Origin of the sequence: Vreelandella sp. F11 (assembly GCF_042466685.1) — a bacterium.
Classification (GTDB): Bacteria; Pseudomonadota; Gammaproteobacteria; order Pseudomonadales; family Halomonadaceae; genus Vreelandella.
Genome location: NZ_CP170448.1, coordinates 1,937,535 through 2,390,664 on the forward strand (window position 1 = coordinate 1,937,535; position 453,130 = coordinate 2,390,664).

Sequence of the window (453,130 nt, forward strand, 5' to 3'; positions counted from 1 at the left end):
CACTCCTACCGAGCGAATACTCCACAGCTCATAGCATATAACTAATCAAATAGGGAACGGGCATGGTAAGGCAAGCCACCTGGCTCTGCGCCATTTTGATCGTCACCCAAAGCGGCGCCTTGCTTGCCGACAGCGGTCTGCCTAATCTGGAATTTAATGGTTTCGGCACGCTGGGCGTTGTTCATTCCGATGAGCGAAACGCTGACTTCGTTGCTGACCCCTTTGCTTCAGAAGGTGCAGGGTATAGTGATGACTGGAGCGCTGAAGTTGATAGCCGCCTAGGGCTCCAAGCTACGCTGCGTGTGACGCCACAACTTTCCTCGGTTGTTCAGGTGGTCAGCGAGAAGCGATACGATGGTTCATTCGCACCTGAGATTGAGTGGGCGAATGTTCAATATGACCTTACCCCTGATCTTAGCTTGCGCGTAGGGCGAATGGTGCAAAGCTCTTTTATGGCCTCTGAGCACCGTAAAGTTAATTACGCCACCCCATGGATTAGGCCCCCACAAGAAGTTTACCGTTTAATGCCCGTGGCCAATTTCGATGGTGTTGATATGCGCTATCGATACCCATTAGGGGAGACTACCAATGAATTGCAGATGAATTTTGGTGGGGGCAGCGTTGATTACTCAACGGGCAGTATCGACGCCAGCGATTCATGGGGCGTTTCTCACCGTACTCATTGGGGGGATGTCACCCTGTTTGCCAGCTATGGCGAACTTAAAGTAAGCGCAGATGAACTCTCACAATTCTTCGACGTTTATCGCCTCTTTGGTCTACCCGGTGAAGAGCTTGCTAGCCGCTATGAAGTGGATGGTAAGCGTACGAGCCTACTGAGCTTAGGGTTGGGTTATGACCCCGGCTCATGGTTTGTGATGGGCGAATGGGCACGCTCTTCGTCGCCATCTCTGTTAGGGGAGAGTGAAGGCGCTTACATAACGCTCGGTTATCGGATCGCCGAGTGGACACCGTATGTGGGGGTTGCGCGAGCAAAAGTCACCAGTAATACCTCAGAGCCGGGATTGAATGCTGCCCTTTATCCAGCGCCCTTTGCAGAAGGCGCGCAATTACTTAATGGTATGTTGAATGAGCTAATATCCAGCGGGATGCAGCAGGAGAGCATAACGGTGGGAACTCGCTGGGATTTCAGGCCGGGTATGGCCCTAACGGCCCAGTATGATCACATCGATATGCGTTCAGGGTCATCCGGGGGGCTGATTAATCAACAGCCCGAGTTTACCCCAGGTGAACGTATTAACTTGTTCAGCCTTGCGCTCGACTTTGTGTTTTAAGGAGAGTGGCAATGTTTAAACGCCTCATTTCGTCTGCGACCAGCCTGTTATTGGCATCCGGGCTGAGCCTGTTTTACCACCCAGCTTCAGCTGAGGTATTGGTGGTTGTATCAGTTGAAGCACCTGTTACTCGTCTTACCTTTAGCGATTTAAGAGAGGTTTACTTAGGGCGCCGCACGCTAATAGTCAATGGAGTTGAAGTCGTGCCCTTGGATCTTACTGAAGGTACGGCAGCGAGAAGTGAGTTTTACACTCTCTACACAGGGCAAACCCCCGCGCAGATCAAGGCGCACTGGGCGAGGCAGATATTCACCGGACGAGGGCAGCCGCCCCAAGCGCTTACGAACAGTCGTGCAGTGGTAGAGCGGCTAGTCAGCGATGCAAAATCCCTAGGCTATATAGACTCTTCTTTTCTTGATGAGCGTTTGCGAGTGGTGACAATTGAGTAGCCTCAATGATCAAACAGACCCAGAGCAGGGCAGTCCATCCCGAATCTTGATTAATCGATGGTCACATCATCTTGTCGAGCCATTTGTACTATTCGGTATAGTGGCCTTTATGATGCTGCTGGTTATATGGGGCAGTACTTATTTTTTAGTCAATAAAGAGAGTATGGTCATTGAGCGCCAGGCTGAGCTGTCTGTGAGTGAAATAACCGACACTTATGAAGCGCGTGTTGTCAGAGCCTTGCGGGAAATCGATACGGCACTGAAATTAGTTCGTTTTACCGCCAATAGTAGTGATTACGCTAACGTGCTTGGTGTTTTGAATGAGCAGCGGTTACTGCCGCCTGCTCTGCTATTTACCATCAGTATTGTTGATGCACAGGGCAGGATTGTTGAAACGACTGATTCAGGACGGCTTGGGCAGCGCCTAACGCCTCCTTCGCAAGCAGTGCTGGGCGATGACTACTTGGCCGTTTGGGAGACGGATGCTTATCAAGCAAAACAGCTGACTTTTGCTCGGCCGTTAATGTCCCAGACAACATCTGAGGAAGAGGCAGGCACGGGGTGGGTGGTTATCGCTATTGATGCGAATTACTTTGTGAGCAGTTATGAAGTGGGTTCGTTGGGCCAGCAGGGGATGCTGGCACTTGTTGGTACGGGTGGCGAGGTACTTGTCAGGCGCAGTGGAGAGGCTACCTACTCCGGTGAGCTGATGGATATAGCGGCTTGGAAAAGTAGCACGCTGGATGCTGTAAGTGCCCCCTTTCTGACCCATTGGCAAGGTGTCGAGCGCTACACGCTGGTTCGCCAGCTGTATGATTTCCCATTATCTATCGTCGTCGGATTGTCTGCGCAGGAGCAGTTGGCCTCGGCTCAACAGCTGGCGCGAAAATACTGGCAGCGGGCTGCTTGGACAAGCGGCTTGCTGCTGATCATTCTGGCTATGCTCGCCCGTCTAAGCTGGCAGCTTCAGCGGGCGCAGCAGCGGGTAATGGAAGAGCGTGTATTGCACGCCCAGCAGGTTGAGCACTTGGCTTTCCATGACACGCTAACCGATTTGCCTAATCGAGCTTTTTTGAGCCACTGGCTTACCCAGTCTGTGAAGCTTGGCACCCGCCATGATGAATCCTTTGCGCTCCTTTTCCTGGATCTTGACCGCTTTAAGTTAATTAATGACACCTTAGGGCATGATGCCGGAGACCACCTGCTGCAAGAGGCGGCAAGACGGCTGACCGCCTCGGTGCGAGAAAGCGATTTTGTCGCTCGGTTAGGGGGGGACGAATTTGTCATTATTTTGAGCAGGGCCAGCCGCCGAGATCAGATTGAGCCAATAGCCCAAAAAATTCTATCCGCTGTTAGAGACCCTTTTATGCTCGCGGGCCAGGAGTGTCATGTCTCGGTCAGTATTGGTGTTTCGCTGTATCCGTTTGACGGGCTTGATGAGCAAACATTAATGAAAAGTGCTGATATGGCCATGTATCAGGCGAAGCAACTGGGCAAAAACAATGTTCAGTACTATACCGACGAATTAAGTGCGGAGATGGATGTGCGCTTAACGCTGGAGTCTGGCTTGCACCGGGCGCTTGAAGGTCAGGAGTTCAGGCTGCTCTTTCGGTCAAAGTATGACATCGAAGGTGGCAATACGCTTGGTATGGAGGCGCTGCTGCGTTGGCAGCATCCAACACTGGGCCTGCTTGAGCCCGCGCAATTTATGCCCCTCGCTGAAGAGAGTGGTTTGGTTATGCCTATCGGTCAATGGGTGCTCGAAAATGCCTGTAGACAAAACATGCTTTGGCAGCATGAAGGTTTTCCTGCTTTAACCATGGCCGTCAATATCTCCGCACGCCAATTTTATGACAATGGCTTTGTTGAGAGTGTCAGCGACGCGCTAGCGACAACCGGTATGAACCCGAGGCTGCTTGAGGTGGAGATTACCGAGAGCATGCTGCTGCAGGATGTTAACCGTACGGCGAGTATTTTTGCAGAGATCAAAAAACTGGGTGTCAGGATTGTGGTTGACGATTTTGGCACCGGGTATTCATCTTTATCCGATTTAAACGTGTTACCAGTAGACGCTTTAAAAGTCAGCTCTTGCCTAGTTAAGCGTTTATCAGGGACACGTCATGACCAGCAGTTATCTTCATCAGTCATTGAGCTGGGTCAGCATCTCAGTCTCCAGGTGTTTGCGAAGGGGGTCGCCTCCCATGAGCAGGAACGCTTCATTCTCAGTCCCTACAGCCACCATTTCCACGGTTTTTATAGCTACAGACCGTTATCAGCAGAGGAAAGCTGTCTGGAAAAGAAGTAAGGGATAATGAAGCACTGCTTACCCTTTTGCAGCCAATACAGGGCAAGCAGTGAGCCAGCTACTTACATATTCGGGTAGTTTGGGCCACCACCGCCCTCTGGGGCCACCCAGGTAATGTTTTGCGCTGGGTCTTTGATATCACAAGTTTTGCAGTGCACGCAGTTTTGGAAGTTGATCTGAAAGCGTGGCTGACCTGCGCTATCTTCCACCACTTCATAAACCCCAGCCGGGCAGTAGCGCTGCGCCGGCTCTGCGTATTTGGGCAGGTTTTCGCGGATCGGCAACTCAGGATCGTCCAGGCGCAAATGACACGGCTGATCCTCTTCATGGTTGGTATTCGACAGAAACACCGAGGTTGGCTTGTCGAAAGAGAGTTTGCCGTCCGGTTTGGGGTAGTTAATCTTTTCAAACTCGGCTGCAGGCTTGAGAGCTCCATGGTCGGTGGCTGTGTCATGGACATTTGGCAACTTGTTGCCCAGCAACTGATGAGCAAAGTTATACGCTCCGCCGCCGACGGTGCCATATTTATGGATCGCAGGCCCGAAACTGGCGCTCTCTTTAAGTTCTTGATAGGCCCAACTGGCTTCCCATTTCTGGGTGAAGCTCGTTAGCTCCTGTGCGCCCTCATCGCCCCCTTTGATTGCCTCAAATACGCTCTCCGCGGCAACCAAGCCAGACTTCATGGCAGTATGCAGCCCTTTGATCTTGGAGAAATTGAGGGTGCCTGCATCACAACCAATCAATAGTCCACCTGGGAAGGTCATTTTAGGTAGGCTATTAAAGCCACCTTTGGTAATTGCCCGTGCGCCGTAAGCTACACGCTTACCATCTTCGAGGTACTGGCTAATGACCGGGTGATGCTTCATGCGCTGAAACTCGTCGAAGGGCGAAAGCCATGGATTCTGGTAGCCAAGATCCATAATCAACCCCACAACGACCTGCTGGTTTTCCGCATGGTAGAGGAACCAGCCGCCGTGGGCGTTTTTATCTAATGGCCAGCCAGAACCATGCAACACGAGCCCAGGTTCATGTTTGTCGGCAGGCACATCCCACAGCTCTTTAAGGCCGATACCGTAGTGTTGCGGGTCGCGACCTGCATCCAATGAGAAGTCTTTGATCAACCGCTTGCCCAAATGCCCCCGCGCGCCTTCGGCAAACAGCGTGTACTTGGCGCGCAGCTCCATGCCCGGCATATGGCTATCCTTGGGGGTGCCATCGGCGGCGACGCCCATATCGCCAATCAGAATGCCGCGCACGGCACCATCTTCAATAATGACCTCTTGGGCAGCAAAACCCGGGAAGATTTCTACCCCGAGGCTCTCTGCCTGTTCGGCCAGCCAGCGGCACAGGTTGCCAGCACTGATCACATAGCGGGTAAGGTCGCCCCCGGTGTTGTGCATGCTTTTAGGTACCAAGGCGTTAGGCACTTTCTGCGCTTTTTCGGCATCTTTGAGCAAGAAGACGTCGTCGCGAATCGCCGGCGTATTGAGCGGTGCGCCGCGCTCCTTCCAGTCAGGAAATAGCTCCGCTAGTGCACGGGGTTCAAACACCGCGCCGGATAAAATGTGCGCGCCAACCTCTGAACCTTTCTCAACGACACACACCGTGAGTTCTTGCTCATCCTCATTGGCTTGCTGCATCAGTCGGCATGCTGCGGAAAGCCCGGATGGGCCCGCACCGACAATGACGACATCAAAGTCCATTACATCGCGTTCAACAGTTTCCACCCGGTTTCTCCTTACTCTTTTTAAGTGTCAACTTTTACAAAGCTAACTCAAAGCTAACCCAAAGTTCGGGCTAGGAAACTAGCTTATAAAAAGTGATCTTAATTTAAAACGGTCGTTTGCTTCTGGTTATGCCCCATGATAGGCATAATACCTGTGTCAGGTCACGCCTACGATGGTGAAAGGGGTATTTATTGGCTGTATGCTTTGCTTACCAGCGTTCAGTGCTACGACTAAGGCCGTAGTGGACGATTAAGCATTAGCTATTGTCGCTTTATGGCAGGCTATGGCAAATTGATAAGGTTTTTCAATTGCGCACCTATCAAACGCTCGATTGAATTTGTATATTGAATTTAAAAGCGCCGCCGTTATCGTTGGCAGCGCCTGTATTGGGGCAGGCGATCGCTTTTGAGCGATTGCCGGTAAGTTTTCAATGCATCACACGTCTTAAAAAGGGGTATCCGCTGGGCGGGTGCCGTCTCAGGGTAACGGCTTTACACAAGCCAAGCGAGGAACCTATGAAAGTACTCGTCGCGGTGAAACGCGTCATCGACTACAACGTCAAAATCCGCGTTAAGGCGGATCATTCGGACGTCGATCTCACCAACGTCAAAATGGCCATGAACCCCTTCTGCGAAATTGCCGTGGAAGAGGCGGTGCGCCTGAAAGAGAAGGGCGTGGCGACGGAAGTGGTCGCCGTCACGGTAGGCCCCAAGGCCGCCCAAGAGCAGCTGCGTACCGCGCTGGCCCTGGGGGCAGACCGTGCCATCCATATCGAAACCGACGAGCGCGCCGAATCCCTGGCGGTGGCCAAGCTGTTGGCCAAAGTGGTCGAAGAGGAGCAGCCGGGATTAGTGGTGCTGGGCAAGCAGGCCATTGACACCGACAACAACCAGACCGGCCAAATGCTCGCCGCACTGACGGGGCTTCCGCAAGGTACCTTCGCCTCGGAAGTGGCGGTCGACGGCGACAAGGTTCATGTCACCCGTGAAATCGACGGCGGCCTGCAAACCATTGCCCTCACGCTGCCGGCGATTGTCACCACCGACCTGCGTTTGAATGAGCCGCGCTACGCCAAGCTCCCCGACATCATGAAGGCCAAGAAAAAGCCGCTGGATGTGAAAACCCCCGCCGACTACGGCGTCGAGGTTGCCTCCAAGGTCAGTCTGCTCAAAGTAGAGCCGCCCGCCGAGCGCAAGGGGGGCGTTAAAGTCGCCTCGGTAGACGAGCTGATCGACAAACTCAAAAACGAAGCCAAAGTTCTTTAAGGTCGGTTAATTACCCCCCGTACTTTACGCATGCGCTTTGAAAGGAGCTGATTTTATGAGCATTTTGGTACTTGCCGACCTGCACGAAGGCCAACTGGCCGGCGCCACCGCCCACGTGGTGGCGGCCGCCCAAGCCATCGGTGGCGATATCGATATCCTGGTGGCCGGGGAAGGCGTTCAAGCCGCTGCCGAGGCCGCCGCCAAACTCGACGGCGTGAGCAAAGTCCGCGTCGCCGATAACGCCGTTTACGCCCACCAGCTGGCCGAGCCCATGGGCGCGCTGCTGGTCGAACTGGCGGGTGATTACACCCACGTGCTGGCCAGCGCCTCCACCACCGGCAAAAACGTACTGCCGCGTTTAGCGGCGCTAAAAGACGTCAGCCAGCTGTCGGACGTTATCGCCGTGGACAGCGCCGATACCTTTAAGCGCCCGATCTACGCCGGTAATGCCATTGCCACCGTTAAAAGCGACGACGCGCTGAAAGTGATCACCGTGCGCTCCACCGGTTTTGATGCGGTCGGCACCAGCGGCAGCGCGACGATTGAAGCGGTCGATACCGTGGTAGAAAACAGTCAGTCCAGCTTTGTGAAAGAAGAACTGGCACAGTCGGATCGTCCCGAGTTGGGCGGTGCCAAGGTGGTGATCTCCGGCGGCCGCGGTATGGGCAACGGCGAAAACTTCAAGCTGCTCGACGGCATTGCCGACAAGCTCGGTGCCGCCATCGGTGCTTCCCGTGCCGCGGTCGACGCAGGCTTTGTACCTAACGATATGCAGGTCGGTCAGACTGGCAAGATCGTCGCCCCGGATCTGTATATCGCCGTGGGCATTTCCGGTGCCATCCAGCACCTGGCGGGGATGAAGGACTCCAAGGTGATCGTCGCGATCAACAAAGACGACGAAGCACCGATTTTCCAGGTGGCAGATTACGGCCTGGTGGGGGATCTGTTCGAGATCCTGCCGGAGCTTGAGAGCAAGCTGTAAGCAATACGTGAGTAAATAGCGGTGGGCCGACTTCGCCAGAAGTCGGCTTTTTTTTTGGCCGGTGTATTAGGTAAACTGGCAATAGTTGACTAAAGTACTGGGGCAAAAGGTAAGAAATACCACCCCGGTGGTTGAAAAAGCTGCGGGCTGACCGCACATAGGTAATTGAAAGCAACGAAAGCCACTCAAGGAGATGATGATATGGCACATACACTACCCGAATTGCCGTACGCATATGACGCTCTCGAACCAAACATTGATGCGATGACGATGGAAATTCACCACTCTCGTCACCATCAGACCTACATCAACAACCTGAACGCCGCGCTGGAAGGCACAGGTCTTGAAGATGTACCTGTCGAAGAGCTGGTCGCTAATCTGGATCGCGTTCCGGAAGCCAAGCGTCAAGCCGTTATCAACAACGGTGGCGGTCATGCCAATCACTCCATGTTTTGGCAGATGATGTCGCCTAACGGCGGTGGCAACCCCCAGGGCGATGTTGCCAAAGCGATTGATGCTGAGCTGGGCGGTCTGGAAGCCTTTAAAGAAGAGTTCAAAAAAGCGGCCGTTGGTCGTTTCGGTAGTGGTTGGGCCTGGCTCTCCATTACCCCTGAAAAGAAACTAGTGGTAGAGAATACCCTGAACCAAGACAGCCCGTTGATGCACGGCAATACGCCGCTGTTAGGTCTGGATGTTTGGGAACATGCCTACTACCTGAAGTATCAAAATAAGCGTCCGGACTACATTGCTGCGTTCTTTAACGTGGTGAACTGGGAAGACGTTGAACGTCGTTACCAAGCTGCGATTAGCTAATATTGCTATGATCCGCTAGCCGCGCCGCTTTGCGGCGCTGTGAAAAAACCGCCCACTTTTTAGTGGGCGGTTTTTTTTTGTCTGGGACAGTATTGGGCATTAGCTGTCAATATCCTGTGGATGAAAAATACCACATATGCTTGAATTGATTTTCCATTGGTCTATATATAGTATGCGTTGTATCTTCTAGAGGGGGCGGGCACTAGATGTGCTCTACCCGAAAAATGCCGCTATGAAAAGGGGATCATCCATGGAAATTCAAATTTATAGCAAGCCGGCTTGTGTTCAGTGCACCGCAACTTACCGCGCGCTCGACAAGCAGGGGCTTGATTACACCGTTATCGATATTACTGCCGAATCCGGTGCCCAAGAAGAAGTCGAAGCTCTCGGCTATCGCCAGCTTCCTGTCGTCGTCGTCGGTGAGGATCACTGGTCGGGTTTCCGTCCGGATCGCATTCAAGCGCTGGCTTAAGTTACCTGACATGCTGGCAAGTTGTTCATCCTCACCTATCGCCGGCAGTTTGGTGTACTTCTCTACAAAATCAGGCAATACCCATCGATTTGTAGAAAAACTTGGTTTTGCCGCAAAGCGACTGCCGTTGAATCGAGATGAGCCTGTTCCACGCGTTACCCAGCCGTATATTTTAATTACCCCCACTTATGGTGGGGGAAGTGAGCAGGGGGCGGTGCCCAAGCAGGTGATCCATTTTCTTAACGACACACATAATCGAAGCCTCCTGCGGGGGGTGATTGCAGCAGGAAATACAAATTTTGGCGAAGCATATGGCCTTGCTGGCCGTATTATTGCGAAAAAATGCCATGTGCCGCTGCTGTATCGATTCGAATTATTTGGCACCGACGATGACGTGGCCAATGTCCGTCAAGGAGTAGAAGAGTTTTGGAAACGACAAACCTAGCCCTGAAAGACTCAGCGCCGAAAGACTCAGTCTCGAACGACGTGTCCACTAGCAGCGGTGAGGCCAAGCGGCCAGCAGCTAAGACCGAAGCGCGCACGCTGGACTATCACGCTCTTAACGCCATGCTCAACCTGTACGGTGCCAATGGCGAGCTACAGTTGGATAAGGATCGCGAAGCGGCACGCCAGTACTTCTTGCAGCACGTTAACCAGAACACGGTGTTCTTCCACTCGTTGGAAGAAAAGCTCGATTACCTGGTCGAAGAGCAGTACTACGAAGCCGAGATGCTGGCCCAGTACAGCTTCGCCTTTATCAAGGCGCTGTTCGAGCAGGCTTACGCCTATAAGTTTCGCTTCCCAAGCTTTTTGGGCGCCTTTAAGTACTACACCAGCTACACGCTAAAAACGTTTGATGGCAAGCGCTATCTAGAGCGTTACGAAGACCGTGTCTGCATGGTCGCGCTGACCCTGGCGCGGGGCGACGAAACGCTGGCGAAGTCGCTGGTGGATGAAATCATTAGCGGCCGCTTTCAGCCCGCGACGCCCACCTTTTTGAACTGCGGCAAGCAGCAGCGCGGTGAGCTGGTGTCGTGCTTTTTGCTGCGTATCGAAGACAATATGGAGTCGATTGGCCGCTCCATTAACTCGGCCCTGCAGCTCTCCAAACGAGGCGGCGGCGTGGCGTTTCTGCTCAGCAATATTCGTGAGTCCGGCGCGCCCATTAAGCGTATCGAAAATCAGTCGTCGGGCATTATCCCGATTATGAAACTGCTGGAAGATGCCTTCTCCTATGCTAACCAGCTGGGGGCCCGCCAGGGGGCAGGGGCGGTGTATCTCAACGCTCACCACCCGGATATCCTGCGCTTTTTGGATACCAAGCGGGAAAATGCCGACGAGAAAATTCGTATCAAAACGCTCTCGTTGGGCGTGACGATTCCGGATATTACCTTCGAGCTTGCCAAGCGCAACGACGACATGTACCTGTTCTCGCCCTACGATGTAGAGCGTGTTTACGGCGTGCCCTTTGGCGACATCAGCGTTACCGAGAAGTACCAGGAGATGGTTGCGGATGCGCGCATTCGCAAGCATAAGATCAATGCACGGGCCTTCTTCCAAACCCTCGCCGAGCTGCAGTTTGAGTCAGGCTACCCATACATCATGTTCGAAGACACGGTTAATCGCGCCAACCCGATTGCTGGCCGCATTAACATGAGTAACCTTTGCTCTGAAATTCTTCAGGTCAATACGCCGACGGAGTATGACGACGATCTGGGTTATCGCCAAATCGGCCAGGACATCTCCTGTAACCTGGGCTCCATGAATATTGCCAAGGTGATGGATTCAGGCGATATCGGCACCAGCGTGGAAATCGCTATTCGCGGCCTTACCGCCGTTTCGGAAATGAGCAACCTGCGCAGCGTTCCCTCTATTGCTGAAGGCAATGCGAAGTCGCGGGCGATTGGTTTGGGGCAGATGAACCTGCACGGCTACCTGGCCCGGGAGCATATCTACTACGGTTCTGACGAGGGCTTGGATTTTACCAATCTCTACTTTTACTGCGTGGCCTTTCATGCGATCCGTGCGTCGAACCGTTTGGCGATTGAGCATAAAGAGTCGTTTGCCGGTTTTGAGGATTCCACCTACGCATCGGGTAGCTTCTTTGATAAGTACACCGATCAGGCATGGTTGCCGCGTACCGACAAAGTGCGTGAGCTGTTCGAGCGCAGCGGTATTGCGCTGCCGACTCAAGACGATTGGCAGGAGCTCAAAGCCTCGGTCATGGCCCACGGTTTGTATAACCGTAACCTGCAGGCGGTACCGCCGACGGGGTCGATCTCCTACATCAATAACTCCACCTCCAGTATTCACCCGGTGGCGGCGAGAATAGAGATTCGTAAAGAGGGCAAGTTGGGGCGTGTTTATTACCCGGCGCCTTTCCTGGATGAAGCGAATTTTGACTACTTCCAGGACGCCTATGAAATCGGCCCGGAAAAGATCATCGACACCTATGCGGAAGCCTCGCAGCACGTCGACCAGGGCTTATCGCTAACGCTGTTTTTCCCGGACACCGCAAGCACGCGCGATATCAATAAAGCGCAGATTTACGCCTGGCGCAAAGGCATCAAAACGCTCTACTACATTCGCCTGCGCCAGAGTGCGTTAGAAGGTACTGAGGTAGAAGGCTGCGTTTCCTGCACGCTGTAATGGCACTGATGTCTGTTGATACGCCTTGTATGTATTGAGCGTTCGTTTTTAAAACCAGCTTTTTATAGCCAGTTTTTATAAATAAGTTTCGCTAGCCCGGCTCTCATAGCCGGGCTTTGAGAGAGTGATATGAATACCATGCAACGTTTATCGCGGGTTGACGCGATTAACTGGAACCGCCTTCAGGATGATAAAGACCTGGAAGTATGGAACCGCTTGACCAGTAATTTCTGGCTGCCGGAGAAAGTCCCGCTGTCGAACGATATTCAGTCCTGGAATACCCTGACTGATAAAGAAAAACAGCTGACGATCCGCGTGTTTACCGGCCTTACGCTGCTGGATACCATTCAGAGCAGTGTCGGTGCGCCAGTATTAATGGAAGATGCCCGCACGCCCCATGAAGAGGCGGTTTATACCAACATCGCCTTTATGGAATCAGTGCATGCGCGCTCCTACAGCTCGATTTTTTCGACGCTCTGCACCACTCGCGATGTGGATGACGCCTTCCGCTGGAGCGAAGAGAATCCCACGCTACAGGCAAAATCCCAGCTCATTTTAGAGCGCTACCGCTCGGATGATCCGCTAATGCGCAAAGTCGCCAGCGTGTTCCTTGAGTCGTTTCTGTTCTATTCTGGCTTCTACCTGCCAATGTACTGGTCAAGCCATGCCAAGTTGACCAACACCGCTGACTTGATTCGTCTGATCATTCGCGATGAAGCGGTACACGGCTACTACATTGGCTACAAATTCCAGCAGGCAATGGCGGAAGCGACACCCGCGCGTCAGCAGGAAGTCAAAGATTACGCCTACGAACTGCTGTTGGAGCTCTACGACAACGAAGTGCGCTACACCGAGTCGCTGTATGACGAGGTCGGCCTCAGTGAAGACGTGAAAAAATTCCTTCACTACAACGCCAATAAAGCGCTGATGAACCTTGGCTTTGAGCCGCTGTTCCCCAGTAGTGTTACCGATGTGGATCCGACCATCATGGCCGCACTTTCACCCAACGCCGACGAGAACCACGATTTCTTCTCCGGCTCTGGCTCCTCTTACGTGATCGGCAAAGCCGTCGCTACAGAAGACGACGACTGGGCGTTTTAATCTCACACCGGAAGTTATGAGCATAGAGGAGGGTGTATGTCAGCCAGCGAAGCTAACGTATTAGAGATCGCCGCTGCCGTCGTAAGCGACCCTGATGGGCGCCTGCTATTGGTGCGTAAGCACAATACATCTTTCTTTATGCAGCCCGGTGGCAAGATCGATACAGGGGAAACTGCCCTAAGGGCGCTGTGCCGTGAGCTGAAGGAGGAGTTGGGCTTGCAGGTTAATGAAGATCAACTGATTCCGCTAGGCGTATACAGCGCTCCCGCCGCCAATGAGCCGGACATGGTGCTCAAAGCGCATCTATTTAGCCTTGTTATCGATGAGCCTGTCGAGGCGGCGGCTGAAATTGCCGAAGCAAGATGGGTAACCCGTGAAGAGGCTTGGCTGCTTCCGCTGGCACCGCTGACGAAAGAGTACGTAGTGGTTAACTATTAAGCTTGAATATTGTAATAACGGGCGCCGAAGGGCGCTTTTTTTATGCGCGCTAGGTAAGCAAAAATCGATTGATTGCTAATGATAAATATTGTCATTTATTCTATTAGTGGTAGGCTAGTCAGCGTGAAAGATAAACGCAAATCGTTCTGATACCCAATTAGTTTCTAGTGGGGCGGCGTCCGCCGCCCGCTACTCAGTGACGGAGAGTCGACGTGCTGAACAGGCCTTTCTTTGCCTTGCGTGGATGGTGGCTAGCGGGAGTGCTGGTCAGTGGCACGCTGTTGGCAAGTGAACAAGCAGTGGCTCAAGCGGCCGAGAGTGTAGAAGCCCAGCAGGCTCAGGCAGCGCTCCAGGAGCAGATTGATGCTGCTGATGAGCAAACCCGCGAGCAGTTGGAAGAGCTGCGCCGTTTGGAGCGCGAAACCCGCCAGTTGGAGGCTGAGAATGCCTCACTGAGTGGACGCTTGGCGGAAGAGGCTGCGCGCCAGCAGCGGTTGGCGACGGCGCTGGATACGCTGGAAGAGACCCGTGCAGCGCTGCCCGTGATTGAGCAAAACATGTCAGCGCAGTTGAGCCAATGGATTGAGCGTGACTTGCCGTTCTTGCGTGATGAACGGTTGGCACGGGTTGAGCGACAGCCCGATGAGCAGGGGCAAAACACCATTGAACGTATTAATGGACTGCTCGAAGCGTGGCGCGTTGAACTCGATTATGGTCAGGAGATGGACAGCTGGCGGGGTCGTTTAAGCCAGGATGGTCGCGAACGTGAAGTGGACTTCTTGCGCATCGGACGTATCGGCTTTTACTACCTAACCCCCGATGGCCGCGAGGGTGGCGTGTGGAGCGCCCAAAGTGGCGAATGGCAGTCGCTGGATGACGAGTACCTGCGCGAAGTGCGCAGTGGTCTGCGCATGGCGGAAGATCAGCGCGCACCGGATCTATTAACCTTGCCGCTCTCGATTACTGTCAATGATCAGCAGGGAGAGCAGCCATGAGTCGTTTTAGCCTAACGTTTAATCGCCAGCATGCTGGTCGTTTGTCCATAGGGCAGTTTGGCGCTATCTGCACACTAATAGTGCTGGCGGCATTCAGTGGTGCAGCCACAGCACAAACCGAAAACGCTACTTCGTTGCGTGAAGCCCGTGAGGCGGCGCAAGCGCGTGACCAACAGCGGTTAATGGACTTCCTGGATGATCAGCAGGCGCTAGAGGCCGCACTGGAGCAGGCGCGCGCCGAGAACGAAGAGGCCCAGCAGCAGCATGAAACGTTAGAGGCCCAGCAGGCAGAGCAAACAGAGCAAGCCAGTGAACTGAGCGAACGTCAGGCAGAGCAGGGCGAAGCGCTTTCCGGATTGTTGGACAATCTGGCCCGGCATAGCTCCGAGATTCGCAATGCGCTGGGGGAGGAGAGCTTGCTCACCCTCGAAGAGGGTTCGTTGCCGCCGCGTTTGGATGAAGTCGAAGTACTTGAGCGCCATCAGTTGGAAAGCTTGGTAGATGGCTTGGCGACGCTAACGGCGCGCACCGGTCGTGCCGAGCGGCTTTCAATGCCGGTCGCCGATGCTAATGGCGAGGTGGCCACCCGCGAGCTGGTACGATTGGGCGATTTTGCAGCCTTTACCGAGAGCGAGCTTGTAGAGCGTGGTCAAAATGACGGCAACCTGGTGGTTTTGCCGCGTACCCCCAGTGCCATTGGCGGGCTGCTGGCGGATTACTACCAGGGCGAAAGTAATGTGTTTGCGGTGGATCCTACTCAGGGCAGTGTGCTGGAAGCCCTGGCCCAGCAGCCCAGTCTATGGGAGCGTTTCCAGCAGGGTGGCTATGTAGGCTACGTGGTTGTAGCGCTGGGGGTTCTGGGCATGATTGTCGGCCTTGGCCAGTACCTCTATCTAGTGTTGGTCAGTCTGCGTGTTAAACGCCAGCGCCAATCCCTTGATCAACTGCGGGCCAATAACCCGCTAGGGCGTGTGCTGTTACGCTTCGAGGGTATGGATAAGCATCAAACCCCTGAAGCACTGGAAGCGCGGCTGGATGAGGCTGTGCTGGCCGAACTGCCTCGGCTGGAGCGCAGCCAACCGATGGTCAAACTACTGGCTGCCATTGCGCCATTGCTCGGCCTGCTGGGCACGGTAACCGGCATGATCGTGACTTTCCAAGCGATTACCGTATTCGGTACCGGTGATCCGCAGCTAATGGCGGGTGGTATTAGCCAGGCGCTGGTGACTACTGTGCTGGGCCTGATTACCGCCGTGCCGCTGCTGTTTGTGCAAACAGCGTTGGCAGGTCGCAGTCGCTATCTGACCCATGTGATTGAAGGGCAGGCGAGTGCGACATTGGCAGATCATCTGGAATCTCAAACGCCCGTGGTGAATTAACATGTCCACTCTTCCTCTCTGGCTCGAACCCGTTGAGCGCTTAGTGGAGGCGGGTGGTGCGGTGCTGGTCGTTCTGGCAGTGGTGGCCGTGTTGGTGTTCGCCATGGCCATGGAGCGCTGGTGGTACTACCGAATCACCTGGCGTATAGCAAGGCGTCAACTGCTGCGCCGCTGGGCGGCGCGCAATGACCACACCAGCTGGAGTGCACGCACGCTGCGCCATGTGTGGGCAGAGGCGCTCGTCGCCAGGCTGCGCAAGCCCTTGCCATGGTTAAAGCTGTTGGTCGCGCTGTGCCCGTTACTGGGATTATTAGGCACGGTAACGGGGATGATCAGTGTATTCGACAGTCTTTCGCTGAGTGAGACTCATCAGGCGCGTGCCATGGCCGACGGTGTTGCCCGTGCAACGCTGCCTACCTTGACCGGTATGGCCGTCGCTGTGGTAGGGCTGTTATTTATTAGTCGTTTAGAGCACGTCATTCGTCGTGAAGACCAGCGGCTGCATGACCGCTTGGCTCGGGCACTGGAGGAGAGTGATGCGTAGACGTCGTTCCATAGATGCAACTGCTGAAAGCAATGAGGTGAACCTTACCCCCATGCTCGACGTGGTCTTTATCATGCTGATTTTCTTTATCGTCACCACCAGCTTTGTCAAAGAGAGTGGTGTCGAGATTGAGCGCCCGGAATCCAGTGCCGCCACGCCGCGTCCAGATGCCCAGGTGCTTGTGGCGATTTCTCCAGAGGGCGCAGTGTGGGTAGATGGTAGTCCTGTGGATGCCCACCGGGTTGGGCAGCAGGTGGCCGATATGCTGAGCGACGATGGCTCGGTGGTTATCCAGGCGGATCGCGAATCCACGACTGGGTTGCTGATCGAGGTGATGGATCGCCTGCGCGAAGCGGGGGTTGACCAAGTGGCGGTGGCAGCGAGTCGGAGTGGGTCATGATGCGCCACATGCTGTCGTTAATGGGAGGCGTCGTGCTGGCAGTGGGCTTGTTCTGGCTGCTTGCCCAGCTTGTCGCTCCCCCCGAGCGGGAGCCCGAAAAGCTGACCATGAGTATGGCGATGACGATGGTTGAGGCACCGGAAGTGGCCCCCGAACAAGAGGCACCCGCACCGCAGCCCGTTGAAGCGGTGCCGCAACAAACGCCGCCGCCCATGCCAGCTCCCGAGCCACCGCCCGTAGCTGAGAGCACTATCAGCATGCCGGAAGTAGAACTGCCGGATGAACCCGTTGAGCCGGTAGAAATGGACAGCGAACTCCCGGAGCTAACGGAAGTTGAACCAGAGCCCCGGCCTGAGCCCACGCCAGAACCTGCGCCTGAGCCGCCGCCACAGGAAGCGCCCGCTGAGCCAGCGCCTGCTGCTGAGACGAGTGAGCCCGCTGAGCGCGAGGCTGCTCCAGCGGCTGAGCCAGCGCCTTCGAATGAGCCAGTTAATGTTGGACGGGCCACTCCAACTAGCCAGACTGAACCCATTTATCCGCCTCGTGCTCAGCGGCGTGGCATGGAAGGTTTTGTGGAAGTGACGTTTACAATTCGCCGCGATGGAAGCGTCGACAGCTCTTCTATACGTATTACCAATGCGCAGCCGCGCCGCGTATTTGACGATGCCGCGCGAGACGCGATTGCTAAGTGGCAATTTGAACCCGATGATCGATTACGCAATGCCACCCAGCGGGTCGAGTTTCAGTTGAGGTAGCTATGAAGCGCCCTTTATCGATTTTATCGCTCAGCGTTTGTTTAATGCTTAGCGCATGGTCATTCTCAGCACTGGCGAGTCCAGCGTTGCAGGGTGATGTGATTGCTGACCTCAATGCGCTGCAGGCTCAATTACAAGATAGTCAACTGCAAGAAGGCGCGTTAGCTCAGATTGTTGAGCGTGCGACTGCTCAGGCCGAGCGCCTGGCGCCAGGCAATCAATCGGATCAGTGGGCTAGCGCCCTCTACCAGCAATTGGCGGCAGGCGCCTTGGCGCGCCAGGATCAACACGCTGAGGCAGCGGATCGGCTGGCGATAGCACGTGGCTTAAATGGGGTTGATAACGCCCAGGCGGCTCGCTGGCTACGTGAGGAAGCCTCACTGCGTCGTGCTGCCGGTCAGCGTGATCAGGCCATTGAGCTGCTCAGTGAGTGGTTAGCCAGTCAGCAGGATATTGATACTACATGGCAGTTAGTCCGCTTGCTGGCGCAACAGGAGCGGTGGGAAGAAGCTGCCGACTGGCTAGAGCAGGCGGTTAATGAGACGCCAGAATTAAACGAAGTTCAGCAGACGCTAGCGCTTGCTGTGTATCGCAATGCAGGGCAAGGCGATCAGGCCTTGGGCTGGCTGCTGGATGGCTTGAATGCGCAAAGCGACGCTGCTGACTGGCGCCAAGCCGCTGGCCTTGCTCAGCAGGCTGGCCAGTCAGGGGTTGCCGCTGGCCTGTGGGAGACGGCGTGGCAATTAGGCAAATTAACCGAGCAGGAAGATTTCTGGCTGTTGGTTCAACTCCATCTCGCCGGCGGCACCCCCGCAAGGGCGGCAGAACACCTAGAGCGGGCGATGAGTGAGGGCGATATTGTCCGCGACGAGTCGAATCTGCGTCTACTGGCCAGCGCCTGGCGGCAGGCCAAAGACGTTGAGAAGGCCCTAAATGCCTGGCACGCCTTGGCGCTGCATACGCAAACTGCCGCCGACTGGCGAGCCTATGGCCAGCTCGCTTACGCCTGGGGTGAGGATGGGCAAGCGAAACAAGCCTTTGCCCGCGCCTCGTCATTAGGTGACGATGAAGCGGAGCAGTGGCTGGCCAGTTTCAACTAGTTAATCTCACGCAGAAAAGATGTTTGTCCAGTTCAGTAGGTCGGCGATAGGGTAAAGCGAGGGTCTTTTTCCAGGGATGGCAAAAGTAGCGCCCATGGATGGGTTCACAGCGCCCTCGCGGCGCCCTAGCGCCGTATGCAGAGAGGTCTAGATTTTAAGCGCAATATCAAAATCGCTCCAGGTAGGCGCGTGATCTGAAGGTCGCTCCATGGCGCGCAGGTCGTAGTCGATACCCGCACCGGTAACCTTTTCTGCAAGCGCCTGGGTGACGAGAATATAGTCGATACGCAGGCCGCGCTTGGGCTCCTGATTAAACCCTTTTGAGCGGTAGTCGAACCAACTAAAGCGGTCAGCGCTGTTTGGGTAGCAGAGTCGGTAGCTATCGCTAAGCCCCCAGGCTTTAATGCCTTCGAGCCACTCGCGCTCAATGGGCTGAAAGCTGGCTTTGCCTTCACGCAGCCAGCGCTTACGGTTAGCTTCACCAATGCCGATGTCCTGATCTTCCGGCGAGATATTAAAGTCGCCCATGATCGCCAGCCGCTCGTCGGGGCGGTGCTGCTCGTTGAGCAGTCGCGCTAACTGGCCATAAAAGCGCTCTTTATGGGGAAATTTGGTCGGGTGAGTAACGTTTTCGCCCTGAGGGAAGTAGCCGTTCCATACCGTCACGGTTTCTCCATCCTCTGCGATTAGACGAACGCCGATCATGCGGCGCTGAGCGTCTTCCCCGTCATTGGGGAAACCGTAAAAAATCTCTTCGGGTGCTTGGCGGCACAGTAAGGCAACACCGTAATGGCCTTTTTGGCCATGATAAAAAACGTGGTAGCCCATGGCCTCTACGTCGGCAAGCGGGAACTCGCTGTCCTGCACCTTGGTTTCCTGCAGTCCAATCACGTCCGGCTGCTGAGTGTCGATCAACGCCTGTAGCTGGTGAAGCCGTGCGCGGATGCCATTAATGTTGAACGAAACCAAGCGCATTATGAGTCGTCCCCGTGCGGTTTGTTGACGCCGCTGCCAGTTTTGTCAGGGTGAATGGCAATATCCTGCCCACTCTGTTGGCGGGCCAGTTTTCTCACCGCCTGAAGTTTGCGCTGCTGCTGTTTTTTCGCTACAAAACGGCGCGAAGGGGCGACTTGATCAGGATTGTCGTGGCGCCATTTTTTATAATCCTTACGCCGACCGGTACGAATGGTTACCTTGTCGGCCAGTGAACGAGTTTTTTTCTTACGCGTCATGTCGCGCTCCTTACGTCGATTTAACGGCTATTCTAACAGGCCTTGGGACTCCTTCGACAGCAGGACGCGCTCTTATCGCCAAGCCCTGGTACAATGCGCGCTTCATGATGCCAACTTCCACAGCAATGGACAGATAGACAGCCTATGAGCGAGTCGGAACAGACCACAGCACCGGCCCAGAACCGCAAGCCAAAACGTCGCCGTCGTAAACCGCGTCGTCGCCAGTCGAGCTGGGATCTTCGTCAGTTTCAGGTGCCCGCCGTGGCAGGCAAGTGGCGCTTTCATGACTTTGATTTGCCGCTGCCCTTAATGCGCGCTATTCATGCCCAGGGGTTTGAGTACTGCACGCCTATTCAAGCCGAAGCCCTGCGCCAAACGCTATTAGGTGGCGACATTGTCGGCAAAGCGCAAACGGGAACCGGTAAAACCGCCGCCTTTTTGATCTCGGTGATGGCCTACTTTCTGGAAGAGCCAACACCCAATGGACAAAAGCCTGGCGCGCCGCGTGCCTTGATTATTGCTCCTACCCGCGAGCTTGCGCTGCAGATCGAAAAAGATGCCAAAGCGTTAGCGCGCTTCACGCAGCTCAATGTGGCGAGCGTGGTCGGCGGTATGGACTACCAGAAGCAGCGTGAAAGCCTGGGCAGCAAGATCGATATTCTGGTGGCAACGCCAGGGCGGCTGTTGGATTTCCACCAGAAGCGCGATATCGACCTCAATGAAGTCGAAGTATTGGTGCTGGATGAAGCCGACCGTATGTTGTCGATGGGCTTTATTCCCGATGTTAAGCGGATTATTCGCTACACGCCGAAAAAAGAGGAGCGTCAGACCTTCCTCTTCTCGGCCACCTTTACCGACGACATCCTGAACCTTGCCAGCCAGTGGACATTAAATCCTGCCCACGTTGAGATCGAAGTGACCGTTGAGAATCAGGCGGATATCGATCAGCGTGTGTACCTGGTGTCCGATGACGACAAGCAGCGCTTGTTGGTTAACCTGCTCCAACAGGAGAGCTTCGAACGCGTGATGGTGTTCGGTAACCGTCGTGACTTGGTACGCAAGCTTGACGACCTGCTGAAAAAGGCCGGTGTCAGTGCGGCGATGCTGTCGGGGGATGTGCCACAGAATCAGCGTATCAAAACCCTGGAAAGCTTCCGCGAAGGTGAGATTCAGGTATTGGTCGCCACTGACGTTGCTGGCCGTGGGATCCACATTGAAGACGTTAGCCACGTCATCAATTACACCCTGCCCGAAGACCCGGAAGATTATGTACACCGTATTGGTCGTACCGGACGCGCCGGTGCTAAGGGCGTGTCGATTAGCTTCGTTGGCGAAGAGGATGCTTTCTCATTGCCGGAAATCGAACGCTACATCAATGACAAACTGCCCTGCGTACATCCGCCGGAAGGTATGCTCTAAACCGCATGCTGGATAATGCCCTTAAAAGCGAGATTCAGGACGCTTATCGTCGCGTGGTGGAGAATCTTGAGCTAACGCCACGCTATGGTCAGCGCATGATGATCGCCGAAATCGCCCGCACGCTGGGAAATATCGAGAGCGACGGCGAGGGCAAGCGAACCAGCGATACCCATGTCTGTGTGCTCGAAGCGGGCACCGGCACGGGTAAAACCCTGGCCTATCTGATTGCTGCCTTGCCGATCGCTAAAGCGCGGGGCAAGCGGCTAATCATCTCAACGGCCACGGTCGCTCTCCAGGAGCAGGTGCTCAACCAGGATTTACCCTCGCTCGCTAGCCACAGCGGTATCGCTTTTCGCTACGCATTAGCCAAAGGGCGTGGCCGCTATGTCTGCGTGGCGCGCTTGGATCAGGCGCTCGAAGGTACCGAGCCCAACCCAACGCTGTCGCTGTTTGAACAGTCACTGCAAACCCAAAGTAGTGACTTCGCGGTCATTGCCAGCGATATGGCTCAAGCCTATGGCCAGGGTGAGTGGGAGGGGGATCGCGACAACTGGCCCGAGGCGATTGAGGATGCCCACTGGCGCCGTCTTACGGTGGATCATCGCCAGTGCACCGGAAGGCGCTGCGGTCACTTTGGTGCCTGCGCGTTCTTTCGCTCCCGCCGCGAGCTTGAAAATGCGGATGTCATTGTCGCCAATCACGATCTTGTGCTGGCTGATTTGGCCTTGGGTGGCGGCGCAATTCTGCCTGATCCCGCGGACTGCATCTTTGTCTTCGACGAAGGCCACCACCTGCCCGAAAAGGCGCTTTCTCACTTTGCCCACCGTTTTGCGGTGCACGGTTGTCTGCGCTGGTTAAAAACGCTGAGAAGCAGCCTGACCGACCTTCACCAGGCGTTAGCCATTCAGCCCACGGTGTCTCGCTTATTGGTGAGCTTGCCAGAGCTGATTCATAACCTGGAGCCTGCGCTAGGTGACGTATTTAGCATGGGGCACCAGTTGGCGGAGCGACCTAATGGTTTAGCAGACGAAGAGGCCACCCATCAATCGCGTTTTGAAAAGGGCCAAGTTCCCGATGCGCTGCGGGAGCAGGCGCAGCAGCTATTGGTGATGTTTGCGTCACTGTCGCGTTGTCTCGAGAGTATCAGCGATATACTGCGCGAGAGTCTTGATCCTGATAAGCAGACCGGCCTTGATCGTGAGCAGGCAGAAACCTGGCTGCCCTTGGTGGCGCTGCTGCATGGGCGAGCCTTAGAAGCCCATGCACTTTGGCAGGCGTTTAGCGAGCAGGATGTGGCCAATGAGGCGCCCAGCGCCCGCTGGATCACCCTTAGCCGTGTTGCAGGCGAACCGGAAGTGGAGTTCTCAGCTAGCCCCGTGTCAGCGGCGCATACCCTGGCCAAGCATTTATGGGGACGCTGCCACGGTGCGGTGGTCACCTCAGCGACCTTGACCGCTTTGGGGCGCTTTGAGCGCCTGCAGGAGCGGGCTGGATTGGCCAATCGCTATCGCTATCAGGCACTGCCAAGCCCCTTTGATTACGCCAATGCGGTGTTGCGAGTCCCCCAAGAGGCCACCGACCCTGGCGACAGGGAGGCCCATGAGCGGGCGATTGTCACGTTTGTGTCGCAGTTGGCCGAAAAAGAAGCGGCGCTGGTGCTGTTCTCTTCCCGTGCTCAGCTGCGGGCGGTGGATAAAGCCCTGCCTGCGATGGTAAAAGAGCGCGTGCTTGCTCAGGATGCGCTACCCAAGCGTGAGCTTATTGAACGCCATCGAGCGGCCGTTGATAAAGGTAAGGGGAGTATCATCTTTGGCTTGGCGAGCTTTGCGGAAGGGATTGATCTCCCTGGCGACTATTTGACGCACGTGGTGATTACTCGGCTGCCCTTTGCGGTGCCCGACGATCCGGTAGGTGCAACATTGGCGGAGTGGATTGAGAGTCAGGGCGGCAATGCGTTTATGCGCATTAGCGTGCCTGATGCGTCTATTAAACTGGTTCAGGCGTGCGGGCGTTTGATTCGCAAAGAGAGCGACCGAGGCACAATCACCTTACTGGATAAACGGGTGATTACCCGCCGCTATGGGCAGGCCCTGTTAGATGCGCTACCGCCATTTCGGCGTGAAATCAGTCGCTAACCGGGCGTAAAAAACCCCGCCGAAGCGGGGTTTTGCCGTCGCTGTTATCGCGGTGATACCGTTATTTGGCGATGCGCTTGGCCAGGGTGGTGGCTAGCTTATCGTTCATGCGGTTGAAGGTTTCTACCGTCGTGTCCCAGTCGATGCAGGCATCGGTAATGGAGACACCATACTGTAGCTGGCTGAGGTCTGCGGTTAGTTTCTGGTTGCCCCAACCAATGTTGGACTCAACCATCAGGCCGATAATGGAGGTATTGCCTTCCAGGATCTGGTTGGTAACGTTCTCCAGTACCAGCGGCTGTAACGCGGCGTCTTTGTTGGAGTTGGCGTGGGAGCAGTCGATCATGATGTTGGGTGAGAGCTTGGCTTTCTCAAGCTCTTTCTCCGCCAGGGCGACGCTCACGCTGTCGTAGTTAGGCTTGCCGTTGCCGCCACGAAGAACGACGTGGCCGTAAGCATTGCCGCGGGTGCGAATAATGGCTACCTGACCGGCTTGGTTAATGCCCAGGAAATTGTGCGGGCTGGCCACGGACTGAAGCGCGTTTATCGCCACGTCCAGACTGCCGTCGGTGCCGTTTTTGAAGCCGACCGGGCAGGAGAGGCCAGACGCCATTTCCCGGTGGGTCTGTGACTCGGTGGTGCGGGCGCCAATCGCAGACCAGCTAATGCAGTCCTGCAGGTACTGAGGTGAGATGGGGTCGAGTGCTTCGGTCGCCAGTGGTAAGCCCATTTCTGCCAGATCGACCAGCAGCTTGCGGGCGATATGCAGGCCTTCATCAATCTCAAAGGAGTCATTAAGGTGCGGGTCGTTAATCAGACCTTTCCAGCCAACCGTTGTGCGTGGTTTTTCAAAATAGACGCGCATCACAATATACAGGCTGTCGCTGACCTGGTCGGCCAGTGTGCGAAGACGGCGGGCGTAGTCGAGTGCGGCTTCCACATCGTGAATTGAACACGGCCCCACGACGACTAGCAGCCGCGGGTCGTTGCCATCCAGGATATTTTGAATGGTTTTACGGCCTTCAATTACGGTACGCTCTGCCGCCTCGGTTAACGGTACGGCATTCTTGAGCGCTTCTGGCGTGGTGAGAACGTCTTGAGCGAGGACGTTAAGGTTATTAACCTGCTGTTCTGACATCTTGCTACCTGTGATTACGTAATGACTGAAAAAGTGAGGCGCCGGTAAAAGTGGTATCTACTATCGCTCGCCGGGCAGGTAAAAATCAATTGCTGTGGAACTATAGCGGCATTAAAAGTGTCAGCCGCAGGGTTTTGCGAAAGGGGGTAAGCGCTTGATGCGCTGCACGGAACGCGTAACACTGGGCGCTCTGTTGTTAAAATTTAGGTCGTTAAAATTTAGTACCGTTATAAAATGCAGCAACATACTCGGGCGACGTACTCGCCCTGTTATTCACTCTATTATTAATCAATGCCCAAGGGACGCTATGCTGCTTGCTGTGAACGCCCACGTGTTAGGGCTAATAGGAATGGGGCTCGGCGCAAGTCGTACGAGCTGGAGGAGCGTGTGAATGGGCACTCGGGAAACAGACCAACAGCTTGTTGAACGTGCCCAGAAAGGTGATACGCGCGCTTTCGATCTGCTGGTAAAAAAGTACCAGCACAAAATTATCGGCCTGATTGGTCGTTACGTTCATGATCACTCTGAAGTTCAGGATGTGGCCCAGGAGGCATTTATTAAGGCGTACCGCGCCTTGGGTAAGTTTCGCTCAGAAAGTGCGTTCTATACCTGGATGTACCGCATCGCGATTAATACAGCGAAAAACTATCTAGTTTCGCGGGGAAGGCGTCCGCCGGGCAGTGATTTGGATATTGTCGATGCTGAAATTATCGACCAGAGCGGACGGTTGGCAGATTCAGAGTCGCCTGAAGCGGCAATCGCCAGAGACCAGCTTGAGGCCGCGGTTTATCAGGCGATCGAAAATCTTCCTGATGATCTGCGCACGGCGATTACCCTGCGCGAGCTGGATGGTCTTGCCTACGAAGATATTGCCCAGGTCATGCAGTGCCCCGTGGGTACCGTGCGTTCGCGAATTTTCCGTGCTCGCGAGGCGGTTGATGAACATATTCGCCCATTAGTATCGACGGCGCGGAACAGTCGCGACGAGGAGTGGTCGTAGGAAGGCGGCAATATGATCGCTGTAACAATGTCGGTATAAAAAATAAAGGTTTTATTTTTTGTGAACTGTCTGGCATGTAAGGCGTCATAAAGCCTGACTATCTTGATGAGCACGCTTGATGTGTCAATCGTTGATATATCGGTGTGCAAAGCGTCATGAGCTTAGCGTCGCAGGTTAGTAAATTTTGATAATTTCCTTAGCCTGTAACGGAGTCTTGGCCTTGGAAGTCGTCGGAGTGGTGGTGTAGGTAACGAAGGCCATCACCCCAGTACTTCTTTTAAACAGTGTGAGGGTGTGAAGTATGAGTCAAAACACACGGGAATCACTTTCGGTGTTAATGGATGGCGAAAGTGATGAGCTTGAGCTTCGCCGAGTGTTGAAGGCACTGCCAAATGATGACGATGCCGCAGAAACATGGCGCCGCTATCACCTTGCCCGCAGCATGATGCAGCGCGAGCAGGGCGTTGATGTAAGCGTTGATCTTTCTGCGGGCATTATGGCTCGTTTGCGCGAAGAGCCTGCTCCAATGATGCAAGACTCTGAGCCTGCGGCTCACCGTACGGGCGGCATCTCGTTTGCTCGCGGCGCCGGCGTTGCCGCTGCTGTGTCACTGATGGTGATTACTGGCGTTCAGTTCTTTGGCAATGACTCATCCGTTCGCCAGGGCAGCAGTGACGTAGCCACGACGACACCTGGGGCTAATGGATCCACCCAAGTGCAGCCCGTTAGCCTGGCTTCTCAGTCGGCAGTGGCTACGCGCGCTGATATGCCCATGTTTGAGCCTACTCCGTTTCGGCTCAGCGGCCAGTCGGGGCAAGGTGGTTTAATGAACATTAGCGAAGCTGGCTACTCGGTTCAGACACCCCAGGGAGTCTCCGCGTCCCAGGGGACTAACATTGATGTTGATCAGATTGGCTTATTGCAGTCTTATTTAGAGCAGCATACCCAGAGTGCCGCTTACGGTAGTGGCGACAGTTGGATGCCATTAATGCGCTCATCGGCAGTCACTGAGCCATTGGGTCAGCGCTAAGCCGAATGCATGCTTTTTGATTATTGATGCACAATGGGTAAGTAAGGAGTGCGCGGGATGGGGGTGCGCAACATAAGAGTGCCCAGGCGCTTAAAAGGTACTTGGGCGCTGGCGTTTTTGGTGGGCACGCTCTCGCTTCAGGCGCATGCAGAAAATGCCGACAGCCCTACGGAAACCAGTGCTTCGGAAGCCAGTGCTCGCTCTAGCGATAGTGATGGCTATGAGTGTGCGATGGAGGAGGTTGAGGCGCAACCCCGCAACGCAACCGAGTGGCTTGAGCGCGGCCTGTGGGCCAGTCACTGTTATGCTTTTCAAGCGAGAGCAGTGGCTATCGACTCTGTCGATGTTCGCACGCTAGCACTGTCGCACCGCATTAAAGACGGCGTTCGTCAGCAGGTGGTGCAGTACCTTGACGGCCCTTCCGTAAGCATTGAGCGTCGCTCGCCGGTGGGTAGATTGGCCTGGACTGAAGGGCATGGCAACGGTGAGCTACCTTCTCCAGCAAGATGGGCAGCTCATCTTGAGAAATATTATGCTATCGAGCTTGAGGACAACACCCGGGTAGCAGATCGTGATGCTATCAAGCTGGTTTTTGAACCCCGCGACCAGTGGCGCTTTTCACATGAGTGGTGGCTGGATGGGGATACCGGATTGCTGCTTAAACATGTGCTCAGTGATCATCAAGGCAGGATCATTGAAACCTTTCAAATTACCCAGCTTCAGTCCCCCGAAAAATATACTGGCAGCGTCAGGGCGGCTACCCCTATCGTTATCGGCAGTACACCTTGGCGCGCCACTTGGTTGCCCGATGGCTTCGTTGCACAACCCGTCACTTTCGCCGGCGATGATATTCACCAGCGCGTCTACAGTGATGGTTTGGCTACCGTAAGTATCTTTGTCGAGCCCCTTGCGCAGGATGCAACCACTACCTTGCAAGAAGGCGTGCAACAGCTAGGGGTTTCGGCCGTGGCCATTGAGCATGCCATCACTGCTGAGGGGCGCTGGCAGTTGGTGGTGATTGGTGAGCTGCCGGTAGCAACGCTGCAGCGCATAGTTCGCTCAATCACTTTCGATCTCCTGGAAGACCCATCTCCGCAAAGCAACGATCAGGCTGGGGAGATTGAATGATGACCTCGTCTTGCTGTGACGCTTTGTCTGATACTTCTCTACACCGTGCTGGCACGGTCGTCGATCATGTTGCGCAAAGTGTCATCGTAGAAATTTCCGCCCAACAGAACTGCGAGCAGTGCGCTCAGGGGAGAGGTTGTGGCGGACGTTTGTTGGCGCGCCAGCGCAGTCAGCGCATTGCTGTTGCACTCCCCACGAGAACCAGTAACGCTGAGCGAAACTATCCGCTAGGCCGTCAAGTCACTATTAGCTTACCGCGCACCTCTGTCACACTGCTGGCTTTTTGTGTTTATGGATTGCCACTTATGTTGGCGCTGTTGCTATCCGGCACGGTGTCGTTTGTAAGTGACATGGTTTGGCTGGCACCGCTGAGTTTTTTTATTGCCTTGGTCGGCGGTGCGCTAGGTATTAAATACCTAATGCGTGGGCGTGGGGAACGCTTTCGCCCACGCTTGGTCAATTAGTTCGTCAATTTGGTTCTCCGGCATCTCGCTTTGAGTTGTTGATCTGTCATTGATTGCTATTACATAAAGTAGGAGCTCTTGCATGAAGCGCTTGATTCTCCCTTCCACGCTTTGGGTCTGTGTGGTGGCACTGCTAACGTTTGGCCAAGTCGCCAACGCTCAGAATTTGCCTGATTTCACTGCCTTAGTTGAAGACGCTGCGCCAGGGGTAGTGAATATCTCGACCAGTCGAACGGTACAGCGCAGTAGCGCGCCGGGTTTGGGTGGGTTCGGTGGTCAGGAGATCCCGGAAATTTTCCGTCACTTTTTTGGAGAGGAGTTCGGTGATCGCTTTCCAGCACCGCCTGGTGGCGGGCAGGGGCGTACAGAAGAGCGGCAGTCTTTAGGCTCAGGGTTCGTTATCAGTGAAGATGGTTATGTAATGACCAATGCACACGTTGTGCAGGATGCTGATGAGATCCTCGTGCGGCTCAATGACCGGCGTGAATTGAGTGCGGAAGTGATAGGTAGCGATCCACAGACTGATGTGGCGCTACTTAAAATTGATGCCAGTGACTTGCCTACACTTACGCTAGGGGATTCTGATGAGCTCAAAGTAGGTGAGTGGGTGGCTGCTATTGGCTCGCCTTTTGGTTTTGATCATTCGGTCACCGCGGGTATTGTCAGTGCCATTAACCGTACCTTGCCGCGAGATGCGTATGTGCCGTTTATTCAAACCGATGTAGCGATCAACCCCGGTAACTCCGGTGGCCCGCTGTTCAATCTAGATGGCGAAGTGGTGGGTATTAACTCACAAATCTTTACCCGCAGCGGTGGCTTTATGGGCGTCTCGTTTGCCATTCCCATTAACGTTGCCATGGATGTGGCCGACCAGCTGCGTGAAGGTGGTCGCGTGAACCGTGGTTGGTTAGGTGTGATGATCCAGCCCGTGTCTGACGACCTGGCCGAATCGTTCGGCATGGAGAGTGCGATTGGCGCGCTGATTGCTGACCTTGATCCCGAAGGCCCCGCGGCACAGGGTGGGCTTCAGGCTGGCGATGTCATCCTGGAGGTCAATGGTGAAGAGGTCGAACGCTCGAGTTCACTGCCACGGCTGATTGGTAAAGGTGCGCCCGGCACCGAGGTGGAGCTCACCTTGATGCGTGACGGTGAAGAGCTGACCGAGTCAGTCGAATTAGGTAGCTGGCCAGATGCCGAGCAGCAGACGGCGCAGGGCAGCAGCAATAATCAAGCGCGTCTTGGTGTCATGGTCGCAGAAATTGATGACACCATGCGTGAGCAGTTGAATATTCCCGGCGGTGTGATCGTGCGCCAGGTTGAGTCTGGCAGCGTGGCTGCTGAGGCCGGCATTCGCCCAGGTGATGTATTAGTGAGCATTGATCACCGCAGCGTTTCCTCTTCCAATGAGCTGGTAGAGATTGTCGAGGCGTTGCCCACTGACCGTGCTATTCCAGTACGTCTGTTCCGCGATGGGCGCTCACTCTTTGTAGCGCTTCGTCTGGAATAGCCCGCCTATTTTCACTCCTGGTCCGGCGGTTCTCGCCGGACCGCTGTTCCTAGCCTGCGCATATCGCTACAATAGCGAATATCTTTTTGTCGGAAATGGCCCTTATTTTCAAACGGCAGCTGTTTTCGAGCTTTGAACTCTCGAAGCGGCCTGCTAGTGGGGCCGCTTGCGTACCACTAAGGCAGAACAGACTCGATGTCCCAAGACGTTCCCAACGGAAAGCTTAAGCACATACGCAATTTCTCTATTATCGCTCACATCGACCATGGTAAATCGACGCTCTCTGATCGCCTGATCCAGACCTGCGAGGGGCTGACCGAGCGTGAGCTTAAAGAGCAAGTGCTCGATTCAATGGACATTGAGCGTGAGCGTGGTATTACCATCAAAGCGCAGTCGGTCACGCTGGATTACACCGCCGCCGATGGTCAGGTTTACCAACTGAATTTTATCGATACCCCTGGGCACGTCGACTTCTCTTATGAAGTGTCGCGTTCGCTCTACGCCTGTGAAGGGGCGTTGCTGGTGGTCGATGCTGCACAAGGGGTGGAGGCTCAGTCGGTCGCTAACTGCTATACCGCTATCGAACAAGGCCTGGAAGTACTGCCGGTACTTAACAAAATCGATTTGCCCCAAGCGGACTGCGACAAGGTCGCTCAGGAGATCGAAGAGATTATTGGCCTCGATGCCACTGATGCCTGCCAGGTTTCGGCTAAAAGCGGCATTGGCATCGATGCACTGCTTGAGCGTTTGGTGCGTGATATACCGCCGCCCAAAGGTGACCCGGAGGCGCCGCTGCAAGCGCTGATTATCGACTCCTGGTTTGATAACTACCTTGGCGTTGTCTCGTTAGTACGTCTTTTCGACGGCACGCTGCGTAAGGGCGACAAGATTCGCATTAAATCAACGGGACGTGATTGGGGCGCCACGGAGGTGGGTATTTTTACCCCCCAGCGCAAACAGACCGATATTCTGCGCGCCGGTGAAGTGGGCTTTATTGTCGCAGGCATTAAAGAGATTCACGGGGCACCAGTGGGCGATACGATTACCCACACCAAAACACCTGATGTAGCGCGTCTGCCTGGTTTCCAAAAGGTAAAACCGCAGGTGTATGCGGGTATGTTTCCGGTCAGTGCGGATGATTACGAAGATTTCCGCGATGCGCTTGAAAAACTGGCGCTTAACGATGCCTCGCTTGAGTATGTGCCAGAGAACTCCGACGCACTTGGTTTTGGTTTCCGGGTAGGCTTTCTTGGCACCCTGCACATGGAGATCATTCAAGAGCGCCTGGAGCGAGAGTATGGCATCGACCTGCTCACTACCGCCCCCACGGTTGTCTACGAACTGGCGATGAAGAGTGGTGATGTTAACTACGTGTCCAACCCTTCCAAGCTGCCCGATATGGCCGACGTAGATGAAATGCGTGAGCCGATCGTCCGCGCCAGTATATTGGTTCCCCAGGAGTACGTGGGTAACGTCATTGCCGAGTGTGAGCAGCGTCGTGGTGTGCAGCGTGATATGCAGTTTTTGGGCAACCAGATCCAGTTAGCCTACGAGCTGCCCATGTCAGAAGTGGTCATGGATTTCTTTGATCGCCTGAAGTCTATCTCCAAGGGGTACGCCTCACTTGAGTACAACTTCGAGCGTTTTGAAATGGCCAAGTTGGTGCGTCTTGACGTACTGATTAATGGCGACAAGGTAGACGCGCTAGCGGTGATTATCCACCGTGATCACGCCCACCAGCGTGGCCGTCTGCTGGTGGAAAAGATGAAAGAGCTGATCCCACGGCAGATGTTTGATGTGGCGATTCAGGCAGCGATTGGTGGGCAAGTGGTGGCTCGCTCCACCGTGAAGGCGCTACGCAAGAATGTGACGGCTAAGTGTTACGGCGGCGATGTCAGCCGTAAGAAAAAACTGCTCGAGAAACAGAAAGCAGGTAAGAAACGCATGAAACAAGTGGGGCGCGTGGAAATCCCCCAGGATGCCTTCCTTGCTGTGCTCAAGGTTAACGACTAGGAAAGAACGCCACTCATGGATTTTTCATTACTGCTGGTACTTGCCGTTGCGCTTTCGGGCGTTATTTACCTGTTGGACGTGTGGCTATTAAAGCCCAAGCGCCGCCAACGCTTCGCCGCAGCGGAGGCCAAGACCCAGGACGGGCTTGATCCAGCTACCAGCGAGAAGCTGCTTAAAGAGCCTTGGCCGGTTGACTACGCGCGCTCGTTTTTTCCAGTGCTGCTGGTGGTGCTGGTGGTGCGTAGTTTTATCATCGAACCGTTTCAGATTCCCTCTGGTTCAATGCGTCCTACGCTGGAAGTCGGTGACTTTATTCTGGTTAACAAGTTTGCCTACGGCCTACGTTTGCCGGTGGTGAACACCCGCTTTATCGAAGTCGGCGACCCTGAGCGTGGCGATGTCATGGTGTTTCGTTTCCCCGATGAGCCTTCGGTGAACTTCATCAAGCGTGTCGTCGGCATGCCCGGGGATCGCATTCGTTATGAAGGTAAGCAGCTCTACGTTAACGGTGAGCCGGTGACGAAAGAGCTGATCGAAGAGGGGCCCGAAGGGTCGCCTCAACAGCTACTGTTAGAAGAGCGCCTTGGTGATGCCGAGCACTTTATATACAACAACCCGCGCGACCCTGGCCCGCAAATGCGTGAAGTGGAAGTCCCTGAAGGGCACTACTTCATGATGGGTGATAATCGCGACCACTCCAACGACAGCCGTTACTGGGGATTCGTGCCGGAAGAGAATATTGTCGGGCGCGCGTTTGCAGTATGGATGCATTGGGATGGCGGGTTGCCAAGCTTTACCAGCGTGCGGCACATTGAATGAAGACGCTGCCAGTACTGGATTTAGTTAGTTATGTCACTTTAGTTAACGTCAATGACGTAGGAGAGCTGTGAGTAATTCCTTGAACGCTTTTTGCCGACGAATCGGCCATACCTTTGGCGACGATACGCTATTGGAATTGGCCTTGACCCACCGTAGCTTCGGTGGTCGTAACAATGAGCGCCTGGAGTTTCTGGGTGACTCCATCGTTAACTTTGTTATCGCCGAGGCACTGTTTCAGCGCTTTCCCCAAGCCCGGGAAGGGCAGCTTTCACGTCTGCGCGCACGCTTGGTAAAGGGACAGACTCTGGCGGAGTTGGCCCGTGAAATGGAGTTTGGTGAGTGTTTGCGACTGGGCTCCGGCGAGATGAAAAGCGGTGGACACCGTCGTGAATCTATTCTAGCGGATGCGGTAGAAGCCATTATTGGCGCTATTTATCTCGACGCTGGCATGGATGTGGTGCGTGACCGTGTGTTGAATTGGTACGCCGCTAGGCTGGAAAATATTTCGTTACAAGACACCCAGAAAGATCCTAAAACGCGACTGCAGGAGTTTCTGCAATCGCGTCAAGCCGCGCTACCGCGGTATGAAGTTGTCTGCGTAAAGGGTGAGGCGCATGCCCAGACCTTTACCGTGGAGTGCTACATTGACCTGCTGGCTGAGCATACCACTGGTAAAGGCCCTAGCCGCCGCCATGCTGAACAGCAGGCGGCAGAAGAAGCGCTGTCGTACCTCGAAAAAAGCCCTGGAGATAAATCATGAGCCAAACCTGCGGATTCGTTGCCATTGTTGGCCGACCCAACGTGGGCAAATCAACCCTCATGAACCGTATTCTGGGGCAGAAAATATCGATCACCTCGCGGCGCCCGCAAACCACGCGCCATCAGGTGATGGGTATTAAAACAGTCGATGAGACGCAGTTTATCTACGTGGATACGCCGGGCATGCACATCATGTCCAAGGATCGTAATAAAGCCATCAACCGCTTTATGAACCAGGCGGCCACCCAGGCGCTGCGCGATGTGGACTGTGTGGTGTTTATTATCGACCGTACCCGCTGGACGGAAGAGGATCAGGCGGTATTAAAGCGCCTGGAGCACGTAAAAGCACCGGTGATTCTGGCGGTGAATAAAGTCGATCGCCTGGGCGAAAAAGGTGATTTGCTGCCATGGCTGGCAGAGGTGGGCGCGCGCCGCGATTTTGCCGCTATCGTGCCGATTTCAGCCAAGCACGGCACTCAGGTGGATACCCTGGAAGAGGAGGTGGCCAAACACCTGCCTGAGAGTGTGCACTTCTTCCCTGAAGACCAGATTACCGACAAAAGCCTGCGCTTTATGGCCGCCGAGCTGGTGCGTGAAAAAGTGATGCGCCAATTGGGCGACGAGCTGCCCTACCAGATGACCGTTGAAATTGAAGAGTTTCGCGAGACAGAGCGGGTGACTCATATCAGCGCTTTGATTTTGGTGGAGCGTCAGGGGCAAAAAGTCATCTTGATTGGTGAAAACGGCGACCGCCTCAAGAGCATTGGTCGCGAGGCGCGCCTGGATATGGAGCGCGCCCTGGGCACCAAAGTGATGCTCAATTTATGGGTGAAAGTAAAACGCGGCTGGTCGGATGACGAACGCGCCTTGAAAAGCTTGGGTTACGATCTCGATTGAAAGTAGCGATGTCACCAGAGCCGGCTTTTCTGCTCCACCGTCGGCCTTATCGTGAAACCAGTGCACTGGTGGATCTATTAACGCTTGATTACGGCAGAGTGCGTGCTGTCGCCCATGGTGGACAAAGGCCCGGCTCAAAATCCCGTCAGCGGCTACAGCCGTTTACACCGCTGTTTGTGACCTGGCAGGGCAGCCGTGAGCTAAAGCGGCTTACCCTGATGGAATCCCGCGGCCAGACGGCGCTGCTGGCCGGTGAAGGATTGCTATGCGGCCTTTACGCCAATGAGATTGCAACCCGGCTGCTGCCGCTGGAACTGCCAGCCCCTGAGGTTTTTGCGTTTTACACCGCCCTGCTTGAAGCGCTACCAGCGCCAGCGGAGCGAGCGCTGGCGTTACGCCGCTACGAGTGGGCGTTGTTAGAGACGCTGGAGGCCACGCCACAGTTTATGACACCAGAAGGCGGCGTCTTGGATCCCCAGCTCCGCTACCGCTTTGACACCGCTAGCCGGGCATTTATGCCTACAGAGCGTGGGCTTGATGGCAGAACGCTGCGTTATATTGAGCAGGGGGATTGGCAGCATGAAGGCCTTGCCAATGCATTGAAGGCGGTGATGCGAGCGGCCTTGGCACCCCATCTGGGCACCACCGTGTTACGTTCGCGGGAGCTGATGCTTGATTTAGCGCGGCGCCGTCAGCGTCCCTAATTACAGTTCTCAAACTCTTATCTTATCGTTGCGCTGGAGGCTTTATGCACCCCCCTCGGATACTGTTAGGCGTCAATATCGATCACATTGCGACACTTCGCCAAGCCCGTGGTACTCGCTACCCTGACCCCGTGCAGGCGGCATTAGTCGTTGAAGAGGCGGGCGCCGATGGCATTACGGTGCATTTGCGTGAAGACAGGCGGCATATTCAGCCCCGGGATGTGCGTATTCTGGCCGAAGTGCTTAATACGCGCATGAATCTGGAGATGGCCGTAACCGAAGAGATGCTTGCGCTGGCTGAAGAAATTCGTCCTGCCCATGTCTGTTTAGTGCCGGAAAAACGCGAAGAGTTGACCACCGAAGGCGGCCTGGACGTGATTGGCAGTTTTGACGCCATTGCCAGTGCTTGTCAGCGGCTAAGTGCGGCGGGGTGTGATGTGTCCCTGTTTATCGACCCTGACGTGGAGCAGATTGATGCAGCTCTACGCGCCGGAGCGCCGACGATTGAGCTGCACACAGGTGCTTATGCAGAAGCGCGTCCTGGTAGTGAGGCCGCCAATGCGGAGTATCAGCGCTTAACGACCGCCGCAACTCACGCGATCTCATTAGGCTTGGTGGTGAATGCTGGTCACGGCTTGCACTACCATAACGTTGAGGCAATTGCGGCGCTACCGGGCGTCAACGAGCTCAATATTGGTCATGCCATTATTGCCCGGGCGCTGTTTGTGGGCCTTAAAGAGGCCGTGCAGGAGATGAAGCGCTTAATCATTGCTGGCCAGGAAGCAGGTTTGATGGCGGCCCTCGATGCCCATGATCATGAGCACGACCATGACCATGAAAGTGGTTCAGGGCACGTTCACAATGGTTGCTGCGGACATTAAACTGCGATTTCTATTGAGAGGTTTCTTTAGGCGATGATTGTGGGAATTGGCTCGGATATTGCCCGAGTTGAGCGTTTTTCGCGGGCTATGCAGCGGCACGGCCCGCGCTTTGCTCAGCGCATTTTAGGTCCCGAAGAGCATGCGCTGTGGCAGCAGAAATCTGAGCCCGCCGCGTTCCTGGCCAAACGCTTCGCTGCCAAAGAGGCCTTTGTTAAAGCGTTGGGGTTAGGCCTACGCCAGGGTTTGCAGTGGTGTGATATTCAGGTGCTGAACGATGCCTTGGGTAAGCCCTATTTCTTGCTCAACGGCGAAGCTGGAAGGCTTTTACAAGCTGCAGGTGTCACCACCAGTCACGTAACGTTGAGTGATGAAGCCGAGTATGCGGTGGCGTTTGTTGTACTAGAGCGTGAACTATAGCGTGAAAACCAAGGCTAACGTTGAGTTTTGCTTAGTGCCTTAGCAGTAGCGGGCGCTGTGCACGTAGCCGTCCCATTGCCCGGTAAAGCTCTTCCAATAGCCCTTCAACATGGTCTAAGCCGCTGGTGCGCAGTCGGGTTTCCAGGGTTTCTACCAGTAAAGCCAGCTCAGGCGCGCCGCAGTAGCGGCTGGCGCCATTAAGTCCATGTACCCAGTCGAGCAGAGTGGGAAGATTGTGCTGGGTAAACGCCGCGCGCATATGCTGTTCACTCTCATCCAGACTGTCGATCAAACGTTTTAGCTGCTCCCGTGCCAAGTACTCTTTACCCCCCGCTAGGCGTGCACCAATCTCAAGATCAATAACGGGCAGGGTGGCGGGGGGCGTGCTAAAGCGCTGCGTATTGGCGGCGTTGCTGTCGCGCTGTGAAGAGGACGCCGCTGTGCTGCCGGCCGTCAGCCGGCGGGTAACCCCCAAAAAGCGATTGAGTAACTGATCCAACTGGGCCTCATCAATCGGTTTTATTAGCACGTCATCAAGGCCTTCCGCTAGCCACTGCTGGCGTTCACTACTGAGCACGTGGGCGGTAACGGCAATAATAGGGCAGCGGGCCCAGGTGCTGCTAAGCCGACGCAGCGCCTGGGTAGTCTGCACGCCATCCATTCCCGGCATACGAATATCCATTAACACCATATCAACGTTACTGGTGCGTGCGAACTCTAGCGCCTGGTGACCGCTTTCTACCGTAATGACATCCAGGGTCGGATCTTCAAGCATGCTTTTGAGCAACTCTCGGTTCGGCGCATTATCATCGACAATCAGTAATTTGAGTGGCTGGGGGGCTGCTGGTAGCGCGAGTAGCTCCTGGCCATCTTTATGCGCCGTCAGTGCAGGTAATAACAATTGCTTTAGTGACGCCACCAACTGAGCGCGGGAAAAGGGTTTGTAGAGAACCTCTCCACCATGGGTTAAGTGGAGTGGTGGTAGGTCAAAACTGTTGCCATTGGCTAAAATCAGTGTGGGGTAGGGCGTTTGGTCGATCACAGTTTGCCAGTGGGAGTGCCATTCAGAGCTAAAGTCGCTATGTTCCAACCCCAAGATCATCAATTTCGCTGGCTCAGAGGCATCAAAGGCGACGGGGTGTGCCTCCCAGCGCTGCAGTAGATGTTCGAGCACATGACGGGTGGGCGCATGCGTTTCATATAAACGAATGGTCGGGTTGTCCAAGTGAACTTCTGGTGGCCGCTCGATAGCCTGATGCGCAAGCATGGGGAGCGTAAAAGAGAAAGTCGTGCCTTTACCCAGCTCACTTTCCACCTCAATCTCGCCGCCCATGCGCTCAATTAATTGTCGGCAGATAGTAAGGCCCAGGCCACTGCCGCCAAATTGCCTTGAGTGGCTGGGTTCTGCTTGGGAAAAAGCGCTAAACAGCGCTTCCTTGTGGGCCTCGCTTAGGCCAATTCCTGTGTCACTGACGCTGAGATTGAGTACCACATGCTGGCCTTCAAGGTTATCCAGCATGACGCGCACGATCACTTCGCCTTCATGGGTGAATTTGAGTGCATTGCCAATTAAGTTATTCAGTACCTGGTGTATACGTAGCGGGTCACCGGAGAGCGGTGTAGGTACGTCGTCATATACCATGGCCACCAGGTGTAGCTGCTTGCGTTGGGCTTCAGGAGCATGCAGCCCCACCACTTCGTCAACCAGTGCAACAATATCGATATCCGTCTCTTCCAGAGTGAGGCGGTTCGCTTCAAGCTTGGAAAAGTCGAGTACGTCGTTAACCAGCATTAGCAGATTGTCGCAAGCGCGGTGTACGTGCTGCAGCCACTCCTGCTGACGTGTATCCAGCGATGAGCGCCCCAGTAACCGACAGAAGCCGATAATACCGTTCAGCGGTGTACGGATCTCATGGCTCATATTGGCTAAAAATTCAGACTTCACGGCGTTAGCACGTAGTGCGCTGCGGTGAGCCAAATCGAGCTTGATATTCTGCTCTTCAATGGTTTCCATCGACTCTTGCAGCTCGCTGGTGGCCTGCTCGATTTGCGTTTGCATATTTCGCTGGGCCTGCTGAAAGTGCTCTGCCAGGGCGTTAATATGACCGCTCAGTTGGTGAAGCTCTGTCGCATTAGAGGGGGCCAAGCCCAGTCGGTAGTCACCGCGGGATAGTCGATAAAGCGCCCGGTTGGCTTCTTCGATAGGGCGAGTGGCATAGCGACTGATGGCAAAAGCGACTAAAAACAGCAGTAGGCCTAGCAACATGCCACCTAGACTGAGGCTGGCGATCAACTTATAGCGCACTAGCGTGAGCGCTCGCGTGTCCATTTCGATATCTAGCCAGCCAACGCTACTGTCGCTTGCTGGGTTGGCTTGTCGGGTGCTGGTCTGGCTTGTACTAAGCTGAGGAGCCTCTAGCGGCAAACGCAGCCGCCAAACGTCCTCTTCCATGATCAGTTGGTGATCAGCGGGGGCGTTGAGTAGCGAAGGGGTGGCTTGACCCAACTGTAAAATAAGGCTGCCTTGTTGATTTAATAACGCAACCGTGCGAAGTCCCTGCATATTGTGGAGCTGGCGCGCAAGCGTCTCCAGGCGTTGGGTATCACCCTTTACGACCGCATCAGCAAGACTTGGAGCTAACAACTCGGCGGCATTTTCCAAGTGCGTTTGCTGTGCTGTACGCGCTTGCGTCTCACTCTGTATGACCAGTAGTACGGCCATCATGGCGTATACCAGTAAAGGAAAACCGAGTAAGGCGAATAGAAGACGGGTGTTCAAAGACATGAAAAGAACTCGTTGATTCAATGAGGTTGCCTGTCCAGCCCAAGGCAGCACCGATATAATGCAGCATAACGGTGACGATAAGGAATATTCATGAACGATCTCAAGGGCTATCCCACGCTAGAAGATGTGGTTGGCAACACGCCTCTAGTGCGCCTGAAGCGCATTAGCGCTGGGCGTAACAATACCTTGTTGGCCAAGCTCGAAGGCAATAACCCTGCCGGCTCGGTCAAAGACCGCCCTGCGCTTTCCATGATTCATGAAGCAGAAGCCCGGGGGGATATTACTCCCGGCGATACGCTAATTGAGGCAACGTCAGGCAATACCGGTATCGCGCTCGCCATGGCGGCGGCGATCAAGGGGTATCAGATGGTGCTGGTGATGCCGGAAAACGCCTCGGAGGAGCGAAAGCAGGCGATGGCCGCTTTTGGGGCTAAATTAATCTCTGCCAGCAAAGCTGGGGGCATGGAAGAGGCGAGGGACATTGCTGATGGCATGATCGCTAGAGGCGAAGGCAAACCGCTTAACCAGTTCGCTAACCCGGATAATCCCCTGGCCCACTACCGTACCACTGGGCCTGAAGTGTGGCAGCAAACCGGGGGCGAGGTGACCCACTTCGTTAGCTCCATGGGGACGACGGGCACCATTATGGGGGTGTCGCGCTATTTGAAAGAGCAAAATCCGGCTATTCAGATTGTTGGCTTACAGCCCGCCGATGGCGCCAGTATTCCCGGTATTCGTCGCTGGCCAGAAGCGTACCTGCCCGCTATTTTTGAGGCGCCGCGGGTGGATGTCACCCTGGATATTGGTCAGCAAGAGGCCGAGGAGCATATGCGGCGTCTCGCCCGTGAAGAGGGCATTCTGGCTGGGGTTTCATCAGGCGGAAGCCTGGCAGGGGCACTACGTATCGCTGAGCAAACCGAAAATGCGGTGATTGTGTTTATCGTCTGCGACCGTGGTGATCGCTATCTCTCTACTGGCCTATTTGCCCCAGGAGTATAACCATGGCCATGCTGGGAAAACGGCGGCCGCCCAGGCCCGCATCAGGGCACTCTGGGCTGGCGCGTTCGCCGGGCGGTAAGGCTCCGCATACTGCTATAGAGGATGCGTCGCCGCTGGTCATTGAGCGTTTGGCCCATGATGGGCGCGGGGTTGCCCACGCTGCCAACGGGAAAACCGTATTTGTCGATCAGGCACTGCCCGGTGAGCAGGTCGAAGTGGCGATTCATCTGACCCGCAAACGTTTTGACGAAGCGCATATCAAATCGCTGCTGAGCACTTCCGAGCGACGCGTTGCACCTCCTTGCCCACATTTCGGTCACTGCGGTGGCTGTGATCTACAGCACCTGGGGATTGATGACCAGCGCGACCATAAGCGCGAAGTAGTGCGCGATCTATTTTCGCGCCAAGGAATCACGCTAACAGATATTGGCTTGTTGCAAGGCAGCGACCAAGGCTATCGACGCCGTGCGCGGCTGGGCGTCAAAGTGGATGGTCAGGGTGATACGCGGCTCGGCTTTCGGGCGGCTCACAGCCACCGGTTAGTCGATATTGAACGCTGCCCGGTGCTTGTGGATCCCTTACAACAGCTGCTACTACCCCTGCGTGAACTGTTGGGCACGCTAGAGGCGCCGCGGCAGGTAGGCCACATTGAATTAATGGCCACGGCGACGGAACAGGTCGTATTAGTGCGTCAGTTAAAAGAGCACGCCGGGGACGCTAAACGCTGGCAAGCCTTTGCGCAGCAGCAAGGAGTGGCGCTGGGCACCTGGTTGGGGCGTGAAACGCCTGCACTGCACTGGCATGGTGCAGCGCCGACGCTTGAAGAGTTGCTAACCGTAGAAGGTCAAGCGCCGCTTAGCTTAAGTTTTGCACCAGGGGATTTTTTACAGGTCAACGCTCAGGTGAACCAACAAATGGTCGCCCAGGTCATTCAGTGGCTTGCGCCCAAGTCAGGGCAAAAACTACTCGACCTTTTTGCCGGTATCGGGAATTTTAGCCTGCCCATAGCGGCAGCGGGCGCTGAGGTGCATGCGGTAGAGGGTAACCCTGCCATGGTGGCGCGCATAGCCATTAATGCCAAGCGTAACCAACTGATGGTTAGCGGACAGCAGGCTGATTTGAACAGCGCTTCCAGCGTAAATGCGCTATTAACTGAGCATGGCGGTAGCGATGCATTGGTACTCGACCCGCCGCGTAGCGGCGCTGAAGTCATTTGCAAGGCGCTGGCGCGCCACCCGGTGCCCAGGGTGGTCTATATTTCTTGTGATCCGGCGACGCTTGCCCGGGATGCGGCACATCTTGTGCATGCGGGTTACCGAGTCAAGCAAGTAGCAGTGGCGGATATGTTCCTTCACACTGCGCATATGGAAACGCTGATGCTGTTCGAGTACGGGGAGTAGACGTTTCCCCATCGCATCAAGCCACGGTGGCGGTCACGTAGAGATCGTCGCCCTGAAAGGAATGAGTGATTGTCATGGTGAAAGTGCGTGAAGACCAGCCGCTAACCGCAAGCGGAAAGGTGGACATACAACAATGGTTAACGCGCCTTCAAGAGGATGTGCGCCTACGTGAGCCTGAGCGTTTAGTCGAGGCCTGTGAACTCGCTGAGCAGTTAGAGCTTGAGGCGCCGCGTACCCATCGTGTATGGCTGTCGCCAGGCTCTAGCTTTCGCATGGGTCTGGAAATGGCCGATATTCTTGGCGAATTAAAGCTGGATCAAGCGACACTTGAGGCCGCCGTTCTCTATCGCTCAGTGCGTGAAGGGCTGCTGAGTCTTGAAGCGGTGTCAAAGCGTTTTGGCGAAGAAGTGGCCAGCCTGATTGATGGTGTCTTGCAGATGGCCGCGATCAGCTACCCGCTGGCGCCTGACCATGGCATGGGCCAACACAATCAGCAGGAAAACCTGCGCAAGATGCTGGTCAATATGGTCAGTGATGTACGCGTAGCGCTCATCAAAATTGCCGAACGTACCTGTGCGCTGCGCCAAGTAAAAGATGCGCCACTGGAGAAATGCTTACAGGTTGCCCGGGAAGTTGCCGATATTTACGCGCCGTTAGCTCATCGGCTGGGTGTTGGGCAACTTAAATGGGAGCTGGAAGACCTCTCGTTTCGTTACTTGCATGAAGATGACTACAAGGCGATTGCCAAACTGCTGGCGGAGAAGCGCCTCGACCGCGACCGCTATATTCACGATGTGGTCGAAACCATCAAGAGCTTGATGGAAGCGCAGCACATCCACCGCTACGATGTGGATGGGCGTGCCAAGCATATCTACTCGATCTGGCGCAAAATGAAGCGTAAGCGGATAGATTTTTCGCAAGTTCATGACGTGCGCGCAGTGCGTATTCTGGTGCCAGAAGTCGCTGACTGCTACACCGTGCTGGGGATTATTCACTCGCGCTGGCACCATGTGCCCAACGAGTTTGACGACTACATCGCCAACCCCAAAAAGAACGGTTATCAGTCGCTGCACACCGCCGTGATGGGGCCAGAGAACAAGGTGCTCGAAATCCAGATTCGTACCTTCGCCATGCACGACGAGGCGGAGCTGGGTGTTTGCGCCCACTGGCGCTACAAAGGGCACGATACCAACGCCAAAAGCCGGAGTTACGAAGAGAAAATCGCTTGGCTGCGCCAGGTATTGGAGTGGCAGGACGAAGTGGGCGGCTTTGGCGATCTCCGCGAAGGGCTCTCCAGCGATGTGGCGCCTGACCGTATCTATGTCTTTACCCCTGACGGCCACGTCATTGATTTGCCACGGATTGCTACACCGATCGATTTCGCCTACCGGGTGCATACCGAAATTGGCCATCGCTGCCGGGGCGCCAAAATAAATGGGCGCATTGTGCCGCTCACCTATAAGTTGAAAACCGGCCAGCAGATAGAAATTCTTACCGCCACCAAAGGTGGACCAAGCCGCGACTGGTTAAACCCCACCCTGGGCTATGTGCGTACTTCCCGGGCACGGGCCAAAATTCAGGCGTGGTTTAAACATCAGGCGCGGGATCAAAACCTGGATGAGGGGCGCGTGCTGTTTGACCGAGAAATGCGCCGCCTGGACGTCGAGGGGCTTGATCTTCCCAAACTGGCCAAAGCCGTCAACTACCAGAATGCCGACGATATGTACGCCGCGCTCGGCGCCGGTGATCTGCGTATTGGCCAAGTGCTGCACCAGGCCCAACAGCTGTTTGGTGAAACCGACGACCAGGAGCAGCTCGACCGCCTGCTTGCCAAGCCTAAGCGCCAATCCAGCAAAGCGACCACAAGTGATATCACGGTGCTGGGCGTTGGTAACCTTAAAACCAGTATGGCCAACTGCTGCCGTCCGGTGCCCGGCGAGCCGATTATCGGTTTTATTACCCAGGGGCGTGGGGTGACTATTCATCGTCAGGACTGCAGTAATATCCTGCAATTGCGCCTGGACGAACCCCAGCGCATTATTGAAGTAGAGTGGGGCGAACGCGCCCAGACCCGCTACCCGGTGACCATCGAGATTCAGGCCTGGGATCGCTCCGGGCTGCTGCGCGATGTCACGGGCCTGCTGGGCAATGAAAAAGTCAACGTACTTGCCGTGAACACGCTCACCGATACCGATGAAGGCATTGCTCGCCTGCGCATTACTCTGGAGGTCGATGGTCTTGAGTCCCTGGGTCGCTTGTTCTCGCGTATTCAGCAGTTGCCTAACGTTACCGAAGTGCGTCGTTTGCGCAATGCCGACCCAGAGCAACAAGTGCGTAAGGGAGGAGCATAATGCGCCATGGTATGGATGACCTGCTGACCTTGATGCAGGTACTGCGTGACCATGAACAGGGCTGCCCCTGGGATCTCCAGCAGGATTGGGACAGCATTGTGCCCCACACTCTGGAAGAAGCCTATGAAGTGGCCGATGCCATTGAGCGGCGCGCTTTTGATGAGCTACCGGGCGAACTGGGCGATCTGCTCTTTCAAGTGGTTTATTACGCTCAGTTCGGTGCGGAAGAGCAGCGCTTCGACTTTGCCGATATCGTCGATACGCTAACTGCCAAGATGCTGCGCCGCCATCCTCACGTATTTCCGCAGGGCACGCTGGCCTCGCGACGCCCACCGGGTGTGAGTGCCGAGGAGGTGCAAACCCAGCAGGTCAACAGCCGCTGGGAGGCGCTTAAAGCCGAGGAGCGTGCGGAAAGGGCCGTTGAGGCGCCCTCTGTGCTTGACGATGTACCGCGCACGCTGCCTGCGCTTAGCCGTGCAGCCAAGCTCTCTAAACGCGCCGCACGGGTGGGCTTTGATTGGCCCGATGCGCGCGGCGTGATTGACAAAATTCGTGAAGAGTTGGCCGAGGTCGAAGAGGCGCTTGCTGCCGGAGACCAGCAGCACGCTCAGGAAGAAGTCGGTGATCTGCTATTTGCCGTCACCAATCTTGCCCGCACGCTTAATGCCGACCCGGAGCAGTGCCTGCGCGCGACCAATGCCAAGTTTGAACGCCGTTTTCGTTATGTAGAGCGCGAGCTTAACGCTGCCCAGCGGCCATTACTAGAGGCTTCCCTAGACGAGATGGAAGCCCACTGGCAGGCAGCCAAAGCACAAGAACTTCAGTCAGAAGAAAAACAATCTACCCATTCCTGATTTAATAATTACGCGACCCCTGCAAGGAGGCCATGCCAATGAGTCACGACCTACACGAATCCCTGCGTGATAACGTGCGTATTCTGGGCGATAGCCTGGGGCGCACCATTGCCGACGATTTGGGCCAGGCATTTGTCGATAAAATTGAAACCATTCGCGCCCACGCCAAGCGCGGGCGCCAGGGCGACTCGCTGCAGCAGCGCGAATTAATTGAGTACCTGCGTGAGCTGCCCGAGCGGGATCTGCTGCCGGTCACCCGGGCGTTCAACCAGTTTTTAAACCTCGCCAACATTGCCGAGCAGCACTACCGGGCGCGCTTTCGTCGGGTTGAGGACTATAAGCCCGGCTCCCAGCCGGTGTTGGGTGAACTGCTTGAGCGTGCTCAGCAGGCGGGCAGCTCTCCGCGTCAATTGGTCGAGGCCCTCGCCAATATGCGCGTAGAGTTGGTGCTCACCGCTCACCCCACGGAAGTTATCCGCCGTACCTTGATCCAAAAATATGACGCCATTGATGAGTGCCTAACCGCTATTGAGAGCTCCGATGACTACCCTGAGCGAGGCACCCGCGCCCAGGGCCGCCTGGAAGAACTGATTAGCCAGGCGTGGCACACCGATGAGATTCGCCACGAGCGGCCCACCCCGGTGGACGAGGCAAAGTGGGGCTTTGCGGTGATTGAAAACTCGCTGTGGCAGGCCGTGCCTGACTTCCACCGGGATTTGGATAACCTGCTGCTGGAAACCGCCGGTGAGCGCCTGCCGCTGGATGCCGCACCCATTCGCTACGCCTCCTGGATGGGCGGCGACCGCGATGGCAATCCCAACGTAACGGCTAAAGTGACTCGCGAGGTGCTTCTGTTAGGTCGCTGGATGGCCGCCGATCTTTATTTACGCGATCTCGAACAGCTTAAAACCGAGCTCTCCATGTGGAAGGCGAATAGTGCGCTCAAAGCCGAGGCGGGGGATGTAGCCGAGCCCTACCGTGAAGTGCTCAAACGCCTGCTAACACGCATGGAGTCCACCCGGGATTGGGCTAAGGCAGAGTTGGAGGGGCGTAACTACGACGGCGGGCCGATTATCGAAACCCGCGACCAGCTCTACTCACCGCTGCTCGCCTGCTACCGTTCGCTATGCGATGTGGGGCTGGACACCATCGCTAACGGCGCGCTGCTGGATACCCTGCGTCGGGTAGCCGTTTTTGGCGTCACACTAACCAAGCTTGACCTGCGCCAAGAAGCCAGTCGCCATGCCCAGGTCATTGAGGAACTGACTAGCGCCCTTGGCCTGGGTCATTACCAGGAGTGGGACGAAGCCAAACGTCAGGAGTTTCTGCTTGAGGAACTAACTTCACGACGTCCGCTGATTCCGCGCCGCTGGGAGTGCTCCGCCGAGTCCCGAGAAGTGCTGGATACCTTCAAAGTCATCGCCCAGGAGCATTCAGAGGCGTTGGGGACTTACATTATCTCCATGGCCGCTGAGCCTTCAGATGTGCTCACCGTGGCGCTGCTAATGAAAGAGGTCGGGGGGCAGGTAACGCTGCCTATCGCACCGCTATTTGAAACCCTCAACGACCTGGATCACGCCGGCGATGTGGTGGATCAACTGCTGGCGATACCGGGCTATCGTTCGCTGATTGATGACCGTCAGGAGGTCATGATTGGCTACTCGGACTCAGCAAAAGATGCCGGTCAGCTGGCTGCTGCCTGGGCGCAGTATCGTGCTCAGGAGTCCCTCGTCAATGTGTGTGAACGTCATGGTGTCGACTTGACCCTATTCCACGGCCGAGGTGGCACCGTTGGCCGTGGCGGCGGCCCGGCTCATGCGGCGATTCTCTCTCAGCCTCCAGGCTCGGTAAATGGCAGCCTGCGGGTAACCGAACAGGGCGAGATGATTCGCTTTAAGTTTGGCCAGCCGGATATTGCCCTACGCTCCATGGAGATCTACGCCTGTGCGGTGCTGGAAGCCACGCTACTGCCACCGCGTGCCCCGGAACCCCACTGGCGCGAGGAGATGGATCAGCTCGCCAAAGTAGCGCATACCGCCTACGTAGGCGTGGTGCGCGAAGACCCCGATTTTGTCCCCTATTTCCGGGCGGTCACGCCTGAGGGGGCCTTGGGCAGGCTGCCACTGGGTTCGCGGCCCACCAAGCGGCGCCAGGATGGCGGTGTCGAGACGCTACGCGCGATTCCATGGATATTCGCCTGGACGCAGATTCGCTTAATGCTACCGGCGTGGCTGGGCAGCGGCGAAGCCTTCTCGCGGCGCTTGGAGCAGCCCGGTGGGCGCGATGTATTGCAGGAGATGCGCAACGAGTGGCCGTTCTTCGGCACCTATCTGGACATGCTTGAGATGCTGCTGGCCAAAGCTGATGTGGCAATTGCGGCGTACTACGAACACCGCTTGGTCGACGAACCCTCGCTGAAGGCATTGGGTAAACAGCTACGTGAACGCTTTGGGTGTTTGGAAGAGGCCGTGCTGGATATCTTGCAGCAGGAGAAACTGCTGGAGAATACACCGCTGATTCGCCAGGCAATCGATGTACGTAATCCCTATATCGATCCGCTCCACGGCCTGCAGGCGGAGCTGTTGCAGCGGAACCGCGATGCCGATGGGGCGATTAGCGCCGATCTTTCCCGTGCCCTGATGGTGACGATGGCGGGGATTGCGGCGGGTCTGCGTAACACGGGCTAAGCAATCCGGATTAGGCAACGTCGATATTTTTTACATTTTTTAAAGTAGGAGGCGTCAATGTCCATAGAGGCTCAAGCGGTACTCGATTTCTGGTTTGAGGAGTTGACGCCTGCTCAGTGGTTTAAAAAAGACCTTGAGATAGATCGGATGATCGCGGAGCGGTTTGGCGCCATGCATGCCCAAGCCGCGCAGTGTGAGTGTTACCCATGGCGGCAAACAGCCGAAGGGCGGCTCGCTGAGATCATTGTGCTGGATCAGTTCTCGCGCAATATCTACCGCGATGACGCACGCGCTTTTGCCACCGATGCCTTAGCACTGGCGCTCGCTCAAGAGGCAGTCGCCGCTGGATTAGACCTAGAGCTAACCAGCGAGCAGCGTGCTTTTCTGTATATGCCCTATATGCATAGCGAATCCGTGGCCATTCATGAGCTGGCAATGCAGCTGTTTGACCAGCCGGGGTTAGAGAATAACTACGACTTTGAAGTGCGCCACAAAGCGATTATTGATCGCTTTGGGCGTTACCCGCACCGCAACGCACTGTTGGGGCGGGCCTCTACCGACGAGGAGCTGGCTTTCTTAAAGGAGCCCGGCTCCTCTTTTTAACTGTTTGCTTATTACCCATTAGCCACGTGGCGGTTTATGTCGTTTCGAAAATCTACCCGGATCAATAAGTACATTAGCGAGAGCGGTATGTGCTCCCGCCGTGAAGCCGACCGCTTTGTGGAGCAGGGCAACGTGTGGATTAACGGTCGCCGTGCGACCACTGGCGATCAGGTGGTGGCGGGAGACTTGGTGAAGGTCAATGGTCAGGAGATCGAGCCTCAGGAGGAGGAGGATCTCGTTCTTATCGCGCTGAACAAACCGGTGGGCATTGTCAGTACCACCGAGTCCAGCGAGAAGGATAATATCGTTGAGTTTGTTAAACACGGCACGCGTATTTTCCCCATTGGGCGGCTCGACAAAGACTCCCAGGGGCTGATTTTTTTGACCAATAACGGTGACTTGGTTAATAAGATTCTGCGCGCCAATAACAACCACGAAAAAGAGTATCAGGTGACGGTGAACAAGCCGATTACCGACGACTTTATCGACGGCATGCAGCGTGGCGTGCCGATTCTGGGCAAGGTGACCAAGCGCTGCAAGGTACAAAAAGAGTCTACCTTTGTATTCACGATTACCTTGGTGCAGGGGCTCAATCGCCAAATACGTCGTATGTGCGAATACTTCGGCTATGAGGTTACCCAACTGATTCGCACGCGGATTATGAATGTGCCTCTTAAAGGCTTGGCACTGGGTGATTGGCGCGACCTTACGCCGAAAGAGATCGAGACTATTATCGCCCTGACTGAAAGCTCAGAGGCAGCTCCAGAGAAGAGAAGCAAAGCGAAACCTGAAAGACCCAACTACAGCGCTGGCAGAGTAAAGCAGCCAGCTGCCAAAGGACGTCAGAAATCGGCCAAAGCAGACGCCAAGGCTGCTGGCACAAAAGCCGCCGGGGCTAAACCTCTTCCCAAGGGTAAAAAAGCCGCCAGCGGAAAAGTCAGTACCGGCCCGAAAGGCAGTACCGGTAAAATGCCCCCCAAGGGCAAAGCGCCTGGCAAGCCCAGTGTTAAAAGCAAGCCCGGTGTGAAAGGCAAGCCCAATGCTAAAGGTAAGCCAGTGGGTAAAGGCCGCGGTAAGCCAGCGGCGGGCGGTAAACCTTCCCAGCGGCGTAAGTAGTCTGCAGCACCTTCTCCTGCAAGAGTCTTCACTGTGATTCCAATCGTCGTTTATTACGTTGTGGTCAGCATGCTCGCTTACATTACCTACGCCATCGATAAAAAAGCGGCGATTAAACACCGCCGTCGGGTGAGTGAGAAGTCATTACATCTGCTCGGAGTGTTGGGTGGCTGGCCGGGCGCGCTAATGGCCCAGCAGCGGCTGCGGCATAAAAACCGCAAAACCGCTTTTCAGGTTACTTTCTGGCTGACGGTTGGGCTGAATTTGGCCTGTGCTGGGTGGCTAATGGTTTCATTGAATCTCATTTAACCACCCGTTTAGCCCCCCTACGCTTCCTCTTTACGCCCGAGCTTGAGCGTTGGGCGCGAAAAGAAAGTTAGCAATCAGCTCTTTGCCGCCTTCGGTGGCGAAAGACTCTGGATGAAACTGGATGCCATGTATCGGGTACTCCCGATGCTTCACGCCCATTAATTCAAATTCGCCCACTGCCTGCCAGCGGCTGCGCTGCTCAAAGTTATCGGCTTCCAGAGCACCCACGGTGGCCGTCACTTCCAGGCAGTCGGGTAGGGTAGGCGCGTCGGCAATCAGCGAGTGGTAGCGCATCACTTCAAGCTGATTGGGTACGCCATTAAATACCGAGGCATTATTGTGGTTGATGGGGCTGATCTTGCCATGCATCGGCAGCGGCGCCTTCACTACCTTGCCGCCAAACACGTGCACAATACCCTGCATGCCCAGGCAAACCCCCAGCAGCGGCGTGGTTTTGCCCAGTTTCTCTATTACTTCTGCGCACACGCCAAAGTAGCGCGGGTCATCCGGCGAGCCGGGGCCGGGGGAGATGATAATACGATCCGGGGCCATGGCTTCGATGGCGTTAAAATCGATCTGATTATTACGCTTAACGAGTATTTCAAAGCTGGCTAGCCCGCCGCGATTCTTCTCCGTGGTCAGAATCTCGCCTATGAACTGGTAGAGGTTATAGGTGAAGGAGTCGTAGTTGTCGATGATCAGCACCTTCATGCGGGGCTCTCCGTTTCCGTGCTCATAAAGGGGGTCAAGGCCTTGCGGGTGCCGGCAAACTTGCGGCGGATCTCTTCGTACTCATCTTCGGCGTTGCTGTCATACACGTTGCCGCCGCAGGTTTGCACGTAAGCGCGCTCGCCGTTGACGAATACCGTACGAATGGGAATGGCAAAGGTACAGTCGCCGTTAAACGAGAACTGGCCCACCGCGCCGCCGTAAGGGCCGCGCCCGTCGGTTTCCAGGTCGTCGATAATCTTCATCGCTTCGATCTTGGGCGCGCCGGTGAGAGTGCCTGCCGGGAAGTTGCTGGCCAGTGCGGTAAACATATCTTCGCCTTCGGCGATAATGCCGACGATCTCGCTGGAGATATGCTGCACGTGACTAAAACGTTTGATATCCATCAAGCTGCGCACTTTCACCGTGCCAAATTGTGCCACCCGGCCAATATCGTTGCGGTGCAGGTCGACGATCATGTTGTGTTCGGCGATCTCTTTCGGATCGTTGAGCAGCGCACGGGCCAACTGGGTATCCTCATGGGGCGTTTTGCCGCGTAGGGTAGTGCCTGCCAGCGGAAACGTCTCCATCTCGCCTTGGCGTAGCCGGAATAGCAGCTCGGGGCTCGCGCCAATCAGCTTCTGTTCACCAAATTTGACGTAGTACATCTGCGGTGAGGGGTTAATGGTGCGTAGCTGGTCGTAGAGCGCCAAGGTATCGCCTTTAATGCTAAAGCGCTTTTTAAAGCCGACTTCACACTGGAACACCTTACCGTCAATAATATCCTGCTTCACCTTGGCCACCGCCTCGGCGTGCTCTGCCTGGCTCATGGTGTCGCCCAGCGCGGTGATTTGCAGCGGGCCTGCTGGCTCGTCGTCTGCATTGATCAGCGTCTGCAAAAAGTCGTAGCGGCTGTTGTCGTAGTAGAAGTAGGTGACTTCCCCGGTCATCTTGTCGAGGATCAGGCCATCTTTGTAGAGCCCAAAGCGGAAGGTGTTGAAATCATCGCTGGCTTTTAACGCAAGCGATGGCTCGAAGTACTGCATGGCGTCATAGCCAAGATAGCCGCTTAGCCCGCCAGCGTACTTGCGGGAAATAATATCCTGCGGAATCAGGCTGCGCAGTAGCTCGTAAGGGTTGTCGCTTGGGTAGTGGTTGGCTTTGCCGTCACGCTCTTGGATGGTCAGCGTGTTGCCGTTGGCGTAAAGCGTATACTCAGGGTCGAAGCCGATGATCGAGTGGCGTGCCATGTGGCTATCTTCACCCAGCGACTCCAGCATGTAGCAGGTATCGAAGCGCCGCTCGATTTTCTGGAACAGGGCAAAGAAGTCGCAGTCTGCCGCCAGCGTCACGTAGTGCGGTTTACGGGGCAGGGTGAAAGGCTGTGGGCCTGCCGTAGCGGGCGTATCGGTGGTGCTCATAAGTGATCATTCCGTGAAGAGGCTAACATCGTCAGCGCGCGTGATCCGCGTGACACGGTCGCAATACCCACGCCCAGGGCTTCGGCAATTTTGCGGTGGGGCACGCCTTCGCGCAGCAGTTTAAAAATCTGTAGGCGTTTACTGATTTCTTGGTACTCTGCAGGCGTTAGCAGGCTCGCCAGCGCTGCGTCCATTGCTTCAGGTGAGTCAATAGCGAGCAAATGGCGGATTAGCTCAGCCTGGTAGTGTTCGTCTGTTGTCATGTGTGCCACCAGGTAATCTGTAATGTACTAGTGTACTAGTACGCTACCTGATTGCTCAGGGAAGTCAAGCAGAGCGTTAAATTTTGAGGAGTCACGATGACCGGCTATTTTATTCAAGCCTTTATTTACCTTGTCGCCGCGGTGATCGCGGTACCGCTAGCCAAGCGTTTTGGTCTGGGGTCTGTGCTGGGGTATCTGGTTGCTGGGGTCGTGATTGGCCCGATTCTGGGGCTGGTGGGGCAGGAGACCACCACCATTCAGCACTTTGCCGAGTTTGGCGTGGTGATGATGCTATTTTTGGTGGGGATGGAGTTAGATCCCAAGGGGCTATGGGCCATGCGGGTTCGGCTGATTGGCCTGGGCGGGCTTCAGGTCGTGCTAACCGCAGCGGCAGGTAGCACTATTGGTTGGTGGCTGGGGCTCGTTTGGCAAACGGCGCTGGCAGTGGGGCTGATTTTTGCGCTCTCTTCTACGGCGATTGTGCTGCAAACACTCAATGAGAAGGGGCTGGCCAAAACCGAGGGTGGGCGAAGCGCTTTTTCGGTGCTGCTGTTTCAGGATATTGCAGTAATCCCCATGTTGGCGCTGATCCCGCTGCTGGCGCTACCTGAATTGATGGGGGCGGGCGGTGATGATGGCCACGCCAGCTTAAGCCTGGTCGCCCACTTGCCCGGCTGGGCGCACGCCCTTGTGGTGGTGGCTGCTATCGCCAGTGTGATTGCCGGGGGCTACTACTTAATGCCGCTGCTGTTTCGCTATGTGATTGGCTCTGGCCTGCGTGAAGTATTTACCGCTACGGCGTTGATGTTGGTGATTGGCATCGCCGCCCTGATGAGTGTGGTCAATTTATCCCCCGCCCTGGGCGCTTTCCTGGCGGGGGTGGTGCTCGCCAACAGTGAATTTAAGCACGAGCTGGAAGCCAATATTGAGCCCTTCAAGGGGCTGCTGCTGGGGCTGTTCTTTATTACCGTAGGGGCGGGGATCAATTTCTCGGTGTTAGCAGCGGAGTGGGGCACGGTGCTATTGCTAGGCGTGACGGTTATCGTTGTTAAAGGTGTGATTCTGCTGGGCTTGGCGCTGCTATTCCGCGTGCATGGCAGCAACGGCTGGCTATTCACTTTAAGCCTTGCCCAAGCCGGTGAGTTTGGCTTTGTGCTGCTGACCTACAGCGTACAAAACAGCGTGATTCCTACCGATATCTCCCAGGTGCTTTCGTTAGTAGTGGCGCTATCGATGTTCTTAACCCCGCTGCTGTTTATTGCCTACGACCGCTTAGTACTTCCACGATACCAAACAGCCAAAAATGACGACCGGGAGGCGGATGCAATCGAAGAACAGGCACCGGTGATCGTGGCGGGCGTAGGGCGATTTGGACAAATCATCTGCCGCTTGTTGCGTGCCAACAATATTCCCATTGTGGCTTTGGATCATGAGATAGAGCAGATCGAGAACCTGCGCAGAATTAACATCAAAAGCTACTTTGGTGACGCCAGCCGCTCCGGTTTGCTTGAGACCGCAGGGATTGAGCATGCCCGATTGTTGGTTATTGCCTTAGATGACCGTGAGCGTGCCGTGCAGATGGTTAAGCACGTTAAGCATGCTTACCCCCAAGTGTGGGTGCTGGCCCGTGCCTTCGACCGTGGTCATGGCTATCAGCTACGTGACGCAGGTGCCGACGATGTTATCAGTGAAACCTACCACTCAGCGCTGGAGCTGGGTGGTCACGCGCTGACGGCCATGGGCGTGCACCCCATGCGTGCCAAGCAGATGACCTGGGCTTTTGTGCAGAACGAAGATGCCCACGAGAATGAGCTGTTTGACGCCTGGAAAGAGATCGAAGAGGGCATCAGCTTCAGCCCCCGCTACGGTGAACTATTTATGAAGCTGGAAGAGTCGTTGAATAGTGCCATGCAGCAGGATTGGCCAGAGCCGCAGCGGGAAGATGTGCCGATCTGGACACCGCCAAACCAAAACCGCGAGTGAGATTAAAACGGCAGATGTAAGGAGGCGCTTAGCATATTGAGGTGGTTTAGGGTGGGTGCGTCAATGCGCTCATACTCCAGGCGACTGACGAGTCGGTTAATCGTCATCGTGGCGCCGAAGCCTTGCAGCAATGCTGTACCGCTTTCATCGGCGCCTTCCAGGTCACTTTCGCCACGCCATTCTGTGATGCCGGACTTCGCATAGATGCTGAAAGCACCCATGCGAACTCCGGCAACAATGGCGCCTCCCAAACTGAGTGTATCCATAATAAGGGGGTTAACACCGGAGGAAGTGGAGATCTCTTCGCTTTCCCGGTAGGCAATTTCAGCGCCGATATCGAGTTGCGGGAGCCGCCAGGGGCTGAAGCCTGCGGTGACCCGAAAACCGCTGGTATAATTATCAAGGCTTTGAAGGTCGCTACCTTCTAAGATGACGCCGTTATCCAGCTGCATAAGTTCGCTATTAGGAGCGGTATACGCCATGACCGGCGGGGCGTCGTCGGCGTAGCTGCTAAACCAGGGAACAGAGCAGCAGAGCAGGGTGCTTGCCAAGCGTTTAATTGGCATTTCTCGTACACCTATCGTTACATACCCAAATATTGCCGAATACCGACGGGTAGGGAGGAAAAAGCTATTGCTCTTCAGGTTAGCAACTGGCTTGGATTTCCACCACTTTAATTGCGCCTTGAGCCAGATTATCGACTAAATTTTTACCCATTGTCAGAAAGCGTTCGCCAAATACCCACTGGGGTGACAGCACGGCTTGTCTTGGCGTCTGCTCTTTTTGCCGTTGGCGCTGGCGCCACGCCAAGGCCATTTCACTCCAATCGTCCACGTGTTCTAGTTGAAAGCCGCCGTTTTCCAACAGTTGAGTTAGCTCAGCCAGGGTAAGTAAATGGGAGTGCTCGGAAGCACCTGCCCACGGCACCGGGTAGCGAAGGTGTGCCACGTTGGGGCCGCTGACCACTTCATGCATAACTAACTGCCCACCAGGGCGCAGAACTCGGCGGCTCTGTGCGATTACCCTGGTAGCGTCGGGCATGTTTAACAGACTATGTTGAAACAGCACGGCATCAAAGCTGTTATCGGCAAACGGCAGGGCGCCCGCGTCACCGGTTACCCAGGCAAGTGGTGGTGCGTCAGGTTGGTTAACTCGCGAGCACAGCGCTCTGTTTAGCACGCTGAAGCCATGGGTAATATCCAGCCCGGTCATTTGAAAGCCCAACGCCGCGCCCTGGCGCATCAAGCCGCCCAGCCCAGCGCCGACATCCAATACGTTCACATGCGTTGTAGGGTCTAGTCGTTCAAGTAAACGGGCCGATGCCGCCACGCCGCCTATATGCAACTGATCCAAGGGGGCCAGTTGATGTAGCGTGGGGCCATCGGGGTAGTGAGCATCTATTTGTGCCAGCACCTCATCAGCGCGCAGGGCGCGCTGATAGTGATCCGCTAACGGATTGGAAGACGTCATCGCTTACGACTCTTGATCCAAGCCCAGCTCTTGGATGGAAATTTCGCGCATCTTGAATTTCTGGATTTTGCCGGTGACGGTCATTGGGAACTCGTCCACGAACTTGAAGTAGCGCGGGATTTTGAAGTGGGTGATTTTGCCCTTGCAGTACTCGCGCAGCTCTTCGCCGGTTACTTCGCCCGCGGTGCTGTTGAGTTTCACCCAGGCAATCAGCTCTTCACCATACTTCTTATCTGGCACACCGGTGACCTGCACCTCAGAAATCGCCGGGTGGGCGTATAAAAACTCTTCGATCTCTTTGGGATAGACGTTCTCACCGCCGCGAATCACCATATCTTTAATACGGCCCACGATCTGGATGTAGCCCTCCTCATCCATGGTGGCGAGGTCACCGGTGTGCATCCAACCCGCTTCATCGATGGCTTCGGCGGTGGCTTTATCGTTGTTCCAGTACTTGAGCATCACGCTATAACCGCGGGTACACAGCTCGCCGATTTCACCTCGGGGCAGAATGCCGCCGTTGCCGGGGTCGACAATTTTGTTCTCTAAGTGAGGCTGGGTGCGGCCCACGGTGGATACGCGTTTTTCAATGCTGTCGTTGGCGCCAGTTTGAGTGGAGACTGGGCTGGTTTCCGTCATGCCGTAGGCGATCTGCACGCCCTTCATGTTCATTTTGTTGATGACCTGCTTCATGATCTCAGCCGGGCAGATCGAGCCCGCCATAATGCCGGTGCGTAGCGATGAAAGGTCGGTGCCAGGGAAATCAGGGTGATCCAGTTCGGCAATAAACATGGTCGGCACGCCATACAGCGCGGTGGCTTTCTGCTCGTGTACCGCCTTGAGTACTTTGCCAGGGTCAAAGCCCTCGTCCGGGTAGATCATGGTAGCGCCGTGGGTCATGCAGCCCAGGTTGCCCATTACCATACCAAAGCAGTGGTAAAGAGGGACTGGAATCACCAGGCGGTCTTCACTGGTAAACCCCATGCTCTCCGCCACAAAAAAGCCGTTGTTGAGAATATTGTGGTGGGAGAGCGTTGCGCCTTTGGGAAAGCCGGTAGTGCCGGAGGTGTACTGGATATTGATCGCGTCGTCGAACTGCAGCGTAGCCTGTAGGTCGTCAACATCGGTTTGGCTAACCTTGCTGGCTTCTTGCATTAGGTCAGACCAGCGCCACATGCCGCTGAGTTGCTCGTTACTTAAATTAATGATGCACTCAAGATCAGGCAGCTTTTGCGACTTGAGCTCCCCTACAGCGCAGGTGTTGAGTTCCGGGGCCAGCTCAAACAGCATGGCGCTGTAGTCGGAGCTTTTGAAGCTGTTGGCAGTGACCAGAAAACGGGCACCGGACTGATTCAGCGCGTACTCCAATTCATGGGTGCGGTAGGAGGGGTTAATGTTGACCAGAATGGCGCCAATTTTGGCGGTGGCGAATTGAGTTAACGTCCATTCGCTGCAGTTGGGCGCCCAGATGGCCACACGGTCGCCTTTGTTAACCCCAATGGAGAGCAGGGCGCGGGCACAGCGGTTAATCTCTTCCTGAAGCTGGCGATAGCTCCAGTGGATATTCTGATGCAGCACAATGAGCGCATCGTTATCGGCATGCTGGGTGGCGATCTGGTCGAATTTGTCGCCAATGGTCATGCCCAGCAGGGGCTTGTCAGCCATGCTGCTGGAGTAGCTGGGTAGGGTAAGAGCAGGTGATGCCATGGTGTATCTCTCCGATATTTTTTCTTGTCCGAGCGGGAAGGCAGAGGATAATTCGCTACTTTTAATTTTTATTATTAACGTCTCATTTAACGGCTAGCGCCTTTTGCCAGTGCCACCTTGGAGCTGGGCTTGCGGCCTAGTTCTTGGGTGATCCAGTAGCCGGTATCGATCACTGCCTGCAGGTCGATACCCGTTTCAATGCCTAGCCCTTCAAGCAGGTAGAGCACGTCTTCAGTGGCTACGTTGCCGGAGGCGCCCTTGGCGTAGGGGCAGCCGCCAAGACCTGCTGTCGCCGCATCAATCACGCTGACGCCTTCCTCCATCACCGCATACAGGTTGGCCAGCGCCATGCCGTAGGTGTCATGGAAGTGGGCGGCCAGGAACTCTATCGGCACCTGTTGCTGAACGGATTCAATCATGCGCTTGGCGGCCAGCGGTGTGCCGACGCCGATGGTGTCGCCGAGTGACACCTCGTAGCAGCCCATCTCATAAAGCGCCTTGGCTACTTCGGCCACTTTGCTGGGGTCAATCTCGCCTTCGTAGGGGCAGCCCAATACGCAGGAGACGTAGCCGCGCACACGCACGCCCGCATCGCGAGCACGATCGAGCACTGGCTCAAAACGGGTCAGTGACTCGGCAATAGAGCAGTTGATATTTTTCTGCGAGAAGGATTCTGAAGCAGCACCAAAGACCGCTACCTCTTCCACACCAACCGTTAGGGCGTTTTCCAGCCCTTTCAGGTTGGGTGTTAATGCGGAGTAGACCACACCGGGCTGGCGCTTTATGCCTGCCATCACCTCGATGGCGTCACCCATTTGCGGCACCCACTTGGGCGATACAAAACTGGCCGCTTCAATATGCGTGATACCTGCTTGAGCAAGCCGCTCAATCAAAGCAATTTTAGTCGCGGTAGGCACGATGGCCCCCGGCTCGTTTTGCAGACCGTCCCGGGGGGCCATTTCGAACAGCTTGACAGACGTAGGCAATGGCATAAGAGTGCTGCTCCTATTCGTTGGCCGCAAAGTCGAGTAAAACGGCGCCCTGGCTAACCGTGTCACCCGCCTGAAAGTGGAAGGTCTCCACGCTGCCATCGGCGGGGGCGGTCATGGTGTGCTCCATTTTCATCGCTTCCATCACCATCAGCGGCATACCTTTCTCAACCGCCACGCCGGGCTCCACGAGTAGCGCCACCACGGTGCCATTCATGGGAGCTGTTAGCGTGGATTCTGCTTCGTGGTGGCCATGATCGATGGCATCGATGCGCCGCCAGAACAGGCGCGTTTCACCGCTTGGATCAGCCATGACCACCACATGACCATCGCGGCGGGCCTGCAGCCGACGGCGGTGGCCGTTCAGGGTGACGGCGACCGCATCGCCGGTCAGCGGCTGTAGGCTCGCGGTGAGGGTCTCATTGCCGATAGTCAGGTTCCACAGCGCCTCGCCAGCGTTGCGTTTACCTTCGACAATCACGACTGCTTCATCACTGTCAGCGGCCTTTACATCTGATGGGTCACACAGCGCAATGCGAATGGTATGGGGTGCATTCAGGCGGAAGCCATCGTGGCGATCCCAGGGGGAGTCACTTTCGCACTCCTGGGCGAGTTGGTTCAGGCCAATCAGCGCGGCGCTGGCGAAGGCCTCCATACCATAGGTGCGCGGTGCGAACAGGGTGGCTTCGTTACGCTCAATAAAGCGCGTATCCAGTTCGACATTTTTAAAGCCAGGGTGAGTCGCCAAGCGCATTAAGAAGGCGCGGTTAGTGACGACACCCTGTACGTCCAGCGCTGCCAGTGCGCGGTTTAGGTTCGCCAGTGCCGCATCGCGGTCAGCACCATGCACGATGAGTTTGGCGAGCATGGGGTCGTAGTGCATTGACACCGCATCGCCGCTCTCTACGCCGCTGTCCAGGCGTACTTGGTCAGCGCTCAGGCCTGCGCCGTCTAAATCCAGCGCGAAACGGTTGAGCAAGCCGGTAGCGGGCAGAAAATCCTGATCCGGATCTTCGGCGTAAATGCGCGCCTCAAAGCTATGCCCGGTAATGGTTAGCTCGTCCTGGCTACAAGGGAGCGGTTCGCCCATCGCCACGCGTAGCTGCCACTCGACCAAGTCCCGGCCGGTGATCATTTCGGTGACGGGGTGCTCGACCTGGAGACGGGTATTCATCTCCATAAAGTAGAATGAACCATCCGCATCAAGTAAGAACTCGACAGTGCCCGCGCCCACATAGCCGATCTCCTGAGCGGCGCGCACTGCAGCGTCGCCCATGTTGCGGCGCAGCTTCGCCGTCATGCCGGGGGCGGGGGCTTCTTCGATGACTTTTTGATGGCGGCGCTGGACGCTGCAGTCCCGCTCGAACAGGTAAACGCCGTTGCCGTGACGGTCGCAGAACACCTGCACTTCCACATGGCGTGGCTGCACCAGGTACTTTTCGATCAGCATGCGGTCATCGCCGAAGGCGGCTTTAGACTCACGTCGACAGCCGTCTAGCGCGGCCTGAAAACTATCACCACTTTCCACCACGCGCATGCCTTTACCACCGCCACCGGCGCTGGCTTTCAGCATGACCGGGTAGCCGATCTTGTCGGCCTCGGCACGTAGAAGCGAGTCGCCTTGATCATCGCCGTGGTAGCCCGGCACCAGCGGCACGCCAGCATTGGCCATGCGCGCTTTGGCGGCAGATTTATCACCCATGGCGGCAATCGCTGAGGCGGGCGGGCCGACAAAGGTAATGCCTGCTTCTTCAAGTGCTTTGACGAAGGTACCGTTTTCGGAAAGAAAGCCATAACCGGGGTGAATAGCGCCGGTGCCGGTACGCTTGGCGGCGTCAATCACGGCATCAATATTTAGATAGCTTTCCCGCGCGGCGGCAGGGCCTAAGTGCACGGCCTCGTCGGCTTCACGCACATGGCGGGCGCTGGCATCGGCGTCGGAGTAGACCGCGATGGTTTTTAGCCCCATACGGCGTGCAGTGCGCATTACTCGGCAGGCGATTTCACCGCGGTTGGCGACTAGAAGCGTGTCAAAAGGCGTTGTGCGAGCGGCGTTTTCAGCTTTTTCGTCTATTGCGTTAGTGGGCGAATGACTCATGAGCGACGCTCCGAAGCGTTAGGTGTTTTGTTAGGTTCGGCCCAATCGGGGCGACGCTTTTCAAAGAAGCTGGATAAACCCTCTTGCCCCTCTTGGCTGACGCGCAGCTTGGCGATTACCTGGCAGGTATGCTCGCGGGTGTCGTCACTGTCGCGCGCTTGAGCCACCTCGGCCATTAGCGCTTTGGTTGCGCGCTGGGCTTGAGGCGAGCCGGCCAATAGCGTTGCCAGCATGGTGTCCACCTCGTCGTCTAACTTATCGTGCTCCACTACCAGATGGACTAGACCAAGAGCGAGCGCCATTTCCGCGTCTATCACCTCGGCGGTTAGCGCATAGCGACGCATCTGCCGTTCACCCAGGGCGCGCTGAACGTAAGGGCTGATGACGGCGGGTGAAAGACCAATCTTGACTTCCGACAGGCAGAATTTGGCTTTTCCTGAGGCAATCACCACATCGCAGCAGGCGGCAAGCCCCACCGCGCCGCCAAAGGCGGCCCCTTGAACGCGGCAAACCGTGGGGCAGGGCAGCGTATCGAGTCCGTGCATCAATGCGGCAAGCTTGCGGGAATCCGCGAGGTTATCCTCCAGGTCGTAATCGACCATGCGCTTCATCCAGTTCAGGTCGGCACCCGCGGAGAAGCTTTTGCCTTCTGAACCCAGTACTACCGCGCGAACTTCGCCAGCTTCAGCAAGGGTATGCAACTTGTTGAGGTGTTCATTCAGCTCGGCGATCAAACTGTCGTCAAAGGCGTTATGCACCTCGGGCCGGTTTAAGGTCAGGCGTGCTACGCCGTTTTCTATGATGAGTGTTGAGTAAGCCATGGTGATTGCCCCTTACATCCGGAACACGCCGAAGCGCGTCTCTTCGACTTCTGCGTTCATCGCGGCAGCCAGAGAGAGCCCTAGCACATCGCGGGTTTGCAGCGGATCAATGACGCCGTCATCCCACAAGCGGGCGCTGGCGTAGTAGGGGTGGCCCTGATGCTCATACTGTTCCCGGGTGGGCTGCTTGAAGGCTTCTTCTTCCTCTTTGCTCCACTCGCGACCTTCGCGCTCATGCTGCTCGCGCTTAACCTGGGCGAGTACGCCCGCCGCCTGCTCGCCGCCCATCACGGAAATACGCGCGTTAGGCCACATAAACAGCAGGTTGGGGTCATAGGCACGGCCACACATACCGTAGTTGCCGGCGCCGAAGCTGCCACCGATCAGCACGGTATACTTGGGCACCTTGGCGCAGGCCACGGCGGTGACCAGTTTGGCGCCATGCTTGGCAATACCTTCGTGTTCGTACTTGGAGCCGACCATAAAGCCGGTAATGTTCTGCAGGAAAATCAGCGGAATCTTGCGCTGGGCGCACAGCTCGATAAAGTGCGCACCCTTTACGGCGCTCTCAGAAAACAGCACGCCGTTGTTGGCCACAATGCCCACCGGGTAACCGTGAATATGGGCAAAGCCAGTGACCAGGGTTTCACCGTAGTAGCGTTTGAACTCGTCGAAATCAGAGTCGTCGACAATGCGGCCAATCACCTCGCGCACGTCATAGGGTTTTTTCAGGTCGGTACCCACTATGCCATACAGCTCGGAAGGGTCGAGCTTGGGTGGTTTTGGCGCCTGCATGGCGAGCTTGCCACGCTTTTGCCAGTTAAGCCGCGACACGCAGGCGCGGGCAAGCTGCAGTGCGTGGGCATCGTTTTCTGCATAGTGGTCGGCGACGCCGCTCACTTTGGCGTGCACATCAGCGCCGCCCAGGTCTTCGGCGCTAATACTTTCACCGGTGGCGGCTTTTACCAGCGGCGGGCCACCCAGGAAAATCGTGCCCTGCTCTTTAACGATAATCGACTCGTCTGCCATCGCAGGCACATAAGCACCCCCCGCGGTGCAGGAGCCCATGACCACGGCGATTTGCGGAATGCCCTCGGCGGACATGGTCGCTTGGTTATAGAAGATGCGCCCAAAGTGGTCGCGGTCGGGGAAGACTTCATCCTGGCGGGGCAGGAAGGCGCCGCCGGAGTCGACCAGATAGATACACGGCAGGCGATGTTTGCGGGCAATCTCCTGGGCGCGTATGTGCTTTTTCACCGTGAGCGGAAAGTAGGTGCCGCCTTTTACCGTGGCGTCGTTGGCAACGATCACGCACTCCACGCCAGAGACCCGGCCAATGCCGGTCACCACGCCCGCGGCGGGAATCTCGCTGTCGTAAATATTGTGGGCCGCCAGAGCGGAAAACTCTAAAAACGGCGAGCCTTCATCGATCAAGTGATCAATGCGGTCACGCACAAACAGTTTGCCGCGGCTTTCGTGGCGCTCGCGGGCTTTGGGGCCGCCGCCCTGGCCGACGGCGGCGGTTAGCTCACGCAGTTTGTTCACTTCACCCAGCATAGAGGCTTCGTTGGCTTGAAACACATCGCTGCGCGGATTGATCTGGCTATTCACAGTGCTCATGGCGCGGCCTTTTATTTGGTTTCAGTAAACAGTTCACGGCCAATCAACATCCGGCGAATTTCGCTGGTACCCGCGCCAATTTCATACAGCTTGGCGTCACGCAGCAGGCGCCCGGTGGGGTATTCGTTGATATAGCCGTTGCCGCCAAGCAACTGAATGGAGTCCAGCGCGACTTGCGTCGCTTTTTCAGCACAGTAAAGAATGACGCCAGCGGCATCTTTGCGCGAGGTCTGGCCGCGGTCACAGGCACCGGCCACTGCGTATAGATAAGCGCGGCAGGCGTTCAGGGTGGTGTACATATCCGCCACCTTGCCCTGTACCAGCTGGAACTCACCGATTGACTGGTTGAACTGTTTACGCTCATGGATATAGGGCATCACCACATCCATGGCGGCCTGCATAATGCCAATGGGGCCAGCGGCGAGCACGGTTCGCTCGTAATCCAAGCCACTCATGAGTACGCGTACGCCTTTGCCTTCGCCGCCGAGGATATTTTCAGCGGGAACGGCGCAATCCTGGAACACCAGCTCGCAGGTGTTGGAGCCGCGCATGCCCAACTTGTCGAGTTTCTGGGCGGTGGAGAAGCCGGGCATGCCTTTTTCGATAATAAAGGCGGTGATGCCTTTAGAGCCGGCGTCGGGATCCGTTTTTGCGTAGACCACCAGCACATCCGCATCTGGACCGTTGGTGATCCACATTTTGTTGCCGTTGAGGATGTAGTGATCGCCACTCTGCTTGGCCCGCAGCTGCATCGAAACCACATCAGAGCCTGCGGCGGGCTCGGACATGGCCAGGGCGCCCACGTGGTCGCCGCTGATTAGTTTGGGGAGGTACTTGGCTTTCTGTTCGGGGGAGGCGTTGATCTTGATCTGGTTAACGCAAAGGTTGGAGTGGGCGCCGTAAGAGAGCGCTACCGAAGCGCTGGCCCGAGAGATCTCTTCCATGGCGATACAGTGGGCTAGATAACCCATGCCGCTGCCGCCATCCTCTTCAGGCACGGTAATCCCTAATAGCCCCATATCGCCAAACTTCTTCCACAAATCGTTAGGGAACTCGTTGTTGCGATCGATCTCGGCTGCACGGGGGGCAATCTCGCTGGCCGCAAAGGCGTTGACCTGCTCACGCAGCATGTTCAGCTCATCGTCGAGGCCAAAATTAAGTTCTGAGTAGTGTGAAAACATGATCAATCACCTGTTGCTAATTTATTGGTATTTGCTAACTATGCTGGCTAGCTGTGTCGGCGAGTCGAACGGGCTTAATTAGATGACCGGGCGCCGATTCAGTGCATAGTGGCGGAAGAGGAGGAAGCCGTTTTTTCGGAAGTACTCGTTCGCTCATCTTCGGTTTGTGTTTCGTGTGGCCCTTTTTCATTAAGCTCTTCTAACGCCTGGCGGCAGCGAATTTCGGCACTTTCAAGTTCTAACTGCACCATGGTGATGTCTTTCATCTGCTGGTCGAGAGCTGCCCTGCGCTCGGCTATTTTGCTGAGCATTAAATGCAGCTGCTTTTTACTGCCGCTGCGAGTTTCATCCCATAGCTCGAATAGTTCGCGAATTTCAGCCAATGAAAATCCCAGCCGCTTGCCACGAATGGTGAGCTTGAGTCGAACCCGATCTTTACTGCTATAAACCCGGGTCTGCCCACGGCGGGTGGGATGCAGCAGTTCTTGATCTTCATAGAAGCGAATGCTTCGGGTAGTTAAATCAAATTCGCTGGCCAGTTCACTAATCGAGTAAGTTTTGCTCATGGTGACGTTCTCTCAAAAAGGCATGTTGTTAACAATAATTCCTAAAGATTGTTCCTACGATATGCCTTCTATGGAACACTTCCACTGAGGCTAAAACAAGTTTACGTTAACGTAAAGCAATAACTGCTAGCAGTTGAAAAGCGTTGAAATCGTGTAAGCTATTGATATTTATATTTTGAAGTCAGTTATAGGTACAACAAATTATCGCCGATAGACCAAAGTTGTAATTGTATTGCCATAGCGAGAGTTGCTAGTTTGCACGTACACCTTACGTTCAGGTAAGGCAGTGGCAGCCCATAATAAGGGTGCCGCCTTAGCCAATACCGCATTCAGCACTACAACAATAAGAGGCTGTCACTCTATGAGTGCAAACGATGTCCTTCAGGGACCTGTCCTCGAAACCCGAGGGCTGACCAAAGAGTTTCGCGGCTTTACTGCCGTGGACGACGTCAATCTTCAGGTGCAGGAAGGACACATACACGCGCTGATAGGGCCTAATGGCGCGGGTAAAACCACAGTATTTAATCTGCTGACCAAATTTTTACCGCCTACCCGCGGAGACATTTTGTATCGTGGCAAGTCGATCACCAGTAAAAAATCCAACGAAATTGCTCAGTTAGGCTTGGTGCGCTCATTTCAGATCTCTGCGGTGTTTGCTCACATGACGGCCCTTGAGAATGTGCGGGTAGCCCTGCAGCGCAAGTTGGGTACATCGTTTCATTTCTGGAAGTCTGAAAAATCCCTGGATCACCTTAATGAGCGAGCCCTTGAGCTACTGGAAGAAGTGGGGCTGCGGGAGTATGCCGATACCTTAACGGTAGAGATGCCCTATGGGCGCAAGCGAGCGCTTGAGCTAGCCACCACCTTGGCGCTCGATCCCACCATGATGCTGCTTGATGAACCTACTCAGGGTATGGGCGCGGAAGACGTTGACCGTATCGTGGCGTTGATTAAGCGTGTCTCCCAGGGGCGTACTGTATTAATGGTGGAGCATAACTTAAGCGTCGTGAGCCGCCTGTGTGATCGCATCACCGTGTTGGCGCGAGGCGCTGTTCTGGCCGAGGGCGATTACGATGCTGTTTCCCGGAACCCTCTGGTGCGCGAGGCCTATATGGGCAGCGACGCCGCGGAAGAGGATGGTTCTGAAAAAGAGGGAGCTGCTGTATGAACATCGCTGAGGCCGAAGCGCCTGTTGAGAACACGCAAAGTCTGGAAATGTTGCGCGTGCAGGATCTACACGCCTTTTATGGCGAGTCTCATATCCTGCACGGCGTCAATTTTGATGTGAAGCGTGGCGAGCTGGTGACGCTGCTGGGGCGTAACGGTGCAGGCCGAAGCACTACGCTGAAATCGATTATGAACATGGTGGGGCGCCGTACCGGCTCTATCGTGATTAACGGCAATGAAACGCTGCATATGAAGCCGCACCATATTCCACGGTTAGGCATCGGTTACTGCCCTGAGGAGCGCGGCATTTTTGCCAGCTTGGATGTGCATGAAAACCTGCTGCTCCCGCCTACCGTGCGTTCCGGCGGTATGAGCCTGGACGAAATCTATGCCATGTTTCCGAACCTCTATGAACGGCGTCGAAGCCAGGGCACGCGACTTTCCGGTGGCGAGCAGCAGATGCTGGCCATGGCGCGCATTCTGCGTACGGGTGCTCGCATGCTGCTACTCGATGAAATTACCGAAGGGCTTGCACCAGTCATCGTACAGAAACTTGCCGAGGTGCTGGTTCAGCTAAAAGAGCGCGGGATGACCATTGTGCTCGTAGAGCAAAACTTTCGCTTCGCGGCGCCGCTGGCGGATCGCCACTTCGTGATGGATCACGGGCAGATTGTCGAAGAAATTAGCGCCGCGCAGCTGCCATCGCGGCGGGAACATCTCAACTCAATGCTAGGGGTATAACGCACCATTAGACGTACCTGACGACACACTCGCTGTTCATAAGAACAATAAATGCATCATTTACTTGGTAGATCGTTACACAACCGCTCAAGCACACCATAACCGCTATATCACAACAACAAGGCCCCAGAGCCAGGAGAAGAACATGACCTTTATGAAAAAAACGCTGGCTGCCAGCATCGCCGTGGCGGCAGCTTCAAGCTTCGCTGTGTCCACCGCCCAGGCAGATATGAGCGATGGTGAAGTCCGTATTGGTTACCTCGCCGATATGTCCGGCACTTATCGCGACCTTGCAGGCCCAGGCGGCTTGACCGCCATGGAGATGGCGGTGGCCGATTTTGGCGGCAGCGTAAATGGCGCCCCCATCGTTATTTCCAGTGCTGACGATCGCAACAGCGCTGACGTGGGGGCTAATACCGTGCGTGGTTGGATCGATCAGGATAACGTCGATATGGTGGGCGGCTTGGTAGCGTCTTCTGTGTCTATTGCGGTAACCAAAGTGCTTGAAGAGAACAACGGTCTGGGCATCGTTTCCGGCTCGGCGGCGTCTAGCATTACCAACGAGCACTGCACCCCTAACCATATTCACTGGGTGTATGACACCTATCCGCTTGCTAATGGTACTGCCAAGGCCGTTGTAGAGCAGGGCGGTGATACGTGGTTCATGTTGACCGCTGACTACGCCTTTGGCCATGCGCTGGAAGCCGATGTAACCAAAGTCGTTGAAGAGAGTGGCGGTGAAATTGTCGGCGGCGTACGCCACCCATTCCCCACCAATGATTTCTCATCGTACATTCTTCAAGCACAGGGTTCTGGCGCGAAAATTGTTGGTCTGGCCAACGCCGGTGCTGACACCGTTAACGCTATCACCACAGCTAGCCAGTTTGGTTTAACTCAATCCGGACAGCAGCTTGCAGGCCTGTTGATTTTCTTGAATGACGTGCACGCCCTTGGCCTGGAAGCCACCCAGAACCTGCTGCTAACTACCGGTTGGTACTGGGACATGGATGAGCAGTCCCGCGAATGGGCCCAGCGCTACTTTGATGAAGTGGGCCGCATGCCGACCATGGTTCAGGCGGGCATCTACTCCAGTACCATGCACTACCTGAAAGCCGTTGAAGCCGCGGGCACCGACGACCCTGAAACCGTGCGCGCGCAAATGGCCGAAATGCCCATTGAGGACTTCTTTGCCCGTAACGGTACCATTCGTGAAGATGGTCGCATGATCCACGATATGTACCTGGCCCAGGTAAAAACACCCGAAGAGTCTACCGGTGAGTGGGATCTTTACGAAATCCTCAGCACCATTCCCGCCGAAGAAGCCTACCGCCCGCTGTCTGAAAGCCAATGCAAATTGGTGCAGAACTGATTTTCAGGCAGCGCCTGGATCAGATAGCAATCGCAAGTGACGTGTAGAGCCAGTTGGCGGCAAGTGGCCGCCAACTGCTCTACGGCGAGGAGAGTCGCGTTATGACGATGATATTCGGCGTGCCATTGGCCGTCTTCATGGGGCAGCTCACGCTGGGCCTTGTGAATGGCGCCTTTTACGCACTGCTCAGCCTGGGCCTGGCGGTCATCTTCGGCCTGTTGAAGATCGTCAACTTTGCCCACGGGGCGCAATACATGCTGGGGGCCTTCGCCGCGCTGTTAGGCTTTCGTTATTTGGGTATTAATTACTGGCTGGCGCTGTTTTTAGTGCCGCTAGTGGTGGGTGCCTTTGGTGTGCTGCTTGAGCGTTTTTTACTGCGCAGAATCGCTCACTTAGACCACCTTTATGGGCTGCTGCTAACCTTTGGTTTAGCGCTGATTTTTGAGGGTACGCTGGTCAACTTCTTCGGGGTTTCCGGGGCGCGCTACGCAACACCTGAGATTCTTCAGGGTGGTTTGAATCTTGGCTTTATGTTCCTGCCTACTTACCGCGCCTGGGTGCTAGTGGCGGCGTTGGCGATGTGCCTGTTCACCTGGTTTATGATCGAGCGTACGCGGTTGGGTGCTTACCTGCGTGCGGGGACTGAAAACTCGCAGTTGATGCAAGCCTTTGGCGTTAATGTACCGCTGTTGATCACGCTTACCTATGGCTTTGGCGTTGGCTTGGCCGCGTTTGCTGGTGTGCTGGCTGCGCCGCTCTATCCGGTGTCACCGACCATGGGCTCGAGCCTGTTAATCGTGGTCTTTGCCGTGGTGGTGATCGGCGGTATGGGCTCGATTTTAGGAGCTATTATTACCGGTCTCTCTATGGGGATTATCGAAGGGCTGACCAAAGTCTATTACCCCGAGGCGTCCAATACGGTGATCTTTCTTGTCATGATCCTCGTGCTCATGTTGCGCCCTGCGGGGCTGTTCGGTAAGGAGGCATAAGCATGGCGGAATCTCAAACAATAGCGGCACCATCCGCCGTACTGGAACGCCAGAAGCGGGCTAAGTTTCGCCGCAATATGTTCTATGTGGCGCTGATTGTCGTTGGGTTGGTGGCACCATTCTTAGCCTACCCCGTATTCCTAATGAAGGTGCTCTGTTTTGCGCTGTTTGCCTGTGCCTTTAATCTGCTGCTTGGCTATGCGGGGCTACTCTCTTTTGGTCATGCGGCATTTCTGGCCACCGGTGGCTACGTAACCGGCTACCTGTTGGCAAGCTACCCTGGATTAACCCCAGAGCTGGGTATTATTGCGGGCACGTTGCTGGCAACCGTGTTGGGTGCGCTATTTGGGGTGCTCTCCATTCGTCGCCAGGGCATCTATTTCGCCATGGTAACGCTGGCGCTGGCGCAGTTGATGTTCTTTGTTTACATCCAGGCGCCCTTTACCGGCGGTGAGGATGGGTTGCATGGCGTGCCCCGTGGCGAGCTGTTTGGGGTGATCAGTCTGCGCAGCAATCTAGCAATGTACTACTTCGTCTTCGTGATCTTTCTGTTTGGCTACGCACTGATTCAGCGCACGGTGCACTCACCGTTTGGCCAAGTGCTAAAAGCCATTCGTGAAAATGAACCTCGAGCAATATCGCTGGGTTACAACACCGACGCCTACAAACTCGTAGCGTTTGTAATCTCCGCGGGTTTGGCGGGCCTGGCGGGCTCGACCAAAACCGTGGTGTTCCAGCTGGCTTCATTGACCGATGCCCACTGGCACATGTCGGGTGAGGTGATTTTGATGACCCTGCTGGGCGGCGTTGGCACTCTGTTGGGTCCTTTGATGGGCGCAGGTATTGTGGTGAGCCTGCAGCATATCCTGGCGCAGTCGCCGCTGGGCAACTGGGTTAGCGTGATTTTGGGCATCATCTTTGTGGTCTGTGTGCTCAGCTTCCGCAGCGGAATCATCGGCGAGCTGGATAAGATGTATCGCAAAAACTTTAAGTAGCCGTTTTTAATAGCGGTTTTAAAGAGTAGGTTTTAAGAGCGGCTGCTCTGTGCCGTACTCATTGATTCTTCCCGTTGGGTGCCGTTTGGCACCCTTTTTTTATTCAAGCCTTTTAGGTTTAAGTTTTTTAGGTCTAAGCCTAAGGTCGCAACCGCTGGTATGTTGCTTGTGGTGAGGTAAATAGATAAGTTAACGTAAACGTCAATTATAACGACAACACCCTGTGTGCTCGCACATTAGCGGAGATACGCCATGAATTTTGAGCTCAATGAAGACCAGGTTGCCTTTGCCGATATGGCGCGGGCCTTTGCCCAAAACGAGCTGGAGCCCCACGCCGCCGAGTGGGATCAGACCTCGTTTTTCCCTGTCGATGTGATTCGCAAAGCGGGCGAGCTGGGCTTCTGCTCCCTTTATGCGCCGGAGAGCGTGGGCGGGTTGGGCCTTTCGCGCCTTGATGCCAGCATTATCTTTGAACAGCTCTCCATGGGCTGCACCTCAACCACGGCCTATCTGACCATTCACAATATGGTCACTTGGATGCTGGCGGACTTTGGCACACCGGAAGCCGTAGAGCAGTGGGGTGCAAGGCTGGCCACAGGCGAGCTACTGGGTTCTTACTGTTTAACCGAACCTAACTCAGGCTCCGACGCCGCCTCACTGAAAACCACCGCCAAGCGCGATGGCGATCACTACGTGCTGACCGGCAGTAAGATGTTTATTTCCGGCGCCGGTAGCACCGACTTTCTGGTGGTCATGGCGCGTACTGGCGGTGAGGGCGCCAGCGGCGTCTCGGCGTTTGCGGTCGATGCCAAGAGTGAGGGCATTAGCTATGGGCGCAAGGAAGAGAAAATGGGCTGGAATAGCCAGCCAACCCGCATGATCACTTTTGAAGACGTTCGGGTGCCCGCCAATCATCTGCTCGGCAATGAAGGCGACGGTTTTAAAATCGCCATGAAGGGCCTCGACGGCGGGCGTATCAATATTGCAACCTGCTCTATCGGCACCGCCCAGCAGGCAATCAATAAAGCGCGGGAGTATATGCTGGAGCGCAAACAATTCGGCAAGCGCCTAGCCGAGTTCCAGGCGCTGCAGTTCCGCTTGGCCGATATGGTCACTGAGCTGGTGGCCGCCCGGCAGCTGGTGCGCATGGCCGCTACCAAGCTGGACGCAGGCCACGCCGACGCCCCCACTTACTGCGCTATGGCCAAACGCTTCGCTACCGATGTGGGCTTCAAGGTGTGCGACGAAGCGCTTCAACTATACGGTGGCAACGGCTATATCAAGGAGTACCCCATGGAGCGCTATGTGCGTGATACTCGGGTTCACCGGATTCTGGAAGGCACTAACGAAATCATGCGTCTGATCATCTCCCGCCGGGTGCTGGCAGATGGCGCCACCGAGCTGTAAGAGGATAAGGAATGCCAATGAGCAGCGTACTGTTTACCGAACACCCCACCCAAGACGGCCACGTGATTGGCGAGGTGAAACTCGACGCTGAGCGCTCGCTGAACGCGTTAACGCTTGAGATGTGTGAAGAGATGTTGCCCCGCCTGCGCGCCTGGGCCACTGATGATCGGGTGGTAGCGATACTGCTGGATAGCGCAGGCGAAAAAGCGTTTTGTGCCGGTGGTGACGTGGTGAATCTGTATAAAACGATTACCGGCGAGGGTGATCCCAGCTTTCCCGAGCGCTTTTTCGAGACCGAGTATCGGCTCGATTTTCTTTTGCACACCTACCCCAAACCGGTGATCTGCTGGGGCAACGGTATTGTGATGGGCGGCGGCATGGGGCTATTAAGCGCCAGTAGTCACCGGGTAGTGACGGAGACCTCGCGCTTGGCAATGCCGGAAGTCACCATCGGGCTTTACCCGGATGTTGGCGCCAGCTGGTTTTTGAACCGCCTGCCCAACGGCGCAGGGCGCTTTTTAGCCATGACGGGCTGCCAAATCAATGCGCCTGATGCCGTTCACCTGGGCTTGGCTGACCGCTGTATCGCCAGCGACCACCGTGATGCCATGCTGCAGCAACTGACCGACGCACAATGGGGCGCCGGTGAAAATACCGATGCCAACGGTGTGGTTAACCGCATTATGCGTGAGCTTGAGCAAACATCCCAGCCGGTATTCGCTGAGCTGGAAGCGCCCGTTTACCAACACTCACCACTGATTCGTGAATTGATGGATCACGACAGCGTAGAACAAATTGTCGCCGCTATTACGGCGGTAAAAAGCGACAATAAGTGGTTTAGCAAAGCTCAACAAACGCTGGCCCACGGCAGCCCTGTCTCTGTTAAGTTAATCGATGAGCAGCTAAAGCGTGCCAAGCACATGTCGCTGGCAGAGGTGTTCCAGTCCGAAATGTCCCTCTCGGTACAGTGCTGCCGACACCGTGAGTTCCCCGAGGGTGTGCGCGCACTGCTGGTCGATAAAGATGGGCAACCGAACTGGACCTATCCCGATGTGGCCTCGGTAGAGGATAGCTTTATCAACGAGCTACTATCTTCCGCATGGTCGCAAAATCCGCTGGCGGATCTACGCTAATATAATCTTCCCATTACCGGCTAATAAGGATAATAAAATGAACACCATCGCATTTATCGGCCTGGGCAATATGGGCGGCCCCATGGCTGCCAATCTAGTAAAAGCAGGCTATGACGTGCGCGCCTTTGATCTTTCTCAAGAGGCGCAAGACACCGCCAAAGCGAATGGCTGTGAAGTGGCTTTCTCGGCTCAGGAAGCTGCCACCGATGCCGACTTTATTATTTCAATGCTGCCCGCCGGAAAGCATGTGCGGGGGCTATATATTGAAGACGATGCGCCGCTGTTTGAAGTGATCAAGCAGGGGGCGCTGGTCATTGACTGCTCTACCATTGACGGAGCCACCGCCCAAGGCGTTGCTGAAGAGGGCGAGAAGCTGGGTATCGGTTTTGTCGACGCCCCGGTTTCTGGCGGCGTGGGCGGCGCGCAAGCGGGCACCTTGACCTTTATCGTAGGCGGCAGCGAGGCCGAGTTCAGACAGGCCAAACCGGTGCTGGAAGCCATGGGCAAAAACATCTTCCACGCTGGAGGTCATGGTGCAGGACAGGTGGCTAAAGTCTGCAACAATATGCTGCTCTCTATCCTGATGGCGGGCACCTGCGAAGCGATCAATATGGGGGTTAAAAATGGCCTGGATCCCGCGGTGCTTTCAGAAATCATGAAGCAGAGCTCCGGCGGTAACTGGGCGCTCAATGTTTACAACCCCTACCCAGGCGTCATGGAAAACGCACCGGCCTCCAAAAACTACCAGGGCGGCTTCCAAGTCGACCTAATGATCAAAGACTTAGGCCTCGCCATGGATGTCAGTCAGCAGAGCGCCTCCGCCGTCCCCATGGGCTCCGCCGCCCGCTCACTGTTCACCCTGCATAAAGCCAAAGGCAACGGTAAACTCGACTTCTCTAGCCTGATGCAGTTCTATCAGGATAAAGAGGGTGAATCGTGAGGTGTGAGGAGTAAATGGTTAGGGGTAAATGGTGAGGAGGACGGGGTTTTGTAGCGCGTGGTAACGAGTTTTGCGAGGAACGAGCAACACGAGGCACCCGCGGGAGGGCGGCACAGCCGCCCCAGCTATCCCACCAAAGCCACAGCTTGTCTCCGACCTCAAGGGCGGGCAAACTTAAAGAAACTGCTCATATACAAGGACTGCCATGATCACGCTTTGGGGCCGCAACAACTCCACCAACGTCAAAAAAGTGCTTTGGGTGCTAGAAGAGCTGGAACTGCCGTTTGAGCAGATCCAGGCCGGGCTTGAGCACGGGGTAAATAACACCCCGGAGTACCTGGCCATGAACCCCACCGGGCTAGTGCCGCTACTTAAAGATGACGCCACCAACAGCGTGCTTTGGGAATCCAATACGATTATTCGCTACCTTGCCGCCCAGTATGAAAGCAAGCTATGGATCGAAGCCCCCGCTGAACGGGCGCAGGCAGAAAAGTGGATGGATTGGTCGAACAGCACCCTGTCACCCAGGCACCGCACGATTCTGATGGGCTATGTCAGAACCCCACCCGAAAAACGCGACACTGCTGCCATTGAAGCAGGTATGCAGGCGTGTGAAGAGCTGTTTGAGCTAATGGAAAGCGTGCTGACCAAGCAAGCGTTCTTCTCGGGCAGTGAATTTGGCCTGGGCGATATTGCCGTTGCCCCCTTTATCTACAACTTATGGCATATCGGCTTAACCTGGCAGCCGCGCCCTAATTTAGAGCGCTGGTACCAACAAATCGCCGAACGCCCCGCCTACCAAAAAGTGGTGGTGATTCCGGTTACCTGATATTTGAATCTGAATGAGAGAAGTGCGCTTGTGACACGCTCTAAATGCCTGGCTAGGAAGAGGTTTTTATGTAGCGCGTGGTAACGAGTAGCGAGCGAAGCGAGAAACGAGGCACCCGCGGGAGGGCAGCAAAGCTGCCCCAGGTAATGCCTAAAAGCTCGCCTCAATCTCCGCCAACTCATCATCCAACCCCTGCAACACCTCGCGTGCCAACCCATGCCGCTTCGCACTCTCAATCAACGGCCCCAATATCGCCCCGCGCTCGGTGGGGCGTTTGGCCTCTACATCCTGCAACATCGAAGCCTTATTGTTCGCGGTGTTCTCCACCACCTGCCACACCAACGCCAACCACGCTTGCTCACCACTCATACCATTACCTTGGCCACCGTTCGGCGGCTGAATACCTTCTGCCTGCATAACCGCCGCGACTTCCCTCACCACAGCTTCCACACGCTGCGCATAAGGGTCGGCGCGAAGCTTCCCATTACGCACGCCATTCAGCGCCACTAGAGGGTTAATCGCCGCGTTCACCGCCAGTTTTTGCCACAGGCGTTGGCGAATATCGCACACCTTTGTGGCGGCGAGCCCTACCTGGGTTAATGTGTGCGCGAGTTCTTCCGCCAGCGCACCGTGCTGATTGTTTAAATCGCCCACAAAGGTATGCCCGCGCCCCGCATGAACCACGCCATCATCACCGGTTAGGTAAGCCCCTTCAGTTGTTGTCGCGCACAACACTGGCCCCGGCCACGCCTGAGTAATACGCGGCTGCGCTAAAAAACCGTTCTGCCACAGCACCAGCGGAGTAGAAGGGGAAATACAGTCAGTAATGCCAGCAAGCGCCGACTCAGCCACCATGGCTTTGGTAGTGATATGTACAAAGGTGGGTGGTTCATGCGTTTCAGAGGTGAGTTGGGCAACCGTGAGTATATTGAGAGGCTGCACCTTTTGTTCGCCTTCAGGTGTGGAAAGTGCTTGCTGCTCAGGCAGCGCACGTCGACCGAGTAGCGTAGTGGCCGCTATGGGTGAAAGCGAATGGGCCAGCAGGCGGCCAATGGCACCAGGGCCGATAATCCAGTGGGTCGTCATCTTCAAGATTGTTGCTCAGCAGCGTTGTTACCGCCAAGCTTACAGTGTCCATTGCCCAGAAATGAAGGCGGTATAAACGGTTAATTTCCAGTGACGGCAGCAATCATTATCTGGTAGCTTTGAAGCTAAGGGGATTTTGAAAGTTTGCATGTGGAATGGGTGAATGGTTGAGTCGGTGGTTGCTGCAGGGGCACTCTGGTTGCAGGGCTGCTTTCGACCCTAAGCGGACATTCTTTGAAATGCAGCAGAAGCGCGAATTTTGGCTATGCTGTCTAGTTTAAATTAACAGTCAAAAGGGTCATAGGTTTGAAAGAATCTGGCAGGCTGCATTTGCTGAAAAAAAGTGCCAGCACGTTTACTCAATCATAAAACGCGCCGTCTAATACGATGTTAGACCGACAAGTTACTCCACATTATGTGGTTGAAGCCTAAGAAAGTTTTCCAAAAAAGGAATATTTTAGTGTCAAACCGTTCTGCCCATGCGACCATAAAAGGATACTTCTACCAGTTCGATCATACGATAGTAAGTATTCTCAACGCATCCGCGCCACAATCGAGAATAGTAGTGGAGGGTATTGAGGACATCGATCTTGACGACGGGGATTACCGCACGTTAGTTCAGTGCAAATATTACGAAGGAACAATATATAACCATTCGGTAATCAAGGATGCCGTGATTCAGATGTTACGGCACTATTCTACAGAAGGCTGCCCAACGGATCAGCGTTTTAATTACCGAGTCTATGGGCATTATAAATCGGGACAGGAAAAGCTGCTAGCTGATTTTGATTTAGAATTTCTCAAGAAAAATTTTCTTACTTACAAGCAGGAGAAAGTTGTTCATGAGGTACACACTGAGCTTGGGGTTAATGATACGCAACTAGAAAACTTTCGTAGTCAACTGGGTATAGATCTTAATGCTCCGTCTTATGATGATCAGCAGAGAAGCGTTATTAGGCTCCTTGTCTCCCAAATTCCCGGATGTACCCCTGACGATGCAAAGGTGTTTTACTATCCGAACGCAATCAATGTTATTCAGTCCTTGGCAATCCAGGCCGACATTAATGCACGAGAAATTACCAAAGCCAGTTTTCTTAAAGAGGTGAATCGAAAGGAAGTAGTGTTTAATTTGTGGCTACGGGAAAAATTTGGCAACGACTATTATGCAAAACTTATTAAGAAAAAATTTTTCAAGTTTGCTTCAACCAAAACCCCCAAAGCGTCTAGAATTTTCATTATTGATATAACTGGTGAATTCAGTATTCCGGATTTTACTGGCCTGTTAGTGAAAATAGCAACCACTTTCTCTCATGTCGAACACACTCGCACGCCGCAAAGTGATAGATTTTGTCCGTATTTACTGATACGCGGAATTTCAGAGGATGATTTAGTTTCGCTAAAGGGCAATCTCTTAAGGCAGGGGTTTAATTTTGATGATGGATATCCGTTTAAGGGATCTGATTTTTGTCCTGATCACCTTGTTACAGAGCCATCGAAAGAAAATCGCATTCGTCTAAAGTTCATACCTGCAGTTGATTATCTTGATCCTGTCGTCTCAAAAATCAAAGGTTCTTTGGTCGAAATATTTGACTTCTATAAAGACCTTCCAGTTGAGTCACAGTATTTTCCAAAAGGTGAAAACCATAACACCATTAAAGTAGATAGCGCATATTTTATTGAGGAGGTTTTAAGATCATGACAAACGCTGCAGAAATAAAGGCTGAGGTAATTGCGGTATATCCGGATAAAGTTAAAATCTCTGTTGAAGATATAGCGGCATTTTCCGGAGGAAAGAGTATAAAGGTCGGATCGTACTTGCGAATAACTGATAGCGACGATTGCGCTCTCATTGCAACCATTGAAAACTTCAGCATAGAAGTGACAGATAAGGCTGAGCGGCGGCATATAATTGAGGCTTTACCGCTTGGCATAATTGACGATGGAAAGTTTATCCGCGGAGGAGATACTTTAACTATTCCTCCAACCGGCGTCTCCCCTGCTACTGAAGAGGATGTTAAGAAAATTTTCGAGGATTCAGTTGATTCGAAGAAAAAATTTGTTTTTTGCTCGCTGGCTACAAACCACGACGTGAAAGTTCCCGTCGACGGCAACCGATTTTTTAACAAGCACATTGCCGTGGTTGGCTCTACTGGCGCAGGTAAGTCGCATACTATATCGAAAGTAATCCAGAATGCCGTCGCTGCAAAAAATGGAGAGTACACGCTAAATAACTCTCATATTGTTGTCTTTGACATACACTCGGAATACAAAACTGCTTTCCCAAATGCGAACTTCCTCAATGTGAACAATCTTCACCTTCCGTACTGGCTTCTTAATAGTGAAGAGTTGGAAGAGATTCTTCTAGATACGGGTGAACGTGACAATTATAACCAGTCCTCAGTATTTCGGAACCTGGTTACAGAAAACAAAAGAAAGCACAACCCTGAAAAGAGGTCTATATTTTATGATAGCCCGCTAAGGTTTGACATTCATGAGGTTTTGAATGCTCTTTACAATATAAAAAACGAAACAGTAAACGCAAAAAACGAATCACGATATATGATTGTAGATGGCTCCTATACGCTAAAAGATGGAAAAACTGATGCCACCCATGGCATACAGCTTATGGCGGCAGAGAGACTAGATAAGTATTTCGAAGGTAGGCTTGAGTTTCATCAAACAAAGTCCCAGAGCATATCCAAAGGGGACTATGCCGATGGTAGCTTGAATAAATTTTTTGCACGCTTTGAATCGAAAGTTGCTCAAGAAAGATTGGGCTTTTTATTCGGAAATACAAGTGAAGAGGCTACGCTAGAGAGTACGCTAAAAAGCCTTTTGGGTTATTGTGAGGAAAAGTCAAATGTTACTATCATTGACTTAAGTGGTGTCCCATTCGAGGTTCTAAGCATTACTGTGTCACTAATCTCTAGAATACTGTTTGAGCATGGTTACTATTATAAGGTTCTGAGGAGTAATGCCGGCGAGGCAATCAATAATGATGCGCCTATTTTGTTGGCTTACGAGGAAGCACACAAGTATGTCCCAAACAGTGACTTAGCAAGGTTCAGAGCCTCAAAACTTTCTATTGAACGTATTGCAAAGGAAGGCCGAAAGTATGGAGTCACACTACTACTATCCAGCCAAAGGCCATCCGAAATATCGGAAACAATATTTTCGCAGTGCAGTAACTTTCTGGCAATGAGACTGACGAACCCAAGCGATCAGAATTATGTCGCTCGGCTTCTTCCAGATACTCTAGGAAATCTCTGTGACAAATTACCTACGCTCAGCGCTGGGGAAGCACTTCTCATTGGCGAGGCAGTAGTAATGCCATCCTTGGTCAAGGTTGATGAGTGTGACCTTCCTCCCTCATCTAACGACATACCGTATTTTGAGCTATGGAAAGAGGAATGGAAAGAGCTTGATTTTAGTGCGATAAAGCAAGCATGGCTCAAAGATTAAGGTGTTTGCACAAATAGTCTAACAAGCGGCTGCACGGCGACCTGTTTTCTGCCGCTTCGCGGCTCCAAACCGGCGAGTGAGCCGCGCGTTCAAGCGCTATATAAGTGGCTTCTTAAAGACCGCTCTTGGCCGGATGCTGAATTTTAGGTGACGCTGATGGATAAAAGTTGGCAGTAAATGACCCAAAAGCGGGCAGGCTACATTGCTCATAAACGTTTGATTCCACTTTCAGTTCACCACGGCGCGGGGACGTCTAAATTTTTCGTTAAATCCTTTCAAATAAGCTGGTTGTAGAAAGTGGTCTTCGGGTTGAGAGTGTTCATCATCTTCAAGGCCAGCTTGTAGGATGTCAGATGCGGCTTTGCATAACCTAAACGTATCTTAGTTGATGAATGTGAGCATAGTGCCTGGAGTAATTCGACGATTATTTTGGGCTGTCAACATGCGCGAGCATGGTCTCGGTCGGAGTCATCATGCACTCGTTGCGAAGGCTGGTGTCTGAACATTCAGGAGTCCTAAATACCGCAAATGCTGCGCTTATTAGTTGAATTCAGGTCTCCAGTAGTGATTCGGCGTGCAGCTTTTCTAGTGTACATTCTCGGCTTCGTCCAGGAGGCCAATAATCTGTTCTTCACTGAAACGCTTCTTCATGTCCAATCTCCTTACCCATAGGATCAGGCTCTAAAGTGTAGCGCTTCGATCTGGGGGTGACGTCGGTGCTGAATTATAAACCCCCGCTTTATTTGATGAGGTTTTTCATATTGACTCAGCATTTAAATAAACGAACCTTATCAATATATTTGCGACTAAAAATAGCTTTTGCAACGCACCGTTATACTCGCGGCAGCGTTGGGTTGCTGAACCGCTCCCTCCCATAAGTAGCTTCACGCTGAGATGCGTTGATCTAAAAATTAAGATCCCTAAATGACTGTTTTCTAATAAGTTGGCGTGAGGAGTGGTGCAGTGAATAATGTCTCAATAAATTATTTGCGATTAGGCGCAACCATTGCATTTATGCTGACGGGTGCTCTCTTGGGATTTCCCGCCTTGTCACAAGAGACAGCTTTTACTTGCAGTGTTGAGGTGCAGGGCGAAGAAAGTAAACTGACATGTTTGAATGAAAACGGCACACCCGCCAGTTTCCATTATCAAGCGGCCCTACAAAACCGGATTTACCTGGAATATGGTCTGACACTGTTAGGGTGTGCTGTGCCGAAGATAGACGGCGACTTGAACGATGCAGACGATTCTATAGCGTGTGTTCAGAACATGTTCGGTCTGCCGCCAGGAGAGCTTTCGCGGGATGACGCACATTACATTAGTGCCGCAGCCGGAAATACACACAGCCGGGAGCGTGCATTAGACTACTTGGCAACCCGAGGCTATCATCTTGTCAATGCCCATGGAGCGCTCACCGAGGTTCCTCACCTTGTAGGCCGTGTCCCGCTGAGCTTTCCGGCGCTCGAAGAGCCCCCCTCTGGCAAGAGGTCGATCATTAGTGACTACCGGTTTTACAACTTCGTTTATGACGCCAAAAACTCATTCGTCCAAGAAGTGTCGCTGACGAATCCTGCTGTCTTCTTAAGGAATTTTTTTAAACCGGTCGCCACGCTTCTCGACCCCTCCGATGAACCCCAGGGAGGGGCATTAAACCAAGCTTGGCAAAACGTTCTCTATGAAGAAAGTCGGTACGCGAGGCTCTTCACTGATCCTGTGATGGCGGCGATCGCGGAGGCTCCCCCGGTGCTTCGATGTATATATGATCAATATTCGGCCGCGCCGGCTGACGACCGGGATTACCTCACGTCTGCGCGGAGCATTAACCTTGCATTCTGGTCTGGCGCTGTTCCCGCAGCGATCGGCCCTGAAGCACTGCGTGCATTTCAGGTGCCGGAGTCAGGTTTGCATCCATTACTTATCATCGGCCCCCCCGTTGACGCTTGCCCTGAGACACTCGGCTTGGCGCTTGAGGTCATGGCGACGCAGTTTCCTGGGCAGGTGGCTGCCACTGAGGCACCTGCCTCGGTTGATTCAGAAGACGCTGTCTTGGTGGTAGCAGGGGCGGGGCCGGAGCTAGGCTATCTGCCTCGTAGTAAGAGGCGCTACTTTACGCGGATAATCGAAGGTGACAAATCGGCCGGCAATTCGGCTGCCAACAAAATTGGTATCTATATCGCATTCCACCGGGCATACGACACAACCTGTCGTGCCGAGATGACGGATGACTGGGAGGAGTATACTTTCACGCGCGAAAGTGACCGCCTCGCTCTTCGCGAGGAGGAGAAAATTAGGCTCTCTCCTTCGGAATTCGAGGAGTTCTATCTTGCCGCTTCGTCGTTGGTGCCGGTTGTTATTGCAGAGTATGAGGAGGATCCAATAAAGGATTTCGGGAGCAGGGATCCGAACGCTGCCGTTCCTGAAGTTTACGCGATCCGTACTCAGACCGATGAGGAGAACGAGGCCGCCTTCGCCGAGATCCTTGCGCGCGAAGGATGCCGCTCTGAACTGGCTGGAGCGCTTCGCGCTGCATTGTCTGAGCATCTTCCCCAGATGACGATCAGCGAGGGTGAATCCACCGTTGCGATCTATTTCCAGGGCGTCACCGGCGCGCGAAGTATGAATGTTATACTCGATGCACCATACGATCCAGACAGCATGCAAAGGGCGAGAGTTGTTAGCAGCTCTGATGCCGGGTTGTTTCCACTGGGGAGCGATTACGGCGGCAGGATGCTGTCATACATCGCCCGCGGAGACTTCGGCGCTGCACGCCGAGAGCATCGCAAGTCGGCCGACGAAGCGGTAAGGCAAATTCGGGCGATGGGGCCGTCGGGCTTCAACCCGGTCGCAGATTTCTACGAATGGGGCTTCCGAACCAGCGACAACTTCAGCCCGATGAATGCCTTAATCACGTCCTACATCATCCGTCGGGTTCAGGTTCTGGGCTCCTGCGAAGATCGATTGATCCCCATCTCACGCACCTATATCGAAACCGAGACGACACGAAACGGCTATGGCACCGAAATCATGTCCCGGGAAATAGGACGCTACAACGAGCAAGTAACGGTTCCAGCTGCCTTTTATCCTATCGTCGATCAAGCCGAGGATATCACGCCCGGCGTCTACTCACGTGAGCTTGTCGATGGCGCAATTGAGGAGCTTTCATGCGCTTCCGAGATGCGCAAGCATCTCGAAGCCAATATGATCGCCTTCAATAGTGGTGGGGATCCCGCCTGGGTCAGCCCAGAAAACGAACGGCTTTTCAGCTCCAGTGATCAATCTGTTGGACCGGGAGAGAGTGCGTACGTTTACGCCGGTGCCGATGCAACCGTGATGCTGATAGAGGAGGCTGCCAAAGGTACCGATCCCAGGCTGTCGCTTCTTCACGACATGCCGGATAACGCCGACAGGTCGCCGGGGGAGTTGAACCTTCTCTTGATCGACGACATTCCGGCTGTTGTTTTCGACTCCAGCTATTTTGGCGTAAAGCCCGGCGAGCGTGTGCCTGGTCGTGTCGTGCGACTGATAATGACGTGCGGTGAAAACGGAGAGCTCGACGTCAGTCAATTTGTGTCCAGCACGCAGCCCAACGATCTTGACCCGGATGCAACCTATGTACTGATCTATCGCGCCTACGGAATGGATGGGGAGTGGACGTTTCCCGTTCGCCTTGAGAACCAGATAGATGGCGATGAAGGATTTACCTTCGCACGGTTCCGTGGGCAGATGACCGTCGACGACAGCACCTTTGCAGGACTTCGACCGACATCCAATTTCATCAGCTCAGTGCCAATGCCAAATGAAAATTATCATCTGGACGCTGGAGTCGACGGGGGACGCGTCAACACGACACTTGCTCCGCTGCTTGACCATTGCAGAGCAATCGGAACACCTTGATTCATGAGGCTGATGCTCTATCCATTACGCGGCTTTATTGAGCACTTATCGATTTCCTCTGCGCGTCGCTTCATGTGGCTAAAATGCTAAGTGCTAGAGCGCAGTTTTGCATGGCCCCGAGGCAGCAGGCGTAAACATACGCCTGCTGGCAACGGCTGAGTAGACTTGTTTCCGGCCCTATTTATCCGGCTTTGCCGGGCAAGATCCCTAAGATCAGGGGGCGATGCGGGTACTGGCATCCGTAAAGCCGATCAGCGAAATGTCTATGTCCATGCGTTCACCGCGTGGGCTAATCATGCTGAGGGTTGCCGTACTGCCACTACGGAGTTGCTGCAACATCGACGAGTCAATGGGCACATCAGCACGGCACCCTTGCTCTTGGCAGACCTGATAGGGGAAGGGGATTGGCTCACTGTTATCCACGCTCAATTGCAAGCCCGGGGCCAAGCGCACCCCCAGGGGCACGAAGAAGCTCATCACCGGGTCATCGATCTGGGGCGGGTAGTCGAGAATGACCTGCATCAAGGGCTGGTCGCTGTCAGGTTGAGTGATCAATTGCGACATTGCACAAGGGCTCGGGCCCTCGGCACTACGCTGGCAACGGACTTCCCAATCCTGGAACGACTCGGTAGTGACATCATTACCGGACGCTGCCCCAGGTTGTTGTTGGCTGAAGGCATTGGGGGATAACGCCAAGAGCGATAATAGCCCCATCCTGCATAGGTTTTGAGACAGGTTTTGAGTAAGAGAGTTTGGCATTGGCATAACCTCCTGTTGGTTCGCTGATGGTAAATAATAATACTCACCATGCCTGCTTGTTAGCTTGAGGTCGAGCCCTTGATTGACGAGAGCGTGGTTGGGCAGTTTACCTTCCTCTCCACCCAGTCTCCCTGAGCGCTTTTTATTTAGCTATACTTAAAGTAAGCGGGCAAGTATTTTTATCTACGAAATCATTTGTACATAGGCGAACTTAAGATAGTTGCATCTAGACCAACTTAGCTTATCCATGCTTTCGCGATACGGGACGTATTAAGAGCCTGCCGATGTGACCTCTGGACTTTAGGGGAAAGAGGTAAGTCGGTTTCATCATTTTGGTAAAAGAATCGCTAAGGCCGAACCTTGAGAGGCCTGACTACCTATACTGCAATGATCACACTCCCATGTCGGGTTCAGAAACATTCTTAATTTGAGGTTTTTACATGAAATCTCAGCTCTCTATTATTGCCTTTATATCCGACTTCATCTAACTATGCATGTCATCACGGGCGGTTGCTCAGTCGTCTACCTTTCGGGCTGCGTTGCGAGTGAGGTAAAGATGTGATCGACCACGATTTCCTTTCCGAAATGCTGCGCAGCGTCCGTCTGTCTGGTGCGGTGTTCTTCGAGGTGGACGCGGCAGCGCCCTGGGTGGCAGCAGCGCCGCCCAAAGAAAAGCTTGCGCAGACAGTGGTGTCCGGCGCGCAGCACGTGATCGAATACCACGTCATTGTCGAAGGTAGCTGTTGGACTAGGCTGACCAATCCCGATAGCCATCCGATCAAGCTGGGGCCAGGAAGCGTGGTGGTTTTTCCACACGGCGACACGCACGTCCTGGCCAGTGATCCTGGCCTTGATGCGGTGCCAAACCTCGCTGTATTTGACGAGGTCGCACGCGGGCGCTCGCTGCCGTTCCACATTGATTTCCGGGACGGCGAAGTCGGTACCACTCGGCTCCTTTGCGGCTTTCTCGGTTTTGATGTGGCACCCTTCAATCCGCTGATCTCAGCGCTCCCTCGTGTTATCCATGTACCTGATGGCTACGGCAGTGGCGATGGCTTCCTTGGGCATCTGATCGGTGCAGCTGCGCGAGAGAGTGAAGCGACCGATGCTGGAAGCGGTGGGGTGCTGGTAAAGCTGAGCGAGCTCATCTTCATCGAGGCAATCCGGAGGCACGCGGCTTCCTTGCCTTCGGATGCTAATGGTTGGCTCGCCGGTCTGCGCGATCCAGCGGTAGGCCGAGCGCTGCGGCTGTTGCACCGCGATTGCGCCCACCACTGGACAGTTGCTGAACTCGCGCGCGAGGCGGGTATGTCGCGCACCACTCTTTCTGAGCGATTTACAGCGCTTTTGGGCCTACCGCCTATGACCTATCTCACGAGCTGGCGGATGCAGCGAGCGGCAAGCTTGCTTAGTGCGGGTACGGCAACGCTCGCCCAGATCACTGACGCAATTGGCTATGAATCCGAGGCCTCTTTCAGCCGTGCCTTCAAGCGGATGACGGGCCTATCGCCGACGCACTGGCGGCAAAAAGCGCGGCATCGCTGAATGCTCCGGAAGATAGCGCCGCCGAGGTTGTCCCCAGCGGCACATTATCAGCATCACCCGGCCAGCTGAACCTCAGAGTCGGGTAAGATGTTCTGGTTGAGACGGAACCGGTTCTCGGGGTCATAGCAGGCCTTGACTGCTGTGAGGCGGGCGTAGTTTGCACCGTAGGCTTCGGCTACGCGGGCGCTCTCTTCGGCTGGCATGAAGTTGACGTAGACGCCCGCGGAGTAAGGAGAAAGTGCTTCGAAAAGGCCACGCGCCCAGCCACGAGCTGCGTCGTCCTTTGCCGGATCCTGCCAGCGAGTGTGAATATTGACCACGTAATGGGGGCGGCGCTGAACGAAGGCGGTCTCATGCGGTGCGACGCGAGACAATGCGCCGCCCACATGAGCGACAAAAATCTCCGTTTCCGCGTCGGGCAAGCGATCGACGGCCTCGATAAGCGCTTCGATAGCGGTGTCGGGTAGTTCGAGCAAGTCGTGGGACTTCCAATAGTTGCGTGCGCCGGGGATCAGGAGCGGATCGAAGATCTGCTGGAACTCGGCAAAAGGCTGAATGCCAGCCAGAAGTGCGAGCGGGCTGCTAACCGCCCGGAGAGGAGCGATTGAGGCCTCGCCATCTTCGGGTTCCCCTGCGTAGCAAAACGCCATCATTGCGATACCTGTGCCGTGTGATTCCTCAGACAGGAAAGGCATTGGGGGCGCATTGCGCACCACCATCCACGTCGTCAACTCCTCCGGGCCGCTTTCCATCAGCTCCCGCTGAAGCGCGAAGAGCTCCCGAGCCCGCTCAAGCGGCAGGAAGAGTAGACCGCACAGCAGGTTGGATCGGACAACCCTTGCCTGGAACTCGAAACGGGTGATGACGCCGAAATTACCACCTCCACCGCGGAGCGCCCAGAAGAGGTCGGGGTTCTCGTCCGCTGTAGCGCACAGCCGCGCGCCATCAGCGGTGACGACATCGGCCGCAACCAGGCTATCGATCGTGAGGCCGTGCGCCCGCGTCAGCCAACCGAAACCGCCGCCGAGGGTGAGGCCTGCAATGCCGGTCGTCGAGTTGATTCCGACGGGTACTGCAAGTCCGTAGGGAGTGGTCGCCGCATCGAGATCGGCCAGCGTGGCGCCGGGGCCCACCTGGACGCGGTGTGTCCTAGGGTTCACGTCGACATTGTTCATCGCGGAGAGGTCAATCATCAGGCCGCCCTCCGTAACCGCGTTCCCCGCGATATTGTGCCCGCCGCCTTTGATGGAGATAAGCGCATCGGTCTGGCGTGCGAAGTTCACTACTGCGGCGACATCGTTGGCATTGGCGCAACGTGCGATCAGAGCAGGCCGCTTGTCGATCATCGCATTCCAGACGCTGCGGGCCGTGTCGTAGCCCTCATCGCCAGGCAGTAGCAGCGGGCCGGTCATATCCGCGCGCAGTGTCGAAATCATTTTGGCAGTAAGGCTACAAGTCCCGCCATCGAGCGTCTTGAGAATAAAATCGGTCATGGCTTTGATCCTTTTGGAAGGGCTCCCCCGGCCGCCGGACGCTCGCCGTAAAGGCGAGGAGCTGTCATGGTGGCGAACCTTCGTAGGTACCTCTTTCGAGGGCACGCCACAAGCATAGGAGTCGACCGCATCACTAGGAATTGCCGTGCGTCCGGGTAAAACTGCCGTTCGTCCGGAATAGAGGGAATCGATAGCAGGAATCGAGGGTCAATCTGCGCTGCTCTCTTCCGGTTCTATCTGCCCGCGCCGTTGCATCCATTGCATCACGATCCAACACAGCGCTGCCCAGCTCGCTCCGGCCGTCCAGCCGGCAAGTACATCGGTTGGCCAATGGACACCGAGATAGACGCGGCTTATGCCCACTAGTAGGGTTAACAATATCGCCAGTAGCAGGAGGTAAGCCTTCAGCCTCAGCGCGGGCTGTACGCGAATGAGTAGCGCGGCCAGGGTGAGGTAGGTTACGGCAGACATCATTGAGTGGCCGCTGGGAAAGCTCGCGGTGTAGACCATGGCTTCATGAGGCACGAGATCGGGGCGAGGGCGATCAAAGCCCAGCTTCATCACGGTGCTGAGGAGTATGCCGCCGGGCACCGCGATCGAAGCAAAAAGAGCCGCGCGATAGTGTCTGGCAAGTAACAGGTAGCCCAGGGCGCCTAATGTGATGAGTACCAGCACGCCGACACCGCCCAGTGCGGTAAAGTCCCGGCCCATTTCCTCAACCCAGCCCGGCCCGATCGGGTCGCTGAGATCTGCCGGGTTGCGAAGAGCGAGCAGCAGGCTTTCATCGACGCTATGGGTGTCTCCCTCGATAACTTCTTCGGCCAGCGCGACGAACCCCCAAATCCCACCGGAAAGTAGCGCGACGCATAGCAGCATCGCTAGTTCGTAGCGGCCGAGCCGAGCCATTAGGGAAAATCCTTTGCGCCCAACTTGTCCAAGTTTTCCATAGTGCTTCATTGGCAACTCCTTTGCTTTGATAAGTGATACGCAACGTCGGTTATGACGGCTTATTGTGCCTGCGTTATCAATAGCGCGGAAAACCGCTTACTTATAGTGCGTGTTGACGTTTGTTAGAATAAGTTTGGCAGGATAGTCAAATATTGTCGCCGAAGGACTTGCGCCAGGCACGGGGCTGTACTGATGGCACTGCCTGAAGTGTTGCCGAAACGAAGTTGTCGTGTGTCATTCCTGAGCTGGATCATCTTATGTGATTCATGCAACCATTTGATAATAATGGTAATTCATAACCTATGTTAGGTTGGTAAAGCAGGTGGTTGTTTTAGAATAACGCTAATAAAACCATTTGCCTGAGGGGTAGCAGAGTGTCTCTCATCGATTCAGTAGTGATGCGGGGCCTTAGTACTCAAGGCGTTTTGTCTGCAGAAGACAAAGCGTTATTGCTGGGTCTTGAGCTCAGCCCTAGATACATGTCAGCTAGCGAGGTGCTCTGGCAGGAGAGCGAGGAAGCCGATCTGTTCTGCGTGGTCAAGGAGGGTTGGGCATACTCCTATCGTAACTTGAAAAATGGTTCAAAGCAGATCCTCAAGTTCTACCTTCCTGGCGATATTATCGGCATTCGCGATTTTGGCTTCACCCGGCGCTTGGCGAGCGCGGCAATGATTAATAAAGGTGTGATCTGTTCATTCTCATATCAGCAGCTTTTTGAACTCTTTGGGCGTTCGAGCTTAGCTGTCGGCATCGTGGCCACCGCCACGCGTCAGCAGGCGCAACTCTCCGAGCGGCTGATCTACCTCGGCAAGTATTCAGCCCACGAGCAGTTGGCGCACTTTCTCTACGAGATCTATCTGCGACTCAAGCGGATCAATGCCGTTGAGGACAATAGCTTCTTCATGCCGCTCACGCAGGAGCTGATTAGTGACGCGCTGGGGATGAGCCCGGTACACGTAAGCCGGACTTTCTCGATGCTGCGTGATGAGGGGCTGGTGATCCGAAACCGCCAGCACGTGAAGCTGCCCGACCCCGAAGCGTTGGCGCGGTTAGTCGAATTCAATGATAGCTATATCGATGAATTCCTACCTCCCTCGTTTTCTGAGCTTTTAAAAGCTAGCCCGTAAAGTGCTGGTAGCCTCTATCCCACTAAAGCCCCAGCTTCAACAAGAGGCTGGTTTCACCCATAGCTAATCTTCTTCCATCACTTCCTCGACCCATTCCACCCACGTTTCGGTAAGACGTTGGCCAAGTCGTAATGTATGCCAGGGCGCCCGTTGGGCAGGCGTCAACGCCTGTGGGTCGCTAAACCACTCCCGTTCTATTGCGGCATAGGTCATCAAGCGCTCCTTAAGCTGCTCACGAAAGGCGGTGAGTTCTTCGCGGCGGGCCTGCTTGGGCCAGCGTTCCCAGGCGAAAAATTTGGCGAACAGCGGCTGGCGCACTGGGCTTGCGGCCAAGGGCTCGGCGAGCCAGGTGTCCAGTGATTGACGGCCCGCTTCGGTCAGTTGGTAAACCTTGCGGTCGGGGCGCTCGGTTTGCGGCAGCGTCTCGCACGTCAGCAGGCCATCGCTACGCATCCGGTCAAGTTCGCGGTAAAGCTGCTGGTGGCTGGCTTGCCAAACATGGGCAAGGCCCGCTTTGAAGCGTTGCAGGATATCGTAGCCGGTGCCGGGTTCACGCTGCAGGGTAATTAATAAAACGGCGCGTAGGGACATAGGGAACCGTGTGTTGTGAGAACATTATGCACATAGTTGCATAATGAAATGATAGAGACTAGCCTTATGCAACAAGTTGCATTTGCCATGCGGCTGGCTTGTCTCTCGGAGGTTTCCATGGCGTTTACCCTGCATCTCTACGCGTCCCTTCTGGCCCTGGGGCTTGGGGCTATTGTGCTGCTCTCGACCAAGGGCACTGTGGCTCATCGAATAATGGGCAGTATTTGGGTGCTGGCCATGGCTCTTTCAGCTTTGAGCTCCCTCTGGTTTGGCGGCGGCGTTCTGCCGTTGATAGGGCACTTTGGGCCTATTCATCTGCTTTCGTTATGGGTGTTAGTGGCGCTTACTGTTGCGGTGGTAGCTATTTTGAAGCGCAGGGTAGAGCAGCATCGCAGTTGGATGACTGGCGCTTACCTGGGGCTGGTCGGTGCCTTTATTGGTACCTTGGCACCGGGGAGGTGGGGCGCCGTTCAGTTAGGCATATGGTGATGTTAAAAGCCATCATTACAACTAGAGCTGCTGAACTCGTAGCGAGTACTCCAATCACCATGAGTCTTATGCTAACTTAGCATCAATGGTTCAAAAGGTATTGCCTCACCGATAATCCAATTTGATTTACTTCTGCTCTCTTAGCCGAGATCAATATAAGCGTGAGCGCTGCGTTACCTGAACCATGTTTTCTGTATCCATTTATGGAGGCTTCAATGGGGCTTAGGCATGCGCAAGAACTCGATCTGCCGAGGATTGTAGATATTTATAATGCCGCTATCCCGACAAGAACTTCCACGGCGGATACTCAGCCGGTTGACATCGAATCGCGCCTTGAGTGGTTTCGGAAACATCAACCAGAAAGCCGTCCGCTACTGGTATACGAGCAGGACGAAGAGGTCGTTGCATGGGTGAGCTTCGAAAGTTTCTATGGCAGACCCGCGTATCGCCATACCGCTGAGCTGAGCATCTATATCGCCCCAGAGCATCAAAGGAAGCTGCTAGGAAAGAAATTGTTATTGGCGGCAGAGGAGATGGCGCCAACACTGGGTTTACGTATCCTGGTGGGCTATGTCTTTGCGCATAATGCCCCGAGTATGCGGTTGCTAAAGTCCCTTGGTTACCATGAGTGGGGACGCCTTCCTGATATAGCCGAGATGGATGGTAGGGAGTACAGTCTTTGTATTATGGGCAAACGGCTTACCAGTAACGACCTAGCTGGCGAGTGAAACGGTAATAGCCGGCTTGCTGCTGACCACCTTCTGATGAGCCTGTAGTTGGCCTAAACATCCACGCCTGAACGACCACTGGCTTTAATCTTAATTAAGAGTGCCCATGCCTAACCAAGAATCCTCTGTCCTCAAGATCCACGCCACGCTAGTGGAGAAGATCAATTTCGCCTGCCATCAGAGCGCGTTTGCGGTACTACGGGAGCTGCAGATTGAAAACATCAATGAAGAGCAGGCGCTTTCTGATCTTATCGTGACGCTGGAGGCTTCTCCTGGGTTTGTGAAGCAGAAAACCTGGACGGTGGATCAGCTGGCGGCGGGTGGGCGGCTGGCGTTAAAGGATCGCGATCTTGAGTTGGACGTTGGTTTCCTGTTTGGGCTAACAGAATCCATGCGTGGCACGGTGACGCTTAGCGTTCGTCAGGGTGATGAGACCTTGGTTGAGCAGGCAGTGCCAGTAGAGTTGCTGGCCTGTAATGAGTGGGGCGGGGCAGGCTATATGCCAGAGCTGTTGGCGGCGTTTTGTACCCCCAACGACCCAATGGTGGATCGGTTGCTGGGCCAGGCCAGCCAGATTCTGCGTAAGGCGGGTAAGCCCGACCAGATTAATGGCTATGAGTCCAACAGCCGAGAGCAGGTGTGGCTAATGGCCTCGGCGATTTATACCGCCATTATAAGGATGCAGCTGGGCTACGCGCTGCCGCCCGCCAGCTTTGAACGCAATGGTCAGAAAGTTCGCCTCCCTCACCACATTGAAAGTGCCAAAGTAGCGACTTGCCTGGACACCACTTTGCTATTTGCAGCAGCGCTAGAGCAGGCCCAACTGAACCCACTGGTAGTGCTTACCGAAGGGCATGCGCTGGTCGGGTTGTGGTTGGAAAAAGAAGATCTTTCCAGTGTGGTGGTCGATGAGGCGGAAACCCTTCGCCAGCGTATTCCCCTGCAAGAACTTATCCTGATTGAAACCACCTATACCACGCAGCATCCTGCGCCACCGTTTTCCAAGGCGGTCGAGGCAGGCAATAAGCAGGTCTCGCTGGATAAGAACCATGAGTTTGTCGCGGCGGTGGATATTCGCCGGGCACGGGCCCATCGCATCAACCCCATTAGCCTGACATCTCGGCCTGAGAACACATTCGCGGCAAGCCGTGCAACTGACACTTTCGAGCCGTTGTTGGAAGAGGCTCCGGATTTGCCTGCAGCCACCGTGCATATGGCGCAGGAAGTGTTTGAAGACTCGCCGGGTGGCCGTTTGGAGCGCTGGCAACGTAAGCTGTTAGACCTCTCTGCGCGTAACCCCTTGCTTAACCAGAAACCGAGTAAAAGTAGCCTGCCGTTGGTGTGCGGTGACCCAAGCGCACTGGAAGACTTGTTGGCGACCGGGGCGCGCATTTCAATCGCGCCGTTTCCCCGCTTACAGGCGCAGGATCAGGATGAGGATATTCATCGCCAGCGAACGGGGGAGGAACTCAAGGACGTCTACTCCCGCGATGCGCTGGACAAGAAACAAGTATTGGTAGATTTCAGCAAAGAAGAGCTGGAGAAGCGCTCGGTGGAAATTTACCGCAGGGCTCAGACCTCGTTAAAAGAAGGTGGCTCCAATACGCTGTTTCTGGCGGTCGGGTTTTTATTGTGGAAACCGAACGACAAAGGTAGCCGCCGCTACCGCGCCCCGCTGATTCTGCTGCCGGTATCGCTGGAGCGAAAGTCGGTACGCAGCGGCGTGAAGATGGTCGCCAGTGATGATGAGCCGCGTTTTAATACCACGCTGCTGGAGCTATTGAAAAAAGATTTCGCCATCGATATTAACGGCCTCGCAGGCGCGCTACCCGAAGATGAAAGCGGCGTCGATGTGGTAGGTATTTGGAACCGAGTTCGCCAGGCGATTAAAACAGTGCCTGGGTTTGAGGTAGTGGAAGAGGTGGTACTGGGGCACTTCTCGTTCGCCAAGTACCTGATGTGGAAAGACCTGATGGATCGCTCCGAGGCGCTGAAAGAGAGCCCGGTGGTGAAGCATCTGCTGGACACCCCACGCGAGCCCTATGAAAGCGATATTCGCTTTGTTGACGCCAAGGAGATTGACCGGGAATACACCCCCGCCGATTTATTGACACCGCTGCCTGCGGATTCGTCCCAGATGTCGGCGATTGCCACGGCGGATCGGGGAAAGGATTTTGTCATTATCGGGCCGCCGGGTACCGGTAAGAGTCAGACGATCGGTAACCTGATTGCCCACATGCTCGGCAAGGGCAAAAAAGTTCTCTTCGTATCGGAAAAGACCGCCGCCCTGGAGGTCGTGCATCGCCGCCTGCGGGAAATTGGTCTTGGTCAGTTCTGCCTGGAGTTGCACTCCAACAAGGCCAAGAAAGCGGATGTGTTGGATCAACTGCGCACTTCCTGGAGTAGCGCATCCAAGGCATCGGTAAGCGACTGGAAGGCGGAGGGTGAGCGGCTGAAAAACCTGCGTGATCGCCTAAATTGCGTGGTTAATGCCTTACATCAGCGCCACCGTAACGGGCTGACGGCGCACTATGCAATGGGTATCAAGATCCGCGACGCAGCGCTGGCCGCGAAGGCCAAACTCAGCTGGGCCACCGCCGCGACTCATGATGAAAAACAGCTAGAACAGCTGCGCGAAATAGCGACACTGCTGAGCGTGCAGGCCCACGCCGTTGGTAACTTGGTGGATCACCCGTTAAGTGCCGTCACTCATCACGACTGGCGGCCCCAGTGGCAGGAGGAGGTGGTCAGTGTTGCCCGGCGTCTCCAAGCCAGTGCAGACAAAATGTCGCTAGACTTGTCAGCCCTTGAGAAGGCGCTGGGTATCAGTTTGGGCAGGGTTAATTTGGTCAAGCTTTCGGCCGTGGCGGAGTGTGGTCAAGTACTGCTGGATGCCTATCGCCAGCCAGCCTCGTTTGCCCTGGAACCCGATGCCCCTGATCGGCTTGATGCGTTGGAAGAGGCAGTCACCCAGCTTAAAACTTATATCGCTACCCAGCAAAAATTAAGCTGTAGCTATGCGCCACTGGCGTGGCAAACGCTGGATGCCGCTGTACTTGGCCCGACCTGGGCAGCAGCCAACGAAACTTGGTGGCCGAAAAGCTGGTTTGCCAAGCGTAGCGTCGTCAAGCAGATGCGCGCAGGCGGTGCCCAGGGCACACCAAACCCCGATAACGATATCCCCGTGCTGATGCAGCTGCGCGAAACGGGCGGCCATATTGATCGCCTGGATGGCGTATTGAAGGGGCTACGGGGCTGGGACGCGTATAACTCCGACCCCGATGCTATGGCCGCCTTGAAGCTATTGGGTTCTCGTGCCCGTGTCGCGGTGGGCAAGCTTGCTGATGACGCAGAGTCGCTGGCGATGCTGCGGGGTAAGATTCGTACGCTGTTATATGATGCCAACGACCTGCTGGCGCCAGAGGCCCCGGTAGGGCGGGTGGTCAATGACTTCCAAGCGACCTTTGAGACGTTTACGGCGCTAAAAATGCAGTTTGAAGGGCTGATCGGTTCAACGCTGGATGGGCGTCTGGATGCCGATGTGCCCGCCTTGGAGGCGCTAAGCGCGCACTGCCAGCAGATTATCGACCACCATATTTCTTTGAAAGAGTGGTGTGCCTGGATGCGGCGCCGTTCTGAGGCGTTGGATTACCAGCTAGGCCCGCTGGTAGAGGCCATTGAGCAGGGCAGCGTATCGGCGGATCAGGTCAAGGAAGTGTTTGAAGCGGCCTACTGTGCTTGGTGGTCGGCGGCGGTGATTGGCGAAGATGAGGTGCTGCGCACCTTCTCATCGCCTGAGCATCAGGCCACGATTGAGAATTTCCGCGAGCTGGATAGCCGGTTCAGCGCCTTGACGGCCCAATATATCGCGGCGAGTTTGTCAGGGGAAATTCCTGATCAGGAGGGTATCCAGAAGAGCTCTTCCTGGGGCGTACTACGCCACGAACTGCAGAAAAAAATGCGCCATAAACCGGTGCGGGAGATGATGGAAACCATCCCCGATGCGATTACTACCCTGGCGCCCTGTTTAATGATGTCACCGCTCTCTATTGCTCAGTTCCTATCTCCAGGACAGGCGCTGTTTGATGTGGTGATTTTCGATGAAGCCTCACAGATTACCGTGTGGGATGCGGTCGGCTCACTGGCACGGGGCAAACAGGTCATCGTGGCGGGTGACCCCAAACAGATGCCGCCGACCAACTTCTTTAGCCGCTCCGATGATGACCCGGATGGCGATGTCGACGGTGAGGGCGATCTTGAGAGCATTCTTGACGAGTTGATGGGCGCCAGTATCCCCCAGCGGGTATTGAATTTGCATTACCGCTCCCGCCGCGAGAGCTTGATTGCGTTCTCCAACAGCCGTTACTACGAAAACTCACTGGTGACCTTTCCAGCCCCGGTACACCCTGACAAGGGCGTTTCGCTGGTGCGGCCAGAAGGGTTCTATGCCCGAGGAAAGGCACGCCATAACCAAGGTGAAGCGAAGGCCATAGTAGATGAGATCTTGCGGCGGCTAACATCGGAAGATGAAGCGATGCGCCGTCAGTCCATTGGGGTGGTGACCTTCAATACCGAACAGCAGAGTTTGATTGAAGACCTGCTCGACAAGGCCCGGGGGGAAGATCCCAGCATCGAGTGGGCATTCTCCGACGACGAGCTGGAGCCGGTGTTTGTGAAAAACCTGGAGACTGTGCAGGGCGACGAGCGGGATGTGATCTTATTTAGCATCACCTATGGCCCGGACGAAGCCGGCCACGTCACCATGAACTTCGGCCCGCTGAACCGCAACGGTGGCGAGCGCCGCTTGAATGTGGCCATGACCCGCGCCCGCTCCGAAATGGTGGTGTTCTCCACCCTGGTTCCAGAGCGTATCGATCTGGCCCGCACCTCAGCACGGGCTGTGGCTGACCTCAAGCACTTTTTGGAGTACGCCGAACGTGGCGCTGCAGCACTGGGCGCCGCCGTGCATGGCTCTGTGGGGGACTTTGAATCGCCGTTTGAAATTGCTGTTGCCCGAGCATTGCAAGAAAAAGGCTGGATCGTGCATCCGCAAATCGGCGTTTCTGCTTACCGTATCGATATGGGCATCGTTCACCCGGACAAGCCCGGTGTTTACTTGGCAGGCATTGAGTGTGATGGCGCCATGTACCACAGTTCAGCCTATGCCCGAGAGCGGGACAAGGTACGCCAGGGCGTTTTGGAAGGGTTGGGCTGGACGCTGTTTAGAGTCTGGTCAACGGACTGGTGGACAAATAAAGCCAAGGCGCTAGAGCTGTTAGATGCCGCTTTGACGTGGCAGCTTGAAAATACGAGGTAAAGCAGATCTAACTGCTGAGAGGAAGCACTATGTTCCCAGTATCAATCAAAGGTGTTTTGGTCTTGCCATCTGATGCGGTGGTACTGGCGCTCAATGACCGTGACGAGTGGGAACTGCCCGGTGGACGCATTGAGATTGGAGAACGTTCTACCGAATGCCTGGTTCGGGAGTTTAAGGAAGAGCTTGGTGTCGATGTTGAGGCAAACGGCCTTATTGATACTTACCTGTTTGAGGTGATCCCAGGTAAGCATGTGTTTATTGTCACCTATGGTTGCCGCTTAGTTGGGCGATTTAGCCCAGTAGTAAGTCACGAGCACAGCAAGATTGCGACGTTCCCAATCGATGATTTACCCGCTAATTTGCCCAGCGGCTACGCGCACTCTATTCGCTGCTCTCAAGCATGTACGAACGGAGCTGCCGTTCCTCTCGCATGACATAAAGGATGAGAGCCCGAGTCTCATCTTGACGATAAAAAATGCGACACGGGGGAACAACTACCTCCCTGTATACCGAATTAGGGAGTTCTGGGGGAGTCCGCCCGGATTGGGGAAAACCTTCCAAACGGTCGGTTTTATCGAAAACCTTTTTGACTAAGTGATTCGCAGCGGCAGGATTATCTAGCGCAATGTATTCAGCGATAGCGCCCAACTCCTGAAGAGCTGGCTCCGTCCAGACTACTTCAGCCATTTGCTCATTCTCTCCCTGGCCTCCCTTTGGCTGTATGTTCTTCCCTCAAGCCCAGCACGCTCTCCGCGTGCGAGCCCTTCAAGCAGCTCAAGACGGCGCTGCATGAACTCGTAATCTTGCACATCCACAAGATAAGCAGATGGTTGACCATGTTCTGTGATCAGTACCGGCTCCTTCGACAAATGCAGGTCTGCCAAAATTTTGGTGGCTTGGCGCTTAAGGTTGGTAACAAGTTCCACTTTCATGGGGATTACCCTGAATCAGACTAATAGTATCACTATAGTATCACTCTCCAGGGGTGACAACTTCAGCTAACGTGACCAACGACTAAGCGTTTTAAGGTGCCTTAATAAGCTTTTCAAAGAGCACTCCAATCATTATTGAGCTTATGCTAACTTAGCATTAACAACCTGTGAGGTAGCTTCCCATGTCTATTGAAATCTGGTTCGCCTTTGCCCTGGCGTCGGTGGCTTTGCTCGCCATCCCTGGGCCAACGATTTTGACCGTGGTTAGCTACTCCATCGCCCAAGGCAGGCGCGCCAATATTCCGCTTGTCGCTGCGGTGGCGTTAGGTGATTCAACCGCGCTGCTCTTTTCACTGCTTGGCCTAGGAGCGGTGTTAGCCACCTCGGCTTTTTGGTTCACCGTGGTCAAGTGGATCGGCGGTTTATACCTGCTCTATATGGGCATAAAGCTGTTGCGTGCCGGTCTATCATCAGTGCAGCCAGTAACACCAGCAGTATCAAGTTCGCGCTGGAGGCTCTTCACCAATACCTATCTCGTGACTGCGCTTAACCCGAAGGGCATTATCTTTTTCGTCGCCTTCTTACCGCAATTCGTCAGCCCGAACGCTGATGTTGGGCAACAACTATGGATACTTGCTGTCACGTTCGTGGCGTTGGCAACGCTCAATGCCACTCTCTATGCCGTATTCGCAACGTCGGTGCGCAAGATGCTTGCATCGCGTCGTGCCCAGCGCCGCTTCAACATGGTTGGTGGAACGTTACTCTCTTCAGCGGGTGTCTGGGCGCTGCTTGCAAAGCGGCCTGCGTAAGCAAAGGCCAGTCAATGTTCTGATTGAAATGCTGTGCCAAACGAAACGGGAGGCAACTGTGAGTGAAAATCTTCAAGAACTGCTAACGGAACTTGAGCAATTTGGCCAACAAAACGATGCTGCCATTTCTGAACGCCCAAGGCGCATGCTGAATATCACCCGCGATACGGGGGAGTTTCTATCGGTACTTGTTCAAGCAACCAATGCCCAGCGAGTATTGGAAATTGGCACCTCGAATGGATATTCCACCTTATGGCTGGCCCAGGCTGTGCAGAGAATTGGAGGGCAAGTTACCACCGTTGAGCTTTCCGAATTCAAGCTTGAGATCGCCGCGAAAAATTTTGCGCGCTCAGGACTCTCTGAGGTCATTACTCAACATCGAGGGGAGGCGGGTGGTCTGCTTGAGAGTCTGGACGATGCCAGTTTCGATCTGCTCTTTCTAGACTCAAAACGCTCTGATTATGTGCAGTGGTGGCCGAATATCCAGCGAGCTTTACGTAAGGGCGGGCTGCTTGTGGTGGATAATGCCACTTCCCACGCAGATGAAATGGCTGATTTTATGGAGTTGGTATCGGCAGATCCCGATTTCACCACGTGCAGTGTACCTGTTGGCAATGGCGAGTTTCTGGCAACGCGGTGTGGGTAACGCCTGCTTGGCATTAAAGGCTACCTAGCTGGCCTAGGAAGCGGAAGTCGATTTTTTAATCAGTGAACCTAAACTGTCAGAATATAAATGGAATAAACCATGATCAGAGATGCCGCAAAGGGTGATTCGGAAGCCATCGCGCACATTTATAACCACTACATCGAAAACACCGCTATTTCATTTGAAGAAAAGCCAGTCACGGGCTCAGACATTCAAGGCCGGATTGAAGCCGTTCAGGGGGTCGGTTTGCCTTGGTTGGTGGCAGGGGAAGATGATGCTGTGGTCGGCTACGCCTACGCGACAAAATGGAAGGAGAGAAGCGCCTATCGATTTTCAGTCGAGGCTAGCGTCTATCTTTCCAACCAGGTGCGAGGCAGGGGCTTGGGGGCAAAACTGTATGAAGCTATTTTTGCCAAGCTCAAAGAGAGCGGCATTCATGCGGTGATAGGCGGCATCACGCTTCCCAACCCTGCCAGCGTTGCGCTGCATGAGAAAATGGGCATGAAAAAAGTGGCCCATTTTGAAAGGGTGGGTTTTAAGTTCGATCAGTGGCACGACGTTGGTTATTGGCAGCTAAATCTGTATGCCTAATTGCCATCCAACATATTAAAGCCAATCTCTAAAATAAGGTTGGGGTACTTGAGTGTGTTGGGTGGAGTTTTAAATCTTTTTATTATTGTTATTTATATCAATATCTTAGCTCAAGAGTATCCGGGTGATTTTTTTTGCCCACGATTAATTTGTTAACTCATTGATTTGTTTACAACCAGAATCTTTGATATGACCTGTAAGGTAAATTAAAAAATTGACCTGAATCAAGAGTTTCAAAATATCTTTGTGTGACACCTAAAAGCCAGGTTACTGCTGCCGATAGTTTATAGCACTTACCTATAACACGTAGTCTGCTTGTTATGGAGTAATACCTTCCCCCATGGCTGGAGTCATTCGTTAACGATTGATTCTCTACATAAGAGTAGGCAATGAATAACCTATTGAAAAACCTAACTGTTAAGGCAAGCTTAACGGCTGTTTTGGGCTTGTTTACAGCTTTGATCCTCCTAGTCGCGGCGTTGGGCTACCAATCCAGCACTCTGGGAGCAAGTTCGATAGATGAACTTAACCGTATTAATGTTCAGCAACTGAACGCGCTTAACCGTGCCCAAGTAAATATTGCTGATACTCAGCTGTTCTTCCTTAACCACCTCGACGCATTGAACGAAGGTGATCAGACGCTGGCAGAAGCCCATCTAGAAAAAGCAGGCCAAATGCTGCAAAGGGCTCAGCAGCGGTTTGAAGCATTTGCAGCGGCACCAAAGTCTGAGCAAGGAAAACCCTTTGCAGATGCAATAGAAGCTGCCTTTACTCAACTTGTGTCCCGTGGTTTAGAACCACAATACGAGGCCCTGCTGAGTAATAATGAAAGTGCCTTTCGTACAGCCAAACGTGAAGGTGACCAGCTCAACCTAGCCTATATCCAGGCGAATGTAGCCTTCAACGACTATGCCAGCACACGTGGTCAAAATCTTATGGCCGATTACCAATCGACCATGACAACATCTGGTTATATAGGGTTGGCTGCATTGCTTCTGGTTTTTCTTTGTGTCGTCTTCGTTCGAATGGGCATGATGCGAGTTGTCATTCGTCCTATTGAGGAAGCCGTCCATCATTTTGAGCGCATTGCCCAAGGTGACTTGTCGCATAAAATCGCAGAGCGGGGACGAAATGAAATTGGCCAGCTGTTCGCGGCTATGCAATATATGCAGAAAGGGCTTTCACAAACCGTCTCATCCGTGCGTGATAGCAGTGGTTCCATCCATATTGGTGCGAGAGAAATTTCCGGAGGTAATGCCGATCTCTCCTCGCGTACAGAGCAACAGGCCGCTTCACTACAAGAGACGGCTGCCAGCATGGAACAGCTCACTGCAACCGTGAAGCAAAACTCGGATAATGCTCGCCAGGGCAGCACCCTAGCGAGTGACGCGTCTACAACGGCAGCGCGTGGTGGGGAAGCCGTAGGTCAAGTAGTTGCGACAATGCACGGCATCGCAGAAAGCTCTAAAAAGATTAGTGACATCATTGGTGTGATCGACTCGATTGCCTTTCAGACCAATATTCTGGCACTTAATGCATCTGTTGAGGCTGCCCGTGCAGGGGAGCAGGGTAGAGGTTTTGCCGTTGTGGCGACAGAAGTGCGCAATCTTGCTAGCCGTAGCGCCGATGCAGCCAAGGAGATTAGAGCATTAATTGAAACATCAGCGGGTCAGGTTCAGCAGGGCTCTAACCTTGTGGAAGGGGCTGGCCGAACAATGGAAGATATAATGGCTTCCGTGAAGCGTGTTGCCGATATTATGGATGAAATCTCCGCTGCTTCCTCGGAGCAAAGTGATGGCATCGAGCAGGTCAATCAAGCCGTTTCGCAGATGGATGAGGTGACGCAGCAGAACGCAGCCCTAGTACAAGAAGCTGCTACAGCAGCCGCTTCACTCGAAGAGCAAGCAGCGCAACTTGAATCGGCTGTGGCTACCTTCAAATTGGTTGATGGTGAGAACCGTGTGTCTCTGCCCATTGGTAATTCTGTACCCAAGGCAGTAGTGCCTTCTATAAAACAGGCCCGGCCTGCAAGTGGGAGGACGCCCAGCTCCAAAGTAGCAGAAGTCGAGTGGGAAGAGTTTTGAATAGCGGCTTATTTCAGTAGCAGATTATTATCCAATCGTGATTTAAACCCGGCGAAAATGGCCGGGTTTTGCTTTCTAAAGAGTAGTCTTCCAGGTTAGCGCTTTCCCGATTACTCGCTTGAAATATCATCTGAAATAAACGGGCGTGTTTTGTCGTCAATTTTTTTATGAATGATCACTCCTAGCCGAATCAAGAACTTCCCCCATATTAACAACAGATAAGATTACAAGCTGCTGAAATTAATACGTTATCTGCTAAGTTAGTAGTACCAATATGGCGAGAGGATTACATCAATGACAGGGACTAATAAACCATCGATGGCAGCATTGTTGAGTGATAACCGGGTAAAGATGCTCTTGGTCATCGCGATGATTGCGTTGGTCTGGGCCGTTCTGGCGCATAACATTGCAGGGTCAAGACAAGACAGTATGGAAGCACTCGAAGCACGATTGGCCGAAACTGAGCGAGTGCATCAGCAGGTTCAGGCGCAGATGTCCGAGGTGGAAGCCGCAGAGCTAGACTTAGCGACGTTGCAGCAGCGAATGAGCAACCTGGAAGTGGAACAAGCCGAGGCGGAGGCCGCGCTTGCATCGACAAGAGCCGACATTGCCAATGCTAAAGAAGAGTTGACCGCTTTAAGAGGCGAGCATGAAACCCATGAAGAAGAAGTGGGCACCCTCAACGAGCAAATAGACGAAAAAGAGAGCACCCTTGAGGAGCTGAATGAGACCTACGCCGAGGTAGAAAAAGAGAAACAAGAGGCTGAAGCTGCCCGCGATGCTGCTCAGCAGGCCCAGCAGGAGGCAGAAGAGGCGCGCGCTCAAGCTGAAGCAGACCTGGAAGCGCTAAACACCGAGATTGAAGAGGCTAATAACCAACTTGTCGTGGTGGGTGAAGAGGTAAGTGAGTTAGAAGCAACGCGCGATGCGCTCAACATTGAAATTACCTCGCTCAGAGTAATGCGCGACGAAGCGCAAACGCCTTAACAAGCGTAAATTTGCAGTGCAATGATCTAGACGTATCTCCCTGCGATTAAAACGGGGAGGTCGTCAAAGCATCCCATTCCAGCAACGTCACTGCTCAAGCAGATGATGACCCAATCAATGGTTCTGCCTATGTTCGACGCTCTCCCCAACGCTCTAGTAAGCTGGGACTTACTTTCAGCAGTCGGGAGAATTGATCACCATGACGCACGCCACCATTCTGCAGCAGGGCACTATCCACTGTTTTCCCGCCGGGCTACGCGATGAGCGCGGCAAACTGGTAAATGCCGAGGTATCTGCCGTGCTTTACGACGGTCAGCGACTTATTTTAGCCAGTGATAAACCGGTGCCGGGGGATGAGCGTTCGGCGATGTTTGCCATGCCGATGACCGAGCAAGGGCCGGATGATCGTCAATTGGAGTACTTCACCACTCCGTTGATTAAACAGGCTGTTAAGTATGAAGATCTCTCTCTCACGGCGGATGGCCGCCACGTGCTGGCCACTACTGGCTTTGACCGTATCGACAACGAAAGTCATGAACTGAATGATTACAACCATCTGTTGATCTGGCCGCTGGGCCATCCTGAACAGGTGCAGGTAGTCGATCCCGACCCCCGGGATGGTGTGGAAGGCTCGCTAGAACTTCGCACCAAGCTGGATCAAGCAATTGGTTTCCCGTATTACAAAATTGAGGGGCTGGCCGCCATTCCCGGCGAACGCGGCGATGGCCTGCTACTGTTTGGTATTCGTGAGCAGGGCCAAGCCCATGATGATTTTAGCTATGTCAGCCGGATTGTCGGCGCGCATTACGAGATCAGCGAAAGTGGCAACCTGGTGTTTATCGATGAGATGCGCGAACACTACACCTTCGACCCCGGCAGTCACTCTGCGGTGCGTTATGACTGCGGCCTATCAAGCTTGGAGTATGACCCCTACCATGGCCGTCTTTACCTGCTCAATAGCTTTGAGGTAATAGAGGCTGGTGAAGAGCGTATTGGCGGGTACCTGTGGGAAGTGGGCTTGAGCGGTTTTCGGGAAGGGCGCGAGCCAACGCTGGTGACCACCCCCGCAGGCTTGCCGATGGAGTTTGAGCACAAAGCCGAAGGTCTTGCCGTATTGGATCATGATCGGCTGTTCGTTGCCTACGATAACGACCGGCACCTCGGGTTGGGTAGCGTTGATGAACGCGACGAGCGTCATGCCTGTGAAGCGCCTTACACTCTACTGCACGTTTCTTAATCCAGGCGACCCTCCGATGCATCGGCGATTTCTCTCATCTCTATTTCTCTTGGGGGTGCTGGCTTCTTTGGCCGGCTGCGGTGAAACTCCCACCGGGCGCTCCCAATTGGCTTTAGTGCCGAACTCATTAATGGCCGACATGGGGGAAGACGCCTTTAACCAGTTGCGTAATAGCCAGCCGGTCAGCCGTGATGCGCAGGCTAATCAGTTGGTGCAGTGTGTAGCTGAGAGGGTGGTGGCTGGCGCTGAGGCAAGCTACCCAGGCAGCGCTTTCCCGACGCGCTGGGAAGTGGTGGTGTTTGAGGATGCTTCCCCCAATGCGTTTGCGCTGCCGGGTGGGCGCATCGGTGTGAATAGTGGCCTTCTGCGGGTGGCTGAAACCCCTGCCCAGCTAGCGGCGGTGATTGGCCATGAGGTTGGCCATGTGCTGGCAGATCATGGCAATGAGCGGCTTACCCAACAGCTTGGCATTAAAGCCGTGTTCTTGGTGGTGGGTTTATTAGGGGAAGAGGAATTTGGCAACCAGCAGTTAATGGAGGCCTTGGGTATCGGCGCCCAGTTGGGTATTAGCCTGCCTTTCAGCCGCACCCATGAAGAGGAGGCGGATTTGATGGGCCTAGAGATTATGGCGCGTGCGGGGTTTGATCCGCATCAAAGCGTGGCTCTGTGGCGTAATATGGCTGCAGCCGGTGGCGCTCAGCCCCCTGAATTCCTCTCTACGCACCCCGCCCATGAATCTCGCATTCGGGCATTACAGCAAGGACTGGAAAAGGCCTCAGCTAGCTATCGCGCGGTTACGCCTGCGGAATGTTGAGGTGAGCGGTATCGCGTTGTTGATAAAATAAGAAAAAAGTTGCCACGTGACGTAGGGAGTGTGGGGCTGTGCCATTAGAGAAACAGCAGTATCGGGTGCATGGGTTAACCGGACAGTTTTGCGATGCTAGCCATGAGCAGATATATCGCCACTCTATCCAGGAAAACGTGAGGCGTGAATACAGCCTAACAGTGAGCGTTGCGGCCTGTGTTTTTGGCATGTTCGCGATTTCGGATTTTTACCTGCTGGGTCTGACAAAGGAGTTCTATCTGCTGCTTGCCATGCGAATAGTGGTGGTGAGTGTTTGTCTGATGGTGGCGTGCGTGGTACGGCGCTGGTGGAGAAACGATTACCGAGTCTGGCTGCACGCTTTGCCGCTTTGGGTATTTGCCACGGGCATTATCTTGATTGTCCCCCTACGACCCGAAAGCCTCCCTACTCAAATCACCGCGGTGGTGGTGGCTACCATGGCGTTTTATCTTCTGATTCCCAATCCGCTAACAGTCGTGACAGCTGCCAGCCTCTACTTAAATATTGGTTTTTTAGTGGCTGCGGTGCTGTTCGCAAGGCTTGCCCCGGTAGCGACGCTGCTGGTTGCTCTGTTGCTGATTATGGGCAACGTTGTAGGATTTTTCGCCCTGCTTCGTCTTGAATGCCTGCAGCGCAAGCAATATGCACTGCTTCAGGAAGAGCGAGAGCAGAACCACCAATTACACAAAGAAATCGCGCACCGAAAATCATTGGAGGAACAGTTGAGAGTGGTCGCTGAGCGGGATGCATTGACCAGCCTAAATAATCGAGGCCACTTTATAAAACTGGCTAAAGAATTGCTGCAGCACTCGCAGTCCTGCAAGGAGCCATTCTGCCTGTTTATGATCGATGTGGATCACTTCAAGGACATTAACGACATCTGGGGGCATAGCCATGGGGATTGGGTGCTGACCAGGATCGCCGAAGTTTGCGCAGAATCTCTTCGTCCAACGGATGTGATAGGGCGCTTTGGTGGCGAAGAGTTTGTCGTAGCACTGCCAGAGACCAGTTTAAACGATGCACAGCCAGTCGCAGAGCGTTTGAAAAAGAGGGTGGCTGAGCTTTCGTTAACAGAAGAGATAGGCAAACTCCGCCCAAGCGTCACCGTGGGCGTGGCGTCCACAAATTCAGATGATACAGACCTGGAGACGTTGATTAAACGAGCGGATGAGATGCTTTATGTTGTCAAGCGTCGGGGCAGAAACCAAGTCGTCGTTTGTCTCAATGAAATTGAAGAGGAGTAATGCGAAAGAGCCGGAGTGGTTATTTCAGTACTTGATGGAACCACTGTTCCCTGAACACTCTGCTAATGCGTGCTGTCGAACGTAAGCTAAGTTTCGCTAGTGGGTACCCTCTGCTATGCCTTCCACGCTATTTCTCCTAATCGCCGACATTATTCTCATTCTCCACGTGCTGTTTGTGGCCTTCGTAGTGTTAGGCCTGGCCGCAATTTACGCAGGCTATTTCTTAAACTGGCGGTGGGTTCGCAATAGAACCTTTCGTATCGTGCATCTGTGCGCCATTGGCTATGTGGTGGTTCAGGCCTGGGCCGGTATGGTTTGTCCATTAACTACCTGGGAAATGGCGCTGAGGGCTGAGGCGGGCGCCGCTACCTATTCGGGCTCGTTTATTCAGTACTGGCTGCACAGCCTGCTCTATTTCAGTTTGCCGGAGTGGGTGTTTGTGGTGGGTTACACGCTATTTGGTAGTTTGGTGTTGGCCAGTTGGTTTGTGGTGAAGCCTCGTCAGCACTCTCCCTAGAAGATTGGCGTGTACTAAACTTAGCGTATCACACTGTGCTTGGGAGCGAACCCATGCGGCACCTATACCTAATGCGGCACGCCAAGGCTAAACAGCCCAGTGGCGACATGACCGACCACCAACGGCCGTTGCGAAAGGGTGGTAAACGTCAGGCAGCGGCTATGGCGCATGTGCTTCAGCACTGGCAAGCGTTAGAAGGGGGGATTTACGTCAGTACAGCGGCTCGCACGCGGGAAACCTTCGATGAGATCGCAGGCCAACTGCCTGATCATGCCCTGTTCAACCAGGTTCACTTTGATGAAGACCTTTATACATTCGATGGTGACGGGCTGCAGGCCTGGGTCGAATCGTTGCCAAACGAAGCCGAAAGAGTCCTGGTGATTGGGCATAACCCGGCGCTGTATGACCTGGCTCGTTGGCTCGACCAGACAGCGCCGCATTCGCTGCCCACCGGGAGCGTTCTGCATTTCACGCTGTCCGCTTCTTGGAAAAGCGCGGGGCATAACGGAGCCAAACTGGCAGGGTGCCTGACCCCGGAAACGGCCAGCTATCCTCTTTTTCAGCGCCTTGCTCCCCAACCACCCAAACGCAATAACGACACCGCCAGCCGTATTCGTGACATGCTGGAGCACCAGTATCAGATGATCCGTGCCTTGGAAGCTGGTGTTATCGCAGGTGTTGATCCTGAGTTCCTGCACCAGTACCGGGTCAATCTGCGTCGTAGCCGGGCAGTGGGTGAATCCGTGCGCGCCATTACCCGAGTGCCTGGCCTGAAAAAGATGCTTAAGCGGCTCAAGCAACGTGCCCAGGCTACCAGTGACCTGCGTGATATTGATGTGTTTCTGGAGGATATAGCCAAGACGCCCCCGCCGCTCACTCCTGGTAGTCGCCAGGGATTGATACAGTGGCTGCAGGATTGCCAGCGGGAACGCCACCAGGCGCTGTGCCAGCAGTTAAGTGCACCAGCGTATGCTGAGGAGATGGAGGCATGGCAGCACTTTATCGCTTCCGATGACGTTGGTAAGGCACTTTCGAAACTTACGCCAAAGCGTATCCGTACGGTACTGAATGAGCGTATCGCACGCCACGATGAAGACCTGGCGGCACTCTCGCTGGATACCCATGACACCGGGTTCCATGAACTGCGGAAGGGCGTGAAGCGGATTCGTTACCTGGCTGATCTGAATCCAGAGACCCCTGAGCCGTTTCTATCTCAATTGAAGCACCGCCAGCGCCTGCTCGGGGAGTATCAAGACCTGTGTTCCCGTCAGGCCTGGCTGGATGCCTTTGGCGCAAGCCCCGATAACGACCCGCAGCAACAGCAGGAGTGTGTTCAGTGGCGCGATTCGTTAGAGAAGCCGAAGCTTGTGCTGCGCAAAGAAGTATTGGCGTTGGAACCTATGACCAACGTGTCCCCGTAACAACGTAATCAGGTAGCCTTGCCGCCAATCGTTACGAGATATATGATTCGTATATGATTCATATTCATTTCATATATTGGGTGGTGTGATGGGTATCGTTAAGATCAATGATCAGTTGCATGAAGACATTCGCAAAGCCAGCTCGGTGATGGTGCGCTCAATCAATGCCCAGGCAGAGTACTGGATAAAGGTGGGCATGCTGGCTGAGGCCAATCCGGGCATGACCTTCTCTGACATCATGCGTGAGCAAATGAAGAAAGCCGACGTTGAAGTAAGGAAGGTGGTCGGTGAGTGAGCTGACGCTAAAAAGCGAGGAGGAGTTGCGTTTGATGCGGGAAGCCGGACGGCTACTCGGATTGGTGTTCAGTCATCTCGACCAACGGATAGCGCCCGGCGTATCCACCATGGCTATTAACGATTGGGCTGAGCGTTATATCGTCGATCAATTGCAGGCTCGCCCGGCCAGTAAGGGGCAATACGATTACCAGTACGTATTGAATGCCTCAGTCAACCACGTGGTGTGCCATGGCATTCCATCCGACAAGCAAATACTCAAACCAGGCGATATCGTCAATGTCGACATTACCCTGGAGAAAAACGGCTTTATTGCTGACTCCAGCAAGATGTATCTGATCGGTGATGTGACTCCCTATGCCAAGCGCCTGGTCGATAAAACCTACGAGGCCATGTGGCTAGGAATACAAGCGGTTAAGCCCGGTGCCACGTTGGGTGATGTAGGCTACGCAATTCAGCAATATGCCGAAAAGTACGGCTACTCTGTTGTACGTGAGTATTGCGGCCATGGAATTGGTCGGGAAATGCATGAAGAGCCTCAGGTGCTGCATTACGGGAAGAGAGGCAGAGGCTTAGTGTTAAAAGAAGGGATGGTATTTACCATTGAGCCGATGATTAATCAGGGCAAGGCCAAAATAAAAACCAAGCGGGATGGCTGGACGGTGGTGACCAGTGACAAGAAATTGTCTGCCCAGTGGGAGCATACAGTGGCAGTCACATCCTCTGGTGTCGAAGTGCTAACACTCCGCGATGACGAGTGCCTCCCTATTGAGATTAACCAATAACGACCATGTCTCATCCTCCTTCATTTAAGCGCCCTGTATGTTTAAGGATCGTAGCCTGAAATCGATCTGGCGAAGCACATCAGGTGCGTTAAGCTGAAATGGTGGGTGCTACATAGATAGGCATGCTTTCCCTTGCATGGTGTCTGTGATTCACCTATTCCATATCGCTTAACAGCTAAATGAAAAGGATGTCTACGATGGCGAAAAAACCGACAGGTAAAGGCAATACGCCAGCGGGTGAGTCACTCGCCACTGTTTCATGCGGCACCGAAAAACTGTTATTGGCAGCCCTCGAGCGGGGCGGTAGCTGTCTTGAAACCGGGCGCTTTTTGATCAGTTACCGTGAGGGGCGGGTAGAAGAGGGCATTAAGTCGCTAAAAGCCCAGAAATTTCGCATCGCTGATGCGCGGGATTTCACCGATCAAGCCGTTAGCCTGGAAGATGCCGGAGATGCTGAGGCAATGGTATTTCCGGAGATTGGAGTAGCGCTGGTAGGCGGCGATGCCCTACAGCAGCATGGCATGAGTGCGCTGGGTAAAGTAGCCGCGGATAGTCCCATCGAAATTATTGAGCCAGAGTATTTCGCCTTTTCTGAAAATTCTGAATATCTACGGGGTTTTTTGCGTGCAGCCAGCACCATCGCTCGTGATCTTGGCGTTGAGCTGGATTTGGAAGAAGGCGAAGAGAACCTTGAAGAGGACGCCCTTCGGCCAACTTGGGGGCTAAAACGCTGTAAGGTGCCGCAAAGTAGATGGAGTGGCGCGGGTATAAAAGTCGCCGTGCTGGATACCGGGATGGATCTTGGCCACCCGGATTTCGAGGGTAGGGAGTTCGTTACCCGCTCATTCGTTGGGGAGCCGGTGCAGGATATCAACGGGCACGGTACTCACTGTATCGGCACGGCCTGTGGCCCCCAGGCTCCCGGTGAAAACACACAGCGTTACGGGATCGCGTATGAGGCGCAGGTCTTCGTCGGCAAGGTACTGACCAACTCGGGCAGCAGTACCGGGGCGGGCGTGCTCGCTGGCCTGAACTGGGCCATCGCCAACCGTTGTGAAGTGATCTCAATGTCGCTTGGCAGCCAGAGCCCTGTGCAGGCCGCTTACACCCATGCAGGCGAGGCGGCACTGCGTAATGGGTGCCTTGTTATCGCTGCGGCGGGCAATTCAGCAACCAATACAGGGGCGCCTGCTAACTCGCCTACTGTGATGTCGGTGGCATCTCTAGACCCGAACCTGAAGCCCTCTAGCTTTTCCAATCATGGCAAGATTGAGATTGCCGCGCCTGGGCGCGATATTTTCTCCTCATGGCCCCGGCCCACCCGCCATAAAACGATCAGTGGCACCAGCATGGCGGCGCCACACGTGGCAGGCTGCGCCGCACTTTGGGCGCAATCAGATGCCTCATTGCGGGGAAGGAAACTCTGGGAGCAACTGGTGGCTTCGGTGCAGGAACTGCCGTTGCCTGAATCCGGCGTGGGAGCAGGGTTGGTGCAAGCTCCCTGATGTTAGACGACGTGCGCTGGGCTAGCGCTGCTTTCACGCCGCCCAGTGCACTTGCTACGGAGATATGCCAGATGCCAACGGTAGCGCTATGGTTGATCACTATTTCCAGCGATCAACCGATAAATGAAATGGCCACGCGCCTCAGCGCTGAGGGGTTAACCATCCAGGAGGTGCTGGAGGAGATCGGCTGTATTACCGGCTCGGCAGACGATGCCACGGCGGAACGGCTGAAAAAGGTCAAAGGCGTAGTGGATATAGCGCCTGATATGCAGATCGATATGGGGCCGCCGGGCTCTGAGGAGACTTGGTAAGTTCAGTCAATATTTCACTGGGCTTGATGAGCAGTATGGTTTTAGTGGAGACGTAACATGACTACCCCCGCAAAGAATACTGTTTGCCTTTGGTGCGATGGTAACGCAGAAGAGGCAGCGCTTTTTTACGCTGACACCTTTCCTGATTCGTTTGTCAGGGCGGTTCATCACGCGCCGGGGGACTTTCCTTCGGGTAAGCAGGGGGATGTATTGACCGTCGAGTTTACCGTGATGGGCATTCCGTGCCTTGGCCTCAACGGCGGGCCTGGGGTTACGCATAATGAGTCGTTCTCTTTTCAGGTCTCAACGAATGACCAAGCCGAAACGGATCGCTATTGGAATGCCATTGTTACCAATGGTGGCGAGGAAAGTGTCTGTGGCTGGTGCAAGGATAAATGGGGAATATCGTGGCAGATAACGCCTGCTGTGCTGATTAACGCCGTTACCAACCCTGACCCTGCCGTCGCAAAGCGCGCATTCGACGCAATGATGCAGATGAGAAAAATCAACATTGCTGAGATCGAAGCAGCAATTCAAGGTTAAGACATTGAGTAAGCTAGACGGTCATCATCCGCTTGGTGCTGGCCAGGGGGATTTACTACAGCTAATTACCTCTTCAAGTTTTATAACGCCTCTAACACATCAAAGTGATCGCAGTTAGCTATATCCACTAACTCGACTTGGATATGGCTAGTCTTTAACGCTGCAACGAAATCGTGCGCTTGTTGGCGAAAAGTGGGAGGATCATTTTCAGCGATCACCACGTGGCATGAGGGTAGTTTGCTCGAATCGGAAAATATAGGGCTTAACGCAAACGCTTGGGTTGGGTTGAGCTCCAGCGCTTCGTTAACGTAGGTATCCACCAATGGCGTTAGGTCATAAACGCCGCTAACCAGTATCAACTTATCGATAGGTATGTCACCCCTGGCGGCGACCCAGTAAGCCAGCTGTGCACCGGCGCTATGACCGCCTAATACAATAGACCACACGCCACCATTATCTGCGAGCGCATTGCATGCCGCCGTAACTCCCTCAATGCATTGGCTCACCATGGTGTTAATGGAATTTTTCGGTGCCAAGCCGTAACCCAGGGAAGCGAAGGCCATTCCACGGGCCAGGTAGCGTTCAGCCAGAAAGTCCGTTGCGGTGTTGTCCAGCGCCTGCCAGTAGCCGCCGTGAATAAATAGCATCAGCGGCCAGGGCCCCACGGTATTTGCAGGGATAAACAGGTTGAGACGCGCCGCCGGATCTTCACCGTAGCGCAGGGTAATCGGCTGGTGGCGTGCCTCCAGGTCGATACCTAAAGCTGCCTGGCGCCTTAAAGTGGCTTCATAATCCCGAGCGAAATGGCTCGGCGAGTAGGCGAGGTTCAGGGGAATTTCAGTCATCACGTACCTCTATTAGGTAACGGCCCCACGCACATGAAACTGCGGATCCTGGTACTCACCGCTTTCCATTACCTCACGGAAGTGCTGGGCAGCCTGCCAAACATCTTCAAAACTGAGATAGAGCGGGGTAAAACCAAAACGCATTAGGCCGGGTTCCCGGTAGTCGCCGATCACACCGCGGGCAATCAAGGCTTGAACGATAGCGTAGCCGTTTTGACTATCCACCAGTGATACCTGGCTGCCGCGCTGACTGGCTGATGGGGTTATATCGTCAATATTATAAGTGGTAAAAATATCGCTTAAACACTCTCGAAACAGGTCGCTCATGGCCAGACTTTTTGCTCTCAGTGCATGCATGTCCACCCCGCGCCATAGGGCGAGTGAGGCTTCCAGAGCGGCGTAGGCAAGTGCCGAATGGGTGCCAGTGCGAAAGCGGGAAATATCCCCCGCTGGGGTGTAATCCGCTTCAAAAGCGAAGGGCGATGCATGGCCGTGCCAGCCGGAAAGCGGCTGCCAACCTTTGTCTTGATGATCGCTATGCACGTATAAAAAAGCTGGCGCGCCAGGTCCGCCGTTAAGGTACTTGTACGTACAGCCTACGGCGTAGCGAGCGCCGCAACCGTTTAGATCAATGGGCAGTGCGCCTGCGGAATGGGCCAAATCCCAAATGACTTCCGCACCGTGGTCATGCACCAGTTTCGAGGTGGTGGCCATATCGCGTAATTTGCCAGTACGGTAGTTAACTTGGCTCAGTACCACCACGGCTACACCGTCGAGGTGTTCGGCCAAGTTGCCTCCTTCGGGCAGGAAGCGGTGCTCGGCGCCGCTCACCCGGCAATAGCCTTGGGCGATGTAGCCATCGGTCGGAAAGTTGCCGCCTTCGCTAAGAACCGTCTGGCGACCCTCCTTGCTTTGGCCCAGAATATACCCCAGCAGCTTGAAGATATTTAGCGTGATATTGTCGGTAACGCTCACCTCACCGCGTTGCGCACCAATCACCGGGGCTAGTAGATTGCCCAGGCGTTCCGGGGCATCGAACCAGCCCTGATTCCAGCCTTTGATCAGTTGGTCGCGCCATTGATCCAGAGTCTCATCGACCGCCTGTTTGGCGGCCTTCGGTTGAGCGCCCAGTGAGTTCCCATCAAGATAAAGCACGCCTTCGGGCAGGGCGAAATGGCTTTTAAAGTCTGCCAATGGGTCTTGGCGGTCACGCTCACGAACACTATCCAGGCTTACAGTCATATGGCTGCTCCGAAAAATTGTATGTCGCTGTTTTGAATATCAAGACGGTAGTTAAGCTGGATGCGCAGCAGCGCACTAAGTGCTTATATCGTCGTCCGAACACTCCACAGTTCCGGGAAGAACTGAAGATCCAGCGCTTTGACCAGATAATTCACCCCAGCCGTTCCCCCTGTGCCGCGTCTATAACCAATGATACGTTCGACTGTTTTCATGTGGCTGAATCGCCAGCGCTGAAAGTTGAATTCGACATCCACTAGTTTTTCAGCAAGCTCGTATAGATCCCAGTGCTGTTCGCTGTTGCGGTAGATTTCCGTCCAGACCGCTTCCACCTCGCTACTGGCGGTGTAGGGGATGCTCCAATCGCGTTGAGTTTTGCTTTCCGGAATGTTGAAACCGCGTTTAGCAAGCAGCTGCAGCACGATATCGTAAAGACTGGGCGAGTGGAGGGATTCCTGAAGTTTTTGGTAGTGTTTGGGTTTTGATCGGTGAGCTTCGATTAGCTTGGCGTTCTTGTTACCCAACAGGAATTCCATTTCCCGATATTGATAGGACTGAAACCCAGAGCTCTGGCCAAGGCTGTCTCGGAAGCTGGCATAGTCGGCGGGGGTCATGGTGACCAGCACTTCCCAGGCCTTGATAAGCTGTTCCTGAATTCTGGAAACCCGCGATAGCATTTTGAAAGCAGGGCGCAGGTTATCTTCTTGAATATGCGCTGCGGCGCCATGAGCTTCGTGAAGGCACAGTTTGATCCATAGCTCGGATACTTGATGGATAACGATGAAGAGTAATTCATCGTGTTCATCAGAAGCCGGATTCTGGCAAGCAAGCAAGGGTTCCAGATCCAGGTACTGGCCGTAGCTAATATCCTGATCCCAATGGATGGCTTCATTATCGACGCTGTTTTCTTCAGGAGTCGTCATTTTATTCTGCCTTTGCCGCTGTGTTATGAGTGTTTTTTTTCGTTTTCACATGTTAGTTCTTTAGGCTCACCTAGACCCCAGAATATATCAGCGGCAAGCTTTAGCTGAACAAAGCCCAGTGATCTTTGCAGCAACATGAGCATGTCGTGGCTTATACAAGGGCCTTCAGAGGCCTATAAAAGATCGAAATTAAGTTCTTCTTTATAGGTTTTGCTGGTTTCTTTCAACCCTGTGCAGTCTATTTCCCCACGCAACTCAAAGAGGATCTTGAGGTTTTGTCCTAGTTATGCTTAGTAATGTTGGTCGCTTTGCCTTACAATTACAGCAACGAATAATCTAGACGATGAAAAATTAACTCAAGGAAAAACTCATGCAGGTATCGCGAAAGTTTGAGGATTACCTGATTAAGCGGCCAAAGCCTAAAGGCATAGATGTACTGTGTGGTCTTAAGCACTTTGCAATTGTTACTTACGCTGTGCCGGCCAGCCGATTCGAGGGACTTTTCCCCGAGAGGTTTGTGTTAGACGCTGTTGAGATTGATGGTCAGGCAATGGGGCTTATTTCGGTGGTTCCTTTTATCGATGTGGATTTCACTTCTGCCATATTCCCTTTCCCAAAATTTACTATGGGGCAAACCAACTACCGTATCTATATCATCGACAAGCATACAGGGGAGCGATGTGTATGGTTTTTGGGAACCACTTTGGACTCATGGACGCTGATTGTTCCCAGATATCTTTGGAATTTACCCTGGCATGCAGGCAAAGTCTCTTTCGATTGCAAATATGATGAGACAACCGGTCTGTATAGTCATTATCGTATGAAAACGGCGTCTAAGTGGGCGGAAGCTTCTGTTGAGCTTGCCCAATCACCTGAATCAGATTTTAACTTTCCTGGGTTTCCCGATACTGAATCGGCATTGGTTTACCTTACCCATCCGCTTGCGGGTTTTTACTATCGGCGCGACGGAAAACTAGGCAGCTATCGTGTCTGGCATAAAGAGCTGGCGGTGAAGCCTGCTACGTTAAAGTCCGCTCGTTTTAAATTGTTATCTGACCTGGGTATTGTTCATACAGCGGAGCAAAGCTCTCCGTACAGCGTATTAATTGAGCCTATCAACGAGTTCACCATCTATTTGCCGCCTGCCGTGATCCGTTAATTTGCTCTATGGAATGAACCGAAGAGGAGTGTCTCAGTTGGTAATTATTCCTAATTGACGCGTCACCTGGTTTTTATTAACCTTTATCTAATGGACTGTTTCACCTGTATAAAGCTGTTCTGATTACCGTTTGCTACGTCAACCTCAGTATCTCCAAGGAGTGGAAGTGAAAACACTTTTCTTTGTAAAGCTAACGTCGCTAGTGGTTGGTATTGCTTTGCTCGTCGTTTCTGTATTTCTATTGCTGAATACAAAAGATTTTCTCTCAGAGGCAGTGCTCACTCAAGGTACGGTACTTGAGCTGGTTGAGTCTCGCTCAAGCGACTCGATTACTTATCGCCCTGTGGTTCAATTCACAAATGAAAGCGGTCAGTTGGTGAATTTTACATCATCGACAAGTAGCAATCCGCCCAGCTACTCCCCAGGTCAACAGGTGGAGGTTTTATACCAGCCCGGCGAGCGAAATAGTCCCCAAATTAATAGCTTTTTCTCACTATGGGGAGCAGAGGCGATTCTTGCCGGTATCGGCATCGTGTTCTTGCTGGCAGGCGTCATTCTTATGTTCGTGCCTGAGTTTAGGCGTCGCAAAGGCGAATCTTTAAAGCAAAATGGTGTGCCTATCGATACCCACTATCAGGGGGTAGAGTTAAATACACGCTTCTCAGTGAATGGCAGGCACCCATTCCAGGTGATCACCCAATGGCAGAATCCTGCCACCTCGGAAGTGCATGTGTTTAAAAGCCATAATATCTGGTTTGATCCATCGAGTTACATTCATACTGATACGATCACCGTGTTTTATGAGAAAGGTGATCTTCAACAATACTATGTCGACATTTCCTTTCTCCCTAAGCTTGCAACGTGATGTATGAACGTACGATATTGAGTTTGTTGGCTACTTTTTTCACGGGCTAGGCGCTCATTGTCTAGCTTTTCATAGACCGGCTTTTTACTGACGAATAGCTACTAAAAGGAAGCACTATGCTGCTTACGCTTATCATCATCGTGGCGATCATCGCCGTTATTGCCTTTTATGTCATCGGTGTCTACAACCGACTTGTGTCGTTGAAAAATCGCTTTGAGAACGCCTTTGCCCAAATCGAAGTACAACTTAAACGGCGGCATGACCTGATTCCTAACCTCGTTGAAACTGCCAAGGGGTATCTGAGCCATGAGCAGGAGACCCTGCAGTCGGTTATTGAGGCGCGTAATAGCGCGGCCGCGGGGCTAAAAGCGGCCGCGGCAAACCCGGGCAGTGCCAGAGCGATGGCAGACCTGGGTGGTGCAGAGGGGGCGCTGACCCAGGCGATGGGGCGGCTTAACGTGGTCATGGAAGCCTACCCGGATTTAAAAGCCTCAGAAAATATGCAGCAATTGTCAGAAGAGCTAACCAGTACTGAAAACAAGGTGGCCTTTGCGCGGCAGTCATTTAATGATGCGGTGATGCACTACAACACTTATCGGCAGAGCTTCCCGCCAGTAGCAGTGGCTGGCATGTTCGGTCATGGGCAAGATGCCTCGTTGTTAGAGTTTGAAGACAGCGCGCAGATTCAAGAGGCGCCGAAGGTCTCGTTCTAAGCTCAGGGAAAACGCGACATGGATTTTTTTACCGCGCAGGATAATGCTCGTCGTAAAACAGGGCGTCTGGTTATTTTGATGGTACTGGCAGTACTCGCCCTGATTACGGTTACCACGCTGGCCATTGCCATCGCCCTTCATCTCATGGGGAACCAGTCCGCGACCCAAACCAATCTTTCTACTCAGGGGATGTGGTCGGCTCTCTCGATTGAGCTTGTCATTGGCGTTGCTATCGCTGTGCTGGCCGTCGTGGTGCTGGGCGGTTTATTCAAACGCAGTCAACTAAAGCGTGGTGGCCGGGTAGTGGCCGAAGCCCTGGGTGGACGCGAGATCAATCTTAATACCCGCGATGCTGACGAACGGCGCATACTCAATGTGGTTGAAGAGATGGCGATTGCCTCTGGAACGCCAGTGCCCTCGGTTTATGTGCTGGAGGAGGAGAGTATCAATGCTTTCGCCGCTGGTTATCAAACCAATGATGCCGTGATCGGGATTACCCGTGGCACGATTCGTCACCTGACGCGGGATGAGCTGCAGGGCGTTGTAGCTCATGAGTTTAGCCATATTCTGCATGGTGACATGCGGTTGAATATGCGCCTGATCAGCATCCTCCATGGCATCCTCATCATTGGCTTATTGGGCGGGACAGTGCTGCGCAGTATGCGCTTTCGACGGGTGGGCGGTGGAAAACGCGACAACTCAGGTGCTGTCGTTTTGGCGCTGGGGGCGGTGTTAATGCTGATCGGCTACGCGGGTACCTTTTTTGGCAATTTGATCAAATCGGCGGTCAGTCGGCAGCGTGAATACCTGGCGGATGCCTCTGCGGTGCAATTTACCCGCAACCCTCAGGGGATTGGTAACGCACTGGTTAAAATCGGCTCGCATACCCAGGGCTCTTACCTGCAAGCCACACAGGCGGCGGAATTCAGTCATCTGTTCTTCGGTCAAGGCGTGCGGCAGGGGTTTAGCCAAATGATGGCCACCCATCCGCCACTTAAAGATCGTATCAATCGGGTAATGCCGGACTGGAATGGCCGCTTCGAAGCCACTTTGCCCACCCCGCAAGCCGAGAGTGACGCACCAGAACCAGAATACAACGATGAGCAGTCAGGCGCGGATCCCACGCTTGGGCGAGGAACCGGATCGGCAGCAATGGCGGCTGTGTTAACCGGAGCCTCTGCACAAGCGGCCATTAACACCATGGGCCAGCCTGGTCAGCGCCACCTTGCCCAAGCTAGAGCAACGCTGGAGGCGCTGCCTGAGCGGATTAAAACTGCCGCCCATGAGCCCTATGCCGCTCGTGCTTTGGTCTATTCGCTGCTGCTCAGCCAGGATAAGACAATGCGTCATCATCAGCTCAAGGCGTTGCATCAAGTTGCACTGCCAGATGTTTACCGAGCGCTGATGGAGTATGGCCCGGAAATGCTGAGGCTGGATGTAACGTTACGCTTGCCACTGATTGATTTGGTGCTGCCGGCGTTACGCTCGCTCTCGATGGAGCAGGCCCAGCACTTTCGCCTCTGTATGGAACGGCTGATCGAGGCGGATGGTCATGTCAGCTTGTTTGAGTGGACTCTATATCAGCTATTACTGAGTAACTTAGGCCAGCAAGGCAACGGGCCTGCTAATCTTAAGTTGAACGATCTGCAGCGGGAGTGTCAGCTGCTACTGACGGTGCTGGCCACCGCGGGTCAAGATGACCCCGTTGAGATAAGCGCTGCGCTTAACGCCGCTGAAAGGGAGCTGCCGTTCTCATTAACAACCACTGACGATATAAAAGATATGCGAGCGCTCAGCTTGGCTGTTGAGCGTTTGCGGCGCTTAAAGCCTCTGCATAAGCCTGCCTTGTTGCAAGCGATGGCGCGCTGTATTGAGCATAGCGGACGCATTTTGCCTGCCGAAGCCGAACTGTTCCGTGCCATGGCCGATATTCTCGTTTGCCCAATGCCACCACTGTTATCAGATGAGGCATAGGCAACAATTTGCGCTACAGGGGAACCTCATCAATGGATGAAACGGAATCTTTAAGTCGAGCCATTCATGAGGAGGTTGCGCTATTTCCTTATGATCCGACTTGGCCAATGCTATTTGAGAAGGAGCGAGACAGGCTTCTAGGATTATTTCCAAGTGAATTTCTCGCCATTGAGCACATCGGAAGTACCGCTGTTTACGGTCTCTCGGCCAAGCCAATCATCGATATCCTGGCAGGCGTCGCGTCAATGCATCAGGCTGATGGCTTACTGGAGCCGTTATGCCGTGCCAAATATGCGACATCATTAGAGTACAACGCCTCATTAGTGGGAAGGCGCTGGCTGATGCGGTTTGCCAATGGACGCAGGACGCACCATCTGCATGTTATGGTGTATGGCGGCGAAGAGTGGAACCGTCGCCTTGCGTTTCGCAATCGCCTTCGCGACAGCACTGAGCTAGCGCAGCAGTACGAGAGGAGTAAGCGGCAGTGGGCAGCAGCGTTTAAAACAGATCGAGAGGCCTATACGGCTGCAAAAGGGGATTTTATTCATGAAGCATTGAATAGGGCCCCTCAATCTAGTCAATAAGGTAAATGCTGGTTGTTCACATATCGTTAGGCTGGCACTGGTATCGGTGCTACCCCAACCGCCGTTTGCAACTCATCTACCAACGCCTCAATTTTGTGCAGCGCATTCGCAATAGAGGCTGCCAGCACCTCTCCACCTACTTCCTGACCTTCTATAGCAACGTAGTGGATATGGGTAATCCCCATAAACTGAAGTGCTGTGGCCAGGTGTGGTTCCAGATGGTTCAAGTGGGCCATTTCTTCACCTGGTGCCATATTCACGCCGCCTCTAGCGGTGAGCACAACCGCATGCCTCTCTCGGTCTGTGAGTTTGGGTACGTAAGGGTCTATCGGATTGGAGTCGTCGAACTCCACCGTTCTGCCTGCTCGCACCACTTGATCAATCCATGCTTTAAGGGTGGCTGGCATGCCAAAGTTATATAGCGGCGTGCCGATCACCACAATATCAGCGTCAATTAACTCATCAACCAATTGATCACTTTCTGCTAACGCCTTCTTCATCCAGGGTTCAAGCCGCTCTTCGGGGGTGAAGGCAGACGCAATCCAGTCGTGATTAATAATCGACGGCGGGTTTTGACCTATATCGCGATAGGTAACCGTGTCTTGAGGTCGTCCTGATTGCCACTGGCTGACAAACTGATAGGTCAGATGGCGGCTGTGTGAACCGTGATTATCTGTTCCCGCAATACCGGGCCGGGCACTAGCGTCTATGTGCAGAATATGTGTCATGTTAGCCTCCTAATCTGAGATGATCTCATCTATGATTAACAACAGGCTTAGCTTAGGCCGAGCCTTTCAGCCTAAACAAACGATCTTTTCTTGCAGCTATAGATGAGTAGATCTCATTCATGACCCAGCGCCGATTACCCTCTCTTTCGTCGCTTCGCGCTTTTGAAGCGGCTGCCCGGCATGAGAGCGCCAAGCAGGCTGCGCAGGAGCTGTCGGTGACTGCCACGGCCATCAGCCACCAAGTACGCGGACTCGAAGAGGCGCTGGGCGTTTCGCTGTTTTTGCGTAAGCCGCGTCAACTGGAGCTGACCCCTCAAGGCCGTGAGCTACAGCAGGTGTTGGAAACTGCCTTTGATAGCATCAGCAGTGTCGTCGAGCGGCTGAGCGCTATACCTGTTCGCCAAACCGTCACGCTTTCTACCACGCCAGCTGTTGCGGTGCGCTGGTTGCTGCCCTGGGTGTGTATGCTGCGCGATTCCCATCCAGATATTGACCTGCGTATTCATGCTTCCCATGAGCCGGTTCCGCTGGATGGGGTAACGGCAGACATCGCTATTCGTTATGGCGATGGCCGCTGGCCGGGGTTGGTCGCAGAAAAGCTGTTTGATAACACCTTTATCCCGACCTGTAGCCCACACCTTGGCCTACACGAGGTAGCCCAGCTACCTTTGCACCCATTGATTCACTTCAGCAGTCAGGGGGCCATATCATCACCACTGGATTGGGCGGCATGGCAGAAAGAGGCAAAAGTGCCGGGACTGGACGTGAGTGCCGGGCTGGTATTTTCTGATGAGACCCATGCTATTTCTGCCGCCGTAGGTGAGCAGGGGGTCGCGCTGATGAGTCGTCAGTTGATTATGGATGAGCTGGAGGAGGGGCGCTTGGTGCAACCTTTCGGCCCGGAATTTGAAGGTAAGCCGTTCTTTCTGGTCTACCCCGAAAGCCGACGGCATGACCCGACGATACAGGCTATTCGGGATTGGGTGTTGGCGGTACCGGGAGGACTGTGTACGTTGATGAATTGACAACTGTAGACTTTTATACCGTTATCTTGCGGGGCTTGATAACAAGCTACTCTCCTGCTGAGTTGGTTAACAGGGTGCGCTGTTGGATACCCTTTAAATCTCCGCGGTTGTTCACTATTTAGGCGCCGTTACTCTGGCAGTCAAGGAACGAAACGATGGAAGTAGTTATTAATACTGTCATATCCGAGTTTTCGGATTTTAATGATCTGAGTGAATTCATCATCGTGGTGATTCGGTTGCTGCTGGCAGCTGTTCTGGGTGGTCTATTGGGTCTCGAGCGAGAGCAGAGAGGCAAAGCCGCTGGAATACGCACCCATATGCTGGTCTGTATGGGGGCGGCTTTGTTTATATTTATACCTCAGCAAACAGGTATCTCTGACGCGGAAATGAGCCGGGTCATCCAAGGCGTTATTGCTGGCATCGGTTTTCTTTGTGCTGGCACCATCATCACCCGAAAAGATGAAAAAGGTACGTCAGGGCTTACCACGGCGGCAGGGGTTTGGTTGACGGCGGCAATTGGCATAGCCGTAGGCCTAGGACGCGAGCAGACGGCGGTTTTGTGTACGCTGCTGGCCTGGATGGTGCTTTATGTGGTGCCTTTCTTTTCCGATTCAGTCAGCAAGAAAAAAGCTTCCCGCTCAGAGCATGATGAAGATAGTTCCGATGTTTGATAGCGCTATAGGAGTGTTGTTGTTTATTGATAGCGACTCACTCGGATTAAAAATCACTCTTTGCGATATAGCACCATACCGGCGTGATACAGCACGCCATCTATAAACTCGCCATCTGCAGTAAAGCCGGTGTCGTCCCAGTATTCGATATAGTTACCCGTCACCTGGTAGCGCCCTTGGTAAGCGCTTTCACGCTCCCCGCGGGCCTCGTCGTACCGATTATTGGCTAAAAGTTGATGACGAATGCGGCCATCTTTAGTGACCCACATTCCAACATACGGGTGGTCTGTCATGGGGGCATTTCCTTCGTTCGGTGTGGTTTGAGCAGAGCTGGCCGCTGGAAAAATAGTGATAATGCCAGCGACCACCAGTGCTCGTGTCCAATAAATGGGAGGTTTGGTTTCTTGCATGTGAAAGCTCCTGTGCTCAAGTGCACACCCGAATAGCTCGGGCGTGACGCATGAGGTGTTATTGGCTGGCGGTAGGTCGCACCACGATATCGCTGGTATCGACGTCATCGGGCTGGTTGATGGCATGGGCTATGGCGGAAGCGATCGCCTCGGGCTTGAGGGCAATCTGGCGGAAAACGTCGATCGCTTTTGCGGTTTCAGCGTCGGTGATGGTGTGGGCCAGTTCCGATTCCACCACACCTGGGTAGACACAGGTCACACGGATATTGTCGGTTTCCTGACGTAGCCCATCGGAAATAGCGCGAACCGCATATTTGGTGGCGCAGTAAACAGCGGCGGTGGGCATAACGGTGAGGCCGCCGATGGAAGAAATATTGATCACCTGACCGCTCTGCTGGGCCTGCATCGTCGGCAGAACGGCAGCAATGCCGTTGAGCACACCGCGAATATTAACGTCGATCATGCGATTCCACTCATCAACTTTGAGCGCTGCTAAAGGGGAGAGTGGCATCACGCCTGCGTTGTTGATGATCACATCAATGCGGCCATGGGTATGGATCGCAAAATCCGCAAACGCTTGCATGTCTTCAAGATCGGTGACATCCAATGCCTGAAAATCCACTGTGCCGCCTGCTGCACGCAGGGAGTGGGTCAATGCTTCCAGTCGGTCGGTGCGGCGTGCACCAATGATCAAGCGGTGCCCTTGGCCTGCCAGCCAACGGGCAGTGGCTTCACCGATACCGCTGCTGGCGCCGGTTAATAAAACAACTTTAGAAGATGGGGTTGATAACGTAGTCATTGGGTAATCCTCTCAGTAATTGACCTTGAGAAGATTAAGCTGCCGCGGCAGACATCTGTATACGCGATCCTATCGCATCATTGCCTAATTCTATTTGATTGTTAATGGCGTGCGGCGCGTTAAGCCACCCAGCATGTATATTACTCTTAAGACGTGACCGACTCGGCGAGTTCATCCAGGTGCGGCACGCATGACAGAGGTGGTTAATATGACATTGAAGAGTGATGCTGTGGTTTACCGTAAGATCGTGGAGTGCCTATACCAACTTGCACCTCACGAAGGCTATACCCAGTCGCTATTGGATGGCGTACGTTTTATGCGCTCTAACCGCCCACTGCAAAATACCTCGGTGCTTTACGAGCCGAGTATCGTCATTATCTGCCAGGGCCGAAAGCGTGGTTACTTGGGGGATGAGGTGTATATCTACGATGCACAGCACTACTTGGTGTTATCGGTTCCCCTGCCATTTACATCGGAAACAGAAGCCAGCCCTGAAGAGCCCATGCTGGGGATTGCGATCCGCCTGGATGCGGTAGTGATCGCTGAGTTGGTGACGATGCTGGAAGCATCGGGTGGGCCGCCATTAGAGGCGCCGCGTGGCATGCTTTCCAGCCCCCTGGAAGCGTCGCTGGCCGATGCAACGCTACGGCTGCTGGGTGCGCTTGCCTCCCCAGCGGATGCGCATATACTCGCCCCTTTTATCGTCCGGGAGATCTGCTACCGGGTATTGACAGGAGAGCAGGGGGGCAGCGTTCGAACAGCTCTCTCCCATTATGGACAATTCGGCAAAATCGCTAAGGCCCTCAACCGTATTCATGCCCACTATGCCGATCCGCTGGAAGTCGCCAGTCTAGCCAATGACGCAGGTATGAGTACTCCAGCCTTTCACGTTCACTTCAAGGCGGTCACCCAAACCTCGCCTATCCAGTACATTAAATCCACCCGCTTACACCATGCGCGGCTGATAATGATCCGTGATGGGGTGACGGCAGCCGCCGCCGCTAGCCGGGTCGGCTATGAGAGCCCCTCCCAGTTTAGCCGCGAATTTAAGCGGTTCTTTGGCCGCCCGCCAGCGGAAGAGGTGCGCACCATGAAAGCAAGCCTTGATTTATTGCCGCCGACTCACCTAGTTGATATCGCTGTGCCTCACTGACTTTGAGTCTAAATTATATTGCTTTGCTGTTGTTCAGGGGCTTGAGAATTATGAGAAAACCGCAGAGAAATTGCAGTTTGTAAAGGCGGTGGCGCAGCGACTTATGGATGTTCGTGAGGGCAATACCGTCTCGCGGGAGGGCGCCAAGGCAACGATCTCACCCTGATGCGGGCTGAATCATATTCACGAATTGATTCACGAACCTTCGACCTGTCGACGCCATGGTCCGGGTGGGTGCCAGATTTTCTGCACTGGGTTGGAGGATGTTGCCTCTATCACGGGAGCAAGAAATACCAACACCGCTGCTATAACCTCCGAAAACGTCTCTGGCACATGGGGCTGGCCAATACGTTTACGGAAAGCCTGCCATTGTGGCTGCTTGCTGTCCACAAAAGCGGTAGAAAAAGGATTGGCTTCAGGGAGTTCCGTATGCCGGTTGGCAAAGGTTCTTGTTATAGCGCCAGCTAGGTTCGAAAGTGTGAAAGAGTGCTGCCGCGAGAGTGACCAAATATCGTAAAAGTCTTTCATGCGGCTGTTTAGTTCGCCCAGATTGACCATCGCCTGAAATTTTTCAGCAATGGATGATTCAGGTGAGTAACAAAGAATTTTGCTGGTGGGGAAGTCCAGAAGGGCAGGGTACGTTTGCCAGGAAGGTAGCGGGAAAATAATGTCGCCAAAGCCAATATCCAATTGCATGGGAATTTTGGCGTTGCCGAGAAATCCCGTAAACGTCACCCTAATCCCTTGATAGTCGGCGTCTTCGGTAATGGCTTCGGCTTTCAACGTGTTTGAATCAAAAGATAAACCATCATCCACAACGCCCGTAGCCAGCACATCGCTCACTTGGGCCAGAACAGCTTCTGGGCGATTGCTTGTTTGGCCCAGCATATCGATATCACGCGTTGGTCGAATATCAGGCCCCTGTATAACCCATAGCAGTAGGGCGCCCTTAAGGGTAAAACTGCGGTTATGAGTCGATTGGCTAAGCCGGTAAAGCAAACGCTCCATGGCGTAGTACTGCAGTAACTCCTGAAAGGGGCGTTTTTCTTCTCGGGATTTGTTCAGCAATTTCTGGCGAACAGAGGCAGTGATGTTTTGGGCCACGATCATCTCCTTTTACTTTGCGTGGGCTTTCTTCACAGCTTGGCTTCCACGTAAGGTGCCATGACCTTGGCGACGCGGCAGATATTGGCGTATTTCATCAACTTTCCAGGCAGGAAGGCTTTGCGGGTGCGGTAAAGCTCCAGAGCCTCTAGCACCACATCCATACCGATGCGGTTACGGAACTTGAAACAGTCCGCCAGGGTTTTTTCCGGGTTGTAGACCAGTAGCTTGATACCATCCACCTCGACCTGATCAATGCCTTCGCTAAAGGCTTGCCCGGAGAATCGGTAAGCGGCGACTGGTGGATAATCCAAAACCGGCAGGCGGGCATCCCGCTCCACCGCCAAATGCACCTGGTGGGGTATCTGCGTGGTGATGCCGTGCCAGTCCAGCGCCGAAATTAGACAGAGCACCGCATTGGGGAAACGGGTAACGGTGGTCACCAGATCCGGGTTTTCAATCGGCGGCAGGTTCACCAGCCTGTACAGGCCACGGCTGAGCGGCTCGATAAGCCCTTCGTCGCGAAGTCGATAGAATTGGTATCGGCTAATACCCTGGGCTAGCGCCTCGCTCAAACGAAGCTGGCCGCCGTGCTGGTGGAATAGGGTTTGAAGTTGCGCCCGGGAAGATAGGGCGGAGCCAAAATCAGACAAACTGTCACCTCTTGTTTATATCTGGTGACAGTTTGTCTGATTGCTGTCGAAGGTTCAAGTAGTGGCTGCAAGAGTTGCAAGCAACATCAACGTTGTTGGGCAGGTTTACGTTTCACGCTTCCTCTCCGTTTGTTTCTAGTGCTCGTGCGCTTCACTGGGCTACCCGATTCACCCTGGGCGGCCTGCAGGCTCTGCCTGAGCTTTCCTGCATCGCTGTGGGTGAGCAAACCGCGTAGATCCTCCAGCAGCGCCTGCTGAAAGGCGCCGGGGTCGTCCTGCTGTTCGGCAATGGCGCGTAGGCGCTGCTCCCATAATGCGGTGCGCTCCGGGGTGCTAACCACGCTGGGCAGGGCGGCGATCAGGGCACTGCCCAGCTTGGTGGCGCGCAGAGCCTTTTGCTGGCGCACTAAATAGCCGCGCTGTACCAGGGTTTCGATAATGCCTGCGCGGGTGGCTTCGGTGCCCAGGCCATCGGTGTCGCGTAGCGTACGGCGTACTTCCGGGTCATCAACGTAGCGGCCGATGTTCATCATCGCTTTGATGAGGCTGGCGTCGGTGAAGGGCTCCGGCGGGCGGGTCTCTTTCTCTTCAACGCCTGCGCCGATTGCTTGGCATGCTTCACCTTGGGTCAGCGGCGGTAGTGGTGGTGTTTCATCACGGGTAGTGAATAGCGGTTTCCAGCCGGGGTCGAGAATGCTTTGCCCGCGGGCACGGAAGGCTTCATTGAGCAGGGTAAATTCTGCTTTTACCTCAAAGGTGCGCAGCGGGCGATAGAACTGCGCCATCACGTTGCGCACGATTAAACGAAACACATGGCCTTCGGTCGCGGAGAGCTGGCTGAAGTCGGCAGGTTTGCCAGTGGGTGCAATGGCGTGGTGGGCGCCGACCTGTTTATCGTTCCACGCTTTGGAGCGCAGGGTGAAGTCCGCTCCATTTAGCCACTGCTGAAGCCCTTCATCGTTTTGGCACGCACTGTTTAGGTTTCGCTGGGCAAGTTGAAGGTGCTCTTCGGGCAAGTAGCGGCAATCTGAACGTGGGTAGGTGATCAGCTTGTGGCGCTCATATAGCCGCTGGCAGATATCCAGTACCATCTGCGCAGAGAGCCCGTGGCGGCGGGCGGCATCCACCTGCAAGGCTGAGAGCGAGTAGGGCAGCGGGGGTGCCTGGCGTTTCTCCTGCTGGTCGAGCTTGGTGAGTTGTCCTGTTGCGCCGGGTAACTGAGTCGCTAAAGCATCAGCCGGGGTGCGGTCAATTAAGCGCCCTTGGTCATCTAATGGTTGGTGCTCTTTGGGCGCCCACCAGGCGCGCAATTGGCCTTGGGCAACCTTTAAGTCGACCCATAGCGGATAAAACGGGTGGGGCACGAAATCGCGAATAGCGTTATCGCGGCGTACGATTAACCCCAGTACCGGGGTTTGCACGCGACCGACAGACAGCACGCCGTCATGTCCCGCTTGGCGGCCGGTGAGCGTCCAGGCGCGGGTTAGGTTAATACCATACAGCCAGTCGGCGCGGGAGCGGGCCTGGGCCGCCTGAAACAGTGGCTGGTAGTCGGCGTTGGAGCGCAGTTTTGCCAGCGCCCGGCTCACTGCCGGTTTATTAAGATCGCTAATCAGTAGCCGCTGCACCGGGCCGCGATACTTCATGTACTCGATCACTTCCTGCACCAGAAGTTGGCCTTCTCGGTCGGGATCGCCGGCGTGCACCACATCCGTTGCTTGCTTGATCAGCTTGCGAATCACTGCCAGTTGGCCCCGCGCCTTAGATCGCGGCATCAGTTTCCACTGCTGCGGCACAATGGGTAGCCGATCCAGCCGCCACTGTTTGTCGGCGGGGTCGTAGGCTTCCGGCGGCGCTTGTTCTAACAGGTGCCCCAGGCACCAGGTGACCGTGGTGTCGCCACATACCACAGCGCCCTCCTGGCGTTTGCTATAGCCCGGTAATGCCTCGGCAATGGCTTGGGCGAGGCTGGGTTTCTCGGCAATTATCAGGCGCATAGCAGCGAAGCCTTCATCGTATCCTTTAATAGCGCCTATGGTAGCAGACACCTTGATCTATATAGAGCAAGGAGTCGTCGAGGGATGTATAGTGATGCTAAATATTTCCAAGTATTTTTCGATGTATATATTTTGTATAAATAATTAGTCTTAGGTATGCGGTGAGTTGAGTAACCAGGAGATACAGCAAATGCGTGATCACGGCAGAACGCGTCGTTTAATGGGATTGGGAGCACGTACCGGCGGGGCGTTGCTTAAAGCCCGCTTAGGTGGCCAAGCGGACTGGCGTGCCCTGGGTGAAGCGCTGTTTGAGGGGCTTTCAGAGCTGAAAGGCCCGGCCATGAAGCTTGCCCAAATTATGTCCCAGTGGGACGACCTGCTGCCGCCCGATCTCGCTGAGGAGCTTGCCCGCCTACAGCGGCAGGCCGAGCCGATGCCCTGGCCGCGTATTCAAGAAGCGCTGGTTCAGCAGTATGGCGACATTGACCACTACTTCAGCGAAGTCGAGCAGCGGCCCTTTGCCAGCGCCTCCATGGGGCAGGTTCACCGCGCCACTACCCATGAGGGCGAAATTGTCGTGCTCAAGGTGCAGTACCCTGGCCTTGCCGAGGTGCTGGAGAGCGATTTGATCCAGGTGCGGCGCATTATGCGTTTAGGCCGCTGGTTTAAAGTGCCCCAGGCGCGCTTGGACGCTCTGTTTGAAGAGCTTGCCGAAAGCCTGCGTGGCGAGCTGGATTACCACGCAGAGGCCGCTGCGCTGGCCCGTTACCGTGAGCGCTATAAGGATGACCCTCGGCTGGTGATTCCCGAGCCGCTGACTGAGCTTTCCGGCCCCCATGTCTTGGCGATGCGCTACGTGGAGGGCACTCCTCTGCGTGAATTAGCCGATGCAGATGACGCGACGCGCCAGGGCATTGCCCAAACGCTGGCTGACTGGATAACCCAAGAGCTATTTACCTACGGCGAGCTCCACGCCGACCCTCATGCGGGCAATTTCGCCGCCGATGCTCAGGGGCGACTGGTGATTTACGATTTAGGCGCGGTGATTGCCGTACCTGACACCCGCTTGAAAGCAATGATGCAACTGCTTGATGCCACGCTAAAACATGATCCAATGGGGATGGATGAAGCCTTGATGCAAATGGGCGGCCGCCAGGGGCAGGGCGCGCCGCTAGCCCTGTATCGAGAGTCCGCCGAATGTATCGCGCCGCTGTTTGAGCCGGGGGAGCAGGATTTTAGCGATGTACGGGTACACCGCCGTCTGCGCGAGCTGACCCCGAAAGTATGGGCGGCGATGGATCGTCTGCAGCCCCCCGCCGATACGCTGCTGCTCTCTCGGGCGCTGAACGGCCACTACTGGAATCTGGTACGTTTGGGAGCGCGGTTGGATATGCATGAGCGAACCCGACCGCTGCTTGAGTGGGCGTAAACCATCCAGGCGAGTGACTCCCTAGCCAAGGGGTTTCAGCCAAAACACCATGGGCTTATGGCTTTCCGCCTGCTCGCCAATATCTCGCCAAGCGAAGGTGGTGGCAAGCTCTCCATGGCGCTGGTAGCCATGGGCGTTCCAAAAACCTTGAAGCGAGCGGTAGTCGGCAGGTTTAGCGGGGTGATCTGCGGGTCGTTCTACCGCGCAAAAAGCGGCTATATCAAATCTCTGTCGTTTGGCGTGGGCTTCTCGTTCGGCCAAAAAGCGTTTACCCGTTCCGCTGCCCCGATAGGTGGGAAGCAGCACGGATTCTCCATAGTAGAAGACACGCTCGGGCTGAATGCCGTTGGTTATAAACGGTTGGCGGAATTCGTCGACTTCATCCTGAAGAGGCTGTCCGGTAGCGGCTCCGACCAGTTCTTCTCCGTCGAAGGCCAATACGAATAGGCTATTCGGGTTTTGTGCATAGCGACCTAAATAATCCGATTCGTAGCTTAGTTCGCCATCGTAGAGGTAGGGAAAGTCGCGAAATACCTGAATGCGAAGCCTGGCAAGCGCTGGCAAATGGGGGATTATCGCCGAACCTTGGCAGAGACTAACGGTCAGTTCGCTCATTGCATCGCTCCAATCGACTCGAACGCTGAGTGATTTGCTCAAATCGCTGCACTCTAGCAGCCCTTAAAGGTGTCGCCAATCCTCTCTGCGTGAACCCTTAGGGTCATGCTAAACTATGTCGCTTTTAACACAGTGGAGACGGCAATGCTGGCGGTATGGGTCGATCAGCTGCTGGGATTTGCCTCCGGGGCACTCTCGGCAATCAGGCAACAGGAACACTATCCGGATTTTATGACCTGGGTGCGCGCCAAAGGCGCGGATTCTTTCGATGGCGATGTGGCTATGGCCCAGGCGCTGGCGCCAGTGCTATGGTCGCAAACACCGATTGAGCGGCTCGATTTCGCCTGTGAACCCCTCGCCACGCCGGGGCGTAATGAACCCTGCTGGTGCGACTCTGGGCGCAAATTCAAGCAGTGCTGCTACCAGGTAGAGTTTCCCACCGAAATACCTGACCAGATGATGTGGATGCTCTCGCTGCGCGAATGGAAGGGCGCGACCCTGAAAGCGGCGTTGGATAGCAAGCGGGCACCGGCTCAAGCGCTGCTGGAAGCAGGGTTGATCGCCGCTGAAAGCGGCCAGACGGGGCGCGCCATGCAAATCCTCGAATCGCTGTTCGATGGTAGCGACTGGTCACGCCTGCCCGATCAGGCCGAGCCGGCCTTTGAGATTTTGCTGGATATCTATCAAGAGCGCGGCTTTAGCCGCAAACGCGCCGACCTGCTTGACGATGTGATGGAGCGCGGGCCACTGTTCTTACGCGGTGTGGCGCTTGAGCGACTGTGTTTAATGCATCTGGATAACGATGATTTGGACAGTGCCCGCGGGGCTTTTGTAAAAGCCCAGCAGGCGCTGCCCGATTCGCCTACCTTGGCGTACATTGAAGCCATGCTATTGCTGCATGAAGGTCACGAGCAGGAGGCTAAAGAGCGTGCCAACTTCTGGTACCGCCGCCTGGTGCGCCAGGGCGAGCTGGATGAAGATCAGTTGGATTTTCTCGCTGCGTTGGCGGATAACCCCGGCGCGACGCTTGCCGATCAGTTGCTCAGTGCGGAAGAGGATCTGGCCACCCCATTGGTGGCGCTTCAGGCATTGTTGGCTGCGCTGCCGACGGCCCCCAAAATCGATGTCAGCGCCGACCCTGAAAGTGGGCGTTTGTTTTACAACTCCAGTGCCCGGGAGGCAACGCTGTTTGCCGCTTGGCATGAGCACTTTCAAGTGCTGGTGGATGAAGACGTAGCGCTGGGCTTTCGTGATGACCCTTGGGGCAACGCCATTGAGTGGATGTCGGCACTCTGCGCGCATCCCGAATGGCTGGACGCGCCCCAGGTAGTGCAAGACGTAACTTTGGCGCTCACCAGCCGTTTTGGCAGCCTGCCGTGGATGGCGCCGAGCCTGCTGGAACCACTGGCGCTGCGTCTCTCGCGCTGGCTGGAACAAGCCCGGGCAGAAGGTGGCGGTAATCTGTGTTGGGACGACGCCAACAATGCCATGCTACTACGCACAGGGTTAGCGTTGGTGGTGGGTATGGAGCGCGGTGCCCGCCAGCACTCTCGTGAGTTGGCCGAGGAGCTATTGCTGATCGACCAGGAAGATAGCTTGGGCCTACGTGAGCTGGTGCTCGACCAGCTACTCCGCGATGATCGCAACGAAGAGGCGTTAGCGCTAGCCGAAGAGAGTGACGACGACGGCTCGCTGGTGCTTGGGCTGCTGATGGGCAAAACCTTGGCGCTCTATCGTTTAGAGCAGCGTGAGGCGGCTGAGACCGCACTCGGCGATGTGCTTAGCCATAACCGCTACGCGCTAGAGCTGATTTGCGCCGAGAATCCCCGCCCCTCCATGCCCCATCCGGATGGCCAGGTTGACCCCGGCTCCCGGGCGGAAGCATGGCAGTACCGTACTTTGATGCGTGATCAGTGGCGTACGACGCCAGGGGCATTGGATTGGCTGGAAGCCCACCGCTAACCCAACCCCCCCGAGCCTGTTCAAGCAGGCTTGGGGGTTGGTACTAGTTCTTTATCTCGGCTAATCCAGACCGCTAAAATAATCGCTGGCACACCCAGCAATGTGGCGATAACGAAAAAGCTCGGGTAGCCCTGCGCGGTAACGACCAGCCCGCCAAACCCGCTTAAAAATTTCCCCGGCAGCGTCATTAATGATGAAAACAGCGCGTACTGAGTGGCGGTATAGGCACGCGAGGTGAGGCTGGAGAGAAAGGCGATAAACACCGCGCTGGCTAAGCCGTTGGCAAGATTGTCGCCAATAATGGTGACCACTAACATGGGCAGTTGATTACCCACCACGGCAAGCACAGCAAACAGTAAGTTAGTCACCATCACCAATCCGGCACCGAAGACAAGCAGCGGGCCGATGCCGTAGCGTGCCACGAAAAGTCCACCTAACATTCCGCCAGTAATACTCATCGCAATGCCAAATATATTGGTCACGTTGGCAATTTCTGCCAGCGAAAAGCCCAGGTCGATATACAGCGGATTGGCCATGGAGGCCATGGCTAAATCACTAATTCTAAACACGGCAATGAAGACCAAAATCCACAGCGCTTTCACCCCATAGCGGCTAAAGAAGTCGGTAAACGGGCAGACCAGCGCGCCAATGCTCCAGGCGCCCAGGCGGCGTAACAGTTTGGGTTTACCCCGGCTGGCGCGAATAAACGCCCGCACCTTAGGCTCGTGGATAAGTTGAATAGAGAGGGAGGCGCGCTTTGGCTCGGGGCGTAGCAACACGGTCAGTACACCAATGCCCATTAGCGCCGCCATGCTCATATAGGCCACATCCCAAGAGGCCGACGCTGCGATATAGAGCGCGCCGGCACCGGCGGCAAGTAAACCACCACGGTAGCCAATAATATAGGTCGAAGCCATGGCGGCCTGAACATCGTCGTCGGCGGACTCAATACGATAGGCGTCGATAGCGATATCTTGTGTCGCTGAGCCAAACGCTACTAGCAGTGCAAAGAGAGCCACCCAGCCGAGATTACCCACCGGGCTCAAACCAGCGAGGCCTACTAATCCTGCAATGATTAGCCCCTGGGCTAACAGCATCCAGCCGCGACGTTGACCAAAAGCGCGGGTCAATATTGGGAGCGCTAACCGATCCACCACGGGTGCCCAGAAAAACTTGATTGAGTAGAGCATGCCAATCCAGGCAAAAAAGCCAATGGCCGCTACCTCTACGCCGTCGCTGCGCAGCCAGGCAGAGAGTGTTGAAAACACCAGCAAAAAGGGCAGGCCTGCGGAAAACCCCAAAAACAGCATGGTAATAACGGGTGCACGAAAATAAACAGCCAGCGCAGCCAGCCAACTGCGTTGGGGGATGGGGCTTAACATTAAACGCTACTCCTGATGGAAAGACGCTGGCAACGGCCAAGTGATAAACTGAAGCAGTGTTCTATCACAAAGTGCTATCACAAAACCGACAGCTTACCGGAGAGGAGTTTTCCATGTCGATTACGGCGCATCAGGTAGTTACCTTGCACTATGTTCTTAGCGACGTGCTCAACGATGGCAGCAAGCAGGTATTGGACGACTCCCACGCGCGCAATAAGCCGCTCGAGTACCTGCATGGTCACGACAATATTGTGCCAGGGTTGGAAAGTGCGCTAGCAGGCCAAACCGTTGGCGCCGAGCTAAGCGTTCAGCTGATGCCCGCGGATGCCTACGGTGTACGCAATGAAGCCTTGGTGCAAGAAGTTAGCCGTGGCTCTTTTGGTAACGCTGATTTGGCACCGGGCAGCCGCTTTCAAACAGAAGGTGAAGCCGGGCCGCAGATTGTTACGGTTCTTGAAATCGACGGCGACCGTGTCACTGTCGATACCAACCACCCCCTAGCCGGGCGTACGCTGAACTATAAAGTGACCATTTTAGATGTACGCGACGCTACCCGTGCAGAATTAGCCAAAGGCCACCCGTTACCACCGGGTACCGAGCACAGCAAAGTCGAAGATCGCAAGGTGTTGTAGCGCTCATCACCCCCCAAAATTGATCGGTATCAATTTCCTGTTTAACCGCTTCTCCCTGCCTAGCGTAACTTGACCCAGGTCAGCATTCTTCCGCCCGTAAGTGACTAGTATGAATGCATACATCACGGCGGGAGGATTCATCATGTATTGGGATGACACAATTATCTTCGGCTTAGCCACCGTCGCATTAGTAATCGCCTTTATGGTGGGTTGGGTAGGCTTCGTGATTCGCGATCATCTGCGTAAAGGTGGGCGTAAGAAGTAGCTTTCCCGGTTCATGTAAACCTTGTCAGGGGAGGGGGTTTACTAGCCAAGCGCTACTGGCATAGTAAGCTTCCTGTTGCCAGCCCATATGGGCTGGCTTTTTTTTGCCTGAAATATACTGATAAGTTGTATCCCTAGCGTGCATTGAGGAGTAATACAAGGCGTGCTCTGGTAAAGTTCTTTTTATAAGAGTGAATTTACCAGGAAGCTATGCCATGAACGCAGTTGCTTTACACCGCAGCCCATGGGGTCGTGTACGAGATCAGTTAGCGTGCGCATTAATCGTCGTGGGTATTGCGCTTCCCACGGCTGCTTTCGCCCAGGCATTAAGCATAATCAATGGCGATGTCACTCAAAAAGTCGCTTTAAGTGATTTGCGTGCCATGTCTGACGAGACGTTTACGCTCTACGACCCCTATCAAGGGCGCGATGTGGAGATGCAGGGCCTAGCGTTTCGAACCTTTCTGATTGACCAGTTTGGCGAAGTGCCTCCGGCGCTCCACTTTACTGCCTGGGATGACTACGAAGTGACACTTGAGGGGTGGGATGACCCCCGCTGGTACTTAATTACGAAGGAAGATGGTGACCCGCTAACCATCCGCACACGCGGCCCAGTTCGGTTAGTTGAACGAGATGATACTAGTGATAATCGCGATGTTGAGAACCTGCGTGATTTTGACGATTGGATTTGGATGATCCGCAGTATAGAGGCGAAGTGGTGACACCTAAACTCAAGCCGACTGATCAGCCATCACTGCAGCTCCGCGTTTTTACTTACGCTTACGCGACTGCTGACAAAGCGCTCTACCGGGTCAAAACGATGGGTAGTGACGGCTGGCAGGTTACTGAAGACGCATAACGTCTGTGTACATGGGGGCGAGTCTGCCCAGCAGCTCATTACGCGCGCCAAGGGCAATGCCTTCCTCTTGCATCGCGGCATCGAGATGTTCCACTAAACGATTAAAATGGACATCTGTCAGCCCCATGTGTTGATGTGCTCGATCCATCGGTGGGCCTTCGTAGTGGCAGGGGCCATCGCTGACGTCACACAGCTGGCTGGCCAGGGATTCGGCAAATAGATCGATATTCGTGTTAGCAAAAAACACCACTACTTCGGGATCATCGGCAATTCGGTATAGCAGGTTCTCAACGACTGCATCAATCGTAGTTTTCCCGCCCAGGCGTTCATAGAGCGTTGTATTTGTTGATTGATAAGCGCAGCCTATGAGCGAAAACGCCACCGCTATAAAAGTAAGCGCTATTAAGCCGCGGCGTGTGCGATAGTGTGTGCGTGGATAGATCATAGCGCCCCGCTTAAAAAGCTGCCTGAAGTGAAAGATAGCCACCGCGTTGGGAGGGTAGGCCGGCAATATCGCCTAAATCCAACCATGCGCCCGTGAGTGATACGTGCTTATTGAAGAAGTAGGCAGTATAGAGGCTTTGCCAATCATCCTCTTCGGCAACGCTTAGGTTATCGGGTTTCTGGCGATACTCGGCGCCAACAATCCATTGCGGGGTAATAAAGATGCCCACACTCCCCTCGGCTACCCACGAGCGCCCTCCCTGGTCACCGCCAAAACCCAGTAAACCGCCCTGGTTGGCCTCAGTATTGCGCAGGGTCGCGTTGAGCAGCACATTGCGCCCGGCAGCCGCACTAAATAGCAGCTTGCTGCCGCTAAGATACACGTCAGTACCGCTTGTTTTATCGGCGCCCAGGGCGGTGGGGATAGTACCATCAACCAGTCGCTTATGTTGCACACCAAGGCTCCAAATGCCCCAAGGGTGGTAGAGCACATCGCCGAGTAAGCGCACCTTAGCGCCGTAAATATCCAGCCCTAGCTCGCCACCCAGGGTTTCTAAATCAAGGGTTTGACGAGCCACGGAGACCTCAACACGATCATATACATTCAGGCTGGCGCCGGTTACCGTCAGCCTGTAATCGTCCACCCAGGCACGGGTCGCGGCGGCAGTGACGCCTATTTCCTGATCGCTGGCGGTACTGGAAAGCACTGCCCAAGGCGATAAGCCGCCGCCTGCAGCTCCTTCAATAGCACTTACGCCACCCGTACCCAAAATACGGCTTCCCGCAGAGGAGGGGGTGGCGGCAAACGCTAAACAGACCGCTAAAAAGGGCGTAAGACAACCAGCGAAGGAGTGCCGAAAGAGTGAGTTGGGCATTGAAAACATCGATTGAAATAACCTCATTGCTTTCTCTGGAGCGTCTTGAGTATGGAAGAGATTGGGTGGGGCAATGACAGTGGCGTAAAATTATCCAGCCAAGCGGGTATTTCATCCGCTGGCATCGGCTTAGCAATCCAATACCCTTGTAAATAGTCACAGCCAAGATTGCTTAGCAGTTCGGCGCTGGCGCGATTCTCAACGCCTTCGGCCACTAAGCGCAGTCCTAAGCTGTGGCCCATTTCGATTGTTGAGCTGACAATGGTTAAGTCATCTTTTTGCGAGTCGATGGCCAGCACGAAGGACTTATCAATCTTGAGTTCGTCGACGGGGAGGCGTTTTATTTGTGCGAGGGATGAGTAGCCTGTGCCGTAGTCATCAATGGCGATACGCAGCCCCAGTTGGTTCAGCTCTATCAGGGTCGCCATGGCGGCGTCAACGTCCTGCATAACGGCACTTTCAGTGACTTCGATACTCAGGCGGGCAGGTGCCAGGCGGTAGCGCTCAAGTAAACTGGTCAAGTAAGTCGCCAACTGGCGATCCACCACATCACTGGCGGAGAGGTTAACCGCTACCGATAAGTGATAGCCACGCTGCTGCCAGGCATGCAATTGAGCGCAGACATTGGCTAACATCCAGTGACTAAGCATGCCGATACTTCCAGAACGCTCGGCTAAGCTAATGAACTCGTCGGGAGGCACAAACCCTAATGAGGGGTGACGCCAACGCATTAATGCTTCGCACTGATCGACACGACCGTTTCGGGTGTCTACTTTGGGCTGGTAGGCCATCCACAGTTCACCGTTGCTCACCGCATCCTGTAGATCCCGAATCAGGGTGAGCTGGCGCAAATGGTGCTCATCCTGACCCTCCAGGTAGCGTTGGTGGTTGTGCCGGTGACGACGCGCCATATCCAGGGCGATATCGGATCGTCGCAGCAGCAGTTGCGGGCTGTCGCCATGGTCGGGGTAGTTGGTTTCTCCCGCTGAAAGTGAAGGCGTGATGGGGGATTTATCAAGATCGATAGGGTGATGTAGCGTCGTGAAGAGTCGGGTGCGCCAGGCAAAGTCGCTTCTTGACTGCTTGACGAGCAGCAGCAGCTCGTCGCCATCAAGCCGGTAGGCAGTGCTCTCCGAGTTATCTAAGTGCTGCAAGCGTTTTGCCAGGGCGACCAGCACATGATCCCCCAGCGCATAGCCGAAGGTGTCGTTAATGTCGCGAAAGTTATTAATCGCCAGGCGAAGCAGGGTAAATGGCTCACCGCGTTTGATCAAAAGGCTGATATCTTCCTGGGCGCTGATGCGATTGGGCAGGTCGGTGAGTAAGTCGTGTCGGGATTGGTGATGAAGCGTTGCCTCCCGCTGAGCAATGCCCTCTTGCATAGCGAGCAGGGTCGACGCCAATAGCCCTGTTTCACTCCGCTCAGTACCGATCGGTAACTCAGTGAAACGCTCTCCACGTCCAATGCGCTGAGCCGCTTTCGCCAGTTCTATTAACGGTTTGCTCATGCTCCGTGCGCTCCACATGGCTATTAGCACGGTAAACAGCAGAATCAGGGCAATGATCCCCAGCAGTTGCCATTGCAATGAGCGGTAGGCGCCTAGCAGTTCATTGCGTGAGAGTTGCAACAATGCATAGGTTTGGTTGTCGTCATCCGAATAGAGCTGACTCGCGTAGGTCAGGTACTCGGCATCCGGCGTCATCTGGCTGTGTAAGGCATATTCGCCTTCTATTAGCTCATCGTCGCGCCCGCTCATCAACGCCATGGCCAGTTGCTCAGGATGAGAGCTGGCAAGGTAGCTGATCTCGCCGTTGTCGCGATAGTTGACTACGCTAATGTCCAACCCGGTTAACGCGTTAATCTCTTCTGTTACCGCTTCATTGATTAAAAAGCCCATACCCACCCAGCCAATCAGGTTGGGGGCACGTACAGGCAGAAGGGCAAACTCATAAGGCTGTTCTTCGGCAATGACCACGCTCACCGCTTCGCCTTCTTGGCTAGCCCGTTCAAACAGCTGTGGGAAAGGCATGGGGCTATTTTGCGCGTGATGGCTGCTCGCCAAAATACGTCCATCCAGGCCACTGAGTAACACGATATCCGCCTTGGCTCGATCACCATGGTTGGCCAATACAGAGTAGAGCGTCTCGGTGTCTTGGGTGGAAACGGCGCTTTTAAAACCGAAGTCATCGGCAAGAATGGCGACGTTATTGGCTAGCTGCTCACCGCGTGCATCCAGTAGTTGTGCCAATACATTGGCACCTACTTCTAAACGTTGGGAGCCTTTTGCTATGACATCGTTTTGAGTCGCGCGAAGGAAGGCCACCCCGGTAGCGAGTTGCGAGACAATAACCACTGTCAATAGTACGAGCATTAGGCGCGTTCTAAAGCGCATAGCAACCTCACTAAGTGGTTGAGTTCCACCTTCTGAACCCTGCTAGGGTCTTAAGTAGCATCTTTAAATCGCTGCTGAAGGGGAGAGAGGGTTGGCGCTGGAGGTGGCAGTGCGTTGAGTTCTAAATTGACTTCCAACTGGTCGCTGTCGGTAATGATACCTTCCCACCAAACTTGCTGGCTGTCATCAAGTTGCGGGTGCCACACGCGCACACGATGCTCACCAGCTGGCAGCGTGGGCAGGGAAAGCATGCCTTCGGCGCCCGTTATCGCCGAGTAGGGGGCATCGCTGACGACAATAAACGCCTGCATATGGTCGTGAATATTACACCCTAAGACGACCACCCCCGCTTGGTCGAAGTGAACCGGTGGCGGTGTTTCTTGCAAGTAGAGGTTTAAATCAAAGGTTTTGGCCGGTGAAAAAGAGTAGACGTGGTGGCGGGTGGTGTCTTGGTTGGGAAATGCCACATAGCTGCCGGTCGGTACGGCGAGTACCTTGGGGTGAAAGGCAGCACCGCGCTGATAGATGTTCTCTTGCTGAGGAGGATTGGCCGCTGTCGAATCGTAGTAAACCTCAACAACTGCATCCGCAAGGGGGTGGCCATCACTACTGCTGACGGTTATCTGAGCGGCATTAGCGGTGGGGATAAGTAGGCTGATAACCGCCAGTGCCAATAGCGGGAGTGGGTATACACTGGCAAAACCCATAAAAGGGTGACGCAGTCGTGTTGGCTGTGGCATTGAGGTCGGCATCCCGTATTAAGCTGGCTCTTAGTTAGCCCGTGCAGTGTTAAACTTAATAGTGGATGGATTATGCAAGAAAGTCATGTGTTTGGCTTAACGGTAAGCCAACACTTAACGCAATGCTGCCTGACGCCAGGTATCCCGCCATGCTTGTAATACCCGTTCCGGGTACCAGGTTTCGCCCAAACTGCCATCGCAGTGGTTGCAGCAACGGCTGAGCGGCCACTAGGCTTGTGGTGACAAGTCCAGCGCCGCTCGGCAAGGCTACGCAAAGCGTTGCGGTCTTAGCTACTCGCTTTCTCACGCAAAAAATCGATGATGTGATCTGCAGGCACCATGGTGGCTTCGCTATCTCGGCGCCCTTTATACTCCAGCTCGCCGTTGTCCAGGCTTCGGTCGCCAATTACCAGGCGATGAGGAACGCCCATCAGTTCCAAATCAGCAAACTTAACCCCGGGCCGGGTATCGCGGTCATCCAGCAGAACGTCTAAACCGGCAGCGGTGAGTGCTTGGTAAAGACGCTCAGACTCTTCGCGAACACGCTGGGACTTGTGTGCATTCATCGGCACCAGTGCCACCTGGAAGGGCGCAATAGCGTTAGGCCAGATAATGCCGGATTCGTCGTGGTTCTGCTCGATGGCGGCGGCGACCACGCGGGTCACGCCGATGCCGTAGCAACCCATCCAAGGATGGCTGGTTTTGCCGTTGTCGCCCAGTACATTGGCGTTCATGGCTTGGGAGTACTTTTGGCCAAGCTGGAAGACGTGGCCAACCTCGATGCCACGTTTGATAGAGAGTGTGCCTTGGCCATCCGGTGAGGGGTCGCCTTCCACCACATTGCGCAAGTCGGCTACCTCGGGCAGGGCCACATCACGCTCCCAGTTAATACCGAAATAGTGTTTGCCTTCAATATTGGCACCCGCGCCAAAGTCGCTCATCAGGGCAACGCTGCGGTCGGCAATAATCGGCATATCAAGGTTCACCGGACCAAGCGAGCCAAAACCTGCACCCACGGCTGCGCGAATTTCCTCTTCGCTGCCCATGGTCAGCGGGGCTGCCACTTGGGGAAGGTTCTCGGCTTTCACCTCGTTAAGCTCATGATCGCCGCGTACCAATAGGGCAATCAGGCCCCCTTCGGCGGCACGTACGATCAGGGTCTTGACCGTTTTCTCGATCGGCAGATCAAACTGCTCTACCAGGGCGGCAATGGTTTTGGCGTTAGGCGTATCCACCAGGTGCATCTCTTGGCTAGGCGCTTCACGCTGTATGTCGCTGCCCAGGGGAGCAGGCAGGGCTTCGGCCTTTTCCATGTTGGCAGCGTAGTCGGAGGCGTTAGAGAACACGATGTCATCTTCACCTGAACCCGCCAGTACGTGGAACTCATGAGAACCGGTGCCGCCGATAGAACCGTTGTCGGCGATGACCGGGCGGAAGTCGAGGCCCAGGCGCGTAAAGATGCGTGTGTAGGCGTTGTACATATCCTGGTAGGTCTGTTTCAGCGAGTCTTCATCCAGGTGGAAGGAGTAAGCGTCCTTCATGATGAACTCGCGAGAGCGCATTACCCCAAAACGTGGACGGATCTCGTCACGGAACTTGGTCTGAATCTGATAGAAATTGACCGGCAGCTGTTTGTAACTGGCGATCTCTTTGCGAACCAGATCTGTAATCACTTCTTCGTGGGTCGGGCCGACGCAGTAGTCGCGGTCGTGGCGATCTTTCAGGCGTAATAACTCAGGGCCATACTGCTCCCAACGGCCAGACTCCTGCCAAAGCTCAGCGGGCTGCACGGCGGGCATCAGTACCTCTTGAGCACCGGCACGGTTCATCTCTTCGCGCACTATGGCTTCCACCTTGCGCAGTGTGCGCAGGCCAAGGGGCAGCCAAGTGTAAAGCCCTGAGGTTAAACGGCGAATCATCCCGGCACGGAGCATTAGCTGGTGGCTAATGACTTCGGCGTCAGCCGGAGTTTCTTTGAGTGTGGCAATCAGTAATTGGCTGGCGCGCATGGGCGTGAGCATTCCTTAAGTTTTTTAAGACTGGTTTTTGAAACTGAATTCTTGAAAAAGTGCTTGGAAGCGTTGAATGGGGCCATTGTACGGCCTAGCGGTTAAAGCGGCAAAATAGTGCTTATGTTCAATTGATCTATGCTTTTGGATGGTTGTGCTAGACTGAGCAAGTTTTATGGCGCGATAGTCGGCAAAAAACGAAAGCTCAATATGCTATTTCGACTATCGTTACTATTTTGTTTGAGGGAACCTTCATGCATCAAGCAGTTCGTCGCTGGTTGACTGGCGCCGTGGTTGGCGTTTCCATCGTGTCATTGAGTGGTTGTGGTACGCTTTTTCACCCTGAGCGTAAAGGGCAATTGAGCGGTGATATTGATCCGGTTATTGCTGTCGCCAATGGTGTCGGCTTGCTGTTTTTTATTGTACCCGGAGTAATTGCCTACGCCGTGGATTTCTCTAATGGCACCATCTATTTGCCGGGCCGCAACAGCGCCTCAGTAGATGTTCACCAATTAGACGACGCTATGGATGTAGCCTCTCTTGAAAAACTGCTCTCTGAAACAGCCGGTCAGCCGGTGAGTTTGGAGAGCGAGTTAGTGATGATCGAAGAGATGGGCAGCTTGGACGAAGCGCTGGCTATGGTGCGTATGTCTGGCGTGTTAGACCAAGAGAAACTCTCGGCGATGTAATGCTCCTAATTGACCGCTAAAGCCCAGCCGAGCGTTATGCTTGGCTGAGCTTTTTCATGCGGCTCAGTTTATGCAGCCCAGCTGTCAAGCATACTGGGCGGGGTTGGGGACGCTGGGAAAGCGTGGTGGGTGCGCTTCCATATAGGCGTGGCAGGCACGCAGAACGCGCACATCATCAAATTTACCGCCCGCTAGCTGAAAGCCCACCGGCAAACCGTTATCGGTAAAACCGCAGGGCACCGACGCTGCGGGTTGCTGGCTGAGGTTAAACGGATAGCTAAAGGGTGCCCACTCCTCCCAATCCTGCATATCGCTGCCGGGCGGAACTTCCTGGTTTATTTCAAACGGTGGTATAGCCACCGAGGGCGTCATTAGCAGGTGGTACTCTTGATTAAAATGCTCCAGGCGCTGAGTTAACTCCGCACGATCTGACAATGCCCGAAACAGCTCAACGGCTTTCCAGGGTTCTGCCTCACGGGCATTGGCTACCATGCCGGGATCCAGCAGCGTGCGCTGGTGATCATCCATCTGTGACCACTGCTCTAAAGAGGCGGTAAACCACAGCTTGCGAAAGGTATCCAGCGGCGACGAAAAGCCAGGATGCACTTCGACGATTTCAGCGCCCAACGCCTCCAGTTTGCTGGCTGCTTCTCGCACGCGTTCGGCAACCTGGGGATCTACCTTGGCGTAGCCAAGATCAGCCGAGTAGCCAATCCTTAGCCCGGTTAAAGCTTTATCCAAATCCACTCCCCAGCACTCGGGCTGCCCGCGAGTGGCGTAAGGGTCACGGTAGTCGTAACGGCCCATCACGTTGAGCATGCTGATCGCATCCCGCACAGTGCGCGTTAACGGCCCCAGATGCGATAGGCTGGGCTCTTTAGCCGGCGGCCATTGGGGCGTCCAGCCAAAGGTGGGTTTGAAGCCAAACACACCGGTGAATGCCGCAGGGATACGAATCGAGCCGCCGGAGTCGCCGCCCTGGTGCAGTACCCCCATATTGAGCGCTGCGGCTGCGGCGGCCCCGCCGGAAGAACCACCGGGGGTTAACCGCGTATCCCAGGGGTTAGCCGTGGCGCCAAAGACACGGTTATCGGTCACGGCTTTCCAGCCAAATTCGGGTGTGTTGGTTTTGCCTAGTAGGACGGCGCCTGCTTCACGCAGCATGCGCGCGGGTGGCGCATCGGTGTCACATAGCGCTTCAGAAGAAGTTAGCGAGCCTTCTCGGCAGGGCATGCCCGCCACTTGGGTCAGGTCTTTAAGCGATACCGGCACCCCGTCGATGGGGCTGAGCGGCTTGCCTTGCCCCCAGCGCCGTGCCGAGGCTTTGGCCGCCGATTCCGCGCCGTCAGCATCCACATACACATAGGCATTAACCTCTGGGTTGAAGCGCTCGATCCGCTCCAGGGCGGCACGAGTCGCTTCAAGCGGCGAGGCTTCTCGGCTTCCAAACAAGTGAGTCAGGGTCTGGGCATCTAAACTGCCGAGATCGGTATCGCTCATTGCACACTCCTTACGTGGGCTGGGGCTTGAGTAAAGGAGTTTAAGCGTAGGCAAGCATTACCGGGCGTGCAAAAAGCGCTGCATCGTAGGCCGACTCTTTCTACCCGCTGTTCAGGGGGCTTGAGCGCGTAGCCAAGCTATTTCATCGGCCCATATCTCGGGCTCGATAGTCTCCAGGATCATGGGAATAGCGTTAATTCGTGGTTCCTGCATGATAGTGGTAAAGGCGGGCAGGCCGATGTTGCCTTTGCCCAGGCTATGGTGGCGATCCACGCGGCTGGCAAGGTTGCTTTTGGCATCGTTTAAATGCATGCCGCGCAGATACTCAAAGCCGACAACGCTGCCTAGCTCATCAAGGATTGCCTGGGTGGCCGCTGTCGTGCGTAGATCATAGCCCGCCGCAAAGGCATGGCAGGTGTCAATACATACCCCGACGCGGGTTTTGTCGTCCACGTGGGCAATGATTTCGGCCAAATGCTCGAAGCGCCAGCCCAGGTTGGTACCTTGCCCAGCGGTATTTTCAATCACCGCAGTGACGCCCTGGGTATGCGTTAGCGCTTCATTGACGGATTCTGCGATACGTTTCAAGCAGTCGCTTTCGCTGATTTTGTTCAAATGGCTGCCAGGGTGGAAATTAAGCAGCGTCAGTCCCAACTGCTCGCAGCGCTGCATCTCATCCAGAAAGGCATCCCGGGATTTGCGCAGGCCTTCCTTCTCGGGGTGACCCAGATTAATTAGATAGCTGTCGTGGGGCAAAATCTGCTTAGGGGCAAAGTCATGCTCGGCGCAGGCGTCGCGAAAGGCTTGAATCGCCTCATCGGTGAGCGGTTTACCTTTCCATTGACGCTGATTTTTGGTGAATAGCGCAAACGCATCCGCACCAATTTCCACCGCTCGCTGCACGGCTTGGTCTGCACCGCCAGCGGCGCTCACATGGGCTCCTAGGTACTTCACGGCGGACTCCTTGTCAGTGTGTGAACTTATCAACCATTTGTACTGATCAATGGCTATCTAAAAAGCGCTTGAACGCGGCGGGTTCATCGGTGATGACACTGCCAATACCCCACGCCCACCGGCTATGAAAAGCGCTGGGGTCATTGGCGGTATAGCAGAGTATTTGATAGCCATCGCGCTGTATAGCGTCGGCTTGGGCGCGCTTCAAACGCGGCCAGTGGGGGTGCACACTAAAAGCCTCGATAGCCTCGCACTGCTCACGCCAGCTTTTGGGCACGCTGCCGAACAGTACCCCCAGAGCAAGCCGCTCTTTGCTGGCAAATTGGCGACAGTGGCCAAGAGCAGCGGCATTGAAGGAGGAGATAATCAAGCGCTCGGGGGGGAGAGTATCGAGCATCTCCGGCAGCGCACGTTCCACCAGCGCGATAGGGTCGCGGCCTTTATTGACCTTGATTTCCATATTGACGCCCATCTCCAGCTCGTTAAGCAGTGCCAGCATTTGCGCTAAGCTAGGCATCTTCTCACCTGAAAAACGGTCATCAAACCACCCCCCAGCATCCAGGGTTTGCGCCTTGGCCCAGCTCATAGAGGCGAGTCCACCACGTCCGTTTGAACAGCGTGCGACATCGCTGTCGTGCCAAATCACTGGGGTGCCATCCCCCAGTAGCTGTACATCCAGCTCTACCCATTTTGCTCCCGCTTGGTGGGCTGCACGCACTGCAGACAGGGTGTTTTCAGGGGCCGCGGCGGAGTAGCCGCGGTGGGCAATCAGCGAGGGGAGTTGAATAGCGGGATGCGTCATGACAAATCTATAAGCCTTAGACGATAAAGAAGCGCTAATACTAGCATGGGCGCATGACAGCGGGATTGCATTGCCTCGCGTTCTAATGGGTAAAAATACGCTAGCGTGCTAGCTTGATTTAAACGCCGCGACGCGCTTGTATAGCAGCACCTGTTGCCATGCCTGCCACTATTCGGAGATGGTGTATCAACCGAATAATAAGCAAATTACACAATAAGGAGTCCTAATGTCTAAGCGTATTCAGTTTGCCCACACCGGTGGTTCTGAGGTACTTGAACTGGTCGACGTTAATCCTGTTGAACCTGGTCAGGATGAAGTGCGTGTTGCCAACAAAGCCGTTGGCCTTAATTTTATCGATATCTATTTTCGTACCGGGCTCTATCCGGCCCCTTCCATGCCTTCTGGCCTAGGCACCGAAGGGGCCGGTGTGGTCGATGCGGTTGGTGAAGGGGTCACACACCTTAACGTTGGCGATCGCGTGGCCTATGCCCAAGGCCCTTTGGGGGCGTATGCCGAACTGCACACACTGCCTGCGGCTAAAGTGGTCAAGCTGCCTGACTTCGTTGATTTTGAAACTGCAGCGGCGAGTATGCTCAAGGGGCTTACCGTTCAGTATCTGCTGCGCCAAACCTATCAACTAAAAGGTGGCGAGACCATTCTGTTTCACGCCGCAGCCGGCGGGGTGGGGTCGATTGCCTGCCAGTGGGCGAAGTCGTTGGGCGTTAAGCTGATCGGCACCGTTAGCTCTCAGGAGAAAGCGGATCTAGCCATGGCCAACGGCGCCTGGGCGACAATCAATTACAGCGAAGAGAGCGTGGTGGAGCGCGTACGCGAGCTTACCAACGGCGCTATGTGTGATGTGGTGTACGACTCGGTGGGTAAAGACACTTGGGAAATGTCACTGGATTGCCTAAAGTCCCGTGGACTGATGGTCAGCTTTGGCAATGCCTCTGGCCCGGTGGATGGCGTTAACATCGGTATTCTTAACCAGAAGGGCGCGCTCTACGTGACTCGTCCCAGCCTGAATGGCTACGCCGACACCCGTGAGCGGTTGGAGATGATGTGCGAAGAGTTTTTTGCCATGATCGAAAGTGGCAAAATTAACATCGATATCGCTAACCGGTACTCGCTGGCAGAAGCCGGCAAAGCCCAAGACGCGCTGCAAAGCCGTAAAACCACAGGGTCGTCTATTTTGTTGCCTTAGTAAGCGTCTTGCGATGCAACGAAACCCTGCAAGCCGCTGTTTATTTAAACCTGCTTTCACTCTACAGCCACTCCCTTAGCAGCTCGGCATTGCCGAGCTGCTCTGCTTTTATACGATAGGCGTTGATGAAACTATCCATTTGCAGGGGCTATACGTGTGTATAGTAAACGTCTAATGTGCATGAGAAATGGCCATGCTGTGAGCGTGGCGTGCATCAATCGCAGGCTGCCCCTATCAGACGGTGGCAAGGGAGTAAGAAAAGGATGTCGGCTGAGGACTTAAGTGTTGAAAGCTCAGGTGCGCAGGGCTCTGGGGTTGAGAATTCAGGCATTGAAACGTTAGATCTTGGCTGGCTATCGCTCGCGCCGAGCACGCTGGTGTTTATTGTGCTTGGGCTAACACTCGCCGCGTTTATCTGGGGGCGATTTCGCTATGACTTAGTGGCGCTGGCGGCGTTGCTAGGCTCTGTCATGCTCGGGCTAGTACCGGCCGATAGTGCATTCACCGGTTTTGGCCATCCGGCTGTGATTACCGTGGCTGCCGTATTGGTGCTTAGCCGGGGATTTGAGCGCTCGGGCGTGGTGGATATTATTGCCAATCAAGTGCTTAAGGTAGGTGAAAACCTGCTGCTTCAACTCTTGGTGCTCGTGGGTACCATCGTATTGCTATCGGGTATTATGAATAACGTGGGCGCACTGGCGCTGCTGCTACCGGTGGCGATGCGGCTTGCCCGTGAGCACAATACTTCCCCTTCCTTACTGCTTATGCCCCTGGCGTTTGGCTCTTTACTCGGCGGTCTGACAACGTTAATTGGCACTCCGCCCAATATCATTATTTCCAGTTATCGTCGTGAGGTGACGGATGAAGCATTTAGTATGTTTAGCTTCTCGCCTGTTGGTATTGCCGTTGCGCTGGCGGGGCTGGCCTTTATTGTTCTGGTGGGCTGGCGCTTGACGCCCAAGCGTAGCGGCCAGGCCTCTACGGATGAAATGTTCGATACCGCCAACTATTTAGTCGAACTGAAAGTGGGTGAAGAGTCGAAAGCTAAAGGCTTAACGCTTCAGCAGTTGCGTGATGAGCTGGACGAAACCATTCCTGTGTTAGCGGTGGTGCGCGATGACAATCGCCGGGCGGGGTATAACTTCCACGGCGCCCTTGAAGAGGGCGATATACTGCTATTAGAAGCAGGGCCTGATGAGCTCCAAATGCTGGAAGACAAAGTGGGGCTTAGCGCGATTGCTGAGCTGGATGAAGAGGCCGAAGACGATTCAGAAGTGAAGGACGCTGAGCATCCAGCCAGTGACAAAGAGGTAGATAAGGCTAAAAAGAAAGACGCTGCACAGGATCAACAGCGCGTGGATACCGAAGGCCTGCAGTTAATTGAGGCCGTGGTACGCAACGACTCTATGATGATTAACCGCAGCGTGCGACAGCTACGTTTAAACCACCAGTTTGGGCTGCACTTGGTGGCTGTCGCCCGGGATGGTGGGCGCTTGAAGCAGCGGCTGCGGGATATCCGCTTCAAGAACGGCGACGTTTTGCTGTTGCAGGGCAGTGAAAATGAAATCTCTGACAGCTTGGCCTCACTGGGCTGCTTACCTCTGGCTAGCCGTGAGTTGCACCTTGGCCAGCCACGCAAGCTAGCTGTCTCAATTGCTATTTTTGCTTTGGCGATCATAGCGATGCTGTTTGACCTGCTGCCGGCCGCGGTAGCCATGAGCACTGCGGCACTGATTTCGCTACTCATTGGTGTGCTACCGTTACGTGAAGGGTATCAGGCCATTGATGGCCCCGTTATCGTGCTACTTGCAGCGATGATCCCCGTGGGCGAAGCATTAGAAACCAGCGGCGGTGCGGATTTAATTGCTAATGCGCTGCTTAGCTTTGGCAGCGATTGGCCGGTAGTCGTGACGATGGTTGGGCTGTTTTTACTCTCTATGCTGCTTTCCAATGTGGTGAATAATGCGGCGGCTGCGCTGCTAATGGCGCCGATTGCGGTGAGTTTGGCCCATGGCTTCGATGTCTCAATCGACCCCTTCTTGATGGTGGTCGCTGTCAGTGCCTCCTGTGCGTTTTTAACCCCTATCGGACACCAATCCAATACGCTGGTGCTAGGACCTGGCGGCTACCGCTTTGGCGATTATTGGAAACTGGGCCTGCCGCTTTCGCTGGTAGTATTGGTGGTGGCGATACCGATGATTCTGTTGGTCTGGCCGCTATGATTTGAAATTGCAGCGCTTGGTCTAACAGTTTGCCCCCTGGCGGATTGTTGAACATTGCTATTAGATTTCGAAAATTTTGCTAGATTATGTTCAGATATCAATAAAAATCGAACAGGCCGGGCTCATGAATCAACAATTTCGTCAGGATGCCATTGTCGAGCTGGTTCGCCAGCACGGCTATATGAGCATTGAACAGCTCACCGAGCATTTTGCCGTGACGCCGCAAACCATTCGCCGTGATTTGAATACTTTAGCCGATGAAGGGCGGGTTCGCCGTGTCCATGGCGGGGTAGGTATCGAGTCAAGCACGGTGAATACCGCTTACAGCACGCGCAAAACGCTTCATCTGGAGGAGAAAGAGCGCATTGCACGCTGCTTAGCTCAGCACATCCCTAACCACTCCTCGCTGTTTATTAATATCGGCACCAGTAACGAGGTGATTGCTCAAGCGCTGTTAGAGCACCAAGGGCTTGAGATTATTACCAATAATCTTAATGTGGCCGCCATCCTGCAGCACAAAGAGGATTTTACCGTCATTATTGCCGGTGGTCAGGTGCGCTCCCGGGACGGTGGCATCATTGGTGAGGCCACGATCGACTTTATCAATCAGTTCAAAGTGGACTACGGCATTATCGGCATCAGTGGTATCGATGAGGATGGCTCGCTGCTGGAGTTTGACTATCAGGAAGTACGTGTTGCTCAGGCAATTATTGCCAACTCGCGGCGCATCTATTTGGCGGCGGACTACTCCAAATTTCATCGTAATCCAGTCGTTCGGCAAGGTAACCTGGAGCAGTTGGATGCGCTATTTACCGACCGTAACCCCCCGGATGCGATTCAGCGCTTGCTGACCCAACACGATGTGGCGCTCTACATTGCATAATGGGGCAGTTTCAGCCTTGAGCATTTTGGACGGCTAGAGTAGCCTTGGATGATAATAAAGCGAAAGTCAGTATATAAAATCGAAAGACAATACAACAAAGCGAACTCGATATGTCCTCTTTTATACTCGCCATTGATCAAGGCACCACCAGCTCCCGCGCCATTCTGTTTGACCGCCAAGGCCAGGTGGCGGCTGTTGCCCAGCAAGAATTTACCCAGCATTTTCCCCACGACGGCTGGATTGAGCACAATCCCGAAGACATTTGGGACACGGTGGTGGCAACTTGCCAAGACGTGATGCGCAACGCCGAGGTTTCTGCGGATCAAATCGATGGCATCGGTATTACCAACCAGCGGGAAACCACTATTCTGTGGGATCGGAAAACGGGTAAACCACTCTATAACGCCATCGTTTGGCAGGATCGGCGCACCTCGGATTTATGCCAGTCGCTGCGCGATAAAGGTCATACCGATGTCGTTCAAGCTAAAACGGGTCTGTTGATTGACCCCTACTTTTCCGCCACCAAGCTTGCCTGGATATTGGATAACGTTGAGGGCGCTCGGGAGCGCGCTGAGCAGGGCGAACTGGCGTTTGGAACGGTCGATAGCTTTTTAATCTGGCGGCTGACCGGTGGTCAGCAGCACGTGACCGATGCCACCAATGCTTCGCGTACGGCGCTTTTTAATATCCATACCCAGGAGTGGGATGAAGAGCTGCTGGCGCTGTTTAATATTCCCGCCAATCTGCTGCCCGAGGTGAAAGACTCCAGCGACGATTTTGGCACCACCGAAGCGCACTGGCTGGGCGCCTCGCTCCCCATTGCTGGGGTAGCGGGGGATCAGCAGGCAGCGCTGGTGGGGCAGGCGTGCTTTCAGCCGGGGATGGGTAAAAGCACCTATGGCACCGGCTGTTTTATGATTGTGAATACGGGTGAAACGCCATCGCTGTCGCGCAATCGTCTATTGACCACCATTGGTTATCGGCTTAACGGCAAACCGACCTATGCCATGGAGGGCAGTATCTTCGTAGCTGGGGCGACAGTACAGTGGCTGCGTGACGGCTTGAATCTGTTTGCCGACGCGTCAGAGACTGAAGCCTTGGCCCAGGAGACCCGCAGCGGGCACAGCGTTTATTTGGTGCCCGCCTTTACCGGTTTGGGCGCTCCGCACTGGGATCCGAAAGCGCGCGGCGCTATTTTTGGGTTAACCCGTGACACGGGCATTGCTGAAATCGTGGCTGCTGGCCTTCAAGCAGTCTGCTACCAAACCCGCGATCTGCAGCACTGTATGAACGACGATATGGAGGCTCCGCCAGGTACGCTACGCGTCGACGGCGGCATGGTGAAGAACAGCTGGGTGATGCAGTTTCTTGCCGATATGCTGGGTGTCCAGGTTGATCGCCCCACGATTCTGGAAACCACGGCGCTAGGAGCGGCTTACCTGGCCGGGTTGCGTCTCGGCTGGTATCAAACGCTGGAAGAGATCGAGCAGCTATGGCGCTGCGAAAAGAGCTTTATGCCGAAGATGGAAGAGGCTGCCCGCGAGCAGCTCTATCAAGGCTGGTTGGACGCCGTTTCACGTGTGCGCTCTACCTAAATAAGGCTCTGCAACTATAAAGCCCTCTCATTCAGTTGAGAGGGCTTTTTAATGATTAATGACTGCCTATGTTAAACCACTGGTGAAGAAGTAGGGGGCAGTGCGGTATCGCGATTCTGTTCAAAATAGTGGTTAAAACGGTCGTCAGCGTCGTCGCCAAATAGCACCCGACACGCCTCCTTTAAGCCACTGGATTGGCGTAACTGCTCATGCGGTACCACCAGTGAGACTTTGGCGCGGCGGCGCAGGAAATCCTCAAGCTGGGTGATCATCTCATGATCCCGGGCATGCTCGATCTCACAGCGAATGTACTCAGTGCCTTCAATTAAAATTTCGCCCTGAGCGGGATCCTGGCGAATTTTCTCGAGCATCTGGATAGCTTGGTCGGCGTAGCGCCGCCACAGCCGAGTAGAGAGTAGCTCTGATGACGTAGAGGCGGTCATGGCATCCAGGTTCATGCGCTTGGCTTGATCCATAAACTGCTGTTTCACGGGCTTGGGGGGTTCCCCATACCACTGAAAATTGGGGTCTGACAGTGTAACGCCCAGTTGGCTCACCGCTTCGGCAATTTCATCGCCAACGTTCAAACAGTCGGTAAGCTTGCCGCCAAAAATGCTGATATGTGCGCTTTCAACATTGGTATCAATCACGTGTTTGCGTGAAAGCTGTAGAAAATCGCGGTCATTGCCCTGGCTATCTTTAATGGCAAGGGGCCTTACGCCGCAACGCGTTGAGATAATGTCATCCTGGCTAAGTGGTTTATCCAGGGTGAGGCGTTTATTGATATTTTCCAGCACAAAGGCGATATCTTCGGCGGTAACGTCCACCTCAGGGTGTTCCATGTGGGTATCGGTGGTGCCGATACAGGTGCGATTGCCCATAGGAATGACAAAAAACAGCCTGCCATCGTCGGCGAAAAACGCGAGCACCCGCTGGGAGTCGGTTAGCTGCGGTACGATGAGGTGAATACCTTTTGAGTAGAGGTGATGATGGGTGGTTTTTTGGCCAGTCAGCTCGTTATGCTGATCTACCCAAGGGCCTGCCGCGTTGATCAGCACTTTGGCGCGGATGTCGAAGGTAGTGCCATCCATCACGTTACGCGCTTTGGTTACCCACACATCCCCCTCCCGTTCGGCGCCGAGTGACTCGACGTAGTTGGCGGCAATGGCTCCATAGTTGAGCGCGTGGCGCACAAAGTTAAACACAAACCGTGCGTCGTTATCGTGGAGGTAGGCATCGGAGTACTCAAAGCCTCCTACGGCGCCCTCAACATCAATAATCGGCTCTTGCTGCTTAATCTTGTTCGGCGAGAGCAGGCGCGGCAACTGAGTGAAGCCGTTGCCCATCAGCCAGTAAAGCCAGGTACCCGCCCACAGGTAGCGAGGTGAGTGGCGGAAACCTTTTGAAATAGTGGTCAGGAAGCGAATCTCCTGCACCGTAGACGGGTAGCTCTTTATCAAGTGGTTACGGCTTTTACACAGTTTGCGAACCAGCGCAAAATCCTTACTTTCCATATACTTAATGCCTCCCCATACGAGATTGGAGGAGTGCATGCTGGTACTGCCAGCGAAGTCGCCGCGATCAATCAACGCGACTTTGGCACCTTTGCCCGCCAGTGCCGCTGCGGTCGCCGCGCCGTTAATACCGCCCCCAATAATCAGGGCATCAAAGGTCTCAGTAGGTAATTTCTCGATGTTTCGATTTCGCAGTTTCATAGCGGATCCAATTAACCAATAAATAGCCCTGTTGCAGTGGGTGTTTTCTCTTGTGCTATGGCCTGCCGCCAATGAAACCCTTGGCAGGGCGGGCGGTTGCCCGCCCTGCAAGCGTTGCGCGTGGTGCTTATTGGCGCGTACCGGCGTCCATCCAGGCTTCCATCATTTCGTCATAAGGAATCGTGGTGCCTTGGGGCATTTCATTCTCCAGCTTGGGCTTGGGTGAGCCTTCCTGATCCAGCCAATATTGCGGATCCTGCTCTTCGTTGAGCACCGGGGCATAGCTGTCAAAAACGTTGGCCCGAGCCAAACGATTCATCGTGCTGTCCATATCCGCCGCCAGTTTATCGAGGCCTTCCTGAGGAGTGACTTCACCGCTCATGACAGGTGCCAGGTTTTGCCACCATAGAGGGGCCATACGCGGATAGTCAGGCACGTTGGTACCGGTAGGTGTCCAATTTGACTCGTTGGGGCTGCGGTAGAACTCCACCAGACCACCCAGTTTGGGCGCCATCTCGGTCATCTGCTCTGAGAAGATGTCAGATTCACGAATCGGCGTTAAACCGTGCATGAGTTTTTCCAACGACACCGTTTTCGACACGGTGAACTGGCCGAATAGCCACGCCGCGGTGCGACGATCTTCCGGCGTTGAGTCAAAGAACGTCCAGGCGCCTACGTCCTGATAGCCCACCTTCATACCCTCTTCCCAGTACGGGCCGGTAGGTGAAGGCGCCATGCGCCATAGCGGGTTGCCTTCATCATCAGTCACCGCGACCGCTGGGTCAGTCATGTCGGCGGTAAAGGCGGTATACCAAAAGATTTGTTGAGCGATATGGCCTTGAGCAGGCACGGGGCCGGCTTCACCAAACGTCATGCCCTGTGCTTCGGGTGGGGCGAAATCACGCAGCCAGTCGACCGCTTTTTGCATGGCAAACACCGAGGCCGGTGAGTTAGTTGCACCGCCGCGGCTAACGCTTGCACCAACAGGCTGGCTCTCTTCATTGACGCGAATACCCCAGTCATCTACCGGGTTACCTGAGGGAACGCCAGGGCTGCCCATGCCCGCCATGGAGAGCCAGGAGTCGTGGAAACGCCAGCCCAGTGAAGGATCACGGCGGCCGTAATCCATATGGCCATACACTTTGGTGCCGTCTATTTCACCCACGTGCTCGGTGAAGAACTCGGCAATGTCTTGATAAGCTGTCCAGTTGGTGGGCACGCCTAAGTCATAGCCGTAAATTTCACGGAACTGTTCCTGAAGATCTTCACGCTGGAACCAGTCATAGCGGAACCAATAAAGGTTCGCGAATTGCTGGGTAGGCAGTTGATAGAGGCTGCCATCTGGCCCGGTGCCGTACTGCAGGCCAATGAAATCATCCAGGTCGAGAGTGGGTAGGGTGTAGTCCGCCCACTCGTTCTCCATTGCCTCAGTCAGGTTGATGGTGGTGCCGTAGCGGATATGTGTACCGATGGAGTCGGTGTCGTTGACGAAGCCGTCATAAATGCTGTTACCCGACTGCATCTGGTTCTGCATGGTGTCTACCACATCACCTTCACCAATGATGTTGTGGGTCAGATTGATACCGGTGAGTTCACTGAAGGCTTCGGCCAACACTTCGCTTTCATAAACGTGAGTCGTGAGGCCTTCGGCCACGGTTTGGATATCCATGCCACGAAAAGGCTCCGCAGCGTTGGCAAACCACATCAGCTCTTCGATCTGCTCTTCCCTGCTCAGGGTTGAGTTCTGGAAGTGCTCGTCGACCAAGCGTTCAGCGATGGCACGGGTATCCTGCTCCTGCGCTGACAGCGTACCCGACGCCAGCATCAAGCCAGCGGCGAGGGTTGTCAGTTTGAACTTAGTCAGTCTGGACTTGTTGTAGTGCTTTTGCATGTTGACCTCGTTTTGTTGTGTTCTTCCTTGATGGCTTTGCCGTCCTTGATACCGATTAAACGCTGGTGGCATTTCCTAAGGGCTAGTCCCAAGGGCTATTCCAAAGGGCTAGCCCCAGCGCATTAAAACCAGCAGCCATAGGGCTGATACCGCTAGTGCTATCCAAATGGAGAGTGACGTGAACCCAATCACCCCCAAATGGATAAAGGCTGCAGAGAGCAGACCGATAAACAGCCGATCCCCGCGAGTGGTGGCAATGGGTAAAAACCCTTTGCGCTCAATGGTTGGCGACAAAATCTCCCATACCGTCATGCCTGCCAGCATGGCGGCAATTGATGAAAAGAATATGGCGGTGGGTACGGTCCATACCATCCAAGACATAGCTAGATCTCCTTAGGTACGGCCCAGGGCAAAGCCCTTGGCGATATGATTACGAACGAAATAGACCACCAGAATGCCGGGGATGATGGTGAGTACACCGGCGGCTGCCAGGGTGCCCCAGTCAATCCCGGAGGCGGTGGAGGTGCGCGTCATGATCATGCCAATTGGCTGGGCGCTGGTAGCGGTCAATGTTCGTGCTAGCAGTAGTTCTACCCAGGAGAACATAAACAGGAAGAACAGCGTGACGCCGATGCCTGAGCGGATCATGGGGATAAAAATCTTGACGAAAAAGCGCGGAAAACTATAGCCGTCGATATAGGCGGTTTCGTCGATCTCCTTAGGTACGCTGCTCATAAAGCCTTCCAGGATCCAGATTGCCAGCGGTATGTTGAACAGGCAGTGAGCCAGTGCTACCGCAATGTGGGTGTCGAACAGGCCTACCGAGTAGTAGAGCTGGAAGTAGGGCAGCAGGAATACCGCAGGCGGCGCCATCAGGTTAGTCAGCAGCCAGAAGAATAGATGCTTGTCGCCAATAAAGGTGTAGCGGCTAAAGGCGTAGGCGGCCGGTAACGCGACGCAGATGGTGATGAGCATATTCATCGCTACATAGAGCATTGAATTGACGTAGCCCATATACCAACTTGAGTTGGTAAAAATACCGATGTAATTATCAAGCGTTACGTTTTGTGGCCACAGCGTCATGGAGCCCAGTATTTCGCTGTTGGTTTGTAGTGACATATTGAGTAGCCAATAAATAGGCAAAATCATCAATACGAGATACAGGCCAAGTAAGATGCGCGAGCGCCAGCGAGAGCGGGCGGAGCGGTTGCGTCGCTGGGCAGGTGAAACCTTGCTAAAAATCGTGTTGTACTTTTCACCGCGCTGGGTGTTTTCGAGTTGATAGCTCATTTCAAGCACCTCCATGCGGCGGTTTATCTTTCTGCATATTCATAATGGTGGTGTAGAACACCCAGCTCACAAGCAGAATGACCAGGAAGTAGATAAGCGAGAAGGCAGCAGAAGGCCCGAGATCCTGTTGGCCGATCGCCATGGTGGCCAGCGATTGACTTAGGAAGGTAGTGGCGCTACCCGGCCCGCCGCCGGTGAGTACAAAGGGCTCGGCGTAGATCATGAAAGAGTGCATAAAGCGCAGTAGTACCGCGATGACGAGCACATTGGTGAGCTTGGGGAGCTGGATATAGCGGAACACCGCCCACTTAGACGCCCGGTCGATGCGCGCTGCCTGATAATACGCTTCGGGAATCGAGCGTAGGCCGCTGTAACAGAGCATGGCCACCAGCGGTGTCCAGTGCCACACGTCCATTAAGATGATCGTTACCCAGGCATCACCGGCATTACGGGTAATGTTGTAGTTAATGCCGAGCTCGCGCAGGCCCCAGCCCATTAGGCCGATATCACCACGGGTAAATATTTGCCAAATACTGCCGACCACGTTCCAGGGGATCAGCAGCGGCAGGGTAATCAGGATCAGCACCGCCGAGGCCTGCCACCCGCGTTTGGGCATAATCAGCGCGATGCCAATCCCCAGCGGAATCTGGATAGCGAGAATAATCAGCGAGAATGAAATTTGGCGCAGAAAAGCTGCCTGCAATGCCGGGTCGTTAAGCGTGGTTTTAAACCACTCGGTACCGGTAAAAAATGTCGCGTAGGGCCCGAGCACGTCCTGCACCGAGTAGTTGACTACGGTCATCAGCGGAATGATGGCGGAGAACGCCACCAATACCAGCATGGGCAGCACCAGTAGCCAGGCTCTGTTATTGGGTACTTTGTTATTCATTGCCAGCCTCCACCAGGTATTCATCGACATACAGCGCCAAGTGCGCATCATCGAAGTGCGCAAACGCCGTTTCACCTACCGGCTGATGTCCCTCTGGCAGGCGGGCTTTAAATGTCTGATCGTTGAGCTTAAAGGTAAGCAGGGAGTAGGTGCCCAGGTCTTGCACACTAACCACTTTAATCGGAATGCTATGGGACGTTGGGCTTGAACCAATGACGATAAACTCAGGACGTATACCCAGTTTGATATTGGTAGAGCTAGCGTTGGCGACGGCATGCTTCATCTGCTCACTAACCGGCAGTGGCTGTGAGCCGAACATGACTTGATCGTCTCTGCATTCCACTGCCATAAAGTTCATGCCGGGGCTGCCAATAAAGTAACCCACAAAGGTGTGCGCTGGGCGCTCGAACAGCTCTCGGGGCGTGCCGAACTGTACCACCTGGCCTTCATACATCACGGCAATTTTATCCGCGAAGGTAGAGGCCTCTAGCTGATCATGGGTCACATAGATCATGGTGATGTTAAAGCGTTCGTGAATCTCCTTGAGTTTGCGGCGTAGTTTCCACTTAAGCTGGGGATCGATTACGGTGAGCGGTTCATCAAACAGAATCGCCGTGACGTCATCGCGCACCAAGCCACGGCCCATGGAGACTTTCTGCTTCTCATCGGCGGTCAGGTTTTTGGCTTTGCGATCCAGCAGCGGGGTCAGCTCAAGAATATCGGCGACTTCGAGCACCTTGGGTTTCACCCGGTACTCGGGGGTATTCATATTGCGCAGGGGGAAGGCGAGATTGTCGAACACCGTCATGGTGTCGTAGATCACCGGAAACTGGAAAACCTGGGCAATGTTGCGCTCTTCCGGAGGCAGCTCGTTGACCCGATGCCCGTCGAAAAGTACGTCACCTTCTGAGGGTTCAAGCAGGCCAGAGATAATGTTCAGGAGTGTCGACTTGCCGCATCCTGATGGACCTAAAAGCGCATAGGCGCCGCCCTGATGCCATACGTGATCCATCTGTCGGATAGCATAATCCGCCGCGCCCTTGGGCGTTTTCTCGTAGGAGTGCGCTAGGCCTTTTAAGGTAATCTCAGCCATGGGCCGCTCCTCCCTGACGCGCAGGAATATGTACCGTATGGCCCTGCTTGTCGAAGGCGTAAAGCTGGTGGGTAGGGAAGTACACTTTCAAGGGTTGCTTAACACTAAACTGGTGTATACCTGCTAAGTGCAGAACGAGAGGAAAGCGTTCGTGATGAACATGCAGGAAGGTTTCAGAACCGCTAATTTCCGCTACATCCACATGCACATCCAGCGCTAGATCGTCAGCCTGTTGAGGTTGGAGTGTGAGGTGGGAAGCACGCACGCCAAAGTCGTAATCACCTGGCTCAAGGCGCTTTAGCTTCTCATCGCAGGGAAAGTGCAGCGATTGATCGAAGGTGATCTCGCTGTCGGTCAATTGGCCGGGAACAATATTGATCGGTGGTTCAGAGAACATTTCTGCGCTAAAGCGGCCGTTGGGCTCGCGATAAACCTGCTCGGTAGGGCCGTATTGAAGCAGTTTTCCTTCATGAAGTACCGCCGTATTGCCCCCTAATGCCAGTGCTTCATTGGGCTCGGTGGTGGCGTATACGGCGATACAGTTACGCGCCTTAAACAGCTCGCGCAGTTCATCGCGTAGCTCTTCGCGGAGCTTGTAGTCTAGATTAACCAGCGGCTCATCAAACAGGATTAAGTCGGCGTCTTTGACCAGTGCTCGCCCCATGGCGGTACGCTGTTGCTGACCTCCGGAAAGCTCTTGAGGGTAGCGATTAAGTAGCTGTTCGATATGCAGCATTTCAGCGATTTCGCCAACCCGCTTATCAATTTCGCTTTTAGGCTGCTTGGCTAATTTCAGTGGTGAGGCAATATTGTCGTAAACGGTAAGACTGGGGTAGTTAATAAACTGCTGATACACCATGGAGACATTGCGCTTACGCACTGAGACGTTTGTGACGTCTTTGCCATCCATAATTACTTTGCCGCGGGTGGGGGGCTCAAGTCCCGCCATTAAGCGCATTAACGTGGTTTTCCCGGCCAGCGTTCGACCCAACAGCACGTTGAAAGAGCCTGGCTCAAGAGCCAAGTCTATTCCGCTGATATGCGGCACACCGTTAACGATGTGATCGATATTTTGTAAATGTAAGGACATGCCGATCTCGCTAGCGTCATTGTTGTTGGAGAGTTTTGTAGATTTATTGAATAGTGCAGATCGTTTTCGTTTACGAAAGGCTAGTTGATCGTTTGCGAACTTGCAACGCGTTTTTGGCGCATTTGACTACGCATTTAGGCGTAGAAAGTGAACACAAAAAAGCCGCCCCCCTGGGGCACAGGGGACGGCCGTTTTACTGGTAACGCTTTGAAAAATAGGAATTACTTAACGTTTTCCTCCTCCTGCTTCTGCTGTGTGAACGCTGGCACAGGTTTTTCATTGTGATCGATCAGTGTGGACTTGTTCTTGGCAAAGGCATCGTAGGCGAAATCGTCCACGGTGAGCATTTCCAGCACTTCAGCCTCGAAGGTGCGCATAAAGTCGGCATCCTCAGTACTGATCAAGCCTTTTTCCAAGCCAGCCTCGACCCGAGCTTCAGGGTGTAGCGCCGTCTGCGGCAGCTCGCCTTTGGCGTACGCCTTGTTCACCGTGCGGTAGATTGCTTCAGCGCGATCATAATCCACCAGCAGGGCGTTGTAGCGGGCCAGCGGGTTGCGCTGTTCACCGTCATCAGCGTCCCAGGTGTTTTCCAATAGCTTGGTGCGCAGTGCGCTGTGCGTAGAAACACGCTGGGCAATATCGCGCGCCAGGTCGTCGTGGGGCTTGTTCCAGCGGCGGCCGGTGGGCATCACCACGGCGTTGAGCGTTTTGCCCAGGGCACGGTTGGGAAGATTATCGAAAATCTCCACAAACGCCTGTTCTGCACGCTGGAGCAGGAAACGGCAACTGTAGTGCAGCAGCGCTTCTTCACCTTCTACTTTACTACCTGCCTGCCACTGCTTGAGCACCATGGAGGTGAGGTAGAGATTCGAGAGCACATCCCCCAGCCGTGCAGAGATCATTTCACGTTTCTTCAGTGCTGAACCCAGGCTCGCCATGGCGGCATCGGCACATAGACCAAAGCCAGCGGAGAGGCGGGCAATATCCTGGGCATAAACCGCAGCGGGGCCATCAAAGGGAACGCTGGTTTTACCGATGCCAAAGCCCAGGGTAAAGGCACGCGCCGCGTTTCCAAAGATCAAGCCTGCGTGGCCGAAGAAAGCCTTGTCGAATGCCTTCATATCGTTAGCCTCTTTGGCGGCCAACTCATCAAGCACATAAGGGTGGCAGCGGATAGCGCCCTGACCAAAGATCATCAGGTTACGGGTCATGATGTTGGCGCCTTCCACGGTAATCGCTACCGGGTTGGCGCTATAGCCGATACCCAGATAGTTGCGCGGGCCGAGTGTCACTGCCTTGCCGCCGTGAACATCCATGGCGTCGCTGAGTAGCACGCGTTGGAACTCGGTTAACTGGCTTTTCAGAATGGCCGAGGGCACGGCGGGTTTTTCGCCGTGATCGATCATATTGGCGGTTTGATACACGGTGGCCTGGGAGATATAGGCCAGCGCGGCCATACGAGCGAGAGGCTCCTGCACACCTTCCATCTCGGCAACCGGCACGTTGAACTGGCGGCGAACGCGGGTGAAACCGCCGCTCCAACCCAGGGCGTAACGTGCAGTGCCGGTAGCGCCTGAGGGCAGCGTGATACAGCGGCCGATCGAGAGGCACTCCACCAGCATGCGCCAGCCCTGACCGATCATGTCTGGGCCGCCAATGATGGTGTCCAGTGGTACAAAGACATCTTTACCGATAATCGGGCCGTTCATAAACGGGCTGCCGATAGGGTGGTGACGGCGGCCAATTTCCATGCCGTCGGTATTGCGGGGAATCAGCGCCAGGGTAATACCGCGATCTTCTTCGTCACCAAGCAGTTTTTCGGGGTCAAACAGACGGAAGGCCAAGCCCACCACAGTGGCGATGGGTGCCAGCGTGATCCAGCGCTTCTCAAAGTTAAGGCGCAGGCCAAGCACTTCTTCGCCATTAATGGTTTGCTTGCACACTACGCCGGTGTCCGGCAGCGAGGTAGCGTCAGAGCCTGCGCGTGGGCCGGTGAGGCCAAAGCAGGGAATTTCACGGCCATCGGAGAGGCGCGGCAGGTAGTGATCTTTCTGCTCTTGAGTGCCGTATTTGAGCAGTAGCTCGCCGGGGCCTAATGAGTTAGGCACACCCACGGTGACCATCAAGGTTTCGTTGGCAGAGAGCTTTTGCAGCACCATGGATTGCGCTTTAGCTGAGAAGCCGAGGCCGCCGTACTCCTTCGGAATGATCATGCCGAAGAAGCCCTCTTTCTTCAGGAAGTCCCACAGTTGCTGAGGGAGGTCGGCCCGCTCTTGGGCAATATCCCAGGCGTTGCACATGCCGGCCGCTTTGGCGCACTGATTGGCCAGAAAGGCTTTTTCATCGTCGCGCAGGCCACCATCTTTAAAGGCGAGCAGCTTTTCCCACTGTGGCTTGCCTGAAAAAAGCTCGCCATCCCAGGAGACGCTGCCCGCTTCCAGCGCCGTCCGCTCTGTAGCAGACACTTTAGGGGCTACCTTTTTAAAGGTGGCGAATAGGCGCGGTGTGAGCCACTTGCGACGAAGTGCAGGTAGGCCAGCCACTGCGACGGCGGCTGTGCCAATCAACAGCAGCACGCCAATGATTTCGGCATCAAACAGCAGGCCAACAAGGCCCAATACGCCAAGCACCGCTATTGCCGCGGGGGCGCCTGCCTCGCGGCGCATCACGACGAGCAGGCCAGCAATGGCGAGCACGATAAGAAGTAGGGTGAGCATAGTGTCTCTCTCAGTTGGTGGCCTTTAGTGCTGGCCAGCTGTTGTTAGTTAAAGTGTTGGTTAAAATGTTTAATCGAACACTTGTTTGAATATTGGCAGATGGTACCCGCTTCGTGCAAGTATTTAGGCATGTTTAGCGCCGTAAATGCGATGCGCTGATCAAAAAAAACGCCATGGCGACAGACCATGGCGTTTTGAGTAGAAAATCGGCTAAATGTTCAGGCGCGTTTGGCCGGTGCGTCGTTAGCGACGTAGTAGTCAACATTAGCTCGGGGGAGCGGCTCAAGACCTTTAATCCGGTCAGCGATTTTCTCCGCCAGCATAATCGTTGGCGCGTTCAGGTTGCCGGTAGGGATCACCGGGAACAGTGACGCATCGACTACGCGTAGACCCTCAATGCCATGAACGCGGCCCTGACCATCGGTGACTGCCATCTCGTCATTGCCCATCCGACAGCTGCCGCAGGGGTGGTAGGCGGTTTCGGCATGCTGCTTGACGAAGGCATCCAGTTCAACGTCTGTCTGTACGTCTGGGCCGGGGGCTATTTCACGGCCACGATATTTATCAAACGCTGGCTGGGCGATGATGTCGCGGGTGAGGCGAATGGCGTCGCGGAACTCTTGCCAATCTTTCTCTTTGGCCATGTAGTTGAACAGTATGCTGGGTGCGGCGTGAGGGTCTTTCGAGGTTAACCGAATGCGACCGCGGCTTTCCGAGCGCATAGAGCCAACATGGGCCTGGAAGCCGTGAGCTTGCACCGCGCTTTTACCGTTGTAGCTAATCGCGATAGGCAGAAAGTGGTACTGCAGATTGGGCCACTCCTCTTCATCGCGGCTGCGGATAAAGCCACAGGATTCAAACTGGTTGCTGGCGCCGACGCCAGTCCCTTTAAACAGCCACTCGGCGCCAATTTTGGGCTGGTTGTACCACTTCAGCGCTGGGTAGAGGGAAATCGGCTCTTTGCACTCGTACTGGATGTACATTTCCAGGTGATCCTGGAGGTTTTCACCTACGCCGGGCAGGGCATGTACTGTTTCGATACCGAGTTCGTTGAGCAGTTCTGGGTTACCGATGCCTGAGCGCTGAAGAATCTGTGGGGAGGCGATGGCGCCACCGCAGAGCAGCACTTCGCGGCGTGCGTTGGCCTGCTGTTTTTCGCCTTTCTGCTCATAGCGAACGCCCGCCGCCCGCTTATCTTCAAACTCAATGATGTCGGTGACGGCATGGGTTTCGATGGTGAGATTGTGGCGCTGTTTGGCAATATCCAGGTATCCACGGGCCGTGGAGGCGCGGCGGCCTTTGGGCGTAACGAAGCGATCCATGGGGCCGAAGCCCTCTTGCTGGTAGCCGTTAACGTCTTCGGTTTCCGGGTAGCCCGCCTGTTTTCCCGCTTCGATAAAGGTACGGTAAAGCGGGTTGTTATCCGCTTTTGGCGTGGTCACGCTGACCGGGCCGTCGCCGCCGTGGTAGCTGTTGGCACCGATGTCGCGGGTTTCGCTCTTTTTGAAGTAGGGCAGGCAGCTAAGGTAGTCCCACTCTTCAAGGCCGGGCTGTTTGGCCCAGTTATCGTAATCCAGGGCGTTGCCGCGGATATAGCACATGCCGTTAATCAGTGAGGAGCCGCCAAGGCCTTTACCGCGGCCACACTCCATTCGGCGGCCGTCCATATGTGGCTCGGGGTCGGTTTCAAATGCCCAATTGTAGCGCTTGCCCTGCAGCGGGTAAGCCAGAGCGGCGGGCATTTGAGTGCGGAAATCAAAGCGATAGTCGGGCCCGCCCGCTTCTAACAGCAGGACGCTGACGCTGCTATCTTCGGTGAGGCGAGTAGCGAGCACATTGCCCGCCGAACCTGCGCCGATAATGATGTAATCAAATTCGCGTGGTTGAGACATAGTGAATTACCGAGGCTGAAGATGGGGCGGGGCTTGCTGGCGGTAGCTTTTCGCGAGGGCGCTGCTTCCGCCATCTGACCGCCACGGATGGCGGGAATGCCGAAACTGAAGGGATCAGGTTTCGGCCATGGCGAAAGACCCTCGCTCAAAGCTACCCCCAGTGCCCTTGGCAAGTGAGTCGCATAACCAGAAAGAGTTAAAACACTGACTCAAACGGCCCCATTTCAATCTGTACGGACTTGGTTTGGGTATAGTGATTAAGCGTCTCGATGCCGTTCTCGCGACCGATCCCCGACTCTTTATAGCCGCCTACCGGCATCTCAGAGGGTGACTCGCCCCAAGTGTTAATCCAGCAGATTCCTGCTTCCAACTGATGAATTACGCGGTGGGCGCGGTTCAAGCTTTCGCTGAAGACACCGGCGGCCAGGCCATAGGTGGTGTCGTTGGCGCGGCGAATGACTTCCGCTTCGTCATCAAAGGCGAGTACCGACATCACTGGGCCGAAAATCTCTTCCCGCACGATACGCATATCGTCGGTGCAGTCGGTGAATACCGTTGGGGCTGCCCAGGCGCCATTAGCAAAACTGCCAGTGTTCCAGTCGCCGCCACCCACGAGCAAGCGAGCGCCTTGCTCTTTGCCCAGGGCAATATAGGAGAGGACTTTCTGCTGGTGTTCAAAGCTGACCAGCGGCCCAAAGTTGACGCTGGGATCCATTGGGTCGCCTGCTTTGATGCGCTTAACGCGCTCGACCAGCTTGGCTTCAAAGGCGTCTTTAACGCTGCGCTCAACAAATACCCGCGTACCGTTGGTGCAAATTTGGCCACTGGAGTAGAAGTTGGCCATCATGGCGGCATCCGCAGCGCGATCAAGATCTGCATCGGCGAAGACCAGTAGCGGCGACTTACCGCCCAGCTCCATGGTGACGTCTTTTAACGTTGAGCTAGCCGCGGCGGCCATGACCTTTTTACCGGTGCCCGCTTCGCCGGTGAACGAGACTTTGGCGATGCCGGGGTGCCCGGTAAGCATGGCGCCCACTTGCCCGTCGCCCTGCACCACGTTGAAGACACCGTTTGGTAGTCCAGCCTCGGTGAATATCTCCGCCAGTTTCATCACGGTGAGCGGGGTGACTTCGCTGGGCTTAAACACCACCGCGTTGCCTGCCGCCAGTGCCGGGGCGGCTTTCCAGCAGGCAATTTGAATCGGGTAGTTCCAGGCGCCAATCGCGCCGATCACACCCAACGGCTCACGGCGGGTGTACACAAAAGAGCTATCGCGCAGGGGAATCTGGCTGCCTTCGATAGCCGGTGCCAAGCCTGCGTAATACTCCAATGCGTCTGCACCGGTCACAATATCAACACTGGCGGTTTCGCTGATGGGTTTGCCGGTATTGCGGGTTTCCAGCTCGGCCAGTTCGTCATTGCGCTCTCTTAATAGCGCGACAGCGCGAAGCATGATGCGCGAACGCTCCATACCGGTCATCGCAGCCCACTCGCGCTGGCCGCGTTGGGCGGCGGCAACGGCTGAATCGACATCGGCTTGACTGGCTTGGCCGATAGTGGCTAGCAGGCTGCCATCAAAAGGGTTGGTAACGGTAAACGTATTGCTTGAAGTGGCGTCTACCTGGCGACCATCAATATAGAGTGGCTGTACGTCTTGAGCGGCCATGTAGGACTCCTTAAATAAGATAAAAATTAGCTATAAGTGTTGGATGCGGGTTGTTGGCATCCATAGTGAGCAAAAAGCTGATCGAGATGAGTGTGGGCAAGAAAGCGTGCTTCTTTAGCATCAAGGCCTTCTGGCGTTAGCGCGCCGCGGAGCCACAACCCATCAATCATGGCGGCTAAGCCGCGTGCTGCGTTGCGGGCCTCTGCGCGTGGCATAACACGCCGAAACTGATGGCATAAATTGCTGTAAAGGCGTCGATCATTGACGTTTTGCAGCCGTTGCAGCATTGGCTTATGCATGCTGCTGGCCCAGAAGGCTAACCAAGTCTTGGCAGCGGGGCCGGTGACCTGGGTGCGATCAAAGTTGCCTTCAATAATGGCACCAATATGGGCGCGGGGAGAGTCGTCTTCTAGCGCATTACGGCGAACTGCCACGGCATCGGTCAGGTCGGTCAATATCTGCCGCATGGTCGCTTCGAGCAGGCCATCCTTGCCGCCAAAGTAGTGACTGATAATACCCGCCGAGACGCCTGCATGACGCGCTATGCGCATCACCGTTGCTTCGGCCAAGCCGACTTCATCAATCGCTGCCATGGTTGCGTTAATTAACTGCTGGCGGCGTATTGGTTCCATTCCCACCTTTGGCACAGCGTTCTCCTAATTCGTTGAATGTCTAACAGGGCCGTTGCTTGAAACCCGAGCGTAGACATGATTACCTAACCATGATGGCATTTTTTTATTGAACGTTCAATCAATAAAAAGGCGCGACAATATTTATCGCTTCAAGGGGACAACGATGATGAGCAGAATTTCTTCACGCTACGCGGGTGCTTTATTGCTGGCAGCGGGTTTGCCAACGGCGGCTTATGCCAATGAGTGCAGCAGCGTGCGCTTTGCTGAAGTGGGTTGGACGGATATTACCGCCACCACTGCGCTCGCCAGCGAAGTCCTTGAGGGGTTGGGTTACGAGCCGACCGTGGATACCGTTTCCGTACCGATTGCCTACGCCGGTATGCGCAACGATGATTTCGATGTCTTCCTAGGTAACTGGATGCCTTCCATGGCCTCTATCAGCGATCCTTATATCGAGCGCGGTGAAGTTGAGCGCTTGGTAGCCAACCTGGAAGGGGCCAAGTACACCTTGGCGGTTCCCCAATACGTTTACGATGCGGGCGTAACGTCGGTTAACGATTTAGCAGAGCACGCAGATCAGTTTGATAGCAGCGTGCACGGCATCGAAGCGGGTAACGACGGCAACGAGCTCATTGAGCAGATGATCGATGATGATGCGTATGGGTTAGGCGATTGGCAGGTGATCGATTCCAGTGAAGCCGGAATGCTGGCAGAACTGCGCGCTAGGGTGCCTAATGAGCAGTGGATGGTGTTTTTGGGTTGGGAGCCGCACCCCATGAACTCCAACTTCGATATGGCCTACCTTTCTGATGCCGATGACTATTTTGGCCCCGATTTAGGCGGCGCGACGGTGCATACCAATACCCGTGCCGGATTCGTGGATGAGTGCCCCAATGTGGGAGCGCTATTACGCAATATGACGTTTACTCTGGAAATGGAGAACCAATTGATGAGCGCCATTATGGATGATGGTGAAGATCCCCGTGATGCGGCCCGTGAATACCTAAAAGCCAATGAGAGTATTCTGGATGAGTGGTTAGAGGGTGTCACCACTCGCGACGGCGAGCCTGGCGCTCCTGCTGTACGTGCAGCCATTCAGTAAGATCGCTTTGCCACGCTTTCTAACTAGTAGCGGCAAGCCGGAATCCGGCTTGCCTTTCGTTATTAAGGTAGGCATAATCTGCACCCGTTGATGAGGAAAAGGCTACGTAGCTCAGCTGGTTAGAGCACATCACTCATAATGATGGGGTCCCCTGTTCAAATCAGGGCGTAGCCACCACATCAACCTCAGCACACTCGCTACTGCCTGTAAACAGTAGGATAAATCACAGAGTGTGCCGTTATGGTGGCCCCTTAGGTCCTCCCGCAACGCTAAACTGCGAACCCCGCCAGGCCCGGAAGGGAGCAACGGTAGTGGTGGCTGCGTGTGCCGGGATGTGGCTTTTGGGGCCGCCTCCATTTCTGCCCCCCTCCATCTCTGATGTTTTCTCCCCAAATTGGCACAACGCTCTAAATTCTTGGCAGCAACTATTTCTTCGTATCATTACTACGAAAATAGCGAAGCCATTATTTTCTATTGATTGAAATCGCTATGTTTGCCGTTTTTGTTTTGTGCACTCAACCATGAAGTGAATCGCCCAGCCTTTTTTCCAGTACGTGGGCACTCAGTAAAAAGCGGTTATGCCCATGAAGATCCCAAACAGCATCAATACTCCCCCTGCAGAGTGCTTACCCCAAACGGCGGTACCGGGTTTAGCCAGTCGTGTTGCCATTGATTGAGCTGCGAGTGCGTAAGTGCTCGACACGATCAGTTTGATAAACACCAATAGCAGAATTAGTGGAAGAAACGCAGAAATGTGCGAGTCCTGTTGGGTACTCACAAATTGCGGCAACAGCGATGAGAAAAATAGAATCGCCTTGGGGTTGCCGAACAACAGCCATTGTATTGGGCTTCGCAGCGCTAACCCGTGTCCAGGTAGAATACGCAGCTCGTAAGCTTGGGCAATTACTGCTTTCAACACCCAGTTAGCTGGTGATTTTTTTCGCTTGGTCAGCCGGGCCGCTAAATTTCGGTTTCTCCTCGGTTCGCATTGAAAAGCGTTAAGGCGAGCTGCCAATGAGGCGCTCAGCGCTCTCTCACGGTGATCTTGGCGATGGCGGCCGCACGATCACTGAGCGCAGCTTGGCTCTGTGTCCAGGCTTCTCGCTCTATGCAAAATATGCTCCTTAGCCACGCCAGTGTCAGACGTCGTGTCGCCTCAAGCGCCTCGGGATCCTCTGTCTCGGTCTCTTTCGCGTCGAGCCCCGCGATTCCGCCAAGCCCATGGCCCACGCCACTGATTGTTAGCAGGGCATCGGCCCCCGGCGCGTCGTAGAAGGCATCCGCGTGCCACTCGGGGCCGCGGGGCGTGAAATGCGGGTCATCTTCCGCGCCGCAAACCACAAGGGTGGGCAATTCTATGCCACTGAAATCCACGTCAAAGAATGGAAAGCGCCGAGCATGCTCGGGTCTCATATCAGCGCCACCACGCCCTGGAGTCGCTAGTAGGACACCCGCACGGATGCGCGGATTGGAGAAATCCTCCCCATACAAACGTCCGCCCAGTATTAGGCTGCAGGTGTGGCCGCCGAAGGAGTGGCCCGCCACGGCGATCCGGTCGTGGTTCAGCCGTCCGGCTATGGCTGGAGCCTGCCGCTCGATCTCGGCTAATTGGTCGAGGATGGCACGCAGCTCGTCTACGCGCTCGCGCCAGTAGAAGGGGCCTTCAGGTAAGTCGGGGTCAAGTCCGCCGACTCGTGAACTGGCGTGGGTCGGTTGAATAACGGCAATGCCGCGTTCGGCCCAGAACTGGGCGAGCGGGGCATAGCCGTCTTTCGAGGGGATATAGTTCGATGGGCCAAAGCCGTGTGACAGGATCACTATCGGCAGGGCATCACCGGCTGCGGGCGCGGTCAGGCGCAATTCCAGAGATTGGCGGCCAGGCATTTCCAGACGGATTGGCGTGTAGGCCACGGTCATGGCGGGGGCCGCCGTCGGTAAGGCGTGAGACAACTTGATCAATCGGTTCATCTGGTGACCTCGTTTGAAGGTTGACTGATGTGAAGCAGAGTGTAGATTGCGGCATCCGTTCATGATATGAACAAAAGTCCAAAATAATTCATCAGGAGTCCAAATCTGTGTTCAGTGGCACTGAAGACCCTCTTTCAAGCGTTGTCACGCTGCTCAAACCGGCGATTTCTATCTCGAAGAGGGTCGAGGCAGGTGGCCAGTGGAGGGTCGAGAGGAATGACATGGCCAGCCCCTTCTATTGCGCGATGGTTGAGGGTGTCTGCCGGGTTGAGGTGACCGGTCGCAAGCCGGTCAGGCTAACGGCCGGAGACTTCGTCCTGATTCCCGACCTGTATGACTTCAGCATGACCAGCGAGGTGCCGCCGGAACCCAGGGAACCGGGCCAGCCACTTGAAATAGAACCCGGGCGGGTTCGCCTCGGCCCGACGGACGCCCCCGTTGAGGTGCGCGCGCTGGTCGGGCATTGCCGTTTTGATACGCCCGCGAGCGGCTTGCTGGTGTCACTGCTACCCGAGATGATCCATGTCACCGGGCACGATCGCCTGATGGCACTGCTTCCGGTGATCCACGAGGAGACCCGCGCCGACCGGTCGGGGCGTGAGCTGATCCTCCAGCGGCTGCTGGAGGTGCTGCTGATTGAGGCGCTCCGCTCGAGCCCTTCCGTAAATATGCCGCCGGGGCTACTGCGCGGGCTGTCAGATCCACAACTGGCCGCCGCCTTGCAGCGCATCCACGCGGACGCGGGTGTTGAGATTTCCGTCGCCGGGCTGGCGAAGGACGCGGGCATGTCCCGCTCCGGATTCTTCGAGAAGTTCAGGAAGGAAATCGGACGCGCGCCGATGGAATATGTGACGGACTGGCGCATGGCCATCGCCAAGACGCTGCTAAGGCAAGGCAAACTGACCAACACGGAGATCGCCCTGCAGGTCGGCTACGGATCTGCCAGTGCCTTCGGGATGGCATTTGTTCGGCATGAGGGCCTCTCCCCCGGTGCGTTTGCAGGCAAGCAAAGACGTAAGAGAGGTTCAAAGGGAGTGGCTTGAGAGAGTGGTTATGATGTTCAGGTTGTTCCCGCTCATGGAGCACTTCTCGGTAACAGCTCAGGTATTTCACGCAGGGGCTTTATGCGGCACCAATACGTTGGAAGCCGATGAGGTGTCGGGGCAGATGCACTTGGTGCGCCATGGAACGGTTAAAGTGATACATCACGATCACTCGATGAACATTACGCAGCCCAGTTCGTTGCTCTATCCACGACCAATTAAGCACCGTTTTATTACCGACCCGAGCGCGGCGCCGATATGGCTTGTGCCAGCTTACGTTTTGAGGGAGGCGAACAGAATCCGATTGCGGCGAGTTTGCCTAACGTTGTGTGTTTGCCTTTGGATTCCATTGCTGGTGCAGTGCAGGTTCTCGATCTGCTGTTTGAAGAAGTATTTACTCAGCGGTGTGGTCGAGTTGCGCTCGTTAACCGCCTATTTGAGGTGGTGATGATTCAAATACTGCGACAGTTAATGGAAAACAACGATGTGAAGGGGGGAATGCTGGCGGAACGGGCAGGTATGTCGCGCAGTGTGTTTGCTTCCACCTTTCGCGACGTCGTGGGTGATACGCCGGGTCAGTATTTGCAAGGGTGGCGTATCAGGATGGCACAGCAGGCGTTGAAGCGCGGTAGGCCGATCAAGATTATTACCGGGGAAGTGGGCTATGGAAGCGAAGTGGCCTTATCGCGCGCCTTGAAAGCCTACACGGGAATGTCCCAAGACAATGGCGAGAAGCGCAAGTAATGTAACAATGGCCCGTCTATACCGCCATTATATGCCCAGAGCAAAGGGCACCTTGCTAGCGGAGTGGGGTACCCATAAAATGCCTGATTTACGTATTGACATATCTAAAAACATCGATATAATAGAGGTCATGGAATTAATCGAAATATTTAAAGCCCTCTCAAACCGTACGCGCCTTGAAATCTTAAGAGGTTTGAAGGATCCCGTGAAGAATTTTCCCCCACAGGATGAAGGGGATGTTCATGAGGTGGGTGTTTGTGTAAGTAGCATTCAAGAAGGCGTCGGGCTATCGCAGTCAACGGTGTCTGGTTATCTTGCAACTCTGCAACGAGCGGGCCTGATCGAAGTCAGGCGCATCGGGCAGTGGACCTACTACAAGCGCAATGAAGAAACCATCAGTGCTCTTGCCGAGATCATAAGAAAAGAGCTGTAATCATTTATGTGCTAATATCGATAAATTGCGATATTTCTTTTTTTAGAAACGAGGATTTGCTATGGGCTGATACCACAAAGGCAACGTTTAAATTTTTACCATTTTAAATCGAGAAATCTCGATATACCTTTTTATAGAAGTGAGGATATACAATGAAAGCGCAGATACTTAAAGCATTTAGCGGCCCGGAAGCGTTCGAGCTTAGCGAGGTATCCAAGCCAGTGCCGCACGCGGGACAAGTGCTGGTGCGGGTACACGCAACCTCCATCAACCCGCTGGACTACCAGATACGACGTGGCGACTACCCAGACCTGGTGCCGCTGCCGGCCATTACCGGGCATGACGTATCGGGTGTTGTCGAAGCCGTTGGGCCAGGTGTAACGAGCTTTGTGCCAAGCGACGAAGTTTGGTACACCCCGCAAATTTTTGACGGCCCTGGAAGTTATGCCGAGTACCACGTTGCAGCCGAGAGCATTATCGGGAAGAAGCCGCCCTCACTGAGTCATCTTGAGGCGGCCAGCCTGACCCTGGTGGGCGGGACGGTGTGGGAAGCACTGGTCGTGCGTGCGGCGCTCAGGGTGGGGGAGAGTATCCTGGTGCACGGCGGCGCGGGAGGCGTCGGTCATGTGGCGATCCAGGTAGCAAAAGCCATGGGTGCGAGGGTGTTCACCACCGTGCGTGAAGCAAATTTTGAGTTCGCACGGAATCTAGGTGCCGATGTGGTCATCGACTACAGGAAAGAGGATTACGTTGAGGCCATCCTGCGGGAAACCGGTGGCCACGGCGTTGATGTAGTGTTCGACACCATCGGCGGTGACACACTATCGCGCAGCCCCGACGCGCTCGCTCAACTTGGCCGAGTGGTCTCGATTGTGGACATTGCCCAACCGCAAAACCTTGTGGAGGCATGGGGTAAGAACGCCAGTTATCACTTCGTTTTCACCCGACAAAACCGCGGCAAACTAGATGAATTGAGCGCATTGATAGAGCATGGCCAGCTGCGGCCGCATGTGGGCGCCGTGTATTCGCTTGCCGACATTCCAAGCGCCCACGCGCTGCTGGAGAGTCCCAACAACGGTCTTCGAGGAAAAATTGCGATTGCTGTCGAGCCATCGCTCATCTCGTAAGTACGAACTTTTAAACGTTGAACTCAATTTGAGGGAATCTCTCATGGTTTATGAAATCGCTCTGCTGCCTGTTCACAAAGAACAGATTGAACAGTTCAGACGTGCATTTGACGAGGTCGCTCCTTTGCTCACCCGTGCCAAGGGTTATGGCGGCCACATGCTCGCGAAAGGGATTGAAACGCCCGAGTTATTCAACCTGATCGTGCAATGGGCGTCACTTGAGGATCACACGCCGGGCTTCGAAGAGAGTGAAGACCATCAGATGTTCATGATGGGCTTAGAAGAGTATTTTTCGGAGGAGCCGAAGGTCTACCATATTGAGGGGCACCTTTTACTAAAGGAGAGCATGATGATCAGAACAACCCCTTTGGCACGGTAATGCCAGCATATTAGGAGGTTTGTTAGCTGGTTATTGTGAGAAACATACAGGCCTGATGTCGCTAATGTGTAGTAATCGCGGTTTGATCTGACAGTTCCGGCTTTTAAGTCCACGACTGTCAGGTCAAATTCAGCGATTCAGTGTGGCGATTTTATCGTGATCAAGCTAAATAGGCGCTGGTCGCAGACTAGGTCAACTGACTAACTTTGGCCGCAGAGGGGCTGCATATAAAGCCACTCAGTCGATCGGCTCGCAAGGTTTATTATTCGCTACTAAATGATAAGGCTAGTGGTCTATCAAAGGAGTAGCGAGTCTGTGGGACGAAGAATTGAATCCATTCCTTTCCGAAAGGTTGCTAATGGCGTCCTCTGCTAGTGAGTGGAATTGGTATCGACTGCACAGTCACTCGTTACGGCGTTGCCTAGATAATATGGCTCTTCCTATTATTGATGCGGTAAAACGCCTTTGTGGATAGCTGGGTCGCGAATTTGAGAACGCTGAAGTGAATATTGAAGAGTTACAGACATTTGTGGAAGTTGCTGAGGCTGGGGGAATTTCGCCGGCTGCGCGGCGACTCGGCGTTTCCAAGTCGATCGTTAGCCGAAGGCTTTTTCGGCTTGAAACGGAACTTGGGATCCAACTTGTAGCACGAACCACTCGCGGCGCAGCTCTTACAGAAGCCGGCGTCACATTCCGCGACTATGCCGCTAGAGCTTGCGTCGAAATTGACGTGGCCAGGGAAACGATCCTTCCCGCTGGTGACCTGCGTGGTCGCTTGCGAGTATCTGTGCCCCTCTCTTTTGGTGCAACCCACTTCGCGCCAGTGATAGCAGAAATGGCACGCCGTCACCCGCACCTTCATATTCACACTTCTTATAGCGATCATGTCGTCGACCTCATCGCAGAAGGTTATGACTGCGCTATACGACTAGGCTATCTTGAAGATTCCAGTTTGTTAGCAAGGCGTGTAGGAACCATTTATGGAACGGTTGTTGCGAGTCCTGACTACATCAAGGCGCACGGGGCACCGGAAACACCAGAAGAGCTCCTTGCCCATCAGGCTCTGCTGCAGGGCACCGAAGCCTGGCAATTCATGGATGGCGACAAGATCATCACGGTTCGCCCGCAGGGGCGCTTCAAAGCCGATAGTGGTATAGCGCTGGTCGCAGCTACCGTTGCTGGTCTTGGCATCGGTATGCTTCCCAGTGCGCTTGTTAAGGAATATATAGTCTCTGGCGCGCTCGCTCCGATTATGACTCGCTTTCCTGTACGTCCTGGCGGTGCCTATGTTATCCGCCCGCCAGGGCACCATCCCGCCCGAAAAATACGAGTTCTTACTGAACTGCTGATGGAATATTTCGAACATAATCTGCACTTTGCTGAGCTAAATCACTAAACCTCATGCGATATGCAGTCTGTAATAAAAGCTGAGCCGTTGTCGGCTTTAAAGCGCTTTATATCTAATTATAAGCGGATGACTGGATAGGGCGTTGACGCCTGGCTGCGATAGGGGACGGCGACAACATAACGTTTGCGCCAGGTTTGCGGCGACAAGCCTGTTTCGCGTTTAAATACTCGGCAAAGATGCGATTGGTCGCAAAAACCGTATCTCAGTGCTATCTCACTCAGGGAGCACTCCGAGGAGAGCATATATTGCCCTGCAGCCTCTACGCGTCTTGCAGTTACATACATCAGCGGCGTTACTCCCATTGTCTGTTTGAACAAGTGCGAAAAATAACTGGTGCTCAGGCCCAATAAAGAAGCGAGCTCGATTGTGCGGATGCATCGGCCGAGGTGCTGATCTATGAAGTCATTGACACGAGCAATTTGCCACCGGGCTAACCTACCGGTGATTCTGTTCTGAGAAGGTTTGCTGTCACTGTCAGCGGTAAGCAAGGAGATTGCCCGAAGCAACTGCATTGCAGCTGCGTCTGGATCTCGATGAATAACTCTTTCCGTCTCTATCAGCAGTGTCAGTATTTGCCTGGTCTGTTTCAAGTAGTCGGCCCTTCAGAGTTGGTTTTGTTTAATGGCTTTGAAGTCGTCGATAACCCAGCGGATTTCCAGTAGACGTTGCCAGCGGTGCCGTTGCCTTTGGTTAGTACTATGCATGTTCACATGTTCGTTTCGGTAGTAGCGTTCGGTGATTAGCTTTGTCGCGAAAAGGGGAACGCCCAAGGGGGGAATGTTGCGCTCTTCGTAGCTGCTTTTGCGCTACCTAAAGGGGCTTTGGGCGTCGCTCATCACACACGCATCCAAATTGCGGGTCGTCATCCAATAAGAAGCGCCGATTCTTTGTGATAGTGACGAGGCGTTTCACAAATTTCATCGCGCTCGTCAAGGGTGAACAGCACTGTTATTCGCCGATGATCAAGCATGGCCTACTAGGAGGCATTTGGCACACTGCGGATTATCGCTAACTACGTCAGCAGATCCGTTCCGTTCACGCCACCAGTACTGAATAGGTACTTTACCCTCCCTATCCCATACGGCCCGCGCCAGGAGAGTTCCATCATGACCAAAGCATCCGATCTGTTTATCCAGTGCCTGGAAGAAGAGAAGGTGGAGTATATTTTTGGGGTTCCTGGTGAGGAGAATCTCGATATGCTCGACAGCCTCAGCCGTTCGACTACGATTCAACTGATCCTTACCCGGCACGAACAGGGGGCAGGCTTCATGGCTGCAACCTATGGCCGGCATACCGGCAAGGCAGGGGTATGCATGGCGACGCTAGGGCCAGGCGCGACGAATTTAGTCACCGCCGCCGCCTATGCGCAGCTTGGCGGGATGCCAATCCTGATGGTCACTGGGCAAAAACCGATTAAGAAGTCGAAGCAAGGCCGCTTTCAGATCCTCAATGTGGTTGACATGATGAAGCCGCTGACCAAGTTCACTCATCAACTTGCCAGCGCCGACAACATCCCCAGCCGGCTGCGTGAGGCGTTCCGGCTCGCCGAAGAGGAGAAACCCGGTGCAACGCATATCGAGTTTCCAGAGGACATCGCCGCCGAGAAGACCGAATCAATGCCGCTCAAGCGCAGCCACATTCGGCGACCCAATGCCGATGTGAAGTCGATTCGCGCGGCGGTGCATGCCCTTGAAAATGCCAAATCGCCGATCCTGGTGGTCGGCGCAGGTGCTAACCGCACCATGACCTGCCGGATGTTGCGGCAGTTCATCGAGAAGACTGGCATTCCGTTCATTACCACTCAGCTCGGCAAGGGCGTGATCGACGAACGTCACCCCAAGTTTGTCGGCTGCGCAGCGCTGTCATCGGGCGATTTTGTCCACCGCGCGGTCGAGGCCGCCGACCTGATCGTCAATATCGGTCATGATGTCATCGAGAAGCCACCGTTCTTTATGCAGGCAGGCGGTACACCGGTGATCCATATCTCATCCAAGACCGCTGAGGTTGATCCGGTCTATTTCCCACAGATCGAGGTTGTCGGCGATATCGCCAACGCTATCTGGCAGATCAAGCAGGACATAGTCCCCAATGGCGGCTGGACGTTCGGTGCGATGCTGGCGGCGCGTGAGGGCCAGGTCGCGCACACCGCGTCGATCTCGGGGGATGCACGCTTCCCTATTTTCCCACCTTATCTGGTCGAACAGATCCGCGCGGCAATGCCCGAAGACGGCATCATCTGCCTCGATAACGGGGTGTACAAGATCTGGTTCGCGCGCGACTATCCGGCTTACCGTCCTAATACCGTGCTACTCGATAACGCGCTCGCCACGATGGGGGCGGGCCTGCCCTCGGCCATGGCATCGGCAATGGTCTACCCCGGTCGCAAGGTGATGGCGATCTGCGGCGATGGTGGATTCATGATGAACAGCCAGGAAATGGAGACCGCCGTGCGCTTGGAGCTCAACCTCACCGTGCTGATCCTTAACGATAATAGCTATGGCATGATCCGCTGGAAGCAGTCGAACATGGGCTTCAAGGACTGGGGGCTGAACTATGGCAACCCCGATTTCGTCAAGTACGCGGAAAGCTATAGCGCATTCGGGCATCGTGTGGAAAGCGCTGAGCACCTCCAGCAGCTGCTCGCGCATACCCGCGACACGCCGGGCGTTCATCTGATCGACTGCCCAGTTGATTACTCGGAGAATGACCAGATCCTCAACATCGACATCAAAATGCTGTCGAAAGAATTGCAATCCTTGTGTCTTTCTCCGGCTTCACCGGAGAGCGGGATGCATCCCGGGAGTTTCGAATGACCAAGCTCAAGTCCATCTATCCGCTCTATCTCAACAACGTGGCGCAGCAGCCGAACACCGATCTTGCAGTGATCGACAAATTCACCGGTGAGGTCGCGTTCCATGTTGCCCAGGCCGATGCCGCGACGATAGACGCGGCGATCGCCGGCGCAGTCGAGGCAGCAGAGCCAATGGCGCGAATGGCGAGCTACGAGCGCCAGGCGGTGCTCAACCATTGCGTTACCCGCTTCACCGAACGGTTCGATGAGCTTGCGTACGCACTGTGCGTCGAGGCGGGCAAGCCGATTAAAGATAGCGAGGGTGAGGTCGGTCGGCTGATCGATACCTTCCGTATCGCCGCCGAAGAGTCGGTGCGGATGACGGGAGAAGTTCAGTCACTAGACATCTCGCCGCGCGCTAAAGGCTATCAGGGAATCTGGAAACGGGTACCCATTGGGCCCTGTTCGTTCATCTCGCCGTTCAACTTCCCGCTTAACCTAGCTGCCCACAAGATAGCCCCGGCGCTTGCGGTGGGCTGTCCGTTCGTGATGAAACCGGCAAGCCGCACCCCCTTGGGCGCGATCATTATCGGCGAAGTGCTTGCCGAGACCGACCTGCCCAAAGGTGCTTTTTCGATTCTGCCCGCCAGCCGCGGCGGTGCTGATCTATTCACCACCGATGATCGACTCAAGCTACTCTCGTTCACTGGATCACCCGATGTTGGTTGGGATCTCAAGGCGCGCTGCGGCAAGAAGAAGGTGGTGCTCGAGCTTGGCGGCAATGCCGCGGTGATCGTTGATGCGGATGCTGATCTTGACGATGCGCTGGAGCGTGTCGTTTTCGGTGCTTTTTATCAGTCGGGTCAGAGTTGTATAGGAGTGCAGCGCATCATCATTCATGCTGATGTCTACGGCCGCTTCCGCGACATGCTGGTCGACAGAACAAAGACGCTGGTGGCGGGAGACCCAAAGCAGCGAGACACGTTCATCGGCCCAATGATTCATGTCAAGGAAGCGGCGCGGCTCGAATCCTGGGTCAACGAGGCCGTCGTTGCTGGTGGTACTCTGCTCTGTGGCGGCAACCGCGAGGGTGCGATGCTTGCCGCCACCCTGCTCGAAGCCGTGCCTGCCGACACTAGGGTTGTCACTGAAGAGGCATTCGGGCCGGTCGCTGTGCTGTCACGCTTCACTGATTTCAATGCCGCACTCGCCGAGGTCAACACCTCTAAATTCGGGCTGCAGGCGGGCGTCTTTACTCGCGACTTGTTCAAGATGTTCGATGCGTGGGATCACCTTGATGTGGGTGGGGTGGTGATCAACGATGTGCCCAGCTATCGCGTCGACAACATGCCCTATGGCGGGGTCAAGGATTCGGGGCTTGGCCGCGAAGGTGTGCGTTTCGCGATGGAGGACATGACCGAAATCCGTAATTTGGTGATTCGCCGTACATAAGGCGCTTTTATGAAGGGAAGGAGCTGGGTCTACCACATGGCGACCCACTATCAAGCCTTTCGATAATATACGGGCGTTTCAAGACGCTCTTTTACGTTTCTCAACTGGGCGCGATAGACATCCTCCACCCCATAAATACGAAGACTGCTCAAAGTACTCGATCAGCATCTCGGTAAGGATCCGGATTTTCCGCGCGGGATGCTGGCCTGGCGGGCGGATAACATAGGCACCGGCCGGAGGGGGAGGGTAGCGCGTCATAATGGGAACAAGCGCGCCAGATGCCACATGTTCCTGGGTAATGAAATTGGGCAGCCAAGCGACGCCAAGCCCAGCTACAGCAGCGGCGGCGAGGGCGGTGGCGCTGTCGGATTTGAACCGCCCTTGCGGGTGCACCGTTATGATCTTATCTCCGTCCATGAATTGCCAGGCTTCCGTACCCTGCATGAGAGCCTCATGGGTCAGGATGTCATCTGGCTTCTCCGGCGCTCCATGTGTCTTGATATAGCATGGGCTCGCAACGAGGTTGCCAAAAATCGAACCAACGCGCCGTGCTTTCAGGGTCGAATCCTCCAGAAAGCCAAGCCGTATAGCACAATCATAACCATCGGTGATCAGATCAACACGGCTATCACTGTAGCAGGTGTGTATGTGTAGTTGAGGGTGTCGTCGTGCCATTTCTGCCAGAACCGGAGCGAAATGCGTTGGCCCAAACGATAGTGGAGCTGCGATTCTCAGGCGTCCGCGAAGTGCACCGTGGGGTAGAATTGCTTCTCTAGCCACGTCGGTTTCCACACAGATTTTGGCTGCATAGTCTCTAAAGGTAGTACCTGCTTCGGTAAGCGCTGCCCCGCGGGTGGTGCGCGAAAGAAGTTGAACGCCCAGTTCCGCTTCGAGACGGGTGAGTCGGCGACTGACAATCGACTTAGCGATACCGAGCCGGAGGGCGGCAGGTGAAATGCCTCCAGCGTGAGCAACCTCTACGAATGTCTGTAATTCTTCAATGTCCATTTTAGCGTTCCACGAATAGCAACAATGGTTTCTGCAAAATGGTACTACTCGGCTGAAAAACCTAATAGGACAATACTGCTGCAAATGAGAGTCCGCTTTTTGGGCATGCCTTGTGCTTTCGCCAGAACAGTGTGGTGCCGCTCTGGGCACCTATCTAGCACAGGATGTACGACCCTTCGATACCCCCTTCATTGTTCCCCATTCTGCGACACAGCTTAGCTTCAAAGGGGGCTACTGCGCCGAGTATATGTGCAGCAGTATCTAGTTCCGAGCAATGTCGCCGCTGGCGCATTGCTAACGGGAAACCAAGCTCGCAAAAATTGACAACTGACAGAGGATATTTTCATGACTTTTCGTAATGGCCTTGTGTCTCTTCTTCGTCCCGAAGACTCGGTATTGGTGATGATTGACCACCAGCCTTACCAGCTCGCGAATCTGAACAGTCACGAACCAACGATGGTAATTAATAATTCGGCGGCGCTTGCGAAGGCTGCTAAAGCCTTCAATGTTCCCACCATCCTGACGAGCGTGGTCGCTGCTCAGGGCGGCGACATCTTTCCTCAGATCACTGATGTATTCCCTGGCCAGGAGATTATCGACCGTACGTTCATCAACACTTGGGAAGACAAGCCAACAGTGGACGCGGTCAAGGCGACGGGCCGTAAGCAGCTGATTATCGCAGGCCTTTGGACAGAGATATGTGTTGCTATGCCCGCTATCCAGGCTGCTGGCGAGGGCTGGGACGTCACTGTCATCACGGATGCTTCTGGCGGTACGTCGGTGGAGGCCCACGAAGTCGGCATACAGCGCATGATTGCGGCCGGCGTGAACATGATGACCTGGATGGCATTGGCGTCCGAATGGCAGCGAGACTGGGCGCGAACCGAGCACCTTGCCGAGGTGCTCGAGGTCATGAGGCAGCATGGTGGTGGCAGCAGTATCGCTTACATGTGGGAGCAGCAATTGCTCAATACGCCGGTGCCTAGTAGCGCAGGATAATCTGAGCAGGGATGACGAGACTTTTCAGCGAGGCTTCGCGGGAAAGCTAGTAACTGTAAGAGTCTCGTCATCCTTCTTGCAACAAGCCGTCACTACTCCTCCGAACCTCTATTCATCCAAACGCGACATCTTTGTTCTATCGCCTTCGTTATTAGCGACTTATTGTCCCACTGGTACTCACCAACAGGAGCAGTATCCATGACTACGTTCACTACCAGCGATAACGTCTCACTTTTCTATAAAGATTGGGGCTCGGGTCAGCCAGTCTTTTTCTCCCACGGTTGGCCGCTTTCCTCAGATGCCTGGGATAACCAGATGCTGTTCTTCGGCCAGCAGGGTTATCGGGTTATTGCCCACGATCGCCGGGGCCACGGGCGCTCGGAGCAGACCTGGGAGGGCAACAATATGGATCGTTATGCGGACGATCTCGCCGAGCTGTTCGAGCATTTGGATCTTCGCAATATCATCATGATTGGTCACTCCACCGGTGGCGGCGAAGTGGCGCACTATATTGGCCGCCATGGTTCTGCGCGGGTGGCTAAAGCCGTCTTGGTTGGCGCAGTGCCACCTTTGATGCTGAAAACCGAAAGCAACCCCAACGGTACCCCAATGGAAGCCTTTGACGGCATTCGTGCGGGTACTGCCTCGAACCGCTCGCAGTTTTTCCGCGACCTGACCGTGCCGTTCTACGGTTTCAATCGGGAAGGGGCTGCGGTCAATGAAGGTCTTCAGGAGGCGTTCTGGCTGCAGGGCATGCAGGGCGGGATCAAGGCACACTATGACTGCATTCACGAGTTTTCTGAAGTCGATTATACCGCTGACCTAAAGGCTATCGACAAGCCCGTATTGTTTATCCACGGCGATGACGACCAGATCGTCCCGCTCGCCGCTTCTGCTGAATTGGCTGCTGAGATCGTCAATGACGGCATCCTGAAAGTCTACCCAGGTGGTTCGCATGGGCTTGCCCAGATTGATGCCGACCAGTTCAACACAGATGTGCTGAGCTTTATTCGTAGCTGAAACTTCCCCGACGCTCGAGCAGTTAGCCGGGCGTCGCTCACCGCACTCTTATACCAATTTCAGGCAGTTATCCAAGATTCAGCGAGGGTACTTTGCGACAGTGTACTGGCGTTTCACGACATCCATCAAATTTGTCAAAGGTGAGCCCAATGCAGAATTCCCAGCTTAAAGTACTCACGCCCAGCAACTCACAGCTGGACTATTCACAGCCGGACTATGCACAGCTGATCTTTATCGATCAACAGTCGCAGATGTCTTTCGGTGTGCAGTCTATTGGCCGATAAGCTCCGCACAACGATGAAGCATTATTCAATGCATCTAGCGGGCCACTAATTGTCGATCGTGGGCCACCATATCTGCTTTATTCAAGGTGACTGGCTTATCCCTGCGGTATGGGATAAGTTTGAGCGCCACTTCAAAGCCTGCGGTTACACCTGCAGTGTCCTGTCGCTACCCGTGCCGGGTGAGCAGGGGTGGTATCAAGTTCTTCATGGCAAAGAGGCCAGGTTTTCACCTCTTAAATGCCTTGTGGATTTCTACGCGGTGCAGATTGCAGGTTTTTCGACGCCACCTATTCTGATTGGTCATGCGATGGGTGGGCTGATCGTTCAACTGCTGCTTGATCGTGGTATAGGAGGGGCTGGTATCGCCATTGCCTCGCGACCGCCGCAGCGGGTCTCACTTGGCTGTCGCTCGTTGCTGCAGATACTCACGGCAAGCGCTGAGAGATGGCAAGGCATGCGCTTTTTGCGCATGACGCCTGCGCAGTTTTTCTGCTGTGTAGCGCATCCGGCTCCCCGCCCGTTAGCAGCGCCGCTGTATGAGCAGTTGGTTGGCAGAGTCCCGCAAACCCTGATGATAACGGCGGCACTGGGCGTAGGTGGCAGACTACTCTTCAATCAGGAGCGAGGGCCGCTCTTACTGATCTCGGCTAGTGATGATCGAATGGTTGCCAGTTCTGTGGTTTTAGCCAACTATTTCTATCAGAGACGATCCTTGGCGCCGACAGACTACATCTCGTTTTCTGGGCATGGTCATCTGCTTATTGTGCAGCCAGGCTGGGAGCATGTCGCGGATCGAATTATTGAATGGCTTCAGCAGCAGTTGGGCCGGTTTTGAAACTGGGCAATGGCCTTGGTACTTAACACATGCTGTATGTGTATTCCTTGCGAACATATGTGATTTTGCTGCTGTGCCTAGTACTTGGCTGTTTTGCGTGCTCAAGTGCAGTGGCGCGAATCTCGAATGACATGGATCACCGCCGCTGGACTGCCAGTGACCAGGGCCCGACTGCAGTGGGCGCACTTGCACAAACCGTTGATGGGTACCTTTGGCTGGGTACTCATGACTCCTTGTATCGCTTCGATGGTTTCGAGTTCGAGAAATTCGAGCCTGCTGACGGTGAGCCGCTGGGCGTGGTTTCAGCGCTTGCCAGCACCACAGAAGGGCTGTGGGTGGGGTTTCGTATCGGTGGAGCCCGTTTAATCAGCGCAAATGGTGAGATGCTGCCGGTTGATCCAGGCCTTCCAGATGGTGTGGTATACAGCATTGCCGAGGATCAGCAGGGGCGAGTCTGGGTCGCGGCGGATGAGGGGCTAGCGATCCATGACGGCACAGGTTGGCGCCCGATTGGTCAGGAGAGGGGCTTTACTGGCCGCCATGCTCGAGCGGTGCACGTGGATACAGATGGATATATCTGGGCAGCGAGCGAAGAGGAGCTTTATATGTTGCCTCCGGGTGCACCTTCGTTCATGGGAACGGGTATCAGGAGTCAATCCTTCAGCGCTATAGCTTCATCCCCCTCAGGCGACGTTTGGATAACCGATCGCTCCAGTGAGCGATTACTGCGTTTGACAAATAAAGGCTTTGCTAGCGTCGAGTTTGAAGAGATACCGATATCAAATGCGAGCAGTATCGTTCTGGATGAGCAGGGAGGTGCCTGGCTGGGCACGCGTGGATCCGGTTTGTACTACCTTGCTGACGGAAAGATGCATGTGCCTACAGAGGGCCGAGATGTAATCAGCTCCTATACCGCTCGTGACGGACTCAGCTCTGATTATGTATTGGCCCAGTTCATTGACCGTGATGGCACTCTGTGGGTAGGCACGGATGCAGGCCTGGATCGACTCGATCGTAACGACCTGACTCCTCTTGCCTTATCTAACGGCGTGGGCAGTACTGCACTGGCAGTAGATGATGATGGTTTACTTTGGGTCGGCTCCGACAACGGCCAACTGAAGGGCATTCGCAATACTCGCCATTCCACCTTAGAAGTAGACATGCCGATCAACTCATTAGTGAACAGTGAGCAACACGGTTTGTTGATTGGTGGGCATCAGGGCATTTTTTCACTTGCGGACGATGAACTTGTGCGTATCGCCGCATTACCCGTCCAATCCACCCCGGAATCTGCCGTTAGGGCAATGGTGGTAGGAAAAAATGGCGATATATGGGTCTCCGTCAACAGAGAAGGGCTATTCGTCTGGTCTCATGAGCAATGGCAATATATTGACCCATTTAGTGATTCGGAGCGTCAGGTGATGCCTGTGAGCGCCTCCCGAGGTCCCTCAGGGAAACTGTGGTTCGGCTACCGAGATAACCTATTGGTGTCCTATGCCGAGCAGACGTTCGAGCGCTGGAGCTACCAGGAAGGGCTGGACATTGGTCATGTCACAGCCATGCTGCATCTCCCCGAACGCACCTGGGTAGGTGGTCAGCATGGCCTGGCATACCTCAAGGATGGACGCTTTCATCGTCTAGATCTGCCGGCTGCCGAATCATTTCAGAATATTTACGCCTTAGTCGCCGTGCCGGCCGAGAAGAGCGTAGAAGAACCTGGGATGGACATCTGGGTTCATAGTCGTGGCGGCATCTTTAAGTTGCCTGCAGCGGAGATCGATCGGGTGATAGCTGGCGGTGACACTCTTCTGTATAGCTCTCACGATCACATTGGCCGGCTACCCATGGATCCCCACAAAGTATTGCCACTGCCCACTGGAGTCTCTACGCCCGAAGGCTCACTATGGTTCGCCACCGGCCAAGGCGTCGTCCGTGTTGATCCTCATAAACCAAGTGATATGACACATCCACCCGTCATTTCAATCCAGGCGCTTACAGCCGATGGTGTCGAAATTGACATCTCCGCCGCACCTGTTCGTTTATCGGCAGCACCGCAAAGGCTGGTGATTGACTATTCTGCGTTAAACCTCGCCGCACCAGAGAACATGCGCTTTCAATACCGTCTCAGTGGTCATGATGCGCAATGGGTTGATGCAGGTCGTTCCAGGCAAGCTGTTTTCTCACGTCTACCCCCCGGTAATTACGAATTCCATGTTCGTGTGCTTGATGTGAGTGGGCAATTCCATCGGCCTAATAAAGCTTTGATTTTCAACGTTCCCCAGGTTTTCTATCTGCGTCCATGGTTTTTACTACTCTTCTCAGGGGCGCTGTTGGCACTGGTGTTCTGGATATCCCGTGTTTATACGCAACGGGAAAAAGCAGCCCTGCGAACGCGCCTGGAAGAGCGTTTTCATGAGCGTGAGCGCATCGCACGCGAGCTGCATGACACCTTACTGCAAAGCGTTCAGGGCATGATGCTCAGCTTCCAGGCGGTCGCCGATAGTCTGCCTAAAGAGTCCCGGGCTCGTCATGCGATGGAGCATGCGCTGGATCGCGCCGAGCAAGTGATTGTCGAGGGCCGGGATCGAATTACAGGTTTGCGCGGCGAGATAGCACCGGCGGAAGATCTGGCTGTTGCATTCCAATTGTTACAGCAGGAGGCTGACGCTTCGGTTTCTGTAGCCTATCGTGTCAGCAACGTGGGGCAGCCGTTGACTCTGCGCAATGAGGTTCGCGACGTTTTCTATCAGGTGGGAAGAGAAGCGGTTTTCAATGCATTGCGTCATGCCGAGGCCACGCAGATTTCCGTTACCTTTACCTACGCTAAGGACAGATTCGAGATGCTGGTTGCTGATGACGGAGTGGGCATCGATCCACTCTACCAACGAATGCGCGGCAGACCTGGGCACGGCGGTTTGAGGGGCATATATGAGCTTGCCGACAGAATTGAGGCCACTCTGATGATCGTGAGCAGCGACAGGAGCGGTACGCGTATCAGATTGTCACTGTCTGGCACCATTGCCTATGCAAAAGCACTCGATGACAAACAAAACCGTTCAATCAGGGCAGGGTAAAGTTATGGTCGCACATCAGGACGCCATCTCCGTATTGGTAGTCGATGATCATTCTCTGATACGCGAGGGTATTGCGGCAGTAGTGGGCAATTATGAAGACATAAGCGTGGTGGGTGAAGCCTCCAACGGGCTGGAGGCCATCCGCCTATACCGGACAACGCGACCGGACGTTACGCTTATGGATGTTCAGATGCCTGAACTTAATGGCATTTGTGCCATTAGCGCCATCATGTCGGAGTTTCCGCAAGCATGCATCGCGGTACTCACCACCTACCGAGGGGATGTAAGGGCGTTGCAAGCGATCAAAGCGGGCGCGCGCGGCTATCTTTTAAAAAGTATGTTGCGCCGTGAGCTCATTGACACGATACGCGCCCTGGCAGCCGGTAAACGGCGTTTCCCACCGGAGATAGCGGCAGAGCTGGCAGCCCATATTGATCAGGAAGGTTTGACCGGCAGGGAGCTTGAGGTACTGCAGTGTGTCGCACGCGGCTTGTCGAACAAGGAGACTGCTGTCGCTCTAGCGATAGGTGAAGAGACAGTAAAAGGTCATCTTCGCAATATCATGGATAAACTCGGAGCCAACAATCGAACACATGCGGTGACTATTAGCATTCAGCGCGGGATTATCGATCTTGCGTAACCCCCCCTTTAGTGTTGTTAAATGCCTCCCCGTTTGGGGCTGTGTGATACCCCGCGCTAACGCCATCCTATAACACTTATGGTGACGAATTAACAAGTTACCAGAGTTTGCCCTTGGCCAAGGAGCGAGAGCTATGAACGGGAGTGTTAGCACAGGTTACTCATTGGACAACAACGCCTTCAATGGTGCTGACCACTTAAAACGGGGTAAGCAACTGCTGACGCTACTGAAGGAAACGGAGAGAACCCTTCACGGTGATCCCGACATCGCGTCGACTTACCTCAATGAGGCGATCGCTTTGCTGGCAGATGGCAGTCAGGATGCGCCTTCACCGCATAGACATAGGGGAGGGTTGGCACGCTGGCAGATATCGCGAATTGACGAATTCATCAATGAACATCTCGACCACTGCATACGAACCACCGAACTTGCTTCATTGTTGGGTTTGAGCGTTAGTCATTTTTCGCATGCGTTTAAACAGACGACCGAAATGACCCCACTATCGTATGTGACTGCTAAGCGTTTGGAGTCAACGCAGCAAAACATGGTCTGTTCAACACTTTCCTTGAGCGATATTGCGCTTAGCCACGGATTTTGTGATCAGTCTCACTTTTGCCGCGTGTTCAGACGCGAAACAGGACTCTCGCCGCAAACCTGGCGAAAGCTGCATACTGATGTGCTAGCGGAACAACCAGCCCGCCACCAGTCGCACAACCTTGGGCATGATTAAGTAGACGACGAGGGCAACTATAGTCGCGGCGATAATCCCATGGCGCACACCCCAGACGGAGATTTCAGGAAGTATATTGAATAGCGGCTGATACAGCGCTGGCACTATTATCGTTAGCGGCCATATTACTGCGGTTGTTATAAGCCATTGTTTCCATCTAGTGGGTTGCTTGGCTTTTGAGGCTGGGGGTGTGAACCAGAAATCAATCCCACTTTTGATTTCCAGTTGCTCATCAGAAGCGAGCGCGAAAGCGATGGACGATAACAACTCCTTCCGAATGTTTGAGCCTAGCCATGCTTCTGCAGCGGAATTGCTGGAAAACCGTACGGCAATCTCAAAGGTGTCGTGCCCTTCGGGGGGACGAAGTATATGAACGCCTTCATGACCCGGAAATTCTGCTGCGGCAGCAATTATTTGCTTTAACCAAGTTTCGTAACGTTCTCTGAATTCCGGGCGGACGGTATGCCTGATAATGATCGATCTGCCAGCGTTGTCATGCGCACTAGGTACAGATTCTGTTGCTTTACTATTCATGGTGATTCTCCGTGATTGGTGCGATAGTCATGGGGTCAATTATTCTTACGTCCGTGAGGGCGCGATCCTATTGAATTTCAGCTTGTGACGTGTGCCATTAATCCAGCCCGGACAAGGCAGTTATGGTGGGTTCAAGAGTCCATTGCTCAAATTTCATGAGGAGTTTCTTGTTTGATGGATCTGCATGCGTATTGATTTCGAACTGCAACGCCAATGACCAATAACGTAGCGATGCCCTCGATGGGTAGTATTAGAGGTGAGAAAAGAAGCACAACGGCTGTTAATAACAATATGTAGCGCCCAGTTCCTTCCAGTTCGAATCGTTCTCTTATCAACCAAAGCCCGAACAAATAACCACTAATAGCAACCGCTATGGTGTGTAAACCAACTGATTTGGATAAGCTTGAATAGCCGGTGACCACATCTACCAGTACAGCGATACCTACACCAACGGCTGCCCCAGACATGTAGATCAATAGATGACCGTACCCCCATAGCAATGCTAGCGACAAACGCGGGTGGGCAACATGCTCTTCTTGTGAGAAGTAAACCCACCAAAGTGCGAACATCAGAACCAAAGAAGAGATGACAATACCAATTAACTCCTTGCTTATGTTGTCGCTTGCAACTCGTTGAATGGCTAGGCTGCCAGCCAGTAGTGTTTCTCCCAGCACAATAATATTAAACAAGCCATATCGCTCAATGAGATGCCGTCGATGCCAAGGAGTGGTGCAGTTACTCTCCGCATATGCTGGAACCATTAATTCGAACAGGGCACCGACAGCATAAAAACCTACCAATAGGCTTGCTGCTATTGGCTGGGCGAGCATCAATCCCACCCAATAAACCTGAACAATTGCGATACCGGTTGCATACCGGTAGGCCGTCAGTCGACGTTCCGGGTCGTGCCTTGCCGCCCTCAACCAAAAGCAAACCATTGCAAGTCGCATAACGACAAACCCTGCGACGATCATGTCTATGTTGTTTGTCTGAAAGAATCGATCGATACCTGCGGCCATAATAAGCGAACCTGCCATAGCCACTATTGTTAATACTCTATGCAGACTGTCGTTGTTGTCGTAAGCAGAGGCGTACCAAGTGAAGTTCATCCACGCCCACCAAATGGCAAAGAAAGACGCTGAGAACTTCAGCACCCCCTCAGTTATGTGGAAAGCTAAAATGGCATGATGAAGACCTGCCGCAGCGGAGGCGACTGCAATGACCGAAACCAGATCAAACAGCAGCTCAAGCGGTGTTGCCACTCGGTGAGGTTCAGCAGCATCTCTTGGCACAAGAGGTAAAATGCCAAGTCTGCTCAGTATTGGTTTACTTTCCATTAGTACTTGCCACCGAATAAATGCGTGCATTGAAGAAGTCGAGGCAAAGGTAAGAAGCGATGTAGGCGTGCCAAGTAATACTTCAGACGGTTCTTTGAGTGTTTTCAGGGTATCAATCGAGGGGCACGCATAAGGCTTTGGAGGAAAGATAAAACAGACTGAACCGCGCTGGCTTGTACAAATGCCCGGTGGATTGCACGCGTATGCGGTTGGAGAGCAACCGAACCCATGCGGTCACTATAGGTATTAAAAGAGGAATCCTAGATAGCACCTAGCGGTATTCCATATTACCCCCCCTTTGGGGAGGCCGCTCCTCTGTTTTCTGTGAAAAGGATTGATCGAATAACTTCCGTGAGGATTGGGAACTGGGCAAATGACGAAATTGCGCTCTCTTTTCATTATTTGGTTTCTCTGCATTCTGGTGGGCTGCTCCAAAGGGTTTTCGAGCGGGTGGGGCCGAGAATCTCCCGGTTTTGACTCTTCCGATACTTCGCCAGCCCATTATTCGCCTCAGTGCAATTGCCCTAACGACGCCATCTGAACATCTACCCTAGCGGTTCGCATGGGCTGGCGCAGGTTGATGCGGCTAATCTCAAACCCATACAAACCTCGGGCAGTCATCCAAGAATAAGCAGCGGTGCTTTGCGACAGTGATTAGGCAGGGGAGCATTGTCGTCGATGCTATTGGTAAATCAGACGTACTCATAGCAGAGAGATCATCATGACCTTACGTAATAGCCTGACGTCACTTCTCCACCCTGAAAGCTCAGCACTCATTTTATCGACCACCAACCCTATCAGCTCGTAAACGTGAACAGCCACGAACCGCAAGCGGTAGTTAACAAGATAAACGGAGAAAGATCATGAACACGATTGCTCAAGTGAAGTCGGTCGCTGCAATAATTGCGCTCACCGCTAGTATGACCGCCACATCCATTTTAACTGTCACCCCTGCCGCAGCACAGTCGACAAGTGACTCTCAGTCTGAAGCCTCACTCTCAGTTGTCATGGAGTTCCTGGCTAATACTACGCCCGATAAAGTTGAAGCTGCTGCAGAGAGGCTGGCTGCTCCCGACGCAACCTACATTTCTCTCAACTTCGACAATCCAGAACTCCAGCAAATCCTGCCTTGGACTGGCACAAACTACGGCCCAAAAGCCTTTAGTAGCTTATTCCTGCAGCTTGCGGAGTACTGGGAGACCGAAGACTTTACCGTCACTGATCAAATCGCTTCCGGCGAAGACGTCGCGATTTTTGGTACGTTCACCTATCGATCCTTAACGCTCGATCACGTTTTTACATCACCGTTTTCCATCCACGCCAAGGTTCGTGACGGAAAGATGACGTATTTCCAGTTCATGGAAGATACCTATGCTTCTGCCAGTTCGTTCCGGCAGTCCGGCTCGTGGACGGTGAAAACAGTTGAGGACAAAGCCCCTTTCACCGTGGGTGCAGAGTAACGATCTAGATATAGGCCGGTTGGTGTTTTGGGGACACTAACCAGAACGAACTGCCGGCCACCGCTTTCGAGGCATACGATTTGGCGCATTCGTTGTGGTCTGCCGACGCTTAGACCTTCTTCGATTTGCACCTCGGTGGTGACCAACATGCTGCGATTGCTGCAGCTGCCAAAGTCGCCAGTCTCTACGCTTAATTATCGAGGAACTGTCGCTATGAATAATACGCCTGTTTTGAACTGGATCGATGGTCTTTGGCTGGACTCCGGTGTTTATCAAGATTCCATCGACCCAGCGACCTATGAGGGAATTGGCCAATACGCTGAAGGTGGTTTGCATGAGGCGCAGCAGGGGATTGAAGCGGCTCAACGGTCATTCGCTGAAACGGCTTGGAAAGATGATCGCAACTTGCGTGCCCAGGTGCTGCTGGAGTTGGCTGACGCCTTTGAGCGCAATGCGGACGAACTGATCGCCATGCTTGCGTTGGAAAACGGCAAAGTAAAACCCGAAGCCACGTTCGAAGTCACTATGGTGCCCTCCAAGTTGCGCTACTACGCTGGTCTTGCTCGCGCTGAGTACGGTCGTGCGGCAGAGCCTAAACCCGGCAAAATCTCCATGGTGATTCGTCAAGCAGTTGGTGTCGCAGGCATCATCGTGCCTTGGAACTCGCCAGTCATACTGATGATTCGCTCTTTGGCGCCAGCCTTGGCTGCGGGTTGTACCACTGTCATCAAAATGCCTGGGCAAACAGCTCAAACCAACGCCTTGATGGCACGCATCATGAGCGAGTCGGTGTCGTTGCCGCGGGGTGTTATCAACCTGTTCAGCGAGCAAGGCGCAGCGGGTTCCATCCATCTGGTGGAGTCTCATCAGGTTCCGGTGATCAGTTTTACCGGCAGTACCACAACTGGCCGTGTAATATCCGCCGCCGGAGCGCAGTCGCTGAAGCGTTTTGGCATGGAGCTGGGCGGGAAAACGCCCATGCTGGTGTTTAACGATGCCGACCTCGAAGCAACAGTGCCAACGCTCGAAAAAGCCCTGACTGTATTTGCGGGCCAATTCTGTATGACGGGGTCGCGGTTGTTGGTACAGCGCGATATTGCTTCCGCGTTGATCGAACGTTTGGCCGCACGGCTGCAGGCCGTGTGCGTGGGGCCCGCTGCAGATCCAAATAGCGAGATGGGGCCTTTGATCGATAAGCCCAACGTTCAGCGCGTTAACCAAATAGTGGAAGAGGCCATTGCTGGCGGTGCCGAAGTCATCGTGCGCGGTGGTCCGGTAACGGAAGGGCCTCTGGCCAGCGGAGCGTTCTATCGACCAACACTACTGCGGGTGTCTGATCCCGAGATGCCGATTGTCCAGGTTGAGACGTTCGGTCCTGTGCTTACTGTCCAGGTATTTGATAGCGAAGCAGAGGCGATTGCTTTGGCCAACAACAGTGAGTTTGGCTTGGCAGCTAGTGTATGGACTCGCGATATCGATCGCTCTTTACGGGTTGCTCGCGAGCTGGAGGCCGGCACTGTATGGGTCAATGATTGGGCAGTGGTCTACGACGAGTTTGAGGAAGGTGGATTCAAGCAGTCAGGCCAGGGGCGTTTAAATGGAGTGGCGGCGATGGATGATTTCGTTGAATACAAACACATCGCTCTCAATCCCGGCTTACGTCGCCACTAGATCCAACTCGCTCGCCGATCTGAGCGCCCGCATGACGGGCAAAGCAAACGCAAAACACTTTTCACCTAAAGAGGAAGCGAAAATGACAAAGGTTCTTGTTCTCTATTACTCCATGTATGGTCACATCGAAACCATGGCGAACAAAGTTGCTGAGGGCGCTCGTAGCGTCGATGGCGTAGAGGTCACCGTCAAACGTGTCCCTGAAACCATGAATAACGAAGCCTTCAAGGCAGCGGGCGGAAAGGTCGACCAGGGCGCATCAGTGGCTACGCCAGCGGAGCTGGGCGACTATGACGCTATCATCGTCGGCACGCCAACCCGCTTCGGCAATATGGCCGGGCAAATGCGCACCTTCTTCGATCAGACCGGCGGTCTTTGGGCCAGGGGAGGTCTGGCAGGTAAAGTGGCGAGCGTGTTCACCTCAACCGGGACAATGGGCGGTCAGGAAATGACCATCACCTCTACCTGGACCACATTGGCGCACCACGGCATGATTATCGTGCCGATCGGCTACACCAACCCCAAGCTAGCTGATATCTCCCAGGTGAGTGGCGGCACGCCTTATGGTGCATCGACCATTGCGGGCGCTGATGGCTCTCGGCAACCTGATGATCGTGAGCTGGATATTGCCCGCCATCAGGGCGAATATGTCGCCTCCATTGCTTCTAAAATCAAAGGCTAGAGGCCCAATGCACTGCCGCTCGAACGAAATGGAAATCTTCAGCGGCAGTGAGATTGATAGTGGGTTGAATAGTGCGGTGACCTTAGTTACTTCCTGTCAAGAGGTGTGTCGATTCCGGACTCCCATCACACAGAGGGAGTGGCTCCCGACCTGCCGATACCCGACATGTTCGATTTCTTCCACGTACACGCCAGCCAGCAAGAACAGACTGGCATTTACCTCGTAGTTGAACACTTGTGAACCTGGTTTTATCCGCAAGAACGATCTCGAATCACGACGAACGCTTGGTGTTATCTCCTCACTGATTCGACAGGAGGTTCAAGCGGGTGGGGCGGAGAGTCTGCCGGTTTTGACTCTTTCGGTAGGTCGTTAGAGGCAATGTAGCCCAGCCTGGGTCGACCAATACGGAGGCTAACCCTGCCAACGGCGAGAGCGCTGATTTCCACAGTGGCGTTGATCAAATCCGCAAGGTGTCAAAATCGCTTAACCATATGATCAATGCAGTGTCCCACAGATAAACCCTGAATCCGATCCGCGTCGCATCAGTTATATTTCTATCCAGATGATAAGTTTAGGTTTTTATAGGGAATTGCTGCAATGGCATAGCCGTTGCTTGAGAATCGTCAGTCGCTTTGTGCACAACAACACTCAGCGGCATGTATTTGGTTACCACAGCCCACACGAACAGTAATAAAAACGATAAGCTGCCACGCAAATAAAAGGGGTATCAAGCATGTCTGAAATTGCTGGTGTAGTTGTCAGTCATATCATTCGCCCGGCCCATGAACAGGCATTTGTTGAATGGACAAAAAGAATGAGCGATGGCGTTCGCGCAGCGTCCGGCTTTCGCTCAATCATTCGGCTTGATCAAGGGCCGGCGATCTCCCATACGGTTGTACAGTTCGACTCTCAGGAGCAACTCGACACTTGGCTGGGATCAGACTTATTCCTGCTGTTGCGTGCGGAGGGCGTAAATTACTCATTGAGAACCATCCAGCCACAAGCAGGCCGCACTAACGCTGTCAGCATTCCAGGGGCAGCCAGTGCGCCCAAATGGAAGCAGGCGGCTGCGACGTGGCTCGGCGTCTATCCGACTCTTGTTGCGGTCAATGTAGTCATAGTCCGCCCCCTCGCAGACTCAGTGAATTGGCTCGTGCTCCTGACCGGTAGCTCGATGGTGCTCACTACCATTCTAACGTGGGTGATTCTGCCTCGTGTTCATCGAGCTCTACGCCCATGGATGTTCGCCGAGGCGGGCAAGGAGAGCCGTTAATTCAAATAGTCCTTAAATCCCACGTTAATCCAAAAACAGTGTTTTTATTCTATCCTTTGTATTTGAAGCATTTTACCGTCGTTAAAATGCTCTTCAACAGGAGCCCAGTGGTTGACTACGTACTTTTGCCTGTGGATCTGGAACGTGAATAAATTCTCTGAGATGCATGCTTTCGTCACAGTTGCAGACACTGGCAGTATTTCCGAAGCGGCTCGTCGTTTGGGTACGGGCAAGTCGATTGTCTCTAAGCGTTTGCAACAGTTAGAAAAACGTTTAGGAAGCGTCTTGTTAGAGCGTGGCCGGCAGGCTCGCCTCACTGAGTCTGGAGAGGTTTTTTATCGTCATTGCATCAGGATCCTCACTGAGGTTGAAGAAGCCGAGAATGCAGTGTTTACCTCACAGTCGACAGTTCGCGGGGGGCTGCGAGTAGCGGTTCCAATGGCTTTTGGTCTTCGCTATCTGACACCGATTCTGTCGTCTTTTGCTAGGCAATATCCGGAGTTGGATTTAGATCTTGAGTTCGACGACCGTCGCGTCAACTTGCACGAGGACGGGTTTGACGCAGCGATTCGAATTGGTGAACTACCGGATTCTTCGCTAGTGGCCAAGACTATTACCCCCAACCGCCATATCATCTGTGCCAGTCCTGATTACCTGAGTACGCACGGTACACCACAAACTCCGCAAGACTTGGCACAGCATTTCGCGATGCTTTACGTGAATCGAGAACCACATGGCATGTGGACGCTGCCGGTGAACAATACATTGGAGTCTTTCCGTGTGCGCTGCAGGATGCGTACTAATTGTGGCGACCAACTGATGGAGGCGGCCAAAGCGGGTCTTGGGCTCGCGATACTGCCCACCTTTCTGGCTGCGGAGGCCATTGTGGGCGGTGAACTGAGAGAAGTGCTGAAGCCCTATGCACCCCGTGGAGGCAATATCTCCGTAGTGTATCGTCAGTCGTATAGAACCTTGCCCAAGCTTCGGGCGCTCAGTAGCTTCCTCGGCGAACAAATTGGCAACCCGCCGATTTGGGATAAAATGCTGGCAACCCATATGTAGCTATAGCGTTGAGTCGTTCGAAAAAGACGGAATGTCGTTTCGCTTTCTTCGTCTTATGAAGAAGAAAATCTTGCTCTATTCTGTTTCAGAAGATCCGTTACCCGTGTCTGACAGGAAAATAGAATAGCAGCACAGCCTTGATCCTGAATCTTCGATTGTTTGTCGGCAAAAAAACAACGGTTATTCAGACCTTTCTTAAAAGCCTGTTACTACATTGGTCAAGCTGGGCGCCTATCATTGAAGGCGTTTAGTAAATATACGCATACAGCGAAGACTCAATCGACTCGAATCATTAAAATCACCCTTTAGGGTTGGAGAATGGTTACCCCATTGGGGCTGGGCGAGACTTTGGCATCGATACATACTGATAAATGATTCGTGACTTGAATCAATGGGCGTCTCTAGAAAACACATTCGGGGCTCGATTATGACTTCCAGCTTCAAGCCGGAGCTCAAGTACTCAGACTATCAGGACCTGAGCGAACAGATTCGCTTTCAAAGCACCGAGGGCAAGATCTGGTTCGGCGAGCAGCGCATGCTGCTGATGCAGGTGTCGGCAATGGCTAATTTCCGCCGTGAACTTGTCAATAGCCTTGGTATCGAACGCGCCAAAGGGTTCTTCTTGCGTTTTGGCTACCAGTCAGGCCTTAAGGACGCGGAAATGGCGCGCAAGCTCAGGCCAAACAGTCCGGACTCGGAAATGTTTCTGGTTGGGCCGCTACTGCACTCGTTGAAAGGCATGGTCAATGTGAAACCCATGCAGTTAGAGGTGAATCAGGAGACCGGCCACTTCTACTGCGAGTTTGAATGGATTGACTCTTTTGAAGTCGAGGCCTGCCAGACCGAGCTGGGCCTGATGAAGGAGCCTGTTTGCTGGTCCTTGCTAGGCTACGCGTGTGCGTACAGCTCATCGTTCATGAAACGTGAAATTATCATTCAGGAAACGAGCTGTCGCGGGTGCGGCGATGAGCGCTGCATTATTATTGGAAAGCCAGCTGAGGAATGGGAGAACGCCGCAGATTTTAAAAGGTACTTTCAAGCCGATCCAATCATTGAGGAGCTGTATAATCTTGAGTCGCAGATCAGCTCACTGCGCACCAGCTTGGAGAAGCAAGAAGGGCAGTTCTACGGTATCGGACAATCTTCTGCTTACAAGGATGTCTGCAATACGATCGACAAAGCAGCTCAGGGCAAGGTGTCGGTTCTGCTGCTGGGAGAAACCGGTGTCGGCAAGGAGGTCATCGCAAGGAGCGTGCATCTTCGCAGCGAGCGCGCTGAGCAAGCTTTCGTCGCGTTGAACTGTGCCGCCATTCCGCCGGAGCTAATTGAGGCCGAATTGTTTGGCGTCGAGAAAGGTGCTTATACCGGCGCAAATCAGACCCGCCAAGGGCGCTTCGAGCGTGCCAGTGGGGGAACCATTTTTCTGGATGAAGTGGTAGAACTAACGCCCCGAGCGCAGGCGACCCTGCTACGGGTATTGCAAGAGAGTGAACTTGAAAGAGTAGGAGACTCACGAACCCGCAAGGTCGATGTGCGAGTAATTGCTGCTACCAATGAGAGCCTCGCCGACGCGGTCGAGGCGGGTCGGTTTCGCGCGGATCTTTATTACCGCTTGAATGTGTTTCCGGTGCAGATCCCTCCTCTGCGCGACCGACTTGAGGATCTGCCGCTGCTGGTCGAGCACTTTCTAAACAAGCTTCATCTGCAGTACCAAAAGCGTACGCTAGGTTTATCAGATAAGGCTCTGGAACTGTGTCTCCATTACGCCTGGCCCGGAAATATCCGTGAATTGGAGAACGTACTTGAACGCGGTGTCATTCTCACCAACCACAACGAATCCATAGTACAAGAGGCACTCTTCGCGGCCTTCCCAAAGACATGCAATCCGCACGCTGATCGTCTCAACGCTAACGGTGCGCTGGTACAGGCTACAACAGATACGGAGAGTGCCGCCGATTGGGCCATGCAGATATTAGAAGAGAACGTAAACCTGGAAGTGGTGGAAGAACAGCTGATGCGAAGGGCTATGGAGCTTACGCAGCAAAATGTTTCGCAAGCTGCTCGCATGCTCGGCCTGTCCCGACCTGCACTGGCTTACCGTCTGAAGAAAATCGGCATCATCAACGACGTTGTTGCTCACTGATTTCAATCAGCTTTCTTTCGTGCGCCTCCCGGAGAATTTTGGCCGGTCTGCCATAAGTACCACCGCGACATTAATTAAATCCGCAACGCATCGCTTCTTCTTCACCATATCATCAATCCAGCCTGCCACAGCAAAGCACTGCCCTTTATCCAGGCCCACCAGTAACAATTGTATCAATTTGATAAATATATATTTTTAATAGAACTTGCTCAAGTGGCATAGCTGTTGCTTTAACACTATCAGTTGCTTTCTAAAAAACAACACTCAGCAGCATGTGTTTGGTTACAGGTTAGTAAAGCAGCCAATCTAGAGATCAATTAATACTATTGATCACTTTGTCAAGACTATTGATCACCAATAGTCATAACTTAGTAGGCAAAATACTTATCACCAAACAACATTAGTTGTCGTATAAGTAACTACTAATCATATGGGGTTTTTATCATGAAAATGTTAAACGCAGCTTTATTCATCGCATTAACACTTGCTTCAGGCATGGCACTAGCGGAGCGGGGTTCGGTTGAAGGTAACAGGATTATTTCTCCTGAGTCAACTTTGACTAAGCAACAGGACAGAGAAATTAATAAGTTTTCACCGTCTGAAGTACCTGCCAGAAATCGCTGAATGGCGCTAGTTTCATGGAAGATGCGTTGTAATGCTGGACAAAATTACACCTTAGATCTGCCCATCAACCACCCAATCAAGAAATTACTCAAACATTGTTGCTTTATCAAAATAAGGCAACTTAAATTAAGTAAAAGGAGTCAATCATGAAAATGTTAAACGCAGCTTCAATCATCGCATTAACATTTGCTTCAGGCGTAGCACTCGCAGAGCGAAGCTCGGGTGAATATAATCAGATTGTTTCTCCTGAATCAACTTTAACGCAACAACATAGTGAGGGAAAATATTTGTCACCGTCCGAGTTGACCGATAGAAACCCTTAAAGATGTGGATAGATAGATTGGTCGTAGCCAGTGTTGTCGGGCAGGTTTAGAACCCATAAGCCTGTCCGACACCTTTCAATATTTAGACTGCCTCAAATACTTGTGTTGTTTGACCGAAAATGAAAAAACTGCTTTTAAGAAATAAGTGTCGATAATAAAAGGTTTAAAACAGCTTTTATTATTGTAATAACGCTTGTTTCAGACGTCACACTCGCAGGGCGAAGCTTATGTGAAGATCCTCTATGTCTCCATTACGCCTGGCCCGGAAATATCCGCGAATTAGACTTTGTCTGAAAACTGGCTGTGCTCGACCATACTGCGTTAAAAAATCGGCTCGTGCGCGAGTCCGATCCGTCTTTTCGCCGATTTTTGCCTTACCTGGCCTTCGCTCGACGACTTTTGAGACAAAGCCTAGAGAATGTGATCGAACGCGGCTTCATCCTGACCGACATTAACGAAACCATAATACGAGACGCGCTCTTCGCGGTCTTCCCAATGACAGGGAAAGCACCGCAGTGGTATTGATCAAATCCGCAACGCTCCGCCATCGCTTTACCATATGATCAATCCAGCCTCCCACAGCTAAACTCTGGAATAGCATTATTTTGTATCAGCGGTAATTTTATCTATTTGATAAATATATATTTTTTTATATTGATCGCTCCAGCGGCATAGCCATTGCGTAGATGCTATCAGTCGCTTTGTACACACCAATCCTCAGCGGCATGTATTTAGTTGCCGGTGCGATCCTGCAAACAGTAGTTCTCGCAAGGCATGCCAATCTCATCTAGCAAGATTAAATAATCTGGAGAACTCTATGAGCAGGCCTGAATTTTTCGTTACTCCCAATGACGGTGAGAAAGCTTCATCCAGCCGCCCTGAGCTTGTAAAGCAGGTTAAACAACTGTTGACGTTGCTAATGGAAACAGAGCAGACGATTCATAGTGATCCTGATATTGCTTCGACTTATCTTGATCAGGCGATTGCCTTGCTGGCGGTCGATAATCAAAGCGAGCCTTCACCGTATAAACATAGGGGAGGGCTGGCACGCTGGCAGATATCACGTGTAGACGCATTCATAAGTGAGCATATCGACCACTGTATAAGGACAACCGATCTTGCATCATTGCTAGGTTTGAGCGCCAGCCACTTTTCACATGCGTTTAAACAAACAACGGGCGTCACTCCGCTAACGTACGTCGCTGCCGCGCGAGTGGAGGCTGCAAGGCAAGACATGCTGTGTTCGGCGCGCTCCTTGAGTGAAATTGCGCTAAGACATGGCTTTTGCGATCAGTCACATTTTTGTCGTGTCTTCAGACGCGAAACAGGCTTGGCGCCGCAAACCTGGCGAAAGCTGCATGCACCTAAAGCTCGGTTGCAGGCAGCCTTGATGTAAAAAGGGGAGGCCTAGCAGGTCTCTCTTTTTCTTTCGCGAAGCACCAAGAATTCGCCTGCGCTCTCCAACCTGGAGCAACTAATTCAAAAGTAACAGACATTACCAGGGCGCCGTTGGGTTAAATCCTAGGAATGGCGTCCCACTCATCACCCCATGTGTTGGTGTGTCTTGTTAGTTCAATGTGCTGAAAAGTGGGGAACCACAAATTCACCAATTTCCTGTACCACCTCGTGTGCAGGTCGTTTCCCATATTTGAGGTTTAGCGCGACATGGTTCACACCAATCTCTTGCAGGGCATTGAGGTAATCAATCAGGGAGCGGTAACCCGTTCGGAGTCCAAGGTGAATGGGAGTTGGTGGTTCATCGGGATTTTCAGAAAGATCGACATACAACGATTGTGAAAAGGGCTTGAAACCTTCGGTAAGTGACCGCCATGTCTGAATCGTCCGCGCTTGTTGGTCTACTTTTTGAGGATAATAGAGCCAACCATCTCCGTTTTGCGCGATCCATTCCAGCGACTGTCGCGAATTGCCTGTGATCAACACAGGTATGTCATTCAACATCGGCTTTGGCAATAAGTCGCCGCCCGACATGTTTACTCGTTCAGTCGAAATGGTAGGGAAGTCTTCCTTCCAAACCTGGCGAGACACTGCAAGCGTCTCGCGAAAGAGCTCGCTGCGAGTATCGATGGATGTCTGAAATGCTGAAAACTCTGAGGGCCTGTCACCCGTTGCTAGTCCTAGGATTAGGCGCTGACCGGATAGACGATCAGCTGACGCCGCCGCCTTTGCAATATGCAGCGGGTGTCGAAGAGTGCTGACAATGCTACCCGTGGCAAGCGCGATACGGGATGTGTGTGCCATTACATAACCCATAAATACCCATGGATCATAAATATGGCCGACATCACCAAATGAAGGAACGTTCAGGAAAACGTCTCTAAAGAAGAGGGCAGAAAAGCCAGATGACTCTGCCATTTTGGCTGTTTTGATCTGTTGTTCGATGTTCATCTCGGGGACTGAGCCCGAATAAGATTCAATAGCGAAGAAAAGCCCGAGGGTCATTTTTTCTTCTTTGAACATCGTAGAATAACCACGATGGTTAGAGAAGTCAGTCATTTGAGAGCTCCCGATAGACGTTATTTAAGATAAAGTTACATAAAGGAAAATGCCCTAAAAAATTCATAATGAAAGTTTTAAAAAGTTTCAGCGTGCCGGAACATGGATAATGTTAGGGGCAGCTTTTACTAAACTGCCCCTCGATATGGTAGACCTTCGGTTCCTCCGCAAAATACGCTTCTAAACCCATCATGAACATCTGATGATCTTCACTCTCTTCGAAGCCTGGCGTGTGATCCTCAAGCGACGCCCATCGCACGATCAGGTTGAATAACTCGGGCGTTTCAATCCCTTGCGCGAGCATGTGGCCGCCATAACCCTTGGCGCGGGTGAGCAAGGGCGCGACCTTGTCAAAGGCACGCTTGAACTGTTCAACGTGTTCTTTGTGAACGGGCAGCAGAGCGATTTCATAAACCATGGGATACTCCCTCAAGTTGAGTTCAACGGTTAAACATTCGCACTTACGAGACGAGCGATGGCTCGACGGCAATTGCGATTTTTCCCCGGAGGCCGTTGTTGGGAGTCTCCAGTAGGGCATGGGCGTCTGGAATATCGGCAAGTGAGTAGACCGCGCCTACATGTGGCTGCAGCTGACCGCGGGCTATCAATGCGCTCAGCTCATCAAGCTTGCCGCGGTTTTGTCGAGTGAAAACGAAGTGATAACTGGCGTTCTTGCCCCAGGCCTCCACAAGGTTTTGCGGTTGGGCAATGTCCACAATCGAGACCACGCGGCCAAGTTGAGCGAGCGCGTCGGGGCTGCGCGATAGTGTGTCACCGCCGATGGTGTCGAACACTACATCGACGCCGTGGCCACCGGTTTCCCGCAGGATGGCGTCAACGTAATCCTCTTTCCTGTAGTCGATGACCACATCGGCACCCAGATTCCGCGCGAACTCAAAATTTGCTTCACGCACGGTGGTGAACACCCTGGCACCCATTGCTTTTGCCACCTGAATCGCCACATGGCCGACGCCTCCCGCGCCGCCGTGCACCAGGATGCTTTCCCCCACTCTGAGCGCCGCACGCACGACCAATGCTTCCCACACCGTCCCACCAACCAGGGTCAGGCTGGCCGCTTCGAGATGACTCAGCGAGGGTGGTTTCTTCCCGATGATGCTCTCGGCTGCAACGTGGTACTCGGCATAACTTCCTGGGCCGTCAAAAATTTGTGGGGTGTACCAGACCTCGTCGCCTGGCACAAAGCTCGTCACACCTGGCCCAACGGCTTCGACAACACCTGATACGTCATGCCCGGTGATGGCCGGCAGCGGTACCAGGTCTGGGTAGTCGCCACGTCGCACCTGGTAATCCAGTGGATTGATGGAGGTTGCGTGTACTCGCACCAGCACTTGTCCCGCCTGCGGCACTGGCTTGGGTACCTCGCTAAGCTCGAACGCTTCCGGGCCGCCAAATGCTTTGAGTATCTGCGCTTTCATTTTAGAGCCTCACTTCGAGAAAGGGATATCGGGATGTTTTTCGATGGATGGAGTTGATGGCCGACGGTAATAATTCCCCCGGCTAGTCACTCTCGCAAAACATCGCCGCTTGTTATTGGATGACTCGCTGAATTGGGATGAATATGTGATGAGCGATACCCAAACACCGTTCGGGCGCCGTAATCTTTTTTTCTGCGGATAAACGCCAGCACGTCAGTGTTGGCTTGAGCTTCAAACGGTATTGCCCTTCAAAAAGCTATGCTGCCCCGAGCACCACTAGCCCCGCGACCTAGGTGGTTTTGGGTTCGCCGCGCCTTACTTACACCGAAGTATCAGATGGTTGGATCGTTCAGATAGAGGATCACACAATTGTCCCAAACCAAGATTGTCGTCCAATCTTAAGCAGGGGTGGGCTGCAATAGTGAATGGCCGTTTCACGACTTCCATCACATCCGTCATAAGGTGAGCCCAATGCAGAACCCCAAGCTTGAAGTCCTTACGCCCAGTAATTCACAGTTAATCTTCATCGACCAACAGCCGCAGATGGCCTTTGGCGTTCAGTCAATTGACCGCCAAGCTTTGAAGAACAATGTCGTTGGCTTGGCCAAGGCTGCGAAAGTGTTCGGTATCCCAACGATCATTACCACCGTCGAGACCGAAAGCTTTTCGGGTCATACCTATCCCGAACTGCTGGGAGTATTTCCTGATGCGCCCATTCTCGAACGCACCTCGATGAACTCCTGGGATGACCAGAAAGTGCGCGATGCACTCAAGCAAAACGGCCGAAACAAAGTCATCGTTTCGGGTCTTTGGACGGAAGTCTGCAATACCACTTTCGCGCTCTCGGCGATGCACGATGCCGGATACGAAATCTATATGGTGGCTGACGCCTCCGGCGGCACCAGCCAGGCGGCCCACGATTTCGCGATGCAGCGGATGATCCAGGCTGGGGTGGTGCCGGTGACATGGCAACAAGTTTTGCTGGAGTGGCAGCGTGACTGGAAAAACCGCGATACCTACGACGCGGTGATGGCGGTGGTGAAAGAGCATTCCGGCGCTTACGGCATGGGTGTTGATTATGCCTACACCATGGTGCACAAGGCCAATGAACGAGTAGAGCACGGACCTACTCTGGCTCCCGTTCACGCTGAGATTTAGGTTGTTATGGGGCGGCTTTGGCCGCCCTAATCCTAATTCTAATATTAAGTTAAATTTGCACCCAGCGGTTGGGAGCATCGCGCCAAAACGCCGGTGGTGCTGAGACGGCTATAACACTCTTGCTGGTAATCGTGCAGTGGATCAGAGCCTAGCGCCTCTACAGCACCCCTTAACAAAGGAGTATCCACTATGTCCGATTCTGCTCCCGACATTATCTTTCATAATGGCCAGATCACGACGCTTGATAGGGCAAACCCTAATGCCACTGCCGTTGCGATCAAAAATGGCAGGTTTCTGGCCGTCGGCTTGGATCAAGATATCATGGCCTTGGCCAGCCCAGGCACCCAGGTCGTTAATCTTCAGCGGCGTAGCGTGCTGCCTGGTCTGTTCGACAACCATACCCACGTGGTGCGCGGCGGTTTGAACTACAACCTCGAGCTGCGCTGGGACGGCGTACGCTCGCTGGCTGACGCAATGGATATGCTCAAGCGCCAAGTTGCGATCACCCCGGCACCACAATGGGTGCGCGTGATTGGTGGTTTTACCGAACATCAGTTTGTAGAAAAACGCCTGCCGACCCTTGCAGAAATTAATGCGATCGCCCCTGACACCCCCGTTTTCCTTATGCACCTGTATGACCGTGCACTACTTAATGGGGCTGCCTTACGCGCCGCAGGCTATAGCAAAAATACGCCCGAGCCACCCGGCGGCCAGATCACTCGCGATGCCAACGGCAACCCCACTGGCCTTTTGTTGGCCAAGCCCAACGCAATGGTTCTTTACTCCACCCTTGCCAAGGGGCCGAAATTGCCTTTCGACTACCAGGTCAATTCCACACGCCACTTCATGCAAGAGCTTAACCGTCTAGGCGTGACCGGCGTGATCGATGCGGGTGGAGGTTTCCAGAATTACCCAGAAGACTATGAAGTTATCCAGAAGCTTTCCGATGAAGGCCAGATTACTGTTCGTATAGCCTACAACCTATTCACTCAGAAACCGAAGGAGGAAAAGGAGGACTTTCTAAACTGGACCTCCAGCGTGAAGTATAAGCAGGGCGATGACTATTTCCGCCACAACGGCGCCGGCGAGATGCTTGTGTACTCGGCGGCCGACTTCGAGGATTTCCGTGTCGAGCGCCCCGACATGCCGCCAGAAATGGAAGGCGAGCTGGAAGAGGTGGTGCGTGTGCTGGCACAGAACAGATGGCCCTGGCGGTTGCACGCCACCTACGACGAAACCATTACTCGAGCGCTGGATGTTTTCGAAAAGGTTAACCAGGACATCCCGCTGGCGGGCATTAACTGGTTCTTCGATCACGCCGAGACTATCTCAGACAAATCCATCGACCGCATCGCCGAGCTGGGAGGTGGTATCGCAGTACAGCATCGTATGGCTTATCAGGGCGAATATTTCGTTGAACAGTATGGTGCCCGTGCCGCTGAGGCGACACCACCCGTCAAACGCATGCTCGAGAAGGGCGTTAACGTTTCGGCAGGTACCGATGCTACCCGTGTGGCCTCCTATAATCCCTGGGTCTCGCTGTCGTGGATGATCACCGGCAAAACGGTCGGCGGACTCGGCTTATATCCGCGAGATAATCTGCTCGACCGCGAGACGGCGCTGCGCATGTGGACCGAGAATGTGGCTTGGTTCTCTAACGAGGAAGACAAGCGCGGCCGCATCGAGGCTGGACAGTTCGCTGACTTTATCGTACCGAGTAGAGACTTTTTCAGCGTGCCTGAAGATGAGATCTCCTTCTTGACCTCCGTCCTGACAGTCGTCGGGGGACGCATTGTCTATGGTGACCATGATTTTGCTCCTCTGGACGACAATTCACTGCCGCCTGCCATGCCTGACTGGTCGCCGACACGCACCTTTAAGGGCTACGGTGCCTGGGGCGAGCCCGAAGGTGCAGGAAAAAACTCTTTGGCACCGCTGCACGCCCAAGCAATGGCCAGCTGTGGCTGTGCTAGCGCCTGTGGTCTACACGGCCATGATCATGCCCGGGCATGGGTATCTAACGCGCCGACGTCGGATCTGAAAGGCTTCTTCGGGGCTCTAGGCTGCTCTTGCTGGGCCGTGTGAAAGGGAAACCTCATGCATCGATTGGCACAAAGACTCCATGGCTTGCAGGGATGAAAGACATGAATAAGACTCCTTCCACGCCTCTTTCTTTAACGTCGGACAATGCGTTTGCTCCTTTGCGGCAAAGGCTATTTGCCGTACTCTGGGCGGCCACCATCATCGGCAGCATTGGTAGTTTCGTGCGTGATGTTACCAGTGCCTGGCTGGTAACTGATTTATCCCCCTCTCCAGCAGCCGTTGCTATGGTGCAGGCCGCCGCGGCTCTGCCGGTTTTTCTCTTGGCGATCCCCGCAGGCGTGCTATCCGATATGCTCGACCGGCGTAAGTTGCTGATCTGCGTCCAGCTTCTACTTGCTGGTGTCAGCGTCTGCCTTGTCATTCTATCGCTTCTCGATCAGCATTCCGTGGCATCACTGATAATGCTGACGTTTATAGGGGGCATAGGCGTTGCCCTGATGGGGCCAACTTGGCAGGCTATCGTCCCCGAGCTGGTAGACAAGAAAGACTTCAAGAACGCAGTGGGACTCAACTCGCTGGGGGTTAACATTGCTCGTGCTGTTGGGCCTGCTTTGGGTGGGTTGCTGCTGGCCAGCATGGGGGCAGCGTTTACCTATGGAGTAGACGTTCTAAGCTATGTATTTGTCATCGCTGCGCTCATTTGGTGGAAACGGCCAGCAACGCACCGGGATGTGTTGTCTGAACGCTTCCCAGGTGCTTTCCGTGCCGGGCTTCGTTATGCCCGCGCCAGCCGTGAATTGCATGTTGTGCTACTACGTGCGTTTCTCTTTTTTGCTATGGCCAGCTCAGTCTGGGCATTGTTGCCGTTGGTGGCGCGTCAGCTACTGAACGGCGGCCCTGGCTTCTATGGCGTTTTACTTGGGGCCGTGGGTGTGGGCGCAATCGCAGGGGCGGTTGTTATGCCTCGCCTGCGTCTTTACCTTAGCCCCGACGGCCTACTTCTCACCTCAGCATTAGTCACTTCGGCCGTTATGGCGTTGTTATCCCTAGCGCCGCCCAAATGGCTCGCTGTGTCCTCCTTATTGATCCTTGGTGCTGCTTGGATTACAGCGTTGACGACGCTCAACGGTGTCGCCCAGGCAATTCTTCCCAACTGGGTACGTGGCCGCTCTCTGGCGGTATATCTGACCGTGTTTAATGGCGCTATGGCCGCAGGCAGTTTGGCATGGGGGATCATCGCTCAAGGGATTGGTGTGCCGTTGGCGTTACTATCTGGCGCGGCGGGGCTAGCTGCGATCGGATGTATTGCACATCGTATCAAGCTGCCCAAAGGCGAATCCGATTTAATGCCTTCGAATCACTGGCCCGAGCCATTAACGGCCACTCCCGTTGAGTATGACCGAGGGCCGGTACTTATCCAGATAGAGTACCGCGTAGCCCTCGAAGATCGTTCAGCCTTTCTGAAATTATTGGCTAAGCTCTCAGCTGAAAGACGGCGCGATGGCGCCTATGCCTGGGGCATTACCGAGGACTCTGCTGATCCCACCTTTCTGCTGGAGTGGTTCCAGGTTGAATCTTGGGCCGAGCATCTGCGTCAACATAAGCGCGTTTCTAAATCAGCTGCCGATATCCAAGAGGAAGTCCTGCGTTTCCACCAAGGGGAGGAAGGCCCTGTTGTGCGCCATTTCCTGACGTTTAATCATCCACATGAAGGCAGAGCATAAGAGCTTTTTCAAAAGGCTAAATGGTGACTTGAATAAACAACTGCGCTTGTTAATGCTCTTAAACTAGAAACAAATGCTGAGCCGTTTAGCGTGTAATACAACAAGGAGAACGCAATGTCAGATGTACCTAAAACCTCATTTACAATTGAGCATGTATCCAGTGATACCAAGGGGCGATATTTGGTTAAACTCAATGGGGCCACAGCAGAGATGACCTATTCGAAAGCGGGTGATTCGATGATCATTATTGATAGCACTGAAGTGCCTGATGCCATGCGCGGACAGAAAGTGGGTGTTGCGCTAGTCGCAAAAGCGGTGGAAGATGTTCGCTTATCGGGCAAGAAAATCATGCCGTTATGCCCATTTGCAAAGGCACAGTTTGCGCGTCACTCAGAGTGGCGCGATGTGCTTATGTAAGGTGCATACTCCCTTTTCCTACCTCTCATTGCTGGAGAAACCCTATGAGTTGGATGCCTGATTTAGAGCCAAAATGCCCGTCCGCCGGTAGCTTGAACGACATAGAAACACTGATTGTTCCACGTGCCCGGGATTTGGGTGGTTTTGAGGTGCGCCGTGCACTGCCTGCCCCCAAGCGGCAGATGGTGGGCCCATTCATTTTTTTTGATCAGATGGGGCCCGTTGAATTTCTTAAGGATGAAGGCATTGATGTGCGCCCACACCCGCATATTGGACTTGCCACGGTTACTTATTTGTATCAGGGGGAGTTCCAGCATCGCGATAGTTTGGGCACTAATCAAATGATCCATCCAGGGGCCGTTAATTGGATGGTAGCGGGTAATGGGGTAACCCACTCCGAGCGCACCAGTGCTACCACTCGTCAGAACAAGCACTCGGTGTTGGGGATACAGACGTGGGTAGCGCTCCCCGAAGCCTATGAAGACCAGCCTGCTAGCTTCGAGCATCATGCCGAGGAGACCTTGCCAGTACTGGAGGGAGAGGGTAAGGAAGTGCGTTTGATCCTGGGAACGGCTTGGGGTGAGCGGGCACCAGTGAAGACCTTTTCAGAAATGTTTTATGCAGATGCGATATTGCAGCCAGGGGCAAAGCTGCCATTGCCGGATAATCATGAGGATCGCGGCATTTATGTGATGTCCGGTAGCGTCATTATTGCAGGTGAGACCTTCGAGGCCGGCCGCATGATGGTGTTCCGGCCAGGCGACCCGATTACAGTGGTGGCGGGTGAAACCGGCACTCGACTGATGCTACTGGGCGGTGAAACACTGAATGGCCCCCGTTATATCTCCTGGAATTTTGTTGCTTCTTCGCGGGAGAAGCTGGAGGCCGCCAAGCAAGCATGGATCGAGGGCGATTTTGAACATGGCCGTTTTCGCCTTCCCCCGGGGGATGACGCTGAATTTATTCCTTTTCCTGGGCAGTCCGGTACATAAACTGGCAAAAAGCTAGCTGTCTATGGCAGCTAGCTGGCTTCATGTGTTACATCGAAAGCGACACTAAGCTAACATTTGCCCAAAATGACTGCTGTTGAAATCTTCAATTGCCTCAATGATCTTCCGTGGCTGTTCATTACTCTGGTGTCATGGTCGACTACCTTAGTTGAAAAAAGTAATAAATTGTTTTCTATACTCTTATGCTGAATTTTATTGAGAGTGGGTTTTTTAGTAAGTAGATTGAACAGCTGTCTTCTCATTAAGTTGTATCAGCAACATTTGTTGCTGATACAACTGTGCATTACAGCCTTACCTCTTGGGCACCATTATTAGAATCAATCTTGTGATATCAGTTTGTGGTTTGGTTGGTTATAAGGACTATATCCTGTTCTTGGATTGATTGTTCAGTGTCGATTTGGATCTCGGTGTCATTGTCTCTTTCAATCAATGGCTGTTTAAGCTGGCTCAGTTGGCGCTTTAAGTAGTTAGTATAGAGATGTTTGTTATAAACTGCCCAACAGTGGAATGTCAGAAAGGTAACAATGAAGCCCACCAACACTATTTTGATCATGATTGAAGCGTAGAGTTGTTCTAGGATCGCTTCCTCCACTATGAAAAACATGTACAGTCTGGCCATCACCAAAATCCACAGGGTAAGTGTGGCCAGTGTGATCAAGGTATCGCGTGATCGATAGCCCCAGCTTTTATGGCAGGGGTTGTCGATGATAACGGGCATTAGTTTATTGTTCATTGAATTGCTCCCCTCTGTCAGGACTAGTCCAGGTGGCAAGCCTCCCTTTTTGGCGCAGCATAGCTTTTGGGAAGGCGATAATGACGGTGGCCATATTGATAATCCAATAGGCGAATGGATACCAGATACTCCAGTAGACGCAGCGGAATATCTCCTTGTCATAGCGGCTGTCGATATAGAAACTAACGCTGAACTGGATGAAGCTGATGGCGATCAGGATGCTGCCGAAGTAGGAGAGCAGCTTGGCGGTGATAGGCCATGCCATAGGCATTAACAATTGAGATATTAGCCATGCCACAATCAACGTGATAACGGAATAGCACCACACCACGCTGACGATATACTCCAGCATCAGTATCCAGAAGCGGCGGTTCTTCCAACGGATGGTTTGTGAGAAATAGCGCAGGAAAACTTCACCACCACCCTGCGCCCAGCGCAAACGCTGCTTGAAGAGTCCCCTTAGAGTTTCCGGCATCAGTACCCAGCACATGGCCCTGGGTTCATAGCGTACCTGGCCGCCATTCAGCTGTAAGCGCCAACTGACATCAATGTCCTCAGTGATCATGTCGGTATTCCAGCCACCGATCTCTTCCAGTGCCCTGCGCCGGAAAGCGCAGATAACCCCGGAAATGGTAAATACCATTCCGTAGATACGCTGGGCGCGTTTGATCAAGCCGATGATGGCGGAAAATTCGCCGGTCTGAATCTTGCCAATGGCGGTCGAGCGGGTTCTTACCCGTGGATTGCCGGTGACGCCACTGACGTTTGGACTGCTGATAAAGTGGCTGACCATGTAGCCGATGGCGTCGTAGTCAAGTATCGCATCGCCATCAATGCCCACGATGATATCGCCTGTGGCGTGGCTCAATCCATTGTTCAGGGCACTAGCCTTGCCTTGGTTGGTTTGGTGCAATACCTGTAATGCAGGATACTCGAGTGCTAGGGTGTCCAGCCGACTAGCGGTGTCGTCTTTGCTGCCGTCATTGACGGCGATCACATCCATATACGGGTAGTTCTGCTTGAAAAGATGGTGGATGGTCTCTTCAACATTTGCCTCTTCGTTATAGCAGGGCAGTAGCACCGTTACTTTAGGGGCGGTCTCGTCCCACGTGAAGGTGGCAGGCCAAGGCTGTTTCCGCTCCCAGTGGACGTAGAAGTAGATGCCCCCACATATCCAGATGGTTGCCATCAGGCTTGGGTAGCCGAGTGTGAAGACGGCGAGATGGTCAAGTATGTTCATGGGGTGGCCCTAAAACGACGTCCGATGGAAAAAACCGGTCGCATCACATTGATATCTGGATGGTTTTGGTGAAAGTCATCTGGATAGTAACCAATGTTCTTGATACCTTCTTCACGCAGAATGCGAACCCACTGAGCGATCTCAGCGCTGGGAATAGGGGTTTGGGTATGCCAGTTTTGTGTTTGTAATTCGAATACCAATTGGTCGGCGCTTACCTGAGCTAGCGAACGCTGGGCAAGGCTTCTCAGCCACGCATCGGGATTCTCGGCTTCTTCCATGTAGGGCATAGCCATCACGGCGACGAAGTCATAACCACTGGCAAAGTTTTGCATATCCTGGGCAAACCAACGCTGGCTACGCGGCTCCATTACCGTGACGGCGTAAAGGTTGCGTGAGGTGGTGAATACCTTATTGTCCGCTTGGCGATAGTAGTTCGCGGCCTGCGCCAGCTCGAGAGTGAAATCGGTTAGGTATTCGGTCTTGAAACGCACCCAGGCAGTCATCAAGCCTTCGTCATTGCGTATCGTGTTGATATCTCTTGGTAGTGACGCTCTCTGATAAGCGCTCAAGGCGTTAGGAGAGGCATCCTCAAAGTCTGTAAAGAAGGCATCGTCGTGAAACAGCAAACCATCGAACTTGGTCAGTCGACCAAGATCTTGGTAAATCTCACGAATGGTATGACGGTTCACTTCCACGTAAGGTGAGAGGCGACGGTAGTGATCGGGTGACTCGTTGCCAGTTCTTACATCGGTGACATACTGATAACCAGGCCCCAGGTCAAACGAGAGTACTGGCATCCATGCATATACCTTTACGTTCGCGCGTTTCTTTAACTGCCAGGCGACTCGGTTGAAAAGGTCAGCCCTAACGGGCAAATGCCGGTTGGGGAAGTAGAGTGCATCGGCGACTCCGTTACCATCCGGATCAGCGTAAGCTTGCAGGTACACTGTGCTGACACCGTAACGGGAAATACGCTCAATTAAGCGGTCGAGGTTCTGCTCTTGCTGAATGGGATCTGGGTCATACACATAATCCAGGTCAACGTGCACAATGCGTAGCTCTTCCATCTCCCATACGCGATTGGAGAGTATCTCCTCTATCGTTTCCAGGGTGGTCTCCTGGTCAATGAGGTAGCGGTTCATGCTGCGCATTGAGTCATTGAGTTGGTTGGGAGCACTGAGCAAGCTGAAAGTGTACTCCATGCCATACTGGGCGGCGATATCAAGAGTCGCCTCGCTGTAGGCACCGTAGGGCCACACCATGACGCGAGGACTCTGGCCTACCTGTTCTTGGAATCGCTGTTGAGTACGAGCCATATCGTTACGAATTCGCTCAAGGTAAGCCGCTTCGCTTTCATAACCGCTGCGCGCGTTCCATATGCTGGTGACCGCGGCTGCTTGTTCGTTACCCATGGGGTTACCGACTACCCCGTAATGAAGGTCGTAGGAGTGGGAGGCGATTTCCACCAGCGGTGATTCGTTCAGTGTTCTAACCTGCTCCCAACTGAGAAAACGTTCGCGGGGCAGGGTGATGTTGCCATAGGGCACACGTCCGCCAGCGGGTACATCCAGCCAACTGCCTACCACAGCTTGTACGGCGGGGAAGTTGTAGAGCTTGAGTAGCGGGAACACAATGTCATAAAAGCTGCGATAGCCATCATCGAAAGTCAGCAGTACGGCTTTGTCTGGCAGAGGTTGCCCCCCGGCTTTGGCATCCAGAATCTGTTGTAAACTCACTGGCTGGTAGCCGCCAACCGTGATGAGGTTGAAGTGTTCAATTAGCCGACTGCGAGTAATGGTCTGCGAATAGATATCCAGCTCGGGGGTGACGCTGGAGTCCACAATGTCGTGGTAGCTAATCACTACATAATCTCCCGGCACGCGGTCGGCCTGGGCCTGCTGAATGTTGACCACTACCAGCAGAACCGCGCTCATTACAATAACGCGCCAGAGTGTCATAGGAATCTCCATACAAAGCCGGCTGAAATAACATTGTCATATTCAGGAACGCCGTCGTAGACGGCTCGCTCGCGGGTAATGCCATATTCAAAATTTACGGTGGGGGTCAGCTCCCAGCGGTGCTGGTATCCAATTGACCAAGTGTTCTCACTGTCGAAATCTTCTTGCCAGTAGCGTCCTGAACCGAGGGAAATGGACTGGATAAAGGACTGCCGGTAGTCAATCGGGGTTTCGTAGTTAACGGTTAATACACCGGCCAGGCTTGCATCACGCCTAGGATTGAAATAGCTGGCATCCACCTCATCATTACGTGATGCGGATGCCTGCACCTCTGCGTTGACCTGCCAGCGATCCAGATGATAAAGCGTTTGATTCCAGTAGCCGTAAATGGATTGACGCAGGTTGCTATCGTCAAAATCGGTGGCCATTACGCCGATGGCGCCAGCTCCGCGCTCGTCGTGCCGATAAGCCAGCTCAGCACGGTAACGGTCTGCGTTGACACCATCTTTCAGTGCTCTTAGCGGTGTGTCGGTGGTGTTTATCTCGACGCCAAGCCTCGTGGTAATGTGATCCGTTGGGGCATACTGCAGCTCGGCGAGGGTCAGGAAGTCATCGTTGAGCTGTGAGCCGTGGCCCGCAGCCAGAGTGACTGTAGCTGGATGAAGGTTCCATTCGTAGCCTGCTATGTTGTAGGAGGCATAGAGATCCTCATCGTCAAACTCTCCAAATTGGCCAATACGTTGTGCGAAAGGACGGGAGCCGTTGCTATTTCGCGGCCCTTCAAGAAGTACTTCATAGCGCCACTCGCGAGATGCTTGAGTACCGCTACCTTGCCCCTTGCTGCGCTCGAACGTACTGCTGAGTTGAGGGGCACGTTGTTCGCGCCACTCTCGCGCTAGGTCGTCCCGTGAGGCACTAGGCCTTGCTTCAGTAATCGTTCTCGCAATTTCATCAGTGGTGCCTTGCCACTGGCCCCGCTGCAATCGGGCTAGCAGCACACCGTGCTGAGCGACAGTTTGTTGGTCAGGTGGAAGTAGTTGCTCTGCTTGTTGGTAAGAGGCTTCTGACTTTCTTGGCCAACCTCTCTCACGCTCAATATCCCCTTTCATAAGCCAAAGGTAGGGATCCGCGGGTGCTTGATTCTGATATTCAGCAAGACGCTCGCTGGCCTCGTCGGTACGGCCACGCCAGGCATCCAGTAGCACTTCCAGCAACAAAACTTTTTGATAGTTGGGGTTCTCGATGCGAACGGTGCGCGTGAAATCTAGGCGTTGTTCAGGTTCGCTGGCGCGCCACTCTGCCAATAACCTATCCGCATCGCGGAATCGCTGGGCATCGGTGTAACTGTAAAACAGTCCTTCGTTGAGTGGATCGTCAGGATTTGTTGCCTGAGCAGGGGATTGTCGAATCAGGTTTTCGTAGAGTTCGATGGCTTCATCTGGACGCCCCATGCCATTCAGTGCATAGGCTCTGGCACGCGCTACGTAGCTTGGTAGCTGGCCGTGCTGGTTTTCAAGCCTCATGGCTAGTGCTTCCGCTTCAGAGAATCGTCTCAGCTCTGCAAGCGCCACCACCTTGTCGTATTCAGCAATGGTGATAAGTTTTTGAGGGGCGTTAGGTGTGTTCAAAACGCTGTTCAATTGCGCCAATCCCCCCGCAGTTCTTGTCGGCTGGTCGGTATGTATACCTAGCCGTATATCCGTTACCCCTTCATAATAAGTAAGCCACAGGCGATCACTGTCGCTGAAGACATCGGGATTAGACTGCATAATACGGCGTGCCGCCGAGCTGGCGCCAAGCCCGACGGCCAGACGATAAAGTGCTTGTAATTCGCCCGTATTACTTGGATCTTGAGCTACCAGGGCTTGGCGGGCGTCCAGCTCTTGCATGGCGTTAGTTGTCTGTGCTGCTAGGTAGCCCTTTGCCTCAAGCCCTGCCGTTGTTGTGCCGGCTACTTGGTTGTACTGCTGCAACGATATATCCGCCAGTGTGTAATTGCCCATGTCGGTATGAACCAACGCTTGGCCAAGCCACCCCTGAGCATTTGAAGGGTTTCGATAGGTGAGTGTTTGAAACATATCCAGCGCCTTGTCGTATTCGCCCGCACTTCGAGCGGCCCCAGCAAGGCTGGCAAGTTCTGAATCACTGTAATTTTCTGTTTGGCACCAGGGACACACGTCCAAAGCTTCCTGATGGCGAGCGGCACGTACCAGCAGTGCTACAAGATCAGCCCGAACACGCACATCGCGTGTTTGGTGATAAAGTGACTGTAGACCGTCAATGGATGTTTCCAATGCCCCCTGGCGTGCCTGGATAACCAGTGCTTCGCGTTGCGCATCAGTCGTTGTTTGCGCTTGCGCCGCACTGGTGGTTAGGCAGGCGAGCAGGCAAATCGGCAGTAGGGAGCTAGGACGATTCTGCATGGTGATATTCCCACCCTGGAACTTATGACAGTGTGTTTGTAATAAAATGTATCTTTCAGTGTATAGTAGTTACTTTAAGTAAATATTGAACTAAAACGTGAACTTAAACAGGAATCTCATCAGTCTCACGCCTTAGTTAACTCATCCTGGCACTATGATGAATGGCCTTATCAACATGGCTATAAAGAATAAATACCCTGTAGCTTCCATGGGGTAAGTAATGAGCTGGCGCAGGATCGAAGAGTGTGGGGTGGCTTACTCGTCTGGCTCGTTGAGCTAGGCATTGCTTCAACTGCGGTCATTATTTCTAGATTCCGTTGAGTTATAGCGGTACTGACCCGATAACTTTTCAGTGACGGATAATGCAATGAGAATGCTACTGCGAGGGATGCTTAGCCTTGTGGCGCTATTAGCGCTGCTGTTGGCGGGGCCTGTTTGGATATTGGCGAGTAATCAGGTGGTGACTGATGCTCATTGGTCATCATTAGATCGGTCATCTGCTGGTATAGCACCTGATCCAGCGAAGAGCTCTGAAGCCGTGGTTCAGGTCTATTCCGCACGCGCTTATAACTGGCGTGGGGCGTTTGGCGAACATATCTGGATTGCGACCAAGGCGGAAAATGCCGATAGCTACCGACTTCATCAGGTATTGAGCTGGCGGCGCCCAACGGTGGTCTCTTCCATTGATACGCCCGATCGAGCTTGGTTTGGCAATCCCCCCACACTGTTAGCCGATTATCGCGGCGATGCGGCAGCCCAGCTCATACCTCAGATAGAGGTCGCCGCCGTTAACTATCCTCAGGCTGAGCTTTATCGAGTGTGGCCTGGGCCGAACAGCAATAGCTTTATTGCTTGGGTAATACGCGAAGTACCCGGTTTTGAGGTGTCGCTTCCGGTAACGGCAATCGGTAAAGACTACATTTTCAATGGTGTTTTTGCGGCGGTGCCCAGCGGCACCGGTTATCAGCTCTCATTTGGCGGGGTGGCAGGCATTATGTTGGCACTGGAGGAGGGGTTCGAACTTAATCTCCTTGGTTTGAGCTTTGGTATCGACGTTATGCGGCCCGCTCTGAAACTGCCCGGTATCGGACGGTTAGGGATGCCCGCCAAAGTGTTGGGAGGTTAATCGCGTTTGTATTACTGAGTAACTGTATTTGCAGATACTTTTTTATTGATTTAGTATTTGGGGAGAGTGGCTGAAAGTTATGGCTATTAGCTAAGGAGCCGCAATGCAAACGGCACACGACATTTCCCAAAATAGGGCAGCGGCAGCGGCGGGCTTGAAAGCGGCGGTGCGCATTCTGGACAAATGGCGAGCGTCCGGGGAGCAGGGTGAAGCGATTTTACGTGTTTCGCATAGTACTTACGCACGTGCCCGGCGTGGGGAGCTTGACGAGATAAAATTAGATAGCGATCAGCTAACTCGGATCAGCTACTTACTCAATATCCATGCTGCATTGCGGATGATATTTGATAATCCGGAAAATCTTTATGGGTTCGTTAACCTGGTGAACCACAATCCCTTTTTCAATGGCCGTACGCCGCTCGAAGTGATGGGGTGCGGTGATTTTGCGGCGCTCTATGAAACCTTTAAGCGTATCGATAGCCTGCGGGGAAGCCAGTGGTAACGCCCACCAACTTGCCGACCCTACCCAGTGGAAACGTCACTGGTTATCGCTTGGTCAATAGCAAGTTTCCGCCGATTGACCTGTTCGACGATGTGGCGAGCGCTGAAGAGTTCGCTGCACTCCATGCACTGCAGGCATTAACCAATCCGCGGCTACAAAATGAAGTGGGTAATTTAGCATTACTACCCCACGAACAAATTCCGTTCGGAATTCGTGGCTGCTCTTATGCGGTGGCGCCGTTTACCCATGTAAATCCGCAGGGGTCGCGCTTTAGCGATGGTAGTTTTGGGGTGCTCTATATTGCCGATACCCTTGAAACGGCGATTGCCGAAGTAAAGCATCACCAGCAGGTGTATTGGCAAAACGTGCCGGGATTACACTATGAAAGGTTCGTCTTTCGCGGATTAAAGGCCACTTTTGATCAGGGTGGTTGCTGCGATGCACTCGCTTTACCCGTTGAGCATGCCATTTACGCAGCCGATGATTATTCAGTCTCGCAACCCTTTGGTGCCGACATACGCCGATGCAGTGTTGGGCTCCGCTACTACTCAGTTCGCCGGTTGAATGCGAACTGCTGGGCGCTGATGACACCACGCTGTGTGACCGATATTATCCAGACCACTCATTTGGAGATGATTTGGAACGGTGCCATTACTCAGGTGAATTATCTGCGTTTTTCCCACTGATAACGCGCAGCAGGTTAGCTCTTTTGCTGCTGTTCGGTGAAGCGCTGCATGATGGCGAGGGTTTCGTCGCTAACGTGGTGCTCCATGCCTTCAGCGTCAATACGCGCAGTCGCATCTCTTACGCCGAGAGCACGTAAGAAGTGCAGCACGATATCGTGACGGGCGCGTGACGTCTCTGCCATTTTCTGCCCCGCTTCGGTTAGGAACAGCGAGCGATATGGCTTGCTGGTGACCAACTCCAGCTCATTTAAACGCCGAATCATTTTTGAAACCGTCGCCTGGCTTACCGCCATACGGTTGGCAATGTCTGCCGCACGCGCTTCGCCGCGGTGCGCCAGTAGGTCGCCAATCAGCTCAACATAGTCTTCAATCAGCTCGGTTTCGTGGGCATTTCGCACCGTCGCATACTGCTGGGCATGCTGCTCCACAGGGGGCAGTGCATCTCCAGGAATGCTTGGGGCAGGCAATGAGGCGTTCGGATTAGAATCAGTCATTGGTAAATTATATCGGAAGCAGTGGGAACAATCATTGGATAGTCGGGGGATGGTAACGTATTTTTGTGCAATATTGTTAGCCAAGGCTAAACTGTTTGCACTATGCTTTTTTATTGAGATACAGTCTACCTACTGGGTATGCACAAAGGAGAGACAATGAACAAACGCAATCTGGGTGTGGTTTTGAGCTTACCGCTCTGGCTGAGCGGCGCTCTGATCAGTGCTGAAGCGCAAGAGCGCGCGGCGTCTCACCTGAATGTGGCCGTCACTTTTTCTGTGCTTGGCGATATTGTCGCCAGCGTGGTAGGGGAGGACGCCAATGTGTCGGTATTAACGCCGATTGGCGCTGAGGTGCACGAGTGGGAATTAACCCCTAGTAATTTCGCTGCCTTGGAAACCGCAGACATTGTGTTTTACAACGGCTACCAGTTAGAGCAGTGGATGCCCCAGGTTGAAGCAACGGTCATTGAAGGAACGCCTCTAGTGGCGGTTGCCGAAGTCTCTGAATACCCCACTCAAACGATTATTACCGGCGACATGGAAGGCGATGTCGATCCTCATCTCTGGATGGATCCGCGTGCGGTGTCAGCCTATGTCCAGGTCGTCGCTAATGAGCTAGAGCATTTGCTTCCCCAGCGAGCTGAAGCGTTGCAGCAGCGTGCTGAAGCGCTAAAAGAAGAGCTGCATGCCCTGCATGTTGAACTCCAGGAGCGCTTAGAAGCGATACCGGAAGAGCGTCGCGTGCTACTAAGTAGCGAAGCCGCCTTCCTATATTTTTCAGACGCTTATCACTTTGAGCACGATGGCATCTGGGGAACCAACGCCGAAACGGAGGGTTCACCCCGTCAGCTTATGCGCGTGGTGGATATGATTAATGAACGCCAACCGGCGGCGCTGTTCTGGGAGAGCACTATTTCCGACCGCCACGTCACCAGCCTGGCAAGGGATACCGGCGTTAAAGTCGCAGGGCCGCTATATGTGGACTCGCTTAGCGAGCCAGAGGGTGACGCGGGTGATTATTTCACCATGATGCGCCACAACGTTGAGCTGTTGCGCCAAACATTGGCAACTGAGTAAACGATCATGGCAACGACTTTTGGCGGCGCCCCGGTGGCGATTAATATTAAAGGGCTCTACGCAGCCTATCAGCGCCAGCCCGTCTTGGAAGACATTAACTTGCAGTTCCCGGCGGGTAAATGGACGGCCATTGTGGGGCCGAATGGTGCGGGTAAATCGACGCTTTTTCATGTCCTTACCGGTAGCATGAAAGCGCTGCGGGGGAGTGTGCAGGCGTTTAATGAGCCGATTGCGACGCACCGGAAAGCGGGTCACATTGCCTACATGGCGCAGCGGGAAGCGATTGAGTGGGATTTTCCTGTCTCCGTATGGGAGACCGTTATGGGCGGCCGCTACGGGCATATGCGCAGTGATCCGCTGTGGCGGCGCTTGTTGCCTTCGCGCTGGTACCATTCCCGTCATGGTGAGGCTGTGCGTGAGGCGTTGCTGGCAGTTGATATGCTGGCACTGGCGGAGCGCCCCATTGGCGCGCTCTCAGGTGGGCAGAAAAAGCGCGTATTACTGGCCCGTACGCTCGCCCAGCAGGCCAACATTTTACTTCTCGATGAGCCTCTGGCGGGCGTAGACCCGCCCAGTGAGCGTTTGATTTTAGGCGTACTCGCCCGGGAGCGGGAGGCAGGGCGTACGGTTATAATGGTGACTCACGATATGCCCGGTGCCCGCCGGCATGTCGACCATGTGGTGCTGATAAACCGCTTTATCCGTGGGGTAGGGTCGCCTGATGAAATGCTCAGTGATGCCAAATTGGCAGAGCTGGCGGTGAGCTCTATCGAACAGTCGGCGAACGATGTGCGCGTCGCTGAATCAACTTCCTTTATGGCAGCCCAGGGGTAAGCGAAGTGGCAGAACTAATGACGGCACTGAGTCTGTTTGGCGATGCCTTGGTAAGTGGGCTCATCGCTGCGCTGATGGTCATTGTCAATCTATTACCCGATGGCATCTCAGACGCCTTTCAATACGCCTTTATGCAGCGTGCCTTATTAACCTCGGTGCTGGTGGGCGCTATTTGCGGCATTTTATCCTGCTATGTGGTGCTTAAACGCTGGTCGCTGCTGGGGGATGCTATCTCTCATGCTGTGCTGCCAGGGGTGGCGATTGCCTACCTGTTAGGCTGGCCCTTTTTTGTAGGCGCGTTTATAACCGGCGCTTTAACCTCGGTGGGCATTGGTGCTATTGAGCGCCACACGCGGATAAAGTCCGACGCGGCCATGGGATTGATGTTCACGAGCGCCTTCGCGCTGGGCATAGTGATTATTAGCAAAATTGCCTCTAGTACTCACCTGATGCATATTCTGTTTGGCAACGTATTGGGGGTTAAACAGTCGGCGCTGTTGCTGACATTGGTCGCCAGTGTGATTGCCCTGTTAGTCGTTTGGCTCGCCTATCGGCCGCTGCTTCTTTATGCCTTTGACCCCCTGCAGGCCCAAGCGCTGGGCTTTAATACCAGCGTCATTCACTACGGTTTGATCCTGCTACTCACTCTTACCATCGTGGCGAGTTTGGAAACAGTGGGAATTATTCTGGTGGTGGCGATGCTGATCACTCCTGGTGCGACGGCACACTTGCTGACCGACCGTTTTAAAACCATGATGCTGATTTCCGTGGGGGTGGGAGTTAGCTCAGCAGTCATTGGACTGTGGCTTTCGGTAGTGCTGGACGTCGCCTCGGGCGGCACCATTGTGTTGGTCGCTACCAGCTGGTTCTTTGTTGCCTTACTGTTCTCACCCAAACACGGTTTGATACTTCGCCAGTGGCGCCGCTGGCGGATGGGGTAAGCGCTAGCAGAGTCGACTGCCCAGTAGCAGTAGCGACGGGTCTAAACTGTGCCAACCCCACCAAGCTAACGCCAAACTGGCAAGCAGGGCGACCGCTAAAAGCATAATAGAAAACGTTTTAGCAGCGTTCATGACATTACCTTGGTAAGTGTCGTGCGCTCAAGCGGCTTTTCACTAATAAACCAGTGTAACGCTGCAGCAACCACCGAGAGAACAATAGCAATTTGCCACACAGTATTATAGTTGCCAGTCAGGTCATAAAAATAGCCGCCCAACCAGACGCCCATAAAAGAGCCCAGCTGGTGAAACAGAAACACGATGCCGCCCAGCATCGAGAGGTGGCGTACACCAAAGACCGAAGCCACGATACCGTTGGTTAACGGTACGGTTGAGAGCCATAGTAGCCCGATGACAATACCAAAAAGATAAGCGCTAATCGGACTTAACGGCAAATAAACAAAGGCGGTAATCACCACGCCACGAATCAAGTAGAGCCAGGTTAATAATTTGGGTTTCGACCAAATGCCGCCCATCCATCCCGCCGTATAAGTGCCGACAATATTAAACAGCCCCACTAGTGCCAGTACCGTTGTCCCCACTTGCACCGCCAGGCCTTTATCGAATAGATAGCCGGGAAGGTGCACGGCAATGAACACTACCTGAAAGCCGCAGACAAAAAAGCCTAAACAGAGTAGCCAAAAGCCTTTTTGGCCTGCTGCTTCATTGAGGGCATCTTTGAGGCTTAAATCGGACGCTGTTTTGGCCGAGGGTGTATCACGCAGCATGGCCCCCAAAGGAATGATAATCGTGGCAATGGCGGCCATGGCCATTAGCGCCGCCGCCCAGCCTAGCCACTCTAGCAAACCAAGCGTGCCGGGCAGCATCGCGAACTGGCCAAATGAGCCTGCCGCGCTAACAATGCCCATGGCCATACTGCGTTTTTCAGGTGCCACTGCACGGCCAACGGCGCCAAGGATCACCGAGAAGGTTGTCCCGGAGAGGCCAAGGCCTATCAAAAGCCCAGCGCTGACCGTCATGCCCAGCACTGAGGTAGAGAGGCTCATAAACAGTAGCCCCAAGGCATACAGCAAACCGCCAACCACAATAATCCTGGCCGCACCGAAGCGATCCGCCAGTGCCCCGGTAAAGGGTTGCGATAAGCCCCAAACCAGGTTTTGCAAAGCGAGTGCAAAAGCAAATACCCCACGCCCCCAGCCAAGCTCGCTGCTGAGGGGCTCCATAAAGAGCCCGAAACCATGACGTAGCCCCATGGCTGTGGAAATCACCAAACTTCCCAATATGATCAGCAGCAGTGAGTGGCGAACAACGAAGGCCATGGTGTTCTCTTTATTGGCAGGCTAATAGTTAGCTAACTATCGCATGCGTTGTGCGCTTTTAGAAGCTGCCAAATAGTGTTCCTAAGGTAATCACACTGATTAACGCAATGACCGGCAATGCAATGGTGACCATGGCAACGTTGCCGTAGGACTGGCGATGGGTCAGGCCGCAGATAGCCAGTAGGGTGATAACAGCGCCTGAGTGAGGGAGCGTGTCCATACCACCTGCAGCAAGCGTTGCAACACGGTGCATTAGCTCAGGGCTAATGCCGGCTTGTTGCGCCATGGCTAGGTATTCGCTGCCCAGGGTCTCTAGTGCAATTGAGAGCCCGCCGGAGGAGGAGCCTGTAATCCCCGCTAGTACGCTCATCGCCAAGGCTTCAGAAATTAAAGGGTTGCCGGGGGAGGCGGTGAGCACCGCATCGCGAATAATGGCGAAGCCTGCCAAGCTGGCTATGACGGCACCGTAGCCCACCTCTGAAGCAGTATTAAAAATTGGCAGCAGCGATCCCAAACAGCCCTTATTAACGCTCTCTTTAAGATCCATCCAGTGCTTCCAGCGGGTAATAATTAGCCATGCCGACGCACTCAGCAGTGCGATCAGAATGGCCCAAAGCCCGCTCTGACCCGATGAGGATACATTTTCAAACTCATCATCGATAAAGCTTAAATCGAGGGCGGGAAACACACCGTAGGTAAACAGCGCGTTTAAACCAATCACCATCATAATCGGTATCAACGCCAGCCACAGCGGCAGGCTGGTGGGGGCTTGTTCTTCATCGGTCACGGCTTCGCGATCAGTATGCTGGCCGTACCCTTCGCCACTAGATGCGGCTTTTTTTACCCGTGACTGAAGATAGAGAGTCCCCAGTCCAAGCATCAGCAGACCGGCGATAATGCCGAGACCAGGGGCTGCAAAGCTGTTGGTTTCATAATAAGGAATGGGAATTGCGTTCTGTATCGAAGGGGTTCCCGGGAGGGCTGTCATGGTGAAGGTAAAAGAGCCAAGCGCGATAGACGCCGGAATCAGTCGCTTGGGCACATTGGCGCTACGAAACAGCTCGCGGCTAATCGGATAAATGGCAAAAGCAACCACAAACAGCGAAACGCCACCATAGGTGAGCACTGCACAGGCCATGACAACAGTGAGCACGACATGGTGAGTGCCGAGCTTTTTGACAATCCCGTTGGCAATTGATTGGGCGGCGCCGGAATCGGCCATTAACTGGCCAAACAGTGCGCCCAGCAAAAACAGTGGGAAGAACTGGATAACATAGTTGCCCAGCGCGCTCATAAACGTATCGGTGTAGATCGGTAATAAAAAGGCGGCATCGCCAGAGAGCAGCACCGCTAAACACGCCATGAGAGGAGCCAGCAGCAGCACCGAAATGCCTCGATAAGCGAGGAACATCAATAATAGCAGTGAAATGACAATCGCAAGTATGCTCATGCGAGCTCCTAAGCAAGCAGTAAAGTAGCCGACGCTGAAATTAAGCGAGATTGCGATGGTAGGTAGTATGGTGCGATGCAGCAATGATATCGCGACTAAAGTAGCAAAGCGTTAAGCATGCAGCGCGGCCTTAGGTTTACCTACTTAATCTGCTAAAATCCGCCCCCTTTGCTGTTAATGACCTCTCAATAGCTCTAGGAATATTCATGAATGCAGTAATTCTTGCGGTGCTCGTGATGGTGGCGCTATCGCTGGCGCGTGTCTCGGTGGTATTTGCTTTAGTGGTGGGCGCTTTAGTCGGCGGTTTAGTGGGCGGGTTGTCACTAGAACAAACGCTGGATGCCTTTAATACAGGCGTTGGCGGCGGAGCCCAGGTAGCCCTGGCCTACGCCACCTTGGGGGCCTTCGCGGTGGCGATCTCCCGCTCTGGCTTGCCGGATATGCTGGCTAACCGTTTAATTACACTACTCGGCAAAGAGACCAACGCCGTGCATCAGGCGCGGGTCAAAATGCTGTTACTAACGGCGGTGTTGTTGGTGGCTATCTCTTCCCAGAACGCTATCCCCGTTCACATCGCCTTTATCCCCGTGCTGATTCCGCCGCTGTTGACCGTGATGAACCGTTTAAAGCTGGATCGCCGTGCGGTGGCCTGTGCGCTTACTTTTGGTTTAACGGCACCCTACATGCTGCTACCGGTAGGGTTTGGGGCGATTTTTCTAAACGATATTCTTTTGGCCAACTTAAATAGCGCTGGGGAACCGCTAGGTTTAGAGATTACCCGTGGCATGGTGCCTATGGCCATGGCAGTGCCGGTAGGGGGCATGGCGCTGGGGCTAATCGTTGCGCTATTTTGGAGTTACCGCCGCCCGCGTGAGTATCAAGCCGAAGATATCGCTAACGCCAACGTTAGTGAAGGCCATACGCCCGCCAAACCGCATATGCTAGGGCTTGTGATGTCGGGGGTAGCTATTGTCGCGGCACTCGGCCTCCAGCTTTACAGTGGCTCAATGATATTGGGTGGCTTGGTAGGCATTGGTCTGCTTTCAATGGGCGGCATCTTTAAGTGGCGCGAAGCGGATGATCTGTTTACCAGCGGTATGCGTATGATGGCGCTGATCGGCTTTATCATGATCTCTGCGGCGGGCTTTGCCGAAGTCATGAAAACCACGGGAGAGATTGATGCGTTGGTATCGGGGGCCTTTGCACTCTTTGGCGATAACCGCGGCTTAGCGGCGCTGGTGATGCTGCTGGTAGGGCTGTTTATTACCCTGGGTATCGGCTCGTCGTTCTCAACCATTCCGATTATTGCCGCCATATTTGTGCCTTTGGCGGTACAGTTTGGCTTCTCGCCCATGGCCACAGTTGTGCTGGTGGGAACCGCCGCGGCGCTAGGTGATGCTGGTTCCCCAGCGTCGGATTCAACCTTGGGGCCAACCTCTGGCCTGAACGTTGATCGCCAGCACGACCATATGTGGGACAGCGTGGTGCCGACGTTTCTGCACTACAACATCCCGTTAGTGGGCTTTGGCTGGCTAGCGGCCATGATGCTCTGAAAGCGCTGCGTTAAAACATCTAATTTAACGTCATAAAGGGGCGGCGCGGGCTGTCCCTTTTCCCTCTTTTGGTTGACCCGAAGCCATATCGCTTATTTAGGCAGATGGCTTTCAAACGCGCTTAATAGCCCTCTTAACAGCGAAAGCTCTTTACGGCTGGGCTGAGCACGGGCGAAGAGCGCCTGAAGTTGCTCTTCAGTGCGGGCGTGGGGCTGGGTTAAAAAGCCACTTTCCTGCATTAAGCGGCCCAGATGCGCTTGAAAGTGTAAGAACTGTTCGCGGCTGGGCGGCGTTGCCTCCAGCGGGCGCTGATAAGTAAAACCGCTCCCATCACCTTTACGCCAGGCGCGATGTACTTCATAAGCCAGTATCTGTACCGCCTGGGATAAATTCAGAATACCGTAATCGGGGTTGGCAGGAATGCTGACCTGATGCGTGCAGCAGCGGATCTCATCATTAGTCAGCCCCGAGCGTTCACGCCCAAATACGAGTGCCACTGGCGCCGTTTGAGCGTTCTGGATGACGTCTGTTGCCATCTCATCAGGTTCGTCAAAGTGGGGCAGGGGCAGGCTGCGCAAGCGTGCACTGGCACCCACGACCTGAACGCAGTCGTTAACGGCTTCCTCCAGCGAGGTAACCAGACGCGCACTCTCCAGCACATCGGTAGCGCCCGCGGCTAGCCGAGTTGCTTCTTCATCGGGAAACAGGCGCGGATTAACCAGCACCAGCTCGGTTAAACCCATGGTTTTCATGGCCCGCGCTGCTGCGCCGATATTGCCGGGGTGAAAGGTCTGAACGAGTACGATACGGATATGCTGCAACATGCGCTGGTGCCCAGTAGTGAAAATGTAGCTTAAAAATTCGCGCAGATAGTAGCACGTTCGGCCCTGGAAATGGCTGACAAAACGCTATCGGCATCCTCACGCCTGTATGCCGCTCAAAACGCAAGAACCCCGCACAAGGCGGGGTTCTTGGTGACAGCTAAACGCTAGCCGTCGATAGAGCGAAGGGCTCAGGGGTGCATTACATCATGCCGCCCATGCCACCCATTCCGCCCATGCCACCCATATCGGGTGCAGCGTCTTTCTCTTCCGGGTCTTCTGCGATCATGCACTCGGTGGTGATCATCAGGCCAGCAACAGAACCAGCGGACTGCAGTGCAGTACGGGTTACTTTTGCCGGATCCAGAACGCCCATCTCGAACAGGTCGCCGTACTCGCCGGTTTGTGCGTTGTAACCGAAGTTACCTTCGCCATCTTTCACGCGATTAATCACGACCGCAGGCTCTTCACCGGCGTTGGAAACGATTTGACGCAGCGGAGACTGCATAGCGCGTAGCGCCATATTGATACCGTGGTTCTGGTCTTCGTTATCGCCCGTCAGACCTTGTACTTTGGCCATGACGCGAACCAGTGCAGTACCGCCACCAGGCACCACGCCCTCTTCAACGGCCGCACGGGTAGAGTGCAGGGCGTCTTCAACGCGGGCTTTCTTCTCTTTCATTTCCACTTCGGTGGCCGCACCGACACGGATAACGGCAACACCGCCTGCCAGTTTGGCAACGCGCTCTTGCAGCTTCTCTTTGTCGTAGTCAGAAGAGGTGTCTTCGATTTGCGCGCGGATCTGGCTGACGCGTGCTTCGATATCGCCTTCTGCACCAGCACCGTCGATGATGGTGGTGTTCTCTTTGGACATGGTCATACGCTTAGCGGTACCCAGGTGATCCAGGTTCGCCTGCTCAAGCGTGAGGCCGACTTCTTCAGAGATGACCGTGCCGTTGGTCAGGATAGCGATATCCTGCAGCATGGATTTACGACGGTCGCCGAAGCCGGGTGCTTTCGCAGCAGCGACTTTAACGATACCGCGCATGTTGTTCACAACCAGTGTTGCCAGGGCTTCGCCTTCGATATCTTCAGCGATGATGGCCAGCGGCTTGCCTTGCTTGGCAACGGCTTCCAGAACCGGCAGCAGCTCACGGATGTTGGAGATCTTTTTATCCACTAACAGGATGTAAGGATCTTCCAGTTCAACCGTCATGGTGTCCTGGTTGGTAACGAAGTAGGGTGAGAGGTAGCCGCGATCGAACTGCATACCTTCAACGACTTCCAGTTCGTCTTCAAAGCCACGGCCTTCATCAACGGTAATGACGCCTTCTTTGCCAACTTTTTCCATCGCTTCGGCAATGATTTCACCGATGCGCTTGTCGCCATTAGCAGAGATGGTGCCTACCTGTGCAATCGACTTGGTGTCGGTGCAAGGGACAGACATTGCTTTGATTTCTTTGACGGCAGCATTGACGGCTTGGTCGATACCGCGCTTAAGATCCATCGGGTTCATGCCCGCTGTTACGCCTTTCAGGCCTTCAGCGATGATGGCCTGGGCCAGAACAGTAGCGGTAGTGGTACCGTCACCCGCGGCGTCAGAAGTCTGAGAAGCGACTTCTTTGACCATCTGGGCGCCCATGTTTTCGAACTTGTCTTTCAGTTCGATCTCTTTGGCGACAGAAACGCCGTCTTTAGTGACGGTGGGAGAACCGAAAGATTTTTCCAGTACCACGTTACGGCCTTTCGGGCCGAGGGTAACTTTTACAGCGTTGGCCAGAACGTCGACACCGCGGGCCATGCGTTTACGGGCATCATCTGAAAATTTAACTTGTTTAGCTGACATATCTGCTACTTCCTAAATTGAATGCAAAAACGTGAAAGTAATGGATTCGGTGCGCTCACTAAAAAGGTGGGCAGCAACGATTGTTAGCCTTCAACAACGGCAAGAATATCGGCTTCGCTCATGATCAAGACTTCTTCGCCGTCGATTTTTTGCTTCTCAACGCCATAACCATCTTTAAAGATCACGTTATCGCCAACCTTGACGTCTAGCGGGCGGACATCGCCATTTTCCAGAATGCGACCATTACCGACAGCGAGGATTTCACCGCGTGTCGGTTTTTCTGCTGCATTGCCCGGAAGCACGATGCCGCCTGCAGTTTTCTGCTCTTCTTCAACGCGACGGACGATGACACGATCGTGCAAAGGACGGATATTCATTCACGTTCTCCTGAGTATGGTTGAAGCCCTGGTAGGGGCGGTTAGCTTAAAAGTGTTCTCGAGGGAGTAACCCGCGAGAAGTGAAGACTTCACAGTCTTCATTGTTAATGGCAGCTCCCATAAAGATCGCTGCCGAATTTGTGTGCTGGATGAAAAATGGGGGCTGCGGATGACCTTTCAAGGGGGCAGGTAATAAAAAATTGCTTTTCCGCTGATTTTCTTTTGAAGTAAACCTCAACGACGGCGTGGGGGTTCATCTCTGCTGATAAAATCCCCCTCAATCGGGCCATCCTGCTGTGACGACTGACTGTTTGGATAGTCATCAGGTCGAGCTGAGGAAGCGCTTGGGCCTTGCTGCTGCCCAGCAACTTTTTTAAGCCCCAGCCAGGTAAGTGCCTTGAACATCAACTGGCGTGCGCTGGGAATCAGGCATGCCAATCCTAGCGCATCAGACAAAAAGCCAGGAGCCATTAATAAGGCACCGCCGAAGATAAGTGCAGCGCCTGTTAGTAGCTCGCTGGAGGGGAGTTCACCGGCCTGCATCCGCTGGCGAGCCTGGGCAAAGGTGGACACACCCTCTTTGCGAATTAGATGTAGCCCGACAACACCAGTGCCGAGCACTAAAAGTAGGGTCGTGAGTAGGCCGATCTGGCTGCCAATCGAAAACAGAACCACAAAATCAAGTAGCGTAAAGAGTGATATAAAAATAAGAATAGGCATGGCTAACTCCCAAAAACGCCAGAAAGCGACTCGATAACCGTTGTAATTGCGTAATATGGTGACATAAATATAAATAGCAAGCAGCTTGCATTGAGTATTCCAGCGGTAATGTGGCTCGATTTATGGTCATAACTCTTCTATGCTGCAATGCACAATGAGGCTGGTTTAATCCGCTGTAAGGAGTCACGAATGGTACTTACCGATAAAGTAATTGCAGTCACGGGTGGAGCGCGTGGGTTGGGTTATGCCATGGCGCTACGGTTGGGCAAGCAGGGCGCGCGCATGGCGCTATTGGACATGAGCGCTGAAGCGCTTGATCAGGCGGTATCGCAACTTTCTGCTGAAGGTGTCGATGCCCAGGCGTTTGTGGTCAATGTTGCTGAAGAGGCCTCCGTGATTCAGGCGTTTGCTGATATTGCCCAGCGCATGGCGCCGATTAGCGGTTGTATCAATAACGCGGGTATTACCCAGGATGCGCTGTTGGTAAAGGCCAAAGAGGGGAAAGTGGAAAAACGCATGTCCTTTGAGGCTTGGCAAAACGTTATTAATGTCAATTTAACCGGCGTTTTCCTATGTGGCCGCGAGGCCGCCACTCAGATGATTGAAGCCGGACATGAAGGCGTAATCGTCAATATCTCGAGTATTTCCCGGGCAGGCAATATGGGGCAGAGCAACTACGCTGCTGCAAAAGCCGGTGTGCATGCGTTGACCGTCACTTGGAGTCAGGAGTTGGCCCGCTATGGTATTCGTACCGGCACAGTAGCACCTGGGTTCGTGGCTACCGAAATGACCGCTGCGATGCGCCCTGATATGTTGGAGCGTATCTCGTCAAGCGTACCGTTAAAGCGTTTGGGTGAGCCCGATAATATTGCCCAAAGTGTTGCCTTTATTATGGAGAACGACTACTTCACTGGGCGCATCATTGAGTGTGACGGCGGTTTGCGGCTGTAGCTTGTTGCCGTGGTACGGCAAAGGTATGTGATAGACACCAGGGGAGGCTGCATGGTCGCCCTGGTGCCTAGTAGATGGCTTCGTGTGCTTGAAGCTTAAAAGTAGTCGCGATTAATTTTGCGCTGAAAGTACATCTCCAGGCGCAGTGTCATTGCCCAGCGTGGGTCGTAGCTAACGTCGCGCTGGAAGTGTAGCTCTGGGATCACATCGGCGAACAAAATGCCTTTATGAATATCACGGCGGTAGCGGGTTTGTAGGTAGTAATTGGTCATGCGCGGGTTGGAGGCACTTTCACCGATGGCGATGGCTGAGTAGCGGAGAGCACTGCGCCGGTTGATGCGGTGATTGATTTCGGCAACTTCACTGTACTCGAGTTTATCTTCTTCCTCGCGCCACTGGACGGTGGTAATAAAGCGTAAGTGGCGGCGTTCGCTCAATGGCCGACCGACATCCCAGCGTGTGCGCGCTGAGTAGCCTTCATTGTTGAACCAGGAGACGCGGTTATTCGACTCAAGCTGCCATGGCCCTTCACCCAGTTGCCAGAGACGCTCGCTGGTAAAGCGCACGTAAGGGTCAAGAGGGAGGCGCAGACGAACGCCGGCACCTACTCGATTGCTCCAGTTTTCACGTTTATCGCGGCTTTCCAGCCAATCCAAGCCAAGCGTAGAGCTACGACGGTCACGCTGGTCATTGGCGAGTCGTCCAGAGCCTTGCTCTTCCAGGGTGCCTTGTGACTCTTCCGGATCGCTCTCGATGACCAGTCGCAGACGATCCTCCGAGGTGGGCAGGTCAATACGGTAACGAAGGGTGGTATCTCCGCGAGTGCCATCGCCCTCCATCCAATCAATCTCTTGACCGAAACGTAGATAGGATTCGTTGTTGACCTGCATATGGTCGTCAGTGCCAAAGAAGCCATCGATGCGTCGCGACGTGTTATCGACCCAGTTGCCGACACTTTCACGAAAGGGCTCAATACGCTCTTCTGCCCACTCGGGTAAATCGCTATCTTCCTCCTCTGCATGCAGATTCGTGGATACCATGGTGAGTAGGCCAAGCCAGCAGAGGGTTACAAATTTATGCATCGTCAGTCGTCTCGGTAATGGGGCGCGTCGCCGCTTGGCAATAGCGTTGATTCAGCGTGCTTTGTGGGTCTCAATCTCTTTTGCCCACTCCAGCACGCGCTTACGTTGGCCACGGCTATTGAGTCGATCCGTATCGACACTCGCCGGGATAAGCTGATGGTTGGGTGACGCATTTAAGTCGAGATTAAAGGTTCGCGATGCGCCGGTCGGCATGTCTTCGGATCCATAAATAGCGATAACGCGAATTTCAAGCTGGATATTCTGCTCTTGCAGCTGATTGTCATCGATTTCCCAATACTCTTTAACCTGATTGACAATATCGCCAAACGATTGAATGTTAAGGTAATCCCCAGAAGCTAGCGGGCCTTGATGGGTGCGGTAGCTGGTTTCCTGCGACTGCTGCTCATTTTTTTGTTCCTCACCCCCGCGCTGCTGATACTCCACCACATCCAGGGAGTAACTGCTTTTGTGCGTATGCAATACCGCGACAAGGTGCTGAATATAGATGGCTTCACTGCTCATATTGCTGATTAAGCAGATAGCGTCCACGCCGATTCCTCTGCCGCGATTAATAATCACACGAGGGCGACGCTGCCGCACATAGCCGTTATAGAGAAGCTGGGCATAAAATACCCACACGAAAAGCGTGCATATGCTCGCTACAGCCGAGATTGCTTGAGCGTTATCGTTAAGCCATTCCATAGTATGAGATCCTTCTCATCTTTATTAGCGATCATCCCTCAATATAGCGTTGAGTGATAGCCATTGAGGGAACTTTTGTAAGTTATTGAGTGTATAGGCTAGCGGAAAAGCAGGGGCAAGTCAGCCAAACCGGCTGATGCTAAAATTTGATACAGTAAATGCCAGGCATGCAAAAAATGGCGTTGAGCCATTGCTGTTTTTAACAGATAAGAATAGGCGTTTTGGGGAGCTACATTGACATAGTGCTTATAATAAAGCCGCTTATAAAGCGCCAGAACCAAGCAATATGAAGACTTTCAATAGTAAGAAGGGAAATCCTAACTGCTTGAATAATAAAAAATAATTGGTGCGGATGGGGAGACTCGAACTCCCACACCTTACGGCACTAGAACCTAAATCTAGCGTGTCTACCAATTCCACCACATCCGCTAAGACGAGGCGTATATTATCAGATTTGTGGCCCAAGTCAATCAATGATTTGATATTTATGCACAAAGTGTAAGGAGCTGGCATGGCGTTAAAGCAGTGGCTACAGGGGGGAGGAGAGTGGATCAAGCAAGCCATGCCTGGCTACTGCGCCTTTTGCTTGGCACCGGCAGTAGCGGGGCGAGGGTGGTGCGTGACCTGTCTGGACGAGCTGCCGTGGAACCTACATGCTTGCCGCCAGTGTGGAGACCCTGTTAGCCATGGCGCGAGCTTGTGTGGGCACTGCTTAATAGATCCACCGCTATTTTCAGCTACTCAAGCGGGGCTGTTGTATCAAGGGCCGATTAAGCAGCTGGTGCATGATTTTAAATTTCATGCTTCTCCACGGGCGGGCACGCTACTCGCTGAATTGATGCTGTTAACTCCGCCGGATACTCTCGGCGATGCTTTTTTACCGGTGCCCATGACGCCTATGCATGCTCGTACTCGGGGATTTAATCAATCACGCTGGTTAGCCGAACAGCTCAGCCGCCCACTGGGCGTCCCAATGGTGAGTGCTAAACGAATAAAGGATTCCCCATCCCAGCGCACCTTGAATCGCCGCCAACGAATTGCCAACCTGGCGGGGGCCTTTGTCTTTGAATCACCGCCCCCGGCGCATATGGTGATAGTAGATGACGTGGTCACTACCGGCTCCACTGGCCAGGCGTTGGCACGGGCCGCGCTGGATGCTGGCGCAAAGCGCGTTGATATTTGGGCGGCAGCGCGGACACCGCTAGGCAAGGATTGATAGAATAGCCTTTTCGCATACTCATTAGCGCTTTAGCCAACCCAGGAGTGGCCTATGTCACACCCGTTTAGCTCTCTTTCGCCTGATTTAGTGATGTCTGCAGTGGAGTCGCTGGATATTTGGCCTGCAGGCGAGCCTTTTGCGCTGAACAGTTATGAAAACCGCGTGCTGTTGTTTCGCGATGATGATGGCAAAAACTGGATTGTTAAGTTTTATCGGCCTGACCGCTGGTCAGATAGTGCGATTCAGGAGGAGCACGATTTTCTGCAGGAGCTGGTAGATCAGCAGGTGCCGGTAGTGGCGCCGTGGCGTAATAAAGCAGGTGTGTCGTTACACTATTTTAAGGATTTTCGGTTTACGCTGTTTCCCCATTGCCCTGGCCAGGCGCCGGAGCTGGATAATCCTTCTCACCTATTTGCCATGGGGGAGTTGCTGGGTCGGTTGCACCAGGTGTCGGCTAAAAAAGCCTTCCAGCACCGCCCACGTTTAGAGATGGCCAGCGGTATCCTTGATGCTCAACAGCGCGTGCTGGCCAGCGCTTGGATGAATAGTCATCAGTGTCGGGCCTATGACCGTGTGATTGAGAAGGTGCATCAGCAGCTTATAAAGCATGATGTGCCCGCCAGCAGTATGATTCGCTGTCACGGTGACTGCCATTTGGGCAATGTGCTTGGGCGGGATGAGCAGTTTACCCTGGTCGATTTTGACGACTGCACCATGGCGCCCGCTATGCAAGATATCTGGATGCTACTGCCAACCGATGACCCTCAGGGTTGGCGGTCCTACTTAAGTGAAATAACCGAGGGGTATGAAGAGGCGCGCCCATTTCCCACTGAACAGATGGCGCTTATTGAGCCACTAAGAAGTTATCGGCTGATAAGGCATTCGGCGTGGCTGGTGTCACGTTGGGATGATCCCGCTTTTCCCCAGGCGTTTCCCTGGCTGGCGGATAGCGGCTATTGGGATCAGCATATCCGCCAATTGGAGCAGCAGTGCCTTCAGTTAGAGAATCCTCGCTGGCTGGCGTAAGAGAGCGTTAGCGCTCGGCACTGACTGATTGTAATGGTATTAGTTTTAGCTCAATCGGGCACAGCCTCTTCGCGGGGAACTGGGTTGGCGATACCTTCTCCATCCGCTTCACGACGCTGCTGATTAAGCTCCTCTGAAGGGTTATCTAACTCCTCAATCTCAACGGCTTGGTCAAGTGTCAGGAGGAACGTCTGGCCAGGGGATAGCGTGCAAGGGGTGCTCTCGCAGGCGATGGCGTATTGGCCATCTTGGTCATAAGCGCTGGCGCTAAATTCGCCAGTAAAAATATTGCTGTCGGCGTCGTGGGTTTCAATACAGGTTGCCTCTTGGGTGGTGACGCGAATGCGCTCATCCACCAACTGCGCACTGCCCACAATGACGCAGTATTCAGGTAAAGAGTGCGAGGCATTGGTGGCTTGGGTTGGGTGTAGCAAAATATCATTAAGGCGCGTTTGGTTTGATTCGAACGTAAGCTCTTCCACGACCTCAACGCCGACAGTTGCTTCATTGGGCAGTGAAAGCGTGGTGTCTGCAGTAGCCAATAGCGGCGTAGCAAAAACAGGGGCCGCGAGGGCGGTTAACCAAAAAGACGTTGGTTTAAATGACATAGCGAGCTCTCAATGTTGGCGCCTGCGATCAAGGCAATAAAATTGAATCCATGAATCATATCACAGCCCCCTAGGTTACAAAGTTAACGACGCGGCGCTCTGTCGCAGGTAAACAAGTCACAGGCAACCGAGATGCGGTAAAATGCTCTACTTGCTTAATACTCGTTGTGCAGGCTATTTTAAAAATATACTTTTTGTACAACGTGTGTAGAAGAGGGGCGAGGTTGATGCCGCTCTTATGATGAGGGGCTTCTCATGTGCAAAAAAGGGGATTGCCCTTGCTGAGCGCCTGAGCGCCTGAGCGCGATTGCGCATGGTTTTTTGAGCCAGTTCTTGAGTCAGTTCTTGAGATAGTTCTTAAGATAGTTCTTGAGATAGTTTTTGAAATAGTTATTGATGAGGCTAAATATGTCCGATGATATCGCTGAGCACTACCGCCAGATAATCTCAGCACTTGGCGAGGATCCCGATCGAGAAGGGTTACGAGATACGCCTAAGCGTGCAGCCAAGGCCATGCAGTTTCTCAATGCGGGCTACACTCAGTCATTGGACGACATTATTAATGGCGCGGTGTTTGAGTCGCAAACGGATGAAATGGTGCTGGTAAAAGACATTGAGCTCTACTCTATGTGTGAGCATCACCTGCTGCCATTTATTGGCAAATGCCATATTGCTTATTTGCCTGACGGAAAGGTGTTAGGGCTCTCTAAGTTTGCCCGTATCGTCGACATGTTTGCCCGTCGTATGCAGATTCAGGAGAACCTAACCCGTGAGATCGCCGAGGCCGTGCAGGAGGTTACCCAGGCAAAGGGCGTTGCTGTGGTCATTGAAGCACGACATCTCTGCATGATGATGCGTGGCGTGGAGAAACAAAACTCCAGCATGACTTCGTCGGTAATGCTGGGTGGCTTCCGCAAGAACCAAGCGACTCGGCAAGAGTTTTTAATGCTCATTAGCTAAATTTACCGGTGGTCAGTGGCCGGTGAATCATGCCGCAAATTTGGTTTGAAGGGGTGTTTCGTCTTAGCATGAAGACGTTAATGAGCCTACGAGGCCAACATTTTTGGTCAGGAGCCTGACATGGAAGCGCTTAAAGAAACACAGCTGTATTGCCCCTTTGCTTATATCGACGGCAGTTGGGTCGCGGCAGATAGCGGCGAGCAAATTACCGTATTAAACCCGGCAACCGGCGAAGCGATTGGCGATATTCCCCGCCTGGGTAAAGCCGAGACCGAGCGAGCCATTGATGCCGCAGATGCTGCGCTACCGGCTTGGCGGGCGCTGACTGCCCAGGAGCGAGCTGACTTACTGCTGAAGTGGCACGATCTGATGCTTGAGCATCAACAGGATCTGGCCATGCTGATGACTTACGAGCAGGGCAAGCCACTAAAAGAAGCCGCGGGTGAAATCGCTTATGCGGCCAGCTTTTTGCGCTGGTTTGCCGAAGAAGCGCGGCGCGTTTACGGCGAAACCATTCCCGCGGCAAATGCCAATCAGCGCATTGTCGTCACTAAACAGCCTGTTGGCGTAGTGGGGGCGATTACGCCCTGGAATTTCCCGGCGGCGATGATTACCCGTAAAGCCGGGGCTGCATTGGCCGCTGGTTGCACGATAGTGGTTAAGCCTGCTAGCCAGACTCCTTTCTCTGCAACGGCCTTGGCGCTGTTGGCTGAACGGGCAGGTATCCCACGCGGTGTCTTTAACGTCGTACCCGGAAGCGCTAGCGATATTGCCCAGGCGATGACTGAGTCGCCTAAAGTGCGCAAGATCACCTTTACCGGTTCGACCGAGGTTGGGCGCAAGCTGATGGCCCAAGCGGCGGAGCATATCCAGAAGATATCGCTCGAGCTTGGCGGTAATGCACCCTTTATTGTGTTTGAGGATGCCGATTTAGACGCGGCCGTAGAAGGTGCCATGGCCGCCAAGTTCCGCAACGCTGGCCAAACCTGCATCTGCACTAACCGCTTTTTGGTTCAGTCCAGTGTCATTAACGCCTTTTGTGAAAAGCTAGCAGTGGCCATGAACAGCGAGCTGTATGTGGGGGATGGCACCAAACCCAACATTAATATCGGCCCGTTAATCGATGATAATGCGGTTAAAAAAGTCAGCGAGCATGTGCAGGATGCCATTGATAATGGCGCTGAACTCTTGTTGGGTGGGCATCCGCATCCCCTGGGCGGCAATTTCTTTACGCCAACCCTGATCAGTTTTGCCACTGACAAGATGAAAGTGGCTCACGAAGAGACCTTTGGGCCATTAGCTGCTGTCTTCCCGTTTGATGATGAGGAGACGGCTATTGAGATGGCCAATGATACCCAATATGGTTTGGCGTCCTATTTCTACTCCCGTGATCTTGCCCGCGTATGGCGTGTTTCCGAAGCGCTTGAGTACGGTATGGTGGGTATTAACACTGGCGCTATTTCCAACGCTGCCGCGCCTTTTGGGGGTGTAAAAGCCTCGGGTCTAGGCCGCGAAGGGGGTCACCAGGGCCTGGAAGAGTATTTGGAAACCAAGTATCTATGTATTGATCTTGGCTAAAGGCTCGGTAGGCGTTAATGGTCAGTGATCCATTCGCCTCTGTTGATAATAGTAAGAAAGCCCCTTAGGCATGCTCTATCAAGAGAGCGCCTAAGGGGCTTTTTGTTGCTAATGCAGGTTAGTTAACGACTTAGTGGCGGAAGTGGCGCATGCCGGTAAATACCATGGCAATGCCTGCTTCGTTGGCCGCATCGATGACTTCCTGATCACGCATGGAGCCCCCTGGCTGAATAACGGCGGTAATGCCTGCTGCTGCGGCCGCATCGATGCCGTCACGGAAGGGGAAGAAGGCATCAGACGCCATCACTGAGCCGGGCACCGAAAGGCCTTCATCTGCGGCCTTGATCCCAGCGATTTTAGCCGAATAAACGCGACTCATTTGGCCAGCGCCGACACCCACGGTTTGGCCATTTTTGGCGTAAACAATCGCATTGGATTTGACAAATTTGGCCACTCGCCAGGCAAAGGCAAGGTCGCGTAGCTCCTGCTCGCTGGGCGCACGTTGGCTGACCACGGTCAATTCGTCGCGGGTGACCATGCCGTCGTCGCGCTCCTGAACCAACAAGCCACCATTGACGCGTTTAAAGTCTAGTGCAGGCTGCTGTTCGGCCGGCCAGTGGGCACTGACGTCCAATAAGCGCACATTCTGCTTATTGGCCACGATGGCGGCGGCTTCATCGCTGACGCCCGGGGCAATAATTACCTCGACGAACTGGCGGTCAATAATCGCCTGGGCGGTTTCCGCATCCAGCGGCGTATTGAAGGCGATAATGCCGCCAAACGCGCTGGTGGGGTCGGTAGCAAAGGCTTTGTCGTAAGCTGCCAAAGCGGTGGCGCCAATGGCAACGCCACAGGGATTTGCGTGCTTAACGATTACGCAGGCGGTCTCGGTGAAGGCCTTTACGCACTCAAAGGCGGCGTCGGTATCGGCCACGTTGTTATACGAAAGCGGCTTGCCCTGGAGCATTTTTGCTGTAGCAACGCTGGGTTCGTTTGCCAGGGGGTCAATGTAGAAAGCCGCCTGTTGATGGGGGTTTTCGCCGTAACGCATGTCCTGCTTTTTATCGAGCTGCAGGTTAAAGGTGCGTGGGAACGCTTCATCAGCGGCATTGACCTTACGGCCGAGATAGTCAGCAATGGCACCGTCGTAACCGGCGGTGTGCTCGAAGGCTTTAACCGCTAAATCAAAGCGCGTGGCGCGACTGACCTGGCCATCTTGGGCGGCCAGCTCGCCCAGTACTCGAGCGTAATCACTGCTATTGACCACTATGGTGGTGTAAGCATGGTTTTTGGCGCAAGCACGAACCATGGTTGGGCCACCGATATCGATATTCTCGATGGCATCTTCAAGCGTGCAGTCGGGCTTGGCGACGGTGGCGGCGAAGGGGTAGAGATTGACCACTACCATATCAATGGGCGTGATATCGTTCTCAGCCATGACCGCATCATCCTGACCACGGCGGGCCAAAATGCCGCCGTGAATTTTTGGATGCAGTGTTTTAACACGACCATCCATAATTTCAGGGAAGCCGGTGTGCTCAGACACTTCTTTTACAGCAATAGCATTTTCCTGCAGTAGACGAAAGGTGCCACCAGTGGAGAGAAGCTCAATGCCTTGCTCAGTGAGGCCGCGGGCGAACTCCACAATGCCGGTTTTATCAGAAACGCTCAGCAGAGCGCGGCGGACGGGGGTAGCGTTGCTTTCAGTCAAGGAGGGGTTATCAGCCATGAGAGGTGTATCAGCCATTAGAGTGCTCGTGTGCAGAGTCGAGAATTAAAAACAACAACGCCCCAGGCTTATGGGGCGTCACCTTCGATGAGTCCGTATAGCTTGAGTTTTTTGCGCAGCGTGCCACGGTTTAGTCCGAGCACATCAGCGGCCCGTGTCTGGTTGCCATCGGTGTGATCCAGAACACAGGCCAGCAGAGGCGCTTCTACTTCGGCCATTACCATGGCGTAAAGATCGGTCGTCTGGCTGCCGTCCAAATGCTCAAAGTAGCGGCGCATAGCCGTTTCCACTGCCTCCCGGAGCGGCTGAGGCGGCGAGTTAGCCGCTGGATCCGCTAGCGTACCCGCTAAAGGGGAGTGGCTCTCGTAAAAGGCGTCGCTGGTAAGCGCGTCGCTTGAGTAGTTGTCGCTAGATAGAAGATCGCGTTCGGTCATGCAGCATAGCTTCCTTTGGCTAGCAAACGCGTGGCGGCGCCGGGGGCCATCGCGTCATTGATCCAATCAAATTGCGTTTCAGGTGACGCTAACGCATTGAACTGCTGCTTAAGCGCGCGCTGTTGTGTCGGCGTAAAGCGATGGTCATCGCTGAGGTACCAGCCGACATGCTTGCGCGCGATGCGCACACCCATGGTGGTGCCATAAAACGTGTGCAACGCTTCTAAATGCCCGTGAAGCACTTGGTGGCGCTCCGCAAGGCTTGGTGGCGCCATCCGCTCTCCATGTTGGAGATAGTGGTTGATCTGTTGAAAGATCCACGGGTTACCCTGAGCACCACGGCCAACCATCACTGCATCAGCGCCTGTATAAGCGAGTACCTCGGCGGCTTTTTCCGGACTTGTTATGTCGCCGTTAGCAATGACCGGGATCGATAGGTGAGATTTGATCTCGGCAATTGTGTCGTACTCTGCCTGTCCAGTATAGCGCTGCTGGCGATGACGGCCATGCACAGCGAGTGCTTGAATGCCGGCTGACTCGGCGAGCCGGGCAATACGCAGGGCATTATTGGATTCGGCGCACCAGCCTGTGCGGATTTTGAGTGTAACGGGTATATCAACCGCTGCCACCACCGCATCGAGTATCTCCGCCACCAAGGCTTCATCGCGAAGTAATGCCGACCCTGCCGCTTTGTTACACACTTTTTTGGCCGGGCAACCCATATTAATGTCAATAATCTGCGCACCCAGCTCGGCATTCAAGCGCGCAGCCTGGGCAAGCATGTCTGCATCGCCCCCGGCGATTTGCACCACGCGTGGGTCAGGCTCGCCCCGGTGATCCATACGCAGCTGCGATTTGCGAGTATGCCACAAGCTGGGGTCTGCAGTGACCATTTCACCTACTACCCATCCGGCGCCAAGCCGTCGGCATAGCTGACGGAAAGGGCGGTCGGTGACGCCGGCCATTGGCGCAAGTATTACCCGATTGGGTAGCGCAAACGGGCCAATGGCGACTGATCCATTGGTGGCCGATACATTGGTGATTGGGCCAATGTTGGCAGGTGATGGGTTTAACGTCATGGCATCAGACTTTATTGGTTTTGAGCAGTGAGCGCTGGGGTGGCGACGAGTAGGCGTTTCAAGGGGGCGTATGATACGCCTACTCGCTGGTGGGGTGAAGGCCAATTGCCGCTTTAACGCGAACGCAGGCCGCTAAGCCGCACCCATCCTTCGCGGATGACAGGCTCATCCATGATAAGGCCCTGCGCTGCATAGGCTTCGTAAACGTCATCGGCCTGATTGGCTAAAATCCCCGATAGTGCAACGCGGCCACCAGGTGCCACATGCCCGGCAATCATCGGCGCCAGTTCAACCAACGGGCCGGCTAAAATATTGGCGATCACGATAGGGTAGTGGCCGCCATCGCTTAACTGCTCAGGGTAGTAGAGATTTAAATCCGACTCGGCAATAGCGTTGCGTTCAGCATTGTCGCGGCTGGCCTGCAGCGCCTGGGGATCAATGTCGGTGGCATCTGCATGGCTGGCACCTAGCTTGAGTGCGGCGATAGCCAGAATGCCGGAGCCACAGCCTACGTCCAATACCTGTTGCTCTGCTAGGTGGCCCGCTACTGCCAGTCCGTCCAGCCACTCCAGACACAGGGCTGTAGTGGGGTGCGTGCCGGTACCAAAGGCGAGGCCAGGGTCGAGAATCAGGTTAACGGCCTCTGCCTCGGGTGGTTCGTGCCAACTGGGCACGATCCATAGCCGCTGGCCCATGCGCAAAGGGGTGAAGTCGTCCATCCACTCCCGCTCCCAGTCCCGGTCGGCGAGCAGCTCATACTCGATGGTCGGGCAGGGCTCACCGGGCATCTGCTCTGACCAGGCGGCCTCAATGCGCTCGAGCATGCTCTCGACGCCCTCCAGGTCATCGTAAAGACCGGTGAGGATGGTATCTTCCCACAACGGGGTGGTGCCCCGCTCGGGCTCAAACACCGGATCATCGTGGGCATCCTGAAGGCCAATGGCGGTCGCACCTTCCTCAAGCAGCAGCTCTTCAAGGAGCTCGGCCTGTTCGGGAGCGACGTGGGCTTTGAGTTGCAGCCAGGGCATGGAAGTTCTCCGCAAGGCGATTTAAAGACACATACCTTAAAGACACAGACGGGGTGGACATGGCCACCCCGCTGGGGATTACGCAGTGCGCTGGAAAGACTTGGCGGCTAGCCGCCGAGTTTCTTTTCCAGGTAATGGATGTTGACACCGCCTTGGCGGAAGTAGCTGTCGCGAACCAAATCCTTTTGCAGGTCGATATTGGTTTTAATACCTTCCACCAGCAGCTCGTCGAGGGCGTTGCGCATGCGGGTCAGGGCGATTTCACGATCTTCGCCCCAGGTGATCAGCTTGCCGATCAGCGAGTCATAGTGCGGCGGGACGGTGTAGCCGGTATAGAGATGGGAGTCCATACGGACGCCTAAACCACCGGGGGCGTGAAACAGCGTTACCTTGCCGGGAGAGGGCATAAACGTGCGCGAGTCTTCGGCATTGATCCGGCACTCAAAGGCGTGGCCATTGAGTTGCACATCTTCCTGACGAATCGACAGCGGCAGGCCTGAGGCGATACGCAGCTGCTCTTTGACGATATCCACGCCGGTGACCATTTCGGTGACCGGGTGCTCGACCTGAACGCGAGTATTCATCTCAATGAAGAAGTACTCGCCGTCTTCATACAAGAACTCGAAGGTACCGGCGCCACGGTAGTTGATCTTGATACACGCCTGACGACACGCTTCAAGCACTTGAGCGCGGGCTTCAGGATCCAGACCTGGCGCCGGGGCTTCTTCGAGTACTTTCTGGTGACGACGTTGAAGCGAGCAGTCGCGGTCATAAAGGTGGATAGCGTTACCCTGACCGTCGGCGAGCACCTGTACTTCGACGTGGCGCGGCTTCTCAAGGAATTTTTCCATGTAGACCGTGCCGTCACCAAAGGCGGCGTGGGCTTCAGTACGGGTGACGGTAATCGCCGAGAGCAGATGGCCTTCAGTGTGCACCACGCGCATACCGCGGCCGCCGCCGCCAGAAGCCGCCTTAATGATGACCGGGTAACCGATACGCTGTGCAGTGGCTAAGTTGGTGGCGTCGTCGTCTCCCAGTGGGCCGTCGGAGCCTGGTACAGTGGGAACACCTGCTTCCTTCATTGACTGGATGGCGCTGACTTTGTCGCCCATTAGACGAATGGTCTCGGCGCGGGGGCCAATAAAGGTAAAGCCTGAACGCTCAACCTGTTCGGCAAAGTTGGCGTTTTCAGATAAAAAGCCATAGCCAGGGTGTATGGCAGAGGAGTCAGTGACTTCGGCCGCACTGATCAGGGCCGGAATATTTAAGTAAGACTGCGCTGACGAAGCCGGGCCAATACACACGGCTTCATCCGCCAAGCGAACGTGCATGAGTTCACGATCAGCTTTGGAGTGCACCGCTACGGTTTTAATGCCCAGTTCTTTACAGGCCCGTAGGATACGGAGGGCAATCTCGCCGCGGTTGGCGATAAGTACCTTGTCCAGCATGGGAGAGTCCACCCGTGTTGAAAATGAAAGATTAAGCGATAACGATCATGGCTTGATCGAATTCTACCGGCTCGCCATCTTCCACCAGGATGGCTTCCACGACACCGTCACGGTCAGCTTCAATCTGGTTCATCATTTTCATGGCTTCAATGATGCATATGGTGTCGCCCTGCTTAACGCTATCGCCCACTTCAACAAAGGATTTGGCGCCCGGCGCTGGGCTGCGGTAAAAGGTGCCGACCATGGGCGAGTTAACGGCTTCGCCCTGGTAGCTTGCGCCCTGAGGCTCTGCTTCAGAAGCAGGCGCTGATGCTGGAGCAGCGCCTGCAGCGGGAGCGGCTGGTGCATAGCCAGGATGCTGCGCATATTGCGGCATAGGCTGTGGCTGCCACGAAGCACCGTTAGGATGGCGGCTGATGCGTACTGACTCTTCGCCTTCCTGAATTTCAATCTCGCTAATATTGGACTCTTCGAGCAGCTCAATCAGTTTCTTAACTTTGCGGATATCCATGGCATAGCCCCATCAATGTCTTAAAAGTAGTCACAAAGCGCTCACGCATAGGTGCAGGCAGCTCTTTATGGCGCGTACGTTGCGCAGTAAACCAAAATTAAAAATGAGGAGAACGCGGCATGTTAGCGAACGTTACCCCGTTCTCACCGTTAAAAAAGCAAGTTTTTAGCTAATGTGGGAGCGGAGTTTGCCGAAAAAGTGCCAGGATGTCCAGCAACAGCCTAAGCCAATGGCAAAACCCACATCTAAAGCAGAATTAAACAACTGTTTGACGATGTTCGCTGCAAAAAGCCTTTTCAGCCTCTTTGAATTGCGATTAGACAGGGATAGAAATCAGCCGTTCACTACCCAGCGGTTGACGGATTCAAGATGTTCGTACAGCTGGTCGGCAGTCACTTCGCCTTGGATGCGCGCAGCACGAATCTCCTCGCCCTGGCTGAAAAAGAGCAAGCTGGGAGGGCCGAAAAGATCGAATTGATTCAGCAATTCACGGCTTTGGGGGTCTGTGTGGGTGACATCGGCCGCGATCAAGGTGTAATTGCTTAGTGCTGCGGAAACCTGCGGATCAGGATAAACATCCCGCTCCAGCAACTTGCAGGAAATGCACCAGTCGGCGGTAAAGTGAACAAACACCGGCTGATTAGCGCCTTCAGCTTGGCTAATTGCCGCTTCAAGCTCGGTTAAGCTGCTTACCTGAGTGAATTCGAGTGTTGCTAGCTTATTTCCGCTAGTGCTGGAGGTTGCCGCAAGGGGGCGCAAGGGGTTGCTGCCCCCCTGAGCGGCGCCAATCACCAGGGCTATCCCCCAAGCTAGCAGCATTAGCCCCAGCGTTTGGCGTGCCCGTGGCCACCCCTGTGGCTGATTGAAACTCAGCGCCCCAAGCGCCAGCGCTGTACCGATAGCAAGGGCTGCCCAAAGCAGCAGCGCCATCGGCGCGGCCACTAAACGCTCAATCATCCAAATGGCGACGCCTAGCATCAGCAGCCCAAAAGCGATTTTGACACCATTCATCCAGGCGCCGGAGCGGGGCATTAGGGTGGCGCCAAAGGTGCCCACCAAAAGAAGCGGTACTCCCATGCCCATGCCAAGTGCAAACAGCACCGCGCCGCCCATCGCGGCATCCCCTGTTGAGGAGATAAACACCAGCGCACCCGCCAGGGGAGCCGTCACACAGGGCGATACCACCAGTACCGAGAGGGCGCCAGCCAGCGCTAACCCTGCCGGGCCGCTGCGCTGAGCGCGTGACTGCCAAGCGTCAATACGGTTGGTCAAGCGGGGCGATAGATTAAGGTTAAAGGCGCCAAACATGGCCAGGGCAAAGAGCGTAAAGAGCACGGCAAAGGTGATTAATACCGGTGCTGACTGCAGGTGCGCCTGAAGATTAAGTCCAGCACCAAACAGCCCCATTAAGACCCCAACCAGGGCATAGGTTAGCGCCATGCCGAGTACATAGCTTAACGAGAGGGCAAAGGCGCGGGGGCGGGTAGGGTTCTGGCCGACGATGATCGATGACAAAATCGGAATCATCGGCAGTACGCAGGGGGTAAAGGTGAGGCCCAAGCCAGCCATAAAAAACAGCCCTAGCGCTAGCGCTAGACTCGCATCGCTGATCACGGCGCTAAAGCGGCTGTCCGCACTTTGCGGCCCAGAGAAGTCACGCTGTGAGGTGGCCGTTTCACTTGCAGTGATATCACCTGCTTGCCAGTTTGCAAATTGATTGGGCGGCTCCGTTTCGCTTGCCTTAAGCTGCGTGCGCTCCGGTGGGTAGCATAAACCTGCGTCTGCGCAGCCTTGAAAGGTTAGCTCAATATTTAAAGGGCCTGAGTAGGGGGCTTCCAGCGGTACTTCAAACACTACCTGGTCGCGGAATACATACACATCGCCCATAAACTCATCGTTGGTAAAGATGCCCTGGGGGATGCTGGGATCGCCGAGACTGATACCCTCCGTTTGACTGGCTACCGCAAACTGGTGGCGATAGAGGTAGTACTTATCTGCGATATCCACACCGATATAGAGTGTATCGCCATCATGCCAAGCGGTCGGCTGAAAGGCTTCCAGCACCGGCAAAAATTCGTCTTGGTTGCTAGACGATGAAAACCATTGGGCTTTTGCACTTAGCGGTAGCAAGCCAAGAAAGAAAATCAATAATGTAAACAGGCTCAGGCGTTTAATAGCTAACACGGTGCGTCCTTAATCAATGGCATCGCAGTGAAAGGCGAATAGCATACCGCAACCTTATACCTCTGGCGTATACGCTGCGGTGACGTGACGCGGCTCCTAACAGTGACTTAATCCTGCGCCTATAAAAAGACCGCCCGAAGGCGGCCCTTTATCCCATTGGCGGCAAAAAAACTCACTGCCATGCAACGGTTACGCTTTTTGATAGGCGGTAACGGACTTCTCAATCGCCTTGCGTGCGGCGTCAGCACCTTCCCAGGACTCGACTTTTACCCATTTGCCTTTCTCGAGATCTTTGTAGTTCTCGAAGAAGTGCGCAATTTGCTGGCGCAGTAGCTCAGGCAGGTCGGTCACTTCGTGGACATCGTCATAGAGCGAGCTTAGCTTGGCATGGGGCACACAGATCAACTTGGCATCTTCACCGGCTTCGTCGGTCATGTTCAGAATGCCTACCGGACGGGCGCGAATAATGCTGCCAGGTTGAACCGGGTGCGGAGTTACCACCAAGGCGTCCAGGGCATCGCCATCGTCGGCCAGAGTATGCGGGATAAAGCCGTAATTGGCGGGGTAGAACATGGGCGTGGCCATAAAGCGGTCAACGAGTAGCGCGCCCATATCCTTATCAATTTCATATTTGATCGGGTCGTGGTTGGCAGGGATTTCGATCACCACGTAAACGTCGTTAGGGAGATCCTTTCCAGCAGGGATATTATCGAAGTTCATCATTGATTCCTTGATAGTGCTGTGGCTAGAGTCGTGCCGTGGTTAGGCAATCGTTTCAGAGTCGTTTTATGGCGAAGAATTATACGAACATGGCTGCCCAATTACCAATGCGACATAGGTTGCCCGTGGGTGATCATTCATATGTCTTTCCATTTGGACGAATATGATAGAGACGTTTGGTGGGCATCGTTTCTGCTCCGCTGCGTGTATCATAGGCAGCGTTTATTGACAGTGTTGGTTGACAGTGATGTCCCTCGAACGAGTCGGCAGCCTAGGAGGATGACTTGTCGCACGCCCAATTGCTCATCAGTTATGGTCAAGCGTTTGTCGCGCCCGACCGGCGTCTGCACCGCAGTTCAATGTCGGTTCGCTTTCCTGAAGCGCCGCTGCTTCGCGCCAAAGGTGGCTGCGCGGTGATCAGCGACTCCATTTCACGCAATACCATGGCCAAGCAGGCGGGAGATATAAGCGTGCGCGGCTTTCTGGCCGACTACTTTTCTACGCCTGACCACTGGGATGTTAAAACCTCGGCCACCCGCGTACTGCGTGCGCTTAACAGCTGGTGTTACAGCCAAAGCCAGCATGTTAAAGAGGGCAGTTTTGTTTCCTCCATGTCGGCCATGGTATTTCGTGGTCGTGAAGCCCATCTGTTTCATATGGGGGATACGCTGGTGTTTCGGTTGCGGGGTGCAGAGTTTGAACAGCTCAGTCGTGACCATGTGACCGATCTCGGCGGTTATCGCTACCCTTCGCGGGCGCTGGGTATGGATGGCAGTGTCGATATTGATTACACCCATATTGCGCTTAAACAGGGCGATCTGTTCCTGTTTACCACCCAGGGGGTGCGCGGCACGCTGCTGCCTTCCGATTATGTGCGCCTGATTCGTCAGGATGCCAGCGATCTGGATGCCGCCTGTGAGCGGCTAGCCAATGAGGCAAAGCAGCGTGCTCAGGAGCGTGGCTACGGCGGCGATCAGTTCTGTTTTCAACTGGTACGCATCGACGAATTGCCCGAAGAGGTCACCGAGCACCCGGGGCAGCTATACGGCGATCTGCCCATCCCTCCAGAGCTGGCACCGGGGGAGCGTTTAGACGGCCTGGAGATTCTCGCCGTGCTATCACGCACGGCACAGTCGCGGGTTTATCGCGTCCGCGATGTGCATAGCGAGCGGGAAATGGTCATGAAAGCACCCAGTCCTGAGCTTTCGTTACGTAATGCCTATCTAGAGCACTTTCTACTCCAGCAGTGGGTAGTGGAGCGGGTGAACTCGCCCTTTGTGGTGAAAGTGATGGAGCCTTCCCGCCCGCGTCGCTATCTCTACTACTTAATGCAGCACATCGAAGGCGAAACGCTGCGGCAATGGGCGGAGCGCCATCCTCAAGCCAGCTTGACTCAGCGCCTGGATATTGCCAATCAGTTGGGTAAGGCAGTGCAGGCGCTGCATCATCGGGAAATCATTCATCAGCAGATCAATCCCGATAATATTTTGATCGACCCCCACGGCAAGCTAGTGCTCACCGATTTTAGTGCTTGCCATATGCGCGATGGGGAAGGGCACCGCCACTCAGGTGAGTTGCTCAGGCAGATTGGCTTTAACGAACACACCGCACCTGAGTACGCCTTGGGTGACAGCATTGGTCGGCGCAGCGATCAGTACTCCTTAGCCTCCACGACTTACTGGCTATTGACCGGCGCATTACCCTATACGCTTACACCCAACCGACTGCGCAGCCATACTGATCTGGAGGAGTTGACCTATCGCAGCGCGCGTACCACCAATCCAGAAATATCACCCGAACTGGACGATGCGCTACGCCGCGCCTTGGATCCCCAACGGGCGCTGCGGTTTAGGCGTATGTCCGAGTTTTTGCATGCGCTTAGGGTGCCGCTGGGGCGGCTACCTAATCGGGAAGAGAGCCGCCAGGAGCCGCGGCGGTTTTGGCAGGGGGTAGCGGGGATTCTGTTATTGCTGCTAGTGCTTTCCTGGTTGCTACGCTAACCCCAGGCGACGAAGTGCATATAAGAAGTGCATATAAAAAGTACCCATAAAACGGGGCGATGAATTACTTCATCGCCCCGTTTTTTATTGCCGCTATTTTAGTCTTGAGGTGTTAACTTACAGCGTAAAAACAGGCAGCTTGCGCTCTGCTTTGGCCAGTTTCAGCTTGGCGACTTTAGGCAGGCCGTTCTCAAACGGCGGAAAGTCCTCTCCCTGAATCAGCGGTGAGAGATAGTCACGGCAGGTCTGAGTAATCGCAAAGCCGTTTTCACTGATAAAGTCCCGGGGCATAAACTTCTCTTGGTTAGCCACCTGGGAAAGCGGGGCAGAGATCACGTCCCACTGGTAGGGAGCCTGGGAGATACGGCGAATAGCCGGCATCATGGCGTTTTTACCCGCCAGCGCCAGGGTGACCGCTTCGCGGCCCACGGCATAGGCTTGTTCTACGTCGGTTTTAGACGCCAGGTGGCGCGCCGCGCGCTGCAAGTAGTCGGCGACTGCCCAGTGGTACTTGTAGCCCAAATCCTGCTTGATCATACCGGCAAGGGTCGGGGCTACGCCGCCAAGCTGACGGTGGCCGAACGCATCGGTATTGCCCGCATCGGCCAGGAAGGTGCCATCTTCATAGCGAGCGCCCTCAGAAACCACAATAACGCAGTAACCATACTGCTTAACACTCTCCTCAACCCGCGCCATCGCCGCTTTACGGTTAAAGGGTATCTCCGGGAAAATAATCATATGTGGCGGCTCGCCTTCGGCTTCGCCAGCTAACCCACCTGCAGCGGCGATCCAGCCCGCGTGGCGGCCCATGACTTCGAGCACAAATACTTTGGTAGAGGTGGCGCACATGGAGGCGATATCCAGCGATGCCTCCAGGGTCGAGGTGGCGATATACTTAGCGACACTGCCAAAGCCCGGGCTGTTATCGGTAATCGGCAGGTCGTTATCGACGGTTTTGGGCACGTGGATAGCGGTCAGCGGATAGCCCAGTTTCTCGGAAAGTTGCGAGACCTTTAAGCAGGTGTCTGCGCTGTCACCGCCACCGTTGTAGAAAAAATAGCGAATATCGTGGGCTTTAAAGACTTCAATTAACCGCTCGTACTGGGCGCGGTGGGTATCGATGTCTTTTAACTTATAGCGGCAGGAGCCAAAAGCGCCGCCGGGTGTATGGCGCAGGGCGGCAATGGCTTCATCGCTCTCCTGGGTAACGTCGATAAGGTCTTCCGTTAAGGCACCGATAATGCCGTTGTGACCGGCGTAAACCTTGCCAATCTGATCGGGGGCTTGGCGGCAAGCTTCGATAACGCCGCAGGCGCTGGCGTTGATCACGGCGGTAACGCCACCGGATTGGGCGTAAAAGGCATTATGCTGGGCCATGGAAACGTCTCATCTCCTGAAAGTGTATAGAGTTAGTCGAATGTATAGCGTTAGTCGATACTGTTTTAGCGCTCGTCTATGATCAACGCCAAGCTCACGTTACCCCTTAGCGTTCGTGCTAAACCACGCTGCTACATTGAGGCAAAGTCTAGCGTAAAGCCTGATGCTCTGCATCAGTGGCTCTCTGACTTCGTGGTGGCACTAGCAATAACATCTGGCGGCTGACGATTGACGGCGATGTGTTAATCAGCACCATCCATCTCTTGTTCACGCTGGGCAAGCTGCCAGCCGCCCAAGTCTTTATAGCGATTGACCATGGCGCAAAACAGCTCGGCGGTGCGTTCGGTGTCATAACGAGCGGAGTGGGCGGCCTTGTTATCAAACTCAATGCCCGCAGCACGGCATGCCCTGGCAAGCACCGTTTGCCCATAGATCAGGCCTGCAAGGGTGGCGGTATCAAAGCTTGAGAAAGGGTGGAACGGGTTGCGCTTAATCCCGCAGCGATTGACCGCTGCGTTGAGGAAACCCTGATCGAACGCTGCATTATGGCCGACTAAAATGGCGCGGGTGCAGTCGTGGGCTTTGATCGATTTACGAATCGGGCGGAAAATTTCCCCCAGCGCTTCAGACTCGCTCAGCGCCACTTGGCGGCGTAGCGGATCGTCCAGGTTAATCCCGGTAAAATCGAGCGCGGACTGCTCTACATTCGCGCCCTCGAAGGGCTGAATGTGGTAGGCATAGGTGGCATCAGGAAGCAGGTTGCCCTCCGGATCCATGGTCAGCGTGACGGCGGCTATCTCAAGCACAGCGTCGCCTTGGGCATTAAATCCCCCGGTTTCTAAATCAACGACCACGGGCAGGTAACTGCGAAAACGTTGGGCCATTAATTCGCGGGCAATTGCCTCGCTCATGCAGCTCTCCTTATCTTCAAGCGAGTAATAGTTGAAGCAGTAGTAATAAAGCGAGTACTCAATCAACATCAGCGGCAAGCCACCGCTTTGAATGGTGTGATTCTAGCAGCTTTAGTCCCCAGGCGTCGTTGACGGTATTCGCTGAGCATTGAGAGCGCTATACTCAAGATCTGTCTCAAGGGTTATGCCGACGAGCTATGCCAAAGAGCTATCACATTCGCCGGGTGCTAGTGGCAAGTGTGGTTTTTACTAATCAATATTTTATGGTCAACGAGGAGCAAAGAATGTCCGATGTCAAAAAGGTTGTGCTGGCGTATTCAGGCGGCCTGGACACATCCGTTATCGTTAAGTGGTTGCAAGAAACCTACAACTGCGAGGTAGTGACCTTTACTGCCGACATCGGTCAGGGCGAAGAAGTCGAACCGGCGCGAACCAAAGCGCAAGCGCTTGGCGTAAAAGAGATTTACATTGAAGACCTGCGCGAAGAGTTCGTGCGTGATTATGTTTTTCCGATGTTCCGCGCCAACACTATTTACGAGGGCGAGTACCTGCTGGGCACCTCTATCGCTCGCCCGCTTATTGCCAAGCGGTTGATCGAAATTGCCAATGAGACCGGTGCCGATGCTATTTCTCATGGTGCCACGGGGAAAGGTAACGACCAGGTGCGCTTTGAGCTTGGCGGCTATGCCCTGAAGCCAGGTGTAAAAGTCATCGCCCCTTGGCGCGAGTGGGACTTGACCTCTCGCGAGAAGCTAATGGCGTATTGCGAAGAGCATAAAATTCCGGTTGATTTCTCTAATAAAAAGAAAAAATCGCCGTACTCAATGGATGCCAATCTGCTGCACATCTCCTACGAAGGCGGCATTCTGGAAGATCCCTGGGCTGAAGCCGAAGACGATATGTGGCGCTGGAGTGTCTCTCCTGAAGCCGCGCCCGATACCCCCACTTACGTTGAGCTAACGTATGAAAAGGGCGATATCGTAGCGATTGATGGTGAGCCGCTGAAAGCTCATGAAGTGCTCGAAAAGCTCAATAAACTGGGTGGCGACAACGGCATCGGCCGTTTGGATATTGTTGAAAACCGCTATGTGGGCATGAAGTCCCGTGGCTGTTATGAAACACCAGGGGGCACGATCATGTTGCGCGCTCACCGCGCCATTGAGTCACTGACTCTGGATCGCGAAGAAGCCCACCTGAAAGACCAACTGATGCCGAAATATGCTGAAGTGATCTACAACGGTTACTGGTGGAGCCCCGAGCGTCGTATGCTGCAGGCCGCCATTGACGAGACCCAAAAGAATGTATCGGGCGTCGTGCGCATGAAGCTCTATAAAGGCAACGCTATCGTGGTGGGGCGTAAGTCTGATGAGTCGCTATTTGATGAATCAATCGCTACCTTCGAAGATGATGCGGGCGCTTACGACCAGAAAGACGCTGAAGGCTTTATTAAGCTAAACGCGCTCCGGTTGCGCATTGCTGCCGGTAAAGGGCGTAAGCAGAGCTAATTAAGCGCTGATAAAAGCAGCCTATACCTTGTAGGGTGGCTATCGCATTGCCGCCCTACAAGCAAAAGAGCCATGGTTTTTAAATATGGTTTTTAAAAAGGAGCCAGCATGCTAAAAAAAATACTTTCCGGCCTCTTTGGCAGTGATCGCCAGACTGAGTCGGGCGCTACCACCAGCGCTGCTGAGCCGGTGGAGTACAAAGGCTACGAGATTGTTTCTCAGCCAGACAACCAGAGCGGTCAGTACCGTGTTAGCGGTTGGATTCGTAAGGCTGACACCAGTGGTGAAACCCTGGAGCATCGATTTGAGCGTTCAGATATGCTCCCAGGGCGAGAGGCCTGCGATACCATGATGGTCACCAAAGCGCAGCGCTATATTGATGAAGTGGGTGAGGCGATGTTTGCACCAGACCCGCGCCAGGCAGGCAAGAGCGACCAAAGCGCGTAGAGTGCCGCTGCCATAACCTTTCGTGTAGGAGAGGCGTATGCGTTTAGTACACCAAGCCTCACCCTGGCGCTCTCTATTCCATGAGAATGGAACGCTCAACACTTCGGCGCTTAATGCGCCGTTAGAGACTCTTTTCTCGAAACGCTTTGCGACATCCTTCTCAGCGCACTCCCCAGCACTCTCTCAAGTACTCCCTCAAGTACTCTCCTCGCCGGGCTCCTCGTTGGCGGACGCCTATGCTTGGCAACTGCCGCTGGTGGAAACGTTGGTGCATTATGATCTCCCTGCCTGGCGTATTAGCCAGATTATCAGTGACCACAATGCATTGCTATACCGTCAGGCAGTAGCGCAGTCCCTGGAAGAGATGCAGGCCCAGGGCTGGGGTGCTCCGCCAGTCGACTACTGCGTGCTACTACTAGGTTCTGCCGCGCGCTTCGAGAGCCTGCTAGGCCCCGACCAGGATAATGCGCTGATTATTGACGATTATCCTGACCACCGCCACGTGGAGATCGACGGCTATTTTCAAGCCTTAGGTGAGCGGTTTACCCAGCGCCTGCATGAGGCGGGTATACCGCTCTGCCAGGGGCATGTCATGGCGCGCTGGCCGATGTGGCGCAAACGGCTTGGCGAATGGCAAGCACAGCTTGAGATATGGAGCGCTGACCGCCAGGTTAAGCGAGTTCAGCAGACCAATATTCTGCTCGATTTTGCCCCGGTAGCCGGTAATCCCGCGCTTGCTGCGCAGCTGGGTAAGCGTATCGCTTCGATACTTCCCAAAGCGTCACTGTTTATGGATGAAATGATGGTGCTACTGGATGAGCTACCGGTGGCGCTGGATCGTTTTGGGCGGCTCGCTTCAAGCCCCGGCCTGAACGCCCCCCACGAGCAAGCCATTAATCTTAAGCAGCAAGCTTTGTTGCCCTTGATCAGCGCTACACGCTTGCTCTGCTTGCGGCACGGGCTGGATGAAATAGCCACTCGTGACCGGTTGATCGCGCTCAGCCATTCAACGAATGCGCTAACGTCGGCTGAATCGGTGTTGCTTGTTGCTGCTTTTGAGCGCCTGCAACAGCGCCTATTGGATCAGCAGCGGTATAACAGAGCCCGTGGTCAAGCCGCAGATGGCTGGGTTGACCTGCGGCGGCTGCGCGAAGATGAGCGTCTACTGCTGAAGTTTGATTTACAGCAGATCCGAGTCTTTGTTCAGCGAGTGAAAAACACCTAGCACGGAGCAGAGAGGGCTGCGTCATCTGGCGCGGCGGGGAGTTCCAGCGTTAAACAGGCGCCGCCTAAGGTTTTGGCATCTTCAACCCAGAGCCGCCCTCCCAGGTGGGCGATAATGCCGCGACTAATCGGTAACCCTAAGCCACTCCCTCTTGGCCGACCTCGTGGAATATCATCGTCCTGCTGTATTTGATGGAATTTTTCAAATACTCGCTCACGCTCCTCTTCGCTAATCCCCGCGCCGTTATCCTCCACACTTAGGCGGAAATGACGGCGATGGCGATAAAGCGTAAGGCGCACTTTGGGCTGCTCGCGGTCAGCAAATTTACCCGCATTATCAAGCAGGTTAATAATCACCTGCTCCAAGCGGTCATGGTCGCCCACCACCATGGCGGGATCCGCTTCCAAGCTAATGTCTAACGCAATGCCGCGCTCCTCATGCAGATGCGCAATGGCGTCGATGCTGTGCCGTGCCAGATCGGCAAGGTCGAGGGGCACGGGGTTTAGCGTTAAACGACCACTCTCAAGGCGGGCGAGATCCAGGATCTCTTCGATTAAGCGTGACAGCCGCTGGCTTTCATGGACGATAACACCTAGAAAGTGCTGGCGCTTTTCGTCGGGTAGTTGTCCGCTATCGCGCAGAATTTCTGCAAAGGCGCGGATGGAGGTGAGGGGCGTGCGAAGTTCGTGGCTGACCATGGCCACAAACTCATCTTTCAAGCGATCCAGCTCGCGTAGCCGCTCATTGGCGCTACGCAACTCTTCGCCGATTTGTACCAACTCCTGGGACTTCTGCTCCAAGCGGCGGTTGTACTCCAGCGTTTGTGAGGTGGTGTCCAAAATGCTCAGAATTGACTCAATATCCAGTGCTTCACCGCGTACCACCGAGTTGATGAGCACTCGTGCTGAGGAGCTGCCCAGCGCGCCTGCCAGTGCCTGTTCGGCGCGGGTAATTAGCTCGGCGGTGGCGGGCTCATCCGCTGCATAGGTACTTTTGCTACCGCTATGACTAAACACGCGGCGGGTGGTCTGGGCACCCAAATAGCGAACAAGCAGCTCTTTGAGTGCCCCCTGGGTAGTTTGTCCGCGCCACAGTGACGAAGATAGTGAACTGGTTTGCAGGTTAGGGTGCATCGCTTCGGTGAATAGCGCTGCCTGGGTTTGCTCAAGGGGCGTAGGGCGGGTAAACAGCGATACAACCACCAACAGCCCCACATTCGCCAGCATGCTCCAGAGCAGAGAATGGGTATAAATATCCCAGTTCTCCAGGCCGAACAAACCATAGGGCATCAGCCATCCGATACCCCATGGCCCCTCGGTGAGCAGTGAAACATCTAGCCAGCCGGACTGCGCAAACCCAGGTAGCAGTAGGGTATAACACCAGGTCAAGAACCCGGCGATTAAGCCAACAGTGGCGCCTTGGCGAGTAGCTCCGCGCCAATACAGGCCAATCAACAGCGCCGGAGCGAACTGAGCCGCCCCGGCAAAGGAGACCAGCCCAATCGTCACTAAACTATAGGAGTCACCAATCAGCGCATGGTAGAGATAGCCAAGCAGCAGGATCAGCACGATAGCGATGCGGCGAATACCCAAGAGCCAACCGGCAAGCTCTCCTTTGGTGCTTAGGTGCAGACGCCGTGAACGCAGCAGCAGGGGCATCACTAACTGATTACTTACCATGGTGGAGAGCGCGATGGTCTCGACAATCACCATACCTGTCGCCGCAGACAAACCACCAATAAATACCAGTAGCGGCAACCCTTCCAAACCGGCGGAGAGCGGCAGCGTCAGCACGAAGCTGTCCGGGTCGCCCGCGCTTACACCAAGCAGCAGGCCTGCCAGGGCAATGGGAATAACGAACAGATTAATCAGCAGCATGTAGAGGGGGAAAAGCCAGCTCGCCCGCGTTAAATGCTGCTCATCGACATTCTCTACCACCAATACCTGGAACTGCCGGGGCAGGGTTAAAAAGGCCAGAAAGGCTAGCACTAGCATGCCCACCCAACCTGTGACGCCACCAGGCACACGATCCAATCGCATGCTATCGACAAGGGCGGGCGTGGCCGCTACCTGTTCAAACAGCGCGGCGGGGCCTTCAAACATCACAAATACGACAAAGACCCCAACGGCCATAAAGGCCACCAGTTTGACTATCGATTCCACCGCAATGGCCGCCACCATGCCTTCATGGCGCTCGCTAGCATCCAGGTGGCGGGTACCAAACAGAATAATAAATACCGCCAACACCAGAGCCACCCAGAGGGATTTATCCATCCAGAAGTGTTCATCCACCAAGGTGGTGTCGGCTGCGCGGGGATAATTGATCAGTACTGCATGGCTAACGGTAATGGCTTTTAACTGCAGAGCAATATAGGGGGTGATGCTAATGAGCGCCATCAGCGCCACCAGGGCACCTAAACTGGTGCTTTTGCCGTAGCGGGCGCTGATAAAGTCGGCAATGGAGGTGATCCGTTGCCGTGCGGCGATGCGCACCATCTTGCGGATGACAAAGGGAGCCAACAGCATCGCAAGCGTCGGCCCCAGGTAGATGAGTAAAAAGCTGGGGCCATACTCAGCGGCGCGCCCGACGCTGCCGTAGAAGGTCCAGGCCGTGCAGTAAACGGCGATAGAGAGGGCATAGACCGTTGGCGAGCCAATGATGGAACGACCCTGCTCCGCGCGTCGGTCGCCCCAGGCGGCGACCACAAACAGCAGCGCCAGATAGCCAAAGGCGGTGCAGAGGATAATCGCCTCACTACGCATGGCTAACGGCCCGCACGCTGTTCCATCAGCCAAGCGGTCAACCCAATGACCACTGCCCAGGCGATAAATAGATAGAGGGGAAGCCAGCCCACGCTAACGGTGGGGAGGCGATCGACCACGATAATCAGCGGCGGGCAGAAGAGTAGCAGGGCAATCGCCACCAGGGCGACTAGGCGCTCTATTTGACGTGATTTCATAACGAACGGTTTCATCAGGCACTGGCATCCTGTCGGTCGAAGGCGTTGGCTTGCAGCGCCAGCAGTTGCTCAAGTGTATCGACTCCACGGGCTTCCAGGCGTGGCAGCAGGGCTAACCATAGCTCGGCGGTGACGCGGGCATCGCCTAACGCAGTGTGGCGGGTGCCGGGTGGAAAAGCCAGGTCATAGCGCTGGGCCAAGCTATCCAGATCATGCCCATCGAGTGCTTCGTCCAGTGCCCGTGAAATCAGCAGGGTGTCGATGATGGGGATATCGAAGGCGACCCCCTTGTGGCTGATGGCGAGCAGATCAAAGGCAGCGTTATGGGCAAGCAGTACCGCTTCACCGACATAATCACGAAAGCGGGTAAGCACGATATCCAGCGGCGGCGCGCCAATCACGTCGGCATCGGTCAGCCCGTGAATCGCGGTGCTTGCAGGCGGGATCGGCCGCTGGGGATCCACTTTTTGATCGAAAACCTCGCTGGCCAATAAACGCGCGTTGACCACGCGGCAGGCGCCAAGACTGATTACCGTGTCGCCACGGCGCAGCTCAAGCCCTGTTGTTTCTGTATCAAAAGCGACGATTTCCAGGCTGCGCAGCGTTCGGCAGGCCAGCGCTTCATCTGGTGGGGGCAGGTCGGCAATACCAAAGTCATGGAACTCAGGACGCGGCGGAGCGGTTTCGCGAGGGGCGCCGACGCGTTCCATGGCAGGCAGGGGAAGTCTTAGGCGTGAATAAATGCCATTATCGTCGGCCAAGCTCCAGATGTCGCTGGCGTGTTGGCGTAGCACATCGGCGACGCTGGGCGTCAACGGCAGTGAGTTGAGCGGCTGCTGGCGCCACTCCCCCAGTTCATGCTCGGGGATCGCCTTGCCACGCCAAATAAGGTCTAGGTAGACGCGTTTGTTACCCAGGCATATCTCACCTTCAAAGCCACTGTCAGGAAGGTGGGCATTGAGGTGTTTGACCAGTGAGTCAAACAGCGCGATCAACGCAGGGGCGTCGCCTTTAAACCAAGCGGGCATGCCCACCGGGGTGATTAAGCGGTGCTCCGGGTCAAGACGCTCGTCCAGCGCTTGCCAGAAGTCGTTTGACCACATGGGCGTTAAGCGCTCGCCCTGGTGTTGCATATCGTCGAGCAATTGGCCGATTTTAGCCACGTTGTCGCCGAGTGTAGCGCCTTCTTCTTGGATAACCCGCTCAAAACGCTGGCGCAAAGCAGACGTGCTGGCATCATTTTGATTGCGCAGTTGAATCAATGCATCGGCGGCGCTGGTCAGGCTGGCGGTATGCTGACGCAGCGGTGTCAGCATATCGGCCAATTCCGCCCTAACGCCCATTTCACTCGACCAGGAGGCGGTGGCATCACTAAAGGTCAGCAGTGTTTCGCCATCGCTACCCGGCACGCGGCGCAAAATCACCTTGAGCCAGCGGTCATCGCAGGGCGCTAGTAGCTCTCTTGGGGAGCCGTCGTTGGGCAGTTGGCTTAGCATTTGCTGTAAGCTCGCCACCGGTAGCAGCGCCTCCAGGCGTTTGCCCAGTCCCAGTCCTGTATTACTCTCGAAAAAGTCCTCTGCCGCCTGGTTGAACAGCATAAGACGGCGGTGGTGATCGCACAGTAGCAGCGGTGTTTCAAGCACTTGCAGCAGCGTTTCCAACTCTTGGCGAATGCGTGCCGCGCTGCGGGCGCCGTCAGCGTGGGCGGTGGCTAAACGGCTACGATCCGAACGCCAGCTTTCGCGTACACGGCGTAGGTCGGGCCCCAGTCCTTTGAGCCAGCCTTCAGGTGGGTGTTCGTCCCGGGCATCAGGATTGGCGACTAAGCGCGCTAGCTGCACCTGTAAATGGCGCAGTGGAGTAAACAGCATGCGCTCAAGCACCAAACCGACTAAAAAAATCGTTGCTCCACCGGAGAAGCTGCCTACCCAGAGGGCGATGCGGGTTACCCCGGTGGGGGCGAGCTGGGCGTCCAACCAGGCGGCAAAAATGGCCCCACCCAACACACTGATGCCGCTGAGCAGCAGCCAGAGACCAATCAGGCGCTGACGTTTGGGCAGCCCGCCTCGCGTCATGGCTGCTCCTCACTGAGTAGTGCTTTGACTTTTTCCACTAGCGACTGGGTAGAGAAGGGCTTGGTGATGTAATCATCGGCGCCCAGCGCCATGCCTTTTTCCCTCTCTACATCACGCCCGTGAGCGGTCAGCATGATAATCGGCAGTTGAGCGGTGGCTGCTTCGCTGCGCAGCCGCTCCAGCACGTCAAAACCGCTCATTCCCGGCAGGCTAATATCCAGCAGCAGTAAATCGGGCTGGCTCTCATTCACTCTTGCCAGTGCCTGTTCACCATCTTCGGCAGTGACGACCTCAAACCCCGCTTGCTCCATCAGGAATTCCAGCGACAAAACAATGTTGGGTTCGTCATCGACAACGAGCACTTTAGCCATGGAGCTCTCCCGCTTTTATTTGTTTTAACATTGCCTGGAGTCTAGTTAGATCTTACAGGTCAGCCAAGACGACCTTGGCCGAATGCAGGTAAGAGAATGGAGCAATTACAAAAGAGCTCTCTTACGCGTTTTGCTACACTGCACGCCTCTTTGCCATGGCTTGATGGCCTCCCACTGATCTGCTTACTAAGGCTGACAATGCGCGTACTCCTGTTATCCGCCTACGAAGCGGTGAGTCATCGCTATTGGGCACACAGTTTGATGGCTCAGCTCGATGAGTTTTCGTGGACGCTGTTGAGCCTGCCGCCACGCCATTTTGCTTGGCGTATTCGCGGTAACCCACTGAGCTGGATGTTAAAAGAGCATGACACTCTCAGTCAGTCATTTGATGTGGTGTTAGCGACCTCGATGGTGGATCTGGCAACCCTGGTAGGACTGTTTCCGCATCTTGGCCGGGCAAAAAAGGTCGTCTACTTTCACGAAAACCAGTTTGCCTATCCGGAATCGAGCGATCAGGTGTCTCAGGTAGAGGCCAAGATGGTCAATCTCTATGCGGCGCTGGCGGCGGATTCAGTGGTGTTTAACAGCGCCTATAACCGCGACTCTCTTATTGATGGTGCGCGGGCCTTTCTGAAAAAAATGCCGGAAAATCTCCCGGTAGCTAAGCCGCTGGAGGCGCTGCGTGTGCGGGCGCTGGTTTTACCTGTGCCCATTGCTGACAGCTCTGAACGTCTCCCGCAAGCGGCTGTTCACAAGAGAGTGCCACACAGAATTGTCTGGAACCATCGCTGGGAGTATGACAAGAATCCCGACGACTTCTTTGCCGTGCTGTTTGCATTAAGCGATGCCGGGGCGGCCTTTGAGCTGGCAGTACTGGGCCAGCGTTTCCGGCAAACCCCCGCTATTTTTGCCGAGGCGGAGCAGCGCTTAGCCCCTCATATTGTGGCGTGGGGCCCGCAGCCGGAGGAGGCGTATCGGGCGTTGCTGGATAGCGCGGGCATTGTGGTCTCGACTACCTGGCATGAGTTTCAGGGGTTGGCGATTATGGAGGCGGCCCAGCGCGGGGCGCTGCCTCTGGTGCCTGATCGGCTCTGCTTTCCCGCTCTTTATCCGCCCGCCTATCGCTACGACGGCACGCGGCAAGGGCTTTACGACCGACTCACTGCTTGGCTTACCGATCCGGCTAGCCGTCCAGAAACTCTCGATACCTCCGCATGGGAGTGGCCCGCCTGGCGTAGGGCTTATCGACAATTGCTGATGGATTCAGCTTGAGGGCCTGGGCTTTCGTTAGCCGCTAAGCAATCTCAGTTTTGTCTTTAAACTCGCACAGATCCTCGATAATACAGCTACCGCAGCGAGGCTTGCGCGCGATGCAGGTGTAGCGGCCGTGAAGAATCAACCAGTGGTGAGCATCGTGAAGAAATCCTTTTGGCACATGGCGCAGTAGTTTTTGCTCCACCTCAACGACATTTTTGCCTTTAGCGATGCCGGTGCGGTTGGAGACCCGGAAAATATGCGTATCCACCGCCATGGTGGGTTGACCAAAGGCGGTATTGAGAATCACATTGGCGGTTTTACGGCCAACGCCAGGCAGGGCCTCCAAGGCTTCGCGGGTATTGGGCACTTCGCCGCCGTGCTGGTTGACCAGGATGTGGCAGGTTTTCATCAAGTTTTCGGCTTTGGTGTTATACAAGCCGATGGTTTTGATGTGCGTTTTTAGTTCATCGATACCTATATCGATGATCCCTTGGGGGGTGTTGGCGACGGGATAGAGTCGCGCCGTGGCTTTATTTACCCCCACATCGGTGGCTTGTGCAGAAAGCAGCACGGCGGCAAGCAGCTCAAACGGCGTGCTCCAATTTAGCTCGGTAGTCGGATGGGGATTTTCCGCCTGGAGGCGAGTAAAAATTTCATGACGCTTTTGGGCATTCATGGCGGGTCTCTTTATGGATACAAGCGATTGTTTACGTGTGCCGTTTACTTAATCGTGCCGGTGACCCGCACGCGTCGATCGGCGCGCGGTGTGGCTGCCGCTGGTCGGGCACGGGCAGCGCTACGTTGGTCGATGACATTTTTCAGGGCGATTAACATACCCGCCACAAAGAACGCCCCCGGCGGCAGCACAAAAAACAGAAACTGGTAGTCGTCGGCAATGGTCAGCTGCCAATTGGCCGCGCTAGGCCCAAACAGTAGCGCCATACCGCTGAATAGCGTGCCTTGGCCGAGCAACTCGCGTAGTGCGCCAAGCAGCACCAGCACAGCACCAAAACCGAGGCCCATCATCAAGCCATCGATAGCCGCGGGGAGTACCGGCTGGCGGGAGGCAAAGGCATCGGCGCGACCAAGAATGGCGCAGTTGGTGACGATCAGTGGAATAAAAATCCCCAATACCTGATAGAGCGGGTAGGCATAGGCCGCCATCAGCAGCTCAGCGCAAGTGACAAAAGCGGCAATCACCATTACAAAAGCGGGCAGTCGCACCGCATTGGGTACCTGGTGGCGTATCAGTGAAATCGCCGTGCTGGCGCCGACCATCACCAGCAGCGTGGCGATGGCTAAGCCTAGCGCATTGACCACGCTGCCGCTGACGGCCAGCAGCGGGCAGAGCCCCAGCAATTGAACCAGGGCGGGGTTATTCGACCAAAGGCCACTTCGGGCGAGTTCGCGCCACTGGCTCATGGTGTGGGCTCCTCAATGGTGATCGGTAGCGGTGTATCGGCTGCGTACTGAAGCGCTTTATGGACAGCGTTGACCACGGCCCTGGGGGTAATCGTCGCACCGGTAAACGCATCAAAGTGACCGCCATCTTTAGCTACCGCCCAGCCTTCTGGCGGCAAGCTATCTAACCTTAATCCATTAAACTCGGTGATCCAGTCGCTGCGGCTGCGCTCAATGTCATCGCCTAGCCCAGGCGTTTCCTGGTGCTGGGTAACGCGCACGCCGCTAATACGCTGCTGCTGGTCGATGCCTATTAACAAGTGAATTTCACCGTTATACCCCTGGCGGGTTACCACTGGCAAAATCACCGCGCTGCTCTCGTTCTCGTTACTGTCTTGATCGCTCACCCACCAGCCTTGGCTATCGCTCTGAAGTCCTAGTGCTTCTGGATTGGGGATCGTAAAGGTGCTTTCCAGCACCTGAGTGACGGGTGTATTCGCCAGAGTTTGGGGCAACACGGCTTGAAGCTGACGGTGCTGGTAAGCCAATTGATGCGTTTCTATACGTTCGGCGGTTAGCGCCCGGGTAAGCGCGACGCTGCCTGCGGTGACCAGGGCAAAGGTGCCCAGCGCAAAGGCACCCCGCTGCATGGCCTGAAAGAGAGTCATGGCCGCTCTCCTGGCTCTCTTGGCGTTCCTGGAGCGGCTTTAGGCTGACCAGTGGGGCGCGGTACGCTATATAGGTCAAGTAGGGGTACGCAGAGGTTCATTAACAGTACCGCAAACGCCACTGCGTCGGGGTAACCGCCAAAGGTGCGGATAATGATCACCAGAACGCCAATGCCCGCGCCATAGATGAGTTTGCCACGCCGACTAGTGGCGGCGGAAACCGGGTCGGTGGCAATAAAGAAGGCACCAAATAGCGTTGCCCCGGTGAGTAAGTGAAACAGCGGCGAGGCATAGTGGCTCGGGTCGCTGAGGTAAAACAGCGTGGCCAGGAGCAGTACGCTACCCAGCATCGCTACCGGGATGTGCCAGCTAATAATTCTCTTCGCCAGCAGTAATACACCCCCCGCTAACCAAGCGAGAGCCACCCATCGCCAGGCGCTTAGGGTTCCATCCGGTAGTGGATTAGTCGCCCAGAACTCGCTGGCAAGCACCGCCTCGCCTTTGTGTTTGAACGCATCAAGGGGCGTGGCGCCGCTCAAACTATCCAGTTGGGCGGTGGGTAGCGTTCCAGCAATTTGCGCCCATAAGCCGTTGGGTAGCAATTCCTGGGGCGGTGCCCACAGCGTCATGTAGGCAGGAAACGATACCAACAGCAGTGCATAGCCCACCATGGCGGGGTTAAAGGGGTTATGTCCCAAGCCGCCGTATAGCTGCTTGGCGACCACAATCGCGGCGACCATGCCCACACCGATCAGCCACCAGGGGCTAGCGGGTGGCAGTGATGCACCCAGCAGAACGCCGGTAAGCAGAGCGCTTGAGTCATTCAGCGCGACACCAATGGGGCGCATGCGTAGTCGCAGCACGGCGGCTTCCAGCGCAACGCCGAAAGCGGCTGCGAGGAGTACATTGCTGATAACGCCAAGCCCAAAGAAGTAGCTCATTGTGGCGATGCCTGGCAGTGTTGCCACTATTACCCAGCGCATTAGGCTCGCCGTTGGTGGTACAGCTGCCGCCGCAGCATCCTTAACGGTTGAGGCGTGCATCATGCTCATGGTGACCCCTCGCTGGAGTGCTGTTCGCGCGCCTGGGCAAGCTGCAACTCAGCCGCCTTTAAGTTCTCTTGTGCCGTGGCAAGCTGCGTTTCCAAATCATCCAGCGGCTGCTTGGGGTCTTCCTGTGCGATGCGCGCCAGGGTTTTCTCAGCCTTTTTGACCGATGCTTTCGCGGCGGCATGGGCAATCCGTAGGCCACGCAGGTCTACCTGCTCACTGCTGGTGGCGGCCGTGTTCGAAGGGCGGCGTTGTTGCGCCTGACGGGCTTGCTTGCGAGCCTGTTTCTCGGCTTCTTCACGGGCGAGCCGTGCTTGGCGATGTTCGAAGCGGTGTTTGGCGTGCTCTGCTTTCGCGGCCTCTATCCGCTGCAGGCGTATTCGACTTTTAGCTTCGCGGTAATCCACCACTAGCGGAATATGGCTGGGGCAGACGTAGCTGCAGGCGCCGCACTCAATGCAGTCAAACAGGTGATAGCGCTCCAGCTTGGTGTCTTCCTGAGCGCGGGCGTACCAGTGCAGCTGTTGGGGAAGCAGTGCTACCGGGCAAACGCTTTCGCACTCACCGCAGCGGATGCAGGGCGATTCCGCTGGGGGCGGCGGTAGCTCATCAAGGGTGGCGGCGATCAGGCAGTTGGTGCGTTTGGTGACCGGGGTATCCAGCGTCAGTAGCGGGGTTCCCATCATCGGGCCGCCCTGAATCACTTGGTTTAGCGCCGAGTGGTTCAGCTCCGCTTCCTCTAATAGTTGCTTGACTGAAGTGCCCAAGCGCACCCAGCGATTGCCGGGCAGGGCAATCGCCTCACCGGTCAGAGTGACGACTCTGGAGACTAGTGGCTGGCCATCGCGGACGGCGTGCAGGATTGCCAACAGTGTGCCGGGATTATGGCACAGTACCCCCACATCAGCGGGCAGGCCGCCACTAGGCACGTTAAGATCTAGCAGCTTTTTAATTAGCTGACGCTCACCGCCGCTGGGGTAGCGCGTAGGGATGACGGTTAGCTCAACCGGCACGGGTTGGCTATCAGGCAGGGCATGCTGCAGTGCTGCAATGGCCTCAGGTTTGTTATCTTCAATGCCAATAATAATCTGCTGCGCGCCGCACAGTTTGGCGACGATCTGCGCACCTTCGAGCACCTCATTAGCGTAGTGGCGTAGAGTGAGGTCGTCAGCGGTGATATAGGGCTCACACTCGGCGGCGTTAATCACCAAGTTGTGAATCGCATGCTCCTCGACCACCCGCGCTTTAATATGGGTGGGAAACCCAGCTCCGCCTAGGCCGACAATCCCGCTCTCACTCAAACGCTCCAGCAACGCTGCGGTATCCGCAATGCGCCAGTCGAGGCTGGGCAGCCGCTGCCACTCATCCTGGCCATCGCCCTCAATGGTGATTTGGGTAGCGCTAACCTCGCTTACCGTGCCGCTAATGCTGGCGTGCAGATGACTGGAAATCATTCCTTCCCGTTTGGCAATCACGCTGCCTACTTTTACGGCCTCGCCCGCTGACACGCAGGGGGTGGCGGCCTGGCCGCTATGCTGCTGCAGGGGGAGAGTGACCCGCGGGGGCAGTGGCGCTTCACTCAGTGCAGATTGGTTGGAGCGCTGTTTACGCTCCGGTGGGTGAATGCCACCAGGGAAGTCATAGCTGCCCGGCATCAAGCCACCCCCGAAGCGGGTTGGCGGTCGCTAGCAATCACGCTTGCGCTTGATGAGAGTGTCACTACCGGCTGCCACTGGTTGAGCGGGGTTGAACGGGGCAGCATATCAATGCAGTCTACTGGACAGGGATCTAGGCAGAGATCACAGCCGGTGCACTCGTTTTCAATGACGGTGTGCATCAGTTTAGCGGCACCGATAATTGCGTCGACCGGGCAGGCTTGAATACACTTTGTGCAGCCAATGCACTCTGCTTCGCGAATAAAGGCCACTTTGGCCTCGCTCTGGGCCTCACCGTCGAGGGGCTCGGCTTCACGGCCTAAGAGATCCGCCAGGGCGTGAATGGTCGCTTCGCCACCGGGGGGGCATTTGTTCAACGCATCGCCCTGGTTAATCGCTTCGGCGTAAGGACGACAGCCCGGGTAACCGCACTGGCCGCACTGCGTTTGCGGCAGTAGCGCATCAATCTGCTCAACTAGCGGGTTATCTTCGCGCTTAAAGCGCTCGCTCACCACGCCCAGTAGGGCACCAAAACCGATACCCAGTCCGGTGAGTACCGCGACGGTGCTAAGGATGCCAATGAGATCAATGCTGCTATTCATCGCGCTGCCCTCATCCCTGCACCAAGCCTGAAAAGCCGAGAAAGGCCAGCGACATTAGACTGGCGGTGACCATGGCAATGGCGGCACCTTGGAAGGGTTTGGGTATATCGGCCCCCGCTAAACGTTCGCGCATGGCGGCAAATAGCACCAAAATAAGAGAGAAGCCCAATGCTGCGCCCAAACCATATAGGGTGGTGTGAAAAAAGCTTAATTCCCGGTTGAGCGACAAAAGCGCAACCCCCAATACCGCACAATTTGTCGTGATTAACGGCAGAAAAATGCCCAGCACTTGATGCAGCAGCGGGCTCAGCTGGCGCACCATGATTTCTGTAAACTGCACCACGGCGGCGATCACCACGATAAAGCTAATAGTGCGCAGATAAGTGACGTCAAGGGGCACCAGTAGGCCGTGGTAGACCACGAAGCTAGCGGCCGACGCCAGGGTCAACACAAAGGTGGTGGCCAGGGACATACCCATGGCCGACTCCAGTTTGTTAGAGACGCCCATAAAGGGGCACAGGCCCAGAAACTGAACCAGTACGAAGTTGTTGACCAGGGCAGTGCTGATCAAAATGATAAATAACTCACTCATGACAGCGTATTGTGCGAAGAAAAGGCGGTGTTGGCTAGCGAAGGCGTATAGACCTTGGCGCAGTGTCGGCCTGCTGCCTTGGCAGCATAGAGCGCTTGGTCGGCGGTCGTCATTAATACACTGGGCGTCATGGCGCCCTCTATGTTCAACTGGCTAATGCCAATACTAACGGTGACATATGAAGCCACGGGTGACACCTGGTGAGGTTGCTGTAATTGGTCGATGGCATGGCTAAGCGCTTGGCTCTTCTCCACTGCCTGGGTGGCGGAAGTGGCAGGTAGCATGGCACTAAACTCTTCGCCGCCCGTGCGCGCTATAAAAAATCCGTGGGTAGAGGCGACGTTATGCATCGCCTGAGCTACCCGCTGCAAACAGACGTCACCTTCAGGGTGTCCATAATGATCATTAAACAGTTTGAAATGGTCAATATCTATCATCATGACAGTGAGTGGCTGACCAGAGGCTATGGCGATATTCACCAACTCTTGCAAGCGTTGATCGAATAGGCGGCGGTTGGGTAAGCCGGTTAGGGGGTCATGGGTAGAAAGCTCAATTAGGTCGGCGTTAAGTTGCTGTTGGCGCTTAAACTGCTTTTGAAAAGCGCGCGCGAGTATGCCTATTTCATCACCACGCAGCAACAAGCTGTGTGCCCCTTCAAGATCATCACTGGCTTGCTGGGTGAAACGGGTTAAGATTTTGAGGGGCTTTAGGATAATGCGCTCTAATAGCAGCAGTACAAGGACTATAACCAATAGCATCAAGCAGGCTGTCCATAACAAGACGTAGCGAAAGGTCTCTAAGCTGGCCAAGTAACTGGTGCGGTTAAGCTGAGTTCCCAACGCTAGCTGCTCGTTGAGTGGATAGGTAGATAAGTAACGCTGGGCAAAGATGGTGTTGCCACTGATGGTAATAGCAATATCTTTACTCTCACTGCTATTAACCACCGATAGCGTCGTTTCTAGCCCAGTATAATCTTCAATTAAAGCAAGCCACGCATTATCCATGGGACGCACTTTAAACAGCCAGCCCTGGGATGGGCCGCTTTCGTCGGTACGAAAAATAGGATTGGAGGCCACTATTAGCGGCGGTGAGCCCGCATACAGCTCGCTTTTACCCTGTTTGGGATCTTCTTTAATGGAAGCCTGCATAGTGCGAATCAATCCTGACATCCAACGGCAATCACGCTCTGTACTGTAGCAGGTGTGGTATTGACCGGTAGCGGGATTGATGCCGGCTAAAAAATGCACACCGCCTTCTGCGTTGAAAAAGGCCATTAACTGGTAGCCCATCTCTTCAAACATTTGCTGGCTAAAATTGGTATCGGTATAGCCAGGGTAGTTACCTTGGACGAATTCGTAAGTATCGTCCCAAATTGCCCAATCTCGCGCCTGGGCCAATAAATTTTGTTGGCTGATCTGCAAAGCGCGTTCAATCTTCCTCAACTCTTGTGTGACTACCGCGCGCTCTTCTTTATGCAGTGCTGGGAATATTACCCACCTGCTCAATACCACTAAGGACATAAGCGCGATGAGCAAAACGCCACCCAAGGCGGCTAGAAAGCGAAAGCGCAAAGATCGGGAGTAGTGTTGAACCATAAGGTGTGCCTGAGCAAAGCGAGGAAAATAGCTATCAAAAATAAAAAAACAAAAGGGGCAAAGACGGTTAGCCTCTGCCCCCTCATTAGCGAAATACGCTAATTATGTTACCCGTTGACCCGGTTCTGCACCCGTGTCTGGGGAAAGCAAATAAATGCCCTCTTCATTGGCAGAGGCTAACACCATGCCTTCCGATACGCCAAAGCGCATTTTCCGAGGTGCCAGGTTGGCGACCATAACCGTTAAGCGGCCTTCCAGGGCTTCCGGGGCGTAGGCTGAGCGAATGCCGGAGAAGACGTTGCGGGTTTCGCCACCAAGGTCGAGGGTCAATTGCAGCAGCTTGTCGGCGCCTTCGACGTACTCTGCTTTGGCGATCCGCGCAATGCGCAGGTCGACTTTGGCAAAGGCGGCGAAGTCGATCTCCTCAGCGATAGGGTCTTCCGCCAGCGGGCCTTTGGGCGCTTCTTTCAATTTTTGCTCTTCCACGAGATCTTCCTTCGACGCTTCAATCATGGCATCGATTTTGTCGCGTTCAACGCGGGTCATCAGCGGTTTGAATTTGTTGATCGAATGATCGGTGAGCACGCTTTGGCGAGTGTGCCAATCCAGCGACTCAACGTTAAGAAATGCGCGGGCCTCTTCAGCCATGGCGGGAACCACAGGAGCCAGGTAGACCATCAACTGGCGGAACAGATTAATGCCTACCGAGCATATCTCAAGCACCTCTGTGTCGCGGCCATCCTGCTTGGCTAGCGCCCAGGGCTCTTTGTCAGCAATGTAGGTGTTGGCTTCATCCGCCAGTTCCATAATTTTGCGCATTGCACGGCTAAATTCCCGAGCTTCAAAGTCTTCGGCAATGTCATCACCGGCGGCAATAAAGCGGGCGACCATCTGTGGCTCAGCGCAGTGGCTTGAGAGACTGCCGCCGCCAAGCTTTTTAACAAAACCGGCGCAGCGGCTGGCAATGTTGACTACCTTGCCGACTAGGTCGGAGTTTACCCGCGCGGCAAAATCGTCCAAATTCAGATCCAGGTCATCAACTTTGGAAGTAAGCTTGGCGGCAAAGTAGTAGCGCAGATATTCCGGGTTGAGATAATCGGCGTAGGTGGCGGCTTTAATAAAGGTGCCGCGGGATTTCGACATCTTGGCGCCGTCTACCGTCAGGAAGCCGTGGCAGTTGACGGCGGTGGGGGTGCGCAGATCTGCGCCATGTAGCATGGCGGGCCAGAACAGCGCGTGGAAGTAGACGATATCTTTGCCGATAAAGTGATACACCTCGGCGTCGGAGCCTTTGTTCCAGAAGCTGTCGAAGTCGATGCCTTCGCGGTCACACAGGTTCTTAAAGCTGGCCAGGTAGCCGATGGGAGCGTCCAGCCAGACATAGAAGTATTTGCCTGGGGCATCAGGGATTTCGAAGCCAAAGTAGGGGGCGTCGCGGGAGATATCCCACTCATTAAAACCGGACTCAAACCACTCCATCAGCTTATTGCGAATTTGCGGCTGCACATGACCGTCGTCGATCCAGCCCTGCAGGAAGTCGGCAAAGTCAGGCAGCTTAAAGAAGTAGTGGGTCGAGGTGCGTACTTCGGGCGTGGCGCCTGAAATAGCCGAAACCGGGTTGATCAAGTCGGCTGGCGTGTAAGTAGCGCCACACTTTTCGCAGTTGTCGCCATACTGGTCATCGGCGCCACATTTAGGGCAGGTGCCTTTAATAAAGCGATCCGCTAAAAACAAGCCTTTTTGCGGGTCGAACATCTGCTCGATATCACGGGTGGCGATATGGCCTTTGTCACGCAGGCGCTTATAAATCATTTCGCTGAAGTGGCGGTTTTCAGTCGAGTGAGTCGAGTGGTAGTTGTCGAATCCGACCCCAAAGCGTGCGAAGTCTGTTTGGTGGTCGTTGGAGACACGCTCAATCAGCGCTTCAGAGGTAATCCCTTCCTGCTCGGCTCGCAGCATAATGGCAGTGCCATGGGCGTCATCGGCACACACGTAGTAGCACTGTTGGCCACGGCTTTTCTGAAAACGTACCCAGATATCAGTCTGGATATACTCAAGTAAGTGACCGAGGTGAATGGCTCCGTTGGCGTAGGGGAGCGCGCTAGTCACCAAAATGTTGCGCGTGGCGGTAGTAGACATGGTGAAGGTTAATTCCGAGTGAATAGGGGTGCCGGTTCGGCAATAACAAAAACGCGGCGAAGTTTCAATAGACTTCGCCGCTGACGCGGTTGGCGATACTGACTAGTAGAGTGCTTGTTCCTCTTGAACGACTTCGCGCAGTAGTTCTAAAAAGAGTTTATCTGCCTCAGAGTGCTCGGCTGGGTCTTCCGGGATGTGCACACTGGTGGTATCGGAAATTTCGTTGGCAATCCTGGCCATTGCTGCTGGGCTATTGCCTTCTGTTAACTGCTGTCTGGCAACCGCCAGGGACTGCTCAAGAATTTTTGGATCTTGCAGCAGTTTGCGAATAAAACCACGTAGCTCATTGATGACACGTGTTTTCTGAATTTCTGAACCGGACATGGGAATCTCCTCAGGGTCGCAATTGACGACAGCGCCAAGCGAAGCCAATCAATGCCTTGACCATAGCATTTTTTCCGCCAACGGGCATGCGTTGCACGGCTTTAAAAAGCTAAATTAAAGCGCAGGTTTACAGCGTCAATCGACCGGCCTTGTGTTTAACGGGATTCGCGTATTGAGCAAGCCAATAAGGACGCAACGGCTCCGGTACTTCGGCAAGCCGGGCATTAAAGCGCTCTCTGTCTTGACGTGTGATCGATTTGCGCGCTACCAGTTCAGGTGATTCTCCCAACGCCTCTAAGGCTAAATAGTGGCTGGGGAACAGACGATAGCCGCCAATCACCTGGCGATCGATCTCAGCCGCGACTTCGTCGGGGGTTGCCATATCAGAACCTACCGGCGTGCCAAAATGCAGCCGTACACGTCCTTTGGAGCCGGTAATGCCCGCCACAATCGAGCGAATATCTTCAAACTCACTTTTAGCGTAGCTGCCTTGAGTATCGATATCGTGCAGTTCCTGGGCTTTTTGCACATCGCAGGGGTCGTACTCGTAGCTAATCGATACCGGCACCAGTTTCAGTTCCGCGATGGCCTCGCCAAATACCATATCGCGCTCGGCGTTACGTCTGGCCATCGTCAACATTTTAATGATTGCTGGCTCAGTGTGATCGATGCCGTTTTTGGCGCGTCCTTCGCGCTGTGCCATCCAAATAGAGTGTTGGTCTTCGGTAATGGTGTGGCGAATATAGGCCGACAGCTGTTGATACGCCGCCAGCATCGCGCGTTTACCCCGAGCGCTGCGTGGCACGATAAAGCTTTTATTAAGTCGCATCAGGTCGGTGACATAGGGCTTTTTAAGCAGATTGTCGCCGATAGCGATACGCACGGTGTCACGGTTTGCCTGATACAGCGCATAGTTGACGAACGCTGGGTCTAAGGAGATATCGCGGTGATTGCCAATAAAGAGATAAGCGCCATTGGCGTCGAGTTTGTCGAGGCCGGTGACCTCAAACGCATCCGTGGTGGTGCGAATCATGCGCTCCATGTAGTGGGCAATGCGCATTTGGAATTCGTAAACCGTTGAAACATCCTTAACTTCACGCCGCACGGCACGACTAGCAAACAGACGTGCTAATGACGGCGCCCAGCGTGCCATTCGCGGCAGTCGAAAGCGGGTTAGCGCATCAAGCAGTTCGTTATCCCGTGAGAGCCTGGCAAGCACGTCGGCCACTTCATGATCCATAAAGGGCCGAATATCGGCCCACGGGTCTGTCTCGGTAGAGACGTTGGTAGCGTTATTGTGTTGAGTCATGCGAACCGTTGGATGGTAAATAATAAATATCGATTAATAACATCGAGGCGAAGGTCTATAGAACCACTTATTGAGCCGCAGGTTCCCGCTGCGTCTCGCCGCCGAGCCACTCTATCAAGCGCGGAATATCCGTGGATAGCGCCTGGGCCATTAAAATAAAGTCTGTTTCCAAGCGAGCAAGCGCATCATCGCCGTCGTCAGCATGGTCGGCTTCTTCAATCAATGCATCGCCAAAGCGTAACGATTTCAGCGCCAAATCATCGTGTAACAAAAAGCTTAACCGACCTTCCAGACTAACAGCGAGTTTACTGGCTTGGCGGCCGCTCTCAAGCAGTTGCTGAATTTCATCACTGTCTAAGTCGACCTGACGAGCACGCAGCACGCCGTCATCACCTTTGGCTTTGAGCTCAACCTGATCGCCCAACTGTAAATCGGCCGGTCGGCTGGCTGAGTCACCCAGCCAGGTCGTCATGGCACGAATAGGCAGCGTCTGTGAACTCAATGGGGTGACTTTTAAGCTGCCCAGGGTTTCACGCAGTAGATCCAGAATGTCTTCGGCGCGGGTGCGCGAGCTAGCATTAATGCCAATCATCTGGCCGCGGGTGTCCCACCAGAGATCAATCTTCTGACTACGCACAAAGGCGCGGGGCAGTAAATTCTCGGTAACCTGTTCTTTGAGCGCAGTCTTCTCTTTACGGGTGACTTTGCGGCCTTCGCTGGCCTCAATATCCGCCACCTGCTCATCAACTTCTTCCTTTACGACCGAAGCGGGCAGTAGGCGCTCTTGGCGCAGAGCGGAAAGCAGCCGGTGCCCTTGGATTTCGTGCACAAGCTGGCCTGCGCCCAAGCGTCCGGCAGGTGCTGTCCAGCCAAGGCGACGCGCATCAGCGTTGCCGAGTGGTTTGGCGGAGTGCTCGTCTAAGGCGCTAGCCAGCGCATCACTGGATAATTCCGGCGCGTCGTGCAGGCGGTATAAATGCAAGTGCTTAAACCACATGGAGCCAATCCTGTTCAAAAGGTGGCACATTATGGCGAAAGCGGGGCCTTCCTACCAGCGGCGGCCATCAATCGTCTCTGTTGCGCGCGTTTCAAACTTATGTTTGATTGGGCCATTGTCAATCATTGTAGGGGAGTTGATATGAGCACATCACTGTCACGGGTTCATTTACGCGTTCGAGGCTATCACCTGGATGGCTATGGGCATGTGAATAACGCCCGCTATCTTGAGTTTATGGAGGAGGGGCGTTGGGATTTCTTTGACCAGCATCCAGAGATGATTAAAGAGCTCCATCAGGCTGGACGGGCGTTCGTCGTCGTCAATTTGAATATTGATTATTTGGCGGCAGCGGTGCACGGCGACGACCTGGAGATTATCACCGGGATTGTTGATATAGGTGAACGAAGTGGCGTGTGTCACCACCGGATTGTGCGTAAAGATGGCGCCGTTATCGCCCGTGCAGACTTAACCTTCGTGCTGCTTGATATGCGCGCCAACAAGGCCGCTGCCATTGAAGCAGAGGTGCGTGAGACGTTAGTCGCGTTAACCTTGCCAAAAGAGGCATTTAGCGCCTAAACCGCTTTGGTGAGCTCCCTGGCTGCCCTTGCTGCTTTTGCGGTGGTATGATGGCGAAGTATTTGCGCGCCGTTCTATTGTGTTTAGGGCGGTGTTTTTAAGCGCTTTCAACTCTCGCAGTGCCAATGCAGTGCAAAGGATCTGACTTTCATGGGTGACATCGCCAGAGAAATCTTGCCCGTCAATATTGAAGACGAGCTTAAACAGTCGTATCTCGACTATGCGATGAGCGTCATTATTGGCCGCGCACTTCCCGATGTGCGGGATGGCCTTAAACCGGTTCACCGGCGTGTGCTGTTTGCCATGCACGAACTGGGTAATGATTGGAATAAACCGTACAAGAAGTCGGCGCGTGTCGTCGGCGATGTCATCGGTAAATACCATCCGCACGGTGATAGCGCCGTGTATGACACCATCGTACGTATGGCGCAGCACTTTTCGATGCGCCATGTGCTGGTCGACGGCCAGGGTAACTTCGGTTCGATTGATGGGGATAACGCGGCTGCCATGCGTTATACCGAGGTGCGCATGTCGCGCCTCGCCCACGAGCTGCTTGCTGATCTTGAGAAAGATACCGTCGATTGGGTGGATAACTACGACGGCACCGAGCGTATTCCCGCCGTCCTGCCCACCAAAGTACCCAACCTGCTGATCAACGGCTCATCGGGTATCGCAGTGGGCATGGCCACCAATATTCCACCGCACAATATGCGTGAAGTGATTGACGGCTGCTTGGCGTTAATCGACGACTACACGCTGTCGGTGGATGACTTGATGGAGTACATCCCCGGCCCTGACTTCCCCACCGGTGCCATCATTAATGGCCGCGCAGGCATTTTGTCGGCGTATCGCACAGGTCGTGGGCGTATTTATGTGCGCGCCTGCCACACCATTGAGCACCACGACAAAACCGGTCGTGACCACATCATCATCACCGAGCTGCCTTATCAGGTGAACAAGGCACGGTTGATTGAGAAAATCGCCGAGCTGGTAAAAGAGAAGAAGATTGAAGGCATCGCCGAGCTGCGCGATGAGTCAGATAAAGACGGCCTGCGTGTGGTGATTGAAATCAAGCGCGGTGAGTCCGGCGAAGTCGTGGTCAACAACCTGTTTGCTCAAACGCAGTTGCAAAATGTGTTTGGGATTAACATGGTGGCGCTGGAAAATGGTCAACCACGTACCCTCAACCTTAAAGAGATGCTGGAAGCCTTTATTCGCCACCGGCGCGAAGTGGTTACCCGGCGCACGCTGTATGAGCTGAAAAAAGCCCGTGAGCGTGGTCATCTGTTGGAAGGCTTGGCCGTTGCCATTTCGAATATCGACGAAGTGATCGAACTGATCAAAGCCTCGCCCAATGCGGCAGAAGCGCGTGAAAAGCTGCTCGCTAAGACGTGGCAGCCCGGCCAGGTGACCGCGATGCTGGAGCGGGCCGGGGCTACTTCCTGCAAACCGGAAGAGCTTGAAGAGGGCTTCGGTTTAAACACTGCGGCCACCTCTTATCGGCTATCACCTGCCCAGGCGCAGGCGATTCTTGAGCTACGCCTGCACCGCTTGACGGGCCTTGAAACTGAGAAGCTGCTTGATGAATACCTGAGCATTCTTGAGAAAATTGCCGAGCTAACCGAGATTCTGGCCTCAGCCGATCGCTTGATGGAAGTGATCCGCGAAGAGCTGCACGCCGTACGTGATCAGTTTGGCGATGACCGTCGCACGGAAATTCAGGCCAGCCACCTGGATCTTTCGATGGAAGATTTGATCGCTGAGGAGGACATGGTGGTGACCGTGTCCCGCTCTGGCTATGCCAAGACCCAGCCGTTGTCGGATTATCAGGCCCAGCGCCGAGGTGGCCGTGGTAAGTCCGCGACGGCCATGAAAGACGAAGACGTGATTGAGCATCTGCTGGTGGCCTCTACGCATGACACCGTTCTGCTGTTCTCAAATCGCGGCAAAGTGTACTGGCTGAAAGTGTATGAAATGCCCAATGCCAGCCGCGGCTCGCGGGGTAAGCCTCTGGTGAATATGCTGCCGCTGGAAGAGGGTGAGGCGGTTAACGCCATCTTGCCGGTGCGCGACTACAATCCTGATAACTACATCTTCTTTGCTACGGCCAAAGGCACCGTTAAACGGACTAGCCTTGAGCAGTTCTCACGGCCGCGCAGCGTTGGCCTGATTGCGATTGACCTTGAGGAGGGTGACCGCTTAGTGGGTGCGGCAATAACCACGGGTAATGATCATGCCATGCTGCTGTCGTCTAACGGCAAGGCGATTCGCTTTGAAGAGAGTAACGCACGCGCCATGGGGCGTACTGCCCGCGGCGTGCGTGGTATGCGTCTGGCAGGCGATGCGGAAGTCATTAGCCTGATTATTCCTAAAAGCCAGCAGATCGACGCCGAAGCGGATACCGAAGAAGAAACGCAAGATAGCGCTCCAGAGAGCACCGGGGCCGAAACCTCTGATGGTCAAATCTACATTATGACCGCCAGTGAAAATGGTTACGGCAAGCGCACCCGCCTGGAGGAGTTCCCGCTGCGTGGCCGTGGTGGACAAGGCGTTATTGCTATGCAGACCAGCGAGCGCAACGGTTCGCTAGTAGCGGGGATGCAGGTCTACGACAGTGATGAAATGATGCTGATCACTGACCGTGGCACGCTAGTGCGTACCCGTGTGGAGGAGGTCTCTACCACGTCGCGTAATACTCAGGGCGTAATGCTGATTCGCTTGGGCAAAGAGGAGAAGCTGGTCAAGACAGTACGCGTTGATGAGCCGGAAGAGAGCGAAGAGCTAAACGATCTCGAAGCAACTGACTCTGAAGAAGCCAGTCTCAACGATGCGCCGGCGAGTAACCATTCAGATGATGGACAGGATGCAGGGGCTGATGACACGTCACTATAATTTCTGTGCAGGGCCAGCGGCCCTGCCTGTCGCTGTACTAGAGTGCGCCCAGGAAGAGCTTTTGGACTATCAAGGGCGCGGCCTTTCTGTAATGGAAATGAGTCACCGCAGCGATGAGTTTATCGCTATTGCCGAGCGTGCCGAAGCCGATTTTCGTCAACTGTTGGGCGTGCCGGATAATTATAAGGTGCTGTTTTTACAGGGCGGGGCCAGCATGCAGTTTGCCATGCTGCCCATGAACCTGTTGGGACAGGGTGGTAGTGGTAACTTTATTCAGACCGGCATCTGGGGCAAGAAGGCGCTCAATGAAGCCAAACACCTGGGTTTTGGTTGTCATGTGGTTGCCAGCAGTGAGCCCAACGGTCATACGGCGGTGCCTACGCAGGACGAGCTGCGGGTGAGCGCAGATGCTGCGTATTTGCACTATACCTCTAACGAGACAATTGGTGGCTTGGAATTTGATTATACGCCGCATACTCAACGTCCTGATGGTGCTCACGTGCCACTGGTCTGCGATATGTCGTCGAATATCCTGTCTGGGCCCATTGACGTTAGCGAATTTGGTGTGATCTATGCAGGGGCGCAGAAAAACATTGGCCCCGCCGGGTTAACGCTGGTGGTCGTGCGTGACGACCTGTTAGGTAAATCTCAGGCCAGTATACCTTCGCTGTTTAACTATCAAATGCTGGCAGATGCGGGTTCGATGGTGAATACACCGCCTACTTACGCCTGGTATTTGGCCGGTCTGGTCTTCCAGTGGCTGAAAGAGGACATCGGTGGGCTGGCGGCGATGGATGCTATCAATCAGCGTAAAGCAGATAAGCTCTATGCGGCAATTGATACCAGCGAGCTGTATAGCAACCCGATTGCAAAACATAACCGCTCGCGGATGAATGTGCCCTTTGTCTTGGCCGATTCAGCGCTGGATAAGGCGTTCTTACAGCAGGCCGATGCGGCGGGACTGCTTAATCTAAAAGGCCACCGCAGCGTGGGCGGTATGCGTGCCAGCCTTTACAACGCGGTGCCTGAGTCTGCGGTAGATGCCTTAATTGCATTTATGGCTGATTTTGAAAAAACAAGGGGCTAACTACCATGTCCGACACGCCGATCAATCTGGACGAGCTGCGCCAGCGTATCGATCAGCTCGATAGTGATATTCTCAATCTGATCAGCGAGCGCGCCAGCTGCGCCCAGCAGGTGGCTCACGTCAAGCTGGCCGAAGATAAAGATGCGGTGTTTTACCGCCCTGAGCGCGAAGCCCAGGTGCTACGGCGCATTATGGCGTTAAACAAAGGCCCGCTCGATTCAGAAGAGATGGCGCGGCTGTTTCGTGAAATCATGTCGGCGTGTTTGGCCCTTGAGCAGCCGGTTAAAGTTGCCTATTTGGGCCCTGAGGGCACCTTTACCCAGCAGGCGGCGCTCAAGCATTTTGGTGAAAGCGCCGTGAGCTTGCCCATGGCCGCCATCGATGAGGTATTTCGTGAAGTTGAGGCGGGCGCCGTGCACTATGGCGTCGTCCCGGTGGAGAACTCCACCGAAGGAGTGGTGAATCACACTCTGGATACCTTCATGGACTCCTCGATCAAAATTTGTGGCGAAGTAGTGCTGCGTATTCATCACCATTTACTGGTGAGCGAAACGACGAGGCGCGATAAAGTATCGCGTATCTATTCCCACCCGCAATCCTTTGCCCAGTGCCGCAAGTGGCTGGATGCACACTTTCCCCATGCCGAGCGCGTGCCGGTTTCTTCTAACGCTGAAGCGGCGAAACTGGTTAAAACCGAGTGGCATAGCGCCGCCATTGCGGGCGATATGGCGGCCAAGCTCTATGGCTTGGAGCATATCGCGGAAAAAATCGAAGATAGCCCGGATAACTCCACGCGGTTTTTGATTATTGGTAACCAGGATGTGCCCATGGCGGGGGAGGATAAAACCTCCATTGTGGTCGCTATGCGTAATCAACCGGGTACCTTGCACGCGTTGCTGGAGCCGTTTCATCGCCACCAGATTGATTTAACCCGTCTTGAAACACGTCCTTCCCGTACGGGCGTATGGAACTACGTCTTTTTCATCGATTTTAAAGGCCATCGCGATGAGCCTAAGGTCGCGGCAGTGCTCGAAGAGGTGCAGTTGCGAGCGGCGGATCTCCGCGTGCTGGGTTCCTACCCCATAGGCGTGCTGTGACGTTAATGGTCGATAAAAGCGTAAAAGCATCAGCTTGTCGTGAAGTGCGACTATTGATTGTTGGTCTGGGGTTGATTGGTGGTTCGCTTGCGGCAGCGCTGCGCGCTGCAGGATTTAAGGGGCAGATTGTTGCCTGTGATCCGGATGAGCAGGAGATCGCGCGCGGTATCGAGATGGGGCTGATCGATTCGGGCGGTACCCATCTAGCTGAGCAAGTCAATGACGCCTCCATGGTGGTGCTGGCAGTGCCGGTGCTTGCCATGGAGAGCGTTATGGCCAGCTTGGTCGAGGCGCTGCCTAGCGCGTCGGTTGATGTTGTGATTACCGATGTGGGCAGTACCAAGGCGACCATCCGCGCCTGTGCTCAACGAGTCTTTGGTCAAGTCCCCGCCAATATGGTGTTGGGACACCCGATAGCCGGTTCAGAGAAAAGCGGTGTGGCGGCAGCAAATCCGCGTCTCTATATGGAACACAAGGTAATTCTGACGCCTGAGCCAAACGTCGATCGTGACGCACTGCAGCGCGTGCGCTGTTTATGGCAAACCTGCGGTGCCGAGGTGCTGGAAATGGACGTTGAGCGCCATGACCAAGTGTTGGCACGTACCAGCCATTTGCCTCACCTGTTGGCCTTTTCTCTGGTGGATACGCTGGCTCGTCAGGATGAGCGGCTAGATATTTTTCGCTATGCAGCGGGCGGCTTTCGCGATTTTACCCGTATCGCGGGCAGTGATCCGGTGATGTGGCGAGATATTTTTATTGCCAACAAAGAAGCGGTGCTGGCATCGCTGGATGATTTTGAAGCAGGACTCGCTCGCTTGCGTCTTGCGGTAGAAGCCGGTGACAGCGATGCGCTGATTGCCACCTTTGATCGGGCGAGCCACGCCCGGCACTATTTCGACTCTTTATTGAACAAAACCAGTTATCAGGCGGAATATCATATGCAACCACAAGGTAAGGTGACCTACCGTGTGCAGCCGGGCGGTAAAGCCCAGGGGCGTTTGCGCGTACCGGGCGACAAATCCATGTCCCACCGCTCCATTATGCTGGGCGCACTGGCTGAAGGTGTCACTGAAGTAAAGGGCTTTCTTGAAGGCGAAGATAGTCTAGCGACTCTGCAGGCATTTCGTGAAATGGGTGTGGCGATTGAAGGGCCGCATCAAGGTAAGGTCACCATTCATGGTGTCGGTATGCATGGCTTAAAAGCTCCCGCTGGCCCGCTCTATGTGGGTAACTCGGGCACCGCTATGCGGTTGTTTTCAGGGCTGCTGGCTGGTCAGGCGTTTGACAGTGAGCTAACCGGCGACGAGTCACTGACGAAACGCCCCATGGGGCGCGTGGCTGATCCGCTGCGCCTGATGGGAGCCACCATTGACACCGCTGAAGGCGGGCGCCCACCGCTTAAGATTCACGGCGGTGCTGCCCTCAAAGGCATTAAGTACGATATGCCAATGGCCAGTGCTCAGGTGAAATCCTGCCTGCTGTTGGCCGGGCTTTACGCCGAAGGCGAAACTCGTGTGCGCGAGCCTGCACCGACTCGCGACCACACCGAGCGAATGCTCAATGGGTTTGGCTATGCGGTTTCCCGCGAAGGCGATACTTGCTGGCTTCAGGGTGGCGGTAAGCTAACAGCTGGCCCGATTGACGTGCCCTCGGATATTTCCTCGGCGACCTTCTTTCTGGTGGCTGCCGCGATTACTCCAGGCTCAGATATTACCCTTGAACACGTGGGTATTAACCCAACCCGGATTGGCGTGATTAATATTCTTACCCTGATGGGGGCTGATTTAGCACTAGAGAATCAGCGTGAAGTGGGTGGTGAACCGGTGGCCGATATTCGTATTCGCTACGTACCGCTTAAAGGGATTGATATTCCTGTCGATCAAGTGCCGCTCGCCATCGATGAATTTCCTGCACTGTTTATCGCTGCCGCTAATGCCGAAGGCGTAACGCGGCTGCGAGGTGCTGAAGAACTGCGCGTCAAAGAGTCGGATCGCCTTCAGGCCATGGCCGATGGCTTGGCTGTTCTAGGTGTGCAGCACACCACAGTAGAAGATGGCATCGATATTGTCGGTAACGGTAATGCGCAAGTAGCCAGTTACGGCGGTGGGCGTGTCGATAGCCTGGGGGATCACCGTATTGCCATGGCGTTCGCCATTGCGTCGTTGCGTGCCAGTGACGACATCATCATTGAAGATTGCGCCAATGTGGCCACCTCGTTCCCTGACTTCGTCGAGTTGGCGACACGCATTGGTATGGGCGTTAGCGTGGAGGGTGCCCATGAGTGATCGCGTTGCCGCAGTTCCCGTTCTCACTATTGATGGTCCTGGCGGCGCCGGTAAAGGCACTATCAGTGGTTTGGTGGCCGAGCGCTTGGGCTGGCACCTACTGGATAGCGGCGCGCTTTATCGGCTGACGGCACAAGCTGCGTTGAAGCATAACGTGGCGGTGGACGATGAAGCTGGGCTTGCACGCCTAGCGGAGCAGTTAGATGTCGCCTTCCCGGTGGAGGAGGGCCAGCCGCGTACCTTTCTTGAAGGTGACGATGTTGGTCAGCAAATTCGTACTGAGCAGGCCGGTGAACGCGCCTCACAGGTGGCAGCGCTGCCTGCGGTTCGTCAGGCGCTCTTACAGCGCCAGCGTGATTTTTGCCAGGCGCCAGGGTTGGTAGCTGACGGTCGTGATATGGGCACCGTAGTGTTTCCCGACGCCCCGCTGAAGATTTTTTTAACCGCCAGTGCCGATGAACGGGCGCGTCGGCGCTATCTGCAGTTGCAGGAAGCCGGGGTGGATGCTAGTCTTTCGAGTCTTTTAAAGGAGATTCAGGCACGCGATGCACGCGATACGCAGCGCAGTGTGGCTCCTCTCAAGCCGGCAGATGATGCCATTACGCTTGATACCACGCGCCTGAGCATACCGGAAGTGGTTGATCGACTGACCGAACTGCTCGCCCAAAGAGGGCTGGTAAGCGGCGTGTGATTCTCCCTTGCGGCGCTTTTGGATAGGTGTCACGACGTGGCAGGGCACTAAACTCACATCGGTGAGCCCGGTCAGGTCTAACCAGCGTTAACACCCCCAAAGGCTGAGTGACATTAGGCCCGCACTTGCTGGTGGTGCGGAGAAGGCATTTATGCCTCAACAACGTAATTACGTAGGAACACCATGAGCGAAAGCTTTGCTGAGCTGTTTGAACAGTCTCTTAACGACATCAACATGGAGCCAGGCGCTATTGTCGCGGCCCAGGTTGTCGACATTGACGGTGACTGGGTTACTGTCAACGCTGGTCTGAAATCTGAAGGTCAGATCCCTGCGTCACAATTCCGCGATGAGCACGGTAATCTGAACATCGCTATCGGTGACGACGTGCACGTTGCACTGGAAGCCGTAGAAGATGGTTTCGGTGAGACGCGTCTGTCCCGTGAAAAAGCCAAGCGCGCAGAAGCTTGGAAGATTCTGGAAGCAGCCTTCGAGAAAGACGAAATCATTAAGGGCGTTATTAACGGTAAGGTTAAAGGCGGCTTCACTGTCGAAGTTGACTCTATCCGTGCCTTCTTGCCTGGCTCGTTGGTTGATGTTCGTCCTGTTCGCGACACTGCGCACCTGGAAAACAAAGAGCTGGACTTTAAAGTCATCAAGCTCGATCCGAAACGCAACAACGTTGTGGTATCACGTCGTGCGGTTCTGGAAGCAGAGAACAGTGCCGAGCGTGAAGCGCTGCTGGCAACTCTGCAAGAAGGTCAGCAGATCAAGGGTATCGTTAAGAACCTGACAGACTACGGCGCTTTCGTAGACCTGGGTGGTGTTGACGGCCTGCTGCACATTACAGACATGGCGTGGAAGCGTATCAAGCATCCGTCCGAAATCGTTGCCGTTGGCGACGAGATCAACGTCAAAGTTCTGAAGTTTGACCGTGAGCGCAACCGCGTATCACTGGGTCTGAAGCAGCTGGGCGAAGATCCCTGGGTCAACATCAAAGAGCGTTATCCGGAAGGCATGAAAGTGCACGCGGTCGTCACTAACCTGACTGACTACGGCTGCTTTGCCGAGCTGGAAGAGGGTGTTGAAGGTCTGGTTCACGTCTCTGAAATGGACTGGACCAACAAAAACATCCATCCGTCAAAAGTCGTTCAAGTGGGCGATGATGTTGACGTCATGGTGCTGGATATCGACGAAGAGCGTCGTCGTATTTCCCTGGGTATCAAGCAGTGTACTGCTAATCCGTGGGAAACCTTCAACACTGACTACAACAAGGGCGACCGCGTTTCAGGTACCATCAAGTCAATTACTGACTTCGGTATCTTTATCGGCCTTGAAGGCGGTATTGACGGTCTTGTTCACTTGTCTGATATTTCTTGGACCGATACTGGCGAAGAAGCCGTACGCAACTTCAAGAAAGGCGACGAAGCTGAAGCCGTTATCCTCTCTATTGATCCTGAGCGTGAGCGCATCTCGCTGGGTATCAAGCAGATGGATTCTGACCCCGTTGCTGAGTACCTGTCAGTCAACGATAAGGGCAGTATCGTAACAGGTCGCGTCATTGAAGTTGATGCTAAAGAAGCCCAAGTTGAATTGGCGACTGACGTTATTGCGGTGTTGAAAGCCTCTGAAATCAGTGCTGACCGCGTAGAAGACGCGCGCAATGTACTGAACGAAGGCGACAGCGTTGAAGCTCGTATTGTGAGCGTTGATCGTAAGAGCCGTCAGATTAATCTGTCGGTCAAAGCGAAAGACCAGGACGATACGCGTCAGAACCTGAAGAAGATGCGTGAGCAAGAGCCGGAAACAGCAGGTGGTCCGACCACCATCGGTGACTTGATCAAGCAGCAGATGGGCCAAGACTAACTATCGGTTAGTTATTGGTTAGCAAAAGCGCCGCCCTTAGGGGCGGCGCTTTTGTTTGCAGCGGTTGAGCGCTAGTAGTTGTTCAGCAGAAGGTTCGCATAGTCATCAGGGGGCTATTAGTTTTAAACTCTTTAGCCACAATTGAGTTTTAAAAAACGATTAGTAATTGGGTGAAAATCAACTAGACTGTTGTCAGTTACTCTTTTTACAGGAATAATGTCTCTGCATTCTGAACTAGCAGGTGCCATGGTTGTCAATTTGCACCTAAGTTAGATCCCATTCAGTTGAACCCCGTTCAGTTGGATACGCTATTAAAGGAACCCCCTATGTCTTTACTTAACGAATATATCCAGAAAGAACAGCAGCTAAAGCAGCTTCAAGAAGATCTTCAGCGTTTAGAAGGCGATCAACGTCTGAAAGGTGAGTTGGAATTTAAGGCTAAACTTGAAGCGTTAATGAATGAGTTCGGTAAGCGTCCGGGCGATGTTATTGCCTTATTAGACCCGACTGCAGACCAGCGGAGCTCTAAAACCACAGCGAGTGGCAATGCGCGCCGTAAGCGCCGTCTTAAAATTTACAAAAACCCTAAAACAGGGGAAGTAATCGAAACTCGCGGCGGCAATCATAAAGGGCTGCGTAGCTGGAAAGACCAGTACGGTGATGAAACCGTCGAATCCTGGTTGGAGCGTATGGAAGACTAAGCTATCCAATCACCGGCATTTCTGTACAGGAATGCCGGTTTTCTATAGCTATACGCTTTCAGGTATACTCCTGTGCCGTTATCCCCATTACTAACCTATTAATGGGATGCGAAGTTCTAAATGGTTTGCTTTCCATAATACCTGTGGAGGGTGACCGCTAACGTGCCAAACATCCTGCCTGTTGAGCAGATAGATGATGGTATGCGTCAAGGCTCCATAAAGGCCAGCTAAACTGTCAAAGCATGTGCTGGCGTAGTAATGAGTAGGAATGTCGACCCGCCGATAGAGAACAGGCAGCGCAATGTCTTGTGCATTGTCCGTATCCGATAGGTAGAGGCCAATGTCGGTACGGTAAGAGTTGATAGACTCATTATTAAGTGCATTAATTCTGTCGGCGAGTATGTCGGGCAGTGCGATGATGGTCGTAGATCGCCGCAGCCGCGTCTGTAAGCACGCTAGCTGCATATTGTGATGGCTTTCATCTCCTAGCCCCTTAATATGCTCGGGAGCCTTGTAAAGGCGCATCAGGATCATTTGGCGGCCAGTGGTTTTTTCGATACGTGTGTTAAAACCATGAGGTGGCACAGGGCGCTGCAAAGTGGTTTTCAGCTTTAGGCGGAAACTGCGCGGGCTGAACTGATAACAACGTTGGAATGCCCGTGAGAAAGAGGAGTGGTTTTGGTACCCGCAACGTATTGCAATTTGCGCTATATTGAGAGGAGTAAGCGCAAGTAGCACCGCCGCGCGCTCCAGTCGTCTTATTTCACGATAGGCGCTCGGTGAAATGTGAAAGCTTTGCCGAAATTGGCGCCGGACTTGAGAAGACGAATACCCTATGTGATTAGCAAGGTCTTCGATGCCGAGTGACTGATCGAGTGTATCCTGCAGCCAGATCTCAGCTCGTGTCATCGCGTTGAACATTATCTGGCCTCTCATGCGTGAATCGTACAGGTCGTGCTTATATCGCCTGTAGTGCACTCTCCCAGTGCGTTAGTATTGGTAACCTAGCTGAAGGGAAAAAATCAGCCTACAGATAAGAGTCTGTGTCTCTATTCAGGCTACTTTTAGGTAATGTTGATGCGAAGCATCGATTTAATGAGTTGTCGCTGACTGTGCCGGGTTTGATAAATGTGCTGGTTACCCTCATATATTTAATGATGATGCCTTTATGCTGGCAACGGGGTGGCAAAGGCAAGTTTGCTCGTGATCTTTACGCGTTTGTGCACAGTTTTCGCCAAAAAAAGCGACTTTGGCAGTCATATCGACCATTTCAAGCAAGGTGTAAATGAAACATCGATGAAATATCAAAAGGTTCAAAAGCCGATAGATGAGCGTGAGAAGCTGCGTAAGTTTCGTGAATTAGACGATGCTTTTGCCCAGGCTTTACGCCAATTAGATGATCCAGAAAGCGATTTTGATATACCGACAGGCCCGCCGGTACGCTCGCTTGCGGCACTGGAACAAGAAGATGAAGAAACCCAGCAGAAGGAACAGCAGCACGAGCAGGAGCGTATTTTTAAACAGCGCTTTGAAGCTCTGTTGAGCGAGTATGGTGTGGATCATAACGACCTGGCTGAGCTGATCGAAGCACTGCTTGGCTATGGCGTATGGCAGCAGGATATAGTGCCTGCAGCTAGCACTGGAAAAACACCGCAGAAGGCTTGAGCAGAAGGCTTGAAAAGTGTCCTTATGCTAGCGGTAGCGATAAATTCGCAAACTCGGCAGAAATACCTCCTGTTCCAGTTTCTCATCGCGTCGCCTGGCCCGTGTGCGCGTGGTGGGTGGCTGTGGTGCAGGTAGGTTAATATGGGGCAGTCGTTGATTATGGTCAGGAACAAAAATAGGCATGGCGGCATTCAGTGCCCGGCGTGTATGCCCATCGTCGAGTGGCTCTGTAAAGAACAGATTTGCCCGCATAAGCGGGGCTTGCGTTTGCACCTGAGCAAGCGCTTCGCCGCTGGGGATACCCGCTAGCTTGCGTAGCTGTATACGGATATGCGGCGCATCGGTATCAAACTGCAAAAGCTTATTTTCAGCTTCTTGCACTGACAGGCGTTTAATAGAGCGACCACTGCTGTACCAAGCAAAGCGAACGCGTGAGACAGGCGCTTGTGCGATAGGTAGCTGCCGCCAGCTCTGTTTAAGATGTAAACGAGCGAGTCCATTGCGGCGTAACGCTTCATCAACGTGAGGGTGGCGTTTCGGCAAGCGGCTTTTTGCCTCGCTAAGTGCCTGTGGAAATGCCTGTTTAATATGTTGCAGTAGGTTGCTGAAATGGACTTTGGCTTGATTGATAGCGTCAATCGCCCTTATCAGTTCATCATTAGCGGCGACCACGGCAATATAGTTGCGCGTCTCACGACCATCTTGATCCTGCTCATGCCACATGTCGAAGAGGGCTTTACGCAGCCAGTCACGAGGCGGTGTCGCTTGATTAAAGACCCATGTAGCCGGTAGCTGCTGCTCGTATAGCGAGACGGCTGCCTCAATGGTTTCCAGTAGATGATCAAACTGCTGCTCCAATTGAAGCAGCACATGATAGGCCGAAGGCGATGAGGGGGGAGCGTTTGTTTCGGCCATGGGGAGTATAAGGGCTCGCTAGGTCAGTTATAGGGTTTTTCAGGTGAGTGGCGCATCCTTGTCGGCTTGCGCTAGGAGCGTTTCTATATCGGCCTCGTCCATGGCGGACTCCCCCGATATGCGGTGCGACTCATCGGCCCAGGCGCCTAAATCCAGTAGTTGGCAGCGTTTGCTGCAGAAAGGGCGATAAGTGCTCTCTGGCAGCCAGGGCACGCGCTTAGCGCACTGCGGGCAATTAACTTCTAGCGGGGAATCGTTTGCAGGGCGAGCCATAAAAAACTCCAATTGCGATAACAGGCGCGATATCTCAGTAGTTAAGCTGCCGACGGTAGCGTTCGTCAAGCCGTGCCACTTGCTCTATCAGGCTGGCGTGGTCACCGCTGTTATCTATCACGTCGTCTGCTTTTGCTAACCGTTGTTCGCGGGAAAGTTGGGCGGCGAGGATAGCATGCACTTGGCTTTCACTCACCCCATCACGCTGTTGGGTTCTCGATAGTTGCAGCGCTTGGGGCACATCGACAACCACCGCACGTTTCACGAGCGCATCTTGACCCGTTTCAAACAGCAAGGGTGACACAAGCAGCACGTAGGGCGCGCCCTGGTTTTTGAGTGTCTCTAAATGCTGTACTAACCGTTCCCTTATTTTGGGGTGTGTGACGGATTCTAGCCACCGGCGTTGTTCTGGATCGTTAAACACAATCTCGCGTAGGGCGGCGCGGTTAAGCGTGCCATCCTGGTGCATGACCTGATCACCGAAACGATTATGAATGGCTATCAATGCCGGCTCCCCCGGTAAAACTATTTCCCTGGCAACATCGTCGGCATCGACCCAGGCGGCGCCGAGTGTTTCAAAAGCGCGAGCAACGGTCGATTTACCTGACCCGATGCCCCCCGTTAATCCGATAATCATCTACTGCCTCATTCTAGCTAAATTTTATATAACCAAATGTCACATGGCCCATTGTTACTTGGTTAAGTTTTACATGAGCAGGTTGAGATACATTGCCATTATTTCGTCACCGACTAACAGTGCCACCCAGCCGGCGAGAGCGAGAAAAGGGCCAAACGGTAGCGGTGTGCCGCGGAGGCGAGGCGAGCAGGCCTGGGCAGCTAGTCCAACAACGGCCCCAAGCCCTGCAGAAAGGATCAAGATTAGCGGTAAAAAACTCCATCCTAACCAGGCGCCCAGCGCCGCTAGCAGCTTAAAGTCGCCATAGCCCATTCCCTCTTTGCCGGTGGCCAATTTAAATAGCCAATAAAAACTCCACAGTGACAGATAGCCTACCATGGCGCCGATAACGGCACTCGGCAGCATGAGTGGCTGGAAAAGAAGCTGAAACAGTAACCCCGCCCAAAGTAAGGGTAGGGTAATCACGTCGGGCAGTAGCTGGGTGCGAAAGTCGATCACGGCGAGCACTAACAGCATTAGGCAGGCGCCGTAAACGAAGATCGACTCTGCAGTAAGGCCTTGGAGCGCTAGCACTGCTATGGCCAACAAGCCCCCGGCTATTTCCACCAGTGGGTACTGAATGCTGATAGGCGTTTGGCACTCGGCACAGCGCCCACGACGTTTTATCCACCCAATTAACGGTAGGTTGTCGTGCCACGCAATAGGGGCTTCACAGCGTGGGCACATGGAAGCGGGGGTGGCCAGGTTAAAGCGCTGCGAGTGTTCGGTGCCAAGCTCAAGTGCTTCCCGGGCTTCATTGCGCCAGCCCCGCATCAGCATCACCGGCAGCCGAGTAATCACCACATTCAAAAAGCTGCCTAGACATAGCCCAATCAATAACACAATTAACCACAGGATGGTGGGAGGGTAGTGCATATCGCTCCTTGAGTTTGTTTAGAGGGCAGAGCCCAAGTCGAAGATGGGCAAGTACATAGAGACCACCACGCCGCCGACCAGCACACCCAGTACCACGATAATAATCGGTTCCATCAGCGAAGTGAGGGCGTCGACCTTATTATCGACTTCCTCTTCATAGTAATCAGCCACGCGATTGAGCATGGCATCAAGCGACCCTGCCTCTTCACCAATGCTGACCATTTGAATCGCTAAAGGGGGGAAGCGGTTGGTCATACGCATGGCGAAGTGTAGCTGTTGCCCGGTGGCTACGTCTTGGCGCGTTTGTGCCACCGCGCGCTCGTACACTTTATTGCCTGTGGCACCGGCGGCGGTGTCTAAGCCTTCAACAAGTGGTACACCAGAGGCAAAGGTGGTCGCTAATGTACGCGAAAAACGGGCAATGGCGGATTTATGCATAATATCGCCAATGACCGGCAAGCGAAGCAGCAGTGCATGCATACGGTAAGCAACGCTTGGCGAGCGTTGAATGCTTATTTTAAGCAAAAGCACGGCAGCCATCACTGCGCCGAGCGCGGCTAGCCAATAACGCTGGGCAAGCTCGGATAAGTTCACGGTCAGTTGGGTCAGTGCAGGGAGTTCAGCGCCAAAGCTTTGGAACATGCTTTCAAATTCAGGCACCACTCTAATCAACAGCAATAGGGTCACTGCAATGCCTATCGTCATAACGGCGGTGGGGTACCAAAGGGCCTTCTTAACCCGCGCTTTCAGCGACTCAACCTTCTCTTTATAGGTCGCAATACGATCGAGCATTTGATCCAGCGCACCGGACTGCTCACCAGCATTGACAATCTTAACAAACAGTCGATCAAAGTGTTTGGGGTGACGGTTCAATGCGTCTGAGAAGCTGGCACCCGACGATATATCGCTCATCATATGCTGAACAAGGGCAACCATAGCCGGTTTTTTGAGGCTCTCTGCTACTACTTGAAGTGCTTGCAGCAACGGTATGCCAGCACGAGTCATGGTGGCCATTTGACGCACAAAGACCATGACATCGTAGGGTTTAATGCGGCCACTGCCGCCGAGGTTGCCTTTTTTACTAATCCGGCGGATAACGATATGTTGCTTGGTGAGTTCAGCGGCTACTTCGGCTTTACTGCGGCCAATCATCTCACCGCTAAGCGGTCTATCCTGGGGGCCTTTACCACTCCATTTCCAGCGCGATAGCCTGATGGCGGGCGTTTGGCGTCGACGTGCCGTTTTAGCCATGCCTTACTCCTTGCTCACACGGTTAACCTCTTCCAGGCTGGTAATACCCTGCATGACTTTCAGCAACCCACTACGGTGCAGACTCGGGTAGCCCTCCTGGCGCCTCTGCTGGTCGATATCTAATGCGTTGGCATCACGCATAATTAGCTGACGCATCGCTTCACTAATCGGTACTACCTCATAAATGCCAATTCGCCCTTTATAGCCGTGGGTACAGTGCTTGCAACCTACCGGTTTGTAGATAGTCGCTTTTTGGATCTCTGCGCTGCTAAAGCCTTCTTTACGCAGCGCTTCATGGGGAATGTTAATGGGCTCTTTGCAGTGTTGACACAGTTTGCGAGCCAGTCGCTGGGCAATAATCAAACTAACGGCGCTGGCGATGTTAAAAGAAGAGACGCCCATATTCGCCAGTCGAGTCAGCGTTTCAGCTGCCGAGTTGGTATGCACCGTGGAGAGCACCAAGTGCCCTGTCTGGGCTGCTTTAACGGCAATTTCGGCGGTTTCAAGGTCGCGAATTTCGCCTACCATCACCACATCCGGGTCTTGCCGTAAAAATGCCCTTAGTGCACTGACAAAATCGAGTCCGATCTTAGGTAATACGTTCACTTGATTGATACCGGCGACTTTGATCTCAACCGGGTCTTCAGCGGTACAAATATTACGCTCAACTTTATTAAGAATATTAATGCCGGTATATAACGAAACGGTCTTGCCGCTTCCGGTAGGGCCAGTGACCAGAATCATGCCTTGGGGTTGTTTTAACGCATGCTCATAATGGCTCCGTTGTTCGTCGGTAAAGCCTAATTGCTCAATACCCAGTTGCGCCGCGGTCGGATCTAATATCCGCAGCACTAACTTCTCGCCATAAACGGTTGGCAATGAGTTGACCCGGAAATCGAGAGAGCGGGTGCGCGATAGCTTTAACTTTATCGAGCCATCCTGGGGTAAGCGGCGTTCCGAGATATCCAGTCGAGCCATGATTTTTAGGCGGGCCGCGATACGATTGCGCATGGCAAAGGGTGGTCGCGCCACTTCTATGAGCATTCCATCAATACGAAAGCGTATCCGGTAGAGGGTTTCGTAAGGCTCAAAATGAATATCAGAGGCGCCCCGGCGGATCGCGTCTAACAATATCTTGTTGACGAACTTAACAATGGGGGCGTCGTCACTACTCTGAGAAGACTCTTCCAGAGGAAGTTCGTCACCCTCGTTATTCTGCACAATGCTCAGTGAACTCACCGCATCATCTAACTCATCAAGCATGCCACGCCCGTTTTGAGCAAGGTAGCTATTGAGCGCGACCATGATTTGATCGACGGGAGCTAGGATGCCTTCCACGCTCAGGCCGGTCGCAAACTGCAACTCATCCAGTTGCGTCAGCGTGGCGGGGTAGGGAACTGCAACCGTTAGACGATGGCCGTGGTGGGCTAATGGCAGAACGTTAAGGCTCTGCAGCACTTTGATAGGGTAGTCAGCAGCAGAAGGCAGCGCGGAAAGTCGAACTGCTTCCAGATCTATGACTGGCAGCCCATACTCCCAGCCCGCTGCCAGTGTGGCTTTGTTAGCATCGACCAGGCCGCTTTCGATCACATGCTGAAGAAGCGATATCTCCAGATCCAACGCGGTGGTTTCCGCTGTGGCGGCCTGGGCCTCGGTCAGCAGGCCGTGCTTAACCAAGCGCTGGGCAAAGCCGTGCAGGCCGCCACGTGCAGCGGCGTGGCTTAACGTCGACTCAAAAGGGGGCTGGCTCATTCAGAAACCTGCTTTACATCGTTTTAAGCGTATTACTTGTATCATAAATTAGTGTTTACAGGCATTAAATGGCTGATAATCTCAAGCCGCTAAAGTGGTAGTCGCCTGGGCCGATAACGCCTATAGAGAGTGTTGTAAAAACAGATCACGTAAGCTAGTGTAATTTTAATATTTGCTAATTCTTTTTAAGAAATTACTGTCCTTACAAAGGCTTGCCCTTCCCCCGCAGGAGATGCCTTTATGCAGAGTGCTGCCCACACAATGACACAGAACACCAAACAAGTCGGTTTCACTCTGATTGAGCTGCTGATCGTTATCGCTATTATTGGCGTTCTGTCGGCGGTGGCGATACCCCAGTACCAGTCCTATATTCAGCGAGCTGAAGCCACATCCGCATATTCAACGCTGAAATCTTTACAAACCGGATTTGATGCCGCGGTGGCTTCTGGGGTTAATCCTGTAACTGAGTTTGAAGCAGGGGATGAAAATGGTGCGTTCGTAGACTATATAGGTTTTAATGAAGATGATTTGACAGGTGGAAATACCCTCACTTATTCAGGTTTAAACACCTACGCTCCGACAATTACCTTCAATTTTGGATCAATAGGAACAGCTGCATCTGGTGGAAACAGTGCATCAAACACAATGTCAGTCACCCGAGAGGCCGGTAGCGGTAGGTGGATCTGTAAGGCAACTATTTCTGACAATATCGTGCCACGCGGTTGCCAAGATTAAATCGGTGAAAAATTAAGTCTTCAAGTTTATTTTTGCTTTTCAGCCGCTCTTTGGCGCGGCTGTTCTGTTTCCACACTTCCTCCGCATTTGTTCTCTACACTAGTAAGCTCTGACCTTAAGCGAGGAGCTTACAGTGAAGCCCATCAAACTGATTGCCATAAGCGCGTTTGTCGCATTGCTGCTCAATAACGCAGCCTTCGCCCAGCCTGCCCATGCGCCGGCCCACGGTGCCCGTGATAAGGATCATCACCAGCAGCATGAATCTAACCGACATAGTCACTCGCGCGATGAGCGGGTCGATTTACCGCGCATCAACGAACGTGAAATACGTCAGTTACTGCGCCGGCATGACGCACCACGAGCCGAATCGTTACCCCCAGGTATTCAGCGCAACCTTGAGCGTGGTAAACCGTTACCCCCCGGTATCGCCAAGCGATTTGATGGCCATCTAGCGTCCCAGTTGCCGCGCTACCCAGGCTATGAGTGGGAGCGTGTCGGTGCCGATGTGGTGTTAATCGAAGCGGCCACACGCATCGTTGTGGATGTTTTAGTAGACGTGTTGCGCTAACCACTACCGTTGGGAGTCGGTTTGACTCGAAAATTACATCGCAGCGGCTTATGGTAGAGACTCATAGCATTATCGCGTTCTCAAGGGAGATTCAATGAGCGACCATACACTAGCCGCGCGTCTTGAAATTACTATCGCTATTGCTGAAGAAGCGGGGCAGATGATCATAAAGGCGCGGGAGCAGCAGGACTTTGCCCAGCGTTTAAAAAAGGATAATGAGCTTGTCACCGATGTGGATGTGGCCGTGGACAAGCTGATTAGTCAGCGCCTGGAGGAGCACTTCCCCGGAGAAGCGCGGCTGAGTGAAGAGCTTGCCCCCGAGAGCGCTTTGCATGCAACGGCGCCAAAGCTATGGGTGGTAGATCCCATTGATGGTACGGTTAATTTTGCCCAAGGGCTTCGCCACGTAGCGGTTTCCATCGGTTGGATGGAAGAGGGCGTCGCCAAAGTGGGTGTTGTGCATGCGCCGTTTTTAGGCGAGACCTTTAGTGCTGCCGAAGGCGCCGGGGCTTTTTGCAACGGCGAGCCCATACAGCCCAGCAGTGCAGATTCACTGGCGCACACCTTGGTAGGAACAGGGTTCCCATATCGTAAAGAGGAGCGTAAGCAACTTTTGAAGCGGTTAGAAGCTGTGTTGTTTGAGTGCCAGGACGTTCGTCGTAATGGCGCAGCAGCGCTCGATTTGTGCGATGTCGCCTGCGGTCGCCTGGATGCGTACTATGAAAGTGTCTCGCCCTGGGACTTTGTGGCAGGCTGGGTTATTGCCCGGGAAGCCGGCGCCCGCGTTGGGCACCTATACCCAGTGCCCCCAGCGGTACCAGAAGATATTTACCCGGATCATTTGATCGTAACGGCCCCCGGTGTATATGACGCCATGGCCTATCTGTTGCTTGAAGCGGATCAACGCAAGCCATAAAGGGCGATGAGCGTTATGGCGGTGTGTGACAAATACTTGAAAAGAAAGCGCTATAAGGGCTTTTCATTTATGCAAGAAACAGCTAGTATACGCACCGTCTTGAGGCAAAGATGTAGCGGCCAATAAAGACAGCGGAGCGTGGCGCAGCTTGGTAGCGCGTTGCAATGGGGTTGCAAAGGTCGCAGGTTCGAATCCTGTCGCTCCGACCAAGTTCTATTAAAAACCGCCGCTTATGGATAAAACCTAGCGGCGGTTTTGTTTGGGTGTCATTTTGGGAATATAAATATATCTTTGCAGGTTTAAAGATGACTCCCTTATTTTTACAGAGGAAGTAGACTCAGCCTCCGCGGCTAGTTTCTGTTGAGTGAGACCCTCCAAGTTCCGCAGTAAGCCAATCATTATTGTAGTGCCAGAGCCCGCTTCAGCATTTTTTTCGCTGGCTTCCTTTAGGTGTGTGCTTTCAACTGCTCCTCAGCGTACATCTTCTTGAGCCGCCGGGTTTTCACCCTCCAGTTCATTCCACCGTTCCGCCTTGAAGCATCCGTCCTCAACGTTAGCTCGCCACTTTTAGACGGTCGGGCTGCTCAGGCCATATTCGCGGCATAGATATGGAACAGGTGGCTGCCTTGGGCCTGCTTAAGGACGGCAGTATTTAACTGTCATAAAAACGTGATTTTCATGCAGAATCTCCCTGCATTTTGCTTTGGAAGAGTTCTACTTCTGAGCACCCTCATTTTTCGGAGGATGGCCAGGACAGTTAATTTTACCGTTCATCTTTCAGTTGAAAGTGTAATCATTGAGCTACATCATGGATAACAGCTAGCTATATAGTTTTATGCAGCGCATGATTAGTGGCATATGTAAATCCCTTCCTGGGGAGCAGATAAAGTGTTGCATCCGGCTTCATAACTGCGAACTATGGAGCTACATATGACCACTTTAATTTTAACACCCAATCTCTTATTGATCCGAAAGTTGGAGAGCGTCTTCATTCTCAAAGATGAAGAAAAGAAAGCGATCAATGACCTGCCAATCAGCACGTTATCTCTAACAGCAGATCAGGACATTGTGAGGGTAGGGGATCAGCCCTCTCGGTGCTTTTTGATCGTTGAGGGGTTTACTTGTGCTTACAAGCTGACTGGTGATGGCAAGCGGCAGATATTGGCTCTTTATGTACCTGGCGATATCCCTGATCTACAAAGCTTACACCTGACATCTCTCGATATTTCTCTTGCCTCAATCAGCCCCTGCAGGCTCGGCTTCATTAAGCATGAAGATATGCACCGTCTCTGTAAAACTTACCCTCGACTGGCTAGTGCTTTTTGGCGGGAGACCTTGGTGCAAGCCTCAATCACCCGCGAGTGGCTTTTGAATATCGGGCAGCGCGATTCCTACACAAGGATTGCCCATCTTTTCTGTGAGCTCTTGTTACGCCTGAAGGTGGTTGGGTTGGCTGATAACCAAAAATTCAAAATGCCAATTACACAGGTGGAGCTGGCAGATGCTACAGGTATTACTGTCGTTCATATGAACCGCACTCTCCAGGCGCTTCGCACAGATGGCTTAGTTATTAATTCAAAAACACATATCAGCGTGCCAGATTGGCAGAAACTAATAGAAGCAGGAGAGTTCGACCCTTTTTATCTTCATCTTTTGAAAGAACCTGCGTCCTAACGATTGCCAGTTATTCCCAACATGACATATAGCGTGGCTTCCGGTGCTCGCAACGGAGCTCACAGGTGTTGATCTTTCTCTCCATCCCTGGACTGACTATGCTTTGCCGAGCTTAAAGGCTAGGGCTGGAAGCACAACCTGTGAAGCTAGCTGCGAGCAGCATGCTACACCATTCGAAATTGTCCTTATAATGTAATGAAAATATGTATTTAACATTATGTTATTTAAAGAGCGGATTAACTGGATGGTGCGAAGGGGAGTATTAGAGATAGAGTATTAAAACCTCGATATGGCTATGACCAGGGGGGCTTTTTGTTGCTCGGATAATTTTACTGCTATGTTAATACCGATATGGTTGAACTCGGAGAAGCCATGCACGCGCTGGCTAAGGTATATAAACGATGTCGTATGAAATCATGTCAAAGCGTATATATGCGCCGATAGAGGATCACGACGGCACGCGCGTGCTGGTTGATCGGGTACGTCCTAGCGGGCTGTTTCCCAATTTATTGGCACTGAATGAGTGGTATCCAGAGATAGCGCCTGCCACTCAATTATGCCGTCAGTATCGACAGCAAAAAATCAGTAAATCACTCTTTCTTGAGCGCTACAGGCGTGAGCTGAAGGCATGTCCTGACAAGCTACTGCCTTTAATGAGATTCGCACGAGCGGGGCGAGTTACCCTACTAACCGCCGCTCGTGAAATTGAAGATTCCCACCTTCCAGTAATCAAAGAGCTGGCGCTATCAGCGCTCGAAGAGGAAGACGCGAGTGATCGTGAATTTTGCTCATCTCCCTGCCTAGCACACACATTACCCACTTCTCAGCGTTAGACCGTTTGCTTCACGCGTCATTATTGGGCTTGACGATGACTGGATTGATGCCCCTGTAGGCCAGTGCGCCTCATGTTAATGGCTTAATAAGCCCAGATAACCGCAAACAATATACCCCACCCCAGAGCACTGGCAGCCATAATCGTGTAAGTGGCTGAGATCGTAGCAACATCAAATTCTTGATGCGTACAGAGGGCTTGTAAGCCGTGGTAAATCAAGCTGCAAGAGATGCCCAGCCCGCTAAGTATAACCACTACGTTGAAAAGTAAGCTGGGTACCAATAGTGCCAATGAAGCGACGAATAACGGTAGTGGTACAAGTGTGGCAAGTAAATAGGCATCTTGATAGCTGATAGATAGCTCTTCAGTTCCATTGACTACAGCGTAGATTACCCAGCCGATAACGAAAAAACTCAATATCTCTGCCAGGAAAATAATTGTCGTGATAAAACGCCACTCTCGGTCAGCAAAGCCCGCCATAAATGCATCGCCGTAATGGGTGCCCGCATAATAGAGCATTACTGGTGGCAAGAGCGACATGGGTAACACCACCAGCCACGCTAGTAAAGGAATGGAGGGGGAAGATGCCTGTAACTCTTTCCAGCCTTCACGATGGGTGAATGGTAATTTGAGAAAAGTGAGTGCTCTCATTGCAGATCCCTCCTGGGGGGATAATCTCAATGGCTGGTTGTATCATAGTATGATATTGTATTTTTTAAAGGCGCTATAAATTGGCCAATAAGTGATAGTTAAGTATGTGGTTAAGAGAAACGGAAAAATGAGTAACCCCCAGACACTTGATAAAAGCGACTTTGAGCGGCTGTCGCAATTTCGCTACCGGTTGCGTTGTTTTCTGCGCCATAGTGAAGATATCTGTCGCCGCTATGGGCTGACGCCCTTGCAGTATCAACTATTGCTACATCTTCGTGGTTTCCAGGGAAGAGACTGGGCGACGGTGGGGGAGCTTGCTGAGCGGCTTCAATCAAAACATCATGGGGTGGTGGCGCTAGTTGACCGCTGTGAGCAGCTATCATTGGTTGTGCGGCGGCAAGGGCGTGAGGATCGCCGCCAAATAGAAGTGCATTTATTGGAAGAGGGCGTGAATCGAGTATCGCAAATCGCTGAAGCTCATCAACCTGAATTGCGTCATTTGCAGGAAGAGACGCCATTTCCTGGTTGGAATAAGTCCACTTAATGCAGAGCTTAAGAAGTGGGATATGGCCAATATACATCGAAAGTCCTCATTAATAATGCTTGGTACGATTGGTGTTTAGCTCTTAAGTGCGGTGTGTGGCATTTAGTTGCTCTACTTCTATACTGTGAACTCCAATTTATCGTTAAGGTATTGCACTATGACAAAGCATGATTTGCCTTCTGGAGCCGGAGACGTTGCGAACCAGTATCCTGAGATATGGGAGGCTTATGCCGCTTTGGGCAAAGCCTGTGCTGAAGCTGGGCCGCTTGATGAACGTAGCCGACGCTTGATAAAACTCTCGCTGGCCATAGGGGCACGCTCTGAAGGGGCCGTTCACTCCCATGTGCGTCGTGCCTTGGAGGAGGGCGTGAGTGCCGAGGAGCTTAAACAAGTCGCCATGTTAGCGATTCCTACTACCGGATTTCCGACTGCAGTGGCGGCCTTAACCTGGATTGAGGACATAACGGATCCTGTTTAAGAGCGCTCTGAGGGCGCTCTTTTTATTCTAGAGGCACTGTCCGGATCCAATCGACGCGAACAGTGCCGTGACGCTACAGATGTGCCGACCGTTCAGTGCTTTGCACTCTGTAGTGCCTGCTCTTCGATATCTCTATCGACCGAAGAAACATAGTACTCGTCGTCAAAAGCGCCCTCTGGCTCCTTGAGCCACACTAGGCAGATAACCCAACTGATGAAGGCGCCGGTCGCGATGATGTAGAAGAACTGCGACGGTGTGACAAACGTAAAGATGGTTAGGTAAACCACTGCGCCAACATTACCGTAGGCGCCGGCCATGCCCGAGATTTGCCCAGTGATGCGGCGCTTGATGGAGGGAATGATACCGAAGGTTGCTCCCTCAGCCCCTTGCACGAAAATCGAAGTGCCGATGGTCACCGCAATGGCCAGAATGAGCGGCCAACTCGAATTGAGCATGGCCATCAACAAGAACCCAACGCTAATGCCAAACATGTAGCATAGCATCACGAAACGACGGTTACCCATGCGGTCGGAAACCATGCCGCCCATGGGGCGCGCCACCAGATTGACGAAAGCGAACGATGCAGCAATCAGTCCGGCCGTCGCGGCATTCAGTCCCCAGGTCTGCTCAAAGAACATGGGCAGCATCGACACTACCGCCAGTTCCGCGCCGAAGTTGGCAAAATAGGTGCTGTTAAGCGCCGCCACGCTGTTGAACGAGTACTTATCATCCTCCGGTACCCCCTTACGCAGGATCGGTAGATTGACTCTCAGGATCTGGACAATTTGATAGATGACGATCGTGATAATGGCTAGATAAGCGATAACGGCACCCGTAACCGATAAATAACCCATATACTGAATACGCCAGACCAGGATGGCGAGCACGCCGACCAGCGGTATCGTCCAGATGATCAGCTTGATCATATCGCCCCAGGAGCTCACTTCCATGGCAGCGGATTTGCGTGGCTTACGGTGAGCCTGGGCATCCGGGCCATCGGTAATCGCGAACCAGTAGTAAACACCGTAAGCGGCCATAACAATAGCGCTCTGGGCGATTGCCCAGCGCCAGCCATCGGGGCCGCCGTACATGCTCAAGGCGATGGTCGGCAGCGACATGGCTGCTACGGCGGAGCCGAAGTTACCCCAGCCAGCGTAGAAGCCTTCGGCGAAGCCGATGTCCTTGGGCTTGAACCACAGCGCCGTCATGTGGATACCGACCACGAAGCTGGCGCCAATCGAGCTCAGTACCAGGCGCGCCACCAGCAGTTGCGTCATGCTGTTACCGAAAGCAAACGCCAGCGCCGGTAGCGACATAGTTACCATGAGCACCGAGAATACCCGTCGCGGGCCGAACCGATCCAATGCCATGCCGACGATGATGCGCGCGGGAATGGTCAAGGCGACGTTGCAGATGGCGAACAGCTTGAGATCATCCGTGGTCAGCCAGTCGACGCTCTTGAGCATGCTCGATGCGAGCGGCGCCATGTTGAACCACACGTAAAAGGTTATAAAGAAGGCAATCCAGGTCAGGTGCAGGGCCCGAATCTCAGGGCTGCGAAACTTGAATACAGCGGAAACTTTCATGGTCGTATCGTCCTGTGTCCCAAAGGTGGTTTGTACCAAAAGGAGGGGTAGGGGCTGCTCAAGGGCTGGGTAGGATCAACAAGGGACACTCGGCGCGCCGGGCCAGGAACGAGCTGACGCTGCCGAAAGTCATGTAGTCGAGTTCATCAACAAAATAAGTTAACGACTTGGCGATGATGCCGCCGTCCGGCTGATGGCTATGGCGGGCAATGACCAGTAGGTCTGGCGAGAGTTTGCGAGTGGCCTGCAGCAACATCTTGCGCGCATCCCCTTCGGCTAGCAGCTGCTCGGCTTGGAAGCCCTCGCCGATGGCGAATGCCACACCCTCTTGAAGGTGCCGTTTAACCTCATCGTGCTCCTGCTGAAAAAGCGCCTCGTTGTTATCGGTAGCGTCGAGTGGATTCTCCACCACGCCGACCAGTACCAGTAGAGGTTGGTTACAGCGGAACATAGTGACGACCTGAGCGAGAGCCAACTTGGCGTTTCGCGAACCGTCATAGGCAATCATGATTTTCATGGTGTCCTCCCGCAGTGGGGTAGGGGGTGAAGACCCGAAGCTTGGCTCCGGGCATAAAGAAGCAAGCCCTATTTAGGGATTCTTAACGTAGGCACCTTTGCGCAGGTAGAACCACCAGTTGATGACCAGACAGATGGCGTAGAAGACCGCAAAGCCGTACATGGCAAGTTCCGGTGTACCGGCCTGGATTTGCTCGCCCATTACCCGCGGTGCGATGAAGGCGCCATAGGCAGCGACGGCTGAGGTCCAGCCAAGTACCGGGCCTTTCTGCTGCTGGTCGAAAATAACCCCGATACTGCGGAAGGTAGAGCCGTTGCCGATACCACTGGCGGCGAATAACACGATGAATAGCAGCAGGAATAGCCAGAAGAATTGATTAGGATCGGTGGCGTTATAGGCCTGCATCATCACGTAGCCGGTGGCGATGGAGGCGACCACCATGATCGCAGAGATGATTTGGGTAACGATGGAGCCACCCACTTTGTCGGAGATCCATCCGCCCAACGGGCGGATTAGAGCACCTACGAAAGGGCCTATCCAGGCCCAGGTCAAGGCGCTAGGCGCCTCTGGATTGGCCACGCGAATCAGCGTGCCATCGGCAGTCGCTTCCATCATGTTGCCGAAGATGACGTTGATAGAGAGCGGCAGGGCTGCAGAGAAGCCGATAAAAGAGCCGAAGGTCAGAATGTAGAGGATGGTCATTGACCAAGTGTGCTTATTGGAAAATATTGCGAACTGCTTCTGGATATTGGGCTTGATGTCGCCGGGAATCAGGCGCAACAACACCAGGGTCAGAACGATGGTTAGCGGCAGGGCAATCCACATATTAAGCCAACCGAGCGCCAGCATACCGATAACCGCGGTCACCATGCCGACGCCGTAGAGGCCCAATATTTTGCTGAAAGCAGCAAGCGAAGAACCAGGGTTGGGCGTAATAGTGCGAAGATTGTTCATACCGAACCAACCGGCGAACGCTAATGGAACCAGGAATACAAGCCAGATAAAGCCAGCATTCTGGATCCAGGTATCGGTACCTGCTTCGATCCTGCCGATCAAAGTACCGCTAGCGCTTTGCAGTTCCATCGGCGACCCGGCTATAGCGCCGAAAATGCCGACGGTCATTACCAGCGGGATGACAATTTGCATGGTCGTGACGCCGAAATTACCCAGGCCTGCATTCATGCCCAGGGCGTAACCTTGCTGTTTGCTGGGATAAAAAGTGGAAATGTTGCTCATTGAACAAGCGAAGTTACCGCCACCGATACCGGAAAGTAGTGCCAATGCCTGGAATACCCAGAACGGCGTGCCTGGGTTCATCAAGGCGATACCAGTGCCGGCAGCGGGGATCATCAATAGCGCGGTGGTCAGGAAGATGGTGTTACGCCCGCCAGCGATGCGGATCATGAACGATGCTGGGATGCGCAGTGTGGCACCCGCTAGACCGGCAAGCGCCGTCAGTGAAAATAGCTGGTTAACCGTGAATGAAAAACCCAGGTTCTGCATCTGGGTGGTAATCATTCCCCACATCATCCAGACGGCGAATCCCATCAGCAGACTGGGAATGGATATCCATAGATTGCGGTTGGCAATGTGTTTGCCTTCCTGCTCCCAGAATTGGGCGTCTTCGACATCCCACTTCTCAATGTCGGCGTTTCTCTTACTCATGGCGATTTCCCCTTGGCATCAAACCTATCTGCATCTAGCAGTTAGAAAGCAAGATACGCTTGAGGAAGAAGTTGGGGAATAGGTGGAAATAGCATGAAAAACAGCGACATACCTCTTGAGAGGTAGTCGCTGAAAAGCCTGGATTCATTGATTTTAAAGAGAAAAAATCGGCAGGGGGTAAAGGCGGGTCAGAGCAAAAGTATTCTGGGAGTCTTTAGAGGTAACCACACAGAATCGACTAGTGATCGATACCTTCCTGGACTGCCCAGACGGCGGCTTCGACACGGGAGCGTAAGTTGAGCTTTTTGAGCAGGTGCTTGACGTGAACCTTGACCGTGCCTTCGGTAATATCCAGCTTGCGTGCGATGAGCTTGTTGGAGAGCCCGCCAGCAAGCTGTTGCAGAATTTCACGTTCACGTTGGGTTAGGCTATGAATATCGGGAGTAGTGGGCGCATTACGTTGATTGCGCAGGGCTTCAGCGAGTAGGGCGGTCAGGCTTTCGCTGATCACCATGCGTCCCAAAGCAGCCTGACGCAGTTGGCGCACCATGTCTTCGGGCTCCATATCTTTTAACAGGTAACCGTCAGCACCGGTACGCAGTGCCGCGACAACGTCATCCTCATGGTCGGAAACAGTGAACATCACCACACGGCCGCTATAGTTAGCTTCCCGAAGGCGCCGTAAAGCTTCTAACCCATTGACACCCGGCATGTTTAAATCAAGTAACACCAAATCAGGCTCGAGCTTGAGTGCCAGAGCAATGCCCTCTTCGGGATCGCCCGTCTCGCCAACCAGTTCAAGGTCGTCTTCTAGCTCAAGCAGCTGAATCACACCACGCCGTAGTAGCGGATGGTCGTCGATAATCATCAGGCTGGCAGGTGTGTCTTTGGCAGTTGTCAGCGTCATTAAGAAGTCCCTGTACCTAAGTGAGAGTTGGGGGCAACCGAAGCGGGCTGCTGCTGAATTAAGCGAGCGGTCAACGGAGTAAAGTCTACCTCAACACTGGCTCCCCCGGCGGGCCGATTGGTGATACTCAGTTCCCCATTCAGAGTGTTGGCCCTGTCGCGTATGATCACCAAACCGTAGTGCATTGGCGGCGAGCTATCGTCTTCCAGGCCGATACCGTCATCCTCAATACGCACTAGCAGGCGGGCGTCGGCGAAGCGTACTGTGACCCTAGCCCAATGGGCCTGGGCGTGTTTGTGGGTATTGGCCAGTGCCTCACGAATGATCTGCAGCACGTGAATTTCTTCATTGGGGTTAAGTAGGTAAGGCGGCACATCGTAGTCAAGCTCGACCGTTGCCTCCATACGCTGACTGAATTCCTCGACGGTTTGGCTCAGGGCAAATTGCAGCCCGGGCCCATCAAGTTTGAGTCGGAAAGTGGTGAGTAGCTCACGCAGTTGACGATAGGCGCTGTTCAAACCGGTACGTAGCTCATCAAATACTGCAGACTGCGCCTCTCGGGTGGCCTCTTTTTGCTGCATGCGTTCGAGTCGAGCGACCTGCATCTTCAAGTAAGAGAGCGATTGCGCGAGAGAGTCGTGCAGTTCCCGCGCAATGATAGTTCGTTCGTTGATAAGCGTAACGTGTTGCTGCTCCTCGATACGCCGCTGCAGGTACACCGCCGTGGCGAGCTGGTCGGCTAACATGGTGAGCAGCCGACGGGTGCTATCGTTGAGGCGCTCCTGGGGATACCACACTTCCAGGGTACCTAGCAGCGTATCGCCTACGCTAATCGGTAGCAGTAAGCACTGTGACTGGTTGTTGGACACCATCTCCAAGGGGCGAGGATCGATCAGGCAGGCGTGACACTCTTGGTCACGGCAATACTCTGGTCGGGTACGCGAGTGGGTTTCTAATACCGGCATTTTCCGTTGATCGAAAGGATCGTTTAGAGAAAGCCGTATCGGCCCGATATCCAGCAGCTTTTCCAGTTCGCGTAACATGGGCGCTGCGCTAGAGCAGAGATCATTACCTCCCCCATACAGCGAGCGGCTGGCATCGTGCATTACCTGCAGCGCCTGATTGCTGCGCTCAAGTTCCTGCTTCTTGCGCGAGACTTTGTCTTCCAGTGCGGCGTAGCTTGTTGCCAGCTCGGCAGACATCCTGTTAAAGGTATGGCCCAACAGAGCCAACTCGTCGCTGCCGCGGAGTTCGGAGCGTGGCTTGAAGTTACGCTGTGCCGCCTCGCGGGCAAGAACCATCAGTTGACGCAAAGGGACTACCAGATTGAAGCGAACATCGTAGAGGGCGATCGAGACCACTATAGCGATCAGTACCAAAAAGAGCACTTGCATCAACCCCAGCAGCCGCACCTTGGCCTCCGTGCTCTCTTCCAAATAGGTCACCAGCACTTCAATGTCATTGACCATCGCCACGATCATCATTTCTAGCGTATCGAGGTCAAGCGCAGTGGCTGGGGACGGTGCCTCTAGTGCCGGACGAAGCGTGTGCTGCCAGTAGATCTGAAGCTTTTCCAGTTGACGGCGGCGCTCGTGACGATCATCAGTGGGAATCGTTTGTTGAAGCGTTGTGCCATACAAACGCTGATCGAAGCTCGAAATCAGTCCTTCGAGCTGTTCTGCGCTTGTCTCCTCTGGAGCATACTCCTGGCGTTGCAATGCCCCCATGATTTGATAGGCATTCATGCGTAGTGAGCCAGCGACATTAATCGCGGCAGCATCGCCACGGCTGCTGTTAGACATTGCCATGGTCAGGGTGATGCTGATGAGTGCCATCCCGCTAATGGCAAGTAAGGACGCAATGATGCGAGCAACCAGGGAGCGCTGAAGTAATTTCATGGCATTTCCGATAGCGCGGAAGAGGTAAGGGAGTGTGGCACTGTCTGCGTTTCGATACGAGGGCTATTCCTTTGGGGTTAGCCGACCTACCTCCGATGTTTTTTGACCTACGCCCAGTATTTACAGACAATTCTTACATGTCTTCGGATGTCTTTATACCCTCGCTGGGAAACGCCATGCCATCATCTGTGCCGCCTCCCACGTTGGAGACATCAAAACAGCCAGTAAATGGTTATCAGTTGCTGGTAGCCATGCTGCTAATGCCGCTGGCAAGCGCGTTAGCGGTGGCTAGCTGGACACTTTATGCCCTGCTCGCAAAACATCCTCTCTATGTGCTGGTACCGTTGAGTAGCGGTGTGCTGTTGGCTTGGCTGGCTTGGTTTATCGCCATGCGGGGAGACACCTGCCGCTTGATGCAATGGTTATTACTGGGGCTAGCGTTGGCGCTGGGCGGATTTGGGATGGCTAGCCAACCGTGGGAGTTTTTGTTGGTGGGGGCTGGGCTTGGACTGGGAGGGGCGGTGATTACGACGGGCATCGCCCACGCCAAAGGCTGGATGCCTGGCCGCTGGGTGAGTCTTTGTGTCGCCGTTTTTCTGGCTTTAGCGGCGGGGGTAGGGTTTTCCTTGCGGATGGCTCCTCTGGTAGTCCAAGCCTATGGTTGGCGCGCGGCGCCACTTAGCCTGTTGATACCTCTGTTTATGGTAATGCTGCTGCTGTGGCTTTTCGTAGAGTCACCCGAGTAATGCCACCTAGTAGTTTCACCTGTTCATTCTTACTTACTCTCTCCTTCTGATTTTAAACCACTAGCGATAAGGCCCATTTTATGACCATAGCGACGTTTGCCGATTTACTGCAGGAAGCGCGTAAACAACCTAAGCCCCAGCGCCTGCTGTTTGTGTTCGTTCGCGCAGAGCTGCCCGATTTCCCCGATGCTGACCAGCGTCGTCGCTTCGAACAGGGGGAAGGGGGTGTGTTGGTGCCGGTAGTATGCGTAGACAAGTCGACGGAGGAGTTGACCAGCATGGCGGCGTTGGTTGAGGAGTCACGCCGTACCGAGATCGAATGGGATCTAGTTTTCACAGCTGCCATGGACGACCCAAAAGATGACGCCGAGGTTGAACGGCAGCTCCAGCGTATGATGGAGTCGCTGCAAATGGGTAATATCACCGCCTATCTTGCCTTCGATCATCACGGCAATGCGGTTAACGTCGGCTAGGGACGGTTACCATGGAGCACTATTTCCTCATCAAGCACCTGCACATGACGGCCGCTGCGCTGAGCATCACGCTCTTCATAGTGCGCGCCTGGTGGTCGGTGCAGGAAAGCCCGCGACTCAACGCCCGTTGGGTCAAGGTATTGCCTCATCTTATTGATACGGCTCTGTTGGGGCTGGGGGTGACTTTGATGGTATTGCTTTCCGTATGGCCCTGGCAGCTTCCTTGGCTTGGCGCCAAGTTACTGGGGCTGCTGGCCTATATCGGTATTGGCACCATTGCGATTAAGCGGGGGCCAACGCCCAAAGCGCGTGCTATGGCCGCCGTCGTAGCGGTGGCTATCTTTGCCTATATGGTGGGGGCCGCGATACGTCACAGCCCGCTTTCCTGGTTGGCCTGAGAGGTGATTGCCTTTAGCGCTTACGCCATACGTTAGCGCAAGATGATGCATCATTGGGGAAATGATTATTTCAGCATTTTCAGGTATTGGCGCAGTACTTCGGCATTGTTTCGGCGTTCTTCCTTTGAGGCATACACCAGGGTGACTCGCTCGTTCTTTGCACGTTGCGCAAGGTCACGCAGGGACTCGCGATAGGACGTTAACTCTTTGAGATAGCGTCGGCGAAAGTCATTCCAGCCGAGTGATCCGTTATGGAATGCTTTGCGAAGCTCACTGCTGGGTGCGACCTCTTTACGCCACTCATTGATATTGGCTTCTTCCTTGGATACTCCGCGGGGCCAGATTCCGTCGACTAGGACACGATAACCATCCTTGTTGTGAGGTGCGTCGTAGGCACGCTTTAATGCAATATTCATCGTTACCTCGCAAGTCAATGAATGTCCTTTTAAGCCTAGCTAGTTAGTCGATCCTTCTCTACTTCAACCTTAGTAAGCCCAGACAATAGCCATCAGCAAGCCCCATGCCAGCAACCCTGCGGCCATAACGGTGTAAGTTGCGGACATCGTTGTTACGTCATTCGCTGAGCGTTTACACAGAGCCTGCAGCCCGTGGTAGACCAAACTGCAAGAGATGCCCAGTGCCACCAGTACTGCCACAGCATTGAACAACAGGCTGGGGATCAGCAGAGCGATCGCTGCTGACCAAAGTGGCAAAGGTGCTAGGGCTGCCAACAGATAAGCGTCGTGGTAGCTAATTGAGAGATCACGATCGCTATTGACCACCGCGTGAATTAGCCAGCCCATTACAAAGAAGGTGAGCAGCTCGGCCAGGAATAGAATGGTCGTGATGAAGCGCCACTGCCGATCGGCGAAGCCTGGAGCGAAGATATCCCCGTAGTGGGAACCCGCGTAATAGAGCATCACGGGAGGTAACAACGACATGGGCAGCACGATACACCAGGCCAGAGTGGCGATTGAAGGGTGGCGCTGTTGGAGTTCCTTCCATCCCGCCAGGTGGGTAAAAGGCAGTTGAATAATGCTTAGGGGGTTCATTGTCTAGCCTCGCGGTCAGTGGTGATCAGAATGGATTTTAAAATATCATGTCATGATATTAATATTCAGGATTAAGGCTTGCTTTCGCTTTGTCAAGAGTAAAAGTTAATTCTTTTTGTTTAAGAGAGAGCCACCTACATCAGCAGCAGTGGTATGTGCCGTCTAAAATCTTTTAAGCCATATCATCGAGTCCCTCTGGAACTGCTATGCACTGGCAACAATCGTACAGAACGCTCGGTCATGCTTAAGAAAACCAAGCCGTGCTTTTGCACTTTTAATTAGCAATGCTGAATGTGAATAGGATTTTCTCTTGCCAAAAATTGACCTGTGGCAATGTTGCAAGAGGAATTCTTCTGTTAATCTTAAAATGTAAATAATATGCATCTTAATAAATGCCTTTTGGCTTTCCAGCCGAGGGCCTGACAAGACTAGCAAGGGAGTATGGCTAATGGCTGATGGACTGACTAAATCAGCGGCCCGCAATATTTTCTACGGCGGTTCGTTGTTCTTCTTCCTGCTATTTGCCGCGCTAACGGCTCATAGCCATTGGTACATGGTCAATGTCTCCACCGACAGTGAAGGCCTGACTGAGTCGGTGAAGCATGGCAAAGAAGTGTGGGAAAAAAGTATGTGCATCAACTGCCATAGCATCATGGGGGAAGGCGCCTACTTTGCTCCTGAATTGGGAAACGTCTGGGAGCGTTATGGCGGCCACAAAAATCCTGAGGCCGCTCGAGCAGGTATTAATGCCTGGATCCGCGCCCAGCCATTGGGGATCGAAGGTCGCCGTCAGATGCCTTCCTATGACTTTAGCGAAGAAGAGATGAACTCGTTAATCGACTTCCTAGAGTGGACCGATAGCATCGACGACCAAGACTGGCCCCCACATCCTGCTGGCTAAAACCTCCAGACAGCGGATGAATAAAGGAGAACCGCACAATGAAATATGAAACCCAGAAGGTCGCCTTGCCTTTCTTTATGGTGGCCATGGCGCTATTTACGCTACAAATTCTCTTCGGGGTGCTGGCCGCCACTGTTTATGCCTGGCCCAACTTTATGGCCGAAGTAATGCCCTTCCATATCATGCGCGTTAGCCATACCAACCTGTTAATTGTGTGGTTGTTGATCGGCTTTATGGGGTGTACCTATTACTTGATGCCAGAAGAAGCGGAGCGGGAAATTCATAGCCCCAAGCTGGCGTATATCCAACTGGCGATCTTTGCTTTTGCCGGTGTCGCTGCTCTGGTTGGTTATCAGTTCGGGATCCATGAAGGGCGCGAGTTTCTTGAGCAACCGTTCTGGGTGAAAATACTCATTACCATCTCTTTTCTAATGTTTCTGTTCAATACCAGCATGACGCTGCTGAAAGGTCGCAAGACCGCTATTAATCTGGTGTTAATGCTGGGGCTTTGGCTAGCGGCGGTGTTCTGGTTATTCGCTTTCTACAACCCGACCAATCTAGCGGTAGATAAACTCTACTGGTGGTGGGTGGTGCACCTCTGGGTGGAAGGTGTATGGGAATTGATCATGGCTTCCCTGCTGGGGTATCTGCTGATCAAAATGACCGGCGTGGATCGCGAAGTGATCGAGAAGTGGCTCTATATCATTGTTGGGTTGGCACTGTTCTCCGGCCTGCTGGGCACCGGGCACCACTACTACTGGATTGGCGCACCTGGCTACTGGCAGCCCATCGGCAGCATCTTCTCGACGCTTGAGGTGGCGCCTTTCTTCGCCATGGTGGTCTTCGCCTTTACCATGTTCTGGAAGGGCAGTCGTAACCATCCTAATAAAGCGGCCATGCTATGGGCCTTAGGCTGCCCAACCATTGCCTTTTTCGGCGCGGGTGTGTGGGGCTTTATGCATACCCTTTCGTTCGTGAATTACTACAGCCATGGTACTCAGGTAACCGCCGCTCATGGCCATCTAGCTTTCTATGGTGCCTATGTGATGCTGATTCTTGGCGTTATTACCTACGCCATGCCGCAGATCCGCCGCGTCCAGCCGTACAACCAGGTACTGAATATGTGGGGCTTTTGGATCGTTACCAGTGCCATGTGCTTTATGACCTTTACCCTGACCTTCGCCGGGGTCGTGCAGACTCACTTGCAGCGCGTCTTGGGTATGAATTACATGGAAGTACAGGATCAATTAGGCCTGTTCTATCTTATGCGTCTGGGCGCTGGCGTGGCCGTGGCCGTGGGGTCGATCATGTTGCTTTACTCCTTCTTCGGGCCCGCGCGTGAGCAGGTGCCCGCCGGCGGCACACAAATTACCGCTGGGGCAGGCTCGGCCTGAACTTAACGGCCCTGCGGGGCCGTTTTTACTTTCTTTATTTATTTTCCGGCAATGGAGTGTCCCCATGCCTCTCTCTTCTGGCGCTAATCGTTTCGATGAGCGTGATATACCTTTTTACCAAAGTGTCGGCAATGAATGCAGTATGTTCGAGCATGCCTTTCATCAACGCTTGCCGCTGCTACTGAAAGGCCCCACCGGGTGCGGTAAGACGCGCTTTGTTAGCCATATGGCCGCCAAGTTAGGGCGTCCACTGTTCACTATTTCATGCCATGACGATCTGACTTCAGCCGACCTTACCGGCCGCTATCTGTTGCAGGGAGGCGAGACCCGCTGGGTCGATGGCCCGCTTACTCGAGCAGTGCGCGAAGGGGGGATCTGCTATCTCGATGAGGTGGTGGAGGCGCGTAAAGATGTCACCGTGGTGCTTCACCCGCTCACCGATGACCGCCGACTACTGCCGTTGGAACGTACCGGGGAACTGCTCGAAGCGCCGGATGACTTCATGCTGGTAGTGTCTTATAACCCTGGCTATCAGCATATTCTCAAATCGCTTAAACCGAGTACCCGCCAGCGCTTCCTGGCCATGTCATTTGATTTTCCACCACCCAAAGTCGAGCGCGATATTGTCGCGCGGGAGAGTGGATTGCCCGGTGAGCAGTGCGCCGCGCTGGTCAATCTTGCCGCCAGCCTGCGGGCTATGAAGGGGCAGGATTTAGAAGAGGGTGTTTCTACTCGCCTGTTGGTTTACTGCGCTACCCTGATTGCCGCCGGGGTGCCCATTTTGGAAGCTGCCCGGGCTACCTTAGTGGAGCCGCTAAGTGATGACGCAGATGTTCAGGAAGGTCTGATGGAAGCCATTCAAGCAACCTTTGGGTGAGGGCACGGCATGCTTGATTTTCTTGAAGTCGAAGAGTTTGTAGGCCGCCATTGGCACCGTTGGGCTTCCAGTGCGGCAAGCTACCCAGACCATCCCGAAGCCGCAGTGCGCCTTGAAACGCTGCGGCCCATGCTTGGCGTCTTTTTCCGTGCCGGAGGCGGCGAGGCGGGTATTGATGTTGCTGCTATTGCGGGGCGTAGTTCGTCGCATCGCTTATCCTTACGTCAAAGGCTTGGGCTTGATGAGGAGGTGCTCGATCAAGCACGCCGTGACGAAGAAAGCCTGTTGTTACCGCCACGCATTGCCTTGTTCGCCGAGGCTTCCTTGAACCGGGATCTCTACCTTTGGCTGGTAGCGTACCTGGCGGAGACCCGGTATGTGCACGTCGTCGACGATCCGCTACAGCAAGACCTTCTCCAGCTGCGTGAAGTAAACCGGGCGACTCGGGCTGTGTTGGCCCACTTCCCTGGGCTCGCTCAGCGTCACACCAGGTTATGTCAGGCATTGCTGGCCATTCGCCCCCAGCGCAAGCGCTTGCCGCCGATGGAAGCAGCGCTTGAATCCGTTCTCTGCATTCAGCTTGGAGAAACGCCGCCCGAGGGCGGCTGGGCCGACGTGATGAATATCGCCATCCTCGATGAGTCCCTGCCTTTGGACAACTTCCATGCGCCGCGTGGATACCGGCCGCCACTTCCGGTGCCGCTATGGGGGCAAGCCGTTGCCCTGGGTACCCATAAGCAGGCACGAACCGAGCAGGAAGATGATGAGGCTCCGGTCGCAGGGAAGAATTCGCCACAAGATGATCATGGTAAACGTAAGGCTGACCGGCGCGAGCAGGATCAGGCCGACCGCGATGACTCTTTAATGCTCAATGCATCCGAAAAGATGCTTTCCTGGGCCGAAATGGTCAATCTCAATCGTCATGTAGAGGATGAAGACGATGATAAGGCCAAACAGGCGGCCGACCAGATTGATGAAATTGTGCTCAGTGCTAACCGTAAGAAGGCGGCTTCCAAGTTAAAGCTTGATCTTGATCTAGCGCCCGGTGAGGTGAGTGGGGGAAGTCTGCGTGGGCGCCATACCTATCCGGAATGGAATCATCGTAAGCAAATCTATATGCCTGACCACTGTGTGGTACTCAGCGATGTGCAGAGCGAGGAGGGGGAGAACTGGCAGCCGGATGAAACGACAAAACGGCGCATTCGCCGAGTCCGACGCGAGTTTGAAGCACTTAGGCCGCGTCGTGAGACGCTACGTGGCCAGCTGGATGGCAGCGAGCTGGATATGGACGCCGTCATCCGCTCCCGCTGTGATCTGGCGGCGACCGGTGAAGCCAGCGACCGTCTCTATCAAGCTAGCCGTACCCAGGCGAGGGATTTGGCGGTTTCGATCCTGGTCGATGTATCCCTTTCCACTGAGGCCTGGCTGGAAGACCGGCGGGTGCTGGATGTGGCTAAAGAGGCGCTGCTGGTATTGGGGCACGGCCTTGCAGGGTGCGGTGATGACTATGCCATTCACAGCTTTACCTCTCACCGCCGTCACCGCGTTTGGGTCAATACGCTGAAAAGTTTCGATGAGCCAATGGGCGAGCGGGTGTCACGGCGGATCGCAGCGCTCAAACCAGGCCACTACACGCGTATGGGGCCTGCCATTCGGCACCTTTCCCAAGCGCTTGCCAAGCGGCCCAACCGGCACCGGTTGCTCTTGCTATTGACCGACGGAAAGCCCAACGACACTGACTATTATGAAGGACGTTATGGTATTGAGGACACGCGTAAAGCGGTGCTTGAAGCGCGACGGGAAGACGTGCGCGTGTTCGGGGTAACGATTGACCGGGAGGCGGGGCGCTATATTCCTCATCTGTTCGGGCGAGGTGGATACGCCATTGTGCAGCGGCCGGAGCATCTCTCCCTGGCCCTGCCGAGTATCTACCGCCAGATTATTGCTTCCTAAGGAGGTTTCCCATGTCTCGTCATCGCTTTGTCGTGGCAATTAGCCTGTGGTTTTTGGTCGCGTTAGGCGTCATTGTGCCGCTGGTGTGGCTTATCAATAACCGTGATTGGGGCGTGGCGCTAATGCTGCTAGTCCCTTTTATCGTTTACGGCCTGATGCGCCTGGGCCGTCTGCTGGAGGCCTGGGCCAATACAGCGCATCGGTCTTCGGCCTCTGATTCCACGCTGCGCTGAAAGTCACTTTGGTTACCCTGTTATGTGAAAGCGACCGACCAGATAGCCTGAGGCAATCAGCGCTAGCGTTAACAGCGTTAGGGCAATAAAACCCCCTGCCAGGCTGAGGTAGCGGCGCGCAAGTTTAAATAGACCATTAGCACACGGTGGGCTTTGAAGCCGGTTGCTATCAGTACCAGGGCGGCTGACCATAAAGGAAGCGCCTGCCAGTCGGTGGTCTGATCTAGCCGAGCGGAAACCATGGATACCACGGTTAGCGCCATTAAAAAGGCCCAGGTAATGAGCAAGCGTCGCGTACCGGGGAGTGCTCTCATTGTTCCCTCACAAAATTATCTCAGCAGATAAATCAGTGGATAAAGCAGGATCCAAATCAAATCCACCATATGCCAGAAGGCTGCCGCTGTTTCTACGTTCTCGGTAGAGGTGCGCCAGCTCACTAAGCCTAGTAGCGCTAAGCCGAACACAACGTGAGCAAAATGGAAGGCGGTTAAACCATAGTAGAAACCGAAAAAGACGTTGGTTTCCGGCGTTAACCCGGCAGCAAACTTGTCAGCGTACTCAATGCTTTTAAGGGCACAGAAGACCAAACCCAGCAGCATAGCAGCACCTAGCCACTGTCGGCTGCGCCGAAGTTGCTGGGCGCTTCTTGCCTCCACGGCAAAGGCAACGCATAGCCCGCTGGTTAGCAACACCAGCGTATTGATGCCGCCCAACACAGGGTCGAGCTGTTGTTGTGAGGCATTGAAAAGGGCGGGGTTAAGAGCGCGCTGGGCAGCGTAAAGCGCAAAGAAAGCGGTGAAAACCAGCATTTCGCTAAGAATCAGCACCCACATCAAGGGATTGCCGGGTAACGCCGATAATGGCCCCCATCCGGGGTTGGGCAGATCGCGACTCATTACCCCTCCAAGCGTTGAGTGTTACGCCGGGGTAATAGCATCCCAGCATACTGGTATACACTTTCTGTACAGCGCTTGGTTTTATTCGACGGCTTGAACCATAAAGTCAACGGCCGATTTCACTTCTTCGTCGCTAAGATTCATGCTTCCGCCTTTGGGCGGCATAGCATTGAACCCCGTGAGCGAGTGCTCATAAAGCGTCTCGATGCCTTTTGCGATACGCGGTTCCCACGCTTCGGCATCACCCTTGATAGGCGCGCCAGCAGCCCCTGTCATGTGGCAGGCCATGCAGGCCTGGTTATAAACCACCTCGCCATCAGCTTCTGCCTGAGCGGCGGCTGAAAACGCCAGGGCAGCACCCGCGACGATAAGGGCTGCAGACAATGATTTCATCATGGTTCTCCTCACATTCTAACGGTCGAAGGCGCTGGAGAAATCGCCAGCACCACTATGATTCCAGGCGGATGCTCAAATGCGCATCTCTTAGCCAGTGCGCTCATCAATAACAGTTAATTTAAGAAATATTTTATATGCATCTTAATGCCGGCGCAATATTTAGTCTTCCTTGATACATATCAGCACTCTTCGCCAGAGCAACGCTTAGCATCAGTCGCCAAGTGTGAACCGCTGATGTCTTTTACCACGGAGTATTTGTTATGTTGTTGCTGCCCTCGGCTTTTTCCCTGCCCGCTTTTTCAATTTCTCCGCCTGTTACCGCTCATCAAATGATTCGTACGCTTGATCCGCGGGTTCCCTTTGCCATCAAGCGACGTCTTGTGGAGCCCTTGCTCAACCGTACCTTCGCTATACCGCTCGCAGAGGGAGAGTTTGACGCGGTGGAAGGTCGACGCATTAGTCTCACCATTGCGGATTTAGGCGTGACACTCAGCCTGACGCTTAAATCCCAGCGCTTGCTATTATGCCGCGAGAAGGGCGAGGCAACTATTCGTGGGGGCTGGCGTGAATTTCTCTGTTTGGCCACGCGTCGCGAAGATCCCGACAGCCTGTTTTTCCAGCGTCGCTTAATCATTGAAGGGGATACGGAACTGGGGTTGACGCTCAAGAACCTGCTTGACGGCTGTGAGGAAGGCCTTGCCCAGGGGCGATTGGGGGAGTTGCTGGTGGGCCTGGAACGCTTGGCGCGCAGGGAGTGACTTGCTCGTAAGCTCAGCCTTATAGCTGTTATCAATCGGCCCCGGTAGTGTGTCGGGGCCGCCCATTATTAGGCTGCGTTGAGCGGGCGAGACGGACCAAAATGCTCAAAGTGGCGACGATCCTCGTCGACACCCAGTTCAGACAGCGCACTATTAATCGCCGTCATAAATCCTTGGGGGCCGACGAAATAGCAGCGCGCCTTAAGATCAGGCAGGTAGTGAGCTAATAAGCTGTGGTCGATACGACCAATATGTTCGGCTTCGTTGCCGCGCTCATGAATACGGACAGCCTTAAGACGTTGAGGGTACTCGCTCTTCAGTGCTTCTAATTCGCTTTTAAAGGCCTGGTGGTCGGCATCCAGGGCAGCGTGTAGATAGGTGACATGCCGCCCAAGGGACAAGGCATGTCTTGCCATGGGAAGCAGGGGCGTTTGCCCAACGCCGCCGCTGGCAAGCAGCAGAGGTTCGTCACCATCAACCAAGGTGAGGTCTCCTGCCGGCGGTAACAGTTCCAAGGTGTCGCCGGGTTGTAAGACATCGTGGAAGTGGCGGCTGACTTGGCCCTGTTCTTCGCGTTTGATCGAGATTCGATAGCTTTGGCCATTTGGTGTGTCTGAGAGGCTGTAATGCCGGTAAACCAGCTCGCCACTAATGGTTAGGCGTACCCCGATATACTGACCTGGCTCATGGTCAGCCACACGTCCTCCATCCTCGGGCTCAAGGATAAAAGAGCGAATTAACGCACTCTCCTGATGGGTACTGGCAATCTTGAAACGGCGTGTGCCGCGCCATCCACCCGGGCGCTGCTCAAACTCACGATAGCGCTGGTCTTCGAGGTCAATTAACAGGCCGGCAAGCTCGTTATATAGAGCGCCCCAGGCATCGGCGATTTCCGGGGTGACAGCTTCACCCAGCACTTCGCCAATCGCTGCCAGCAGGCATTCACCGACAATAGGGTACTGCTCAGGAAGAATGCCTAGCGAGACGTGTTTACTGACGACAACATCCAGAGTAGCTCGCGCCTGAGCTGGATTACTGCGTAGTTGCACATAGGCCAACACGGCGTTGGCCAGGGCACGGGGCTGACCACCGCTTTGCTGATGAACCTCATTAAAGAGCGGCTTGACCTCTGGGTAGCGGGAAAACATCAGCGGATAGAAGCGTTGTGTAATCGCATTCAGGTGTTCGGCCACGACGGGAGCCGTCGCATTGATCAGTTTTTCCTGTTTGTGTGTAAGCACAAGTAGTACCTCAAGTGTTAAGATTCATTGCACATGCATCTTAATGCCAAAGAGCTACCATTCACAACCATGAAAAGGCGAATGGCGGTTGCAGAAACGCCTGCCCTTAGCCAGTCTCTAGCTTACTCAAAGCTTAAAGATGCATTTTTGATACTTGTCATGGTTTTTGTTTTTAGCCTGACGCACAATGCATATTCCAGTACATCAGTGGGGTATTTTGCCATGCCGACCGTCACCTCCGCCCAACCGGCCTCTAAGCTTATGCAACGACCGTTGCTTCGCCTGGCTTTTCGGCCTTTTTTCCTCTTGGCCGCGCTGTTCAGTGTCGTATCTCTGCTGGTTTGGTTAGCCTTTTGGCATGGCAATATTCTGCTGCGGCCCTATGGCGGCTTGGTATTTTGGCATCAGCATGAAATGCTGTTTGGCTTTGCCGCGGCGGTGGTCGGGGGATTTTTGCTTACCGCTGTGCGTAACTGGACGGGGCTGCCGAGCCTAAACGGCGGCCCGCTATTGGGTCTGGTGCTGTTATGGCTATTGGGAAGGGTGCTGATGGCGTTCCCTATGGGCCTGCCGGGGTGGCTGCTGTTGGCGGTTGATCTTACGTTTCTCCCCGTGGTCGCCGTAGTGATGGCGCGCCTGGTCATCACCGCAAAGCGTTGGCGCAACTTGATCTTTATTCCAGCACTGTTGCTGTTTGCCGCTGCCAACCTGGCGATGCACTTGGGGGTGATGAAGGGCAACGCCGAGTTGATCCGCCAGGCCGCCTACTTAGCCGTACTGCTAATTACGTTGATGATGACGGTAGTGGGTGGGCGTGTGATTGCCATGTTTACCGCCAATCGATTGGGACGCACCAAACCTGAACCTATTCCTTTACTCGATGGGGTGACGCTGGTTAGCATGGCCGGCGTAGTGCTGCTGCAATTAGCCATTATGCTGGGGGTTGCCGTTCCTGCTTTATTACTGGGCGGGGTAATGCTCTTGGCGGCGCTGGCCAATACTGTTCGCATGGCGCGCTGGGGCGGGCTCCACAGCTGGCGCGAACCTTTACTTTGGGGGCTGCACGGCAGCTACGCCTGTATCCCGCTAGGGCTTATCATGTGGGTCTTGGCACTCATGGGGCTGATGCGCACCGAAATTGCCGTGCACGCCCTGACCATTGGTGGCATGGGCACCATGATGCTGGCAATGATGGCCAGGGTTTCGCTAGGTCATACTGGCCGCCCCATACGCACTTTGCCCGGTATTGGTGTGGCGCTGGGCTTAATGCTAATAGCCGCCTTGGTGCGTTCACCCGTATTAGCATTTTTCCCTCAAATTACCCACTGGACCTACACGCTGAGCATCATTTTCTGGTGCATGGCCTACACCATATTTCTAATGCACTACACATGGCCACTGATGCAGGCGCGCGTCGACGGGCAGGATGGCTGACGTATTAACGATCGGCGAGAGTGACCCGCGCACCGCCAAAGGCAAGGCTGCGTGGGTTTGCCACAGGGCGGTTGTTGGTGAGGTGAGTAATTCCTACCCCGCAACGGCCCACCATCCAAATCAGGCAGGCAGTGAAATAGAGGTAACCCAATGCCCAGGGGGCTATTGCCGGTAACCCAATCCACCCCAGTAAGTGCCAAATAGCCGTGAACGCTACCCCGCTAAGTACGCCTAACCAGAAAGTCCGAATCTGAAACTGCAGATGGGAAGCAACCCACTCCTCTGCATCGTTTTTTTTCAGATGGGCGATAAGCACTCCAAGGGGGGCGGTGACCACAGCTAACACGCTACCCAGAAAGAGCATATAAACCACGATAGCCGTGCCTCGCCCGCGGCTTGTCTTAAGGCCATTTAAGGTGCCTGTAGTTGATGTGGCTTCGGATTGGGAAGCGGAGGGCATGGATGATGGAGCGTTAGCCATACAGAACCTCATTTGGCAAAGTAGAAGACATTAAGAAGTATTATTAATGCATCTATTGTAGTGCAACTAGTTATGGCTTTATTGTCTGGGATCAAACCCAGTGATCGTTACACATTGAGGGTGGGGATACGCATTAATCCTGCCAACTGCGGGTAACGATTGGACAGCACGTCTGCGAGGGTATAGCGGTCAAGCACCTCCAGAAATGCTGACAAGGCTTCGCTTAGAATGGGCTGGAGCCGACAAGATGGGGTAATGATGCAGTTGTTATCACTATGAAAACACTCCACTAACTCCATGCCATGTTCCATTTCGCGCACAAGCTTACCCAACACGATTGTCTCAGGGTCACGGGTAAGCAATAAGCCGCCATTCTTGCCCCGGATAGCAGTAACGTAGTTCTTCTGACTCAGTTCCTGAACGACTTTCATCAAGTGATTACGAGAAATATCAAAGGTCTCTGCGATCTCGTTGATGGTTGAGCGCTCTTCTCCCTTTACCGCGAGGAAGATCAATACGCGTATTGAATAATCGGTGAATCGGGTGAGATGCATGGACTTTCAGTTGCTCCGAACGTGACACGGTTTTAAACAGTATATTGTATGAATGTTCAGGGGCGTGCAATAACTACAGGGTTGAAATATCGCTGAAAGTAACGGGCTAAGGAGACTTTATTGGCGGAGTTCTAACCGGTCGAAATGTGGCTCCAAGCGATTGACCAACGCATTTAATCGAGTTTTAGAGGGCGCATGGGTAACAGGCTGAGAGTAGCTGGCGTCAAGGCATTGCCCTCCACGGGCCACCTGTAGCGCGTAGTGGCGTACGCCGCAGTCAGCAAGCGTCATGGCCAATCGTTCCACGTCGGCTAGCTTAAAATCCTTCCAGTGGATGGTGGTGCGACACTCGAAACTGAGCCCACTGTCGAGCAGAATTCCCAAGCTACGGGCATGTAGCTGCCAGATGCCGGGACGACCGCATATACGGTCAAACTCTTCGCCTCGCCCTTTTACATCCAGCCCCACCCAGTCAAGATGCGGTAATAACCGGGTGAGACGGTCAGGATAAGGGCCGGCGGTATGCAACCCTACCTTAAATCCCAGTGCTTTGCCGCAGCAGGCAAATCGGCGTTCACGGTTGGTTCACCGCCACTGAAAACGACGGCTTCCAACAAGCCTTGCCGGGTGCTCAGAAACTCCAGTACTGCTTGCCACTCATGGGGCTCACCTCGGCGCGGCGGGATCATGCTGGGGTTGTGGCAGTAGCCGCAGCGTAGCGGGCAGCCTTGGAGAAAGACAACGCACGCCAGATGATCGGGATAATCTAGGGTGGTCATGGGCACAAGCCCGGCGATGGGTAGCCGAACCGAGTTGGGTTGAGCGCTAGCGTTATCAAGTACCGTAAGAATAGTCATTGTGATAACCCCATACAGGGGGCTATCGCCAGGCCCCCTGCCGTCGTGAGTGAGAGATAAGGGTTAGTTACAGAGAGACGGCGCCTTCAGTAAAATGGCGGCGCTCCTGGTGTTCGGCACGCTTACCGATGTTGAACTGGCTTACCGGCCGGTGGTAACCCATGACCCGGGTCCAGACTTCGCAGCGCTGGCGTTGTTCAGTGGGCAAGTTAGCGTATTGAGTGGTTTGCATTGGAAAGTTCCTTAAACGAGTTGATAAAAGTGAGGCAAATGCCTCATGCCGTGGCGGCGTTGGTTGCGCTCGCCGTTTGAGCCCAGAGTGCTTCATCGCACTTGGGGCAGAACTCATGTTCACCGGCCAGGTAGCCATGTGCCGGGCAGATCGAAAAGGTGGGTGTCACCGTGAGATAGGGCAAGCGAAAGTGTGAGAGCGCCGTTTTTACCAGCTTGCGGCAGGCCGTGGCCGAGGTAACCCGTTCGCGCATATAAAGATGCAGTACAGTCCCGCCGGTATAGCGCGTCTGTAAGGGATCCTGGTGGCCCAATGCCTCAAAAGGGTCATCGGTATGGCCCACCGGTAATTGGCTGGAATTGGTGTAGTAGGGCGCCTCGGGTGTACCGGCCTGAAGAATGTCAGGAAAACGCGCCAGATCCTCCCGGGCGAAGCGGTGGGTCGTGCCCTCCGCTGGTGTGGCTTCCAGGTTGTACATATGGCCGGTCTGTTCCTGAAATTCGCGCATCCGCTCCCGAACGTGGTCAAGCAGATCCAGCGCCAGCTGCAGCCCTTGGGCGTCGGCGATATCGCAGCGATCCCCAGTAAAGTTACGCACCATTTCGTTAAGCCCATTCACACCCAGAGTGGAGAAATGATTGCGTAAGGTGCCCAGGTAGCGCTGGGTAAAGGGGTAGAGCCCCTGATCCATTAGTTGCTGAATGCGCTCGCGCTTGAGTTCGAGGCTATCGCGCCCGAGCGACAGTAGGCGATCCAGTTCACTGAACAGCCCGGCTCGGTCGCCGGCAAAGCGGTAACCCAGCCGGGCGCAGTTGATCGTCACTACTCCCAACGATCCGGTTTGCTCAGCGCTGCCGAACAAACCGTTGCCGCGTTTAAGCAGCTCACTCAAATCAAGCTGCAGGCGGCAGCACATGGAACGCACCATATGGGGTTCCAAATCCGAGTTTAGAAAGTTCTGAAAGTAGGGCAGGCCATATTTGGCGGTTAGAGCGAAAAGCCGCTCGGCGTTGTCGCTTTCCCAGTCGAAATCATGGGTGATGTTGTAGGTGGGTATCGGGAAGGTAAACACCCGCCCATGGCGATCACCGGCTTTCATGACTTCCAGATAGGCCCGGTTGATTAAATCCATCTCCACCTGCAGCTCTCCGTAGCTGAATGGCTGCTCCTCGCCGCCGATAACCGGTACCTGCTGGCGCAAGTCGTCGGGGCAGACCCAGTCGAACGTCAGGTTGGTGAAGGGCGTCTGGCTCCCCCAGCGCGACGGCACGTTGAGGTTGTAGATAAATTCCTGGAGCGCCTGCTTGATCTGTGTGTAGGTCAGTCCATCCTTGCGCACGTAGGGTGCCAGATAGGTATCGAAAGAGCTGAAGGCTTGTGCCCCGGCCCACTCGTTCTGCAAGGTGCCAAGAAAATTAACCATCTGCCCGAGGGCACTTGAAAGGTGGCGGGGCGGGTTGCTTTCGGCTCGTCCCTGCACCCCATTGAATCCTTCTAGTAGCAGAGTGCGCAGCGACCAGCCGGCGCAATAGCCGCACAGCATATCCAGATCGTGAATATGCAAATCACCTTCCCGATGAGCTTTCCCCACGGCGTGGGGGTAAATTTCATCGAGCCAGTAGTTGGCGATCAACTTGCCAGAGACATTGAGGATTAAACCGCCCAATGAATAGCCCTGATTGGCATTGGCATGGACACGCCAATCGGCGCGTTGAAGGTACTCGTTGACCGTCGAGGCGACATCGATATGGCGCTTTTCTGCCTGAACGCTAGTGGTGGTTGTCACTTTTTATCCTATATATGCCAATATTTATAAAAATAAGCACTACATGTTGTGTATAGGGTAAGCGTTCAGGATTTTCAGAAAAATGATCCAGATCAGAATTAGGTGGATAAGAACAGGGCGAAGCGGAGGCGCTTAAGTTTTTGCGTCTGCGTCTGCGTCTGCGTTAGCTGGGCGCAGTGCGGGTGTTATCCATACCCGGTCGGCCGTACCAGTAACCGTCGCAGATTTCAGCCTCTACCAGCGTCAAAGGATCGGGCGTAGCTAACCTGCCGTGGCGGGCCTGGTCGAAAGCCTTGACCACCTCGGCCATTCCTTCCGCTCTGGGGCTGAGGCGGGCCACCAATACCCCCATATCCGCCATGACCATAAGTTCATGGCGCAGATCCTGGCAGGCGCTGGAAAGGGTTTGAATACCGTTCAGGGTAAAAACATCCCGGGATTCTTGTGAACGTAGCACCAAGCCTTCGGGGTACTTTTGGCAGACGAACTTGCAGCGGTCTTTGGGTGTTTGGTGACGCCGGGCGGTAAAGCAGCGTGACGACCAGGCCAAGGGGAGATGACCGTAGGCGAATACTTCGCATGGGTGGGGAATGCCTGCCTGGTGGCAATCGTGAATAAGCTTAGCTAAGTCTTGCTGTGACATTTCTACCGGCGCTTGCCAGCGTTTCATTCCAGCACGTGCCATGACGCCCAGCGTCGCCGGGTTGTAGAGGTTGAGCGCAGCACCGGCGATAAACGGCAACCCGGCACTGGTGAGGCGCTGCAGGGCGCTTTGGTCATTGGCCTCGACAATAAAGTCGCCGTTGTCACACAGCCTGCGTAAGTCACGCAGATCGGCCTCAGACTCGATCAGTGTCTGGCTGGCGAGTACAACCTGCTTGCCCGCCTGGGTGAGCTCGCGGCCAATGCCTAGCCAGTCGTCCAGTTTCATATCGCGGCGCCGCGAGCAGACGGTTTCGCCCAGGGTAATAATCTCTACCGGCCAGTCGGCCGCCTCGCGGTAGAAGTCGGCGTAGCGTTGCCGAGTCCAGTAAAAAAGTACCGGCCCGAGTGAGAGTTGAAGAGGGCCGGTTGATAAGGTTGGTGATGGGGGAGGTGTAGTGTGCGACATAGTAGGCTCCTATTTCCAGCGGCGCTCGTAGGCGCCTAGGGTAGTGATGGCACCTTCGGAAAGCTCGGCAAGGCCGGACATCCAGGCAGCTTCTGGATGAAAGCGTTCAGGCTCAGCCGCTAGGTGATTAAGCGCCTGACGCCAAATGCTGGCTACTTTCGAGACATAGGCAGGACTGCGCTGGCGTCCTTCGATTTTTACCGCGCTGATGCCCAGGTCGCGCAGCTCCGGCAGCAGCTCCAGGGTATTGAGGCTGGTGGGTTCTTCGATGGCGTGATAGGTCTCGCCCGCCACCTCGAAGCGACCCTTGCATAGGGTGGGGTAGCCCGCGCGCTCGCCTTCGGCGTAGCGGTCGATAAGAACGTTGTTAAGGCGTGACTCTAAGCCTTGAGGTGTCTCTTCCCAGCGTACATGGGCTGCAGGAGAACAAACGCCCCGGGTATTGGGAGAGTCGCCGGTGAGGTAGGAGGAGAGATAGCAGCGCCCTTCGGCCATGATGCACAGGCTGCCGAAAGCGAACACCTCCAGTTCTATCGGTGTTTGCCTGGCGAGGTCGCGAACCTGAGTGATTGACAGCACCCTTGGCAGTACGGCGCGCTTGATGCCGAAATGCTGGTGGTAAAAGCGTAGCGCTTCATGGCTAGTCGCCGAACCCTGTACTGAAAGGTGCCGCGCGATCTCGGGGTGATGGCGAGTAGCGTAGTCGAGCAGTCCCATATCGGCGAGAATCAGCGCATCCACGCCCAGTTCGGCTGCCTGGTCTACGGCCCGCGTCCAGTGTTGCCAGCCATCGGGCTGGGGATAGGTATTAATAGCGCAAAAAACGCGTTTGCCATGTCGGTGGGCGTAATCGATCCCCTCGCGGGCACGTTTGTCGGTAAAGTTTAGCCCGGCGAACTGCCGTGCGTTGGTGATGTTCTGGAAACCGAAATAGACAGCGTCAGCACCTTCGTCGACGGCACGCTTCAGGGCGGGCAGGTTACCGGCGGGGCATACAAGCTCCATAGCGAGACTCCTTGCGGGGAAAATCCGAGCAGTTTAGTCACCTATTTCTTGCTGCCTTTTGACTCAGGTCATAATGGGGTGGCTTTCAAAAGTGGATTGCGCAGCAGGGGAGTCAAGCTGGATGCAGGCGATTTTTAAAACGTATACTGTATGAATATTAACCGCTCCTTACTCTAGCCACTTCTCTAGACCTTCCTTAGAGGCCTTTCCCGATCATGCAAGATGAACTGCTCTTCAACCGGCCCCTGGTAGAGAAATATGACCGCCCGGGCCCGCGTTACACCTCCTATCCGACTGCGCCGCAGTTTCATGCCGCCTTTGCAGAGGATGATTACCGTAGCGCCGCCGAGCGCAGTAATCGGGTCGCAGTACCCAAGCCGCTTTCGGTCTATGTGCATATCCCGTTCTGCAAAAGCCTGTGCTACTACTGCGCCTGCAACAAAATCATTACTCATAATACCGAACGAGCTGCCGAATACCTTCAGTGGTTAAAACAGGAGATACGTGTTCAGGGAGCGCTGTTCGATACCACCCGCCAAATGACCCAACTGCACCTGGGCGGCGGCACCCCAACCTACTTAAGCAACATCCAGCTAAGCGAACTGATGGCGGCGCTTGACGGCGCCTTTCATTTCGCCGCACCTGAAAAGCGTGAATTCTCGCTGGAGGTAGACCCCCGCACCGTGACCCCCGAACAGGTCTTTGAGCTCTACTCGCTGGGCTTTAATCGGTTGAGCTTCGGTGTGCAGGATTTCGATCACGACGTGCAGCAGGCGGTCAATCGCGTCCAGAGCGAAGAGCAGGTGGTATCTCTGGTCAAGGCCGCCCGCGAGGCAGGGTTTGATTCGGTCAGCGTGGATCTGATCTACGGACTACCGCTGCAGACGGTGGCGAGTTTCGATACCACGCTAACCAAGATTATTGACCTGCAACCGGATCGCATTGCCGCTTATAGCTACGCCCATCTACCCGAACTTTTTAAAGCTCAGCGGCTAATTCGCCCCGAAGACATGCCGCCCCCCGAGCGCAAGCTGGAGCTGTTGGAGCTTACGATTAACCGCCTGACGTCTGCAGGCTATGTCTACATCGGCATGGATCACTTCGCCCTTCCGAATGACGAGCTGAGCCTGGCCCGTGAGAATGGCACTCTGCAGCGCAATTTTCAGGGTTACTCTACCCACGCCGACTGCGACATGATTGGGCTGGGCATTACCTCGATTGGCAAGGTGGGCGATACCTTTAGCCAAAACGTCAAGGAAACTGCCCAGTACCAGCATCGCCTGGAGGAGGGTCGCCTGCCGGTCTTTCGAGGCTATCGCCTCAGCGATGATGACCGACTGCGCCGCGATGTCATCAATACCCTCATGTGTCACGGCCGACTTGAATTCGCCGCTATCGAGGCCCGCCACAATATCGATTTTTGCAGCTACTTCGCGAGTGCCTTGGCGAGCCTCGAAGAGATGGCGGACGACGGGTTAATTGCTTTGCGCGACCATGAAATCGAGGTGCTGCCATCAGGGAGGTTGATGATCCGCAACCTGGCCATGGCGTTCGACGCCTACCTGAAACCAACGGAAAACCGTTATTCGCGCACGGTGTAATTTCAACAGTGCCAACCGTCTATTCCTTTACGTTGGCCGCTCTATCACCTTGGGGGTAGATAGGGTGTATATGGAGGTAATCACGCAGTAATTCGCTTGTCGATCACGCAGAATCCACTCCATGGAACCCGCACTGTCGGGTATGCAAATTTCCGAGGAGCCTGGAGATCGACCATGAGTCACTTCATAGATCGGCTGAATTTCTTCCGCAAGTCCCGCGAGCCTTTTGCTAATGAGCATGGCGAACTACGTAGCGAATCCCGCCAGTGGGAAGATAGTTATCGTGCCCGCTGGCAGCACGACAAAGTGGTGCGCAGCACCCACGGGGTGAACTGTACCGGCTCCTGTAGCTGGAAAATCTACGTTAAGAACGGTTTGGTTACCTGGGAAACCCAGCAGACCGACTATCCGCGCACCCGTCCTGATCTGCCTAACCATGAACCGCGTGGCTGCCCACGCGGCGCTAGCTATTCCTGGTACCTTTATAGCGCCAACCGCCTCAAGTACCCCTTAGTGCGTAAGCCGCTGCTGGCGCTATGGCGCGAAGCACTCAAGGCGAATCCCGACCCGGTGGATGCCTGGGCGTCGATTGTCGAAGACCCCGCCAAGACCAAGCAGTACAAGCGTGCCCGCGGTATGGGCGGCTTCGTTCGCGGTAACTGGGACGAGCTCAATGAGCTGGTCGCGGCCTCGAACGTCTACACCGCTAAGCAGTATGGCCCCGACCGGATCATTGGCTTTTCGCCGATTCCCGCCATGTCGATGGTCAGCTACGCGGCGGGTAGCCGTTATTTGTCGCTGATTGGCGGCGTCTGCATGAGCTTCTACGACTGGTACTGCGACTTGCCGCCAGCCTCACCAATGACCTGGGGCGAGCAGACCGACGTACCTGAGTCCGCTGACTGGTACAACTCCGGCTACATTATCGCCTGGGGCTCCAACGTGCCCCAGACACGTACCCCGGATGCTCACTTCTTTACCGAAGTGCGCTACAAGGGCACCAAGACGGTCTCAATTACCCCGGATTACGCCGAAGTCTCCAAACTCACCGACGAGTGGCTCTCTGCCAAACAGGGCACCGATGCCGCCCTGGCCATGGCCATGGGCCATGTCATCCTCAAAGAGTTCCACCTTGAGAACCCCAGTGCTTACTTCACCGACTATGTGCGCCGCTATACCGACATGCCGTTCCTGGTGGAACTGGAAGCGCGGGAAGATGGCAGCTTCGCACCGGGTCGCCAACTGCGTGCCAGTGATTTTGATGCTGCCCTGGGCCAGGAGAACAATCCCGAGTGGAAAACCGTCGCCTGGGACGAAACCCGTGACCAGCTGGTGGTACCACGCGGTTCCATCGGTTTCCGCTGGGGCGAAACTGGCGACGAAGTGGGCAAGTGGAACCTGGAATCGCTGGACGCCGCAGGCACTGAAATCAAGCCGTTGCTAAGTTTGGTCAACCACCACGATAGCGTCGCGCGCGTGGCGTTCCCTTACTTCGGCGGTATCGAGCACGAGCACTTTGAGCACGTTAAAGGGGCGGGTGTCGGCGCGGCTGACGACCTACTGTTCCACAATTTGCCCGCCAAACGCTTGAAGAGAGCCGATGGCAGCGAAATGCTGGCGGTGACCGTTTTTGATCTGATGTGTGCCAACTACGGTATTGACCGTGGCTTTGTCGGCGACGGCGAAGATGATGGCGCCACCTCGTTTGACCAGATTCGCCCCTATACCCCCGCGTGGCAGGAGAAAATCACCGGTGTCTCGGCAGAGCAGTGCACCCGCATCGCCCGTGAGTTTGCCGACAACGCCAATAAAACCAATGGCCGTAGCATGATCATCGTCGGTGCCGGGATGAACCACTGGTACCACATGGATATGAACTACCGTGGCCTGATCAACATGCTGGTGATGTGTGGCTGTATCGGTCAGAGCGGTGGCGGCTGGGCTCACTATGTGGGTCAGGAAAAACTGCGTCCGCAGACTGGCTGGACGCCGCTGGCCTTTGGCCTTGACTGGCAGCGCCCGCCGCGCCATATGAACTCTACCTCCTTCTTCTACAACCATTCTTCCCAGTGGCGTTACGAGAAGCTCGAGATCAAAGAGATCCTGTCGCCGCTGGTCAAGGCCGAGGAGTACCCCGGTAGTCTGATCGACTTTAACGTGCGCGCCGAGCGTATGGGCTGGTTGCCGTCAGCACCTCAGCTAGACACTAATCCGCTGCGCCTGGCCAAAAAAGCCGAAGCCGCGGGTATGTCAACAGCCGACTATGCCGTTCAGCAGCTCAAGAGCGGAGAACTGCGCTTTGCCGCGGAAGACCCGGATGCGCCAGAGAACTTCCCGCGCAATATGTTCATCTGGCGCTCCAACCTGCTGGGTAGCTCAGGTAAGGGCCATGAGTACATGCTCAAGTACCTGCTGGGTACCCGCCACGGTATTCAGGGCAAAGATCTGGGTGACTTTGGTGGCCAGAAGCCTGAAGAAGTCGTATGGCGTGACGAGGCGCCGGAAGGCAAGCTCGACCTGCTGGTGACGCTGGATTTCCGTATGTCCACCACCTGCCTCTACTCGGATATCGTGCTGCCCACGGCAACCTGGTACGAGAAGGACGACCTTAACACCTCGGACATGCACCCCTTTATTCACCCCTTGACTGCCGCCACCGATCCGGCTTGGGAATCGCGCAGCGACTGGGATATTTACAAGGGTATTGCCAAGGCTTTCTCCAAGGTGTGTGTAGGCCACCTGGGCGAAGAGACCGACCTGGTCACGCTGCCGATGCAGCACGACTCGCCAGGAGAATTGGCCCAGCCGGCGGTGATGGATTGGAAGAAGGGCGAATGCGCGCCGATTCCCGGCAAGACCATGCCATCGCTGATTGAGGTCAAGCGCAACTATCCCGAAACCTATGAGCGCTTCACCTCCGTAGGGCCGCTGCTGGAAAGCATCGGTAACGGCGGCAAGGGCATCGCTTGGAATACCGATGCTGAAGTCGAGCTGCTGGGCAAACTCAACCATCGCAAGCTGGATGGCCCGCATAAGGGGCGGCCGCTGATCGACAGCGCTATTGATGCCGCCGAGATGATTCTGACCCTGGCACCGGAAACCAACGGCGCCGTAGCAGTAAAAGCGTGGGATGCACTCTCCAAGATTACCGGACGCGACCACACGCACCTGGCGAGGCCCAAGCATGAAGAAAAAATTCGCTTTCGCGATATTGTCGCTCAGCCGCGCAAGATCATCTCAAGCCCGACCTGGTCCGGCCTCGAGGATGAGCACGTCTCCTATAACGCCGGTTATACCAACGTTCACGAGCTGATTCCATGGCGCACCGTGAGTGGTCGTCAGCAGTTCTATCAGGATCACGCCTGGATGCGCGCGTTCGGCGAAAGCCTGTTGGTCTATCGTCCGCCCATCGATACCAAGGCGGCCAAAGGCTTCACACTGCCCGCCGACAACGGCTTCAAGAGCAAGGCGCTGAACTTCCTCACGCCGCACCAGAAGTGGGGCATCCACTCCACTTACTCGGACAACCTGCTGATGTTGACGCTCAACCGCGGCGGCCCGGTGGTGTGGCTCTCCGAGGCGGACGCGGCGGAGATCGATATCGAGGACAACGACTGGATCGAGGTCTACAACGCCAACGGCTCGATTGCCGCGCGGGCAGTGGTCAGCCAGCGGGTCAAGGCGGGCATGGTAATGATGTACCACGCCCAGGAGCGCAACGTGAACGTCCCTGGTTCTGAGATCACCGGCACACGAGGCGGCATTCACAACTCGGTCACCCGTGTCTGCCCCAAGCCAACCCATATGATCGGCGGCTACGCGCAGCTCTCTTACAGTTTTAATTACTACGGCACCGTCGGCTCAAACCGCGATGAGTTCGTGTTAGTGCGCAAGATGAAACACGTTGACTGGCTGGATGGTGAAGGCAATGACAGCGTTCAGGAGGCCGTGAAATGAAAATTCGTTCCCAGGTAGGCATGGTTCTCAACCTTGATAAGTGTATTGGTTGCCACACCTGTTCGGTGACCTGCAAAAATGTCTGGACCAGTCGCGAAGGTATGGAGTACGCCTGGTTCAACAATGTCGAGACCAAGCCCGGTATCGGCTATCCCAAAGAGTGGGAGAACCAGGCCAAGTGGAAGGGCGGCTGGATGCGCCGTAACGACGGCCGCATTGAACCGCGTATTGGTGGCAAGTGGCGGGTGCTGGCGAACATTTTCGCCAACCCCGACCTGCCCGAGATGGATGACTACTATGAGCCGTTCACTTTCGACTACCAACACCTGCATACCGCCAAGATCGGCGAGCACCAGCCGGTGGCGCGTCCGCGCTCGCTGATTTCCGGTCAGCGCATGAAAAAGATCGAATGGGGCCCCAACTGGGAGGAGATTCTCGGCACCGAGTTCGCCAAGCGGCGCAAAGACGCCAACTTCGACAAGGTGCAGGCAGATATTTACGGCCAGTTTGAAAACACCTTCATGATGTATCTGCCGCGCCTCTGCGAGCACTGCTTGAACCCCACCTGTGTGGCGTCCTGCCCCAGCGGTGCGATCTACAAGCGGGAAGAGGACGGCATCGTTCTAATCGACCAGGACAAGTGCCGCGGCTGGCGGATGTGTATCTCCGGCTGCCCCTACAAGAAGATCTACTACAACTGGAAAAGCGGTAAGTCCGAGAAGTGTATTTTCTGCTACCCGCGTATCGAGGCCGGTCAGCCGACCATCTGCTCCGAGACCTGTGTGGGCCGCATTCGCTATCTCGGCGTGCTGCTGTATGACGCTGATCGTATCGAGGAAGTGGCAAGCTCCCCTGACGAGCGTGACCTCTACCACCGCCAGTGCGAGATTTTCCTAGATCCTAACGATCCGGAAGTGATTGCCCAGGCCAAGCGGGATGGCATCCAGGATAACGTCATCAAGGCGGCCCAGGCCTCACCGGTCTACAAGATGGCGATCGACTGGGGGTTGGCGCTGCCGCTGCACCCGGAATACCGCACGCTGCCGATGGTGTGGTACGTGCCGCCGCTGTCGCCGATTCAGTCCGCCGCCGAGGCAGGCCATGTGGAGTTCGACGGCATCCTGCCCAAGATCGAATCGCTGCGTATCCCGGTGAAGTACCTGGCTAACCTGTTGACAGCCGGCGAGGAAGAGCCTGTGGTGTTGGCGCTCAAGCGCTTAATGGCAATGCGGCTCTATATGCGCGGCAAGCACGTGGAAGGTGCCCCCAACGCCGAAGTGCTCGATGCGGTGGGACTGAGTGTAGCCCAAGTAGAGGAGATGTACCGCTACCTGGCCATTGCCAACTACGAGGATCGTTTCGTGATCCCCACCAGCCATCGGGAAATGGCTACAGAAGCCTTCCCTGAACGGGGTGGATGCGGCTTTACCTTTGGTGATGGCTGCCACGGTGAGAGCCAGCCGAACCTGTTTAATGGCCGTAAGCAGACCAGCGTGTTGGTGAAACCGGTAGAGGTCTTCGACCCGCAGCCGCAACTTGAGGAGTCTCGTCATGACTGAAGCCGCTATCCAAGCGCCTATCTCATCGACCCAGATAGAGCCGCCGTTTGAGCCGCTACAGGGCATGCGTAGCCTGCGCGTGCTGGCCCGTCTGCTCGATTATCCGACCCAGGAACTGCAGGATGCCTGCGGCGAGCTCATCGAAATTCTCAATGCCGAGCGCCGCCTGGGGGCGGCTCTTAAGGCATCACTGATGGCGTGGTGTCAGCGTCTCCAAGAGGGCGAGTTGCTTGAACTGCAGGCCGAGTATGTCGCCATGTTCGACAAAGGGCGCGCTACCTCGCTGCTGCTATTCGAGCACGTTCACGGCGAATCCCGTGATCGTGGTCAGGCCATGGTGGATTTAATGGCTGAATACAGCGCTGCCGGTTTCGAGCTGGATGCCCGGGAACTGCCCGATCATCTGCCGGTATTCCTTGAGTACCTTTCAATGTGTGACGAAGCCGAGATCGGCCGCTGGCTGGGGGAGATACGCCATATCCTGGCGCTGCTGACCGCACGGTTGGAGGAGCGGGGAGCGGATCACGCCCTGGTGCCACTGTCACTATTGGCGTTAATCGGCGCCGAGGGCGATGTCGAGGAGCATCGGCCCCAGGTCAAAAAAGAGGCGCCTGATAACACCCCGGAAGCGTTGGATGCCGTATGGGAAGAAGAAGCGGTGCGCTTCTCGGCGACCTCTGACGAGGATTGCGCGCTGCAGTCTGCTGAAGGCCGCCGTCTTGCTGAGCGTAAAAATTCCGTTAAGAGCGAGGCTGTTCGCATTATGACGGCCACCTCGCCAACCTCTTCTGCCAATCGTTAATAGGAGAACCGCTATGAATGACGCGATTGCGCACTACGTAACCCATCTTATCTACGGTTACTACCCCTACCTTGCCGGCACGGTGTTCCTGCTGGGTAGTCTGCTCCGTTTCGATCATGGTCAGTACACCTGGAAGACCGGCTCCAGCCAGATGCTGTCATCCAAGAACATGCGCCTGGGCAGTAACCTGTTCCATATCGGTATTATCGTGATTTTCTTCGGTCACTTGGTGGGCATGCTCACACCGCACTGGGTTTATGAACCGTTCCTGCACGCCGGCACTAAACAGCTAGTGGCTATCGTGGTGGGCGGTATTGCCGGTGCCATGTGCGTGGTGGGCGGCGCCATGTTGCTCTATCGTCGTCTGGCCAATCCACGCGTAAAGGCGTCGTCGAGCATGATGGATACCTTGATCCTGGGCTTGATCGTCATACAGGCGTGCCTGGGCATGGTGACCATCATCTTTTCGCTGGGCCATATGGATGGCGAGATGATGCTGACACTCTCCAGCTGGGCGCAGTCGATTGTCTTCTTCAGCGGCGGTGCGGCGGACTACATGCAGGAAGTGTCGTGGATCTACAAACTGCATATCTTTATCGGCCTGACCATCATCCTGCTGTTCCCGTTTTCGCGGCTGGTGCATGTGTGGAGCGCGCCGTTCGGCTACGTGACTCGTCGTTATCAGCTTGTCCGCCGTCGTGGCTAAAACTGACTTCTGCTCGCCCTGGCCTAGAGGAGAAATAACATGCAGATGATTGATATCGAACAGCTACCAGGGGGTGTCGCCCCGCCTCCGGTACGTGTCGGCGACGCCCCTATCGATGAAGCAACGATTGCGTTGGAGATGCAGTACCATCCCGCCGAAACGGCGGGGGAGGCCCAGCTTCAGGCAGCCCGTGCGTTGGTGGTCAGAGAGCTGCTGCGCCAGCGTGCTAGCGTCCTGGGCCTACTATCGACACAGGAAGTTAGCGAAGTACAGGAAGATGCGGCGATTGCTGCCTTGCTCGAACAGGAACTTGAGGTGCCGGAACCGGGGGAAGCAGATTGCCAGCGCTTTTTTGAGACCCACCGCGAGCGCTTCAGCGAACCAGTGCAGTTACGCGTTCGGCATATCCTGCTCGCGGCCGCACCCGATGACTCCCAGGGTCGCGATGACGCTTACCAGTTGGGCGAAAAGCTACTCGAACAGCTTAATCAGATACCCGAACGGTTTGCCGAATTTGCTCAACACCACTCCGCGTGTCCTTCAAAAGAGCTGGATGGTGATTTGGGCTGGCTGGTATCAGGGCAGACTGTTCCAGAGTTGGATCGCGCTTTGCAGCACTTGCCCGTAGGTCTACACGAGCGCCCCTTGGCGTCTCGCTATGGCTGGCATGTGGTGAGTATTGACGAGCGCAGAGAAGGTAGGGCGTTAGCTTTCGATCAAGTTATTGACCGGGTGCGCCATAGCCTACGGGAGCAGGCAACTCGACGCGCGCTGCGTCACTATTTGCTGGCGTTAGAGAGCGAAATAGGCGTCGAAGGGATTGTTCTGGATGACGATGCTGGCGGCAGCTTGATGCAATAGCAAAGCTAATAGGAGAGGCTTGATGTCCCATGTTCCTGTAGATGCTCTTTTCACTCCGCTTGGCATCGCGGTGCTAACGGTTTCCGATACGCGTGGTTTCGATGAGGATGGCAGCGGTGATCTGCTGGTTAAACATCTGAGTGAAAGCGGCCATACCCTGGTAGAGAGGCGCATCGTTGTCGATGATATCTATCAGGTTCGTGCCGTGGTCTCGGAATGGATTGCACGATCAGATATCCACGCGATTCTGGTTAATGGCGGCACTGGCTTTACCGCTCGGGATACCACTCCCGAGGCGTTGATACCGTTGTTCGACAAAGCGATTGAGGGGTATGGCGAGCTGTTCCGCCACTACTCCCTGAAGACCATTGGTACAGCGACGATTCAGTCTCGCGCCGTAGCTGGGGTGGCCAACCGAACGATGATGTTTGCGATGCCCGGCTCGCCCAAAGCGTGTGCGTTGGCGTGGGACAAAATAATCGCTCTGCAGCTGGACTCCCGCACTCGGCCCTGCAACTTCGCCGCCATGGTGCTGCCTTCAGCAACCCCGTGCAGTGGACGTCATAAAGCGACTTCTTCCAATGAGGTGGAGCGCTTATGAACTGTCACTGCGCAGAAATAGTCACGCCCGGCTTGTTAGATCTGTTTGATGCACGCCAACGGCTTATCGACAGCGCCACGCCCATTAATGCAGTAGAAAGCATCACCCTAGAACAATCGGCGGGGCGAGTACTGGCAGAAACGCTGGTCGCACCTCTCGATATGCCGGGTGTGGACAATAGCGCTATGGATGGTTACGCGCTGTGTCTGGCTGATTACCAAGCGGTACCTCGCGGTGCAGGCTTACCCATTCTTCAACGCGTACCGGCTGGGGCAGGCGTCATGCTGCTACCGGAAGGAGGCTGCGCGCGTATTTTTACCGGCGCGCCGGTACCCATGGGGGCAGATATTGTGGTGCCTCAAGAGCGGGTAACCCTTGATCAGCGAGGGCATATCCACCTTGAGGGTAGCTTGGAGCTAGGCGCTAACATTCGCCGCCAGGGCGAGGAGACTCGCATAGGCACCCCGCTGCTCACTGCGGGTAAGCTTCTCGATGCCGCGTCAATTGCGCTGCTGGCAAGCCATGGAATCAATGCTGTGACCGTCAAACGGTGCCTGAGAGTGGCGCTGCTTTCCACCGGCGATGAGCTGATTGCCCCAGGCACGGCGCGATCACCGGGTCAGGTATACGACAGCAATCGCGCCATGCTTAACGTACTACTAGCGCAAGCTCAGTGCGATGTGCTGGATTTGGGCGTCATTGCTGATTCCCCGCAGTCATTGCATCAGGCTTTTGAGCACGCACAAACCGCTGCAGATGTGGTGATGTGCACAGGTGGCGTTTCGGTCGGCGAGGAGGATCATGTACGCCCGGTGATCGAGCAGCGCGGTGGGTTACATTTTCATGGGGTCGCCATGAAGCCAGGGAAGCCTTTTGCGTTCGGTTATCTGGGCGCGGAGCCTGCCTCTTCCACACCGTTAATGGCGCTGCCGGGTAACCCAGTGGCCTCCCTGGTGGGCTGGCAACTGCTGGCGCTGCCGTTTATTCATGCCATGCAAGGTAGAAGTGTCGCTGCGTTGCAGAGTTATCCCGTTAAGGCAGGCTTTTCTCAGCGCGGCCCCAGGGGGCGTTGTGAGCTGTTAAGGGTGGTGCTGGATTGGGCAAGAGAGCTGCCAGTGGCGCAGTTAGCGGGTGGGCAGGGCTCGCATATGCTCAGTGCGGCTAGCCAAGCCGATGGCTATTTAATGATTAATCCCGAAACAGACGTAGCAGAAGGGAGCACCTACAACTACTACCCCATTAATCAGTTCGCCGCTTGAATTTTTATACTCACTGTGGCTGCTGATGCTGTTTTCTTTTTATAGGAGAGGGTATGTCTTCACATCACAAACCCCGCACACTGATTTATGCCTGCTCCGGCTGCTCTGATGTGGCGCAACTTGCCAATAGCGTTGCCCTGCGTCTTGACCATGCGGGAGAGGCAGAAATGTCCTGCATTGCCGGTGTGGGCGGTGGTGTGCCCGGCCTGGTGCGTATTGCCCGCTCCGGGCGGCCTATCGTAGCCATTGACGGGTGCAAGATGCACTGCGCCAGCCACTGTCTAGCCAAAGCGGACGTGATACCCACAGAGCACGTAAAGCTATATGAAAACGGCCTGCGCAAGCGACGGGGTCAGTTTTATGATGAGCAAACAATCACTGAGGTTACCGCAGAGGTAAAAGGACTCATTGCCCGGCTGCCCGTTAATGCCAGTACCCAAGAGGAGCCCGTAGAATGAATGCACTAGTTGATGGGTTTGGCCGTACGGTGCGTTACCTGCGTATATCGGTGACTGATCGTTGTGATTTTCGCTGTGTGTATTGCATGGCTGAGAAAATGACCTTTCTGCCACGCGCCCAACTGCTGACCCTTGAGGAGATAGCTGCGCTTTCGCAGGCGTTTGTCGAGCTGGGCGTGGAGAAAATCCGTCTAACTGGCGGTGAGCCGCTGGTACGACAGGGCGTACTAACGCTAGTGCAAAAACTCGGTGCATTGGAAGGTCTGCGCGAGCTGGCTATGACCACCAACGGCTCAGGCTTAGTCAAACATGCTGATGCTTTGCGCCAAGGCGGGCTACATCGGCTCAATATTAGCCTCGACTCGCTCAAGCCCGAACGCTTTAAAGCATTAACCCGGACGGGGGATCTTGATCAGGTGATCGCGGGTATCCGTGCAGCGCGTCGCGCTGGCTTTCAGTCGATTAAGCTCAACGCCGTACTGCTCAAGGGGCGCAATGACGACGAAATTCTCGACTTGGTAAACTTTGCCCGGGATGAACAAGTCGATATCAGCTTTATCGAGGAGATGCCGCTGGGCGCTATCAGCGAGCATAACCGTGGTGAAACCTTTCTTTCCACTGATGCGGTTCGCGAGACCATAGAAAACCACTATCAACTCTTACCCACCACCGAGACCACCCTAGGGCCATCCCGCTATTACCGTATGGCAGACAGCCAATCGCGGATTGGCTTCATCTCTCCCCATAGCCACAATTTCTGTGGCGCCTGTAACCGTGTCCGGGTGACGGCTGAAGGTCGGCTACTGCTTTGCCTGGGCAATGAGCATTCGGTAGATTTACGCGCCGTCATGCGACGTTATCCGGGGGACTCCCAGCGGCTTAAATCAACTATTGTTGCGGCCATGAAGAAAAAGCCTGAGCGTCATCACTTCACGACGGATGGTGAGGTTCAAATAGTACGATTTATGAATGCAACAGGCGGATGATACGATTTAGTGAGTGTTTTAAACTAATCGTTAAGCGTTTTTTAAGCGCATGAAACGCTAACCCAGCCCCCCTGGGGCTAGTGGTTAATAGCGCTTTCCGTTAAGCTCCTCTGCAATTTTTATCTGCCTGCTTTGAGGTGAGTGTATGTGGAGCCTGCTTAGGCTGTCTGCAATATCACTATCAGTACTCATGATAGCTGGTTGCTCAGACCCCAAAATTGATACTAGCTCCATGCCTGCGTCGGTTGTCTCTGTTGAGAAAGTGCGTAACTCCTTGCCCACCTACAAGCGCGATGAGTTTGATCAAGGGCTGATCATTATCGCCACGTCAACGTCGTTTAGTGGTATCGATATTCTCAACCCTCATCGCATGAATGCTGCTGAGATCGCCGAAACTGCCAACGCGCAAATGCATGGATTAACGGGGGATCAGGTGATCCAGCGTGCCGATCAAATTCTGCGCGAGCGCCGGGCACGCGAACGCGAACAGGCTATTCGCACCTTAAAGCGGCTGGAAGAGAAGCGTGCAAACGCTGCCCACGACCAGCAGCAACTAGCGCGGTTTACCATTGATAGTGCTCGCTATTATATGGGATCAAGCCCCTATGGTGCCCCAGAGCCAGTCATTGTTCTTGAAGTGACCAATGGCACTGATCAGACCATTTCTGAGCTGCTTTTGAGGGGCGTCGTGGCTAGCGCTGATAGCTCAGTACCTTGGGTAGACGAAACGTTTTACTACGTTATACCTAATGGCATTGAGCCAGGAGAGACACTGGAGTGGAGCCTTGCGCCTAATCGCTTTGGCCCATGGGGAAATGCTCAAATACCGAGTAATGCAGAGTTGACGGTCACTTTGGAAGGTCTGAAAGATCTTGATGAACAGCCATTATGGAACTCACCCGAGCTAACAGAACACGAACTGGCCAGGCTTGAGCGACTGCAAAAGGAGTATGGTGGCATTGCATTCTCCCGTTTGGATTGAGCCTCGTGTGGAGTAAGCCTTGTGTACCGTAAGCGCTGCAAAAACCAAAACGCCCTAGCGGTTATTCGCTAGGGCGCACGTGCCTACAACCATGATCTTTGTGTTTAAGGGGGACTTACTCTTTAGCTTCATGGTCGGCGAGGGCGGCAACAATGGCCTCTTCCCACTGCCCTTCGGTTAAACCCCAATGTTCCATCTCTGACTGATCAGGGCTGCCTTCCGACGCCTCACGCAGTTTATCGACGCTGCTGCTTTCATAGCAGTGCTTGGCGAAGTCTTTGGTTTTTACATCTTTTAGCTGGTTAATCATCGACATATTGAGTTCCTTTCAAGGTCAATTGAGGTAATGCTCCCTCAGTGTAGCTATTCTGGCCACTTTTACCTGACTTGGTTCCCCAGTTCCGTTTAGCTGAAGTGAAAAAAGAGCAGGGTGCGCTTTTCGTAAAGCTAGCCAGCCATCAGCGTATCGATAAAAATCTTACCGGCGATACTTGCCAGCAGTAGCATAACCAAATTATCAAACCAGCGGTGGGGCAGCCTTTTGCCCAGGCGGGCGCCTAGCGGCATGGCGGCGAGTATCACCACAAGGGCAAGGATACTAAACAGAAAGCGCTCCAGAGTTAAAATACCCGCGTTTAAAAGCGCCGGTATTTGAACAATGGTAATGGCGACGAAGAAGACCGAGATCGAGCCAATAAATACGTTTCGTTTCAGCTGCATTGCATTGAGAAACGTCACCGAAGCCGGTGCTGACATGCCTGCTGCGCCTTGAAGCACGCCTGCAAGCAGGCCAATGGGAATCGCTAGTCGCGCTGCGATAGTAAAAGGCAGGGCAATGCGGCGTTTCATCACTTTGATGATCAGGTAAAGCACGATCACCCCCGCGACACTCAGTGACAATATATCGGGCGATAAAACGACTAATCCCCAAGTGCCCAGCACAATGCCTAGCCCGCCGGCGATGGAGAACGCTGCCAAGAAACGCAAGGGTAATAAGTGGCGTCGATATTGCCATACCTGTAAGGCATTGCTAAATAAGTTAGGCGCGACCAAGAGGGCGATAGCGAGCTGAACGTCGTACAGCATGGTAAGAATGGGGACGACAATAACCGGGACGCCGGAACCGATGGCGCCTTTAACGATACCTGCGACGAGTAGTGCTATAAACGCAATGAACAGCATAAGGCGACCCGGTCCCTTTTAGCGCACAGCCGCCGCTCAACCGGCAGCTGTGCGTATTGATTCCCTTCAGGTTTAGGTTTTGTCTTACAAGTCGGCGAGCGCAGCCAGTTTTCAGACAGAGTCTAAGTGCTGTTATTTCAGCACATAGCAGGGCACATAGTGCTGGCCATCGAGTTTCATGCGCCCTTGGGCTACAAACGAGGTGAGTAGCTCGTCAAGGCGTTCCATGAGTTCGGGCTCTGCGGTGAGTACAAAGGGGCCATGGGCTTCAATGGCACGAATGCCAGCCTCTTTGACGTTACCCGCGACGATCCCCGAGAAAGCGCGGCGCAGATTGGCGGCGAGCTCGTGGGTGGGCTGCTGGCGGTGCAGCGCTAAGCCACGCATGGCGTCGTGAGTCGGCTCAAAGGTTGCCTGGAAATCGCGTGCAATGGTCAATCGCCAGTTGTAGTAAAACGCATCCTGATGGGTGCGCCGGAATTCAGCGATCTCATCGATACCATGGCGCATGGCGCGCGCAACCGAGACCGGGTCGCCGGTAATGATGGTGTAGTAACGGCGGATATCCTCACCCAGGGTATAAACGAGAAACTCATCAATTTTCTGAAAGTAGGCCGCAGAATCGGCGGGGCCGGTGAAAATTAACGGAAAAGGAATCTCTTTGTTACTGGGGTGCAGGAGGATGCCCAGCAGGTAAAGAATCTCTTCTGCAGTACCTACCCCGCCAGGGAAAACGATAATGCCATGGCCTAGGCGAACAAAGGCTTCTAGGCGTTTTTCAATATCTGGCATCACCACCAGTTCATTGACGATGGGGTTGGGCGCTTCGGCTGCGATAATGCCCGGCTCTGAAATGCCTAAATAGCGGCCCTCTTTGCGCCGCTGTTTGGCATGGGCCACGTTGGCGCCTTTCATGGGGCCTTTCATAGCCCCAGGGCCACAGCCGGTACAAATATCTAAATCGCGCAGGCCTAAGTGGTAGCCCACATCTTTGGTATATTCATACTCTTCCCGGGAGATAGAGTGACCGCCCCAGCACACCACCAGGCTAGGGTCACGGCCGGGTTTTAGCGTGCCCGCTTTGCGCAGAATATGGAAAACCGCATTGGTGGTGCCTTCACCCGTACTAAGGTCAAACCGATTATGGTGCTGAATCTCGTTGTAGACGTAAACAATATCGCGAATGATCGAGGATAAATGCTCGCGGATGCCGCGGATCATGCGGCCATCAACAAAGGCTTCGGCAGGAGCGTTAGTGAGCTTTAAGCGAATCCCGCGGTCTTGCTGCAGCACTTCAATATCGAAATCTTTATAGGCTTCTAAAATCGCCAGGCTGTCATCGGTGGGGTTACCGCAATTGAGCACTGCCAATGCACAGCGCCGAAGTAGATCGTGTAGACCGCTTTGAGACGTTTTATGAAGTCGGTTGACTTCATGCTGAGAGAGGACTTCGAGGCTTCCTTCGGGGGAAATAATGCTGGAAAGGGTGGCGCGAGGTTGAGCGTTTTCGGTCATTAGCGGGGCTGTCCCTAATCGTTTGATGTCTCTTGGCATACTACCACGCCCAAGCGGCGGGTACAGCGCAGCAGCTGGCCCGCGTGGCTGTGCTATTATGAAGCATATTTTACAGAACGGCGGCAATAGCGCTTTTGTTTACTGAGTTTAATTACTCACTAAACGATTGCCTAAAGCGTGTTCTCATAGAGAGCGGCTAAAGACCGTTACCCAAGACCATGGCGCTTTACTATGTTCAATGCCCACTATTTTCGTACCTTTATTACGCTTGTTGAAACAGGCAGCTTTACCCGTACAGCGCAACGTTTAGAGATGACCCAGCCGGGTGTAAGCCAGCATGTTCGCAAGTTAGAAGATTATTTAAATAAAGCGCTGTTAGAGCGTAAAGGGCGTAGCTTTACACTAACCGAATCGGGGCGACGTGCTTACGATTACGCATTAAAGTTATTTGCTGAGCATGAGCAGTTCCGGCACGGGCTGGACGATGACTCTTTAGATAGCGGTGACTGCCGCATTGCCTCGCCGGGTAGCGTTGGGCTGATGTTCTATCCGTATATATTGGGGCAGCAGCAAATGCACCCCAATTTAACGGTCAACTATAGCTTTGCGTTCAACCACGAAATCGTCAACGACCTGCTCGAAGGGCGTTATGATATTGGGATAGTTACCGAGGCAATGCGTCACCCTGAGCTTAATTGCAGCATTTGGCATGAAGAGCCGCTCTGCTTAGTGGTGCCTGCTGATTTTGCGGGCAGCACGCTGTCAGATTTAATGGGCATCGGTTTTCTCAACTATTACGATGGCATTAATCACGCCAATGCGCTTCTGCGCGCCAATTACCCCGACGAGTTCCGCTCGATGACCCATTTCCGCCATCAAGGCTTTACCAATGAAGTCAGTATGGTGCTGGATGCGGTGGCCAGGGGCTTAGGTTTTACAGTGGTGTCGCGTCTGGTTCTGGAAACATCGCCTTGGCAACGCCAGGTAAAAGCGTTGAACCTGCCCAATGCGGTCAATGAAGTGCTCTATTTGCTGCGCCGGCGCGACTCGGTGTTGCCCAAGCGTTACGAAAAGCTGTTAGACGGTTTTCACGCTCAGCGCCTGCAAGAAAAAACGCCCCTGGTGCTGGCTAATTGATAAGGCACCAAGGGCGTTCTCGTTACTTAAAGCGCTACTGCTTCACATCTTGTCAGCTATGCCGTTAGTTGCGGTACTCATCGATGCTGGGGCAGGAACAGATTAACTGACGGTCACCAAAAACGTTATCGACGCGGTTAACGGCGGGCCAGTATTTCGCGGCTTGAACAGCCGCGGTCGGGAAGGCAGCCAACTGGCGGTCATAAGGCCGCTGCCAGTCGCTATCCATCAGATCCGCCTGGGTATGCGGTGCATTGACCAGCGGATTATTATCCAGCGGCCATTCGCCGCTCTCCACTCGGGCAATCTCGTCACGAATGGCAATCATCGCATCGCAGAAGCGGTCGATTTCATACAGCGACTCTGACTCGGTCGGCTCGATCATCAGCGTGCCCGGCACCGGGAACGACATCGTCGGCGCGTGGAAGCCGTAATCCATCAGGCGTTTGGCGATATCCTCCTCGCTAATCCCAGAGGCCGCTTTAAGCGGACGAATATCGATAATGCATTCGTGGGCAACGGTGCCATTCTGGCCGCGGTAGAGAATCGGGAATGCCGCTTCCAAACGCTTGGCAATATAGTTGGCGTTTAGGATAGCTAGCTCGGTGGCTTCACGCAGCCCGCGCGCGCCCATCATCTTAATGTAGGCCCAGGAGATGGGGAGGATTGAGGCACTGCCGAACGCAGCTGCGGATACCGCGCCGCTATCCGCGTTAACGCCGTTGATCGGCGTTACTACGTGGTTGGAAACGTAGGGCGCCAGATGGGCTTTTACGCCGATAGGCCCCATGCCCGGGCCGCCGCCACCGTGGGGAATACAGAACGTTTTGTGCAGATTAAGGTGAGAAACATCGCCACCAAAATCGCCAGGGCGGGTTAACCCCACCTGGGCGTTCATATTGGCGCCATCGATATACACCTGACCGCCGTTGTCGTGAACGATCTTGCACGCTTCGCGCACGCTGGTTTCAAACACGCCGTGTGTGGAAGGGTAGGTCAACATAATGGCGGAGAGCTGGTCGCGATGCTGCTCGGCTTTAGCGCGTAGATCTGCCATATCGATGTTGCCGTTCTGATCGCACTCGACCACCACTACTTTCATCTGCACCATGGCTGCCGAGGCCGGGTTGGTGCCGTGGGCGGAGCTTGGGATCAAGCAGATATCGCGATGACCCTCACCCTGGGCTGCCTGATAGCGACGAATCGCCACTAGGCCTGCGTATTCGCCCTGGGCGCCGGAGTTAGGCTGCATCGAGAGATGATCGTAACCGGTGACTTCGACCAGGAAGGCTGAGAGTTCGTCGATCATTTGATGATAGCCAGCCACCTGATCGCGAGGCGCGAAGGGGTGCAGATGCGCAAACGAGGGCCAGGAGACGGGTATCATTTCGCTGGTGGCGTTAAGCTTCATGGTGCAGGAGCCGAGCGGGATCATTGCATGAGCAAGCGACAGATCCTTGTTCTCCAGACGCTTCAAGTAGCGCAGCATTTCGGTTTCGCTACGGTAGCGGCTAAAGGTGGGATGGCCCAAGAAGTCGCTTTCGCGCTGGCAGGCAGCGGGAATGCCTGTAGCGCCGTTAGCCACTACCTGCTCGTCCAAAACAGCTACGGCAAGACCGTGCTCGTCACCCAGCAGTACGTCAAATAGCGTTGCTACGTCGCGGGCGGTGGTGGTTTCATCCAGGCTTATGCCTACATCGCCATTGCCGAAGTAGTTCAAGTTAATGTCGTGGGTCATGGCACGACCATGGATCTTGCCAGCGTCAATGCCGGTCAAACGCAGCGTATCGAACCAACTGTCATGAGCGAGCGTTATGCCTGCCTGCTTAAGGCCTTCGGCGAGCAGGGTTGTCAGGCGGTGAACACGACCGGCAATTTTGCGCAGCCCTTCAGCGCCGTGATAAGTGGCGTAAAAACCTGCAATGTTGGCCAGCAGCGCCTGGGCAGTGCAGATGTTCGAGGTCGCTTTCTCGCGGCGGATATGCTGCTCGCGGGTCTGCATCGCCATGCGCAGGGCGGTGTTGCCGCGGCTATCTTTTGACACACCGATAATTCGCCCAGGGATCGAGCGCTTGAGTTTATCGGAAGTCGCGAAGAACGCCGCATGGGGGCCGCCAAAACCCATAGGAACGCCAAAGCGTTGGGAGTTGCCAATCACAATGTCCGCACCCAACTGGCCGGGCTCTTTAAGCAGCACCAGACTCAAAAGGTCGCTGGCCACGCAGGTCATGATGTTGCGCTCAGCCGCTGCGCTTAATAGCGGAGCCAGATCGCGCACTTCACCACTGGCGGAAGGGTACTGGACAAGAGCCCCAAACACATCGTAGCTGGCGATCTCTTCAGCGGGCCCGGTGATCAATTCAAAACCAAAGAACTCGGCGCGAGTTTTGACCACGTCTAGCGTTTGCGGGAAAACGTCATCGGCGACGAAAAAAGCGTTGGATTTGCTTCTCTTGTTGCCACGCTTACACAGCGCCATGGCTTCGGCGGCGGCGGTGGCTTCGTCGAGGAGCGACGCATTGGCCAGCTCCATTCCGGTTAAATCCATGACTACTTGCTGGAAGTTAAGCAGGCCTTCCAAACGGCCTTGAGAAATCTCCGGCTGGTAGGGTGTATAGGCGGTGTACCAGCCTGGGTTTTCCAATACGTTACGTTGAATCACCGCGGGCATATGAGTGCCGTAATAGCCCTGGCCAATATAGCTTTTCGCCACGCGGTTTTGCCGCGCTAGCTGGGCTAAGTACTCTAGCGCCTCTGCTTCGCTGCGCGGTTCTTCAAGCGCAAGCTCGCGGTCAAGACGAATATCGCTCGGCACGGTCTGTTCAATCAGATCTTCCATGTGCTGCATGTTGAACGCTTTTAACATGGTGGCCACGTCATCTTGACTTGGACCATTATGACGTTTGATAAAAGCATCGTGATCGGCCAGCTCGGCCAGACGGCGTGTTTCAAGAGACATGAAGAAGATTCCGGACGTTAAGAGAGAACCGTGCAGGGCATAAAACTAAGAGCCCACCAAAAGTGCAGGCTCTTAATTGATTCAACTACCGCGTTAGTCGTCGGCGCTTAGCGTTGCTTGATAGGCATCTGCATCGAGCAGGCCATCGAGTGAGTCGCTATCTAGACGCACTTTCATAATCCAGCCGCCTTCGTAAGGCGATTCATTGACTGTCTCCGGGGCGTCTTCCAGGGCGTCATTGACTTCGATGACTTCGCCAACCACCGGCGAGTAGAGGTCAGAAGCGGCTTTGACCGATTCGATAACGCCAAACTCTTGGCCTTTGCTCAGCGCTGCTCCCACTTCGGGCAGTTCGACAAACACGACATCACCTAACGCCTGCTGGGCGTGATCAGTAATGCCCACGGTCACGGTGCCGTCTTGATTATCAAGCACCCACTCGTGGCTTTCAGCGTAACGGAGATTGGCAGGAAGATTGCTCATGATGTTTTCCTATATGAAACAGTTTCTGGGCCCGAGCATACTAGCGTTTGTCGCTCGCCTTGGCGAATAGTGGCTAGGGCGGGTCGAGCGAATAAACCAGCATGTTAACGTGTTTCCAATCGGAAACAAATTTCTTCGTTGCTCCATGGCGTGCTTGGTAGCGTTAGCTGACCAGTTACTTTTTCGCCTGGGTCACAAGTCGGATTATGAAAAAAGCGGTATCCTCTATGCACAAGCGACATCACCCTAGATGCTTGCTAAGTTTATGGTGTAAAACGTTTACATCCTATGCTAACCAGCCATAGCGACGTCGCAAATAACTACTATATGGTAGCCAATCAACAATACACACCACCATTGCATACCAACAAAGCGAGGAAATGAACATGGAAGCATTAACTAGCCTCTTAGGGGCAATCAACGGCGTGGTCTGGGGGCCCGTCATGTTGATTCTGCTGCTCGGTGTGGGGATTTATCTGCAGCTTGGCTTGAAACTGATGCCGATTAGAAAGCTAGGCATGGGTTTCAAGTTAATGTGGGCCGGGCGTGATGCAAAGCCTGGGGTGGGTAAAGCAGCGCCTGCCAAAGAGGGTGATGAAGGGGAAATATCGCCTTTTGATGCCTTGATGACCGCACTTTCTGCGACCATCGGCACCGGTAATATTGCCGGTGTTGCCACGGCCATCGCATTAGGTGGACCTGGCGCGGTGTTTTGGATGTGGATTACCGCACTGGTGGGGATGGCCACTAAGTTTTCCGAAGCGGTGCTGGCCGTGCGTTATCGTGAAACTGACAGTACCGGTTACCACGTGGGCGGGCCGATGTTTTACATCAAGAATGGCCTGGGTAAAAAATGGCTATGGTTAGGCGGCTTATTCTCGTTTTTTGGCGCTGTCGCTGCCTTCGGCATCGGCAATACGGTTCAGTCCAACTCGGTAGCTGATGCTATGGACGCCACCTTCGGTGTGCCGCACTGGCTCACAGGTGTGGTCATTATGGTACTGGCTGGCGCGGTGATTCTGGGCGGTATCAAGCGTATCGCTAAAGTGGCGGGCAAGTTGGTGCCGGTTATGGGTATTGCCTATGTGATCGCTGGCTTGTTGGTATTGATCGTTAATGCGGGGCAGATTGGTGAAGCCTTTGGGTTGATCTTCTACTACGCCTTTAACCCCATGGCGGCTGCAGGCGGTTTCGCGGGTGCCGCCGTCATGGCGGCGATTCGTTTTGGTGTAGCGCGCGGTATCTTCTCCAACGAAGCGGGTTTGGGTAGTGCGCCTATTGCACACGCAGCGGCCAAAACCAAGAACCCGGTACGCCAGGGCTTAATCGCAATGCTGGGTACCTTTATCGATACCATTATTGTGTGCACGATTACCGCGCTGGTGATTTTGACCTCGACGGTTTGGCAAGAAGGTGAAGCGGGGGCGTCGCTGACCGCGCTCTCGTTTGATGCGGCACTGCCTGGCTTTGGTAATCAGATCGTTGCTGTTGCCTTGGCGGTTTTCGCCTTTACCACCATCCTGGGCTGGTCATTTTACGGTGAGAAGTGCTGCCAGTTCCTGTTTGGCACGCGCTCAATTATGCTCTATCGGGTGCTGTTTGTACTGGCCATCCCCCTGGGTGCTATCGCTCAGCTGGGCTTTATCTGGCTCATGGCGGATACCTTCAACGCTATGATGGCGATCCCGAACCTGATTGCCTTGGCACTGCTTTCGCCGGTAGTCTTTAAACTAACCAAGGACTATTTCGACGGCAAAGACGTCTTGCCGGGTGAAGAGCTGGATCACGACCAATAGTATCCGTAGCGCGTTAAAAGGCGCTGTAGGTGAAGACAAAACGTGAATGACAGTAGAGTCGGGAAGACACTTAAGCAGTGGCTTCCCGTCTCTTTTTTAAGTAAAGCATTTATAAGTGAATAATTTTTTAAGTGAGGAAAGCCCCCATGTCCGAATTAAAACAAACGCCGCTTCATGCGCTACATCTCAAGCTAGGCGCCAAAATGGTGCCGTTTGCTGGCTATGATATGCCGGTCCAATATCCGCTGGGGGTCAAAAAAGAGCATGAGCACACCCGTCAAAAGTGTGGACTGTTTGATGTCTCCCATATGGGGCAGATTAGTGTTTCTGGAGACAACGTGGCCAAAGCGCTGGAAACCCTGATACCTGCTGACTTAGTGGGCCTGGAAAAGGGCGCCCAGCGTTACGGGCTTTTCACCAATCCCGAAGGTGGCATTATTGATGACCTGATGGTGGTCAATGCAGGCGATCACTTCTATTTGGTAGTGAACGCCGCTTGTAAAGATCAGGATTTGGCGCACCTGCGGCTTAATTTGGCCTCAACGCATACGATTGAACCTTTGGATCGTGGCCTACTGGCGCTGCAGGGCCCCCAGGCGAGGGACGTGATGCAGCGACTTTGCCCTGAAGCCTGCGAGCTGGTGTTTATGCAGCATGCCCGCTTCACCATTGCCGGGCAGGAGGTATGGGTGAGCCGCAGCGGCTATACCGGCGAAGATGGTTTTGAGATATCCGTCGCCGCCGATGCCTGTGAAGCGTTTGCCGAGCGGTTACTGGCCGAGCCCGAAGTCGAGGCGATTGGCCTGGGGGCGCGTGACTCGCTGCGCTTGGAAGCGGGTTTATGCCTATACGGACACGATATGGATGAGCAAACCACGCCGGTGGAAGCGGGGCTGATTTGGGCAATTGGTAAGCCGCGTCGCCGTGATGGTGATCGGCCAGGCGGTTTTCCAGGGGCAGACGTGATTCTTCATCAGGTCGATGCCAAGGATCACACCCGCAAGCGCGTTGGGCTATTGGCTGAAGGCCGTGCGCCGGTTCGCGAGGGCGCGCCTCTGGTGGATGTGGCGGGCAACGAAATAGGCAGCGTAACCTCCGGCAGCTTTGGCCCAAGTGTCGGTAAGCCGGTGGCGATGGGGTATGTCAGTCGCGAACTGGAAGCGCCGCAAAGTGCCGTGTTCGCGGTAGTTCGCGGTAAGCAGCTACCCATGGTGGTGACCCCCATGCCGTTTGTAAAACCGGGCTACTACCGGGGTTAAGGGGATACCCACTGTCACGCGGCCCCCGCTTATGTGGGGGCCGCTGCTTTATTAAAGACAGTATGAGCGGTTGCTTTAGCGCAGTACCTGCTTGGGATCAATGGGCTTGCCATCTTGGCGCAGATCAAAGAGCAGATCATAGCGCTGGGTGGCACTGCTTTGACCTACCTCGCAGAGCGGATCCCCGGTGCTCACCTGCTTGCCTACCTCGACCAAAATCCGCTCGCAAAGGGCGTACACGGTCTGCAGATTGTCGGCATGGTGCACAATCACTACTTCACCCAGCTGACGCATTCCATCGGCAAAGCGCACTTCGCCCGGGGCGACGGATTTAGCCTGGGCACCGGCCTGAGTAGCGAGCAGCATGGGCTGAAGAGTGCCACGGCTGTCGGGCCCGAAACGACGAACCACGCGATAATCATCCAAGGGCCAAGGCCAGCGCCTCGCTGAAGAGGGCAGTGCCTGACTGGGCGGGCTGCTAGTGGGAACCGCGGCAGGCTTGTTAGCGCTTGATGATTCGCTGCTACTCGCCGTACGTTGTGATGCGCTTCGCGGCGCCGAACCGCTAAGGGGTAGGCTGACAATTTGCCCTATTCTCAAGCTGGTGGGGGAGGCGCTAGGGTTGGCGCTCTGGATGCGGCCACTCGTCGTGCCAAAGTGTCGGGCGATACTCGAGAACGTATCGCCAGGACGGATTTGGTAGCGGTAAGGGCCGCCGGAGGGTGCCCGCTCTTGTTGAGTGGGAATGAGCAGGCGCTGGCCAATTTCCAGGCGGCGAGCATTAACACCAGGGTTAAAACGCTCCAAGCGTTCCAGCGGCACGTTAGCTCGGGCCGCCAGTTTACCCAGTGTATCGCCACGCTGCACTTGCACCCAGTCACCGCTGATCTGGCTGGCGCTGGGAGCAGCCGCTCGCTGGGATGATGATGGAGGAGCGCTGGAGCAACCGGTGAGTAGCCCCGCTAACAGCCAAGCAGTGAGCCAGCCAGCTAGTCGTGATCGGTTCGGCTGTCCAGCATGCCATCTTTTTCCAACCAGAGTGCATTGATCCATGTGTGGAAGCGTTCCTTATGCTGCTTTTCTTCGTGGTTTTCTGATGCGTACATCCACTCAGGAATGCTGAGTTGCCGCGCCTGCAGTGTGACGGGCGCTTCCTTGCCGCATAAAAAGCCCCAAAATGTCGGCGAGGGGTTGGCGTAGCTGATCGTCACATCCAGGATACCATCCAATTGGTTACCTAGCAGACTAAGTACCTGGGCAATGCCGCCCGCTTTGGGGCGCAATAAATGGCGGTAGGGACTCTGCTGGGCATCGCGTTTAGCAACCGAGAAGCGGGTGCCTTCGACAAAATTAAAAATGGCAATGGGTGAGAGGCGCGCCTGCTGGCACATCCGCTCGGTAGCGGCACGGTCAATGGTGGCCAGCTTTGGATTTTTGGCAATCTGTTCGCGACTAAAGCGGCGCATAAAAGGAAATTCCAGTGCCCAAAAAGCCAGCCCCACAATGGGGATCCAGATTAATTGGCGCTTTAGGAAAAAGCGTGGCATGGGGATACGCCGATGCAACGCCATTAGCAGCATAAAGATATCCGTCCAACTGCGGTGGTTGGAAATGACCAGCCACCACTGCTGCGGGCTCAAATGGTCGGGGACGCTGGCGTGTAGCACCGGCTTGAGCCAGTGACGCATCCACCAGAGATTAACGCCTATCCAGTTGAGCGCGACACCATTCAGCCCCCGCAGCACCAACTGTCTGAGCCGTTGCCCTGGGGCAATGACTTTAAGTAGTGTCAGCAGAATGAGAGGTACGCCCCAGAACAGCGTGTTGAGCGTTAGCAGCAGTGCGCTAACCAGCCCCTTAAAAATAGGCATACCGCGTTTCCTTACCGTCAAACCCATAGCGTAATACTGAATGCTAAATGATCCTAGCCACCCTGCCCAGCAGAAACCCTGTGTATCTCATCAACTTAGTCTGGTGTTAGTCGGGAGAGTGAGGGCGCTTGAACGGTATCAAGCAGTACGGTGCGCAGTGCATGGGCAGCGACAGAGAGCTCCTGGTGGGTCAGGATGCCGACCCGACAGGAGATAGCAGGCGCCGTTAGCGGTATGCAGCGGGCGCCCACTTCATGCATTTGGCGAATGCACATGGAAGGCACCGCGCTGACGCCCAGCCCGTCGGCTACCATTCTACCCACGGTGGAGAGCTGGTGGCTCTCAAAGGCCACCGTTAGCGCCATATGCTGCTTACCCAGTTCCTGTTCCAGTAAGCGTCGCACCATGGAGGGGCGCTGAAGCGTAATGAAGTCCATGTCGAGCAGTGCTGACCAGGCGAGCTGGGAAGAGTGGGTTAACGGAGAGTCAGGCGGTACAACCGCCACAAAATGGTCTTCAAACAGCGGCGTAAACAGCAGGCTGCCAGTGCCCTCGGGCGAAAAAGCGATCCCCATCTCTACCTGTCGGGAGCGCACCATGGCGGTGACCTCCTCATTGATGACATCGTGCACGGTAATGTTGATTTTGGGGTACTGTTGGCGAAATTTAACCAGCGCCGCCGGGAGTAAGTTACCGGCAAAAGCGGGCATTGCCGCCACGCTGAGACGCCCCAGTTGGAGGGTGAAGCGCTGGCGCAAACGCTCCTCGGTATTGTCCCACTGGGCCAGCAGATGTTTGGCTAGCGGTAGCAGTGACTCGCCTTCAGGGGTTAGTCTGACGCTACGGGTGCTGCGAATCAGCAGTTTGCCACCCAGGGACTCCTCCAGGCCTTTAATCGCCAGACTTAACGCCGGTTGGGATAGGTGCAGGCGCTCGCAGGCTTGGGTAAAGCTGAGGGATTGGGCGACCGCCAGAAAGGCGCGTAGCTGTTTGACGGTCATTAACGGGCCTTTTATAAGTTTAAAAAATAAATTGATAAGAAAAACAAACTTAACAAATATATCATCTCGCTCAACACTGGGGCTATCTTTAGCGTTAGTTCGCGTATGTTGGGCAGTACTCATCTACGCTAATAGTGATCATCAACAACAATGTGAGGCACAACAATGGCAGGATTCGATAAGCGTGTAGCTTCCTACGAAGAGGCAATGGAAGGCATCGAGAGCGGTATGACCGTCATCGCCGGTGGCTTCGGGCTCTGCGGCATCCCTGAAAACCTGATCGCCGAGATCAAGCGCCGCGGCGTTAATGATCTTACCGTAGTGTCCAATAACTGCGGTGTCGATGGTTTTGGCTTGGGAATACTGCTTGAAGATCGTCAAATCAGTAAGATTCTGGCCTCTTACGTAGGTGAAAATGCCCTGTTTGAGAAGCAGATGCTCAACGATGAAATTGAGGTGGTATTAACGCCTCAAGGTACCTTGGCGGAAAAAATGCGCGCAGGTGGCGCTGGCATTCCCGCTTTTTACACTGCCACCGGCTACGGCACCCCGATTGGTGAGGGTAAAGAGGTTCGCGAATTTAATGGGCGACACTGTATTTTAGAAGAAGCCATCGTAGGCGACTTTGCTATTGTGAAAGGCTGGAAGGCGGATCGCTATGGCAACGTGATGTATCGCCATACGGCGCAAAATTTTAACCCCATGGCCGCCACAGCAGGAAAAATTACCGTGGTGGAAGTTGAAGAGATCGTTGAGCCGGGTGAGCTTGAACCTAGCCAGATCCACACGCCAGGTATCTATGTGGATCGGATTATTCTAGGCACGTTTGAGAAGCGGATAGAGAAACGCACGGTGCGCAGTTAATCCGTCACGGCTTCAAACTTAGTCAGTTTCAAACGCCGTCGGCTTCAAACGTCGTAACACTCGCTTCTTATTAAACGATTCAGCAAGAGGAAACTACCATGGCTTTAACGCGCGAACAGATGGCTCAACGTGTCGCCCAAGAACTTCAAGATGGTTTTTACGTCAACCTGGGCATTGGTATTCCCACCCTGGTCGCCAACTACATCCCGGATGGCATCGACGTTATGCTGCAATCCGAAAACGGACTGTTGGGGATGGGCCGCTACCCCACCGAAGACGAACTTGATGCCGATATGATCAATGCAGGCAAAGAGACGGTGACAGTTCGACCAGGCGCGGCGATTTTTTCATCCGCAGAATCGTTTGCGATGATTCGTGGCGGCCACGTGGATCTGACCGTGTTGGGGGCTTTTGAAGTGGATCAGCAGGGCAACATCGCTTCCTGGATGATTCCTGGCAAGCTGATTAAAGGCATGGGCGGTGCCATGGATCTCGTCGCCGGTGCCGAAAACATCATTTGTACGATGACCCACGCCTCTAAGCATGGCGAATCTAAGCTACTGGAAAAATGCGAACTGCCGCTAACTGGCGCAGGCTGCATTAACCGTGTGTTGACGGATCTTGCCTATCTTGAAATCCAAGATGGCGCCTTTATTCTCAAGGAGCGCGCACCAGGCGTAAGCGTTGAGGAGATCGTCGAGAAAACGGCGGGCAAGCTAATTGTGCCTGACCATGTTCCCGAGATGACGTTTGACGCCGAGTAACCACCACTACCCGTGAAGACGCTAGTGCTTATGCCGCTAGCGTCTCACGCCATCTCACAGCGTGTATGGTGGGGTAGCAGAACCTCAGCAATTCGCTCGTGGTTATCTTCAACATGCTTTTGCACGAGCGCCAGCCCCCCCAGGCAGAGGCGATGCTCATCGCCATCGGCGAAAACTGCTTTCTGCGGTGTGGTGGGATAGAAGCGGTGATCCAGCAGTGATGACACTGTAAAAACGCCGTTCTGCTGCCCCTGAAGACTTGGCATGCCCACTTCGTTGAGGCGTTGATTCAGCGTCTCCAAGGGATCCCCAAGCTGCCCGCAATCAAAGCCAGCATGATGCAGTCGGGGACCCATCACCGCTATCCAGGCAGCTAATGGGTGCGCTTGCTGCAGCTGTTGATAAAGCGACCAGCTTGGCATTGGCCAAGGGCGGCCACGGCAGAGTAAGTTATGGCCCTTGCAGTCCTGAGGATGCGATTGTTGCACCAACCCTTCAATGGCTTCCCGTGGCGCCTTGGAGAGTGTGCCTATTTGCAGCTCCGCTAGCACCAGCCAACTGCTGCCATCGCTGGGTGCGAGCAGTTGCACCAGTAGTCCTTTATCGGCCATGGCGTAGTGGCCCATCCGGCGATAGCCCATATGGGCCAAGTTGCCAGTCAGTGCGGCAGCGGTAAAAGGGCCGTAATTGAGTGTGACGAGCGTTAAATATTCGGCCGTGGTTGATAATGGCCACAGTCTAAGCGCACCGATATCGGGATGGGTATGTACATAGTCTAGCCACAGCTGCTGAACAAACTCCTGACGCTGCATGGTGAACTCCTTGCCTAAAGTGGCACACCTAGCGTGAGCCATTAAATAACTGCTCAGTATAGGCAAGCGAGGTAAGCAAGGGTTCAACGCGTATTAACGAGCGGTTAAACGGCAAGCAGTTGCTGGTCGCGAACAAACTGATCAAATTCAGTAAAGCCGCCCACATGGGCTTGATCGACAAACACCTGCGGAACGGTGTGAATGGGTTTGCCTGCCGTTTTGGCAATATCTTCTTTCGTTACCCCTTCGGAAGGCATATCTACATAGCGATAGCCCTCAATTTTACCGACTTTTTCCAAGTGTTCGGCAAGCTGTTTAGCGCGCACACAGAAAGGGCATGACATCCGACCAAAAATAACCACAAACATAGCGGGTACTCCTTTACGATAAGCAGAATAAGTAACCAAGTGGGCAGTCACTGAAGGGTAAATAGCCGTTGGCTGAGCGATAAATTCGCGCCTATTGTGGCTGACCGGAGCTTGTTTCGCCAATAGCAGCTCGCTACACGAACCATTAATGCCCGTTATTATCTGGGGAAACGATTAAGCCTATGCAAACGCTTACCGCTGACGAATACGCTCTCCTTGCTGAACTGGCAAAGACGTACCGAGATGCGCACTTGCCGTCAATGAAACAGAAAAGTGACTGGAACCCGCGTTTAGGGGTTGATGCGCTATGCTTTCAGTATTACGGCGCTGAGCACCTGGTGGGTGCGTTGATTACGCCTTGTGAACTTTGGTTGGTCGGCGTGCCCCAACCCGCTCTGTGGGCTGAGTCCATGGCGGAGACGTTGACGCTCTCATTGCCCTCAGGGGGTTATCAGCTATCCCGTGAGCGTTTACCTGGCGGCTACCCACTCTATAAGCGCGCCATTTTGGGTGATTTAAGCGAGCTGGAGAGCATGCAGGAGGCCGCGAGGCTGGCGCAGCAAATGATGGCGCGTTTAATGCAACCCGCTGAAGTCTCCAACGCCTAGCCCAACGCCTAGATAGCTATACTGACAAGGATGCTACAAGCAGGACTTTCAATAGAACTCCCATCCACGTAGTGAAAAGGAAATTGCCTATGACTTCCCAAGCCGTTACAACGCCGCGAGTTGCGCTGGTCACCGGTACCAGCAGCGGGATCGGTGCCGCAGTGGTTAAGCACTTTTGTGAGTTAGGCCATCAAGTGCTTGCCGTTGATTTTAATCCAGCGGGGAAGGCGGTCGCTGAACAAGCCGGCGCAGCCTTCTTTGAAGCGGATCTAACCGATCCTGATGCCTGCCGGGCGGCGGTGGCCGATGCGGTTAAGCGTTTTGGCGGTGTGGATATACTGGTCAATAACGCTGGGATTCAGCACGTTGCCTCGATTGAGACCTTCCCCGAGGAGAAGTGGCGTCAGATTATGGACCTGATGCTAACGGCGCCTTTCTTGCTCACACAGGCGGCTTGGCCGCATATGCGGGAAAAGGGCTGGGGACGCATTGTGAACGTAGCCTCGATACACGCTCAGGTGGCTTCGCCAGGAAAAGCGGCGTATATCAGCGCCAAACACGGCATGATTGGTTTGACCAAAACGGCGGCGCTGGAGGGCGGTGAACAGGGCATCACTGCGAATGCGGTATGTCCTGCCTATGTCAAAACCCCGCTGGTGGACAATCAGATCGCCGACCAGGCTAAATTGCACGGTATGGATGAGCAGGAGGTGATCGAAAAAGTCATGCTTAAACAGGCCGCCATCAAGCGCTTGATAGAGCCTGAAGAGGTGGCGCAGTTAGTCGCTTACCTGGCATCTGACGCCGCCGGTGCCGTGACTGGATCGAGCTTTAATATTGATCTTGGTTGGACGGCGCATTAATTAATCAGTTTGGCCCCGCCAGTGACCTTGTGTGGTTGGCGGGGTGATTTGTTGCAGGCTTTAACGACGCACCGGGCGTTTTTGTAATTTCCGCTGCAAGGTGCGGCGGTGCATACCCAGCGCCCGTGCGGTGGCGGATATATTGCCATCGTGCTCCTGCAGCACTTTCTGAATATGCTCCCAGGTGATGCGGTTAATCGAGGGGGGATTGTCAGCCAGTTCAATATCCGGGTCGCCAGCTTGGCGCTCGAAAGCGATTAAAACGTCATCAGCATCCACCGGCTTACATAAGTAATTAACCGCGCCGAGTTTCATTGCCTCCACGGCTGTGGCAATACTCGAGTAGCCGGTTAGCACCACAATACGACACTGAGGGATGGTGGCAAGTAGCTCGGGAAGCAGTTTTAAACCTGAGCTGTTTTCCAGCTTTAAATCAAGGGTCGCCATGGTAGGCGCATGCTGTGCGGCCATGGCCAGGGCCTGCTCTGCGTCGTGGGCGACGATGACATCGTAACCTCGGCGGGTTAGGGCACGATTCAGCACATGGCAAAACATTTCATCGTCATCAATGATCAGCAGGCGTTGCTCTCGCGTTTGCATGTTGTCCTCAATCCATTACTGGCGGTGCTTGGGGCGGTCGCGTTTAGTTGGGCGCCGCGCAGCGAGGCAGCGTAACTTCCGTTAGCGTGCCCCCTTCCGGGTGATTATACAGACTTACGCCGCCACCAAAGCGATTGATGGTGGCATGGGTTAAAAACAGACCGATGCCCATGCCCTTGCTTTTGGTCGAAATAAATGTCTCCCCCAGCTGGTCGGCAATCGACATGGCGACACCTGGGCCATGGTCGCGTATATCAATCACCACGCTCTCACTCTGCCAGTCTAAGCGTATGGCAATGTGTTCAGGGTTCGCGTCAGCGGCGTTATTGAGCAAATTGGTTAACGCCTGGTCGAGGGTGGCATCGACGGCCAGCCAAGGCCTGCCGCGTTTCTCGGCTACATCGAATTGATGGCTCACATCCGGACGAAGCACCAGCCAGCGCTGTACAACCCCCGCTAACCACACTTCCGCATCCAGCACTTCGGGTTCCGCCATGCGCCGACGGTCCGCGTTAGAGACTAAATTTTGCAGACGTGATTTGCATACGTCTACCTGCTGACGAAGTAAATTGATGTCTTGATCGAGCGCCGAGTCGGCGGGGGTGTCGGCCTGCATCTCTTTGAGGAGAACTGCCATGGTAGAGAGTGGGGTACCCAGCTCATGGGCAGTGCCCGCCGCTTGGGTGGCGACCGCCAATACCTGCTCATTACGTAAGGCGGCTTCCCGAGTACGTGAGAGTGCCTGGTCACGGCTCCGTAGTGCGTGGGCCATTTTATAAATAAAAAACGTCACCAGACCCGCCGAGAGGCCAAAGTTAAGCCACATACCCAATATGTGCAGACTCAAGGGGCTATCGCTATTGATATGGCCCAGTTGAGGGATCGGATAGTAGGAGAACATTAAAAAGGTATAGCCTGCCATGGAGCAGGCGGCGATGATCCAGGCGTGGCGCCAGGGTAGTGTGGCTGCGGCGATGGTGACCGGCACCAGGTAGTAGGTAATAAAAGGGTTAGTGGAGCCGCCCGAGAAGTAGAACAGTAGTGTTAAGCCAGTGATATCGGCGAGTAAGTGCAGTAAGTACTCTAGATGCGTCACTGCACGTGGGCGACCCAGGCGCCACCAGGTGGCGATATTGAGTACGCCCATGGAAATAACCACGCTCACCACAGCGGTTACCGGTAGATCGAAAGCCAGCAGCTCTACGCCCACCACAATCGCCAGTAAAAAACCGGTCCACGTGATGCCGCGGACAATAGTCAGTCGCACCAAATTGCGGTTGGGGGTCGAGAGCGGAAGGGGTAGTTCTGTCGGCATGATGGACTTACTTGGTTCTGGCTTTAAAGCCATGAATGATAAATTTAATCAGCAGGGTCATGACGTAGGTTGCCCAGCCTGCAGAAGCCAAGATATTGAACAGTAGCATTTTAGGCGGAAGCCATGCGCTACCCAGTAACGCTTCAATCATTATGTGGAAAAACATCGCCAGTAGCAGCGGTAGCGCCAGGGTGTGAATCCACATGTCGGTTCGCCGTTTGCGAATATGGTAGCGTCCCAGCAAATAACGTAGCGGCCGATGTGCCCAGCAGAAAACCACCAGGGCGCCAATCACCAATAGGCTAGCGAGAGTGGGTTCCGTGCTGCCGATATGAACGGAGAGTGAAATTGACCAGGCGAGACTTAGCCACATCAACCCTTCCAGGCTGGCAATAATATCCGCATAGCGGCGCACGTTCTGCATAAACAACCGAATCCTTAGCGTCAAAAACCAACTGTTATAAAAGCGTGTAAAATTAACCGTTCGAGCCGAATCTTAAAATAGCCGTGTCTTAAAAAGCTGCGCCATGATACGACACTTGGACGAGGGTGTGGGCGTCTGAGTAGCGGATTTATCCCATCGCGCAATTGCGTATACTGTACACGCTGCATTATATCTGCCTTTACACCACTACAGGACTTGCCGTGGACACCGTAACACTGACTCGCCCCGACGATTGGCACCTTCACTTGCGCGACGATGAAGCGCTTAAAGCGGTAGTTGGCCATACTGCTGCGCAAATGGGGCGGGCGATTATTATGCCTAATCTCACCCCGCCGGTGACCACGACTGCCAAGGCGCTTGAATACCGCCAGCGTATTCTCGATGCCTTGCCTGCGGGGAGTACCTTCGAACCCTTAATGGTGCTCTACCTCACCGATACAACCCCGCCGGAAGAGATCGAGCGTGCGGCGCAAAGTGGCATTGTTAAAGCGGTGAAGCTCTACCCTGCGGGTGCCACCACGAACTCCGATTCAGGGGTGACTGATTTGGCCCGCTGCGACGCAACGATTGAGATGATGGCCAAGTTGGGCATGCCACTTCTGGTGCACGGTGAAGTCACCCATGCAGAGATCGATATTTTTGATCGCGAAGCGGTATTCATTGAAACAGTGATGAAGCCACTGATGGAGCGCCACCCAACGCTGAAAGTAGTGTGTGAGCATATTACTACCCAGCAGGCTGCTGAGTTTGTTGCTCAGGCACCGGACAGTGTGGCGGCCACCATTACCGCTCATCATCTGCTGTTTAACCGTAATAAAATGCTGGTGGGCGGCATTCGTCCTCACTACTACTGCCTGCCGATCCTGAAGCGTGAACAGCATCGCCAGGCGCTGCTGAAAGCAGCTACCAGCGGCAGCCATAAGTTCTTTTTGGGTACCGATAGTGCACCGCACTCCCAGGGGGCTAAAGAGTCAAGCTGCGGCTGTGCCGGTGCCTATACTGCACCTGCGGCCATTGAGCTATACGCCACTGCCTTCGATGAAATGAATGCCTTGGACAAGTTGGAAGCCTTTGCGAGCCTTAATGGACCGCGTTTTTACGGGCTAACACCTAACCTGGACACCATTACGCTTGAACGGCGGAGTTGGACGCTGCCGGAAAGTTATCCTTACGCCCAAGGGGAGCAAATCATTCCCCTGCTGGCGGGGGAGACGCTGAGCTGGGCGATTAAGTCTTAGCGGGTAGCGAATGCCGCCGACGGCTTTAACGTCGGCGGCATCGAGCACCTAGTAAGCCCGTTATACGCTGCCAAGTTGCTTAAGCATTTGATCAACCATGCGCGATGAGTGGTCGGCGGCTACTTCCAGAAACTCATCGAAGGAGAGATGGTTGTCGCCGCTGCCGGGAATATCAGAGAGCGCGCGGATCACCACAAAAGGGCACTGGTAGAGGTGGCACGTTTGGGCAATGGCGGCGCCCTCCATCTCTACCGCCAGCATGTTGGGGAACTGGGCGCGGGTTGCGTCTACTCGGGCAGGATCGGACATAAAGGCGTCACCGGTGGCGATCAAGCCTTCGCGCACCTTGACTTCGCCTAACGAGGCGATGGCGTTACGTGCCACCTCTCGCAGCCCTGTGTCGGCTAAATAAGCAGCGGGCATCCCCGGTACCTGGCCTATCTCGTAGCCGAACACCACGGCGTCAACGTCGTGGTGACGAACTTCGTCTGAAATGATGACATCGCCAATGGCTAAATCGGTGGCAAAGCCTCCGGCGGAACCGGTGTTGATAATGGCATCGGGTTGATGACGCTCTAATATAATAGCCGTGCCTACCGCGGCGTTAACCTTGCCAATCCCCGACAGCAGTACGATGACCTCAAGGCCGTAACGCGTGCCGGTATGGAATACAAACCCTGCGTGCTCATATCGCTGGGGGTTATCCAACTGGCCCACCAACGTGCTTACTTCCTGCGCCATTGCGCCAATAATACCAATACGCTTCACTGCGCCATGCTCCTATACAAAAAGGGTGATGTTTAACTCAGGCATGATCGGTTGCTAAGTCGTGCTGCTCGGCGGCTTCCAGTGTGTTTTCCAGCAGCGTAGCGACAGTCATTGGCCCAACGCCTCCGGGGACGGGGGTGATAAAGCTGGCGCGTTCGGCGGCAGCAGCAAAATCAAGGTCGCCTTTTAGCGTGCCGTCCTCCTGGCGGTTGATACCTACGTCGATCACGATAGCGCCGGGCTTAATCCACTCGCCGTTGACAACACCCTGCTTGCCGACAGCCACGACTAAAATGTCGGCGCGGCTCACGTGCTCTTTGAGGTTCTGCGTAAAGCGATGACAAACGGTGGTAGTACAACCCGCTAGCATGAGTTCTAGCGCCATCGGGCGGCCAACGATGTTGGAAGCGCCCACCACGGTGGCGTCCAAGCCGCGTAACTCAATATCACTCTGTGCTAGTAACGTCATTATCCCTTTCGGCGTGCAGGGGCGCAGGGCGGGCATACGCTGGGCTAAGCGGCCAATGTTGTAGGGATGGAAACCATCGATATCTTTGTCCGGAAGAATACGCTCTAAAATGGGCCCGGCATCAAGATGCTTGGGCAGGGGCAGTTGAACCAAGATGCCATCCACGGCAGGATCGTTGTTAAGCTGGTCAACCAGGGCTTCCAGCTCATGCTGTGAGGTTGTAGCGGGCAGGGCATGTCTAAAGGAGATAATGCCTGCTTGTTCGCAGGCGCGGTGTTTATTACTGACATACACATGAGAGGCGGGATCGTCCCCGACCACAACCACGGCTAGTCCTGGTGCCCGCCCGCCAGCTTGACGGCGTGCAGCGATCTTTTCGGCAACCTGTTGGCGGACAGTAGCAGCGATGGCTTTGCCATCGATTAGTTGGGCGGTCATGTAATGGAATCCCTGTGGATGTTAAAAATGGCCTAGACAGTAAAACGCTCACGCGACAGCGCTTTAAAGACGGCAATTTTCGCATGTCGGGGCATCCAGGCAAAGCGCCTTCACTAACAATCACTTTAATGGTTGACTTTAAAATTAAAAATAGTAATATATGCCTCGCTTGAGACGGGCAGCACGGTAGCGTCTAAGGTGATGAAAATCGGGATGTAGCGCAGTCTGGTAGCGCGCCTGCTTTGGGAGCAGGATGTCGGGGGTTCGAATCCCTCCATCCCGACCATTCACTTAGCAAGAAAGGTAGTAGTTTGCTTTTCCAAGCTGCAGTTGTGGTCTAGTGCTCATCAGTATTCGTTTGTTATGAATACTCTATGTGCGCCCATAGCTCAACCGGATAGAGCAACGGCCTTCTAAGCCGTAGGTTGCGGGTTCGATTCCTGCTGGGCGTGCCACCTCAATCAGTGGTAACAACCTGTCAGAATCCTATCTTCAAGCACTTGCTATTTGTTTTACGTAAGATTGTCTTTGGTGGGTGTAGCTCAGGGGTAGAGCCCCGGATTGTGACTCCGGTGGTCGTGGGTTCAAATCCCATCATCCACCCCAGTGACAATATTTGCGTTTCCAGTTTTTAGGTTGTGGTGGGTGTAGCTCAGTGGTAGAGCCCCGGATTGTGACTCCGGTGGTCGTGGGTTCAAGTCCCATCATCCACCCCATTACCCCCGCATATTGCATTTCCTTCCTGTTCTAGTTGCTACTTTTTTAGTTACTTCTCTGTCGATAAAAATGCTGCCCTTAGTCGGGTTTTTTGCGTTTTGAGCATTTAGCATTTCCATGGCTGGCTAGCGTGGCATCACCTTAATGCGATGGCCTGGCATATGAGTGAGCGGTTCAGGCCTGCCAAGTAAATAACCTTGTGCGTAGTCAATGCCCATGTGCCGCAACGTATCCAGCGTTGTCTGGTGTTCCACAAATTCAGCAATGGTGGCAATACCAAGCGCCTTGCCGACAGCATGAATGGCCTCGACCATCGCTCGGTCAATCGGATCCTGATCCACATTGCGGATAAAGTGTCCGTCAATTTTTAAATAATCGACCGGTAACTGCTTCAAGTAGCTAAAAGAGGAGAGTCCGGTGCCGAAGTCATCCAGTGCAAAGAGGCAGCCGTACTCTTTGAGGGTGACAATTAATTCGCCAACTCTAGAAAGTTGGGCAATGGCGGTGCTTTCAGTAATTTCAAAACAGAGCGTGCCGTGGGGTAGGCCTGCCATGGCGACTTGAGCAATAAGATCCTGGCAGAAGTCAGCATCAGATAGCGACTCTCCAGATAGATTGATTCCCCACAAACTGTGCGACGGTAGAGTCGCGTGGCGGTTTTGATCCCCTAGCCAGGCTAGAGTATTACGAATAACCCAGCGGTCTATACGTACCATGAAGTGATAACGCTCGGCGGCGGGGAGAAAGCTGCCAGGCGCGATGATCTCGGTCTGCTCTTCAAGTCGGAGCAGAATTTCTCGGTAGCCAGGGCCGTCGGCACAAACGGGGACAATGGGTTGAGCGTAAAGGCGGAAGGTATCGTTATCCAAGCCGTTTTGCAGGCGTTGTACCCACTGAAGTTCACCATGTTTCTCCAGTAATGAGTGGTCGTCAGGCTGATAACAGTGGATACGATTGCGGCCGGCCTCTTTGGCGGCGTAGCAGGCCGCGTCAGAGGCGTGGAGTGCCTGGCTCAACTGCATGGGCTGAGCAGTGTTCAGTTCAACCAAGCCAATGCTCACGCCGATACCAAAGGTGTGCCCCTGCCAGGCAAAACGGTACTGTTCGATATCACAACGTAGCGCTTCCGCAATGGACAAAGCTCGCTCTATACCGCAATCGGGTAGCAACAAAGCGAATTCATCGCCACCCAGGCGGGCGGCAATATCGCTACTGCGCACATGATCTTTGAGCTTTAACGCCACTTGGCGCAGCAGCTCATCTCCCGCTAGATGACCGCAGGTATCATTGACGATTTTGAACTGATCGAGATCCAGGTAGCACAGCACATGGTAACCCTCGTCGCGATTGAGTAGCGCAGTCAGTGCTGATTCGAAGGCGCGGCGATTGAGCAGATCGGTCAGGTTGTCGTGGCTGACCTGATAGCTGAGCTGTTCGGTGAGTTGGCGGGTGAGGCTTACATCCTGAAAAACAACCACTGCGCCTAAGGTAATGCCGCTACGCGAACGTATTGGCGAAGCGCTGTGCTGAATGGGGGTATGGGTGTGATCACGGTTCACCAGCAGGCAGTGTTCGGTGGAGTGCACTGGGGTTAGCTGAGTTAGCACTTGTCGGGCTGGGTTGCTGAGCGGCTCTTTACTAGCTTCCTCGAGTAGTTGATACACCAGGGAAATAGGTTTATCCAGGGCCTCCTCAAGTGTCCATCCGGTTAGGCGTTTGGCTTCCGCATTGATAAAGGTGACGTTGCCACTGGCGTCACAGGTAATAACACCATCACCGATGGATGCCAGGGTAGTGCGGGCAAGGTCGTGTTCGCGGTTTAACTGCTCCTGGAGCTGTTTGCGTTCGGTAATGTCTCTTACCATTCCAGAGCGCTCTGACACGGAACCGCTAGCCCCTTCGCTGACTTGTATCTCCAGGTAGCGCACCTGCATGTCTGCGTTGCGTCGCTTAATTTCATGACGTGCGCCAGGCGTTAAGGAGCGGGCGGGTAGTAGCGTTGAGACAGGTTGACCAATAAGCTGTGCGGCGTTGACTTCGAAGAGCTGCTCCGCCCCGGGATTCAGGCTTGTTAAAGTGCCGTCTGCCTGCCAGGTGATGACGCCATCGCGAAGGTTGCGCAGCATCACGCGGGTATGCCCCACGGCGCGCTCCAGAGCGGCGGTGACACGATTATAGCTTGCGGCTATTTCGCCCACTTCGGTAAACGGATCGGCCTCGATCCGCTGGCGCATATCGCCCTGACGTTCATGTTGGCGCATATGCTCAAGTAGTTGGTTTAGCTCGTTGTTGGCGCCATGTTCAGCGAGGTTGAGGCCCATCTTTTCTGCCTCAGGTGAGACGCGTATAGGCAGGAAGCGCCGGGTAACGCGGAACAGCAGCCAGGCGCTGCCAAAGCTCCAAATGCCACACACCACAACGCCGATCAACTGTACGCCAAACTGAGCCGACCGGGATAAGCCGCTCTCCAGTAGCGAGAGGTCGGCCACCCAGGGCAGAGCGAGCGTACCCCAAATGCCTGCGACAAGGTGCGAAGGAATGGCGCTGACCGCATCATCGATATGCTTACTTAGCAGCCATTCGCTGGTCAGCACCATCAGTACGCCACCAACCGCGCCTAGCCCAAATGCCGCCGATAAAGAGATCACATGAGCGCTGGCAGTGACAGCAACCAAGCCCGCAATGGCGCCATTAATCGCATACATTACGTCGGCGTAGCGTCGCGTTCTTAGTCCCATTAGCATGCCCGAAAGAATGCCTCCAACGGCGCCCAACACAGTATTGGCTATTATGCCGGGTATTTGCTCGGTAACCGCCAGGGTGCTGCCGCCGTTAAAACCAAACCAGCCTAAAATCATAAACAGCGCGCCGAGCATAGCGAGAGGCAGGTTGCCAGAGGGAAAAGCGGTGGGTGGTTTGCCGTGGGTGAAGCGCCCAGTACGTGGGCCAATACAGAGTACGGCAGCCAGCGCCACCCAGCCACCCACGCTATGCACGACCGTCGAGCCTGCAAAGTCGATAAACCCGAGCGAGCCAAGCCAGCCCTTTGCACCGCCTAACAGCCCGCCCCACGCCCAGTGGCCAAAAATCGGGTAGATGAGTAAGGCTATCCAGAGGGCTGTCCAGGTGTAGACTATAAAAGGCATACGTTCCGCCACCGCACCGGACACAATGGTCGCAGAGGTGGCGCAGAACATGGCTTGGAAAATAAAAACGGTAATCACCCAGCTGCTGGACGCTTCCAACTGCCAGCCAAACAGTGTCGAACCGACTAAGCTCTGGTAAGAGTCGCCAAACATGATGCCAAAACCGATGAACCAGAAAACACTGACGGCAATGGCAAAGTCCGCTACGTTTTTCATAGCGACGTTGATGGCGTTTTTGGTACGCGTCGTGCCTGCTTCCAGGCAGAGAAAGCCAGCTTGCATCACAAATACCAAAGCAGCGGCCCACAGTACCCAAAGTGTGTCGAGCAGCGAGCTATGCAAATCTAGCGTGGCAGGCATGATGTTTTCCTTAGCAACTTTTGGTGCAGGTGCGCTTCTTTTTGGTGCTTTATGGGTTTTGCGCGGTAGGAGAAGAAACCGTTACAGCGGCGCTAGCTGAATGCCATTAAGGTTTCCTAATAGAAACTAAGCAATTGTTATGCCGCTAATAGTGAAGTCATCGTTTTTAACGCTTATAACAGTATTAATTGCTGTTTATTGCTATAAAAATAGCGTTTACGACTATATAAATGCGAATGAATTGGTGATATTTTTCAAATAGTTATCGAGCTTCAATTGTGGTTCTAAATCCGTGAAAGGGAGTGCATCAAAATGGCGCGTCAAACGGTAGTTTTGGGAGCAGGCATGGTGGGTGTCAGCATTGCCTGGCATCTGCGCCAGCGGGGGCATGAGGTCACCCTGGTGGATCGCCTTCAGCCTGGCCGTGAAACCTCGTTTGGCAATGCGGGTATTATTCAACGTGAAGCGGTTAGGCCTTACCCCTTTCCCCGCGACGTGAAGACGCTACTCAGCGTTTTACCTAACCGCCGGGTGGATATTCGCTATCGTCCGGCGGGCATGGTTAACGCCGCCTCACCGCTATTGCGCTACTGGATGAACTCAGCGCCAAAGGCTTACCAAAAAATTGTGCCGGAATACGCTTCGCTTATTCAGCTTTCGCTGAAAACTCACGGCCCGATGATTGATGCCGCGGGCGCGGATCATTTGGTGCGCCGCCAGGGGTGGCTTGAGCTTTACCGCACTCCGGAAAAACTGGCCGCGCGGGTTAAAGAAGCCGAAGAGGCGCGGCGCCTTTATGGCGTAGAGTTTGCGCAGCTGGATAGGGCTGCGCTTGAGGAGAAAGAGCCTTCGTTGAGTGACACCATTATCGGTGCGATTCACTGGCTTGACCCCTGGACGGTTGCTGACCCAGGTGGGTTGGTCGCGGCTTATGCCCAAGCGTTTAGTAAAGACGGCGGGCGTATTTTGCAGTCGGATATCAAGTCGGTTCAACAAGTGGGTGACCGCTGGCAGGTGAATACCGCTGCTGAAGTGCTAGAAGTAGATAACGTCGTTGTGGCGCTAGGGCCCTGGGCGGGAAGCTGGCTTAAAGAATTAGGCTATCACTTTCCTACCTTTGTAAAACGTGGCTACCACATGCACTACGCACCTCAAGTGCCCGCCAAACTAAATTTCTGGGTCATGGATGCAGAGGTCGGCTATTTATTAGCGCCGATGAACGCGGGTATTCGCCTGACCACTGGCGCGGAGTTGGACCGCCTGGATGCACCCGCTGATGTCAATCAGTTAGGCGCTGCCGAGAAAGTCGCGCGCGGCGTGTTCCCGCTTGGCGAACGCCGCGATGAAGCGCCTTGGAAAGGCGCAAGACCCTGTTTGCCGGATATGAAGCCCGTGATTGGGCCTGCACCCAGGCATCCCGGGCTCTGGCTCGCCTTTGGTCATGGTCATCAGGGGTTTACTTTAGGGCCTGCAACCGGTCATCTGCTGGCGGAAATGATGGAAGGGCAGCCTACCACCATTGATATGGCTCCATTTCGCGCGGGCAGGTTCTAGCTAGCGCTATATTCATTAATGCTCAGCTGAAATAAGCCGATAGTAGTAGATGCTGGTAAGTAATAGGGAACGATATCTTTGCGCGTGATCTAATGCTTTGCTAGTTTAAAAGTACATTTGCACACCATGAGGTGGAACTATGGATGTAGGCATCAGCAGTTCTGTTAGCGCGTCGCTTTATATGAACCAGGCGCAAACTCCTGAGCAGGCACAAATGCAGGTGTTTAAAGATGCGCTAGATACTCAGGCGCAGCAAGTGACCGAAATCATGGCTTCAGCGGACACTGGCGCGGAACCGGATTTGGCCAAAGAGGGTAATGTAGGTACGCAGGTTAATACCTACGCCTAGAGCCCAGTACCCATAATGGTTGACTGGCAACGGTCATGACCGTTAGTACGATAAAACGCTGACTTGCTCAGCGTTTTTTTTGGTCTTTTACAAGGGCGTTACGTTTGCTGCCACCCGCGACAACAGCTGCCTCCAGGCGTTACAATTGCGCCAATGAACATTGCTCACTGCGCGGTGGCTAATTAGCGAAAGCTGCTGATTGAGTGCTGCGCTGAGACCCTATAGTTGAAGAGGCACAATGAAAGAGACACAGCTAGCCCATGAAGCAGGGCTTAGGCGCACCTTTGCGATTATTTCGCACCCCGACGCCGGTAAAACGACCATTACCGAAAAGATGCTGCTATTTGGCAATGCTATCCAGTTAGCCGGCTCGGTGAAGAGCAAGCGTAACGATCGCCACGCAACGTCGGACTGGATGAAAATGGAGCAGGAGCGGGGGATCTCGGTAACGACCTCGGTGATGCAGTTCCCTTACGCGGGGCGTATCGTTAACCTGCTGGACACGCCCGGTCACGAAGACTTCTCTGAAGATACCTACCGTACGCTTACGGCGGTTGACTCAGCCTTGATGGTCATCGACGGCGCCAAAGGTGTTGAGGATCGCACAATTAAGTTGATGGAAGTGTGTCGTCTGCGCACCACGCCGATTCTCACCTTTATCAACAAAATGGATCGCGATATCCGCGACCCCATTGAGGTGATGGATGAAGTCGAGACCGTCTTAAACATTCAATGTGCGCCGATGACCTGGCCGATCGGTATGGGTCGCCACTTCAAAGGTGTTTACCACCTCTATAACGACGTGATTCATCTGTATACCCAGGGACAGGGTAGCCGCATTCCTGAGGACAAGCACATAGAGGGCTTACACAGTCCCGAAGTGGATGCTGTGCTTGGAGAAGAGCAGGCCGAAGAGCTGCGCATGGAAGTCGAACTGGTGCGCGGCGCCTCCCATGAGTTTGATCTGGATGCTTACCGGAGGGGGGAGCTTTCACCGGTCTATTTCGGTACCGCTATGGGCAACTTTGGTGTGCGTGAAATGCTTGACGGTTTTGTCGAGTACGCGCCTCCGCCCCAGGCCCACGAAACCGATACACGGGTAGTCACATCTGATGATGAGCGCTTCACCGGCTTCGTGTTTAAAATCCAGGCCAATATGGATCCCAATCACCGCGACCGCATCGCTTTTTTGCGCGTCTGTTCGGGTAAGTACGAAAAGAACATGAAGATGCGCCATGTGCGTATCGGCAAGGACGTTAAGATTGCCGATGCCTTGACCTTTATGGCCTCCGACCGCTCCCAGGTAGAAGAGGCCTGGCCCGGCGATATTATTGGTCTTCACAATCACGGCACGATTCAGATCGGCGATACCTTTACCGTGGGCGAAGATATGCGCTTTACCGGTATACCGCACTTTGCGCCTGAACTCTTTAAGCGCGTGCGACTGAAAGACCCGCTGAAGATGAAGGCGCTACAAAAGGGCTTGCAGCAGCTTTCCGAAGAAGGCGCTACCCAGGTCTTTATGCCCATGGACAACAACGACCTGATTCTTGGCGCCGTCGGTACGCTGCAGTTCGATGTGGTCGCCCACCGCTTGAAAGAGGAGTACAAGGTCGACTGCTTGTACGAAGGGGTCAATGTACAGACCGCGCGCTGGGTCTACTGCGAAGATGCCAAAAAGCTCGAAGAGTTTAAGCGTAAAGCCAGCGCTAACCTGGCGATCGATGGTGGTGGTTATCTCACCTATATCGCGCCTACCCGGGTTAACTTGCAGATGACCCAGGAGCGCTGGCCGGATATTCGCTTCCAGCCGACCCGCGAGCACTAACATGTAAAGGTAGTCCCATGCTGGTTGATGCCCACTGTCATCTCGATTTTACCCAGTTTGATCAGGATCGAGCGGAGGTATTTGAGAGTGCCAAGGCAGTGGGTGTGGCGCACTTTGTGGTGCCAGGCACTACCCGTACCCGCTGGCAGCAGGTGCTAGCGCTTGGCGCACGAGCGGATACCTCGGTATGCTTAGGCTTACACCCTTACTTTGTCGATGAGCATCAAGCTGCGGATATTAACGCGCTTGATTCTCTGCTCGGCGAGCATCCTGAGGTGGTTGCCGTGGGTGAGTGCGGTATTGATGGCCGTTTTACTGACACCCTTGAAGCGCAGTGGTACTGCTTTGATGCCCAGCTAAGATTGGCCAAACAGCATGCACTCCCAGTGGTGGTGCACTGCGTCCACGCCAATGACAAGGTTGCTAAGCGCCTTCGCCAGCTTGCGCTTCCCAAAGCGGGGTTGATTCACGCCTTCTCAGGCTCCATTGAGCAAGCGAACAAGTTTCTCGACCTGGGGTTTAAGCTGGGGTTGGGTGGCGCTGTCACCTACGAGCGCGCCAAGCGCTTACGGCGAACCGTTAAGGCACTACCTGATAATGCTTTTGTGCTGGAAACCGACAGCCCCGATATGCCGCTAAGTGGCTATCAGGGCATGCGTAATGAGCCATGTCGAGTGGCAGAGGTATGCAGCGTTGTTGCCGCACTGCGCGGGCAAACAGCGGAGCAGGTCGCGGCTCTGAGCAGTGATACCGCCGCGACACTGTTTCGCTTGTCTTTGACCTAGAAATAACCTAGAAACGCAAAGCCTAGAGAAAGCTTAGCCGTTAAGGCTAACCGCCAGCTGTTCCGGGTCAACGCGCTCAATCGCATAGGGTAATGGGAGAAGGGATGCTGGCGCCCCATCCAAATAGAGCGGCATGGTTTCTTCGGCGACTTTGGTGCTCATGACTGCCAGTAATTCGACGCCGCCTTGATGATCAGGCGCGCTGACCACCACTTCGCCGACCGCTTTATCGTCACCATTGACCACGCTAGCGCCAACCTCAGGCAGCGTTGTAGTCTCTATACTGATACGCATTAAGCGCTTTTTCACCTGGCCTCGGAAGTGCGCTCGAGCGACGACTTCCTGGCCGGTGTAACAGCCCTTTTTAAAGCTAATGCCGCCCAGCGCTTCCCAGTTCAGCATTTGGGGCAGGAAGTGATCCTGCTGGGTATCGGTTAGCCACGCCAAACCGCTACGAATATCCTCAAGCTGCCAAGCATTACGGCCCGCCTGGTCATCCTGAAGCGACGGTAAATCGACCTTGCTATCGTTATCGAAACACAATAGCCAGCGCGGTGTCTCACCAGGGTAGCGGATTACGCAGACTTGGTCGTTGTTGGTGTGGGTGCCCACTCGATCAGGTAGCTCCAGACCCAGCTGCTCCGCAAGCGCTGGGGCCTCATCGCTGGCACCAATGAATACTAGGTCGCGTTGAGTGGTTAGTTCAGCGCGGTAAAAGGCGGCGAATTTTTTAAGATGACTCGCTAGGCTATCTAACAAGGTGTTACTGATCAGTAGCCGATAGTGCTCTTCACCCAAGCGCATTAGCTGGGCGTTGGCCAGCATGCGGCCCTTAGGCGTACAGAAGCAGGTGAGCGGCGCAAAGTGCTCGTCGGCCAGGCTGACCTGGGCGCTGGTCTGGCCCTGAAGGAACTTTTCTGCATCCGCCCCCTTCACATCCAGCGCGGCCAAGTGGTTAAGGCGGACGCTGCCAAGGGCCGGGGTGCTAGCGGTAACGGTCGCCATAAAAACTCCTGCAAAAGTGGGAAAGCGTTCGATAGTGATGCATTTAGTGCGAAAAAGTAAAAGTCTCTTTAGTGCTATTAGGTGCGGGCAGCCGACACTAATTGCAAGGCACCATTAGCATGCTAGACTCTTTCTCTTTGTATCAGTTTTGCACAGGGCAACAGGTAGGGAAACGCTATGGCACAGCAGTCGTTGACATTCCAGGGTGTTAAATCGGTCGACCAGGTGAACAAAATCACCACGGCGCTCATGATGCTTGATGGCGTTGATAGTGCCGAAGTGGGGCGCCATGGTGCCGATGTGGACGGTCGGGCAAAGCGCGAGACGCTGATTAATGCCATTGAAAAACTTAAGCTAGGCGTAAAGGTATCCTAATGCACCCTCCCATTACCGTGATTAGCGAACGTAACCATGTCTTTAGGCAGCGAGTTGAAGTCAATGGTTTGGAAGATCTCTATGCCGATGTGCCACCAATAGTAGGTGGCGAGGGCAGTGCACCTGATCCCCACGACTATTTCGATATTGCTCTGGGTACCTGCAAAGCGATTACCGTGCAGATGTACGCCAAGCGCAAAGAGTGGCCGCTTGAGGGCATTACCGTCACCGTACAGCGTGACGATAGCCAGGAAAAAAAGGGCATCTACAAGCTAGACGTGGCATTAACGCTGCACGGGATTGAAGACCCGGAGCAGCGCGCCCGGCTGGAAAATATTAGCCACCGCTGCCCCATTCAGCGGTTGATGACCCAGTCTACGGTCGAGATCGCTACGCGGTTAGTTTAAATTCGCTTTTTTAGGAGCACCGATGAGCAAAGCCTTTCGATTGCAGTCAAAATTTCAGCCAGCTGGCGACCAGCCGGCCGCCATTAAGGGGCTGATCAGTGGCCTGGAATCAGGGCTTGCCCATCAAACACTGCTGGGGGTCACTGGGTCGGGCAAAACCTTCACCATGGCCAACGTGGTGGAACAGCAGCAGCGTCCTACCATTGTGATGGCGCCAAACAAGACGCTTGCGGCCCAGCTGTACGGCGAATTTAAAGCGTTTTTCCCGGATAACGCCGTAGAGTATTTCGTCTCCTACTACGACTACTATCAGCCGGAAGCCTATGTGCCTTCTTCGGATACGTTTATTGAGAAGGATGCCTCAATTAACGACCATATTGAGCAGATGCGGCTCTCCGCCACCAAGGCACTGCTGGAGCGCCGCGATGCGCTGATCGTGGTATCGGTATCGGCGATTTATGGCCTGGGTGATCCTGACCAGTACCTGAAAATGCGTTTGCATTTTACCCGTGGCGAGCTCATTGATCAGCGCGCCTTTCTGCGCCGCTTGGCTGAGCTTCAGTACACTCGCAATGATATGGATTTTCGCCGTGGCACCTACCGTGTGCGTGGTGATGTGATCGATATTTTCCCCGCCGACTCTGATGAAGAGGCGGTGCGGGTGGAGCTGTTCGACAGTGAAATAGATACGATTCGGCTGTTTGATCCGCTCACTGGTGCCGTTCACGGCGAAGTGCCGCGGATGACCATCTACCCCAAATCGCACTATGTTACCCCCCGGGAAACGATCCTGGGCGCCATTGATGCGATTAAAGAGGAACTGAAAGAGCGCCTGGAGTGGATGCGCAAGCATGAGCGTTTGGTGGAGGCTCAGCGCCTTGAACAGCGCACCCTTTACGATATTGAGATGATGCTGGAGTTGGGTTACTGCAACGGTATCGAAAACTACTCCCGTTACCTCTCTGGGCGAGCCCCCGGAGAGCCGCCACCGACGTTCTTCGACTATCTGCCCGATGACGCATTGCTGTTTATCGACGAGTCTCACGTCAGCGTGCCCCAGGTAGGCGGCATGTATAAAGGCGATCGTTCGCGCAAAGAGACATTGGTCGAGTATGGCTTCCGGCTGCCCTCAGCGCTGGATAATCGGCCGATGAAGTTTGAAGAGTGGGAGGCCATTTCCCCGCAAACGATCTTTGTCTCCGCCACCCCCGGGCGTTACGAAGACGAGCATGCCAGCCAGACCGTTGAGCAGGTGGTGCGTCCCACCGGGCTATTGGATCCCGAAATTGAAGTGCGGCCGGCCAGCACTCAGGTAGATGATCTGCTTTCGGAAATTGGTTTGCGCACTGCCGTTGGTGAGCGGGTGCTGGTGACCACGCTAACCAAACGCATGGCGGAAGACCTGACCGAATATTTTGACGAGCACGGCATTCGGGTTCGCTACTTACACTCGGATATCGACACCGTCGAGCGGGTGGAGATTATTCGTGATCTGCGGCTCGGCAAGTTTGATGTGTTGGTAGGCATCAACCTGCTGCGCGAAGGTCTGGATATTCCCGAGGTGTCGCTGGTGGCGATTCTGGATGCGGACAAAGAGGGCTTTCTGCGTGCGGAGCGCTCGCTGATACAGACCATTGGCCGCGCGGCCCGTAACGCCCATGGAAAGGCGATTCTGTATGGTGATCGGATTACCGACTCGATGCGCAAGGCAATTGATGAGACCGAGCGTCGCCGCGCCAAACAGACTGCTCATAACGATGAGCATGGCATTACGCCGACCACCGTGACGCGCTCGGTGGCCGATATACTTGAAGCCGCCCAGGCACCAGGTAAGAAGAGCAGTCGTCGACGCGGCAGCGAGCGTAAAGTCGCGGAGAGCGCTGCAGAGTACGATGTCACCACCATGAGCAATCAAGACTTACTGGGTGCCATCAGTAAGCTTGAGGATGCGATGTTCGAAGCGGCGCAAAACCTCGAGTTTGAAGAGGCGGCGCGGCTTCGCGATCAGCTCCATCAAATGAAAGAAAAACAGTTGGCGCTGGGCTAGCGGTATGCCGGAAGGCCCAGAAATTCGCCGCGCAGCAGATCGCATTGAGCAGCAGATAGGCGGGCGGGTGATCGACGATGCCTGGTTCGCCTTTCCAGAACTTGCCGAGCAGGCAGCATCATTTATGGGCGTTCGGGTTACACGAGTGGATACCTGGGGTAAAGCAATGCTGATCCGGTTTGCCGATCAGCGCGTGCTTTACTCCCACAATCAACTCTATGGTGTTTGGAAGCTGCATAGCGAGGATAAACCACCAAACACCAAGCGAGCGCTGCGGGTTCGATTGAGTGCAGAAGGGCGCTGCGCCAGTCTCTATAGTGCCTCCGATATTTCCCTCTGGCACGCAGAAAATCTCACCGAACACCCTTTCTTGGCACGCCTGGGCCCTGATTTACTGAGCCAAGAGGTGACTTCATCCGATGTGCAGCAGCGGCTCAATTTAAAGCAGTTTCATAAGCGCAGCCTGGGCGCGTTGCTGCTTGATCAGGGGTTTGTTGCTGGGCTGGGAAATTATTTGCGCTCTGAAACTCTGTTCTTCTCCCATCTGCCCCCGAGTGCTCGCCCGGTAGACTTAACCCATGAGCAGCAGCAAACGCTAGCTGACTGCATCATTGGCGTTACCCGCCAAGCCTACCAGGCCGCTGGCGTTACCAATCGGGAGGCCTGGATTGCGCAGGCCAAAGCCGCGGGTGAACCACGCAGGCAGTGGCGTTTTACGGTTTTCGAACGGGCAGGGCTAGAGTGCCACCGCTGTGGAGCGGTGATCGAGCGCAAAATGGTCGGATCGCGACGGCTCTATTTATGTCCAAACTGCCAATCAGCGTGAGTAGCTATTTATACCGTTATCTTGTCTAAAAGTATGGTCTACATCAAGCCTTGTTGAACTAGTCAGACATCCCGTTGAGGAGTGCTGCCGGAGGAGGGCCAATACGGTATACTGGCCTTACGCTAAGACGGCCCCTCCGCCGGTGCGGAAGAGAGCCGCTGACTAGACGATAACCTAGGAGCTATTACTCCATGACCGTGATTCGCCAGGACGACGTTATTCAAAGCGTTGCCGATGCTCTGCAGTACATCTCTTACTACCATCCCAAAGATTTTATCGACGCCATGGCCGCCGCCTACGAGCGCGAAGAGAACCCCGCTGCCAAAGATGCCATCGCTCAGATTTTGATCAACTCTCGTATGTGCGCTACCGGGCACCGCCCGATATGCCAGGATACGGGTATCGTTACCGTGTTCGTTCACGTGGGCATGAACGTTACCTGGGAAGCGGATATGAGCCTGGACGATATGATTAATGAGGGTGTTCGTCGCGCTTATCTGCTGCCCGATAACATTCTGCGTGCGTCGGTGCTGGCGGATCCTGACGGCAAGCGAGCCAACACAAAAGACAACACCCCAGCGATTATTCACCATTCAATCGTGCCCGGTGATACGGTCGATATTCACGTGGCCGCTAAGGGCGGTGGTAGCGAGGCTAAATCCAAGTTTGCCATGCTCAACCCCTCTGACAGCGTGGTTGATTGGGTGATGGAGCAACTGCCGAAGATGGGCGCTGGCTGGTGTCCGCCCGGTATGTTGGGCATTGGTATTGGTGGCACCGCCGAAAAGGCCATGCTGATTGCCAAAGAGGCGCTACTCGATCCCATCGATATTCAGGATCTGCAGGCTCGCGGGCCTAGCAATCGTGCCGAAGAGCTACGTTTAGAGCTGTTTGATAAGGTCAACAAAAGCGGTATCGGTGCCCAAGGGTTAGGGGGCTTAACCACCGTGCTGGATATTAAAGTCAAAGACTATCCAACCCATGCGGCCAACAAGCCGGTAGCGATTATTCCCAACTGCGCGGCGACCCGCCATGCCCACTTTACGCTGGATGGTTCTGGCCCCGCAGCGCTAAAAGCGCCGAAGCTTGAGGATTGGCCGGAAATCACCCGCGAGGCGGGCGAGAACGTCAAACGCGTCAATCTTGATACAGTTACACCTGCAGAGGTCAAAACCTGGCAGCCCGGTGATACGTTGCTATTGAACGGCAAGCTGCTAACCGGCCGCGATGCTGCCCATAAGCGCATGGTCGACATGCTGGCCAAAGGCGAACCGCTACCCGTGGATATGAAAGGTCGCTTTATCTACTACGTCGGTCCGGTTGATCCCATCGGTGACGAAGTCGTTGGGCCTGCTGGCCCAACCACCGCCACGCGGATGGATAAATTTACCCGCACGATGCTGGAAGAGACAGGCCTGTTAGGTATGGTCGGTAAGGCAGAGCGTGGCCAAGCCGCTATCGATGCTATTCGTGATAATGAGGCGGTCTACTTAATGGCGGTAGGTGGCTCAGCTTACCTGGTTGCCCAAGCGATTAAAAAATCACGGGTAGTGGGCTTCGAAGATTTAGGCATGGAAGCTATCTACGAATTTGAAGTTGAAGATATGCCGGTGACCGTAGCGGTTGATAGCCTGGGCACATCGGTACATCAAACCGGTCCTGCGAAGTGGAAAGAGATTATTGCCCAATCGGCGTAATGGAGTGGTAAGGTTGGTTAGGCTTTGAATGCATAGGTTTCTAACCGCATAAAGGCCTCGCTGTCAGCGAGGCCTTGTTCTTTGTGAGGGCTTTATAAGGACGCCGCTATGACCTCCTGGTTGCTAGGGACTGGCATCTTATTGATACACGTGATGGGTATCGTTTCGGCCATTATGGCGCTGATGTCCAGCCGTACCTCTCAGGGGGCTGTGGCATGGATCATATCGCTGCTGACGTTCCCCTATATTGCGCTGCCCGCTTACTGGTTTTTCGGGCGGCCGCGATTCTATGGTTATGTGTCAGCCCGTGGCCAGCGGGACACCGTGCTACGGCGGGTGCTGGTACGCTACCGAGCTAATGTGCAGCCCTACGTTGCGCCCTCTCCAAATGCGGATATTCAGGCGGTTGAACAGCTCGCCATGATGCCGCTCACCCATGGCAACCAAGCGACACTGCTGATTGATGGGCCTGCAACCTTTGACAGCCTATTTGATGGCATTGAGCGCGCTGAACAGTATGTATTGGTACAGTTTTTTATTGTCCGCAACGATACGCTTGGCCAACGCCTGAAACAGCATTTGCAGCGTGCTGCTCGGCGCGGTGTACGGGTCTATTTTCTTTATGATGAGGTGGGGAGCCGTAAACTAGCCGATAGCTACCTCAATGATTTAATTAGCGATGGAGTGGCCGTGAGTGCCTTTCGCTCATCGCGAGGCCTTAAACACCGCTTTCAGCTCAACTTCCGCAACCATCGCAAAGTGACTGTCATTGATGGCAAAGAGGGCTGGGTAGGAGGCTTTAATGTGGGGGTCGAGTACCTGGGAGAGAACCCACGCCATGGAGCATGGCGGGATACCCACCTCAAGCTCGAAGGGCCTAGCGTGCTGGGTTTACAGGAAGCCTTTTGGGAGGATTGGCACTGGGCCACTGATGAAGTGATCAGCTTGAACTGGATAGCGAATACCGTTGCTACCACGATTGATCATCACGTGGTGATTGTGCCCTCGGGGCCCGCTGATCGCCAGGACACTGCCAGCCTGCTTGTTCAACAGGTGATCCATAGCGCAAAGCAGCGGCTGTGGGTAACCAGCCCCTATTTTGTTCCCGACCAGGGAGTTCAGGACGCGCTGCGCCTTGCGGCAATGCGCGGTGTCGACGTACGGGTAATGATTCCAGAGCGACCAGACCACTTGTTAGTTTTCCTCTCGGCGTTCTCATTCCTACCCGATATGTTAAGGGCGGGGGTTAAAATATACCGTTATCTCCCCGGCTTTTTACATCAAAAAGTCATACTCGTAGATAGCCATGCAGCGACGGTGGGCACCGTCAATTTAGATAACCGCTCTTTTCGGTTAAATTTTGAGATTACCGCGTTTATACCAAGCCACGATTTTGCGGCCAGCGTCGAAGAGATGCTGGAAAAAGACTTTTCACACTGCCGTCGTGTCACCATCGATGAAATCAATCAGCGTCCGGTGTGGATGAAAGTCGTCTCGCGCGCGGCCTATTTAATGGCCCCGGTTCAATAGATACGTCAGCCTAGAAGGAAAACAAATATGCGTGAAAGTAGAGTGAGACAAGGAGTCATGGGGTGAATCTCGAAACAAAATGGCTGGAAGATTTTGTAGCGCTGGCCAATACGCGCAGCTTTTCCGCGTCAGCACGCCAGCGGCATGTAACCCAACCGGCCTTCAGTCGCCGTATCCGGGCATTGGAGCAGGCCGTTGATGTCACGCTAGTGGATCGCTCGACTACCCCCGTGGGATTAACGCCAGAAGGGCAGCTTTTTTTGGTCACTGCCCGCAATCTGGTCGAACAGTTAAACGAGTCGCTTAGTCATTTACGGGGACTTTCCATCGCCAATGAGGCGCTGGATATTGTCGCGGCACACTCTCTGGCATTGAGTTTTTATCCACCTTGGATTTCTCGCCTGCAGCAGGGCTTGGGCGAGTTGCCGACCCGCTTGGTCGCCATGAATGTGGGCGAAGCGATTCATGTGCTGCGGGAGGGCAACTGCGATCTGATGCTCGCTTATTACGACCCCTTTGCGACAATGCAATTGGATGCTGAAGTGTTTCCCTCTTTTTCGATTGGTAAGGTTAATATGCTGCCCGTTTCGTTGCCAGACGAGCGTGGGAAAGCTAAGTTCTCACTCCAGCACGACACCTCCATTCCCTATCTTTCCTATACCCAGGGAGCTTTCTTGGGTCGCAGTGTGCGCATGCTGTTGAAGAATGATCCGTTGCGTATGAAGCTGCGTACGGTCTATGAAACGGCCATGGCCGAAGGCCTAAAGGGGATGGTTTTACAGGGCGTTGGCGTGGCGTGGATACCTGATTTCTGTATTCGCGAAGAGCTAAAAAGCGGCCGATTGGTGAGGGCAGGTGACCCAAGCTGGGATATTCCCCTGGAAATTCGCTTATACCGCTGCTCCATGGTGCATAAACCAGGCGTGGAGCGTTTATGGCGCCAGATGATGAAGCTGCCGCGGGATTTTCTTCAGGCCTAATGGGTGAATTGTGAATTGTGAATTGTGAATTGTAGAAGTCTATCCACTGCCAAAATCGGCGGGAAGTCCCAGGAAGTTCTGAATAATAAAAAAGTGATCTTCGAACAGGCTGTCCGGCTCAAGGTCGGCAAGCGCTACCCAGCGTGCATGATCGCCGCCTTTGACAGGTTTTAGGCGCGGCAATTGCTGGTCAGGGCGTAGCGCAAAGTAGAAAGCTTCCGCCAGGGTACGTCCGCGCCAACTGCGGTGGGGCTCATCAAATAGCCGCTGGCCGCGCAGTGAGCCTTTGAGCACAGGCTCAGGAACCTTCAAGCGTATACGTTCGCGAAGCTCACGCAAGCAAGCATCCAGCAGCCGTTCGTGGGGGTTAATAAATCCCCCGGGCAGGGCATAAAGACCTTTGCCCGGTGCCGCCGTGCGTCTTACCAACAGCACATGTCCCGACTGTACGACCACCGCATTGACCGTGACAAAAATAGGCGGGTAGGGCGCATGGGCCCAGGCTTGGCGATACTGATCCAGTAACTGTTGCTCTTCCAGCAGTTGCTGGTAGGCACGCCCATGACAAAAGTGCTTCACACTCTCCACCACGCCCGGCGGTAAATCGTGGTAAGCGCCAGTGCTCAGGTAATCATCCGTCGAACTGGGGGAGCGAAATAGGCGCTCGCGGATCTGACTGGCTGAAATACCCTCCACCGACGGCACGCTGACTGACTCCCACTGGGGGAACAGTGAAAGGTAGTAGCTGGATTGGCCGCGGCTGGCCCCGATCAAGCCAATACGGGGAAGACGGGCATTGGCAGGCGTAGCCAGGTCACGCACCTTGCGCTGCACATCGCGCACCCAAACATCGTCATTATAGAGGGCATCGAGTAATGGGGTAATTTCCAGACGTTGATTATCCGCGTCATCAAATCCTGCCCGCAGCATGGCTTGACGCTCATCGAATCGCCAGGGGTTACGCAGTGAGCGGGCCTGCCAAGAGGAGCCGACCAGCACGATGACCTGCCGCGCGCGCTTAAGCGCCTCCCTAATAATCGCCAGGTGCCCCAAATGTGGTGGCTGAAAACGACCGATAAACACCAAACAGTCGAAGTCGCAGGCAGTCGCGGAGTGCGGAGTGTCAGTGGCCATCCAAGCTTCCTTTTTCGTTTGGTGATCTCAGAGATGCAACCTACCAGAAAACTGCGCTAAACGCTGTGGTTAGGTATGCTAGATGTTGATAACGTCTATAAAACGCCCCGATCCCTAGCATCGGTACCCAGCACACAGGGAGTGAATATGATTAAACGCGCCGCTATCTTCTGGTGGAAAGTAGTGCAAGACGCCACGTCACTATGGTTAGAGCGAAATGCCTTTAGCTACGCGGGATCGCTAGCGTTTTATACGCTTTTCTCCTTGGCGCCTACTATTATTATCGCTGTCACCGTGATTGGTGTTGTGATGGGAGAAGAGGCGGCTCAGGGGCAAATCGTAGCGCAACTGCAAGGTACCTTAGGGGTTGACGCAGCTGTCGCTATTCAAGACGCCGTCGCTCAGTCGAGGATTGAGGAGTCGGGTATCCTACCAACCCTATTGGGCGTAGGGGCTCTATTAATTGGTGCAACAACCGTTTTTGCTCAGATGCAGTTTTCCCTCAATACCATTTGGGGCGTAACGGCAAAGCCGACCTCCAACAGTGTGTTGTTGTTTATTAAAAATCGGTTGCTGTCGTTAACGGTGGTTCTCTCCATCGGTTTTATACTCCTGGTGTCGCTGGTATTGGGTGTCGTATTGCGCGGTATGCTTCAGGCCGCCGATAATCTGGTGCCTTATGCCAGCTTATTAACAACATCGATTGAGTCGCTGGTTTCGCTGGGGGTTGTCACCTTGCTATTTGCCACCATTTTCAAAGTACTGCCCGATGTTGTGCTGCGCTGGCAGGATGTATTAATTGGTGCTGTGGTGACGGCCGTGCTGTTTACCATTGGACGCAGTGTGATTGCCATTTACCTGGCATATACGGCAACAGCATCCACCTATGGCGCCGCCGGGTCGGTGGTTATGATTCTGCTATGGGTCTACTACAGTTCATTAATACTGTTGTTTGGGGCGGCGTTCACCCGCTCATTGCTACTGCGTCGTGGCCGCCCGTTGATACCGCGCAATAGTGCCGTCATTGTCAAACGCGAGTTTGTTTAACACTACATTTACAAGCGAAAAGTAGAGAGGTGTGTATGAGCGATTGCTGCGTACGTGCTCTTGTCACTGGCAAGGTGCAGGGTGTCTGGTACCGCCGTGCGACCCAAGAGAAAGCTCTTCAACATAGCCTCACCGGATATGCCAAAAATTTGCCCGATGGCCGCGTTGAGGTATTGATGTGCGGTCACTCTGACGGAGTCAAGCAGCTAAGTGAATGGCTATGGCAAGGCTCGGAAGGTGCACAGGTAACCCATGTGGAGCTCGAGGTGTTGGAGAGTTGCCACGCCCCGAGCCACTTTGCTACCCAGTAAGGCTTGTTAGGAACCTCTGATTAGAGTCGACCAGAATTCTATTTAGCGCCTTCCCATTCAAGAATATTGTTAGCCGTTAGGCTAACAATATTCTGTCTTGCCTCCGGAGTGATCCAGGCATTGTGAGGCGTAACAATCAAGTTGAGCGGCTCGCTGAGCGCATCCAGTAGTGGGTGGCCGTCTCTGGGCGGCTCGGCGGGCAGAACGTCAACGCCCAATCCCCCCAACTTGCCATTGCGCAACGCCGCTAACGCGGCCACTTCATCGATAACCCCGCCACGGGCGCAGTTGATCAATAGTAGCGAGGTTTTGGCGCGCGCTAAGCGCTCTTGGTTGATCAAGTGCTTTGTGGCCTCGCTTAACGGGCAGTGCAGGCTGATAACATCAGCCTCCGGTAGCAGGTCATCCAGGGCAGGGCGCTTATCATTCGCCTCATTGCCGGGGCGAGCAGCAAAGGTAACGTGCATGCCAAAGGCCTCGGCCAAACGGGCTACTTCAGAGCCCAGTTCACCTTGGCCGACCATCACTAGCTGTTTGCCGGAGAGCTGTAGCGTCGGGTAATCCTGCAAGCAGAAGAAGGCGCTGCGCTGCCACTCGCCTGCGGCGACGTCACGTTGATAGAGAGGAAGTCGATTGGCTAATGCGAGCATTAGCATCAAGGTGTGTTGAGAAACGCTGGCCGTGCCGTAAGCCGCTACGTTCTTAACTTCAATATTGTGCTCTTTAGCGGCCTCAAGATCGATATTATTAAGGCCTGTCGCCAATACACATATGAGTTGCAGTTTAGGCAGTTGCTGGAGTGTCTCAGCGTCCAGTACTACCTTGTTGACGATCGCGATATCAGCGTTGGCAAGTCGTTCCCGTGCTTGTTGAGTCGTGCTTTGCTCAAACACTTCAAGGTGCGAAACCGTCTCTTTAATGGCGGTCAAGTTGATCTCAGGGCCGAGGCTTTCCGCATCCAGTATCACCGCATTGGGCATTTTCTTCTCTCCATTAACTGCAGGGGGCTGTATAACCTTGCTCGTCAGGGGGCACAAAAGGGTATAATGGCGGCGCTTTATCAACCGCAGCCTTGGAATTTATCCCGACTGGCCACATATTGCAGACTGGCAGCGTTTGTGTTCGCTACTGTTCTCTCTTTTCAGAACTGGGCCTGGTAGAGCTGAGTCATTCAGAGCTGGGTCTGGTAAAACTGAGTCATTAGAACTGAGTATTTCAGAACTGAGCTTGTCAGGGTTAAGCTTATTAGGAGTCATTAAGATGCCCATCTATGAATATGAGTGCAAGGCCTGCGGCCATCGCATGGAGAAATTGCAGAAAATTAGCGCTGATCCTCTCAAGGATTGCCCCGCATGCCAAAGCGATGGCTTGGAAAGGCTAGTCTCGGCAGCGGGTTTCCGCTTGGCCGGCGGCGGTTGGTACGAAACCGATTTCAAAACGGGTAGCAAAAAGAACCTGGTCGCTGATGGCAAAACTGCCTCTGCAGATGCCGGTAAATCAAGTGATTCCAGCGCTACCGCTAAGAGCGCTACTCCCAAAGACAAGGGCGCCGCGGCATAGCCGCGGTAGTCAGGGTCGGGACGCCCGCGACACACTCATTGCCACGAAACAGAACAGGATTTGACATGCGCAGCCATTATTGCGGCCAGCTAAACGAAACTTTGGTGGATCAAACGGTTACGGTATGCGGATGGGTTCATCGCCGCCGTGATCACGGTGGGGTAATTTTCCTTGATATGCGCGATCGCGACGGCATCGCGCAGTTCGTGGTCGACCCTGATACCGCCGAGGCGTTCGCGAATGCCGACCGTGCCCGCAGTGAATTTGTCCTGCGTATCACCGGTCGCGTTCGGCTGCGTCCAGAGGGCACCCAAAACCCCAACATGCCAACGGGCATGATTGAGGTATTGGCAAAAGAGGTTGAAGTACTCAATACCGCCGTTACTCCGCCATTCCAGTTGGATGAGCATGGTAAAGTCGGCGAAGAAGTGCGCTTAAAGCATCGCTATATCGATCTGCGTCGCCCGGATATGATCGAAAAGCTGCGTTTGCGCTCGCGTATTTCGCATACCGTGCGTGCCTATCTCGAAAACCAGGGTTTTCTGGATATCGAAACGCCTGTACTTACCCGTGCTACGCCTGAAGGTGCCCGCGATTATCTGGTGCCTAGCCGTACCCACGCGGGGAGTTTCTTCGCGCTGCCCCAGTCGCCTCAGCTATTTAAACAACTGTTGATGGTGGCGGGGTTTGATCGCTACTACCAAATTGCCAAGTGCTTCCGCGATGAAGACCTACGCGCCGACCGTCAGCCTGAGTTCACTCAGATTGATATCGAGGCGTCGTTTGTGGAAGAGAGCGACATCATGGGTATTACCGAAGCCATGATTCGTCAACTGTTTCAGGAAGTGCTTAAAGTAGAATTGCCGGAATTTCCGCGGATGACCTGGCAGGAAGCGATGGATCGTTTCGGTTCCGATAAGCCGGATTTGCGTATCCCGCTGGAACTGACCGACGTGGACGACCTGATGCAACAAGTCGACTTCAAGGTCTTCTCTGGCCCTGCCAGCGCTGATGATGGTCGCGTCGCAGCGCTGAAAGTGCCCGGCGGTGCCAAGTTGTCGCGTAAAGAGATCGACGAGTACACCAAGTTTGTCGGCATCTACGGTGCCAAAGGCTTGGCGTGGATCAAGGTCAACGAGCGTGCTAAAGGGCTTGAGGGTCTGCAATCGCCGATCGTTAAGTTTATGGAAAACATCGTTGAAGAGCTGCTCGACCGCGTGGGTGCAGAAGATGGTGACATTATCTTCTTCGGCGCCGATAAAGCACGTATCGTCAACGAAGCCATTGGCGCGCTGCGCGTTAAGCTAGGCGCCGATCTGGAGCTCTACACCCAGGAGTGGGCGCCGCTGTGGGTGGTCGACTTCCCGATGTTCGAAGCCGACGACAATGGTCGCCTAAGCCCGCTGCACCACCCCTTCACCGCACCTTCCTGCACACCGGAAGAGCTGAAAGCAGACCCGGCAAGTGCGCTTTCGCGTGCTTATGATATGGTGCTCAACGGTACCGAATTGGGCGGTGGTTCTATTCGTATTCACGACCAAACCATGCAGAGCACGGTGTTTGAGATCCTGGGCATCGGCGAAGAAGAGGCCCAAGAGAAATTCGGCTTCCTGCTGGACGCGCTGCAGTACGGTGCGCCACCCCATGGTGGTTTGGCCTTTGGCTTGGATCGTCTGGTTATGCTGATGGTCGGCGCCAAAACGATTCGTGAAGTGATCGCCTTCCCGAAAACCCAAAGCGCTGCCTGTTTGATGACCAACGCGCCGGGCGAAGTCAGCCCCGATCAGTTGAAAGATTTGAACATCCGTCTTCGTCAGAAAGTCAAAGCGGAAACAGCCGCCGAATAAGACGGTTGATTCGCTGCCTAACACCGACGCCACGGCGTCGGTGTTTTTGTAGGTTACTAAGTAAAACGCTGACATGAGCATTGATGCTATGGATCCAACACCGTCGGCCCTACCAATCCGCATACTGGGTATTGATCCCGGCTCTCGGGTGACTGGCTATGGGGTGATCGATGTGGTCGGGGTTAAACCTTGCTATGTGGCAAGTGGCTGTATTCGCACTGCAGAAGGGGCTTTAGAGCAGCGTTTAGCGCAAATCTACGCCGGTCTAAGTGAAGTCGTCGGTTTACATCGTCCCTCTCAAGTCGCCATTGAGCGGGTATTTATGGCCAAGAACCCCGATTCTGCGCTCAAACTGGGGCAGGCGAGGGGAGCAGCAATGGTGTGTATGGCTAACCACGGCTTGAGCCTCGCCGAGTACGCTGCGCGGCAGATAAAGCAGGCGGTGACTGGCCAGGGCGGCGCGGATAAAGAGCAGGTGCAGCATATGGTGACCGCTATTCTGCAGCTCTCTGCTACTCCCCAAGCTGACGCCGCCGACGCGTTAGCCATTGCGTTAACCCATGCTTATAACGGTGCTGTGTTTAGCAGCCATGGCTTGCCCGCCGCGCCATCTCGGGGCCGCCGTCGCTCAACCGGACGCTGGCGGCTTTAATTCCCGCTGTACCGGTGGCTGAACTACTGGTCACCTGTACAGAGTCGCTTTATAGTAACCCTCTGTTTTTGACTCTACTGTTTTTCACTTTTTTCACCCGGTGCGAGCAAATTTATGATTGGACGTCTGAGTGGCCAGCTAGTGGCAAAGCAACCTCCCTGGATTGTGATCGATGTTCACGGTGTAGGTTACGAGCTGGAAACCTCGATGAATACGCTGGTTGCACTTCCTGCACTGAACGAGAGCGTTTCGTTATTCACTCATCTGACCATTCGTGATGACGCCCACCTACTGTATGGGTTTGGCCGGGAGCACGAGCGTGCGCTGTTTCGTGCCTTGATCAAGGTCAATGGTGTCGGGCCCAAGCTAGCACTCGCCATACTGTCGGGTATGGACGAAGACGCCTTTATGCGCTGCGTGCGTGATGACGACAGTAAAGCGCTGACAACGCTGCCAGGAGTGGGTAAGAAAACCGCTGAACGGTTGATAATTGAAATGCGCGACCGCTTCCCAGAGTGGGAAGACGGCAGCAACGCGCTACTCCCCCTTGAAGCAACCAATGGTCGTGCCTCTGCCCGCAATAATCTTGCCGATGCGGAAGCCGCTTTGGTTAGCTTGGGATATAAACTGACTGAGGCATCGAAAATGCTCGCCGACATCGACCCCAATCAGTCCACTGAAGCGCTGATTAAGGCCGCACTGACCCAGCGCATGGGCGGCTAAGCCCTTTTTGAATCGCCATTAAAGAAGAGCACCTATGTTAGAACACGATCGGCTGATCGCCGCTGAGCCTGAACAGGGAGAGGGGCGCATTGACTACGCTATTCGCCCCAAGCGGCTGGATGACTATATTGGCCAGCCGCGCGTGCGTGAACAACTGGAAATCTTTATCGGCGCCGCCCGGCTGCGCGAAGAGAGCCTGGATCACACCCTGGTATTTGGTCCCCCAGGGCTAGGTAAAACGACCCTCGCGCATATTATTGCCACCGAGATGGGCGTCGGTATGAAGTCGACTTCCGGACCGGTGCTTGAACGTGCGGGCGACTTAGCCGCCATGCTGACGAATTTAGAGCCTGGCGACGTACTCTTTATCGATGAAATTCATCGCCTGTCACCGGTGGTGGAGGAAGTGCTCTACCCGGCCATGGAGGATTTTCAGCTCGATATCATGATAGGCGAAGGGCCAGCAGCGCGTTCGATCAAGCTGGATCTCCCCCGCTTCACCCTGGTAGGGGCCACCACCCGGGCAGGGCTATTAACCTCCCCGCTGCGTGACCGCTTTGGTATCGTTCAACGGCTTGAATTTTATAATCTTGAAGAGCTGACGGAAATTGTCTCGCGTTCGGCGCGCCTGTTAGGCGTTGAAACCAGCCATGATGGTGCCATTGAAGTCGCGAGACGTTCTCGTGGCACGCCGCGAATTGCCAATCGATTGCTACGCCGGGTGCGGGATTACGCCGAAATGAAAGGTAACGGCATGGTCGATGTCGCCATGGCCGATGCGGCGCTCAATATGCTCAACGTGGATCACCACGGTTTAGATCATATGGATCGGCGGCTACTGCTGGCCATGATCGATAAGTTTGATGGTGGGCCAGTGGGCATTGACTCACTTGCCGCTGCCATCAGTGAGGAGCGTGACACCATCGAAGATGTCATTGAACCCTATCTCATTCAACAGGGCTTAATGATGCGCACCCCCCGGGGCCGGGTAGTGACCCGCCAGGCGTGGTTGCACTTTGAGCGAGTGCCCCACGAGCAGGCAACCGATATGGAAGGAGAGCGCCGTCCGTGAGTGGCAACAGCATAAGTGAAAGCTATCGCCTGCCGCTGCGCGTTTATATGGAAGATACTGACGCAGGCGGTATTGTCTACTACGTTAACTACTTGAAGTTTATGGAGCGTGCTCGCAGCGAATGGCTTCGCCAGTTGGGCCTTAATCAGCAAACGCTGCTAGACGAAGGGACACAGCTAGTGGTATACCGCTTGGCCTGCCACTACGCGAAACCGGCCTCCCTAGACGACGCGTTGGAAATTAGTGCCCGCGTGGCTGAAGTGGGGCGCTGCCGGATGACGTTTGAACAGCAAGTTTGGCGTGGAGAGGAACTCCTTTGCTCTGCCACAGTCGAGATAGCTTGCTTGAGCAGCGAGCGTTTACGGCCAAAGCCATGGCCTGCATCGCTTAAAGTTTTGACTCGGGCCTCTTAATTAAGAGGTCACTCACTGCGTCGGCAATCCCGACCCTAATAGATTGATGAGGGCACCTGTGAACGATAACACCATGTCCATTCCCCATTTGATAATGAATGCCAGTACTGTGGTGCAACTGGTAATGCTGCTACTGCTGGTGGGGTCGATCCTCTCGTGGATAGTGATTTTTCAGCGCAGTATTGCGCTGAGCCGTGCTAAAAAAGAGTACAACCAGTTTGAGGAGTCTTTTTGGTCTGGTGTCGACTTAAACGAGCTCTACCGTGAGATCCCGGCCGATGACCCGCGCCATGGCGCCGAACATATTTTTCAAGCCGGTTTTCGCGAGTTTAACCGTTTGATGCCTAAAACCCGTGATCCGGATACCGTGCTGGAGGGTGTTCAACGCAGCATGCGGGTCGCGTGGTCACGGGAAGAGGATCGCTTAACTCAACACTTGGTGTTTCTTGCCACAGTTGCCTCGGCCAGCCCCTATATCGGCCTGTTCGGCACTGTGTGGGGGATTATGGGCTCTTTCCAGGCGCTGTCGCTAACCCAGCAAGCGACCCTTGCCACCGTGGCTCCCTGGATTGCTGAAGCGCTTATTGCCACCGCCATGGGCCTATTTGCGGCGATTCCAGCGGTCATTTTCTATAACCGTCTTTCCAACTCATCTTCTCGCCTGCTGGGCAAATATGAAGACTTTGCCGAAGAGTTTCACGCTATCCTGCACCGCAACTTGCAAGGTCGTGACGGCAAACCGAGCGCCAGCTAAGGGAGAGAGCCATGCAAGGACCATTCAATCGTAGCGGTAAAAGCAAGCCAATGGCGGAGATTAATGTTGTCCCCTTCATTGACATCATGTTGGTACTGCTGGTGGTCTTTATGATCACCGCGCCCATGCTGACCCAGGGCGTGCAAGTTGAGTTGCCGCAAGTCACTTCCCAGCCCATTGATACCCAGGAAGATAATGACCCTATCGTTATTTCAGTCGATAGCAATGGTGGGTATTTCATTACGCTGGGGGAAGACTCCACCTCGGTCACGCTGGAGGAGATGTCGTCACGAGTGACCACAATTCTTGACCGGCGTCCAGGTACGCCGGTCATGGTTCGTGGTGACCGCAACGTGGCCTACGGGCAGATCGTCGTATTGATGAGCACTCTGCAAGGCGCCGGCGTTGCTAACGTGGGGCTGCTTTCTGAGCCGCCGCAAGATGGGTAAGGGCAAGGCGCACATGGCACTGAAATCCCCGCGCGATCCCCAAGATGTCGGCTATAAGTGGCCTACTGTTCTGGCGATAGCCGTGCACGTCGCGATTGTCGCATTTAGCTTGATCAGCCTGCCGAGTAGGGAAGCAGAGCCTGACAGCTCTTCGATTGTGCAGGCTACGCTAGTCAGTACTGAAACCTTTACCGACCAGGCTCAGCAGGCAACAGAAGAGCAAGCGGCCATGAATGCGCCTGCCGAAGCGCCCACTGAACCCGAAGCGCCGGAAGAGCCTGCGTCCAGTGATAGTGAACAGCAGGCTGCCGCCGAGCAGCAAGCGGCAGAAGAAGCAGCCCGGCAGGCGGCGGAAGCTGAAGCAGAAGCACAAGCGTTAGAAGAAGCACGTGCGGCCGCGGAGGCCGAGGCCCAGCGCCGCGCTGAAGAAGCGGCTGCTCAAGCTGAGCAACAGGCGGCAGAAGCGGCTGAGCGCGAAGCCGAAGCGGAAGCGGCCGCTCAGCGCCAGCGTGAAGTGGAAGAGGCGCAGCGCCAACAGGAAGCCGCAGAGCAGCAGCAACGCGAAGAGGCAGAAGCAGAACGTCAGCGTGAAGCGGAAGAACAGCAGCGACGGGAAGCGGAAGAAGCCGAGCGTCAGCGCGAAGCAGAAGAGCAGCAGCGCCGTGAAGAAGAGGAGGCCGCACGTGAACGCGAGGCTGAAGAGCAGCGCCTTCGGGAGCAAGAGGAGGCACAGCGGGAGCGCGAGGCCGAAGCACAGCGCCAGCGTGAAGCAGAAGAGCAGCAGCGTCGTGAAGCAGAAGCTGAGCGACAGCGCGAAGCAGCGGAAGCTGCAGAGGCGGCCATGCAACGCCAACTGGCCGGTGAGGCCGAAGCGGCAGCCAATGCCCAGCAAGCTGAGCAGGCGGCGAATAATTTCAGTAACATAATGAAACGAGCTATTGAACAAGCTTGGATAATTCCCGCTGGTTCGAGTGATAGTATGCGGGCTTCTGTTAATGTGCGTCTGGGGCCGTCGGGGGAGGTATTATTAGTAAACGTAACATCATCAAGTGGCGATAATGCCTTTGACCAATCAATTATTCAGGCGGTTGAGCAAGCAGCACCGTTTTCTGAACTACTACAGTTAACAGACGCTCAGCAGCGCGAAATCCGACGCAATATCACATTGAACTTTTCCCCAGGGGGAGTCCGTTGATGCAAACTCAAGTGTTAAAAAAGTTTTGGTTATTATGCTTGCTGTTCACGTTTAGCAGTGTGGCTAGCGCCAACTTAACTATTGAGATCACGCGAGGCAGCGATCAAGCGCTGCCTATAGGAGTGGTGCCGTTCGCTGGCTCAGACGGCCTGCCCGAAGACGTCGCCCAGATTGTCCAGGATGACCTTGAACGCAGTGGCTATTTTGCTCCTCTAGAGCGTAGCGCTATGTTCGAGCAGCCGAGCCAATCTGACGATGTGCAATTCGGCACCTGGCGTTCGCTTGACGTTCGCTACCTTGTTGTCGGCCGGGCGGCACAAACTGACGGCGGCTTCGAACTGCAATTCGAACTGATGGATATTAGCGGGCAGCGCCGGATGATAGGTGAAACCGTAACGGTTCGGGGCAATGATCTGCGTGGCGCTGCCCACTACATCAGTGATCAAATCTTTGAAGAGATTACCGATATCCGTGGTGCGTTCTCCACCAAAATTGCTTACGTCACAGCCCAAGGTATCGGTGACAATATGCAGTTTGGTCTTTACGTTGCCGACGCCGATGGTCGCCGCAGTGAGCAGGTGTTGACCTCAGATGAACCGATCATGTCACCCGCTTGGTCGCCTGATGGTACCAAGCTCGCCTATGTCTCTTTTGAGACTGAGCGTCCGGCAATCTATATTCAGGATGTAGCCACCGGCCAGCGTGTGCAAGCGACCTCATTCGATGGCATAAATGGTGCGCCAGCGTGGTCGCCGGATGGACGGCGTATTGCCATGTCGCTGTCTAAAGATGGCCAGCCTGAAATTTACATTATGGATGTTGCCAACCGATCCGTTGAGCGCATTACCAATAACAACAGCATTGACACGGAACCCGCTTGGGCGCCGAATGGGCGCAGCCTGTTGTTTACTTCGGATCGCAGTGGCGGCCCACAGCTATATCAATACACGCTGGGTGGTGGAGAGGCTCAGCGTCTGACATTTACCGGTAATTACAATGCCCGCGGACGCTATTCACCGGATGGAGAGCAGATATTCTTGATTCACCGCTCTAGCCGAGGTTACCAAGTAGCTAGGCAGGATCTAAGTGGCGATCGCTTGGTGGTGTTGAGTGAATCAACAAGAGATGAATCTCCTAGTGTTGCGCCGAACGGGACCATGGTAATCTTCGCTACCCAACAGGGTAATAGTGGGGTACTAAGTGCTGTGTCTGCCGATGGTCGTTCTTCATTCAGGCTGCCATCAGCACAAGGCGATGTCCGTGATCCAGCTTGGTCACCCTTCTTAAATTGATCAAATCAATTGATTAATATCGAAATTTTTAGTTTTCAGGCAAGGAGTCTGATTATGCAAATTAAACCGTTGGCTCGCTCACTAGCAGCAGCGCTATCTATCGTGGTAATTGCTGGCTGTTCCAGCACCGGCGGAACCCAAGACGGTGACTCGTATGGTAGCCAGGATGGCAGCTCGACCGGTTCCAGCACCTCGGGTACAGGCACAGGCAGTCAGTATGGCTCTACTTCTGGTTCCGGCGCTGGTCAGCAGGCTGATTCACGCATTCCAGAGGTACGCACGATCTATTTCGATTTTGATCGCGATACGATCAAGAGTGAGTACGAATCCGTGGTAATGGCTCATGCGCGCTACTTACGTGCCAACCCTAATGCCCAGGTGGTTCTCCATGGACATACGGATGAGCGTGGTACCCGTGAGTACAACATGGCACTTGGTGAGCGTCGTGCTAACGCCGTGCAGCGTTTCCTGAACATCCAGGGCGTATCTTCTTCACAAATGAGCGTGGTTAGCTATGGTGAAGAGCGTCCGGCTGTCAACGGTCAAGACGAGAGTGCCTACGCTCAGAACCGTCGTGTTGTGTTTAACTACTAAGCATTAACTATTGAGTGTTTAACCACTGATGAATCCGGCGTGCGGTTATCCGCACGCCGTTTACGTCTCCGGAGTCATCATGAATCACAGTCTCAAGCGTTACGTTGGGAGGCTGTGCGGTGCGGGAGCCATTGCGCTCCCGCTGTCCGTATTGTCCCTAACGGCCACCGCTCAACAGCCGCTCGTGCAAGACCTCTCTAACTCTTCCGCTAACGCTTCCAACAGCGGCTTCTACCAGCAGACGCAGCGGCAGGAAGCGTCAAGCGGCAATCTTGTACTGTTTAACCAGGTACAGGAGCACCAGCAGGAGATCCAACAGCTACGTGGTCAGATTGAAGAGTTGCGCCACCAGTTGGAACAGTTGCGTCGCCAATCGCAGCAGCAGTATCTCGACATTGAAGATCGCCTTATGAGCAGCGGCCCAACCCAGATCGAGCAGTCAACGCCAGCGGTAGAGCCTGAAGCCGCCGAGGAAGTTGTCAATGCACCTTCTAGCCGCAATGTCAGTGAAGACGCCCAAGCCGATTATCAAGCAGCCTTTGCGCATGTTCAGGCACGTCGTTTTGACGAAGCGATTGCGGCCTTTGAAGCCTTTGTGAGCGACCATCCTGATACGAGCCTAACGGCGAATGGCCACTACTGGCTGGGTGAGCTATATGCGGCAGAGGGCGAGTTGGATGCCGCCGATCAGGCGTTTAGTCGCGTGATCGAGGAGTATAGCGGCAGCAGTAAAGTGCCGGATGCGATGTATAAGTTAGGCTTGGTGAAGGCGCGTAAAGGCGAAGCAGAGCGCAGCCGTGAGTTGCTTGAGCAAGTGCGCGATGATTATCCGCAAAGTAGTGCGGCAGGCCTTGCTAACGATTTCTTACGCCAATCAGCAAGTTAATATTTTTTGATCTATTTTTGCTTCAGGGAATCAGCATGAGCTGCAAGATCGACTATCAACCAGCGCCCAACCTATTGGAAAATCGCATCGTGTTGGTAACCGGCGCAGGGGACGGCATTGGCCGTGCGGCAGCGTTGAGCTACGCCCAGCACGGTGCAACGGTGATTCTGTTGGGGCGCACTATTGCCAAGTTAGAGCGTGTATATGATGAAATCGAAGCGGCCGGTGGCCCCCAGCCAGCGATTTTTCCGCTTAACTTTGAGGGCGCCACACTAAAAGATTTCCATGATATGGCGGAGACGTTGGATAAAGAGTTTGGGCGCTTGGATGGTTTGCTGCATAACGCTGGGCTATTAGGCCGCATCACGCCCTTCGATCAGTATAATCCTGAGCTTTGGCAGCAGGTTATGCAGGTCAATATTAATGGGCCCATCTGGATGACGCAGGCGCTACTGCCTCTGCTGCAGGCGTCTGATGATGCGTCGGTTATTTTTACCTCCTCCAGCGTTGGCCGCAAAGGTCGCGCCTATTGGGGCGCTTACTCCGTGTCTAAGTTTGCCACTGAAGGTTTTGTGGAAGTACTGGCCGACGAGTTGGATAATCAGTCCAACATCCGGGTTAATTCGCTCAATCCAGGGGCGACGCGAACTCAAATGCGACGTACTGCGTTTCCCGGTGAAGACCCTCTCATGCTTCGCACACCGGAAGATATTATGCCCACCTACTTGTGGCTTATGGGGCCAGACAGTGCAGGCACCAGCGGCCAAAAGCTTGATGCCCAGCCGCCCCGGGTATAGCGCTTGAGTTTAGGCTTTATCAGAGTCGATGCCCTCGGTAATCAAGCGCTTGAAGTTATCGCTAGCGTTTGAAGCCGTTCAGGGCATCGACCAGCGCGTCACACTCACCAAACCACAAATCAGCAGGCCACTGCTGGTAGTCATCCTCCTCGCTGATATAGCCGTAGCCAACGGCCACAGCCGTCATCCCCGCTGCGACGGCCGCGTCAATATCCCGGGCATGATCGCCGATATACCAACACTGTTCAGGCTCAACGCCTAGCCGTCGGGCTGCTTCCCAAAGTGGCTCAGGCGCTGGTTTTTTTACACTTAGGTCGTCTGCACAAAGCAGGGCGCCGGGCTGCAGCGCCAAGGCTTCCAGCAAGGGGAGGGTGTAACGGCGCGGCTTATTGGTCACAATCCCCCAGGGGCGCTGATCGCCATGCCACTCTTTCAGCCATACATCGAGTGGCGAGAAAACTCGGCTGTGTACAGCGACAGCCTGCTCATAGGCATCAAGCAGAAATTGACGTGCCCGAGTATGCCCATCTGAAGAGGCTTCTAACCCCAGCGCCAATGTGACCAGCGCACTCCCGCCGTTAGAGACCTGACGGCGAATCACTTCAAAGGGGAGTGGGTCTAAACCATGGTGTAGGCGTAGCGTGTTGGTTGCTTGGGCTAAATCTGGCGCGGTATCGACCAGGGTGCCGTCTAGATCAAAGAGTATGGCTTGAGGCGCATGTATCGGCATTTAGTCGCTTACCTTACGGCAGTACATCATGTAGTTGACCGACACATCATGGCTGACCAGACGGTAGTGGCGGGTTAGCGGATTGTAGGTCAGGCCTGTCTGCTCACGTACTTCTAAGCCACTGTCTCGAGACCAGGCTGCCATTTCTGAAGGGCGAATAAATTTCGCATAGTTATGCGTGCCCCGGGGGAGCAGCCTTAGCACATACTCAGCACCCAAAATGGCAAACGCGTAAGATTTGGCGGTGCGATTCAGAGTAGAGAAAAATACAAAGCCACCAGGGCGAACCAGGGCGCTACAGGCGCGAATGACGGATGCCGGGTCGGGTACGTGCTCAAGCATCTCCATGCAGGTCACTGCATCGTAAAACCCCGGCTTTTGAGTTGCCATAGCCTCCACGCTGATGTGTTGGTAATCAATCTCAACGCCGCGCTCTTCCGCATGCAGCCTGGCGACGGCTAATGGGGCTTCACCCAGATCGATGCCAGTGACGTTAGCCCCGCGGTTGGCCATGGACTCACTTAAAATGCCTCCGCCGCAACCTACATCCAGCACCTTTTTTCCCGCCAGCCCCGCTCGGGCATCAATAAAGTCGAGGCGCAGGGGATTAATTTCATGGAGCGGTTTAAATTCACCTTGCGGATCCCACCAGCGGCTGGCGAGCGCTTCAAATTTAGCGACTTCGGCTGCATCGACGTTGCCTTGATAGTGACCAGCAGTGCTATCCTGTGGTGTCGCTTGCATGTTGTGACTCCCATTGTCATTGAGCATTAAGCAATCATTGGCGCTTAATCACTGGTTTTAATCCATTTGCACTGGTTATCGTCCATTGACGAGGTGGCATCCATCCGCGCCTTCAGTATTATGGACATTCTAACCACTCCTGTGTCGGAACGCATGAAAAGGACCTCTCTATGATTCGCAAGGCCGTACTTCCTGTCGCTGGGTTTGGCACCCGCTGCTTGCCGGCTTCGAAGGCTATTCCAAAGGAGATGATTACGATTGTCGATAGGCCAGTCATTCAATATGTCGTTGAAGAAGCGATAGCCGCGGGGATTCGCGAAATTGTACTGGTGACCAGTAGTAATAAAAGCGCGATCGAAAACCACTTTGACACTCACGCCGAGCTGGAAGCCAGTCTGGAAGCAAAAGGTAAGCACGAACTTTTGGAGATGTTGCGCAATCTGGTGCCAGATAATGTCAGCATTATCAGCATTCGCCAGGGAGTACCGTTAGGGCTGGGCCATGCGGTGCTCTGCGCTCGCCCGATCATTGGCGACAATGAACCGTTTGCCGTGCTGCTGCCCGATGTGCTGGTCGATAATAGTGCCAACCCAGCGACCGATTTGGCGGGCATGTTAGCAGCCTATGATCAGCAGCAAACAGCGCAGCTGATGGTGGAAGAGGTGGCTTGGGAACACGTCGAAAAGTATGGCATCGTGGCGCCAGCCGATGATGTGCCCGCGCCTAATCAATCGGCAGATCTGGTGGGTATGGTGGAAAAGCCAAAACGTGATGCAGCACCCTCAAATCTGGCGGTGATTGGCCGTTATGCGCTGCCGGGCCATATTTTCCCTATTTTAGCAGCCACGAAGCCCGGTGCCGGTGGTGAAATTCAGCTAACCGATGCGCTTGAAACGCTACGTGAACAGTCGGGCGTCCAGGCCTATCGCATGCAGGGCACTACCTACGATTGCGGTCAGCCGCTGGGTTATCTTGAAGCCACGCTCGCCTATGCGCGTCGGCATCCTGAGTTTGGCGAGGGCTTCAAAGCCTTGCTGTCACGTTACCACCAAGGAGAGTAACCCATGCGGGTGTTACTTTACGGTAGCGAGTTAAGCGCAGCGACGGCAGCCGCTGCGTTAGCCTGGGTGGGGCATCAGGTACAGTGGTTGCCTCATGCTGACGCGCCCTGGTCAGCGCTTTCTCAGGTGGATTGGCTACGCAGCGAACCTCAACTAATGACGCACCTTGAACAGGGGTTGGCGGAAGGGACGCTGCAGGTCATTGATCAGCTTAAGGATGCGGTCATTCCTGAAGTGATCTGGTTGGCGTTATCGCCCGCACAGCGCAATTCCGCCAGTACGCTTGTTGAAGATTCGCTACTGGCTGACCAGCAGGGCATTGTGCTTATCAATAACTCAACGTTTCCCGTCGGTGAGACCGAGCGCCTGCATGCGTTGATGGGCACCCAGCACACTAGTGTGGCCCTCCCTGACACGCTGGAAGAGGGTCGGGCGTGGGACTCGTTTACCCGCCCCTCTAGGCGACTGCTGGGGTGTGATGATGCCACAGGCGAACAGGTCACCAGGGAGCTACTCCGCGCCTTTAATCGCCGCAGCGAGGTCTTCCAATGTATGCCCCGCCGCGCTGCGGAGCTTACCAAGCTGGCGATTAATGGGATGCTCGCTACGCGCATCAGTTATATGAATGAAATTGCGGGCTTGGCTGATACCCTGGGGGTGGATGTTGAGCATGTAAGGCAGGGAATGGGCGCCGACTCGCGTATTGGTTTTGAATACCTGTATCCCGGGTGTGGGTTTGGCGGGCCTAACTTCTCACGGGATTTGATTCGCCTGGCCGATGTTCAGCTCCAAAGTGGCCGCTATTCAGCGCTGCTTGAGCAGGTGATGGATATCAACGAGCAGAAGAAAGAGACTCTGTTCCGCAAGTTATGGGCTCACTTTGCTGGCGAGATGGCGGGTAAAACAGTGGCGATTTGGGGCGCTGCGTTTAAACCCGGCACTGCGCGTATTGATCATGCTCCGGTATTAACGCTGCTTGAAGCGCTTTGGGCGCAGGGGGTTAACGTTCAGCTCCACGACCCAGCGGCGGTGCCGGCTCTGCGCGCTTTGGTAGGCGAGCGCGACGATCTGGTGACTTATACCCATGACCTCTATCAGGCCTGTGAGGGGGCCGATGCCCTGATGCTGGTGACCGAATGGAAAACGTATTGGAACCCTGACTGGCACCGACTCGGCTCGCTATTAAACGCTAAACTCGTATTGGATGGGCGCAATATTTACGATCCTGAGTTTGTTGCCAGCTGTGGATTAATGTACCGAGGTATTGGCCGTCGTGCCGACCCGAAGACTCTTTGAGGAAATGTCATGCCAGACGCTACCGCATCCTCTCGTATTGTGCCCGATGTGGATCAAAGCTTGACGGCGCAACATCTACGCCATCGAAAGGGGCCGACAATATGGCCGTTATGGCTATGTCTGCTGCTGATCATTGCGCTATTGGGCGCGGCGGCAGTTGGTCTGTGGTACGAACGTGAACGGCTGCTGGATGAGATTCACCGGGTGAGTGGGGAGGTCTCTAACGTACATGCTCGGTTGGATTCGGATGACACGGATGTACAAGATACGATAACCTTTGTACAAGCTCAGCTGTCGACTCTCTTCCAAGAGCAGGAGCAGCTTGCCACCTCGTTGGCTGCCACCCGGGAGGAGCTATACGGTTTTCTCACCACGAGTGAGGATACGGTCTCTAGCGACTCGATCAACACGCTGATGCAGCAGTTGGCTCAGTTTAGGGAGCAAGCCGAACTGCGAGACAGCCAATTGATGGCGGTGAGGGAATCGCTTGACGCTTTGGAACAAACCGGGACATCGGGTCGTCAAAATCTCGTTGAAGAGGTCTCCCATTTGGAGCAATTGACCGAACAGCGGATCGAGGCGCTGGATAGCCAACTCAATAGCGTGACCAGTGCTTGGGAAGAGCAGTTGTCAGCCCAGAGAGCTACCATTGAGGATCGCTTTGATGAATTGGAAACGTCCGTTGCAGCGCTCGAAGCACCGGCAGATCAGTCAGCCCTGGAAGAACTGGAGCAACAGTGGTCTCAACGCCTGAATTCGCTGGAAAGCGATGTGCGCCAAGTCCGCCAAGCACAGCTTGCTTTCAGTGCCCAGCTAGAGATGTTGCGTTAACGAATTGCAGCGAGTGTATGAGTGCGACTGCCTCAGCAGTGACATGCTAATGCATGGCACTGCTGAGGAGATTAAGCCGCTGATTTAGGTTGGGATAAAAATGTATGGGAAGACAACGGCAATGGACATTAGCCACAGGACGCACTTTTTTTGCAGTGCTACCGCTATTATGCGTATCGCATGGCGCATGGGCGTTGGAAGCGACTATCGAGGGTGTTTCCAATGAGGTCGAAGGCAATATCCAAGCCTATTTACAGAACATCGATGCAGCGCAATATACCGAGGTGCGCCTGGAGGGCGAAGTTCGCCGACGCACCCAGGAAGCAATGCGCGTTTATGGCTACTACGAGCCTGACATAACCCTTGAGCGGGCCACGGATGAGCGCGTCTGGCTTGAAATCGAGCCGGGCCCCCAGGTTGAAATTGAAATTCTGTCAATCAATGTGGAGGGCGATGCAAGCGAAGACCCCCCTTTTCAACAGGCCGTAAAGGACTTTCCTCTAAAGGAGGGGGATGCGCTGCGCCATGCCCCGTGGGATCGCTTGAGCAGTCAGTTTTCAGGATTGGCTATCGAGCGTGGCTACTTTGACTGGGGGTTTACTGATCGGCGTATGGAAGTGCGCCCCTATTTGCAAAGTGCGCGACTCTATATGGATTTTGATAGCGGCCCCCGCTATCAATTTGGTGATACCTCTATCACCGGCAGTCATATTGAGCTAGACAGGTTGCGGCGCATACAGCCTTTCGAGCAAGGCGATCCCTATTTGGCCCAATCCCTAGCGGAGTATAATCAATCGCTCGCTGAAACCGGCTGGTTCAGTTCGGTCTCTGTTCGCCCCCGTCTTGAAACAGCCCAAGAGTTAACGATCGCTCCTTCTGGCGGTGGTGCCCCCTGGTGGAGTGAAGCCACTGCATCGCAGCCTGAGCGACCACGTTTAAGCAGTGCAGCACTTGCTAGCGCGCTGCGTATTAATAAGCGCGATGATGCTCAGCTTCCTATCGATATCAGCGTAACGCCTGCTGATCGTCACCAGTTCGAAGTGGGTATTGGTTATGCGACTGATGTAGGGCCAAGGCTGCGGTTTGGTTGGGATCAACCATGGATTAACCGCTATGGTCATAGTCTTGATCACGACCTCTATTTATCCGCCCCAGAGCAGCGTTTTACCGGTGTCTATAATGTGCCCCTTGAGGATCCGCTTCGCGACAGCTATCGGCTTCAGTACGGGGTTCGTAACGTCGATGACAGCGACACCAAGTCGCTAGAAGGCACCGTTGAACTGGCTCGTCGGTGGCAGTTTGATAATGATTGGGTACAAACCCTCTATTTTCGTACTACCTATGAGGACTTCGAACAGGGCGGCGAGGCAGATGAGGTATGGCTGTTCTATCCCGGCATTCAGTGGTCACGTACGCGAACACGCCCTCAGCGCTTCCCATTATGGGGTGACCGCCAGCAGCTCTCGATAGAGTATTCGGACACCGTTTGGGGATCGGATGCGACATTTGCTCGTATCACGGGAGATACGGAGTGGATCCGTATGGTCGGCAACGATAATCGCTTCTTGGCGCGCGTAAGTGTAGGCGCCATTGAAACCGATGATTTTGCCAAAATACCGCCATCGCTGCGTTTTTTCGCGGGTGGCGACCGCAGTGTACGCGGTTACTCCTATGAGAGCTTATCCCCCCGCAACGACGAGGGTAGACTGAGCGGCGGCCAGCAAATGCTCACCTCAACGCTGGAGTATCAGCGCCGGGTAACGGGTGATTGGTGGGGCGCCACCTTCGTAGATAACGGCGACGCCTTTGATAACTGGGGGCCTAATGATTTGAAAACCGGTGCCGGTGCCGGTGTGCGCTGGGTCTCGCCGGTGGGGCCAATACGTTTTGACATCGCGCACCCCTTCGACCACGAAGACGATTGGCGTTTGCACTTTTCCATCGGGCCGGAATTCTAGGAGAGAGACTTGTCGCAGGTTGAACCAGCTACATCTGATAAACGCCGTATGTTGTCCCCCCGGTATCGCGCTTGGCTTCTGCTCTGGAGCTTGGTGCGTTTGGTTATCGTGTTACCCATTTGGCTGTTCGGCATTGTAGCGCTACTGGTTGGGGTGGCGTTATCTCCCTGGGGCACTGGCGTGCTGCTCTCCCAGGGTGAGCAGCGCGATTTTTTCACCTACGACCAGCATGAAGGCGGTTTGCTCGACCATTTTCAGCTCGAAAACTTTCAGCTACAGCTGGGCGAAACCCGCATCAGTGTGGATGAGTTTGAGCTCCAGTGGGCGGATGACTGCGTGTTGTCAGGGCGTTTATGTCTCGAAACGCTGCGCGTGGTGGGCGCTGATATCCGATTAGGCTCAACTAATGAACAGGCGCCGCCTCCCGAAGAGGAAGGGTCGCCGCTGGCGATTCGTTTTCCATTTCCCATCGAGCTCCGTTCACTCCTGCTGGACGATGTTAGCCTACGGCTAGCCGATGGGACACAGGTGGCGTGGCGCTCCTTTAGCTCAGCTGCCGTTGCCGAAGGAAGCGAAGTGCGACTCTCGCCGACTCACTTGGAGCAACTTCGCCTCTATTTACCACCCTCATCGGGTGTTCTACTAACCCAGGGTATTGAAACACCGCTTCAGGCCGAAGCCATCGATGGTGCTATCTTGATCAACCAGCCACCCCAAGAGGCGTTGGCGGCAGTGGAATCGCCAGAGCAGCAGCTTGAAGAACGCGAGCGCCTGGAGCTGCCAGAGATCACGCTACCGGTTGATATCCAGTTACCTGAATTCACGCTTAACGATTTTCGATTGGAAGGGGCCGCCGAGTATCGCGTCGAGCGGCTGCGGCTTGGGTTGCTGACCGAAGGTGATCACGTCGAAGTCACCGAGCTTTCCGTTGTTACCCCGGACGCTGAGGCTGAATTAACCGCGAATGCCACCTTAAACGGCAATTATCCGCTCGAAGCACGTTTAGCAGTCGAACTTTTTTTACCCGAGATATACCCAGAGTTAAGTGGTGAGTCTTTAACCTTGACACTGTCTGGCCCAATGGATGCGCTTGAAGCGCAGTTGGACGCTTCCGGCGCGGTCAATGCATCCTTGAGAGGGGAAGTCGACGTACTCGCCCCGACGCTGCCGTTCCAACTGCAGCTACAAAGTGACCAATTACAGTGGCCTTTGCCTGTCAGTACAGATGAGAGTAGCAATGAGAGCGTCGATGCCAGCGCTGAAGAGGGGACAGCCCAAGCCTATACAGTCGATGACCTGGATCTACAGGTAACCGGCAGCCTGAGCGATTATAGTGCTCAATTGGCTCTGGCGGTCGAGGGCCCGAGCCTGCCGCGCACTCAAATTAACGTCACCGGAGAGGGCGATCTTGAGCAGTTTAGCTGGCAACCTCTCACCCTCGCGGTCGACGAGAGCTCCCTGCGCAGCGAAGGCAATATCAACTGGGTAACACCGCTACAGGTCAACACGACCATTCGTCTGGATCAGTTCAACCCTGCCCACTTCGTCGACCAGCTAGAGGGTGATTTAAACGGCGACATTGAACTTAGGCTGCGTCAGCAAGGGGATTTGTGGGCTATTAACGTGCCCAACCTAGCGATCGACGGTGAGCTGCGTGACTATCCGCTAACCCTTCAAGCATCTTTTGACGCTAACAGTAACCTGGAGCTGGATATTGATGAACTGCTGTTCACCCAGGGGAATAATCGCCTAGAAGCTGCTGGACAAGTCAGCCAACAGGCGATGTCATTAGATGCGGAAATTGCCCTACGCCAGTTGCAAACTCTCTCGCCAGATTTGGCAGGCACTATCGTGGGTACGTTAGAGGCTAGCGGCAGCTTTGATCAGCCTCAATTACTCGCCAACTTACAGGGCGATGGCGTCCGTTTTGGTGAAAACCGCATTGAGCGGTTTGCGTTAGATGCCGATGTACAGGGCATTGATAATCCCACTCTGGACGTACAACTGGCGCTACAAAACGCCAATGTGGGGGGGCAGTCGCTGACAAACATCGAGGCAGATCTGGCTGGTCGCCTCTCAGAGCATCGGTTTGAGCTAAGCGCACAAGGCGCCGACAACAGCGCTCTAAGCCGTGCGCAGCTTGCTTTGGAGGGCCGTTATGACCAGCAGGGCCAGCGGTATCAAGCTCGCTTGACACCGTTTGAGATCGATTCGGAGGCAGGAGATATTCGCCTTGAAGCCCCTATGGACGTGCGCTACAACCTAGCTAATGGCGAGGCACGTCTGTCGACGTTCTGTCTGCGCCGTGAGCAGGGCGGGCTGGTCTGCTCCGAAGAGGAGATCGTCGCTTCTGCACAACAGGGCAACGCTGTGCTCACGGTACGCGAAGTGCCAATGGAAATGTTGGAGCCTTTCCTGCCGGAAGAGTGGCAGCTAGAGGGCGACACAACCGCGGATCTCGTCGCCAACTGGCGCCAGGGTGGGGCCCGATGGCAGGCTGATCTGCAAATTCTTAGTGAGCTCGCGATTACTGCCGTTAATGATTATGGCCAGCCTGTCGAACTGCCGGAAATCAGTTTAGACGCTCAGATTGAAGCCACCCAATCTCAGGCGGATGCCAATGTATCGCTCTCGCTTGCCGAAGCGGGGGATCTCAACTTAGACCTGTCGGTCAACGACCCATTAGGGGCCGGCGCATTATCAGGCGAACTGCGCGCAAACAGTGTGTCGCTGCAGCCCTACCGGCCCATGTTGGTGGGAATGGATCGATTGGAAGGCGATTTATCGGGCAGCGTGCAAATTACCGGCACCACTGCGGCCCCTGATTTACAGGGCCAGCTCGGCCTACGCGGTATCGGGGTAAGCGGCCCGGATATCCCTGTCGACATTCAGGGGGGAGAGCTGGTGGTCTCTTTCGATGGTGAGCAGGGCGACATTAACGGTTACCTGGCCGCTGAGCGCGGGCGTTTGGAAATCACCGGTGATGCTTATTGGCCAAGCGGTGATGACTGGCGGATTGGCGTCGACCTGGATGCCGTCCAAGAGCCTATCCTGGTCGTGCTACCTCAGTTTGGGAGGCTCGAGGTCGCGCCTGATATCCGCATTCGGGTTACGCCTGAAAGGCTGCAGGTGAGGGGGGATGTCAATCTACCCTGGGCGCGGCTTGAAATTGGCGATATGCCCTCGTCAGCGGTGACCCCGAGTGGCGATGAAGTGATTATTACTGAACGCGATGATCGCCAGGCAGAAATTGAGGCCCAGCGGGCGGCTGCCAATGAGGAAGGCCCCAGCGCCGCGGATGAACTGGCCGCTACTGGCATGGAGATTGATGTGCTGGTGACCTTAACCTTGGGCCGTGATATGCAAATTTCAGCCTACGGCCTGGAATCCGGATTGGGAGGCGCGCTGGAAATTCGCCAAAGCAGCGGGGCATTGCAGCTGTTTGGTGACGTTAATTTGGTCGACGGTCGTTTTCAGGCGTTCGGCCAAGACCTGGTTATTCGACGCGGTGAACTGCTGTTTAGCGGCCCACCGGGGCTGCCAACACTCGACTTCGAAGCCATTCGCAACCCTGACGTCACCGAAGATGATGTCATCGCGGGCTTGCGGGTAACCGGCAGCGCCGAAGCCCCAAACGTACTGATCTTTTCTGAACCCGCCATGGACGAATCCCGCGCGCTTTCTTACCTATTACGGGGTCGCGCACCGGATGCCTCCGGTGGTGGTGTGGATAGCGCCCTGACAACCGCGCTAATCGGTATGTCCTTAGGGCGCACCGGTGGTGCGGTGGGCTCGATTGGTGAAGCCTTCGGTATTGACGACTTGACGCTGGATACCGCCGGTGCTGGTGACGACAGCCAAGTTGCTGTCAGCGGTCAACTGACCGATGATCTTAGAATTAGTTACGGTGTAGGAATTTTCTCGCCAATTGCCGAACTAACACTGCGCTACACCCTGTGGCGTAATCTGTATGTGCAGGCCGTCTCGGGTACCAATCAAGCGGTGGATTTAATCTACACGTTTACCCGTTCCGGTAATCCCGAAATCATTCAGCAGCAATAAGCGAGGGTGATATGTCACTTTTTTCAAACGCTAGCTCAGGCCGTGTATTGCCAGGACGTGATACGCCGATAGAAACAAGCCAACTGCATACCATTAATGGGCACTCGCTCCATCCGCCATTCCCCGAGGGCCATGAAGAGATAGTGCTGGGGATGGGCTGCTTCTGGGGCGTGGAGCGCCTGTTTTGGCAACTACCTGGCGTTTATGTCACTGCGGCGGGATATGCCGGCGGAGAAACCCCAAACCCCACCTACGATGAGACGTGCACAGGGCGTACTGGCCACACCGAAGTGGTGCGGGTAATTTATGATCCTAAGCAAATCACGCTGGAAACATTGCTGCAGGTTTTCTGGGAGCAGCATGATCCGACCCAGGGCAATCGCCAGGGCAACGATATTGGTTCCCAGTACCGCTCCGCTATTTTTACCACCAGCGAAGCGCAGCAATCGGCAGCCGAGCAGAGTGCGGCTGCGTATCAGCAGGCACTCGATAAGGCGGGTAGAGGGGCGATCACCACCGAGATCAAGCCACTTGAAACCTTTTATTACGCCGAGGCCTACCATCAGCAGTACCTCGATAAAAATCCCAATGGCTACTGTGGCCTTAAAGGGACTGGCGTCACGTGCCCAATAGGGTAAAAAGTACTTCATTAGCCATTTTACCAACGCATCATCGACAGGTAGCCATTATGCAGCAGCGCTATCACTTACAGTGGGCTTCCCCGCGCAGTGCGGCAGCCAGCGTCTTGGCGCTAATTTTATCCGCGCCGCTGGCTTGGGCAGGTGATGAGGCAAGTGGCTTGGCCATGCCTCAGGCGGTCAGCGATACGCCATTCGCAAGCGAACGCGAAGCCGTGATTTGGCGCCGCGAAGAGCTTAAAGATATTGAGAGTCTGGTGCGTCAGTTGCGCTTTGACTTAATCAATAATCAAGATATTGAGGCCGCAACGCCGCGATTGCTTGAGCTACAAGAGCGCGCCAGTGCGCAACGTCTGTTGCCTGCCTTTATTGAGGGCACACACGGCAGTGGTTCTGAAGCGCGGGCCTCTATATGGGAGGAGTGGGATCAGTTCGCTGCCGGTTTTAGCGACCTTGAGGATAAAATCGCCAATTTGATAGATGTGGCCGAGCAACAGAACCCGCGTGATACCGCACGCGCGCTTTCAGAGGTAGGAGCGAGCTGTAAAAGTTGCCATCGTGCTTACCGCTACGACTAGCGTAGCGGTAAGTCTTGGAGATGGGTCGTGGAGATAAGTCTTGGAGATAGCTTTTGGAAATGGCTTTTGGAAGTCACTATTTAAAAAATAGGCGCTGGGGAGGGCGCTCAATCTCCTTGCTGGAGGCGATCAATGCGGTAAAGTGTTTCCACTTGCTCTAAGCCACTTATCGTGCAATTAAGATCTTTAACGCGTCCATCGCTTAACCCATAGACCCAGCCATGCACAGAGATTTGTTGGCCACGCTGCCAGGCACGTTGCAGAATCTTGGTGCGGCATAAACTGTTTACTTGGGCTTTTACGTTAAGTTCACACATGCGGTCGATTTGATCTTCAAGCGGGAGATGCTCCAGCGAGCTCCGATGGTGGTTGTACTGTTCGCGAACCGAATGCAACCAGTAATCCACCACGCCGCATTCGCCTCCCATCATGGCGGCCTTAATGCCCCCGCATCCATAGTGGCCGACAATCATGACATGGCTGACCTTGAGTACATCCACCGCGAACTGAACCACCGACAGCGCGTTCATATCCGTGTGATGGAGTAGATTGGCGACGTTACGATGGACGAAAACCTCGCCAGGAGGGAGGGCAATAATTTGATTTGCGGGCACGCGGCTGTCGGAGCAGCCAATCCATAAATAATCGGGGTTTTGCTGGTTCGAGAGACGTTTAAAGTAGTCGGGGTCTTCTTCACACATGCGCTCAGCCCAAGCGCGGTTATTATCGAGTAGCGTCGCAATAGGGTCAGACATAGCGTCTCCAGTAAGGTTAAGGGGGTTCAAATGGCTGGTAGGTAAACGGAATATCAAACCCTACTCAGTATAAAATTAGTGACTGCATAAAATATGAACTAGTTCAAAATAGCCGCAGAAGGTTTTAACCTCCCTTGGCAGTCAGGTCAACCACCGCACTTGACCTATGGGCGCTACGACTATTGATTGTGACAAATTCTAACTCCCCGGGAGCAAAGCATGGCAGACGTTTCTGAATACGAATATGACCTTCTGGTGATCGGCGCAGGCTCTGGTGGCGTGCGTGCTGCTCGCATGGCAGCCGCTACCGGGGCCAAGGTGGCGATTGCCGAAGATCGCTACCTGGGTGGCACCTGCGTCAATGTTGGCTGTGTTCCCAAAAAACTGTACTCCTACGCTGCCCATTTCCATGACAGCTTTGACGATGCGGCAGGCTTTGGTTGGCAGCTACCCGGCCCTGCGCGTTTTGATTGGCCCACACTGCGCGACAACAAAATTAGTGAAATCAAACGCCTCAATGGTATTTATCAGCGCATGCTGGAGGGGGCGGGGGTAACGCTGCTTAACGCTCGAGCACGCCTGGCCGATGCGCATAGGGTAACGCTAAGTGGCGAGCATGGTGACATGTCAGTGAGTGCGCGCAAAATCCTCCTCGCAACCGGTGGATGGCCCTGGGTGCCCGATTTTCCTGGCAGTGAATATGTCCTGGACTCCAATCAGATTTTTGATCTGAACACCTTCCCCAAGCGCTTTTTAGTGCTGGGCGGTGGCTATATTGCAGTGGAGTTCTCCAGCATCTTTAATGGACTGGGCAGCGAGACGCACCTTATCTACCGCGGTGAACTGTTTTTGAAAGGTTTTGACCAGCAGGTTCGTGAGTTCACTTGTGCTGAAATGGAGAGAAAGGGGGTTAATCTTCACTTCAACACTAATATTGAGCGTATTGAACCCGGCCAAGATGCCTACAGTGTGCATCTCACCAACGGCGATGTGCTTGAGGTCGACGTAGTGCTCGCGGCCACGGGGCGAAAAGCCAATATCCGCGATTTAGGGCTTGAAGCGTTGGGATTGAGCTTGGATGACGCGGGTAAAATCCCCGTTAACGAACGGTTTGAAACAGCGCTGCCTTCAGTATTGGCGCTAGGCGACCTAACGGCTGGGCCCGAATTGACGCCGGTCGCGCTGGCAGAGGCCATGCAGCTTGTTGATATTCATTTCGCCGATACGATTCCTCAGCCGTTGGATTACAGTACGATTCCCACCGCCGTTTTTTGCCATCCCAATATAGGTACCGTAGGACTGTCCGAGCAGGCAGCCCGGGAAAAATTTGCCAATATCCGCGTTTATAGCACCGATTTTCGTGCCATGAAGCACACGCTATCGGGCAGTCAAGAGCGCACCTTGATGAAGTTGATCGTGGACGATGCCACTGATGTAGTGGTGGGGGCCCATATGGTGGGTGATGATGCGGGTGAAATCATACAGGGTATTGCCATTGCAGTAAGAGCGGGTCTTACCAAGCAGGACTTTGACCGTACTGTAGGCATCCATCCTACAGGCGCCGAGGAGTTCGTTACGTTGCGTACGCTCACTCGCACATAGCAGCCCATGCTGTACAGGCGTGCCGATTGGCGCGCCTTTTTTTGCTCTGTGCACTACTCTAAAAGCGATAGCAGTTAAGTGGCCGAGGCGCTGTCGCATGGTTGCACTGCTCACGTATAACAAAAAATTATGGAAAGTAGGGTGGAGAATAATATGGCTTTTGAATTGCTCATAATCAGCTGTTATAATGATCATCAAATTCGCTACAGCGAAGCATAACTATGAGTACGCCGATACAACCTTTTACCCCCTCTGCTGACTTGGCCAGGCCAACGGTGGCCGATGCTGTTGTAGGTCATGTCGAGACACCGCTATTTATTCGTAAACCCAATGCGGATGATGGCTGGGGGGTTTACGAGCTGGTTAAAGCCTGCCCACCGCTGGATGTGAATTCAGCCTATGCCTACCTGCTGCTTGCGACTCAGTTTCGTGATACCTGTGCAGTCGCTACCAACGAAGAGGGTGAAATTGTTGGTTTTGTGTCTGGCTATGTTAAGGACAATGCTCCCGACACCTACTTTCTATGGCAAGTGGCTGTCGGTGAAAAAGCGCGAGGCACCGGTCTAGCCCGGCGCTTGGTTGAAGCGATTATGTCACGCCCCGAGCTTGACGATGTACATCACCTTGAAACCACCATCACCCCCGACAATCTAGCCTCTTGGGGCTTGTTTCGCCGCTTGGCTGCGCGCTGGCACGCGCCACTCAACAGCCGCGAATACTTCTCTACCGAACAGCTCGGAGGAGAGCATGACCCGGAAAACCTGGTTCGTATTGGCCCGTTCCAAACAGACCGCATCTAATACGCTGTTTTGCTAGATATTGCGTATAGGACTACCTGTTTTCCCGCTCATGTTGCTTCGGGCAAGTAACGCCTTAAGTCAAAATGATCAACCAAGGAGGTCGCTAATGCAGACCCAGACGCTTGAACGCATGGAATCCAATGTACGTACTTATTCTCGTTCCTTCCCGGTGGTGTTCACCAAAGCGCAAAATGCGCGCTTAACGGATGAGAACGGCCGTGAGTATATTGATTTCCTCGCTGGCGCGGGCACGCTTAACTACGGCCACAATAACCCGCACATGAAGCAGGCGATGATCGATTACCTGTCGACTGACGGTGTGGTTCACGGTTTGGATATGTGGACTAATGCTAAGCGTGATTATCTGGAAACGCTTGAAAACGTTATTTTCAAGCCACGTGGGCTCGACTACAAAGTGCATCTGCCTGGCCCAACCGGTACCAATGCTGTAGAAGCCGCTATCCGGCTGGCTCGTGTAGCTAAAGGCCGACACAATATTGTCACCTTCACCAATGGTTTCCATGGTGTCACCATGGGTGCCTTGGCGACGACGGGTAATCGTAAATTCCGTGAAGCCACCGGGGGCATACCTACCCAGGGTGCTAGCTTCCTGCCTTACGATGGCTACATGGGCGAGCACACCGATACCCTGGACTATTTTGAAAAACTGCTCAGCGATAAATCTGGCGGCTTGGATATCCCCGCGGGTGTCATTATCGAAACCGTGCAAGGCGAGGGCGGTATTAACGTGGCAGGCCTGGAGTGGTTGAAGCGTCTTGAAGGCATCTGCCGTGCCCACGATATTCTGCTGATTATTGACGATATCCAGGCTGGCTGTGGCCGCACAGGCAAATTCTTCAGTTTTGAGCATGCGGGTATTACGCCTGACATTATAACCAACTCGAAATCACTCTCTGGCTTTGGCTTGCCCTTTGCGCATGTGCTGATGCGCCCAGAGCTGGATAAATGGAAGCCGGGCCAATATAACGGCACCTTCCGTGGTTTCAGTTTGGCGATGGTGACCGCCACTGCAGCGTTGAAAAAATATTGGACGAATGACACTTTTGAACGCGATGTTCAGCGTAAAGGGCGTATTGTAGAAGAGCGCTTCCAAAAGTTAGCGGCGCACTTAACGGAGCACGGCATGCCTGCCAGTGAGCGTGGTCGTGGTTTGATGCGTGGTATTGACGTCGTATCGGGTGATATTGCCGATAAAATTACCAGCAAAGCCTTTGAGCATGGCCTGGTGATTGAAACCAGCGGCCAGGACGGTGAAGTGGTGAAATGTCTGTGCCCGCTAACCATTAGCGATGAAGACTTGCTGGAAGGTTTGGATATCCTCGAAATGTGCGTCAAGGCTGTTGCTAGCGAGTAACTTGGCACTAGAATTAGGTGTTACGCTGAAACAGTAAGCTCACAGGTTTTTTAGTTAGGGATATAGCGGCTGGTAGTCGCCAGCCGTTTTCAATGGAGTACTCCTATGATCGTTCGTAATCTTGAAGAAGCGCGTAAAACAGAGCGTCTAGTGACCGCTGAAAATGGTAACTGGGACAGCACGCGCCTTGTTCTGGCCAACGACAATGCCGGTTTTTCGTTCCATATTACCCGCATTTTTCCTGGCACTGAGACGCATATTCACTACAAAAATCACTACGAAGCAGTGTTTTGCTATGAAGGTGAAGGTGAAGTTGAAACCCTGGCTGACGGCAAAATCTGGCCGATCAAAGCAGGCGATATTTATCTGCTAGACCAGCATGACGAACACCTGCTGCGCGGCAAGGAAAAAGGCATGACCGTTGCCTGTGTCTTCACGCCGCCGATCACCGGTAATGAAGTTCACCAGGAAGATGGCTCATACGCAGCCCCAGAGTAAACATAACGCTAGCATGAGATGACAAAAGCAGCCTGCTAAATGAAGCGGGCTGCTTTTTTGTTGGGCCTGGGGTTTATGCAGAGAAATTTACTATGGATTTATATCTTCTCAAACACCAGGGTAATTTCACCCAGCGTGAAGCCGAATTTGCGCATGGCGGTTCGATTGATCAAACGGCCATCTGGCTGAAGGTACATCCAGTCATCCATGGTAAATGAGATCATGCGACCATCAATTTCGATATCTAACGGATAGCGCATGTGGAAGACATGACCGTATTGGCGTGCTTCAACTTGCCCATCTACATCGCTGGCGGTGCCAATCCAGCGGTGCTCATCAACGCGTTCAAATGTCCAAACGCGGCGATCGGTTTCACCGTCTGAAAATACGAAAGCCTCATCCAGTGTCAGGGTATCATCTTCGTAGGTGCCTTGGATCTCAACGGTGAAACGCCGCTGTACCTCGCCGGAGTAATCCTGCACCATGCCCCAGGCACGAGTGGTACCCGCAAAATATTCGGCAATATCCAGGCGGGGTTCAGAATCAGCGTAGTCTTCAATATTAACGCTGGCACAGCCAGCCAACATGAAGAGTAGTGTGAAGAGATAGCCAATACGCAAGGAGCGGGTCATGAGTCATTTCCTATATGAAAATGGATTTTAGTACAATGTCTGTTCAGTATTTTGCTAGCATAGAGCACCACGATGGCCGTGACTACTACTAGGCTCTCTATGGTTCGCTTAACATATATTATGTTAAATAGAGTAACCTAAGCATCTGTAATAGGTGCCCGAAAAGCTGTGATGGCGTTGGACACTAGTCTCCCATCTCCTTATCATTCCCCAACCTATTGTCCAAGGATATCTCTCGTTATGCGCCCAGGTGTTTTGTGGCTTGTAGCTGGCTTGTCGCTTTCGATGGCTGGCTGTGCAGCAACCCAGCCGGAAACGAACCAACCTCCCCCTTTAAGCGAAGCCTCGTTCAACTCTCGTATCTTGGAATTGGAAAGCCAGTTGGTGCAGCAATGCGACTCTCACACTCAACTGCAGGAACGCCAGCTTGATCAGCAGCAAACACTGACTGCCGATATGCGTGAAGTGGGCAGTTTGCTGCGCTACCTTCGCCAAGATGTACAGCAGCTGGAAGCCCGCGGTGAAGAGCCTGTCATCATTCGCGAAGAGTGTGAAATTGATGAGAGCTTAACCACCAAAACGCTGCTGGGTCGCAGTGAGTGGATCGGGCTACCGAGTCTGGGTACCTACCTCAAGGCGCGTGTCGATTCCGGGGCTAACACGTCGTCACTTTCTGCTGAAGAGATCACTCGTTTCGAACGTGATGGTGAAAACTGGGTGCGCTTCAAGTTGGCGCTGAACGAAGATGACGTGGCCGTTGAGTCTCAGCGCGATGAGTGGATCGAAGCGCCTATCGTACGCCGAGTACGTATTGTTCAGGCCTCAGGTGAAGAGTCACGCCCTGTCATTTCGCTATTAATGACCTTAGGGCCGATTCGTGAAAATGTCGAATTTACCCTCAATGACCGCTCTCACCTGGATTACCCGGTGCTGCTAGGACGGCGCTTTTTGATGGATATTGCGGTCATTGATGTAGCCGACACCTACTTGCATGACCGCCCCGAATTTCCTGGTGGCGAACCAGCTGAGCAAGCTGCTGAAGATGAAGCAGTTGATGAAGACGATAGCGAAGAGTAACTGCTCTAGCGTTTCACGAGGAAAGGAATCTCCATGTCACGGTTAATGTTCTATATTATTGTCGGCCTGCTGATGGTCGTAGGCATCGCGACCAGCGTACAACGCCATGTGCAGTTTGAGATCCCCTGGCTGCCCGGAGAGCAGCGCCAGGTGTGGGAGATTGAGGCGGGTATTAATTTTAATGCCCAAGGAGGCCCTGTCCAGGTTGACTTGGCCTTGCCTTCTCATCAGGCAGGCTACCGTGTGCTGACAGAGAACACTGCCTCGTCAGGCTATGGGCTTGCTTATCAGGCGGATGAGTTAGGCCGCACCGCCCGCTGGACTATTCGTGAAGCTGCGGGCAGCCAGACACTCTACTACTCGGTTCAAATGCTGGTGTCGGATGATGCCCGCTCACCGGCACAAACACCGCCTGACGTTGCTACCACTCCATGGGAAAGACCCTATGACACAGCGGCCAGCCAGCTTATTGAGCAGGCTTGGGCACGTAGCGCCAATAACGCCACCTTCGCTCGCGAGCTGATTCGCGATATTAATGGTGAGCGTCAGGAAGAGAACGCACGGCTGCTTCTATCACAAGAAAACCCAGCGGCACTGGTGGTGCGTCTACTCAACCAGGCTGGAGTGCAAGCTCGAGAAATAAGTGGCCTACTGCTGGAAGATGGACGCCGACGCCAAACCCTGAGCAGCTGGATTCAGGTGTTTGATGAGTCTGGAGAAGAGTGGGCAATTTTCCACCCGCTGACAGGTGAGCAAGGCAAGCCGGACAATTTATTGCTGTGGGAAACCGGTGGACGAGCCGTGCTGGAAGTTCAAGGCGGCACCAATTCCCGGGTTACGTTCTCCATGATGACCCATGATCAGCCGGCTTCTGCGGCGGTGCGCAATCATTACTCTGAAGATACGCTGCTGAATTTCTCCATTCATAGCCTGCCGCTGGAAGAGCAAGCGCTGTTCCAGACTATTTTGCTGATTCCGATTGGCGCGTTAATGGTGGTGTTTTTGCGTGTGCTTGTGGGTATCAAAACGTCCGGTACCTTTATGCCGGTGTTGATCGCCCTCGCCTTCATTCAAACCACCCTTCCTACGGGCTTGATTGGCTTTCTGCTCATTGTCGCCGTCGGCCTGATTATTCGTAACTATCTCTCTTACCTGAATTTATTGCTGGTGGCCAGGGTCTCAGCAGTCATCATAACGGTGATTGCGATTATCTCAATCTTCACCGTATTGGCTTACCGAATGGGGCTCAGTGCTGGCTTAACAATCACTTTCTTCCCGATGATTATCCTGGCCTGGACCATCGAGCGGATGTCGATTCTATGGGAAGAGGAAGGCCCTAAGCAGGTGTTAATCCAGGGTGGCGGTAGTTTGATTACGGCGATTCTTGCCTATCTGGCGATGAATAACCCCTGGGTGCGCCACATTACGTTCAACTTCCTGGGCGTACAGCTGATATTGATGGCGCTGATTTTGCTGCTGGGCAACTACACGGGCTATCGCTTACTAGAGTTACGCCGCTTCAAGCCAATCACTGATGATGAGAAACCCTCATGAGCTGGCTGAAGAACTGGACGTGGCCCACGCGCTTGCGGGATAAAGGCATCATCGGCATGAATCGTCGCAATATTCGTTATATTGGGCGATATAACAGCCGTCGGCTTTATCCTTTGGTGGATGACAAGCTTAAAACCAAGCTGCTGGCCCAGCAGTACGGGATTACCTCACCGGAACTGATTGGTACCGTGACCACTCAGTTCGGAGTCAAACACATTGGCGATATGCTAACAGGCCATGCCGGCTTCGTTATCAAGCCTGCCAAGGGAAGCGGCGGCAAAGGCATTCTGGTGATTGAAAAGGTCGAAGATAACGTCTTTATCAAGCCCAGCGGTGCCCAGCTTTCTCTTACCGATATCGAGCGGCATGTGTCGAATATTCTATCAGGCCTCTACTCGTTGGGTGGCTCCCCCGATGTGGCGGTGATTGAAACGCTGATTAATTTCGATGAAAGCCTGATGGATTACACCTATGAAGGGGTTCCCGATATTCGGGTTATTGTCTTCAAGGGTTACCCTGTTATGGCCATGATGCGTCTTTCCACCGCGGCGTCCGACGGCAAGGCCAACCTGCACCAGGGGGCGGTAGGTGTTGGCTTAAACATCGCTACCGGGGCCGCTCTGCGTGCCGTGCAGTTTGACCGCCCTTGCTTTAGCCATCCTGACACTGGGCATGATCTGGCAAGCCTGGTTGTGCCCCAGTGGGAAACGCTGCTTAACTTGGCCGCAGGCTGTTATGAAATGACCGGTTTAGGTTATCTGGGTACCGATATGGTGTTGGATCGCAAGCATGGCCCGATGCTGCTTGAGCTCAATGCAAGGCCTGGCCTGGCTATTCAAATGACCAATGGTGAAGGCTTACGCCGCCGACTTGATCTTATTGAGCGTCAACCCGATGGTGTGCCCGCCAAACAGCGGGTGGCGTTTGCCCAGCACCACTTTGCGCGGCAAAGTGAACTGGTTGATAGCCAGCGGGCAGAAAGCCCTGACACCACGTCCACCGGCGCGTAGACTACTATCGAGTAGGCTAATAACGTTCAACGAGTTGCCCATGACCCAAGCGAGTACACTACTACAGCAGGCGGAGTCTCAGTGCCATATCCGCGGCGTTCGTTTCACTCCTATTCGCCGACGCGTACTTGAGATGATTGCTGAAAATGGCGGTGGGCTAAAAGCCTATGATTTGCTCGACAAGCTCTCTACCGAGCATGCGGCCGCCCGCCCCCCGACGGTTTATCGGGCGCTGGAGTTCTTGATTGATCAAGGCTTGGTGCATCGCATTGAGTCGCAGAACTCCTATGTGGCCTGCGCCTGCCCGGAGCATGCCCACGGTTTTCAGCTGCTTATTTGCCGTCACTGCGGTTATGTGGAAGAGCTACACTTGGACGAAATCAGCGCGCAACTGGCAGCACTGGCCAAAAGCCGAGGCTTTAACGTTGAGCGCCAAACCATTGAGCTCCAAGGGCTCTGCCAGGATTGTCGAACAGCTAGCGAGTAATTGTATGTCCCGTTTTGATCACGTCGCGCCGGATGCGCTGTTTAAGCAACTTGAGCGTGCTGCTCCCGGAGATACTCTTCCCGCGGTGGCTACGTTGCTAGCCGCGGTGCGTTTTAATACTGATGGTTTGATCCCTGCCATTGCTCAGCAGCACGATACTAACGAAGTGTTGATGATGGCCTGGATGAACCGAGAGGCAATAGAAGAGACGTTAGCCACTCAGCGTGTTTGCTATTACTCGCGCTCGCGCAAGAAGTTATGGCGTAAGGGGGAGTCCTCAGGGCAGCAGCAGCAGCTAGTCTCAGCCGCGCTTGATTGCGATGGCGATACGCTACTGTTGCAGGTTGATCAAACGGGCCCAGCTTGCCACACTGGTCGGCGCAGCTGTTTCTATATTGCCGTGGACAAAGAGCAGGCGTCGATCACCAGTACGCCGCTGATCGACCCCGACGAACTGTACGGCAAAAAAGTCTAGTTCCCGCTATGCCACACTCAGCCAAGACTCGAATCATAGCTGCCCTGCGCATAGGCCCGCGGTGGTTATTGATGAAAGTGATGATTGGCTGCGTAAGAGTCTATCAATATACGCTCAGCCCCCTTTTAGGCCCGCGCTGCCGCTTCTGGCCAAGCTGTTCGTCTTACACCATTGAGGCAATTCAGGTGCATGGGCCAATAAAGGGTGGATGGATGGCCGTTAAGCGCATCGTTAAGTGTCACCCAGGTAACCCCGGTGGTATGGATCCGGTGCCCGGTGGTCGCAGCGAGCAGCTTTGTCGTGAGGATGAGGGCGTATCTCCGCCCTCCTGTTGTGATCATCATCACCCCCGCTAGCTTGTTTTCCTATTTTTGCTGCGCTACCGCGTAGATTTTCTCCAGCATGGCATGCAAACCGTTGCTACGCGTTGGTGAAAGGTGTTTATCCAATCCCAAGTCTGTCAAAAAGTGCGGCTCAGTAGCACGAATTTCAGCCGCGGTGCGCTCGCTGTAAATGCGCAGCAGTACGGCGATAAGGCCCGAAACGATGGCGGCATCAGAGGTTGCTTTGAATACCAGCTTATCGCCCTCCTCTTCATGGCGCATCCATACATTTGACTGACAGCCCTGGATTTTAAACTCCTCGATCTTCCACTCTTCGGGAAAATCAGGCAGTTGCTTACCCATATCGATAATGTACTGGTAACGATCCATCCAGTTATCGAATATCTCGAAATCTTCAATCAGCTCTTGCTGGGCCTGTTCGGCGCCGGAAGTGCTCATGCTATTTCCTTCTCTATTGGAATTGGCTTGTAGTGGCGACTGACACTTTGAGTCATAGGTTGTTCATTGGGGGCATTATAACGGGTCGAAGGAGTCTTGAGGGAGGTTGTGTTCTGAAACTGTCAATCGATGGCGCTGCTGCTCGCGATGCCACTCGTTGTCTTCGGTGTGAAGATAACGTGAGGTGGTATCCAGGCGCGCGTGGCGAGCGCTTTCGGCCAGATGGCGCAGACTAATGCCCGATTGAGCCTGATGGGTGATCGAGGTATGCCGTAGCCAGTGCGGCGTTGCCTGGTTAAGCGCGGCAATATGCTCAGGTGCGCCGCCGTCATCTTCGAGTGCTTGCGCCGCTTGCTGAAACGTAGTGCGAATAAGCCGATAAAGCTGATTATGGCCCAGGCCGCGTTGGCCATCCAGTGCACGCAGCACCGGCGTCTCAGCTTCCAGCTGGCTGGGAGCGTCAGGCAAGCCCAGCGCTTGACGCCACTGACGCAGGCAGTCAAGCATATCGTCGGGCAGTGGAATGCGCGCTATCTTGCTGCCCTTACCCACCACATGCCACCACCAGCGCCCTTCGCTGCGCTGGAAATCCCCCATGTGCGCGTCGGCCATCTCGCTAATCCGTGGTGCCAATAGATAGGCAAAACCAAAAATAAAGCGCCGCCTCGCCTGCTCGAAATGGGCGCGGCTACCCTCCTCCCTTGCTAACGGCCTATTCAGCCACTGCCATAGCCACGCCCAAAGGCCACTCTCCAGATAGCGCTCAATCCGCGGCGTTTGATTATTCAGGCGGCGGGATTTATCGCGCATCAAACGAAACGGATTGTGGTTAACCCACCCCGCTTCCACCAGCCAGGCATACATTCCTTGCAGTATCACCAGGGTTTGGCGTCGGCTGGCAGGTGATAACGCACCACGAAATGGCCGCCATGCGGGGTGTGTGCGAGGTTTAGAAGGCCCTACCCACTGCTCGCTAGGCTGGGGGTTAGCGAGAAAGGCTTCAAAGCCACGGAGCGTTTCGCGATTTATATCGGCCAGCGTTAGTTCCTGGCTTGCCAGCCAGAGCAGCAGCCGTTCCGCCTCGCGGCGATAAGCTTTCCAGGTTTGCGGGCTATCCATGTACTCATCAAGCCATGCGGTCACTGCCTGGGCATCATTTTGAGCGCCAATACGCCTGCCACTTGGCGACGCTTTTAAAGCCGACGCTTTTAAAATCTGCAGTTGGCCAGTGGGTGTAATAACTTCGTTTGTCATACCCGCCACTACTCTCTTCCCATTCGTCGTCTTTTGCTTACTCAGGCCTGAAGTGTGCCCATGTAACCGCATAAATTCAAGATAATACGGATAATCTTGAATTTATGGCTAATATCGTAAATAAATTTACGTATTACATAATACGTAATTATTGCCTTTTCAAAGGTAAGTCACGACAATGGCGGTTCCAAAAGCGCTCAAGGAAGGATCACTACATGGCCCGCAACGGCATTCAGTACAGCGATGTTCAACAAGCCATTGATGCCCTGCTGGCCCGTGGTGACACGCCCAGCGTACAGCGCATTCGCGATGTGCTGGGCACCGGGAGCTTCACGACGATTAGTGATCACTTTCGCCAGTGGCGAAGCGAGCGTGAGCAGAACCGTGACGTGCCGCCGCCCAAAGGCGTGCCGGAAGTGGTGGTGACTATGGCTGGGGAGCTTTGGCGCGAAGCCCAAGAGGTAGCGAATCAAGCGCTGCTCCACTACCGTGAAGACGCCAATCGTCAGGTGGCCGATGCTCAGCAGCTCGCAGAGGAGGCTAAACAGCAGGCGGCTAACGCTGAACAGCGAGAAAGCGCCCTCGCCGAGCACTTGCGTCATATGGAGCAGCGGATGGAAGCGTTAAACCGAGAGTTGGCCGCCAGTCAAACCAGCGAACATCACTGGCATCAACAAGCTGAAACAGCGCGGAAAGAAGTCGCTCAACTAAAGCAGGCGCAACAACAGCTAGAGAATCGGTTTGGCGTACAGCGCGATGCGCATAGCCAAGCCCTCAGCGAACAGCAGGTCGCATGGGAGCAGCGGTTAGCTCAGGAAGAGCAGCGTCATGAAGCGGCCGAAGGGAGGCTGATGGCGATGCTGGATAGCGCTCAGCAGGCGCGCTCCCAGGAGGAGAAGAGTTTCCAAAAACGTCTGCAGCAGTCTGAGCAGCGCATTGAGACATTGAGCCAGGAGCTAAAGACTAAACAGCAAGCGCTGCATGAGCTACAGATGGAAGCCAGCGAGCGCGAGCAGCAGCTTGGTGAGCAGGCGCAGCAAATTACATCGCTGGAGAAGCAGCAAAAAACGTTAACCGAGCAGCTAGATGAGGCGAAGGCCGCATTAGATCGCCAAGCCCAGCAGCATGCCGAGCGTGAAACCGCGCTGCAGGAAGCGTGGCAAGAGAAGCTCTGGAGTCGGATGGAGGCGCTTCAGTCACAGCTAACGGCGCTCCCCGATACGCTTTCAAAGCAGAGTAGTGAGCCAACCCAGTAATCAATCTGTAGACGTAAAAAGCCCAGCGATTGACGCTGGGCTTTTGAGCTTTATTATCGCTAATTTAGCGGTAGTAGGCGTTGGTGGTATCGCTGTGATCGGTAACGTCGCGAATACCGGCAAGCTCTGGAATACGCTCCATCAGGGTTTTCTCAACGCCATCTTTCAGCGTTAAATCGACCGCCGCACAGCCCTGGCAACCACCGCCAAAGGCCAATACCGCATACTGCTGCTCGGTGAGCTCAACCAGCTTGATTTCACCGCCATGGGCTGCAAGCCCAGGGTTGATTTCGCTGTAAAGTACGTAGTTGATACGGTCTTCCAGCGGACTATCAGCATTGACCTTGGGCATCTTGGCGTTCGGCGCTTTGATGGTCAGCTGACCGCCCATGCGATCTGCGTTGAAGTCCACCACCGCTTCTTCCAAAAACGCTAAGCTGTTTTTATCGAGAAAGACGTTGATCTTCTCGAGCTCCAGCAGCACATCGGTCGGCTCTTCTTCGCCGGGACGGCAATAAGCCAAGCAGGTTTCCGCGTAGGGCGTGCCCGGCTGGGTAATAAAGATGCGTACCGCAATACCCTCAACGTTCTGCTTTTCCAGCAGTTCTGCCAGGTACTCTTGTGCGCTATCCGTAATATCAATACCTTGGGTATCGACGTTGGTTTCTTTTTCGCTAGTCGTGGTCATGAGGGCTGTCTTCCTCCCGTGGTAGTGGCGGCGCCACTTCACATGTCATTTGTGTCTATGGTAAGCAAAACGGCGCACTGACACAATCCCGACTGTTTTAGTCGGCTATTTTAATTATCTTTCCTTATGCAGGGTATAGCCTTCCCAGGGGCGCCTTTTGCTATCCCTTTTGTTATCATTATGCGCCTCTAAACGACAGATGCTGCTTTTTCCGACGATAACAACATCCCCTTTGACGACTGTGACGCTGGAGAACTCCCCCTGCCATGGCTGATAGTGCTTTGATCGCAACCCTCACCCAACGCCTTGCTGAACGCATCCTGATTCTGGACGGCGGCATGGGTACCATGCTGCAGAACGCCCAGTTGAGCGAGGAAGACTTTCGCGGCGAGCGGTTCAGCGACTGGCCCTCAGATCTTAAAGGCAATAATGATCTGCTCGCACTCACCTGCCCCGATGTGGTCACGCGGATTCACCGCGACTACCTGGAGGCAGGTGCGGACATTATTGAGACCAACACCTTTAATAGCACCCAGCTGTCACAGTCTGATTACGGTATGGAATCGCTGGTGGTTGAACTCAACCGCGAGTCAGCGCGCCTAGCCCGTGAGGTGTGTGATGCAGTGGCCGCCGAAACCGGTGTACCCCGCTACGTGGCCGGCGTATTAGGCCCCACCTCGCGCACCGCCTCACTATCGCCGGATGTGAATGATCCCGCCAAGCGTAACGTCACCTTTGATGAGCTGCGTGAGAACTACTACGAAGCCGCCGAAGCGCTAATTGCAGGTGGTGCCGATCTGATTATGATCGAAACCATCTTCGATACGCTCAATGCCAAGGCGGCCATCTACGCCTTGGAAGAGCTGTTCGATGCCCGCGGCGAGCGTTTGCCGGTGATGATCTCCGGGACGATCACCGATGCCTCTGGCCGCACGCTTTCGGGTCAAACCACAGAGGCCTTCTGGAACTCGGTGCGCCACGCTCAGCCGCTCTCGGTGGGCTTAAACTGTGCGCTGGGGGCGGAAGAGCTACGCCCCTACCTGGAAGAGCTCTCTACCAAGGCAGACGCCTTTGTCTCCGCTCACCCCAACGCGGGGTTGCCCAACGAGTTTGGTGAGTACGACCAGACACCGGAAGAGATGTCGGAGATCGTCAGCGAGTTTGCTGCAAGCGGCTTGGTCAATATTATCGGCGGCTGCTGCGGCTCGACGCCCGAGCATATTCGCGCTATTGCCGATTCCGTACGCGATATGGCGCCGCGGGCCATTCCCGAGCGCAGCCGCGCCTGTCGGCTATCCGGGCTTGAGCCGTTTAATATTGAAGCCGACTCGCTGTTCGTCAACGTCGGTGAGCGCACCAACGTTACCGGATCGGCGCGCTTTAAGCGCCTGATCGTGGAAGAGGACTTCACCACCGCGCTGGAAGTGGCTCTGGAGCAGGTCGAGAATGGCGCCCAGGTCATCGATATCAATATGGACGAGGGCATGCTCGAGTCCAAGGAAGCCATGGAGCGCTTTCTTAACCTGATCGCCGGTGAGCCCGACATAGCCCGGGTGCCGATTATGATCGACTCCTCCAAGTGGGAGATCATCGAAGCGGGACTGAAGTGTGTCCAGGGCAAAGCGGTGGTGAACTCCATCTCACTCAAGGAGGGCGAAGCCGCCTTCCGCGAGCAGGCGACCAAGTGCCGCCGCTTTGGCGCTGCCATCGTGGTGATGGCGTTTGATGAAGAGGGGCAGGCAGACACCTTTGCACGTAAAACCGAAATTTGTCAGCGTGCCTACCGCCTGCTGGTGGATGAGATCGGCTTCCCCGCCGAAGACATCATCTTCGACCCCAATATCTTTGCCATCGCCACCGGTATTGAGGAGCACAATAACTACGCGGTCGACTTTATCGAGGCGACCCAGTGGATTCGCGACAACCTACCCCACGCGATGATTTCCGGCGGTGTGTCTAACGTTTCGTTCTCGTTCCGGGGCAACAACCCGGTTCGCGAAGCGATCCACTCAGCGTTTCTCTACCACGCCATTCGTGCGGGCCTCACCATGGGTATCGTCAACGCGGGCCAGCTCGCCGTTTATGACGACCTCCCCGCCGAGCTGCGCGAAGCGGTTGAAGACGTGGTGCTCAATCGGCGCAGCGACGGCACCGAGCGACTTCTCGATATCGCCGATAAATATAAAGGCGACGGCAGCGGCGCTGCGAAAAAAGAGGATCTCGAGTGGCGCAGTTGGCCGGTCAACAAGCGTATTGAGCATGCGCTGGTGAAAGGTATCACCGTTTATATCGAAGATGACACCGAAGAGGCCCGTGCCCAGGCCGAGCGGCCCATTGAGGTGATCGAAGGCCCGCTGATGGACGGTATGAACGTGGTGGGCGACCTGTTTGGCGATGGCAAGATGTTCCTGCCACAGGTGGTGAAGTCAGCCAGGGTCATGAAGCAGGCTGTGGCTTACCTGATCCCTTATATCGAGGCCGAGAAGAGCGAAGAGACCAAGGCTAAAGGCAAGATCGTTATGGCCACGGTCAAAGGCGATGTCCACGATATCGGTAAAAATATTGTTGGCGTAGTGTTGCAGTGTAATAACTACGAAGTGATTGACTTGGGCGTGATGGTGCCCGCCGATAAAATTCTCCAGGCGGCCAAAGAGCACAACGCCGATATTATCGGCCTTTCGGGGCTGATCACCCCGTCGTTGGATGAAATGGTGCACGTTGCCAAAGAGATGCAGCGTCGAGGCATGGATCTACCGCTGCTGATTGGCGGTGCGACCACCTCTAAAGCGCATACTGCGGTGAAAATTGAGCCCCAGTACGAGCACCCGGTCATTTACGTCACCGATGCCTCCCGCGCCGTGGGCGTCGCGGGTAAATTGCTCACGCCGGCTTTAAAAACACCCTATGTCGCCGAGATTCGCGAAGAGTACGAAAAGGTTCGTGAGCGTAACGCCAAGCGCCGCCCCAAAGCGGCGGATCTGGACTACACCCAGGCACGCAAGCGGCGTTTCCGCACCGACTGGAGCGCCTACACACCGGCTGAGCCCAATATGCTCGGGCTGAAAACCTTTGACGACTACAACCTCGAAGAGCTGGTCGAGCGCATCGACTGGACGCCCTTCTTTATGAGCTGGCAGCTAGCAGGCAAGTACCCCAAGATTCTCGACGATAAGGTCGTCGGAGAAGCCGCGCGCAATCTGTTTGAAGATGCCAAAGTCATGCTGCGTAAGCTGGTGGAAGAGAAGCGCGTTCAGGCTCGGGGCGTTATTGGCCTATGGCCCGCTAACAGCGTGGATGACGACGTCATTGAGGTCTATGCGGATGAGTCGCGCAGTGAAGTCGTCGAACGCCTCTTCCATATTCGTCAACAGACCACCAAAGGCCGCGACGGTATCTGCTACAGCCTGGCCGACTTTATTGCCCCCAAAGAGAGCGGTAAAGCCGACTGGATTGGTGGTTTTGCGGTCACTACCGGCCACGGGGTTGATGAGCTATCCAAGGCCTATGAGGCGGCCGGGGACGACTATAATGCCATTATGGTGCAGGCGTTGACGGATCGGCTTGCGGAAGCCTTTGCTGAGCGTATGCACGAGCGGGTGCGTAAAGAGTTCTGGGGCTACGTGCCGGAAGAGACCCTGGATAACGATGCCTTAATAGCGGAGAAATATCAGGGCATCCGCCCTGCCCCTGGCTACCCTGCCTGCCCCGATCACACCGAAAAGGCCACGCTGTTCCGGCTGCTCGATGCCACCGAAAACACGGGCTTAGCGCTGACGGAAAACTTTGCCATGTGGCCAGCGGCGGCAGTTTCCGGCTGGTACTTTGCCCACCCGCAGTCGAAATACTTCTCTACCGGTAAGATCACCCGGGATCAGGTCGAAGCCATCGCCACGCGTAAGCAGATGCCCCTGGAGGAGATGGAGCGCTGGCTCTCACCGGTACTCTCCTACGACCCGAGTTGATTAGTGCTGTTTGCAAACCGCCATGGCAGGGTGTTGCGCCTTGCCTTACCTATCATGCTGGGCATGCTTTCACAGAGCATGCTCAACTTGATCGACGCTGCGCTGGTGGGGCATTTAGGTGAAGTAGCGCTTGCGGGGGTAGGTGTGGGCGGTTACGCCATGTTTATGCTGACCGCGGTAGTGTTTGGCCTATCTTCCAGCGTGCAGTCACAAACGGCTCAGCGGGTGGGGGCTGCCCACAGGCATATCGCCCACCCGCTTAACTCGGGGCTGTTAATTGGGTTTGCGATAAGTCTCCCGCTATCACTCTGGGCCTGGTGGCAAGCGCCGCTACTGATGAGCTTGATTAGCCAAGCCGATGATGTTCAAAGCGTCGCGGTGGACTATTTCCGCTGGCGGGTGGTGTCTCTGGTCGCCATCGCGTTAACGCTCTGCTTTCGTGGTTACTGGAACGGTCGTCAGCAAACGCATCTCTATTTGCGTATCATCGTCTCCGTTCACCTGATTAACGTAGCGGCTAGCGCTGGTTTAATCTACGGTTTAGCCGGGCTACCCCATATGGGGGCGAGTGGTGCGGGTGCGGGAACCACGCTGTCGCTATTTATTGGCTTGATGGTGTGGTGCTGGGTGAGTTCCCAACGCTTTTCTTTACACCATCTTTTGAAACAGCTGCCACGCATAGCTACCCTGCGCACTACCCTGGCACTTGCTGCTCCTCACTCTTTACAGCAGTTTTTATTCGCAGCGGGTTACGCGCTACTCATTGGGCTCTTGAGCCAACTAGGCACGGCCAGCGTCGCGGTTGGCCACGTATTGATTAATTTGTCACTGCTGCTGATTTTGCCAGGAGTGGGAATAGGCGTTGCGGCGATGAGCCTGGTAGGCGAAGCGTTAGGCCGGGATGCTCAGTATGAAGCCCACCGCTGGGGGCTGGATGCGCTGCGGGTGGCTTGGCTGTTACTCGTTGTGCTGGCGCTACCCATGTTGTTTTTGCCGGAGCAGGTACTCGCCCTCTTTTTCACCAACAGTGAGCTAGTAGCGCTGGGTAAACTCCCGTTGCAGTTAACTGGCGTGATGATTGTGCTGGATGCGGCGGCTCTCGTGCTCGCTCAGGCGTTAATGGGTGCTGGCGCTCAACGCACGGTGATGCTGCTGTCCCTGGGCATGCAGTGGCTACTTTTTTTACCCATGGCCTGGTGGGTCGGCATCGGTTTGGATCAGGGCTTATTAGGTATCTGGCTTATGCAACTGCTCTACAGATTGATAAACTCAGCCGGATTTTTATGGGTATGGCAGCGTCGCCACTGGCTAGCCCCAGCCTTCTAATGGGCCGCCAGGCTCTTGCAGCGGTTTCTTAATAGCTTTTAGAGATAAAAAGATAATTATATATTCTTTTGTAGAATATAACGCCCGCGTTAAGGTGACACTATACTAACGTCCGTCTCAACGTGACCATTTCGCTTTTTAGCAGGATCGTGCCACATGTACCGTTATGATATTCACGACCAAACCCTGGTTGACGAGCGTGTCGCTCAGTTCCGTGATCAGATGGAACGCTACCGCGCCGGGCGTTTGGGAGAAGAAGAGTTTCGCCCCCTAAGGTTGCAGAACGGCCTCTATATTCAACGCCATGCGCCCATGCTGCGTATTGCGATCCCTTACGGCATGCTGGCTGGCAGTCAGCTCCGGGCTCTGGCTGAGATTACTCGCCGTTATGACCGTGGCTACGGCCACTTCACCACGCGGCAAAATCTCCAGTTGAACTGGCCTGCCCTTGAAGATGTACCGGATATTTTGGCCGATCTAGCCAAGGTGCAGATGCACGCGATTCAAACCAGCGGTAACTGCATTCGTAACACCACCAGCGACCAGTTTGCTGGCATCGCCAACGATGAGGTGGAAGATCCACGTCCCTGGTGCGAGCTAATCCGCCAGTGGTCTACCCTGCATCCGGAGTTTGCTTACCTGCCGCGTAAGTTCAAAATCGCGGTTAGCGGTGCGGCTCAAGACCGTGCAGCCATCCAGGTGCACGATATTGGCCTGCGCCTCTGGTACAACAGTGACGGAGAGCTGCGTGTAAAAGTATTGGCCGGTGGTGGCCTTGGCCGTACCCCGATGATTGCCGACGTGGTGCGCGAAGACCTGCCCTGGCAGCACCTGCTGACCTATCTTGAAGCCTGCGTGCGGGTTTACAACCAGTTTGGTCGCCGGGATAACAAGTTTAAAGCGCGTATTAAGATCCTTGTTAAGGCCTTGGGTATTGAAGAATTCCGTCGTCGCGTGGATGAAGAGTGGGCGCACTTGAAAGATGGCCCGCAAACGCTCAATCAAGCGGCCGTTGATGCAGCCAAAGTCCACTTCCCTGAGCCTGAGCGTCGCCCAGTAGCCGCTTCCGCAACGGAAGAGTTTGACAAGCTACGCGCTGAAAACCGTAGCTTTGCGCGTTTTGTTACCAACAATGTGACAGATCATAAAGTGTCCGGCTACAAAGCCGTAACGCTGTCGCTGAAACGCCGTGAGCACGCGCCGGGCGACGTTACCGCCGACCAGATGGAAGCTGTGGCCGATTTAGCTGACCGCTACAGCTTTGGTGAAGTGCGCGTGACCCACGAGCAGAACCTGGTGCTTTCTGACGTGCCGGTGGATGAACTGGAAGCGCTATGGAAAGAGCTTGAGGCGCTGGGTATGGCAAACCCGACAGTGGGTACGCTCAATGACATTATCTGCTGCCCTGGCGGCGATTACTGCAGTTTGGCCAATGCGGTATCGATTCCCATCGCCCAGGCGCTACAGGAGAAGTTTGAAGACTTAGACTTCCTTTATGACCTTGGCCCGCTGGATCTGAATATCTCAGGCTGTATGAATGCCTGTGGCCACCACCATGTTGGCCATATCGGCATCCTGGGCGTGGATAAAAAAGGCGAAGAGTTCTACCAGATCTCCATTGGCGGTAATTCCACCGACGATGCCTCGCTGGGTAAGATTTTAGGCCCGTCATTTTTCCGCTCAGACGTGCCGGATGTGGTTGAAAAAGTATTGGAAGTCTATGTATCACAGCGCCATGAGGACGAACGCTTCTTGGATACTTACCGCCGTATTGGTCTAAAACCCTTTAAGGAGCGTGTCTATGCCTAAGCCTAATAAGCCCGATGAGGCGCAAGCTGAAGCGGTTGAGCAGACGCCGGTTCATGTGGATCACCTGATTGCCAATGGTGAGCTGGCGGAGGAGAACGCCTGGTGTGTCTCCTACGATGAAGACGCGCTTCCCGAGCAGCGCCCGGCGTTCGTGCCGCTGGCACTATGGCAGTCTAACCAGGAAGACACAGAGCTGGCTCCGCTTCTGATGAGCGATACTGAACTCAACACGGAGCTTGCGGCAGAACTGAGTAAAGCGTTGGCCATTGCCATCGACTTCCCCGCCTTTACCGATGGCCGTGGCTACAGCATCGCGCGTCTGCTGCGCGAGCGCTATGGCTATAGCGGCGAAGTGCGTGCGGTGGGTGACGTGCTAGTTGACCAACTGGATTATATGCGCCGCTGTGGTTTCAGTGCCATGGCGCTGCGTGATGACCAGCATCCCGAGGACGCACTGCGCGCGTTAAGCTTTATCAGCGTTCGCTACCAGCCTGATGTTGAAGAGCGCCAGGCGCTATTTGAGCGTCGCTTAGCTGCCGATAAGTAAGCGCAGTGCGTGACGTTTGCAAACCCAACAGGGCAGCTTCGGCTGCCCTGTTTATTTGTAAACCATTTTATTAATAAACAGTTACCCCCGGCGCTTCTGCTGGCGCTCGCGATTATTGGCTTTGGCGCGATCGCTTTTACGTAGCATTACCCAGGTCGCACCCAAGCCACCTTCCGAAGGCTGTGCGGAGACGTATGCCTGCACTTCCTCAAACTGGCTGAGCCACTTGGCAAGGTACGAACGCAGTACGTTGGCAGGACTATCTATCTCACGCCCGCGACCATGAACGATCATAACCGAGCGTAAATCGTGGGCGTAGGCTTCCTGAATAAAGGGAAACAGCATGCGGCGGCACTCCGTTAAGGGACGCCTGAGCAAGTGGAGCTGCGCCTGAACGCTATAGCCACCGTGCCTTAATTTATCGACCACACCCTGCTGAATGCCCTCGCGGCGATACTCCATGGGATCAAAGGGGGGCAGCAGATCGACAAAATCGTCGGATAGGAAGTTGCGCGCCCCGGTCTCTTCCTCTGCCCACTCCCGCCGGGCCAACTGCGATTCGGAGGGGCTTTTGCGACTAGCGCCTGGATCAGCACGATTGCTCGCTGGTAGCGGTTTAACATCGCCTACGAGAGCACGAAAATCCAGATCATCACGAAGTGGCTGATTCATTGCAGGCTCCTACGGCAGGGTCTAATAAGCACCAATCTTACATAAATAGAGTAGCAAACCCGCGCACTTTGCATAAGCGGATTCAATAAGTCGATAACAGAGAACTTGTCATCTTCTGTTTGGCGCGCCAAGCTGGCCAGCCCTTGTTTAGCATTCGCAGTGAGACACAGTATGGTGTGGCTAAAACGTCTTGTCACTTTAAGCGCAGTGGGGCTGCTCAGCCTAGCGGGATGGCTCTGGTTAACCATGCTCAGTCCATGGTTTTATGACCGCCCTGAGGAACTCCCCGCTATTGAACAGCGTACTCATCAGGTGTTTGTGTATGGCACGCTACGCTATGCACCTATCCGATTCGTTGTGATGGGGAGCTTAGGTGCCCCAAAGGAAGCCGTGCTGGAGGGTTATCAGCGCAACGGACTCGATCTTTCGCCCCAGCCAGGCAGTCGTGTCGAAGGCCTGGTACTGAGCGTGAATGCCAAAGAGTTAGCCCGCCTTGATCGCTATGAACGGCTGGGTGTCCGCTATGAGCGGGTGGCGTTAACCCTTGACGATGGCACCCGTGCTTGGGTCTATAAGCGCCTTCCAGAGCAACAAAATGCCTTTGTAGCGTACGCGGAGCTTCCGATAGCTCTGGTACTATAGGCACCTATGTGATGACACATTACCGCGACAGCTTCCATGAACCCATTCAGGAATAGTGATGAGTGAAATGACACCCTACGTTCTGGTTCTCTACTACTCCCGCTCAGGTGCCACGGCCACCATGGCGCAACAGATTGCGGCTGGCGTAGAAAGCGTACCCGGCATTCAGGCACGTTTGCGTACAGTGGCGCCGGTTTCAACGACCTGTGAAGCCATAGACCCAGAAATTCCTGCAGAAGGCGCGGTGTATGCAGACCTGGACGACCTGCGCAACTGCAGCGCGTTAGCACTGGGCAGCCCCACCCGGTTTGGCAATATGGCAGCACCGCTTAAGTATTTTATCGATTCAACCAGTGGCTTGTGGATGAACGGTGCTTTGATCGACAAACCCGCCAGTGCATTCACCTCAACTTCAAGCCTACACGGAGGTCAGGAGAGCACCCTGCTCACTATGCTGGTGCCGCTGCTACACCACGGTATGGTCTATGCAGGGGTTCCCTACAGTGAAACCACCCTGCTAGAGACACGTACAGGCGGCACGCCCTATGGTGCCAGCCACTTGGCTGGAACACGTAGCGACCGCTCGGTCGATGAGCACGAGCGCGAACTCTGTACTGCCCAGGGTAAACGACTGGCGAGACTCGCCTTGGCACTTCACGCTATGCGTCAGGAGGCATCATGAGGCAGTGGCTGGAAGAGGTAGAAGCTCGCCATGGGCTTGATAAACTGACTCTGAGAAGTCGGCAGGTGGTGCTAGCCAGTTTTGCCATTCTACTGGTACTGGTCATTTATCGGGGCTTTTTACTCCAAAACGACGATTTTAACTGGCGCCCTGTCGTTGCGTTCGTTTTGCCACTGGTGCTGTTTTTACCCTCGATCATAGGCAAACGCGCACGTGGCCACGCTTGGCTCGCCTTCGTCAGCCTGCTCTACTTCACCCAAGGGGTGATGTTGATTACCCTTCCCGGGCAAGGGCTGCGTGGAATTTTGGAGGCGGTTGTGGCGCTGGTGCTATTTGCCGGTTGCATGGGCTATGCACGCTTTCGTAGTCGACAGCTAAGACAATAGGTCAATAAAACCAAAGCCATAGGATAACGCCAGCGGCGATAAGTAATGCACCCAACGCGCGTAAACGCAGCGTGGCAGCATTAAATGGCTCATTATGTACATCGACAGGCTGCTGGCGAAAACGTTTGGTACCTACCAGCATCGCCGCTACCAGTGGTTCACCCAGCAGCCGATGTACGATCAAACCCGCTAAATGCAGCCCGATCAGCACGATGAGCAGATCACTATTGAGCTGATGCAGGGTTCTAAGCCGGCTGCCCACCCCGTCGCCAAGTAAGCCATAGAGCGGTGCTTGAAAAAAGATATCGTCACTTAAAAACAGGCCGCTCACGGCTTGAAAACTAAGCGAGAGCAGCATCACCATCACCATCCAGCCGCCCAGCGGATTATGGCTGGCATAAGCGCTTGGTTGGCCCTTGAGAAGTGACTTGGAGTAGGCGACTGTTTTTGCAGGTGGGTATAGAAACGTTCTAAATCTCGCATATACACTGCCCAGGGCGCCCCATAGCCAACGGAACACGAGTAGTCCTATTACCACGTAGCCCGCTTGGGCGTGCACTTCAACCGGAAATAGGAAGGGCGCACCGCTAGTCTTGGTGGTATAAAAAGAGATCAATACCGCCGCCACTAATCCCCAGTGGAACAGGCGAATCCAACCATCCCACACCTCTATCGCTACCTTGTCGCGCATGGCCTAACCTCTCAGCAGTGATGAGCCCGAAATAATGAGAGAGTTTCGCATTAATTCTGGCTTTCTCCTAGAATGCGAGACAGTTAGCCGCAATCGATAGTTACCACGCTAAGCCACAACACTGGTTAAAATAAAACAGTGAGTCGCAACGCGTTTAACATCCATTGATGTCGGTCACTTGAGCTTTAAAGGCATACCAGCGAACATGGATGAAACTCCAGGGAGAAGCATTCAATGACACGTAACATAGCCGATATCAGGCGTGATTATGAAGGCGGCAAGTTAGAAGAGTCTCAAGCACCCGATGATCCATTCGTGTTGTTTGATGAATGGTTCACCCTCGCATTGGAAAAAGAGGGTACAGATGGCAATGCTATGACACTAGCCACCGTCGATAGCCAAGGCCGCCCCCACGCCAGGGTGGTGCTGTTAAAAGGATTTGATGAGCGCGGCATGGTTTTTTACACCAACTACCATAGCCATAAGGGTAGCGAGCTGAGCAATGTGCCCTTCGCGGCCATCACCTTCTGGTGGCCTTCCCTCTCCCGTCAGGTGCGTATTGAGGGCCCCGTTGAGCAGGTGTCCGCAGATGAGTCTGATGAGTACTTTGGCAGCCGCCCACGCGGCAGTCAGCTAGGCGCTTGGATTGCGACTCAAAGCGTGGTAATTCCTGACCGCAACTGGATCGAAGAGCGCCAAAAGCGCTTTGAACAAGCCTATGATGGCCAGGATATCCCCCGCCCAATCCACTGGGGTGGCTATCGTATCACCCCGGAAATGATCGAGTTTTGGCAGGGCCAGCCTAGCCGCCTACATGACCGCCTGCGCTTTGAGCGTCGCGACGGCGGTGAATGGAGCCGTTTCCGCATGGCGCCTTAGCGCCTGAAACAAGTTTACAGTAAGGCCTGCGTTTTTATACGCAGGCCTTGCTGTTATTAAAGCGAAAAAGGTAAAACGAAAACAGGTAAAGCAATTAAAAGGCTCAGTCCGGCATGCTCTCAAGGCGGTGACGTTGCCACTCGCTTTCGGGTTCGTTGAGGCGTAACACGGCATCAATCACCTGCTCTTCCATGTTATAGCGGCATTTAAAGCCCAAGTGCTTCATTAGCGCCCGCATGGGATGGTTGTCGACCATGATTTTGCCGATCATCTCCAGAGTGCCAATGTTAGTGCAGTAATCGATCATCTTCTTCATCAGCAGGCTGCCAATCCCCAGCCCCTGCAAATCATCGCGAATAATGACCGAGAATTCGGTACGAATATTGTCCGGATCGTTCCATACCCGCACCACGCCAAGCATCTCTTTGCTGCCATCGTCGCCTAAATACTCGGCAATAAACGCCATCTGACGGTCGTAATTGATATGCGACAGAATCGACAGGTCGCGCTGGGTTAGGTTGGATTTATTGTGGAAATAGCGGAAACGAATACTCTCTTCAGAGAGCTGACGGTGAAAGGTAGTAATCAAATGGGCATCTTCGGCACGAATGGGTCTGACCTCCACTTGCCAGCCGTTTTTCAGCGTCACCCATTCGCGCAGCTCTTCAGGGTATGGCATGATCGCAAAGCGCGATGGCGTGCCAAGATCCATGGCGAAATCGACAGCGACCATGCCATCACGGTTCAGCAGCAGCGGATTTATTTCCAGCCCGCGCAGATCGCTAAGGTCAGACGCCATTTGCGAGAGTTTGACCAGCATTTGGCACAGGTGCTGAATGTCTCGCTCTGGGTCGGCGGAGTGTTCGCGAATTAACGAAGCGGCGTGGGTTCTCCCCACCACATCGGCGGCCAAGCTCATATTGAGCGGTGGCAGCGCCACTTGGCGGTCAGCCAGCACATTGACTTTATAACCCCCAATACCAAACACGATCAGCGGGCCAAAGACCGGATCACGGGTAATACCCGCGCAAATCTGCATCGAGTGCTTGCCGCGCTGCATCGGCTGCAAACAGTACTCGCGAATCGCGTACTCGGGGAATTTCTCAGCGACTTTTTCACCAAGCTGGCGAACCCCTTCCGCTACCTGCTCGGGGGTGTCCAAATCCTGTAGCAAGCCTGCTGAAATTTTATGCGGGTGCTTACGGTAGCGATAGGGTCGGCAATTGCCCTCATGAACCACTTTAAGTGCTTTGGTGCCAGAAATTTCTCCAGCGCGAGCAAGCGCATCATCGGAATTGGTAAGATAGACGCTGGGGGCTGTGGGTATACCATAGGCCTCAAGCACTTTGGCAGTTTCAGAGTGGGTTAAGGTTTGCCTGCCCTGCTCTTTCGCCTGCTTGATCAGTGTGCGGCACTGGGCACGTATTTCGGGACTGGTGGTAAATGGGAGGCTTGGCGGAATCTCCTGTAGTAGCGCTTGAACACGTTGATAAATCACCATATGCATAAATGCCTTAACGGCTTTTTCGGGTGAAATATAGGTCGGAATCCCCGCTAAATTACAGATATGGCGGGCATTAAGCGCCTCTTTTAAGCCCATCCAACTGGTGAGCAGGTTGCGGCGAAACTTCTTTCGGTTATCGATCAGCGCCTGGGCAGTCACGAGTGATGGCGCCATACGGGTGGGCGCGTGAACGACCAGAACCGCATCCACATTGGCGTCTGCAGCGACAATCTCCAGCGCTTGAACAAACCGCTCAGGCGAGGCGTTGCCCCCCACATCCACCGGGTTCTCGCCCGGCTTGCTCATATCGATCTCGCTGCGGTGCAGCGCTGCCTGGGTTTCGGCGCTAAATTCGGCCAGTTTACCGCCCGCACTGATCAGCTTATCGATGGCCAGCATGGCAGGCCCCAGGCCGTTAGAGACGATCGCCAAGCGGTCACCCTTCAAGGGCTTCATGCGCGATAGGGTTTCCAGTGCATCAAGCAGCTCGTCGGAGTCATCTACCCGCACCACCCCAGCGCGTGCAAAAGCGGCATCAAACACCACATCACGGTTAGCAATCCCTGGCGTGGGTGCCATGCCGGAAATATCCGATTCTGGGGTGCGGCCACTTTTTATCGCCAGTACCAGGCGGTTACGTGACGCATCACGCACGGCGGTCATAAAGTGCTGGGCGTCGCTGATTCGCTCAAGGTGCAGCATAATGGCCTGGGCGGGCGAGAATTGGTTAACGTAGTCGATCAGGTCAGGCAGCAGTACATCTACGCTGTCGCCGACTGTAATCAGGTGTGAAAAGCCCACATCTCGCCCGGCGGCCCAATCGATCATGGCGTTGGCGAGCATACCGGACTGGCCCAGATAAGCGACGCGGCCCGCTTTCACCGGTTGACTGGCGTAAGAGGCGTTTAATTTCTTACCCGGTACAATCAACCCCATGCACTCGGGGCCGAGTACTCGAATGCCGGAGACACGAGCCGCACTCAACATGCGTTCGCGAATGGAGCCCTTATTACCCTTGTCCCGATCCAGGTAAGCACCGCCGGAGAGAACCAGGGCCGCTTTGACACCGTACTGCCCAAGCTTTTTAATCAGACTAGGCACGCCTTCAATAGGCGAGCAGACCACGGCTAAGTCGGGCACTTCCGGTAGCTCGCTTACCCGACTAAAGCAGGGTACCCCGAAAACCTCGGAGTAGCCTTTAAGGTTGACCGCCCAGAGCGGCCCTTTAAAGCCGCCCTCCTGAATATTTCTCAGCACTAAACCGCCCAATGACGCGGGCTTTTCAGAGGCGCCAAACACCGCTAGTGTGCGAGGTTCGAAAAAATGGTGTAAAAAGCGCGTGCTCACAATGCGTCTCCCCTGACATGAATCGCGGCTGTACGACTTATTGACACTGTCGCCCAGGCCCAGAAGGCGATTAAGGTGACATCAATAATAATGGAGCGTTGGAATGATTACCGCCTACCTTACCCACCCAGACTGCTCATTGCATCATATGGGGCCGGAGCATCCTGAAAGCCCTCAACGTCTGGAGGCCATTCGCGCTCGCCTATCGCTTGCTGGGTTATTACAGCAAACCATGCAGGCCGATGCCAAGGAAGCCTGCGAAGAGGCACTTGCCAGAGTACACCCCTTACGCCACTTGCGCTCCCTGGATAAGTGTTTGCCCACCGAAGGTATCGTTACGTTAGACAGCGATACCATGATGAACCCTAACAGCCTGCAAGCCGCACGGGTTGCAGCAGGCGCTGTTATCCGCGGTGTGGATCAGGTGTTTAAGCGTCAGGCGGATAATGTCTTTTGTGCGGTTAGACCGCCAGGCCACCACGCGGAAGCCAGCGATGCCATGGGGTTCTGCTTTTACAATAATATCGCCGTGGGGGCGGCCCATGCGCGAGCCAAATACGGTGCTAAACGTATCGCTATTTTGGATTTCGATGTGCATCAGTGCAATGGCACTATCGATATCTTTAAAAACGATCCCGAGGTGCTTATTTGCACCAGTTTCCAATATCCGTTTTACCCCTGGCGGTATCTGCGCAGCGAGTGGCAAAACGTTGTCAATACACCACTGGAAGTGGGTACCGATGGCCCTGAATTTCGGCGCATTATCGAAAACCACTGGCTGCCTGCCCTGCACGCGTTCAAACCCGATCTCGTACTAATTTCTGCCGGCTTTGACGCTCACCGTGATGATCCCATGGGCGACATCTGTCTAGAGGATGAAGACTTCTACTGGATTACCCATCTCGCTATGGAGATCGCCACCCTATACGCTGATAACCGCATTGTATCGGTGCTCGAAGGTGGCTATAACCCAAAGTCACTGGCCAGTGGCGTGGAGGCACACCTAAAAGCGCTTCTGGGCCTGCCGTTTTCTGAGGTACCTTAAATTCGACAGCGTTCTAGGGTCTGTAGGTCGTTCTTAGCCACTTCTGAGCTGTGATATCATGGCTGTTTACACGCGCCTTTAGATACGCACCGTTAGACCACGCAGCCAATGTGACGACCTATGACCGCTACGACTGAAGAGCATGCCGCGCTGCGTATTGCATCGGGAAGCAAACCCTTTGTTGAACCATTGCGTTTAGGCGAGCGGCTCAAGCAAATTCGTCTCGCTAATCAGTGGACGCTGGAAGAGGTGAGCCAGCGCACCGGCCTTGCCCGCTCCACGCTCTCTAAAATCGAGAATGATCAAGTCTCCCCCACCTTTAGCGTGGTGCAGAAACTCACCACCGGGCTCAACATCGACCTGCCTCAATTGCTTACGCCCCCCAAGCGGGAGCGTTATACCATGGGGCGGCGGGATCTTACCCGTAAAGGCAAAGGGCAACTGCACCCCACACCCACCTATGAGCACGAACTATTGGGTCATCAGCTCGCTCAAAAACGGATGATTCCCTTCAAAACTATCGTGCGGGCACGCAGCTTTGACGAATACCACCAGTGGGTACGCCATGATGGCGAAGAGTTTTTGATGGTGCTAAACGGCGATATTATGCTCTACACCGAGTTTTACGCCCCGCTAGTGCTTGCCGAAGGTGACAGCATCTATTTCGATAGCGATATGGGCCACGCCCTGGTATCCACCAGTCCGGAAGATGCCGTTGTTTTATCGGTCTGCACACGTGGTGATGTGGCCTAGGGTTGGAAAACCAGCGGGCATGCAGTCTGGTTATAGGCAGTTGGTAGGTTTCGGTAAACCGGCCAGGCGGGCAATTCGCTTTGCCGGGCTGCCGGGGAAAAGCTGCATCAGGTAGATCGAGCGCCCCTTCTCTTCGCCCAGTGCATTTTTGGTGGCTTTCACAAGCGGTCTCATCGCTGGCGCCATTTCGTAACGCTGATAAAATGCCCTCACAAGCTCGATGAGTTCCCAGTGTTCCGCGGTAAGTGTTATGCCCTCCTCTTCAGCCATTAAATGAGCAACAGCTTCTTCCCAATCTGACTGATTAACCAGATATCCCTCCGGATCTAGCGGATATTTTTTTTGAGAATCAAGATAACGGTATATTTTCGGCTCAGACATGCTTAATACCAAGTGACGGTCTTTTCATACTGTTCAGTGAGTGCCACAAAGCCCTGCAACTCTAGTGTGGGCAGCTCATTCTTAGCTGCGACGCTGGCAAGCCCACGGGAAGCCAGGTCTTCTGAAAGCAGGAAGATTCGCGACTGACACTGCTGCCATGCCGACCAGGAGGTATCCAGTGCTGCAGTAACCGCTTCTTCGATCAACAGCACGGTATCTTGTCCCCCTATCGCCTGCTGCATTTGAGTAGATGCACTACTACCAGGCGCTTTGGTAAGGATGTGTAGAATCATAATAGCGCTCAATGGGTTCTAAAAATTCAGGATCTGGGCGTGTTGCTGCAAAAGCTCAGGCACTTCCTGTTCAGCTATCATTGTAACGCCCTCAACCAGAGCGTCTGCTGATAAATGCATCTCTTGCAGCGCTCCTTCGGTCACCCAAAGCTTGTCAATATCATACATTTCCAACATATCAATGGTGGGTAGCGTGGCTTTTTGGCCCGGCGCGCCGCTGCCCTGCTCTTTCAGTAGTGCCATTATACCCTGTCCCATAAATAGCAAGTGCACGGACTGGCCAAAGGCCGCTGCAACCAAGGCAGCATCTAACCCTTCACGTAGCCAGTTCGAGCCATGGGGGGCGTGGCGAATTATCACTAATAGCGCATCAGGTGTCGCCATGGGCGCTCCTTTAAGCAAACGTAATGAGGCGATCAACGCGCTGCTGTAGCTCCAGCAATTGTCCTAGACCGGTCAATTCAAAAGGCGGCGCTACATTGAAGGCCTGCTTACCGTGTCGCTGGGCTTCCGATTCGCTCATCAGTCCACGCCGCAACGCTGCGGCAATACAGACATCTAACTGAACCGCATGCTGCTGATGCAGTTCAGTCCAGGCTTCTCGCAGATTAAGCTCATCCTGGGGTGGTGCCATCAGCGATGAAGCATTATGGACGCCATCGTGATAGAAAAACACACCCGCAATTTTATGCCCGCGAGCAAGAACGGCATGAGCAAAACGTAATGCAGAGTGTGGTGCTGGGCTGCTATACGGCGCCCCCATCACCAATAAGCCGTACTGCATGATCATAATACCTGGTAACGGTTAGCCTAAAAAAAGACAGGCCCTATCAAGTAGGGCCTGTCATGCCATCTAACGCGTGATTAGATCAATCGTTGCTCATGATACCCAAAATCGACAACAAGCTAACAAACAAGTTGTAGATGGATACGTAGAGCGTCACCGTGGCCAGAATGTAGTTAGTTTCACCTGCGCGGTGAATAATCTCACTGGTTTGATACAGAATGGCAGCTGAAGCAAATAGCACAAAACCCGCTGATACCATCAGTGAAAGCGCAGGAATTTGAAAGAAGATTCCGGCCACCATGGCCAGTATCAATACGATGGCACCTGCCATCAAGAAGTTGCTCAAGAAGCTAAAGTCTTTCTTAGTAGTTAGCGCGATTGCAGAAAGACCAACAAAGGTCAGACCTGTCATCGCCAGCGCATTCATAATCAACGCGCCGCCATTGGGCAAGGTCAGGTAGGCAGATAGAATCGGCCCGAGTGTGAAGCCCATAAAGCCTGTAAAGGCGAACGTGGCTAATAAACCGGCCGCAGAGTTCGCGGTCTTATGAACCAGGAACATCAAACCGTAGGCACCAATCAAGAACACAAAGATGTTCATCTGTTGGATACCGAGGGCTACAGCAGCACCCGCTGTGACTGCTGAGAACAGCAGCGTCATTGCCAGTAGCGCGTAGGTGTTACGCAACACCTTGTTAGTGCTAACACTGTTGGCAACGCCACTCGATTGAGGACGCGCCGTACGTAAATCGTTGTAAGCCATGTGTTCATGCTCCCTAAATGGTATTTCCAACAACTGACAAGAATGCCGTTACCGAGTTCCAGACGCAAGCCTTTGTCTATGTAGCAAAGCCTGGCTAGCAAATGGTTATTCAACGTTGAATCGCCCCAACGCGCTTTGTCTATGCTTGTTGAACACTTCTTTGGACATCAAAGCGATGAAAAAAATTCTACTTTCCACCACCACTCTGCCACTTTTAGCGCTTTCCATGACCGCCATGGCCTTCTCACCTGCCGGAGAGGATATCTCCTATCGCGTGAATGATGAAAATTTTCAAGGCTATTTTGTCTCCGCGGCCGACAACGCCAAGGGTAGCGTAGTGATCGTTCATGACTGGGATGGGCTGGATGATTATGAGCGCCAACGTGCCGATATGCTGGCCGATGAAGGCTATGACGTTTTTGCCGTGGATCTTTTTGGTGAAGGCAACCGCCCTCAAGCAGTCGAGGATAAACGCGCCGCGACCAATCGACTCTACCAGGATAGAGAGAGAATGCGCTCGCTAACTCTTGGAGGTTTAGCCCAGGCTAGAGAGCAAGGCGCTGCTGAGCAAACGGTCATTATGGGGTACTGCTTTGGCGGTGCGGTAGCGCTAGAAATCGCGCGTTCCGGTGAAGCGGATAATATAGCTGCGTACGCCAGTTTTCACGGCGGACTGAACACCCCCGATGGACAAGCTTACTCAGGTGAAACCGCTCCTATCTTTATTGCCCATGGCGGTGCCGACAGTGCGGTGAGCTTAGAGGACGTCGCGACTCTGGCTGAAGAGTTAGAAACCGCAGGTGTCACCTATGAGGTAGGTATCTATTCAGGCGCCCCCCACGCCTTCAGCGTATTTGGCAGCGATGCCTACCATGAACGCGCCGATGAACGCTCTTGGACAGCTTTCAATAACTGGTTGGCTGAAATGCTTTAAATACAAATAACCCTAGCAGAGTTCAACACTGCTAGGGTGTCTAAATACTCAGTTCAGCAGAACGTATTTGAAGCCTGTATTAAGATACCCGTTGCTTAACTTTGGGCTTCTTCTTCGTCTTCTTTTTCATCTTTATGTGGCGTAACGGTGGTCACCGCCGTTTGTCGCACATTTTGGGAAGCATTATAGAGGCGAGCATCCATTACATACAGTACCGCCAGTTGCGCAAATAGCACCGCAAAACAGACGATTAAACCTTTTAACATGGCGGCATATCCAGAGATGGGGGGGGCTAGCATCTGCATATTAGCCGATCGCTAGCCAAACACAATTTATTTTATGTGCCTTAACATGCCCTGTTTGAAAACGTTCGAAATTACGAGGATCTTTACCGGCTAATCCTTTAATCCTTAACGGATACTTTGCGCAAATCTTCAATCGTCACCCCTTCGGGTAAGTCTGATTCCTCCGCGGGTAGCCATACGGGGGAAAGATCGCTATCTTCTCGCCCATCTGCATACCGATGTCCGGGAATACGGTAAACAATCTGACTATGGTGGTGATCCCACGCAAATACACGATCCATATGCTTATCCTACCTATAAAAAGAGAACCCTATTGATGACATAACCAAAGCTATGACATGCACGCTTGGCATGATGTTCCGTCACCTATTATCGACACATGCGATACCTATGAGGTTAAATGTCAAAAGAATTATTTGCTGACAAGGAGTTACCAATGAAAGCACTCATCGCCCTTTGCCTGATTACCTTTACACTGGCAGGCTGTAGTTCAGGCCCCACCTCATCTAGAACGGCAGATTGCCGCCAGCTCGCAGAGGAGGCTGGCGACACCATGGTCTACGGCGATTGCATACGCGGCACGCAAGTAAATAAAGCTGGCTTTTAATACCCCCTTCGTTTTGCGTTGATTGTGCATAACAACATCAACGCCCATGCCTAGAAAACTAGGCGGGTATATCACCACCGTAAGAGACCGCTATGCCTGTTATTCAGCAACTCATTCGCGTACTGAAAGCATCTACGCTACAAATTTCGTGGACATTCCTTCTACTTATTGTGTTGGCACACATGGGCACTACATGGGTGCTTTTTTCGCTAGTCGGCGAAGCGATAGCCGACTCCCCTACCAATTGGGTCTACTTTTATGTGGTTGTCTCCAGCACCGTAGGGTTCGGTGATTTCAGTCCGACAACCATGGCTGGAAAGTGGATAGCCACGCTTTATCTTATCCCAGGCGGCATTTCACTATTTGCTGCCTTAATCGGCAAAGCCACGGTCACCCTTTCAAATTTTTGGAGATTACAGATGCAAGGAAAAGGCGATTTTAGCCATCTATCCGGCCACACGCTCGTCATTGGCTGGCACGGAGAAACCACTGAGCGCATTTTAGACATTCTCAAAGCTGATAAAGGCCTACCGGATGAAGTCGTGCTCTGCGTTACTAAAGAGATGAGCAATCCACGCCCGGCGGATTTAAAATTTATTAAGGGAGAGAGCTTCTCCAATGCTGAACTTCTCAAGCGGGCCGGGGTTGAGAGCGCCAGCCGCATTATCATCTACGACACGAGCGATGAGCGGGTTGCGACCGTCGCGCTGAGTGCCTACAGCCTTAAAGCAAAAAATGCCCATATCGTCGCCCACTGCGCCAATCCCGATACTGCAGCCATGTTGCGACGTACCTTGCCAGGTATTGAATGCACCCAGGCCCTAGCACTGGAAATGCTGGTTCGCTCAGCTTCCGATGCGGGAATATCGCGGGTCGTCAACGAACTACTCGCCGTTGATCGTGGCGCAACCCAATACCAAACCCGATTAATGCAGCCGCCTGCCGGTGCCACCTTTGGCGACTTATTTATGCAAGCAAAAAAGGTTTGCAACGCCACCGTGCTAGGCCTTGCCAACAGCAGCGATGACAGCGAAGGCAGCATGCTTAACCCTGCTACTGATCGACCACTGAAGGATGGGGACATTATTTACTACATGGCCAATACACGTCTTTCACAGCAACAACTGAGCGAGCTGCTCACCGAGGCGCACACAGTGTAGGGCTTAGGCGTTGTTGCTGGCTTGGGTGTTTTCTCCCCGCCGCAACACTACCTTCTCAACTTCCAGCACTATCATCATAGCGACACCGATAGTGATGATTAACACCCCATCGGTAATCCTCACTGGCCGAGTATCAAACAGGTGATGCATTATCGGTAGATACGTGAAGGCAAGCTGAGCAATGAAGACCAACGTCACCGCTATCAACACAGCGGGGGTTCCCAACACGCCACGCCAGTTAAACGAAGTCATGTGCAGGTAGCGCACATTGAACAGATAGAACACTTGAAGCACTACGATGGTGTTAACCACTAAAGTACGGCTCAAGGGCAGCTCATCTCCTCGGCCAAGCGAGTAGAAGAACATCCCCAGTGCTGCTATCAGGAACAAAAACGACACAAACACGATGCGCCATACCAGGAAGGGGGTCAATAACCCCTGCCCTGGAGGCCTTGGCCGACGCTGCATGACATTGGGCTCAGCCTTCTCAAAAGCCAGCGACAAGCCGAGAGTGACCGCCGTGATGAGATTGATCCATAGGATCTGGACGGCTGACATCGGCATGGCGAAATTAAACACAATCGCGGCAATGACAGCCAGCACTTGGCCCCCATTGGTCGGTAACGTCCAAGCCGTCACCTTGCGAATATTGTCGTAGACCACTCGGCCTTCATTCACTGCAGCCACGATAGAGGCGAAGTTATCGTCGAGCAGAACCATCTGTGAGGCTTCTTTTGCCGCATCGGTGCCTTTATGTCCCATACCAACACCGACATTTGCCTGCTTCAACGAGGGCGCATCATTAACGCCATCACCGGTCATAGCCACGATGGCACCGGTCGCTTGCAGCGCTCGAACAATACGCAGTTTATGTTCGGGGTTAGTACGGGCAAAAACACTGGTCTCGCGAACGATGTCAGGTAGATCACTATCAGCAATGTCGTCAAGTTCACGCCCCGTTATTACGTGCGGGTCATCATCAAGCCCTAACTGGCGCGCAATAGCCGCTGCCGTCGCGGCGTGATCGCCGGTAATCATTTTCACCCTAATACCGGCGGAATGGCACTCTTTAATGGCGGCCATTGCCTCCTCCCGCGGCGGGTCGATAAAGCCGATTAAGCCAACAAAAACCAACTCATCATCGAGGTCAGCAAACGACAGCTTATGGGAGCTGGATGAAACCTGCTTAGTCGCTAAACCGAGCACTCGCTCGCCCTGGGCAGCCGCCTCTGCGATACGTGCCGTCCAGGCATCCTTGTCCAGCGGCACACTTCCCTCATCAGCCGCCTGAAGTGAGCATAACTGCAGCAATTCGTCCGGAGCACCCTTGACGAATACCCTAGCCCCCTCCGTCGCATGGCAGTTTAGCGTGGCCATAAAGCGGTGCTTGGCATCAAAAGGGATCTCGGCAACGCGGGGCCACTCGTGCCGGGTAGCATCAGGCTCCAAACCAGCCTTGATGGCCAACACGACTAGTGCCCCTTCCATAGGATCGCCTATCGCGTGCCACTCTCCATCGCTATCGATCAGTTGAGCATCGTTGCATAGTAGTCCGGCCAAGATCAGGCTATCGATATCCGTCGGCCACGTATCTTTAGTGGCCTTCTCCGCCGTCTCTGCTGTTAATTGCCCTTCCGGCGCATAGCCCGCCCCCGACACCGTCATGCGGCCACTAGGGGCCTCCAGTCGACGCACGGTCATTTCGTTACGTGTTAGCGTACCGGTTTTGTCAGAGCAGATGACTGACGTTGCCCCGAGTGTTTCAACTGCGGGCAGCTGGCGGATAGCGGCGTTGCGTCGCGCCATACGCTGCACACCGATAGCCAGGGTAATGGTAATGACTGCTGGCAGGCCTTCTGGTATTGCTGCGACGGCCAAGGCCACCACCGCTATGAGCGCCTCCGACCAGACATGACCGCGCATCAATACCGCGAAGGCAAACAGTACGACTGTGACAGCCAACGTAACCCAGGTGAACTGCTTGCCGAAGCGATTGATCTGCTGCAGCAACGGCGTGGTGAGTGGTTGAACATCGCGCAGCAGCGTACTGATACGACCGATCTCAGTATCACTCCCGGTGGCCACCACAACCCCTGTCGCTTGCCCAGTGGCTACCAGCGTGCCCGAATAAGCCATGGAGTGGCAGTCGCCTAACGCGGCCTCCTTTGGTGCTGGTGCCACCCGCTTCTCTGCCGCCACCGACTCGCCGGTCAAAATAGCTTCCTCGATTTGCAATGAGCTGGCACGAATCAGGCGCAGGTCTGCAGGCACGCGATCTCCTGCCTCCAACGAAACAATGTCACCCAAAACAATCTCATCGACGGGCACTTCAGTATGTTTTCCTTCCCTAACCAGGTGGGCGTGTGGTGCGATAAGGTTGCCGATTGCATTGAGTGCTTTCTCTGCCTTGCCTTCCTGCACAAAGCCGACCACGGCGTTGACCAAAACCACGGCAACAATGACCGACGCATCCACAAAATGCCCCAGCAAAGAAGCAGCGACGGCAGCCGCCAACAGGAAATAGATCAGTGCGTTATGAAAATGCGCGAAGAATCGAAGCAGCAGATGTCGGCCAGCAACTGCCGGCAACTGGTTACGTCCATACTTCTCTAAGCGCCTTGCCGCCTCATCTACGCTTAGCCCCGATGGTGAAGTCTTCAAGTCGGCAAGGACATCCTCGGCGAGCCTGGCATGCACTGCTTGTGGCAAGTTTTCTGATGGCACAACGGTGTTGGCAGTAGGGGTTTCCATGCTGTCTCCCAAACAAGCTAAAATTGAAGCAGTAAGGTCTTGTCGTCACAGGTTGAAGCACCACCGTTACAGTGTCTGCCATCTCCTTGACCGGCTCGTAAAAGGTTGGCGACTGTAACCGTTGATTCACGATATGCACTACCTTGGAGTGAGCGCGCTTTCAGTAAACCTCAATGACATAAATAGCATGGTTTTATCAGTTAACTCATTGATCTTGAGCAAAGAGCATAGATAATGCCCCTGCCATGCCTAAATTAAAAATAATGCTCATTTTTCAACTTCTATTATTTAGCCTAAATTAGCTGTGAACATTTTTTAATGTCAGCACACCTGCAAAGATATAGAGAAAATTCAATAAAACCGGAGACATAAGTCGTATTGCAACCAGCGCCCATTATACTTAACGGTTAATTATTAATAATTACTTCGCATTAAAACATTGATATCGATCAATGTAGTAACAATTAAATTTTTCAGTAAAAGCAGTGAATACTATACTTCTCTCATCACGTGAGGAGGACAAACAATGACAACATCAGCGTTTCAAAAAGCTTCCCCTAATACAGCCAATACCAAAGTATTTAATAACAATGACTTGCTTGTTTTTTGGTATCAACCTTGGGTTGAAACATCCAATTCGGCGGCCAAGCTGCACTGTATTTGGCTGGAAACAATTAATGACGCATTTCGCCATGAAATCGACTTCCTTGCGACCATGGCACCCGTTTATAGCAAGCTTACACACTGCATGCTGGGCTTCAACGGGCCTCTGACGCCGGAATCGATGACATCCTGCTACCACCAAATCGCTGGCGAGATGACAGAAGCCACATTCAACCGCATGCGCAGCGTGTCGGAACTCAGTGAAGACTTCAAAGAGCGTCTTTGGTGTGAACTATAGGAACTGACACCGATGCGGTCATCAACAGACGGTCACAGCGCCCAAATGCAGTGGCGCATTTGAAGAGCGGTGGCTGGGGACATGCCCAGCCACCGCTCCTCTATTTAATACCTACTGTTTAACTATCTACTTGCCTATTCATCCGGCGCTAACTCCTCGCGCTTAGGGGGATTGCCCACTCTTACCTCACTAAGATCCTCATGGGAAAGGCCCCGGTACAACGCGAACATCATAGCGAACACCAAAATGAACATCGGTAGGCCAACTACCGTAATCACCTCCTGCAAAGCGGTAAGCCCGGCATCACCTGCAAGCACAATGAGCATCGCGGCCAGCATGCCCTCAGAGACGCCCCAAAACACGCGTTGGTGCCATGGGCCCGGATCCGCGCTGCCGGTGCATAGCATATCAACAACCAGGGATGCAGAGTCGGATGAGGTGGCAAAGAAGATAGCGACGATCACAACGGCCAAACCCTGGATTAAGGTGGCAGCCGGGAAATTCTCAAAGAACGCGAACATGGCGAGTGGAATGCTTTCACCTACGGCGGCAGATAAAAGGCCAGCCTGCTCGCCCAGCGCTTCTCGGGCATCAGCGCCAATCCCATCAATCTCCATTGCCGACCAACCAAAGATCGCGAACCAGACCAGCGTGAAGATGGAGGGGGCGAAAAGCACGCCAAGAACGAATTCGCGAATGGTACGCCCACGTGAAATGCGCGCTACAAAGATACCGATAAATGGCGACCACGTCACCGTCCAGGCCCAATAGAAGACTGTCCAGCTACCCTGCCACCCCCAGGCGCCGCCCTCTCTGGAGTAGCTTGCAAGCGTGTCATTCCAGAACGCCATCGGCAGCAGGTTCGTTATGTAGAGGCCGAAGGTTTCGACTACAGCACGCAAAAGGAAAACGGTCGAACCGGTAAAGAGCACAAACAACAAAAGGCCAACGGCCATGGCGATATTGATATTGGAGAGACGCTTCACGCCTGAATCGAGACCCGCAACAATCGACCCCACGGCGACAGAGGTGAGTATGGCGATGATGATTACTTTGGTGATAACGGCATCTGGAATATCAAACAGTTCCGTTAGCCCCGCGTTGATCTGTTGGGTGCCCAAGCCTATAGAGACAGCTACCCCAAACAGCGTGCCCAGTATCGCGAAGACATCAAGGGATTTGCCAAGAGGCCCGTAAATACGCTCACCTAGCAGCGGATAAAATACTGAACTAAAGCGCATCGGCAGGTTGTAGCGATAGATGAAGTACGCAAACGCCAACCCTGGCATCGTGAAAATCGCCCAGGTATGTAGCCCCAGATGATAGATCGAAAAACTCATGGCATCGTCGGCGGCTTCCACAGAGAAAGGCACAACATCCGGCCTGGGGGGGTTAGAAAAGTGGGAAATAGGCTCCGCCACCCCCCAGAACATCAATACCGTGCCAATCCCCCCCGCAAACAGCATGGTGAACCAGGAAATATTATCGTAGGCTGGCTTTGCATCATTGCCACCCAAACGGATCGCCCCGTAACGGCTAAGCGCCGCCCAGAGCAGAAAGGCCACCCAGCTCGTCACCCCTAAAATAAAGAACCAGCCAAGGTTGGTAACGATCCACTCCCGCCCGGCACCAAAGGCCGCCCCTATGGGACCCGGCGCAATCAGTAGCACCACAAGAAAAAGGATCATGATCCCTGCGGACGTAAAAAAAATAGTGGGATCCGTCTTGAGACCCAGTTTCTTCGCTAGTGCATCCATTATTATTCCTCCCTTGTCGTTCCAACAACATAGGAGTCATTGGCCGATAACGCCAAGGCGTCAGCGAACCGTGTTTGTCACTACGAGAGCTCCACCGCTTGACGATGGGTACGTACGTGCGAGATTAACGCCCTCAATATAAACGGTTGTTGCTTAGCTTGGGGAAGTCTCCGAATCTGATCATCTCTGACTCAAGTCATTTTCAGTGGGCTGTAACATGCTATTGTTTAGCCACCTGATAAATCACAGGCACGCACGCTCATCGTTAACAGAGAGGTACTCAGTGTTCTACGTTCGCGCTTTCGGCCAATCGTTGCTACACGCCTTGAAAAATTTGTTGCCGATTGTGGCGGTCGTGGTGTTTTTCCAATTGGTCGTACTTCAACAAGCGCCTGAAAATACGCTGAGCATGGCAGTCGGTTTGTTAATCGTGGCGGTAGGCGTTGCGCTGTTTCTTCAGGGCCTTGAGTTGAGCATTTTCCCGGTCGGCAAAAGCTTATCCAATCAATTTGCCAAAAGAGGCTCGGTGCCGATTCTGCTGGCGTTTGGGTTTGCGATGGGATTTTCTGCAGTGGTCGCCGAACCAGCGCTAATTGCGGTCGCTCAACAAGCCCAGGATATTAGCGCCGGCAAAATCGATGCACTTACACTCCGCTTACTGGTTGCCACCTCCGTCGGCATGGTCATTGCGCTGGGGGTTTTCCGTATTATCATCGGCTACCCTCTGCACTGGTTTATGATCATAGGCTACATCACGGTGGTCATTGTCACCTGGTTTGCCCCGGAAGAAATTATCGGCCTAGCTTATGACTCAGGGGGCGTCACCACCAACATTGTCACGGTTCCCCTGATTGCTGCCCTGGGCATTGGCCTGGCCGCGTCCATTCGCGGTCGAAATCCGCTGACCGATGGTTTCGGATTGGTTGCACTGGCTGTCATGGTGCCGATGATCACCGTGCAGCTCTACGGCATTATCGTCTACAGCGGCGGGGGCTTAGACGATGTGCAGGTGCTGGCTCTAAAGGATGAAGGTAACGCTATTTCAGGCGCGCTGAAAATGCTGTTGCAGCTGGCTGAGATGATACGAGACGTACTGCCCATCATACTGACCATCCTATTTTTCCAATACATTGTACTGCGGCGCGGACTCTCTAATCCTCGCAAAATAGTGTTTGGCTTTGTGCTGGTCATTTTTGGGCTCTACGCCTTTGTGGTGGGACTTAAAATGGGGCTTTTCCCGATCGGCACCAGCATGGCCGAACAACTCATCGAGCTGGAACGCTTCGGCTTTATTTATCTATTTGCCTTCATGATTGGGTTTGCCACCACCATGGCCGAACCGGCGTTGCTGGCGGTGGGCAAGCAAGCAGAAGAGGCTGCCGCAGGGCGGATTAACGGCAACGCTATCCGACTACTGGTTGCCCTTGGCGTGGCCATTGGCATCAGCATTGGCGTGCACCGGATCATTGTCGGTGGCTCAATGCATTACTACATAATGAGTGGCTACACACTCGTGATCATCCTGACCGCTCTAGCGCCTAAATACATCGTTGCCCTGGCTTACGACTTGGGCGGCGTCACTACATCAGAGGTCACTGTGCCACTGGTAACAGCACTAGGCATTGGTTTAGCCGCCAATATTGAGGGCCGTAGCGTCCTGATTGACGGTTTCGGGCTGATTGCTTTCGCGTCTATTTTCCCTATTGTTACCGTTATGACCTATGCCATTGTGATGCATTGGTGGACAAATCGCAGAGAGGTGCACTCATGAAGTTTTCCGTTCTCGTTGCCATTGTTCCGGAAGATCAGGAACAGGAATGCATCGATTCCGCCCGTGATCTTGGCGCCGGAGGCATTACGGTGATGACGGGTCGTGGCATAAGCAATACCGCCAAGAAAACCTTTTTCGGGCTTACCTACGATGGTAGCCAGAGCGTTCTGGTAATGGTGCTCGAAAAAAGCCTGTCACTGCAAATTCTAAAAGCCATTCAACAGCAACTGATGCCCCAGGAAAACGACTCTCAGGGGCTGGTGTTTACCTTTCCGCTAGAGCATCTCGGCGGCATTGACGTATCCCAGTTCCATAAATTTGAACAACACTTGAAAGAGAATATTTGAGGAGCTTCAGTGATGAAACTGGTCAAAGATGTGATGGTTAGCGATGTGGCTTGCGTTTCACCCTTTGCTAAACTTCGGGAAGCGCTAAGCTTGATGAAGAAGCATAGCGTAAAATCGTTGGTCGTTGAGAAACAGCATCCCAACGATGCCTATGGGCTTATCACCTACACCAATGTTCTTAAAACAGTGGTGGCTGAGGAAGGCGATATCGACCTTCTTAACGTCTATGACGCCTGCGCCAAACCAGCGCTGTCGGTCGGCAAAAGCCTGTCAGTACGGCAGGTAGCAGCAATGATGACCGAACACCGGGTAAAGCGAATTTTGGTACTGGAAGACAACGACCTGCTAGGCTTTGTCACCATGGACGATATCATGGCGGTACTACTGGAGCAGGTAGAGTAGTCGCCAGTTAACATTGATAAGCCACAAAAGGCGCCGCTACCCGCATCCGGATACTTAGTCCTCCAGATACGGATAAAAGCGCCCATCGTTAGGCATTACGCGTTAGTCAGCGTTAGACGTAAAAGTCCAGATCCTCTTGGGCTTTCAGCAGATCGCGCATTTTGATGGGATCGTCACCAAAGAAGAAGATCAGACCCCAGTGTGTTCCGAAGGCGGACCGGTCAGGCACCGTCTCTTCAGCGGGTGCAACCAGTTCATGTGACTCGAAGTAAGGGTGATTAATCGTTTCTTCGGGCATTTCCAGCTTGCTCACCACACGACGGCGTGGATACACGCCAAAGCAGCCTGCATACCCCTTAGCATCGACAACTTCTTTGGGGAAGAAGGCAGCTACCTCCTCTTTGGTACTCTTCGGGTCGAACACCAGCATTGATGCCTGATAAGCGTTAAATCCGTAGGCCTTCTCAATCAGCTCAAACGCTTTAAAGCCGGGTGGGCGGTAAGCAACCTCGCCAAAGTACATTTCACCGTCAGCCGTTACGAAGTACTCGGGATGAATCAAGCCAAACTGGATATCGAAGGTTTTGATCAGCAATTCGATCTGCTTGGTGATCGCATTGCGCCAGCTCTCGAGTTCTGCGGTTGCGGGTACAAATACCGAGTAGCCTAACGTCACATATTCCGAAATGTTCAGAAACTGAATTTTTCCATCGTGTATCCAGGCTTCAACGGCAAACTCCCAGCCGCTCAAGTGGCTTTCCATCAGCAGCGGATACTCTTCATCCGGGATGTTATCGATCTCTTCTATCGTGCGAATCATGCGGTGGCCAAGACAACCGGCCTTGTCGAACGCTTTGACGTGAATCGGGTCATCCGGATCACCATCCAGTTTAAGCAACGTCTGATTGACGCGCTTCATAAAGCGGACAATATCCTCTTTCTCGTGCGCCTCTTCGAATATCCCTACGCGGATACCACCCAACTGCGCGCGGCGCTTCATCAACGCCTTGTCGCGGAACAGAATGGACTGCCCGAACATGCGTGGGCTGTCGAGGAGAACAGAGTTGATCGCGCCCGACCACTCAACGGTTTCTTCGAACAGCGGGATGGCAACATCGACTCCCTCCTCCTTCAACCGTTCGGCAATTTCCATGGAGCGATCATTCAGTCGAATAAAGTCCCACGGAATGAAAGGAATATTATTAGCGGCGCAGAAATCCGCTGCCCACTCGGGCGCTACAACGATGTAACGACGGTCAAATTTTTGCGCCGCCTTGATCGCATTGATGCTCCAGCCCAGTAGAGCGATATAACCTTTGTTTGGATCTTTAGGGGTCTCCGTGCCTTTGACCGAGTCCATTTCAGGATCACGCCAGGCCGCTATTGCTTCGGGCATTTGCTTTTCTGATGATATCGACATTCGATGTCCTCCTTGCTGGTTGACCCAAAGTGACGGGGCTGAGATTGGAGCGCACCAAGTGAGCTGAGCCGCAGTCATTTGTGTTCAGGAGCGATTGAGCAAGCCAGCATTAGGAAAGTTTTTAGCGCACCCGTGTAACTAAGTTAGTCGATCCAGTTACATATGGCAATTAATCTGTAGAGTTTCTGTTGAATAACTGTAGAAGTTATCTCGCTGATAGATGGGCATAATTTCTAAAGCGCTGTTGACCAACAGAACCACATACATCGAAAAAAATCAGAAGATCGAGCCCTTATTTACGCGTCTTCGATTAACCACCATCATGCTCAGCGGCGTCTTCGGGCAACCATTAAAATTCCACTGGCTTGATATGGATCAAGCTACGGCCACTTGCCTAGTGTTCTTAACTGGAAAGACGGCTATGATCGAAAGGCAATATGTTATTACGTTATTCCAAAAGTTAATAAAAGCCCTTAGAACTAGCGCTTAAAACTAATGAACACCAAACTCAGCTTGAGGAGTACGCTATGAGCCGCAACATCGGTGGTATCGATAAAATTTTACGCATCCTGGTGGGGATTGTACTGATCGTACTGGCTCTAACAGGCACCATTGGCGTCTGGGGCTGGATCGGTGTACTGCCGTTAGCCACCGGGTTATTTAACTACTGTCCAGCCTACAAGCTCTTCGGTCTCAATACCTGCAAGATTAAATAGCGGCTCACACTCAGTGGCCTGCCGTTGCACAACGGGTGCTTAGCGTCCCAACCTCGGTTACTCTACACTTCTGTTTGCGCTCCATGACTGAAGGATAGCCGTACCTATGTTGGGATTCCTGCAGGGATTTTCCTATGGCCTGTTTATGACCTGCCTGCCCTGGCTACTGGTCGGCCTGTTCAATCCTGGCTTGGCGGTTCCAGTGATGGCGCCCAGTCGCCTCCAGGTGATCGCCCGCTATTGCCTGGTAGTCCCTTCCATCAGCATGCTGCTGTGGCTGACCTCCCTATGGGGCGGGTTCAGCCCTAGCCTGTTTGGTTGGCTTACAGGCCTTGTCGCCATTCCTGTGGCACTTCCCGCCGAGCGAACGCTACGCGGCTGGCTCGCCCGCCGTCGCCAGCGTCGCCATGAGGCCCAAAGAGAAGCTGAAGCGCAGCGCCGCCGTGCTCAAGAGGAACGCAATGCCTTTGAAGCGGGCGTCTTGGTGCTTGATCCCGCAAGACCACCCGAGGGAGCCAGCGATTTGGTTTTGGCCATGTGTCGGGTCAAGCAGCGCCTTCTCGACGTCCAGCGCCCTGATCTAGCGATCCTCTCAGATCGGCTCTACAGCCGCTACCGGCACGTGATGGACGTGCTGGGTGAGCGGTTCCACACTGGCGAGCTGGCCTTCGAACGTTCGCAAGGCCTGGTCACTCAAGTGTGCTTTGGCGCGGTTGATACATTGACAACCATGGCCTCACAAGCACGTGGAGTGGTGAGTGTGGATGGCAACTACGTGAGAAGTCGGCTGGAGCGGGAGGGCAAACGGTTAAGCGATGAGGAACGAGGCGCCCTGGTGCGACGCCTTGATCTGCTTGTGGAGACCGAACATAGCCTGAATAAGCTCTCCGCGCGCATCGAGTCCGCCCTGACCGTCCTTGACGATACCGCTGTTTCCATGGCGCGTATTGAGACGGCCCGACCCCAGGCATCGGTCACCACTGAGAAAGCGCTGGAGGATCTGCGCCTCTTTGTAGAAGGCGCCGATCGTTATGCCCGCAAAGAGTAATCCAACCTTCATTGCCACCGCGTAGCTTTCTCTATATTTTTCGTTAATCGTTTACTTTGATAGCGCTTTTTAAATCGCTCATTTTAACAACTTGGGAGAACTCTATGGCTCAGCAACCTGATGACAGACGTCGCCTCTCCCTGCCTCCGGTGGACGAGATCGCTGACCAGTTGAAAGCCAGTCACTTCACAGCAAGCCAGGCCGATACCACCGCCCCTGACGAGCATGACATAGATCTTGAGATAGACCTTGAGATAGACCCTGAACTTGAAGCCATGGCTGACCGCTTTGTCGAGGATATCCTTGCCGAAGGAGATGAGGAGTCTACCGTTCGCCAGCGCCGTACCGTAGACGAGATGGGGCTTGAGCTGCAACAGCAGGCAGCCCATCGCAGTGCCATGCTACAGACGCCGCTGCGCAAGCTGGCCCACCAGGGTGACGAAGGCGGGCCGGTCGCCAAGGCACTGACCGATTTGCGTGGACGCATGGAAGGGCTCGATCCCGCGCGCCACCGCTTGGCGCCGACCACCTTGGATCGCGTTCTGGCGGTCATCCCCGGTCTAGACAGTCGTCTCCAGCGCTACTTTCGCAAGTTTGAGAATACCCAACAAGCGCTGGACGCGATCATCGAAGATCTGGAAAGCGGCCGCGACATGCTACACCGTGACAACCTCACCTTGAACGATGACCAGCAGGCGTTAACTAAAATTTTAAGCGAGCTGAACCGCCAGATTGCCCTCGGCCGCATAATCGATCGCCGTCTGCAAGATGAGATCGCCACTCGCGATAGTGATGATCCGCGGCGTCACTTCCTAGAGGAGGAGTTGCTCTTTCCCCTTCGTCAGCGCATCGTCGACCTACAGCAGCAACTGGCTGTAAGTCAGCAAGGCGTGCTGGCGCTAGAGGTCATCATCCGCAACAACCGAGAATTAATGCGCGGCGTGGACAGAGCCATTAACGTCACCGTCTCGGCGCTCACCGTCGCGGTCACTGTGGCGATGGCGATGGCCAATCAGCGCTTAGTGCTGGATCGCATCGAAGCCCTTAACACCACCACAGCGCAGATGATTGGCGGCACCGCCAAAGCGCTGCGACAACAAGGCGTGGATATTCAGAAACGAGCCTCCTCCGCAATGCTCGACATGCAAGTGCTTGAGGAGGCGTTCGGTGAGGTAATGGGTGCCATTGACGATCTATCCAACTACAGGCAGGACGCCCTGCCCCGCCTGGATGAGCAAATCAACCGCATGGCGGCCCTGGCGAAGCAGGGAAATGCCTCCATTGAGCGTCTTCAAGAAGGTAACAAGTCGCAGCCTCAGGAGGGGCGCGACCCCAGTTGATTGTGGCAGCTTACAGCTATTTGAAACGATCAGAGGCGTCCCGGAAGGCTTTTCGCATTAGCTCCCAAGAGTCTTCCATACCTTGACGGACACTCTCCCAGGCCGCACCGCTGGCATGCTGGAGCTCTTCGAGCCTTTGCTGGGTTTCCGCCTGTCGCTTCTTGAGCCGCTCGATGTCCTCTTGGTACTTCACCCTCGCCTCGTCACTCGCCTGACGAGCCTTGGCAGTCAGCTTGTCGATATCAGCATTCCACTCGTCGAGCCTAGCTTTCATTTCCTCAACAAACTCATCGCGTTGCCGCATGGCGTTCTCTCCTCGTGGTAACGGATATGATATGAACCTCTGTCTACTAAGACTAGCTGGAAACCTAGCCGAGTTCATGGTGTTAGTTTTAGCCGTTAAGTCAGGCGCAGGGAGCAAGCGGCCTGCTAGCGATACCGGCGCTTTAAATACGTCCTATTTAAATAGAGTCGCTTGGTGACTCTCCATCTGCATCTCAATTCCCTAAACAATTCTCTTCAACTGCTTAATGTTGCTTGTCCACTGAAACGTCCAATCTGGTCATATTAGCAGCAGATCAACCTGTCATTGCGAAGAAGACATCCCGAGAATATGTCAACACAAGGTAATTAAAAACTGTCATTCGCATCGACGAATATAACGACGGAAGCCCTTGTTAACAAAGGCTCCATGCACCAAGCCGCCAGGACTAATTAACGTTGGTAGCGTGGACTGACCCAAAACAAAACTTACAAGGTAAGCTCATGGACAACACTCGACTCAAAGGTAAAAACTGCCTGATTACCGGCGCCGCACGTGGCATGGGGGCCGCCGTTGCCGAACACTATGCTGCTCAAGGAGCAAAAGTTTGCGTGGCGGATATCAACCTTGAAGGGTGCGAAGAAGTTGCCGCACGTATCAAGGCAAACGGCGGCGACGCCATTGCGGTCAAACTCAATGTGACCGACCGAGCTGAAGTAACTGCCGCTGTTAAAGCCACTGTCGACGCCTTTGGCAGCTTGAACGTGATGGTCAATAATGCGGGCATCAACAAGCCATTGATGTTTCTCGATATTACCGAGGAAAACTGGCACCAGATTATGGATGTTAACGCGTTGGGCTGCCTGCTTGGCATGCAGGAAGCCGCTAAGCAGATGATCAGCCAGGGTAAAGACAACGGCCCTTACAAAATCATTAACGTTGGCTCGATTCTTTCTCGTCAGGCGTTTGACGATGTTGTCCCCTACTCTTGCAGCAAGCATGCGGTGCTGGCCATGATCAACGGCGGCGCTAAAGCACTTGTGGATCACAATATTACCGTCAATGGCTATGGCCCCGGCGTAGTGCGCACTGAACTATGGGAACAGCTCGACAAAGATTTGGTTAGCATCGGCAAATTCGATAAGCAGGGACAGTCGATGGATGAACTTGCTGAGAAAATGATTCTAATGAAGCGTTACTCTTACCCTGAAGATGTGGTTGGTACCGCTTCTTTCCTTGCAAGTCAGGAATCCGATTACATGACAGGCCAACTGCTTATGATCGATGGCGGCATGATCATGCAGTAGCTACCCGTGTTGATCGTCCCCATGTTTTACTCGTGCTTACTGGAACATGGGGATCGGTCATATTAGCGGCCGTTCTTCAATAAACTCCCCTGCTTCGCATTACTTTATCGGCACGTTCCTGAGCAATAGAGAGCGCTTTTTTGATAGAGCGCCGTCCATCCAGCACGTCGAATATCTCATTCCCCGCGATGCTTATAATGTCCGTAATTCCAGGTACAGGTGGGCGTGGCCAGGCCTGTAAAATGTCATTTTCTGCCATTTCGTTGACGATTTTAATCAGCGGCGATAATGCAGAGACCTCAGGATCCTGGCTGACGCTAAAGCGAGGCGTTACCAGGCTGCCATTCATAATATAAAGTTTGGACATGCTGGCAGAGGTCAGGTGCTTGAGCGCCGTCCAGACTGCCTCAACTCGCTCTTCTGCCAAGTTAGCGGGAATGGCCAGGGCATAACCGCCGATGGGTGTTATAGCGCGACCGTGGTTGCCAATCGGATGGGGTAAGTAGCCCGTATTACCATACGCAGGTGAGTGCTTATCTAACTCAAACAGCGGTGCCAGAAGTGTATAGCAATAGGCCATACTGACTTCTCCTGAGGCGTACGATTTAGCCCGCTCGTACCAGGACATATTGAGAATATTAGGCGGCGAATATTTCAAAATATCCAGCATATATTCACAGGCTCGGTAAGCGGCATCTGAATCGAACATAGGTCGCAGTTGCTCGCCCGTGGCTTGCTGAAAGTCATAACCGCCCTGGCAGATGGGAAGATTAAGCAGCGGCTGGCCGAACTTGGCCATAAGAAAACTAAAGGTGTGCCCAAGGGGCGTTCCTCTCGCCGCATTCCAGGCAATGCCGTAACGCCCCTTGG

The 453,130-nt window shown here is 54.3% G+C and carries 420 protein-coding genes, 7 tRNA genes, 1 other RNA gene and 1 pseudogene (1 of these 429 running past the window's edge); 257 read left to right on the top strand and 172 right to left on the bottom strand.

Annotated elements, in window-relative coordinates; all coding sequences use genetic code 11:
* Positions 1 to 62 precede the first annotated feature (62 nt).
* From ACFIOZ_RS08750 to ACFIOZ_RS08760, 3 genes are all read left to right on the top strand, one after another.
* Entirely contained in the window at positions 63 to 1,292 is a 1,230-nt protein-coding gene (locus tag ACFIOZ_RS08750; RefSeq protein WP_226249825.1) for a porin, read from the top strand.
* Between the two features lie 11 nt (positions 1,293 to 1,303).
* Complete coding sequence (locus tag ACFIOZ_RS08755; RefSeq protein WP_386083289.1) at positions 1,304 to 1,741, top strand: phosphate ABC transporter substrate-binding protein; 438 nt, start codon at positions 1,304 to 1,306, stop codon at positions 1,739 to 1,741.
* A gap of 109 nt (positions 1,742 to 1,850) precedes the next feature.
* On the top strand, positions 1,851 to 4,046 hold the full coding sequence (locus tag ACFIOZ_RS08760; protein ID WP_386083290.1) for a putative bifunctional diguanylate cyclase/phosphodiesterase: 2,196 nt from the start codon (positions 1,851 to 1,853) through the stop codon (positions 4,044 to 4,046).
* A gap of 62 nt (positions 4,047 to 4,108) precedes the next feature.
* Here ACFIOZ_RS08760 and ACFIOZ_RS08765 read toward each other — a convergent pair whose 3' ends face one another.
* The gene (locus tag ACFIOZ_RS08765; protein ID WP_386083291.1) at positions 4,109 to 5,773 is read right to left on the bottom strand and encodes an electron transfer flavoprotein-ubiquinone oxidoreductase; all 1,665 of its coding nucleotides are present in this window, start codon (positions 5,771 to 5,773) and stop codon (positions 4,109 to 4,111) included.
* Between the two features lie 515 nt (positions 5,774 to 6,288).
* On the opposite strand from ACFIOZ_RS08765, the gene ACFIOZ_RS08770 reads away from it, so the two are divergent.
* The 14 genes from ACFIOZ_RS08770 (at position 6,289) to ACFIOZ_RS08835 (ending at position 18,666) form a co-directional block, all read left to right on the top strand.
* On the top strand, positions 6,289 to 7,038 hold the full coding sequence (locus ACFIOZ_RS08770; protein WP_386083292.1) for an electron transfer flavoprotein subunit beta/FixA family protein: 750 nt from the start codon (positions 6,289 to 6,291) through the stop codon (positions 7,036 to 7,038).
* A 55-nt stretch (positions 7,039 to 7,093) separates the two neighbouring features.
* A complete protein-coding gene (locus ACFIOZ_RS08775; RefSeq protein ID WP_386083293.1) occupies positions 7,094 to 8,020 on the top strand; it encodes an electron transfer flavoprotein subunit alpha/FixB family protein in 927 nt (308 codons plus the stop codon).
* Between the two features lie 201 nt (positions 8,021 to 8,221).
* Positions 8,222 to 8,833 carry a superoxide dismutase gene (locus tag ACFIOZ_RS08780; protein ID WP_386083294.1) on the top strand — a complete coding sequence of 204 codons (612 nt, stop codon included), beginning with the start codon at positions 8,222 to 8,224 and terminating at the stop codon, positions 8,831 to 8,833.
* A 250-nt stretch (positions 8,834 to 9,083) separates the two neighbouring features.
* The gene (gene nrdH, locus ACFIOZ_RS08785; RefSeq protein WP_008956787.1) at positions 9,084 to 9,305 is read left to right on the top strand and encodes a glutaredoxin-like protein NrdH; all 222 of its coding nucleotides are present in this window, start codon (positions 9,084 to 9,086) and stop codon (positions 9,303 to 9,305) included.
* 10 nt (positions 9,306 to 9,315) lie between these two features.
* A complete protein-coding gene (gene nrdI / locus ACFIOZ_RS08790) occupies positions 9,316 to 9,750 on the top strand; it encodes a class Ib ribonucleoside-diphosphate reductase assembly flavoprotein NrdI (RefSeq protein WP_226249608.1) in 435 nt (144 codons plus the stop codon).
* Positions 9,751 to 9,791: 41 nt separating this feature from the next.
* Positions 9,792 to 11,954: a class 1b ribonucleoside-diphosphate reductase subunit alpha gene (gene nrdE, locus ACFIOZ_RS08795; RefSeq protein WP_226249617.1), complete on the top strand. Its 2,163-nt coding sequence runs from the start codon at positions 9,792 to 9,794 to the stop codon at positions 11,952 to 11,954.
* A 129-nt stretch (positions 11,955 to 12,083) separates the two neighbouring features.
* Entirely contained in the window at positions 12,084 to 13,055 is a 972-nt protein-coding gene (gene nrdF, locus ACFIOZ_RS08800; protein WP_088701738.1) for a class 1b ribonucleoside-diphosphate reductase subunit beta, read from the top strand.
* 36 nt (positions 13,056 to 13,091) lie between these two features.
* Positions 13,092 to 13,493 (top strand): NUDIX hydrolase, encoded by a 402-nt coding sequence (locus ACFIOZ_RS08805; RefSeq protein WP_226249607.1) that lies wholly within the window; start codon positions 13,092 to 13,094, stop codon positions 13,491 to 13,493.
* 212 nt (positions 13,494 to 13,705) lie between these two features.
* Positions 13,706 to 14,488 (top strand): DUF3450 domain-containing protein, encoded by a 783-nt coding sequence (locus tag ACFIOZ_RS08810; RefSeq protein ID WP_226249606.1) that lies wholly within the window; start codon positions 13,706 to 13,708, stop codon positions 14,486 to 14,488.
* Complete coding sequence (locus tag ACFIOZ_RS08815; RefSeq protein ID WP_386083295.1) at positions 14,485 to 15,867, top strand: MotA/TolQ/ExbB proton channel family protein; 1,383 nt, start codon at positions 14,485 to 14,487, stop codon at positions 15,865 to 15,867. Before ACFIOZ_RS08810 ends, ACFIOZ_RS08815 begins: the two co-directional genes overlap by 4 nt.
* Before the next feature lies 1 nt (position 15,868).
* Complete coding sequence (locus ACFIOZ_RS08820) at positions 15,869 to 16,411, top strand: MotA/TolQ/ExbB proton channel family protein (protein ID WP_088701735.1); 543 nt, start codon at positions 15,869 to 15,871, stop codon at positions 16,409 to 16,411.
* Positions 16,404 to 16,811 (top strand): ExbD/TolR family protein, encoded by a 408-nt coding sequence (locus ACFIOZ_RS08825; protein ID WP_022523852.1) that lies wholly within the window; start codon positions 16,404 to 16,406, stop codon positions 16,809 to 16,811. The genes ACFIOZ_RS08820 and ACFIOZ_RS08825 overlap by 8 nt, the downstream gene beginning before the upstream one ends.
* Positions 16,808 to 17,566 (top strand): energy transducer TonB, encoded by a 759-nt coding sequence (locus tag ACFIOZ_RS08830; protein WP_265154502.1) that lies wholly within the window; start codon positions 16,808 to 16,810, stop codon positions 17,564 to 17,566. Before ACFIOZ_RS08825 ends, ACFIOZ_RS08830 begins: the two co-directional genes overlap by 4 nt.
* A 2-nt stretch (positions 17,567 to 17,568) precedes the next feature.
* Complete coding sequence (locus ACFIOZ_RS08835) at positions 17,569 to 18,666, top strand: hypothetical protein (protein ID WP_386083296.1); 1,098 nt, start codon at positions 17,569 to 17,571, stop codon at positions 18,664 to 18,666.
* A gap of 147 nt (positions 18,667 to 18,813) precedes the next feature.
* Here the strand turns inward: ACFIOZ_RS08835 and xthA are convergent, their stop codons facing one another.
* Both xthA and ACFIOZ_RS08845 read right to left on the bottom strand, forming a co-directional pair.
* Positions 18,814 to 19,641, bottom strand: coding sequence for an exodeoxyribonuclease III (xthA, locus tag ACFIOZ_RS08840; protein WP_386083297.1), 828 nt, complete (start codon positions 19,639 to 19,641; stop codon positions 18,814 to 18,816).
* Positions 19,641 to 19,898 carry a hypothetical protein gene (locus ACFIOZ_RS08845; RefSeq protein ID WP_226249602.1) on the bottom strand — a complete coding sequence of 86 codons (258 nt, stop codon included), beginning with the start codon at positions 19,896 to 19,898 and terminating at the stop codon, positions 19,641 to 19,643. Before ACFIOZ_RS08845 ends, xthA begins: the two co-directional genes overlap by 1 nt.
* A gap of 144 nt (positions 19,899 to 20,042) precedes the next feature.
* Between ACFIOZ_RS08845 and rhlB the strand changes: the two genes are divergently transcribed.
* Positions 20,043 to 21,317: an ATP-dependent RNA helicase RhlB gene (gene rhlB / locus ACFIOZ_RS08850; protein WP_226249601.1), complete on the top strand. Its 1,275-nt coding sequence runs from the start codon at positions 20,043 to 20,045 to the stop codon at positions 21,315 to 21,317.
* A 5-nt stretch (positions 21,318 to 21,322) separates the two neighbouring features.
* The gene (gene dinG / locus ACFIOZ_RS08855; protein WP_226249600.1) at positions 21,323 to 23,452 is read left to right on the top strand and encodes an ATP-dependent DNA helicase DinG; all 2,130 of its coding nucleotides are present in this window, start codon (positions 21,323 to 21,325) and stop codon (positions 23,450 to 23,452) included.
* A gap of 61 nt (positions 23,453 to 23,513) precedes the next feature.
* Here dinG and ACFIOZ_RS08860 read toward each other — a convergent pair whose 3' ends face one another.
* Positions 23,514 to 24,590, bottom strand: coding sequence for a 3-deoxy-7-phosphoheptulonate synthase (locus ACFIOZ_RS08860; protein ID WP_088701728.1), 1,077 nt, complete (start codon positions 24,588 to 24,590; stop codon positions 23,514 to 23,516).
* Between the two features lie 391 nt (positions 24,591 to 24,981).
* Between ACFIOZ_RS08860 and rpoE the strand changes: the two genes are divergently transcribed.
* The 12 genes from rpoE (at position 24,982) to acpS (ending at position 36,209) form a co-directional block, all read left to right on the top strand.
* The gene (rpoE, locus tag ACFIOZ_RS08865) at positions 24,982 to 25,590 is read left to right on the top strand and encodes an RNA polymerase sigma factor RpoE (RefSeq protein WP_226249599.1); all 609 of its coding nucleotides are present in this window, start codon (positions 24,982 to 24,984) and stop codon (positions 25,588 to 25,590) included.
* A 301-nt stretch (positions 25,591 to 25,891) separates the two neighbouring features.
* Positions 25,892 to 26,620, top strand: a complete 729-nt coding sequence (locus ACFIOZ_RS08870) for a sigma-E factor negative regulatory protein (RefSeq protein ID WP_088701727.1) — start codon at positions 25,892 to 25,894, stop codon at positions 26,618 to 26,620.
* A gap of 57 nt (positions 26,621 to 26,677) precedes the next feature.
* Positions 26,678 to 27,748, top strand: a complete 1,071-nt coding sequence (locus tag ACFIOZ_RS08875) for a MucB/RseB C-terminal domain-containing protein (RefSeq protein WP_386083298.1) — start codon at positions 26,678 to 26,680, stop codon at positions 27,746 to 27,748.
* A complete protein-coding gene (locus ACFIOZ_RS08880; protein ID WP_226249597.1) occupies positions 27,745 to 28,212 on the top strand; it encodes a SoxR reducing system RseC family protein in 468 nt (155 codons plus the stop codon). Before ACFIOZ_RS08875 ends, ACFIOZ_RS08880 begins: the two co-directional genes overlap by 4 nt.
* An 82-nt stretch (positions 28,213 to 28,294) precedes the next feature.
* Positions 28,295 to 29,719, top strand: a complete 1,425-nt coding sequence (locus tag ACFIOZ_RS08885; RefSeq protein WP_226249596.1) for a DegQ family serine endoprotease — start codon at positions 28,295 to 28,297, stop codon at positions 29,717 to 29,719.
* Between the two features lie 195 nt (positions 29,720 to 29,914).
* Positions 29,915 to 31,732, top strand: a complete 1,818-nt coding sequence (gene lepA / locus ACFIOZ_RS08890; protein WP_386083299.1) for a translation elongation factor 4 — start codon at positions 29,915 to 29,917, stop codon at positions 31,730 to 31,732.
* Positions 31,733 to 31,747: 15 nt separating this feature from the next.
* Positions 31,748 to 32,551, top strand: a complete 804-nt coding sequence (gene lepB / locus ACFIOZ_RS08895; protein ID WP_386083300.1) for a signal peptidase I — start codon at positions 31,748 to 31,750, stop codon at positions 32,549 to 32,551.
* Positions 32,552 to 32,618: 67 nt separating this feature from the next.
* Positions 32,619 to 33,311: a ribonuclease III gene (gene rnc, locus ACFIOZ_RS08900; RefSeq protein ID WP_386083301.1), complete on the top strand. Its 693-nt coding sequence runs from the start codon at positions 32,619 to 32,621 to the stop codon at positions 33,309 to 33,311.
* Positions 33,308 to 34,207, top strand: coding sequence for a GTPase Era (gene era / locus ACFIOZ_RS08905; protein ID WP_035578621.1), 900 nt, complete (start codon positions 33,308 to 33,310; stop codon positions 34,205 to 34,207). Before rnc ends, era begins: the two co-directional genes overlap by 4 nt.
* A gap of 8 nt (positions 34,208 to 34,215) precedes the next feature.
* On the top strand, positions 34,216 to 34,911 hold the full coding sequence (recO, locus tag ACFIOZ_RS08910; protein ID WP_386083302.1) for a DNA repair protein RecO: 696 nt from the start codon (positions 34,216 to 34,218) through the stop codon (positions 34,909 to 34,911).
* A gap of 44 nt (positions 34,912 to 34,955) precedes the next feature.
* Entirely contained in the window at positions 34,956 to 35,792 is an 837-nt protein-coding gene (pdxJ, locus tag ACFIOZ_RS08915) for a pyridoxine 5'-phosphate synthase (RefSeq protein WP_386083304.1), read from the top strand.
* Positions 35,793 to 35,825: 33 nt separating this feature from the next.
* A complete protein-coding gene (acpS, locus tag ACFIOZ_RS08920; protein WP_386083305.1) occupies positions 35,826 to 36,209 on the top strand; it encodes a holo-ACP synthase in 384 nt (127 codons plus the stop codon).
* Positions 36,210 to 36,240: 31 nt separating this feature from the next.
* On the opposite strand, the gene ACFIOZ_RS08925 is transcribed toward acpS, so the two are convergent.
* Positions 36,241 to 38,994: an ATP-binding protein gene (locus ACFIOZ_RS08925; protein WP_386083306.1), complete on the bottom strand. Its 2,754-nt coding sequence runs from the start codon at positions 38,992 to 38,994 to the stop codon at positions 36,241 to 36,243.
* A 90-nt stretch (positions 38,995 to 39,084) separates the two neighbouring features.
* On the opposite strand from ACFIOZ_RS08925, the gene cysM reads away from it, so the two are divergent.
* The 8 genes from cysM (at position 39,085) to ACFIOZ_RS08965 (ending at position 49,313) form a co-directional block, all read left to right on the top strand.
* On the top strand, positions 39,085 to 39,993 hold the full coding sequence (gene cysM / locus ACFIOZ_RS08930) for a cysteine synthase CysM (protein WP_386083307.1): 909 nt from the start codon (positions 39,085 to 39,087) through the stop codon (positions 39,991 to 39,993).
* 2 nt (positions 39,994 to 39,995) lie between these two features.
* Positions 39,996 to 41,393, top strand: coding sequence for a TRAM domain-containing protein (locus ACFIOZ_RS08935; protein WP_386083308.1), 1,398 nt, complete (start codon positions 39,996 to 39,998; stop codon positions 41,391 to 41,393).
* 74 nt (positions 41,394 to 41,467) lie between these two features.
* Positions 41,468 to 43,744 (top strand): GTP diphosphokinase, encoded by a 2,277-nt coding sequence (gene relA, locus ACFIOZ_RS08940; RefSeq protein ID WP_386083309.1) that lies wholly within the window; start codon positions 41,468 to 41,470, stop codon positions 43,742 to 43,744.
* Entirely contained in the window at positions 43,744 to 44,598 is an 855-nt protein-coding gene (gene mazG / locus ACFIOZ_RS08945) for a nucleoside triphosphate pyrophosphohydrolase (RefSeq protein WP_386083310.1), read from the top strand. The genes relA and mazG overlap by 1 nt, the downstream gene beginning before the upstream one ends.
* 38 nt (positions 44,599 to 44,636) lie before the next feature.
* Positions 44,637 to 47,285 (top strand): phosphoenolpyruvate carboxylase, encoded by a 2,649-nt coding sequence (gene ppc / locus ACFIOZ_RS08950; RefSeq protein ID WP_386083311.1) that lies wholly within the window; start codon positions 44,637 to 44,639, stop codon positions 47,283 to 47,285.
* A 57-nt stretch (positions 47,286 to 47,342) separates the two neighbouring features.
* Complete coding sequence (locus ACFIOZ_RS08955; protein ID WP_386083312.1) at positions 47,343 to 47,888, top strand: DUF924 family protein; 546 nt, start codon at positions 47,343 to 47,345, stop codon at positions 47,886 to 47,888.
* Between the two features lie 36 nt (positions 47,889 to 47,924).
* Entirely contained in the window at positions 47,925 to 49,004 is a 1,080-nt protein-coding gene (gene rluF / locus ACFIOZ_RS08960) for a 23S rRNA pseudouridine(2604) synthase RluF (RefSeq protein WP_386083313.1), read from the top strand.
* Between the two features lie 33 nt (positions 49,005 to 49,037).
* The gene (locus tag ACFIOZ_RS08965) at positions 49,038 to 49,313 is read left to right on the top strand and encodes a DUF1294 domain-containing protein (protein ID WP_386083314.1); all 276 of its coding nucleotides are present in this window, start codon (positions 49,038 to 49,040) and stop codon (positions 49,311 to 49,313) included.
* Positions 49,314 to 49,343: 30 nt separating this feature from the next.
* On the opposite strand, the gene ACFIOZ_RS08970 is transcribed toward ACFIOZ_RS08965, so the two are convergent.
* The 3 genes from ACFIOZ_RS08970 to ACFIOZ_RS08980 are packed head-to-tail and all read right to left on the bottom strand — an operon-like array spanning position 49,344 to position 51,705.
* Complete coding sequence (locus ACFIOZ_RS08970) at positions 49,344 to 50,024, bottom strand: anthranilate synthase component II (RefSeq protein WP_386083316.1); 681 nt, start codon at positions 50,022 to 50,024, stop codon at positions 49,344 to 49,346.
* Positions 50,021 to 51,442: an anthranilate synthase component I family protein gene (locus tag ACFIOZ_RS08975; RefSeq protein ID WP_386083317.1), complete on the bottom strand. Its 1,422-nt coding sequence runs from the start codon at positions 51,440 to 51,442 to the stop codon at positions 50,021 to 50,023. The genes ACFIOZ_RS08970 and ACFIOZ_RS08975 overlap by 4 nt, the downstream gene beginning before the upstream one ends.
* Complete coding sequence (locus tag ACFIOZ_RS08980) at positions 51,439 to 51,705, bottom strand: Trp family transcriptional regulator (protein ID WP_386083318.1); 267 nt, start codon at positions 51,703 to 51,705, stop codon at positions 51,439 to 51,441. Before ACFIOZ_RS08980 ends, ACFIOZ_RS08975 begins: the two co-directional genes overlap by 4 nt.
* A gap of 96 nt (positions 51,706 to 51,801) precedes the next feature.
* On the opposite strand from ACFIOZ_RS08980, the gene ACFIOZ_RS08985 reads away from it, so the two are divergent.
* The gene (locus ACFIOZ_RS08985) at positions 51,802 to 53,688 is read left to right on the top strand and encodes a monovalent cation:proton antiporter-2 (CPA2) family protein (protein WP_386083319.1); all 1,887 of its coding nucleotides are present in this window, start codon (positions 51,802 to 51,804) and stop codon (positions 53,686 to 53,688) included.
* Between the two features lie 2 nt (positions 53,689 to 53,690).
* On the opposite strand, the gene ACFIOZ_RS08990 is transcribed toward ACFIOZ_RS08985, so the two are convergent.
* The 9 genes from ACFIOZ_RS08990 to ACFIOZ_RS09030 all read right to left on the bottom strand — a co-directional run bounded on the left by ACFIOZ_RS08990 (position 53,691) and on the right by ACFIOZ_RS09030 (position 64,140).
* Complete coding sequence (locus ACFIOZ_RS08990) at positions 53,691 to 54,254, bottom strand: hypothetical protein (RefSeq protein WP_386083320.1); 564 nt, start codon at positions 54,252 to 54,254, stop codon at positions 53,691 to 53,693.
* Between the two features lie 79 nt (positions 54,255 to 54,333).
* A complete protein-coding gene (locus tag ACFIOZ_RS08995) occupies positions 54,334 to 55,158 on the bottom strand; it encodes a class I SAM-dependent methyltransferase (RefSeq protein WP_386083321.1) in 825 nt (274 codons plus the stop codon).
* A gap of 3 nt (positions 55,159 to 55,161) precedes the next feature.
* On the bottom strand, positions 55,162 to 56,865 hold the full coding sequence (locus ACFIOZ_RS09000) for an AMP-binding protein (protein ID WP_386083322.1): 1,704 nt from the start codon (positions 56,863 to 56,865) through the stop codon (positions 55,162 to 55,164).
* An 86-nt stretch (positions 56,866 to 56,951) separates the two neighbouring features.
* Positions 56,952 to 57,857 (bottom strand): hydroxymethylglutaryl-CoA lyase, encoded by a 906-nt coding sequence (locus ACFIOZ_RS09005; RefSeq protein WP_386083323.1) that lies wholly within the window; start codon positions 57,855 to 57,857, stop codon positions 56,952 to 56,954.
* Positions 57,858 to 57,870: 13 nt separating this feature from the next.
* On the bottom strand, positions 57,871 to 59,952 hold the full coding sequence (locus tag ACFIOZ_RS09010; protein WP_386083325.1) for an acetyl/propionyl/methylcrotonyl-CoA carboxylase subunit alpha: 2,082 nt from the start codon (positions 59,950 to 59,952) through the stop codon (positions 57,871 to 57,873).
* On the bottom strand, positions 59,949 to 60,773 hold the full coding sequence (locus ACFIOZ_RS09015; RefSeq protein ID WP_386083327.1) for an enoyl-CoA hydratase/isomerase family protein: 825 nt from the start codon (positions 60,771 to 60,773) through the stop codon (positions 59,949 to 59,951). Before ACFIOZ_RS09015 ends, ACFIOZ_RS09010 begins: the two co-directional genes overlap by 4 nt.
* 12 nt (positions 60,774 to 60,785) lie before the next feature.
* Positions 60,786 to 62,393 (bottom strand): carboxyl transferase domain-containing protein, encoded by a 1,608-nt coding sequence (locus tag ACFIOZ_RS09020; RefSeq protein ID WP_386083329.1) that lies wholly within the window; start codon positions 62,391 to 62,393, stop codon positions 60,786 to 60,788.
* An 11-nt stretch (positions 62,394 to 62,404) separates the two neighbouring features.
* Positions 62,405 to 63,574, bottom strand: a complete 1,170-nt coding sequence (locus ACFIOZ_RS09025; RefSeq protein ID WP_386083331.1) for an isovaleryl-CoA dehydrogenase — start codon at positions 63,572 to 63,574, stop codon at positions 62,405 to 62,407.
* Between the two features lie 98 nt (positions 63,575 to 63,672).
* Positions 63,673 to 64,140, bottom strand: a complete 468-nt coding sequence (locus ACFIOZ_RS09030) for a MerR family transcriptional regulator (RefSeq protein WP_386083333.1) — start codon at positions 64,138 to 64,140, stop codon at positions 63,673 to 63,675.
* A 361-nt stretch (positions 64,141 to 64,501) separates the two neighbouring features.
* On the opposite strand from ACFIOZ_RS09030, the gene ACFIOZ_RS09035 reads away from it, so the two are divergent.
* From ACFIOZ_RS09035 to ACFIOZ_RS09075, 9 genes are all read left to right on the top strand, one after another.
* Positions 64,502 to 65,308: an ABC transporter ATP-binding protein gene (locus ACFIOZ_RS09035; protein ID WP_336272897.1), complete on the top strand. Its 807-nt coding sequence runs from the start codon at positions 64,502 to 64,504 to the stop codon at positions 65,306 to 65,308.
* Positions 65,305 to 66,048, top strand: coding sequence for an ABC transporter ATP-binding protein (locus ACFIOZ_RS09040; protein WP_226249569.1), 744 nt, complete (start codon positions 65,305 to 65,307; stop codon positions 66,046 to 66,048). Before ACFIOZ_RS09035 ends, ACFIOZ_RS09040 begins: the two co-directional genes overlap by 4 nt.
* Positions 66,049 to 66,193: 145 nt before the next feature.
* Entirely contained in the window at positions 66,194 to 67,417 is a 1,224-nt protein-coding gene (locus ACFIOZ_RS09045) for an ABC transporter substrate-binding protein (protein WP_386083335.1), read from the top strand.
* Positions 67,418 to 67,518: 101 nt separating this feature from the next.
* Complete coding sequence (locus tag ACFIOZ_RS09050) at positions 67,519 to 68,406, top strand: branched-chain amino acid ABC transporter permease (RefSeq protein ID WP_386083337.1); 888 nt, start codon at positions 67,519 to 67,521, stop codon at positions 68,404 to 68,406.
* 2 nt (positions 68,407 to 68,408) lie between these two features.
* A complete protein-coding gene (locus ACFIOZ_RS09055; RefSeq protein ID WP_386083339.1) occupies positions 68,409 to 69,401 on the top strand; it encodes a branched-chain amino acid ABC transporter permease in 993 nt (330 codons plus the stop codon).
* 252 nt (positions 69,402 to 69,653) lie between these two features.
* On the top strand, positions 69,654 to 70,808 hold the full coding sequence (locus tag ACFIOZ_RS09060; protein ID WP_386083341.1) for an acyl-CoA dehydrogenase family protein: 1,155 nt from the start codon (positions 69,654 to 69,656) through the stop codon (positions 70,806 to 70,808).
* Between the two features lie 17 nt (positions 70,809 to 70,825).
* The gene (locus tag ACFIOZ_RS09065; protein WP_386083343.1) at positions 70,826 to 71,941 is read left to right on the top strand and encodes an enoyl-CoA hydratase/isomerase family protein; all 1,116 of its coding nucleotides are present in this window, start codon (positions 70,826 to 70,828) and stop codon (positions 71,939 to 71,941) included.
* A gap of 37 nt (positions 71,942 to 71,978) precedes the next feature.
* Positions 71,979 to 72,881: a 3-hydroxyisobutyrate dehydrogenase gene (gene mmsB, locus ACFIOZ_RS09070; protein WP_386083345.1), complete on the top strand. Its 903-nt coding sequence runs from the start codon at positions 71,979 to 71,981 to the stop codon at positions 72,879 to 72,881.
* Between the two features lie 205 nt (positions 72,882 to 73,086).
* The gene (locus ACFIOZ_RS09075) at positions 73,087 to 73,710 is read left to right on the top strand and encodes a glutathione S-transferase family protein (protein WP_386083347.1); all 624 of its coding nucleotides are present in this window, start codon (positions 73,087 to 73,089) and stop codon (positions 73,708 to 73,710) included.
* Positions 73,711 to 73,860: 150 nt separating this feature from the next.
* Here ACFIOZ_RS09075 and ACFIOZ_RS09080 read toward each other — a convergent pair whose 3' ends face one another.
* Positions 73,861 to 74,796 (bottom strand): ketopantoate reductase family protein, encoded by a 936-nt coding sequence (locus tag ACFIOZ_RS09080; protein WP_386084032.1) that lies wholly within the window; start codon positions 74,794 to 74,796, stop codon positions 73,861 to 73,863.
* Positions 74,797 to 75,256: 460 nt separating this feature from the next.
* Here ACFIOZ_RS09080 and ACFIOZ_RS09085 point away from each other — a divergent pair, with 460 nt between their 5' ends.
* The 3 genes from ACFIOZ_RS09085 to ACFIOZ_RS09095 all read left to right on the top strand — a co-directional run bounded on the left by ACFIOZ_RS09085 (position 75,257) and on the right by ACFIOZ_RS09095 (position 82,152).
* Entirely contained in the window at positions 75,257 to 76,495 is a 1,239-nt protein-coding gene (locus ACFIOZ_RS09085) for a DUF4297 family anti-phage-associated protein (protein WP_386083349.1), read from the top strand.
* Complete coding sequence (herA, locus tag ACFIOZ_RS09090) at positions 76,492 to 78,258, top strand: anti-phage-associated helicase HerA (protein ID WP_386083351.1); 1,767 nt, start codon at positions 76,492 to 76,494, stop codon at positions 78,256 to 78,258. Before ACFIOZ_RS09085 ends, herA begins: the two co-directional genes overlap by 4 nt.
* 963 nt (positions 78,259 to 79,221) lie before the next feature.
* Positions 79,222 to 82,152, top strand: coding sequence for a hypothetical protein (locus tag ACFIOZ_RS09095; protein ID WP_386083353.1), 2,931 nt, complete (start codon positions 79,222 to 79,224; stop codon positions 82,150 to 82,152).
* A gap of 213 nt (positions 82,153 to 82,365) precedes the next feature.
* Here ACFIOZ_RS09095 and ACFIOZ_RS09100 read toward each other — a convergent pair whose 3' ends face one another.
* Complete coding sequence (locus ACFIOZ_RS09100) at positions 82,366 to 82,917, bottom strand: invasion associated locus B family protein (RefSeq protein ID WP_386083354.1); 552 nt, start codon at positions 82,915 to 82,917, stop codon at positions 82,366 to 82,368.
* Positions 82,918 to 83,469: 552 nt separating this feature from the next.
* Here ACFIOZ_RS09100 and ACFIOZ_RS09105 point away from each other — a divergent pair.
* Positions 83,470 to 84,456 carry an AraC family transcriptional regulator gene (locus ACFIOZ_RS09105; protein WP_386083356.1) on the top strand — a complete coding sequence of 329 codons (987 nt, stop codon included), beginning with the start codon at positions 83,470 to 83,472 and terminating at the stop codon, positions 84,454 to 84,456.
* A gap of 53 nt (positions 84,457 to 84,509) precedes the next feature.
* On the opposite strand, the gene ACFIOZ_RS09110 is transcribed toward ACFIOZ_RS09105, so the two are convergent.
* Both ACFIOZ_RS09110 and ACFIOZ_RS09115 read right to left on the bottom strand, forming a co-directional pair.
* Positions 84,510 to 85,949, bottom strand: a complete 1,440-nt coding sequence (locus tag ACFIOZ_RS09110; protein WP_386083358.1) for an FAD-binding oxidoreductase — start codon at positions 85,947 to 85,949, stop codon at positions 84,510 to 84,512.
* A 207-nt stretch (positions 85,950 to 86,156) separates the two neighbouring features.
* Positions 86,157 to 86,855 carry a phosphatase PAP2 family protein gene (locus ACFIOZ_RS09115; protein ID WP_386083360.1) on the bottom strand — a complete coding sequence of 233 codons (699 nt, stop codon included), beginning with the start codon at positions 86,853 to 86,855 and terminating at the stop codon, positions 86,157 to 86,159.
* A 416-nt stretch (positions 86,856 to 87,271) separates the two neighbouring features.
* Between ACFIOZ_RS09115 and ACFIOZ_RS09120 the strand changes: the two genes are divergently transcribed.
* Complete coding sequence (locus tag ACFIOZ_RS09120; RefSeq protein ID WP_386083363.1) at positions 87,272 to 88,024, top strand: Crp/Fnr family transcriptional regulator; 753 nt, start codon at positions 87,272 to 87,274, stop codon at positions 88,022 to 88,024.
* A 63-nt stretch (positions 88,025 to 88,087) separates the two neighbouring features.
* Here ACFIOZ_RS09120 and ACFIOZ_RS09125 read toward each other — a convergent pair whose 3' ends face one another.
* A complete protein-coding gene (locus ACFIOZ_RS09125) occupies positions 88,088 to 88,615 on the bottom strand; it encodes a PadR family transcriptional regulator (protein ID WP_386083365.1) in 528 nt (175 codons plus the stop codon).
* 66 nt (positions 88,616 to 88,681) lie between these two features.
* On the opposite strand from ACFIOZ_RS09125, the gene ACFIOZ_RS09130 reads away from it, so the two are divergent.
* The 4 genes from ACFIOZ_RS09130 (at position 88,682) to ACFIOZ_RS09145 (ending at position 95,583) form a co-directional block, all read left to right on the top strand.
* A complete protein-coding gene (locus ACFIOZ_RS09130; RefSeq protein ID WP_386083367.1) occupies positions 88,682 to 89,104 on the top strand; it encodes a DUF2306 domain-containing protein in 423 nt (140 codons plus the stop codon).
* A 215-nt stretch (positions 89,105 to 89,319) separates the two neighbouring features.
* A complete protein-coding gene (locus ACFIOZ_RS09135; protein WP_386083368.1) occupies positions 89,320 to 89,832 on the top strand; it encodes a GNAT family N-acetyltransferase in 513 nt (170 codons plus the stop codon).
* Positions 89,833 to 89,938: 106 nt separating this feature from the next.
* Positions 89,939 to 95,149, top strand: a complete 5,211-nt coding sequence (locus ACFIOZ_RS09140) for a DUF4011 domain-containing protein (RefSeq protein WP_386083370.1) — start codon at positions 89,939 to 89,941, stop codon at positions 95,147 to 95,149.
* 29 nt (positions 95,150 to 95,178) lie between these two features.
* The gene (locus tag ACFIOZ_RS09145; protein WP_386083372.1) at positions 95,179 to 95,583 is read left to right on the top strand and encodes an NUDIX hydrolase; all 405 of its coding nucleotides are present in this window, start codon (positions 95,179 to 95,181) and stop codon (positions 95,581 to 95,583) included.
* Here ACFIOZ_RS09145 and ACFIOZ_RS09150 read toward each other — a convergent pair.
* Both ACFIOZ_RS09150 and ACFIOZ_RS09155 read right to left on the bottom strand, forming a co-directional pair.
* Positions 95,531 to 95,836 carry a type II toxin-antitoxin system RelE/ParE family toxin gene (locus ACFIOZ_RS09150; RefSeq protein WP_386083374.1) on the bottom strand — a complete coding sequence of 102 codons (306 nt, stop codon included), beginning with the start codon at positions 95,834 to 95,836 and terminating at the stop codon, positions 95,531 to 95,533. The genes ACFIOZ_RS09145 and ACFIOZ_RS09150 overlap by 53 nt on opposite strands.
* Positions 95,824 to 96,081 carry a type II toxin-antitoxin system Phd/YefM family antitoxin gene (locus ACFIOZ_RS09155; RefSeq protein WP_386083376.1) on the bottom strand — a complete coding sequence of 86 codons (258 nt, stop codon included), beginning with the start codon at positions 96,079 to 96,081 and terminating at the stop codon, positions 95,824 to 95,826. The genes ACFIOZ_RS09150 and ACFIOZ_RS09155 overlap by 13 nt, the downstream gene beginning before the upstream one ends.
* 182 nt (positions 96,082 to 96,263) lie before the next feature.
* On the opposite strand from ACFIOZ_RS09155, the gene ACFIOZ_RS09160 reads away from it, so the two are divergent.
* The 15 genes from ACFIOZ_RS09160 to ACFIOZ_RS09230 all read left to right on the top strand — a co-directional run bounded on the left by ACFIOZ_RS09160 (position 96,264) and on the right by ACFIOZ_RS09230 (position 109,899).
* The gene (locus ACFIOZ_RS09160; protein WP_386083378.1) at positions 96,264 to 96,890 is read left to right on the top strand and encodes a LysE family translocator; all 627 of its coding nucleotides are present in this window, start codon (positions 96,264 to 96,266) and stop codon (positions 96,888 to 96,890) included.
* 58 nt (positions 96,891 to 96,948) lie between these two features.
* The gene (locus ACFIOZ_RS09165) at positions 96,949 to 97,536 is read left to right on the top strand and encodes an O-methyltransferase (protein ID WP_386083380.1); all 588 of its coding nucleotides are present in this window, start codon (positions 96,949 to 96,951) and stop codon (positions 97,534 to 97,536) included.
* 99 nt (positions 97,537 to 97,635) lie between these two features.
* Positions 97,636 to 98,127 carry an arsinothricin resistance N-acetyltransferase ArsN1 family B gene (locus ACFIOZ_RS09170; RefSeq protein WP_386083382.1) on the top strand — a complete coding sequence of 164 codons (492 nt, stop codon included), beginning with the start codon at positions 97,636 to 97,638 and terminating at the stop codon, positions 98,125 to 98,127.
* 389 nt (positions 98,128 to 98,516) lie between these two features.
* The gene (locus ACFIOZ_RS09175; RefSeq protein ID WP_386083384.1) at positions 98,517 to 100,211 is read left to right on the top strand and encodes a methyl-accepting chemotaxis protein; all 1,695 of its coding nucleotides are present in this window, start codon (positions 98,517 to 98,519) and stop codon (positions 100,209 to 100,211) included.
* A gap of 294 nt (positions 100,212 to 100,505) precedes the next feature.
* A complete protein-coding gene (locus ACFIOZ_RS09180) occupies positions 100,506 to 101,198 on the top strand; it encodes a hypothetical protein (protein WP_386083386.1) in 693 nt (230 codons plus the stop codon).
* 199 nt (positions 101,199 to 101,397) lie between these two features.
* Positions 101,398 to 102,435, top strand: coding sequence for a hypothetical protein (locus tag ACFIOZ_RS09185; RefSeq protein WP_386083388.1), 1,038 nt, complete (start codon positions 101,398 to 101,400; stop codon positions 102,433 to 102,435).
* 16 nt (positions 102,436 to 102,451) lie between these two features.
* Positions 102,452 to 103,249 (top strand): M48 family metallopeptidase, encoded by a 798-nt coding sequence (locus ACFIOZ_RS09190; protein ID WP_386083390.1) that lies wholly within the window; start codon positions 102,452 to 102,454, stop codon positions 103,247 to 103,249.
* A 191-nt stretch (positions 103,250 to 103,440) separates the two neighbouring features.
* Positions 103,441 to 104,523, top strand: coding sequence for a GGDEF domain-containing protein (locus ACFIOZ_RS09195; RefSeq protein WP_386083391.1), 1,083 nt, complete (start codon positions 103,441 to 103,443; stop codon positions 104,521 to 104,523).
* 115 nt (positions 104,524 to 104,638) lie between these two features.
* Positions 104,639 to 105,040: a DUF2784 domain-containing protein gene (locus ACFIOZ_RS09200; protein WP_386083393.1), complete on the top strand. Its 402-nt coding sequence runs from the start codon at positions 104,639 to 104,641 to the stop codon at positions 105,038 to 105,040.
* A gap of 53 nt (positions 105,041 to 105,093) precedes the next feature.
* Positions 105,094 to 106,461 (top strand): CHAD domain-containing protein, encoded by a 1,368-nt coding sequence (locus ACFIOZ_RS09205; protein ID WP_386083395.1) that lies wholly within the window; start codon positions 105,094 to 105,096, stop codon positions 106,459 to 106,461.
* Between the two features lie 88 nt (positions 106,462 to 106,549).
* On the top strand, positions 106,550 to 106,756 hold the full coding sequence (locus ACFIOZ_RS09210) for a ParD-like family protein (protein ID WP_386083397.1): 207 nt from the start codon (positions 106,550 to 106,552) through the stop codon (positions 106,754 to 106,756).
* On the top strand, positions 106,749 to 107,540 hold the full coding sequence (map, locus tag ACFIOZ_RS09215; protein ID WP_386083399.1) for a type I methionyl aminopeptidase: 792 nt from the start codon (positions 106,749 to 106,751) through the stop codon (positions 107,538 to 107,540). Before ACFIOZ_RS09210 ends, map begins: the two co-directional genes overlap by 8 nt.
* 197 nt (positions 107,541 to 107,737) lie before the next feature.
* A complete protein-coding gene (locus ACFIOZ_RS09220; RefSeq protein WP_386083401.1) occupies positions 107,738 to 109,045 on the top strand; it encodes a S8 family serine peptidase in 1,308 nt (435 codons plus the stop codon).
* A 71-nt stretch (positions 109,046 to 109,116) separates the two neighbouring features.
* Positions 109,117 to 109,356, top strand: a complete 240-nt coding sequence (locus ACFIOZ_RS09225; protein ID WP_223288885.1) for a hypothetical protein — start codon at positions 109,117 to 109,119, stop codon at positions 109,354 to 109,356.
* A gap of 57 nt (positions 109,357 to 109,413) precedes the next feature.
* Positions 109,414 to 109,899, top strand: a complete 486-nt coding sequence (locus ACFIOZ_RS09230) for a VOC family protein (protein WP_386083403.1) — start codon at positions 109,414 to 109,416, stop codon at positions 109,897 to 109,899.
* An 80-nt stretch (positions 109,900 to 109,979) separates the two neighbouring features.
* Here the strand turns inward: ACFIOZ_RS09230 and ACFIOZ_RS09235 are convergent, their stop codons facing one another.
* The 3 genes from ACFIOZ_RS09235 to kynA all read right to left on the bottom strand — a co-directional run bounded on the left by ACFIOZ_RS09235 (position 109,980) and on the right by kynA (position 112,906).
* On the bottom strand, positions 109,980 to 110,744 hold the full coding sequence (locus ACFIOZ_RS09235) for an alpha/beta hydrolase (RefSeq protein WP_386083405.1): 765 nt from the start codon (positions 110,742 to 110,744) through the stop codon (positions 109,980 to 109,982).
* A gap of 12 nt (positions 110,745 to 110,756) precedes the next feature.
* Positions 110,757 to 111,986 (bottom strand): kynureninase, encoded by a 1,230-nt coding sequence (gene kynU / locus ACFIOZ_RS09240; protein WP_386083406.1) that lies wholly within the window; start codon positions 111,984 to 111,986, stop codon positions 110,757 to 110,759.
* Between the two features lie 83 nt (positions 111,987 to 112,069).
* Entirely contained in the window at positions 112,070 to 112,906 is an 837-nt protein-coding gene (gene kynA, locus ACFIOZ_RS09245) for a tryptophan 2,3-dioxygenase (protein ID WP_386083409.1), read from the bottom strand.
* Positions 112,907 to 113,276: 370 nt separating this feature from the next.
* Between kynA and ACFIOZ_RS09250 the strand changes: the two genes are divergently transcribed.
* From ACFIOZ_RS09250 to ACFIOZ_RS09270, 5 genes are all read left to right on the top strand, one after another.
* Complete coding sequence (locus tag ACFIOZ_RS09250; protein ID WP_386083410.1) at positions 113,277 to 114,065, top strand: DUF2071 domain-containing protein; 789 nt, start codon at positions 113,277 to 113,279, stop codon at positions 114,063 to 114,065.
* Between the two features lie 166 nt (positions 114,066 to 114,231).
* Entirely contained in the window at positions 114,232 to 114,930 is a 699-nt protein-coding gene (locus ACFIOZ_RS09255; protein ID WP_386083412.1) for a DUF3592 domain-containing protein, read from the top strand.
* Between the two features lie 116 nt (positions 114,931 to 115,046).
* Positions 115,047 to 115,643, top strand: a complete 597-nt coding sequence (locus ACFIOZ_RS09260) for a LemA family protein (RefSeq protein WP_386083414.1) — start codon at positions 115,047 to 115,049, stop codon at positions 115,641 to 115,643.
* An 18-nt stretch (positions 115,644 to 115,661) separates the two neighbouring features.
* Entirely contained in the window at positions 115,662 to 117,617 is a 1,956-nt protein-coding gene (locus ACFIOZ_RS09265; protein WP_386083416.1) for a M48 family metallopeptidase, read from the top strand.
* A gap of 32 nt (positions 117,618 to 117,649) precedes the next feature.
* Positions 117,650 to 118,201, top strand: a complete 552-nt coding sequence (locus tag ACFIOZ_RS09270; protein ID WP_386083417.1) for a GrpB family protein — start codon at positions 117,650 to 117,652, stop codon at positions 118,199 to 118,201.
* Between the two features lie 26 nt (positions 118,202 to 118,227).
* Here the strand turns inward: ACFIOZ_RS09270 and ACFIOZ_RS09275 are convergent, their stop codons facing one another.
* Positions 118,228 to 118,929, bottom strand: a complete 702-nt coding sequence (locus ACFIOZ_RS09275) for an FMN-dependent NADH-azoreductase (protein WP_386083419.1) — start codon at positions 118,927 to 118,929, stop codon at positions 118,228 to 118,230.
* A 119-nt stretch (positions 118,930 to 119,048) separates the two neighbouring features.
* Here ACFIOZ_RS09275 and ACFIOZ_RS09280 point away from each other — a divergent pair, with 119 nt between their 5' ends.
* Complete coding sequence (locus ACFIOZ_RS09280) at positions 119,049 to 119,954, top strand: LysR substrate-binding domain-containing protein (protein ID WP_386083421.1); 906 nt, start codon at positions 119,049 to 119,051, stop codon at positions 119,952 to 119,954.
* Positions 119,955 to 120,109: 155 nt separating this feature from the next.
* Positions 120,110 to 120,625 (top strand): MgtC/SapB family protein, encoded by a 516-nt coding sequence (locus ACFIOZ_RS09285; protein ID WP_386083423.1) that lies wholly within the window; start codon positions 120,110 to 120,112, stop codon positions 120,623 to 120,625.
* 53 nt (positions 120,626 to 120,678) lie between these two features.
* On the opposite strand, the gene ACFIOZ_RS09290 is transcribed toward ACFIOZ_RS09285, so the two are convergent.
* Positions 120,679 to 121,035: an Atu4866 domain-containing protein gene (locus ACFIOZ_RS09290; RefSeq protein ID WP_386083424.1), complete on the bottom strand. Its 357-nt coding sequence runs from the start codon at positions 121,033 to 121,035 to the stop codon at positions 120,679 to 120,681.
* 58 nt (positions 121,036 to 121,093) lie between these two features.
* A complete protein-coding gene (locus ACFIOZ_RS09295; RefSeq protein WP_386083426.1) occupies positions 121,094 to 121,834 on the bottom strand; it encodes an SDR family oxidoreductase in 741 nt (246 codons plus the stop codon).
* A gap of 208 nt (positions 121,835 to 122,042) precedes the next feature.
* Between ACFIOZ_RS09295 and ACFIOZ_RS09300 the strand changes: the two genes are divergently transcribed.
* Positions 122,043 to 122,987 (top strand): AraC family transcriptional regulator, encoded by a 945-nt coding sequence (locus tag ACFIOZ_RS09300; protein WP_386083429.1) that lies wholly within the window; start codon positions 122,043 to 122,045, stop codon positions 122,985 to 122,987.
* A gap of 195 nt (positions 122,988 to 123,182) precedes the next feature.
* Here the strand turns inward: ACFIOZ_RS09300 and ACFIOZ_RS09305 are convergent, their stop codons facing one another.
* The 3 genes from ACFIOZ_RS09305 to ACFIOZ_RS09315 form a co-directional block, all read right to left on the bottom strand.
* Positions 123,183 to 124,091: a nucleotidyl transferase AbiEii/AbiGii toxin family protein gene (locus ACFIOZ_RS09305; RefSeq protein WP_386083431.1), complete on the bottom strand. Its 909-nt coding sequence runs from the start codon at positions 124,089 to 124,091 to the stop codon at positions 123,183 to 123,185.
* A 32-nt stretch (positions 124,092 to 124,123) separates the two neighbouring features.
* Positions 124,124 to 124,744 carry a type IV toxin-antitoxin system AbiEi family antitoxin domain-containing protein gene (locus ACFIOZ_RS09310; RefSeq protein ID WP_386083434.1) on the bottom strand — a complete coding sequence of 207 codons (621 nt, stop codon included), beginning with the start codon at positions 124,742 to 124,744 and terminating at the stop codon, positions 124,124 to 124,126.
* An 86-nt stretch (positions 124,745 to 124,830) separates the two neighbouring features.
* A complete protein-coding gene (locus tag ACFIOZ_RS09315) occupies positions 124,831 to 126,741 on the bottom strand; it encodes a DNA topoisomerase III (protein WP_386083436.1) in 1,911 nt (636 codons plus the stop codon).
* 190 nt (positions 126,742 to 126,931) lie between these two features.
* Here ACFIOZ_RS09315 and ACFIOZ_RS09320 point away from each other — a divergent pair, with 190 nt between their 5' ends.
* Entirely contained in the window at positions 126,932 to 128,170 is a 1,239-nt protein-coding gene (locus tag ACFIOZ_RS09320) for an ABC1 kinase family protein (RefSeq protein ID WP_386083437.1), read from the top strand.
* Positions 128,171 to 128,191: 21 nt separating this feature from the next.
* Here the strand turns inward: ACFIOZ_RS09320 and ACFIOZ_RS09325 are convergent, their stop codons facing one another.
* A complete protein-coding gene (locus ACFIOZ_RS09325) occupies positions 128,192 to 128,785 on the bottom strand; it encodes a GNAT family N-acetyltransferase (protein WP_386083439.1) in 594 nt (197 codons plus the stop codon).
* Positions 128,786 to 128,929: 144 nt separating this feature from the next.
* On the opposite strand from ACFIOZ_RS09325, the gene ACFIOZ_RS09330 reads away from it, so the two are divergent.
* A complete protein-coding gene (locus tag ACFIOZ_RS09330) occupies positions 128,930 to 130,747 on the top strand; it encodes an SEC-C metal-binding domain-containing protein (protein WP_386083441.1) in 1,818 nt (605 codons plus the stop codon).
* A 20-nt stretch (positions 130,748 to 130,767) separates the two neighbouring features.
* Here the strand turns inward: ACFIOZ_RS09330 and ACFIOZ_RS09335 are convergent, their stop codons facing one another.
* Positions 130,768 to 132,129 (bottom strand): AmpG family muropeptide MFS transporter, encoded by a 1,362-nt coding sequence (locus ACFIOZ_RS09335; RefSeq protein ID WP_386083443.1) that lies wholly within the window; start codon positions 132,127 to 132,129, stop codon positions 130,768 to 130,770.
* 113 nt (positions 132,130 to 132,242) lie between these two features.
* Here ACFIOZ_RS09335 and ACFIOZ_RS09340 point away from each other — a divergent pair, with 113 nt between their 5' ends.
* The 3 genes from ACFIOZ_RS09340 to ACFIOZ_RS09350 all read left to right on the top strand — a co-directional run bounded on the left by ACFIOZ_RS09340 (position 132,243) and on the right by ACFIOZ_RS09350 (position 133,747).
* Positions 132,243 to 132,761, top strand: coding sequence for an FKBP-type peptidyl-prolyl cis-trans isomerase (locus tag ACFIOZ_RS09340; RefSeq protein ID WP_386083445.1), 519 nt, complete (start codon positions 132,243 to 132,245; stop codon positions 132,759 to 132,761).
* A gap of 142 nt (positions 132,762 to 132,903) precedes the next feature.
* Positions 132,904 to 133,026 carry a cytochrome c oxidase subunit CcoM gene (ccoM, locus tag ACFIOZ_RS09345; protein WP_273191721.1) on the top strand — a complete coding sequence of 41 codons (123 nt, stop codon included), beginning with the start codon at positions 132,904 to 132,906 and terminating at the stop codon, positions 133,024 to 133,026.
* A 214-nt stretch (positions 133,027 to 133,240) separates the two neighbouring features.
* Positions 133,241 to 133,747, top strand: a complete 507-nt coding sequence (locus ACFIOZ_RS09350; RefSeq protein WP_386083448.1) for a hypothetical protein — start codon at positions 133,241 to 133,243, stop codon at positions 133,745 to 133,747.
* Positions 133,748 to 133,867: 120 nt separating this feature from the next.
* Here ACFIOZ_RS09350 and ACFIOZ_RS09355 read toward each other — a convergent pair whose 3' ends face one another.
* The 5 genes from ACFIOZ_RS09355 to ACFIOZ_RS09375 all read right to left on the bottom strand — a co-directional run bounded on the left by ACFIOZ_RS09355 (position 133,868) and on the right by ACFIOZ_RS09375 (position 140,345).
* A complete protein-coding gene (locus ACFIOZ_RS09355; RefSeq protein WP_386083449.1) occupies positions 133,868 to 134,329 on the bottom strand; it encodes a group I truncated hemoglobin in 462 nt (153 codons plus the stop codon).
* A 10-nt stretch (positions 134,330 to 134,339) separates the two neighbouring features.
* Positions 134,340 to 135,203: a DUF3034 family protein gene (locus tag ACFIOZ_RS09360; RefSeq protein ID WP_386083451.1), complete on the bottom strand. Its 864-nt coding sequence runs from the start codon at positions 135,201 to 135,203 to the stop codon at positions 134,340 to 134,342.
* Between the two features lie 23 nt (positions 135,204 to 135,226).
* A complete protein-coding gene (locus tag ACFIOZ_RS09365; protein ID WP_386083453.1) occupies positions 135,227 to 137,596 on the bottom strand; it encodes an EAL domain-containing protein in 2,370 nt (789 codons plus the stop codon).
* 50 nt (positions 137,597 to 137,646) lie between these two features.
* On the bottom strand, positions 137,647 to 138,336 hold the full coding sequence (locus ACFIOZ_RS09370) for a Cupredoxin (RefSeq protein WP_386083455.1): 690 nt from the start codon (positions 138,334 to 138,336) through the stop codon (positions 137,647 to 137,649).
* Between the two features lie 287 nt (positions 138,337 to 138,623).
* The gene (locus ACFIOZ_RS09375) at positions 138,624 to 140,345 is read right to left on the bottom strand and encodes a proline--tRNA ligase (RefSeq protein WP_386083456.1); all 1,722 of its coding nucleotides are present in this window, start codon (positions 140,343 to 140,345) and stop codon (positions 138,624 to 138,626) included.
* Positions 140,346 to 140,599: 254 nt separating this feature from the next.
* On the opposite strand from ACFIOZ_RS09375, the gene ACFIOZ_RS09380 reads away from it, so the two are divergent.
* Positions 140,600 to 141,034 carry a hypothetical protein gene (locus tag ACFIOZ_RS09380; protein WP_386083457.1) on the top strand — a complete coding sequence of 145 codons (435 nt, stop codon included), beginning with the start codon at positions 140,600 to 140,602 and terminating at the stop codon, positions 141,032 to 141,034.
* A gap of 84 nt (positions 141,035 to 141,118) precedes the next feature.
* Here the strand turns inward: ACFIOZ_RS09380 and ACFIOZ_RS09385 are convergent, their stop codons facing one another.
* From ACFIOZ_RS09385 to ACFIOZ_RS09395, 3 genes are all read right to left on the bottom strand, one after another.
* Positions 141,119 to 142,534 carry an amidase gene (locus ACFIOZ_RS09385; protein ID WP_386083459.1) on the bottom strand — a complete coding sequence of 472 codons (1,416 nt, stop codon included), beginning with the start codon at positions 142,532 to 142,534 and terminating at the stop codon, positions 141,119 to 141,121.
* A 111-nt stretch (positions 142,535 to 142,645) separates the two neighbouring features.
* Complete coding sequence (gene nfo / locus ACFIOZ_RS09390) at positions 142,646 to 143,488, bottom strand: deoxyribonuclease IV (protein WP_386083460.1); 843 nt, start codon at positions 143,486 to 143,488, stop codon at positions 142,646 to 142,648.
* Positions 143,489 to 143,534: 46 nt separating this feature from the next.
* On the bottom strand, positions 143,535 to 144,290 hold the full coding sequence (locus ACFIOZ_RS09395; RefSeq protein ID WP_386083462.1) for a glycerophosphodiester phosphodiesterase family protein: 756 nt from the start codon (positions 144,288 to 144,290) through the stop codon (positions 143,535 to 143,537).
* Between the two features lie 226 nt (positions 144,291 to 144,516).
* Here ACFIOZ_RS09395 and ACFIOZ_RS09400 point away from each other — a divergent pair, with 226 nt between their 5' ends.
* The 4 genes from ACFIOZ_RS09400 (at position 144,517) to glpK (ending at position 150,194) form a co-directional block, all read left to right on the top strand.
* Positions 144,517 to 145,494, top strand: a complete 978-nt coding sequence (locus ACFIOZ_RS09400; protein WP_386083463.1) for an NADPH:quinone reductase — start codon at positions 144,517 to 144,519, stop codon at positions 145,492 to 145,494.
* Between the two features lie 263 nt (positions 145,495 to 145,757).
* Positions 145,758 to 147,716 (top strand): SLC13 family permease, encoded by a 1,959-nt coding sequence (locus ACFIOZ_RS09405; protein ID WP_386083465.1) that lies wholly within the window; start codon positions 145,758 to 145,760, stop codon positions 147,714 to 147,716.
* A gap of 124 nt (positions 147,717 to 147,840) precedes the next feature.
* Entirely contained in the window at positions 147,841 to 148,599 is a 759-nt protein-coding gene (locus ACFIOZ_RS09410) for a DeoR/GlpR family transcriptional regulator (protein WP_386083466.1), read from the top strand.
* 110 nt (positions 148,600 to 148,709) lie between these two features.
* Complete coding sequence (gene glpK / locus ACFIOZ_RS09415) at positions 148,710 to 150,194, top strand: glycerol kinase GlpK (protein ID WP_386083468.1); 1,485 nt, start codon at positions 148,710 to 148,712, stop codon at positions 150,192 to 150,194.
* Positions 150,195 to 150,265: 71 nt separating this feature from the next.
* On the opposite strand, the gene ACFIOZ_RS09420 is transcribed toward glpK, so the two are convergent.
* The 11 genes from ACFIOZ_RS09420 to betI form a co-directional block, all read right to left on the bottom strand.
* A complete protein-coding gene (locus tag ACFIOZ_RS09420) occupies positions 150,266 to 151,909 on the bottom strand; it encodes a glycerol-3-phosphate dehydrogenase/oxidase (protein WP_386083469.1) in 1,644 nt (547 codons plus the stop codon).
* Between the two features lie 127 nt (positions 151,910 to 152,036).
* Positions 152,037 to 153,800, bottom strand: a complete 1,764-nt coding sequence (locus ACFIOZ_RS09425; protein ID WP_386083471.1) for an ABC transporter substrate-binding protein — start codon at positions 153,798 to 153,800, stop codon at positions 152,037 to 152,039.
* Positions 153,801 to 153,908: 108 nt separating this feature from the next.
* On the bottom strand, positions 153,909 to 154,181 hold the full coding sequence (locus ACFIOZ_RS09430; RefSeq protein WP_386083474.1) for a DUF2160 domain-containing protein: 273 nt from the start codon (positions 154,179 to 154,181) through the stop codon (positions 153,909 to 153,911).
* Positions 154,182 to 154,193: 12 nt separating this feature from the next.
* Positions 154,194 to 155,090, bottom strand: coding sequence for a carbohydrate ABC transporter permease (locus ACFIOZ_RS09435; protein ID WP_386083476.1), 897 nt, complete (start codon positions 155,088 to 155,090; stop codon positions 154,194 to 154,196).
* A 1-nt stretch (position 155,091) separates the two neighbouring features.
* A complete protein-coding gene (locus ACFIOZ_RS09440) occupies positions 155,092 to 155,979 on the bottom strand; it encodes a carbohydrate ABC transporter permease (protein WP_088701626.1) in 888 nt (295 codons plus the stop codon).
* Complete coding sequence (locus ACFIOZ_RS09445) at positions 155,972 to 157,072, bottom strand: ABC transporter ATP-binding protein (RefSeq protein WP_386083478.1); 1,101 nt, start codon at positions 157,070 to 157,072, stop codon at positions 155,972 to 155,974. Before ACFIOZ_RS09445 ends, ACFIOZ_RS09440 begins: the two co-directional genes overlap by 8 nt.
* Complete coding sequence (locus ACFIOZ_RS09450; protein ID WP_386083480.1) at positions 157,065 to 158,162, bottom strand: ABC transporter ATP-binding protein; 1,098 nt, start codon at positions 158,160 to 158,162, stop codon at positions 157,065 to 157,067. Before ACFIOZ_RS09450 ends, ACFIOZ_RS09445 begins: the two co-directional genes overlap by 8 nt.
* Positions 158,163 to 158,383: 221 nt before the next feature.
* On the bottom strand, positions 158,384 to 160,879 hold the full coding sequence (locus tag ACFIOZ_RS09455) for an acyl-CoA dehydrogenase (RefSeq protein ID WP_386083482.1): 2,496 nt from the start codon (positions 160,877 to 160,879) through the stop codon (positions 158,384 to 158,386).
* 218 nt (positions 160,880 to 161,097) lie between these two features.
* A complete protein-coding gene (gene betA / locus ACFIOZ_RS09460; protein ID WP_386083483.1) occupies positions 161,098 to 162,771 on the bottom strand; it encodes a choline dehydrogenase in 1,674 nt (557 codons plus the stop codon).
* A gap of 196 nt (positions 162,772 to 162,967) precedes the next feature.
* Entirely contained in the window at positions 162,968 to 164,437 is a 1,470-nt protein-coding gene (betB, locus tag ACFIOZ_RS09465; protein ID WP_386083485.1) for a betaine-aldehyde dehydrogenase, read from the bottom strand.
* A gap of 26 nt (positions 164,438 to 164,463) precedes the next feature.
* A complete protein-coding gene (betI, locus tag ACFIOZ_RS09470; RefSeq protein ID WP_386083487.1) occupies positions 164,464 to 165,084 on the bottom strand; it encodes a transcriptional regulator BetI in 621 nt (206 codons plus the stop codon).
* A gap of 148 nt (positions 165,085 to 165,232) precedes the next feature.
* Between betI and ACFIOZ_RS09475 the strand changes: the two genes are divergently transcribed.
* From ACFIOZ_RS09475 to ffs, 3 genes are all read left to right on the top strand, one after another.
* Complete coding sequence (locus ACFIOZ_RS09475; RefSeq protein ID WP_386083488.1) at positions 165,233 to 166,171, top strand: choline ABC transporter substrate-binding protein; 939 nt, start codon at positions 165,233 to 165,235, stop codon at positions 166,169 to 166,171.
* A gap of 100 nt (positions 166,172 to 166,271) precedes the next feature.
* Positions 166,272 to 166,348, top strand: a tRNA-Met gene (locus tag ACFIOZ_RS09480).
* 73 nt (positions 166,349 to 166,421) lie between these two features.
* Positions 166,422 to 166,518: signal recognition particle sRNA small type (ffs, locus tag ACFIOZ_RS09485), an RNA gene on the top strand.
* Between the two features lie 215 nt (positions 166,519 to 166,733).
* Here ffs and ACFIOZ_RS09490 read toward each other — a convergent pair.
* The gene (locus tag ACFIOZ_RS09490; protein WP_386083490.1) at positions 166,734 to 167,186 is read right to left on the bottom strand and encodes a LysE family translocator; all 453 of its coding nucleotides are present in this window, start codon (positions 167,184 to 167,186) and stop codon (positions 166,734 to 166,736) included.
* A gap of 8 nt (positions 167,187 to 167,194) precedes the next feature.
* Entirely contained in the window at positions 167,195 to 168,139 is a 945-nt protein-coding gene (locus tag ACFIOZ_RS09495) for an alpha/beta hydrolase family protein (RefSeq protein ID WP_386083493.1), read from the bottom strand.
* A 107-nt stretch (positions 168,140 to 168,246) separates the two neighbouring features.
* On the opposite strand from ACFIOZ_RS09495, the gene ACFIOZ_RS09500 reads away from it, so the two are divergent.
* The 7 genes and pseudogenes from ACFIOZ_RS09500 to ACFIOZ_RS09530 all read left to right on the top strand — a co-directional run bounded on the left by ACFIOZ_RS09500 (position 168,247) and on the right by ACFIOZ_RS09530 (position 173,261).
* Positions 168,247 to 169,182 carry an AraC family transcriptional regulator gene (locus ACFIOZ_RS09500; protein WP_386083495.1) on the top strand — a complete coding sequence of 312 codons (936 nt, stop codon included), beginning with the start codon at positions 168,247 to 168,249 and terminating at the stop codon, positions 169,180 to 169,182.
* A 34-nt stretch (positions 169,183 to 169,216) separates the two neighbouring features.
* Positions 169,217 to 169,599: pseudogene (locus ACFIOZ_RS09505) on the top strand (cupin domain-containing protein); the annotation flags it as partial.
* A 102-nt stretch (positions 169,600 to 169,701) separates the two neighbouring features.
* Positions 169,702 to 169,926 (top strand): helix-turn-helix domain-containing protein, encoded by a 225-nt coding sequence (locus ACFIOZ_RS09510; RefSeq protein WP_386084034.1) that lies wholly within the window; start codon positions 169,702 to 169,704, stop codon positions 169,924 to 169,926.
* A gap of 79 nt (positions 169,927 to 170,005) precedes the next feature.
* Positions 170,006 to 170,359 (top strand): ArsR/SmtB family transcription factor, encoded by a 354-nt coding sequence (locus ACFIOZ_RS09515; RefSeq protein WP_386083497.1) that lies wholly within the window; start codon positions 170,006 to 170,008, stop codon positions 170,357 to 170,359.
* Between the two features lie 152 nt (positions 170,360 to 170,511).
* Positions 170,512 to 171,486 carry a zinc-dependent alcohol dehydrogenase family protein gene (locus ACFIOZ_RS09520; protein WP_386083499.1) on the top strand — a complete coding sequence of 325 codons (975 nt, stop codon included), beginning with the start codon at positions 170,512 to 170,514 and terminating at the stop codon, positions 171,484 to 171,486.
* Between the two features lie 43 nt (positions 171,487 to 171,529).
* Positions 171,530 to 171,865 (top strand): antibiotic biosynthesis monooxygenase family protein, encoded by a 336-nt coding sequence (locus tag ACFIOZ_RS09525; protein WP_386083501.1) that lies wholly within the window; start codon positions 171,530 to 171,532, stop codon positions 171,863 to 171,865.
* Between the two features lie 502 nt (positions 171,866 to 172,367).
* Positions 172,368 to 173,261, top strand: coding sequence for a LysR family transcriptional regulator (locus ACFIOZ_RS09530; protein WP_386083503.1), 894 nt, complete (start codon positions 172,368 to 172,370; stop codon positions 173,259 to 173,261).
* A gap of 68 nt (positions 173,262 to 173,329) precedes the next feature.
* Here the strand turns inward: ACFIOZ_RS09530 and ACFIOZ_RS09535 are convergent, their stop codons facing one another.
* A complete protein-coding gene (locus tag ACFIOZ_RS09535) occupies positions 173,330 to 173,785 on the bottom strand; it encodes a helix-turn-helix domain-containing protein (protein WP_386084036.1) in 456 nt (151 codons plus the stop codon).
* A gap of 21 nt (positions 173,786 to 173,806) precedes the next feature.
* Here ACFIOZ_RS09535 and ACFIOZ_RS09540 point away from each other — a divergent pair, with 21 nt between their 5' ends.
* The 3 genes from ACFIOZ_RS09540 (at position 173,807) to ACFIOZ_RS09550 (ending at position 177,516) form a co-directional block, all read left to right on the top strand.
* On the top strand, positions 173,807 to 173,935 hold the full coding sequence (locus tag ACFIOZ_RS09540; RefSeq protein ID WP_386084167.1) for a hypothetical protein: 129 nt from the start codon (positions 173,807 to 173,809) through the stop codon (positions 173,933 to 173,935).
* Positions 173,936 to 174,379: 444 nt separating this feature from the next.
* Positions 174,380 to 176,086 (top strand): acetolactate synthase large subunit, encoded by a 1,707-nt coding sequence (locus tag ACFIOZ_RS09545; RefSeq protein WP_386083505.1) that lies wholly within the window; start codon positions 174,380 to 174,382, stop codon positions 176,084 to 176,086.
* Positions 176,083 to 177,516 carry an aldehyde dehydrogenase family protein gene (locus tag ACFIOZ_RS09550; protein ID WP_386083507.1) on the top strand — a complete coding sequence of 478 codons (1,434 nt, stop codon included), beginning with the start codon at positions 176,083 to 176,085 and terminating at the stop codon, positions 177,514 to 177,516. Before ACFIOZ_RS09545 ends, ACFIOZ_RS09550 begins: the two co-directional genes overlap by 4 nt.
* A 78-nt stretch (positions 177,517 to 177,594) precedes the next feature.
* Here the strand turns inward: ACFIOZ_RS09550 and ACFIOZ_RS09555 are convergent, their stop codons facing one another.
* Positions 177,595 to 178,524 carry a LysR family transcriptional regulator gene (locus ACFIOZ_RS09555; RefSeq protein ID WP_386083509.1) on the bottom strand — a complete coding sequence of 310 codons (930 nt, stop codon included), beginning with the start codon at positions 178,522 to 178,524 and terminating at the stop codon, positions 177,595 to 177,597.
* A 345-nt stretch (positions 178,525 to 178,869) separates the two neighbouring features.
* Here ACFIOZ_RS09555 and ACFIOZ_RS09560 point away from each other — a divergent pair, with 345 nt between their 5' ends.
* The 7 genes from ACFIOZ_RS09560 (at position 178,870) to ACFIOZ_RS09590 (ending at position 186,106) form a co-directional block, all read left to right on the top strand.
* A complete protein-coding gene (locus tag ACFIOZ_RS09560; RefSeq protein WP_386083511.1) occupies positions 178,870 to 179,523 on the top strand; it encodes a hydrolase in 654 nt (217 codons plus the stop codon).
* Positions 179,524 to 179,721: 198 nt separating this feature from the next.
* Positions 179,722 to 180,543, top strand: coding sequence for an alpha/beta fold hydrolase (locus tag ACFIOZ_RS09565; RefSeq protein WP_386083514.1), 822 nt, complete (start codon positions 179,722 to 179,724; stop codon positions 180,541 to 180,543).
* A 149-nt stretch (positions 180,544 to 180,692) separates the two neighbouring features.
* Complete coding sequence (locus ACFIOZ_RS09570) at positions 180,693 to 180,827, top strand: hypothetical protein (protein ID WP_386083516.1); 135 nt, start codon at positions 180,693 to 180,695, stop codon at positions 180,825 to 180,827.
* 58 nt (positions 180,828 to 180,885) lie between these two features.
* Positions 180,886 to 181,662 (top strand): alpha/beta fold hydrolase, encoded by a 777-nt coding sequence (locus tag ACFIOZ_RS09575; protein ID WP_386084038.1) that lies wholly within the window; start codon positions 180,886 to 180,888, stop codon positions 181,660 to 181,662.
* Between the two features lie 131 nt (positions 181,663 to 181,793).
* Positions 181,794 to 184,736 (top strand): sensor histidine kinase, encoded by a 2,943-nt coding sequence (locus ACFIOZ_RS09580; protein ID WP_386083518.1) that lies wholly within the window; start codon positions 181,794 to 181,796, stop codon positions 184,734 to 184,736.
* 4 nt (positions 184,737 to 184,740) lie between these two features.
* Positions 184,741 to 185,376, top strand: coding sequence for a response regulator transcription factor (locus ACFIOZ_RS09585; RefSeq protein ID WP_386083520.1), 636 nt, complete (start codon positions 184,741 to 184,743; stop codon positions 185,374 to 185,376).
* 133 nt (positions 185,377 to 185,509) lie between these two features.
* A complete protein-coding gene (locus ACFIOZ_RS09590) occupies positions 185,510 to 186,106 on the top strand; it encodes a helix-turn-helix domain-containing protein (protein WP_386083522.1) in 597 nt (198 codons plus the stop codon).
* Here ACFIOZ_RS09590 and ACFIOZ_RS09595 read toward each other — a convergent pair.
* Both ACFIOZ_RS09595 and ACFIOZ_RS09600 read right to left on the bottom strand, forming a co-directional pair.
* A complete protein-coding gene (locus tag ACFIOZ_RS09595; protein WP_386083523.1) occupies positions 186,056 to 186,640 on the bottom strand; it encodes an antibiotic biosynthesis monooxygenase in 585 nt (194 codons plus the stop codon). The genes ACFIOZ_RS09590 and ACFIOZ_RS09595 overlap by 51 nt on opposite strands.
* 146 nt (positions 186,641 to 186,786) lie before the next feature.
* Complete coding sequence (locus ACFIOZ_RS09600) at positions 186,787 to 187,977, bottom strand: low temperature requirement protein A (protein WP_386083525.1); 1,191 nt, start codon at positions 187,975 to 187,977, stop codon at positions 186,787 to 186,789.
* Positions 187,978 to 188,840: 863 nt separating this feature from the next.
* Between ACFIOZ_RS09600 and ACFIOZ_RS09605 the strand changes: the two genes are divergently transcribed.
* From ACFIOZ_RS09605 to ACFIOZ_RS09645, 9 genes are all read left to right on the top strand, one after another.
* Positions 188,841 to 189,437 carry a nuclear transport factor 2 family protein gene (locus ACFIOZ_RS09605; protein WP_386083526.1) on the top strand — a complete coding sequence of 199 codons (597 nt, stop codon included), beginning with the start codon at positions 188,841 to 188,843 and terminating at the stop codon, positions 189,435 to 189,437.
* Between the two features lie 213 nt (positions 189,438 to 189,650).
* Positions 189,651 to 191,108 (top strand): aldehyde dehydrogenase family protein, encoded by a 1,458-nt coding sequence (locus tag ACFIOZ_RS09610; protein WP_386083528.1) that lies wholly within the window; start codon positions 189,651 to 189,653, stop codon positions 191,106 to 191,108.
* Between the two features lie 82 nt (positions 191,109 to 191,190).
* Positions 191,191 to 191,790 (top strand): NAD(P)H:quinone oxidoreductase, encoded by a 600-nt coding sequence (gene wrbA, locus ACFIOZ_RS09615; RefSeq protein WP_386083530.1) that lies wholly within the window; start codon positions 191,191 to 191,193, stop codon positions 191,788 to 191,790.
* A 733-nt stretch (positions 191,791 to 192,523) separates the two neighbouring features.
* Positions 192,524 to 193,063, top strand: coding sequence for a hypothetical protein (locus ACFIOZ_RS09620; RefSeq protein WP_386083532.1), 540 nt, complete (start codon positions 192,524 to 192,526; stop codon positions 193,061 to 193,063).
* 144 nt (positions 193,064 to 193,207) lie between these two features.
* Complete coding sequence (locus ACFIOZ_RS09625) at positions 193,208 to 194,125, top strand: LysR family transcriptional regulator (RefSeq protein ID WP_386083534.1); 918 nt, start codon at positions 193,208 to 193,210, stop codon at positions 194,123 to 194,125.
* Between the two features lie 427 nt (positions 194,126 to 194,552).
* Positions 194,553 to 196,268: a sigma 54-interacting transcriptional regulator gene (locus ACFIOZ_RS09630; RefSeq protein ID WP_386083536.1), complete on the top strand. Its 1,716-nt coding sequence runs from the start codon at positions 194,553 to 194,555 to the stop codon at positions 196,266 to 196,268.
* A gap of 444 nt (positions 196,269 to 196,712) precedes the next feature.
* Positions 196,713 to 196,892, top strand: a complete 180-nt coding sequence (locus ACFIOZ_RS09635) for a hypothetical protein (RefSeq protein WP_386083538.1) — start codon at positions 196,713 to 196,715, stop codon at positions 196,890 to 196,892.
* A 146-nt stretch (positions 196,893 to 197,038) separates the two neighbouring features.
* A complete protein-coding gene (locus ACFIOZ_RS09640; protein ID WP_386083540.1) occupies positions 197,039 to 197,215 on the top strand; it encodes a hypothetical protein in 177 nt (58 codons plus the stop codon).
* 817 nt (positions 197,216 to 198,032) lie between these two features.
* Positions 198,033 to 198,611, top strand: a complete 579-nt coding sequence (locus ACFIOZ_RS09645) for an AraC family transcriptional regulator (RefSeq protein WP_386083542.1) — start codon at positions 198,033 to 198,035, stop codon at positions 198,609 to 198,611.
* Positions 198,612 to 198,787: 176 nt separating this feature from the next.
* Here the strand turns inward: ACFIOZ_RS09645 and ACFIOZ_RS09650 are convergent, their stop codons facing one another.
* The 3 genes from ACFIOZ_RS09650 to ACFIOZ_RS09660 form a co-directional block, all read right to left on the bottom strand.
* Positions 198,788 to 199,729 (bottom strand): LLM class oxidoreductase, encoded by a 942-nt coding sequence (locus tag ACFIOZ_RS09650; protein ID WP_386083544.1) that lies wholly within the window; start codon positions 199,727 to 199,729, stop codon positions 198,788 to 198,790.
* Between the two features lie 112 nt (positions 199,730 to 199,841).
* Positions 199,842 to 200,147, bottom strand: a complete 306-nt coding sequence (locus ACFIOZ_RS09655) for an antibiotic biosynthesis monooxygenase family protein (protein WP_386083546.1) — start codon at positions 200,145 to 200,147, stop codon at positions 199,842 to 199,844.
* A 43-nt stretch (positions 200,148 to 200,190) separates the two neighbouring features.
* Positions 200,191 to 201,165 (bottom strand): zinc-dependent alcohol dehydrogenase family protein, encoded by a 975-nt coding sequence (locus ACFIOZ_RS09660; RefSeq protein ID WP_386083547.1) that lies wholly within the window; start codon positions 201,163 to 201,165, stop codon positions 200,191 to 200,193.
* A gap of 471 nt (positions 201,166 to 201,636) precedes the next feature.
* Here ACFIOZ_RS09660 and ACFIOZ_RS09665 point away from each other — a divergent pair, with 471 nt between their 5' ends.
* The 5 genes from ACFIOZ_RS09665 (at position 201,637) to ACFIOZ_RS09685 (ending at position 207,499) form a co-directional block, all read left to right on the top strand.
* Complete coding sequence (locus ACFIOZ_RS09665; protein ID WP_386083549.1) at positions 201,637 to 202,323, top strand: hydrolase; 687 nt, start codon at positions 201,637 to 201,639, stop codon at positions 202,321 to 202,323.
* Positions 202,324 to 202,512: 189 nt separating this feature from the next.
* Entirely contained in the window at positions 202,513 to 204,408 is a 1,896-nt protein-coding gene (locus tag ACFIOZ_RS09670) for an amidohydrolase (RefSeq protein WP_386083551.1), read from the top strand.
* A 59-nt stretch (positions 204,409 to 204,467) separates the two neighbouring features.
* On the top strand, positions 204,468 to 206,090 hold the full coding sequence (locus ACFIOZ_RS09675) for an MFS transporter (RefSeq protein ID WP_386083553.1): 1,623 nt from the start codon (positions 204,468 to 204,470) through the stop codon (positions 206,088 to 206,090).
* A gap of 114 nt (positions 206,091 to 206,204) precedes the next feature.
* Positions 206,205 to 206,507, top strand: a complete 303-nt coding sequence (locus ACFIOZ_RS09680) for a GNAT family N-acetyltransferase (protein WP_386083555.1) — start codon at positions 206,205 to 206,207, stop codon at positions 206,505 to 206,507.
* A gap of 44 nt (positions 206,508 to 206,551) precedes the next feature.
* The gene (locus ACFIOZ_RS09685; RefSeq protein ID WP_386083557.1) at positions 206,552 to 207,499 is read left to right on the top strand and encodes a pirin family protein; all 948 of its coding nucleotides are present in this window, start codon (positions 206,552 to 206,554) and stop codon (positions 207,497 to 207,499) included.
* 349 nt (positions 207,500 to 207,848) lie between these two features.
* Here the strand turns inward: ACFIOZ_RS09685 and ACFIOZ_RS09690 are convergent, their stop codons facing one another.
* Genes ACFIOZ_RS09690 through pgaA form a run of 4 tightly spaced genes read right to left on the bottom strand, consistent with a single transcriptional unit; the run spans position 207,849 to position 213,871 of the window.
* On the bottom strand, positions 207,849 to 208,250 hold the full coding sequence (locus tag ACFIOZ_RS09690) for a hypothetical protein (RefSeq protein ID WP_386083559.1): 402 nt from the start codon (positions 208,248 to 208,250) through the stop codon (positions 207,849 to 207,851).
* Positions 208,240 to 209,490 carry a poly-beta-1,6-N-acetyl-D-glucosamine synthase gene (gene pgaC / locus ACFIOZ_RS09695; RefSeq protein WP_386083561.1) on the bottom strand — a complete coding sequence of 417 codons (1,251 nt, stop codon included), beginning with the start codon at positions 209,488 to 209,490 and terminating at the stop codon, positions 208,240 to 208,242. The genes ACFIOZ_RS09690 and pgaC overlap by 11 nt, the downstream gene beginning before the upstream one ends.
* Positions 209,487 to 211,448 (bottom strand): poly-beta-1,6-N-acetyl-D-glucosamine N-deacetylase PgaB, encoded by a 1,962-nt coding sequence (gene pgaB, locus ACFIOZ_RS09700; protein WP_386083563.1) that lies wholly within the window; start codon positions 211,446 to 211,448, stop codon positions 209,487 to 209,489. Before pgaB ends, pgaC begins: the two co-directional genes overlap by 4 nt.
* Complete coding sequence (gene pgaA, locus ACFIOZ_RS09705) at positions 211,445 to 213,871, bottom strand: poly-beta-1,6 N-acetyl-D-glucosamine export porin PgaA (RefSeq protein ID WP_386083565.1); 2,427 nt, start codon at positions 213,869 to 213,871, stop codon at positions 211,445 to 211,447. The genes pgaB and pgaA overlap by 4 nt, the downstream gene beginning before the upstream one ends.
* Positions 213,872 to 214,238: 367 nt before the next feature.
* Here pgaA and ACFIOZ_RS09710 point away from each other — a divergent pair, with 367 nt between their 5' ends.
* From ACFIOZ_RS09710 to ACFIOZ_RS09720, 3 genes are all read left to right on the top strand, one after another.
* Positions 214,239 to 214,997 carry a DUF3750 domain-containing protein gene (locus tag ACFIOZ_RS09710; RefSeq protein ID WP_386083566.1) on the top strand — a complete coding sequence of 253 codons (759 nt, stop codon included), beginning with the start codon at positions 214,239 to 214,241 and terminating at the stop codon, positions 214,995 to 214,997.
* Positions 214,998 to 215,100: 103 nt separating this feature from the next.
* A complete protein-coding gene (locus ACFIOZ_RS09715) occupies positions 215,101 to 215,499 on the top strand; it encodes an antitoxin Xre-like helix-turn-helix domain-containing protein (RefSeq protein ID WP_386083568.1) in 399 nt (132 codons plus the stop codon).
* Positions 215,493 to 216,185, top strand: coding sequence for an RES family NAD+ phosphorylase (locus ACFIOZ_RS09720; RefSeq protein WP_386083570.1), 693 nt, complete (start codon positions 215,493 to 215,495; stop codon positions 216,183 to 216,185). The genes ACFIOZ_RS09715 and ACFIOZ_RS09720 overlap by 7 nt, the downstream gene beginning before the upstream one ends.
* A 14-nt stretch (positions 216,186 to 216,199) precedes the next feature.
* Here the strand turns inward: ACFIOZ_RS09720 and mntR are convergent, their stop codons facing one another.
* Positions 216,200 to 216,679, bottom strand: a complete 480-nt coding sequence (gene mntR / locus ACFIOZ_RS09725) for a manganese-binding transcriptional regulator MntR (protein ID WP_308334927.1) — start codon at positions 216,677 to 216,679, stop codon at positions 216,200 to 216,202.
* A 156-nt stretch (positions 216,680 to 216,835) separates the two neighbouring features.
* On the opposite strand from mntR, the gene ACFIOZ_RS09730 reads away from it, so the two are divergent.
* From ACFIOZ_RS09730 to ACFIOZ_RS09740, 3 genes are read left to right on the top strand one after another with little or no spacing between them, the layout of a single operon-like run.
* Complete coding sequence (locus ACFIOZ_RS09730; protein WP_386083572.1) at positions 216,836 to 217,756, top strand: metal ABC transporter substrate-binding protein; 921 nt, start codon at positions 216,836 to 216,838, stop codon at positions 217,754 to 217,756.
* A gap of 6 nt (positions 217,757 to 217,762) precedes the next feature.
* Entirely contained in the window at positions 217,763 to 218,590 is an 828-nt protein-coding gene (locus ACFIOZ_RS09735) for a metal ABC transporter ATP-binding protein (protein ID WP_386083574.1), read from the top strand.
* Positions 218,591 to 218,607: 17 nt separating this feature from the next.
* Complete coding sequence (locus ACFIOZ_RS09740) at positions 218,608 to 219,531, top strand: metal ABC transporter permease (protein WP_386084040.1); 924 nt, start codon at positions 218,608 to 218,610, stop codon at positions 219,529 to 219,531.
* 128 nt (positions 219,532 to 219,659) lie between these two features.
* On the opposite strand, the gene ACFIOZ_RS09745 is transcribed toward ACFIOZ_RS09740, so the two are convergent.
* Together ACFIOZ_RS09745 and ACFIOZ_RS09750 are read right to left on the bottom strand one after the other, a co-directional pair.
* Positions 219,660 to 220,868: an MFS transporter gene (locus ACFIOZ_RS09745; protein ID WP_386083576.1), complete on the bottom strand. Its 1,209-nt coding sequence runs from the start codon at positions 220,866 to 220,868 to the stop codon at positions 219,660 to 219,662.
* 58 nt (positions 220,869 to 220,926) lie between these two features.
* Positions 220,927 to 222,318: a GntP family permease gene (locus ACFIOZ_RS09750; protein ID WP_386083578.1), complete on the bottom strand. Its 1,392-nt coding sequence runs from the start codon at positions 222,316 to 222,318 to the stop codon at positions 220,927 to 220,929.
* A gap of 206 nt (positions 222,319 to 222,524) precedes the next feature.
* Between ACFIOZ_RS09750 and ACFIOZ_RS09755 the strand changes: the two genes are divergently transcribed.
* Positions 222,525 to 223,871 carry a Na+/H+ antiporter family protein gene (locus ACFIOZ_RS09755; RefSeq protein WP_386083580.1) on the top strand — a complete coding sequence of 449 codons (1,347 nt, stop codon included), beginning with the start codon at positions 222,525 to 222,527 and terminating at the stop codon, positions 223,869 to 223,871.
* A 92-nt stretch (positions 223,872 to 223,963) separates the two neighbouring features.
* Here ACFIOZ_RS09755 and ACFIOZ_RS09760 read toward each other — a convergent pair whose 3' ends face one another.
* The 4 genes from ACFIOZ_RS09760 to ACFIOZ_RS09775 form a co-directional block, all read right to left on the bottom strand.
* Complete coding sequence (locus ACFIOZ_RS09760; RefSeq protein WP_386083582.1) at positions 223,964 to 224,695, bottom strand: RNA methyltransferase; 732 nt, start codon at positions 224,693 to 224,695, stop codon at positions 223,964 to 223,966.
* A 199-nt stretch (positions 224,696 to 224,894) separates the two neighbouring features.
* Positions 224,895 to 226,538 (bottom strand): chaperonin GroEL, encoded by a 1,644-nt coding sequence (gene groL / locus ACFIOZ_RS09765; protein WP_041158428.1) that lies wholly within the window; start codon positions 226,536 to 226,538, stop codon positions 224,895 to 224,897.
* A gap of 83 nt (positions 226,539 to 226,621) precedes the next feature.
* The gene (locus tag ACFIOZ_RS09770) at positions 226,622 to 226,915 is read right to left on the bottom strand and encodes a co-chaperone GroES (RefSeq protein WP_027959273.1); all 294 of its coding nucleotides are present in this window, start codon (positions 226,913 to 226,915) and stop codon (positions 226,622 to 226,624) included.
* Positions 226,916 to 227,149: 234 nt separating this feature from the next.
* Positions 227,150 to 227,635, bottom strand: a complete 486-nt coding sequence (locus ACFIOZ_RS09775; RefSeq protein WP_386083584.1) for an FxsA family protein — start codon at positions 227,633 to 227,635, stop codon at positions 227,150 to 227,152.
* 189 nt (positions 227,636 to 227,824) lie between these two features.
* Between ACFIOZ_RS09775 and ACFIOZ_RS09780 the strand changes: the two genes are divergently transcribed.
* Complete coding sequence (locus tag ACFIOZ_RS09780; RefSeq protein WP_386083585.1) at positions 227,825 to 228,586, top strand: SDR family oxidoreductase; 762 nt, start codon at positions 227,825 to 227,827, stop codon at positions 228,584 to 228,586.
* A gap of 95 nt (positions 228,587 to 228,681) precedes the next feature.
* Here the strand turns inward: ACFIOZ_RS09780 and ACFIOZ_RS09785 are convergent, their stop codons facing one another.
* The 3 genes from ACFIOZ_RS09785 to ACFIOZ_RS09795 form a co-directional block, all read right to left on the bottom strand.
* Positions 228,682 to 229,668, bottom strand: coding sequence for a hypothetical protein (locus ACFIOZ_RS09785; protein ID WP_386083586.1), 987 nt, complete (start codon positions 229,666 to 229,668; stop codon positions 228,682 to 228,684).
* Positions 229,669 to 229,719: 51 nt separating this feature from the next.
* Positions 229,720 to 230,370: a hypothetical protein gene (locus ACFIOZ_RS09790; RefSeq protein WP_386083588.1), complete on the bottom strand. Its 651-nt coding sequence runs from the start codon at positions 230,368 to 230,370 to the stop codon at positions 229,720 to 229,722.
* Positions 230,371 to 230,714: 344 nt separating this feature from the next.
* Positions 230,715 to 230,799, bottom strand: a tRNA-Leu gene (locus tag ACFIOZ_RS09795).
* An 82-nt stretch (positions 230,800 to 230,881) separates the two neighbouring features.
* Here ACFIOZ_RS09795 and ACFIOZ_RS09800 point away from each other — a divergent pair.
* Entirely contained in the window at positions 230,882 to 231,586 is a 705-nt protein-coding gene (locus ACFIOZ_RS09800; RefSeq protein ID WP_386083590.1) for a ComF family protein, read from the top strand.
* 54 nt (positions 231,587 to 231,640) lie between these two features.
* Positions 231,641 to 232,615, top strand: coding sequence for a serine/threonine protein kinase (locus tag ACFIOZ_RS09805; protein ID WP_386083592.1), 975 nt, complete (start codon positions 231,641 to 231,643; stop codon positions 232,613 to 232,615).
* 50 nt (positions 232,616 to 232,665) lie between these two features.
* On the opposite strand, the gene ACFIOZ_RS09810 is transcribed toward ACFIOZ_RS09805, so the two are convergent.
* Entirely contained in the window at positions 232,666 to 233,223 is a 558-nt protein-coding gene (locus ACFIOZ_RS09810) for a hypothetical protein (RefSeq protein WP_386083593.1), read from the bottom strand.
* Positions 233,224 to 233,631: 408 nt separating this feature from the next.
* Between ACFIOZ_RS09810 and folE the strand changes: the two genes are divergently transcribed.
* Both folE and ACFIOZ_RS09820 read left to right on the top strand, forming a co-directional pair.
* Positions 233,632 to 234,183 (top strand): GTP cyclohydrolase I FolE, encoded by a 552-nt coding sequence (gene folE / locus ACFIOZ_RS09815; protein WP_386083594.1) that lies wholly within the window; start codon positions 233,632 to 233,634, stop codon positions 234,181 to 234,183.
* Positions 234,184 to 234,303: 120 nt separating this feature from the next.
* A complete protein-coding gene (locus ACFIOZ_RS09820) occupies positions 234,304 to 235,761 on the top strand; it encodes an NAD-dependent succinate-semialdehyde dehydrogenase (RefSeq protein WP_211594192.1) in 1,458 nt (485 codons plus the stop codon).
* A gap of 130 nt (positions 235,762 to 235,891) precedes the next feature.
* Here ACFIOZ_RS09820 and purH read toward each other — a convergent pair whose 3' ends face one another.
* From purH to ppa, 8 genes are all read right to left on the bottom strand, one after another.
* Positions 235,892 to 237,508, bottom strand: a complete 1,617-nt coding sequence (gene purH / locus ACFIOZ_RS09825; RefSeq protein WP_386083596.1) for a bifunctional phosphoribosylaminoimidazolecarboxamide formyltransferase/IMP cyclohydrolase — start codon at positions 237,506 to 237,508, stop codon at positions 235,892 to 235,894.
* A 50-nt stretch (positions 237,509 to 237,558) separates the two neighbouring features.
* Positions 237,559 to 237,924 (bottom strand): DNA-binding transcriptional regulator Fis, encoded by a 366-nt coding sequence (gene fis / locus ACFIOZ_RS09830; RefSeq protein WP_386083598.1) that lies wholly within the window; start codon positions 237,922 to 237,924, stop codon positions 237,559 to 237,561.
* Positions 237,921 to 238,889: a tRNA dihydrouridine synthase DusB gene (gene dusB / locus ACFIOZ_RS09835; protein ID WP_386084042.1), complete on the bottom strand. Its 969-nt coding sequence runs from the start codon at positions 238,887 to 238,889 to the stop codon at positions 237,921 to 237,923. The genes fis and dusB overlap by 4 nt, the downstream gene beginning before the upstream one ends.
* Positions 238,890 to 239,116: 227 nt before the next feature.
* The gene (gene prmA / locus ACFIOZ_RS09840; protein ID WP_386083600.1) at positions 239,117 to 240,031 is read right to left on the bottom strand and encodes a 50S ribosomal protein L11 methyltransferase; all 915 of its coding nucleotides are present in this window, start codon (positions 240,029 to 240,031) and stop codon (positions 239,117 to 239,119) included.
* A 107-nt stretch (positions 240,032 to 240,138) separates the two neighbouring features.
* Positions 240,139 to 241,479 (bottom strand): acetyl-CoA carboxylase biotin carboxylase subunit, encoded by a 1,341-nt coding sequence (accC, locus tag ACFIOZ_RS09845; RefSeq protein ID WP_386083602.1) that lies wholly within the window; start codon positions 241,477 to 241,479, stop codon positions 240,139 to 240,141.
* Positions 241,480 to 241,510: 31 nt separating this feature from the next.
* Positions 241,511 to 241,990, bottom strand: a complete 480-nt coding sequence (gene accB, locus ACFIOZ_RS09850; RefSeq protein ID WP_386083605.1) for an acetyl-CoA carboxylase biotin carboxyl carrier protein — start codon at positions 241,988 to 241,990, stop codon at positions 241,511 to 241,513.
* Between the two features lie 333 nt (positions 241,991 to 242,323).
* A complete protein-coding gene (gene dsbD, locus ACFIOZ_RS09855; protein ID WP_386083607.1) occupies positions 242,324 to 244,174 on the bottom strand; it encodes a protein-disulfide reductase DsbD in 1,851 nt (616 codons plus the stop codon).
* A 189-nt stretch (positions 244,175 to 244,363) separates the two neighbouring features.
* A complete protein-coding gene (ppa, locus tag ACFIOZ_RS09860) occupies positions 244,364 to 244,894 on the bottom strand; it encodes an inorganic diphosphatase (RefSeq protein ID WP_022523655.1) in 531 nt (176 codons plus the stop codon).
* Positions 244,895 to 245,178: 284 nt separating this feature from the next.
* Here ppa and ACFIOZ_RS09865 point away from each other — a divergent pair, with 284 nt between their 5' ends.
* A complete protein-coding gene (locus ACFIOZ_RS09865) occupies positions 245,179 to 246,894 on the top strand; it encodes a bifunctional protein-serine/threonine kinase/phosphatase (protein WP_088701592.1) in 1,716 nt (571 codons plus the stop codon).
* A 117-nt stretch (positions 246,895 to 247,011) separates the two neighbouring features.
* Here ACFIOZ_RS09865 and ACFIOZ_RS09870 read toward each other — a convergent pair whose 3' ends face one another.
* Entirely contained in the window at positions 247,012 to 248,271 is a 1,260-nt protein-coding gene (locus tag ACFIOZ_RS09870; RefSeq protein WP_386083611.1) for a 6-phosphofructokinase, read from the bottom strand.
* Positions 248,272 to 248,513: 242 nt separating this feature from the next.
* Positions 248,514 to 249,182 carry a ribonuclease T gene (gene rnt, locus ACFIOZ_RS09875; RefSeq protein WP_088701590.1) on the bottom strand — a complete coding sequence of 223 codons (669 nt, stop codon included), beginning with the start codon at positions 249,180 to 249,182 and terminating at the stop codon, positions 248,514 to 248,516.
* A gap of 284 nt (positions 249,183 to 249,466) precedes the next feature.
* On the opposite strand from rnt, the gene ACFIOZ_RS09880 reads away from it, so the two are divergent.
* From ACFIOZ_RS09880 to ACFIOZ_RS09890, 3 genes are all read left to right on the top strand, one after another.
* Positions 249,467 to 250,687: an argininosuccinate synthase gene (locus tag ACFIOZ_RS09880; RefSeq protein ID WP_088701589.1), complete on the top strand. Its 1,221-nt coding sequence runs from the start codon at positions 249,467 to 249,469 to the stop codon at positions 250,685 to 250,687.
* Between the two features lie 108 nt (positions 250,688 to 250,795).
* Positions 250,796 to 251,134 (top strand): HlyU family transcriptional regulator, encoded by a 339-nt coding sequence (locus ACFIOZ_RS09885; RefSeq protein ID WP_386083614.1) that lies wholly within the window; start codon positions 250,796 to 250,798, stop codon positions 251,132 to 251,134.
* Positions 251,135 to 251,171: 37 nt separating this feature from the next.
* Complete coding sequence (locus tag ACFIOZ_RS09890; protein ID WP_386083616.1) at positions 251,172 to 252,359, top strand: DUF294 nucleotidyltransferase-like domain-containing protein; 1,188 nt, start codon at positions 251,172 to 251,174, stop codon at positions 252,357 to 252,359.
* On the opposite strand, the gene ACFIOZ_RS09895 is transcribed toward ACFIOZ_RS09890, so the two are convergent.
* Genes ACFIOZ_RS09895 through ACFIOZ_RS09910 form a run of 4 tightly spaced genes read right to left on the bottom strand, consistent with a single transcriptional unit; the run spans position 252,356 to position 257,764 of the window.
* Positions 252,356 to 255,121, bottom strand: a complete 2,766-nt coding sequence (locus ACFIOZ_RS09895) for an ATP-binding protein (protein ID WP_386084044.1) — start codon at positions 255,119 to 255,121, stop codon at positions 252,356 to 252,358. The two genes, ACFIOZ_RS09890 and ACFIOZ_RS09895, sit on opposite strands and share 4 nt — an antisense overlap.
* 2 nt (positions 255,122 to 255,123) lie before the next feature.
* The gene (locus ACFIOZ_RS09900; RefSeq protein ID WP_386083617.1) at positions 255,124 to 255,333 is read right to left on the bottom strand and encodes a hypothetical protein; all 210 of its coding nucleotides are present in this window, start codon (positions 255,331 to 255,333) and stop codon (positions 255,124 to 255,126) included.
* Positions 255,333 to 257,393, bottom strand: coding sequence for a 3'-5' exonuclease (locus ACFIOZ_RS09905; RefSeq protein ID WP_386083619.1), 2,061 nt, complete (start codon positions 257,391 to 257,393; stop codon positions 255,333 to 255,335). Before ACFIOZ_RS09905 ends, ACFIOZ_RS09900 begins: the two co-directional genes overlap by 1 nt.
* Positions 257,390 to 257,764 carry a response regulator transcription factor gene (locus ACFIOZ_RS09910; protein ID WP_386083622.1) on the bottom strand — a complete coding sequence of 125 codons (375 nt, stop codon included), beginning with the start codon at positions 257,762 to 257,764 and terminating at the stop codon, positions 257,390 to 257,392. Before ACFIOZ_RS09910 ends, ACFIOZ_RS09905 begins: the two co-directional genes overlap by 4 nt.
* A gap of 198 nt (positions 257,765 to 257,962) precedes the next feature.
* Here ACFIOZ_RS09910 and ACFIOZ_RS09915 point away from each other — a divergent pair, with 198 nt between their 5' ends.
* Positions 257,963 to 259,036 (top strand): tRNA-queuosine alpha-mannosyltransferase domain-containing protein, encoded by a 1,074-nt coding sequence (locus ACFIOZ_RS09915; RefSeq protein WP_386083624.1) that lies wholly within the window; start codon positions 257,963 to 257,965, stop codon positions 259,034 to 259,036.
* Positions 259,037 to 259,058: 22 nt separating this feature from the next.
* On the opposite strand, the gene nth is transcribed toward ACFIOZ_RS09915, so the two are convergent.
* The 12 genes from nth to ACFIOZ_RS09975 all read right to left on the bottom strand — a co-directional run bounded on the left by nth (position 259,059) and on the right by ACFIOZ_RS09975 (position 271,412).
* Positions 259,059 to 259,697, bottom strand: coding sequence for an endonuclease III (gene nth, locus ACFIOZ_RS09920; RefSeq protein WP_386083626.1), 639 nt, complete (start codon positions 259,695 to 259,697; stop codon positions 259,059 to 259,061).
* Positions 259,698 to 259,741: 44 nt separating this feature from the next.
* The gene (locus ACFIOZ_RS09925) at positions 259,742 to 260,443 is read right to left on the bottom strand and encodes an electron transport complex subunit E (RefSeq protein ID WP_386083627.1); all 702 of its coding nucleotides are present in this window, start codon (positions 260,441 to 260,443) and stop codon (positions 259,742 to 259,744) included.
* Positions 260,440 to 261,090 (bottom strand): electron transport complex subunit RsxG, encoded by a 651-nt coding sequence (gene rsxG / locus ACFIOZ_RS09930; protein ID WP_386083629.1) that lies wholly within the window; start codon positions 261,088 to 261,090, stop codon positions 260,440 to 260,442. The genes ACFIOZ_RS09925 and rsxG overlap by 4 nt, the downstream gene beginning before the upstream one ends.
* On the bottom strand, positions 261,087 to 262,142 hold the full coding sequence (locus tag ACFIOZ_RS09935) for an RnfABCDGE type electron transport complex subunit D (protein WP_386083631.1): 1,056 nt from the start codon (positions 262,140 to 262,142) through the stop codon (positions 261,087 to 261,089). Before ACFIOZ_RS09935 ends, rsxG begins: the two co-directional genes overlap by 4 nt.
* Positions 262,139 to 263,794: an electron transport complex subunit RsxC gene (gene rsxC / locus ACFIOZ_RS09940; RefSeq protein ID WP_386083633.1), complete on the bottom strand. Its 1,656-nt coding sequence runs from the start codon at positions 263,792 to 263,794 to the stop codon at positions 262,139 to 262,141. The genes ACFIOZ_RS09935 and rsxC overlap by 4 nt, the downstream gene beginning before the upstream one ends.
* Positions 263,794 to 264,396: an electron transport complex subunit RsxB gene (gene rsxB / locus ACFIOZ_RS09945; RefSeq protein ID WP_386083635.1), complete on the bottom strand. Its 603-nt coding sequence runs from the start codon at positions 264,394 to 264,396 to the stop codon at positions 263,794 to 263,796. Before rsxB ends, rsxC begins: the two co-directional genes overlap by 1 nt.
* 10 nt (positions 264,397 to 264,406) lie before the next feature.
* Entirely contained in the window at positions 264,407 to 264,988 is a 582-nt protein-coding gene (gene rsxA / locus ACFIOZ_RS09950; RefSeq protein WP_007114112.1) for an electron transport complex subunit RsxA, read from the bottom strand.
* Positions 264,985 to 266,583, bottom strand: a complete 1,599-nt coding sequence (locus tag ACFIOZ_RS09955; RefSeq protein WP_386083637.1) for a diguanylate cyclase domain-containing protein — start codon at positions 266,581 to 266,583, stop codon at positions 264,985 to 264,987. Before ACFIOZ_RS09955 ends, rsxA begins: the two co-directional genes overlap by 4 nt.
* 102 nt (positions 266,584 to 266,685) lie before the next feature.
* Complete coding sequence (metG, locus tag ACFIOZ_RS09960) at positions 266,686 to 268,722, bottom strand: methionine--tRNA ligase (protein WP_386083639.1); 2,037 nt, start codon at positions 268,720 to 268,722, stop codon at positions 266,686 to 266,688.
* Positions 268,723 to 268,824: 102 nt separating this feature from the next.
* Positions 268,825 to 269,106, bottom strand: coding sequence for a hypothetical protein (locus ACFIOZ_RS09965; RefSeq protein WP_035579049.1), 282 nt, complete (start codon positions 269,104 to 269,106; stop codon positions 268,825 to 268,827).
* Positions 269,107 to 269,233: 127 nt separating this feature from the next.
* Positions 269,234 to 270,415 (bottom strand): 1-acyl-sn-glycerol-3-phosphate acyltransferase, encoded by a 1,182-nt coding sequence (locus ACFIOZ_RS09970; RefSeq protein WP_386083640.1) that lies wholly within the window; start codon positions 270,413 to 270,415, stop codon positions 269,234 to 269,236.
* Positions 270,416 to 270,482: 67 nt separating this feature from the next.
* Positions 270,483 to 271,412: a recombination-associated protein RdgC gene (locus tag ACFIOZ_RS09975; RefSeq protein WP_386083642.1), complete on the bottom strand. Its 930-nt coding sequence runs from the start codon at positions 271,410 to 271,412 to the stop codon at positions 270,483 to 270,485.
* 141 nt (positions 271,413 to 271,553) lie between these two features.
* On the opposite strand from ACFIOZ_RS09975, the gene ACFIOZ_RS09980 reads away from it, so the two are divergent.
* From ACFIOZ_RS09980 to ACFIOZ_RS10015, 8 genes are all read left to right on the top strand, one after another.
* Positions 271,554 to 271,988 (top strand): acyl-CoA thioesterase, encoded by a 435-nt coding sequence (locus ACFIOZ_RS09980; RefSeq protein WP_386083644.1) that lies wholly within the window; start codon positions 271,554 to 271,556, stop codon positions 271,986 to 271,988.
* Positions 271,989 to 272,138: 150 nt separating this feature from the next.
* Positions 272,139 to 274,880 carry a DNA gyrase subunit A gene (gyrA, locus tag ACFIOZ_RS09985; RefSeq protein ID WP_386083646.1) on the top strand — a complete coding sequence of 914 codons (2,742 nt, stop codon included), beginning with the start codon at positions 272,139 to 272,141 and terminating at the stop codon, positions 274,878 to 274,880.
* Positions 274,864 to 275,967, top strand: a complete 1,104-nt coding sequence (gene serC / locus ACFIOZ_RS09990) for a 3-phosphoserine/phosphohydroxythreonine transaminase (protein ID WP_386083649.1) — start codon at positions 274,864 to 274,866, stop codon at positions 275,965 to 275,967. Before gyrA ends, serC begins: the two co-directional genes overlap by 17 nt.
* Before the next feature lie 5 nt (positions 275,968 to 275,972).
* Entirely contained in the window at positions 275,973 to 277,064 is a 1,092-nt protein-coding gene (gene pheA, locus ACFIOZ_RS09995) for a prephenate dehydratase (protein ID WP_386083651.1), read from the top strand.
* A 5-nt stretch (positions 277,065 to 277,069) separates the two neighbouring features.
* Positions 277,070 to 279,349: a bifunctional prephenate dehydrogenase/3-phosphoshikimate 1-carboxyvinyltransferase gene (locus ACFIOZ_RS10000; RefSeq protein ID WP_386084046.1), complete on the top strand. Its 2,280-nt coding sequence runs from the start codon at positions 277,070 to 277,072 to the stop codon at positions 279,347 to 279,349.
* The gene (gene cmk, locus ACFIOZ_RS10005; RefSeq protein WP_386083652.1) at positions 279,342 to 280,040 is read left to right on the top strand and encodes a (d)CMP kinase; all 699 of its coding nucleotides are present in this window, start codon (positions 279,342 to 279,344) and stop codon (positions 280,038 to 280,040) included. Before ACFIOZ_RS10000 ends, cmk begins: the two co-directional genes overlap by 8 nt.
* 183 nt (positions 280,041 to 280,223) lie before the next feature.
* Positions 280,224 to 281,903, top strand: a complete 1,680-nt coding sequence (gene rpsA / locus ACFIOZ_RS10010) for a 30S ribosomal protein S1 (protein ID WP_088701565.1) — start codon at positions 280,224 to 280,226, stop codon at positions 281,901 to 281,903.
* A 326-nt stretch (positions 281,904 to 282,229) separates the two neighbouring features.
* A complete protein-coding gene (locus tag ACFIOZ_RS10015) occupies positions 282,230 to 282,604 on the top strand; it encodes a histone-like nucleoid-structuring protein, MvaT/MvaU family (RefSeq protein WP_386083654.1) in 375 nt (124 codons plus the stop codon).
* Between the two features lie 90 nt (positions 282,605 to 282,694).
* Here ACFIOZ_RS10015 and ACFIOZ_RS10020 read toward each other — a convergent pair whose 3' ends face one another.
* On the bottom strand, positions 282,695 to 283,525 hold the full coding sequence (locus tag ACFIOZ_RS10020; protein ID WP_386083655.1) for a helix-turn-helix domain-containing protein: 831 nt from the start codon (positions 283,523 to 283,525) through the stop codon (positions 282,695 to 282,697).
* 375 nt (positions 283,526 to 283,900) lie between these two features.
* On the opposite strand from ACFIOZ_RS10020, the gene ACFIOZ_RS10025 reads away from it, so the two are divergent.
* Entirely contained in the window at positions 283,901 to 284,269 is a 369-nt protein-coding gene (locus ACFIOZ_RS10025; protein WP_386083657.1) for a hypothetical protein, read from the top strand.
* A gap of 27 nt (positions 284,270 to 284,296) precedes the next feature.
* Here ACFIOZ_RS10025 and ACFIOZ_RS10030 read toward each other — a convergent pair whose 3' ends face one another.
* The 6 genes from ACFIOZ_RS10030 to pilB form a co-directional block, all read right to left on the bottom strand.
* Positions 284,297 to 285,184 (bottom strand): DNA replication terminus site-binding protein, encoded by an 888-nt coding sequence (locus tag ACFIOZ_RS10030; RefSeq protein WP_386083660.1) that lies wholly within the window; start codon positions 285,182 to 285,184, stop codon positions 284,297 to 284,299.
* Between the two features lie 39 nt (positions 285,185 to 285,223).
* Entirely contained in the window at positions 285,224 to 285,457 is a 234-nt protein-coding gene (gene yacG, locus ACFIOZ_RS10035; RefSeq protein ID WP_022523595.1) for a DNA gyrase inhibitor YacG, read from the bottom strand.
* Positions 285,458 to 285,491: 34 nt separating this feature from the next.
* Positions 285,492 to 286,094, bottom strand: coding sequence for a dephospho-CoA kinase (coaE, locus tag ACFIOZ_RS10040; RefSeq protein ID WP_386083664.1), 603 nt, complete (start codon positions 286,092 to 286,094; stop codon positions 285,492 to 285,494).
* Positions 286,095 to 286,163: 69 nt separating this feature from the next.
* Positions 286,164 to 287,009, bottom strand: coding sequence for a prepilin peptidase (locus ACFIOZ_RS10045; protein WP_386083666.1), 846 nt, complete (start codon positions 287,007 to 287,009; stop codon positions 286,164 to 286,166).
* A gap of 18 nt (positions 287,010 to 287,027) precedes the next feature.
* Positions 287,028 to 288,260 carry a type II secretion system F family protein gene (locus ACFIOZ_RS10050; protein ID WP_386083669.1) on the bottom strand — a complete coding sequence of 411 codons (1,233 nt, stop codon included), beginning with the start codon at positions 288,258 to 288,260 and terminating at the stop codon, positions 287,028 to 287,030.
* A gap of 3 nt (positions 288,261 to 288,263) precedes the next feature.
* Positions 288,264 to 290,012: a type IV-A pilus assembly ATPase PilB gene (gene pilB / locus ACFIOZ_RS10055; RefSeq protein ID WP_386083670.1), complete on the bottom strand. Its 1,749-nt coding sequence runs from the start codon at positions 290,010 to 290,012 to the stop codon at positions 288,264 to 288,266.
* Positions 290,013 to 290,252: 240 nt separating this feature from the next.
* On the opposite strand from pilB, the gene ACFIOZ_RS10060 reads away from it, so the two are divergent.
* From ACFIOZ_RS10060 to ACFIOZ_RS10085, 6 genes are all read left to right on the top strand, one after another.
* Positions 290,253 to 290,747, top strand: a complete 495-nt coding sequence (locus tag ACFIOZ_RS10060; protein ID WP_386083672.1) for a pilin — start codon at positions 290,253 to 290,255, stop codon at positions 290,745 to 290,747.
* A gap of 133 nt (positions 290,748 to 290,880) precedes the next feature.
* Positions 290,881 to 291,315 carry an anti-virulence regulator CigR family protein gene (locus ACFIOZ_RS10065; protein ID WP_386083674.1) on the top strand — a complete coding sequence of 145 codons (435 nt, stop codon included), beginning with the start codon at positions 290,881 to 290,883 and terminating at the stop codon, positions 291,313 to 291,315.
* Positions 291,316 to 291,409: 94 nt separating this feature from the next.
* Positions 291,410 to 292,231 carry an inositol monophosphatase family protein gene (locus ACFIOZ_RS10070; protein WP_386083676.1) on the top strand — a complete coding sequence of 274 codons (822 nt, stop codon included), beginning with the start codon at positions 291,410 to 291,412 and terminating at the stop codon, positions 292,229 to 292,231.
* Positions 292,232 to 292,363: 132 nt separating this feature from the next.
* Positions 292,364 to 292,440: transfer RNA gene (locus ACFIOZ_RS10075), tRNA-Pro, on the top strand.
* Positions 292,441 to 293,161: 721 nt separating this feature from the next.
* Positions 293,162 to 293,905: a Crp/Fnr family transcriptional regulator gene (locus tag ACFIOZ_RS10080; RefSeq protein ID WP_386083677.1), complete on the top strand. Its 744-nt coding sequence runs from the start codon at positions 293,162 to 293,164 to the stop codon at positions 293,903 to 293,905.
* A gap of 416 nt (positions 293,906 to 294,321) precedes the next feature.
* Entirely contained in the window at positions 294,322 to 294,738 is a 417-nt protein-coding gene (locus ACFIOZ_RS10085; RefSeq protein ID WP_386083679.1) for a DUF488 domain-containing protein, read from the top strand.
* Positions 294,739 to 294,821: 83 nt separating this feature from the next.
* Here the strand turns inward: ACFIOZ_RS10085 and ACFIOZ_RS10090 are convergent, their stop codons facing one another.
* Entirely contained in the window at positions 294,822 to 295,388 is a 567-nt protein-coding gene (locus tag ACFIOZ_RS10090; protein WP_386083681.1) for a YIP1 family protein, read from the bottom strand.
* A 127-nt stretch (positions 295,389 to 295,515) separates the two neighbouring features.
* On the opposite strand from ACFIOZ_RS10090, the gene ACFIOZ_RS10095 reads away from it, so the two are divergent.
* On the top strand, positions 295,516 to 295,932 hold the full coding sequence (locus ACFIOZ_RS10095; protein ID WP_386083683.1) for a MarR family winged helix-turn-helix transcriptional regulator: 417 nt from the start codon (positions 295,516 to 295,518) through the stop codon (positions 295,930 to 295,932).
* A 157-nt stretch (positions 295,933 to 296,089) separates the two neighbouring features.
* Positions 296,090 to 296,410 carry a carboxymuconolactone decarboxylase family protein gene (locus ACFIOZ_RS10100; RefSeq protein ID WP_386083685.1) on the top strand — a complete coding sequence of 107 codons (321 nt, stop codon included), beginning with the start codon at positions 296,090 to 296,092 and terminating at the stop codon, positions 296,408 to 296,410.
* A gap of 92 nt (positions 296,411 to 296,502) precedes the next feature.
* Here ACFIOZ_RS10100 and ACFIOZ_RS10105 read toward each other — a convergent pair whose 3' ends face one another.
* The 5 genes from ACFIOZ_RS10105 to ACFIOZ_RS10125 form a co-directional block, all read right to left on the bottom strand.
* Positions 296,503 to 297,996 (bottom strand): MFS transporter, encoded by a 1,494-nt coding sequence (locus ACFIOZ_RS10105; RefSeq protein WP_386083687.1) that lies wholly within the window; start codon positions 297,994 to 297,996, stop codon positions 296,503 to 296,505.
* Positions 297,997 to 298,054: 58 nt separating this feature from the next.
* On the bottom strand, positions 298,055 to 298,513 hold the full coding sequence (locus ACFIOZ_RS10110; protein ID WP_088701547.1) for a universal stress protein: 459 nt from the start codon (positions 298,511 to 298,513) through the stop codon (positions 298,055 to 298,057).
* Between the two features lie 72 nt (positions 298,514 to 298,585).
* On the bottom strand, positions 298,586 to 300,178 hold the full coding sequence (locus ACFIOZ_RS10115; RefSeq protein ID WP_386083688.1) for an antiporter: 1,593 nt from the start codon (positions 300,176 to 300,178) through the stop codon (positions 298,586 to 298,588).
* Positions 300,179 to 300,416: 238 nt separating this feature from the next.
* Positions 300,417 to 301,085: a two-component system response regulator NarL gene (gene narL / locus ACFIOZ_RS10120; RefSeq protein WP_215093086.1), complete on the bottom strand. Its 669-nt coding sequence runs from the start codon at positions 301,083 to 301,085 to the stop codon at positions 300,417 to 300,419.
* The gene (locus tag ACFIOZ_RS10125) at positions 301,085 to 302,983 is read right to left on the bottom strand and encodes a type IV pili methyl-accepting chemotaxis transducer N-terminal domain-containing protein (RefSeq protein ID WP_386083690.1); all 1,899 of its coding nucleotides are present in this window, start codon (positions 302,981 to 302,983) and stop codon (positions 301,085 to 301,087) included. The genes narL and ACFIOZ_RS10125 overlap by 1 nt, the downstream gene beginning before the upstream one ends.
* 176 nt (positions 302,984 to 303,159) lie before the next feature.
* Between ACFIOZ_RS10125 and ACFIOZ_RS10130 the strand changes: the two genes are divergently transcribed.
* The 3 genes from ACFIOZ_RS10130 to ACFIOZ_RS10140 all read left to right on the top strand — a co-directional run bounded on the left by ACFIOZ_RS10130 (position 303,160) and on the right by ACFIOZ_RS10140 (position 304,600).
* Positions 303,160 to 303,729: a hypothetical protein gene (locus tag ACFIOZ_RS10130; protein ID WP_386083692.1), complete on the top strand. Its 570-nt coding sequence runs from the start codon at positions 303,160 to 303,162 to the stop codon at positions 303,727 to 303,729.
* Positions 303,730 to 303,809: 80 nt separating this feature from the next.
* Complete coding sequence (locus ACFIOZ_RS10135) at positions 303,810 to 304,202, top strand: ribonucleotide reductase subunit alpha (RefSeq protein WP_138801056.1); 393 nt, start codon at positions 303,810 to 303,812, stop codon at positions 304,200 to 304,202.
* An 11-nt stretch (positions 304,203 to 304,213) separates the two neighbouring features.
* Positions 304,214 to 304,600, top strand: a complete 387-nt coding sequence (locus tag ACFIOZ_RS10140; RefSeq protein ID WP_386083694.1) for a SirB2 family protein — start codon at positions 304,214 to 304,216, stop codon at positions 304,598 to 304,600.
* Positions 304,601 to 304,665: 65 nt separating this feature from the next.
* Here the strand turns inward: ACFIOZ_RS10140 and ACFIOZ_RS10145 are convergent, their stop codons facing one another.
* Complete coding sequence (locus ACFIOZ_RS10145) at positions 304,666 to 305,016, bottom strand: DUF488 domain-containing protein (protein ID WP_386083696.1); 351 nt, start codon at positions 305,014 to 305,016, stop codon at positions 304,666 to 304,668.
* 69 nt (positions 305,017 to 305,085) lie between these two features.
* Positions 305,086 to 305,652 (bottom strand): YIP1 family protein, encoded by a 567-nt coding sequence (locus ACFIOZ_RS10150; RefSeq protein ID WP_386083698.1) that lies wholly within the window; start codon positions 305,650 to 305,652, stop codon positions 305,086 to 305,088.
* A 448-nt stretch (positions 305,653 to 306,100) separates the two neighbouring features.
* Between ACFIOZ_RS10150 and ACFIOZ_RS10155 the strand changes: the two genes are divergently transcribed.
* The 5 genes from ACFIOZ_RS10155 (at position 306,101) to ACFIOZ_RS10175 (ending at position 311,010) form a co-directional block, all read left to right on the top strand.
* Positions 306,101 to 306,553 carry a c-type cytochrome gene (locus ACFIOZ_RS10155; protein WP_386083700.1) on the top strand — a complete coding sequence of 151 codons (453 nt, stop codon included), beginning with the start codon at positions 306,101 to 306,103 and terminating at the stop codon, positions 306,551 to 306,553.
* Positions 306,554 to 306,591: 38 nt separating this feature from the next.
* A complete protein-coding gene (locus tag ACFIOZ_RS10160; RefSeq protein ID WP_386083702.1) occupies positions 306,592 to 307,947 on the top strand; it encodes a cbb3-type cytochrome c oxidase subunit I in 1,356 nt (451 codons plus the stop codon).
* Between the two features lie 64 nt (positions 307,948 to 308,011).
* Positions 308,012 to 308,824 carry a CbbQ/NirQ/NorQ/GpvN family protein gene (locus tag ACFIOZ_RS10165; RefSeq protein WP_386083704.1) on the top strand — a complete coding sequence of 271 codons (813 nt, stop codon included), beginning with the start codon at positions 308,012 to 308,014 and terminating at the stop codon, positions 308,822 to 308,824.
* Between the two features lie 9 nt (positions 308,825 to 308,833).
* Positions 308,834 to 310,777, top strand: a complete 1,944-nt coding sequence (locus ACFIOZ_RS10170) for a nitric oxide reductase activation protein NorD (RefSeq protein ID WP_386083706.1) — start codon at positions 308,834 to 308,836, stop codon at positions 310,775 to 310,777.
* Between the two features lie 11 nt (positions 310,778 to 310,788).
* The gene (locus tag ACFIOZ_RS10175) at positions 310,789 to 311,010 is read left to right on the top strand and encodes a hypothetical protein (protein WP_386083707.1); all 222 of its coding nucleotides are present in this window, start codon (positions 310,789 to 310,791) and stop codon (positions 311,008 to 311,010) included.
* 77 nt (positions 311,011 to 311,087) lie between these two features.
* Here ACFIOZ_RS10175 and ACFIOZ_RS10180 read toward each other — a convergent pair whose 3' ends face one another.
* The 3 genes from ACFIOZ_RS10180 to ACFIOZ_RS10190 form a co-directional block, all read right to left on the bottom strand.
* Positions 311,088 to 311,324, bottom strand: a complete 237-nt coding sequence (locus ACFIOZ_RS10180; RefSeq protein WP_386083709.1) for a cytochrome C oxidase subunit IV family protein — start codon at positions 311,322 to 311,324, stop codon at positions 311,088 to 311,090.
* Between the two features lie 15 nt (positions 311,325 to 311,339).
* On the bottom strand, positions 311,340 to 311,906 hold the full coding sequence (locus ACFIOZ_RS10185; protein ID WP_386083711.1) for a cytochrome c oxidase subunit 3 family protein: 567 nt from the start codon (positions 311,904 to 311,906) through the stop codon (positions 311,340 to 311,342).
* An 81-nt stretch (positions 311,907 to 311,987) separates the two neighbouring features.
* Positions 311,988 to 312,299, bottom strand: a complete 312-nt coding sequence (locus tag ACFIOZ_RS10190; RefSeq protein WP_386083712.1) for a c-type cytochrome — start codon at positions 312,297 to 312,299, stop codon at positions 311,988 to 311,990.
* A 263-nt stretch (positions 312,300 to 312,562) separates the two neighbouring features.
* On the opposite strand from ACFIOZ_RS10190, the gene ubiT reads away from it, so the two are divergent.
* Positions 312,563 to 313,060 (top strand): ubiquinone anaerobic biosynthesis accessory factor UbiT, encoded by a 498-nt coding sequence (ubiT, locus tag ACFIOZ_RS10195; protein WP_226249892.1) that lies wholly within the window; start codon positions 312,563 to 312,565, stop codon positions 313,058 to 313,060.
* 68 nt (positions 313,061 to 313,128) lie between these two features.
* On the opposite strand, the gene hmpA is transcribed toward ubiT, so the two are convergent.
* A complete protein-coding gene (gene hmpA, locus ACFIOZ_RS10200; RefSeq protein WP_386083714.1) occupies positions 313,129 to 314,301 on the bottom strand; it encodes an NO-inducible flavohemoprotein in 1,173 nt (390 codons plus the stop codon).
* Between the two features lie 222 nt (positions 314,302 to 314,523).
* Between hmpA and ACFIOZ_RS10205 the strand changes: the two genes are divergently transcribed.
* Entirely contained in the window at positions 314,524 to 315,735 is a 1,212-nt protein-coding gene (locus ACFIOZ_RS10205; RefSeq protein ID WP_386083715.1) for an NnrS family protein, read from the top strand.
* A gap of 4 nt (positions 315,736 to 315,739) precedes the next feature.
* Here the strand turns inward: ACFIOZ_RS10205 and ACFIOZ_RS10210 are convergent, their stop codons facing one another.
* From ACFIOZ_RS10210 to ubiU, 8 genes are all read right to left on the bottom strand, one after another.
* Positions 315,740 to 316,216 (bottom strand): DUF4870 family protein, encoded by a 477-nt coding sequence (locus tag ACFIOZ_RS10210; protein ID WP_386083717.1) that lies wholly within the window; start codon positions 316,214 to 316,216, stop codon positions 315,740 to 315,742.
* Positions 316,217 to 316,323: 107 nt separating this feature from the next.
* Entirely contained in the window at positions 316,324 to 316,770 is a 447-nt protein-coding gene (locus ACFIOZ_RS10215; protein WP_386083719.1) for an Rrf2 family transcriptional regulator, read from the bottom strand.
* 117 nt (positions 316,771 to 316,887) lie between these two features.
* The gene (locus tag ACFIOZ_RS10220; protein WP_386083720.1) at positions 316,888 to 317,298 is read right to left on the bottom strand and encodes a hypothetical protein; all 411 of its coding nucleotides are present in this window, start codon (positions 317,296 to 317,298) and stop codon (positions 316,888 to 316,890) included.
* Positions 317,299 to 317,300: 2 nt separating this feature from the next.
* Positions 317,301 to 317,627 carry a radical SAM protein gene (locus tag ACFIOZ_RS10225; RefSeq protein ID WP_386083721.1) on the bottom strand — a complete coding sequence of 109 codons (327 nt, stop codon included), beginning with the start codon at positions 317,625 to 317,627 and terminating at the stop codon, positions 317,301 to 317,303.
* A 67-nt stretch (positions 317,628 to 317,694) separates the two neighbouring features.
* The gene (gene nrdD / locus ACFIOZ_RS10230; protein ID WP_386083723.1) at positions 317,695 to 317,859 is read right to left on the bottom strand and encodes an anaerobic ribonucleoside-triphosphate reductase; all 165 of its coding nucleotides are present in this window, start codon (positions 317,857 to 317,859) and stop codon (positions 317,695 to 317,697) included.
* Between the two features lie 43 nt (positions 317,860 to 317,902).
* Positions 317,903 to 319,645 (bottom strand): ribonucleoside triphosphate reductase, encoded by a 1,743-nt coding sequence (locus tag ACFIOZ_RS10235; RefSeq protein ID WP_386083725.1) that lies wholly within the window; start codon positions 319,643 to 319,645, stop codon positions 317,903 to 317,905.
* Between the two features lie 163 nt (positions 319,646 to 319,808).
* Positions 319,809 to 320,756: a U32 family peptidase gene (locus ACFIOZ_RS10240; protein WP_386083727.1), complete on the bottom strand. Its 948-nt coding sequence runs from the start codon at positions 320,754 to 320,756 to the stop codon at positions 319,809 to 319,811.
* 9 nt (positions 320,757 to 320,765) lie between these two features.
* On the bottom strand, positions 320,766 to 321,761 hold the full coding sequence (gene ubiU, locus ACFIOZ_RS10245; protein ID WP_386083729.1) for a ubiquinone anaerobic biosynthesis protein UbiU: 996 nt from the start codon (positions 321,759 to 321,761) through the stop codon (positions 320,766 to 320,768).
* Between the two features lie 215 nt (positions 321,762 to 321,976).
* On the opposite strand from ubiU, the gene hemN reads away from it, so the two are divergent.
* From hemN to ACFIOZ_RS10300, 11 genes are all read left to right on the top strand, one after another.
* On the top strand, positions 321,977 to 323,362 hold the full coding sequence (gene hemN, locus ACFIOZ_RS10250; RefSeq protein WP_386083731.1) for an oxygen-independent coproporphyrinogen III oxidase: 1,386 nt from the start codon (positions 321,977 to 321,979) through the stop codon (positions 323,360 to 323,362).
* A 174-nt stretch (positions 323,363 to 323,536) separates the two neighbouring features.
* Positions 323,537 to 327,319 (top strand): nitrate reductase subunit alpha, encoded by a 3,783-nt coding sequence (locus ACFIOZ_RS10255; RefSeq protein WP_386083733.1) that lies wholly within the window; start codon positions 323,537 to 323,539, stop codon positions 327,317 to 327,319.
* Positions 327,316 to 328,878 (top strand): nitrate reductase subunit beta, encoded by a 1,563-nt coding sequence (narH, locus tag ACFIOZ_RS10260; protein ID WP_386083735.1) that lies wholly within the window; start codon positions 327,316 to 327,318, stop codon positions 328,876 to 328,878. Before ACFIOZ_RS10255 ends, narH begins: the two co-directional genes overlap by 4 nt.
* Complete coding sequence (gene narJ, locus ACFIOZ_RS10265) at positions 328,871 to 329,680, top strand: nitrate reductase molybdenum cofactor assembly chaperone (protein ID WP_386083737.1); 810 nt, start codon at positions 328,871 to 328,873, stop codon at positions 329,678 to 329,680. The genes narH and narJ overlap by 8 nt, the downstream gene beginning before the upstream one ends.
* Before the next feature lie 13 nt (positions 329,681 to 329,693).
* The gene (narI, locus tag ACFIOZ_RS10270) at positions 329,694 to 330,386 is read left to right on the top strand and encodes a respiratory nitrate reductase subunit gamma (RefSeq protein ID WP_386083738.1); all 693 of its coding nucleotides are present in this window, start codon (positions 329,694 to 329,696) and stop codon (positions 330,384 to 330,386) included.
* A gap of 39 nt (positions 330,387 to 330,425) precedes the next feature.
* Entirely contained in the window at positions 330,426 to 331,247 is an 822-nt protein-coding gene (locus ACFIOZ_RS10275) for a peptidylprolyl isomerase (RefSeq protein WP_386083740.1), read from the top strand.
* A gap of 22 nt (positions 331,248 to 331,269) precedes the next feature.
* Positions 331,270 to 331,848 (top strand): molybdenum cofactor biosynthesis protein B, encoded by a 579-nt coding sequence (moaB, locus tag ACFIOZ_RS10280; protein ID WP_386083742.1) that lies wholly within the window; start codon positions 331,270 to 331,272, stop codon positions 331,846 to 331,848.
* A complete protein-coding gene (gene glp / locus ACFIOZ_RS10285; RefSeq protein WP_386083743.1) occupies positions 331,845 to 333,107 on the top strand; it encodes a gephyrin-like molybdotransferase Glp in 1,263 nt (420 codons plus the stop codon). The genes moaB and glp overlap by 4 nt, the downstream gene beginning before the upstream one ends.
* Before the next feature lie 53 nt (positions 333,108 to 333,160).
* Positions 333,161 to 333,565 carry a putative zinc-binding protein gene (locus ACFIOZ_RS10290; protein ID WP_386083744.1) on the top strand — a complete coding sequence of 135 codons (405 nt, stop codon included), beginning with the start codon at positions 333,161 to 333,163 and terminating at the stop codon, positions 333,563 to 333,565.
* Positions 333,562 to 334,551 carry a GTP 3',8-cyclase MoaA gene (gene moaA, locus ACFIOZ_RS10295; protein WP_386083746.1) on the top strand — a complete coding sequence of 330 codons (990 nt, stop codon included), beginning with the start codon at positions 333,562 to 333,564 and terminating at the stop codon, positions 334,549 to 334,551. The genes ACFIOZ_RS10290 and moaA overlap by 4 nt, the downstream gene beginning before the upstream one ends.
* A 190-nt stretch (positions 334,552 to 334,741) precedes the next feature.
* Positions 334,742 to 335,533, top strand: coding sequence for a DUF6694 family lipoprotein (locus ACFIOZ_RS10300; RefSeq protein ID WP_386083748.1), 792 nt, complete (start codon positions 334,742 to 334,744; stop codon positions 335,531 to 335,533).
* Positions 335,534 to 335,648: 115 nt separating this feature from the next.
* Here ACFIOZ_RS10300 and ACFIOZ_RS10305 read toward each other — a convergent pair whose 3' ends face one another.
* The 3 genes from ACFIOZ_RS10305 to ppnN form a co-directional block, all read right to left on the bottom strand.
* Complete coding sequence (locus tag ACFIOZ_RS10305) at positions 335,649 to 335,849, bottom strand: hypothetical protein (protein ID WP_138801026.1); 201 nt, start codon at positions 335,847 to 335,849, stop codon at positions 335,649 to 335,651.
* 131 nt (positions 335,850 to 335,980) lie between these two features.
* Complete coding sequence (locus tag ACFIOZ_RS10310) at positions 335,981 to 336,715, bottom strand: sulfite exporter TauE/SafE family protein (protein ID WP_386083750.1); 735 nt, start codon at positions 336,713 to 336,715, stop codon at positions 335,981 to 335,983.
* Between the two features lie 132 nt (positions 336,716 to 336,847).
* Positions 336,848 to 338,230, bottom strand: a complete 1,383-nt coding sequence (ppnN, locus tag ACFIOZ_RS10315; protein ID WP_386083751.1) for a nucleotide 5'-monophosphate nucleosidase PpnN — start codon at positions 338,228 to 338,230, stop codon at positions 336,848 to 336,850.
* 231 nt (positions 338,231 to 338,461) lie between these two features.
* Between ppnN and ACFIOZ_RS10320 the strand changes: the two genes are divergently transcribed.
* Positions 338,462 to 339,367 carry a LysR family transcriptional regulator gene (locus ACFIOZ_RS10320; RefSeq protein WP_386083753.1) on the top strand — a complete coding sequence of 302 codons (906 nt, stop codon included), beginning with the start codon at positions 338,462 to 338,464 and terminating at the stop codon, positions 339,365 to 339,367.
* Between the two features lie 64 nt (positions 339,368 to 339,431).
* On the opposite strand, the gene gcvP is transcribed toward ACFIOZ_RS10320, so the two are convergent.
* Both gcvP and gcvH read right to left on the bottom strand, forming a co-directional pair.
* A complete protein-coding gene (gene gcvP / locus ACFIOZ_RS10325) occupies positions 339,432 to 342,326 on the bottom strand; it encodes an aminomethyl-transferring glycine dehydrogenase (RefSeq protein ID WP_386083754.1) in 2,895 nt (964 codons plus the stop codon).
* Between the two features lie 93 nt (positions 342,327 to 342,419).
* A complete protein-coding gene (gene gcvH / locus ACFIOZ_RS10330; RefSeq protein WP_386083756.1) occupies positions 342,420 to 342,809 on the bottom strand; it encodes a glycine cleavage system protein GcvH in 390 nt (129 codons plus the stop codon).
* 386 nt (positions 342,810 to 343,195) lie between these two features.
* Between gcvH and ACFIOZ_RS10335 the strand changes: the two genes are divergently transcribed.
* Both ACFIOZ_RS10335 and gcvT read left to right on the top strand, forming a co-directional pair.
* On the top strand, positions 343,196 to 344,605 hold the full coding sequence (locus ACFIOZ_RS10335; RefSeq protein ID WP_386083757.1) for an alanine/glycine:cation symporter family protein: 1,410 nt from the start codon (positions 343,196 to 343,198) through the stop codon (positions 344,603 to 344,605).
* A 146-nt stretch (positions 344,606 to 344,751) separates the two neighbouring features.
* Complete coding sequence (gene gcvT / locus ACFIOZ_RS10340; protein ID WP_386083759.1) at positions 344,752 to 345,864, top strand: glycine cleavage system aminomethyltransferase GcvT; 1,113 nt, start codon at positions 344,752 to 344,754, stop codon at positions 345,862 to 345,864.
* Between the two features lie 75 nt (positions 345,865 to 345,939).
* Here gcvT and ACFIOZ_RS10345 read toward each other — a convergent pair whose 3' ends face one another.
* From ACFIOZ_RS10345 to ACFIOZ_RS10355, 3 genes are all read right to left on the bottom strand, one after another.
* Positions 345,940 to 346,737 (bottom strand): LysM peptidoglycan-binding domain-containing protein, encoded by a 798-nt coding sequence (locus ACFIOZ_RS10345; RefSeq protein ID WP_386084048.1) that lies wholly within the window; start codon positions 346,735 to 346,737, stop codon positions 345,940 to 345,942.
* 116 nt (positions 346,738 to 346,853) lie between these two features.
* On the bottom strand, positions 346,854 to 347,735 hold the full coding sequence (locus ACFIOZ_RS10350) for an acyltransferase (RefSeq protein WP_386083761.1): 882 nt from the start codon (positions 347,733 to 347,735) through the stop codon (positions 346,854 to 346,856).
* A gap of 95 nt (positions 347,736 to 347,830) precedes the next feature.
* Positions 347,831 to 348,736 (bottom strand): LysR family transcriptional regulator, encoded by a 906-nt coding sequence (locus ACFIOZ_RS10355; protein WP_386083763.1) that lies wholly within the window; start codon positions 348,734 to 348,736, stop codon positions 347,831 to 347,833.
* A gap of 165 nt (positions 348,737 to 348,901) precedes the next feature.
* Here ACFIOZ_RS10355 and ACFIOZ_RS10360 point away from each other — a divergent pair, with 165 nt between their 5' ends.
* Together ACFIOZ_RS10360 and ACFIOZ_RS10365 are read left to right on the top strand one after the other, a co-directional pair.
* Positions 348,902 to 349,600 carry a CoA transferase subunit A gene (locus ACFIOZ_RS10360; protein ID WP_386083765.1) on the top strand — a complete coding sequence of 233 codons (699 nt, stop codon included), beginning with the start codon at positions 348,902 to 348,904 and terminating at the stop codon, positions 349,598 to 349,600.
* Between the two features lie 98 nt (positions 349,601 to 349,698).
* A complete protein-coding gene (locus tag ACFIOZ_RS10365) occupies positions 349,699 to 350,364 on the top strand; it encodes a CoA transferase subunit B (RefSeq protein ID WP_386083767.1) in 666 nt (221 codons plus the stop codon).
* Between the two features lie 44 nt (positions 350,365 to 350,408).
* Here the strand turns inward: ACFIOZ_RS10365 and ACFIOZ_RS10370 are convergent, their stop codons facing one another.
* Together ACFIOZ_RS10370 and ACFIOZ_RS10375 are read right to left on the bottom strand one after the other, a co-directional pair.
* Positions 350,409 to 351,176: a DUF1338 domain-containing protein gene (locus tag ACFIOZ_RS10370; protein WP_386083768.1), complete on the bottom strand. Its 768-nt coding sequence runs from the start codon at positions 351,174 to 351,176 to the stop codon at positions 350,409 to 350,411.
* A gap of 104 nt (positions 351,177 to 351,280) precedes the next feature.
* Entirely contained in the window at positions 351,281 to 351,544 is a 264-nt protein-coding gene (locus ACFIOZ_RS10375) for a GrxA family glutaredoxin (protein WP_035579179.1), read from the bottom strand.
* Positions 351,545 to 351,726: 182 nt separating this feature from the next.
* On the opposite strand from ACFIOZ_RS10375, the gene hybE reads away from it, so the two are divergent.
* Both hybE and ACFIOZ_RS10385 read left to right on the top strand, forming a co-directional pair.
* The gene (gene hybE, locus ACFIOZ_RS10380) at positions 351,727 to 352,152 is read left to right on the top strand and encodes a [NiFe]-hydrogenase assembly chaperone HybE (protein WP_386083770.1); all 426 of its coding nucleotides are present in this window, start codon (positions 351,727 to 351,729) and stop codon (positions 352,150 to 352,152) included.
* An 89-nt stretch (positions 352,153 to 352,241) separates the two neighbouring features.
* Positions 352,242 to 353,015, top strand: a complete 774-nt coding sequence (locus ACFIOZ_RS10385) for a 3-hydroxybutyrate dehydrogenase (RefSeq protein ID WP_088701494.1) — start codon at positions 352,242 to 352,244, stop codon at positions 353,013 to 353,015.
* A 60-nt stretch (positions 353,016 to 353,075) separates the two neighbouring features.
* Here ACFIOZ_RS10385 and ACFIOZ_RS10390 read toward each other — a convergent pair whose 3' ends face one another.
* The 3 genes from ACFIOZ_RS10390 to ACFIOZ_RS10400 are packed head-to-tail and all read right to left on the bottom strand — an operon-like array spanning position 353,076 to position 355,354.
* On the bottom strand, positions 353,076 to 353,615 hold the full coding sequence (locus ACFIOZ_RS10390; RefSeq protein WP_386083771.1) for a response regulator transcription factor: 540 nt from the start codon (positions 353,613 to 353,615) through the stop codon (positions 353,076 to 353,078).
* A 43-nt stretch (positions 353,616 to 353,658) separates the two neighbouring features.
* Complete coding sequence (locus ACFIOZ_RS10395) at positions 353,659 to 354,930, bottom strand: ATP-binding protein (protein WP_386083773.1); 1,272 nt, start codon at positions 354,928 to 354,930, stop codon at positions 353,659 to 353,661.
* Between the two features lie 7 nt (positions 354,931 to 354,937).
* Positions 354,938 to 355,354 carry a hypothetical protein gene (locus ACFIOZ_RS10400; RefSeq protein ID WP_386083775.1) on the bottom strand — a complete coding sequence of 139 codons (417 nt, stop codon included), beginning with the start codon at positions 355,352 to 355,354 and terminating at the stop codon, positions 354,938 to 354,940.
* Between the two features lie 221 nt (positions 355,355 to 355,575).
* On the opposite strand from ACFIOZ_RS10400, the gene pyrC reads away from it, so the two are divergent.
* Positions 355,576 to 356,613, top strand: a complete 1,038-nt coding sequence (gene pyrC, locus ACFIOZ_RS10405; protein WP_386083777.1) for a dihydroorotase — start codon at positions 355,576 to 355,578, stop codon at positions 356,611 to 356,613.
* A 60-nt stretch (positions 356,614 to 356,673) separates the two neighbouring features.
* Here pyrC and mtnN read toward each other — a convergent pair whose 3' ends face one another.
* Both mtnN and folD read right to left on the bottom strand, forming a co-directional pair.
* Entirely contained in the window at positions 356,674 to 357,381 is a 708-nt protein-coding gene (gene mtnN, locus ACFIOZ_RS10410) for a 5'-methylthioadenosine/S-adenosylhomocysteine nucleosidase (protein ID WP_386083779.1), read from the bottom strand.
* A gap of 37 nt (positions 357,382 to 357,418) precedes the next feature.
* Complete coding sequence (folD, locus tag ACFIOZ_RS10415; RefSeq protein WP_386083780.1) at positions 357,419 to 358,288, bottom strand: bifunctional methylenetetrahydrofolate dehydrogenase/methenyltetrahydrofolate cyclohydrolase FolD; 870 nt, start codon at positions 358,286 to 358,288, stop codon at positions 357,419 to 357,421.
* 209 nt (positions 358,289 to 358,497) lie between these two features.
* Between folD and ACFIOZ_RS10420 the strand changes: the two genes are divergently transcribed.
* The 4 genes from ACFIOZ_RS10420 to ACFIOZ_RS10435 all read left to right on the top strand — a co-directional run bounded on the left by ACFIOZ_RS10420 (position 358,498) and on the right by ACFIOZ_RS10435 (position 359,004).
* Positions 358,498 to 358,574 (top strand) — tRNA-Pro (locus ACFIOZ_RS10420).
* A 92-nt stretch (positions 358,575 to 358,666) separates the two neighbouring features.
* Positions 358,667 to 358,743: transfer RNA gene (locus ACFIOZ_RS10425), tRNA-Arg, on the top strand.
* A 76-nt stretch (positions 358,744 to 358,819) separates the two neighbouring features.
* Positions 358,820 to 358,894, top strand: a tRNA-His gene (locus tag ACFIOZ_RS10430).
* A 35-nt stretch (positions 358,895 to 358,929) separates the two neighbouring features.
* Positions 358,930 to 359,004, top strand: a tRNA-His gene (locus ACFIOZ_RS10435).
* A 126-nt stretch (positions 359,005 to 359,130) separates the two neighbouring features.
* Here the strand turns inward: ACFIOZ_RS10435 and amt are convergent.
* On the bottom strand, positions 359,131 to 362,511 hold the full coding sequence (gene amt / locus ACFIOZ_RS10440) for an ammonium transporter (RefSeq protein ID WP_386083782.1): 3,381 nt from the start codon (positions 362,509 to 362,511) through the stop codon (positions 359,131 to 359,133).
* Between the two features lie 312 nt (positions 362,512 to 362,823).
* Here amt and ACFIOZ_RS10445 point away from each other — a divergent pair, with 312 nt between their 5' ends.
* The 4 genes from ACFIOZ_RS10445 to ACFIOZ_RS10460 all read left to right on the top strand — a co-directional run bounded on the left by ACFIOZ_RS10445 (position 362,824) and on the right by ACFIOZ_RS10460 (position 367,027).
* Positions 362,824 to 364,065 (top strand): NAD(P)/FAD-dependent oxidoreductase, encoded by a 1,242-nt coding sequence (locus ACFIOZ_RS10445; RefSeq protein WP_386083784.1) that lies wholly within the window; start codon positions 362,824 to 362,826, stop codon positions 364,063 to 364,065.
* A gap of 139 nt (positions 364,066 to 364,204) precedes the next feature.
* Positions 364,205 to 364,414, top strand: a complete 210-nt coding sequence (locus ACFIOZ_RS10450; RefSeq protein WP_211594299.1) for a putative motility protein — start codon at positions 364,205 to 364,207, stop codon at positions 364,412 to 364,414.
* Positions 364,415 to 364,652: 238 nt separating this feature from the next.
* Positions 364,653 to 366,242, top strand: a complete 1,590-nt coding sequence (locus tag ACFIOZ_RS10455; protein WP_386083786.1) for a peptide chain release factor 3 — start codon at positions 364,653 to 364,655, stop codon at positions 366,240 to 366,242.
* 17 nt (positions 366,243 to 366,259) lie between these two features.
* Positions 366,260 to 367,027 carry a TatD family hydrolase gene (locus tag ACFIOZ_RS10460; RefSeq protein WP_386083788.1) on the top strand — a complete coding sequence of 256 codons (768 nt, stop codon included), beginning with the start codon at positions 366,260 to 366,262 and terminating at the stop codon, positions 367,025 to 367,027.
* A gap of 33 nt (positions 367,028 to 367,060) precedes the next feature.
* Here the strand turns inward: ACFIOZ_RS10460 and ACFIOZ_RS10465 are convergent, their stop codons facing one another.
* Complete coding sequence (locus tag ACFIOZ_RS10465) at positions 367,061 to 368,032, bottom strand: YgfZ/GcvT domain-containing protein (protein WP_386083790.1); 972 nt, start codon at positions 368,030 to 368,032, stop codon at positions 367,061 to 367,063.
* 177 nt (positions 368,033 to 368,209) lie between these two features.
* Here ACFIOZ_RS10465 and ACFIOZ_RS10470 point away from each other — a divergent pair, with 177 nt between their 5' ends.
* From ACFIOZ_RS10470 to ACFIOZ_RS10500, 7 genes are all read left to right on the top strand, one after another.
* Positions 368,210 to 368,407 carry a hypothetical protein gene (locus tag ACFIOZ_RS10470; RefSeq protein WP_007114205.1) on the top strand — a complete coding sequence of 66 codons (198 nt, stop codon included), beginning with the start codon at positions 368,210 to 368,212 and terminating at the stop codon, positions 368,405 to 368,407.
* On the top strand, positions 368,407 to 368,814 hold the full coding sequence (locus tag ACFIOZ_RS10475) for an OsmC family protein (protein ID WP_386083794.1): 408 nt from the start codon (positions 368,407 to 368,409) through the stop codon (positions 368,812 to 368,814). Before ACFIOZ_RS10470 ends, ACFIOZ_RS10475 begins: the two co-directional genes overlap by 1 nt.
* A gap of 22 nt (positions 368,815 to 368,836) precedes the next feature.
* Complete coding sequence (gene uvrB, locus ACFIOZ_RS10480) at positions 368,837 to 370,861, top strand: excinuclease ABC subunit UvrB (RefSeq protein ID WP_386083796.1); 2,025 nt, start codon at positions 368,837 to 368,839, stop codon at positions 370,859 to 370,861.
* Between the two features lie 4 nt (positions 370,862 to 370,865).
* The gene (gene nei, locus ACFIOZ_RS10485; RefSeq protein ID WP_386083798.1) at positions 370,866 to 371,687 is read left to right on the top strand and encodes an endonuclease VIII; all 822 of its coding nucleotides are present in this window, start codon (positions 370,866 to 370,868) and stop codon (positions 371,685 to 371,687) included.
* Positions 371,688 to 371,878: 191 nt separating this feature from the next.
* Entirely contained in the window at positions 371,879 to 373,384 is a 1,506-nt protein-coding gene (locus tag ACFIOZ_RS10490; RefSeq protein ID WP_211594305.1) for a fumarate hydratase, read from the top strand.
* 108 nt (positions 373,385 to 373,492) lie between these two features.
* The gene (gene cls, locus ACFIOZ_RS10495; RefSeq protein ID WP_386083799.1) at positions 373,493 to 374,914 is read left to right on the top strand and encodes a cardiolipin synthase; all 1,422 of its coding nucleotides are present in this window, start codon (positions 373,493 to 373,495) and stop codon (positions 374,912 to 374,914) included.
* Between the two features lie 62 nt (positions 374,915 to 374,976).
* The gene (locus tag ACFIOZ_RS10500; RefSeq protein ID WP_088701478.1) at positions 374,977 to 375,894 is read left to right on the top strand and encodes a LysR substrate-binding domain-containing protein; all 918 of its coding nucleotides are present in this window, start codon (positions 374,977 to 374,979) and stop codon (positions 375,892 to 375,894) included.
* A 39-nt stretch (positions 375,895 to 375,933) separates the two neighbouring features.
* On the opposite strand, the gene ACFIOZ_RS10505 is transcribed toward ACFIOZ_RS10500, so the two are convergent.
* Positions 375,934 to 377,028: a bifunctional nicotinamide-nucleotide adenylyltransferase/Nudix hydroxylase gene (locus ACFIOZ_RS10505; RefSeq protein WP_386083801.1), complete on the bottom strand. Its 1,095-nt coding sequence runs from the start codon at positions 377,026 to 377,028 to the stop codon at positions 375,934 to 375,936.
* Positions 377,029 to 377,175: 147 nt separating this feature from the next.
* Here ACFIOZ_RS10505 and ACFIOZ_RS10510 point away from each other — a divergent pair, with 147 nt between their 5' ends.
* Positions 377,176 to 378,075 carry a YihY/virulence factor BrkB family protein gene (locus tag ACFIOZ_RS10510; protein WP_386083803.1) on the top strand — a complete coding sequence of 300 codons (900 nt, stop codon included), beginning with the start codon at positions 377,176 to 377,178 and terminating at the stop codon, positions 378,073 to 378,075.
* Positions 378,076 to 378,110: 35 nt separating this feature from the next.
* A complete protein-coding gene (locus tag ACFIOZ_RS10515) occupies positions 378,111 to 378,386 on the top strand; it encodes an acylphosphatase (RefSeq protein ID WP_386083805.1) in 276 nt (91 codons plus the stop codon).
* Positions 378,387 to 378,424: 38 nt separating this feature from the next.
* Here the strand turns inward: ACFIOZ_RS10515 and ACFIOZ_RS10520 are convergent, their stop codons facing one another.
* A complete protein-coding gene (locus ACFIOZ_RS10520) occupies positions 378,425 to 379,366 on the bottom strand; it encodes a D-2-hydroxyacid dehydrogenase (RefSeq protein ID WP_386083807.1) in 942 nt (313 codons plus the stop codon).
* A gap of 280 nt (positions 379,367 to 379,646) precedes the next feature.
* Between ACFIOZ_RS10520 and ACFIOZ_RS10525 the strand changes: the two genes are divergently transcribed.
* The 13 genes from ACFIOZ_RS10525 (at position 379,647) to ACFIOZ_RS10585 (ending at position 390,620) form a co-directional block, all read left to right on the top strand.
* Positions 379,647 to 379,946, top strand: coding sequence for an FmdB family zinc ribbon protein (locus tag ACFIOZ_RS10525; RefSeq protein WP_088701473.1), 300 nt, complete (start codon positions 379,647 to 379,649; stop codon positions 379,944 to 379,946).
* A 65-nt stretch (positions 379,947 to 380,011) separates the two neighbouring features.
* Entirely contained in the window at positions 380,012 to 381,793 is a 1,782-nt protein-coding gene (gene aspS, locus ACFIOZ_RS10530; protein WP_088701472.1) for an aspartate--tRNA ligase, read from the top strand.
* Positions 381,794 to 381,881: 88 nt separating this feature from the next.
* Positions 381,882 to 382,445, top strand: coding sequence for a crossover junction endodeoxyribonuclease RuvC (gene ruvC, locus ACFIOZ_RS10535; RefSeq protein WP_386084050.1), 564 nt, complete (start codon positions 381,882 to 381,884; stop codon positions 382,443 to 382,445).
* A 114-nt stretch (positions 382,446 to 382,559) separates the two neighbouring features.
* The gene (gene ruvA, locus ACFIOZ_RS10540; protein ID WP_386083809.1) at positions 382,560 to 383,168 is read left to right on the top strand and encodes a Holliday junction branch migration protein RuvA; all 609 of its coding nucleotides are present in this window, start codon (positions 382,560 to 382,562) and stop codon (positions 383,166 to 383,168) included.
* Positions 383,169 to 383,202: 34 nt separating this feature from the next.
* Entirely contained in the window at positions 383,203 to 384,240 is a 1,038-nt protein-coding gene (gene ruvB / locus ACFIOZ_RS10545; RefSeq protein WP_211594314.1) for a Holliday junction branch migration DNA helicase RuvB, read from the top strand.
* Positions 384,237 to 384,653, top strand: coding sequence for a tol-pal system-associated acyl-CoA thioesterase (gene ybgC, locus ACFIOZ_RS10550; protein WP_386083812.1), 417 nt, complete (start codon positions 384,237 to 384,239; stop codon positions 384,651 to 384,653). Before ruvB ends, ybgC begins: the two co-directional genes overlap by 4 nt.
* Before the next feature lie 58 nt (positions 384,654 to 384,711).
* Positions 384,712 to 385,407, top strand: a complete 696-nt coding sequence (tolQ, locus tag ACFIOZ_RS10555; protein WP_386083814.1) for a protein TolQ — start codon at positions 384,712 to 384,714, stop codon at positions 385,405 to 385,407.
* An 11-nt stretch (positions 385,408 to 385,418) separates the two neighbouring features.
* Positions 385,419 to 385,856, top strand: a complete 438-nt coding sequence (gene tolR / locus ACFIOZ_RS10560; protein WP_386083816.1) for a protein TolR — start codon at positions 385,419 to 385,421, stop codon at positions 385,854 to 385,856.
* A 13-nt stretch (positions 385,857 to 385,869) separates the two neighbouring features.
* On the top strand, positions 385,870 to 387,051 hold the full coding sequence (tolA, locus tag ACFIOZ_RS10565; RefSeq protein ID WP_386083818.1) for a cell envelope integrity protein TolA: 1,182 nt from the start codon (positions 385,870 to 385,872) through the stop codon (positions 387,049 to 387,051).
* Positions 387,051 to 388,343: a Tol-Pal system beta propeller repeat protein TolB gene (gene tolB / locus ACFIOZ_RS10570; RefSeq protein ID WP_386083820.1), complete on the top strand. Its 1,293-nt coding sequence runs from the start codon at positions 387,051 to 387,053 to the stop codon at positions 388,341 to 388,343. The genes tolA and tolB overlap by 1 nt, the downstream gene beginning before the upstream one ends.
* Before the next feature lie 54 nt (positions 388,344 to 388,397).
* The gene (gene pal / locus ACFIOZ_RS10575; protein ID WP_386083821.1) at positions 388,398 to 388,937 is read left to right on the top strand and encodes a peptidoglycan-associated lipoprotein Pal; all 540 of its coding nucleotides are present in this window, start codon (positions 388,398 to 388,400) and stop codon (positions 388,935 to 388,937) included.
* 79 nt (positions 388,938 to 389,016) lie between these two features.
* Positions 389,017 to 389,823, top strand: a complete 807-nt coding sequence (gene ybgF, locus ACFIOZ_RS10580) for a tol-pal system protein YbgF (RefSeq protein WP_386083822.1) — start codon at positions 389,017 to 389,019, stop codon at positions 389,821 to 389,823.
* Positions 389,824 to 389,858: 35 nt separating this feature from the next.
* Positions 389,859 to 390,620 (top strand): YciK family oxidoreductase, encoded by a 762-nt coding sequence (locus ACFIOZ_RS10585; RefSeq protein WP_211594320.1) that lies wholly within the window; start codon positions 389,859 to 389,861, stop codon positions 390,618 to 390,620.
* 61 nt (positions 390,621 to 390,681) lie between these two features.
* Here the strand turns inward: ACFIOZ_RS10585 and ACFIOZ_RS10590 are convergent, their stop codons facing one another.
* Together ACFIOZ_RS10590 and ubiG are read right to left on the bottom strand one after the other, a co-directional pair.
* A complete protein-coding gene (locus ACFIOZ_RS10590; RefSeq protein WP_386083824.1) occupies positions 390,682 to 391,350 on the bottom strand; it encodes an HAD-IA family hydrolase in 669 nt (222 codons plus the stop codon).
* A complete protein-coding gene (gene ubiG, locus ACFIOZ_RS10595; RefSeq protein WP_386083825.1) occupies positions 391,351 to 392,094 on the bottom strand; it encodes a bifunctional 2-polyprenyl-6-hydroxyphenol methylase/3-demethylubiquinol 3-O-methyltransferase UbiG in 744 nt (247 codons plus the stop codon).
* 170 nt (positions 392,095 to 392,264) lie between these two features.
* Between ubiG and galU the strand changes: the two genes are divergently transcribed.
* The 7 genes from galU to ACFIOZ_RS10630 all read left to right on the top strand — a co-directional run bounded on the left by galU (position 392,265) and on the right by ACFIOZ_RS10630 (position 402,518).
* The gene (galU, locus tag ACFIOZ_RS10600) at positions 392,265 to 393,155 is read left to right on the top strand and encodes a UTP--glucose-1-phosphate uridylyltransferase GalU (RefSeq protein ID WP_211594323.1); all 891 of its coding nucleotides are present in this window, start codon (positions 392,265 to 392,267) and stop codon (positions 393,153 to 393,155) included.
* 3 nt (positions 393,156 to 393,158) lie between these two features.
* A complete protein-coding gene (locus ACFIOZ_RS10605) occupies positions 393,159 to 394,451 on the top strand; it encodes a nucleotide sugar dehydrogenase (RefSeq protein WP_386083827.1) in 1,293 nt (430 codons plus the stop codon).
* 9 nt (positions 394,452 to 394,460) lie between these two features.
* A complete protein-coding gene (locus ACFIOZ_RS10610; protein WP_211594325.1) occupies positions 394,461 to 395,282 on the top strand; it encodes a hypothetical protein in 822 nt (273 codons plus the stop codon).
* A 104-nt stretch (positions 395,283 to 395,386) separates the two neighbouring features.
* Positions 395,387 to 397,240: an autotransporter assembly complex protein TamA gene (locus ACFIOZ_RS10615; protein ID WP_211594326.1), complete on the top strand. Its 1,854-nt coding sequence runs from the start codon at positions 395,387 to 395,389 to the stop codon at positions 397,238 to 397,240.
* A 48-nt stretch (positions 397,241 to 397,288) separates the two neighbouring features.
* Positions 397,289 to 401,302 carry a translocation/assembly module TamB domain-containing protein gene (locus tag ACFIOZ_RS10620; RefSeq protein ID WP_386084052.1) on the top strand — a complete coding sequence of 1,338 codons (4,014 nt, stop codon included), beginning with the start codon at positions 397,289 to 397,291 and terminating at the stop codon, positions 401,300 to 401,302.
* A gap of 11 nt (positions 401,303 to 401,313) precedes the next feature.
* The gene (gene msrA, locus ACFIOZ_RS10625; protein ID WP_386083830.1) at positions 401,314 to 401,940 is read left to right on the top strand and encodes a peptide-methionine (S)-S-oxide reductase MsrA; all 627 of its coding nucleotides are present in this window, start codon (positions 401,314 to 401,316) and stop codon (positions 401,938 to 401,940) included.
* A gap of 50 nt (positions 401,941 to 401,990) precedes the next feature.
* A complete protein-coding gene (locus tag ACFIOZ_RS10630) occupies positions 401,991 to 402,518 on the top strand; it encodes a c-type cytochrome (RefSeq protein ID WP_386083832.1) in 528 nt (175 codons plus the stop codon).
* Positions 402,519 to 402,625: 107 nt separating this feature from the next.
* On the opposite strand, the gene can is transcribed toward ACFIOZ_RS10630, so the two are convergent.
* Positions 402,626 to 403,273, bottom strand: a complete 648-nt coding sequence (gene can, locus ACFIOZ_RS10635) for a carbonate dehydratase (RefSeq protein WP_211594329.1) — start codon at positions 403,271 to 403,273, stop codon at positions 402,626 to 402,628.
* Between the two features lie 219 nt (positions 403,274 to 403,492).
* Here can and gorA point away from each other — a divergent pair, with 219 nt between their 5' ends.
* The 4 genes from gorA (at position 403,493) to ACFIOZ_RS10655 (ending at position 407,548) form a co-directional block, all read left to right on the top strand.
* Positions 403,493 to 404,875 carry a glutathione-disulfide reductase gene (gorA, locus tag ACFIOZ_RS10640; protein ID WP_386083834.1) on the top strand — a complete coding sequence of 461 codons (1,383 nt, stop codon included), beginning with the start codon at positions 403,493 to 403,495 and terminating at the stop codon, positions 404,873 to 404,875.
* 221 nt (positions 404,876 to 405,096) lie between these two features.
* Positions 405,097 to 405,675: a diaminobutyrate acetyltransferase gene (ectA, locus tag ACFIOZ_RS10645; RefSeq protein WP_211594331.1), complete on the top strand. Its 579-nt coding sequence runs from the start codon at positions 405,097 to 405,099 to the stop codon at positions 405,673 to 405,675.
* Positions 405,676 to 405,781: 106 nt separating this feature from the next.
* A complete protein-coding gene (ectB, locus tag ACFIOZ_RS10650; protein ID WP_211594332.1) occupies positions 405,782 to 407,050 on the top strand; it encodes a diaminobutyrate--2-oxoglutarate transaminase in 1,269 nt (422 codons plus the stop codon).
* A 105-nt stretch (positions 407,051 to 407,155) separates the two neighbouring features.
* Positions 407,156 to 407,548: an ectoine synthase gene (locus ACFIOZ_RS10655; RefSeq protein WP_035558199.1), complete on the top strand. Its 393-nt coding sequence runs from the start codon at positions 407,156 to 407,158 to the stop codon at positions 407,546 to 407,548.
* A gap of 98 nt (positions 407,549 to 407,646) precedes the next feature.
* Here the strand turns inward: ACFIOZ_RS10655 and ACFIOZ_RS10660 are convergent, their stop codons facing one another.
* Positions 407,647 to 408,180, bottom strand: a complete 534-nt coding sequence (locus ACFIOZ_RS10660) for a DUF3833 domain-containing protein (RefSeq protein ID WP_386083837.1) — start codon at positions 408,178 to 408,180, stop codon at positions 407,647 to 407,649.
* A gap of 240 nt (positions 408,181 to 408,420) precedes the next feature.
* On the opposite strand from ACFIOZ_RS10660, the gene ACFIOZ_RS10665 reads away from it, so the two are divergent.
* From ACFIOZ_RS10665 to yidD, 6 genes are all read left to right on the top strand, one after another.
* On the top strand, positions 408,421 to 409,257 hold the full coding sequence (locus tag ACFIOZ_RS10665) for an ATP-dependent zinc protease (RefSeq protein WP_386083838.1): 837 nt from the start codon (positions 408,421 to 408,423) through the stop codon (positions 409,255 to 409,257).
* A 33-nt stretch (positions 409,258 to 409,290) separates the two neighbouring features.
* The gene (locus ACFIOZ_RS10670) at positions 409,291 to 410,811 is read left to right on the top strand and encodes an inactive transglutaminase family protein (RefSeq protein WP_386083839.1); all 1,521 of its coding nucleotides are present in this window, start codon (positions 409,291 to 409,293) and stop codon (positions 410,809 to 410,811) included.
* Entirely contained in the window at positions 410,808 to 411,821 is a 1,014-nt protein-coding gene (locus ACFIOZ_RS10675) for an alpha-L-glutamate ligase-like protein (protein ID WP_386083840.1), read from the top strand. The genes ACFIOZ_RS10670 and ACFIOZ_RS10675 overlap by 4 nt, the downstream gene beginning before the upstream one ends.
* A gap of 40 nt (positions 411,822 to 411,861) precedes the next feature.
* A complete protein-coding gene (locus ACFIOZ_RS10680; RefSeq protein ID WP_088701446.1) occupies positions 411,862 to 412,308 on the top strand; it encodes a transcriptional repressor in 447 nt (148 codons plus the stop codon).
* Positions 412,309 to 412,312: 4 nt separating this feature from the next.
* A complete protein-coding gene (hisI, locus tag ACFIOZ_RS10685; protein ID WP_386083842.1) occupies positions 412,313 to 412,783 on the top strand; it encodes a phosphoribosyl-AMP cyclohydrolase in 471 nt (156 codons plus the stop codon).
* A 71-nt stretch (positions 412,784 to 412,854) separates the two neighbouring features.
* Complete coding sequence (gene yidD, locus ACFIOZ_RS10690) at positions 412,855 to 413,139, top strand: membrane protein insertion efficiency factor YidD (protein ID WP_386083843.1); 285 nt, start codon at positions 412,855 to 412,857, stop codon at positions 413,137 to 413,139.
* A gap of 9 nt (positions 413,140 to 413,148) precedes the next feature.
* Here yidD and ACFIOZ_RS10695 read toward each other — a convergent pair whose 3' ends face one another.
* Both ACFIOZ_RS10695 and ACFIOZ_RS10700 read right to left on the bottom strand, forming a co-directional pair.
* Positions 413,149 to 413,565 (bottom strand): SufE family protein, encoded by a 417-nt coding sequence (locus ACFIOZ_RS10695; protein ID WP_088701443.1) that lies wholly within the window; start codon positions 413,563 to 413,565, stop codon positions 413,149 to 413,151.
* Positions 413,566 to 413,640: 75 nt separating this feature from the next.
* On the bottom strand, positions 413,641 to 414,819 hold the full coding sequence (locus ACFIOZ_RS10700) for a tyrosine-type recombinase/integrase (protein ID WP_386083845.1): 1,179 nt from the start codon (positions 414,817 to 414,819) through the stop codon (positions 413,641 to 413,643).
* 215 nt (positions 414,820 to 415,034) lie between these two features.
* Here ACFIOZ_RS10700 and ACFIOZ_RS10705 point away from each other — a divergent pair, with 215 nt between their 5' ends.
* Positions 415,035 to 416,075 (top strand): DNA-binding protein, encoded by a 1,041-nt coding sequence (locus tag ACFIOZ_RS10705; RefSeq protein WP_386083847.1) that lies wholly within the window; start codon positions 415,035 to 415,037, stop codon positions 416,073 to 416,075.
* Between the two features lie 64 nt (positions 416,076 to 416,139).
* Here ACFIOZ_RS10705 and nfuA read toward each other — a convergent pair whose 3' ends face one another.
* A complete protein-coding gene (nfuA, locus tag ACFIOZ_RS10710) occupies positions 416,140 to 416,763 on the bottom strand; it encodes a Fe-S biogenesis protein NfuA (protein WP_386083850.1) in 624 nt (207 codons plus the stop codon).
* Between the two features lie 266 nt (positions 416,764 to 417,029).
* Between nfuA and metH the strand changes: the two genes are divergently transcribed.
* The 4 genes from metH to ACFIOZ_RS10730 all read left to right on the top strand — a co-directional run bounded on the left by metH (position 417,030) and on the right by ACFIOZ_RS10730 (position 424,407).
* On the top strand, positions 417,030 to 420,725 hold the full coding sequence (gene metH, locus ACFIOZ_RS10715) for a methionine synthase (RefSeq protein WP_386083851.1): 3,696 nt from the start codon (positions 417,030 to 417,032) through the stop codon (positions 420,723 to 420,725).
* Positions 420,726 to 420,779: 54 nt separating this feature from the next.
* A complete protein-coding gene (locus tag ACFIOZ_RS10720; RefSeq protein WP_386084054.1) occupies positions 420,780 to 422,051 on the top strand; it encodes an MATE family efflux transporter in 1,272 nt (423 codons plus the stop codon).
* A 156-nt stretch (positions 422,052 to 422,207) separates the two neighbouring features.
* Entirely contained in the window at positions 422,208 to 423,860 is a 1,653-nt protein-coding gene (locus ACFIOZ_RS10725) for a nitrite/sulfite reductase (protein WP_386083853.1), read from the top strand.
* Positions 423,853 to 424,407 carry a DUF934 domain-containing protein gene (locus ACFIOZ_RS10730; RefSeq protein ID WP_386083855.1) on the top strand — a complete coding sequence of 185 codons (555 nt, stop codon included), beginning with the start codon at positions 423,853 to 423,855 and terminating at the stop codon, positions 424,405 to 424,407. Before ACFIOZ_RS10725 ends, ACFIOZ_RS10730 begins: the two co-directional genes overlap by 8 nt.
* 81 nt (positions 424,408 to 424,488) lie before the next feature.
* Here the strand turns inward: ACFIOZ_RS10730 and smrA are convergent, their stop codons facing one another.
* On the bottom strand, positions 424,489 to 425,079 hold the full coding sequence (gene smrA / locus ACFIOZ_RS10735) for a DNA endonuclease SmrA (protein WP_386083857.1): 591 nt from the start codon (positions 425,077 to 425,079) through the stop codon (positions 424,489 to 424,491).
* A gap of 171 nt (positions 425,080 to 425,250) precedes the next feature.
* Here smrA and ACFIOZ_RS10740 point away from each other — a divergent pair, with 171 nt between their 5' ends.
* The 3 genes from ACFIOZ_RS10740 to ACFIOZ_RS10750 are packed head-to-tail and all read left to right on the top strand — an operon-like array spanning position 425,251 to position 426,789.
* Positions 425,251 to 425,721 (top strand): gamma-glutamylcyclotransferase family protein, encoded by a 471-nt coding sequence (locus ACFIOZ_RS10740; RefSeq protein ID WP_386083858.1) that lies wholly within the window; start codon positions 425,251 to 425,253, stop codon positions 425,719 to 425,721.
* A 58-nt stretch (positions 425,722 to 425,779) separates the two neighbouring features.
* Positions 425,780 to 426,403 (top strand): NAD(P)H:quinone oxidoreductase, encoded by a 624-nt coding sequence (gene wrbA, locus ACFIOZ_RS10745; protein WP_386083860.1) that lies wholly within the window; start codon positions 425,780 to 425,782, stop codon positions 426,401 to 426,403.
* A complete protein-coding gene (locus tag ACFIOZ_RS10750) occupies positions 426,400 to 426,789 on the top strand; it encodes a DUF2069 domain-containing protein (RefSeq protein WP_386083862.1) in 390 nt (129 codons plus the stop codon). Before wrbA (ACFIOZ_RS10745) ends, ACFIOZ_RS10750 begins: the two co-directional genes overlap by 4 nt.
* Position 426,790: 1 nt before the next feature.
* Here ACFIOZ_RS10750 and ACFIOZ_RS10755 read toward each other — a convergent pair whose 3' ends face one another.
* The gene (locus ACFIOZ_RS10755) at positions 426,791 to 427,480 is read right to left on the bottom strand and encodes a cytochrome b/b6 domain-containing protein (RefSeq protein ID WP_386083864.1); all 690 of its coding nucleotides are present in this window, start codon (positions 427,478 to 427,480) and stop codon (positions 426,791 to 426,793) included.
* 234 nt (positions 427,481 to 427,714) lie between these two features.
* Here ACFIOZ_RS10755 and pdxH point away from each other — a divergent pair, with 234 nt between their 5' ends.
* Complete coding sequence (pdxH, locus tag ACFIOZ_RS10760) at positions 427,715 to 428,359, top strand: pyridoxamine 5'-phosphate oxidase (protein ID WP_386083867.1); 645 nt, start codon at positions 427,715 to 427,717, stop codon at positions 428,357 to 428,359.
* 103 nt (positions 428,360 to 428,462) lie between these two features.
* Here the strand turns inward: pdxH and ACFIOZ_RS10765 are convergent, their stop codons facing one another.
* Entirely contained in the window at positions 428,463 to 431,210 is a 2,748-nt protein-coding gene (locus tag ACFIOZ_RS10765) for a GNAT family N-acetyltransferase (RefSeq protein WP_386083869.1), read from the bottom strand.
* Between the two features lie 103 nt (positions 431,211 to 431,313).
* On the opposite strand from ACFIOZ_RS10765, the gene ACFIOZ_RS10770 reads away from it, so the two are divergent.
* Together ACFIOZ_RS10770 and ACFIOZ_RS10775 are read left to right on the top strand one after the other, a co-directional pair.
* Entirely contained in the window at positions 431,314 to 432,255 is a 942-nt protein-coding gene (locus tag ACFIOZ_RS10770; protein WP_386083871.1) for a histone deacetylase family protein, read from the top strand.
* 120 nt (positions 432,256 to 432,375) lie between these two features.
* Positions 432,376 to 433,008: a helix-turn-helix domain-containing protein gene (locus ACFIOZ_RS10775; protein WP_386083873.1), complete on the top strand. Its 633-nt coding sequence runs from the start codon at positions 432,376 to 432,378 to the stop codon at positions 433,006 to 433,008.
* Between the two features lie 30 nt (positions 433,009 to 433,038).
* On the opposite strand, the gene ACFIOZ_RS10780 is transcribed toward ACFIOZ_RS10775, so the two are convergent.
* From ACFIOZ_RS10780 to ACFIOZ_RS10800, 5 genes are all read right to left on the bottom strand, one after another.
* Complete coding sequence (locus tag ACFIOZ_RS10780; RefSeq protein ID WP_386083875.1) at positions 433,039 to 433,389, bottom strand: TusE/DsrC/DsvC family sulfur relay protein; 351 nt, start codon at positions 433,387 to 433,389, stop codon at positions 433,039 to 433,041.
* A 2-nt stretch (positions 433,390 to 433,391) separates the two neighbouring features.
* On the bottom strand, positions 433,392 to 433,682 hold the full coding sequence (tusB, locus tag ACFIOZ_RS10785; RefSeq protein WP_386083877.1) for a sulfurtransferase complex subunit TusB: 291 nt from the start codon (positions 433,680 to 433,682) through the stop codon (positions 433,392 to 433,394).
* 18 nt (positions 433,683 to 433,700) lie between these two features.
* Positions 433,701 to 434,066 (bottom strand): sulfurtransferase complex subunit TusC, encoded by a 366-nt coding sequence (gene tusC, locus ACFIOZ_RS10790; protein ID WP_386083878.1) that lies wholly within the window; start codon positions 434,064 to 434,066, stop codon positions 433,701 to 433,703.
* Positions 434,067 to 434,076: 10 nt separating this feature from the next.
* The gene (gene tusD / locus ACFIOZ_RS10795; protein WP_386083880.1) at positions 434,077 to 434,466 is read right to left on the bottom strand and encodes a sulfurtransferase complex subunit TusD; all 390 of its coding nucleotides are present in this window, start codon (positions 434,464 to 434,466) and stop codon (positions 434,077 to 434,079) included.
* A gap of 85 nt (positions 434,467 to 434,551) precedes the next feature.
* Positions 434,552 to 435,232, bottom strand: coding sequence for a Bax inhibitor-1/YccA family protein (locus tag ACFIOZ_RS10800; RefSeq protein ID WP_386083882.1), 681 nt, complete (start codon positions 435,230 to 435,232; stop codon positions 434,552 to 434,554).
* A gap of 175 nt (positions 435,233 to 435,407) precedes the next feature.
* On the opposite strand from ACFIOZ_RS10800, the gene ACFIOZ_RS10805 reads away from it, so the two are divergent.
* A complete protein-coding gene (locus tag ACFIOZ_RS10805) occupies positions 435,408 to 436,166 on the top strand; it encodes a dienelactone hydrolase family protein (RefSeq protein ID WP_386083884.1) in 759 nt (252 codons plus the stop codon).
* Positions 436,167 to 436,261: 95 nt separating this feature from the next.
* On the opposite strand, the gene ACFIOZ_RS10810 is transcribed toward ACFIOZ_RS10805, so the two are convergent.
* Positions 436,262 to 436,471, bottom strand: coding sequence for a hypothetical protein (locus tag ACFIOZ_RS10810; RefSeq protein ID WP_386083886.1), 210 nt, complete (start codon positions 436,469 to 436,471; stop codon positions 436,262 to 436,264).
* A 98-nt stretch (positions 436,472 to 436,569) separates the two neighbouring features.
* Complete coding sequence (locus ACFIOZ_RS10815) at positions 436,570 to 436,752, bottom strand: hypothetical protein (protein WP_386083888.1); 183 nt, start codon at positions 436,750 to 436,752, stop codon at positions 436,570 to 436,572.
* Between the two features lie 155 nt (positions 436,753 to 436,907).
* Here ACFIOZ_RS10815 and ACFIOZ_RS10820 point away from each other — a divergent pair, with 155 nt between their 5' ends.
* Together ACFIOZ_RS10820 and ACFIOZ_RS10825 are read left to right on the top strand one after the other, a co-directional pair.
* Positions 436,908 to 437,078, top strand: coding sequence for a hypothetical protein (locus ACFIOZ_RS10820; protein WP_386083889.1), 171 nt, complete (start codon positions 436,908 to 436,910; stop codon positions 437,076 to 437,078).
* 92 nt (positions 437,079 to 437,170) lie between these two features.
* A complete protein-coding gene (locus tag ACFIOZ_RS10825; protein ID WP_386083890.1) occupies positions 437,171 to 438,238 on the top strand; it encodes an ion channel in 1,068 nt (355 codons plus the stop codon).
* 3 nt (positions 438,239 to 438,241) lie between these two features.
* On the opposite strand, the gene ACFIOZ_RS10830 is transcribed toward ACFIOZ_RS10825, so the two are convergent.
* Positions 438,242 to 440,989 (bottom strand): HAD-IC family P-type ATPase, encoded by a 2,748-nt coding sequence (locus ACFIOZ_RS10830; RefSeq protein WP_386083891.1) that lies wholly within the window; start codon positions 440,987 to 440,989, stop codon positions 438,242 to 438,244.
* Between the two features lie 526 nt (positions 440,990 to 441,515).
* Here ACFIOZ_RS10830 and ACFIOZ_RS10835 point away from each other — a divergent pair.
* Positions 441,516 to 441,890 carry a hypothetical protein gene (locus ACFIOZ_RS10835; RefSeq protein WP_386083893.1) on the top strand — a complete coding sequence of 125 codons (375 nt, stop codon included), beginning with the start codon at positions 441,516 to 441,518 and terminating at the stop codon, positions 441,888 to 441,890.
* Between the two features lie 134 nt (positions 441,891 to 442,024).
* On the opposite strand, the gene ACFIOZ_RS10840 is transcribed toward ACFIOZ_RS10835, so the two are convergent.
* Positions 442,025 to 443,647: a BCCT family transporter gene (locus ACFIOZ_RS10840; RefSeq protein ID WP_386083894.1), complete on the bottom strand. Its 1,623-nt coding sequence runs from the start codon at positions 443,645 to 443,647 to the stop codon at positions 442,025 to 442,027.
* 283 nt (positions 443,648 to 443,930) lie between these two features.
* Here ACFIOZ_RS10840 and ACFIOZ_RS10845 point away from each other — a divergent pair, with 283 nt between their 5' ends.
* The 3 genes from ACFIOZ_RS10845 to ACFIOZ_RS10855 are packed head-to-tail and all read left to right on the top strand — an operon-like array spanning position 443,931 to position 446,167.
* A complete protein-coding gene (locus ACFIOZ_RS10845; protein WP_386083895.1) occupies positions 443,931 to 445,418 on the top strand; it encodes a DUF1538 domain-containing protein in 1,488 nt (495 codons plus the stop codon).
* Positions 445,415 to 445,765, top strand: a complete 351-nt coding sequence (locus ACFIOZ_RS10850) for a P-II family nitrogen regulator (RefSeq protein WP_386083896.1) — start codon at positions 445,415 to 445,417, stop codon at positions 445,763 to 445,765. The genes ACFIOZ_RS10845 and ACFIOZ_RS10850 overlap by 4 nt, the downstream gene beginning before the upstream one ends.
* A 12-nt stretch (positions 445,766 to 445,777) precedes the next feature.
* On the top strand, positions 445,778 to 446,167 hold the full coding sequence (locus ACFIOZ_RS10855; RefSeq protein ID WP_386083899.1) for a CBS domain-containing protein: 390 nt from the start codon (positions 445,778 to 445,780) through the stop codon (positions 446,165 to 446,167).
* Positions 446,168 to 446,279: 112 nt separating this feature from the next.
* Here ACFIOZ_RS10855 and ACFIOZ_RS10860 read toward each other — a convergent pair whose 3' ends face one another.
* The gene (locus ACFIOZ_RS10860) at positions 446,280 to 447,527 is read right to left on the bottom strand and encodes an ATP-grasp domain-containing protein (protein ID WP_386084056.1); all 1,248 of its coding nucleotides are present in this window, start codon (positions 447,525 to 447,527) and stop codon (positions 446,280 to 446,282) included.
* A 587-nt stretch (positions 447,528 to 448,114) separates the two neighbouring features.
* Here ACFIOZ_RS10860 and ACFIOZ_RS10865 point away from each other — a divergent pair.
* From ACFIOZ_RS10865 to ACFIOZ_RS10875, 3 genes are all read left to right on the top strand, one after another.
* Positions 448,115 to 448,303 (top strand): YgaP family membrane protein, encoded by a 189-nt coding sequence (locus ACFIOZ_RS10865; RefSeq protein WP_386083902.1) that lies wholly within the window; start codon positions 448,115 to 448,117, stop codon positions 448,301 to 448,303.
* 106 nt (positions 448,304 to 448,409) lie between these two features.
* Positions 448,410 to 449,351 carry a cobyrinic acid a,c-diamide synthase gene (locus ACFIOZ_RS10870; protein WP_386083904.1) on the top strand — a complete coding sequence of 314 codons (942 nt, stop codon included), beginning with the start codon at positions 448,410 to 448,412 and terminating at the stop codon, positions 449,349 to 449,351.
* Positions 449,352 to 449,455: 104 nt separating this feature from the next.
* The gene (locus tag ACFIOZ_RS10875; RefSeq protein WP_386083907.1) at positions 449,456 to 450,691 is read left to right on the top strand and encodes a toxic anion resistance protein; all 1,236 of its coding nucleotides are present in this window, start codon (positions 449,456 to 449,458) and stop codon (positions 450,689 to 450,691) included.
* 16 nt (positions 450,692 to 450,707) lie between these two features.
* Here ACFIOZ_RS10875 and ACFIOZ_RS10880 read toward each other — a convergent pair whose 3' ends face one another.
* Entirely contained in the window at positions 450,708 to 450,995 is a 288-nt protein-coding gene (locus ACFIOZ_RS10880) for a hypothetical protein (protein WP_088701411.1), read from the bottom strand.
* A gap of 461 nt (positions 450,996 to 451,456) precedes the next feature.
* Here ACFIOZ_RS10880 and ACFIOZ_RS10885 point away from each other — a divergent pair, with 461 nt between their 5' ends.
* A complete protein-coding gene (locus tag ACFIOZ_RS10885) occupies positions 451,457 to 452,260 on the top strand; it encodes an SDR family NAD(P)-dependent oxidoreductase (protein ID WP_386083910.1) in 804 nt (267 codons plus the stop codon).
* A gap of 76 nt (positions 452,261 to 452,336) precedes the next feature.
* Here the strand turns inward: ACFIOZ_RS10885 and ACFIOZ_RS10890 are convergent, their stop codons facing one another.
* Positions 452,337 to 453,130: the 3' end of an ABC transporter substrate-binding protein gene (locus tag ACFIOZ_RS10890; protein ID WP_386083912.1), read on the bottom strand. Its footprint extends 988 nt past the window's final position; 794 of the gene's 1,782 nt are visible here — the last part of the coding sequence; the start codon falls outside the window, past its right edge — the gene reads right to left on this strand; its stop codon occupies positions 452,337 to 452,339.

What these genes read in the sequence shown, in the direction of transcription:
- ACFIOZ_RS08750 (WP_226249825.1), top strand. Translation starts at nt 63, where the DNA reads ATGGTAAGGCAAGCCACCTGGCTCTGCGCCATTTTGATCGTCACCCAA.
- ACFIOZ_RS08755 (WP_386083289.1), top strand. Translation starts at nt 1,304, where the DNA reads ATGTTTAAACGCCTCATTTCGTCTGCGACCAGCCTGTTATTGGCATCC.
- ACFIOZ_RS08760 (WP_386083290.1), top strand. Translation starts at nt 1,851, where the DNA reads ATGATGCTGCTGGTTATATGGGGCAGTACTTATTTTTTAGTCAATAAA.
- ACFIOZ_RS08770 (WP_386083292.1), top strand. Translation starts at nt 6,289, where the DNA reads ATGAAAGTACTCGTCGCGGTGAAACGCGTCATCGACTACAACGTCAAA.
- ACFIOZ_RS08775 (WP_386083293.1), top strand. Translation starts at nt 7,094, where the DNA reads ATGAGCATTTTGGTACTTGCCGACCTGCACGAAGGCCAACTGGCCGGC.
- ACFIOZ_RS08780 (WP_386083294.1), top strand. Translation starts at nt 8,222, where the DNA reads ATGGCACATACACTACCCGAATTGCCGTACGCATATGACGCTCTCGAA.
- nrdH (WP_008956787.1), top strand. Translation starts at nt 9,084, where the DNA reads ATGGAAATTCAAATTTATAGCAAGCCGGCTTGTGTTCAGTGCACCGCA.
- nrdI (WP_226249608.1), top strand. Translation starts at nt 9,316, where the DNA reads ATGCTGGCAAGTTGTTCATCCTCACCTATCGCCGGCAGTTTGGTGTAC.
- nrdF (WP_088701738.1), top strand. Translation starts at nt 12,084, where the DNA reads ATGAATACCATGCAACGTTTATCGCGGGTTGACGCGATTAACTGGAAC.
- ACFIOZ_RS08805 (WP_226249607.1), top strand. Translation starts at nt 13,092, where the DNA reads ATGTCAGCCAGCGAAGCTAACGTATTAGAGATCGCCGCTGCCGTCGTA.
- ACFIOZ_RS08815 (WP_386083295.1), top strand. Translation starts at nt 14,485, where the DNA reads ATGAGTCGTTTTAGCCTAACGTTTAATCGCCAGCATGCTGGTCGTTTG.
- ACFIOZ_RS08820 (WP_088701735.1), top strand. Translation starts at nt 15,869, where the DNA reads ATGTCCACTCTTCCTCTCTGGCTCGAACCCGTTGAGCGCTTAGTGGAG.
- ACFIOZ_RS08825 (WP_022523852.1), top strand. Translation starts at nt 16,404, where the DNA reads ATGCGTAGACGTCGTTCCATAGATGCAACTGCTGAAAGCAATGAGGTG.
- ACFIOZ_RS08830 (WP_265154502.1), top strand. Translation starts at nt 16,808, where the DNA reads ATGATGCGCCACATGCTGTCGTTAATGGGAGGCGTCGTGCTGGCAGTG.
- ACFIOZ_RS08835 (WP_386083296.1), top strand. Translation starts at nt 17,569, where the DNA reads ATGAAGCGCCCTTTATCGATTTTATCGCTCAGCGTTTGTTTAATGCTT.
- xthA (WP_386083297.1), bottom strand. Translation starts at nt 19,641, where the DNA reads ATGCGCTTGGTTTCGTTCAACATTAATGGCATCCGCGCACGGCTTCAC.
- ACFIOZ_RS08845 (WP_226249602.1), bottom strand. Translation starts at nt 19,898, where the DNA reads ATGACGCGTAAGAAAAAAACTCGTTCACTGGCCGACAAGGTAACCATT.
- rhlB (WP_226249601.1), top strand. Translation starts at nt 20,043, where the DNA reads ATGAGCGAGTCGGAACAGACCACAGCACCGGCCCAGAACCGCAAGCCA.
- dinG (WP_226249600.1), top strand. Translation starts at nt 21,323, where the DNA reads ATGCTGGATAATGCCCTTAAAAGCGAGATTCAGGACGCTTATCGTCGC.
- ACFIOZ_RS08860 (WP_088701728.1), bottom strand. Translation starts at nt 24,590, where the DNA reads ATGTCAGAACAGCAGGTTAATAACCTTAACGTCCTCGCTCAAGACGTT.
- rpoE (WP_226249599.1), top strand. Translation starts at nt 24,982, where the DNA reads ATGGGCACTCGGGAAACAGACCAACAGCTTGTTGAACGTGCCCAGAAA.
- ACFIOZ_RS08870 (WP_088701727.1), top strand. Translation starts at nt 25,892, where the DNA reads ATGAGTCAAAACACACGGGAATCACTTTCGGTGTTAATGGATGGCGAA.
- ACFIOZ_RS08875 (WP_386083298.1), top strand. Translation starts at nt 26,678, where the DNA reads ATGGGGGTGCGCAACATAAGAGTGCCCAGGCGCTTAAAAGGTACTTGG.
- ACFIOZ_RS08880 (WP_226249597.1), top strand. Translation starts at nt 27,745, where the DNA reads ATGATGACCTCGTCTTGCTGTGACGCTTTGTCTGATACTTCTCTACAC.
- ACFIOZ_RS08885 (WP_226249596.1), top strand. Translation starts at nt 28,295, where the DNA reads ATGAAGCGCTTGATTCTCCCTTCCACGCTTTGGGTCTGTGTGGTGGCA.
- lepA (WP_386083299.1), top strand. Translation starts at nt 29,915, where the DNA reads ATGTCCCAAGACGTTCCCAACGGAAAGCTTAAGCACATACGCAATTTC.
- lepB (WP_386083300.1), top strand. Translation starts at nt 31,748, where the DNA reads ATGGATTTTTCATTACTGCTGGTACTTGCCGTTGCGCTTTCGGGCGTT.
- era (WP_035578621.1), top strand. Translation starts at nt 33,308, where the DNA reads ATGAGCCAAACCTGCGGATTCGTTGCCATTGTTGGCCGACCCAACGTG.
- recO (WP_386083302.1), top strand. Translation starts at nt 34,216, where the DNA reads ATGTCACCAGAGCCGGCTTTTCTGCTCCACCGTCGGCCTTATCGTGAA.
- pdxJ (WP_386083304.1), top strand. Translation starts at nt 34,956, where the DNA reads ATGCACCCCCCTCGGATACTGTTAGGCGTCAATATCGATCACATTGCG.
- acpS (WP_386083305.1), top strand. Translation starts at nt 35,826, where the DNA reads ATGATTGTGGGAATTGGCTCGGATATTGCCCGAGTTGAGCGTTTTTCG.
- ACFIOZ_RS08925 (WP_386083306.1), bottom strand. Translation starts at nt 38,994, where the DNA reads ATGTCTTTGAACACCCGTCTTCTATTCGCCTTACTCGGTTTTCCTTTA.
- cysM (WP_386083307.1), top strand. Translation starts at nt 39,085, where the DNA reads ATGAACGATCTCAAGGGCTATCCCACGCTAGAAGATGTGGTTGGCAAC.
- ACFIOZ_RS08935 (WP_386083308.1), top strand. Translation starts at nt 39,996, where the DNA reads ATGGCCATGCTGGGAAAACGGCGGCCGCCCAGGCCCGCATCAGGGCAC.
- relA (WP_386083309.1), top strand. Translation starts at nt 41,468, where the DNA reads ATGGTGAAAGTGCGTGAAGACCAGCCGCTAACCGCAAGCGGAAAGGTG.
- mazG (WP_386083310.1), top strand. Translation starts at nt 43,744, where the DNA reads ATGCGCCATGGTATGGATGACCTGCTGACCTTGATGCAGGTACTGCGT.
- ppc (WP_386083311.1), top strand. Translation starts at nt 44,637, where the DNA reads ATGAGTCACGACCTACACGAATCCCTGCGTGATAACGTGCGTATTCTG.
- ACFIOZ_RS08955 (WP_386083312.1), top strand. Translation starts at nt 47,343, where the DNA reads ATGTCCATAGAGGCTCAAGCGGTACTCGATTTCTGGTTTGAGGAGTTG.
- rluF (WP_386083313.1), top strand. Translation starts at nt 47,925, where the DNA reads ATGTCGTTTCGAAAATCTACCCGGATCAATAAGTACATTAGCGAGAGC.
- ACFIOZ_RS08970 (WP_386083316.1), bottom strand. Translation starts at nt 50,024, where the DNA reads ATGAAGGTGCTGATCATCGACAACTACGACTCCTTCACCTATAACCTC.
- ACFIOZ_RS08975 (WP_386083317.1), bottom strand. Translation starts at nt 51,442, where the DNA reads ATGAGCACCACCGATACGCCCGCTACGGCAGGCCCACAGCCTTTCACC.
- ACFIOZ_RS08980 (WP_386083318.1), bottom strand. Translation starts at nt 51,705, where the DNA reads ATGACAACAGACGAACACTACCAGGCTGAGCTAATCCGCCATTTGCTC.
- ACFIOZ_RS08985 (WP_386083319.1), top strand. Translation starts at nt 51,802, where the DNA reads ATGACCGGCTATTTTATTCAAGCCTTTATTTACCTTGTCGCCGCGGTG.
- ACFIOZ_RS08990 (WP_386083320.1), bottom strand. Translation starts at nt 54,254, where the DNA reads ATGCCAATTAAACGCTTGGCAAGCACCCTGCTCTGCTGCTCTGTTCCC.
- ACFIOZ_RS08995 (WP_386083321.1), bottom strand. Translation starts at nt 55,158, where the DNA reads ATGACGTCTTCCAATCCGTTAGCGGATCACTATCAGCGCGCCCTGCGC.
- ACFIOZ_RS09000 (WP_386083322.1), bottom strand. Translation starts at nt 56,865, where the DNA reads ATGGCATCACCTGCTCTTACCCTACCCAGCTACTCCAGCAGCATGGCT.
- ACFIOZ_RS09005 (WP_386083323.1), bottom strand. Translation starts at nt 57,857, where the DNA reads ATGCCATTGCCTACGTCTGTCAAGCTGTTCGAAATGGCCCCCCGGGAC.
- ACFIOZ_RS09010 (WP_386083325.1), bottom strand. Translation starts at nt 59,952, where the DNA reads ATGAGTCATTCGCCCACTAACGCAATAGACGAAAAAGCTGAAAACGCC.
- ACFIOZ_RS09015 (WP_386083327.1), bottom strand. Translation starts at nt 60,773, where the DNA reads ATGGCTTACTCAACACTCATCATAGAAAACGGCGTAGCACGCCTGACC.
- ACFIOZ_RS09020 (WP_386083329.1), bottom strand. Translation starts at nt 62,393, where the DNA reads ATGAGCACTGTGAATAGCCAGATCAATCCGCGCAGCGATGTGTTTCAA.
- ACFIOZ_RS09025 (WP_386083331.1), bottom strand. Translation starts at nt 63,574, where the DNA reads ATGTTTTCACACTACTCAGAACTTAATTTTGGCCTCGACGATGAGCTG.
- ACFIOZ_RS09030 (WP_386083333.1), bottom strand. Translation starts at nt 64,140, where the DNA reads ATGAGCAAAACTTACTCGATTAGTGAACTGGCCAGCGAATTTGATTTA.
- ACFIOZ_RS09035 (WP_336272897.1), top strand. Translation starts at nt 64,502, where the DNA reads ATGAGTGCAAACGATGTCCTTCAGGGACCTGTCCTCGAAACCCGAGGG.
- ACFIOZ_RS09040 (WP_226249569.1), top strand. Translation starts at nt 65,305, where the DNA reads ATGAACATCGCTGAGGCCGAAGCGCCTGTTGAGAACACGCAAAGTCTG.
- ACFIOZ_RS09045 (WP_386083335.1), top strand. Translation starts at nt 66,194, where the DNA reads ATGACCTTTATGAAAAAAACGCTGGCTGCCAGCATCGCCGTGGCGGCA.
- ACFIOZ_RS09050 (WP_386083337.1), top strand. Translation starts at nt 67,519, where the DNA reads ATGACGATGATATTCGGCGTGCCATTGGCCGTCTTCATGGGGCAGCTC.
- ACFIOZ_RS09055 (WP_386083339.1), top strand. Translation starts at nt 68,409, where the DNA reads ATGGCGGAATCTCAAACAATAGCGGCACCATCCGCCGTACTGGAACGC.
- ACFIOZ_RS09060 (WP_386083341.1), top strand. Translation starts at nt 69,654, where the DNA reads ATGAATTTTGAGCTCAATGAAGACCAGGTTGCCTTTGCCGATATGGCG.
- ACFIOZ_RS09065 (WP_386083343.1), top strand. Translation starts at nt 70,826, where the DNA reads ATGAGCAGCGTACTGTTTACCGAACACCCCACCCAAGACGGCCACGTG.
- mmsB (WP_386083345.1), top strand. Translation starts at nt 71,979, where the DNA reads ATGAACACCATCGCATTTATCGGCCTGGGCAATATGGGCGGCCCCATG.
- ACFIOZ_RS09075 (WP_386083347.1), top strand. Translation starts at nt 73,087, where the DNA reads ATGATCACGCTTTGGGGCCGCAACAACTCCACCAACGTCAAAAAAGTG.
- ACFIOZ_RS09080 (WP_386084032.1), bottom strand. Translation starts at nt 74,796, where the DNA reads ATGACGACCCACTGGATTATCGGCCCTGGTGCCATTGGCCGCCTGCTG.
- herA (WP_386083351.1), top strand. Translation starts at nt 76,492, where the DNA reads ATGACAAACGCTGCAGAAATAAAGGCTGAGGTAATTGCGGTATATCCG.
- ACFIOZ_RS09100 (WP_386083354.1), bottom strand. Translation starts at nt 82,917, where the DNA reads ATGCCAATGCCAAACTCTCTTACTCAAAACCTGTCTCAAAACCTATGC.
- ACFIOZ_RS09110 (WP_386083358.1), bottom strand. Translation starts at nt 85,949, where the DNA reads ATGACCGATTTTATTCTCAAGACGCTCGATGGCGGGACTTGTAGCCTT.
- ACFIOZ_RS09115 (WP_386083360.1), bottom strand. Translation starts at nt 86,855, where the DNA reads ATGGCTCGGCTCGGCCGCTACGAACTAGCGATGCTGCTATGCGTCGCG.
- ACFIOZ_RS09125 (WP_386083365.1), bottom strand. Translation starts at nt 88,615, where the DNA reads ATGTCCCTACGCGCCGTTTTATTAATTACCCTGCAGCGTGAACCCGGC.
- ACFIOZ_RS09130 (WP_386083367.1), top strand. Translation starts at nt 88,682, where the DNA reads ATGCAACAAGTTGCATTTGCCATGCGGCTGGCTTGTCTCTCGGAGGTT.
- ACFIOZ_RS09135 (WP_386083368.1), top strand. Translation starts at nt 89,320, where the DNA reads ATGGGGCTTAGGCATGCGCAAGAACTCGATCTGCCGAGGATTGTAGAT.
- ACFIOZ_RS09140 (WP_386083370.1), top strand. Translation starts at nt 89,939, where the DNA reads ATGCCTAACCAAGAATCCTCTGTCCTCAAGATCCACGCCACGCTAGTG.
- ACFIOZ_RS09145 (WP_386083372.1), top strand. Translation starts at nt 95,179, where the DNA reads ATGTTCCCAGTATCAATCAAAGGTGTTTTGGTCTTGCCATCTGATGCG.
- ACFIOZ_RS09150 (WP_386083374.1), bottom strand. Translation starts at nt 95,836, where the DNA reads ATGGCTGAAGTAGTCTGGACGGAGCCAGCTCTTCAGGAGTTGGGCGCT.
- ACFIOZ_RS09155 (WP_386083376.1), bottom strand. Translation starts at nt 96,081, where the DNA reads ATGAAAGTGGAACTTGTTACCAACCTTAAGCGCCAAGCCACCAAAATT.
- ACFIOZ_RS09160 (WP_386083378.1), top strand. Translation starts at nt 96,264, where the DNA reads ATGTCTATTGAAATCTGGTTCGCCTTTGCCCTGGCGTCGGTGGCTTTG.
- ACFIOZ_RS09170 (WP_386083382.1), top strand. Translation starts at nt 97,636, where the DNA reads ATGATCAGAGATGCCGCAAAGGGTGATTCGGAAGCCATCGCGCACATT.
- ACFIOZ_RS09175 (WP_386083384.1), top strand. Translation starts at nt 98,517, where the DNA reads ATGAATAACCTATTGAAAAACCTAACTGTTAAGGCAAGCTTAACGGCT.
- ACFIOZ_RS09180 (WP_386083386.1), top strand. Translation starts at nt 100,506, where the DNA reads ATGACAGGGACTAATAAACCATCGATGGCAGCATTGTTGAGTGATAAC.
- ACFIOZ_RS09185 (WP_386083388.1), top strand. Translation starts at nt 101,398, where the DNA reads ATGACGCACGCCACCATTCTGCAGCAGGGCACTATCCACTGTTTTCCC.
- ACFIOZ_RS09190 (WP_386083390.1), top strand. Translation starts at nt 102,452, where the DNA reads ATGCATCGGCGATTTCTCTCATCTCTATTTCTCTTGGGGGTGCTGGCT.
- ACFIOZ_RS09200 (WP_386083393.1), top strand. Translation starts at nt 104,639, where the DNA reads ATGCCTTCCACGCTATTTCTCCTAATCGCCGACATTATTCTCATTCTC.
- ACFIOZ_RS09205 (WP_386083395.1), top strand. Translation starts at nt 105,094, where the DNA reads ATGCGGCACCTATACCTAATGCGGCACGCCAAGGCTAAACAGCCCAGT.
- ACFIOZ_RS09210 (WP_386083397.1), top strand. Translation starts at nt 106,550, where the DNA reads ATGGGTATCGTTAAGATCAATGATCAGTTGCATGAAGACATTCGCAAA.
- ACFIOZ_RS09220 (WP_386083401.1), top strand. Translation starts at nt 107,738, where the DNA reads ATGGCGAAAAAACCGACAGGTAAAGGCAATACGCCAGCGGGTGAGTCA.
- ACFIOZ_RS09225 (WP_223288885.1), top strand. Translation starts at nt 109,117, where the DNA reads ATGCCAACGGTAGCGCTATGGTTGATCACTATTTCCAGCGATCAACCG.
- ACFIOZ_RS09230 (WP_386083403.1), top strand. Translation starts at nt 109,414, where the DNA reads ATGACTACCCCCGCAAAGAATACTGTTTGCCTTTGGTGCGATGGTAAC.
- ACFIOZ_RS09235 (WP_386083405.1), bottom strand. Translation starts at nt 110,744, where the DNA reads ATGACTGAAATTCCCCTGAACCTCGCCTACTCGCCGAGCCATTTCGCT.
- kynU (WP_386083406.1), bottom strand. Translation starts at nt 111,986, where the DNA reads ATGACTGTAAGCCTGGATAGTGTTCGTGAGCGTGACCGCCAAGACCCA.
- kynA (WP_386083409.1), bottom strand. Translation starts at nt 112,906, where the DNA reads ATGACGACTCCTGAAGAAAACAGCGTCGATAATGAAGCCATCCATTGG.
- ACFIOZ_RS09250 (WP_386083410.1), top strand. Translation starts at nt 113,277, where the DNA reads ATGCAGGTATCGCGAAAGTTTGAGGATTACCTGATTAAGCGGCCAAAG.
- ACFIOZ_RS09260 (WP_386083414.1), top strand. Translation starts at nt 115,047, where the DNA reads ATGCTGCTTACGCTTATCATCATCGTGGCGATCATCGCCGTTATTGCC.
- ACFIOZ_RS09265 (WP_386083416.1), top strand. Translation starts at nt 115,662, where the DNA reads ATGGATTTTTTTACCGCGCAGGATAATGCTCGTCGTAAAACAGGGCGT.
- ACFIOZ_RS09270 (WP_386083417.1), top strand. Translation starts at nt 117,650, where the DNA reads ATGGATGAAACGGAATCTTTAAGTCGAGCCATTCATGAGGAGGTTGCG.
- ACFIOZ_RS09275 (WP_386083419.1), bottom strand. Translation starts at nt 118,929, where the DNA reads ATGACACATATTCTGCACATAGACGCTAGTGCCCGGCCCGGTATTGCG.
- ACFIOZ_RS09280 (WP_386083421.1), top strand. Translation starts at nt 119,049, where the DNA reads ATGACCCAGCGCCGATTACCCTCTCTTTCGTCGCTTCGCGCTTTTGAA.
- ACFIOZ_RS09285 (WP_386083423.1), top strand. Translation starts at nt 120,110, where the DNA reads ATGGAAGTAGTTATTAATACTGTCATATCCGAGTTTTCGGATTTTAAT.
- ACFIOZ_RS09290 (WP_386083424.1), bottom strand. Translation starts at nt 121,035, where the DNA reads ATGCAAGAAACCAAACCTCCCATTTATTGGACACGAGCACTGGTGGTC.
- ACFIOZ_RS09295 (WP_386083426.1), bottom strand. Translation starts at nt 121,834, where the DNA reads ATGACTACGTTATCAACCCCATCTTCTAAAGTTGTTTTATTAACCGGC.
- ACFIOZ_RS09300 (WP_386083429.1), top strand. Translation starts at nt 122,043, where the DNA reads ATGACATTGAAGAGTGATGCTGTGGTTTACCGTAAGATCGTGGAGTGC.
- ACFIOZ_RS09315 (WP_386083436.1), bottom strand. Translation starts at nt 126,741, where the DNA reads ATGCGCCTGATAATTGCCGAGAAACCCAGCCTCGCCCAAGCCATTGCC.
- ACFIOZ_RS09320 (WP_386083437.1), top strand. Translation starts at nt 126,932, where the DNA reads ATGCGTGATCACGGCAGAACGCGTCGTTTAATGGGATTGGGAGCACGT.
- ACFIOZ_RS09325 (WP_386083439.1), bottom strand. Translation starts at nt 128,785, where the DNA reads ATGAGCGAACTGACCGTTAGTCTCTGCCAAGGTTCGGCGATAATCCCC.
- ACFIOZ_RS09330 (WP_386083441.1), top strand. Translation starts at nt 128,930, where the DNA reads ATGCTGGCGGTATGGGTCGATCAGCTGCTGGGATTTGCCTCCGGGGCA.
- ACFIOZ_RS09335 (WP_386083443.1), bottom strand. Translation starts at nt 132,129, where the DNA reads ATGTTAAGCCCCATCCCCCAACGCAGTTGGCTGGCTGCGCTGGCTGTT.
- ACFIOZ_RS09340 (WP_386083445.1), top strand. Translation starts at nt 132,243, where the DNA reads ATGTCGATTACGGCGCATCAGGTAGTTACCTTGCACTATGTTCTTAGC.
- ccoM (WP_273191721.1), top strand. Translation starts at nt 132,904, where the DNA reads ATGTATTGGGATGACACAATTATCTTCGGCTTAGCCACCGTCGCATTA.
- ACFIOZ_RS09350 (WP_386083448.1), top strand. Translation starts at nt 133,241, where the DNA reads ATGAACGCAGTTGCTTTACACCGCAGCCCATGGGGTCGTGTACGAGAT.
- ACFIOZ_RS09355 (WP_386083449.1), bottom strand. Translation starts at nt 134,329, where the DNA reads ATGATCTATCCACGCACACACTATCGCACACGCCGCGGCTTAATAGCG.
- ACFIOZ_RS09360 (WP_386083451.1), bottom strand. Translation starts at nt 135,203, where the DNA reads ATGCCCAACTCACTCTTTCGGCACTCCTTCGCTGGTTGTCTTACGCCC.
- ACFIOZ_RS09365 (WP_386083453.1), bottom strand. Translation starts at nt 137,596, where the DNA reads ATGCGCTTTAGAACGCGCCTAATGCTCGTACTATTGACAGTGGTTATT.
- ACFIOZ_RS09370 (WP_386083455.1), bottom strand. Translation starts at nt 138,336, where the DNA reads ATGCCACAGCCAACACGACTGCGTCACCCTTTTATGGGTTTTGCCAGT.
- ACFIOZ_RS09375 (WP_386083456.1), bottom strand. Translation starts at nt 140,345, where the DNA reads ATGCGCGCCAGCCAATTACTGATTGCCACACTCAAAGAAACTCCGGCT.
- ACFIOZ_RS09380 (WP_386083457.1), top strand. Translation starts at nt 140,600, where the DNA reads ATGCATCAAGCAGTTCGTCGCTGGTTGACTGGCGCCGTGGTTGGCGTT.
- ACFIOZ_RS09385 (WP_386083459.1), bottom strand. Translation starts at nt 142,534, where the DNA reads ATGAGCGATACCGATCTCGGCAGTTTAGATGCCCAGACCCTGACTCAC.
- ACFIOZ_RS09395 (WP_386083462.1), bottom strand. Translation starts at nt 144,290, where the DNA reads ATGACGCATCCCGCTATTCAACTCCCCTCGCTGATTGCCCACCGCGGC.
- ACFIOZ_RS09400 (WP_386083463.1), top strand. Translation starts at nt 144,517, where the DNA reads ATGTCTAAGCGTATTCAGTTTGCCCACACCGGTGGTTCTGAGGTACTT.
- ACFIOZ_RS09405 (WP_386083465.1), top strand. Translation starts at nt 145,758, where the DNA reads ATGTCGGCTGAGGACTTAAGTGTTGAAAGCTCAGGTGCGCAGGGCTCT.
- ACFIOZ_RS09410 (WP_386083466.1), top strand. Translation starts at nt 147,841, where the DNA reads ATGAATCAACAATTTCGTCAGGATGCCATTGTCGAGCTGGTTCGCCAG.
- glpK (WP_386083468.1), top strand. Translation starts at nt 148,710, where the DNA reads ATGTCCTCTTTTATACTCGCCATTGATCAAGGCACCACCAGCTCCCGC.
- ACFIOZ_RS09420 (WP_386083469.1), bottom strand. Translation starts at nt 151,909, where the DNA reads ATGAAACTGCGAAATCGAAACATCGAGAAATTACCTACTGAGACCTTT.
- ACFIOZ_RS09425 (WP_386083471.1), bottom strand. Translation starts at nt 153,800, where the DNA reads ATGCAAAAGCACTACAACAAGTCCAGACTGACTAAGTTCAAACTGACA.
- ACFIOZ_RS09430 (WP_386083474.1), bottom strand. Translation starts at nt 154,181, where the DNA reads ATGTCTTGGATGGTATGGACCGTACCCACCGCCATATTCTTTTCATCA.
- ACFIOZ_RS09435 (WP_386083476.1), bottom strand. Translation starts at nt 155,090, where the DNA reads ATGAGCTATCAACTCGAAAACACCCAGCGCGGTGAAAAGTACAACACG.
- ACFIOZ_RS09440 (WP_088701626.1), bottom strand. Translation starts at nt 155,979, where the DNA reads ATGAATAACAAAGTACCCAATAACAGAGCCTGGCTACTGGTGCTGCCC.
- ACFIOZ_RS09445 (WP_386083478.1), bottom strand. Translation starts at nt 157,072, where the DNA reads ATGGCTGAGATTACCTTAAAAGGCCTAGCGCACTCCTACGAGAAAACG.
- ACFIOZ_RS09450 (WP_386083480.1), bottom strand. Translation starts at nt 158,162, where the DNA reads ATGTCCTTACATTTACAAAATATCGATCACATCGTTAACGGTGTGCCG.
- ACFIOZ_RS09455 (WP_386083482.1), bottom strand. Translation starts at nt 160,879, where the DNA reads ATGCTCACCCTACTTCTTATCGTGCTCGCCATTGCTGGCCTGCTCGTC.
- betA (WP_386083483.1), bottom strand. Translation starts at nt 162,771, where the DNA reads ATGTCTCAACCACGCGAATTTGATTACATCATTATCGGCGCAGGTTCG.
- betB (WP_386083485.1), bottom strand. Translation starts at nt 164,437, where the DNA reads ATGGCCGCTCAAGACGTACAGCCACTCTATATTGATGGTCGCCAGGTA.
- ACFIOZ_RS09475 (WP_386083488.1), top strand. Translation starts at nt 165,233, where the DNA reads ATGATGAGCAGAATTTCTTCACGCTACGCGGGTGCTTTATTGCTGGCA.
- ACFIOZ_RS09495 (WP_386083493.1), bottom strand. Translation starts at nt 168,139, where the DNA reads ATGAACCGATTGATCAAGTTGTCTCACGCCTTACCGACGGCGGCCCCC.
- ACFIOZ_RS09510 (WP_386084034.1), top strand. Translation starts at nt 169,702, where the DNA reads ATGTCGCGCAGTGTGTTTGCTTCCACCTTTCGCGACGTCGTGGGTGAT.
- ACFIOZ_RS09515 (WP_386083497.1), top strand. Translation starts at nt 170,006, where the DNA reads ATGCCTGATTTACGTATTGACATATCTAAAAACATCGATATAATAGAG.
- ACFIOZ_RS09520 (WP_386083499.1), top strand. Translation starts at nt 170,512, where the DNA reads ATGAAAGCGCAGATACTTAAAGCATTTAGCGGCCCGGAAGCGTTCGAG.
- ACFIOZ_RS09525 (WP_386083501.1), top strand. Translation starts at nt 171,530, where the DNA reads ATGGTTTATGAAATCGCTCTGCTGCCTGTTCACAAAGAACAGATTGAA.
- ACFIOZ_RS09535 (WP_386084036.1), bottom strand. Translation starts at nt 173,785, where the DNA reads ATGCAGTTGCTTCGGGCAATCTCCTTGCTTACCGCTGACAGTGACAGC.
- ACFIOZ_RS09540 (WP_386084167.1), top strand. Translation starts at nt 173,807, where the DNA reads ATGAATAACTCTTTCCGTCTCTATCAGCAGTGTCAGTATTTGCCTGGT.
- ACFIOZ_RS09545 (WP_386083505.1), top strand. Translation starts at nt 174,380, where the DNA reads ATGACCAAAGCATCCGATCTGTTTATCCAGTGCCTGGAAGAAGAGAAG.
- ACFIOZ_RS09550 (WP_386083507.1), top strand. Translation starts at nt 176,083, where the DNA reads ATGACCAAGCTCAAGTCCATCTATCCGCTCTATCTCAACAACGTGGCG.
- ACFIOZ_RS09555 (WP_386083509.1), bottom strand. Translation starts at nt 178,524, where the DNA reads ATGGACATTGAAGAATTACAGACATTCGTAGAGGTTGCTCACGCTGGA.
- ACFIOZ_RS09560 (WP_386083511.1), top strand. Translation starts at nt 178,870, where the DNA reads ATGACTTTTCGTAATGGCCTTGTGTCTCTTCTTCGTCCCGAAGACTCG.
- ACFIOZ_RS09565 (WP_386083514.1), top strand. Translation starts at nt 179,722, where the DNA reads ATGACTACGTTCACTACCAGCGATAACGTCTCACTTTTCTATAAAGAT.
- ACFIOZ_RS09570 (WP_386083516.1), top strand. Translation starts at nt 180,693, where the DNA reads ATGCAGAATTCCCAGCTTAAAGTACTCACGCCCAGCAACTCACAGCTG.
- ACFIOZ_RS09580 (WP_386083518.1), top strand. Translation starts at nt 181,794, where the DNA reads ATGGATCACCGCCGCTGGACTGCCAGTGACCAGGGCCCGACTGCAGTG.
- ACFIOZ_RS09585 (WP_386083520.1), top strand. Translation starts at nt 184,741, where the DNA reads ATGGTCGCACATCAGGACGCCATCTCCGTATTGGTAGTCGATGATCAT.
- ACFIOZ_RS09590 (WP_386083522.1), top strand. Translation starts at nt 185,510, where the DNA reads ATGAACGGGAGTGTTAGCACAGGTTACTCATTGGACAACAACGCCTTC.
- ACFIOZ_RS09595 (WP_386083523.1), bottom strand. Translation starts at nt 186,640, where the DNA reads ATGAATAGTAAAGCAACAGAATCTGTACCTAGTGCGCATGACAACGCT.
- ACFIOZ_RS09600 (WP_386083525.1), bottom strand. Translation starts at nt 187,977, where the DNA reads ATGGAAAGTAAACCAATACTGAGCAGACTTGGCATTTTACCTCTTGTG.
- ACFIOZ_RS09605 (WP_386083526.1), top strand. Translation starts at nt 188,841, where the DNA reads ATGAACACGATTGCTCAAGTGAAGTCGGTCGCTGCAATAATTGCGCTC.
- ACFIOZ_RS09610 (WP_386083528.1), top strand. Translation starts at nt 189,651, where the DNA reads ATGAATAATACGCCTGTTTTGAACTGGATCGATGGTCTTTGGCTGGAC.
- wrbA (WP_386083530.1), top strand. Translation starts at nt 191,191, where the DNA reads ATGACAAAGGTTCTTGTTCTCTATTACTCCATGTATGGTCACATCGAA.
- ACFIOZ_RS09620 (WP_386083532.1), top strand. Translation starts at nt 192,524, where the DNA reads ATGTCTGAAATTGCTGGTGTAGTTGTCAGTCATATCATTCGCCCGGCC.
- ACFIOZ_RS09630 (WP_386083536.1), top strand. Translation starts at nt 194,553, where the DNA reads ATGACTTCCAGCTTCAAGCCGGAGCTCAAGTACTCAGACTATCAGGAC.
- ACFIOZ_RS09635 (WP_386083538.1), top strand. Translation starts at nt 196,713, where the DNA reads ATGAAAATGTTAAACGCAGCTTTATTCATCGCATTAACACTTGCTTCA.
- ACFIOZ_RS09640 (WP_386083540.1), top strand. Translation starts at nt 197,039, where the DNA reads ATGAAAATGTTAAACGCAGCTTCAATCATCGCATTAACATTTGCTTCA.
- ACFIOZ_RS09645 (WP_386083542.1), top strand. Translation starts at nt 198,033, where the DNA reads ATGAGCAGGCCTGAATTTTTCGTTACTCCCAATGACGGTGAGAAAGCT.
- ACFIOZ_RS09650 (WP_386083544.1), bottom strand. Translation starts at nt 199,729, where the DNA reads ATGACTGACTTCTCTAACCATCGTGGTTATTCTACGATGTTCAAAGAA.
- ACFIOZ_RS09655 (WP_386083546.1), bottom strand. Translation starts at nt 200,147, where the DNA reads ATGGTTTATGAAATCGCTCTGCTGCCCGTTCACAAAGAACACGTTGAA.
- ACFIOZ_RS09660 (WP_386083547.1), bottom strand. Translation starts at nt 201,165, where the DNA reads ATGAAAGCGCAGATACTCAAAGCATTTGGCGGCCCGGAAGCGTTCGAG.
- ACFIOZ_RS09665 (WP_386083549.1), top strand. Translation starts at nt 201,637, where the DNA reads ATGCAGAACCCCAAGCTTGAAGTCCTTACGCCCAGTAATTCACAGTTA.
- ACFIOZ_RS09670 (WP_386083551.1), top strand. Translation starts at nt 202,513, where the DNA reads ATGTCCGATTCTGCTCCCGACATTATCTTTCATAATGGCCAGATCACG.
- ACFIOZ_RS09675 (WP_386083553.1), top strand. Translation starts at nt 204,468, where the DNA reads ATGAATAAGACTCCTTCCACGCCTCTTTCTTTAACGTCGGACAATGCG.
- ACFIOZ_RS09680 (WP_386083555.1), top strand. Translation starts at nt 206,205, where the DNA reads ATGTCAGATGTACCTAAAACCTCATTTACAATTGAGCATGTATCCAGT.
- ACFIOZ_RS09685 (WP_386083557.1), top strand. Translation starts at nt 206,552, where the DNA reads ATGAGTTGGATGCCTGATTTAGAGCCAAAATGCCCGTCCGCCGGTAGC.
- ACFIOZ_RS09690 (WP_386083559.1), bottom strand. Translation starts at nt 208,250, where the DNA reads ATGAACAATAAACTAATGCCCGTTATCATCGACAACCCCTGCCATAAA.
- pgaC (WP_386083561.1), bottom strand. Translation starts at nt 209,490, where the DNA reads ATGAACATACTTGACCATCTCGCCGTCTTCACACTCGGCTACCCAAGC.
- pgaB (WP_386083563.1), bottom strand. Translation starts at nt 211,448, where the DNA reads ATGACACTCTGGCGCGTTATTGTAATGAGCGCGGTTCTGCTGGTAGTG.
- pgaA (WP_386083565.1), bottom strand. Translation starts at nt 213,871, where the DNA reads ATGCAGAATCGTCCTAGCTCCCTACTGCCGATTTGCCTGCTCGCCTGC.
- ACFIOZ_RS09710 (WP_386083566.1), top strand. Translation starts at nt 214,239, where the DNA reads ATGAGAATGCTACTGCGAGGGATGCTTAGCCTTGTGGCGCTATTAGCG.
- ACFIOZ_RS09715 (WP_386083568.1), top strand. Translation starts at nt 215,101, where the DNA reads ATGCAAACGGCACACGACATTTCCCAAAATAGGGCAGCGGCAGCGGCG.
- mntR (WP_308334927.1), bottom strand. Translation starts at nt 216,679, where the DNA reads ATGACTGATTCTAATCCGAACGCCTCATTGCCTGCCCCAAGCATTCCT.
- ACFIOZ_RS09730 (WP_386083572.1), top strand. Translation starts at nt 216,836, where the DNA reads ATGAACAAACGCAATCTGGGTGTGGTTTTGAGCTTACCGCTCTGGCTG.
- ACFIOZ_RS09735 (WP_386083574.1), top strand. Translation starts at nt 217,763, where the DNA reads ATGGCAACGACTTTTGGCGGCGCCCCGGTGGCGATTAATATTAAAGGG.
- ACFIOZ_RS09740 (WP_386084040.1), top strand. Translation starts at nt 218,608, where the DNA reads ATGACGGCACTGAGTCTGTTTGGCGATGCCTTGGTAAGTGGGCTCATC.
- ACFIOZ_RS09745 (WP_386083576.1), bottom strand. Translation starts at nt 220,868, where the DNA reads ATGGCCTTCGTTGTTCGCCACTCACTGCTGCTGATCATATTGGGAAGT.
- ACFIOZ_RS09750 (WP_386083578.1), bottom strand. Translation starts at nt 222,318, where the DNA reads ATGAGCATACTTGCGATTGTCATTTCACTGCTATTATTGATGTTCCTC.
- ACFIOZ_RS09755 (WP_386083580.1), top strand. Translation starts at nt 222,525, where the DNA reads ATGAATGCAGTAATTCTTGCGGTGCTCGTGATGGTGGCGCTATCGCTG.
- ACFIOZ_RS09760 (WP_386083582.1), bottom strand. Translation starts at nt 224,695, where the DNA reads ATGTTGCAGCATATCCGTATCGTACTCGTTCAGACCTTTCACCCCGGC.
- groL (WP_041158428.1), bottom strand. Translation starts at nt 226,538, where the DNA reads ATGTCAGCTAAACAAGTTAAATTTTCAGATGATGCCCGTAAACGCATG.
- ACFIOZ_RS09770 (WP_027959273.1), bottom strand. Translation starts at nt 226,915, where the DNA reads ATGAATATCCGTCCTTTGCACGATCGTGTCATCGTCCGTCGCGTTGAA.
- ACFIOZ_RS09775 (WP_386083584.1), bottom strand. Translation starts at nt 227,635, where the DNA reads ATGCCTATTCTTATTTTTATATCACTCTTTACGCTACTTGATTTTGTG.
- ACFIOZ_RS09780 (WP_386083585.1), top strand. Translation starts at nt 227,825, where the DNA reads ATGGTACTTACCGATAAAGTAATTGCAGTCACGGGTGGAGCGCGTGGG.
- ACFIOZ_RS09785 (WP_386083586.1), bottom strand. Translation starts at nt 229,668, where the DNA reads ATGCATAAATTTGTAACCCTCTGCTGGCTTGGCCTACTCACCATGGTA.
- ACFIOZ_RS09790 (WP_386083588.1), bottom strand. Translation starts at nt 230,370, where the DNA reads ATGGAATGGCTTAACGATAACGCTCAAGCAATCTCGGCTGTAGCGAGC.
- ACFIOZ_RS09800 (WP_386083590.1), top strand. Translation starts at nt 230,882, where the DNA reads ATGGCGTTAAAGCAGTGGCTACAGGGGGGAGGAGAGTGGATCAAGCAA.
- ACFIOZ_RS09805 (WP_386083592.1), top strand. Translation starts at nt 231,641, where the DNA reads ATGTCACACCCGTTTAGCTCTCTTTCGCCTGATTTAGTGATGTCTGCA.
- ACFIOZ_RS09810 (WP_386083593.1), bottom strand. Translation starts at nt 233,223, where the DNA reads ATGTCATTTAAACCAACGTCTTTTTGGTTAACCGCCCTCGCGGCCCCT.
- folE (WP_386083594.1), top strand. Translation starts at nt 233,632, where the DNA reads ATGTCCGATGATATCGCTGAGCACTACCGCCAGATAATCTCAGCACTT.
- ACFIOZ_RS09820 (WP_211594192.1), top strand. Translation starts at nt 234,304, where the DNA reads ATGGAAGCGCTTAAAGAAACACAGCTGTATTGCCCCTTTGCTTATATC.
- purH (WP_386083596.1), bottom strand. Translation starts at nt 237,508, where the DNA reads ATGGCTGATACACCTCTCATGGCTGATAACCCCTCCTTGACTGAAAGC.
- fis (WP_386083598.1), bottom strand. Translation starts at nt 237,924, where the DNA reads ATGACCGAACGCGATCTTCTATCTAGCGACAACTACTCAAGCGACGCG.
- dusB (WP_386084042.1), bottom strand. Translation starts at nt 238,889, where the DNA reads ATGGCCGGCGTCACCGACCGCCCTTTCCGTCAGCTATGCCGACGGCTT.
- prmA (WP_386083600.1), bottom strand. Translation starts at nt 240,031, where the DNA reads ATGCCCTGGCTGCAACTCAAAGCCCACGTCGCTCCCGAACAGGCCGAG.
- accC (WP_386083602.1), bottom strand. Translation starts at nt 241,479, where the DNA reads ATGCTGGACAAGGTACTTATCGCCAACCGCGGCGAGATTGCCCTCCGT.
- accB (WP_386083605.1), bottom strand. Translation starts at nt 241,990, where the DNA reads ATGGATATCCGCAAAGTTAAGAAACTGATTGAGCTGCTCGAAGAGTCC.
- ppa (WP_022523655.1), bottom strand. Translation starts at nt 244,894, where the DNA reads ATGAACTTCGATAATATCCCTGCTGGAAAGGATCTCCCTAACGACGTT.
- ACFIOZ_RS09870 (WP_386083611.1), bottom strand. Translation starts at nt 248,271, where the DNA reads ATGGCCCAGCATAATGCCTTTTACGCCCAATCCGGTGGCGTTACCGCC.
- rnt (WP_088701590.1), bottom strand. Translation starts at nt 249,182, where the DNA reads ATGAGCGAGGCAATTGCCCGCGAATTAATGGCCCAACGTTTTCGCAGT.
- ACFIOZ_RS09880 (WP_088701589.1), top strand. Translation starts at nt 249,467, where the DNA reads ATGTCCGATGTCAAAAAGGTTGTGCTGGCGTATTCAGGCGGCCTGGAC.
- ACFIOZ_RS09885 (WP_386083614.1), top strand. Translation starts at nt 250,796, where the DNA reads ATGCTAAAAAAAATACTTTCCGGCCTCTTTGGCAGTGATCGCCAGACT.
- ACFIOZ_RS09890 (WP_386083616.1), top strand. Translation starts at nt 251,172, where the DNA reads ATGCGTTTAGTACACCAAGCCTCACCCTGGCGCTCTCTATTCCATGAG.
- ACFIOZ_RS09895 (WP_386084044.1), bottom strand. Translation starts at nt 255,121, where the DNA reads ATGCGTAGTGAGGCGATTATCCTCTGCACCGCCTTTGGCTATCTGGCG.
- ACFIOZ_RS09900 (WP_386083617.1), bottom strand. Translation starts at nt 255,333, where the DNA reads ATGAAACCGTTCGTTATGAAATCACGTCAAATAGAGCGCCTAGTCGCC.
- ACFIOZ_RS09905 (WP_386083619.1), bottom strand. Translation starts at nt 257,393, where the DNA reads ATGACGCGAGGCGGGCTGCCCAAACGTCAGCGCCTGATTGGTCTCTGG.
- ACFIOZ_RS09910 (WP_386083622.1), bottom strand. Translation starts at nt 257,764, where the DNA reads ATGGCTAAAGTGCTCGTTGTCGATGACGAACCCAACATTGTTTTGTCG.
- ACFIOZ_RS09915 (WP_386083624.1), top strand. Translation starts at nt 257,963, where the DNA reads ATGCGCGTACTCCTGTTATCCGCCTACGAAGCGGTGAGTCATCGCTAT.
- nth (WP_386083626.1), bottom strand. Translation starts at nt 259,697, where the DNA reads ATGAATGCCCAAAAGCGTCATGAAATTTTTACTCGCCTCCAGGCGGAA.
- ACFIOZ_RS09925 (WP_386083627.1), bottom strand. Translation starts at nt 260,443, where the DNA reads ATGAGCCAGTGGCGCGAACTCGCCCGAAGTGGCCTTTGGTCGAATAAC.
- rsxG (WP_386083629.1), bottom strand. Translation starts at nt 261,090, where the DNA reads ATGACTCTCTTTCAGGCCATGCAGCGGGGTGCCTTTGCGCTGGGCACC.
- ACFIOZ_RS09935 (WP_386083631.1), bottom strand. Translation starts at nt 262,142, where the DNA reads ATGAGCATGATGCACGCCTCAACCGTTAAGGATGCTGCGGCGGCAGCT.
- rsxC (WP_386083633.1), bottom strand. Translation starts at nt 263,794, where the DNA reads ATGCCGGGCAGCTATGACTTCCCTGGTGGCATTCACCCACCGGAGCGT.
- rsxB (WP_386083635.1), bottom strand. Translation starts at nt 264,396, where the DNA reads ATGAATAGCAGCATTGATCTCATTGGCATCCTTAGCACCGTCGCGGTA.
- rsxA (WP_007114112.1), bottom strand. Translation starts at nt 264,988, where the DNA reads ATGAGTGAGTTATTTATCATTTTGATCAGCACTGCCCTGGTCAACAAC.
- ACFIOZ_RS09955 (WP_386083637.1), bottom strand. Translation starts at nt 266,583, where the DNA reads ATGGTTCAACACTACTCCCGATCTTTGCGCTTTCGCTTTCTAGCCGCC.
- metG (WP_386083639.1), bottom strand. Translation starts at nt 268,722, where the DNA reads ATGTCTACTACCGCCACGCGCAACATTTTGGTGACTAGCGCGCTCCCC.
- ACFIOZ_RS09965 (WP_035579049.1), bottom strand. Translation starts at nt 269,106, where the DNA reads ATGTCCGGTTCAGAAATTCAGAAAACACGTGTCATCAATGAGCTACGT.
- ACFIOZ_RS09970 (WP_386083640.1), bottom strand. Translation starts at nt 270,415, where the DNA reads ATGACTCAACACAATAACGCTACCAACGTCTCTACCGAGACAGACCCG.
- ACFIOZ_RS09975 (WP_386083642.1), bottom strand. Translation starts at nt 271,412, where the DNA reads ATGTGGTTTAAGCACTTGCATTTATACCGCCTGCACGACGCGCCGGAA.
- ACFIOZ_RS09980 (WP_386083644.1), top strand. Translation starts at nt 271,554, where the DNA reads ATGAGCACATCACTGTCACGGGTTCATTTACGCGTTCGAGGCTATCAC.
- gyrA (WP_386083646.1), top strand. Translation starts at nt 272,139, where the DNA reads ATGGGTGACATCGCCAGAGAAATCTTGCCCGTCAATATTGAAGACGAG.
- serC (WP_386083649.1), top strand. Translation starts at nt 274,864, where the DNA reads ATGACACGTCACTATAATTTCTGTGCAGGGCCAGCGGCCCTGCCTGTC.
- pheA (WP_386083651.1), top strand. Translation starts at nt 275,973, where the DNA reads ATGTCCGACACGCCGATCAATCTGGACGAGCTGCGCCAGCGTATCGAT.
- ACFIOZ_RS10000 (WP_386084046.1), top strand. Translation starts at nt 277,070, where the DNA reads ATGGTCGATAAAAGCGTAAAAGCATCAGCTTGTCGTGAAGTGCGACTA.
- cmk (WP_386083652.1), top strand. Translation starts at nt 279,342, where the DNA reads ATGAGTGATCGCGTTGCCGCAGTTCCCGTTCTCACTATTGATGGTCCT.
- rpsA (WP_088701565.1), top strand. Translation starts at nt 280,224, where the DNA reads ATGAGCGAAAGCTTTGCTGAGCTGTTTGAACAGTCTCTTAACGACATC.
- ACFIOZ_RS10015 (WP_386083654.1), top strand. Translation starts at nt 282,230, where the DNA reads ATGTCTTTACTTAACGAATATATCCAGAAAGAACAGCAGCTAAAGCAG.
- ACFIOZ_RS10020 (WP_386083655.1), bottom strand. Translation starts at nt 283,525, where the DNA reads ATGTTCAACGCGATGACACGAGCTGAGATCTGGCTGCAGGATACACTC.
- ACFIOZ_RS10025 (WP_386083657.1), top strand. Translation starts at nt 283,901, where the DNA reads ATGAAATATCAAAAGGTTCAAAAGCCGATAGATGAGCGTGAGAAGCTG.
- ACFIOZ_RS10030 (WP_386083660.1), bottom strand. Translation starts at nt 285,184, where the DNA reads ATGGCCGAAACAAACGCTCCCCCCTCATCGCCTTCGGCCTATCATGTG.
- yacG (WP_022523595.1), bottom strand. Translation starts at nt 285,457, where the DNA reads ATGGCTCGCCCTGCAAACGATTCCCCGCTAGAAGTTAATTGCCCGCAG.
- coaE (WP_386083664.1), bottom strand. Translation starts at nt 286,094, where the DNA reads ATGATTATCGGATTAACGGGGGGCATCGGGTCAGGTAAATCGACCGTT.
- ACFIOZ_RS10045 (WP_386083666.1), bottom strand. Translation starts at nt 287,009, where the DNA reads ATGCACTACCCTCCCACCATCCTGTGGTTAATTGTGTTATTGATTGGG.
- ACFIOZ_RS10050 (WP_386083669.1), bottom strand. Translation starts at nt 288,260, where the DNA reads ATGGCTAAAACGGCACGTCGACGCCAAACGCCCGCCATCAGGCTATCG.
- pilB (WP_386083670.1), bottom strand. Translation starts at nt 290,012, where the DNA reads ATGAGCCAGCCCCCTTTTGAGTCGACGTTAAGCCACGCCGCTGCACGT.
- ACFIOZ_RS10060 (WP_386083672.1), top strand. Translation starts at nt 290,253, where the DNA reads ATGCAGAGTGCTGCCCACACAATGACACAGAACACCAAACAAGTCGGT.
- ACFIOZ_RS10070 (WP_386083676.1), top strand. Translation starts at nt 291,410, where the DNA reads ATGAGCGACCATACACTAGCCGCGCGTCTTGAAATTACTATCGCTATT.
- ACFIOZ_RS10080 (WP_386083677.1), top strand. Translation starts at nt 293,162, where the DNA reads ATGACCACTTTAATTTTAACACCCAATCTCTTATTGATCCGAAAGTTG.
- ACFIOZ_RS10085 (WP_386083679.1), top strand. Translation starts at nt 294,322, where the DNA reads ATGTCAAAGCGTATATATGCGCCGATAGAGGATCACGACGGCACGCGC.
- ACFIOZ_RS10090 (WP_386083681.1), bottom strand. Translation starts at nt 295,388, where the DNA reads ATGAGAGCACTCACTTTTCTCAAATTACCATTCACCCATCGTGAAGGC.
- ACFIOZ_RS10095 (WP_386083683.1), top strand. Translation starts at nt 295,516, where the DNA reads ATGAGTAACCCCCAGACACTTGATAAAAGCGACTTTGAGCGGCTGTCG.
- ACFIOZ_RS10100 (WP_386083685.1), top strand. Translation starts at nt 296,090, where the DNA reads ATGACAAAGCATGATTTGCCTTCTGGAGCCGGAGACGTTGCGAACCAG.
- ACFIOZ_RS10105 (WP_386083687.1), bottom strand. Translation starts at nt 297,996, where the DNA reads ATGAAAGTTTCCGCTGTATTCAAGTTTCGCAGCCCTGAGATTCGGGCC.
- ACFIOZ_RS10110 (WP_088701547.1), bottom strand. Translation starts at nt 298,513, where the DNA reads ATGAAAATCATGATTGCCTATGACGGTTCGCGAAACGCCAAGTTGGCT.
- ACFIOZ_RS10115 (WP_386083688.1), bottom strand. Translation starts at nt 300,178, where the DNA reads ATGAGTAAGAGAAACGCCGACATTGAGAAGTGGGATGTCGAAGACGCC.
- narL (WP_215093086.1), bottom strand. Translation starts at nt 301,085, where the DNA reads ATGACGCTGACAACTGCCAAAGACACACCTGCCAGCCTGATGATTATC.
- ACFIOZ_RS10125 (WP_386083690.1), bottom strand. Translation starts at nt 302,983, where the DNA reads ATGAAATTACTTCAGCGCTCCCTGGTTGCTCGCATCATTGCGTCCTTA.
- ACFIOZ_RS10130 (WP_386083692.1), top strand. Translation starts at nt 303,160, where the DNA reads ATGCCATCATCTGTGCCGCCTCCCACGTTGGAGACATCAAAACAGCCA.
- ACFIOZ_RS10135 (WP_138801056.1), top strand. Translation starts at nt 303,810, where the DNA reads ATGACCATAGCGACGTTTGCCGATTTACTGCAGGAAGCGCGTAAACAA.
- ACFIOZ_RS10140 (WP_386083694.1), top strand. Translation starts at nt 304,214, where the DNA reads ATGGAGCACTATTTCCTCATCAAGCACCTGCACATGACGGCCGCTGCG.
- ACFIOZ_RS10145 (WP_386083696.1), bottom strand. Translation starts at nt 305,016, where the DNA reads ATGAATATTGCATTAAAGCGTGCCTACGACGCACCTCACAACAAGGAT.
- ACFIOZ_RS10150 (WP_386083698.1), bottom strand. Translation starts at nt 305,652, where the DNA reads ATGAACCCCCTAAGCATTATTCAACTGCCTTTTACCCACCTGGCGGGA.
- ACFIOZ_RS10155 (WP_386083700.1), top strand. Translation starts at nt 306,101, where the DNA reads ATGGCTGATGGACTGACTAAATCAGCGGCCCGCAATATTTTCTACGGC.
- ACFIOZ_RS10160 (WP_386083702.1), top strand. Translation starts at nt 306,592, where the DNA reads ATGAAATATGAAACCCAGAAGGTCGCCTTGCCTTTCTTTATGGTGGCC.
- ACFIOZ_RS10165 (WP_386083704.1), top strand. Translation starts at nt 308,012, where the DNA reads ATGCCTCTCTCTTCTGGCGCTAATCGTTTCGATGAGCGTGATATACCT.
- ACFIOZ_RS10170 (WP_386083706.1), top strand. Translation starts at nt 308,834, where the DNA reads ATGCTTGATTTTCTTGAAGTCGAAGAGTTTGTAGGCCGCCATTGGCAC.
- ACFIOZ_RS10175 (WP_386083707.1), top strand. Translation starts at nt 310,789, where the DNA reads ATGTCTCGTCATCGCTTTGTCGTGGCAATTAGCCTGTGGTTTTTGGTC.
- ACFIOZ_RS10180 (WP_386083709.1), bottom strand. Translation starts at nt 311,324, where the DNA reads ATGAGAGCACTCCCCGGTACGCGACGCTTGCTCATTACCTGGGCCTTT.
- ACFIOZ_RS10185 (WP_386083711.1), bottom strand. Translation starts at nt 311,906, where the DNA reads ATGAGTCGCGATCTGCCCAACCCCGGATGGGGGCCATTATCGGCGTTA.
- ACFIOZ_RS10190 (WP_386083712.1), bottom strand. Translation starts at nt 312,299, where the DNA reads ATGAAATCATTGTCTGCAGCCCTTATCGTCGCGGGTGCTGCCCTGGCG.
- ubiT (WP_226249892.1), top strand. Translation starts at nt 312,563, where the DNA reads ATGTTGTTGCTGCCCTCGGCTTTTTCCCTGCCCGCTTTTTCAATTTCT.
- ACFIOZ_RS10205 (WP_386083715.1), top strand. Translation starts at nt 314,524, where the DNA reads ATGCCGACCGTCACCTCCGCCCAACCGGCCTCTAAGCTTATGCAACGA.
- ACFIOZ_RS10210 (WP_386083717.1), bottom strand. Translation starts at nt 316,216, where the DNA reads ATGGCTAACGCTCCATCATCCATGCCCTCCGCTTCCCAATCCGAAGCC.
- ACFIOZ_RS10215 (WP_386083719.1), bottom strand. Translation starts at nt 316,770, where the DNA reads ATGCATCTCACCCGATTCACCGATTATTCAATACGCGTATTGATCTTC.
- ACFIOZ_RS10225 (WP_386083721.1), bottom strand. Translation starts at nt 317,627, where the DNA reads ATGACTATTCTTACGGTACTTGATAACGCTAGCGCTCAACCCAACTCG.
- nrdD (WP_386083723.1), bottom strand. Translation starts at nt 317,859, where the DNA reads ATGCAAACCACTCAATACGCTAACTTGCCCACTGAACAACGCCAGCGC.
- ACFIOZ_RS10240 (WP_386083727.1), bottom strand. Translation starts at nt 320,756, where the DNA reads ATGTCGCACACTACACCTCCCCCATCACCAACCTTATCAACCGGCCCT.
- ubiU (WP_386083729.1), bottom strand. Translation starts at nt 321,761, where the DNA reads ATGGAGCTTGTATGCCCCGCCGGTAACCTGCCCGCCCTGAAGCGTGCC.
- hemN (WP_386083731.1), top strand. Translation starts at nt 321,977, where the DNA reads ATGCAAGATGAACTGCTCTTCAACCGGCCCCTGGTAGAGAAATATGAC.
- ACFIOZ_RS10255 (WP_386083733.1), top strand. Translation starts at nt 323,537, where the DNA reads ATGAGTCACTTCATAGATCGGCTGAATTTCTTCCGCAAGTCCCGCGAG.
- narH (WP_386083735.1), top strand. Translation starts at nt 327,316, where the DNA reads ATGAAAATTCGTTCCCAGGTAGGCATGGTTCTCAACCTTGATAAGTGT.
- narJ (WP_386083737.1), top strand. Translation starts at nt 328,871, where the DNA reads ATGACTGAAGCCGCTATCCAAGCGCCTATCTCATCGACCCAGATAGAG.
- narI (WP_386083738.1), top strand. Translation starts at nt 329,694, where the DNA reads ATGAATGACGCGATTGCGCACTACGTAACCCATCTTATCTACGGTTAC.
- ACFIOZ_RS10275 (WP_386083740.1), top strand. Translation starts at nt 330,426, where the DNA reads ATGCAGATGATTGATATCGAACAGCTACCAGGGGGTGTCGCCCCGCCT.
- moaB (WP_386083742.1), top strand. Translation starts at nt 331,270, where the DNA reads ATGTCCCATGTTCCTGTAGATGCTCTTTTCACTCCGCTTGGCATCGCG.
- glp (WP_386083743.1), top strand. Translation starts at nt 331,845, where the DNA reads ATGAACTGTCACTGCGCAGAAATAGTCACGCCCGGCTTGTTAGATCTG.
- ACFIOZ_RS10290 (WP_386083744.1), top strand. Translation starts at nt 333,161, where the DNA reads ATGTCTTCACATCACAAACCCCGCACACTGATTTATGCCTGCTCCGGC.
- moaA (WP_386083746.1), top strand. Translation starts at nt 333,562, where the DNA reads ATGAATGCACTAGTTGATGGGTTTGGCCGTACGGTGCGTTACCTGCGT.
- ACFIOZ_RS10300 (WP_386083748.1), top strand. Translation starts at nt 334,742, where the DNA reads ATGATAGCTGGTTGCTCAGACCCCAAAATTGATACTAGCTCCATGCCT.
- ACFIOZ_RS10305 (WP_138801026.1), bottom strand. Translation starts at nt 335,849, where the DNA reads ATGTCGATGATTAACCAGCTAAAAGATGTAAAAACCAAAGACTTCGCC.
- ACFIOZ_RS10310 (WP_386083750.1), bottom strand. Translation starts at nt 336,715, where the DNA reads ATGCTGTTCATTGCGTTTATAGCACTACTCGTCGCAGGTATCGTTAAA.
- ppnN (WP_386083751.1), bottom strand. Translation starts at nt 338,230, where the DNA reads ATGACCGAAAACGCTCAACCTCGCGCCACCCTTTCCAGCATTATTTCC.
- ACFIOZ_RS10320 (WP_386083753.1), top strand. Translation starts at nt 338,462, where the DNA reads ATGTTCAATGCCCACTATTTTCGTACCTTTATTACGCTTGTTGAAACA.
- gcvP (WP_386083754.1), bottom strand. Translation starts at nt 342,326, where the DNA reads ATGTCTCTTGAAACACGCCGTCTGGCCGAGCTGGCCGATCACGATGCT.
- gcvH (WP_386083756.1), bottom strand. Translation starts at nt 342,809, where the DNA reads ATGAGCAATCTTCCTGCCAATCTCCGTTACGCTGAAAGCCACGAGTGG.
- ACFIOZ_RS10335 (WP_386083757.1), top strand. Translation starts at nt 343,196, where the DNA reads ATGGAAGCATTAACTAGCCTCTTAGGGGCAATCAACGGCGTGGTCTGG.
- gcvT (WP_386083759.1), top strand. Translation starts at nt 344,752, where the DNA reads ATGTCCGAATTAAAACAAACGCCGCTTCATGCGCTACATCTCAAGCTA.
- ACFIOZ_RS10350 (WP_386083761.1), bottom strand. Translation starts at nt 347,735, where the DNA reads ATGCCTATTTTTAAGGGGCTGGTTAGCGCACTGCTGCTAACGCTCAAC.
- ACFIOZ_RS10355 (WP_386083763.1), bottom strand. Translation starts at nt 348,736, where the DNA reads ATGACCGTCAAACAGCTACGCGCCTTTCTGGCGGTCGCCCAATCCCTC.
- ACFIOZ_RS10360 (WP_386083765.1), top strand. Translation starts at nt 348,902, where the DNA reads ATGGCAGGATTCGATAAGCGTGTAGCTTCCTACGAAGAGGCAATGGAA.
- ACFIOZ_RS10365 (WP_386083767.1), top strand. Translation starts at nt 349,699, where the DNA reads ATGGCTTTAACGCGCGAACAGATGGCTCAACGTGTCGCCCAAGAACTT.
- ACFIOZ_RS10370 (WP_386083768.1), bottom strand. Translation starts at nt 351,176, where the DNA reads ATGCAGCGTCAGGAGTTTGTTCAGCAGCTGTGGCTAGACTATGTACAT.
- ACFIOZ_RS10375 (WP_035579179.1), bottom strand. Translation starts at nt 351,544, where the DNA reads ATGTTTGTGGTTATTTTTGGTCGGATGTCATGCCCTTTCTGTGTGCGC.
- hybE (WP_386083770.1), top strand. Translation starts at nt 351,727, where the DNA reads ATGCAAACGCTTACCGCTGACGAATACGCTCTCCTTGCTGAACTGGCA.
- ACFIOZ_RS10385 (WP_088701494.1), top strand. Translation starts at nt 352,242, where the DNA reads ATGACTTCCCAAGCCGTTACAACGCCGCGAGTTGCGCTGGTCACCGGT.
- ACFIOZ_RS10390 (WP_386083771.1), bottom strand. Translation starts at nt 353,615, where the DNA reads ATGCAAACGCGAGAGCAACGCCTGCTGATCATTGATGACGATGAAATG.
- ACFIOZ_RS10395 (WP_386083773.1), bottom strand. Translation starts at nt 354,930, where the DNA reads ATGCCGACAGAACTACCCCTTCCGCTCTCGACCCCCAACCGCAATTTG.
- ACFIOZ_RS10400 (WP_386083775.1), bottom strand. Translation starts at nt 355,354, where the DNA reads ATGCAGAACGTGCGCCGCTATGCGGATATTATTGCCAGCCTGGAAGGG.
- folD (WP_386083780.1), bottom strand. Translation starts at nt 358,288, where the DNA reads ATGACCGCCCAACTAATCGATGGCAAAGCCATCGCTGCTACTGTCCGC.
- amt (WP_386083782.1), bottom strand. Translation starts at nt 362,511, where the DNA reads ATGCCTGCCACGCTAGATTTGCATAGCTCGCTGCTCGACACACTTTGG.
- ACFIOZ_RS10445 (WP_386083784.1), top strand. Translation starts at nt 362,824, where the DNA reads ATGGCGCGTCAAACGGTAGTTTTGGGAGCAGGCATGGTGGGTGTCAGC.
- ACFIOZ_RS10450 (WP_211594299.1), top strand. Translation starts at nt 364,205, where the DNA reads ATGGATGTAGGCATCAGCAGTTCTGTTAGCGCGTCGCTTTATATGAAC.
- ACFIOZ_RS10455 (WP_386083786.1), top strand. Translation starts at nt 364,653, where the DNA reads ATGAAAGAGACACAGCTAGCCCATGAAGCAGGGCTTAGGCGCACCTTT.
- ACFIOZ_RS10460 (WP_386083788.1), top strand. Translation starts at nt 366,260, where the DNA reads ATGCTGGTTGATGCCCACTGTCATCTCGATTTTACCCAGTTTGATCAG.
- ACFIOZ_RS10465 (WP_386083790.1), bottom strand. Translation starts at nt 368,032, where the DNA reads ATGGCGACCGTTACCGCTAGCACCCCGGCCCTTGGCAGCGTCCGCCTT.
- ACFIOZ_RS10470 (WP_007114205.1), top strand. Translation starts at nt 368,210, where the DNA reads ATGGCACAGCAGTCGTTGACATTCCAGGGTGTTAAATCGGTCGACCAG.
- ACFIOZ_RS10475 (WP_386083794.1), top strand. Translation starts at nt 368,407, where the DNA reads ATGCACCCTCCCATTACCGTGATTAGCGAACGTAACCATGTCTTTAGG.
- uvrB (WP_386083796.1), top strand. Translation starts at nt 368,837, where the DNA reads ATGAGCAAAGCCTTTCGATTGCAGTCAAAATTTCAGCCAGCTGGCGAC.
- nei (WP_386083798.1), top strand. Translation starts at nt 370,866, where the DNA reads ATGCCGGAAGGCCCAGAAATTCGCCGCGCAGCAGATCGCATTGAGCAG.
- ACFIOZ_RS10490 (WP_211594305.1), top strand. Translation starts at nt 371,879, where the DNA reads ATGACCGTGATTCGCCAGGACGACGTTATTCAAAGCGTTGCCGATGCT.
- cls (WP_386083799.1), top strand. Translation starts at nt 373,493, where the DNA reads ATGACCTCCTGGTTGCTAGGGACTGGCATCTTATTGATACACGTGATG.
- ACFIOZ_RS10505 (WP_386083801.1), bottom strand. Translation starts at nt 377,028, where the DNA reads ATGGCCACTGACACTCCGCACTCCGCGACTGCCTGCGACTTCGACTGT.
- ACFIOZ_RS10510 (WP_386083803.1), top strand. Translation starts at nt 377,176, where the DNA reads ATGATTAAACGCGCCGCTATCTTCTGGTGGAAAGTAGTGCAAGACGCC.
- ACFIOZ_RS10515 (WP_386083805.1), top strand. Translation starts at nt 378,111, where the DNA reads ATGAGCGATTGCTGCGTACGTGCTCTTGTCACTGGCAAGGTGCAGGGT.
- ACFIOZ_RS10520 (WP_386083807.1), bottom strand. Translation starts at nt 379,366, where the DNA reads ATGCCCAATGCGGTGATACTGGATGCGGAAAGCCTCGGCCCTGAGATC.
- ACFIOZ_RS10525 (WP_088701473.1), top strand. Translation starts at nt 379,647, where the DNA reads ATGCCCATCTATGAATATGAGTGCAAGGCCTGCGGCCATCGCATGGAG.
- aspS (WP_088701472.1), top strand. Translation starts at nt 380,012, where the DNA reads ATGCGCAGCCATTATTGCGGCCAGCTAAACGAAACTTTGGTGGATCAA.
- ruvC (WP_386084050.1), top strand. Translation starts at nt 381,882, where the DNA reads ATGGATCCAACACCGTCGGCCCTACCAATCCGCATACTGGGTATTGAT.
- ruvA (WP_386083809.1), top strand. Translation starts at nt 382,560, where the DNA reads ATGATTGGACGTCTGAGTGGCCAGCTAGTGGCAAAGCAACCTCCCTGG.
- ruvB (WP_211594314.1), top strand. Translation starts at nt 383,203, where the DNA reads ATGTTAGAACACGATCGGCTGATCGCCGCTGAGCCTGAACAGGGAGAG.
- tolR (WP_386083816.1), top strand. Translation starts at nt 385,419, where the DNA reads ATGCAAGGACCATTCAATCGTAGCGGTAAAAGCAAGCCAATGGCGGAG.
- tolA (WP_386083818.1), top strand. Translation starts at nt 385,870, where the DNA reads ATGGCACTGAAATCCCCGCGCGATCCCCAAGATGTCGGCTATAAGTGG.
- tolB (WP_386083820.1), top strand. Translation starts at nt 387,051, where the DNA reads ATGCAAACTCAAGTGTTAAAAAAGTTTTGGTTATTATGCTTGCTGTTC.
- pal (WP_386083821.1), top strand. Translation starts at nt 388,398, where the DNA reads ATGCAAATTAAACCGTTGGCTCGCTCACTAGCAGCAGCGCTATCTATC.
- ybgF (WP_386083822.1), top strand. Translation starts at nt 389,017, where the DNA reads ATGAATCACAGTCTCAAGCGTTACGTTGGGAGGCTGTGCGGTGCGGGA.
- ACFIOZ_RS10585 (WP_211594320.1), top strand. Translation starts at nt 389,859, where the DNA reads ATGAGCTGCAAGATCGACTATCAACCAGCGCCCAACCTATTGGAAAAT.
- ACFIOZ_RS10590 (WP_386083824.1), bottom strand. Translation starts at nt 391,350, where the DNA reads ATGCCGATACATGCGCCTCAAGCCATACTCTTTGATCTAGACGGCACC.
- ubiG (WP_386083825.1), bottom strand. Translation starts at nt 392,094, where the DNA reads ATGCAAGCGACACCACAGGATAGCACTGCTGGTCACTATCAAGGCAAC.
- galU (WP_211594323.1), top strand. Translation starts at nt 392,265, where the DNA reads ATGATTCGCAAGGCCGTACTTCCTGTCGCTGGGTTTGGCACCCGCTGC.
- ACFIOZ_RS10605 (WP_386083827.1), top strand. Translation starts at nt 393,159, where the DNA reads ATGCGGGTGTTACTTTACGGTAGCGAGTTAAGCGCAGCGACGGCAGCC.
- ACFIOZ_RS10610 (WP_211594325.1), top strand. Translation starts at nt 394,461, where the DNA reads ATGCCAGACGCTACCGCATCCTCTCGTATTGTGCCCGATGTGGATCAA.
- ACFIOZ_RS10615 (WP_211594326.1), top strand. Translation starts at nt 395,387, where the DNA reads ATGGGAAGACAACGGCAATGGACATTAGCCACAGGACGCACTTTTTTT.
- ACFIOZ_RS10620 (WP_386084052.1), top strand. Translation starts at nt 397,289, where the DNA reads ATGTTGTCCCCCCGGTATCGCGCTTGGCTTCTGCTCTGGAGCTTGGTG.
- msrA (WP_386083830.1), top strand. Translation starts at nt 401,314, where the DNA reads ATGTCACTTTTTTCAAACGCTAGCTCAGGCCGTGTATTGCCAGGACGT.
- ACFIOZ_RS10630 (WP_386083832.1), top strand. Translation starts at nt 401,991, where the DNA reads ATGCAGCAGCGCTATCACTTACAGTGGGCTTCCCCGCGCAGTGCGGCA.
- can (WP_211594329.1), bottom strand. Translation starts at nt 403,273, where the DNA reads ATGTCTGACCCTATTGCGACGCTACTCGATAATAACCGCGCTTGGGCT.
- gorA (WP_386083834.1), top strand. Translation starts at nt 403,493, where the DNA reads ATGGCAGACGTTTCTGAATACGAATATGACCTTCTGGTGATCGGCGCA.
- ectA (WP_211594331.1), top strand. Translation starts at nt 405,097, where the DNA reads ATGAGTACGCCGATACAACCTTTTACCCCCTCTGCTGACTTGGCCAGG.
- ectB (WP_211594332.1), top strand. Translation starts at nt 405,782, where the DNA reads ATGCAGACCCAGACGCTTGAACGCATGGAATCCAATGTACGTACTTAT.
- ACFIOZ_RS10655 (WP_035558199.1), top strand. Translation starts at nt 407,156, where the DNA reads ATGATCGTTCGTAATCTTGAAGAAGCGCGTAAAACAGAGCGTCTAGTG.
- ACFIOZ_RS10660 (WP_386083837.1), bottom strand. Translation starts at nt 408,180, where the DNA reads ATGACCCGCTCCTTGCGTATTGGCTATCTCTTCACACTACTCTTCATG.
- ACFIOZ_RS10665 (WP_386083838.1), top strand. Translation starts at nt 408,421, where the DNA reads ATGCGCCCAGGTGTTTTGTGGCTTGTAGCTGGCTTGTCGCTTTCGATG.
- ACFIOZ_RS10670 (WP_386083839.1), top strand. Translation starts at nt 409,291, where the DNA reads ATGTCACGGTTAATGTTCTATATTATTGTCGGCCTGCTGATGGTCGTA.
- ACFIOZ_RS10675 (WP_386083840.1), top strand. Translation starts at nt 410,808, where the DNA reads ATGAGCTGGCTGAAGAACTGGACGTGGCCCACGCGCTTGCGGGATAAA.
- ACFIOZ_RS10680 (WP_088701446.1), top strand. Translation starts at nt 411,862, where the DNA reads ATGACCCAAGCGAGTACACTACTACAGCAGGCGGAGTCTCAGTGCCAT.
- hisI (WP_386083842.1), top strand. Translation starts at nt 412,313, where the DNA reads ATGTCCCGTTTTGATCACGTCGCGCCGGATGCGCTGTTTAAGCAACTT.
- yidD (WP_386083843.1), top strand. Translation starts at nt 412,855, where the DNA reads ATGAAAGTGATGATTGGCTGCGTAAGAGTCTATCAATATACGCTCAGC.
- ACFIOZ_RS10695 (WP_088701443.1), bottom strand. Translation starts at nt 413,565, where the DNA reads ATGAGCACTTCCGGCGCCGAACAGGCCCAGCAAGAGCTGATTGAAGAT.
- ACFIOZ_RS10700 (WP_386083845.1), bottom strand. Translation starts at nt 414,819, where the DNA reads ATGACAAACGAAGTTATTACACCCACTGGCCAACTGCAGATTTTAAAA.
- ACFIOZ_RS10705 (WP_386083847.1), top strand. Translation starts at nt 415,035, where the DNA reads ATGGCCCGCAACGGCATTCAGTACAGCGATGTTCAACAAGCCATTGAT.
- nfuA (WP_386083850.1), bottom strand. Translation starts at nt 416,763, where the DNA reads ATGACCACGACTAGCGAAAAAGAAACCAACGTCGATACCCAAGGTATT.
- metH (WP_386083851.1), top strand. Translation starts at nt 417,030, where the DNA reads ATGGCTGATAGTGCTTTGATCGCAACCCTCACCCAACGCCTTGCTGAA.
- ACFIOZ_RS10720 (WP_386084054.1), top strand. Translation starts at nt 420,780, where the DNA reads ATGCTGGGCATGCTTTCACAGAGCATGCTCAACTTGATCGACGCTGCG.
- ACFIOZ_RS10725 (WP_386083853.1), top strand. Translation starts at nt 422,208, where the DNA reads ATGTACCGTTATGATATTCACGACCAAACCCTGGTTGACGAGCGTGTC.
- ACFIOZ_RS10730 (WP_386083855.1), top strand. Translation starts at nt 423,853, where the DNA reads ATGCCTAAGCCTAATAAGCCCGATGAGGCGCAAGCTGAAGCGGTTGAG.
- smrA (WP_386083857.1), bottom strand. Translation starts at nt 425,079, where the DNA reads ATGAATCAGCCACTTCGTGATGATCTGGATTTTCGTGCTCTCGTAGGC.
- ACFIOZ_RS10740 (WP_386083858.1), top strand. Translation starts at nt 425,251, where the DNA reads ATGGTGTGGCTAAAACGTCTTGTCACTTTAAGCGCAGTGGGGCTGCTC.
- wrbA (WP_386083860.1), top strand. Translation starts at nt 425,780, where the DNA reads ATGAGTGAAATGACACCCTACGTTCTGGTTCTCTACTACTCCCGCTCA.
- ACFIOZ_RS10750 (WP_386083862.1), top strand. Translation starts at nt 426,400, where the DNA reads ATGAGGCAGTGGCTGGAAGAGGTAGAAGCTCGCCATGGGCTTGATAAA.
- ACFIOZ_RS10755 (WP_386083864.1), bottom strand. Translation starts at nt 427,480, where the DNA reads ATGCGCGACAAGGTAGCGATAGAGGTGTGGGATGGTTGGATTCGCCTG.
- pdxH (WP_386083867.1), top strand. Translation starts at nt 427,715, where the DNA reads ATGACACGTAACATAGCCGATATCAGGCGTGATTATGAAGGCGGCAAG.
- ACFIOZ_RS10770 (WP_386083871.1), top strand. Translation starts at nt 431,314, where the DNA reads ATGATTACCGCCTACCTTACCCACCCAGACTGCTCATTGCATCATATG.
- ACFIOZ_RS10775 (WP_386083873.1), top strand. Translation starts at nt 432,376, where the DNA reads ATGACCGCTACGACTGAAGAGCATGCCGCGCTGCGTATTGCATCGGGA.
- ACFIOZ_RS10780 (WP_386083875.1), bottom strand. Translation starts at nt 433,389, where the DNA reads ATGTCTGAGCCGAAAATATACCGTTATCTTGATTCTCAAAAAAAATAT.
- tusB (WP_386083877.1), bottom strand. Translation starts at nt 433,682, where the DNA reads ATGATTCTACACATCCTTACCAAAGCGCCTGGTAGTAGTGCATCTACT.
- tusC (WP_386083878.1), bottom strand. Translation starts at nt 434,066, where the DNA reads ATGGCGACACCTGATGCGCTATTAGTGATAATTCGCCACGCCCCCCAT.
- tusD (WP_386083880.1), bottom strand. Translation starts at nt 434,466, where the DNA reads ATGCAGTACGGCTTATTGGTGATGGGGGCGCCGTATAGCAGCCCAGCA.
- ACFIOZ_RS10800 (WP_386083882.1), bottom strand. Translation starts at nt 435,232, where the DNA reads ATGGCTTACAACGATTTACGTACGGCGCGTCCTCAATCGAGTGGCGTT.
- ACFIOZ_RS10805 (WP_386083884.1), top strand. Translation starts at nt 435,408, where the DNA reads ATGAAAAAAATTCTACTTTCCACCACCACTCTGCCACTTTTAGCGCTT.
- ACFIOZ_RS10810 (WP_386083886.1), bottom strand. Translation starts at nt 436,471, where the DNA reads ATGCAGATGCTAGCCCCCCCCATCTCTGGATATGCCGCCATGTTAAAA.
- ACFIOZ_RS10815 (WP_386083888.1), bottom strand. Translation starts at nt 436,752, where the DNA reads ATGGATCGTGTATTTGCGTGGGATCACCACCATAGTCAGATTGTTTAC.
- ACFIOZ_RS10820 (WP_386083889.1), top strand. Translation starts at nt 436,908, where the DNA reads ATGAAAGCACTCATCGCCCTTTGCCTGATTACCTTTACACTGGCAGGC.
- ACFIOZ_RS10825 (WP_386083890.1), top strand. Translation starts at nt 437,171, where the DNA reads ATGCCTGTTATTCAGCAACTCATTCGCGTACTGAAAGCATCTACGCTA.
- ACFIOZ_RS10830 (WP_386083891.1), bottom strand. Translation starts at nt 440,989, where the DNA reads ATGGAAACCCCTACTGCCAACACCGTTGTGCCATCAGAAAACTTGCCA.
- ACFIOZ_RS10835 (WP_386083893.1), top strand. Translation starts at nt 441,516, where the DNA reads ATGACAACATCAGCGTTTCAAAAAGCTTCCCCTAATACAGCCAATACC.
- ACFIOZ_RS10840 (WP_386083894.1), bottom strand. Translation starts at nt 443,647, where the DNA reads ATGGATGCACTAGCGAAGAAACTGGGTCTCAAGACGGATCCCACTATT.
- ACFIOZ_RS10850 (WP_386083896.1), top strand. Translation starts at nt 445,415, where the DNA reads ATGAAGTTTTCCGTTCTCGTTGCCATTGTTCCGGAAGATCAGGAACAG.
- ACFIOZ_RS10855 (WP_386083899.1), top strand. Translation starts at nt 445,778, where the DNA reads ATGAAACTGGTCAAAGATGTGATGGTTAGCGATGTGGCTTGCGTTTCA.
- ACFIOZ_RS10860 (WP_386084056.1), bottom strand. Translation starts at nt 447,527, where the DNA reads ATGGACTCGGTCAAAGGCACGGAGACCCCTAAAGATCCAAACAAAGGT.
- ACFIOZ_RS10865 (WP_386083902.1), top strand. Translation starts at nt 448,115, where the DNA reads ATGAGCCGCAACATCGGTGGTATCGATAAAATTTTACGCATCCTGGTG.
- ACFIOZ_RS10870 (WP_386083904.1), top strand. Translation starts at nt 448,410, where the DNA reads ATGTTGGGATTCCTGCAGGGATTTTCCTATGGCCTGTTTATGACCTGC.
- ACFIOZ_RS10875 (WP_386083907.1), top strand. Translation starts at nt 449,456, where the DNA reads ATGGCTCAGCAACCTGATGACAGACGTCGCCTCTCCCTGCCTCCGGTG.
- ACFIOZ_RS10880 (WP_088701411.1), bottom strand. Translation starts at nt 450,995, where the DNA reads ATGCGGCAACGCGATGAGTTTGTTGAGGAAATGAAAGCTAGGCTCGAC.
- ACFIOZ_RS10885 (WP_386083910.1), top strand. Translation starts at nt 451,457, where the DNA reads ATGGACAACACTCGACTCAAAGGTAAAAACTGCCTGATTACCGGCGCC.